414 protein-coding genes, 13 pseudogenes and 5 riboswitches (1 of these 432 running past the window's edge) are annotated in these 461,373 nt (G+C 47.9%); of the genes and pseudogenes, 264 read left to right on the top strand and 163 right to left on the bottom strand.

All coding sequences use genetic code 11. The annotated features are described in order from the left end of the window. Positions 1-48 carry the final stretch of an ABC transporter substrate-binding protein gene (locus DVH26_RS17565; RefSeq protein ID WP_239635061.1) on the top strand. It extends 1,263 nt beyond the left edge of the window, so only the last 48 of its 1,311 coding nucleotides appear in the window; the start codon falls outside the window, past its left edge; the stop codon is at positions 46-48. Positions 49-212: 164 nt separating this feature from the next. Here DVH26_RS17565 and DVH26_RS17570 read toward each other — a convergent pair whose 3' ends face one another. Genes DVH26_RS17570 through DVH26_RS17580 form a run of 3 tightly spaced genes read right to left on the bottom strand, consistent with a single transcriptional unit; the run spans position 213 to position 3,190 of the window. Beyond that, positions 213-1,598: a mandelate racemase/muconate lactonizing enzyme family protein gene (locus tag DVH26_RS17570; protein ID WP_239635062.1), complete on the bottom strand. Its 1,386-nt coding sequence runs from the start codon at positions 1,596-1,598 to the stop codon at positions 213-215. Positions 1,599-1,629: 31 nt separating this feature from the next. Then, positions 1,630-2,388 carry an SDR family NAD(P)-dependent oxidoreductase gene (locus DVH26_RS17575; protein WP_239635063.1) on the bottom strand — a complete coding sequence of 253 codons (759 nt, stop codon included), beginning with the start codon at positions 2,386-2,388 and terminating at the stop codon, positions 1,630-1,632. A gap of 16 nt (positions 2,389-2,404) precedes the next feature. Next, positions 2,405-3,190 carry an SDR family NAD(P)-dependent oxidoreductase gene (locus DVH26_RS17580; RefSeq protein ID WP_239635064.1) on the bottom strand — a complete coding sequence of 262 codons (786 nt, stop codon included), beginning with the start codon at positions 3,188-3,190 and terminating at the stop codon, positions 2,405-2,407. A 277-nt stretch (positions 3,191-3,467) separates the two neighbouring features. Here DVH26_RS17580 and DVH26_RS17585 point away from each other — a divergent pair, with 277 nt between their 5' ends. The 5 genes from DVH26_RS17585 (at position 3,468) to DVH26_RS17605 (ending at position 7,671) form a co-directional block, all read left to right on the top strand. Further along, entirely contained in the window at positions 3,468-4,649 is a 1,182-nt protein-coding gene (locus tag DVH26_RS17585; RefSeq protein ID WP_239635065.1) for an MFS transporter, read from the top strand. A 114-nt stretch (positions 4,650-4,763) separates the two neighbouring features. After that, positions 4,764-5,723 (top strand): mannonate dehydratase, encoded by a 960-nt coding sequence (locus tag DVH26_RS17590; protein ID WP_239635066.1) that lies wholly within the window; start codon positions 4,764-4,766, stop codon positions 5,721-5,723. Positions 5,724-5,920: 197 nt separating this feature from the next. Then, positions 5,921-6,364: a Dps family protein gene (locus DVH26_RS17595; protein ID WP_239635067.1), complete on the top strand. Its 444-nt coding sequence runs from the start codon at positions 5,921-5,923 to the stop codon at positions 6,362-6,364. Between the two features lie 185 nt (positions 6,365-6,549). Beyond that, the gene (locus DVH26_RS17600; protein WP_239635407.1) at positions 6,550-7,017 is read left to right on the top strand and encodes an SRPBCC family protein; all 468 of its coding nucleotides are present in this window, start codon (positions 6,550-6,552) and stop codon (positions 7,015-7,017) included. Between the two features lie 243 nt (positions 7,018-7,260). Further along, positions 7,261-7,671 carry a c-type cytochrome gene (locus tag DVH26_RS17605; RefSeq protein WP_239635068.1) on the top strand — a complete coding sequence of 137 codons (411 nt, stop codon included), beginning with the start codon at positions 7,261-7,263 and terminating at the stop codon, positions 7,669-7,671. A 142-nt stretch (positions 7,672-7,813) separates the two neighbouring features. On the opposite strand, the gene DVH26_RS17610 is transcribed toward DVH26_RS17605, so the two are convergent. After that, entirely contained in the window at positions 7,814-8,503 is a 690-nt protein-coding gene (locus tag DVH26_RS17610) for a YjgB family protein (RefSeq protein ID WP_239635069.1), read from the bottom strand. Between the two features lie 167 nt (positions 8,504-8,670). Between DVH26_RS17610 and DVH26_RS17615 the strand changes: the two genes are divergently transcribed. Both DVH26_RS17615 and DVH26_RS17620 read left to right on the top strand, forming a co-directional pair. Further along, the gene (locus DVH26_RS17615) at positions 8,671-8,925 is read left to right on the top strand and encodes a DUF7667 family protein (protein WP_239635070.1); all 255 of its coding nucleotides are present in this window, start codon (positions 8,671-8,673) and stop codon (positions 8,923-8,925) included. A 181-nt stretch (positions 8,926-9,106) separates the two neighbouring features. Continuing rightward, positions 9,107-9,379 carry a hypothetical protein gene (locus DVH26_RS17620; RefSeq protein ID WP_239635071.1) on the top strand — a complete coding sequence of 91 codons (273 nt, stop codon included), beginning with the start codon at positions 9,107-9,109 and terminating at the stop codon, positions 9,377-9,379. A 76-nt stretch (positions 9,380-9,455) separates the two neighbouring features. Here DVH26_RS17620 and DVH26_RS17625 read toward each other — a convergent pair whose 3' ends face one another. Beyond that, positions 9,456-9,770, bottom strand: coding sequence for a hypothetical protein (locus DVH26_RS17625; RefSeq protein ID WP_239635072.1), 315 nt, complete (start codon positions 9,768-9,770; stop codon positions 9,456-9,458). A gap of 64 nt (positions 9,771-9,834) precedes the next feature. Here DVH26_RS17625 and infC point away from each other — a divergent pair, with 64 nt between their 5' ends. The 5 genes from infC (at position 9,835) to DVH26_RS17650 (ending at position 14,418) form a co-directional block, all read left to right on the top strand. Further along, a complete protein-coding gene (infC, locus tag DVH26_RS17630) occupies positions 9,835-10,311 on the top strand; it encodes a translation initiation factor IF-3 (protein ID WP_239635073.1) in 477 nt (158 codons plus the stop codon). Between the two features lie 135 nt (positions 10,312-10,446). Beyond that, entirely contained in the window at positions 10,447-11,157 is a 711-nt protein-coding gene (locus DVH26_RS17635) for a FadR/GntR family transcriptional regulator (protein ID WP_239635074.1), read from the top strand. 143 nt (positions 11,158-11,300) lie between these two features. After that, positions 11,301-12,545: an MFS transporter gene (locus DVH26_RS17640; protein WP_239635075.1), complete on the top strand. Its 1,245-nt coding sequence runs from the start codon at positions 11,301-11,303 to the stop codon at positions 12,543-12,545. Positions 12,546-12,773: 228 nt separating this feature from the next. Beyond that, a complete protein-coding gene (locus DVH26_RS17645) occupies positions 12,774-12,977 on the top strand; it encodes a hypothetical protein (RefSeq protein WP_239635076.1) in 204 nt (67 codons plus the stop codon). A gap of 247 nt (positions 12,978-13,224) precedes the next feature. Then, positions 13,225-14,418 (top strand): MFS transporter, encoded by a 1,194-nt coding sequence (locus DVH26_RS17650; protein WP_239635077.1) that lies wholly within the window; start codon positions 13,225-13,227, stop codon positions 14,416-14,418. 173 nt (positions 14,419-14,591) lie between these two features. On the opposite strand, the gene DVH26_RS17655 is transcribed toward DVH26_RS17650, so the two are convergent. After that, entirely contained in the window at positions 14,592-15,683 is a 1,092-nt protein-coding gene (locus DVH26_RS17655; RefSeq protein ID WP_239635078.1) for a GerAB/ArcD/ProY family transporter, read from the bottom strand. A gap of 325 nt (positions 15,684-16,008) precedes the next feature. After that, a riboswitch (guanidine-I (ykkC/yxkD leader) is annotated at positions 16,009-16,137 on the top strand. Positions 16,138-16,240: 103 nt separating this feature from the next. Between DVH26_RS17655 and DVH26_RS17660 the strand changes: the two genes are divergently transcribed. The 37 genes from DVH26_RS17660 (at position 16,241) to DVH26_RS17840 (ending at position 58,784) form a co-directional block, all read left to right on the top strand. Next, positions 16,241-16,963, top strand: a complete 723-nt coding sequence (locus tag DVH26_RS17660; protein ID WP_239635079.1) for an urea amidolyase associated protein UAAP1 — start codon at positions 16,241-16,243, stop codon at positions 16,961-16,963. A 54-nt stretch (positions 16,964-17,017) separates the two neighbouring features. Then, entirely contained in the window at positions 17,018-17,668 is a 651-nt protein-coding gene (locus DVH26_RS17665; protein ID WP_239635080.1) for an urea amidolyase associated protein UAAP2, read from the top strand. A gap of 26 nt (positions 17,669-17,694) precedes the next feature. Continuing rightward, entirely contained in the window at positions 17,695-21,342 is a 3,648-nt protein-coding gene (gene uca, locus DVH26_RS17670) for an urea carboxylase (protein WP_239635081.1), read from the top strand. After that, positions 21,339-23,129 carry an allophanate hydrolase gene (gene atzF / locus DVH26_RS17675; RefSeq protein WP_239635082.1) on the top strand — a complete coding sequence of 597 codons (1,791 nt, stop codon included), beginning with the start codon at positions 21,339-21,341 and terminating at the stop codon, positions 23,127-23,129. Before uca ends, atzF begins: the two co-directional genes overlap by 4 nt. Positions 23,130-23,222: 93 nt before the next feature. Next, a complete protein-coding gene (locus DVH26_RS17680; protein ID WP_481857596.1) occupies positions 23,223-23,435 on the top strand; it encodes a DUF3977 family protein in 213 nt (70 codons plus the stop codon). A gap of 208 nt (positions 23,436-23,643) precedes the next feature. Continuing rightward, complete coding sequence (locus tag DVH26_RS17685; protein ID WP_239635408.1) at positions 23,644-23,973, top strand: low molecular weight protein tyrosine phosphatase family protein; 330 nt, start codon at positions 23,644-23,646, stop codon at positions 23,971-23,973. 47 nt (positions 23,974-24,020) lie between these two features. After that, positions 24,021-24,221 (top strand): hypothetical protein, encoded by a 201-nt coding sequence (locus DVH26_RS17690; RefSeq protein WP_239635083.1) that lies wholly within the window; start codon positions 24,021-24,023, stop codon positions 24,219-24,221. Beyond that, positions 24,218-24,469, top strand: a complete 252-nt coding sequence (locus tag DVH26_RS17695) for a GNAT family N-acetyltransferase (RefSeq protein ID WP_239635084.1) — start codon at positions 24,218-24,220, stop codon at positions 24,467-24,469. Before DVH26_RS17690 ends, DVH26_RS17695 begins: the two co-directional genes overlap by 4 nt. A 12-nt stretch (positions 24,470-24,481) precedes the next feature. Further along, complete coding sequence (locus DVH26_RS17700) at positions 24,482-25,183, top strand: 3'-5' exonuclease (protein ID WP_239635085.1); 702 nt, start codon at positions 24,482-24,484, stop codon at positions 25,181-25,183. A gap of 85 nt (positions 25,184-25,268) precedes the next feature. Beyond that, the gene (locus tag DVH26_RS17705) at positions 25,269-25,676 is read left to right on the top strand and encodes a GNAT family N-acetyltransferase (RefSeq protein WP_239635086.1); all 408 of its coding nucleotides are present in this window, start codon (positions 25,269-25,271) and stop codon (positions 25,674-25,676) included. A 359-nt stretch (positions 25,677-26,035) separates the two neighbouring features. Then, complete coding sequence (locus tag DVH26_RS17710; protein ID WP_239635087.1) at positions 26,036-26,320, top strand: GNAT family N-acetyltransferase; 285 nt, start codon at positions 26,036-26,038, stop codon at positions 26,318-26,320. Positions 26,321-26,331: 11 nt separating this feature from the next. Further along, positions 26,332-26,808, top strand: a complete 477-nt coding sequence (locus DVH26_RS17715) for a VanZ family protein (protein WP_239635088.1) — start codon at positions 26,332-26,334, stop codon at positions 26,806-26,808. Between the two features lie 157 nt (positions 26,809-26,965). Then, positions 26,966-28,168 carry a DUF6807 domain-containing protein gene (locus tag DVH26_RS17720; RefSeq protein WP_239635089.1) on the top strand — a complete coding sequence of 401 codons (1,203 nt, stop codon included), beginning with the start codon at positions 26,966-26,968 and terminating at the stop codon, positions 28,166-28,168. 237 nt (positions 28,169-28,405) lie between these two features. Then, a complete protein-coding gene (locus DVH26_RS17725) occupies positions 28,406-28,861 on the top strand; it encodes a GNAT family N-acetyltransferase (protein WP_239635090.1) in 456 nt (151 codons plus the stop codon). Between the two features lie 241 nt (positions 28,862-29,102). Further along, the gene (locus tag DVH26_RS17730; RefSeq protein ID WP_239635091.1) at positions 29,103-29,774 is read left to right on the top strand and encodes an SGNH/GDSL hydrolase family protein; all 672 of its coding nucleotides are present in this window, start codon (positions 29,103-29,105) and stop codon (positions 29,772-29,774) included. A 106-nt stretch (positions 29,775-29,880) separates the two neighbouring features. Beyond that, positions 29,881-30,546 (top strand): metalloregulator ArsR/SmtB family transcription factor, encoded by a 666-nt coding sequence (locus DVH26_RS17735; RefSeq protein WP_239635092.1) that lies wholly within the window; start codon positions 29,881-29,883, stop codon positions 30,544-30,546. Then, positions 30,516-31,667 carry a cysteine desulfurase family protein gene (locus DVH26_RS17740; protein WP_239635093.1) on the top strand — a complete coding sequence of 384 codons (1,152 nt, stop codon included), beginning with the start codon at positions 30,516-30,518 and terminating at the stop codon, positions 31,665-31,667. The genes DVH26_RS17735 and DVH26_RS17740 overlap by 31 nt, the downstream gene beginning before the upstream one ends. 114 nt (positions 31,668-31,781) lie before the next feature. Beyond that, positions 31,782-33,083, top strand: coding sequence for an MFS transporter (locus DVH26_RS17745; protein ID WP_239635094.1), 1,302 nt, complete (start codon positions 31,782-31,784; stop codon positions 33,081-33,083). A gap of 243 nt (positions 33,084-33,326) precedes the next feature. Further along, positions 33,327-35,663, top strand: coding sequence for a helix-turn-helix domain-containing protein (locus tag DVH26_RS17750; protein WP_239635095.1), 2,337 nt, complete (start codon positions 33,327-33,329; stop codon positions 35,661-35,663). Between the two features lie 284 nt (positions 35,664-35,947). Next, a complete protein-coding gene (locus DVH26_RS17755) occupies positions 35,948-36,949 on the top strand; it encodes an ABC transporter permease (RefSeq protein WP_345774064.1) in 1,002 nt (333 codons plus the stop codon). Between the two features lie 15 nt (positions 36,950-36,964). Next, positions 36,965-37,864, top strand: coding sequence for a carbohydrate ABC transporter permease (locus DVH26_RS17760; protein WP_239635096.1), 900 nt, complete (start codon positions 36,965-36,967; stop codon positions 37,862-37,864). A 48-nt stretch (positions 37,865-37,912) separates the two neighbouring features. Next, positions 37,913-39,421, top strand: a complete 1,509-nt coding sequence (locus tag DVH26_RS17765) for an ABC transporter substrate-binding protein (protein WP_239635097.1) — start codon at positions 37,913-37,915, stop codon at positions 39,419-39,421. Between the two features lie 69 nt (positions 39,422-39,490). Beyond that, positions 39,491-41,377 (top strand): heparinase II/III domain-containing protein, encoded by a 1,887-nt coding sequence (locus DVH26_RS17770; RefSeq protein ID WP_239635098.1) that lies wholly within the window; start codon positions 39,491-39,493, stop codon positions 41,375-41,377. Beyond that, a complete protein-coding gene (locus DVH26_RS17775; RefSeq protein WP_239635099.1) occupies positions 41,374-43,365 on the top strand; it encodes a DUF8034 domain-containing protein in 1,992 nt (663 codons plus the stop codon). Before DVH26_RS17770 ends, DVH26_RS17775 begins: the two co-directional genes overlap by 4 nt. Before the next feature lie 59 nt (positions 43,366-43,424). Continuing rightward, entirely contained in the window at positions 43,425-45,617 is a 2,193-nt protein-coding gene (locus tag DVH26_RS17780; protein ID WP_239635100.1) for a hypothetical protein, read from the top strand. A 19-nt stretch (positions 45,618-45,636) separates the two neighbouring features. Next, positions 45,637-46,539, top strand: a complete 903-nt coding sequence (locus DVH26_RS17785) for an aldo/keto reductase (protein WP_239635101.1) — start codon at positions 45,637-45,639, stop codon at positions 46,537-46,539. A gap of 17 nt (positions 46,540-46,556) precedes the next feature. Next, positions 46,557-47,300 carry an amidohydrolase family protein gene (locus DVH26_RS17790; protein WP_239635102.1) on the top strand — a complete coding sequence of 248 codons (744 nt, stop codon included), beginning with the start codon at positions 46,557-46,559 and terminating at the stop codon, positions 47,298-47,300. Between the two features lie 353 nt (positions 47,301-47,653). Next, entirely contained in the window at positions 47,654-49,384 is a 1,731-nt protein-coding gene (locus DVH26_RS17795) for a sensor histidine kinase (RefSeq protein ID WP_239635103.1), read from the top strand. Next, positions 49,381-50,979: a response regulator gene (locus tag DVH26_RS17800; RefSeq protein WP_239635104.1), complete on the top strand. Its 1,599-nt coding sequence runs from the start codon at positions 49,381-49,383 to the stop codon at positions 50,977-50,979. Before DVH26_RS17795 ends, DVH26_RS17800 begins: the two co-directional genes overlap by 4 nt. Positions 50,980-51,140: 161 nt before the next feature. Continuing rightward, positions 51,141-52,088: an ABC transporter permease gene (locus DVH26_RS17805; RefSeq protein WP_239635105.1), complete on the top strand. Its 948-nt coding sequence runs from the start codon at positions 51,141-51,143 to the stop codon at positions 52,086-52,088. 29 nt (positions 52,089-52,117) lie between these two features. Beyond that, complete coding sequence (locus tag DVH26_RS17810) at positions 52,118-52,984, top strand: carbohydrate ABC transporter permease (protein WP_239635106.1); 867 nt, start codon at positions 52,118-52,120, stop codon at positions 52,982-52,984. A gap of 81 nt (positions 52,985-53,065) precedes the next feature. Then, positions 53,066-54,556, top strand: coding sequence for an extracellular solute-binding protein (locus tag DVH26_RS17815; RefSeq protein WP_239635107.1), 1,491 nt, complete (start codon positions 53,066-53,068; stop codon positions 54,554-54,556). Between the two features lie 109 nt (positions 54,557-54,665). After that, a complete protein-coding gene (locus DVH26_RS17820) occupies positions 54,666-55,409 on the top strand; it encodes a LamG domain-containing protein (protein ID WP_239635108.1) in 744 nt (247 codons plus the stop codon). 39 nt (positions 55,410-55,448) lie between these two features. Further along, a complete protein-coding gene (locus tag DVH26_RS17825) occupies positions 55,449-55,847 on the top strand; it encodes a Rieske (2Fe-2S) protein (RefSeq protein WP_239635109.1) in 399 nt (132 codons plus the stop codon). Continuing rightward, a complete protein-coding gene (locus DVH26_RS17830; RefSeq protein WP_239635110.1) occupies positions 55,828-56,907 on the top strand; it encodes an amidohydrolase family protein in 1,080 nt (359 codons plus the stop codon). The genes DVH26_RS17825 and DVH26_RS17830 overlap by 20 nt, the downstream gene beginning before the upstream one ends. A gap of 198 nt (positions 56,908-57,105) precedes the next feature. Continuing rightward, entirely contained in the window at positions 57,106-57,852 is a 747-nt protein-coding gene (locus tag DVH26_RS17835) for a phosphotransferase enzyme family protein (RefSeq protein ID WP_239635111.1), read from the top strand. A 404-nt stretch (positions 57,853-58,256) separates the two neighbouring features. Then, on the top strand, positions 58,257-58,784 hold the full coding sequence (locus DVH26_RS17840) for an ankyrin repeat domain-containing protein (protein ID WP_239635410.1): 528 nt from the start codon (positions 58,257-58,259) through the stop codon (positions 58,782-58,784). 169 nt (positions 58,785-58,953) lie between these two features. On the opposite strand, the gene DVH26_RS17845 is transcribed toward DVH26_RS17840, so the two are convergent. After that, positions 58,954-60,036, bottom strand: coding sequence for a Gfo/Idh/MocA family protein (locus DVH26_RS17845; protein ID WP_239635112.1), 1,083 nt, complete (start codon positions 60,034-60,036; stop codon positions 58,954-58,956). 380 nt (positions 60,037-60,416) lie between these two features. Here DVH26_RS17845 and DVH26_RS17850 point away from each other — a divergent pair, with 380 nt between their 5' ends. After that, the gene (locus tag DVH26_RS17850) at positions 60,417-60,956 is read left to right on the top strand and encodes an RNA polymerase subunit sigma (protein ID WP_239635113.1); all 540 of its coding nucleotides are present in this window, start codon (positions 60,417-60,419) and stop codon (positions 60,954-60,956) included. Positions 60,957-60,975: 19 nt separating this feature from the next. After that, the gene (locus tag DVH26_RS17855; protein WP_239635114.1) at positions 60,976-61,485 is read left to right on the top strand and encodes a DUF1572 family protein; all 510 of its coding nucleotides are present in this window, start codon (positions 60,976-60,978) and stop codon (positions 61,483-61,485) included. Between the two features lie 98 nt (positions 61,486-61,583). Here DVH26_RS17855 and DVH26_RS17860 read toward each other — a convergent pair whose 3' ends face one another. The 3 genes and pseudogenes from DVH26_RS17860 to DVH26_RS37310 all read right to left on the bottom strand — a co-directional run. Further along, positions 61,584-62,345 carry an SDR family oxidoreductase gene (locus DVH26_RS17860; protein ID WP_239635115.1) on the bottom strand — a complete coding sequence of 254 codons (762 nt, stop codon included), beginning with the start codon at positions 62,343-62,345 and terminating at the stop codon, positions 61,584-61,586. Between the two features lie 26 nt (positions 62,346-62,371). Continuing rightward, complete coding sequence (locus tag DVH26_RS17865; RefSeq protein ID WP_239635625.1) at positions 62,372-62,509, bottom strand: MerR family transcriptional regulator; 138 nt, start codon at positions 62,507-62,509, stop codon at positions 62,372-62,374. 84 nt (positions 62,510-62,593) lie between these two features. Further along, positions 62,594-62,745, bottom strand: a pseudogene (locus tag DVH26_RS37310) (MerR family DNA-binding transcriptional regulator); the annotation flags it as partial. Positions 62,746-63,030: 285 nt separating this feature from the next. Here DVH26_RS37310 and DVH26_RS17875 point away from each other — a divergent pair. From DVH26_RS17875 to DVH26_RS17885, 3 genes and pseudogenes are all read left to right on the top strand, one after another. Next, positions 63,031-63,453, top strand: coding sequence for a VOC family protein (locus tag DVH26_RS17875; RefSeq protein ID WP_239635116.1), 423 nt, complete (start codon positions 63,031-63,033; stop codon positions 63,451-63,453). Between the two features lie 161 nt (positions 63,454-63,614). After that, on the top strand, positions 63,615-64,322 hold the full coding sequence (locus DVH26_RS17880; protein ID WP_239635117.1) for a DNA alkylation repair protein: 708 nt from the start codon (positions 63,615-63,617) through the stop codon (positions 64,320-64,322). 138 nt (positions 64,323-64,460) lie between these two features. Next, a pseudogene (locus tag DVH26_RS17885) lies at positions 64,461-64,706 on the top strand (class I SAM-dependent methyltransferase); the annotation flags it as partial. Here the strand turns inward: DVH26_RS17885 and DVH26_RS17890 are convergent. From DVH26_RS17890 to DVH26_RS17900, 3 genes and pseudogenes are all read right to left on the bottom strand, one after another. Next, positions 64,684-64,962 (bottom strand): annotated as a pseudogene (locus DVH26_RS17890) (transposase family protein); the annotation flags it as partial. The pseudogenes DVH26_RS17885 and DVH26_RS17890 sit on opposite strands and share 23 nt — an antisense overlap. A gap of 19 nt (positions 64,963-64,981) precedes the next feature. Continuing rightward, entirely contained in the window at positions 64,982-66,163 is a 1,182-nt protein-coding gene (locus tag DVH26_RS17895) for an MFS transporter (protein WP_239635119.1), read from the bottom strand. A 72-nt stretch (positions 66,164-66,235) separates the two neighbouring features. Continuing rightward, complete coding sequence (locus DVH26_RS17900) at positions 66,236-66,526, bottom strand: ArsR/SmtB family transcription factor (protein ID WP_039273287.1); 291 nt, start codon at positions 66,524-66,526, stop codon at positions 66,236-66,238. 233 nt (positions 66,527-66,759) lie between these two features. Here DVH26_RS17900 and DVH26_RS17905 point away from each other — a divergent pair, with 233 nt between their 5' ends. From DVH26_RS17905 to DVH26_RS17950, 10 genes and pseudogenes are all read left to right on the top strand, one after another. Further along, on the top strand, positions 66,760-67,290 hold the full coding sequence (locus tag DVH26_RS17905; RefSeq protein WP_239635120.1) for a DinB family protein: 531 nt from the start codon (positions 66,760-66,762) through the stop codon (positions 67,288-67,290). Between the two features lie 102 nt (positions 67,291-67,392). Further along, positions 67,393-68,076 (top strand): ribose-5-phosphate isomerase RpiA, encoded by a 684-nt coding sequence (gene rpiA, locus DVH26_RS17910; RefSeq protein WP_239635121.1) that lies wholly within the window; start codon positions 67,393-67,395, stop codon positions 68,074-68,076. A 224-nt stretch (positions 68,077-68,300) separates the two neighbouring features. Beyond that, the gene (locus DVH26_RS17915) at positions 68,301-68,738 is read left to right on the top strand and encodes an NUDIX domain-containing protein (protein ID WP_239635122.1); all 438 of its coding nucleotides are present in this window, start codon (positions 68,301-68,303) and stop codon (positions 68,736-68,738) included. A gap of 18 nt (positions 68,739-68,756) precedes the next feature. Continuing rightward, positions 68,757-69,506, top strand: a complete 750-nt coding sequence (locus tag DVH26_RS17920; RefSeq protein ID WP_239635123.1) for a metallophosphoesterase family protein — start codon at positions 68,757-68,759, stop codon at positions 69,504-69,506. After that, on the top strand, positions 69,496-70,035 hold the full coding sequence (locus tag DVH26_RS17925; protein ID WP_239635124.1) for a nucleoside/nucleotide kinase family protein: 540 nt from the start codon (positions 69,496-69,498) through the stop codon (positions 70,033-70,035). The genes DVH26_RS17920 and DVH26_RS17925 overlap by 11 nt, the downstream gene beginning before the upstream one ends. A 136-nt stretch (positions 70,036-70,171) precedes the next feature. After that, the gene (locus DVH26_RS17930; protein WP_239635125.1) at positions 70,172-70,597 is read left to right on the top strand and encodes an NUDIX hydrolase; all 426 of its coding nucleotides are present in this window, start codon (positions 70,172-70,174) and stop codon (positions 70,595-70,597) included. Between the two features lie 116 nt (positions 70,598-70,713). Continuing rightward, positions 70,714-71,373: a zinc dependent phospholipase C family protein gene (locus DVH26_RS17935; RefSeq protein WP_239635126.1), complete on the top strand. Its 660-nt coding sequence runs from the start codon at positions 70,714-70,716 to the stop codon at positions 71,371-71,373. Between the two features lie 173 nt (positions 71,374-71,546). Further along, positions 71,547-71,738 (top strand): annotated as a pseudogene (locus DVH26_RS17940) (P-loop nucleotide/nucleoside kinase family protein); the annotation flags it as partial. 116 nt (positions 71,739-71,854) lie between these two features. After that, complete coding sequence (locus DVH26_RS17945) at positions 71,855-72,361, top strand: hypothetical protein (RefSeq protein WP_239635127.1); 507 nt, start codon at positions 71,855-71,857, stop codon at positions 72,359-72,361. A gap of 16 nt (positions 72,362-72,377) precedes the next feature. Then, positions 72,378-73,274, top strand: coding sequence for a 2-hydroxyacid dehydrogenase (locus DVH26_RS17950; RefSeq protein WP_239635128.1), 897 nt, complete (start codon positions 72,378-72,380; stop codon positions 73,272-73,274). A gap of 167 nt (positions 73,275-73,441) precedes the next feature. On the opposite strand, the gene DVH26_RS17955 is transcribed toward DVH26_RS17950, so the two are convergent. Then, complete coding sequence (locus tag DVH26_RS17955; RefSeq protein WP_239635129.1) at positions 73,442-74,191, bottom strand: GTP pyrophosphokinase; 750 nt, start codon at positions 74,189-74,191, stop codon at positions 73,442-73,444. Positions 74,192-74,287: 96 nt separating this feature from the next. Beyond that, entirely contained in the window at positions 74,288-75,175 is an 888-nt protein-coding gene (locus tag DVH26_RS17960) for a LysR family transcriptional regulator (protein WP_239635130.1), read from the bottom strand. Positions 75,176-75,308: 133 nt separating this feature from the next. Between DVH26_RS17960 and DVH26_RS17965 the strand changes: the two genes are divergently transcribed. The 17 genes from DVH26_RS17965 (at position 75,309) to DVH26_RS18045 (ending at position 94,073) form a co-directional block, all read left to right on the top strand. Next, positions 75,309-76,541 carry an MFS transporter gene (locus tag DVH26_RS17965; RefSeq protein WP_239635131.1) on the top strand — a complete coding sequence of 411 codons (1,233 nt, stop codon included), beginning with the start codon at positions 75,309-75,311 and terminating at the stop codon, positions 76,539-76,541. Between the two features lie 264 nt (positions 76,542-76,805). Then, complete coding sequence (locus tag DVH26_RS17970; RefSeq protein ID WP_239635132.1) at positions 76,806-78,305, top strand: endonuclease/exonuclease/phosphatase family protein; 1,500 nt, start codon at positions 76,806-76,808, stop codon at positions 78,303-78,305. Between the two features lie 213 nt (positions 78,306-78,518). Further along, a complete protein-coding gene (locus tag DVH26_RS17975) occupies positions 78,519-80,813 on the top strand; it encodes a helix-turn-helix domain-containing protein (protein WP_239635133.1) in 2,295 nt (764 codons plus the stop codon). 399 nt (positions 80,814-81,212) lie between these two features. Beyond that, positions 81,213-82,106, top strand: coding sequence for an ABC transporter permease (locus DVH26_RS17980; protein WP_275590485.1), 894 nt, complete (start codon positions 81,213-81,215; stop codon positions 82,104-82,106). Positions 82,107-82,125: 19 nt separating this feature from the next. Beyond that, entirely contained in the window at positions 82,126-83,001 is an 876-nt protein-coding gene (locus DVH26_RS17985; protein ID WP_239635135.1) for a carbohydrate ABC transporter permease, read from the top strand. Between the two features lie 123 nt (positions 83,002-83,124). Then, positions 83,125-84,669 carry an extracellular solute-binding protein gene (locus DVH26_RS17990; protein ID WP_239635136.1) on the top strand — a complete coding sequence of 515 codons (1,545 nt, stop codon included), beginning with the start codon at positions 83,125-83,127 and terminating at the stop codon, positions 84,667-84,669. 117 nt (positions 84,670-84,786) lie between these two features. Further along, positions 84,787-85,038 carry a hypothetical protein gene (locus tag DVH26_RS17995; protein WP_239635137.1) on the top strand — a complete coding sequence of 84 codons (252 nt, stop codon included), beginning with the start codon at positions 84,787-84,789 and terminating at the stop codon, positions 85,036-85,038. A 378-nt stretch (positions 85,039-85,416) separates the two neighbouring features. After that, the gene (locus DVH26_RS18000; RefSeq protein WP_239635138.1) at positions 85,417-86,316 is read left to right on the top strand and encodes a polysaccharide deacetylase family protein; all 900 of its coding nucleotides are present in this window, start codon (positions 85,417-85,419) and stop codon (positions 86,314-86,316) included. Positions 86,317-86,474: 158 nt separating this feature from the next. Continuing rightward, the gene (locus tag DVH26_RS18005) at positions 86,475-87,665 is read left to right on the top strand and encodes an oligogalacturonate lyase family protein (RefSeq protein ID WP_239635139.1); all 1,191 of its coding nucleotides are present in this window, start codon (positions 86,475-86,477) and stop codon (positions 87,663-87,665) included. Positions 87,666-87,858: 193 nt separating this feature from the next. Further along, the gene (locus DVH26_RS18010; protein WP_239635140.1) at positions 87,859-88,389 is read left to right on the top strand and encodes a hypothetical protein; all 531 of its coding nucleotides are present in this window, start codon (positions 87,859-87,861) and stop codon (positions 88,387-88,389) included. Positions 88,390-88,577: 188 nt separating this feature from the next. Next, a complete protein-coding gene (gene hxlA, locus DVH26_RS18015) occupies positions 88,578-89,210 on the top strand; it encodes a 3-hexulose-6-phosphate synthase (protein WP_239635141.1) in 633 nt (210 codons plus the stop codon). A gap of 4 nt (positions 89,211-89,214) precedes the next feature. Beyond that, entirely contained in the window at positions 89,215-89,775 is a 561-nt protein-coding gene (gene hxlB / locus DVH26_RS18020; RefSeq protein ID WP_239635142.1) for a 6-phospho-3-hexuloisomerase, read from the top strand. A 162-nt stretch (positions 89,776-89,937) separates the two neighbouring features. Continuing rightward, positions 89,938-90,468, top strand: coding sequence for a DUF2179 domain-containing protein (locus DVH26_RS18025; RefSeq protein WP_239635143.1), 531 nt, complete (start codon positions 89,938-89,940; stop codon positions 90,466-90,468). A 165-nt stretch (positions 90,469-90,633) separates the two neighbouring features. Then, positions 90,634-91,845, top strand: coding sequence for an ABC transporter ATP-binding protein (locus tag DVH26_RS18030; protein WP_239635144.1), 1,212 nt, complete (start codon positions 90,634-90,636; stop codon positions 91,843-91,845). After that, the gene (locus DVH26_RS18035) at positions 91,842-92,522 is read left to right on the top strand and encodes an ABC transporter permease (RefSeq protein WP_239635145.1); all 681 of its coding nucleotides are present in this window, start codon (positions 91,842-91,844) and stop codon (positions 92,520-92,522) included. The genes DVH26_RS18030 and DVH26_RS18035 overlap by 4 nt, the downstream gene beginning before the upstream one ends. Continuing rightward, positions 92,522-93,418, top strand: a complete 897-nt coding sequence (locus tag DVH26_RS18040) for a glycine betaine ABC transporter substrate-binding protein (RefSeq protein ID WP_239635146.1) — start codon at positions 92,522-92,524, stop codon at positions 93,416-93,418. Before DVH26_RS18035 ends, DVH26_RS18040 begins: the two co-directional genes overlap by 1 nt. Before the next feature lie 22 nt (positions 93,419-93,440). Continuing rightward, entirely contained in the window at positions 93,441-94,073 is a 633-nt protein-coding gene (locus DVH26_RS18045; RefSeq protein WP_239635147.1) for an ABC transporter permease, read from the top strand. Between the two features lie 246 nt (positions 94,074-94,319). Here the strand turns inward: DVH26_RS18045 and DVH26_RS18050 are convergent, their stop codons facing one another. Next, positions 94,320-95,162, bottom strand: a complete 843-nt coding sequence (locus DVH26_RS18050; protein WP_239635148.1) for a 1,4-dihydroxy-6-naphtoate synthase — start codon at positions 95,160-95,162, stop codon at positions 94,320-94,322. After that, positions 95,159-95,836 (bottom strand): futalosine hydrolase, encoded by a 678-nt coding sequence (locus tag DVH26_RS18055; protein ID WP_239635412.1) that lies wholly within the window; start codon positions 95,834-95,836, stop codon positions 95,159-95,161. Before DVH26_RS18055 ends, DVH26_RS18050 begins: the two co-directional genes overlap by 4 nt. Before the next feature lie 252 nt (positions 95,837-96,088). Here DVH26_RS18055 and DVH26_RS18060 point away from each other — a divergent pair, with 252 nt between their 5' ends. From DVH26_RS18060 to DVH26_RS18105, 10 genes are all read left to right on the top strand, one after another. Further along, positions 96,089-96,958: a GNAT family N-acetyltransferase gene (locus DVH26_RS18060; RefSeq protein WP_239635149.1), complete on the top strand. Its 870-nt coding sequence runs from the start codon at positions 96,089-96,091 to the stop codon at positions 96,956-96,958. A 138-nt stretch (positions 96,959-97,096) separates the two neighbouring features. Continuing rightward, the gene (locus DVH26_RS18065; RefSeq protein WP_239635150.1) at positions 97,097-97,471 is read left to right on the top strand and encodes a GNAT family N-acetyltransferase; all 375 of its coding nucleotides are present in this window, start codon (positions 97,097-97,099) and stop codon (positions 97,469-97,471) included. 88 nt (positions 97,472-97,559) lie between these two features. Next, positions 97,560-98,489: an aminoglycoside phosphotransferase family protein gene (locus DVH26_RS18070; RefSeq protein WP_239635151.1), complete on the top strand. Its 930-nt coding sequence runs from the start codon at positions 97,560-97,562 to the stop codon at positions 98,487-98,489. A gap of 137 nt (positions 98,490-98,626) precedes the next feature. Next, positions 98,627-99,016 (top strand): VOC family protein, encoded by a 390-nt coding sequence (locus DVH26_RS18075; protein ID WP_239635152.1) that lies wholly within the window; start codon positions 98,627-98,629, stop codon positions 99,014-99,016. 99 nt (positions 99,017-99,115) lie between these two features. Next, positions 99,116-100,384: an amidohydrolase gene (locus tag DVH26_RS18080; protein WP_239635413.1), complete on the top strand. Its 1,269-nt coding sequence runs from the start codon at positions 99,116-99,118 to the stop codon at positions 100,382-100,384. 163 nt (positions 100,385-100,547) lie between these two features. Further along, positions 100,548-100,808: a YqkE family protein gene (locus DVH26_RS18085; protein ID WP_239635153.1), complete on the top strand. Its 261-nt coding sequence runs from the start codon at positions 100,548-100,550 to the stop codon at positions 100,806-100,808. Between the two features lie 111 nt (positions 100,809-100,919). Then, positions 100,920-102,287 carry an MATE family efflux transporter gene (locus tag DVH26_RS18090; RefSeq protein ID WP_239635154.1) on the top strand — a complete coding sequence of 456 codons (1,368 nt, stop codon included), beginning with the start codon at positions 100,920-100,922 and terminating at the stop codon, positions 102,285-102,287. Positions 102,288-102,623: 336 nt separating this feature from the next. Continuing rightward, positions 102,624-103,940: an ABC transporter substrate-binding protein gene (locus DVH26_RS18095; RefSeq protein WP_239635155.1), complete on the top strand. Its 1,317-nt coding sequence runs from the start codon at positions 102,624-102,626 to the stop codon at positions 103,938-103,940. A gap of 211 nt (positions 103,941-104,151) precedes the next feature. After that, complete coding sequence (locus tag DVH26_RS18100; RefSeq protein ID WP_239635156.1) at positions 104,152-104,472, top strand: hypothetical protein; 321 nt, start codon at positions 104,152-104,154, stop codon at positions 104,470-104,472. Positions 104,473-104,723: 251 nt separating this feature from the next. Continuing rightward, positions 104,724-104,880: riboswitch (FMN riboswitch) on the top strand. 145 nt (positions 104,881-105,025) lie between these two features. After that, positions 105,026-106,015 (top strand): DMT family transporter, encoded by a 990-nt coding sequence (locus DVH26_RS18105; RefSeq protein ID WP_239635157.1) that lies wholly within the window; start codon positions 105,026-105,028, stop codon positions 106,013-106,015. Between the two features lie 42 nt (positions 106,016-106,057). Here DVH26_RS18105 and DVH26_RS18110 read toward each other — a convergent pair whose 3' ends face one another. Next, positions 106,058-106,219: a hypothetical protein gene (locus DVH26_RS18110; protein WP_239635158.1), complete on the bottom strand. Its 162-nt coding sequence runs from the start codon at positions 106,217-106,219 to the stop codon at positions 106,058-106,060. A gap of 30 nt (positions 106,220-106,249) precedes the next feature. After that, a complete protein-coding gene (locus DVH26_RS18115) occupies positions 106,250-106,432 on the bottom strand; it encodes a hypothetical protein (protein WP_239635159.1) in 183 nt (60 codons plus the stop codon). A 220-nt stretch (positions 106,433-106,652) separates the two neighbouring features. On the opposite strand from DVH26_RS18115, the gene gudD reads away from it, so the two are divergent. After that, complete coding sequence (gene gudD, locus DVH26_RS18120; RefSeq protein ID WP_239635414.1) at positions 106,653-107,957, top strand: glucarate dehydratase; 1,305 nt, start codon at positions 106,653-106,655, stop codon at positions 107,955-107,957. Between the two features lie 50 nt (positions 107,958-108,007). Here the strand turns inward: gudD and DVH26_RS18125 are convergent, their stop codons facing one another. Then, positions 108,008-108,766: an SDR family NAD(P)-dependent oxidoreductase gene (locus tag DVH26_RS18125; protein ID WP_239635160.1), complete on the bottom strand. Its 759-nt coding sequence runs from the start codon at positions 108,764-108,766 to the stop codon at positions 108,008-108,010. Positions 108,767-108,946: 180 nt separating this feature from the next. On the opposite strand from DVH26_RS18125, the gene DVH26_RS18130 reads away from it, so the two are divergent. Continuing rightward, the gene (locus tag DVH26_RS18130; protein ID WP_239635161.1) at positions 108,947-109,597 is read left to right on the top strand and encodes a TetR/AcrR family transcriptional regulator; all 651 of its coding nucleotides are present in this window, start codon (positions 108,947-108,949) and stop codon (positions 109,595-109,597) included. A gap of 66 nt (positions 109,598-109,663) precedes the next feature. On the opposite strand, the gene DVH26_RS18135 is transcribed toward DVH26_RS18130, so the two are convergent. Then, positions 109,664-110,398 (bottom strand): AIM24 family protein, encoded by a 735-nt coding sequence (locus tag DVH26_RS18135; RefSeq protein WP_239635162.1) that lies wholly within the window; start codon positions 110,396-110,398, stop codon positions 109,664-109,666. Then, a complete protein-coding gene (locus DVH26_RS18140; protein WP_239635163.1) occupies positions 110,350-110,775 on the bottom strand; it encodes a hypothetical protein in 426 nt (141 codons plus the stop codon). Before DVH26_RS18140 ends, DVH26_RS18135 begins: the two co-directional genes overlap by 49 nt. 194 nt (positions 110,776-110,969) lie before the next feature. Between DVH26_RS18140 and DVH26_RS18145 the strand changes: the two genes are divergently transcribed. Continuing rightward, the gene (locus tag DVH26_RS18145; protein ID WP_239635164.1) at positions 110,970-112,505 is read left to right on the top strand and encodes a hypothetical protein; all 1,536 of its coding nucleotides are present in this window, start codon (positions 110,970-110,972) and stop codon (positions 112,503-112,505) included. A 171-nt stretch (positions 112,506-112,676) separates the two neighbouring features. After that, on the top strand, positions 112,677-113,003 hold the full coding sequence (locus tag DVH26_RS18150; protein ID WP_239635165.1) for a YnfA family protein: 327 nt from the start codon (positions 112,677-112,679) through the stop codon (positions 113,001-113,003). Between the two features lie 33 nt (positions 113,004-113,036). Here DVH26_RS18150 and DVH26_RS18155 read toward each other — a convergent pair whose 3' ends face one another. Then, complete coding sequence (locus DVH26_RS18155) at positions 113,037-113,927, bottom strand: LysR family transcriptional regulator (protein WP_239635166.1); 891 nt, start codon at positions 113,925-113,927, stop codon at positions 113,037-113,039. Positions 113,928-114,045: 118 nt separating this feature from the next. Between DVH26_RS18155 and DVH26_RS18160 the strand changes: the two genes are divergently transcribed. From DVH26_RS18160 to DVH26_RS18175, 4 genes are all read left to right on the top strand, one after another. Beyond that, the gene (locus tag DVH26_RS18160) at positions 114,046-115,143 is read left to right on the top strand and encodes a branched-chain amino acid aminotransferase (RefSeq protein ID WP_239635167.1); all 1,098 of its coding nucleotides are present in this window, start codon (positions 114,046-114,048) and stop codon (positions 115,141-115,143) included. Between the two features lie 20 nt (positions 115,144-115,163). After that, complete coding sequence (locus tag DVH26_RS18165) at positions 115,164-115,634, top strand: low molecular weight protein-tyrosine-phosphatase (protein WP_239635168.1); 471 nt, start codon at positions 115,164-115,166, stop codon at positions 115,632-115,634. A gap of 293 nt (positions 115,635-115,927) precedes the next feature. Beyond that, complete coding sequence (locus DVH26_RS18170) at positions 115,928-116,743, top strand: VOC family protein (protein ID WP_239635169.1); 816 nt, start codon at positions 115,928-115,930, stop codon at positions 116,741-116,743. Positions 116,744-116,881: 138 nt separating this feature from the next. After that, the gene (locus DVH26_RS18175; protein WP_239635170.1) at positions 116,882-117,976 is read left to right on the top strand and encodes a flavin-containing monooxygenase; all 1,095 of its coding nucleotides are present in this window, start codon (positions 116,882-116,884) and stop codon (positions 117,974-117,976) included. Positions 117,977-118,021: 45 nt separating this feature from the next. Here DVH26_RS18175 and DVH26_RS18180 read toward each other — a convergent pair whose 3' ends face one another. Further along, positions 118,022-119,167, bottom strand: a complete 1,146-nt coding sequence (locus DVH26_RS18180) for an AI-2E family transporter (protein ID WP_239635171.1) — start codon at positions 119,165-119,167, stop codon at positions 118,022-118,024. 289 nt (positions 119,168-119,456) lie between these two features. Here DVH26_RS18180 and DVH26_RS18185 point away from each other — a divergent pair, with 289 nt between their 5' ends. Beyond that, entirely contained in the window at positions 119,457-119,801 is a 345-nt protein-coding gene (locus tag DVH26_RS18185; protein WP_239635172.1) for a YkgJ family cysteine cluster protein, read from the top strand. 49 nt (positions 119,802-119,850) lie between these two features. Continuing rightward, the gene (locus DVH26_RS18190; protein ID WP_239635173.1) at positions 119,851-120,144 is read left to right on the top strand and encodes a Dabb family protein; all 294 of its coding nucleotides are present in this window, start codon (positions 119,851-119,853) and stop codon (positions 120,142-120,144) included. 283 nt (positions 120,145-120,427) lie between these two features. Here the strand turns inward: DVH26_RS18190 and DVH26_RS18195 are convergent, their stop codons facing one another. Then, positions 120,428-120,625 (bottom strand): sporulation protein Cse60, encoded by a 198-nt coding sequence (locus DVH26_RS18195; RefSeq protein ID WP_239635174.1) that lies wholly within the window; start codon positions 120,623-120,625, stop codon positions 120,428-120,430. A gap of 256 nt (positions 120,626-120,881) precedes the next feature. On the opposite strand from DVH26_RS18195, the gene DVH26_RS18200 reads away from it, so the two are divergent. After that, positions 120,882-121,067, top strand: a complete 186-nt coding sequence (locus tag DVH26_RS18200; RefSeq protein ID WP_239635175.1) for a hypothetical protein — start codon at positions 120,882-120,884, stop codon at positions 121,065-121,067. Between the two features lie 3 nt (positions 121,068-121,070). Here the strand turns inward: DVH26_RS18200 and DVH26_RS18205 are convergent, their stop codons facing one another. Beyond that, positions 121,071-121,946, bottom strand: coding sequence for a serine/threonine protein kinase (locus tag DVH26_RS18205; RefSeq protein WP_239635176.1), 876 nt, complete (start codon positions 121,944-121,946; stop codon positions 121,071-121,073). A gap of 150 nt (positions 121,947-122,096) precedes the next feature. Here DVH26_RS18205 and DVH26_RS18210 point away from each other — a divergent pair, with 150 nt between their 5' ends. The 4 genes from DVH26_RS18210 to DVH26_RS18225 all read left to right on the top strand — a co-directional run bounded on the left by DVH26_RS18210 (position 122,097) and on the right by DVH26_RS18225 (position 127,953). Then, entirely contained in the window at positions 122,097-123,005 is a 909-nt protein-coding gene (locus tag DVH26_RS18210) for an ATP-dependent DNA ligase (RefSeq protein WP_239635177.1), read from the top strand. A gap of 698 nt (positions 123,006-123,703) precedes the next feature. Beyond that, positions 123,704-124,234 (top strand): cyclase family protein, encoded by a 531-nt coding sequence (locus tag DVH26_RS18215; protein ID WP_239635178.1) that lies wholly within the window; start codon positions 123,704-123,706, stop codon positions 124,232-124,234. A gap of 201 nt (positions 124,235-124,435) precedes the next feature. After that, entirely contained in the window at positions 124,436-125,791 is a 1,356-nt protein-coding gene (locus tag DVH26_RS18220; RefSeq protein ID WP_239635179.1) for a DUF1254 domain-containing protein, read from the top strand. Positions 125,792-125,835: 44 nt separating this feature from the next. Continuing rightward, on the top strand, positions 125,836-127,953 hold the full coding sequence (locus DVH26_RS18225; protein WP_239635180.1) for a WG repeat-containing protein: 2,118 nt from the start codon (positions 125,836-125,838) through the stop codon (positions 127,951-127,953). 33 nt (positions 127,954-127,986) lie between these two features. Here the strand turns inward: DVH26_RS18225 and DVH26_RS18230 are convergent, their stop codons facing one another. From DVH26_RS18230 to DVH26_RS18240, 3 genes are all read right to left on the bottom strand, one after another. Continuing rightward, entirely contained in the window at positions 127,987-129,093 is a 1,107-nt protein-coding gene (locus DVH26_RS18230) for a winged helix DNA-binding domain-containing protein (RefSeq protein WP_239635181.1), read from the bottom strand. Positions 129,094-129,427: 334 nt separating this feature from the next. Further along, positions 129,428-129,652 carry a hypothetical protein gene (locus DVH26_RS18235; protein ID WP_239635182.1) on the bottom strand — a complete coding sequence of 75 codons (225 nt, stop codon included), beginning with the start codon at positions 129,650-129,652 and terminating at the stop codon, positions 129,428-129,430. 28 nt (positions 129,653-129,680) lie between these two features. After that, the gene (locus DVH26_RS18240; protein ID WP_239635183.1) at positions 129,681-130,175 is read right to left on the bottom strand and encodes a hypothetical protein; all 495 of its coding nucleotides are present in this window, start codon (positions 130,173-130,175) and stop codon (positions 129,681-129,683) included. Positions 130,176-130,774: 599 nt separating this feature from the next. Between DVH26_RS18240 and DVH26_RS18245 the strand changes: the two genes are divergently transcribed. The 3 genes from DVH26_RS18245 (at position 130,775) to DVH26_RS18255 (ending at position 138,430) form a co-directional block, all read left to right on the top strand. Next, a complete protein-coding gene (locus DVH26_RS18245; RefSeq protein ID WP_239635184.1) occupies positions 130,775-131,707 on the top strand; it encodes a macrolide 2'-phosphotransferase in 933 nt (310 codons plus the stop codon). A 338-nt stretch (positions 131,708-132,045) separates the two neighbouring features. Then, the gene (locus DVH26_RS18250) at positions 132,046-135,966 is read left to right on the top strand and encodes an Ig-like domain-containing protein (RefSeq protein ID WP_239635185.1); all 3,921 of its coding nucleotides are present in this window, start codon (positions 132,046-132,048) and stop codon (positions 135,964-135,966) included. Positions 135,967-136,516: 550 nt separating this feature from the next. Further along, a complete protein-coding gene (locus DVH26_RS18255) occupies positions 136,517-138,430 on the top strand; it encodes an endonuclease MutS2 (RefSeq protein WP_239635186.1) in 1,914 nt (637 codons plus the stop codon). Between the two features lie 31 nt (positions 138,431-138,461). On the opposite strand, the gene DVH26_RS18260 is transcribed toward DVH26_RS18255, so the two are convergent. After that, positions 138,462-139,151, bottom strand: a complete 690-nt coding sequence (locus DVH26_RS18260) for a DUF2238 domain-containing protein (protein WP_239635187.1) — start codon at positions 139,149-139,151, stop codon at positions 138,462-138,464. A gap of 156 nt (positions 139,152-139,307) precedes the next feature. On the opposite strand from DVH26_RS18260, the gene DVH26_RS18265 reads away from it, so the two are divergent. Continuing rightward, complete coding sequence (locus DVH26_RS18265; RefSeq protein WP_239635188.1) at positions 139,308-140,015, top strand: DNA alkylation repair protein; 708 nt, start codon at positions 139,308-139,310, stop codon at positions 140,013-140,015. A gap of 29 nt (positions 140,016-140,044) precedes the next feature. On the opposite strand, the gene DVH26_RS18270 is transcribed toward DVH26_RS18265, so the two are convergent. The 4 genes from DVH26_RS18270 to DVH26_RS18285 all read right to left on the bottom strand — a co-directional run bounded on the left by DVH26_RS18270 (position 140,045) and on the right by DVH26_RS18285 (position 145,194). Then, entirely contained in the window at positions 140,045-141,202 is a 1,158-nt protein-coding gene (locus DVH26_RS18270) for a Ger(x)C family spore germination protein (protein ID WP_239635189.1), read from the bottom strand. Continuing rightward, a complete protein-coding gene (locus DVH26_RS18275; protein WP_239635190.1) occupies positions 141,199-142,671 on the bottom strand; it encodes a spore germination protein in 1,473 nt (490 codons plus the stop codon). The genes DVH26_RS18270 and DVH26_RS18275 overlap by 4 nt, the downstream gene beginning before the upstream one ends. Next, positions 142,668-143,756: an endospore germination permease gene (locus DVH26_RS18280; RefSeq protein ID WP_239635191.1), complete on the bottom strand. Its 1,089-nt coding sequence runs from the start codon at positions 143,754-143,756 to the stop codon at positions 142,668-142,670. The genes DVH26_RS18275 and DVH26_RS18280 overlap by 4 nt, the downstream gene beginning before the upstream one ends. A gap of 127 nt (positions 143,757-143,883) precedes the next feature. Beyond that, positions 143,884-145,194 carry an ABC transporter substrate-binding protein gene (locus DVH26_RS18285; protein ID WP_239635192.1) on the bottom strand — a complete coding sequence of 437 codons (1,311 nt, stop codon included), beginning with the start codon at positions 145,192-145,194 and terminating at the stop codon, positions 143,884-143,886. Positions 145,195-145,445: 251 nt separating this feature from the next. Here DVH26_RS18285 and spoVB point away from each other — a divergent pair, with 251 nt between their 5' ends. From spoVB to DVH26_RS18325, 8 genes are all read left to right on the top strand, one after another. Beyond that, positions 145,446-147,005 (top strand): stage V sporulation protein B, encoded by a 1,560-nt coding sequence (gene spoVB, locus DVH26_RS18290; protein ID WP_239635193.1) that lies wholly within the window; start codon positions 145,446-145,448, stop codon positions 147,003-147,005. A gap of 174 nt (positions 147,006-147,179) precedes the next feature. Continuing rightward, entirely contained in the window at positions 147,180-148,058 is an 879-nt protein-coding gene (locus DVH26_RS18295) for an N-acetylmuramoyl-L-alanine amidase family protein (RefSeq protein WP_239635194.1), read from the top strand. A 174-nt stretch (positions 148,059-148,232) separates the two neighbouring features. Beyond that, positions 148,233-148,769 (top strand): glycerol-3-phosphate responsive antiterminator, encoded by a 537-nt coding sequence (locus tag DVH26_RS18300; protein ID WP_239635195.1) that lies wholly within the window; start codon positions 148,233-148,235, stop codon positions 148,767-148,769. Positions 148,770-148,930: 161 nt separating this feature from the next. Continuing rightward, positions 148,931-149,773 (top strand): metallophosphoesterase family protein, encoded by an 843-nt coding sequence (locus DVH26_RS18305; protein WP_239635196.1) that lies wholly within the window; start codon positions 148,931-148,933, stop codon positions 149,771-149,773. A 60-nt stretch (positions 149,774-149,833) separates the two neighbouring features. After that, positions 149,834-151,144: an ABC transporter substrate-binding protein gene (locus DVH26_RS18310; RefSeq protein ID WP_239635197.1), complete on the top strand. Its 1,311-nt coding sequence runs from the start codon at positions 149,834-149,836 to the stop codon at positions 151,142-151,144. 115 nt (positions 151,145-151,259) lie between these two features. Continuing rightward, positions 151,260-152,366: an ABC transporter ATP-binding protein gene (locus tag DVH26_RS18315; RefSeq protein WP_239635198.1), complete on the top strand. Its 1,107-nt coding sequence runs from the start codon at positions 151,260-151,262 to the stop codon at positions 152,364-152,366. A gap of 1 nt (position 152,367) precedes the next feature. Beyond that, positions 152,368-153,240, top strand: coding sequence for a carbohydrate ABC transporter permease (locus DVH26_RS18320; RefSeq protein WP_239635199.1), 873 nt, complete (start codon positions 152,368-152,370; stop codon positions 153,238-153,240). Positions 153,241-153,369: 129 nt separating this feature from the next. Next, entirely contained in the window at positions 153,370-154,152 is a 783-nt protein-coding gene (locus tag DVH26_RS18325) for a carbohydrate ABC transporter permease (protein ID WP_239635415.1), read from the top strand. A gap of 87 nt (positions 154,153-154,239) precedes the next feature. Here the strand turns inward: DVH26_RS18325 and DVH26_RS18330 are convergent, their stop codons facing one another. Next, the gene (locus tag DVH26_RS18330; protein ID WP_239635200.1) at positions 154,240-156,318 is read right to left on the bottom strand and encodes an LTA synthase family protein; all 2,079 of its coding nucleotides are present in this window, start codon (positions 156,316-156,318) and stop codon (positions 154,240-154,242) included. A gap of 210 nt (positions 156,319-156,528) precedes the next feature. Between DVH26_RS18330 and DVH26_RS18335 the strand changes: the two genes are divergently transcribed. After that, positions 156,529-157,170 carry a rhomboid family intramembrane serine protease gene (locus DVH26_RS18335; protein ID WP_239635201.1) on the top strand — a complete coding sequence of 214 codons (642 nt, stop codon included), beginning with the start codon at positions 156,529-156,531 and terminating at the stop codon, positions 157,168-157,170. Here DVH26_RS18335 and DVH26_RS18340 read toward each other — a convergent pair. Both DVH26_RS18340 and DVH26_RS18345 read right to left on the bottom strand, forming a co-directional pair. Continuing rightward, complete coding sequence (locus DVH26_RS18340) at positions 157,167-157,697, bottom strand: CBO0543 family protein (RefSeq protein ID WP_239635202.1); 531 nt, start codon at positions 157,695-157,697, stop codon at positions 157,167-157,169. The two genes, DVH26_RS18335 and DVH26_RS18340, sit on opposite strands and share 4 nt — an antisense overlap. 99 nt (positions 157,698-157,796) lie before the next feature. Then, complete coding sequence (locus tag DVH26_RS18345; RefSeq protein ID WP_239635203.1) at positions 157,797-158,570, bottom strand: DUF1836 domain-containing protein; 774 nt, start codon at positions 158,568-158,570, stop codon at positions 157,797-157,799. 255 nt (positions 158,571-158,825) lie between these two features. Between DVH26_RS18345 and DVH26_RS18350 the strand changes: the two genes are divergently transcribed. The 15 genes from DVH26_RS18350 (at position 158,826) to DVH26_RS18420 (ending at position 182,687) form a co-directional block, all read left to right on the top strand. Continuing rightward, positions 158,826-160,148, top strand: coding sequence for a hemolysin family protein (locus tag DVH26_RS18350; RefSeq protein WP_239635204.1), 1,323 nt, complete (start codon positions 158,826-158,828; stop codon positions 160,146-160,148). Positions 160,149-160,261: 113 nt separating this feature from the next. Then, a riboswitch (TPP riboswitch) is annotated at positions 160,262-160,362 on the top strand. A gap of 73 nt (positions 160,363-160,435) precedes the next feature. After that, positions 160,436-161,707, top strand: coding sequence for an acetylornithine deacetylase (locus DVH26_RS18355; RefSeq protein ID WP_239635205.1), 1,272 nt, complete (start codon positions 160,436-160,438; stop codon positions 161,705-161,707). Positions 161,708-161,727: 20 nt separating this feature from the next. Beyond that, positions 161,728-162,396, top strand: coding sequence for a thiaminase II (tenA, locus tag DVH26_RS18360; RefSeq protein WP_239635206.1), 669 nt, complete (start codon positions 161,728-161,730; stop codon positions 162,394-162,396). A 133-nt stretch (positions 162,397-162,529) separates the two neighbouring features. Next, positions 162,530-162,925: a hypothetical protein gene (locus DVH26_RS18365; RefSeq protein WP_239635207.1), complete on the top strand. Its 396-nt coding sequence runs from the start codon at positions 162,530-162,532 to the stop codon at positions 162,923-162,925. Positions 162,926-163,059: 134 nt separating this feature from the next. Then, on the top strand, positions 163,060-163,845 hold the full coding sequence (locus DVH26_RS18370; protein WP_239635208.1) for a DUF975 family protein: 786 nt from the start codon (positions 163,060-163,062) through the stop codon (positions 163,843-163,845). 126 nt (positions 163,846-163,971) lie between these two features. Further along, entirely contained in the window at positions 163,972-168,375 is a 4,404-nt protein-coding gene (locus tag DVH26_RS18375) for a DEAD/DEAH box helicase (RefSeq protein WP_239635209.1), read from the top strand. Between the two features lie 36 nt (positions 168,376-168,411). After that, on the top strand, positions 168,412-168,864 hold the full coding sequence (locus tag DVH26_RS18380; RefSeq protein WP_239635210.1) for a GNAT family N-acetyltransferase: 453 nt from the start codon (positions 168,412-168,414) through the stop codon (positions 168,862-168,864). A gap of 251 nt (positions 168,865-169,115) precedes the next feature. After that, positions 169,116-169,928, top strand: coding sequence for an adenosylmethionine decarboxylase (speD, locus tag DVH26_RS18385; RefSeq protein WP_239635211.1), 813 nt, complete (start codon positions 169,116-169,118; stop codon positions 169,926-169,928). A 269-nt stretch (positions 169,929-170,197) separates the two neighbouring features. Further along, positions 170,198-173,992, top strand: coding sequence for an Ig-like domain-containing protein (locus DVH26_RS18390; RefSeq protein ID WP_239635212.1), 3,795 nt, complete (start codon positions 170,198-170,200; stop codon positions 173,990-173,992). A 191-nt stretch (positions 173,993-174,183) separates the two neighbouring features. Continuing rightward, positions 174,184-175,140, top strand: coding sequence for a hypothetical protein (locus DVH26_RS18395; protein WP_239635213.1), 957 nt, complete (start codon positions 174,184-174,186; stop codon positions 175,138-175,140). A gap of 6 nt (positions 175,141-175,146) precedes the next feature. After that, on the top strand, positions 175,147-178,041 hold the full coding sequence (gene uvrA / locus DVH26_RS18400) for an excinuclease ABC subunit UvrA (protein WP_239635214.1): 2,895 nt from the start codon (positions 175,147-175,149) through the stop codon (positions 178,039-178,041). A gap of 259 nt (positions 178,042-178,300) precedes the next feature. After that, complete coding sequence (locus DVH26_RS18405; RefSeq protein WP_239635416.1) at positions 178,301-179,044, top strand: MerR family transcriptional regulator; 744 nt, start codon at positions 178,301-178,303, stop codon at positions 179,042-179,044. 176 nt (positions 179,045-179,220) lie between these two features. Continuing rightward, positions 179,221-179,369, top strand: a riboswitch (cyclic di-AMP (ydaO/yuaA leader). A 102-nt stretch (positions 179,370-179,471) separates the two neighbouring features. Next, positions 179,472-179,639: a hypothetical protein gene (locus tag DVH26_RS18410; protein WP_239635215.1), complete on the top strand. Its 168-nt coding sequence runs from the start codon at positions 179,472-179,474 to the stop codon at positions 179,637-179,639. Positions 179,640-179,816: 177 nt separating this feature from the next. Beyond that, positions 179,817-180,260: a DUF6376 family protein gene (locus DVH26_RS18415; RefSeq protein WP_239635216.1), complete on the top strand. Its 444-nt coding sequence runs from the start codon at positions 179,817-179,819 to the stop codon at positions 180,258-180,260. Positions 180,261-180,383: 123 nt separating this feature from the next. Continuing rightward, positions 180,384-182,687 (top strand): ATP-dependent DNA helicase, encoded by a 2,304-nt coding sequence (locus DVH26_RS18420; RefSeq protein WP_239635217.1) that lies wholly within the window; start codon positions 180,384-180,386, stop codon positions 182,685-182,687. Here DVH26_RS18420 and DVH26_RS18425 read toward each other — a convergent pair. Beyond that, entirely contained in the window at positions 182,676-184,160 is a 1,485-nt protein-coding gene (locus DVH26_RS18425) for an aminotransferase-like domain-containing protein (protein WP_239635218.1), read from the bottom strand. The genes DVH26_RS18420 and DVH26_RS18425 overlap by 12 nt on opposite strands. Before the next feature lie 153 nt (positions 184,161-184,313). Between DVH26_RS18425 and DVH26_RS18430 the strand changes: the two genes are divergently transcribed. Beyond that, positions 184,314-184,934: a LysE/ArgO family amino acid transporter gene (locus tag DVH26_RS18430; RefSeq protein ID WP_239635219.1), complete on the top strand. Its 621-nt coding sequence runs from the start codon at positions 184,314-184,316 to the stop codon at positions 184,932-184,934. Positions 184,935-185,077: 143 nt separating this feature from the next. After that, positions 185,078-185,605 carry a DUF420 domain-containing protein gene (locus DVH26_RS18435; RefSeq protein ID WP_239635220.1) on the top strand — a complete coding sequence of 176 codons (528 nt, stop codon included), beginning with the start codon at positions 185,078-185,080 and terminating at the stop codon, positions 185,603-185,605. Between the two features lie 65 nt (positions 185,606-185,670). Here the strand turns inward: DVH26_RS18435 and DVH26_RS18440 are convergent, their stop codons facing one another. Beyond that, entirely contained in the window at positions 185,671-185,862 is a 192-nt protein-coding gene (locus DVH26_RS18440) for a hypothetical protein (RefSeq protein ID WP_239635221.1), read from the bottom strand. Positions 185,863-186,108: 246 nt separating this feature from the next. Continuing rightward, entirely contained in the window at positions 186,109-186,411 is a 303-nt protein-coding gene (locus DVH26_RS18445; RefSeq protein ID WP_239635222.1) for a hypothetical protein, read from the bottom strand. 481 nt (positions 186,412-186,892) lie between these two features. On the opposite strand from DVH26_RS18445, the gene DVH26_RS18450 reads away from it, so the two are divergent. Further along, complete coding sequence (locus tag DVH26_RS18450; RefSeq protein WP_239635223.1) at positions 186,893-187,129, top strand: hypothetical protein; 237 nt, start codon at positions 186,893-186,895, stop codon at positions 187,127-187,129. 99 nt (positions 187,130-187,228) lie between these two features. Here the strand turns inward: DVH26_RS18450 and DVH26_RS18455 are convergent, their stop codons facing one another. Continuing rightward, complete coding sequence (locus tag DVH26_RS18455) at positions 187,229-188,872, bottom strand: S-layer homology domain-containing protein (protein WP_239635224.1); 1,644 nt, start codon at positions 188,870-188,872, stop codon at positions 187,229-187,231. Positions 188,873-189,067: 195 nt separating this feature from the next. Here DVH26_RS18455 and DVH26_RS18460 point away from each other — a divergent pair, with 195 nt between their 5' ends. The 19 genes from DVH26_RS18460 to DVH26_RS18550 all read left to right on the top strand — a co-directional run bounded on the left by DVH26_RS18460 (position 189,068) and on the right by DVH26_RS18550 (position 211,066). Continuing rightward, on the top strand, positions 189,068-190,438 hold the full coding sequence (locus DVH26_RS18460; RefSeq protein WP_239635225.1) for a M23 family metallopeptidase: 1,371 nt from the start codon (positions 189,068-189,070) through the stop codon (positions 190,436-190,438). An 81-nt stretch (positions 190,439-190,519) separates the two neighbouring features. Next, the gene (locus DVH26_RS18465; protein WP_239635226.1) at positions 190,520-191,101 is read left to right on the top strand and encodes a GNAT family N-acetyltransferase; all 582 of its coding nucleotides are present in this window, start codon (positions 190,520-190,522) and stop codon (positions 191,099-191,101) included. 225 nt (positions 191,102-191,326) lie between these two features. Then, positions 191,327-192,670 carry an ABC transporter substrate-binding protein gene (locus DVH26_RS18470; protein WP_239635227.1) on the top strand — a complete coding sequence of 448 codons (1,344 nt, stop codon included), beginning with the start codon at positions 191,327-191,329 and terminating at the stop codon, positions 192,668-192,670. Positions 192,671-192,961: 291 nt separating this feature from the next. Next, positions 192,962-195,277, top strand: a complete 2,316-nt coding sequence (locus tag DVH26_RS18475) for a helix-turn-helix domain-containing protein (RefSeq protein ID WP_239635228.1) — start codon at positions 192,962-192,964, stop codon at positions 195,275-195,277. Between the two features lie 142 nt (positions 195,278-195,419). Next, the gene (locus tag DVH26_RS18480) at positions 195,420-196,373 is read left to right on the top strand and encodes an ABC transporter permease (RefSeq protein WP_239635229.1); all 954 of its coding nucleotides are present in this window, start codon (positions 195,420-195,422) and stop codon (positions 196,371-196,373) included. A gap of 43 nt (positions 196,374-196,416) precedes the next feature. Next, a complete protein-coding gene (locus tag DVH26_RS18485) occupies positions 196,417-197,283 on the top strand; it encodes a carbohydrate ABC transporter permease (RefSeq protein WP_239635230.1) in 867 nt (288 codons plus the stop codon). 20 nt (positions 197,284-197,303) lie between these two features. Next, positions 197,304-198,836, top strand: a complete 1,533-nt coding sequence (locus tag DVH26_RS18490) for an extracellular solute-binding protein (protein ID WP_239635231.1) — start codon at positions 197,304-197,306, stop codon at positions 198,834-198,836. Between the two features lie 92 nt (positions 198,837-198,928). Continuing rightward, entirely contained in the window at positions 198,929-200,326 is a 1,398-nt protein-coding gene (locus DVH26_RS18495; RefSeq protein ID WP_239635232.1) for a sulfatase family protein, read from the top strand. A 349-nt stretch (positions 200,327-200,675) separates the two neighbouring features. Further along, positions 200,676-201,395, top strand: a complete 720-nt coding sequence (locus DVH26_RS18500) for a response regulator transcription factor (protein ID WP_239635233.1) — start codon at positions 200,676-200,678, stop codon at positions 201,393-201,395. Between the two features lie 2 nt (positions 201,396-201,397). After that, the gene (locus DVH26_RS18505; protein WP_239635234.1) at positions 201,398-202,435 is read left to right on the top strand and encodes a sensor histidine kinase; all 1,038 of its coding nucleotides are present in this window, start codon (positions 201,398-201,400) and stop codon (positions 202,433-202,435) included. A gap of 83 nt (positions 202,436-202,518) precedes the next feature. After that, on the top strand, positions 202,519-203,439 hold the full coding sequence (locus tag DVH26_RS18510) for an ABC transporter ATP-binding protein (protein ID WP_239635235.1): 921 nt from the start codon (positions 202,519-202,521) through the stop codon (positions 203,437-203,439). After that, on the top strand, positions 203,432-204,166 hold the full coding sequence (locus DVH26_RS18515) for an ABC transporter permease (RefSeq protein WP_275590477.1): 735 nt from the start codon (positions 203,432-203,434) through the stop codon (positions 204,164-204,166). The genes DVH26_RS18510 and DVH26_RS18515 overlap by 8 nt, the downstream gene beginning before the upstream one ends. Positions 204,167-204,184: 18 nt before the next feature. Continuing rightward, on the top strand, positions 204,185-204,997 hold the full coding sequence (locus DVH26_RS18520) for an undecaprenyl-diphosphate phosphatase (protein ID WP_275590478.1): 813 nt from the start codon (positions 204,185-204,187) through the stop codon (positions 204,995-204,997). A 119-nt stretch (positions 204,998-205,116) separates the two neighbouring features. Then, positions 205,117-205,683 (top strand): hypothetical protein, encoded by a 567-nt coding sequence (locus tag DVH26_RS18525; RefSeq protein WP_239635236.1) that lies wholly within the window; start codon positions 205,117-205,119, stop codon positions 205,681-205,683. A gap of 223 nt (positions 205,684-205,906) precedes the next feature. After that, on the top strand, positions 205,907-206,776 hold the full coding sequence (locus DVH26_RS18530; protein ID WP_239635237.1) for a class I SAM-dependent methyltransferase: 870 nt from the start codon (positions 205,907-205,909) through the stop codon (positions 206,774-206,776). Between the two features lie 130 nt (positions 206,777-206,906). Beyond that, a complete protein-coding gene (locus DVH26_RS18535; protein WP_239635238.1) occupies positions 206,907-207,092 on the top strand; it encodes a hypothetical protein in 186 nt (61 codons plus the stop codon). A 52-nt stretch (positions 207,093-207,144) separates the two neighbouring features. Continuing rightward, positions 207,145-208,695, top strand: a complete 1,551-nt coding sequence (locus DVH26_RS18540) for an ankyrin repeat domain-containing protein (RefSeq protein WP_239635239.1) — start codon at positions 207,145-207,147, stop codon at positions 208,693-208,695. 119 nt (positions 208,696-208,814) lie between these two features. After that, positions 208,815-209,225, top strand: a complete 411-nt coding sequence (locus DVH26_RS18545; protein WP_239635240.1) for a co-chaperone DjlA — start codon at positions 208,815-208,817, stop codon at positions 209,223-209,225. A 281-nt stretch (positions 209,226-209,506) separates the two neighbouring features. Next, positions 209,507-211,066, top strand: a complete 1,560-nt coding sequence (locus tag DVH26_RS18550; RefSeq protein ID WP_239635241.1) for a type 2 periplasmic-binding domain-containing protein — start codon at positions 209,507-209,509, stop codon at positions 211,064-211,066. 65 nt (positions 211,067-211,131) lie between these two features. Here the strand turns inward: DVH26_RS18550 and DVH26_RS18555 are convergent, their stop codons facing one another. Beyond that, positions 211,132-212,247, bottom strand: a complete 1,116-nt coding sequence (locus DVH26_RS18555; RefSeq protein WP_239635242.1) for a GRAS family protein — start codon at positions 212,245-212,247, stop codon at positions 211,132-211,134. A 185-nt stretch (positions 212,248-212,432) separates the two neighbouring features. Here DVH26_RS18555 and DVH26_RS18560 point away from each other — a divergent pair, with 185 nt between their 5' ends. The 19 genes from DVH26_RS18560 to DVH26_RS18650 all read left to right on the top strand — a co-directional run bounded on the left by DVH26_RS18560 (position 212,433) and on the right by DVH26_RS18650 (position 235,908). Further along, positions 212,433-212,717 carry a DUF1294 domain-containing protein gene (locus DVH26_RS18560; RefSeq protein ID WP_345774066.1) on the top strand — a complete coding sequence of 95 codons (285 nt, stop codon included), beginning with the start codon at positions 212,433-212,435 and terminating at the stop codon, positions 212,715-212,717. 176 nt (positions 212,718-212,893) lie between these two features. Further along, positions 212,894-213,331 carry a VOC family protein gene (locus DVH26_RS18565; protein ID WP_239623928.1) on the top strand — a complete coding sequence of 146 codons (438 nt, stop codon included), beginning with the start codon at positions 212,894-212,896 and terminating at the stop codon, positions 213,329-213,331. A gap of 7 nt (positions 213,332-213,338) precedes the next feature. Continuing rightward, positions 213,339-213,923 (top strand): TetR/AcrR family transcriptional regulator, encoded by a 585-nt coding sequence (locus tag DVH26_RS18570; RefSeq protein WP_239623930.1) that lies wholly within the window; start codon positions 213,339-213,341, stop codon positions 213,921-213,923. Between the two features lie 64 nt (positions 213,924-213,987). Beyond that, positions 213,988-214,347, top strand: coding sequence for a VOC family protein (locus DVH26_RS18575; protein WP_239623932.1), 360 nt, complete (start codon positions 213,988-213,990; stop codon positions 214,345-214,347). Positions 214,348-214,508: 161 nt separating this feature from the next. Further along, the gene (locus DVH26_RS18580; protein WP_239623935.1) at positions 214,509-215,273 is read left to right on the top strand and encodes a MerR family transcriptional regulator; all 765 of its coding nucleotides are present in this window, start codon (positions 214,509-214,511) and stop codon (positions 215,271-215,273) included. 362 nt (positions 215,274-215,635) lie between these two features. Continuing rightward, on the top strand, positions 215,636-215,806 hold the full coding sequence (locus DVH26_RS18585) for a hypothetical protein (protein WP_239623937.1): 171 nt from the start codon (positions 215,636-215,638) through the stop codon (positions 215,804-215,806). Positions 215,807-215,846: 40 nt separating this feature from the next. Further along, the gene (locus DVH26_RS18590; RefSeq protein WP_239635420.1) at positions 215,847-216,992 is read left to right on the top strand and encodes a serine hydrolase domain-containing protein; all 1,146 of its coding nucleotides are present in this window, start codon (positions 215,847-215,849) and stop codon (positions 216,990-216,992) included. Between the two features lie 91 nt (positions 216,993-217,083). Further along, positions 217,084-217,509 (top strand): VOC family protein, encoded by a 426-nt coding sequence (locus tag DVH26_RS18595; RefSeq protein WP_239635421.1) that lies wholly within the window; start codon positions 217,084-217,086, stop codon positions 217,507-217,509. Positions 217,510-217,808: 299 nt separating this feature from the next. Further along, complete coding sequence (locus DVH26_RS18600) at positions 217,809-219,734, top strand: glycoside hydrolase family 97 protein (RefSeq protein WP_239623940.1); 1,926 nt, start codon at positions 217,809-217,811, stop codon at positions 219,732-219,734. Between the two features lie 197 nt (positions 219,735-219,931). After that, the gene (greA, locus tag DVH26_RS18605) at positions 219,932-220,414 is read left to right on the top strand and encodes a transcription elongation factor GreA (RefSeq protein ID WP_239623943.1); all 483 of its coding nucleotides are present in this window, start codon (positions 219,932-219,934) and stop codon (positions 220,412-220,414) included. Positions 220,415-220,604: 190 nt separating this feature from the next. Beyond that, positions 220,605-222,668, top strand: a complete 2,064-nt coding sequence (locus DVH26_RS18610; protein WP_239623945.1) for a LuxR family transcriptional regulator — start codon at positions 220,605-220,607, stop codon at positions 222,666-222,668. A 222-nt stretch (positions 222,669-222,890) separates the two neighbouring features. Further along, positions 222,891-224,237: a cytochrome P450 gene (locus DVH26_RS18615; RefSeq protein WP_239623948.1), complete on the top strand. Its 1,347-nt coding sequence runs from the start codon at positions 222,891-222,893 to the stop codon at positions 224,235-224,237. Between the two features lie 195 nt (positions 224,238-224,432). Then, the gene (locus DVH26_RS18620; protein ID WP_239623951.1) at positions 224,433-225,389 is read left to right on the top strand and encodes a D-2-hydroxyacid dehydrogenase family protein; all 957 of its coding nucleotides are present in this window, start codon (positions 224,433-224,435) and stop codon (positions 225,387-225,389) included. Positions 225,390-225,714: 325 nt separating this feature from the next. Continuing rightward, positions 225,715-226,344, top strand: coding sequence for a class D sortase (locus tag DVH26_RS18625; protein ID WP_239623953.1), 630 nt, complete (start codon positions 225,715-225,717; stop codon positions 226,342-226,344). Beyond that, on the top strand, positions 226,341-231,860 hold the full coding sequence (locus tag DVH26_RS18630; protein WP_239623956.1) for an SdrD B-like domain-containing protein: 5,520 nt from the start codon (positions 226,341-226,343) through the stop codon (positions 231,858-231,860). The genes DVH26_RS18625 and DVH26_RS18630 overlap by 4 nt, the downstream gene beginning before the upstream one ends. Positions 231,861-232,180: 320 nt before the next feature. Continuing rightward, positions 232,181-232,822 carry a response regulator transcription factor gene (locus DVH26_RS18635; RefSeq protein WP_239635422.1) on the top strand — a complete coding sequence of 214 codons (642 nt, stop codon included), beginning with the start codon at positions 232,181-232,183 and terminating at the stop codon, positions 232,820-232,822. Beyond that, a complete protein-coding gene (locus DVH26_RS18640; RefSeq protein WP_239623958.1) occupies positions 232,815-234,374 on the top strand; it encodes a sensor histidine kinase in 1,560 nt (519 codons plus the stop codon). Before DVH26_RS18635 ends, DVH26_RS18640 begins: the two co-directional genes overlap by 8 nt. A gap of 36 nt (positions 234,375-234,410) precedes the next feature. Next, positions 234,411-234,794 carry a hypothetical protein gene (locus DVH26_RS18645; protein WP_239623961.1) on the top strand — a complete coding sequence of 128 codons (384 nt, stop codon included), beginning with the start codon at positions 234,411-234,413 and terminating at the stop codon, positions 234,792-234,794. A gap of 112 nt (positions 234,795-234,906) precedes the next feature. Next, positions 234,907-235,908 carry a DUF1835 domain-containing protein gene (locus DVH26_RS18650; RefSeq protein ID WP_239623964.1) on the top strand — a complete coding sequence of 334 codons (1,002 nt, stop codon included), beginning with the start codon at positions 234,907-234,909 and terminating at the stop codon, positions 235,906-235,908. A 159-nt stretch (positions 235,909-236,067) separates the two neighbouring features. On the opposite strand, the gene DVH26_RS18655 is transcribed toward DVH26_RS18650, so the two are convergent. Further along, positions 236,068-237,273 carry a cytochrome P450 gene (locus tag DVH26_RS18655; RefSeq protein WP_239623967.1) on the bottom strand — a complete coding sequence of 402 codons (1,206 nt, stop codon included), beginning with the start codon at positions 237,271-237,273 and terminating at the stop codon, positions 236,068-236,070. Between the two features lie 72 nt (positions 237,274-237,345). Continuing rightward, the gene (locus DVH26_RS18660) at positions 237,346-238,053 is read right to left on the bottom strand and encodes a MerR family transcriptional regulator (protein WP_239623970.1); all 708 of its coding nucleotides are present in this window, start codon (positions 238,051-238,053) and stop codon (positions 237,346-237,348) included. Between the two features lie 197 nt (positions 238,054-238,250). Between DVH26_RS18660 and uvrA (DVH26_RS18665) the strand changes: the two genes are divergently transcribed. From uvrA (DVH26_RS18665) to DVH26_RS18675, 3 genes are all read left to right on the top strand, one after another. Continuing rightward, entirely contained in the window at positions 238,251-240,758 is a 2,508-nt protein-coding gene (uvrA, locus tag DVH26_RS18665) for an excinuclease ABC subunit UvrA (protein WP_239623972.1), read from the top strand. Positions 240,759-240,873: 115 nt separating this feature from the next. Then, a complete protein-coding gene (locus tag DVH26_RS18670; protein ID WP_239623974.1) occupies positions 240,874-241,017 on the top strand; it encodes a hypothetical protein in 144 nt (47 codons plus the stop codon). A gap of 235 nt (positions 241,018-241,252) precedes the next feature. After that, positions 241,253-241,669: a VOC family protein gene (locus DVH26_RS18675; protein WP_239623976.1), complete on the top strand. Its 417-nt coding sequence runs from the start codon at positions 241,253-241,255 to the stop codon at positions 241,667-241,669. Between the two features lie 94 nt (positions 241,670-241,763). Here DVH26_RS18675 and DVH26_RS18680 read toward each other — a convergent pair whose 3' ends face one another. The 5 genes from DVH26_RS18680 to DVH26_RS18695 form a co-directional block, all read right to left on the bottom strand. Next, positions 241,764-242,705, bottom strand: coding sequence for a YheC/YheD family protein (locus DVH26_RS18680; RefSeq protein WP_239623978.1), 942 nt, complete (start codon positions 242,703-242,705; stop codon positions 241,764-241,766). 152 nt (positions 242,706-242,857) lie between these two features. Beyond that, on the bottom strand, positions 242,858-243,739 hold the full coding sequence (locus DVH26_RS18685; RefSeq protein ID WP_239623981.1) for a pirin family protein: 882 nt from the start codon (positions 243,737-243,739) through the stop codon (positions 242,858-242,860). Continuing rightward, on the bottom strand, positions 243,736-244,140 hold the full coding sequence (locus tag DVH26_RS18690; RefSeq protein WP_239635423.1) for a MarR family winged helix-turn-helix transcriptional regulator: 405 nt from the start codon (positions 244,138-244,140) through the stop codon (positions 243,736-243,738). The genes DVH26_RS18685 and DVH26_RS18690 overlap by 4 nt, the downstream gene beginning before the upstream one ends. A 213-nt stretch (positions 244,141-244,353) precedes the next feature. Then, positions 244,354-244,644, bottom strand: coding sequence for a spore germination protein (locus tag DVH26_RS37315; protein WP_481857609.1), 291 nt, complete (start codon positions 244,642-244,644; stop codon positions 244,354-244,356). Positions 244,645-244,849: 205 nt separating this feature from the next. Further along, positions 244,850-245,626, bottom strand: a complete 777-nt coding sequence (locus tag DVH26_RS18695; RefSeq protein WP_239623983.1) for a hypothetical protein — start codon at positions 245,624-245,626, stop codon at positions 244,850-244,852. Positions 245,627-245,771: 145 nt separating this feature from the next. Between DVH26_RS18695 and DVH26_RS18700 the strand changes: the two genes are divergently transcribed. Then, a complete protein-coding gene (locus DVH26_RS18700; RefSeq protein WP_239623985.1) occupies positions 245,772-246,869 on the top strand; it encodes a DmpA family aminopeptidase in 1,098 nt (365 codons plus the stop codon). Positions 246,870-246,947: 78 nt separating this feature from the next. Here the strand turns inward: DVH26_RS18700 and DVH26_RS18705 are convergent, their stop codons facing one another. Then, positions 246,948-247,793, bottom strand: a complete 846-nt coding sequence (locus DVH26_RS18705; RefSeq protein ID WP_239623987.1) for a helix-turn-helix transcriptional regulator — start codon at positions 247,791-247,793, stop codon at positions 246,948-246,950. Between the two features lie 298 nt (positions 247,794-248,091). On the opposite strand from DVH26_RS18705, the gene DVH26_RS18710 reads away from it, so the two are divergent. Both DVH26_RS18710 and DVH26_RS18715 read left to right on the top strand, forming a co-directional pair. Continuing rightward, complete coding sequence (locus DVH26_RS18710) at positions 248,092-249,399, top strand: ABC transporter substrate-binding protein (protein ID WP_239623989.1); 1,308 nt, start codon at positions 248,092-248,094, stop codon at positions 249,397-249,399. Between the two features lie 105 nt (positions 249,400-249,504). Then, positions 249,505-250,719 carry an MFS transporter gene (locus DVH26_RS18715; protein ID WP_239623991.1) on the top strand — a complete coding sequence of 405 codons (1,215 nt, stop codon included), beginning with the start codon at positions 249,505-249,507 and terminating at the stop codon, positions 250,717-250,719. Positions 250,720-250,747: 28 nt separating this feature from the next. On the opposite strand, the gene DVH26_RS18720 is transcribed toward DVH26_RS18715, so the two are convergent. Next, complete coding sequence (locus tag DVH26_RS18720) at positions 250,748-251,227, bottom strand: GAF domain-containing protein (RefSeq protein ID WP_239623993.1); 480 nt, start codon at positions 251,225-251,227, stop codon at positions 250,748-250,750. Positions 251,228-251,414: 187 nt separating this feature from the next. On the opposite strand from DVH26_RS18720, the gene DVH26_RS18725 reads away from it, so the two are divergent. Further along, entirely contained in the window at positions 251,415-252,314 is a 900-nt protein-coding gene (locus DVH26_RS18725; protein ID WP_239623996.1) for an S-layer homology domain-containing protein, read from the top strand. A gap of 97 nt (positions 252,315-252,411) precedes the next feature. Here DVH26_RS18725 and wecB read toward each other — a convergent pair whose 3' ends face one another. Next, positions 252,412-253,584 (bottom strand): non-hydrolyzing UDP-N-acetylglucosamine 2-epimerase, encoded by a 1,173-nt coding sequence (gene wecB / locus DVH26_RS18730; protein WP_239623997.1) that lies wholly within the window; start codon positions 253,582-253,584, stop codon positions 252,412-252,414. A 209-nt stretch (positions 253,585-253,793) separates the two neighbouring features. Here wecB and DVH26_RS18735 point away from each other — a divergent pair, with 209 nt between their 5' ends. From DVH26_RS18735 to DVH26_RS18775, 9 genes are all read left to right on the top strand, one after another. Continuing rightward, positions 253,794-254,675 carry a methyltransferase domain-containing protein gene (locus DVH26_RS18735; protein WP_239623998.1) on the top strand — a complete coding sequence of 294 codons (882 nt, stop codon included), beginning with the start codon at positions 253,794-253,796 and terminating at the stop codon, positions 254,673-254,675. A 79-nt stretch (positions 254,676-254,754) separates the two neighbouring features. Then, complete coding sequence (locus DVH26_RS18740) at positions 254,755-255,429, top strand: hypothetical protein (protein WP_239624000.1); 675 nt, start codon at positions 254,755-254,757, stop codon at positions 255,427-255,429. A gap of 717 nt (positions 255,430-256,146) precedes the next feature. Beyond that, on the top strand, positions 256,147-257,001 hold the full coding sequence (locus DVH26_RS18745) for an ankyrin repeat domain-containing protein (protein WP_239624002.1): 855 nt from the start codon (positions 256,147-256,149) through the stop codon (positions 256,999-257,001). Positions 257,002-257,156: 155 nt separating this feature from the next. Beyond that, positions 257,157-258,143 carry an aldo/keto reductase gene (locus tag DVH26_RS18750; RefSeq protein WP_239624004.1) on the top strand — a complete coding sequence of 329 codons (987 nt, stop codon included), beginning with the start codon at positions 257,157-257,159 and terminating at the stop codon, positions 258,141-258,143. A gap of 13 nt (positions 258,144-258,156) precedes the next feature. Continuing rightward, on the top strand, positions 258,157-259,530 hold the full coding sequence (locus DVH26_RS18755; RefSeq protein ID WP_239624006.1) for an LLM class flavin-dependent oxidoreductase: 1,374 nt from the start codon (positions 258,157-258,159) through the stop codon (positions 259,528-259,530). 41 nt (positions 259,531-259,571) lie between these two features. Next, positions 259,572-260,348 carry an ABC transporter permease gene (locus DVH26_RS18760; RefSeq protein WP_239624008.1) on the top strand — a complete coding sequence of 259 codons (777 nt, stop codon included), beginning with the start codon at positions 259,572-259,574 and terminating at the stop codon, positions 260,346-260,348. A gap of 58 nt (positions 260,349-260,406) precedes the next feature. Continuing rightward, on the top strand, positions 260,407-261,417 hold the full coding sequence (locus tag DVH26_RS18765; RefSeq protein WP_239624010.1) for an ABC transporter substrate-binding protein: 1,011 nt from the start codon (positions 260,407-260,409) through the stop codon (positions 261,415-261,417). Between the two features lie 14 nt (positions 261,418-261,431). Continuing rightward, a complete protein-coding gene (locus DVH26_RS18770) occupies positions 261,432-262,205 on the top strand; it encodes an ABC transporter ATP-binding protein (protein ID WP_239624012.1) in 774 nt (257 codons plus the stop codon). A gap of 27 nt (positions 262,206-262,232) precedes the next feature. Then, positions 262,233-263,099 (top strand): sulfurtransferase, encoded by an 867-nt coding sequence (locus DVH26_RS18775; protein WP_239624014.1) that lies wholly within the window; start codon positions 262,233-262,235, stop codon positions 263,097-263,099. 181 nt (positions 263,100-263,280) lie between these two features. Here DVH26_RS18775 and DVH26_RS18780 read toward each other — a convergent pair whose 3' ends face one another. Next, positions 263,281-263,697 (bottom strand): TolB-like translocation protein, encoded by a 417-nt coding sequence (locus tag DVH26_RS18780; protein ID WP_239624017.1) that lies wholly within the window; start codon positions 263,695-263,697, stop codon positions 263,281-263,283. Positions 263,698-263,718: 21 nt separating this feature from the next. On the opposite strand from DVH26_RS18780, the gene DVH26_RS18785 reads away from it, so the two are divergent. The 7 genes from DVH26_RS18785 (at position 263,719) to DVH26_RS18815 (ending at position 270,661) form a co-directional block, all read left to right on the top strand. Next, a complete protein-coding gene (locus tag DVH26_RS18785) occupies positions 263,719-264,231 on the top strand; it encodes a helix-turn-helix domain-containing protein (protein ID WP_239624019.1) in 513 nt (170 codons plus the stop codon). Positions 264,232-264,426: 195 nt separating this feature from the next. Further along, positions 264,427-265,266: a helix-turn-helix transcriptional regulator gene (locus tag DVH26_RS18790; protein ID WP_239624021.1), complete on the top strand. Its 840-nt coding sequence runs from the start codon at positions 264,427-264,429 to the stop codon at positions 265,264-265,266. A gap of 120 nt (positions 265,267-265,386) precedes the next feature. Further along, positions 265,387-266,208 carry a sugar phosphate isomerase/epimerase family protein gene (locus DVH26_RS18795; protein WP_239624023.1) on the top strand — a complete coding sequence of 274 codons (822 nt, stop codon included), beginning with the start codon at positions 265,387-265,389 and terminating at the stop codon, positions 266,206-266,208. 33 nt (positions 266,209-266,241) lie between these two features. Beyond that, positions 266,242-267,423 (top strand): Gfo/Idh/MocA family protein, encoded by a 1,182-nt coding sequence (locus DVH26_RS18800; RefSeq protein WP_239624025.1) that lies wholly within the window; start codon positions 266,242-266,244, stop codon positions 267,421-267,423. A gap of 108 nt (positions 267,424-267,531) precedes the next feature. Beyond that, complete coding sequence (locus DVH26_RS18805) at positions 267,532-268,854, top strand: ABC transporter substrate-binding protein (RefSeq protein ID WP_239624028.1); 1,323 nt, start codon at positions 267,532-267,534, stop codon at positions 268,852-268,854. A gap of 23 nt (positions 268,855-268,877) precedes the next feature. Beyond that, positions 268,878-269,831, top strand: coding sequence for a carbohydrate ABC transporter permease (locus DVH26_RS18810; protein ID WP_239624030.1), 954 nt, complete (start codon positions 268,878-268,880; stop codon positions 269,829-269,831). Continuing rightward, positions 269,828-270,661, top strand: coding sequence for a carbohydrate ABC transporter permease (locus tag DVH26_RS18815; protein ID WP_239624032.1), 834 nt, complete (start codon positions 269,828-269,830; stop codon positions 270,659-270,661). Before DVH26_RS18810 ends, DVH26_RS18815 begins: the two co-directional genes overlap by 4 nt. Before the next feature lie 78 nt (positions 270,662-270,739). Here DVH26_RS18815 and DVH26_RS18820 read toward each other — a convergent pair whose 3' ends face one another. Further along, positions 270,740-271,531, bottom strand: coding sequence for an AraC family transcriptional regulator (locus DVH26_RS18820; protein ID WP_239624034.1), 792 nt, complete (start codon positions 271,529-271,531; stop codon positions 270,740-270,742). Positions 271,532-271,711: 180 nt separating this feature from the next. Here DVH26_RS18820 and DVH26_RS18825 point away from each other — a divergent pair, with 180 nt between their 5' ends. Then, entirely contained in the window at positions 271,712-274,000 is a 2,289-nt protein-coding gene (locus tag DVH26_RS18825; protein ID WP_239624036.1) for a hypothetical protein, read from the top strand. 101 nt (positions 274,001-274,101) lie between these two features. Beyond that, a complete protein-coding gene (locus DVH26_RS18830; protein ID WP_239624039.1) occupies positions 274,102-275,418 on the top strand; it encodes an ABC transporter substrate-binding protein in 1,317 nt (438 codons plus the stop codon). A 129-nt stretch (positions 275,419-275,547) separates the two neighbouring features. Here DVH26_RS18830 and DVH26_RS18835 read toward each other — a convergent pair whose 3' ends face one another. Next, complete coding sequence (locus DVH26_RS18835) at positions 275,548-275,874, bottom strand: hypothetical protein (RefSeq protein WP_239624042.1); 327 nt, start codon at positions 275,872-275,874, stop codon at positions 275,548-275,550. Between the two features lie 288 nt (positions 275,875-276,162). Here DVH26_RS18835 and DVH26_RS18840 point away from each other — a divergent pair, with 288 nt between their 5' ends. The 3 genes from DVH26_RS18840 to DVH26_RS18850 all read left to right on the top strand — a co-directional run bounded on the left by DVH26_RS18840 (position 276,163) and on the right by DVH26_RS18850 (position 279,442). Beyond that, positions 276,163-276,612, top strand: a complete 450-nt coding sequence (locus DVH26_RS18840) for a GyrI-like domain-containing protein (RefSeq protein WP_239624045.1) — start codon at positions 276,163-276,165, stop codon at positions 276,610-276,612. 140 nt (positions 276,613-276,752) lie between these two features. After that, positions 276,753-277,295: an HD domain-containing protein gene (locus DVH26_RS18845; protein WP_239624048.1), complete on the top strand. Its 543-nt coding sequence runs from the start codon at positions 276,753-276,755 to the stop codon at positions 277,293-277,295. Positions 277,296-277,471: 176 nt separating this feature from the next. Continuing rightward, on the top strand, positions 277,472-279,442 hold the full coding sequence (locus DVH26_RS18850; protein ID WP_239624051.1) for an AraC family transcriptional regulator: 1,971 nt from the start codon (positions 277,472-277,474) through the stop codon (positions 279,440-279,442). Positions 279,443-279,532: 90 nt separating this feature from the next. Here DVH26_RS18850 and DVH26_RS18855 read toward each other — a convergent pair whose 3' ends face one another. After that, a complete protein-coding gene (locus tag DVH26_RS18855; RefSeq protein WP_239635424.1) occupies positions 279,533-280,129 on the bottom strand; it encodes a TetR/AcrR family transcriptional regulator in 597 nt (198 codons plus the stop codon). A gap of 203 nt (positions 280,130-280,332) precedes the next feature. Between DVH26_RS18855 and DVH26_RS18860 the strand changes: the two genes are divergently transcribed. From DVH26_RS18860 to DVH26_RS37105, 7 genes are all read left to right on the top strand, one after another. Next, positions 280,333-280,926: a DUF2306 domain-containing protein gene (locus tag DVH26_RS18860; protein WP_239624053.1), complete on the top strand. Its 594-nt coding sequence runs from the start codon at positions 280,333-280,335 to the stop codon at positions 280,924-280,926. Positions 280,927-280,952: 26 nt separating this feature from the next. Then, positions 280,953-281,993: a DJ-1/PfpI family protein gene (locus DVH26_RS18865; protein ID WP_239624055.1), complete on the top strand. Its 1,041-nt coding sequence runs from the start codon at positions 280,953-280,955 to the stop codon at positions 281,991-281,993. A gap of 256 nt (positions 281,994-282,249) precedes the next feature. After that, positions 282,250-282,903 (top strand): NUDIX domain-containing protein, encoded by a 654-nt coding sequence (locus tag DVH26_RS18870; protein WP_239624058.1) that lies wholly within the window; start codon positions 282,250-282,252, stop codon positions 282,901-282,903. A 76-nt stretch (positions 282,904-282,979) separates the two neighbouring features. Further along, the gene (locus tag DVH26_RS18875) at positions 282,980-283,639 is read left to right on the top strand and encodes a TetR/AcrR family transcriptional regulator (RefSeq protein WP_239624060.1); all 660 of its coding nucleotides are present in this window, start codon (positions 282,980-282,982) and stop codon (positions 283,637-283,639) included. Positions 283,640-283,694: 55 nt separating this feature from the next. Then, on the top strand, positions 283,695-284,264 hold the full coding sequence (locus tag DVH26_RS18880; protein WP_239624062.1) for an NAD(P)H-dependent oxidoreductase: 570 nt from the start codon (positions 283,695-283,697) through the stop codon (positions 284,262-284,264). Between the two features lie 263 nt (positions 284,265-284,527). Continuing rightward, positions 284,528-285,607: a cysteine peptidase family C39 domain-containing protein gene (locus DVH26_RS18885; RefSeq protein ID WP_239624065.1), complete on the top strand. Its 1,080-nt coding sequence runs from the start codon at positions 284,528-284,530 to the stop codon at positions 285,605-285,607. A 124-nt stretch (positions 285,608-285,731) separates the two neighbouring features. Beyond that, complete coding sequence (locus tag DVH26_RS37105) at positions 285,732-285,866, top strand: hypothetical protein (RefSeq protein WP_275590416.1); 135 nt, start codon at positions 285,732-285,734, stop codon at positions 285,864-285,866. Positions 285,867-285,892: 26 nt separating this feature from the next. Here the strand turns inward: DVH26_RS37105 and DVH26_RS18890 are convergent, their stop codons facing one another. Beyond that, the gene (locus tag DVH26_RS18890) at positions 285,893-287,008 is read right to left on the bottom strand and encodes an ATP-binding protein (protein ID WP_239624068.1); all 1,116 of its coding nucleotides are present in this window, start codon (positions 287,006-287,008) and stop codon (positions 285,893-285,895) included. A 260-nt stretch (positions 287,009-287,268) separates the two neighbouring features. On the opposite strand from DVH26_RS18890, the gene DVH26_RS18895 reads away from it, so the two are divergent. Both DVH26_RS18895 and DVH26_RS18900 read left to right on the top strand, forming a co-directional pair. After that, complete coding sequence (locus DVH26_RS18895) at positions 287,269-288,648, top strand: amidase (RefSeq protein WP_239624070.1); 1,380 nt, start codon at positions 287,269-287,271, stop codon at positions 288,646-288,648. A 537-nt stretch (positions 288,649-289,185) separates the two neighbouring features. Next, a complete protein-coding gene (locus DVH26_RS18900; RefSeq protein ID WP_239624073.1) occupies positions 289,186-290,673 on the top strand; it encodes a DHA2 family efflux MFS transporter permease subunit in 1,488 nt (495 codons plus the stop codon). Positions 290,674-290,827: 154 nt separating this feature from the next. Here the strand turns inward: DVH26_RS18900 and DVH26_RS18905 are convergent, their stop codons facing one another. After that, positions 290,828-291,661, bottom strand: a complete 834-nt coding sequence (locus DVH26_RS18905; protein ID WP_239624075.1) for an alpha/beta fold hydrolase — start codon at positions 291,659-291,661, stop codon at positions 290,828-290,830. Between the two features lie 313 nt (positions 291,662-291,974). Here DVH26_RS18905 and DVH26_RS18910 point away from each other — a divergent pair, with 313 nt between their 5' ends. From DVH26_RS18910 to DVH26_RS18960, 11 genes are all read left to right on the top strand, one after another. Then, on the top strand, positions 291,975-293,306 hold the full coding sequence (locus DVH26_RS18910; RefSeq protein ID WP_239624078.1) for an ABC transporter substrate-binding protein: 1,332 nt from the start codon (positions 291,975-291,977) through the stop codon (positions 293,304-293,306). A gap of 131 nt (positions 293,307-293,437) precedes the next feature. After that, the gene (locus DVH26_RS18915) at positions 293,438-294,304 is read left to right on the top strand and encodes a carbohydrate ABC transporter permease (protein WP_239624081.1); all 867 of its coding nucleotides are present in this window, start codon (positions 293,438-293,440) and stop codon (positions 294,302-294,304) included. Positions 294,305-294,450: 146 nt separating this feature from the next. Continuing rightward, the gene (locus DVH26_RS18920) at positions 294,451-295,236 is read left to right on the top strand and encodes a carbohydrate ABC transporter permease (protein ID WP_239635425.1); all 786 of its coding nucleotides are present in this window, start codon (positions 294,451-294,453) and stop codon (positions 295,234-295,236) included. A gap of 136 nt (positions 295,237-295,372) precedes the next feature. Continuing rightward, the gene (locus DVH26_RS18925) at positions 295,373-297,178 is read left to right on the top strand and encodes a sensor histidine kinase (protein ID WP_239624084.1); all 1,806 of its coding nucleotides are present in this window, start codon (positions 295,373-295,375) and stop codon (positions 297,176-297,178) included. Between the two features lie 189 nt (positions 297,179-297,367). Continuing rightward, positions 297,368-298,159 (top strand): response regulator, encoded by a 792-nt coding sequence (locus DVH26_RS18930; protein WP_239624087.1) that lies wholly within the window; start codon positions 297,368-297,370, stop codon positions 298,157-298,159. A 473-nt stretch (positions 298,160-298,632) separates the two neighbouring features. Next, the gene (locus DVH26_RS18935; protein ID WP_239624089.1) at positions 298,633-299,211 is read left to right on the top strand and encodes an AAA family ATPase; all 579 of its coding nucleotides are present in this window, start codon (positions 298,633-298,635) and stop codon (positions 299,209-299,211) included. 256 nt (positions 299,212-299,467) lie between these two features. Then, a complete protein-coding gene (locus DVH26_RS18940; RefSeq protein ID WP_345773998.1) occupies positions 299,468-300,724 on the top strand; it encodes an MFS transporter in 1,257 nt (418 codons plus the stop codon). 195 nt (positions 300,725-300,919) lie between these two features. Then, a complete protein-coding gene (locus tag DVH26_RS18945; RefSeq protein ID WP_239624091.1) occupies positions 300,920-301,843 on the top strand; it encodes a tyrosine-type recombinase/integrase in 924 nt (307 codons plus the stop codon). Between the two features lie 95 nt (positions 301,844-301,938). Beyond that, a complete protein-coding gene (lplA, locus tag DVH26_RS18950; RefSeq protein ID WP_239624094.1) occupies positions 301,939-302,955 on the top strand; it encodes a lipoate--protein ligase in 1,017 nt (338 codons plus the stop codon). 96 nt (positions 302,956-303,051) lie between these two features. Further along, positions 303,052-303,507 (top strand): VOC family protein, encoded by a 456-nt coding sequence (locus DVH26_RS18955; protein ID WP_239624097.1) that lies wholly within the window; start codon positions 303,052-303,054, stop codon positions 303,505-303,507. Positions 303,508-304,674: 1,167 nt separating this feature from the next. Beyond that, positions 304,675-305,049, top strand: a complete 375-nt coding sequence (locus DVH26_RS18960) for a winged helix-turn-helix transcriptional regulator (RefSeq protein ID WP_239624100.1) — start codon at positions 304,675-304,677, stop codon at positions 305,047-305,049. A 72-nt stretch (positions 305,050-305,121) separates the two neighbouring features. On the opposite strand, the gene DVH26_RS18965 is transcribed toward DVH26_RS18960, so the two are convergent. Then, entirely contained in the window at positions 305,122-306,192 is a 1,071-nt protein-coding gene (locus DVH26_RS18965; RefSeq protein WP_239624103.1) for an SDR family oxidoreductase, read from the bottom strand. A 262-nt stretch (positions 306,193-306,454) separates the two neighbouring features. On the opposite strand from DVH26_RS18965, the gene DVH26_RS18970 reads away from it, so the two are divergent. After that, on the top strand, positions 306,455-308,146 hold the full coding sequence (locus DVH26_RS18970; protein WP_239624104.1) for a M3 family oligoendopeptidase: 1,692 nt from the start codon (positions 306,455-306,457) through the stop codon (positions 308,144-308,146). 193 nt (positions 308,147-308,339) lie between these two features. On the opposite strand, the gene pdxR is transcribed toward DVH26_RS18970, so the two are convergent. Beyond that, positions 308,340-309,659: a MocR-like pyridoxine biosynthesis transcription factor PdxR gene (pdxR, locus tag DVH26_RS18975; protein ID WP_239624108.1), complete on the bottom strand. Its 1,320-nt coding sequence runs from the start codon at positions 309,657-309,659 to the stop codon at positions 308,340-308,342. A 206-nt stretch (positions 309,660-309,865) separates the two neighbouring features. Between pdxR and DVH26_RS18980 the strand changes: the two genes are divergently transcribed. Beyond that, a complete protein-coding gene (locus tag DVH26_RS18980) occupies positions 309,866-310,882 on the top strand; it encodes a DMT family transporter (protein WP_239624110.1) in 1,017 nt (338 codons plus the stop codon). On the opposite strand, the gene DVH26_RS18985 is transcribed toward DVH26_RS18980, so the two are convergent. Further along, positions 310,856-311,158 (bottom strand): RNA polymerase alpha subunit C-terminal domain-containing protein, encoded by a 303-nt coding sequence (locus DVH26_RS18985; protein WP_239624113.1) that lies wholly within the window; start codon positions 311,156-311,158, stop codon positions 310,856-310,858. The two genes, DVH26_RS18980 and DVH26_RS18985, sit on opposite strands and share 27 nt — an antisense overlap. A gap of 31 nt (positions 311,159-311,189) precedes the next feature. After that, positions 311,190-312,353: a GNAT family N-acetyltransferase gene (locus DVH26_RS18990; protein WP_239624115.1), complete on the bottom strand. Its 1,164-nt coding sequence runs from the start codon at positions 312,351-312,353 to the stop codon at positions 311,190-311,192. Between the two features lie 427 nt (positions 312,354-312,780). Between DVH26_RS18990 and DVH26_RS18995 the strand changes: the two genes are divergently transcribed. The 5 genes and pseudogenes from DVH26_RS18995 to DVH26_RS19015 all read left to right on the top strand — a co-directional run bounded on the left by DVH26_RS18995 (position 312,781) and on the right by DVH26_RS19015 (position 317,269). After that, the gene (locus DVH26_RS18995) at positions 312,781-313,653 is read left to right on the top strand and encodes a putative RNA methyltransferase (RefSeq protein WP_239624117.1); all 873 of its coding nucleotides are present in this window, start codon (positions 312,781-312,783) and stop codon (positions 313,651-313,653) included. 140 nt (positions 313,654-313,793) lie between these two features. Beyond that, positions 313,794-314,126: pseudogene (locus tag DVH26_RS19000) on the top strand (ATP-binding cassette domain-containing protein); the annotation flags it as partial. Positions 314,127-314,264: 138 nt separating this feature from the next. Continuing rightward, complete coding sequence (locus DVH26_RS19005; protein ID WP_239624119.1) at positions 314,265-314,714, top strand: hypothetical protein; 450 nt, start codon at positions 314,265-314,267, stop codon at positions 314,712-314,714. Positions 314,715-314,865: 151 nt separating this feature from the next. Then, positions 314,866-315,615: a cell wall hydrolase gene (locus DVH26_RS19010; RefSeq protein WP_239624120.1), complete on the top strand. Its 750-nt coding sequence runs from the start codon at positions 314,866-314,868 to the stop codon at positions 315,613-315,615. A 355-nt stretch (positions 315,616-315,970) separates the two neighbouring features. Continuing rightward, positions 315,971-317,269: an ABC transporter substrate-binding protein gene (locus DVH26_RS19015; RefSeq protein WP_239624122.1), complete on the top strand. Its 1,299-nt coding sequence runs from the start codon at positions 315,971-315,973 to the stop codon at positions 317,267-317,269. Between the two features lie 62 nt (positions 317,270-317,331). Here DVH26_RS19015 and DVH26_RS19020 read toward each other — a convergent pair whose 3' ends face one another. Beyond that, a complete protein-coding gene (locus DVH26_RS19020; RefSeq protein WP_239624124.1) occupies positions 317,332-317,760 on the bottom strand; it encodes a cupin domain-containing protein in 429 nt (142 codons plus the stop codon). A 285-nt stretch (positions 317,761-318,045) separates the two neighbouring features. Here DVH26_RS19020 and DVH26_RS19025 point away from each other — a divergent pair, with 285 nt between their 5' ends. Beyond that, on the top strand, positions 318,046-321,678 hold the full coding sequence (locus DVH26_RS19025) for a glycoside hydrolase family 44 protein (RefSeq protein ID WP_239624127.1): 3,633 nt from the start codon (positions 318,046-318,048) through the stop codon (positions 321,676-321,678). A gap of 37 nt (positions 321,679-321,715) precedes the next feature. On the opposite strand, the gene DVH26_RS19030 is transcribed toward DVH26_RS19025, so the two are convergent. Further along, a complete protein-coding gene (locus DVH26_RS19030; RefSeq protein ID WP_239624130.1) occupies positions 321,716-321,895 on the bottom strand; it encodes a hypothetical protein in 180 nt (59 codons plus the stop codon). 113 nt (positions 321,896-322,008) lie between these two features. Here DVH26_RS19030 and DVH26_RS19035 point away from each other — a divergent pair, with 113 nt between their 5' ends. The 6 genes and pseudogenes from DVH26_RS19035 to sdaAA all read left to right on the top strand — a co-directional run bounded on the left by DVH26_RS19035 (position 322,009) and on the right by sdaAA (position 327,113). Continuing rightward, complete coding sequence (locus DVH26_RS19035) at positions 322,009-322,884, top strand: LysR family transcriptional regulator (protein ID WP_239624131.1); 876 nt, start codon at positions 322,009-322,011, stop codon at positions 322,882-322,884. A 50-nt stretch (positions 322,885-322,934) separates the two neighbouring features. After that, the gene (locus DVH26_RS19040) at positions 322,935-323,507 is read left to right on the top strand and encodes a GNAT family N-acetyltransferase (protein WP_239624133.1); all 573 of its coding nucleotides are present in this window, start codon (positions 322,935-322,937) and stop codon (positions 323,505-323,507) included. A gap of 75 nt (positions 323,508-323,582) precedes the next feature. Further along, positions 323,583-323,765 (top strand): annotated as a pseudogene (locus DVH26_RS19045) (short-chain dehydrogenase); the annotation flags it as partial. 168 nt (positions 323,766-323,933) lie between these two features. Further along, on the top strand, positions 323,934-324,851 hold the full coding sequence (locus DVH26_RS19050) for an aldo/keto reductase (RefSeq protein WP_239624136.1): 918 nt from the start codon (positions 323,934-323,936) through the stop codon (positions 324,849-324,851). Between the two features lie 629 nt (positions 324,852-325,480). Further along, the gene (gene sdaAB / locus DVH26_RS19055) at positions 325,481-326,176 is read left to right on the top strand and encodes an L-serine ammonia-lyase, iron-sulfur-dependent subunit beta (protein WP_239624139.1); all 696 of its coding nucleotides are present in this window, start codon (positions 325,481-325,483) and stop codon (positions 326,174-326,176) included. A 25-nt stretch (positions 326,177-326,201) separates the two neighbouring features. After that, positions 326,202-327,113: an L-serine ammonia-lyase, iron-sulfur-dependent, subunit alpha gene (gene sdaAA, locus DVH26_RS19060; protein ID WP_239624142.1), complete on the top strand. Its 912-nt coding sequence runs from the start codon at positions 326,202-326,204 to the stop codon at positions 327,111-327,113. A 109-nt stretch (positions 327,114-327,222) separates the two neighbouring features. On the opposite strand, the gene DVH26_RS19065 is transcribed toward sdaAA, so the two are convergent. The 3 genes from DVH26_RS19065 to DVH26_RS19075 form a co-directional block, all read right to left on the bottom strand. Beyond that, complete coding sequence (locus DVH26_RS19065; protein WP_239624145.1) at positions 327,223-327,438, bottom strand: hypothetical protein; 216 nt, start codon at positions 327,436-327,438, stop codon at positions 327,223-327,225. 147 nt (positions 327,439-327,585) lie between these two features. Further along, entirely contained in the window at positions 327,586-327,825 is a 240-nt protein-coding gene (locus DVH26_RS19070) for a glycine zipper domain-containing protein (protein WP_239624148.1), read from the bottom strand. A 124-nt stretch (positions 327,826-327,949) separates the two neighbouring features. Further along, positions 327,950-328,174: a hypothetical protein gene (locus DVH26_RS19075; RefSeq protein WP_239624150.1), complete on the bottom strand. Its 225-nt coding sequence runs from the start codon at positions 328,172-328,174 to the stop codon at positions 327,950-327,952. 416 nt (positions 328,175-328,590) lie between these two features. Between DVH26_RS19075 and DVH26_RS19080 the strand changes: the two genes are divergently transcribed. Then, the gene (locus tag DVH26_RS19080; protein WP_239624153.1) at positions 328,591-328,959 is read left to right on the top strand and encodes a helix-turn-helix transcriptional regulator; all 369 of its coding nucleotides are present in this window, start codon (positions 328,591-328,593) and stop codon (positions 328,957-328,959) included. Between the two features lie 238 nt (positions 328,960-329,197). Here DVH26_RS19080 and DVH26_RS19085 read toward each other — a convergent pair whose 3' ends face one another. Continuing rightward, positions 329,198-332,515: an S-layer homology domain-containing protein gene (locus DVH26_RS19085; protein ID WP_239624156.1), complete on the bottom strand. Its 3,318-nt coding sequence runs from the start codon at positions 332,513-332,515 to the stop codon at positions 329,198-329,200. Positions 332,516-333,538: 1,023 nt separating this feature from the next. Here DVH26_RS19085 and DVH26_RS19090 point away from each other — a divergent pair. Beyond that, positions 333,539-337,417: a hypothetical protein gene (locus DVH26_RS19090; protein ID WP_239624159.1), complete on the top strand. Its 3,879-nt coding sequence runs from the start codon at positions 333,539-333,541 to the stop codon at positions 337,415-337,417. A gap of 402 nt (positions 337,418-337,819) precedes the next feature. On the opposite strand, the gene DVH26_RS19095 is transcribed toward DVH26_RS19090, so the two are convergent. From DVH26_RS19095 to DVH26_RS19105, 3 genes are all read right to left on the bottom strand, one after another. Then, on the bottom strand, positions 337,820-338,890 hold the full coding sequence (locus tag DVH26_RS19095; protein ID WP_239624161.1) for a VOC family protein: 1,071 nt from the start codon (positions 338,888-338,890) through the stop codon (positions 337,820-337,822). A gap of 162 nt (positions 338,891-339,052) precedes the next feature. Next, positions 339,053-339,565, bottom strand: coding sequence for a DUF6886 family protein (locus DVH26_RS19100; protein ID WP_239624164.1), 513 nt, complete (start codon positions 339,563-339,565; stop codon positions 339,053-339,055). Positions 339,566-339,734: 169 nt separating this feature from the next. Then, positions 339,735-340,175, bottom strand: a complete 441-nt coding sequence (locus tag DVH26_RS19105) for a hypothetical protein (protein WP_239624166.1) — start codon at positions 340,173-340,175, stop codon at positions 339,735-339,737. Positions 340,176-340,416: 241 nt separating this feature from the next. Here DVH26_RS19105 and DVH26_RS19110 point away from each other — a divergent pair, with 241 nt between their 5' ends. Next, on the top strand, positions 340,417-341,376 hold the full coding sequence (locus tag DVH26_RS19110) for a hypothetical protein (RefSeq protein WP_239624169.1): 960 nt from the start codon (positions 340,417-340,419) through the stop codon (positions 341,374-341,376). 429 nt (positions 341,377-341,805) lie between these two features. Here the strand turns inward: DVH26_RS19110 and DVH26_RS19115 are convergent, their stop codons facing one another. The 19 genes from DVH26_RS19115 to DVH26_RS37325 form a co-directional block, all read right to left on the bottom strand. Continuing rightward, positions 341,806-342,048 carry a hypothetical protein gene (locus tag DVH26_RS19115; protein WP_239624171.1) on the bottom strand — a complete coding sequence of 81 codons (243 nt, stop codon included), beginning with the start codon at positions 342,046-342,048 and terminating at the stop codon, positions 341,806-341,808. A gap of 254 nt (positions 342,049-342,302) precedes the next feature. Beyond that, a complete protein-coding gene (locus DVH26_RS19120; protein ID WP_239624174.1) occupies positions 342,303-342,611 on the bottom strand; it encodes a hypothetical protein in 309 nt (102 codons plus the stop codon). Positions 342,612-342,678: 67 nt separating this feature from the next. Then, entirely contained in the window at positions 342,679-342,906 is a 228-nt protein-coding gene (locus DVH26_RS19125; RefSeq protein ID WP_239624176.1) for a hypothetical protein, read from the bottom strand. A gap of 397 nt (positions 342,907-343,303) precedes the next feature. Continuing rightward, the gene (locus tag DVH26_RS19130) at positions 343,304-344,044 is read right to left on the bottom strand and encodes a GNAT family N-acetyltransferase (protein ID WP_239624179.1); all 741 of its coding nucleotides are present in this window, start codon (positions 344,042-344,044) and stop codon (positions 343,304-343,306) included. Positions 344,045-344,192: 148 nt separating this feature from the next. Further along, a complete protein-coding gene (locus DVH26_RS19135; RefSeq protein WP_239624182.1) occupies positions 344,193-344,663 on the bottom strand; it encodes an NUDIX domain-containing protein in 471 nt (156 codons plus the stop codon). Positions 344,664-345,491: 828 nt separating this feature from the next. Continuing rightward, a complete protein-coding gene (locus DVH26_RS19140) occupies positions 345,492-346,553 on the bottom strand; it encodes an ankyrin repeat domain-containing protein (RefSeq protein WP_239624185.1) in 1,062 nt (353 codons plus the stop codon). Between the two features lie 169 nt (positions 346,554-346,722). Continuing rightward, positions 346,723-347,430 carry an HAD family hydrolase gene (locus DVH26_RS19145; RefSeq protein ID WP_239624188.1) on the bottom strand — a complete coding sequence of 236 codons (708 nt, stop codon included), beginning with the start codon at positions 347,428-347,430 and terminating at the stop codon, positions 346,723-346,725. 39 nt (positions 347,431-347,469) lie between these two features. Beyond that, the gene (locus DVH26_RS19150; protein ID WP_239624190.1) at positions 347,470-348,072 is read right to left on the bottom strand and encodes a hypothetical protein; all 603 of its coding nucleotides are present in this window, start codon (positions 348,070-348,072) and stop codon (positions 347,470-347,472) included. 148 nt (positions 348,073-348,220) lie between these two features. Continuing rightward, on the bottom strand, positions 348,221-348,703 hold the full coding sequence (locus DVH26_RS19155; RefSeq protein ID WP_239624193.1) for an NUDIX hydrolase: 483 nt from the start codon (positions 348,701-348,703) through the stop codon (positions 348,221-348,223). Positions 348,704-348,787: 84 nt separating this feature from the next. Beyond that, a riboswitch (SAM riboswitch) is annotated at positions 348,788-348,895 on the bottom strand. Positions 348,896-349,070: 175 nt separating this feature from the next. Beyond that, positions 349,071-349,679: a chloramphenicol phosphotransferase CPT family protein gene (locus tag DVH26_RS19160; protein WP_239624196.1), complete on the bottom strand. Its 609-nt coding sequence runs from the start codon at positions 349,677-349,679 to the stop codon at positions 349,071-349,073. Between the two features lie 159 nt (positions 349,680-349,838). Then, positions 349,839-350,306, bottom strand: a complete 468-nt coding sequence (locus DVH26_RS19165) for a hypothetical protein (RefSeq protein ID WP_239624199.1) — start codon at positions 350,304-350,306, stop codon at positions 349,839-349,841. A gap of 140 nt (positions 350,307-350,446) precedes the next feature. After that, the gene (locus DVH26_RS19170) at positions 350,447-351,451 is read right to left on the bottom strand and encodes a phosphotransferase (RefSeq protein ID WP_239624201.1); all 1,005 of its coding nucleotides are present in this window, start codon (positions 351,449-351,451) and stop codon (positions 350,447-350,449) included. 569 nt (positions 351,452-352,020) lie between these two features. Next, on the bottom strand, positions 352,021-352,848 hold the full coding sequence (locus DVH26_RS19175; RefSeq protein ID WP_239624203.1) for a carbohydrate ABC transporter permease: 828 nt from the start codon (positions 352,846-352,848) through the stop codon (positions 352,021-352,023). 13 nt (positions 352,849-352,861) lie between these two features. After that, on the bottom strand, positions 352,862-353,764 hold the full coding sequence (locus tag DVH26_RS19180) for a carbohydrate ABC transporter permease (RefSeq protein ID WP_239624205.1): 903 nt from the start codon (positions 353,762-353,764) through the stop codon (positions 352,862-352,864). Between the two features lie 67 nt (positions 353,765-353,831). Beyond that, a complete protein-coding gene (locus tag DVH26_RS19185; protein WP_239624207.1) occupies positions 353,832-355,196 on the bottom strand; it encodes an ABC transporter substrate-binding protein in 1,365 nt (454 codons plus the stop codon). Between the two features lie 165 nt (positions 355,197-355,361). Then, positions 355,362-357,008 carry a response regulator gene (locus DVH26_RS19190; protein ID WP_239624209.1) on the bottom strand — a complete coding sequence of 549 codons (1,647 nt, stop codon included), beginning with the start codon at positions 357,006-357,008 and terminating at the stop codon, positions 355,362-355,364. Further along, the gene (locus DVH26_RS19195) at positions 357,001-358,782 is read right to left on the bottom strand and encodes a sensor histidine kinase (protein WP_239624212.1); all 1,782 of its coding nucleotides are present in this window, start codon (positions 358,780-358,782) and stop codon (positions 357,001-357,003) included. The genes DVH26_RS19190 and DVH26_RS19195 overlap by 8 nt, the downstream gene beginning before the upstream one ends. 752 nt (positions 358,783-359,534) lie before the next feature. Beyond that, positions 359,535-359,771: an RNA polymerase sigma factor gene (locus DVH26_RS37320; protein ID WP_481857610.1), complete on the bottom strand. Its 237-nt coding sequence runs from the start codon at positions 359,769-359,771 to the stop codon at positions 359,535-359,537. Further along, positions 359,665-359,988 (bottom strand): sigma factor, encoded by a 324-nt coding sequence (locus tag DVH26_RS37325; protein WP_481857519.1) that lies wholly within the window; start codon positions 359,986-359,988, stop codon positions 359,665-359,667. The genes DVH26_RS37320 and DVH26_RS37325 overlap by 107 nt, the downstream gene beginning before the upstream one ends. Positions 359,989-360,056: 68 nt before the next feature. On the opposite strand from DVH26_RS37325, the pseudogene DVH26_RS19200 reads away from it, so the two are divergent. Continuing rightward, positions 360,057-360,179, top strand: a pseudogene (locus DVH26_RS19200) (hypothetical protein); the annotation flags it as partial. Positions 360,180-360,344: 165 nt separating this feature from the next. Here the strand turns inward: DVH26_RS19200 and DVH26_RS19205 are convergent. The 4 genes from DVH26_RS19205 to DVH26_RS19225 form a co-directional block, all read right to left on the bottom strand. Further along, the gene (locus DVH26_RS19205) at positions 360,345-362,300 is read right to left on the bottom strand and encodes a carbohydrate-binding protein (protein WP_239624214.1); all 1,956 of its coding nucleotides are present in this window, start codon (positions 362,298-362,300) and stop codon (positions 360,345-360,347) included. A 220-nt stretch (positions 362,301-362,520) separates the two neighbouring features. Next, on the bottom strand, positions 362,521-362,844 hold the full coding sequence (locus tag DVH26_RS19210; RefSeq protein WP_481857520.1) for a hypothetical protein: 324 nt from the start codon (positions 362,842-362,844) through the stop codon (positions 362,521-362,523). A gap of 542 nt (positions 362,845-363,386) precedes the next feature. Continuing rightward, positions 363,387-363,665, bottom strand: coding sequence for a helix-turn-helix domain-containing protein (locus tag DVH26_RS19220; RefSeq protein ID WP_239624216.1), 279 nt, complete (start codon positions 363,663-363,665; stop codon positions 363,387-363,389). A 326-nt stretch (positions 363,666-363,991) separates the two neighbouring features. After that, positions 363,992-364,921, bottom strand: a complete 930-nt coding sequence (locus DVH26_RS19225; RefSeq protein ID WP_239624218.1) for a ketopantoate reductase family protein — start codon at positions 364,919-364,921, stop codon at positions 363,992-363,994. Positions 364,922-365,071: 150 nt separating this feature from the next. On the opposite strand from DVH26_RS19225, the gene DVH26_RS19230 reads away from it, so the two are divergent. Next, positions 365,072-365,638, top strand: a complete 567-nt coding sequence (locus DVH26_RS19230) for a TetR/AcrR family transcriptional regulator (RefSeq protein ID WP_239624220.1) — start codon at positions 365,072-365,074, stop codon at positions 365,636-365,638. A 152-nt stretch (positions 365,639-365,790) separates the two neighbouring features. On the opposite strand, the gene DVH26_RS19235 is transcribed toward DVH26_RS19230, so the two are convergent. Continuing rightward, positions 365,791-366,210 (bottom strand): hypothetical protein, encoded by a 420-nt coding sequence (locus DVH26_RS19235; RefSeq protein WP_239624222.1) that lies wholly within the window; start codon positions 366,208-366,210, stop codon positions 365,791-365,793. A gap of 164 nt (positions 366,211-366,374) precedes the next feature. Here DVH26_RS19235 and DVH26_RS19240 point away from each other — a divergent pair, with 164 nt between their 5' ends. Together DVH26_RS19240 and DVH26_RS37110 are read left to right on the top strand one after the other, a co-directional pair. Then, a complete protein-coding gene (locus DVH26_RS19240; RefSeq protein ID WP_239624224.1) occupies positions 366,375-366,557 on the top strand; it encodes an ankyrin repeat domain-containing protein in 183 nt (60 codons plus the stop codon). Positions 366,558-366,623: 66 nt separating this feature from the next. Beyond that, a complete protein-coding gene (locus DVH26_RS37110; RefSeq protein ID WP_275590417.1) occupies positions 366,624-366,755 on the top strand; it encodes a hypothetical protein in 132 nt (43 codons plus the stop codon). A 658-nt stretch (positions 366,756-367,413) separates the two neighbouring features. Here DVH26_RS37110 and DVH26_RS19245 read toward each other — a convergent pair. The 3 genes and pseudogenes from DVH26_RS19245 to DVH26_RS19255 all read right to left on the bottom strand — a co-directional run bounded on the left by DVH26_RS19245 (position 367,414) and on the right by DVH26_RS19255 (position 369,069). Then, entirely contained in the window at positions 367,414-367,941 is a 528-nt protein-coding gene (locus tag DVH26_RS19245; protein ID WP_239624226.1) for a histidine phosphatase family protein, read from the bottom strand. Positions 367,942-368,137: 196 nt separating this feature from the next. Then, positions 368,138-368,329 (bottom strand): annotated as a pseudogene (locus tag DVH26_RS19250) (ATP-binding cassette domain-containing protein); the annotation flags it as partial. Positions 368,330-368,349: 20 nt separating this feature from the next. Then, on the bottom strand, positions 368,350-369,069 hold the full coding sequence (locus DVH26_RS19255) for a lipoprotein BA_5634 family protein (RefSeq protein ID WP_239624228.1): 720 nt from the start codon (positions 369,067-369,069) through the stop codon (positions 368,350-368,352). A 1,040-nt stretch (positions 369,070-370,109) separates the two neighbouring features. Here DVH26_RS19255 and DVH26_RS19260 point away from each other — a divergent pair. Continuing rightward, complete coding sequence (locus tag DVH26_RS19260) at positions 370,110-370,679, top strand: hypothetical protein (RefSeq protein ID WP_239624230.1); 570 nt, start codon at positions 370,110-370,112, stop codon at positions 370,677-370,679. Between the two features lie 117 nt (positions 370,680-370,796). Here the strand turns inward: DVH26_RS19260 and DVH26_RS19265 are convergent, their stop codons facing one another. Next, positions 370,797-371,054: a hypothetical protein gene (locus DVH26_RS19265; RefSeq protein WP_239624232.1), complete on the bottom strand. Its 258-nt coding sequence runs from the start codon at positions 371,052-371,054 to the stop codon at positions 370,797-370,799. 335 nt (positions 371,055-371,389) lie between these two features. Here DVH26_RS19265 and DVH26_RS19270 point away from each other — a divergent pair, with 335 nt between their 5' ends. Beyond that, complete coding sequence (locus DVH26_RS19270; RefSeq protein ID WP_239624234.1) at positions 371,390-371,701, top strand: hypothetical protein; 312 nt, start codon at positions 371,390-371,392, stop codon at positions 371,699-371,701. A gap of 344 nt (positions 371,702-372,045) precedes the next feature. On the opposite strand, the pseudogene DVH26_RS19275 reads toward DVH26_RS19270, so the two are convergent. Then, positions 372,046-372,354: pseudogene (locus DVH26_RS19275) on the bottom strand (phage tail protein); the annotation flags it as partial. Positions 372,355-372,802: 448 nt separating this feature from the next. Continuing rightward, positions 372,803-373,387, bottom strand: a complete 585-nt coding sequence (locus DVH26_RS19280) for a TetR/AcrR family transcriptional regulator (protein WP_239624236.1) — start codon at positions 373,385-373,387, stop codon at positions 372,803-372,805. A gap of 165 nt (positions 373,388-373,552) precedes the next feature. Here DVH26_RS19280 and DVH26_RS19285 point away from each other — a divergent pair, with 165 nt between their 5' ends. Continuing rightward, the gene (locus tag DVH26_RS19285; protein WP_239624238.1) at positions 373,553-375,028 is read left to right on the top strand and encodes an MFS transporter; all 1,476 of its coding nucleotides are present in this window, start codon (positions 373,553-373,555) and stop codon (positions 375,026-375,028) included. A gap of 876 nt (positions 375,029-375,904) precedes the next feature. Here the strand turns inward: DVH26_RS19285 and DVH26_RS19290 are convergent. Beyond that, positions 375,905-376,375: an NADPH-dependent FMN reductase gene (locus DVH26_RS19290; protein ID WP_239624240.1), complete on the bottom strand. Its 471-nt coding sequence runs from the start codon at positions 376,373-376,375 to the stop codon at positions 375,905-375,907. A gap of 313 nt (positions 376,376-376,688) precedes the next feature. Beyond that, positions 376,689-377,642: an ankyrin repeat domain-containing protein gene (locus tag DVH26_RS19295; protein WP_239624242.1), complete on the bottom strand. Its 954-nt coding sequence runs from the start codon at positions 377,640-377,642 to the stop codon at positions 376,689-376,691. A gap of 480 nt (positions 377,643-378,122) precedes the next feature. Here DVH26_RS19295 and DVH26_RS19300 point away from each other — a divergent pair, with 480 nt between their 5' ends. Further along, positions 378,123-379,115, top strand: a complete 993-nt coding sequence (locus DVH26_RS19300; RefSeq protein ID WP_239624244.1) for an SH3 domain-containing protein — start codon at positions 378,123-378,125, stop codon at positions 379,113-379,115. Between the two features lie 300 nt (positions 379,116-379,415). Here DVH26_RS19300 and rarD read toward each other — a convergent pair whose 3' ends face one another. The 4 genes from rarD to DVH26_RS19320 form a co-directional block, all read right to left on the bottom strand. Beyond that, positions 379,416-380,294 carry an EamA family transporter RarD gene (gene rarD, locus DVH26_RS19305; protein WP_239635427.1) on the bottom strand — a complete coding sequence of 293 codons (879 nt, stop codon included), beginning with the start codon at positions 380,292-380,294 and terminating at the stop codon, positions 379,416-379,418. A gap of 250 nt (positions 380,295-380,544) precedes the next feature. Further along, on the bottom strand, positions 380,545-380,973 hold the full coding sequence (locus tag DVH26_RS19310; protein WP_239624247.1) for a hypothetical protein: 429 nt from the start codon (positions 380,971-380,973) through the stop codon (positions 380,545-380,547). 106 nt (positions 380,974-381,079) lie between these two features. Beyond that, positions 381,080-381,385, bottom strand: a complete 306-nt coding sequence (locus tag DVH26_RS19315; RefSeq protein WP_239624249.1) for a hypothetical protein — start codon at positions 381,383-381,385, stop codon at positions 381,080-381,082. Between the two features lie 121 nt (positions 381,386-381,506). Then, positions 381,507-382,364 (bottom strand): GNAT family N-acetyltransferase, encoded by an 858-nt coding sequence (locus DVH26_RS19320; RefSeq protein WP_239624251.1) that lies wholly within the window; start codon positions 382,362-382,364, stop codon positions 381,507-381,509. Between the two features lie 262 nt (positions 382,365-382,626). Between DVH26_RS19320 and DVH26_RS19325 the strand changes: the two are divergent. The 3 genes and pseudogenes from DVH26_RS19325 to DVH26_RS19335 all read left to right on the top strand — a co-directional run. Beyond that, positions 382,627-382,887 (top strand): annotated as a pseudogene (locus tag DVH26_RS19325) (hypothetical protein); the annotation flags it as partial. 769 nt (positions 382,888-383,656) lie between these two features. Beyond that, entirely contained in the window at positions 383,657-384,094 is a 438-nt protein-coding gene (locus tag DVH26_RS19330) for an SRPBCC family protein (protein ID WP_239635428.1), read from the top strand. Continuing rightward, on the top strand, positions 384,091-385,683 hold the full coding sequence (locus DVH26_RS19335) for an MFS transporter (protein ID WP_239624253.1): 1,593 nt from the start codon (positions 384,091-384,093) through the stop codon (positions 385,681-385,683). Before DVH26_RS19330 ends, DVH26_RS19335 begins: the two co-directional genes overlap by 4 nt. A gap of 407 nt (positions 385,684-386,090) precedes the next feature. Here DVH26_RS19335 and DVH26_RS19340 read toward each other — a convergent pair whose 3' ends face one another. From DVH26_RS19340 to DVH26_RS19350, 3 genes are all read right to left on the bottom strand, one after another. After that, positions 386,091-386,396, bottom strand: coding sequence for a hypothetical protein (locus tag DVH26_RS19340; RefSeq protein ID WP_239624255.1), 306 nt, complete (start codon positions 386,394-386,396; stop codon positions 386,091-386,093). Positions 386,397-386,486: 90 nt separating this feature from the next. Further along, positions 386,487-386,816, bottom strand: a complete 330-nt coding sequence (locus tag DVH26_RS19345) for a hypothetical protein (RefSeq protein ID WP_239624257.1) — start codon at positions 386,814-386,816, stop codon at positions 386,487-386,489. 210 nt (positions 386,817-387,026) lie between these two features. Continuing rightward, a complete protein-coding gene (locus DVH26_RS19350) occupies positions 387,027-387,569 on the bottom strand; it encodes a hypothetical protein (protein WP_239624259.1) in 543 nt (180 codons plus the stop codon). Positions 387,570-388,399: 830 nt separating this feature from the next. On the opposite strand from DVH26_RS19350, the gene DVH26_RS19355 reads away from it, so the two are divergent. Continuing rightward, positions 388,400-388,612, top strand: a complete 213-nt coding sequence (locus DVH26_RS19355; RefSeq protein ID WP_239624261.1) for a hypothetical protein — start codon at positions 388,400-388,402, stop codon at positions 388,610-388,612. A 361-nt stretch (positions 388,613-388,973) separates the two neighbouring features. Here DVH26_RS19355 and DVH26_RS19360 read toward each other — a convergent pair whose 3' ends face one another. After that, positions 388,974-389,375, bottom strand: coding sequence for a hypothetical protein (locus tag DVH26_RS19360; RefSeq protein ID WP_239624263.1), 402 nt, complete (start codon positions 389,373-389,375; stop codon positions 388,974-388,976). A gap of 1,474 nt (positions 389,376-390,849) precedes the next feature. Here DVH26_RS19360 and DVH26_RS19365 point away from each other — a divergent pair. Beyond that, complete coding sequence (locus DVH26_RS19365; RefSeq protein WP_239624265.1) at positions 390,850-392,139, top strand: ABC transporter substrate-binding protein; 1,290 nt, start codon at positions 390,850-390,852, stop codon at positions 392,137-392,139. Between the two features lie 25 nt (positions 392,140-392,164). Beyond that, positions 392,165-392,908, top strand: coding sequence for a glycerophosphodiester phosphodiesterase (locus tag DVH26_RS19370; protein WP_239624267.1), 744 nt, complete (start codon positions 392,165-392,167; stop codon positions 392,906-392,908). Positions 392,909-393,062: 154 nt separating this feature from the next. On the opposite strand, the gene DVH26_RS19375 is transcribed toward DVH26_RS19370, so the two are convergent. The 6 genes from DVH26_RS19375 to DVH26_RS19400 form a co-directional block, all read right to left on the bottom strand. Next, positions 393,063-394,304 carry an MFS transporter gene (locus DVH26_RS19375; RefSeq protein WP_239624270.1) on the bottom strand — a complete coding sequence of 414 codons (1,242 nt, stop codon included), beginning with the start codon at positions 394,302-394,304 and terminating at the stop codon, positions 393,063-393,065. Between the two features lie 574 nt (positions 394,305-394,878). Continuing rightward, positions 394,879-395,769: a hypothetical protein gene (locus DVH26_RS19380; RefSeq protein WP_239624272.1), complete on the bottom strand. Its 891-nt coding sequence runs from the start codon at positions 395,767-395,769 to the stop codon at positions 394,879-394,881. A 46-nt stretch (positions 395,770-395,815) separates the two neighbouring features. Continuing rightward, positions 395,816-396,475, bottom strand: a complete 660-nt coding sequence (gene lepB, locus DVH26_RS19385) for a signal peptidase I (protein ID WP_239624275.1) — start codon at positions 396,473-396,475, stop codon at positions 395,816-395,818. Positions 396,476-396,602: 127 nt separating this feature from the next. Then, positions 396,603-397,010, bottom strand: a complete 408-nt coding sequence (locus tag DVH26_RS19390; RefSeq protein ID WP_239624277.1) for a hypothetical protein — start codon at positions 397,008-397,010, stop codon at positions 396,603-396,605. A gap of 539 nt (positions 397,011-397,549) precedes the next feature. After that, positions 397,550-398,500: an alpha/beta hydrolase family protein gene (locus DVH26_RS19395; RefSeq protein WP_239624280.1), complete on the bottom strand. Its 951-nt coding sequence runs from the start codon at positions 398,498-398,500 to the stop codon at positions 397,550-397,552. 108 nt (positions 398,501-398,608) lie between these two features. Further along, entirely contained in the window at positions 398,609-399,529 is a 921-nt protein-coding gene (locus DVH26_RS19400; protein WP_239624283.1) for an alpha/beta hydrolase family protein, read from the bottom strand. A 108-nt stretch (positions 399,530-399,637) separates the two neighbouring features. Here DVH26_RS19400 and DVH26_RS19405 point away from each other — a divergent pair, with 108 nt between their 5' ends. Further along, on the top strand, positions 399,638-400,108 hold the full coding sequence (locus DVH26_RS19405; protein ID WP_239624285.1) for a MarR family winged helix-turn-helix transcriptional regulator: 471 nt from the start codon (positions 399,638-399,640) through the stop codon (positions 400,106-400,108). Between the two features lie 328 nt (positions 400,109-400,436). Here DVH26_RS19405 and DVH26_RS19410 read toward each other — a convergent pair whose 3' ends face one another. The 3 genes from DVH26_RS19410 to DVH26_RS19420 form a co-directional block, all read right to left on the bottom strand. After that, positions 400,437-400,877, bottom strand: coding sequence for a hypothetical protein (locus DVH26_RS19410; protein WP_239624288.1), 441 nt, complete (start codon positions 400,875-400,877; stop codon positions 400,437-400,439). 365 nt (positions 400,878-401,242) lie between these two features. Further along, on the bottom strand, positions 401,243-402,106 hold the full coding sequence (locus DVH26_RS19415) for an SDR family NAD(P)-dependent oxidoreductase (protein WP_239624290.1): 864 nt from the start codon (positions 402,104-402,106) through the stop codon (positions 401,243-401,245). Positions 402,107-402,254: 148 nt separating this feature from the next. Next, on the bottom strand, positions 402,255-403,013 hold the full coding sequence (locus DVH26_RS19420) for an SDR family oxidoreductase (RefSeq protein WP_239624293.1): 759 nt from the start codon (positions 403,011-403,013) through the stop codon (positions 402,255-402,257). 146 nt (positions 403,014-403,159) lie between these two features. Here DVH26_RS19420 and DVH26_RS19425 point away from each other — a divergent pair, with 146 nt between their 5' ends. Next, a complete protein-coding gene (locus DVH26_RS19425) occupies positions 403,160-403,834 on the top strand; it encodes a TetR/AcrR family transcriptional regulator (RefSeq protein WP_239624295.1) in 675 nt (224 codons plus the stop codon). An 820-nt stretch (positions 403,835-404,654) separates the two neighbouring features. On the opposite strand, the gene DVH26_RS19430 is transcribed toward DVH26_RS19425, so the two are convergent. The 4 genes from DVH26_RS19430 to DVH26_RS19445 form a co-directional block, all read right to left on the bottom strand. Next, a complete protein-coding gene (locus DVH26_RS19430; RefSeq protein WP_239624298.1) occupies positions 404,655-404,777 on the bottom strand; it encodes a DUF4261 domain-containing protein in 123 nt (40 codons plus the stop codon). A gap of 328 nt (positions 404,778-405,105) precedes the next feature. Then, positions 405,106-406,320 (bottom strand): MFS transporter, encoded by a 1,215-nt coding sequence (locus tag DVH26_RS19435; protein WP_239624300.1) that lies wholly within the window; start codon positions 406,318-406,320, stop codon positions 405,106-405,108. A 132-nt stretch (positions 406,321-406,452) separates the two neighbouring features. Beyond that, the gene (locus tag DVH26_RS19440; RefSeq protein WP_239624303.1) at positions 406,453-406,755 is read right to left on the bottom strand and encodes an ArsR/SmtB family transcription factor; all 303 of its coding nucleotides are present in this window, start codon (positions 406,753-406,755) and stop codon (positions 406,453-406,455) included. 154 nt (positions 406,756-406,909) lie between these two features. Beyond that, the gene (locus DVH26_RS19445) at positions 406,910-407,515 is read right to left on the bottom strand and encodes a TetR/AcrR family transcriptional regulator (RefSeq protein WP_239624306.1); all 606 of its coding nucleotides are present in this window, start codon (positions 407,513-407,515) and stop codon (positions 406,910-406,912) included. Positions 407,516-407,709: 194 nt separating this feature from the next. Here DVH26_RS19445 and DVH26_RS19450 point away from each other — a divergent pair, with 194 nt between their 5' ends. Beyond that, the gene (locus DVH26_RS19450) at positions 407,710-408,489 is read left to right on the top strand and encodes a nuclear transport factor 2 family protein (RefSeq protein ID WP_239624308.1); all 780 of its coding nucleotides are present in this window, start codon (positions 407,710-407,712) and stop codon (positions 408,487-408,489) included. Positions 408,490-408,802: 313 nt separating this feature from the next. After that, positions 408,803-409,249 (top strand): hypothetical protein, encoded by a 447-nt coding sequence (locus DVH26_RS19455; RefSeq protein WP_239624311.1) that lies wholly within the window; start codon positions 408,803-408,805, stop codon positions 409,247-409,249. A 746-nt stretch (positions 409,250-409,995) separates the two neighbouring features. On the opposite strand, the gene DVH26_RS19460 is transcribed toward DVH26_RS19455, so the two are convergent. Beyond that, positions 409,996-412,110, bottom strand: a complete 2,115-nt coding sequence (locus tag DVH26_RS19460; RefSeq protein WP_239624314.1) for an ABC transporter ATP-binding protein — start codon at positions 412,108-412,110, stop codon at positions 409,996-409,998. 50 nt (positions 412,111-412,160) lie between these two features. Next, complete coding sequence (locus tag DVH26_RS19465; protein WP_239624317.1) at positions 412,161-413,906, bottom strand: ABC transporter ATP-binding protein; 1,746 nt, start codon at positions 413,904-413,906, stop codon at positions 412,161-412,163. Positions 413,907-414,109: 203 nt separating this feature from the next. Here DVH26_RS19465 and DVH26_RS19470 point away from each other — a divergent pair. Then, positions 414,110-414,418 (top strand): annotated as a pseudogene (locus tag DVH26_RS19470) (MogA/MoaB family molybdenum cofactor biosynthesis protein); the annotation flags it as partial. 219 nt (positions 414,419-414,637) lie between these two features. Here the strand turns inward: DVH26_RS19470 and DVH26_RS19475 are convergent. From DVH26_RS19475 to DVH26_RS37330, 35 genes and pseudogenes are all read right to left on the bottom strand, one after another. Further along, positions 414,638-416,878, bottom strand: coding sequence for an AraC family transcriptional regulator (locus DVH26_RS19475; protein ID WP_239624320.1), 2,241 nt, complete (start codon positions 416,876-416,878; stop codon positions 414,638-414,640). Positions 416,879-417,075: 197 nt separating this feature from the next. After that, on the bottom strand, positions 417,076-418,239 hold the full coding sequence (locus tag DVH26_RS19480; protein ID WP_239624322.1) for a Gfo/Idh/MocA family protein: 1,164 nt from the start codon (positions 418,237-418,239) through the stop codon (positions 417,076-417,078). Between the two features lie 24 nt (positions 418,240-418,263). Then, positions 418,264-419,070: a sugar phosphate isomerase/epimerase family protein gene (locus DVH26_RS19485; protein ID WP_239624324.1), complete on the bottom strand. Its 807-nt coding sequence runs from the start codon at positions 419,068-419,070 to the stop codon at positions 418,264-418,266. A gap of 20 nt (positions 419,071-419,090) precedes the next feature. Beyond that, positions 419,091-420,605 carry an extracellular solute-binding protein gene (locus DVH26_RS19490; protein ID WP_239624327.1) on the bottom strand — a complete coding sequence of 505 codons (1,515 nt, stop codon included), beginning with the start codon at positions 420,603-420,605 and terminating at the stop codon, positions 419,091-419,093. 29 nt (positions 420,606-420,634) lie between these two features. After that, positions 420,635-421,474: a carbohydrate ABC transporter permease gene (locus tag DVH26_RS19495; protein WP_239635429.1), complete on the bottom strand. Its 840-nt coding sequence runs from the start codon at positions 421,472-421,474 to the stop codon at positions 420,635-420,637. A gap of 56 nt (positions 421,475-421,530) precedes the next feature. Further along, complete coding sequence (locus DVH26_RS19500; protein WP_379452719.1) at positions 421,531-422,499, bottom strand: ABC transporter permease; 969 nt, start codon at positions 422,497-422,499, stop codon at positions 421,531-421,533. Positions 422,500-422,987: 488 nt separating this feature from the next. Further along, positions 422,988-428,231 (bottom strand): S-layer homology domain-containing protein, encoded by a 5,244-nt coding sequence (locus tag DVH26_RS19505; protein WP_239624330.1) that lies wholly within the window; start codon positions 428,229-428,231, stop codon positions 422,988-422,990. Between the two features lie 1,129 nt (positions 428,232-429,360). Further along, positions 429,361-429,744, bottom strand: coding sequence for a PfkB family carbohydrate kinase (locus DVH26_RS19510; protein ID WP_481857521.1), 384 nt, complete (start codon positions 429,742-429,744; stop codon positions 429,361-429,363). A 14-nt stretch (positions 429,745-429,758) separates the two neighbouring features. Further along, positions 429,759-430,253: a PfkB family carbohydrate kinase gene (locus tag DVH26_RS19515; RefSeq protein ID WP_239624332.1), complete on the bottom strand. Its 495-nt coding sequence runs from the start codon at positions 430,251-430,253 to the stop codon at positions 429,759-429,761. Position 430,254: 1 nt separating this feature from the next. Continuing rightward, positions 430,255-432,351: a beta-galactosidase gene (locus tag DVH26_RS19520; RefSeq protein ID WP_239624334.1), complete on the bottom strand. Its 2,097-nt coding sequence runs from the start codon at positions 432,349-432,351 to the stop codon at positions 430,255-430,257. Between the two features lie 16 nt (positions 432,352-432,367). Further along, positions 432,368-434,176: an FAD-dependent oxidoreductase gene (locus DVH26_RS19525; protein WP_239624336.1), complete on the bottom strand. Its 1,809-nt coding sequence runs from the start codon at positions 434,174-434,176 to the stop codon at positions 432,368-432,370. A 17-nt stretch (positions 434,177-434,193) separates the two neighbouring features. Further along, complete coding sequence (locus DVH26_RS19530; RefSeq protein ID WP_239624338.1) at positions 434,194-435,054, bottom strand: carbohydrate ABC transporter permease; 861 nt, start codon at positions 435,052-435,054, stop codon at positions 434,194-434,196. Further along, complete coding sequence (locus DVH26_RS19535; RefSeq protein WP_239635432.1) at positions 435,048-435,908, bottom strand: ABC transporter permease; 861 nt, start codon at positions 435,906-435,908, stop codon at positions 435,048-435,050. The genes DVH26_RS19530 and DVH26_RS19535 overlap by 7 nt, the downstream gene beginning before the upstream one ends. Before the next feature lie 610 nt (positions 435,909-436,518). Further along, positions 436,519-438,039, bottom strand: coding sequence for an extracellular solute-binding protein (locus DVH26_RS19540; protein ID WP_239624340.1), 1,521 nt, complete (start codon positions 438,037-438,039; stop codon positions 436,519-436,521). A 215-nt stretch (positions 438,040-438,254) separates the two neighbouring features. Beyond that, a complete protein-coding gene (locus DVH26_RS19545) occupies positions 438,255-439,760 on the bottom strand; it encodes a response regulator transcription factor (RefSeq protein WP_239624342.1) in 1,506 nt (501 codons plus the stop codon). A gap of 4 nt (positions 439,761-439,764) precedes the next feature. Continuing rightward, a complete protein-coding gene (locus DVH26_RS19550; protein ID WP_239624344.1) occupies positions 439,765-441,372 on the bottom strand; it encodes a sensor histidine kinase in 1,608 nt (535 codons plus the stop codon). Positions 441,373-442,122: 750 nt separating this feature from the next. Beyond that, positions 442,123-442,764, bottom strand: a complete 642-nt coding sequence (locus DVH26_RS19555) for a peroxiredoxin-like family protein (protein ID WP_239624346.1) — start codon at positions 442,762-442,764, stop codon at positions 442,123-442,125. Between the two features lie 65 nt (positions 442,765-442,829). After that, positions 442,830-443,345, bottom strand: coding sequence for a hypothetical protein (locus DVH26_RS19560; RefSeq protein WP_239624348.1), 516 nt, complete (start codon positions 443,343-443,345; stop codon positions 442,830-442,832). A 518-nt stretch (positions 443,346-443,863) separates the two neighbouring features. Further along, positions 443,864-444,454 carry a TetR/AcrR family transcriptional regulator gene (locus tag DVH26_RS19565; protein ID WP_239624350.1) on the bottom strand — a complete coding sequence of 197 codons (591 nt, stop codon included), beginning with the start codon at positions 444,452-444,454 and terminating at the stop codon, positions 443,864-443,866. Positions 444,455-444,756: 302 nt separating this feature from the next. Beyond that, positions 444,757-445,650 (bottom strand): IS3 family transposase, encoded by an 894-nt coding sequence (locus DVH26_RS19570; protein ID WP_345774002.1) that lies wholly within the window; start codon positions 445,648-445,650, stop codon positions 444,757-444,759. Then, entirely contained in the window at positions 445,620-445,916 is a 297-nt protein-coding gene (locus tag DVH26_RS19575; RefSeq protein ID WP_239624353.1) for a helix-turn-helix domain-containing protein, read from the bottom strand. The genes DVH26_RS19570 and DVH26_RS19575 overlap by 31 nt, the downstream gene beginning before the upstream one ends. A gap of 301 nt (positions 445,917-446,217) precedes the next feature. Continuing rightward, entirely contained in the window at positions 446,218-446,739 is a 522-nt protein-coding gene (locus tag DVH26_RS19580) for a DUF3231 family protein (protein ID WP_239624355.1), read from the bottom strand. Positions 446,740-446,901: 162 nt separating this feature from the next. Then, a complete protein-coding gene (locus DVH26_RS19585) occupies positions 446,902-447,141 on the bottom strand; it encodes a WGxxGxxG family protein (protein ID WP_239624357.1) in 240 nt (79 codons plus the stop codon). A gap of 463 nt (positions 447,142-447,604) precedes the next feature. Further along, positions 447,605-447,997: a DUF302 domain-containing protein gene (locus DVH26_RS19590; RefSeq protein ID WP_239624359.1), complete on the bottom strand. Its 393-nt coding sequence runs from the start codon at positions 447,995-447,997 to the stop codon at positions 447,605-447,607. A 345-nt stretch (positions 447,998-448,342) separates the two neighbouring features. Beyond that, the gene (locus DVH26_RS19595) at positions 448,343-448,729 is read right to left on the bottom strand and encodes a rhodanese-like domain-containing protein (protein WP_239624361.1); all 387 of its coding nucleotides are present in this window, start codon (positions 448,727-448,729) and stop codon (positions 448,343-448,345) included. A gap of 20 nt (positions 448,730-448,749) precedes the next feature. Further along, a complete protein-coding gene (locus DVH26_RS19600) occupies positions 448,750-449,010 on the bottom strand; it encodes a metal-sensitive transcriptional regulator (RefSeq protein ID WP_239624363.1) in 261 nt (86 codons plus the stop codon). 91 nt (positions 449,011-449,101) lie between these two features. Continuing rightward, a complete protein-coding gene (locus tag DVH26_RS19605) occupies positions 449,102-449,581 on the bottom strand; it encodes a DsrE/DsrF/DrsH-like family protein (RefSeq protein ID WP_239624365.1) in 480 nt (159 codons plus the stop codon). A 78-nt stretch (positions 449,582-449,659) separates the two neighbouring features. Further along, a complete protein-coding gene (locus tag DVH26_RS19610) occupies positions 449,660-450,022 on the bottom strand; it encodes a rhodanese-like domain-containing protein (protein WP_239624368.1) in 363 nt (120 codons plus the stop codon). 280 nt (positions 450,023-450,302) lie between these two features. Then, positions 450,303-450,530: a sulfurtransferase TusA family protein gene (locus DVH26_RS19615; protein WP_239624371.1), complete on the bottom strand. Its 228-nt coding sequence runs from the start codon at positions 450,528-450,530 to the stop codon at positions 450,303-450,305. Between the two features lie 13 nt (positions 450,531-450,543). After that, positions 450,544-451,689 (bottom strand): MBL fold metallo-hydrolase, encoded by a 1,146-nt coding sequence (locus tag DVH26_RS19620; protein ID WP_239624373.1) that lies wholly within the window; start codon positions 451,687-451,689, stop codon positions 450,544-450,546. Between the two features lie 21 nt (positions 451,690-451,710). Further along, the gene (locus DVH26_RS19625; RefSeq protein WP_239624375.1) at positions 451,711-452,106 is read right to left on the bottom strand and encodes a DsrE/DsrF/DrsH-like family protein; all 396 of its coding nucleotides are present in this window, start codon (positions 452,104-452,106) and stop codon (positions 451,711-451,713) included. Between the two features lie 34 nt (positions 452,107-452,140). Beyond that, positions 452,141-452,713: a sulfurtransferase TusA family protein gene (locus DVH26_RS19630; protein WP_239624377.1), complete on the bottom strand. Its 573-nt coding sequence runs from the start codon at positions 452,711-452,713 to the stop codon at positions 452,141-452,143. A gap of 26 nt (positions 452,714-452,739) precedes the next feature. Then, on the bottom strand, positions 452,740-453,045 hold the full coding sequence (locus DVH26_RS19635) for a rhodanese-like domain-containing protein (protein WP_239624379.1): 306 nt from the start codon (positions 453,043-453,045) through the stop codon (positions 452,740-452,742). Positions 453,046-453,058: 13 nt separating this feature from the next. Continuing rightward, positions 453,059-453,838 carry a sulfite exporter TauE/SafE family protein gene (locus DVH26_RS19640; RefSeq protein ID WP_239624381.1) on the bottom strand — a complete coding sequence of 260 codons (780 nt, stop codon included), beginning with the start codon at positions 453,836-453,838 and terminating at the stop codon, positions 453,059-453,061. Between the two features lie 99 nt (positions 453,839-453,937). Continuing rightward, positions 453,938-454,188 (bottom strand): annotated as a pseudogene (locus DVH26_RS37330) (thioredoxin family protein). A 1,290-nt stretch (positions 454,189-455,478) separates the two neighbouring features. Here DVH26_RS37330 and DVH26_RS19645 point away from each other — a divergent pair. From DVH26_RS19645 to DVH26_RS19655, 3 genes are all read left to right on the top strand, one after another. After that, positions 455,479-456,315: an MBL fold metallo-hydrolase gene (locus DVH26_RS19645; RefSeq protein WP_239635433.1), complete on the top strand. Its 837-nt coding sequence runs from the start codon at positions 455,479-455,481 to the stop codon at positions 456,313-456,315. A 64-nt stretch (positions 456,316-456,379) separates the two neighbouring features. After that, complete coding sequence (locus tag DVH26_RS19650; RefSeq protein WP_239624383.1) at positions 456,380-457,792, top strand: MBOAT family O-acyltransferase; 1,413 nt, start codon at positions 456,380-456,382, stop codon at positions 457,790-457,792. An 18-nt stretch (positions 457,793-457,810) separates the two neighbouring features. Continuing rightward, positions 457,811-459,163, top strand: coding sequence for a DHHW family protein (locus DVH26_RS19655; protein ID WP_239624385.1), 1,353 nt, complete (start codon positions 457,811-457,813; stop codon positions 459,161-459,163). A 34-nt stretch (positions 459,164-459,197) separates the two neighbouring features. On the opposite strand, the gene DVH26_RS19660 is transcribed toward DVH26_RS19655, so the two are convergent. After that, the gene (locus tag DVH26_RS19660; protein WP_239635434.1) at positions 459,198-459,473 is read right to left on the bottom strand and encodes a DUF2935 domain-containing protein; all 276 of its coding nucleotides are present in this window, start codon (positions 459,471-459,473) and stop codon (positions 459,198-459,200) included. Between the two features lie 21 nt (positions 459,474-459,494). Then, positions 459,495-459,797: pseudogene (locus DVH26_RS19665) on the bottom strand (DUF2935 domain-containing protein); the annotation flags it as partial. A gap of 75 nt (positions 459,798-459,872) precedes the next feature. On the opposite strand from DVH26_RS19665, the gene DVH26_RS19670 reads away from it, so the two are divergent. Further along, the gene (locus tag DVH26_RS19670) at positions 459,873-461,093 is read left to right on the top strand and encodes a GNAT family N-acetyltransferase (protein WP_239624387.1); all 1,221 of its coding nucleotides are present in this window, start codon (positions 459,873-459,875) and stop codon (positions 461,091-461,093) included. The last annotated feature ends 280 nt before the right edge of the window (positions 461,094-461,373 follow it).

The following is a 461,373-nucleotide window of genomic DNA, read 5'->3' on the forward strand; positions in this document are numbered from 1 at the left end:
GATTCGATGGGAAAAGAGACGGCGGCCAAAGTGAGCGGGAAGAAGTAAAGCGTAGCGGGATAAGAAAATACATGTAAAAAGGACGCCGATTCATCGGCGTCTTTTTCATAAGTCATTAATTTTTGCTTACGGAGCAAAAAAACGCAATAAAAACAGCGGCCAAATAGCCGCTGTTTTATTTATTTCCCGGCATCCTCGGATAATCTCTTCATTTAGCTCCACAGCCTGTCGTTACCAAAATAGTGGTTCCACGATTCCGTCTCATCCCAATGTCCTGGAATATCCGGATGAAGATGCTGTGCGATAACTTCATCATTCAGCTCCTCAATGCCGAGTCCAGGCGCATCCGGAACGGCGATGAAGCCGTGTTGCAGCAGCGGCTTCGGCAGCTTGCTGATAATAATGTCGTCCCACCAATCCACATCGTTGGAGTGGAATTCCAACGCGAGGAAGTTCTCCGTAGCAGCGGCAGCATGAACCGCTGCCAGGCAGGCGATCGGGCTCTCGGCCATATGAATCGCCATGGCGACGCCGTGCTCCTGAGCGAGATCGCCGATCTTTTTCGTCTCAAGGATGCCGCCGGTGGTTAGAACATCGGGATGAATTACCGATACGCCGCCCGATTGGATCAGGGGTCTGAAGTTTTCCTTCAAATAAATGTCTTCTCCGGTACATATCGGTGTAGTGACCGAGTTGGCCAGCCGGACATATTGCTCGGTGTACTGCCATGGAATCATGTCTTCCATCCAAGCCAGGTTGTACTTATCAATTCTCCGGCCGAGCTTAATGCAATCCTCGACGCCTATGTGTCCGAAATGGTCAATCGCGATCGGCACTTCGTCTCCGACAACGGAACGCACATCGGCAACATACTGCTCAAGCACGTCAAGCCCTTTCTCCGTAATGTGGATGCCCGTAAACGGATGGGCGATATTTTGCAGGTCATACAAGCGGCTGCGCAGCTGGCGGAGCTCCAGCTCCGACAAATTGGCTTGTTTCCGGTTATGCCATTGGCGGGAAACAGCTCTCATTTCCTCCATAAATCCCAACGGGGCGCTTACCGTTCCCGGCTCATTGGCAAGGATACCGAGGCCCAGGTCCATTTTGAGGAAGGTAAAGCCTTTGTCCATCCGTTTCTTTAACGCCTGGCCCATGGCAAGGCCGGTATTTTTGCCGTCGACATCCGTGTCGCAATACATCCGAATGGTATCGCGGAATTTGCCCCCCAGCATCTGGTAGATGGGAATGTGATAAGCTTTGCCGGCAAGGTCCCACAACGCGATCTCAATCCCGCTGACCCCGCCGCCTTGCCGGGCATGGCCGCCGAACTGCTTGATGCGACGGAACAGCTTATCGATATTGCACGGATTTTCGCCGATAAGGCGGCTCTTGAGCTGCTGGGCGTACAATTTATCCGCTCCGTCCCGTACTTCGCCGAACCCGACTAAGCCTTGGTTGGTGTATACCTTGATCAGGCTGCAATGCATGGGAGCTCCGGCAATATCCGCAAAACGAATATCCGTAATGCGAAGCTCCGAAGGCTTGGAATTCGTGTTGACATGGGCTAGCGTGCTTTCGTAGGTTTCTTGATTGATCATAAGAGAACCTCCTGTATCGTAAAATTTGACATCATAGCAGCATGCTGGCTCCATCCATACGGATGGAGGCTCCGGACAAAAATTCCGCCTCGTCCGAGGCGATGTAACAAATCAAATTACCGATATCATAAGGCCTTCCTGTTCTGCCCAATGGGAACTTAAGAGCTATCCGCTTGCGTTCTTCTTCCTCCGAATGGCTGATTGGACGTACCCGAATTGCACCCGGTTCAATGGAATTGACGGTTATGCCGTATTGGGCAAGCTCGATGGCGCTTTCTCTGACGAGCATTTTGACGCCTCCCTTGGTCATCGAGTAGACGGTATCGAAGTCGGTCGGTCTTTTCCCGTGTACGGAGCAGATATTGATAATTCTCCCGAACCGCTTCGCCTTCATGTAAGGAACGACGGCTTGAATGCACTGCCAATAGCCCTTCAAATTGATATTCATCTCTTGATCATACGTATCGTCATCATGCTGAAACAGCGTATAATTAAGCTGCAGAGCTGCATTATTGACGAGAATATCGATTCCGCCGAAATGTTCTGCCGCTTCCCGGACCATACGATCGATTTCATGCTTTTGGGAAACGTCCGCTTTTACGATGATAGATTCGCCGCCGACGTCCTTGATGCGCTGCATGGTCTCCAGGCCTGCGGCATCGCCGTCTTTGGAATTGCAGTTAATCGCTACTCTGACACCGCGCTTGGCCAGCTCTACCGCTGTGCCTTGTCCGATTCCGGTTCCCGATCCTGTAACCAACGCTACTTTTCCTGCAAGACTCAGTGTCATCACCCCTTTTCCAGAGTCAGCTTGACGGCTTCTTCATTTTGTGATTCATGTAATGCAGCACGAATCCGCCGTCCAACCGAATATCCGCACCGTTGATGAAGCGGGATTCATCCGTTGCCAGGAAGAGCGCACAGTTCGCTATATCATCCGGTGTTCCTAATTCTGCGCGGGGCACTTTGTACGTATAATCTTCATACAGGGTAGACAAACCGCTCTTGAACGTTTCGTTATCTCCTGCAACCGGACCGACCTCTATCGTATTGACATTGATGTTGTAACGGCCGAGCTCGAGCGCCGCTTCCCGGGCCAGCATCTTCAGTGAGCTTCGGGAAACGCTGTACACAAAGGAGGAGCCGGTCGGTTTCTCGGCATGAATGGAGCTGATATACACGATTTTGCCGCTTTGTTTGGCGTACATTTGCTTTCCGACGGCTTGAGTGCACAGGAACGCGGATTTGGCATTATAATTCATGACATTCGTAAACGTGTCTTCGTCGCATGCTTCGACACTGGCTGGCAGGACCTTGTTATTGTTATGAATAAGAACATCTACGGTTCCGATCTTCCGCTCTGCTTCAGCTAACACGGAAGCGACTTCGGAGCCTCGCCAAAGGTCAGCCGTAACGACCATCGCTTTGGCTTGAACGGATTCACAGTAAGCCAGCTCCGATGCAATGGCACTGCCATCCGACAGGCTGTTTAAAATAAAATGAGCACCCTCATCCGCAAAACGGCGGATCATTGCCGAGCCTGTCGGGCTGTCCGCATCCGTAACAAAAACGATCTTTTGCTGCAATCTCAATGCAGTTCCTCCTTTCCTCAATAGGTAATTAACGTAAACTAAGGCACACACTCATCATACCGAGGAAGCTGGAACGGATTCGATGCCGTAAATTTATGATTTTGTTTAATTTTTTTAGCAACCGCTCTATCTCCCCAAAAAAACGAACAAAATCATAAAAATGCCGCCTATGCGCGGTATCGGGATACGGGTAGTTTGTAATCAGGAGATGGGGGATGACCCAAAATAGAGGTCTGTGCTGAAGAGGCATAGAGAAAAAGGGAGTAGGGAGACAATCATGGTTCGAATGAGCTTGTTTATGTATTTTCTGTTTTCCACTTATAGCATAATGGGATTTTTTCTGCCTCCGTATCTCCAAAGCAATGGCCTCGATTCCGGTCAAATCGGCAATCTTCTGGCCGTAGGCTCATTGGTGGCCATGATAGCCCAGCCTGCCTGGGGATTTATCAGCGATAAGCACAAAACCGTCAAGCCGATCCTGCTCGTGCTGCTTATCTGCGCTTTCTCGGTGAGCTTAGGATTTTTTTCGGCGACATCGTTTTTCGCCATCCTATTTTTTTATGCGCTGTTTTCCTGTTTTCACAGTGCAACCGGACCGCTGGCCGAAACGCTGTGTATTGCCTATGCGAGCCAACACCAAAAAAGCTTCGGGCAAATACGGCTGTGGGGAGAAGTAGGGGTGGGAATGTCCTCGCTTCTTCTGGGCATCGTTATTGACCGCATCGGGATTCACCATCTAGGCGGTATCTATGCGTTGGCCGTGTGCGTAGCGGGTGCGGCTACTCTTTTGCTGCCAAACTCGAAGTCCGCTGCGTCCGCGGTGAACTTGTCGAACCTGGGGAAATTGTTCGTTAAACCCAAGCTATTATGGTTTCTGCTTCTTGTGCTAATGGTCGGAATCCCTCACCGGATGAACGATAGTATGCTAGCTATTTATCTTCACCGTTTGGGAGCGACGGATACGCAGCTTGGGATGGCTTGGCTTGTGGCTACGTTCAGTACGGTCCCCGTGTTTATGTTTATAAGTAAAATCATGAGAAAATGGAACGAATTAGGCATTCTAGTCATTGCCGCATTCGCGTATTCGCTCCGATGGATGATATACAGCTTTGCGGAGAGCCCTGGGGTTCTGATAGCCGCCCAGCTGCTGCACAGCTTGACGTTCCCGTTATTCCTCGTATCCTCGATCCAATATTTGTCCAGTATCGTGCCTGCCGAGCTTAGAGCTTCCGGTCAAGCGGCCTTTGCCGTTACGTTCGGCGGTCTTGGGGGAATCATCGGCAGCTCAACAGGAGGATATGCCATGGCTCAGCTTGGACCTCAGCCGACTTATTTGGCCGGCAGCTTGCTCGCACTAGCTGGAGCTGCCGCCATCATAGCAACCTATAAGTTTGGTCAACGCAATAGCCGCCGGGGTCAGAGCGCAGTGATCAAGCCAGCGGATAACGAATCACTATAGGAAAGCATTGTAAAAAATCAAACGATATCCGTAAAAATGTCACATGTACAGCGGCTCATCCGTTTGTTATTTTTACCACATAAGAAAAAATAACAGAACCGGAGGAGATTCGTCATGAAGTTGGCGGAAATGCTGGGAACTCACAAGTCGCGATTGTGGACGTTATCGAAGCAAATGGGTGTTAATTACGCAGTAGCCGGTCTTCCTAAGGAAGAAAATGGATATAAGCCGTGGGATTTCATGAATCTTCTGCATATGAAGCAGCGATTTGAGAACTTCGGCATCGAGGTGGAAGTTATTGAATCGCGTCCTCCTGCCAACAAAATTAAACTGGGGTTGCCGGGCCGCGACGAAGAAATAGCGGTCATCCAGCAGCTGATCCGCAACATGGGCAAAGTCGGCATCCCCGTCTGGTGTTATGACTTTATGGCTGAATTCAACTGGTTCCGAACGTCAACGACGAAGCTGACCCGGGGCGGGGCGCTTGTATCAAGCTATAATCACTCCTTGATGAAGGATGCGCCCTTTACGGAAAATGCGCCGATCAGTGAGGAGCAGCTGTGGGAAAATTTACAATATTACCTGGAAGCCATCGTACCGGTAGCGGAGGAAGCGAAGGTGAAGCTTGCGCTTCACCCAGACGACCCCCCGATCTCTCCTATCCGCGGCGTATCCCGCATACTTACCAGTGCCGATGCGCTGCAGCGTGCCATCGATCTTGTGCCAAGCGAGTATAGCGGCATCACCTTATGCCAAGGCACGCTGGCCGCTGCGGGTGACGATATCCCAGCAACAATACGCCGGTTTGCAAAGCAGAACAAGCTGTTCTTCGTTCATTTCCGGGATGTGCGGGGCACGGCCGAATTATTCGAAGAGACGTTTCACGACGACGGCAAAACCGATATGTACGAAGCTATGGTTGCTTATGCCGAATGCGGCTTCAACGGACCCGCGCGTCCGGATCATGTGCCGACGATGGACGGGGAGAGCAATGAGAATCCTGGATACGAGACGCTGGGCCGCCTGTTTGGAGTAGGTTACATCAAAGGTTTGATGGAAGCGGCTTATCGGTAAACAATGCGAAAGAAGGGAAAGTCCACCTGGTTTGCGGTGCGTTATCACTGCGAATCGAGGCGGATTTTTTTTGATGCCCATTCATCAGATCTTAATGAAATCTTCATCGAATCTTCATGCAGCTGCCATGGGAGAATGGTATGATTTGTCTATCAAATTTAGATTTAGTTTAAATATAAAATAAGAGGTGAATGACAATGACTCAAACTCAACCATTGGTAACGGCACTGAACAAACAAATCGCGAACTGGACTGTCCTGTACATCAAATTGCACAACTATCATTGGTATGTAAAAGGAAATCAATTTTTCACGCTGCATCTGAAATTTGAAGAGCTGTACAATGAAGCCGCCCTTCATATCGACAACTTGGCTGAGCGGGTGTTGACACTAAGAGGTCTGCCAGTTGCGACGATGAAGCAAGCGCTGCAGATCGCTTCTATCGAGGAAGCGGTTGGAAACGAGGATGCGAACGCCATGGTTTCTGCGACCGTCAAAGATTTCGAGCAGGTGCTGGCTGAGCTGAAGGAAGGCATGGAGCTGGCGGAACAAGAAGGCGACCAGACAACAGGCGACATGTTCCTAGCGATATACTCGTCGTTGGAGAAGCATACGTGGATGCTGTCGGCTTTCTTGGGCTAAGCTTAAAACAAGAGCTTACGACCATCAGGAAACGCATACGAACCCTTGGCTTATGAAGCCGAGGGTTTGTTTTTGTTGTGGTATAGGGGAGAGCTGAGGAGGCAGACTTGGCCGTTTGCTCTATGCGAACGATTGTTCTATAATAGAAACGTCTAAAGCCTCATACGATGAAAGGAGTATGCATGATGTCAATCCTGAATCAAAATCCCATGGTTAAGGTAGAAATGCTGATTAGAAGACCGGTGGAAGAGGTATTTCGGGCTTTTATCGATCCCGCGATTACGACCAAGTTTTGGTTCACCAAAAGCAGCGGCAGATTGGAAGCGGGTAAACGTGTCCGGTGGGAATGGGAAATGTATGGTGCTGCTGCCGATGTGAATGTTTTGGAAGTGGAAGAGAATAAGCGAATTGTCATCGATTGGGGGACTACTGTCGAGTGGACCTTTACTCCGAGAGGGGAGAACGAAACGTTCGTTACAATCATCAACACCGGGTTTGAAGGTGACGTGGATGACGTCTTAAAGCAAGCTACAGATTCAACGGAAGGCTTCACGATTGTGTTATGCGGGCTGAAGGCTCTGTTGGAGCACAACGTCGTCTTGAATCTTGTTGCGGATAAGGCTCCTGAGGCTCACGTTGACTCACGCGGATAAAAAAGATTCGATTCATCTGGCAGGAGTACAAGGATCGATATCGAATACATCTGGATGGCTAATACTTCGAATTTGACAGATTTTTCTTGACTTCCGAAAACGCCCACACTACAATCTGTAGTGTGGGCGTTTTGCTCATTTTTGTCAATATTGCATAGTTGAGTGGAGGGGGATAATTGGCGAGCAGAATCCAAATTCGTATGATTCAAAGTACATAAACACTAACTTTAGGAGGTTACCTTGATGGTAAAAGTTCGTTCTGTTGCTGTGGCAGCGATTCTGTCTACTGCTCTAATCTTGTCGGCCTGCGGAGCCAAAACATCCAATGAAGCAAGCAAGCCTAATCCTACTCCTGCTGCAACCGCTACTCCGTCCCCATCCCCGTCTCCATCGGCTACACCAACGCCTACGCCTGCAGCTACGGCTATCAATGCCGAGGCTATCGTGAAGCAAAACTGCATCGCCTGTCATGGCGATACGCTGGATGGCAAAGGAAGCGAGAAGAAGAACCTGCAGAAGATCGGCGCAAGAATGAATAAAGATCAAATCGCCAAACAAATTGCCGATGGCGGCGGCGGTATGCCTGGAATGAAAAGCAAGCTGAAAGAAGAAGAAATCGCAGCTGTAGCTGCATGGCTTGAAGCTAAGAAATAGAAATACGAAGACGACCCCATTGCAGAAATGGAGTCGTTTTTTTTACGTATATAGAATTTATAATCGGAGCTCCTCGCAAAGTATCTGATTGACTTCGAAGCCAAAGCTCCACTTTGTGGGGTTATTTTAGCGGGGACAGGTGTTATCCTGCCATGTTATTGATGGAATCCTTCGGGCTGAAGACGGAGATATGGTCTACTTTGCCGCTGGATTCAGGGATGATAAACTTCAGTTCAAACTGCTCGCCGGCTTTGTAAACATAGATGGTTTCGGTTTTGTTAGGAATCGTATCGGAAGGGTTGCCCAGAACCGATTTGATCTCAGACAGCGATAACGAGTGAAGCTTGGCGTCGTAGGACCGCACATCGAAGATTTTGCTGCCTTTATTGAAGCCGAATGCCGCTTTATGATTATCGTAAGTTGAGTAGATTCCTTTGCCTGCGGACTCGGTGGTGTCTGCTTTTCCCCAGCTTTTCTCCACGTCGTCAATCAGGCTTGTATGCGCTGCAAAATCACTTCCCGGCACCTTGCCCTTCTTGGCTTGCTCCATGATTTGTTTCACGTAAGCGAGCGCCTCATCCTGTTGCGAGGGGCCTTTCGGCGGAGCAGTTGCACCGTTGTTCCCTGTGGAGGAAGTCGGCGGCGGTGTCGGAACCGGTGTGGGCGAAGTGCTGGGCGTAGGCGTAGGAGTCGGTGTAGGTGTCGGCGCCGGAGTAGCGTCCTGTTTAGGTGGAGCCGCACTCTCTCCTGAAGCGCTGCATGCAGTTAGAGATAAGGCAAGTATAGCTGCAAAGGCGGAAAGTACAATATGTTTCTTGGTGAAACCCATCATGATGTTCACTCCATTCCTTGATCTGTTGATCTCTGTTTAACCTTTAGACGAAGCTTTTGAAGAAAAGGTTGCCGCCAATTTGTCGAGGATCCAGTCGAGCGTGTCTAAACGGAAGGGTCGTTGCCCATAATAATACGTATTACCGGTGAAGTCAGGAGGATGTTACATTGCTATCCGTACATTGGAGAATGGCTGAGCTTTGGACGCTACAGAAAACAAGAGGGCTGACGGAAGACGAGCAATCCGAATTGTCGGCATGCCTTCATTACAATGCCATTTATGCGCGAAAATTAGCCGGACTGTATAACCTCTCGCTCGCGGCGTCCATGACGAACGATACCGATTGGCAGCACGAAATATGCGCACAAATCGAAAAGCTGGAGAATCAGGGAGGCTCGTCGCCTCAACTGAAAAATGGATAAAAAGCCGATTCGGTAAACGAATCTGGATGGAAGGGGCTGCGGAAGCAGCCTTTTTGCGCTGACAAAAACGTGATAAAAAAGGATTTTCCCAAGTAATTGGCGAATGTTACCAATGAATGGGATTTTGCTCCGTTGGGGTAGGATTCCAATGAAAGGATGCTAGTAAACGAGGTGGGTTGATGTGAAAAGAACGGTTATTCAAGCAGCGGTCTTTGGCGTCTGCGTTCTTGTGATGTATTATGCGGTTCAGATAGGGACCGGCATGTATTTGACGATGACTTATGTGCCTGATGTCATCAAGCAATATGAAACTGCTGGGCAGCTGCAAAGCCAAGTTTCGTTCGGGTATATGTCCGGATCTTTAAACGGTATGTGGGAGCTCGTGCTGCTGTTCATCGCCGGAATGGCTTTGTTCACCATGGGCAAGCTTGTGTACATGAAGCTGAGAAAATAATACAACTTTGTTAGGCCTTTGACTGAGCCGCGAACAGAAAGCTTTAAGCTGAAAGCGGGAAAAAAAGCGCAAGTCTTTACGACTTACGCTCGGTTGCCTTTCTTTTCGCAATTTCCTCGGTAACGACAAAGGCTAAATCCTCATTTCCGAATAAGGACAACACATTCAGAATCATTTCGTCCGCAATTTCGCCCGCTTCATCCTTCGGAACCGTCAATTCAATGGCTTGCTGCAATGCCGGGTTCTCAGCCTGATCCGGGTGTGCGCGCAAATATATTGCGGCAGGATCCAGATCGTTATTAATGCACCATTGGGCGAAGACAAGAATCATCATTTGCTCTTCCTGCCGGTAGTTTTGTATGATTTGCTCTTCTATCTCTTTACGGTTCATTGATAAATCTCCTTCTGGGCTGTAATATAGGTTTCATTATAACGAAAGTTCAGGTGGAATCACAATGATCATGAATGAAAAAATTAAAGCCTCCGAAGTCCAGCTTACCGGGATTCATGGAGAAAATTTGGGAGTAGTCGCTACATCGGAAGCGCTGGCTCTCGCCAAGAAGCTGAAGGTAGATTTGGTCTGCACTTCGTTAATGAGCAGTCCGCCGCCGTGTAAATTGATAGGAGCGGGAGCTGCGAAGCAGGAAGCCCAACAAGCCCGCAAGAAGGAGATCAAGGAGTCTAAGGTAAAGGAAATCAGGCTGACTCCACATATAGAGGACCACGATCTCGATACGAAAAAGCAGCAGGCCGAGCGGATTCTCAACTCGGGAGATAGCGTCTTGCTTGTGGTGAAGATTCAGGGGAAAGAAGGGACAAGGGCTAAGGAGCTTCTGGAATTACTGATCAAAGAGCTTGCTCCGGACGGCCGTCCCCTTACGAAAATCCAGCTCAGCGGGAAGCAAGCGGCTGTTCAGATCGACCCTCTATAAGCTCTTGGACATTTGCAGCGGGGAGGGCTGCTTTCTTGCAGTCTTCTTTTCTATGTCATGGACTCGTTATAGAACATACGTTCCAATTGTTCTGATTCGCAATCCGTACTAAGATAATGAACAGGAGATGATCAGATGAATAAAGGATCGCTGTCGTTTCAAACGGTGAAACGCAAGCAAATCGTCGACGATGTGGTCGAACAGCTTCAGAAGAAAATTTCGCTCGGAGAGCTTGGTCCAGGGATGCAAATTCCGACGGAGCCGGAGCTTATGAATCAATTCGGAGTAGGCCGCTCGACGATTCGAGAAGCGGTGCGCGTGCTTGTGCATGCAGGCTTGCTTGAGAAAAAGCAAGGACACGGCACCTTCGTCTGCGAGCAGAAGACGATGAAAGAGCCGCTCGACTATCGGCTGCGCCGTGCGGAAATTCTGGAAGTATACGAGGTTCGCCGCATGATGGAGCTCGAGGCGGCCCGATTGGCTGCGCTTCGCCGGGACGATGATGACTTGCGCACGATGCGGGAGCTTCTGGATCGCAGACAGCACGCGCTTGCAGACGGCAAGATGAGTGACTATCTGGACGCGGATATCGCTTATCACATTGCTGTAGTGGCTGCAACGAAAAATGCGGTTCTCATGGATTTGTATCGGACATTTACCGACGTCATACGGCAAGCGCTGGAAAACCTGATGAAAGATCCAGAGCCCAAAAATCAATATTCGCTTCAGCACGAAAAAATATATGAGGCGATACGAGACCGTGATCCCCATGCAGCGGAAATGTACAGCATTCAGCATTTGGACGGGACGAAGCTGGAGCTGCAGCAGCATATGGGAGAAAAATAATATTTTTTTAAGAATAAACGTCTGATGATAAGATGTATCATTATGATTTTGTAACAGCTAGGAATAGTATCATGTTTTTTTATAATTAAACATCAGATGATAGGATCAATATGCTGTATTTTATCGATAGGAGTGGAGAAATCATGAACCATCAAGCTGTAATGCGTCAACCTGCATCCACCATTTATTCCGTATTATTCGCTATCAGCATCGTGCATTTGTTGAATGATGCCATACAATCCGTCATTCCGGCCATGTTCCCGGTATTGCGCGATTCTCTGCACTTAACATTCGCTCAGATCGGCTGGATAGGCTTCACTCTGAACATGACCGCCTCCATCATACAGCCTGCTATTGGATGGTATACGGATTCTCGTCCTAAGCCTTATTTGCTACCTGTCGGGATGGGATTTACATTAGCCGGCATCGTCGGACTTGCTTTCGCGTCTTCGTACGGGCTGCTGCTGCTATGTGTTGTTTTGGTAGGCATCGGATCAGCCGTTCTGCATCCGGAATCGTCACGTGTAGCTCATTTGGCCGGCGGTACGCGTAAAGGTTTCGCGCAATCGTTGTTTCAGCTAGGCGGCAATACCGGTCAGGCCATTGCTCCTGTGCTGGCTGCGCTTATTTTTATACCGTTGGGGCAAAAAAGCATTCTCTGGTTTTCGGTTGCTGCTATAACGGCTATTGCCGTCCAAATGTCCATCTCCCGCTGGTATGGGAATCACCTACATACAACAAAACGGGACAAAACGGCCGGAGCTGTCCCAACCGAGAGCAGGCTGTCGCGCGGAGCGGTCGCTGTGGCGATGGGTGTACTGATTTTCATGCTGTTCTCCAAATTCGTTTATATGGCCAGCATGACCGGCTACTATGCGTTTTACTTGATGGATAAATTCCAGATGACCGTTCAAACCGCTCAATATTATTTGTTCGCTCTTCTCATAGCCGGGATGGCAGGAACCTTTATGGGAGGTCCACTCGCCGATCGTTTCGGCAGGCGCAATACGATCTGGTTTTCGATCTTGGGAACGGCGCCTTTCTCCATCGCATTGCCGTTTGCCAATCCATTCTGGTCCATGGTCTTGTGCGTTTGTATAGGCCTCATCCTGCTGTCAGGATTCTCTGTTATCGTAGTGTACGCTCAGGAGCTGCTGCCGGGAAAAGTCGGTACGATCGCAGGATTGTTCTTCGGACTTGCATTTGGTCTCGGAGGTATCGGCTCCGCATTACTCGGCTATTTGGCCGATTCGGCCGGCCTGGAGACAGTCATTCGAGTCAGCGCCTTCCTGCCGCTGCTCGGGCTGTTGGCTATCCTGCTGCCTTCCGATGAAGTGCTGACAGGGACAAAGACACCCGCTATGGACAGCTCATCTGTAAACAGCTGATCCTGTTAATCGTTCAGAGCCAGACAACAATTCGTTCGCAGGTCGCGATCCGGCAAGCGAATATTGGATCCGACAATTCACTGCTTCATCTCCAATAGATAACAAAATCGTAGAAGCTCTGTGAAGATCGCATTTTGATCGCTTCATGGCGGATAGGCGGAAGGCTGCATAAGGATCCGTTCTCCAAGGCAAAATATAGAAAATAATGCATTGAAGGAGGGGCGGACAGTGACAAAACCAGAGGACATCTATAACGAAACGACGAATACGGCGGGAGGCATAACGACTCCGGCTGATCAGGAGGATTGTGCTTCGACGGATATGATCAGCAATGCGGTCGCGGAAATGATGGATCGCATCCAGGAAGATTTTATCGGGGAGCCGGAAGACGACAAGCGGCAGCATTACAACAACGAACGCAATAGAGTATAACTCATGGAACAACGGGTAATACTAAGCTAATGTGTAGAACACCTTCTGCTTACTCCGTATAGAGCTGCGCCATTGCAGCTTTATGCGGTTTTTTTATTGTAAAATCGCAATACTGCCCGACGGCAGGGAGTCCTTTCCGACATTTGCATCATGCCAGCAAAAGGTTTTTCCCCATTTTGGGACAAGGTGGATTATAATGTAGAGAGTAATCTAAAACTTAATACATAAAGAAAGACGGGCCAAGCTTATGCAAAATAAAAATGTCATTATTTTAGCTATCTTCTATGCCTTTATTTACATGAGCACCGGATCGTTCTCTTCTTACATCGGTGTATATTTTACGGAGCAGGGGATCGGTCATACGGAAATCGGAATCCTTACGTCTATCGGTGCTGTTGTAGGATTGATCGCACAGCCTTTATGGGGACTGGCGGGGGACAGATCTAAGACGAAAAACCGTGTGCTAACGATCTGTACGCTGTTCGCCGGATTAACGGTATGGCTGGTACCGTGGGCAGGGACGCTGTTCTGGCCGCTGCTGGTTGCGATGGCCTTGTTCAGCTTGTTCCAGATCGCCATCAATCCGCTCAGCGACGCGATTACATTGGAGCTGTCCTCGAAAGGAATCGTCCGTTTCTCCACCATCCGGACATTCGGCTCGGTAGGCTACGCCATCATTTCCATTGTTGCAGGATGGTTGTTCGCAAGACATCTGGATTCGATCTTTATGGTTACATCCTTTATCATGCTCGTCTGCTTCCTTATCGCTTTGGGAATTCCGAAGGTGGCCGGGCATCAGAGCGGCAAGAACAAGGTCAAGATGACGGAAATGCTCAAAAGCAAGCCTCTGATCCTCCTATACGGCTACACGCTGATCCTTTCGACAACGATGGGATTTTTGTGGTCTTTTCAGGCGATTTACAGCAAGGAGCAGGGAATCAGCTTGGAGGTGATCGGAATCGGTCTTGCGATCGGATCGTTCACGCAGTTTCCTTTTATGATTTTCTTTCAAAAGGTGTATGACCGTTTCGGTATCCGGAACATATTGCTTTTTTCAGGATTGATTCACACTTTGCGCTGGTGCTTGTATGGCTTTGCTCTAACGCCGTTTACTTATATTTTAAGCTGGGTACTGCACGGAGGCACCTATATCATGTTCTATATGTGTCTTGCTGAATATGTGAACCGGAACGTAGTGAAAGAGCTGAAGGCTACCGGTCAAATGCTGAATTCCGTGATCCAGCTCAGTGCGGGCAAAATTATTGGAGGCATGTTCGGAGGCATTATTGCGGCTCAATTAGGTTTCCGCCATTCGTTTATTATGCTGGCAGTGTTAGCCGGCGCTTCCACTGCCGCTTTTTATTTGGCTTGCCGAGTGTTCGGAGTCTTCTCCGAGTCGAAACGAAGAGCCATCGGACAGCAGACTACGCTGGCCAAGTAAAAATGTAACCACTGATGACGTTTTCTCTCAACAGTCAAGCCCCTTGTCGCCGACGAGGGGTTTTTCAATGAAAATGTACGTTTTCAACCAGATAAAGGATCTCCTGTCCGCATGATCACAGTCAGAGAAACAGTAGGCACATAAAGCACATGTCGTCACGGCAAAGCAAAAGCTCATGCATTGCTCATTTTCCGGCGGATCATGGAAATAACCATTAATCCTACTGGATAAAGAATAAGGATGGCTAACGAATAAAAAGGAGAGTCTGTCGTGAAAAAATGAATCAGCTCGTTTAAGTTGGGAGTAACCCAAATACTGGTCACAATGATAACAAGCCCTAATGGATAGACGAGCGGACGATAGTCGTTTAGGTTCAGCCATTGAGCTATCCCGAGTGCCAGCGCATAGTACCATAAGGAGATTTGGACAAAGCCCCCGAGCACCCAAATGACCATCACTATGGCGTCCATATGTTCAATGAAATTGGCAAAGCTGATGTAGGATGCCGCTTCGAATACGGGAAAGTGAAAGGAGCCGGTTAAGTTTCCGAACAGAAACAGACTTGAGATATTGGTTATGACCATCATTACCATCATACCCAGAACCGATAGAAAGCCCCATTTCAGCGTCTTGCTCCGATCCGATACATAGGGGTAAAGAAACGAAATAAGAAAGAACTCCATAAACCAGGTATGCGGCAGTACGGAGCCTATGATCGAAGGCATGATGCCGTTCTCCATAATCGGAAACATCCGGTACGGCTTCAAATCCGGAATCAGCAAGATAGTGATGCCCAAAAAGATCAATAAAATAAAAGGCAAAAAGATTTGTGTCGCACGGGCTATGGCCTCGAGGCCGCATCGAACCGCTATGGCACAAACAATAATGAGACTTGTCATAATAATTATGCTGGGAGTTCGTAATAAGAAAGAGCTGACGATAAATTCGCCGTATTCCCGAGTTATTAACGCATTTCCGTGAATAAGGAAGTAAAGGATGAGCAAGCCTCCGAGCCTGCCGAAATAACGTCCCAATATGGATATGCTGTATTGAATGACAGTGTATTGAGGATACCACCGGTTCAATATCCACGACACAGAGATAACAACAAATCCGCTAATGGAGCCCCAAATAGGCGATATCCACATATCGCGCTCCGCCTGCTGCGCAGTAATCGCAGGGACGATAAGAGTCGACGTCGCTCCGATCATAAGGAACATCAGCATCCCCATCTGCAATGAGGAGATTTTACCTTTTTCTATCATTGCAGCCTCCAATCCCGGCGTATTCTACACGCTTCCAGTCTTTGCCTAGTGTTACCTGAATTGAGGTGCTGTAAACGCGCTGTTACCCTGTCCAAGCCTCATTTTTAACTATAACTCTCATGTCAGGTTACCTGCTTTAATCCATGATACCATATTCCATTTTGGATTCGTTATGAGAAAAGGAGCGCTTCAATAGCCCGGAACAGGGGATTCTAAGCGCATGTTAAGCCGTTTCAGGCGATAATTTATATTTTTTTGTTATAAAACATAACAAATCAGTTGCATTTCAATGAAGTAGATGTTATATTAAGTGACATAAATTGAATATTTAGTTTACTAGGGTTCCGCTGACAGTCATTCATGTCAGGTCTGGTCCGAGGGTAAACCGTTTCTTGAGAGTCTAACGTACAAGGATTCAAGGGGAGCGACACGGACGGCTAAAATCCTGGGAGATATCATTCAGACGTAATGTCTGTTGGTATCTCCTTTTTATTTTATCTTTTTTAAGCACTGTTAAGGATAACAGCCGCAAAACAACCATTGGGAGGGGTAAATCAATGAATAGCTTATGGAGTATAACCATTCGTCCAGGCGGGAAATGGTCAGCCGTTGTAGGTCGCGGCAAGCTGGTTCGTTTCACCGCTTTGGAGAAGGGAGCGAACGTCTCGCTCGCCTTGTATAACGCTGACGACACGTCGGAACGGTACAATATGCCGGATACGTTGAAGGCGCAGCATACGGCCCATTTGACGAGAGGCAATGTGCTGATGAGCGATAACGGCCGTGTCCTGGCTAGTATCGTCGAGGATTCGCTAGGCTGGCACGATACGATAAGCGGCTACACGACGAGGCAGGTTACCGATGCCAAATACGGTGAGACGACATATCAGGAGCTTCGTAATGAGTGGCTTCGCAGCGGGCAAGAAAATTTTGCCGTGGAGTTATTCAGGAATGGAATGCGTATGCGCGACATGGTGCCTGTCGTCAATCTGTTCTCGAAGGTTTACTGCGATGAGCATGGAGATATGAGATTTGTAACTGACCATGCCGTCAAGGGATCGACGGTGACATTGCGCACCGAAATGGACACATTGATCCTTTTGTCCAATACTCCAAATCCGTTGGATCCAAGAACAGCCTACCCGTCCGTGCCTGTGCAAATTGATATTCGCTCGTCGGCACCTGTGGACGAATCGGACTTTTGCTTAAACTACCGCCCGGAGAACCGGCGTTGCTTTGAGAATACGTGGGAGTATTACACGCTGTATCCGCGAAAGTAACTGACTCGGAAATCGAGACGAATCACAAACGAATATGGTTAAGGAGGAGCTGCAATGGCTGTATTTAATCGAGTTGAAAGTCCCCGCAAGGCGGAGGAGGCCATCTATGATACAACGGTGCTGGCAGGAGACGGATGGACAAGGGAGCTGCTGCCGGGCCAAGTGCTGCGGATTGTCGATCTGGAAGGGAATCAGGCGGCGGATACGCTCTTTTACGATGCGGATCATCCGGAGGATCACTATAGCGCCGTATCGACCATCGCCGGTCAAGGCAACATTTATTTGACGGCGGGGAGCGTGTTGCGCACGGAGTCGGGCAAAGAGCTTCTTACCATTGTGGCCGATACATGCGGGCGTCACGATACGCTCGGAGGCTCGTGCTCGGCTCAAAGCAATACGGTTCGCTATTCGCCCGACAAGCTGCATATGCACAATTGCCGGGATACGTTCATGCTGCAATTGTCCAAACGGGATGGAGCTTATTCGAAGCGAGACCTCGCACCGAATGTGAACTTTTTTATGAATGTACCGGTAACTCCGGAAGGCGGACTTGAATTTGCAGACGGTGTATCGTCCCCGGGTGCTTATGTCGAGCTGAAATCGCTATGCCGGACACTGGTCCTTATCAGCAATTGCCCACAGCTAAACAACCCTTGCAACGCCTACAACCCGACGCCGATTCGGCTGTTGATTTGGGATCAATAACAAGCGCCCCGAGAGGAGAGGTCATCATGTTCAACAAAGTGCTCATTGCCAATAGAGGAGCGATAGCCGTTCGGGTCGAGCGGACGTTGCGTAAGCTTGGTATTGCCTCCGTGGCGGTATATACGCAAGCCGACCAAGACAGTCTTCATGTGGAATATGCGGATGAAGTGGTGCCGATCGGAGAAGGGCCGGTCAAGGAAAGCTATTTGAATGCAGAGCTTATACTTCAAAAGGCGATTGAAACAGGTGCGGAAGCGATTCATCCCGGCTATGGCTTCCTGAGCGAAAATGCCTCCTTTGCCCGCACATGCCGTGACAGGGGCATCGTATTCATCGGTCCGACTCCGGAGCAGATGGAGATGTTCGGGCTCAAGCATTCCGCGCGAGAAATAGCGGAGAAGGCCGGCGTTCCGATGCTGCCCGGAACCGCCCTTATAACCGAGCTGGATGAAGCGGTCAATGAAGCGGCGTCGATCGGGTACCCGGTCATACTGAAAAGCACGGCCGGCGGGGGCGGCATCGGCATGCGCGTTTGCGCCGACGAACCGGCGCTGCGGGAGGCATTTGATTCGGTGCGCCGGCTGGCGGAGACCAATTTCAAAAACGGCGGCGTATTCCTGGAAAAATATATTGCAAGAGCCCGGCATGTCGAGGTGCAAATATTCGGCAACCGGTTCGGCGAGGTTGTCGCACTCGGTGAAAGGGATTGCTCGATACAGCGCCGCAATCAGAAGGTTATCGAAGAAACGCCGGCTCCGTTACTGCCTGAGCATGTTCGAGCGGAAATGCTCGATTCCGCCAAACGGTTGGCCGCCGAGGTCGGGTATCGCAGCGCCGGGACGGTAGAATATTTGTACGATCCGCAAACCTGCGAATTTTACTTCCTGGAGGTGAATACAAGACTCCAGGTAGAGCATGGCGTAACGGAAGAAGTGCTGAAGGTGGATTTGGTGGAATGGATGATCCGGGAAGCAGCTGATAATCTGCGCGATTTGGCGTCACTGGTTCGGCAGCCTCAGGGGCACAGCATTCAGGCCCGCATTTATGCGGAGGATTGCTTGCACAATTTCCGGCCGAGCGCCGGTCAGCTGGACCGCGCCGTATTTTGCGACGATGCCCGCAACGAGACGTGGGTACGCGACGGTCTAACGGTAACCTCGCTGTACGATCCTATGCTTGCCAAAATTATCGTACATGGCGCAAACCGCGCGGATGCAATCCGCAAGCTAGCTGCAGCGCTCGAGCAAACCCGTCTGTACGGCATCACGACCAACCTGCAATATTTGCAGGCGCTGCTTCAGGATAAGGATGTGCTCGATGGCAATGTGTATACGCAGCTGCTGAACGGCTTTGAACCGGCGGAGCATGCGCTGGAAGTCGTTGACGGAGGAGTTCAGTCGACGGTACAGGACTATCCCGGCAGGACGGGACACTGGGATGTCGGTGTGCCGCCGTGCGGACCGATGGACCCGCTGGCGTTCCGAATCGGCAATAAGCTGCTTGGCAATGACGACTCCGCTCCGGGGCTCGAGTTGACGCTTCGCGGAGGAGCTTACCGGTTCCGTCAGGAGACGTGGTTTTGTATTACTGGAGCAGACATGCAGGCGACGCTGGATGATGTGCCTGTATCGATGTACAAACCGGCCTTTGCCGGAAAAGGCCAGCAATTAAGCTTCGGCGAAGCCGAGGAGGGGATGCGCGCGTACTTGCTCGTTGCCGGCGGCTTTGATATGCCGCACATTCTCGGAAGCGCGTCGACGTTCACGCTCGGCGGCTTCGGCGGGCATGGCGGACGGGCGCTGCGCACCGGCGATGTTCTCGGTATTCGCAAGATGGCGGCCAAGAACCCGGTATACAGCGGGTTAACCGCAGCGGATCGGCCGGCCGTATCGAGGGAATGGACGATAGGCGTGATCCCGGGGCCGCATTGCACGGAGGAGTTTTTGCGGCCGGAATATTTGCGCCAGCTCACGGATACGAGCTGGGAAGTGCATTTTAACAGCTCCCGTACGGGAGTGCGCCTAATCGGTCCGGCGCCGCTGTGGACCAGAGAAGACGGTGGAGAAGCAGGGCTGCATCCGTCGAACATTCATGACAATGCCTACGCCATCGGTACGCTGGATTTGACGGGCGACATGCCGATCCTGTTAGGTCCGGACGGGCCGAGTCTCGGGGGCTTCGTATGCCCGGTAACTACAGCGACTGCCGAGCTGTGGAAGCTCGGTCAGCTGCATCCGGGCGACAAGGTGCGCTTTCAGCTTGTTACGCTGCAGGAAGCTGAAGCGATGCGGCATGTGCAGGAAGCATATTTAGCTGGCGTCGGGGAAGGGAAACGGACGGAGCTTCAACTATCGGCGCTGCCGAAACATGAGTTTGAATCTAACACGGAGCTAACACCGGATTATCCTTTGTTAGCTTATGAAGCGGAGCATCGCCGATTCCCGATCACCATTCGCTGCTCCGGAGACCAAAATCTGCTGGTTGAGTACGGCCGGTTGGAGCTGGATTTACTCCTGCGTTTCCAAGTACACGCCTTAATGGAAGCTATCCAAACCAAGAGCGACATACCGGTGCTTGATTTGACGCCGGGTATCCGTTCGTTGCAAATTCATATCGATCCGCTGCAAATGACGGTAACCGAAGCTTGCCGCAAAGTGCTGGAGATCGATAGGCAGCTGCCGCCGTTGGAATCGATTCGGGTCCCATCGCGAATAGTCCGACTGCCGCTATCCTGGGACGATCCCGCTACACAGCTCGCGATTCAACGCTATCAGCAGACAGTCCGGCCTGACGCGCCTTGGTGCCCGAGCAATCTCGAATTCATCCACCGGATCAACGGGCTCGACAGTATCGATGACGTGCAATCCATTGTATTCGATGCAAGCTATCTCGTCCTTGGCTTAGGCGATGTGTACTTGGGCGCGCCGGTAGCCACGCCGATTGATCCGCGTCACCGGCTCGTAACGACCAAATACAATCCGGCTCGTACATGGACGCCGGAAAATGCAGTCGGTATCGGCGGAGCCTACATGTGCGTATATGGAATGGAAGGTCCCGGCGGCTATCAATTCGTCGGACGAACGATCCAAATGTGGAATCGGCTTCGCTCCACCGAGAGCTTCCAGCCGGGCAAGCCTTGGCTGTTGAGATTTTTTGACCAGATCCAGTTTTATCCGGTAGGAGCCGATGAGCTTCTTAAGCTGCGTGAAGATTTCTTGCGCGGAAGGTACGAGGCGGACATTACGGAAACGACGTTCGATCTCGGAGAATATTTGCAATTCCTCGAATCCATCAAGGAAAGTGCGGATCGATTCCGCGAGCAGCAGCAGCGTTCGTTCCAGGCGGAGCGGGAGAGCTGGAAGGCTCTCGGCTTGGCGGAATATGTATCGGAACAGGATCATGACAAGGCTGCAGAGGAAGAGGAACTCCCGGAAGGTGCGGTAGCAGTCCGCTGCACCATGCCGGGAAGCGTATGGAAGGTTCTCGTCACACCGGGGCAGCTGGTCAAGAAGGGGGAGACGGTCATTATCGAGGAAAGCATGAAGATGGAGTTCCCGCAGTTCGCTCCGTGCGACGGATATGTTCAGTCGGTCTTCGTCCAACCTGGCGACGAGGTTCATGCAGGTCAATTACTAGCCGGAATTGCGCTGGAGAAAGAGGTGTTGAGCAAATGAAGACGAAAGATGCGCCGGGCGCCTTGTCCATAGGCCGACTTAGAGAGCAGTATTTGAATGGCGAGACGACACCCGAAGCCGTCATTTCCGACATTATTCAGCGTGCAAATGAAGATGTGGAGATGAACCTGTGGATTACGCCTCCTACTATGGAGTGGATTCGGCCCTATCTGGACCAGCTGAATGCTATGGATCGGACCAAAGCGCCATTGTGGGGAATCCCTTTTGCAATCAAGGACAACATTGATCTGGCTGGATTGCCTACAACCGCAGGATGCCCTGATTATTCCTTTATCCCGGAGGAGCATGCAGCGGTAGTCGCACGGCTGATCGAAGCCGGAGCGATCCCCGTCGGCAAAACGAATCTGGACCAGTTCGCCACGGGCCTTGTAGGCACAAGAAGCCCCTATGGGGAGACGCACAACGCGCTGCGCCCCGAGCTTATTAGCGGCGGTTCCAGCTCCGGCTCAGCTGTCGCTGTCGCTCGCGGCCATGCCGCCTTCGCGCTTGGTACCGATACTGCCGGCTCCGGCCGGGTGCCGGCGGCGCTGAACCGGCTCGTCGGATATAAGCCGAGTCTTGGAGCTTGGCCGACGAAAGGTGTCGTTCCGGCTTGCGCAAGTCTCGATTGCGTGACGGTTTTCGCCCGCAACCTTGAAGATGCACTGGTCGTAGACAGCGTTGCCAGAGGGTTGGAGGCTTCCGATCCGTGGTCGAGAATGGTTGCTGGACCTGCTGTGAAGCTTCCTGGCAAAATCATATTGCCGAAACATGCATTGACGTTCTTCGGTCCCTTTGCCGACGAGTACCGGCATGCCTGGAATGCTTCTGTTGCGCAGTGGGAATCTCTAGGTATTCCGATCGAATATGCTGAGATTGAATTGTTCTCCAAGGCGGCGGCCATCTTGTATGAAGGACCTTGGGTTGCGGAGCGTTGGGCGGCACTAGGCGGCTTCCTAGATGCTCACCCCGGCGCAGCGAACCAGGTAACGGAGCTTGTGCTGCGTTCCGCCACATCGGCGGAATATGACGCGACGGCGGTCTTTCAAGCGATGCACGACCTTCAAGTGTATAAGCTGGAAGCCCGTAAGCTGCTTCAGGATGCTGTTCTCGTCCTGCCGACCTCCGGCGGAACATGGTCCCGAGAGCAAGTAGAGCAGGATCCGGTCGCAACGAATCGGGACATGGGACGATATACGAATCATTGCAATTTGCTTGATTTGTGTGCAGCTGCCGTACCGGGTGAAGATGCAGGGGAGCAGTTGCCGTTCGGCATTACCCTTTTCGCGTTAGCGGAGAATGAAGGGCTTGTTTGCGGAGCTGCTGAGCGTTTTATGAACAGGGGGACGCCTATCGGACATGCTGAACCGAATGGACTGAACCAGGTGAGTGCGGCGCCGGACCGCGAACCGACGACTCTCGTAGCCGTATGCGGCTTGCATATGCGCGGGTTTCCGCTGGAGAAGCAGATGGTTGAATGCCGCGCGGCCTTTATTCGCGAGGAGTCGACGGCTCCACGGTATCAGTTCGTCAAGCTGCCAACGGTACCGGCCAAGCCAGGGCTAATCAAGCTGCCTGAGGGAGGCTCTTCGATCCGCTTGGAGGTATGGGAAATGCCGCTTGCTTCCTTCGGCCGTTTTGCCGCGTCTATCCCGGCCCCGCTTGGTATTGGTAAAGTCGAGCTTGCCGACGGCTCGGAGGTGCCTGGTTTTGTATGCGAGGCTTATGCAGCGGAAGGGGCGGAGGATATTACGGCTTCCGGAGGTTGGCGGCAGGCGGAAGCCTGAGAAGATCCTTTTTTCATTGATAAAGCTGGTAAAAGGGATCCAATGCCTTCATAATATTGGAACGAAGGTAGTAAAAGAGCTGCATCTCGCTGCATGGTGAAAAAATATATCGAGATCGGATTAGGAAATCGCTGGTTCGCGAGAACCGAGTATGAACGGGAAGACGGGACCGAGTTCGAGAGGCGAGGGATGGATTTTCCCAATAAGTTCGAATCCGTCTATTTAAGAATCTGGATGGGCAAACGCGTTCTTATTTGGGATAGCAAAGAAGGAATGAGACTACTCTTAAATCCAGTCGTAAACTGAAGGTGGTATTAGGTATTTCGGGTACGGAATAGGAACCTTGCGAGGACTCCAAATTCATTTTGGGGTCTCTTTTTTTGTTTCCGGAAATTGGCTCGAGTGGTATAGTGAAGGGAAGCGGGACTGTGGGGAGATACGGAGTAACGCTATTGGGTAGATGTTCATAAGAGATGGTAAGCGTAACAACAAATTATGGAACAGGTGAATACTTATTAAATTACTATTTGTTTGCAGCCGCAATAAATGGCGGAGTTTAACTGCGGAGAAGATTTTTGAAGGATATAACGGGTACGAGGTCAAGTCCGCCGGGACAGAGGATAGTGCAAGAATCAAGGTTACCGAGGGGCATATAGGCTGGGCCGATCTTATTTTTGCAATGGAGAAGAAGCACATAAGAAGACTTCAAGACAAATTCCCCTACAAATTGGCTGGTAAGAACGTGATCTGTCTCGATATCCAGGATGATTATCAGTTTATGGATGAGGATTTAATAGAAGTCTTGAAATCGAGAGTTTCCGAGCATATCGACATACCGGAGTAGATATAAGATCTCCTTGTTACATTTTTGACGGAAGAAGGGATTGGAAGTTGACGACAAAAAGCAGATTGATTCAAGAAAGCGAGCTGGAGAGCTTATTGACGCTCTATAACTATTTGCAGCCTAACGATCCGGAGCTGACAACGGATGAGGAGCTGCTGCAGCATTGGCAAGAAATCATGAATGATCCCGGCATGAACATTATTGTAGTGGAGCACGAGGGAACCTTGTCGCGACATGTGTTCTGGTGATCATCAAAAATTTAACAAGGAACGCAAGACCGTACGCTCTTATTGAAAATGTAGTGACCCACGGAGAGTATAGACGGCAAGGCTTTGGCCGAATGGTCATAGAAAAAGCGATCGAGCTTGCTTCAGAGGCAAACTGCTACAAATTAATGCTGCTTACAGGATCTCAAAAAGAGGAAATCCATCAGTTTTACGAAAATGTAGGTTTTGTCAAAGGGAAGAAAACCGGGTTTATCAAGAGTATGATGTAAAAGGATGATCGTATGAACATTTCCTTTTTATCCAAGGATGAATACCTTGTCCAGGATGTCCTAGTCCGTGATTTATTGAACAGTACCTTTGTCGTATTCGATCTGGAAGGCACCGGGATTGATTTTGCAACCGAGTCGATAACTCAAATAGGCGCAGTGAAAGTAGAAAACGGCACCATTCATGCAGCTGCACCGTTCGAAAGCTTAGTTCAATCGTCCAAGCCTATTCCAGCAGCAATTGAAGAACTGACAGGCATTTCGAATCAGGAAATGGCCGATGCACCCAAGTTCCCGGAGGTGTATAAGCGTTTTGTAGAATTTATTGGGGACGCCGTTCTCGTAACGCAAGCCGGTTATGAATATGATGTGCCCATGCTTCAGAAATATTGTGAAACGTATAATGCTCCCCCGTTGACCAATACCGTTTTGGATACGAAAGTGCTTTTTGCCAACCTGCATCGGGATGTACAGGACGTAATATCGACCGACTTTTTAATCCGGTATTACCATATACAAACCAGCGATTTGAAGAGACATGATGCTCTGGACGACTGTATACTTATTGGCAGAATTCTATTAGGTATATTGAATGAATATAAGGAAAAATCGATATCTTCGTTACATATAGACGGAGATGGATTAAGGGTTAAGCGATTTATCATACCCGCGATATACTTGAACGAAAACAACAGCCATACCGATTCTACTGTTTAAGGAGAGGATTCTTATTTACACGCATAGAGCTTTATCCGATGCAGATTTACATTCGATCTGCAGCTTTCCGCAAACGGCTGAGGAGTTGTTTTATATTGGTCCCAAGTTCGTGTTCCCCCTTACGCCCGATCAAATCACTAGTTTACTTGCCAACCGCTTTGAGCCCACAGTGGTCATCGAGGAAGGCACGGGGAACGTTGCTGCATATGCCAATCTGTATGATAGAAATGAGCAGACTTGCTGGCTTGGGAATGTCATTGTTTCACCGGAATATAGAGGCAGAGGAGCGGCGGAGTATTTACTTAACACCATGATGAGAAAAGCAAGTCAGCTCCATGGTATGCACAAGCTCACGCTATACTGTCATAATACGAATTCGCGGGGTCTAGCATTTTATCATAAGCATGGATTTAAGCCGGTTGATATAAGAATAACAGCGACGGATGCCGGAAAGTCAATTATATCGATCCAAATGGAGAAGGCTTTAGTCTGATTATGGGTGTCATAACGGGGGGAAGCATCATGAAGCGGTCCTTTTTTTTGCTCTTATTGAATCATCCGGCTTTTGGCATCTCCAAGTACTGCAGAATCTTAATACTTAAGAATTGCCTCGTCGGCAGTTCTTTTTTTTGTCTATCAAGATGCGATTCTATCATAAAAATCCATTGTACATACCTTAATGCGCCATCTCTCGCGTTATGGTATTCTTTTTTGCCGCCGCTCTATACTCTAACATGGAAAAACCACTGACCGCTATTCATAGGCAGGAGGGTGAAACACCGACAGAGGAAATAAAAGATTAATATATGGTATAATCAGGAAAAAGTAACGAAAAAAGATCAGGTCGTTGGCATGATCGGCGTTCGGCTCGTGCATTACTATGAGGCAGATGGGGTGGCAGCGCAGATTTCGGCATTAGTCGCAAGACATGATTATCAAGGAAAAGGAATTGGAAAGCAGCTTATAGCCTATGTGGAGAAATGGGCGTTGGAGCAAGGATGCAGCAGTCTATATTTGACAAGCGGACTAAAGCCCGAACGAATGCAAGCGCATGAATTTTACAAAAAGCTCGGCTTTCAAATAACCGGATATCGATTCGTGAAGCCGTTATCAGGTTCACTAAATTCAGCTAAATGAGGAAAAATGTTATGCGTCCTAATAACTTATGGAAGATGATCTTTATTGTTTATGTAGTTATGCTGCTGCTTTTTGTAGTAATAAAATTTGGCGATGCACTTGAAACGATTGCCAGAATAAAAGCAGGCAGAGAATTAGGGATATATAATTACGATTTTTCATTCAGAGCGCTAGCCTACTATCTTAAAAATATAAACGAGCCCTTTGCGTATAGGAATATTATAGGAAATACAGTGGTCTTCGTTCCGCTGGGATTTCTGATTCCGATTGTTACAAAAAATTCCAGTTCGTTCTCAAGAACGCTGTTCATTTGTATACTCAGCATAGTCGGAATCGAAACGTTTCAGTTGGTCACCTTGGTTGGATTTTTTGATATTGCCGACATTATCCTAAACACGATGGGCTGTTTCATTGGTTGGATGGGATTCCGGGTCATGTTAGGTAAAAAACATTCACACAGAGCACAAAGACGGAGTTATCAACGCTAGATGCGTTGGAGAGCAAAGCCATGGAACGATCACAATATCAGAGGATTTTTCCACAAGATCGCTAGTTGTATGAAAAAATGGTGAAGATTACAATGGGTGTGACAAGTTTTCCATCGTTTGGAAAGCCTCAATAATCAATAGAGAAAGGGATAGATTCATGAGTATTGGAATCAAAGTAAGGCTAAGCTGTGCTCCGGAAACTCCGCTTCCCACCGTATCGAGATTGGAGCTGGAAGAAGCTGTATTTCAACGGCTGGAGGATTGGACCGGCAACATGGAGCTACTACTTGTTCACGAGTCCGGTCTGGAGCTTGCCTGCCAGCTAAGCCGCACAGCCATGTCTGCCTCCCCTGACGCGATGGGGGAAGAGCGGGCGCTCTATCTATTGTTGACGGAATGGCCAGCCGGGAATGAAAATTCGGAGCTGATCTTCTCTTTTGCCAAGAAGCCCAAGCCGGAGGCGGCACTCATCGAGAGATCCAACAATCCTTGGAAGCACATGCCTGGGGTGTATCTTGATCATCAGGAGGAAAATGCGAGGGTAGTTGTGAGTGTCCAGGGCGCATTGTTCACCCGATATCTGTATTCGCTTTATGTAGGAAAGCCGTATTATTACCCCATGATCGGACCCAATGGGAAAACGCTGATTCAGGACGCTCCGGACGATCATCTGCATCATCACGGTCTATGGTGGGGACACGACGATGTGAACGGTCACAAGGTGTACCACGAATTTCGCGGGGAAGGGCGGCAGCTTCATCGCAAGTTTCTCGCTATGTTCGGCGGTCCTGTCTTCGGACAAATTACGTCGCAAGTGGAGTGGGTTGGCGAACAAAGTCAGCCTCTGCTAACCGAGACGCGCAGTGTGCGTATTTATAACATGCCCCGTGAGGCAAGGTATGTGGATCTTTGCACGGAGCTGCATGCGGTGAACGGCGATGTTCGATTCGGGGATACGAAAGAGGGCGGGTTTCCTTTCGTCCGTGTTAACGAGCAGATAAACGGCCATCATACCGGAATGTTGACCGCCGCGAACGGTAACAGGGGAGAAGCAGGCATCTTCGGGACATCAACCGAGTGGGTTGATTATAGCGGAACGGTTTATCGTGATACGGATGCCGGAATCGCGATGTTCTCCCATCCTGAGAATGAATCGTATGCATCCCAATGGTTTGTCCGTGACTACGGCCCTTTTACTCCAGCGAATTTTCATTTTTGCGGTGGTATGGATGTGCCTGGCGGCAGTACGCTGCGCATGAAGCATCGTTTGTATTTGCATCAAGGGGATGTTACTAGCGGCAAAGTGAAGGAGCGCTATGAGGAATATATCCGGCAGCTGCCGGCTGAACTGATTTTGTAGCAATAGCATCTTATTGTGGTCCGTCCGTAATATGAAATCTCTAATAGCTGCACCCCGATTGTTAATTACAACTTACAATCGGAGGTGCTTTTTTGTATGAGTATATTTCATAACAGGCGGCAAACTTCAGTGAAAATGATTATAACTGAACTTACTGTTGTCTGCAGACCCATGCAGGTATAATCTGGAACTGCCTTCTACGAGGGCATTGATAATGTTACAGATTGGGGCGACGATATGTTTGTTATTAAATCGATTACTGAGTGTCCTCAGCGCAAAAGGGAGCTTACTGAATTTGTAATTGAAAAGTGGCCGCAAGTGAAAAAGGTCGTGCTCCCAACCATTGAAGAAAGTGTAACCTCTGCAGGTGTGTTTCCATTTACATTTTTGCTATTAAAAAACGAGAAAATAATAGGATTTTATCAATTAATTGAGCAGGAATTTGTAACCCGAAAAGATATATCGCCCTGGATAGCACCCTTGTTCATCGACGAGAATGAGCGAGGGCAGGCGCTAGGCGCATTTTTGCTGGCGCATGCAAGAAAAATAGCCGGGCAATTGAACTATGACAAGGTTTATTTGGCGACAGACCATATTCGTTACTATGAGAAATACGGATTCAGGGAAATCGGATTGGACATGTTCGAGTGGGGGCGACCGACCAAACTATATGAGCATGACACTATCAAGTAATTTTTTAATCGCTGTATAAGCAGTTATGAAATAATAGCATTAGTAAAATTTTCCTAGACCATTTATTATTACCAGAGGGGGTGTTCAATGGACTGGGAAAGAGATTACGACGCAAACCTTCGTCATGTGCGGCAAGTATATTTAAAACTGTACTCTCTCGAATTTTCAACTGATAGTTTAGGATAGGGAGATAGGATTAAATTCATCGAATGAATCATTTATATATAGGGGGACGATCCGCATGAGAAGGCAAACACTCAAACGAGCGTTTATTAATACAGCTCCTGCATCCAAGTGGAGCAATAAAAACTGGGTGGTGCTTGGTGACAGCATATCGGTAGTGACCGGGCTAACCGAAAAATTTTATCATGAGTACATCCAGGATTCCATTCCGGGGTTGACAGTGTATAATCATGCGATTAGCGGAACGGGATATTATTGCAATGTACGCAGCAGAATTTATCAGGTTATTGACTCATTGGAAAACGATGCCGATTTAATCACGATATTCGCTGGAACGAATGATTGGAACGAAAATGGCGGTACACCAATGACGCTGGGGAATCTGGGGGACACCGATCCAACCGAATCGTTTTATGGTGCTGTTGATTACACCTTGCGCCAGCTGGTCACGAAGTACCCGACAAAAACTATTGCTGTGTTTACACCTCTGCCGCGAGACAATAATTGGGGCGTAAAATCGACGGGCGTTACGCTGGAACAGGTAGCGGATGCTATTAAGCGAACTTCGCATCGTTACTCGATCCCAGTACTTGATTTGTATAATGAAAGCAATTTCTATGCATGGGATAGTAATTTTAACCGTTATGCGATGCCCGATGGTCTGCATCCTAATGCGAATGGTCACAAGATTATAGCGAATAAGGTGTTAAGCTTTCTTAATTCCTTGTAAGAAATCAATTAATTAATTGAATAGTTGATAAAATAGCTTGACGATAAAATGCCTTCTTGCATATAATTCAACTATTGCATTGAATAGATTGGAAAGGAAGAGAGGCATGAACGATTCCCCAGTACGAGAATTTAAAGATGATTTGTATCGGCAATTTGCTCGAATCGGGAAATGCTTGTCCAGTGATAAACGGTTAGAGCTTATGCACCTGCTATCACAAGGGCCAAAATCGGTGGAGAAGCTGGCTCAGGCTACGGAGATGACGGTGGCTAACGTTTCCAGACATCTTCAGATCTTGCTTGATGCCAATTTGGTCAAATTTAGCAAAAAGGGCAATTTTGTTATTTACACTCTTGCTGACGCAGATATCAATGGATTTTTGACTTCCATGTGGAGACTTTGTGAATCTCAGCTTGCGGACATACCCCGCATTAAATCGAGTTTTATGAACCAGTATGAGGATTTGGAGACACTTTCTCTTCATGAAGTGTTAACCAAAATGGAGGATGGCAGCATTATTTTGCTGGATGTTCGCCCGGCTGAAGAATTTGAGGCGAAACACATTCCGGGAGCAATTTCCGTCCCATTGGAGGAGCTTCATCATTATCTCCGAGAGCTGCCCAAAAGTATTCAGATCGCAGCTTATTGCCGCGGACCTTATTGTGTGTATGCGGCACAGGCGGTGGAGGAAATGCGCCGGGAAGGTTTTACAGCATTCCACTTGGAAGAAGGGGTTAATGAATGGCAGGAATATCAAACACAGAATCATTAAAGCCGATTTATTTGGATAATAACGCCAGTACGCCGGTGGCTCCTGAAGTGTTTCAAGAAATGCTGCCGTTTCTGCAGCAGCATTACGGCAATCCATCCTCTTCGCATTGGGCTGCAGCGTCACTCCAAGAGACGATTGAAATGGCCAGAAGCCGGATCGCTTCAGCTATTGGAGCTGCCACTAGGGAGGTTATCTTTACAAGCGGAGGGACCGAAGCCAACAACCATGCTTTAAAAGGAGTTTATTTTGCGTCACGACATCGCGGGTCTCATATTATTACGACGACGATTGAGCATCCGGCGATTTTAAACCCTTGCAGCTTCCTGGAAACGCTAGGCGCTGAGGTTACCTATGTCCCGGTTGACGGATTGGGGCGGGTATCGCCTGAAGCTGTGGAGCGAGCGATCCGTAACGATACGATCCTGATTTCCGTCATGCACGCCAATAGCGAGGTAGGAACGATCCAGCCGATCGGGGAAATTGCCAGGATCGCTAAGCGATACGGTATTCTTGTACATACGGATGCAGCACAGTCCTTTGGCAAAATTCCCGTCCATGTCGATGAGCTTGGCGTAGACTTGTTGTCTATCGCTGGCCATAAGCTTTATGCACCTAAGGGTGTAGGAGCGCTATATGTTCGTAACGGCACGGAGATTTCGCCGTTTGTACATGGAGCTGGACACGAATCGGGCAGACGGGCGGGAACCGAAAATGTGCCATATCTCGTAGCGTTAGGGAAAGCGGCGGAGCTGGCAGCCGAAAAAGTCAATGATCCTGCTGTACGAGTACTTAGGGATGCATTAAAGGACGGGCTGCAAGCTGTCTTTGGCCATCGTGTTCAGTTCAATGGCGACCCCACGCTGAATTTGCCCAATACGCTAAACGTTAGTTTTTTGGGGATGAATGGTCAACAAATTTTGAATCAATTTCCGGAAATTGCTGCTTCGACCGGATCCGCTTGTCATTCGGGGAGCACATCGCTTTCCCCCGTGCTGCGTGCGATGGGGATCAGCGAATATGAAGGCTTAGGAGCCATCCGATTTAGCTTAGGCCGATACACAACGAGGGAAGAAATCGAGACGGTCGTTGCATTGTTCGCAGAGCGTCTTCCTTCAACCTAGTAATTGAGTCTTCGATACCCATCTCCATGCGGACCACGTGTCAGACGCGAGGAGAGTTTTTTTACTTCTATCAAACTATTCAATTAATTAATAGAATAAGAGGGGGTGCGATTGATGGATGAATCCATAGCAAAGAATCAAAGTTATCCTGGCGGGATTCAAGCCTATGTTGAATCATTCGAGAAACAGAGGCAGCTGTACAAAAGAACGATGGTCATCGTTATCCTATCACAAATTTTTGGCGGTGCAGGGCTGGCCGCAGGGATCACCGTTGGGGCATTACTTGCGCAAGACATGCTGGGAACGGACAGCTATGCCGGGGTTCCTGCCGCCTTATTCACGTTAGGCTCTGCTGGCGCAGCACTTCTGGTCGGCCGTCTCTCCCAGCGTTATGGACGACGGTTTGGATTGGCAACGGGGTTTTTGGCAGGCGGACTAGGGGCCATCGGTGTTGTCTTGGCTGCTGTATTGAATCATTTGCCACTGCTGTTCTTGTCCTTATTGGTTTATGGGGCAGGTACCGCGACGAATTTGCAGGCGCGTTATGCCGGCACCGATCTAGCACTGCCTACACAGCGTGCAAAAGCCATCAGTACAGCCATGGTATTCACAACTTTTGGTGCGGTTGCCGGTCCTAATCTTGTTACTGCCATGGGAAAGGTAGCGATCTCGGTGGGCGTTCCTGCTCTGGCTGGTCCGTTTATTCTAGCGGCTGTGGCGTATATTATAGCCGGGTTGGTGCTTCTGTTCATGCTTAGACCCGATCCTTTAATTGTGGCAAGGGCCGTTGCGGAATCGCAATTCGTAAACGAGAAGCGCAGCGAGGCAAAGAACGGGGAACATGCAACAAGCTATAAATCAGGCTTGATCGTAGGTGCAACGGTGATGGTACTGACCCAAATTGTCATGGTTGCCATAATGACCATGACCCCGGTTCATATGAGGCATCATGGACATGGACTGGGGGATGTCGGCATTGTCATCGGGATTCATGTTGCAGCGATGTATCTTCCTTCCCTCATCACCGGTATTCTGGCTGATAAATATGGGCGAACGGTGATGGCTTACGCTTCCGGCGTAACCTTGCTTCTGGCGGGCTTAGTGGCTGCCATTGCACCAGGGGATTCGATGGTTCTGCTAGTAGTTGCGCTTGCGCTTCTAGGACTTGGCTGGAATTTCGGCTTGATTAGCGGCACGGCTACGATAGTTGACTCAACACCGCCAAGTGTTAGGGCTAAAACACAAGGGACAGTGGATGTTTTAATAGCTTTGTCGGGAGCCTCCGGCGGTGCGTTGTCCGGTATGGTTGTTGCCAGCTCAAGTTATTCCACGCTTTCTCTGCTTGGCGGCTTCCTTTCCTTGCTTCTGATTCCGGTCATCATTTGGTCGCGCAGGAGCAAAAGAGAGAGACAGTGAGCGATAGCATCCGTTACATGTTGTAGTAAAGAAGGATCCTTTTTTCTAGTCTTGATAAAGGGATCAGCATCTCGAACAAGCTTATATTCAAGGGATCAGTCAACTGGGGCTGATCCCTTTGTACATTTTGATAGTCATTATGTGTAAGATAAAAGAGACGGATTCATAGCTGTTTACGGCAGAAGCTCACTCCTGTATACTATTTTTGAAAGCGTTTCCTGTTAAGGGGAGGAGGAAAGGCGCATGTTCCGAATGAGCGGTACGTTTCGCTCCCGCACTTATTTTATCCGTATCCTGCGAACGATTACTTTGGTATTGATCATGTTTCTGTTGATTTTGTCATCCGTACTGTATGTGTTCTCCCGAAGCATGGCGCTGGAGATGCAGCAGGATGCGAGCCGTAAGGTACTAAACCAGATCAGCTACAACATCGATAACTTAAATGAAACGGTTCGCAGTCTGATGATGACGGCTTTCAACGATCGCGATATGACGGTACTGATGAACAATCAAGATATTGAGGTGTTCGAGCTGTACAATAAGCTGAATAAGCTGGATCTCTTCGTCAGCTCCAATCCTTTTATCCAGTCGATTTGGATCTATAACGGGTTTAACGGCTGCTACTACTCGACCGCACTGAGTGCTATGGTTTCCTGTAAAGAACTTGACAGCGCAAGCAATCTGTTGAAGCCGTACATCGTCCAGCCCGCAACGCTGACCAAGCTGACGCTGCTGCCGATCGGTCCGAGCTTCTCCGAAGCGGGCAAGCAGGAGCTGTTTGCTTATTTTATGTACAAAAATTTGGATGCTTATGTTCCAGGCAGCAGCGTGCTGATGATGTCAATTAAAGCGAAGTGGCTATTCGATAATATTCGAACGCTGAACGAGCTAGGTGAAAATTCGCTTGGCGATCTGTTCATTATGGATTCAGCCGGTAAGGTGTACAGTCCTGGCGAGAACGGACAAATTTGGGATGACAGCATTTATAATGCCATCCGGTCGGCATCCTCTCCATCGGGATATTTAATGATCGGTGAAGGAAGCGAGAAGCAAATCGTCACCTATATGACTTCCAAATTCAACAACTGGAAAGTCGTAAGCGTTCAGCCGCATGACAAGGTTTTTGGCAAGGTCAACAAGCTGTTTACGATGATGGTCATTATTCTCGGAATATTTATTATACTTGCTTTCGTGGTGTCGTCTCTTGCGACAGTACGGCTGTATCGTCCGTTCGGAAGGCTGATGAGCAAAATTCAAGGATTGCATGAGGAGCAGATGGGGCTGTCGCCGAAGGATGAGCTGAGTATGATGTCGTCCGTGTATGACCGGATTGTGGAAAAGATGAATCAGCTGCAGGCTGATCATTCCGGGAATCATGAAATCTGGCAAAGCTATCGGCTGCGCCGCCTCATTACCGACAGCGCCGCCGTTTCTGAGGAGGAATTCGCAGAGTGTTTGCCAACTGCAGCTTCTGCAGCGGAGGGAAGACAATTCATTGTAGCAGTGTTAAAACTCGACGATTATGAGACCTTTAGGCGGACGCGCAGCGAACGAGAACAGAAGCTGTGCCGCTTCGCCGTCACCAATATTGCAGGGGAGCTATATGGCGGGCATTTTCCGAACGTTCCGGTAGATATGAAGAGCGACCATGCCGCTGTATTGCTCATGGTTCCTCCCGGGGATGCCGAAGCGGCTTACGCGGAGCTATCCCGGTTGACCAACTTGGTGATGAGCACAGTTGATAGCTACTACAACTTGTCGCTAACTGCGGCGTTCAGCGAGCCGTTCAACGATATCAGGAACACAGCTGAGAGCTACGAACAGGCGTTGGCTTACAGTCTTTACCGGATGGTGTTCGGCAGAATGTCCGTAATTACGCCTTCTCATATTGCCTTCCGTCAGGGCGTCGACGCCTATGAAATCCCTTATGAGATGGAAAAGAAGCTGGTTGAAGCGATCCGATCGGGAGAGTCGACAGTCGTACATACCCGTATGGATGCGATTTTCGAATATATGGCGGAGTTGAGCCCGGATAATGTTGACTATGCCATTTTGCACTTACTTATTATTTTGCAGCACACGGTGAGGGAAATTAGCTCCAACAAGCTGAAGAACGTGGCTGTAGATTTGCGTGCTTACAACCATCGCATGCTGGAGCAGGAGACGCTGGCGGACGTGCGCCGTCTTATGAACGATCTCCTGCATGAAGTTACCGAACAGATCCAGTCGGCCGCAAAGGGCAAGAACGAGTATCTGATAGAAGCTGTGAAGGAGATCGTGGAGAACAATTACGCAGATGAAAACCTGAGCTTGCAGTATATTGCATCGGCGCTGCGAATGTCTGCAGCTTACCTTGGCCGGTTTTACCGTAACAGCGAAGGGCAGTCTGTGGCAGATTACATCAACGAAGTACGGCTGACGAAGGCGCAGGATATGCTGAGTGCCGGTAATGACAGCATCGTGGCGATCATGAAGAACGTTGGTTTTACGAACGAAAGTAACTTCTTTAAGCATTTCAAGAAAAAGACGGGCGCTACGCCTGGTGAATACCGATTGAAAAAAGCAAATCCATTGCAATGATGCTGCCGGCGTCCGCAAGAGCGATACAGGCCTTTTCATGAACCCTTTTCTCTAGATGAGAAGGGTTGACGAAGAGGCTTTTTATTTTTCTGTAAGCTCTGGTTTTTGGCGTCCTGACAGGATTTCATATACGGAATCTGCGAAAATAACAGGAATGTATCATTTAAACAGTTGTAAAAAACAGGAATATTCAACAGTTACAGTACCCCATGGAGGGGAAGTTCGGGATAATACAATCAACCCGTAAACAGCCCTACTCTTATGTCAAGCGAGGTGATATCAAGATGCATCAAAATAATAGCGTCAACATCGGAACATCGGAACAGAGTCATACAAAAAAGGGCGATACAGCAACGAAAGGAATTGTCTTCAAATTACGGATGGAATGGAAGCAATTTCAGAAAAACCGCGAATTGTTCATTCTGACCGTTCCTGCGCTCCTATTTAAGTTTATTTTTTCTTACTTGCCGCTGGTAGGCCTGATCATCGCATTTAAAAAGTTCAATTATGCCAAAGGGCTGTGGGGCAGCGAGTGGGTCGGACTGAAAAATTTCTCGTTTTTTTTCGCTTCGGATAACGCCTTCCGTATTACACGCAATACGATTTTGTACAATATCAGCTTTATTGTGCTGACAACAGTCATTGCAGTAACGCTGGCCATTCTAATGAATGAATTGAGCAAAAAATGGTTGAAGCTGCATCAAACCGCGTTGTTTCTGCCTTACTTCTTATCTTGGGTTGTCGTCAGCTACGTCACACTCGGATTCCTTGATAACGGCAGCGGTTATCTCAACCAGCTGCTGCAGCAGTTCGGTGCGGCACCGGTAAAATGGTACCAAGAAGCAAAGTACTGGCCGTTTATTCTTATTCTTGTTCATTTATGGAAGTCGGTAGGCTTCTCTGCGCTCATTTATTATGCAGGTATAATCGGCATCGACTCGAGCTATTACGAGGCGGCCCGGATCGATGGCGCGACCCGACTGCAAATGATCCGCCGCATTACGATTCCGCTGCTTACTCCGCTCATCATCATTTTATTTATCGTCGCTGTCGGGCAAATGTTCCGCGCGGATTTCGGCTTGTTCTTCTTCGTGCCGAATGACACAAGCTTTCTTTACGCGACGACGGATGTCATTGACACCTACGTGTACCGCTCGCTTCGTGTCGTCGGTGACATCGGCATGTCTTCCGCTATCGGCCTGTATCAATCGGTTGTCGGACTTGTGCTCGTGCTTGCCGCGAATTATGTAGTAAAAAAAATCAACTCGGAAAACTCGCTATGGTAGGAGGTGAACCAATCTATGAGTGCTTCAGCTGCATCCAATAGCAAACCAACGCTTGCTCAGCATCTGATCAACTTGTTCTTTTGCGTATTGACGATCGGGATGGTCATTCCGATGGTGCTTGTCATATCCATTTCGCTATCGGAGGAGAAATCGCTCGTACTGAACGGGTATCGCCTGCTCCCCGAGAAGTTCAGCCTAATGGCGTACGAACTCATCTTACAAAGCCCCGGACAGCTGCTGAAGGCGTATGGTGTGACCATCTTTGTCACGGTAGTCGGGTTGATCGCCAGCCTGCTTATAACCTCCATGGTCGCTTACTCGATATCGAGAAGAGATTACCGGTATCGGCGGATCACGACGATGTACGTGCTGTTCACGATGCTGTTCAGCGGAGGTCTGGTGCCATTTTATATATTGGTCACGCAATATTTGCATCTGAAGGATACGATCTGGGCGCTGATCGTGCCGTATTTGGTCAGTCCGTTTTATGTCCTGATTATGAAGGGTTTTCTGGAAAAGCTGCCGGGGGAAATCTTTGAATCGGCCAAAGTGGACGGGGCGAGCGAATGGCGCATTTTCTTTCGCATCGTGCTTCCCTTATCTACTCCTGCATTAGCGACCGTAGGCCTGTTCATAGCATTCGCTTATTGGAATGACTGGTGGCTCGGACTGCTGTTCATCAACGATCAGGATCTGGTTCCTCTGCAGCTACTGCTGTACCGGATTATGAGCACGATCGAATTTATGACGAACAACATCAATACGGTTAATGTACAAATTGACCTGTCACAGTTTCCTAGTCTATCGGCCCGAATGGCGATGGCCGTGCTTGCTGCAGGACCGATGATGTTCGTATTCCCGTTTTTTCAGCGGTTTTTCGTGGCCGGACTGACCGTTGGCTCGGTTAAGAGCTAAGACGGTGCAGCCGCCTTAACTTAAATCCTTAAAGGGAGGGTCTTTACTATGAATCGATTTGCGTCAACCACATGGTCTCGTACGTTACTTGCCGGTCTCAGCGCATCCTTATTGTTAGCCGGGTGCAGCAGTGGCTCCGGGGGTGCAGGAACGAAAGAAGCGGGGGCGGATGGAGACGGCGGACTGAAGCCGGTCCAGTTGTCCTGGTATTACCCTGCGACCGCCGGGGTTCCGGCCGATCTGAAGACGGTGGAGGAAGCGGTTAACAAAATTACGAAAGCCCAAATTAATGCAACCGTTAAGCTGAATGCCGTGTCGTCCGGCGACTACAATCAGAAAATGAACACGAGCGTCGCGTCCGGGGAAGAGTTCGATATTTTATGGACATCCAACTGGAACTTCGATTATGTGCAAAATCAGAGTAAGGGTGCCTTCATTGCGCTTGATGAACTGATCGACAAATATGCGCCGACGGTTAAGAAGAGCATGCCTGACTTTGTATGGGAAGCGACGAAAATTGATGGCAAAATCTATGGCCTTCCCAATTATCAGACCGTGACGAACAAAGAGGGCTTCGTGCTGCAAAAACGGTATCTCGACAAATACAATATCGATCCGTCGCAGCTGAAGAAGATAGAGGATATCGAGCCGCTGCTCGCTAAACTGAAGGATAATGAGAAGGATGTTATTCCGTTTATGATGGACCGGAAAGGGAAGTTCGGCAACATGCTGCGGATGTATAATCTGGAAAGCGTGATCAATGGCATTGCCGTCATTAATTTGAACAACCCGGATAAAATTCTGAACATGTACGACATCCCAGAATACAAGAAATATCTGGATCTCGTGCGTGCCTGGAATACCAAAGGCTACATTAACCAGGATGCAGCAACGCTGAAGAATGGCAACGATTACACTAAGGTCGGTAAAACGGCGGTCAGCTATCATAACGTGCTGAAGCCGGGCGGGGAGCAGGAGTCCAAGGTATCGTCGGGAGGACTGGATCATGTATACGCTCCGATAACCGATGTCTATACGGGAACGAACACGATCATTACAACGCTGCAGGCGATTAGCCGTACTTCGAAAAATCCGGAGCGTGCGATGATGTTCCTTAATTTGGTCAATACGGATAAAGAACTGTACAACTTGTTATCGTTCGGCGTCGAAGGCAAGCATTATACGAAAAATGCCGACGGCACGATCAAAATCAATAAGGACGCGGGCTACGTAGCGGCCGATTGGGTGTTCGGCAATGTGTTTAACGGCATTCCCATCGAAGGTAAAGCGCTTGATATTTTCGATAAGACGAAGAAGGAAAACGAATCCGCCAAGCCGTCGCCTATTATGGGCTTTAAGTTTAAGGCGGATCCGGTAGCTGCCGAGGTCGCAAACATTAATGCGGTTGTAGACGAGTTCGGGCCGGGTCTTAATACCGGTATCGTTGATCCAGGGAAGCTCGGTGAATTTCAGGATAAGCTGAAAAAAGCCGGCATGGAGAAAGTGATTGCTGAGGCGCAAAGGCAATTGGACGAGTGGAAGAAAACGAAAAAATAACACGGACCGCCATAGCGGGCGGCGAAATGCCGCCCGCTGTGTGCATCCGCTTTGTTCAGGAGGAGGAACATGACAGGTATCGATCAATTGTCGTTGCGTCAGCTTAAAAATGCGCTGGAACATCCCGCTGGTCAGGAGAAACCGTTGTTCCCGGAGGCTGCAAACAAGGAATATTGCCTTCGCAGTAATCGGGACCCTCGTTGTGAGGCCGTATGGGATGATATTCGCAAGGCGGGGGAGTCGTTTACAGCCGTTCCTGTGGAGCTGCTGCCGTATTCGGAGTTTACACTATTTCATCGAACCGGCGACCGAACCCGGTATGATGATAAATATTTCGACCGTCGACGCCGGCTCTGCGTGTTAGCCATGCTGGCGCTTGCAGACGAGGATGCAGAACGCTGGATCGCTCCGCTCCAGGATATCATCTGGGCCATTTGTGACGAATATACATGGGTCATTCCGGCTCATGTCGGGCTGTATCATAATGAGTATCCGAACGGCATTTGGGATCAGCCTGCACCTCCGCGAGAGACGGTGGACTTATTCGCCGGGGAGACGGGGCTTGCGCTTGCCGAGATCGTCGGTTTATTGGAGCCGAAGCTGGAGCCATGGATTGTCCATCGGGTACGTGAGGAAGTGGAGCGGCGACTGCTGAGCGTGTATTTCGCCGATCCGGCGCCGCAAAATTGGGAGCTGAAGACGAACAATTGGCCGGCTGTCTGTGCAGCTTGCATCGGCTGTGCGGCAATGTGGCTCGTCCGCGACCCGGAGAGGCTTGCCGGAATGCTATGGCGGGCGATCCATGCTTTGCGGCAGCACTTGCAGGGCTTCGATGCACAAGGGGCAACGCCGGAAGGAGCCGCTTACTGGCAGTTTGGTTTCGGTTACTACGTTTATTTTGCGGAGATGATGGCTGAACGCACTGCCGGTCAGATCGATTTGTTGGCTGGAGAAAAGCTGCGCCGTATCGCCTGCTTCCCGCGCAGCTGCATGCTGACCGGCAGCCAGGTGATCAATTTCTCCGATGCTCCTGCGGAAATGGATTATCAGCCGGGGCTGTACCACCGGCTTCACAGACGGTTTCCGGAGGCAGCACTGCCGGATCAAGCACCCGTATACGGGAGCGCATTCCGCTCCTGGACGATGGCCAGCCGCATGCTGCTGTGGATGGAGCCGGAAGCTTCGGAAATCAACCGAGACTATGGAGTACTACCATTCGAAGACTATTATTTTCCCGGCCATGGCTGGGTTATCAGCAAGTCGGAGGATACCGGTGGCCTTGTCGCCTTTGCAGCCAAGGGCGGGAGTAACGATGAGCCGCATAATCATAACGACCTTGGACATTTTATCATCCATGTGTACGGCCAGAGCGTTCTGTGTGACCTAGGGGCAGGCGAGTATACTAGGCAATATTTTCAACCGGCCTATCGCTATGCTCAGTTAACAGCCAGCTCGCACGGTCATTCCGTACCTGTCATAGCAGGTACGGGTCAGTTGGCTGGAGAACAGTATCGCGCTTCTCCGCTCGGATACGAGCAAACGGATGGAAGAGTCGTATACAAGATCGATCTGACCAGGGCGTATCCTGCCAGTACAGTGCTTGATCGGCTGCATCGTGAATTCGTATGGGAGAGGCCGCAAGCGCCGTCCGAGACGGATTATCGGCTTACCTTGCGAGATGAATGCGTCTTTACAAGCGGAGCAGAAGCCTTTGAATCCGTCTTCATGTGCAGTATACCTCCACGGCTGATGGAGCCGGGATGGGTAGCGATCGGCCCCGTTAGGATGATATACGATGCGGAACGGTTCCGCTGCCGGTTTACAGAGGAGCACTACCGGTCCATTGCAGGTGAGGAGCGTATGGCATACCGGCTTGTATTGGCTGTAATCAAGCCGTCTGCCCGAACGGTGTGTGAGGTTCAGTTTGAAGTGAAGGGGAGAGGTGAACGGATATGATGACAGATAAGGATGGGGCGTTCTCCAAGGTGGCTGTAGACGCTGGGGATGGTGCAGGATCGGCTAGTACCAGGCTGCTGCCGAAGATTGAGGCTACTAGCGGCTGGAATCCGCCTAAATGGGCGCTGATGCAGCGACTTCTGCTGGATACGTTGAACGATGCTGCGGTCGAATTCGTTCAGCGGTATACGCATCCGGACGGGACACTGATTTGGCGGGATAACTGGCCGGGTATGGACGGTTCGGACGATCCGTATGAGGCGTTCATGAATTTGGCCCTGCTTTATGCGCTTGGCGGCAGTGAGGAAGTTCATGCTCTGGCGCTGAAAATGTGGGACGCCATCACTTGGCAGTGGACGCAGTACGGACAAATTCATAATGAATTCGACCGGTACTACGATTGGATGCATCATGGCGAGGGCTATTTATATTTATATTTCCTTGGACTGACCGATCCGCATTTGCCCAAACAGGTGCAGCGTTCCATCCGGTTTGCCGGGATGTATACCGGTGACGACCCGGAGGCGTTGAATTACGATAAAGAAAAGAAGCTGATCCGATCCCCCATCACTGGAAGTCAGGGGCCGAGATTTACGATGACGGAAGAGGACTGGTGTACGCACCGGGGGGTGCTGGACGACTATTTGGCGCCGTTCGAGGATATTCCCGGCGTTGATTTCGCCAGCGGAAAATGCAGGTGGTCCGACGATGACGTCTATCGCGAGGTCATCCGGCTGATGAATGAACGGATGGCGCGTGGCGACGTGCCGCTCAATCTTAATGCGACCTCTCTTGTTGCGCACGCCTATCTGATCTCGGGTGAGGAGCGCTTCCGCGACTGGGTGTTAACCTATTACGCTGCATGGGAAGATCGAGCGAGGCGTAATGGCGGCATTATGCCCGATAATATCGGACTATCAGGGGAAATTGGGGAATGTATGGACGGCAAATGGTGGGGCGGCTATTACGGCTGGCGTTGGCCGCACGGCTTTATGACGGTGATTGAGCCGCTGACGAATGCGGCGATGAACGCTGTGCTCCTCTCTGGAGACATGGCCCACCTCGAGGAAGCACGCCGTCAGCTCGATTTGAATTGGTCGCTCGGGAAGCAGGAAAACGGCGTATGGGTCGTTCCGCACCGTCATTTCGACGCAGGATGGACGGATTATCGGCAGCCGGATCCGAAATACGCCATCCATCTGTGGACGATGTCGATGTCGGAGGAAGACCTGCTGCGGGCGAATCGGATTGAGGCTGCCCCTCACTTCCGCGAAATCGACGTTCCTTCCGTCTCCGGACGAAATCCGGTGACACGGAAAGAGACGAAGCATTTTATCGGCAATACGTATCCATGGTTCCGCTATATGCAGGGACTGGCACCGGATTATCCCGAGCAAATTACACAAGCAGGGTACCGCCTGATCCGGCAGCAGTTGGAAAAAATGCGGTCGGAAGCCGGAAATCCGCGTAACTGGCATTATGGTGTGTACAACACGGACGACTTGTCGAGCATCCATTTCTGGCAGGAGTATTGCCCGCTTTACTTCGAGAGTCTGGTGCAGCTGACACTAGGCGCCCCGATGCACATTTCACATGGAGGTTTGCAGCATGCTCGCCTGAGGTATTTTGATGCAGACGGACGCAGGCCCGGCCTGCCTGAGCAGGTTGGTGCGCTTGTAGAAGAGCTGTCGGCGGACAGCGCTACGGTGACGCTAGTGAATGTCGGTCTCGCGGCAGAACGAAGGGTTATCGTGCAGGCCGGCTGCTTCGGGGAGCACCGCTTGGAGCATGCGGTGTGCTATGACGAGCAGGGGAAAGAAACGGGAACGGTGCCGATTGGGAGCAAATGGGTTGAAATCAAGCTTGCACCCGGCAGCGGCATCCGGTTAAAGCTGGTAATGTCGCGCTACGTTAATGCGCCAACCTATGCCACTCCATGGTCGTCGGAGTCAGATTATGCACAGGTACTTCACGGCAGAACAAGATAAATCCGGAGGCGGAACGACATGAAACAATGAATGTCAGAGGCGATAGGGAGGTAAGCGAAATGGCAGCGTGCGCATACGAGGGTCTGACCGCAGCGGAGCGGGCATACGTGGAATCGCTGGAGCATGATGGTGAGACAGTCAACTTCGTAACCGACTATTTCAAGAGGTGTGGCGATCCTGAGTCAAGCGAAGCTTTGGATGTAAAGAAGACGGCTCGGTCCGCCAAGGAGGCATATCTGGACTTTGCGGAAGCGCGGTTGCGCCAATTTGCGGACTGCATCGATGAATCTGCAGCCGTAATCGACCCGTATGACGGGAAGGAGCGGCAATTCGTCACCTCCAGCTTTGCGTTGACAGGGGCGGTGCTCCTCGCAGCCGGACGATGCGCAGAAATCGAGGACAAGGTGCTTGCGACGATGGATAGAGCTACGCTTGCTCTGCAGTGCCGCAGCGTGCCGGACAGCCACGAGGACTTCACGACGCATATGCTGATGCAGGCGCTGCGACTGCTCGGGGACCGGAATCAGGCATCCGGGCGCGTGGCCGAATGGAGAGAACGGCTTGCAGCGATCGATCCCGAGTATACCTATACGCAGGTGGAGCGCAATATGCCCCTAAGGCACGTTCGCAACTGGGCGACGTATGCGATGCTGGGCGAGCAGATGCGAATCCGTGACGGACTTGCCGAGTCAGTTGGCTTTATCGATAAATATATTTCTGCACAGCTGCCCCGGTTTACGCCAGAAGGCCTGTACCGCGATCCGAATCTCCCCGCAGCGTACGATCTGGCGGCGCGCGACAATTTGGCGGGATTGCTGGACGAAGGCTATGCAGGACCGGCGGCGCTATTACTTGAGAAGCTGCTGCGGCGCGGGGCGCTGACCATGCTGTTTACCCAGTCGGTCACAGGAGAAGTATCCTGCGGCGGCCGCAGCAATCAATTCTTATGGAATGAGTTGACGTTTGCCCATATTTGCGAACGCGAAGCCGTTCACTACAAAGCTGCGGGAGATCTGCACCTTGCGGGCGTGTTTAAACGAGCTGCACGCCGCGCCATGGACTCTCTCCGGCGTTGGGCGGACATGACGGAGGTGCGCCCGGTGAAGAACCGCTTTCCGCCGGGAAGCCGCGCAGGCTACGAGCTCTATGCGTTCGACGCCAACTATTTACTGTATGCCGGCAAAATTGCTGCTTCCTGCTACATGCATGCGGACGATGATATCCTGGAGCGGCCTGCGCCCTGCGACCTCGGCAGCTATGTGCTGAGCTTGCCATCATTTCATCGTATCTATGCTACGGCAAGCCCTGCGCAAGGGGGATACCACCTATGCATCGACACGGCGGCACAGATGGGCCAGGATGCGACTGGCCTTGTACGGCTACATCGGTCGGGCGTTCCTGGAGAGACGGCCTTGTCGGCCGGGATCCCCGGAGCCCAAGGTGAAGTGCCTCTGGCCTTTATGCGCCCTAGAACCATAACGCCGCCGCCATGGCAGGCGGTGGCAATCGGGCCCCAGTGGCGGGATGAGCATGGTACATGGCATCGTCTGGCGGACTTCGGCCGCCGTAAGCACGAGATTTTCCATGCAGTGGACAATCGGGGACAGCCGTTTGATCCAGAGCCGTTGGCTTGGGAGGCGGAGCTGCGGTTTGACGAGTGCCGGGTGTCAGGGCAGAGTAAAGCTCTGACCGAAGCTACGTTCGGTGGATTAGCTGATGATAAAGGAGAGCTTTGCTTTGAGGTCATCTATACTGCGCGCTCCGTAACGGTTGCGGACCCGTCACCGGATGGAGTACCTCCCGGAGCGGGAGCGCAGGAGGTATTGCACCGTGCACAGGCAGACATATTGCCGCGTCCAGGTTGTGGGAGTTGCGCCAAGTTGATCGAGCGTTACCGGATCAGCAAGACAGGAGTTGTTATCGACTGGGAAGTACAAAGCGCGGAAGGCGGTGAAGTAACGGCCGTCGCTGCGGTCGTACCTCTATTGACAACGAACGGCACGGATACGTCGGAAATCGCAGTCAATAGGGACGATGGCGTTACGCTTCGATATCTTGGCAGTGAGTATTCTGTAAAGCCGGTTCAGCAAGAAACCGCGGTTGAACGGGGTGATCGACCTTGGGATCTGGAGCTGTATCCCGGTCTTGCACCAAATCGCAATGGCCATTACCGTCTGGCTGAATGGACGCACCGGGGCGGCAGCAGCGTGAAGCTGCTGCTGCGGTTGGAGCCGCCTGCAGCGGGAGCTTAAACTGAGAGGAGCAATCTAGATGGAATATACGACATTGGGCCGAACCGGTATCCGCGTCTCGCGAATGGGACTAGGCGGGGCGCCGCTCGGGGGGGATTTCGGGGCGACGAGTGAGAAGGACGCGGTCGATACGGTGCACGCCGCACTGGATGCCGGCGTGACCTTTTTCGATACCGCGCCGTTATACGGACGCGGTGAAAGCGAGCGCCGGCTTGGGCTTGCTCTCAAAGGCAGACGGTCCGAGGCGGTCATTGCAACTAAAGCGGTTATGAGGGGCGACGCGTATACATATGACAACACGATCAAGTCGGTGGAGCAAAGCCTCCAGCGGTTACAAACGGACTGGATCGATCTTATTCAGCTGCATGAGACGGAAGCGACGACCTTTCAGGAAGCAAGCGAAGGAACGCTCGCTGCTTTTCAGCAGTTGAAGCAGGAAGGCAAGGTACGGGCGATCGGTGCGAATGGCCGCAATGCAGATACGCTTGCTTTGTATTTACGTACCGGTCTGTTGGATACGGCGCAGACGTACTGCCGCTATACGCTGATCGATCATACGGCGCGTGAGCTCGTATTTCCGCTTGCACGAGAATACGGTGTAGCCATAATTAATGGCAGCCCGTTGAATATGGGGGTGCTGGCGGATACGCCCGCTCCATTCTTACTAAATAATCCGGAGCTCCTTGCAGAGGCCGACCGGCGCATGGGGCTGCTGGACTTTCTACGGAAGCCGGAGCCGCACGGTCTTGTGGAAGCTGCCATGCGGTTCAGCTTGACGTGTCAGGACATCGCCGTGACATTAACCGGAGCCGCATCCCCGGACATCGTAACTCAAAATGCGGCCTATTGTGACGGCCGCGGGCTGAAGGATGAAGAGCTGCTCCGGGTGCTGGAGTTGTTTGCCGGAAAGCCGTTATATTAAAGAAAGAAGGGACGCCGGTGTATATCGACAGTCATGTTCATTTTTGGCGGCTGGCGCGCGGTGATTACGGTTGGATTAAGCCGGATAATCCCATATTGTATCAGGATTTCACCCCCGAGCACCTGCTGCCTTTTTTAAAAGAAGAATCGGTTGGCGGCTGCATTGCCGTTCAAGCTGCTCCGACTATTGCCGAGACCGAATTTCTGCTATCGTTAATTATTGATCATCCTTGGATTCTGGGAGTCGTCGGATCGCTGGACCCGTACTTAGTGGAGGCGGAATACATTCTCCACTATGAGCGTCTGCGTGTGAACCGAATGTTTAAAGGAGTCAGGCTGAATGGCGATCAGCTGGAACGAATCGCTCGTTACGGTGGAGAAGCCTTGCTGCGACTGAGACGCTGGGCCAAGGACAGAGTGACGGTTGATCTGCTTGTGCGCGAACATCAGCTGGAACATGCATTGACGCTGCTTCGGTTTGTGCCGGAGCTGCATATAGTGGTGAACCATTTGGGCAGCCCGCCGTATGGTGAAGAGCGTTTGAGCGAGCAGTGGGCACAGCATATGTCTGCGCTCGCGCGCTACCCTAATGTTATGGTGAAAATCTCCGGGATGATTACACCCGCAGGGAATAGACCGCAAGTGCTGCGCCCTTATGTTACACATCTTCTTGATGCATATGGGCCAGGTCGGCTTATGTATGGGAGCGATTGGCCTGTGGCTAAGCAAAAAGGGAGCTACGCGGACGTTGTGAGGCTATGACACAGGTGCTTCCAGAGGGACTTACGGAGCGGGAATTGCATGCGATTCGTTTCGGGAGCGCTTGTGACTTTTATGGGGTTTCTGAATGCCAGGAAAATAATAGTTAAGACTGATTCGGAGTATACGAGGATACAGGGGGGGGAGCCCTCAGATATCCATAAAACGACAAAGAGCCGCTTCTACGAGTAGGCTCCTTTTGTCCGTTACTAGCTTAGGCTCTCCATACGTCAAAAGCCAAATGAGCCTCGAGTTTCCGTTTTACCAAGAAAAACTTGTTTCCCTCGCGAGTTGGGTATTGACGTTATCAGGCAAGTTATCTAAGATAGCAGTAAATTCGCGAGGAGGCTCGGCTGATGAAGCGCGTTCCCGGCACTCACTCCATTCAAACCAAACTGACCTTGACGTTTCTGTTGATTTTGATTCCTCTTGTGGCGGTTAGTGTATTTGCCAATTATTATTCGCGAAATATCTTAAACGAGCAAATTAGCGACCGGACCGAGGGAGCCCTATTGACCACGCTGGAGTATATCGAACAGATGACCAAGAGCATGGATCAGCAAACGCTCTTGATCGCATCAAATCCTAATATCGTGGACATCTGGAGCAACGTCGACGACCCGCTTAGACCGGATCTTCTTTATGGCATCCATACGGTACAACAGCAGCTGTCGGCATTGACCAACGTGAACGGAGCGGTCAAGGAGGCGTACATTCTTCACGGGGAGAGCGGAAACGGGGTCTCGACACTGAAGGGCGGTGTCAAATGGCCCGGGGTCAAAGAGGAGTTCTGGTTTCAACAAACCATCGATGCAAGAGGGGGGCTCGTTACTTATGTCCCGACGGATACGGAAGTGTTCCGATCCAACTATTTAAACAATGATCTGATTTATTACGTGAGGCAGCTTGATTTTCTAAGTCATAATAAGGAGCCTAATGTCATGATTTTGGCTGTGGACAAGCTTGCTTTTCGATCGATCATTCAGCACCTTCAAACATCGGAGAATACTAACATCACTTTGTTTTATAACAAGGAGCGTGTGCTGGAAACGAATCCTTTAAATGAGGAAGTCCGCAGCAAGCCGATGTTCAACATTCAAGTTGAAAGCGATTACTGGTCCATTGAGCTGGAACAGCCGATGTCGGAGGTATACCATCTGTCCCGAAATCTGCAGAAGTTCACTTTTGTCATCATTGCATTTAGCATTATCTTGGCGATGTGGATCTCATGGCTTGTTTACAGCGGAATCGCGAAGCCGCTGCGCCAGCTTCTCGGCGCATTCAAGCAGTTCGGCAGCGGCAATCTGACTTTTCAGGTCGAGCATCGGAGAAAGGACGAATTCGGGCTCGTCATGAATGGATTTAACCGGATGGCGGCCACCCAGCGCAAATTGATCGAGGATGATTATGAGAAGGAGCTTCGGTTGGCCAAGGCCGAATTTTCTCTGCTGCAATCGCAAATCAATCCGCACTTTTTGTATAACACGCTGGATACGATCTACTCGGTAGCACTGAAGAAGCAGGTGCCGGAAATTAGCGAGATGGTCATAAACCTCGCCCGCTTTTTCAGAGTAAGTCTTGGAAAAGGCAGAGAGTCGTTCCCGTTGTCGGAGACCGTGCAGCATCTGATGTACTATATACGTGTGCAGCAGCTGCGAAAGGACCACTTTACGGTCCACATCCAATTGGCTGAGGAAACGAAGGGTATTCCTATGCTGAAGCTGATCTTGCAGCCGATTGTTGAAAACGCAATCATTCATGGCTTGGATAAAAGCAGGGGGGAGAGCGAGCTTACTATTCGATCGCAGATGGATAGAGAAAGACTGATCGTTGAAGTAAGCGATACGGGAGAGGGGATTCCGGAGCCAGTTTTGACAGACCTGCGACATGAGCTATCCTTGATCAACAGCCAGTCGTACCAGCATGCAGAGACGCGTCAGTTCCGGCGTTATTATGGCTTGCAGAACGTGAAGTCCCGTATCAAGCTGTATTATGGCGATGAAGCGGATCTGACTCTGGAAAGCGCCGCAGGACAAGGAACAACGGTGAAGCTGATATTACCTATTCGGAAGGAGGATCGGGAATGAAGCTGTTAATCGTGGAGGATGAGCCTCATGTAAGGGAACGAATTGCAGAAGGGATCGACTGGGCCGCTTATCAGATTGAACTGGCGGCTGCAGTCGAGAGCGCTCAAGAAGCGCTTATGATTATGCATAACGATAAGATCGATCTCGTTCTGAGCGATATTTATATGCCTGAGATGAGCGGGTTGGAGCTAGCCAAACGGATTAAGGCGGAATTTCCGCTCGTGAAAACAATTCTGTTATCCGGATACGATGAGTTCGAATATGCGAGGGAAAGCATAGCTTATGGCGTGTTCAAATATCTGCTCAAGCCGGCGGAGAATGAGGAGATTGTAAGCACGGTCCTTGAGGCAAGGAGCGTTCGAGAGAGGGAACTGCATGACAAGCATAACCTTCAAACGCTGCAGCAGCGATGGAAGGATCACTTCCCCTATTTGCGTGAGCTTTTCTATAAAAATTGGTTGAACGGGCGTTATTCCGAACGGGAGATTGAGAAAAGCAGCCAGGAGTTCGCGCTATCGCTGGAGCGGCAAATCTACCTTCCGCTTATCCTCGATATGGATCCGATAGCGAAGGACAATGAGCGGTTTCAACCACGAGACCGTTCGCTGGTCCAATTCCAGCTGTTTACCATTGCAAGAGACCTCTTGCCGGGAACGGAATGGATGGTGCTGCAAGATGATGACGGTATGACGGCGGTGGTGTGCTCCGCCCCGGCGGATGTTCAAGAAGATGCGTTCTGCAATCGAGTCAACTCGCTTGTAAGTACGGTACTTGGCACGGTGCACGATTGTTTGAAGCTCACGGCCAGCGCGGGCATAGGGACTGTCGTTAGGACTCCGCTGCTGCTCAGCCAGGCCTACAAGCAGAGCAGGCTTGCACTGCAAGAGCGGCTTATATTCGGCAACGGCATAGCCATCCCTTATCGTAATGATGGAGCAGCGCAGCGTTCATGGGTGCTTATGGAGCAGCTTGAGAAAGAGCTGGAGCTGTCCATTGAAACGGGAGACGAGTCCAAACGCAGGCAAACGATCGCAGCCATTATGGAATCGGAATTTTCGGAAGAGCATGTACTGGCCGATTCGAAGGAAGCGTTGTGGAGGTTCGTCTGCCTGTTGGCCCGAATGGTTCACAAGCACGGTTGGACTTTGCGCGATACGTTAAAGGAGGAAATCGAAGACTTCGAACAGTTCCATCAGCTGCTGTCGAAAGAACAGATCGCGGAATGGCTGGATCGAATGTCCTCCCGGATCAGCCAATCGATTGCCGAACGGCGGCAGAGCGGCACGCAAATCGCGATGAATGAAGTTGTGGGTTTTATTCATGCCCATCTCCATGAAGAGGCGCTCAGTTTATATCTCATTTCAGAGAAGACGTACATCAGTTATTCGTATTTGAGCAGAACCTTCAAGGAAGCTATCGGAGAGTCATTCACCGAGTACGTGCTGCGGCTGCGCATGGAGCGGGCGAAGGAGCTTTTGTCCAAAGGCTGTAAGGTTTACGATGTATCGGAGCAGGTCGGGTATAAGCATGTCAATTACTTTTCCAAAAACTTTCAAAGATATTGGGGAATAAAGCCAAGCGATGTGAACAAGTAGCCGGAGATGCTTCCGGCTTTTTCCCATTTTCCCGAAACAATAAGTTCAACATGACAAAATAGTTGCGAGTAAACGCAAAGAAATGGTATACGACGGAATTGGCAAAGATGCTACAGTAAATGTGAGCGGTTACACTATTGCGATTAAAGGAGGAGAACGCCATGAGAGCGGCGACTACGCCAACGTCCGCCATGTCCAAAGCCGCTGCGAAACGACGCCGTCCGCTGTTGAAGTTTTGGGATTTCTACTTAATGCTAATTCCTGCGCTGCTGTTCCTGCTTGTGTTCAAGTATGCGCCGATGTACGGTGTCGTGATCGCATTCAAGGATTTCAACATTATTCAGGGGGTGATGAAAAGTCCCTGGGTCGGCCTGCAGCATTTTCGCGAGCTGTTTGCTTTTAGCGAATTTCCCCAGGTTGTCCGAAACACGCTGATCATCAGTCTCATGAAGCTCGTCATCGGCTTTCCGGCTCCCATTATTATGGCGCTGCTGCTTAATGAGCTGAGATTTGCACTATTCAAGCGTACGGTGCAAACAATAACGTATTTGCCTCATTTTATTTCTTGGGTCGTCATTGGGGGGATTACGGTCGATCTGTTGTCTCCGAACAGTGGAATCGTCAATATGGTAATACAGTCTTTTGGGGTGAAGCCGATCTTTTTCATGACCGACGAGAAGCTGTTTCGCTGGATTCTGGTGCTAACCGACATCTGGAAGGAAGCGGGATGGGGCGCGATTATTTATCTGGCGGCCTTGCTGGGCATCAATGAAGAGCTGTTTCAGGCGGCTACGGTGGACGGGGCCGGGAGAATGCGGCAGATCTGGCATATTTCACTGCCGGGCATTCGATCGACTATTGTCGTGCTGCTGCTGCTGCGTCTCGGGAATGTGCTGGATGTCGGCTTTGAGCAAGTGCTCGCGATGTACAACCCGACAGTGTACTCCGTCGCCGATATTATTGACACTTATGTATTCCGGGTGGGCCTCGGCACGATGCAGTTCGGCCTAACTACTGCCGCCGGCCTGTTCAAGTCGGTGATCGGCTGCATCCTCCTGATTGTAGCGAACTATATCGCACGGAGATTGGGGGAAGACGGCATCTATTAGCCGGAACAAAACGAGGAGGAGGTGCCGCCATGATTCGTTCGAGAGGCGAGAATGCATTTTCGGTTGTGAACATCATTATTTTAAGCTTGATTTCTCTTTCGATGATACTGCCGTTTATTCATATCGCCGCCAAATCGTTAAGCAGCGAGGCTTATGTGTTAGCGAAGGAAATCTTACTGTGGCCAAAGGGTTTTACTTGGATGTCGTATCAGTATGTGCTTACGAACAAACAGTTTTTTGATTCCTTTACAAATTCAGTGTTCATTACGGTTGTCGGCACATTGATCAGCATGGCGTTAACGGTATTGGCCGCTTACCCGCTGTCCAAGCGCAATCTCCCTTACGGAAGGGTTCTCATGCTGCTGTTCGTCATCACGATGTTTTTTAGCGGGGGTCTAATCCCTACTTATTTGGTTGTCAAGGAAGTCGGTTTGTTGAACACCCTCTGGTCGCTAATTTTGCCTGGGGCGCTTGCTCCGTTCAATTTGATTCTGGTACGCAACTTTTTTCTCAGTCTGCCTGACACACTGGAAGAGTCGGCGCGCATGGACGGAGCTTCCAACTGGCGCATTTTATGGTCGCTCTACATTCCTTTGTCCAAGCCTGCGCTCGCGACTATATCCATGTTCTATGCCGTCGGCTACTGGAACAGCTTTTTTCAGGCGATGATGTATATTACCGAGCGACGCTGGATGCCGCTTCAGATGTTCCTGCTTCAGCTGGTTACGGATGAGAAGACGGCGGATACAGCCGTTCTCGACGTGTTTCGTGACATCACTCCGGAGACGATTCGGGCGGCAGCGATTCTATGTGTGGTCATTCCGATTCTGTGCGTGTACCCGTTTATTCAAAAATATTTCGTCAAAGGCGTTATGCTCGGTGCGGTCAAGGGCTAGCCACTACCCTGACTGGGATATGTTGACGCAGGATGCTTGGCCGAATACAAAAAGGCTATCAAAAAATGGGGGAGTGTAAGCATGTTAATGAAAAAGGCTTCTTTCATCGGTTTGTCGGCTTTACTACTGACGGGGATGACGGCGGGCTGCAGCCAGAGCCCGGACGCAGGCGGTACTTCCAGCGATGCGACAGGCAGCAAAAATAAGGATTTGAAGGTGATGATGTCTTATCACGCTTCCATGGAGCAATTCAAGGGCTCGGACAATATGAATGATAATAAGCTGACCAAAGTGATCAGAGAGAAATCCGGGTTGAATGTGAAATACGAATCGCTCCCCAAGGATAATCCGTCCCAAAAGGTATCTATCGTATTGGCTTCCGGCGACGTTCCCGACCTGATGCGGATTAACGGCAAGTCCGATTATTTCAAGCTGGCCAAGCAAGGAGCCTTCGAACCGCTGGACGAATTGATCGCCAAATATATACCGAACGTCTCGCAGATGAATTCCAAAGAAGTGTTGGATGCTACCCGCTATGAAGGTAAAATATACGGGCTTCCTCACCGGGTTGCGCAAAAGGTAGGAGCCGGAATTTTGAGCCGGTCGGACATGATGCAGGAGCTGGGTATTCAGGAACCCAAAACTATGGATGAGTTTTATGCGGCGATGAAGACGATCAAGGAAAAGAAGAACATCGCCCCTCTTACGGCCAAAGCCTCTAATCCGGGCACCTTCCTACAATCGTTCCTGCCTTTTGCCGGCGCATTCGGAGTTGGCACCACCACGGTTGTGAAGGATGGCAAGCTGGAATTTTCCTGGGTGCAGCCCGAATTCAAAGAGTTTCTAGCCACGATGAAAAAGTGGTACGACGAAGGCTTGATCGATCAGGAGTTCTCCATCAATAAAGACGAGAAGGAGAAGATGATCAACGGCACAGCTGCTTTCTCCATATCGTACTGGGCGGATGCGATGGCGATCGACCGATCGATCAAGGAGAAGAAGTCGGGAGGAACGATTCGTTTTCTTGCCCCGGTCACGGGTAAAAACGGCCAGTCCGGTGTGCCTGAGGAAGCAGTGGCTGGAGGCAGCTATTGGGTTATTCCCAAGCAAGCCAAAAACAAACAAGGCGCAGCGGAATATATCAACTATATTTACGGAACCGATGCAGATAAGCTGCTGACCTACGGGATCGAAGGACAAGATTACAAAGTAGAGAACGGTAAGGTCATACAGACCCCGGAGCAAAGCAACGAGATTCCATGGCGTACGCTGTACTTCCTGGGCGATTCGGACCCGAGCTTCTTCGCCCGGCTGGAGGCGAAAGGGTTCCTGCCTTACTATCAGCCGTTGGAGCCGTTCAAGCGTAACCGCGAGGAGACGGTATTCTCGCCGTCCGTGGAAGCGTACGATACGAAATTTTCGGAGCTGCGCAATTTTATGGAAGAAAACGCACTGAAATTTATTATGAATAAACGCAGTCTCGACGAGTTCGATAAATTCGTTCAGGAATTCAATGCCAAGGGCGGCAAAGCCGCAATTGACGCCATGAACGGCTGGTACACCAAGAAATAAGCCGGAAGTTTCCAGCGGTGAGCCGTTTTCTATGAAGCGTTACGCGAAGGAAGCGGCTCACTATTTGGTAAGGGAAGCTCATGTCCGAAAAAAGGAGAGTTGTAGAGAAATGAGTCATTGTCATCATTCCGTCATTGCCGGTCATCCGGCGCTGGTATCCTTCTGGGATTTCCAAGGCGAAGAGGCGCTGCTGGCGAAGGGACCGTATCCGTACCAGTTGGAGGAAATGGCCGGGCGCGTCGAACGGTTCACGGAAGGCGTATTTGGACCGCAGTCGCTTCGCTTCGAAAGAGGGCAGTGGCTTCGCATTCCGCGCTCCGACTGTCCTGCTCTGAATTTCCGGGGGCACGGGGCCAAATTGACGATAGCAGCTTGGATCAAGCGGGAAGCAGCCCCGGAAGGGCAGTGCCAGGCGGTTGCCGGCATGTGGAACGAGACGGAGAAGAAGCGGCAGTACTGCCTATTTCTGAACCTGCGAATTTGGGACAGCAAGGATCAGGTGTGCGGGCATGTGTCTGCAACTGGCGGGCCGACTCCAGGGTATCCCTGGTGCATGACTACGGCTATCGGCGCTTCGCCGATTCCTTTGGAGAAGTGGAGCTTTGTAGCCTTCACCTATGACGGCGCATTTGCCAAAGTCTATGTAGACGGAAAGCTGGACGCCCGGCTCGCGTTTAATCCGTTCGCTTATTTTGAGGGATTATACGATGGAGGGGAGAACGGGGCGGATTTTACCGTAGGTGGCGTGAATCGTTCCGGGGAGATGGGCAATTTTTTTGCCGGGGTTCTTGGTGGGCTTGCTGTGTTCAACGAAGCGCTTGGCGAAGACGAGTTGTCCGCAATCGCAACCTAAGCTTCATCGGCTAGATTTATGAGGAGGAGATGAACAAGCATGGCGATATATCCCGTCGCCTCGGTGGACGAAATACCGGAAGGCATGTACAAAATCGTAAGCGTAGAGGGCCGTTCGATCGGGATCTACAATGTAAAGGGCGAATATTGCGCCATTCCTAATTATTGCCCGCATCAGGGGGCGGAGCTGTGCAAAGGACCGGTGTGCGGCACGACGCTCGAATCCCAGGTGTATGAATTCATTTACGGCCGCGATCAGGAGATCGTGCGTTGTCCATGGCACGGCTGGGAGTTTGATTTGAAGACCGGCAAGTCATTGTTTAGCGAAAAAGTGCGCGTACGCCGCTACACGGTAGTCGTAGAGGACGGCCGGATAGGCATTCTCATCGGCAGCTCTTCGATGGAAAGGATGGATCCCCATGAGTCATACTCAGAGTAAAGAAATCATTCCCGTTATAGATTGCGATGTGCACAATCAGTTTCGCACGAATAAGGACCTCGTACCCTATTTGGAGGAACCATGGAAAAGTCATGTTGCTAAATTCGGTGTGAGCGGAGGTGGCCTGCCTTATGCGTCACCGATCGGCAACAAGCGCAAGGACGCCGACCCCCCAAGTGGTCTGCCTGTAGGCTCGGATCCGGAGTATATGCTTCAGCATCTGGTGGAGCCGTTTCATATGGAATACGCGCTGCTGTGCTCGGATTCGATCATTGGCGTATCCGCATTCGCCGATCCCGATTATACGGCTGCGATCTGCAGGGCGTACAATGACTACCTGATCGCGGAATGGTTGTCCGTCAGTCCGAAGTTCAAAGGCTTCCTATGTATCGGCACCCAGGATCCCGAGACAGCGGCATGGGAAATCGACCGGGTCGGCTCTCATCCCGACATTATCGGCGTGGCCGTCATTGGAGGATCCCGCTCTCCATACGGCCAACGCTTTTACCATCCGATCTATGCGGCTTGTGAACGCAACGGCTTGCCCTTAATCATTCATCCCGGCTCAGAGGGAGCGGGTATCTTCAATCCGCCAACAGCGGTCGGTTATGTCTCCAATTATTTGCAATGGCATACTTGTTTGCCGCAAACCTATATGGCGCACCTGGTTAGCTTCGTTTGTGAAGGCGTATTCGAGAAGTATCCGGGACTGAAGGTGGTGTTCGGCGAAGGCGGCGTCAGCTGGCTGCCATCGCTGCTGTGGCGGCTGGACAAAAACTACAAGGCTTTGCGCTCCTCCGTACCGTGGCTAAAGCGCATGCCGAGCGAGTATGTGCAAGATCACTGCTTTATGACTACGCAGCCGATCGAGGAACCGGACAATCCGAAGCATCTGGACGCTATGTTCGAAATGTTTGACGCCGAGCATATGCTGCTGTTCTCAAGCGACTATCCGCATTGGGATTTTGACGATCCGACGAAAATTTTGCAGCGGCTTCCGTTAGAGAAGAAGCGGAAAATTTTTAGTGAAAACGCGAAGCAGCTGTTCAAGCTGAAGTGATGCATGAACGATAATTTATAAAACAAGGGTGTTACATGGTTGTATATGATGTAACCCCTTTTTTCGTTGCTCTAGGATCTGCGGTTTAGTCGGTTGTTTTGTTATAGCACATCAATCGATTACATTACTACTTCCAAAATGTGTTAATATTAACCCGGAAAGAAATTAGTAAAGAAGGATGCTGCTAGGAGGGTGAGAATGGGACAGGATTTAATCAAGGAAATCTTGGCTATGTTGGAAGTAGATCCATCGGACTGCAAGCTTACAGGCGGATACAGCAGCAATGTATTTGAAGTTGGCCGTAGCGAAAAGTTTATAGTGAAAATTTTGGAAAAGTCAGTTGTTAATGAATCCAGCATATTAGCTGAAATGGAATGGCTTGATTTCCTTTTCTCGAGGGGGATTCATGCTGCTAGACCGATACGTAAACTGGGAAAAGATTATATTCAACAGATTAACGATGACTACTACTTCGTTAGTTATGAGAAGATAAACGGATTGCATGTCAGACCTGCCGATAAAGAGAATTGGGGAGCACGTTTGTTCGAACAATGGGGCGAAGCGATGGGACAAATTCATGCTGCTTCAAAAGCTTATAAAGCAAACAATGCGTTTCCAACCTGGAATGAAAATAAGACTTTACTTGCGTTAGAGTCATTGCAACTTCATCCTCTACTAGTCGAGAAATGGTCCAAATACATGAATGAGCAAAAGCAGCTCCCAGCTTCATCGGATCATTTTGAGCTGATTCATGGTGATCTTCATCATGGGAACTTGCTGCTCAGCGAAAATGCTCTTTGTGTTATTGATTTCGGTGACAGCGAGTATCACTGGTTTATGAAGGGATATGTTCGGTGGAACCCGGATACGAGCTTTACAAGGGACATAAATTATTTCATTCATATAGACATTTATACTCATTCACTTATCACTCTCTCTATTTAGACAAAAGTCAACTAACGGAAAAACAATTGGAGCACCTGAAAAATATGGAGTTCTCGCTGGTTAACGACGAGCCTTACTTAAATTTGAATTTAAGCTAGACGTTTATCTAACGGGGTAAAAGGCATCAGGTGAAAAGGAGATCTGGTTATGAACTATGTTTACGAAAATGATTTGCTAACAGAAAGCTTGTCAAAGCTATCCACACTGGAGATATCCTATCATTGAGAAGAATCCTTGCTGAGAATCCGGGTTTGGCTGCAGCAAGAATTGTCAAAAGAAACAGTAACAACGAGGACAGCAGCTGCAAAATATCTCGAACACTTTTGCATGTGGTCGCCGATTGGCCCGGTCACTTTCCTAATGGTGCGGCTACTGTGGGTACTTTAGTCGAATTCGGAGCAGATGTGATTGCTCGGACCATTGGCTCTCACACCGAGACTCCGTTACATTGGGCTTCTAGCTGCGATGATACTGATGTGCTTGACGCTCTTCTGGATGCCGGTGCCGACATCGAAGCGGCGGGCGCAGTGATCGCCGGTGGGACACCATTAGACGATGCAGTAGCGTTCGCACAATGGCGGGTGGCACATAGATTGGTAGAACGTGGAGCGCAGATCGCGCTATGGCATGCAGCGGCGTTAGGATTGATGGATGCTATCGAGGCCTACTTCGCCGGTGCCGCACTTTCGGATCAATACCCTTGGGGAGCAAACGGTCCTTCACCTCCGGACAAGATCACCGTAGCCTTTTGGTGTGCTTGTCATGGAGGACAGCGTCACACCGCAGAGTACCTTCTAGACCGAGGAGCTGAACTGAATTGGATATCGGTTTGGGATGGATTGACCCCGTTGGATGCAGCTCAACGCAGCTCCAGTGCTGATCTGGTTGAGTGGTTGCGATGGAAAGGCGCCAAATCTGCAAGCGAGCTGTGAACGGTAAATCATTACTACTGAGTGAACAGGAGGGTACAAGTTGAGAATTTGAAAATGCGTTAACCGCGTTTATTGTTTTATTGCGTAACTAAGCTTAAGGTGGGGAGTGAAAATTCCTGTTGTTATAGCAAAACAGGCATATGTCCCAATAGGAGACATATGCCTGTCTTTATTCAGCCCAAGGCTGCCGCTGCGATTTGACCGGTTCTCCGGTCCGAATCGCCTGCTCGATCAGAAGACCAAGATAATGATCCTGCGACGCTTCCGCCAGACTGTAAAAGCTCGGTCCGCCCGACGCATATTCGGCCATCTTCAGCAAGCAGGTCGCGATCGCAATTTCATCGTCATATAACCTTGCAGGGACGAATGGATTGCTATAAACCCAGCGTTCTCCGGCCATATAGCCTTGCAAATAATGCCCTTCTTGATTTTCTTCCTCGCCACTGTTGATCCGTTTGAACTCCAGATGAAGCGGTGTCTTGTAGTCGGCAAGAACACTCAACCGGCGATCGAATATTTCTCCTCTGTCGCCGCGAACGGAGAGATGGTTGGAGCGGATCCACGAACGATGTTGATCCTTTGCGAAATCATAGATTGCAAGCTTATTGCCGAACTCAAGCCAAGCCATATCCCGGGGCTCCGCTATGATTTTCTCCTCTTGCGGCGGTCCGCCGCGCCCGGGTCCGGCAATAACCGGCGATTCGAACCGCATCCCGCGGATATCGGCGTCTTCGAACCCGATGCCGAGCATTTTTCGCATGAGGCTTACAGCATGATACGTTTGCGATATGGACACCGTTGCCTGAGTCACCGTGCCAAGCATCCCGGCTTTGATCGCCGCCTGCCGTGCCATATGAAGCGGGTGAAATTGATACTGCTCTGCGACCTGTACTCTTGCTTCCCGCTTCGAGAGCTGATCGTACAGCTCCAGCATGGATTCCAAATCTGGAGCAGGCGGTGTTTCGACCAAAGCCGCTATCCCCCTGTCCGCCAGATCTAGCAAATAACCCGAAGCAGCACCACGGCTGACGGAGATTACTGCGAAATCCGGCTTCTCCACGGCAAGGGCATCTTCAAGCGTTCTGAAAGCGGGGATGTTCCACTGTCGCTCCATAGCTTTGGCCTGCACCTCGTCTCTTATGACCAATCCGTTGATTCGGAAGCTGTCCGGCAGTGCCTGTGCAATCCGCAAAAAATACTGTGCCCGAAAGCCTGCACCTCCGATAATGATGAATGTTGCTGTATGTGCCATTGCCGATAAGTCACACCCTTCTATTTCCATTTGACCTAAGAATAATCTATCGGCGGAAATTGTCAATACAGCTATACAATAATAACTTTGCTTGAAGTCATGGAGTTATCTCGGGCGTTTATAAAAATTACTTTTTTATCCATAATGTGGTACCATGAAGGGAGTTATCTAAAGGGGAGGAAGGTGCCGGATGGATCCGTCGTTGACTCGGGCACGAATGAATCATTGAATGGTTTTACAAGGAAAAGTATTTTAGTAGGGTTAGCTATCGGAGTACCGTCGGGTATTTTGCTTTTTTTGGCAATGATGAGGAGATAAGCCTGGAAACTCCAACTTCCTTCAGGTTGACAACAAACGGATATCAATGGCAGGTGAATACAATGCAAGTAAAAATCGGATTATTGATTGCTGCAATTCTTGTGGTACTCACAGGGTGCTTTAGCAGTGCAAAAGATCCAGTTGTCGCAACAATAAGTCCGGCGCAAGACACCGTCTCATCAAACGAGTTTAGATTATCAGCCAGAGAACAAGAGGTTTATATTAACTTTGAACAAGACTTAAAAGAACAGCATTTAAAAGAACTAGACCCAATTAGTATCGCCAAGTTGTATGTCCAAGCAAGTTTGGATGGTAAAAACGAGGTGGTTTATGCACTATACACGGATAGAAAAGGACATGTTCAATGGACAAAAGAAGAGCATGAACAATTTGCCGCTTCGGATAGAGGAACAAAGGACCAAATTCTTAAAATCTTTAAACATATTGAAACAGGGAAATTCATACAAACAAGTGATTCTGAGGGATACATTGAGTATCAGTCAAACAAAGATGCTGAGAATAAACCTGAAAACAAGTCCGGCTTTAAAATGATCAAAGATGAGGATGGGATATGGAACGTTTCATTTCAGCCCATTCAATAAAAAAAGGATGTGTGTTTAGTTGGATATCTCAATGCCTGTGATCGATAGCATCCTAAGCAAATTTAAGGCTGATAAAAAATGGCTTCTTCAAGCAATTGAACAGCTAACGGAAGAAGATATTTGTTGGTCCCCAACTAACGAAAGCAACAGTATTGCGAATCTGATCTCTCATATTAGAGGGACGGCTCACGCAAGAATTGAGATCTTACTCTACGAAATACCTGACACTAGAGACAGAGCTAAAGAGTTCGAGCCAGGACTGACCCTTTCAAAAGAGCAAGCCTTGCTAAAAGCAACTGAAGCCTTCGATATTATTATTGCATATCTGGAATACCTGAAAACCTATCCTGAAATGCTATTATCGCAGCCTTTTCTTGATAAACCGCCGCTAACCTTCAGCGCCGTGAATAATCAGACAACTGCGCTTAACTTGATGATACAGATGGTAAGGGAAATCAATTACCACGTTGGCCAAATAAACTATATAGCAAAGATGAGGAAGGGCCCATTAGTGTGGAAATACGATTGAAGAGATAGCATCCTTTAATAAAGAAAACCCGCCGACAATGCGGCGAGTTTATCTTTTGTATTTGCGTCATATTAGCGTAAGTGTATTTGTACAATCTTTTACTCAATCATATGTTTCAAGGCATTATACATAGTTTCAACATGTTCGTCGACCTCATCGCGCGACATGCGCAAGCGGTTCACAGAGGTACCATATCCAATTTCCTTCTTACCCTCTTCCAATCCCTTAAAAATGCCATCAGCAAAGGCATCTAAAGGCTCTCCATGAGTATGCAATCCGGCTCCACCCAAATCGGTATTTACTGCCGGAGGAGCAACTTCAATAACTTCAACAGATGTATTCGAAAGCTGATGTCTTAGACTTATTGTAAAGGAATGCAGCGCTGCTTTGGTTGCTGAATAGATTGGAGCAATAGCAAACGGTGTAAAAGCTAGCCCGGATGTCACATTAATGATAGCCGCTGCTTCTTTGGCTGCAAAAAATGGAGCGAACAGCATGGAAAGATGGAAGGGGGCTTCCAAATTGGTTGTTATTTCTTTATTGAAGTAGCTCCAATTGTTCTTTGCATCCGCTGTTAATACATTAAAACGTCGCTGAATCCCTGCATTATTAACCAGCACATTCACTTCCGGATAGGTAGTCGTTACCCAATCAAACAATGCTGTACGATCGGATTCATTATCTAAATTTGTCACACGAGTAATGAGACCGGGAAATGTTTCTTTCGCATTGAGAAGTACTTGTTCACGTCTTCCGCAAATGATGACTTTATTCCCAGCTTTGATAAAGCGTTCTGCAAAGGCTAACCCGATTCCAGTACTGCCGCCGGTTATAAGAATTGTATTTCCCGAAAGATTCATAATCATTCCTCTTTTCCATTATTTTATCAATCCTTTGTTTCCTGAATACGGTTTGAATACCGATCAATTTTGAAGTCAATGCCTTTTAAAGATTCTGTCATCAAGGAAATTTCAGACAGTACCGCCTGCTTGTGCTTATTCATCATCGCAAGCCGGAGCTCCATAGTGCCATCTCCTTCTACTATCCAATCCATGTATTGCTTAATATCGCTTATGGGCATGTGCGTGTTTTTCAAACAAACAACGGTCTCGAGAAGCGACATTTGGTCTTCTGAAAATAATCGCCTTCCTGCATTATCACGCTCGATTAGAGGCAGTAATCCTTTTTTTCATAATAACGTAACGTGGATTCTGGAATATTGAGTTTATCTGAAGCTTCGCTTATGGAATAATACTTCATTCTGGAGGCCTCCACATCCTATCTTTCATTGTCGACAAGAATATGATACGACTTAAACCATGGTTTAAGTCAACTATAAAAGATGTGCGTCTCTCTATTCCTATTGAAACCCTACTTCAATTTTGCTTCCGCAGAAGGATGCGATCGGGTTTAAGCAACCTTGTGAGTAAGGACTCAACAAAGCGCAATGTAAGTAAGAGATAGTTCATTGTATTAGAGTTAGCAATCTAAAAGAAATCAACTCATCATCTATTTGCTATGATTGAAAAAAAGGAGTTGATCAAAATGACAGTAAAACTAACACCGTACTTTAATATGGAAGGGAATGCAAGGGAAGCTATTCAGTTTTATGAACAAGCGATAGGTGCCGAAGTCGTCTCCATCGTAACTTACGGAGATATGCCGGAAATGCCTAATACCTTCACGGATTCGTTGAAGAATCTGGTGGCTCACGCAAAGCTGCGGGTTGGTGAAGCGGAGATCATGTTTTCGGATGCACCAACAGGATCGCAAATTCCCAAGGGCAAACAGGTAACCATTTGTATTACAACTAACGATGTGGAAACGTCAAAACGATTTTTTGAAGCCTTACGCCAAGGCGGCCAAGTGAATATGCCGTTTGAAGAAACTCCTTTTAGCCCAGCTTTCGGTGATGTCACGGACAAATTTGGAGTAACCTTTCAGATATATACTGAAATCGAGAGTTAAAAGTGTCTTCGTTAATAACCCGGCCTTAAACAAGGCTGGGTTAATTGCATTTCATTGCCAGCAAGCATAGCACCATAGGAACGATTCAAGAGGAGGCAGCGAAGTTTATAAATGGTTATAATATACTTGATGACTACTTCAGAATAAGGAAGTGTTAATTAATGAATATAAATATGGTTATGGACGAGCTCGAGGCTCTCGGCAAAGAACGAACTAAGAAAATTTACATATCCAATGGGGCGCATGAACCGCTTTTTGGTGTAGCAACAGGCGGGATGAAGCCCATCGCCAAAAAAATCAAAAAAAATCAACCGTTAGCCGAGGAGCTCTATAATACGGGGAATTACGACGCCATGTACTTTGCGGGTGTCATTGCTGATCCGAAGGCCATGACCGAGGCAGATTTTGAGCGTTGGATCGATGCGGCTTATTTTTTCATGCTATCCGATTATGTAGTTGCAGTTACCCTGGCGGAAACTGATATTGCGCAAGAAGTTGCCGATAAATGGATCGCAAGCGGAGAAGAACTGAGAATGTCTGCGGGCTGGAGCTGTTACTGCTGGCTGTTGGGGAGTCGGCCGGACAGTGAATTTTCTGAAAGTAAATTGGTCAAGATGCTTGACTTGGTTGAACAAACGATTCACGATTCCCCTGAACGAACCAAATACGCTATGAACAATTTTATTTATACGGTAGCAATATCCTATAAGCCTCTCCATGATAAAGCGGTTAGGACCGCAATGGCAGTGGGTCCAGTAGAAGTCAACCGGGATAAGGCCAAAAGCAAGTTTCTTAACGCTTCCGAAAATATACAGAAGGCAGTAGATAAAGGACAAGTTGGTTTCAAGCGAAAATATGTAAGGTGTTAAGCAATTCAGGCTTAAAGCTTAGGGGGACGCTAGCGAGTCAGCCAGCTGCTCCCTTTTTTACTGGCTGGAATGCATCTCTGTATTTGATCTTCTATTAGTAGAAGTCACTACCGTAATTTACTCAATAAGATCGAATAGTGCAAGGGAAGAGTTCTGGAGGCAATGGTGGGCTCAGGGCGTGTGCTCATTCCGCTGCTTGAATCAGGACTAACGGTGGATGGAGTAGATTACTCTCCTCAAATGCTGGCATCCTGCCGACATCGTTGTGAAGAGCGGGGATTAAGACCCGAATTGTATGAGTCGAACTTACAAGAGCTTTCTTTACCGCATAAATATGAGGCAATCATCGTTGCCGGCGGATCCTTTTTGCTGATTGAAAAGCGTCTAAGTGTTCCCAAAAGGTGCGATTGCAGTCTCTACAGCGATACCTCTGACGCTTTATAAGAAGGCCTACACGCTTGCCGTGAATAGGCAAGTCCATACAGATCTGTTCCCTGATATCGTGTTTGTAGAGGTTGGCTATACATCCACAATGAGGGCAAGCCAAAGGTGGAGAGTTCGTCACCACTTGTATTAGAAAATCAAATTCATTCTCACTAATACTTAGGATGTTGAATTTTGAAAGATTTAGAATGTCCATATGAATTTCTTCTATGCATTTATGATGCAAACTCCTTCTTTGTTTTCGCGTGACTGGTCAAAATACCGCTGAATATGAAAGATAACAACGAACCGGCAAAGCATATAGCCGCAAACATGCCTACGGCGGAAAAACCGTTAAAAGTCGCGTAAATCAGGCCTGCGACCCAAGAACCGAGCGTTGTCGCAGCGTACATGATTGAATTGGCCAAGCTGGAGATCGTGCCGCGGATGGTTGGATTTAATGAATTCAGCATTCCCAATATTAGGGGAAAAGCGATCCCCATATTAACGAATATGAAAAAGTAAACACTTTCGAAAGCCGCAACTGATGGCAAGTGAGGCAAAACAATAAAACATGCGATAGAGACAAGAAAGCCCACAACCAGCGTATTGAAACGGTTTAACGTTTTGATTACATAGACACCGCCGAAGCTCCCGACTATATTCCCGAGACCAAGAAAAAACATCACGTACCCCGCTTGATCAATTGAAAGGTAAAAGCGATCCGTCACCCATTTTCCAATGAAAGAAAAGGCAGCAAAGAATCCACATTGAAATAAGAAATGAGCGAGGAAAGCCTTTCTCACCATTCGGCTATTCAATAGTGGGATGTATCTACTGAAAATTGGAGTCTTGGTTTTTTGGCCTTGATTCGGTTTCATTTCGGGCAAAGCATAGAAGATGAATACTGCTACCAATAATGCACATGCACCGATTGTAAAAAAAGGATAATACCAATGGGTTGAGGCAAGCAGACTTCCAATAGGGATGCCGAACGCTTGGGAAGCAGCCAAGCCTGCCATGACGATCCCTGATACTTTGGCGATTTTTGACGTTGAAAACAGAGTAGGGATCGAGGCCCAGACTTGAGGCGCCGTAAATGCTGCGCTGACTCCGGCTAAAAAACGGAAGAAGAACATCGACCAAAAACCTGTGGCAAAGCCGCATAACATGGTTGAAACCGAGAAGCAGATCATGCCGGAAAGCATTACTTTTTTGCGATCCCATCCATCGGAAAGCGGTCCAGCAATCAGTGCAAAAATGGCATAACCTAAAGCATAAGACCCCACCATCCAACCAGAATATTCGGTCGGGATATGAAACAAGTCCTGAAGAGTGGGGATGAGCGGAGAAATCAAAAACGTATCCGTACCAATAACAAACATGATGAGGAAAAATAAAGCAGTTAATTTGATCATTCTATTCACCCTTTGTAGTTAGTTCTATAGTTCAAAGATTATTGAACTAATGAAAAAAAAAAGAATTTCTTTCTACAACGTATCCAGAAACCCGGGTAAGTAAGTTTGAAATGTCTCCAAATCGATGCTCATATACTTTGCTTGAGCTTCTTTTCGTACCTTGATCAATTTCGCCTCCTTTAAAGTACGCAAGTGATACGAAGTATTCGATTTCGTAGTATCGCGAATGTGTCCTACTTCTCCACAATTCATCTCCTTCTTGCTGGCGTATAGAGCTCGTATGATGTCCAATCTTGTTTCATCAGCTAACGCCTTAAATATTTTGACTCTGAGCTCATCATTTATTATTTTTTGAGTAGTCATAAAACCATTGTACTAAGATATCGCTACAAATCAAGTCTTTAGAAAAATACCACCATATTCTCCGATTTTTAAGTGAAATGTTTTGATTTTGATTTTGTCTCCACCATAAAATCCGAATACCCTTTTTATTTAGAGATGGAGCGATTATCTTTTTACTTGAAGGGTATAGGAAGGATATCGTAATGTATAAATATGTAATATAAATTATTATTATACGATAAGGAGGGCTATCATTGAAATTAAACACTGTGGTTCTTAATGAATTGAACAAACAGCTAAGTAGAATTGAAGCCTGTATAAACCTTTTGTCAGAAGCACAGATTTGGTACAAGATTAAACCAACCATGAATAGCATCGGCAATTTATGTTTGCATTTGGCAGGAAATGAATATCAGCATTTTGTTAGCGGTATAGGAAACTTGCCTTTTCAGCGAACGAGATCACGAGAATTTCTTGAAAACAATGGAATGAATGGCCGAGATTTATTGCAGCTGCTTCACGATGTAAGACGGCAATCATCCGGCATTCTTGAAGGACTGAAGGAAACGGATCTTCAAAAAAGTGTAACCATATACTATTCTATCGAAGATTGGAACAAAATGCTTGTACGTTCCACACTTGAAACGGAAGCTCATTATTCAAAGGATATTGAAACTATGCTAGTTCAAGTCTGTGAGCATTATAGTTATCATACAGGACAAATTGTATTACTAACAAAATGGATAAGTGAAAGTCAGAATAGCATTACGGGAACGTTTCATTGAAGATTTTTATCTTTGAACCAGCGACGGCCATAGGGCTGCTTTGCTTTTTTTCTCGCTAAAAATAGTGGTATAATATGGGAACCATATGGAGGAGTGATCGCGATGAATCCCAAAAAGCTAGCCGCTGATAAAGCGATAGAATATGTTACAGACGGTATGATAGTTGGACTAGGTACCGGATCTACAGCCTATTGGGCAATCGAAGCGTTGGCAAAAAGAGTTCGGGAAGGGTTGAATATTCGCGCCGTAGCCAGCTCCAACCATTCAGAGCAGCTTGCCAAGCAAGGGGGAATTCCTCTTGTGCCATTCTCGGATATTGAGCTTATTGATGTGACGATAGACGGCGCGGACGAGGTCGATAGCCAGCTTAACCTGATCAAAGGCGGAGGCGGTGCGCTGCTCAGAGAGAAAATACTCGCTGCGAACAGCAAGACATTTATCGTCATTGTGGACGAGTCCAAAAAGGTGGAGCATCTGGGCCGTTTTCCGCTGCCTGTCGAAATAGTTCCCTTTGCGGAGTCTTTAACTATCCGTCAAATACAGCAGCTTGATTGCATTACGACCATCCGAACCGTTGAGGGAAAGCCTTTCGTGACCGATAACGGCAATCTCATCGTCGATTGTGAATTTGGCAAAATTCTGGATCCCATAGAGCTCCATAAACAGTTGAATCTGTTGCCAGGTGTGGTCGAAAATGGTTTGTTTCCTAGTATGGCGAGTAAAGTCATTGTCGGGCATCTCGATGGCAGTGTGGAACTAATTGATAGTGCGGATAGCATGAATTAAGTTGCCACAGCTGACAAACATGAGGGAAACCATATAGAGGAACCGTATACAACAAGTACGAAATAATGAATGTAATAGAACAGAACGGCTGGCCGCAGGAATGGAACTAAGAATGGATCGAAAGGTCCGGAGAGATATATCGAAGTCCAGATCTGGTCGAACACTGTGATTAGCAGGTACATCAAGTAATTGATTATAAGATAACGTGAGGTGCGTCACGAACCTTGAAAATACGAAATTCAGCCAAAGCCATCATCATACATGATCAAAAGCTGCTTGTGACCAAGCTTGCGGATGAATCGGGCTTCTTCTATTTACTTCCCGGAGGGGGACAAGAGGCCGGAGAGAAGCTCCAAGACTGCCTCGTCCGAGAGTGCAGAGAAGAAACCGGTTATGAGATCGAGGTTCACGATCTGCTTTTTGTAAGGGAATGCTTTAAGGATGAAGGGATTCATAGAATCGAATTTATGTTTAAGGCTGAACTAGTGAATCTAAAGCATAAGGTACCATTCAACAGGGATGACGCTCAAGTAGGCGTAGAATGGATTAGCTTGGAAAACGTCCTGAATGAACCTTTATTTCCCGTGGAGCTCCGACAACGCATAGCGGTGGCTTACAAAGAGGGACGGCAAGAGCGCGTTTATATAGGTGAAATAGAATGACGAGGTGATCCGATCCTGATGCAAATAGCTATCATTACGGATGTGCATGGCAATTACCCGGCCTTGAAAGCGGTACTGGAGGATATCGAACGACGGAAGTCGATTTCCCATATCTACTGTCTTGGGGACATGATTGGTATTGGGCCATATACAAATGAAGTCCTTGAGATGATTTTTAGCCGGGACGATATGTCCGTCTTGTCGGGAAACCATGAAGAAGCAGTTCTTCATATCTTAGCGGGCAAAGGAATACTGTCCGGGCATGAACAAGCTGCCAAGCATCATGAATGGATTGCGAGTCGATTGAATCCGGAATGGATTCCCAAGCTGCAGGCGCTGCCTGTATCTCTGGAATGGAAAGCAGAGGGCCATCAGATCTTGATGGTCCATTACCATAGGACAAACGATAAACTCGATGCGATCGACAACGAACCCAGTGGAGACAAATTAGATACCCGTTATTTGAACTCAGGATATGATCTCGTTTGTTTCGGTCATCACCACCCGGTACATTATTTTAAGACCGACGCAAGGCTCTATTTAAACCCAGGTGCGTTAGGCTGTCATCATGAACCGATTGCGCGTTACGGCATTGTGGACCTGTCTGTGAACCGTTTGGATCCTAGCTTAATAGAAGTGCCTTATGATAACACGGATTTTATACAATCCTATGAACGGCTGCAGGTGCCGGACCGCTCGTTTATTTTGAATGTTTTTCATGGAAATCAGCATCTGGTACCGAAAGGCGGAGTGGCGCATGAGGAATGAGCAGCCAAAAGTTATTGCCCTAGCAGCGGTGTCCGGCGGCGGCAAAACAACTACCGTCAAAGAACTGCTTAACAGATTGCCCAACTCCAAGGCATTATATTTTGATGATTACGATTTCGACGGGGTACCGGATGATGTTTGCGATTGGGTTGAACAGGGAGCGGATTATAATGCGTGGAACTTGCAGCCGTTGATAGAAGATGTAGAGCGTTCCTTGGCGGAGCAAGGACTGGATTACATTATTCTCGACTATCCCTTCGCTTATATGCATCACGGGATGAGTCGATATATTCACTATACGGTTTTTATTGATACTCCGCTGGATGTAGCGATGGCAAGACGAATCATGAGAAATTTTGCGGATTCTCCTATGGATGAGCTGCAGGTGGATATGAAGGGTTATTTGTCTCGCGGGAGGTTCGCTTATTTGGAGATGCTGAACACAATAAAACCGAACAGTGATTACATTATTGACGGGTGTCTGCCTGTCGACACCATTGTTAAACAAGTGCTGGAAAAGGTTAAATAGGTTAAAGAACTGCCTGGATAAAAAGGCCGGCGAATCTGTCACGGGATCGGCACGAATACGATGGCCCAAATAATGGGAACTATGGATAACAAGGAATGATTTCATTGCCGCGGCAAAAGCCATCTAAGGAGGAGACATGGACAAGGTTGAAATTAGAGGAGCAAAAATTGTCGTCATTCATAACAATCAACTTGTCGTGGTTAAGCAATCAAGAGCCGGCAAGAAAGGGCCAACTTACGAGCTGCCAGGCGGGCGAATCGAAAAGCACGAAGACATCGCTGCTGGTGCGATCCGTGAGTTAAGAGAAGAAACAGGCCTGATTTCCAAAGAATTGATCCCCTTGGGTACGTTCAGCATTCCGACGAGCCCTATCGTCATTACTTTATTTTTTACGAATAAGATCATTGGCAAGGTTGAACAAAATTTGGATGCAGACGAAGACATCGAGGTGATTTATGTAAGTATCGATGAGGCATTCAAGAAAATAGCCAATCATACATGGACGGATTCGAGATTGGCTATTGGGTTATTTTTGGCTAGAGCAAGAGGATTGCTGAATTAATTACATAACGATATCAGCCTATTATCATTACATTATGTCTTCCTATATATGGATAAAAGTGGTAAGTTTGTAGATGAATATAATCAAAGGGGTGATTGCTTAGGATGCCGCTGCCAATGATTCATCTGCAAGTTGCTGTGAGCATGTTCGATGAGAAAGACGTTCCCGCGCCATTCCTTCTTGGAAGTATAGCGCCGGATGCGATTCACATGAGGAAGCATACAACACGAGAAGATAAGAAATTTACCCACCTGGACATTGAAGCTCAAGGAGAATCATTGGATTACTCCCGACAAGAATATCACCGTCTCCTGCATCTGTCCGATGATGAGTCGTGGCGATGGTTTGTACGCGGCTATTTTGCTCATTTGATGACCGATTATTATTGGCTGCATCAGGTTTACAGGCCTTTTAAGGAAAGGGCCATGGAAGAAGGGTTAGATCCCGATTCGATCCGTAAAGCTTATTACACGGATACGGACCAAATTGATTTTGATTATTACCGCACAAAACCTTGGAAAAATCGTGTGTGGGAGCAGTTAATACAAACACCGTCTTACAACCCGGAGCCCTATCTCTCAGCTGACGAAATACATTGCTGGCGATTAAGAATCGTGCATTGGTTCGATTTGATTGCGACAGAGCCCGGGGTTGCCCCGCGTTATATAACAGAGCCTATTGTTGATGCTTTTTGCAAAGATACGGTTCAACAAATCATCCGCGTGCTGCAAACATGGGATTCCAAGTTCCCTATCGGACAGGAAACCTTGAAATAAAACGTTGAGAAAAGGTTTGCCAATCCGGTATGGGTTTGGTAAACCTTTTTTAAGTTCCATTATTTTCATATATTGATATAATATATAAGGATTTGTATTTGTATGGAGAAGGGTTGGAAATACTGAACATCTGCAAGACTTTTGCCGATATAGTATGAAGGGTGGGGATTCGTTTGTTTTTGGTGCAAATGTCCGGATTTCCGGGCTCTGGCAAGTCGACGTTGGCCAGATCCATTGCAAAGCATACAGGAGCTGTTGTGATAGACCACGATGTGGTCAAGACCGCGCTAATGGAGGCTATGAATGAGAGCGTTAACAATAAAGATACCGGCAACGTCTCTTATTCTATTGAATGGGCTCGAATCGGTTCTTGAGTATATGAACGATTCATCCGTTGTCTAGCACTTATTTTAGGAGCCAGAATCATTATTTAATAACATGAATGTTTGTTAGAACCAGAAATATAAAAGGGGGAGGGACGATGCGGAAGATTTATTATGCTGCGGTATTCCTGCTGTTATTAGGAATCGGTATGTTTGTGTATATGAAGTACTTTCGAGTGGATTCATTTGAAGTTTTGCAATCCAGCATAAGCGACATCCTGCAAAAAAACAGCTTGAAGGAAGAGATTATTACCGCTACGGAACGCATCTTATTCGTAAAACCGGTGTCAGGTGACAAAATATACGCTGTCAGTATGGAGGGAAATGAAGTAACGATGGTAAGGCCTTTCTTTCATATAAAAGAAGGGAACCAGATTGACTGGAGAGTCAGCGAGAGGAACAACACGACACTGCTCGTGGGGCAGATCAACAACAGCAACATCACTAAAGTTACATTTAACGGAAAATCAGACGATATCGTATACTCGAATTACGACGGGGTCCGGTTTTTTTACGCAGTGAGGGATCGGTCTCAAACGCTGCTTCCTTTTGCCATTGTCGGGACGAATGTGAAGGATGAAGTGCTGTATAAAAGCGTTCCGTGAGGAAGGGAGGGCGATTATGGTAGTAAAGCCCATATGTGCGGTAGATCACAACATTCATTTATCTCCGGAAGAGCATGCCAGACTACAGGATTGTTTTGATGTAATCTACGTAGATTTCTCCCAGCCGCTTTCAGCTCATATCAAGCAGTCGGAGCTGCTGCTCATTCATACCCGATTGAATCATCAACTAATAAGAGAATTTCCTAAATGCAAGTACATAGGAATTAGAGCTCACAACACCGACTATATCGACCGAAGAGCGGCGGAAGAGCTGGGAATCACGCTTACAGGCATTCCCCAGGCAGGTGAACATTCGGTTGCTGAGCATACGTTCGCCTTAATTTTCGCTCTTTCCAAACGAATTCTCCAGTCTCACAACAATGTCATAGGCGGACGATGGCGGGACGGATTGCAACCCAACCTTGAGCTGTATGGTAAGAAGCTGGGTATTATTGGATATGGAAACATCGGACAAAGAGTAGCCGCTATCGGCAAAGCTTTAGGGATGACCATCTTACTCGCTGCAAAAGAGGGCACTGATGCGGACGGAATGATACCGCTGGAGGATGTATTGAAGGAAGCGGATATTGTTACGATCCATGCCTCGACCCGTGCTGCGAATACCCCCTTGTTGAACCGAGAACGTATTGCACTGATGAAGCATGGATCCATGCTGATCAATACGGCGAGAGGAAAGCTTGTAGACCATACCGCTTTGGAAGAAGCGCTGGAGTGCGGCAGATTGTTCGGCGCGGCGCTGGATGTGTTTGAAGTAGAGCCTGCCGTTAACGAAAGGATATGCTTGCGTTCGGATGTTATCTGCACTCCGCATCATGCGTACTATACAAGAGAGACATTATTTGTAATGAATTCGCATTTAATCGACAATGCCATCCATTATTACCTGCGATAAGCCGACTGCTGAATGCATATATCCCAACGCGTCAACAAAAATCGCTAAAAACGAACGGCTGACGGCGATTGGAATCGATTTTTGCGCTTACCCAGGAAATATTGTTGGGGAAATAAAACAAAAGCCCGGGAATGAATTTCCCGGGCTTTCGTGCATTCACGGCACGATTATTCATTTACCGGAACATCGCCGATCAATCGCAGCAGAGCTTCCGGCAGCTGGTACTGCTGGTTGCTGATGCTGATCTGCTTCAGCTCCTCACGCAGCTCTCCGGTCTGAGCTTCCTTCACTTCCGTGATTTCATTATGCAGACGCTCCATCTTCAGATCAAGCGCGGCGGCGGAATCCGATGCCTCTTTGAGTTCCTGCAGCAAACGGGTCGGTACTGTCCGGTTATATTTATAGTAGATTTTGTGCTCGAGGCTGGCCCAGAAATCCATCGCGATGGTCCGAATCTGTACCTCGACGCAAACATTTTCCTGACGGTCGGACATGAAGACAGGAATCTCCACGAGCATATGGAGGCTACGGTAGCCGTTCGGCTTCGGATATTGTATGTAGTCCTCAATCTCGATTATTTTTAAGTCGCCCTGGTTTTGCAGCATTTCGCTGATCCGGTAAATATCCGAGATGAATGAGCACGTAATACGGATCCCGGCAATATCCTGGATATGGTTCTTGATGCTGGGGAGAGATATATCATGGCCTTTTTTGTGCAGCTTCTTCAAAATGCTCTCGGGCGATTTCAGCCGGGATTTCGTATGCTCAATCGGGTTGTAGTCATGGAAAAGCTGAAACTCTTCCTTTAAAATTTCGAGCTTGGTCTCGAATGCGTCCAGAGCGAATTTATAGGCCATTAAAAATCGCGTGATTTCATTCTTAAACTTGCGGAATTGTTCCATAGGCAATGTATTCACGGTAAAGCCCCTTTCCAGCGAATCCGGAGATTCAATTTGGTATCCTAGTCAAAAGCATAATATAACCGCGGAGCAGAAAGCAAATATTGCGCTCCTCTATGGGGTATACTGTGCAAAATACTGCTGTACTTTGCCGATAAAAGCCTGAGCCGCGTGGCCGAGAAAACGGTCCTTGCGATATATAATGCCCAGGCTCCGAGTGGGGGCTTCATCCTCAATACGAATGCAGCGAAGCGTGGACTCGTTCATCGATTGAATCAGCGGCTGCGGCTGTACCGTTGCCCCTATATTAGCCCGCACTAGATGGATGACAGAAGTGATGGAGGACGTCTCCATCGTCGCGGTGACCGTAAATCCCTGCTCGCGGCAGCAATTATCGACGATCTCCCGTCCGATCATGCCCTTGGGGAACATGACCATCTCGATATGCCGCAGCTCATGGAGCGCTATGGACTCCAGATGGGCCAACGCATGATTCTCGGAGACGACGAGCACATACTCTTCCGTACATATCGGGATTCGCACCAGTCTGTCGTCGGGATAAGGCATGATCCCTATTCCAATATCCACTTCATTCTCCAGCACTTGCTCGACGATTTCCACGGATGAGCGGACGGTGAGCTGGAGCTTGGGAAACTCATGATAAAAGTCCACCAACAGTGCCGATATGCGATAATCGAGATCGGAAGGCAGCGTCCCGATCCGCAATGACCCCCGTTGATAGCTCTGAAGCTCAGATATCGCGTCTTTGACGTTCTGCAAATTACGGATGATCTGAATGCTTTGATCGTAGAGGATCTTGCCGGCTTCGGTTAAGGCGATCTTTTTCCCGACACGGTCGAAGAGCGGGATGTTCAGCTCGTCCTCCAGAGAGCGAATCTGCTGGCTCAAGGTTGGCTGGGAAATACCGATGTTCTCGGCAGCTCTAGTGAAATGCAGCTCCTCACATACGGCAATGAAATATTCCAATTGTCGAAGCTCCATTAAGTAAGCCCTCCATTATTGGTGATACCAATGATAATAATAGAAATAATTGTATTGATCAATCGTATGATTCCTCTTACACTACAATAACCGGAGTCCAATATGACACAGTGTGAAAGGTAGGGGATCAATCATGCGCTTCAAGTATGGATACTTGATATGTGCGCTTTTTCTTGCATCATTAAATTTGCGGCCGGCTATCTCATCGATTTCACCGCTTCTGGAATCGATACGAGATGATCTGGGGATGAGCGGTTCGGCCGCCAGCTTGCTGACGTCCATCCCGGTTCTATGTATGGGACTATTTTCTCCAACAGCGGTGAAACTAAGCAGACGTTGGGGAGTCGAGAGGATGCTGACTCTCGCGATACTGCTGATCGGAGTGGGGACCGTGCTTCGAGTTTTCGCGGGATCATCGCTGCTAATCCTGATTACCGCGTTTGTTGCGGGGATGGGGATTGCGATAGCAGGACCTCTGCTGTCCGGCTTTATCAAGAAATATTTTGCCGGCCGCGCTTCATCGATGGTTGGCATTTACTCTATGGCGATGGTGCTGGGGGCGGCATTGAGTGCGGGGTTGTCCGTACCGTTTCAGCATCTGCTGAACGGCTGGAGAGGCTCGTTGGCTTTGTGGGCGGTGTTTGCCTTGATCGCGCTCCCTATATGGTGGAGATTGGCGAGAGCGGGCCAACAGCATGACCAGCAACCGGCGGAAGCGAGCCGACGTGCGGCCGCGGCTCCTGCTGCTTCGAGTGCACGGATTCCATGGGGAAATAAGCGAGCATGGCTGTTGACCTTGTTTTTCGGACTCATGGCTACCATCTTTTATTCCATTACTGCGTGGCTAGCGCCTGCTGTGGAAAGTATGGGCTATGACAAGTCGGTTGCCGGAGGCGTGCTAACGTTATTTACATTCATTCAAATCCCTGTAAGCTTGGTGCTGCCGTTCCTGACGCAGCGTTTTCCCAAACGGATGTACTGGTTGATGGGCTGCGCATTGCTAGAGCTTTCAGGATTTATGGTGTTCATGATGGGCGGCAGCCCTTGGATCGTATCGATCCTGCTGGGAATCGGAGCGGGCGGCTTGTTCCCGATGGCGCTGATGCTGCCGCTTGACGAAACCGGCAACGCGGAAGCCGCAAGCGCTTGGTCGGCTATGAACCAATCAGGAGGCTATATTATCGGCGCGTTCGGCCCGATATTCGTAGGTTGGCTACACGATGTAACAGGCAGCTTTACGCAGCCGTTTGCGGGCTTGGCTGTATTAATTGTGTTCATGCTTGTATTGCATTGGAAAATTGGAAATAAAAAGCAAGCTCAGCATTCCGTCACCCCGGTTGGTAAAGTGAAGGTGGAAGCAAGCTAAACGAAATAATAACAGTGATGGCCGAGGACTTTCTGCACCTCTATCGATGGATTTCGATAGGGGTGTTTTTCATTTAACGGCATTAACCAAAAGAAAACGAGCGTGTACAGCCATTCGCATCTTTTACATTCAACATTTTATAATAAAGGGACAATGATCTAAAAAATGGTTAATACCGGAAACGCATGATTTAAGGTAAGATCGGATATGGGAAACGTTGGGAAACCAATCAAGCTCGAACTTATGACGAGGAGGCAAGAAAGAATGAGAAAGTATCGTATGAGAGCCGCTGTTATTATTTTGCTGCTCGCTGCATTCGGACAAGTACTGGGTCAAGCAGCGGCAAGCGCTGAGTCGGAGGGTACGTCGGATTCGGGGCCTCTGCGGCTGATGACGTTCAATCTGCGGACCGCCAACGCGGCAGACGATCAGCCTTGGGAGAAGCGGCGTCCGGCTATGAAGCAGCTGATTGAACAGGAGCAGCCCGATCTTATAGGGACACAGGAGGGCATTCAGAGGCAGATCAAGGATCTGGAGAGCGATTTGCCAGCATATGACTGGATCGGCGTTGGCAGAGAAGGCGGCAGCTTGGGCGAGTATATGGCAATCTTTTATAACAAAACACGCCTAAAGCCTTTGGAACAGGATCATTTCTGGTTATCCGACACACCGAATCTTATTAGCTCCACCGGCTGGGGCAACCGGATTCCAAGAATGGTCAGCTGGGTGCGATTCCAGGATTTGCACAACCGCAAGACGTTTTATATGGTCAATACGCATTTGGATCATGAATCGGAACCTGCGCGGCAGCGAAGCGCTCAATTAATCATCGACAGGTTGAAGGAGTTCGATCCCAACGTTCCGGTTCTTTTGACGGGCGATTTCAATACGTATCCCGGAGGAGCTACCTATTCGGCATTCATAGACGGAGGACTGCACGATGCCTTCCTTGATGCGCACCAGCGGGTTAACGATACCCTGGGGACTTTTCATAATTATAAAGATCCAATCGGAGGCGGAAGCTCCAAGCGGATCGACTGGATCCTGTACCGCGGTAAAGTAAACGTCATTCGGGGGGAGATCGTAACCTCCACTCTGGACGGTCAATACCCGAGCGATCATTATCCTGTAACGGTCGATTTCGTCCTGCAAAAAGCTAGCAAAGAGACCGGGGAAACCGTCGTGAAGCGGCCAATTTCAACAGCGCTGCAAATTACGGAGGTGGTTCCTAATTCGAACGGCAAGGGCAATTTCAATTATGTCGAGATCTACAATAACAGTGATCACGAGATCGATCTGGAAGGCTACAAGCTGTACTATTATTACGATCCCGCGCTTCCGTTTGATAAAGGCAAATCGAACAAATGGGTCATAACGAAGGACAAGTATAGTACGGACAGCATCATCAGGCCTAAGGAGACGAAAGTAATCTGGATCAAAAAGCAGCCCTGCTGTTATGCATTGGATATCAGTGACTTCAGGCAAAACTATCAGTTAACCGAGCAGGATTTGACCGCGGATAAGCTGTTGGCGGTATTCACGCCGGGAGAGAACCAAGGACTGAACGGAGTCGCTACGACGGGACGGGCACTTGGTATTGTATCACCTGACGGAGCACATCTGGTCGGAATCCAGTATAATAACGGAGTCCTGGATGTAAATGCGAATGAGTCCGTAATTTATTCGGAGCCGGATGCGCTGGATAGCATCATGCGTAAGAAGGCGGCCCATCAGACACCTACACCGGGCCAAGCCCAGCCTTAAGAGTATTTACCTCTTCCCGCCTAAGCAACCTTAAATAATCGAACGACCGGCTCCCTTTGTTGTCATGTGAGATGACGATGGAAGCCGGTTTTTTTTAATGTAAACCGCCATGAGGATAGAGGGCTTTAGACGTCCGGGGTAGAACTATATCTAGATACAGGTGCAGCAGCAGTACTAGAGCACAGTAGGATCGTTCCGTAAAGGGAGGCAGCTATGCTAAGAGGGAAATATTTTCGCAACAGCCTTGCTTTGATTCTGGTTATTTCAAGCATTCCCGGTCTGATCGTCGGAGGAGTCATCTACGGGATCGCCGGCGGATGGCTGGAACAAGCGCTGCTCCAGCTGCACAAGAGCCAGATCGTGCAGAGAGCGTCCAACGTCGACGATCAATTCGCTTATATGGAGACGTCATTGGCCCATTGGGCGTTTGATCCGAAGTTCAACAGCAACCTGTACGAAACGTTGTTTTACCGGGACTTTGAAATTGCCCGCGATATTACGAAGACGCTGAATGTCATGCAGGGCTCTACGCCGTTAGCCAAAAATGTCGAGCTGTATTTAAGCGGTCCACAGTCAACGCGCTTCCATCCCGAGTATGATGCGGTAACCGATAAAGCGGTGGAGGCGATGTATCAGGACATCTTCACACATGACAATATGGCGTTCTGGATGCAGCTGGCCGCGGATCCTACGGATCTACAAAAGCAAAGCCTTGCGCTGGTCCACAAAATTCCCGGAGTCGACACCCACCCGTTCGGTGCTGTCATTGTCCGAATCAACGAAGACAAGGCGGCGAATCTGTTAACAACGTTAACGCCGTATAATGTTGGGGAAACGTTCGTTATGCAAAGTGACGGGAACATGCTGCTGACCAGCTCCAAAAACTCGGATTCGGCATCCTTCAACGAAGTCCTGAAGCAGGAAGTCGTAAGTAGAGGCGGAAGGGAAGGCTCCTTCCTGTTCGATTACAACAAGAATATGTATACGGTTTCATACGGGACGCTTCAGCGCATAGGGACGGAGTGGATGTACGTTTCGGCATCACCGATCAGCGCGATAACGGAGCCGGTCGATTTTGTGTCCAAGCTGATCTTGTCGGCCAGCGCGGCAGCGCTGCTGTTAGCTCTGATCTTATCCTGGTATGCTTCCCGGAAAATTTATTCGCCGGTACGCCGGCTTGTCGCACTGTTGAACGGACATCAAACAATTACGAATTCAGCGGCCGAGCATCACGATGAATTTACGTTAATCGAGAAGCAATGGGTGCATCTATCACGGGAAAGCAACCTGCTGCAGTCGAAGCTTGAAGAGCAGCTAGAGCATGTCAGAGAAGGATTTTTGCTGCAGTTGATTCAGGGCTTCCTGTATTCTTACTCCGAGGAGGATTTGCGCGAACGAATGCGCGGCTACGGCTGGGAAGTGGACGGGAAGCAGTTTATCGTCATGCACGTTCAACTAACGGGATTAGCGAACCTGGAGGGGCGTTTTACTCAGGGGGACGAGGGCTTGATCACCTTTGCCGCCGCGAATATGGTGGAAGAGCTGTCAAGCAGCCGCTTGTCCCAAGCAGATGTCATCAATTTTCACGATTTATCCTTAGGATTGCTGATCATGCTGCCGTCTGAGGAGGAGTATAAAGAGGCACTTTATGAGCTTAGCAGCGATATTGTTAATGGCATTAATAAAATATTAAAGCTTCAAGTGTCGATTATTATTAGCAAGCCCGCCACCGCGATCGATCAAATCCCTTCCTTCTATGAGGAAGCGAAGCAAGCCTCGGGCTACCGTAATTTCGTGAGCGAAAATCAAATTATGGATCTCGAATCGATCGATACGGCAAAGGAAACAAACGAGCAGCGGTACCCGTTTGCGCTGGAGAGGGAGATTGTCCAAGCGATTCGTACCGGTCAGCAGCCTGAAGCTGAAGCGCTCATCACCTCATTTCTTGATGCACTTCTGGAGCGGGGAGCCAAGGAGATGGAGGTTCAGCAGTCGATGCTGCAGCTGCTGTTCAGTATTTTCCACGCTATAAGACAGCTCGGAATGGATCCGAATCAGTTGTTCGGGACCGCCAATATGTACGAGCAGTTCACGAGCTTACGGGAGCCCGACAAGATGCTTGGCTGGTTCAGCCACAAGATCATCCGCCCCTTTGTTCGCGAATTGGAGGCAAGATCGGACGTTCAATTGAAAAAGGTCGTGGAAACCGCCAAAATCTATTTGCAGCAGCGCTACATGCAGGAAATTTCTTTGGATACATGCGCGGATTATACCGGAATGAATGCCGTCGCATTAAGCAAGGCGTTTAAGCAGGTGACCGGTATTAATTTTATCGACTATTTGACGGAGCTGCGCATGGATAAAGCGAAGGAGCTGCTTCGCGACACCGAGCATAAAATCAACGATATCGCGGTACAGGTTGGTTATCAGCACAGTTACTTCAATCGCATATTCAAAAAGCATACGGGATTTACCCCGAGTCAATATCGGGATATGCACCGCATTTAACATGCATCATCTGCATGCGGGAAATAACGTTTCAAGTCGATGTCTTATTACAGGCATCGGCTTTTTTTGCGTTATTTCGGGGAGAGGAAAGGCTTGAGTTGTCGATAGTCGGGAAGGTCCGCCAGTGAGGCGAAAACGCTTCTAAACCCAGACGGGACAACGGTTTCAAAAAAGTATTAAGCCTATTAAAAAAGTACTAGAGCCCAAAAAATCGCTTCCAAAAAAGTGTGGTTGCCGGAAAATAAGGCGGCGTATATGTTGGATTTAGTAAGCGGTTACAATGCTGCGACAAGAGACATAGATCGAGAAAAAGGAGTGAGAGGAATGGACAAAGTATCGCGTGCAGAACAGCTCCCTACGGACGTTTCCGCAAGCGCAGCTCGCAAAAAGAACACGTTAATGAAACGAATTCTGCAGGATAAATATTTGCTGATGCTTCTGCTGCCCGGCTTGGCCTACTTCATTATTTTCAAGTATGTCCCTATGTGGGGAGTGCTGCTGGCGTTCAAAAATTATCAGCCGTTTCTCGGATTTTTCCAGAGCGAGTGGGTCGGCTTCGATAATTTCCGGCAATTTTTCGGGGACCCGATTTTTTTCCGGTTAATGAAAAACACGCTGCTCCTCGGTTTGTATGACATGGTATTTTTCTTCCCTGCTCCAATCATTCTGGCTTTGCTGCTCAACGAAGTCCGCATTTCGATCTACAAACGATTCATTCAAACAATGATTTACATCCCGCATTTTATCTCCATGGTTATCGTCGCAAGTATTACGTATTTGATGCTGACTACCGAAGGGGGCATCATTAACGAGCTGCTCGGCCAGGCTATCGGCCGCAAAATCGAATTCCTAACCAGTGAGGACTGGTTCAGGCCGCTAATCATTACCCAGAGCCTGTGGAAGGAAATGGGCTGGGGAACGATTATATTCCTCGCCGCGCTGGCCGGTGTAGATCAGGAGCAGTATGAAGCAGCCATCGTGGACGGTGCGAGCCGGTTTCGCCAGCTGTGGCACATTACGCTTCCGGCCATCCGAGGAACGATTATTGTCCTGCTTATCTTGCGCATGGGCAACTTCCTGGACCGCGGGTTCGAGCAAGTATTGCTGATGAGCAATGCTCTTAACCGCAATGTTGCCGAGGTGTTCGATACGTACGTGTATACGATAGGGATTACGCAAGGCGCATTCAGCTACAGCACGGCGGTCGGTTTATTCAAAGCAGTGATCGGGATCATCCTCGTGCTGTCATCCAACTATTTGGCCAAGAGAGCCGGACATTCCGGCATATTTTAGACCGAAGGAGGCTTGAGCCGTGAGACATAACACGTTAGGCGGTAAAATTTTCGACGTTGCCAACTACACGTTCCTTGGCCTGGTGGCCCTTAGTATGATTCTGCCGATCATGTATATCGTGGCCGGCTCGTTCGCTACCGAGATTGAGCTGAGCAACCGCGCGTTCTTCCTCATTCCGAAGACGGTCACGTTGAACGCTTATGAGTACGTGTTTAAAGACAACGCGCTGCCGCGCAGCTTGCTTGTATCGGTGTTCGTCACCATAGCCGGTACGCTGGTCAATCTGTTCTTCACGTTCACGATGGCCTATGCATTATCCCGGCGCAATATGGTCGGACGCAATATTGTCATGAACATGGTCGTCTTCTCCATGCTGTTCAGCGGCGGCATCATTCCGACGTTTCTCGTTGTGAAGAGCATGGGACTGCTCAACTCCTACTTGTCTGTCATGATACCGACGGCGATCAGCGCATTCAATTTGATTGTCATCAAATCGTTCTTTCAAGACATCCCGAACGAGCTGATCGAATCGTCGAGAATCGACGGCTGCACCGACCTCGGTGTTCTGTGGCGTATCGTGCTGCCGCTTTCCAAGCCGGTCATCGCAACGTTTGCGTTGTTTTACGCAGTCGGTCACTGGAACGATTTCTTTAACGCGCTCCTCTACATTAGCGATGCCAAAAAATGGCCCATGCAGGTGCTGCTGCGCCAGCTGATCCTGCTCGCCTCCGGGTCGCTCGATATGTCGACGATGGACCCCGAATACGTCAAGCCGCCGGACCAGTCCATCAAAATGGCCGTCATCGTCGTAGGGACGCTGCCTATACTGCTCGTCTACCCGTTCCTGCAAAAGCATTTTGCCAAAGGGGTACTGCTCGGCGCAGTAAAGGGCTGAGGACGCTGCTACTCTATTGATTCAGGTTGATAATAGCCGGTGCTTATCCCCTTCAGAAGCGGTAAGCCGCCTGCGTATCATACAAGTTGTTCATTTCTGTGACAAGAAAAGGGAGGAACAAACATGAGATGGAATGTCAAAATGTCTAAAAGAACGGCGGCAGCAGCTGTTAGCATCGCCCTGCTAGCGAGTATATTTGCAGGCTGCAGCTCGGAAACGAAGCCGGCAGCACCGGCGGAAGGCGGCACTCCGGCCAAAGAAGCTCCTTACAAAATTTCGATCATGATGAAAAGCTTCCAGAATGACGCGATTACGGCGGAAAGTAAAATTTGGAAAAAAGTAGAAGAGTACACGAATACGAAGATGGAAGTGCTGTTTACGCCGGACGCGGCTTATAACGACAAGCTGAATATTACGCTTGCTTCCGGTTCCATGCCTTCCGTTATTTTCACTGCCAACGCCAAGCTGCCTTCGATCGTTAATGCCATTAAAGGCGGGGCGTTCTGGGAGATCGGACCTTACTTGAAGGACTATCCGAACTTGCGCCAAATGAATACGACGATATTGAACAACACCTCGGTGAACGGAAAAACGTACGGCTTGTACACGGCAAGACCGTTAGGACGATTCGCGATTTCGTACCGCAAGGATTGGCTGCAAAGTGTCGGGCTGGCTGAGCCGAAAACACCGGAAGATTTTTATAACATGCTCAAAGCATTCAAGGAGAAGGACCCGGACAAAAACGGCAAAGACGATACGTACGGCATGGTAGTAACCAAATATTCCGGCCCTTGGGATATTATGCAAACGTGGTTCGGTGCTCCGAACAAATGGGGCGTCGACAAGGACGGCAAGCTCATTCCCGCTCATTTGACCACGGAGTATATGGATGCGCTGAAATATTTCAAAAAGCTGTATGACGAAAAGCTGGTCAACCAGGACTTCGCCGTATACGATTCGGCCAAATGGAACGATCCGATCATTAACAATCAAGCGGGGGTAGCCGTCGACGTCGTGGACCGTTCTTATCAAATCGATGAGAAAATGAAGTCGGGCAATGTGAAGGGCGAGATGGACATCATCGGCGCAATCAATGGACCTAAGGGACCCGTTACCCCTGCGACGACAGGCTACGGCGGTATCTTCCTCATTTCCAAGACCGCGGTGAAGTCGGAAGCCGAGCTGCGCAAAGTGCTTAACTTCTTCGATAAAATCGACGATAAAGAATACCAGATCTTAATCTCATACGGCCTCGAAGGCACGCATTATAAGGTGGAGGACGGCAAGCTCGTTACGATCTTGTCCTCCGACATGCCGCAAGCGCCGGATATTAACATCAAGAGCCTCAACCAGCTGCTGGTCGGCGTGCCTAACGTGCTGGATACTGCCTTCAAAGCTGGTACTCCTCTGAGGGAGAAAGCGAACGTGGTGAAGGCAGCCAACGAAAAGATTGCGCTGGCAAATCCGGGTGAGCCGCTAATCTCTGCAACTTATACGCAAAAAGGAGCTCAGCTCGATCAGCAGGTCGAGGACGCGAGAATCAAGTTTATCGTCGGCAAAATCGACGAGGCCGGCTTCAAGGCGGAGATGGAGCTGTGGAAGAAAAACGGCGGTACGGAATATATTAAGGAAATGAATGACGCCTATGCCGAAAGCAAGAAGAAATAAGCGGTAAAAGCATGAAAAAACCAGTCTGCTCCGATGCCGGTGCAGACTGGTTTTTTTGCCGTTCCGATACTATATCATATAATCGTCGTAATCTTTATCGCTTCTCGGCTTCCGTCTATGCAGGTACAAAGAGATCAGCAGGATGAGCACGAACAGAAGGTAATAAATGGCGCACTCGACCCCATCGCGGGAATTCATATAAAAGATGATGGCAAAAGGGAGTGGGAACAACAGGGAAATCCAGATGATGTTCTTCAAGGCTGCACCTGCCTGCAAACGAAATTTGGTTCTAATGATATCACGAATCCTGCAGGAAATGAAGAACCGGCGGCGCTTCAAATCATGAAAAATGCTGTTGTCCTTGCCTAGGCAAGGTATCCTCTATGGCCGGTTACGTCCATATACCAGATCGAGCATACCGTCCTTCGGCGCAGATCAGGCTCCAGCGCAAACCGGATCCGGGAGTTCCTTGCGGAAGGGCTGTAACAGATGTTCATTTGGCTAAATGGCGAAACCAGAAGCAATGGCGCATCGTAAGTAGTTAGATGATCCCGGCCAGTTTACCTGGTTGTGACAAATGATTGAATGTCTGACATCACTTGCACAGGGAAAGGGCGTCCGTAGCTGGGGCGGAAGTTTCCTAACGCATGCAAATCTGGTATGATTCCACATAGGAATGCGAGGCACTGCAGCCTCTATCGCTGAATCGAGTTCGCTCGAGAACAGATACATATTAAAGGAGCTATTATGCGTAAACGAATCATCCTAATCAGTCTTGCAGTCATTATTTGTATCGGGGTATGGTTGGCGGTGGACAGCAGGTCAACCGGTTTCCGCAATCAGGTTGCCGTATTGACCTATCATCATGTCGATACGGTGGAATCAGAGTACACAATCTCTCCGGAGAGGTTAAGGGACCATCTCGAGGCTTTGAAGGCGAATCAGTTCAACGTTATCACCACAGAGCAATTCGTTGCCTTCCTGAAGGACGGCAAGCCGGTTCCGCCGAACGCCGTAGTCATTACGTTCGACGACGGTTACGAATCGTATTACCGTTATGCTTATCCTGAGCTTAAGAAGCAGGGGATGCCCGCCACCAACTTTCTCATTGTAAAATCCGTAGGAGACCGGTCGGCGGAAACGCCGTTCATGACCTGGGATGAAGTCAAGCAGATGGCGAAGGACGGCTTTGATTTTTATTCTCATACGTACGATGCTCATGGATTCGGCGTGGATGCTAAGGGCAAACAGCTGTCTCCGTTAACTCACCCTAACTGGTCGGATGCGTTAGGCCGCATGGAGACCGAAGAGGAATACAGCAGCAGAGTGCTGAACGATTTGACGCAAGCGGAAACGATTCTCCGACAGCAGCTGGGCAATAAGCTATCCATCCTGTGCCTGCCGCACGGCCGGTATACCCAGTCGCTAATCGATATCGGGAATAAAGCGGGAATCCATTATTATTATACCGGTGATTATGGACTGAACAATCCAGGCGATGTTCTTGTCAAGCGAGTTACGGCCGGAGTGCCCACTTTAACCGGACAAGGGCTCGTCGATAAAATCAACAAGCAAACGACAATGCTTGGCAAAGCCGAAAATGTAGTTAAAAACATCGTTTTACAGATCAGGTACCGTTATTTCTAACGGATATCCGCCATGTGACAAGCCTTTTCAAAAAAGTGCAAGACGGGAAATAAAGTGCTAGCCGCAATCAGGCCGTTTTCAAAAAAGTGAGATTGTCCGCAATCCCTTTATCCGGTACGCTTATCGAGGAATCTAGACGGATTGAAGGGGTGGCTAAGATGAGTTCTTCTGGTAAAGGAAAGGTTTGGCCTGCAGAATGGAAAACGACGAAAGACCTGATTACAGGAATTCCGATGCGTCAACTGACCAATTATTTGGCGCATAGCTTTCACCTTTATTTCACTAACAACGGCTGGTATGCTAATGGCAGCAAGCTGCTGTTCGGCTCGGACCGCAACAACAGCACGAATTTATTCAGCCTGGATTTGAATTCAGGGGAAATTACTCAATTAACGGATTACGCGCAGGATGCAGGTGTTGGAATCCAGCAAGCGTTTATTAACGCCAATGGATTGGAAGCTTATTTCTCCAAAGGCAAACAAATCATAGCGATTCATCTGCAAACGCTGGAGGAAAAGGTGCTGTATCAAGCGCCGGAAGGGTTTCTCTTAGGCAATCTGAGCAGCACGTCGGATGGAGTCTGGCTGTGCACTTGTGTGAAGGAAGACTTGTCTGACCGGATCCCTACTTCTCTTGGTGCGGGATATATCGGGTTCGAGGAGACGGCGAGAGCGAAGCCTCATTGCAAGATCGTGAAGATACCTACCGCAGGAGGAGAGTCCCAAGTCATCCATGAGGATAAGGTATGGATCGGCCATGTCAATACTTCGCCGACGCAGCCGCATCTGCTGAGCTTCTGTCATGAAGGTCCGTGGGATCTGGTGGACCATCGGATTTGGTGTCTCAATATGGAGACCGGAGAGCATTGGAAAATTCGTCCTTCCGAAGATAATGTGTTCGTAGGACATGAGTACTGGCATGAAGACGGCGTGACCATCGGCTACCATGGCTATACGGAGTCGCTTCACAATAAAGACGGCAAGTTCATCGGCTCGATTAAGTATGACAATACGGACAAAGCCGAGAGCGCGTTTCCTTTTCAAAATATGCACGTCCATTCCAATGATGCCAGCCTGATTGTGGGCGATGGACAGCAAACAAGCGCTTATCACGGCGCACAGTATCAGGACACCGTCTGTCTGTGGAAACGCAGAGAAGACGGCACGATGGAAGGTCCTCGTATTTTGTGCAGACACCGCGGAAGCTTTCAGGCGCAGAAGCTGCACGTTCATCCGAGATTTAGCCCTGACGGCAGCAAGGTGTTGTTTACCAGCGACATGACCGGCTATGGCAACTTGTATTTGGTGGATGTCCCCGACTTTGAATCTTTGCCTATACAGCCGGAGTAACGATCTGGCGGTAAGAGGGCAGGCTGCGTATTGCAGCCTGCTTTTTGCTGTCCGATGGACCGTGTAGCCCGCTGAACGGGGTTTACCGGCATGAACCCGGATTATCCTCGTAGGTCCTGCGGAACTGGACAAGCGGGATAGTTATCCAGTAGAGTTAAAATGACAGTTTACGAGAGTAGAGGAGACCGGATTTATGACTATCTCATGGAAGACCGCGATGTTACCAGCCGCTGTGGCGCTCAGCTTTGTACTAATCATCCCCGCCATTGCTAACGAGCCGGCACCTGCCGAACGGCCGCAGCTGGCGCTGCCAAGCGAGATGGCGTTTCAGCTGCCAATGAACAATTACTGCAGCCAGGAAGACGACTTGGACGTTTCGTTTCAATTGTCCAACGCATCGGATGAAGCCGCGAATGTAACTCTGTTCTTTTACAAGCAGGACGGAACCTCGTTCACAGAAGAAGGGACGTCTTATCGGGATATCGGATCGACGATCGTTCCCGGGAAGCCCACGACTATCGCGGCGAACGGAACACAGCTGTACCATATTAATTTCGGCAATCATAAAACATGCGGCGAGCGGATCTATTTGGGCAAGATCAAAGTCAATTCAGGCCAAGTATCTTTATTGGCACGAGGATGGGTTAATTCGACTGATGGAGTCGAGCCGATTACAGTCAATGATAATAAACGGTTTGAGCTGATCGCTCCTACCAAGCCATAATAGCATGGAACAAACGGCGTTGAATCTGAAGCTTTTCTTCAGACGACGTCGTTTTTTTGTACCCCGAGATCGGCTCGATTGGTTTCGTGGAAGTGCCTACCCCACTTGAAAGTGCCTTCTTCCTAAATTTTTTCAGCCGGGCTACAATGTGCTTGTGATCGAAATCAAATCTTGGGAGTGAGCAAATAATGGAATTACAGCTGGCATTAGATCTTGTGGATATTCCTCAGGCGAAGGAATTGGTCAAGGAAGTAGCGGAATATATCGATATAGTTGAAATCGGCACACCGGTTGTCATTAACGAAGGATTGCGTGCGGTCAAAGAATTGAAGGAAGCCTTTCCTTCCTTGAAAGTACTGGCCGATCTGAAAATTATGGATGCGGGTGGCTATGAAATTATGAAAGCTTCCGAAGCCGGAGCGGATATTATCACCGTGCTCGGCGCAACCGACGATATGACGATTAAAGGTGCCGTTGAAGAAGCGCGCAAACAAAATAAGAAAATTATGGTCGACATGATCAATGTAAAAAATATCGAGCAGCGCGCACAAGAGATCGATGCGTTGGGAGTAGATTATATATGCGTGCATACCGGATACGACCTTCAAGCCGTTGGCAAAAATTCCTTCGATGAGCTGCTAACGATCAAGCAGGTGGTCAAAAATGCTAAAACCGCGATTGCCGGAGGCATCAAGCTAGGCACATTGCCGGAGGTTATCAAGGCACAGCCGGATCTGGTTATTGTGGGCGGTGGAATTACCGGGCAGCAGGACAAACGAGCGGTAGCAGCAGAAATGCAAAAAATGATCAAGGCAGGCTAACCCCATGCCGACGAATCATTATGCAGAGGCTATTGCTCGCGAGCTGCAGCAATCGGTACAGTATATAGCCCATGCGCAGACCGACAAGCTGGAGAATGCTATTGCAGAAGCCTCCAACGTCTATGTGGCCGGAGCAGGACGATCCGGGCTGATGGGGCGTGCTTTCGCCATGCGGTTAATGCACTTGGGGATTACATGCTATGTGGTAGGGGAGACGGTAACACCGGGAATGCGAGAAGGCGACCTGCTGATCATCGGTTCCGGTTCAGGGGAGACGAAGAGTCTGGTATCGATGGCGGATAAAGCCAAGAGCTTGAATGCTCAAGTGGCGCTGGTCACCATAAACGCTGAATCAACCCTAGGTCGAAAATCGGATGTTGTAGTTACTCTGCCAGGGGTAACTAAAGACCAATCGGCCGGAAGCGGCGTGGAGACCATACAGCCGATGGGCTCGCTGTATGAACAGACATTGTTATTGTTCTACGATGCGGTTATTCTAGGGCTAATGGCCAAGCGCGGGCTAAGCTCATCTGCGATGTACGGCAGACATGCCAATCTAGAGTAGGGAGTCGATATGGCTGTACGGCTCGAAACTTGAACCATTCGGAACCGATTCCGGATGGTTTTTTGTCGTGTGCAGAATCCTGAATTTGGAAAGAAGAAGCGAATGAGTTAGAATAAAGCCAAGCCATGGCATACAAACTACAGCTAGAAAGAGGCGATAAGCATGAAAGTTGCGGAAACCATAATTACGATCATCGTCATGAACATTGTGTACGTCTCGCTGTTTACGATACGGATTATTCTTGTTATGAAAGCAAGGCGGATTTTGGCATCCTTCATCAGCATGTTCGAAGTGTTTGTGTATTTAATGGCGTTAAATATCGTGTTGAGCAACATCGATGATCCATTGAATTTGGCCGCTTACTGCGTCGGGTGGGGCGCGGGCGTCTGGCTTGGCATCATGATTGAAGAATGGATCGCGCTCGGCTACTCCATATTGCAGATTGTAGTCGATTATGAATCGACGAAAATTCCAATGACCTTACGAGAAAAAGGCTATGGCGTCACGAGCTGGACGGCGGAAGGAAGAGATGGTCCGCGGCTGGTCATGCAGGTGCTGACCCGGAGAAATCAGGAGAAGCGGCTGATGCAGCAAATCACGGAGCTTGCTCCTAAAGCGTTCGTTATCTCCTATGAGCCGCGCACCTTCCGCGGTGGCTTCTGGACCAAACGATTGAAAGACCTCAGACCATGAGGTCTTTTTTGTATTCCGTGGAGGGGGAAGCAAGATCCAGTGATCGATCGGACACAGCTTCAGCTATTGTGCATATTTTCTCAAGTAATAAAGGAACGTTGCAAATAAATGATTCAATTAATGGAAATTGGGGTAAACCATAAAAATATAAAGGAGTTGGGACGATTGATACGATTCGAAAATGTCAAAAAGACGTATGAAGATGGCTATGTAGCACTCAAGAACATCGATCTTGAATTCAAGGAAGGGGAGCTCACCGTCCTGATCGGACCGAGCGGCTGCGGGAAAACGACCTTAATGAAGCTGATCAACCGGCTGAACAATCCGAGCTCGGGCAAGGTATCCATCCGCGGCAAGGATTTATCCCAGATAGACCCGGTCGAGCTAAGGCGCAGCATCGGTTATGTCATTCAGAACATCGGCTTGTTCCCGCACATGACGATTGCAGCCAATGTGGCCGTAGTGCCTCGGCTGCTTCATTGGGATAAGGCTCGCATCGATAGCAGAATAGATGAGCTGCTGAGGCTGGTTAACCTGGAACCGGACACGTACCGTAACCGCTATCCTGCAGAGCTGAGCGGAGGGCAGCAGCAGCGGATCGGCATCATTCGCGCGCTGGCGGCAAATCCGGAAATTATTTTGCTCGATGAGCCCTTCAGCGCATTGGACCCGATCAGCCGTGAGCAGCTGCAGGAAGAGCTAGTTAGGCTGCAGCAGGAATTGAAGCAGACGATAGTGTTCGTCACGCACGATATGGATGAAGCGTTGAAAATAGCGGACACCATCGTATTGATGAAAGATGGCGAAGTCGTACAAATGGGGCGGCCGGAGCAAATATTGCGCCACCCTGCCAACGATTTCGTGAAGAGCTTCATTGGCGAGAAACGACTGCAAACAGAGTCGCCGGGAGAACTGTTAACCGTGGACGATGTCATGAACGAGAACGCGGTAACGGCATTCCCTACCCGAGGGATGGCGGAAGCCATTAAGCTGATGGAGAAGCGCAAGGTCGATTCGTTGATCGTCGTGGACCGTCAATCGAAGCTGCTAGGCTTTGCAACGATATTCCGGGTGCTGGACCGTTACAGGGAAGAAAACACGACGCTTGCGGATGTAATGAAGCCTTTCGAGCATGTGGTTGAATCGGGAACACCGCTGGCAACAGCGATAGCGCTGATGAATGATTATTCACTTCCTTATGTCCCGGTTATTCGCGGGGGACGTTTTGCCGGTCTGATAACCAAAGGAAGCATCGTAAGACATTTGGCGGAAGTATATACTCCTGTGGAAGCAGAGCCGCATAACACGGAAGAACGGACGGTCGAAGCTCTTAATGATGCCGTTCCTGAGGCAGTGAAAGGCGGGGGAGCGGTATGATCGGAGAATACTTCGAATTTGTAGCCGGCCGGCAGGCCGATATCCTGCGTGCTCTTCAAGAGCATCTGATTATTTCTTTCGTTTCGGTACTGATCGGAGCCATCATTGCCATCCCTGTCGGTATATGGTTGGCGGGAAATCGCATACGCGTGGTGAACAGCCTGGTATTTGTTATCGCCAATATTTTGCAAACGATCCCGAGCCTCGCTCTTCTCGCGATTCTGATCCCTTTACTGGGCGTTGGCAGAGTTCCCGCCATCTTCGCTTTGTTCCTGTATTCGTTGATGCCGATTCTGCGCAACACGTATTCCGGGTTCCAGTCGGTCGACCCGAATTTGATCGAAGCAGCCAAAGGAATGGGGTACAGCAAGCAGCAGACGCTGCTGCAAATTCAACTGCCGCAGGCTTTGCCTTACATTATGTCGGGCATTCGTGTCACCACCGTGTACATTATCAGCTGGGCGACTTTGGCTACGCTGATCGGTGCCGGCGGCTTGGGCCAGCTTATTTTTGCCGGGATGGGTACGAATAAGAAGGAGCTCATATTCACAGGAGCCATTTTGGCCGTATTGCTGGCATTAATTACGGATTTTCTACTGAACCTTGCCGAGAAAAAGGTGACCGCACGCGCAAACCCAGCGGCTATGGCGTCAACCGGAAACCGGGGTGGTCATTGATGAAGCGCACACGGCGAATGGGCTTGCTGCTGGCAGCTGCAATCGGTTGGACGGCCGTGTTAAGCGGCTGCGGTACCGGTGATAAGATCATTATCGGCACGCAAACGTATTCCGAGCCCAAAATCCTCGCGCAAATGCATAAGCTGCTCATTGAGGACCGGACGGATTTGAAGGTCGACGTACTTCCGGATTTGGCCTCCAGTACCGTAGTTCTGCAAGCGATGAAAAGCAACGACGTGCAGATGGCGATTTTGTACACGGGCATGATATTCGATAACTATTTCCCGATTGAGCCGACAAAAGATCGCGCCAGCGTCCTGAAGCAGGCCAAGGAAGGGTTTGACAAGCATTTCGGCATGCAATGGCTCGATCCGTACGGCTTTGAGAATACGTATGCTTTTACCGTGAGGGACGATGTGGCGAAGCAAAACAATTTGAATGCGATATCCGATGTCGCACCTACGGCTGGTAATATGACGCTTGGCGTCGATACGACCTGGCTTGAGAGGCAAAACGACGGTTATCCGGCGTTTCAGAAGCACTACGGCATCACATTCGGCAAGACGCTTCCGATGGAGGTCGCGCTCGTATACAAGGCGGTTGCGAGTAAAAACGTCGATATAGTGCTCGCTTATTCCACCGATCCGCGCATCAAGGAATACAGCCTGAAGTCGTTGAAGGACGACAAGCAGTTCTTCCCTCCGTACGATGCTTCGCCGGTTATCCGCAAAGATATTCTCGCCAAGCATCCGGAGCTGAATGAAATCATGAACCTGCTGACAGGCAAAATCGACGTGAACACGATGATCGAGCTGAATTACGAAGTGGACGTCAATAAGCGGAATGAGAGAAAGGTCGCGGAGGAGTATTTGAAAAAGGTCGGTCTTCTCAAATAATTGGATTCCGGAGGTGATACTATTGGCGTTATTTTTCCGATATGTAGGAGAAAACTGGACGTATTTACTGGAGCTTGCTTACCAGCATATCCTGATGGTGATTCTTGGCTTACTGCTGGCTTTGGTGGTTGGGGTGCCGTTGGGACTTGTAGCGGCGCGGGTTCCCAAGCTCACTAACCTCATTTTGATGCTCGCCAACATCATACAAGTATTTCCGAGCATGGCTTTGCTCGTATTGTTAATGATTGCGTTCGGACTCGGCTTTACAACCGTTGTCGTAGGGCTGTTCCTGTATTCACTGCTCCCTGTTATCCGCAACACCTATGTCGGACTTACCCAGGTGAATCCGGCGATTACGGAAGCGGGGAGAGGGGTCGGAATGAGCACGTCGCAGCTCTTGTTCAAGGTACAGCTGCCTCTTGCGCTGCCGTTCATTTTCACGGGAATCCGGGTCGCTGCCGTCATTGCTATCGGGGTGGCTACCATTGCTCCGCTGGTGGGAGGCGAAGGACTTGGCCGCGAAATTTATGCAGGCATTAACATGGATAATCCGGCAAGGCTTTATGCCGGCGCAATCCCGGCGGCTCTGCTTGCCCTGCTGGCGGATATGCTGCTCGGCGTGCTGCAAGGGAAAGTAAGCAGAGGAAGGGCATAAGCGACATGTTCTTGAGGACCTGAGTTACGACGGTGTAACGTAACCAGGTTGCTGCTGGATGAACCGTTATCCGGAATCGATCCTCTCTCGAGAAACAGATTGCGCAAGCGCGGGACTTACAAGCAAGTTCCATGGTCGATATGGAATGGATCGTTCTGCATTGTCGATCTCCATTGCAAAAAAACCGACATCCCATGCCGATTGACTGGCAATGGAATGTCGGCTTTTTGCCGTTAAGCAGCGGTATTACGACCGCAGCAGCGAGAGATCAAACTCGGGAACAAGGCCTTCCTGAGAAGCGCGATGAAGCAGTGCGGTTACAGCGGCATAGCCGTCCTCACCCAAATTCCCCGTGAATTTGTTCACGTACAGATCAATGTGCGCCTGCGCCACCTCGGGAGACAGCTCTTGAGCATGGCTCATCACATAGGGTCTCGATAGCTCCGGATGTGCCCATGCATACTCAACGGATGCGCGAGTCCATTCAGCCAGAGAGGCCAAATCCATGGAACGGCGGGCGATAATGGCGCCGAGCGGGATCGGCAGTCCGGTGTCGCTCTCCCACCAGCTTCCCATATCGGCCAACAGCGTCAGCCCGTAGGAAGGATAAGTGAAGCGGGCTTCATGGATAACAAGCCCTGCATCGATGATACCGTCGCGAACGGCGGGCATAATTTCGTGAAAAGGCATCACGACAATTTCGCCGACTCCGCCCGGAACGTTCTGAGCAGCCCAAAGGCGGAACAACAGGTAAGCGGTGGACCGTTCGCTCGGCACCGCAACGCGGCGGCCGCTGAGCACGGAAGGGTCGCTCGTTGCCGTCAAACGGCCCGACGTAAGGACGAGCGGGCCGCAGCCGCGACCCAGCGCACCGCCGCAAGGCAGCAGCGCATAGTCTTGTAATACCCATGGCAATGCGGCATAAGAGATTTTGAGCACTTCCGGTCCGGTGCCGGATGCTGCCCAGTTGTTCGTGATGTCGATATCGGCATACGTAACCTCAAGCTCAGGTGCGCCGGGAATCAGCCCGTGAACCCAAGCGTGAAAGACGAACGTGTCATTAGGACAAGGTGAAAAGGCAATCTTCATTTCAATACCTCCTGTAGTACGGTACCGGCCGCTTCCAATGCGGCCAAAGCATCCCCGATACGCCATGCCGACCGATCTCTCGGTCCAACGGCGTTCGAGATAGCGCGCAGCTCCAATACGGGCAAGCCGTATTCCTGGGCTGCGCTCGCTGCGCCGAAGCCTTCCATCGCTTCGGCAGCGGCTCCGGGCACGCGCTCGGCTAGCGCGGCCGCCGTAGCAGCGGACCCTGTCACCGTGGACAGGGTGAGCACCGGCCCCAGCTGCGCGGGGATCCCCGCAGCAGCGAGCGCATCCGCCAGCCGCTTCGCCCGGCTGGCGTCAACGGGCACCCTGGACGAGCCGAAGCCGAGCTCGTCCAGGGTGGAGAAGCCCTCAGGCGTCTCGGCGCCGAGGTCGGCGGCGATGATATCGCTCGCTACGACGAGCGAGCCGACTTCCGCCCTACCGCTGAAGCCGCCTGCGATGCCGGCGACGACGACAAGATCGTAGCGCGCGGCAGCCAGCGCTTTCGTCGTGCGGATGGCCGACGTCACCGGCCCCACGCCTGCGGCGATAACCTCAAACCGGGGGTTATCGGCAAGCCCGCGCTGCACGGCGTCTCTTTCGGCGGAGACCGCGGTTACTACGAGGACTTTCAGCTCCTGCGGTTCTTTCATTAGAATGATCTCCTTCATTGAATCAATATAGGCAACCTTCATGACCAGGTAATAGAAATAATAAGCATAAAGAAAATTATAGTACACTTTGCGGAAATTGCAAAGAAACACGCGAGTGATGAGCTGCTGTTCATAAGGAATGCAGTTCACAATTTGAAGCTTGTCGCGGCTAGGAGGCTGTGGTAATATGGATAAAATTTACTTTTCGAACCTTGTCCTTATGAATTCTGCCAGGGATACGGATCTGGATGGTAGAGGGGGAGTTTTGCTATGAAGTCGACTGTATACACCCGCGCGGCCGATTTTCTTGCTGCTGCCGGAGCATTCCTGGAACAAAACGAAGCAGCGAACAATTTATTGCTTGGGTTATCGAATATTTTGGTGCAAAAGGAGCAAAGAGGCGAATCGACAGCCGGAAACCTTTTGTATACCGTGGAAAGCGGCAGCGGAACCCCGATTATGGCCATTCTTTTAAACAGCAAAAATTTAATATTGTACTGTTACGGAGACGATGCGGATACCGAAGCAGCCGTCAAAATGGCAATAGCCGACATCCGGCAGCGTGGATTGGAGGTTCCGGGCGTTGTCGGGCCGGTTGACGCCGCACGCTCATTGGCGCTGGAGTGGGCAGCACAGATGCAGCTGGAGCCGTATGTCCGGATGAATCAGAGAATATACCTGTTGGATCGAGTGAATGAGATTCCCTATGCCCCTGGGAGGTTAAGACAGGCCGGCATGCAAGACCATGAGACGGCGGCAAGCTGGATGTACGACTTTGCGGAATCGGTTAACGAGAACATGTCACGTCAGGAAGCGGCTAACAAAGCTCTCGAGTGCTTGAGGGACGGTTCGTTATATATGTGGCAGGACGACAACGGGATTCCGGTGAGCATGACAAGAAAAACAAGACCGACCCGTAACGGAATCGTCCTTAGCTTTGTTTACACTCCGCCGGAGTGGAGAGGGAAAGGCTATGCATCTTCGTGCGTGGCTTCATTAAGTCATCTTCTGCTGGATGAAGGCTACCGGTATTGCAGCCTGTATACCGATTTGGCGAATCCGACCTCCAATCATATTTATTCCGTGATCGGATATCGTCCCGTCCTGGATTCCGTTTTGTATCGATTCAACAGATTGTAAGGGATCGGTAATCGTTTTTTTTTTGGGGGAAAGGAGCGATGGGGTATCGAAATTCGACGTGCGGATCCTGCAGAAGCCGGGCTCTTAAGCGATATAGCTTTCAAGTCCAAATCGTATTGGCATTATGATGCCATCTATATGCTAGCTGCTAAGGAGCATCTGGTTGTGACGGAGCAGCAGGTCAAAGAGGACGCAGTATATGTTATTGAGGACCGCGGCGTAATTCGCGGTTTCTATTATTTTCGATCGATCGGGTGCGAGGCGGAATTAAAATGGCTGTTCGTTAGTCCCGAATGGATCGGACTTGGACTAGGTAAGCTTCTATGGGAGCACCTGCTGGAAACGGTTAAGAAGGCTGGAATATCGCGATTTCGAATCGTAAGTGATCCGAATGCGGAAGCTTTTTACAGGAAACTAGGCGCTAAGCGAATAGGGTGGGAACCGTCCAGCGCCGATTCTAATTTGCGGCTTCCTTTGCTTGAATTCACATTGGATAATTCCGATGCAAGCTGAAGCGTTGGTGGGCGCAACCCACTCGATTGATTGGCGAATCCGTAAGCAACAGTTTTTTTCTTGAAAAACTATCTTTAGGAGGCCGGACATGCTGCCAATGGAAATCGAAGGTGAACGGTTGAAAGAACAAATTCACTTGCTCCAAGGGAAGAATTGTCAATTAACATTAATAGACAAGGGATACTCCAGCGATCGCAAGTATAGAGTGAGTCTTAGTGAACAGCATTTTCTGCTGCGGGTTTTTGCTGCCAAGAGCTCCGAAAGCAAGCGGCGAGAATACGACGTATTGGCCATGATGGAGGAATATGGAGTAAGGTGCTCCAAGCCTTTGGAATTCGGACAGCTGCCGGAAGCTGAGATCGGTTACATGCTGCTCTCATATGTAGAAGGTGTTGATGCATCGGAGGAGCTGCCCCGTTATTCGGATAGCGTGCAATATCAAATCGGGCTCGAGGCGGGCAAGGAGCTGTGGAAGATGCATCAGCTGCAGGCTCCTCGGCACGCACCGGATTGGTATGAAAGCAAAGTTTCCAAATACCGGCGCTATAGCGAACAATATAAAGCGTGCGGCGTAAGGATCAGAGATGATCATAAAATGATTACTTTTATTGACGAGCATCTGGAGATTATGAAAAACCGGCCTAATTCGTTTCAGCACGATGATTTTCACCTTAGCAATATTATTGTGAAAGAGGGCCGGCTTGCAGGCGTTATTGACTTCAATCGTTACGACTGGGGAGATCCGGTGCACGAATTTTTGAAAATCGGGATGTTCAGCAAGGAAGTCAGCGTACCTTTTTCTATTGGACAAATTCATGGATACTTTGAGGGAAAACAACCTGATGATATGTTCTGGAAGCTGTATTCCTTGTATACCGCTATGACGGTGATTTCGTCCGTTGTCTGGATTTTGAAGGTGAAGCCGGACGAGACCAAGCAAATGCTCAATCGCTTGTATGGCGTACTGGATGACCATGACTACTTTGAGATGGTGAAGCCGCGGTGGTATCGCGATTGATATATGCGCTTTGTTGTCGCTTGGGAGAAACGGGGGTGCTGAATGAGATTATCGGCGATGGCTGCGGCGGCTCCCACCCTCTACCACACGATATGATATGATATGGTGACACGACTAGATACATAGGAGGGATAGAGTTGAAACTGGAGCGCATTGACCATATTGTGTTGACAGTCCGGGACATAGGGGCGGCGATCCGCTTCTATACCGAGGTGTTGGGTATGGAGCCGGTGGAGTTCGGCGGCAGCCGCAAGGCGCTGGTATTCGGGCAGCAAAAGATCAATCTGCATGAAGCAGGCAAAGAATTCGAGCCAAAAGCCAAGCTTCCTACGCCGGGATCCGCCGATGTTTGTTTTATTACTCAGACCCCGCTTGAAGAAGTGTTGATGCAGCTGGAAGCGATGAGCGTCCCTATAGAAGAAGGACCGGTAAAACGAACCGGAGCTATAGGAGATATCGTGTCTGTGTACATCAGAGACCCCGACGATAATCTTATAGAAATATCGAACTACCGGATCTTTTGGTAGAAATTGAAGTTGAAGCCATAGTAAGATCGGGTTCGTAAGCGAATGATGCCTGCTGCAGCAAGTATGGCGGGTAAGGAAAAGGATGATGACATGTCTAAGATGAAAACCACACAGTACTCTTCATACCTGTTGACCAACGTACTCCTGGAAACCGGATATGTATATGAAGACGATCAGGTGACAGGAACGAAAACGGCCATCTTCAATCTGCGCATCGATGATGGAATGATATCGGAAGTGTTGAGCAAGGGAGCCGTTCTGCCTCCCGAGCTGCCGCGCTACGATGCCAGAGGGCTGCTGCTGCTTCCATCGTTCAGAGAAATGCATATTCACCTTGATAAAACATTCTACGGCGGTCCGTGGAGAGCTGTTCGGCCTGCGCCTAACGGAAAATGGGACCGAATCCGCGAGGAGCAGGAGCTGCTGCCGCTGCTCCTGCCAACGGCGCAGGAGAGAGCGGAGAAGCTTATCGAGATGATTTTAGGCTACGGCTCTACCTACGTTAGAAGCCATTGCAATATCGATCCGGTCATTGGCGTGAACAATTTGGAGAGTCTGCTTCGCGCCCTGGATCATTATAAGGATAAAATTTCGCATGAAATCGTCGCATTCCCGCAGCATGGGCTCGTGCGTCCCGAAGTGGCCTCTTCCGTCATTGCTTCTATGAAAGAGGCTATGAGGATGGGAGTGACCCATGTCGGAGGGATCGACCCTGCTACAGTGGACGGGGATATGGAAAAATCGCTGCAGACGATCATCGAGCTTGCCGTAGAATACGAAGCCGGTATTGATATTCATCTCCACGACGGAGGCGAAACCGGATTAAATACGATTCGTCGCCTAGCCGATCTGACGGAGGAAGCCGGACTTCAAGGACGCGTCACCGTCAGCCATGCATTCTCTCTAGCATCCGCCGCTCCGGGAGAAGACAAGGAGCTTGCAGGAAGACTTGCGTCATTGGGCATATCCATAGCCTCATCCGTTCCCGCAGGCAAAGGAATGATGCCAATCCCGCTGCTTATGGCTAACAAGGTCGAGGTCATGCTCGGCAATGACAGCATAATAGACCATTGGTCTCCGTTCGGCACCGGCGATATTTTGCAAAAATCCAATCTGGCTGCACAGCTTTACGGCTGGTCCAGCGAGTATAGTTTGTCCCGTGCTTTGGCACTGGCCACCGGCGGTGTAATACCATTGGACGAGAAGGGCGTACAGGTGTGGCCGGCACCCGGTGTTGAAGCGAGCGGCGTGCTGGTAGACGCCAGCTGCTCGGCGGAAGCCGTGGCAAGACTGCCGAGAAGAGTTGCGGTGTTCCATAGAGGCAATCTGGCCTCGGGCAGCTTGGACGCCGCCCAAACCTTTGCATAGGGAGTACTATGAATAAACCGGAGGTAAGGAAGCATCCTTGATGCGTCTCGCCACCGGTTTTTTTGCATGCCCGTTAACCAAAACAATTTGACAGAAGCGGAATAGGAGAGTACCATACGTGTAAGGTATGGAATAGAGGAATTCGTGTTACGGGGTGATTACATTGGTCAAAAAGAGAAAACAGGCTGCGGTCCCGAGCTCCGCTGCTTCAGATAAACCGGCTACGTTAAAAGATCTGTTGAACCCGTCCATCGTGGAGCAATTGAAGTCTCAGGCGGACCAGATGAAAGCGGAGGAAGCCGAGAAGCGGGAGAATGCCCGCAAAGAAGCGGAAGCAGCCCGCAAGGCTGAACAAAAACGTCTGGAAGGCGATTTCGGTTATTTGCTTGAACAAAGCGGCATGGATTGGCGTAAATACAAGTAAGCGGTCGAATTCGAAGTTCCATTGATTGTCAATTTCAAAATGGAAATCTGAAGAGGGGCGATACCGGTTGCCCTTCTTTTTGTTTGTTTAAAAGCAGTGGAGGAATGATTTATGTATCATGCACAATCGTTAAAACAGAAAGCAGCACTATTTTTTGCCATACTAGGTCCAATCATGATCACGCAAATCAGTTACAATTTGTTGACCGTCATTGACACGATGATGTCAGGGAGAGCAGGGACCAACGATTTGGCTGGCGTTGCGATAGGCGCGAGCCTGTGGATGCCCATTGCCGTCGGCATTAACGGTATTTTGCTTGCCGTCACTCCGATGGTCGCCCAGCTGAATGGCCGGGGAGAAAGCCAACAAATCGGCAGAACCATAAAACAAGCACTATACTTGGCGGTTTTGCTGGCCATGATCGTGCTGGCGGCAGGCAGTATAGGTTTAAATCCCGTTTTATCGGCTATGAAGCTGGATGCTGAAGTACAGCATATTGCCAAACATTTTTTGATCGGACTGGGATTCGGCATCGTCCCGCTGTTTGCAGGGAGCGTTCTTCGTTATAGCTTTGATGCTCACGGCAATACCAAAATAACGATGATGATCATGATCATCGCGGTCCCGTTCAATATGCTGCTCAATTATTTGCTCGTGTTCGGTCATCTCGGCTTTCCGAAGCTGGGAGGTATCGGGGCGGGTTATGCTACGGCGCTCACCTACTGGCTAATATTCCTTATTGGCATCGTGATGACATTCCGAGTTCATCCCATAAGCGCTTACCGATTGTTCAGCAGTTGGACCGCACCATCTTGGAAGGCATGGAAGGAGCAGCTGAAAATTGGGGTTCCTATGGGACTTTCCGTCTTTTTTGAATCCAGCATTTTTTCTATTGTAACATTGCTGATGGGGATGATGTTCGATACCGTCACGATTGCTGCGCATCAATCCGCGATCAATTTTACTTCCCTTTTGTTTATGATGCCGCTTAGCATATCGATGACGCTCACCATTCTTGTTGCCTATGAGATCGGAGCGGGACGTCTTGCGGACGCAAGACAGTACAGCAGCTTCGGCGTTTCGTGCGCAGTCGGCATTTTGGGCGTCAGCTCCGTGTTCTTGTACTTGTTCCGGGAACAGATCGCCTATTTCTATTCGGACAACCCGGAAGTCGTCGGGCTTACGATGCATTTTTTCATCTTCGCCATCTTCTACCAGCTATCCGATGCGGCCCAAGCTGCCTTACAGGGGGTGCTGCGCGGCTATAAAGACGTAACCGTCCCTTTTATAACCGCTCTGGTATCCTATTGGGTCGTCGGTATCCCTTCTGGCTATTTGCTGGCGGTATATACAGATCTGGGTCCGTTCGGGTATTGGGTCGGAATTACAATCGGTTTGACATTGGCGGCCGTAGGCTTCTTCATGCGGCTGCTGCTCATCCAGAGGAAGGAAGTTAAAGCGTTCATAAAAGCTGCATAAAGATGATGGATCAAGAGCCCTCGAGGCTCTTTTTTTTCGTTAATCAGGCTGACTTAGAAATGTAAGAGGGGGGAGATTAGTTTTAAACTACTGCCGATAAAAATAGATTTTGTAAAAAAGATTGGAGAAAATGATTAATAGCATTAAATATTAGGTTCATTAATCAAGTGAATAAGATGTTAATATTGTGCAAATGTAAGTGAATAAATTGCATCCTAAACAGTGAACAGGATATAGTATGATAGGAAATGTAAGCGCTTTTTTACCCATTCAAAGTATGTAATGCCAGTCCGATTTACCATGTAAAAGGCGGTTAACTTAAGAGGGGGAACAAGCATGAAGAAAAACGTAGCAAAGATGGTCTCACTATCTCTAGGTTTGGTCATGTTAGTAAGCGGTTGCAGCGGAAGCGGCCAAGCACCATCATCCGCCCCGGCAGACACAAGTACGCCCAAAGCCAGCAATGAACCGGTGACGCTCATTTTTTTCACGGCGCAAAACTCTGTTTATGCAGATGAAAGCGGGTTCGAGAATGAGATCGGGCAATACATCAAGAAGAAATTCCCCAATGTAACGATTCAGCATATTCATAAAGGAAAAGGCCAAGATTACGCCGATCTGGTCGCGGCAGGAACAATTCCGGACATCGTGCTGGAGTCCAAGAGCAATATTTTATCCCGTATCAAAGAATTTGACTTGGCTCTCGATTTGTCTGAGCTGATCAAGAAGCATAATTTCGATCTGAACCGAATCGATGATGCGGCGCTTGCACAGGTGCGTAACGCCAACCCGGAGGGGCAGCTGTGGGGATTGCCGTTTACTCTCAGTAATATCGTCATGTTCTACAACAAAGATTTGTTCGATAAATTCGGCGTTCCGTATCCGAAAGACGGTATGACATGGGATGAAGTGTACGATATTGCGAAGAAAATGTCGCGAACGGTGGACGGAGTGGATTATAAAGGTCTGTCTGCGCATCCGGGTGTGATGATGGGTTATAATCAGCTGTCGCTCAATCCTTTGGATTTGAAGGAGAACAAAGCGGCTATCAATACCGAGAAGTGGAAGCAGCTAATCGAAAATTTCAAACGGTTCTATGATATTCCAAGCAACGCATATACGAATATCGATGACTTCCCTAAAGGTCAGACGGCTATCGGTGTCCATGTTGCAGAGAAGGTAACAAGCTGGTACAACGCCAACAAAGATTTGAACTTCGATCTCGCGTCTCCGCCTTCCTTCAAAGAGCTGCCCAATACCGGCATGCAGCCTAATACATATTCGCTTTTCGTAACGAAGAACTCGAAATATAAAGATCAAGCCTTCCAGATTGTCCAGCACTTATTGTCGGAAGAAGTCCAGTCCGAGCTGTCCAAGCAGGGGATCGTGACTCCGCTCAAGAGCAAGCCGGTCCGCGATTTGTACGGTCAAAGCTTGCCGCAGCTCAAAGGCAAAAACACCGGTGCCGTGTATTACAGCAAAAATGCTCAACCGCCGGCTGCCCGTGCTAACGGACTCGTAGATTACAACGTGAATACGGCCAAAATTTTCGACAACATCTATAAAAGCAGCATGGATGTCAATTCGGCTATCCGCGCTGTCGAGGAAGAATCCAACATTGCCATTCAGCAGCTGGTGAATCAGAAGAAGTAACGGAAAAAAGCAGCCTTCGGGCTGCTTTTTTGTGGTAATCACACATAGGGCAATTGGATTCATTCGTTTTAATGCTAATGATATAATAATGTAGGAAATGGCATTGTAATATGGAAAATTAACCATATAGTGTATATAGAGTCATTCGGATGGGATTTGAATAACTGAGTTTAATAATCCAGAAAACATTGATTGGTGGTTAGTGACAAGTATGTTTGAAATTATTGACTTTAAAAGTGGGAAAGTTGTTTTAAATGATCTGGATTTTGATCCGAACCTATCTTACGAAGAGCAAATTTGGTCATTTAAGGAAGATATTCTTCAAGTTCGATACCATAATGGATTTATATTGGATGTCGGATGGTACCCGGAATTCAATCTCGAGATTGGCAGTTTTAATATAGTTGTAGTACAGATGGATGACTGGTTAAATCCTATTTTCGAAAGGCGAACGCAAGATCTCCATAAATTATATAGCTGCATAATTGAAGCTATTGATGTAGCCAAAGCAGCACATTTTAATTCTTGTTAAGCTTCTTTCTAATTCTTTTTTTCATTTGTTCACCCATCGTTAGAATCAACTGAAAGTACACGGTTTTTAATTATACCATCTTTGGACTGTAGAATTCTTTTTTAAAATTTCAATTTAATATTACGGTAATAATGGCCTTCGGGCTGCTTTTTTTGTGTATAAATTATTTTATGCAGTTAAACAAGCAACTAATTTTTAGTTAGCATCTTGTTAAAATACAAAGCATATGGTAAAATCCAAACTAATTGAAAAAGGATCTTCGGGGCAGGGTGCAATTCCCGACCGGCGGTAAAGGGTCGTACGTCATGACCCGCAGCCCGCGACTCGTTCATCGTGTTAGCCGCGATGCACGACTGATTTGGTGAAACTCCAAAGCCGACGGTATAGTCCGGATGGGAGAAGGTCAAAACAAGTTTGTAGTTTGGTGCGTTCACTTTGATGTGAAAAAACGTTCCAGATCCAAGCCTGTTTCAGTATGCCCCGTTGTCATTATGATAACGGGGCTGACTTCTTTCGAAGCTTCCTTTTCAAAAATAAGGAGGTTGGATTGGATATGGAAAATGTATCATCGATTAACCCGTCCGTACGGCAAGAGCCGTCCCGCACGGGAATCCGCAACGGAGTATGGCTGGTTGCACTGGGAGCTGCACTGTGGGGCGTAGACCCGCTATTCCGCATTTTGCTGCTTAAGTATTTTACATCGACTCAGATCGTACTTATCGAACACGTGCTTTTGCTATTTTACTCCGTACCGATATTGTGGCTGTACCGTAAATCGCTCCGCGGCTTGAACCTGCGCCATATTGGTGCATTGCTGTTTATATCCTGGGGCGGCTCTGCTATCGCGACGATCATGTTCACTTCAGCTTTTGCGCATGGTGATTTGAACGGCGTACTATTGCTGCAAAAGCTCCAGCCATTGTTCGCCATCCTGATGGCAAGATGGATTTTGAAGGAAATGCTTCCGGCACGGTTTTTCATTCTGGTTATTGTGGCTCTGGCGGGCACGTACTTGCTGACGTTCGGCATAACGTTTCCTTTTGACGGACTTTCCCGTTTTGGGGTGATCGGGGGTCTGTTATCGATAGGTGCTGCAGCTTTGTGGGGCGGATCTACGGTTATGGGGCGTTTGCTGCTTGATAAAATGCCGTTTGAAGCCGTTACGGCGCTGCGCTTTACGCTAGCCTTGCCGCTGCTGTTCGCAACTGCCTGGGTTGGAGGAGAGAGCTGGAACTGGCCGGCTCAACCGACCGAATGGTTCGCCGTTTCGGTAAATATGCTGCTGCAAGCCTTTTTGCCCGGATTATTGAGCTTGCTCCTGTACTACAAAGGACTCTCAGGGACCAAAGCATCGTATGCCACACTAGCGGAGCTGTTCTTTCCGGCCATCGGTGTGCTGGTGAATTGGCTTGTATTCCAACAGCAAATTACAGTGGCGCAAGTCGCCGGCTTCCTGTTGATCTGGTTCATGCTGTTCCAGCTGTCCAGGCAGCAGGACGGGAAGCAAGAGAGCACCGTAGCGATGCAGCAAGCAGCAAGTTAAGTAAGGAAAACCGTCCTGGATCAGGACGGTTATTTTTTTCCTCTATTCTATAGGCACTCCGTCTTCCATCTCACCGGGTTCGCCATAATTGCGCAGAGGAGTCTCATCGTCTACCCGAAATCCTGGGCGCTCATGCGCTGTCGTATCTTCATACAGCGTTTGCGGATTACCGTCGGTTTCTCTGTCCACTTGTTCGTTGGGCACGGGATTAATACCTCCTTATAGACTGGGAAGTCATCCTTTTTGTCGGAATTGCAGTCCGATAGGGATGGTGTCCAGTAGATCCATATCGTCGTTCTCGTAATAATTCTCATCGTCCGAATGCAGCACAGGGGTGTTCATGATCTCGGCAGCTTCCCCGTCCGTTAAATCTCTGTCGAATTTCTCTTCAAGCCGTTTCTTGTCATCTGCTTCCATCGATACTCATCCTTTCGCTTCGGGAAAACATTCATCTCTCTTAGGGTAAACGGAACGGTTGATTTTATTCCTTTTCTTTCAGGAAACCGCCAATTTCGTATTGCATAATGTTGACAAATACGATGTAATGAAAAGTGTAGTTCAATCCCGATCATACGAGGGGGCATACATTGTGAATGCAGATGGTTCCAAAGGACATGCAACTCCAAGCATTAAAGAAATGCTCGTAATTCCTGTAGCCGGACATGACAGTATGCTGCTTAATCTCAGTGGAGCCCATAGTCCGTTCTTTACCCGTAATGTCGTCATATTGAAGGACGATGCAGGCCGTGTAGGAGTGGGTGAGGTACCTGGCGGAGAAAAAATTCGCGTAACGTTAGAGGAGGCCAAGCCTCTTGTGCTGGGTCAAAGGATTGGCGCGTACAACCAGGTTCTTGGCAATGTTCGCCGAACGTTCGCCGATAGGGATGCCGAGGGGCGAGGGAAGCAGACGTTTGACCTGCGTACGACGATTCACGCCGTTACAGCATTGGAAGCGGCCATGCTAGACTTGTTGGGGCAATTTCTAGAAGTGCCGGCGGCAGCTTTGCTCGGTGAAGGTCAGCAGCGGGATGACGTCGAGATGCTCGGATACTTGTTCTACATCGGAGATCGGATGAAGACGGATCTTTCTTATCGCAGCGAGCTGGACTCCCAAGATGAGTGGTTTCGATTACGCAATGAGGAAGCGCTTACAGCAACATCTATATTACGTCTTGCCGAAGCTGCTCACGAGAAGTACGGCTTTCACGACTTTAAGCTAAAAGGCGGCGTGCTTCGTGGTGAAGAAGAGATCGAAGCGGTTACGCTGCTTGCTGAGCACTTCCCGCAGGCACGGATCACGCTGGATCCTAACGGCGCATGGTCTCTGGACGAAGCCATACGGCTATGCCGCAACAAGCATTCGGTTCTTGCCTATGCCGAGGATCCGTGCGGAGCGGAAAAGGGCTACTCCGGACGTGAAGTGCTGGCAGAGTTTCGACGAGCAACCGGACTTAAGACGGCGACGAATATGATTGCGTGCGATTGGCGCGAGCTGGGACACGCCGTACAGCTTCAATCAGTGGACATTCCTTTGGCGGACCCGCATTTCTGGACCATGCAGGGCTCGGTGCGGGTTTCCCAGCTGTGCGCCGAATGGGGGATGACATGGGGTTCTCATTCTAATAATCATTTTGATATATCTCTTGCCATGTTCACACATGTCGCTGCCGCCGCTCCGGGTAAGATTACTGCAATCGATACCCACTGGATATGGCAGGACGGCCAGCGGTTAACCAAGGAGCCTCTCAAGATTGTTGGCGGGAAGGTGAAGGTGCCCGACAAGCCGGGACTCGGCATCGAGGTGGATATGGAACGGATCGAGGAGGCACATCAGCTGTATAAAAGTATGGGACTTGGCGCGAGAGATGATGCCAAAGCGATGCAATATTTAATCCCCGGATGGACCTTCGATCCCAAACGGCCTTGTCTTGTAAGATCATAACAAAAAAAGATTGGGTTTGGCGTGAAGCCAAGCCCAATCTTTTTGATTTATTACAAAGTCAATCCGCCGTCAACGGCTATAACGGAACCGGTCATATAGCTGGATGCAGGAGAAGCGAGGAAAGCGACCATCTCGGCCAGCTCGGCAGGTTCTGCATAGCGGCCCATCCGCATGTTCGGAAGCTCTTCCGGCACATAGCCGGTTTGCGCGAACATATCGGCGACGGCAGCGGTCAATGCTGTTGCGACGCCGCCAGGGCAAATGGCATTGACGCGAATGCCTTTCTTCACATACTCCAGCGCGGCGGATTTGGTTAGGCCGATCACGGCGTGCTTGCTTGCCGAGTAAGCCGCGAGGCTGTGCTCGCTGCGGAGTCCGGCCGTCGATGCCGTATTGATGATCGAGCCGCCGCCTTGCTGCTCCATGACGGGAATGATATATTTCAGACCGAAGAAAATACCTTTGACGTTGACCGACATGATCCGGTCGAATTCCGCTTCTTCAATTTGGGTAAGCGGCGCGAAAGTTTGCAGTACGCCGGCGTTATTAAAAAATACGTCGATACGCCCGTAAGCTTCCAACGATTTGGCAACATAATTCTGCACATCTGCAGCAACAGCTACATTAGCTTGTACGAATATGCTCTCGCCTCCGGCTTGCCGGATCAGCTGAACGGTTTCTTCTCCGGTTTCCACATTATAATCTACCACTACAACCTTAAATCCGTTAGCAGCCAGCTTCAAGCTGGACGCACGTCCAATTCCGCTTCCTGCTCCGGTAACAACGGCAACCTGGTTCCTATTCGTCATGATCATCGTCTCCTTAGGTATGATTTATATAATATCAATGCGATAGTACGACTATCATTACGATATCAATCATATCATTGCTTAGTCCACAATGCAACACCTCCCATCATGTTGACACTGGAACCAAGTTTTGATAGCATGGCTATCAAATCAACGATCGAAGGGACGTGAAAGGATCGTATGGGTCCCAAAAACAGATGGGAGCAGGAGCGGCTGGAAGGGAAGAATCAGCGGCTTACGGATATATTAGAGGCGGCCAAACGGGTATTCGTCCGCAAAGGGCTCGATAAGAGCACGATGCAGGATGTAGCGAAGGAAGCCAATATCGGAGTGGCGACCGTCTTTCGCTATTTTCCTAAGAAGGAGAAGCTGATCGTAGCCGTAGCAACGCAAATTCTTGAATCTCAAATGTCTGCTTTCGAAGTAATTGCGCAAATGCCGGTACCTTGTCTCGTCAAGGTCGAGAAGCTGTTGGATTTGTTCATTTCGTTCGTGACAGAAGAGCATAGCGACAATACGAAGCTGATTGAAGCATTCGAGAGCTACACTTCATTGCTGCATGAGCCCATGGAGGATATAGCCGCGTATGAGGAGGTTTCGAGAAGGCTGAACGGCATTTATTCCGACATTTTCGCCCAGGGTCAGACCGACGGGTCGATCCGTTCGGACATTTCAGTCGATGCCTATTTGCGGTCCATAGCCAATACGTTCGGCACGGTATCGAAGAAGCTGTCGGCACAAAGGTACCACATCCTGCCGCACCTTAAGATGGAGCCCGAGGAGCAGCTTCATATATTAAAACGAATCTTTCTTGATTTCTTAAGAGCCTGACCCTGATACGCCGTAAAACGCAATAAAACGTGCCTGCCATTGCAACGATGCAATAGCGGCACGTTTTCATTTAATAATGACATTGCCGAAGGGCAGCAGCTCTCTCAGTATCCTTTTGAACAGACTGTCGTCCTGCAGATGAGCCATCAGCTCGTGATCGCGGCTGCCGGTCTGAATCAGGATCGGCCCCGTTCCGGTAATTTCCCACTGTACATTCATATGCTGGCTTGCCAGCTGATTTCCATAGACGGATAGCCGGATCTTGGCATTCTGCGGATAAGCGACCAAGGCGCTTTTGTCGACGAAAATCGGTTTGACCGGATCGAGGTGCAGCGTGGCCAGATCACCGGCAGTCAGCAGTCCGACAACTCCAAGACCCGTGAACCGTACACGGACCAAATCGCGTGTAATCCAGGCTGTTTTCATTTTTTGGATGACACTTTTCATGGATAATGATTCCGAGAACATCATCACATGCCGCAGATCGAACAGAAGCTCCTCCTGTTCACCGAGGTCGACGGTATTCAGAGAGCAGCCGGCCGGAATACCGAGAATCATTTGGCAGGGACCTCGAAGCAGGGAGCGGATCCACTTCTTTTTGCCGTATACTCCTGTCAAATTCATCAGCTGATCCTGACGGTTCTGAGGCATGCCTTGGTACGCGATAATCGACTTGGGATGCAGGATGTACAGAGATTCCGCTTCCTCCATCGATACGCGGACATGCTCTAATGGCGGGGGTGCACTTATGTTCATGAGCCGAGGGTCGAGCCGCTGCCTTGGCTTCTTTGCCTGCGCCATACGGTAAACCGCCAAATGCGGACGGATAAAATATAAAGCGCAATCAGCAGTACCGCAGCGGCACCAATGCTGATCCAGGTACGGCGGTTTGATTCTCGCTCCTGCTTCATTTGTTCCAGCTGCTTGAGCAGTTCGGAGTTTTGGCTGGCAAGCATTTCAGAGTATTGCTGAGCTTCCTTGAGCTTTTGCTCCTGTTCGGATAGCTGCTGCATCGTCGAATCGTATTTTTCCTGAAGCTCATTTACTTTATCGGGCATGTTGTATACGTCTTTGACTTTGTCCCAGAAGCCGGCTTCGACGGGAGCGGCCGCTTGAAAGCCAATCATAATAAAAAGAGCGATAACCCAGCATAAGACCGGAAAAAGCCTGCCTCTCATTTCTCCTACGCTCCTTGTCCAGATGATAGATTACCTTCATTTTACTTCATTTTTCGACAATGCGCCATGCCGTGAGTCACCATCCTATTCCAATACGATTCATACAAATTTAATGGGAAAATGCTGCGCCGAAGCGTAACTTGTGGAGCCTTCTCTCGTCTAATGTGTTATGGAATGAGGAAAGGTGTGGGACGATGCTGAAGAAAACTATGCTGGCCAGTCTGATCAGCCTAATGGCAGCCTCCGTACTGCCACTGCAGGCAGGAGCGGCTGGAAATACGGTCCAGGTACGGATAACGGAATTTCCAGTAAAAGTAAATGGTCAGATCATTAATAACACGCAGATGGAATATCCGTTTCTCATTTATAAAGATATTACCTATCTTCCACTGAATTGGGATTTGCTGAGGGAACTGGAGTTGTCCAGCGAATGGAGCGATACAGAGGGCTTGAAAATATACCGGACCTGCTGCGCTAACGATTACGGGGATATCCCGGCACTGGAGAAGCCTCCTCTCACGCAAGCCGGGACGGCGAACAATGCGATCAAACGTTCATACAATGCCGTACCAAGCTCCTATCCCATTGAAATCAGAGGGATGCCTGTCGATAATACGGCTCAAACGTATCCATTTCTGCAATTCCGGGACGTGACCTATATGCCTCTGACGTGGGACTTGGCTCATCTCAAGCTCATGATGGATTTACAGTGGAGTCCGGAGGAGGGCTTAAGCATGTGGGGCGGAGAGGATCGCGTTATGCAGCAGATCGTTTATGACGATGAAGAATCGCTATATATCAGCACTACGGGCACTAATAAGGAGAAAACGATGCTCAAGGTGAGCAAATCGCTGTCTGCTGCGCCGGAATGGCTGGAGACAGGAGAGGAGCAGGCGATACGTGAGAAAGCCGAGCAATCCGGGGACACGAACCGGGTGGAGGGAAAGGAAGCGGTTATAGAGAGGGATGGCAATACGCTTCGTTATAATAACATGACCTTGTCCGAGCTGCGGGACGAGGAAAAGAACGAATTGGGAGGCACCACGCTGCGAATAGAAGGAACGCTGTACGACATTGACGATAGACGTAAGCTGCTTGCCGTATATACGTATTACCCCATTGCCGTAATCGGACCGCCTCCTCATAGCAGGTATCAATTGTTCTCTATAGTTGACGGGAAACTGAAGGCAGTGACTGAATATCCCTATTTACCCGAGCTTGTGCTGAAAAATGCCGATGGAACCGTCTGGATCGCCCGCGACAGGCAGCCGTTCCGGAATTTATACTATCTCAACTCAGGACTTCTGGCATTGATGGATACCGATGGTTCGATTCGACTTGCCAACGAGCTGTGGGACGAACAGGATGTCTCTCCCGTCGGGATTCGGAAGTTAACCGGGAATCCTGTGGATTCGAAAGGAAGTCTAATAGTCCGCTTGTACGGAAAATCGAGGAAAGTTGCAGAGGGGGGCGCAGTCGATCCTTCCTCCGGCCGATTTCCACTGACGGTGGAGTACGGAGATCCTGAAAAAGACGGATTGTATGAGGTGGATACAAGCCTTCAATTGAAAAAACTGTCAGGAGCACCCGATCCGATGGACGATATCGCCTTCTATAGAGACCGTAGTGGTAATGTTTTTTCTATCAATCGCTACAGTAATACATTGACCAACTGGACGAAGCACGAATCGCGTACGTGGACCGATAAGGAGCTGCTGAAGCAACGTTAGCCGTACTCAAAGGTTTCGATCTTCTCATCCGCCGGATAGCGATAGCTGGACCGGCGGATTTTTTGTTGCGGATTTCCCATATTCGCCGCTTGCTATACCGGGTTCCTTGCGCTAAGATGAAGAAAATAACCGTTTTCAAACGGTTGGTGTCGAAAAAGGAGTTTTACCGGTATGGTCTCAGCCGTCTTATTATTCCTGATAGCCGGGCTGGCTGAAATCGGCGGAGGATATCTGGTATGGCTTTGGTTAAGGGAATCCAAATCGATTTGGTATGGAATTGCGGGAAGTCTGATCTTGATCGCATACGGTATTGTACCGACACTTCAGAGCTTTCCGAGCTTCGGACGCGTCTATGCCGCATACGGCGGTGTATTTGTCGTTTTAGCTGTCCTGTGGGGATGGCTGGTCGACCGGAAAACGCCTGATCTGTACGATTGGATCGGAGCCGCGGTATGCATCGTTGGCGTATCCATTATGCTGTGGGCGCCTCGCAGCTAGCGCCTGCACTAGCTCTGCTCACAGACAGAAGCTTTATTTTGCGAACATATCGATAAAATGCCGTGCGCTTTTGGACAAGTACCGGTCCTTCAGCCAGACCAGTCCGACGTCGGATTGAAATTCCGCATCGATAATATTCAGGACCCTGATGTTAGGCAGGGGGAAGGAAGTCATGACCGATTTCGGGAATACGGTGACGCCGATGCCTGCTTCCACCAAAGCCATAATAATGGCAACACTGGAGCATTCGCATATGATATTAGGCTCGAAGCCGTGGCGGCGGCACTCGTTCATGACCTTCTCATGCAGCCCGGTGGTTCTGTCCGTCTTCAGAGTGAGCAGCGGATAGCTCGCCAGCTCGCTCATTTTCATCGTGGTCTTATCCGGATCGTCGCTCCATTTCCTAGGTACTACTGCGACGAAAGGATCCGAGGGCAGCGGCAGCACCGAATAATGGTCGCTTCCTTCGTCCGATTCGAACGGCAGACGGGCGACAACGAGCTCGATCTGTCTTTTTTCCAAATGATAGCCGAGCAAAAAATGATCTCCCTCCAAAATTTTAAAGGTAACCTGAGGATAGGTTTTCCTGAACATTTCAATTTTGGGCGGAACCAGCGAGATACAGGAAACGACGGAGCCGATGGACAGGATCCCCTGAACGCCGTCGTCCAGCTCTTTGACTTCCTGAAGCGTCTCATTGAATTGCAGCAGCAGATTCTCCGCCTTTCGCTGCAGCAGCTCACCGGCAGGAGTAAGCATCAGCTTGTTGCCGTTACGGTCAAACAGCGTCACGTTAAGCTCTTGTTCCATCAGCTTCAGCTGGCGGCTCAGCGGCGGCTGTTCCATATTGAGCGCTTTGGCGGCGCGGGTAATTTGGCCTTCTCTGGCGATAGCGAGAAAGTATCGTAATTGACGGATATCCATACTTGCCCTCCTTCTCAATACCTTTTAGGTATGGGAACCCCATAAAACAGATATTTTTAATATACTCAAACGAGTGGTACGATTCAACTATTAGTATCCAAATAAGGAGATGTATCGAATGACGGCCCATTCCATCCACATTGAAAAAACAACGAATCCAAAGCAAAAACCGGCATCGAATCAGCTGGTATTCGGCAAGTATTTTACCGATCATATGTTTATTCTCGATTATGAGGAAGGAAAAGGCTGGCACAGCGCGCGCATCGTACCTTATCAGCCGATTACGCTGGATCCTGCTGCACGTGTGTTCCATTATGGACAAACGGTATTCGAAGGCTTGAAAGCCTATTTGACAGCAGATGAAAAAGTTCTGTTGTTCCGTCCCGAACAAAACTTCAAGCGCTTGAACCGTTCCAACGAACGGATCAGCATTCCGGCATTGGATGAAGAGCTTGCGTTAGAAGCGCTTCGCCAACTGATCGTGACAGACCGCGACTGGATCCCGAATGAAGAGGGAACGTCGCTCTACATCCGACCGTTCATTATTGCTACACAAGCGTCCCTGGGCGTATCACCATCGCTGCAATACCAATTTATGATCATCATGTCGCCGGTCGGCGCATACTATGCGGAAGGCATTCATCCGGTAAAAATCTACGTCGAGTCCGATTATGTTCGTGCCGTTAAAGGCGGAACTGGCGTGGCCAAGACGGCGGGCAACTATGCCGCGGGCTTGAAAGCGCAGGAGGAAGCGACAAGCAAAGGATATTCCCAAGTATTGTGGCTCGACGGCATTCACCGTAAATATATTGAAGAAGTAGGAAGCATGAACGTGTTCTTCAAAATTAGCGGAACCGTCGTCACTCCTGCTTTGAACGGCAGTATTTTGGACGGGATTACCCGCAATTCAATCCTTCAGCTGCTTCGTCACTGGAACATTCCTGTGGAAGAGCGCCAGCTGTCTATCGACGAAATTTACGAAGCGTACAGCAACAATACATTGGAAGAAGCATTCGGAACGGGTACCGCAGCCGTAATCTCTCCGGTAGGCCAGTTGTTGTGGAACGATCATCAAATGATTATTAACGAAGGCAAGACCGGCGAGCTGTCCAAGAAGCTATACGATACGTTGACCGGCATCCAAAAAGGCGAAGTGGAAGATCCGTTCGGCTGGATGGTTGAAGTAACCGACCAATTGGTCAGAGCCAACGGATAAGATCGGAAGGAGATTTCACTTTGATTCACGTGCTGTTTGTATGCCTCGGCAACATTTGCCGTTCTCCGATGGCGGAAGCGGTATTCAGAAGCAAAGTACGGAGCGCGGGTCTGGAAGACAAGATATCCGTCGATTCGGCCGGAACGGGAGATTGGCACTTGGGCGAGCCGCCTCATGAGGGCACTCGCAGTATTTTGAAGCAAAATGCCATAGATTACACCGGCATCCGGGCGCGGCAGACCAAAGCGGACGATGTTACCCGATTTCAGTATATTATTGCGATGGATGATTCCAACGTCCGGAATTTGAAGAGCTTGTCCGAGGATTTCCAAAAGGCGAATGTAAGCAAGCTGCTGGATTTCATTCCTGAGCGCAAAGGCGGCGATGTGCCGGACCCGTACTATACCGGAAACTTCGAGGAAGTGTTCGATATGGTGAACGAGGGTTGCGATCGATTACTTGCCTATATTCGGGAAAAGGAACGGATTTGAGCCTTAGTGGTTTGTAATGCGAACACCTTATTTCTGGTTATTTGCCAGAGATAGGGTGTTTTAGTTTTATCTCTATTAACACTACAAACGATCACGGTCAACGCGACCGGTTCGATGATTTTCGCAACCAAGCGAACTTGTGAGCTCATCCCCTTTGGGGGGATGGGCTTTTTTTAACCACAATGCATATCCAGTAAATGGAACGAATCCCAAATCATCGTTTACATTTTATCGAAGAATCATTTAATATGGAAATGTTGGATAAATAAGTTAATTGAGAGGAAGAGAATCAAATGTCAGCGGAAAGGACGACGGTGCCTAAACTGACTTACGACGGATGGCACATCGAAATATTATGGGATAATCACGATGAAGCCGTGCAATGGTTCGAGCAATATATGGGCTGGAAAGCGCGTGATCAATTCAAGAGCGGGGAGAACGACTGGTTCATCATGCGCAGGCAAACTCATTTGGGCTTCGGGACATGGATTAAGTCCTATATTCCCAAAATCAGACCGCATGTCTTAGCCGATCGGACTGCGATTGAGGGACATGTGCGCTGGTGCTGGAGAACGCGTGATCTGGAGGCGGTACACAGTGATTTTCAGAATAAGGGAATTCGGGTGACCGATCTGTATGCTGGCCCGGGCGGGCATTATTACTTCGATTTCTGGGCAACGGCTGAAGGAGTACGGCTAACGGCGGAGGGAGATGACACCATCGCGGAGGATGCCCCGCTTTTTGTACCGTCATGGACCCGTATCGGAGTGAGTGATCTGCAGGCAAGCATTGATTGGTATAGCCAATATTTGGGAATGCAAGTCGCCGCAACGCATATGAAGGAAGGCTATGCTGTAATGCATTTGGCCCTTGAACATCATCCCGACGATGTTTCGACTTGGGTGTTGGAGCGTCTGCCGGAAGGGGCGCACAAGGAGTGCGTGAATAGTCCGGTTCGGCCATACGTTGTTATGCACGATACACAGGAATTTCAGACGTATCACAATATTTTGCTGCAAAGCGGGGTTAAGGTTTCCGACATGGAAGGAAATGTATCGTTATTTCATCTGTACGACCCCGACGGGAATCGGTTTACTATTTCGAGGTAGGATAAGAGTGAAGTGAGGAGCTTGCTTTGGCATAGCTTCTTTTTTTCGGTTGAACAAAATCCGAATATTGACAATAAAATGGTTCTGGATATAATATGAATACATGATCATATATACATTAAAACTGGGGGAATACATATGAGGCAGAATACGGAGGTTCTGATCATAGGAGCCGGTCAAGCGGGGCTGGCGGCAGGTTATTATTTGAAGGAACGTCATATCGACTTTCTGATCATAGATAAAGGCGAAAAGCTTGGTCACGTATGGAGCAGCCGATACGATTCTTTGGTTCTGTTCACGCCCAGGTGGTACAGCTCGCTGCCAGGCATGAAATTGGACGGAGAGCCGGACGGGTATGCAGGGAAGGATGAGGTCGCTCAATACTTGCAGCGGTATGCAGGCCGGTATGCTTTGCCAGTCCAGCTTAGTACGGAGCTTTTAGCTCTTGTCCGAACCGATACCGGCTTCTCAGCGCGAACCACTAAGGGAACCATTACTGCACAACAGGTAATTGTGGCTACGGGACCGTTCCAAAGCCCGCGCATACCGGATTTTGCAGATCGTTTCTCGCCGAGAGTTAAGCAAATCCATACATCTGCTTATGCGAATATGTCGAGTTTAAACGAAGGCTCTGTTCTGGTAGTTGGCGGAGGTAATTCAGGAGCTCAGATTGCGGTTGAGCTGGCATCGGAGCGGGAAGTATATTTATCCGTCAGCCATCCAATGAAGTTTCTTCCCATGGAGATATTGGGCAAAAGTATATTTTGGTGGTTTAAGAAGCTGGGCATTCTGGGATTCCACCGGAATTCCTGGGCAGGACGCCGGCTGCGGGCACAAAAGGATCCGATCTTCGGCAAGGAGCTGATAAGTCTGATCGAACAGGGCAAAGTCAGGGTTAAGCCCAAAACGGTGAAAATTCACTCCGACCGGATTACGTTCGCCGACAACACCCAATTGCAAGTGGACAATGTCCTATGGGCGACAGGCTTTGTGTCCGAGTACAAGTGGATGGAGATCGAGGGGGCTAAGGATCGTTCCGGCCAGCCGCTGCATGATGGGGGGCTAAGCCCGATTCCGGGTCTCTACTATATCGGCCAGGCTTGGCAGAATACAAGAGGGTCTGCATTGCTTGGAGGGGTAGGTACCGATGCGAAGCATATTGTAGAAACGCTGCTGAACGCCAGGGACAGCACAAGAGTCATTTTGCATGATCGAACCTATGGCTATGGCTAAACGCAGCTAGAGCTTGCCGCAGGCTGATGCCTTAGAGCAAGCTTTTTATTGGTTGTCCTTTGGCTCGTATAGCCCGGATCGTGACTTAAACCATAGGAACAGATGCGTGATGATCACCTTCAGTACGGCATAACCGGGGACCGCCAATATAATACCTGGCACACCGAACAAATTTCCCGCCGTCAAAATAACGAAGATGATGGTTACGGGATGGATGTGCAGTGTTTTTCCCATAATTTGCGGCGAAATAAATTTGCCTTCGACCAATTGGACGATGGTCCATATCGCGATCATCTTGAGCAGCATGACCGGTGAGGTTACGCTGGCGACGATCAAAGCGGGAGTAATGGCGATGGCCGGTCCCAAATAAGGCACGATGCTGGTACAGGCTGCGATCACCGCAAGAACGAGAGAATAATCCAGACCAATGACCTGATACCCGATAAATAGCAAAAAGCCGATACAGAAGCTCACAATAATTTGTCCGCGGATGTACGAGCTGATCTGGTGACTCATTTCCTGCATAACCCGATACGACTGGTCGCGAATCGCAACCGGTACGAATGACAAGAGGTAGGGAGGCAGCCTATCGCCGTCAATCAGCAAATAAAACAGGATAAACGGCACTGTCACCAAGGCAAGCAGCGTTTCCGTCAGCACCCCGAGAAATCCGCTTAAGCTTGACCATGTGCGATTCAGCACGGCAGTAATCCGCTCCGTGATGGTGTTCATCAGTTCGTCGGAGTTGAAATGAATCGTTTGCGTGAGCTGATTGAACAAATCGCTGCCGATGACCCGTTCGAACTGGCTTCTGATAGTTTGGCTGTAAAATGGAATATTACGAACTAGACTTAACACTTGCTCACGAATGATCGGAATGCCGGTTCCGACGATTAACGAAATGATGCCAATGATGACTAAATAAAGGAGGATTATGGAGTACACTCTCCGTATCTTCCGTTTTTCGAAGTAATCCACGATCGGATTCAGCAAGTAGTACAATACGCCTGTCAAAATAAATGGAAGCAGCACCGTCTTTAGAATAACGGCCAACGGATGGAAGACAAAATGGATCCGGGTAAAAACCAATATATTAAGTCCGATAAGCAGCAGTACGGTTAAGAAGAAAATGAAGGGGTGTCGGTACACAAACACTTTGAATCGATCTGACCAAATTCCTGGATTTCGCATCGGCTGCCATCCTCTCCCGAACTACTAACTACGATTATCCAGTATGGACAGAATAAGGGGGATTTTAACCGTTTTGCAGCAAAAAAAGTCAGTCAGATCAACAAAGGCAACTAAAAAAACGACCGCGTAGGGCAGGTTACACCGCTTCGCGCTCGTCCTTATGTTAAGATATGGTTGAAATGTGCTATAAACTATGATAGAATCATAAGACAATAAATCTAATATATTATATCATATTACTATATAAATGTCAATTTTAATTTTCTGTAAACAAGTAAGGAGGTTTTTTATGGAATATCTTCCATGTAACGGCTGTAGAGGCTTGTGCTGTGGTCCGGTTCCGGTTACCGCACAAGAGCTCAAGATCATTCGAAAGGCTCTCGATGCAATGCCGGAGGAACAGCGCAGTAAGCTGCAGCACCAGTTAAGATTCCCGGGCACGTGCATCTTTTACGATGACGATAACGACAAATGCGGGATCCATTCGTTTCGGCCCGGCGTGTGCCAAGCGTTTGGCCATTACAGCAATTTGATCTGTTTTCGCAATCCGGCTGCCGCTGCTGAGGAAGGCTGGGATACTTCGGAAGAACCTGCAGGGATCTTATCGGTCGATTTTACGTGGAAAGATTTCTAGTATCGTGATATATTGGATGAGATTGAATTTTTAGAAAAGAGGACTTGACATGATCGATCATACCGTACTAGTAAAATTCGCAGATACAACTACGCAAGAGCAATTGCAAGAAGTGGTTGACCGGTTCAAGGCGCTTAGAAGCCATCTGACGGGGGTTATTGACCTTCAAGCAGGAATTAATTTTTCGGAGAAAAATCAAGGCTACCAGGTCGTATTGTACGTCCGGTTCGAAGATCGGGCAGCTCTAGAAGCATACGGTCCTAACCCGCACCATCAAGCTGTAGCCGCATTCATCCGCGAGTCGGGACGTGTGGACAGCATCGTGAACGACATCGAGATTTAAGAGTCGTCAGCAACTTTAATAAGCTTAGTCTTGCGGCCTGTGGCGCGGACTAAGCTTTTTTTGATCCTATTGGGAAAGCTAATTTCTGTGATAAGAAACAGGCGATGAAGACCTCGGACGATCGATAACGATGGCGGTGCGATGGCGTTATATCAAAGAGAGGATGATCAAGATCAGTAATGCAACGGATGATACCAAAGATAGTAAGAAAATAAATAATCTAAAGGCTCGATCCGGATCTCGCGGTTTATTCTGATTGTGTGTCTGGCGAACCATTAGAAGACTAATCTCCCGTGTTGCTAGTTCTGTAAACGACCAGAATGGTGCTGCGTTGATACTCGCTTTTATCCGGCTTGCTCTTGATCAATGTGCCGTAGCTGATGCTGACGAACTGGTCCTCTCTTAACGTAGCCAAAAACTCATTCGCCTTTCTTTCTGCGTAGCTGCTGTCGGAGTCAATAAATTCTTTTACTTGAATCATTGGATTCACCCTTTTCGATTAGTAGTTGCGTTACCGCAGAGAATACATTTAATGTAAAAAAAGCCTGGAAGCAGGAAGGCATTCCGCTCTCATCTTAAGAGGGAATGCCTTGTCAGTTGAAGATAACATATAAGTTCAAACGAGTCAATTACCGTTAGGTAAATATTGTTATTCTATAAGGCCTGATATTCATTTTGCTGAAACCGGGGTAAACAATGTACGTATTAACAATCAACACGGAAAAGGAGGAATAGCCATGCTGCGTAAACTATTAGGCAAGCTTCTCGGTACAAACCACAAATCCGGTGGATCCTATTATCGACCGCGTCATAGCAGTGATGATTACAAGCAAATAGGCAGAGGCAATAAATATCAACAGCACAATCAATATGGGCACAACCACTATAAGAAAAAGCGTTCTTCCAGTTCATACAGCAGCTAGGATTTACGTCAACGAGCGTAAAATAAGAGCAACCTCCTGGCGAATCTGCTGAACGGATTCGAATGGCTGGTCCGTCATGAGCAATCGGCGGAGCAGCTTTATTGTTTTGGGATCAATCGATAATTCCTGCTCCCAGCCGGGCTCCTCTTCCGAACGGGGCGATTTCTTCTCGGAGTAGCTGCTGTATAATAGAAACAGCAGGAAATGGCCTACCGCATAAAAGTCGCTCGTAACGTGAACGGCTCTTCGAAGTTTTTTCTCTGTCGGATCTTCGTCTTCAAGGTCTTCTTGTTCACCTTCTACGACTTCTCCGTCCTTCCATTCCCTGGAAAGCCCCAGATCAATAAGCTTTATATCATCTTCGTCCACAAGGACATTGGCAATGCTAATATCGCGATGAATGATGCCCATCGAATGCATATACTCTACAATTTCCAATAGCCGCCCGACGATAAGCAGCGACTGCCTTTCGGTATACTGCCGGTTTTGTTGAAAGAGAAGCCGGTCGAAGCTGCTGCCCTCCATAAACTCCATGGTGAAGCAATGATGTCTCCGGAACCCGAACATCTCGTAAAGCTCCGGAATCGCTTGATGATGCAAACGGCTCATCATGCCGGTTTCCCGTACATAAATTTGCTCTGCTCTTGCCGCTCCTCCTCGCAGGGGAGAGATTCGTTTCATAACGCATCGGCGGCCCTTTTGCATATCGAAACACAAGTAAGCGACGCCATAGCTACCGCTTCCCAGCTTTTCAAGCATTCGGTATCGTCCGGCGATGACGTTCCCAGGGCGAAACGATACATCCGCTAGCAGACGGAGGCCTTGATTAAGTTTTTTGGTCAAGCTTTGTAGAAGCAGCTTTCGTACGTGCCTTATCAATCGGCCGGCCTCCGTTTCCCTATGAGCGGACTGCAGTCTTTCTTATATTATACATGGAACCTGGGTTCTGCTCTAATGCAGAAATAACCTGATTTCACCCGGGTTACGAACAACGAAACGATGGCACAATGGTAAGGAGGTGATAGCAGCATGCACTTGTTTACCCCCTTGAAGCCGATGATTGTGAGCATCGGTAAAGAACCATTTGATAGTGAGGATTATATCTTTGAACCTAAGTGGGACGGCTGGCGTCTGCTGCTGCACAAGCAGAACGACCGCGTGGAAGTGTATACGAGGAACGGATTACAGGTGACCGGCAAGTTTCCGGAGTGGAGGGAGGCTGCGAGAGCCATCCAAGCCGATACGGCCATTCTGGACGGGGAAGGCATCGTTCTGAGGGGAGGCAGACCGGTATTCGATGATTTCGCTTATCGGGGAAGGCTTGGCACTTCTATAAAAATTCGCAGTGCGATGCAGACGCACCCGGTTACTTTCGTTGCTTTCGACGTTCTCATGACGAGCAGGGAGCATATTCATGAACCGTTAATGGAGCGGAAGGAACGTCTGATGGATATGATCGATCCGCATCCTTCCCTCATGCCCACGATGTACGTATCGGGACAAGGAAAGGCATTGTTCGAGCTGACAAAACAGCGAAATATGGAAGGGATCGTAGCCAAACGAAAGCAGTCGCTATATGCTCTCGATACGAAAAGTCCCGATTGGTTGAAAATGAAGCATTTTAGATCCATCGATGTCGTCATTTTGGGCTATCGGATTCGGCCGTTCGCTCTGGTTATCGGCTTGCATTTCAGGACGATGGCTAACAAGCCGGTAGGCTTGGTGGAGTTCGGCTTTCAAGCCGAGGACAAGCGGCTTTTTCTGGAGCTGGCTCAGCACCTGGAAACGACCAAGGACGAACAAACACAGTGGCTCAAGCCAAGGCTCTGCTGCCGAATCGACTACCAGGAGAGGACCGATACTCATCAGCTGAGGACAACGATTTTTAGAGGATTTTTGCCGGATAAGGATCCGAAGGATTGTGTATGGCAGTCGTAAATGGTAGGATATGGTTATTGTGACATCCTAGTCATATGATTCTAGTAAAATCCAGGCATTGATGCTAATGGAGGGACCGGAGTGCAAACATGCGTCAAACTGGACTCCGCTCCGTTGTCCACTTCGGTTAAGAAAATCCAGCTGAGGATGCGGATGTCAATTCAATATTGGTCGACGACATTAACGTAAGTAGGTAATTGCCGAGTTCTGTCACCTTGTTGCAGGAGCCGTAGGGATATTAGTCGTTATGTTTAACTCAGTAAAGTAACCGCTTTCATTCCATAGCCGGATTGTCATTCTGGATCAGGGGGTCGCTACCGAATTAGGGACTTGTGGTGAGTTGATGGCTGTGGCATTATATCATGCTGCAGTGGATCCATGTGGCACTCGGTACGCTGCTCCTGGTATGGAACGATGCTCTTCGCTGGCAGGCGAACTTATACAAAAATATCTGGTCGATGACGTAATGATAGGCGGAAATTTCGGTTCATTCCCGAATGTTGTAGTAGACAGGTGGAGAAAGCAACCCGTGAAGTGAGGACACGAAGGCGGAGCTTGCCGTACAATTGGAGAAGGAGTTTGTCCGTGAAGTCGTTGCTTTTCATCGTGAAGCCTCGATCAAAGGAAAGTCCCGGGAAGATTTCGACCGTTACTTCGTAAAAATTCGTGCAAACCTTCACAAGGAGGCAGATCATCCGATGAAAATTATAGACTTATCCGTTTCGATTCATACGGGAATGGATGTATACCCGGGAGATCCCACGGTATCCGTTGAAATCGTGCATACCCACGAGCAGAACCAGTGGGAGCTGCGCCAAATTACTATGGGCTCTCACACGGGGACGCATGTGGATGCTTTTTCTCATATGAACTCAAAGGGCAAATCATTGACGGACATGCCTTTGACGCATTTCTTCGGTAAAAGCTACGTGGCTCGGCCTGATCAGGACTTCCCTATCCGAGCAGGACTGTTTTTCCGGGAGGCTGCGGGTATCGAGCTGTTCGATAAAATCAAATCGGCCCAAGCGCCATTCGTCGGGGGCTTGATCAGCGAAGAGCTGCAAAGAGCGCTATTGTCGGAGCAAATCGTCACTTATACGGATCTAGCTAATCTGGAGTTACTTCCGGAGCAGACGCCGTTCATGTTTTACGGCTTTCCGCTGAAAATTAAGGACGGGGACGGCTCTCCGGTCCGGGCGGTAGCGATGCTGGATTTTTTTCAATCGTAACAAGAGACTCAACCGAGACCGAGCTATAAGTAAACGGCCGTTTTCACTCCTCAGGCTGCTGAGGGGCTGAGATCGGCTTTTTTCGTATGGTCTGTAAAAAGCTTTCAGGCTGTTATACGTCAGGTTTTACCAGCATAAGATGGTTGCAATGGGTTCGATCCAGATAGGCGGTTTGCAGAGCTTCTTGAGGAGGGAGATGAGATGAACGACCCACAATTCAGTGAGATGAGGAATTTCTCCAGGTCTTCGGGTGATACGAGCCTGTATAACCGCGACAAGCTCAGCCTTGATGCATTAGATGTTTATGTTTATGGATTCCCTCTGGTTTTGATGGACATTACCCGACGAACGGGTGCGGTAAGCATCCCCCAGCGAAACCGATTTTATAATCAGAAGGTATTGGCGACTCCGAAATTTTCACATGTCGTCCGGCCCAATGTAGATACACTATACTCCTCGGCATGGCTGGATCTGAGCAGAGGTCCTCTCCAATTGCATGTTCCGGATACGCTCGGAAGGTATTATTTGCTCCCTATGCTGGATGCGTGGTCTAATGTTTTTGCTTCGGTTGGCTCGAGAACTACGGGGAACAGCGAACGATCATTTCTTATCGTCGGCCCGGGCTGGCAAGGCAGTCCGTCTGGTGCCGATATCATTCATGCACCTACCGACACGGTTTGGATTATCGGCAGAATACAAACGAACGGTCCTGAGGATTATCCGGCAGTCCATGCCATTCAACGAGGCTTCCAATTAACGAGACAGCAGCCCGTAGCTTTGAATACGCCTATCAGCGACCATATTCTCATCAGTGACAAATCGCCGAGCGAGATTGTGAAGTCGATGGACGCGGACGTTTTTTTCAATCTGATGATGGAATTGATGTATAGAAATCCGCCATACCCTCACATTCAATCGCCCGAGATAACACACAAGCTCCATTCTCTCGGTCTTATTCCCGGACCGGGCTTCAACTTCAGTAAACTAGAACCGCAGGTTCAAAAAGCACTGGCTCAAGCGGTACGGAGTGGACCGGAAATTATTAACAGAGCAGGGGAGCAGCTGTTAGCGGATACCGGGTGGAGTATGCCAATGAATAATATCGGATACTACGGAACCCATTACTGGGATAGGGCTATCATAGCCAATACATTATTCGGAGCGAATATTCCCGAGGATGCCGTCTACGCGTATGCATTCTCAGATACCAACGGCAACGCATTGGACGGAAGCAATCAGTACGTTATTCACTTCGCACCGGGCCGTCTTCCGCCGGTTCATGCCTTTTGGTCCATAACGTTATATAACAAGGACGGGTATTTGGTGAAAAATCCGCTGAACCGGTATTCTATTAGCTCTCATCACAGACAGCTTCATTATGAGGAGAACGGCTCGCTTACCGTATATATTCAACACCATTCCCCAGGGGCAGAGATTGAGTCCAATTGGCTGCCCGCTCCGCAAGGACCGTTTAATCTCATGCTCCGAATGTATTGGCCCGAACCAAGCGTGCTGGCAGGGCAATGGCGTCCTCCTGCCGTTTCAAGAAGCTTTTAATATCCTATGACCTTTCGTATGAAACAAGAAGTGAGGTGTGTACTTTGAGAGCATACAACCCGTTGGAGCAGCTTGTCAGAGCGTATTTGCCGGCAGGAGCTCAGCTGGCGACCATAGATCGCTCGGCTGCTCCGGCTATTTATGCGGCGGACTTGGATGGCGACCGGTTAGAGGAAATAGCAGCGGTCTACCGCTTTTATGACGGCGTATACTTGCTGGTGCTGAAGCATAACGGCACAAGCTGGGAAATCGCCAGCGTCTCCAAAGAACCTGGTGATCATGTGGGCCTGTTGGGCGCAACCCCGGTGCTGCAGCAGGATAGAAGCAATCTTATCGTTGGATGGCAGCGTAACGGAATGACTTCGCATTTCTCTGTTTATGAATGGACTGCAGGCGGTATGCGGGAATATGAAGACCGGAGTGTGGGTGAATCCTTCGGTTTGCCAAGAAGCGGATTCCAGCGGATCGTGAGCTTGTTCCCGGCAACCGTCAATACCGTTTCCGGAACGGTATGGGGATATATCGATAACAAAGGACAGCTGCGCATCCAGCCTCAGTATGAATATGCTTCCGACTTTCAGGACAACGGTCTTGCCCGGGTACAGTCTCATGGCAAGAACGGGGTCATTAACACATCCGGACATTATGTTGTTAGACCCATGTACGACTTTATAGGGGAGTTTTCGGAAGGAAGAGCGGCAGTTATCGACAAGCAGGGCTTCAAGCTAATGGATGAAACGGGACGTATCGTTACCCCAAAAGCGTATTCCTTCATTTCATCCATGAAGGAAGGCAGAGCGATGTTTTCCGACCACCAATCAAGCAAATATGGATACTTGGATGCGAACGGTAACGAAGTCATCCCGGCTCAGTATGATGAAGCCAGTGATTTCAGGAACGGTAAAGCACTCGTAAAAGTAAAAGACGGGGAATATGCACTGATCGGATTGGACGGGAGAAAACTCACAACCTATTCCTACCCATTCGTCGGGCAGCCGGGAGACGGACTGCTGCCTTTTCAGAAAGAGCAGAACGGCCGTTACGGCTATATCAGCGAAAAAGGGGATATAGTGATCCAGCCGGCATTTACCGGGGCGTTTCCTTTCCAGGAAGGCCGTGCCGTAGTTAATACCGCGGAGGATTACAAGAACAAATACGGACTAATCAATACCAAGGGGCAGTATGTCATCCAGCCCGGCTATAACGATATTCGTCAAATCGGTGAGAAGAGGGTGGCTCTGGGCAAAGCAATTCGTGCCGATCAGCCTTACATCGGTTCCGTATATGCGATTGCCGATACGGACGGGAAGCAGCTGACCGATTTCGTATACTATGATGTCGGAGATTTCCATAAAGGGCTGGCATCGGTTAATGATCGTAAGCAGACGTTTTTTATTGATCCGAGCGGCAAGCCGGCACCCGGCTACCCGAAAATTAACGGTACGGGCACGGTAGCTCTGCAGGACTCCATTATTCAAGCTAACGTGGATCAGCGTTTATCGTATTGGAATCGCGAGGGACAGCCGATTTGGCAGCAAAATACGGTTATCCCATTAAGACCGCCGTACCGGGTAAAGGAAGAAAAGTATAAGCCGAATAAAGATTATTTGGTCTATTATCCGCAAGTAGAAGGGATGAGCAATGCCACTGCACAGCAAAGAGTGAACACGAAGCTTAAGGAGATGTCGCAAGTGAAGCCGATCCCGTCCGATACTCAGCTGGATTATGCATACACAGGGGATTTTGCCGTTACCTTCTTCAAAAAAACGCTGCTCGTACTCGAGCTATCCGGCTACAATTTCCCGTTCGGCGCGGCACATGGCATGCCTTCGAGAAAATACCCCCATATTAATTTACAAGACGGCACGATGTATGCGTTGAAAGATTTGTTCAAGCCAGGCAGCAATTATGTCGCCGTACTAAGCGAGATTGTTGGAAAACAAATCAAAGAAGACCCTCAATATTCCTATGTGTTTCCTGATTCATACAAGGGAATCCGCCCGGATCAGCCGTTTTATGTAACCGAGCATGCGCTGCATCTGTATTTCGAGCCGTATGAAATCGCTCCCTATGCAGCCGGATTTCCGACATTTACGATTCCGTTCGCACAAATCATGAATATGATTGCGGTGGACGGGAGCTTCTGGAAATCGTTCCACTAAGGGGGGAAAAAGCTTGAGCAATCAAGCTTTTTTTCATTTGTTAACGAATCGGATTTCCCGGGTCTTGTCATTCGATGCGGCGAAGTCTAAAAGGCGGAGGCCTTCTTCCTCCAATGCATTTCGGTCGTGGTTCATCAAGGGCCCGAAGGGCTCCAGAATCAGTACAGCGCCACCGCGCTTGCGCTCCAGCCTCCATAGACCGCGGACAAATCCGTCGATCAGGAATGTAGACCGGATAATTCCGTTTACCGTAAATACCCGCGGCCGGTATTCGTCGGAGATGATACGTGTCCGATCGGCATAGGACAGCAGCATATTATCGAACTCGCCCAAAAATATCGGCGGAGCCGGCGTGCTTCCATCCGGGAGCGGTGCGTCTGGCAGATCGAACAGCTCGTTGCCGTGGACATCGCAAAAGGTTCGGAGCTCCGGACGAAGCCGATCAACGATCTCACGAAGCCGGGTCAGACCGCACCAAATCTGCATATCGTTGACGGAAGCGGGACCAAACGCAGCCAAGTAGCGTTTGATCAGCTTCTCAACGTCAAGGGCGGGCGAGAGCGGGGTTCCGAGCCAAGCCTCCGCAGTAGTATGGGCTGCTTGCCCGCTCGAGCCCCACAAGCCTCTGGGAGGAATCTGGACAAGCGGTACCAGATTCCTCACGGCTGCGGCCAGGACCGCCGGGTCGCGGTCCGGCCAGCGTTCCAGCAGCTGAGCTCCGAGCTCGCTGAAGGTTAACGGCCGTTCTTCGACCAGCGAACGGCCTACTGCGGCAAGCGCCGAGGTATCGATCCCCTCGAGGCGCTTGCCGTGAGAGCCCATCAGCCCGCGCGTCAGGACGGGCTGCAGCAGAGGGCGCAGCTCCAGGCAATCGCGAGCTGTGACCAAGTGAATCGTCGAGCGCATGAGTGCTATGCGCACGATTTCACGGCTTTGGATGGCTTCTGCCAAAGCCTCTTGGCGGAAGCCATTGATGCGCGCCCATAGCCCGAAATAGGGCGGATTCGGCGCTTGGGCCTGTAACCCGATCAAATGCTCGACAACCTCTGAGACAGGCAGGTCGACCCGTTGTAACAAATATTGTCTGGCGAGCAGCGCCCGGTTTAATTCACGCTGTCCCAGGACATTTCCTCGCTCCAACTCCTTACCAGCGGAATGTTTTGTTAATGACTCCCGTGTGCTCATTCGCCAACCCCATTTCTTATGAATAAATAGCCTCGATCTGTTCTTGCCATCATTTTATCCCTATAATGATCATGTTACACAACGAACACTGACAGCAGTATGTCAGTGTTTTGCTGCAAATAGCGACACCTTTGGACTTTTGCTGCGTATAACCTTATACAGATTTATCCAGTCTTTCGACAGCTAGAACCAATACCTTCAAGGAGGCGAGTGGAAATGATAGATAAAGAGGGCAGCAAAGCTCTTTCCGCTTCCGCTTTAGTCGTATCGTTATTTATGGCAACGGTTGTTACCGGATGTTCTCCGGCGAAACCAGCAGGCCCGGCGGGGGTACAGTACTTGCCAGCTTCATCGTCGATGCCGACGCAAGTACAGTCGGGAATCGCATCTCAAGGGAGCGGTAATGGCAGCACGGCTCCTGCGTTCCCGTACGGCGGATCGGCTCAAGATTATTGTGAAGACGATAATCGGGATAACCGCTGCGATGATAATGGAGATTCCTATGATTCGTCATTCTTCTATGCCCATGGCGGGACCGCTTATTACGGCAGATCCAGCGCGACGCAATCCGGAAGGCTTACGAAGGGTATTGCACCCGCACCGCCTGTGGCAAGCGGTTCCGGAACTTCCTCAGCCGGCTCCAATCCATCCGGTGGCTCGGTGAAGAGCGGGGGAGATTCGACAGGCAGCAGCGCGACAACCGCGAATCCAAGCGGGACTACAAATCCGAGCACTTCTTCCCGTACAGGCTCGTTCACGAGTAACGGCTCAAGCTCGGGCAGCGGCACAAGCTCGACCGCTGCGGGTGGAAGCGGATCGACCTCTTCCAGTTCCGCAGGAACCGGCGCTTCCAGCTCGCCAAGCAGCAGCGGCGCTAATGGTACCTCTTCCAGCTCAAACAACAGCAGTGGAACTACAGGTACCACTCCCAGCTCGAAAGGCAGCAGCGGCGCTTCTGGCTCCTCGTCGAGTTCGATCCGTAGTAGCACTTCCGGTTCCTCTTCTAGCACGATATCCGGCAGCTCCTCCGGCAGCATCTCTAGCGGCTCCAAGGGGGGCATCGGCAGCTCGGGAAGCAGCAGCGGAGGATAAATCCTTTCCTGTGCCAGACCTATTCGAAGGCTGCCTTGATAGGAGGAAATAGAGAGCGGGAAGCTCGCTCCGAGTATTGCAGCATTTGATAAAAATGGAAAAAAGCTTGAAAATATACCACAGTCATGATAGTATGAGGATACTTTAAAACGAACGGAGGGTTACGTATGTTTGATTATATCCGGTTTAGATCTTTGTCTCACTACAATTAAATAGTGATCAAAGGCTCTGCTTGCGTTAGCGGAGTAACCGGATTGATGAACCTTTACTGTAACCGTAATAGTTGTAACCAAAGAGGGGGTAGGTCCATTCTGCCCTCTCTTTTTTGTACCCAAAAACAGCATTCCATAGAATGAGTTGGTTCTGGCTTACCCTTCAGTTATCCTGATCTAAGGGTGGCTGTCTTCAGGTGTCTTTACACTCTTTTGCGACTCATTCTAACCTATTGCTTTAGGGTACAGCTTCCGGTTATTTCGAGCACAGGCGGCCATAGTCTGTGTTTTTTGCCGTTTACTACTTAACTATAAGGAGCGTGGCTTTTATTATGACGAAACATCTTTTGCAGGATCAAATTCAAATACAACAACTCTTGGCATTGGCTGAGAAAAACGGGCTTCGATTGAGCCCGAATGGATTGGAAGTAGACGAATCGGGAATGGATTTCCAAGTTGTTTTTGCCCAAGATGAAACAGGAAGATCGTGGGTGCTGCGCAAGCCGAGAAGGGCGGATGTGCTGGAACGGGCGGATAACGAACGTAATGTACTGGAGCTGCTGAAGCAGCGGCTGCCTGTTGCCGTACCGGAATGGCGTATTTATACCCCGGAGCTGATCGCTTATCCGAAGCTGGATGGGGTGCCTGCAGGCTCTGTCGATATGGAACAGCATGGATACGTGTTTCGAATCGACCGGCAGCCCTTAGCCGATACGTTCGTAGACTCATTGGCTCGAGCCTTGGCGGCTCTGCATGGTGTTGACCATGAGGCGGCGGCAGCAGCGGGAATTAGAGTATTGGGGCCGCAAGAAGCAAGAGAACGCTTTGCTGGTCGGATGGATGAAGTCAAGCGCTCAATCGGCGTTGCCGAAGAGCTCTGGCAGCGTTGGCAAGCGTGGATTTCGGACGATTCCTGCTGGCCGCAGCATTCTGCGCTTGTTCACGGGGATTTGCATCCTCCGCATATTTTGGTCGATAAGTCTCAGTCGGTCACAGGCCTGCTGGATTGGACGGAAGCGGAGGTCGCCATCCCTTCCACCGATTTCACGCTCTACAGCGCCATCTTCGGCGAGGATGAACTGGATCGGCTGCTGGTCAAATATGAGCAGTTCGGCGGGCGCACTTGGCCTCGAATGCGAGAGCATATCGCGGAGCAGCTGGCGGCTTATCCCGTATTGATAGGGTTGTTCGCATTGAAGTCGGGCAATGAGTCGACCATGCAGATGGCTCGTACCGCTTTGGGTCTTGAAGGTTCAGCAGAATAAAATAGGGTAGCACCAAGTCGCAGCTTGTTGGCTGCGGCTTTTTTTACATTTCGAGAGTGCTAAAAATTTACATGAGGAGGCGAAGTCGTTACCTGAAGATAAGCCGTTTAGATGTATTCGCCCTATGGAATGGAAAAGAAGCCCTATAAGAACGATTCCATCCACCCTGTATAATTTGTAAATGCAGCAAACGATTTCATCTTTCCCATTGTCAACAGTGTGATTCTTGAAACCCAAGGATCCCTATGTAAATGGGTGGTGCAGATCATTTGTTGTAAGCGGTAACAAATTGTTCGCGCGACAGTTGACTGAACCATTATTGTTGGGAGGGATTAGTAATGAGAGTAAGTAAGCTAGCCTGCGCGTCGCTGCTCTCGATCAGTGTCCTGGCAAGCTCCGTGCCGGTGATGGCAGCAGACTTGCCTGCGGTAGCGGCCGCTATTCCGGCATTTCCGGGAGCGGAAGGAGGAGGGATGTATACGACGGGGGGACGCGGAGGCTCGGTATACGAGGTTACGAATCTGAACGATTCGGGTCCCGGGTCCCTCAGAGATGCGGTAAGCCAAGGAAATCGCACGGTCGTATTCCGGGTATCGGGCAATATCGAGCTGGAGTCTCCGCTTAACATTACCGGCTCCAATATTACGATTGCCGGCCAAACAGCGCCAGGAGACGGGATCAGCGTCAATAACCATTCAACCTACGTCAAGGCGGATAACGTCATTATCCGGTACATGAGATTCCGTATGGGCGACGAGACCCCTTCTGCCGGCGATGCCATGACCATCGACAAAAGGAAAAATCTGATCATCGACCACTGTTCGGTTACTTGGGCGATTGACGAGGTGCTGTCACCGCAGGATACGGATAATTTGACGGTTCAATGGTCGATCGTTGGGGAAGCTTTGCATATGTCGAAGCATGAAAAAGGACGCCACGGCTTCGGCGGCTTATGGGGAGCAGGCAATAACACGTATCATCACAATATTTTGGTTCATAACAGCAGCCGAAATCCCCGGTTCAAAGGGAGGACGGAAGAGGATAAACGAAATTTGGATTACCGCAATAACGTCGTCTACAACTGGAATTATAAGACGGCTTACGGCGGAGGCAGCGCCAATGTGAACATGATCAACAATTACAACAAGTACGGTCCGGATACGGTGTTGGATAAAAGGGATCTGGTGCTCGATGAATTAGGCGTCAACGGCCAGTGGTACATTGATGGAAACTACATTGACGGGTCCCCTACGGTAACAGCGGATAACTGGGCCGGCGTGTTCGAGTTTACCCCTACGAATACGAGGCTAGGTTCTCCTGTGCCGTTCGCACCTGTGACAACGCATACCCCCGAGCAAGCTTATGAGCTTGTATTGGCTCAAGCCGGCGCTATTTTGCCAAAGCGGGATTCGGTTGATGCGAGAATTATTCAAGATATTCGCAACCGGACCGGCAGACAGATTAACTCGCCAACCGAGGTCGGTGGGTGGCCTGATCTGAAGAGCGCACCGGCACCGGCTGATACGGATCACGACGGTATGCCGGATGAGTGGGAGCTCGCTCGCGGGCTTGATCCGGCCAATCCGGATGACCGTAACGGCGATATGGATTCCGACGGCTATACGAATCTGGAGCACTATTTGAACGGTATCGTAGGCAGCGGATCCCAAAATCCGGTTGTACGGATCGCCAGCCCGGCAACCAACACTATAACCGGAAGCGGCAGCACCATGGTCATTGATGCGGATGCTTCGGACCCCGACGGATCGATCCAAAAGGTGGAGTTTTACCAGAACGGAGTCAAGCTTGGCGAAGATACGACCGCCCCGTATCAGTACACATGGGCGAATGTTCCTGAAGGCACTTTCTTCCTGACGGCGAAAGCTATAGACAATACGGGTACATCTACGGATTCCTATGCCGTCCCTGTACATAGCAATGCGACTGGCGGTATTTCGCCTTGGAGTGAAGCAACCATCGGAACACCTGGTTTACCAGGCCATTCCAATATGAACGACGGCGTGCTTACGTTGAAAAGCGCGGGCAACATAGCAGGCCCAGGCAACGACGAATCGTTTCATTACGTCTACCAAAAGCTTCAGGGCGACGGACAGCTCATTGCGCGAATCGATAAAATTACGCATACCGCACCATTGGCCAAGGCGGGAGTGATGATTAGGGAAAAGCTGACCCCTGGAGCGCGGATGGGGATGACTGCGTTAGCTGTAAGGGGGGACGGCCATGTTGCTGAATTTTACAGCAGGGAAACCGAAGGCGGGGCATTGGCCGAAACGCCGCCGCTGCCGTCCATCAATCCGCCGTATTATGTGCGTATCGTTAAGTTCGGAAAGACCGTAACCGGTTATATCTCCTTGTTAGGCAATGACTGGAGTTCGATCGGATCCATGCAGCTGGACTCGGATGAAGTGTATATCGGCCTGATGGCGGATGCCGGCAAGGAAAACAATCTGATTGAGAACTACAACAAATCGATGTTCTCGCAAATTCAATTCGAGAAATTCCCGGAGCTTCCTTATAAAGCGACGAATGTGAGCGTATCCCGCGGAGAATCCGATTTGCTTCTTTCCTGGTCGCCGGCCGAGAGAGCAACGGCTTATCAAGTTCGCCGGAGCTTGACCCCGGGAGGTCCTTATACTACGATTGCCACTGTAGCGGATACGAAATATTTGGATACGACAGCGGAAGCAGGAGTGAATTACTTCTATGTCGTACGAGCGACCAACTCGAATGGTGAAAGTCTTGAAAATTCCGAGGAACGCAATGGCGCGCTGCTCGGGACACCGGCAGCCGTCTATTTGATCAACGAGGATTTCGAGAATATGACCGTCGGCAGCCATCCGGAGGGCTTCGACAGCAGACCGACGCCGAATACCGATGCCAATCGCGTCATTGTCGATAATGTGCCTGCAATACCGGCGGGCAATGCATCGAGCAAGCTGATGAACCTGGCGGATAACAGCACAAGCCAAACAAGAGCATCAAAAACTTTTCCGGCGCAAAAAGGAGTCGTCATCGCCGAAGCCAGCGTCATGCAGACAGAAGGGGCGGACTATCCTCGTGTACTGCGGTTAAACGACGTTCCGTTCGGCAAAAGCTACATCGAGCTGTTCTCCGGCTATGGCGCCGGATGCCCGACCGCCTACTGCTTCTACTACCGGAAATCGGACGATAGCAACGGCAAGGCCGCACCGCTGCCGGCTAACAATGAATTTGTGCCGAACAAGTGGTACAAATTGAAGGTGATAGCGGATGTGAAAACCCAGTTGGCCGAGGTATTCATTAACGGAACCTCTGCAGGCGTCATTCCTTTCCATAAAAGCAAAGGCTGGCCGGATGCGCCTAGCTTAAGCGCCGTCGATTTCTTATCGTCGGCCACCCACAAGGTCAACGAGTATCTGGATGATATCCGAGTCGGCATACCTGCCATTCAAGCTCCTGCCGGAGTAACGGCGGCTGTGTACGGGACTTCGGCGTCTGTCAATTGGGATGCGGTGCCGGATGCAACCTCTTACCGGGTTTATCGCAGTGAAGGCAGCGGAAGATATACGCTAGTCGCTTCCGACTTAAAGGAGTTGAGCTATAAGGATCAGGGCTTGGCTTATGACCAGACCTACACGTACAGCATAGCCGCTGTAAATAATACAGTGGAAGGTGCCTACTCCGCACCGGCAACGGTCCGAACCTTAAGTCCGTTAATTATTCACTTGGATCAACAGAGTGGATCGGTGAGTACGGTTGTGTACACAATTACCGGTTCCTTGAACAGACCGGGTCAAGTGTTCGTAAACGGGAAGGAAGCCGCGGTCCAGCCTGATTTGAAGTTCTCTTATCCGGTTCGGCTGATAAAAGGAGTAAACGACATTACGGTGGAAGCTGTCGATGCGGCAGGTGACAAAGCAGTTCCTGTGAAGCTGCAAATCGTGTACGATACGACTACTCCGGTTGTAACGGTAACCAATCAAAGAGGCCATGACAATGGCAAAGATGACAAGGCGGAGATTGGTGATTATCTCATTACCGGGAAAATTAGCGAGCCCGGAACGGTGACAGCGGACGGCCGTCCTGCAACCGTGAAGCCGGATCTGACTTATTCCGTCGTCGTGACTCTGAAGCAAGGCCGCAATAGAATAACGATTCAAGGTGTTGACTTGGCAGGCAATCATTCTGTACCGGTTGTTTGGGAAGTCGTAGCGACCAAAAAAGGAAACGACAAGGATGTTGATCCCGACAAAGATTGAACCGGACAACGATGAATAAGCTTCAGTGCCGCCTATTAGGCGGCTTTCTTTTTGCCACAACAAAATAGGCAAGCAGACAACTTGACTTTGTGCGATTTGTTTCATATAGTAAGACTATCCTACTCTAAGGAGAGATTTTGATGTCGGTGGTCGTTCTTAACTAATAAATTCCATAATTGAGGGAAATCACAACCTGGAAAAATTGACATCCATGCGATGTTTATTTCTTATGGGCTTGTTAAGACCTCGGAATTAGTTAAGAACAACGGATATCATACAATGCCTTAGGTGTATTCCTATCATTGAGCTCCCATCCGTGCTGTGTTCAGCACGGATTTTTTTGTAGATGCGAAGCGGAAGTCACGCTTTGCTCCTCAAGCATCCTTGGATGAACTCGCACATGCCGCTTACATTCTAATGCGGCATAGGCTATCTTCATCCATGAAAGGAAGGGACTCTTGAACAGGAATGTGCCTATAAGGGGCGGAGAATGAACATACGTTCATTCTCCGCCCTTTTTTTATTTTACATCCCAAAGGAGAGTATCGAAATGAACGAAACCGCATTGCAACGACTGGAATTTAACCGCATAAGAGATTCCATCATGGATTATGCCGTATCCTATGCCGGGAAGCGGCATGTAGAGTGCATGGCACCTATGACCAATGCCAAATTAATCCGTACGAAGCTGGAGGAAGCAGCCGAAGCCAAGGCTATGCTGCAGCTGGGAGCGAGCGTACCTATTCCGTCACTGGAAGGAATTGAACATGTTATTTTGCTGCTGGGCAAAGGATATGTGTTCACAGAAGCCGATTTCTCGCATATTCATCAATTTCTGGTCAGCTGCGGCCAGCTGATGAAGTATATGGCATCCAAGAGCTCGGTGGCTCCTAATGTCAGCTCATACGCAGCATCCATGTATGGGCTCGACAAGCTAAAATCGGAGATCGATCAGTGCATCCGTCACGGCCGCGTGCTGGATTCGGCAAGCAAGGAGCTGGCCAAGATCCGCAAAAAAATGAATATCTTCGAGGAGCGGATCAAGGGCAAGCTGGATTCCCTGATGAGCAGACACCGTTCCATATTGCAGGAAAATCTATTCAGCACTCGCAACGGCCGATTCGTGCTTCCGATCAAGAAAGAACACCGCAGGCTGGTTAAAGGTGCAGTGCTGGATGAATCGGCCAGCGGCCAAACTGTCTATATCGAGCCGGCGGAGTTATCGAGCCTGCAGTTCGAGCTATCCGCGCTGAAATCAGAGGAAGCACGAGAAGAACTCAAAATTTTGAGCGAGTTAACCGCTTTGACGGAAGGCTACACGGCGGAATTGGAGACGAATGTGGACACCGTCGGTGTGTACGATTTTCTGTTTGCCAAAGCGAAATACGCACAAGCCATAGGCGGAGTCCCCGTACAAATCAATGAGGATGGAATCATTCATTTTCAGAACGGAATCCATCCATTGCTGGGCCGACAGATGATTCCGCTGCATTTTTCGATCGGAGAGGGCTACAGCTCGCTTATTATTACGGGTCCTAACACTGGGGGCAAAACATTAGCGCTCAAGACTGTCGGCCTGCTAACCGCGATGGTACAATCGGGCTTGCTCGTACCTGTCCGGGAAGAAAGCATGTTTTCTGTATTCACCAACCTTGCGGTCGATATCGGCGACGGACAAAGCTTGGAACACGCGCTTAGCACATTCTCCGCACATATTCGGAATGTCAACCAAATATTGCAGATCGCAGACCGTTCGACGCTCGTATTGATTGATGAAATGGCATCGGGAACCGATCCGGGCGAAGGTGTCGGGTTGTCCATCGCGATTTTGGAAGAGCTGCATCGGAGAGGGACGACCGTCATAGCGACAACCCATTTTACCGAAATCAAAAATTTCGCAGAAGCGGCTCCCGGATTTGAGAATGCGCGAATGGAGTTTGATGCGGACACTTTGCAGCCGTTATACAGATTAACGATAGGGCAGGCAGGGCAGAGCTATGCGTTCCACATTGCCTTAAAGCTCGGGATTCCATCCGGCATCATTCACCGTTCCCGAGAAATATCCCAGAATGGATTTAAGGCAGCTGCCGCCGAGATGGCGGTACAGGAAACAGCACAAGATCGTCCGTTCAGGAAGAATGAGACACCTGAGTCAACAAAAGCCGCTGACCAATCTGCCGCAGCCAAGTTTGTGCTCGGAGACAGTGTCTATATCTCTTATCTGGGACGTACAGGCATCGTGTGTGAGGTTGAAGACGCGATGGGCATAGTCGGGGTGATGATTCAACGGGAGAAGCATCGGATTAACAAGAAGCGATTGTCTCTTCATATTCCCGCCAAGGAGCTGTATCCGGAGCAATATGATCTGGACATCGTATTCGAGACCAAGGAACACCGCAAAATGAAAAAACTGATGAGCCGAAAGCACGTGGAAGGGCTTATGATCGTGAAGAAAGAAGAATAGCCGCAATAAGAAGACAGCCTGAGCCGAATGCTCAGGCTGTTGCTTTATTCCTCTGCTTATCCCCCAAATGCCGATTGCGGTATCGGACCCAAGCAACGATCCCCATGGAGACGATCGCGCCGGCCAACCCTAGCGCCATGTCTTTATGCGTATCGAATGGGTCCCCTTGCATGCCCATATAATCTTGTCCGGCTTGAGCTCCGACCAGGGCTACAATCATCTCAAGGATTTCGAATAAGGCGCTGCATGCAAAAATAACTGCCGCTGAGACCGCTAACGACCAGAATCCGCGCAGGCCGGCTTTTCTCATCAGCATCTCTCGCATGGGATAGGTAAGGAGTAGGCCGAAAGCAAAGTGTACGACCCGGTCAAAGTAGCTCCTTTGGGTATGAAAGGATGCTTTCAGCCACATATCCATTGGGGTGTTCTGATATGTATGGTGAGCGGCGTAAGTATGCAGGCACAGAAATACGAAAATACAAAGATAAGAGAGATTCGAAAATCGGTACTTAGGATAAGTTAGGATAAGGAGCAGTCCCGAAACGACCACAAGCACATTTTCCAGCAGCCATTGCAATCGGTCGGTTGGACGGATGGCCATAACAGCCCAGAAGACAAGGAAGCTGACAAAAAGCACCTGCAGCAAATGATTTCGGCTAAACGGGATATACGGATTCATCAGGCTGCTGGTGGGACTAACAGTTGCTGAACGTCGATTCATGCCGGACTCTACTCCTTCAGTTAATGGATTTGGCTGCAGTGTGAATTATTGGTAGTATAGGCGAAAATCCAATTATCATACATCGCCATGGTATAATGATGCTATTCTAGTACATCTATGTGTGATTAAGGTTAATGGAATAGGCGGGATATGAACATGACATTGGATGAGGTAATGGAAAAGCTGCAATCCATGGGAACGGAGCAAACAAAGCGTACTTTCATTCGCCACGGGGCCAAGGAGCCGTTATTCGGCGTCAAAGTCGGAGATATGAAGAAGCTTGTAAAAGATATCAAACAAGATCTGGAATTGGCCATGGCACTATACGAAACGGGCAACAGCGATGCCATGTATTTGGCGGGCTTGACAGTGAATCCGAAGCAAATGTCCAAGGAGCTGCTCCAGCATTGGGCACACCAGGCATCTTGGTATATGCTTGCTGAATATACGGTTGCCAGTGTAGCGGCGGAGAGTCCTTATGCCATGGAGCTGGCAGCCGAATGGATGGAGGCGGAGGAGGAGATGATAGCCGTCTGCGGATGGAGCGCTTATGCGAACTATTTATCCATTACGCCCGATGACAAACTCGATAGGGAGCAGATCCGATCGCTGCTGAACCGGGTGGCCGAAACAATTCACCGGGAACGCAACCGTGTACGCTACGTGATGAACGGTTTTGTCATTTCTGTAGGCAGTTATGTTCCTGCATTGTTCCAAGAAGCCGTGCTCACTGCCGAGCGTATCGGGAAGGTTCACGTTGATGTCGGACGAACCGCGTGCAAGGTGCCGACGGCGATGGAATATATACAGAAAGTAGAGGCCATGGGCCGAGTCGGGAAGAAACGCAAGACGTGCATATGTTAAGCAGGCATGCGAAAAAGGCAGAGGAGTCGTCAGTCTCCTCTACCTTTATATTTGCCCGTGTGCAGCAGCTTTACTTTTACATCGATTTGCTTCAGTGAGTCCTCGTTGATTAGCAATTCATCATCCTGCTTCAGTTCGTGAAATCGTTTCGGGTAATTACGATATAAGGCTTCCTCCAGCTTCAATACATCGGAGCGGATTTGGAGCCCTTTTTTAAACGTGAACCGGACTTCTTCTTTAATTTGGTTGGCGGCTTTTTCCTCTAATTCGATCTCGGTCAGGTCATCCGTAAATTCATCCAAGTAACCCTGCGCCCTAATCGAGATATTGAAATACACTTTGCCATCTTTGAAGTAAGGTTTAATCTTGCTTTTGGGGTGAATGATCACGATCGCGGCTACAGGATGGTGATTGTCACTGTCGAAAATGTTGATGGGTGACCGCTCAAGCCTCGGCTGCATCCAACGGTAGCCTCTCAGATCGCTCTCACTTAACCATCCCCGCAAATTTTGATTGTAAAAAAAGTAACCTCCGTCGATTCGCAGCATCCCTTTTAATTTCTTATCTTCGGACCAGCTTTTCCTATCGATAGCTATCGAGGGCATCATCGCTCCATCACCGGGCTCATTGAATTGGGCGATCACTTTGTATCCATATACTGGAACGACATAGGAACGCTGTGAGAACACTTGCGACGGGCTGAACATCACGGTATCGAGCGGTGAAAGGTTTAATATCGACTTTTGGACAAAAATGTTCTTCAGCGGTTCTTTCGTTCCATACAATAGCACATTATAACGGATCTCCCTGTACCGGTTTACCATATCGTAGGCTTCCTTGATCCTTTGGGGATTGCTCAACAAGCTTTCGGAGCACACAATGGTTCGGACATGACCCCAAAATACGCGGATTTGCGATGTGGAGTAAATCGCGTTAAACGATTCCGTAACCGTTTTGCCCTCTCCTTTGCCGATCCAGACAGGGATGGTTTTCCCAAGCTGAGAAGTATCGCTTCTGGCGACATTGGCAAAATTCAATACTTGAACGTAGCTAATATACTTTCCGTCTTGATAATCGAGTCCAAGTGCGGTTACGTAAGCCATGTTCTGGATATCCTTGGCGTTCCAGCATGCCGGAAGCAGAAGCGTCAACCCCAGCGTTATCAGAAGCAATAATACCTTCTTCACGTCGTGCTATCTCCTTGATGGTCCGAATCCAATGTACTCAAGTTCGAAGGCCTCTTCTTCATCTTGTTATAAGGAATTTTCAAGAATGAAATGGCCAAATCCTTGAAGCTCACAGGCGAAAGGGGAGCCAAATACGGAACTCCGAACGATTGCAGCTTGGACATGTAGAACAAGAGCAGAATGAGACTCAGAATCATGCCGTACATTCCGAGAAACGCCGATAACAGGAAGATCACTAGTCGGACGATGCTGATCACCGTACTTAGGGACTGGTTCACCAATGTCGCGCCGGATACCGCCGTAATGGCGCCAACTACGACAACGGAAGGGGACACCAGACCGGATCGAATCGCAGCGTCACCGATAACAAGCCCTCCGACTACCGTAAGTATTTGTCCAATGGAGCTCGGCAGACGAACGCCGGCTTCACGGAATATTTCCAGCAGCAGCAGCAGAATCAGCATTTCCATTTGAGAGGAAAACGGAAGTCCCATTCGGGCGACGGAAATGGTAGCCATGAGGCGAAATGGAATTTGGTCCTGGTGAAAGGCTACGATGGCAACCCAAAATCCAGGCAGCAATATGGATAGCCATAAGCTGAACAGACGGATGAGCCGTGCGAACGAAACATACTGGAAGCCAAAATGTATATCTTCCGGCGACTTCAATATTAACGATAAGGTTGCAGGTCCGATCAGGACGAACGGATTTCCGTCGACGATAAGGACAAAACGGCCGGCAAGCAATGCGCTGACGGCATAATCGGGACGTCCCGTGAAATCGATTAGGGGAAAAAGGGAATATTTCACATCCGACAAGTTTTCTTCCAATTGCGCGATACTGTAGATGCCGTCGATATCAATCTTTTTAATCCGCTTGCGCACTTCCTGCAAAATTTGCGGCGATAAGATATCTTCGATATACATCAAGCCTACTTTGGTTCGCGTTCTTGTTCCCAAAATGTACATCTCATAACTTAAACTGTTGCTTCGTATTCGTTTACGTACTAAAGCAACATTGGTCGCAATATCTTCGACAAACCCGTCCTTTGGCCCTTTGATCGAAATCTCCGTAGTCGATTCTTCAGGCGTTCTGCCCGGCGGGTTACATGCATTCATTTTGAAGACATTACGACTATTGGGGAAAAAGAGTATCAAATCGCCTTGAAATACGAATTCAACCAGATGTCCTGGTGAAATGTTCGAATGCAGCGGGATTAAAGGCAGCGTCCCGTAATAGCCCTCCCGAAAGCGCCGCTGCCCTTGGGCCAAATCATGAAGCTCCGGAAGCACGACTTTACTTATTTGCGAAGAGTCGCACAATCCTTCCGCGTAGATGAACAAGATTTGGGTATCGTCTGCGTCTCCGAGATGGAAAAGCTGTATTTGAACATCAGCCGAATGTTCGAATAATTCGCGGATGGAAGACTCCGTCCAGACCGGTTGCGAGTTAGCATGTTGTAGGCTCATGAGACTTTCTCCTTGGGTGGTTTAGTCATTAGCGCGACGGCCATCCAAATTCCAGTAACAATCAGGATCGTGTATAGACACGGCGGAAAATAGTCCTGGAACATCCATAAGTAAAAAGCGTCTTGATTGATCGGCAGCATCGCTAATATGATATAGCTTAATGAAACCAATAAAATCAGCCAATTGCGAGACTTGGTACTGCGCAAAGGCAGAATATCGGCAAGCAGAAACAAGGAAAGGCTGATTCTGATGCTGGCGCCTGACAGCCACTGAAACACCGACAGAAAATCGACGTGCTCTACATAATCGCCCAGCTTCACAAGCCGCCACTGCTCGTAAGGGGAGATCATCTGCTTGGCCGCTTCGTGCGGGCCGAACTCGGTAATGGCTCCGATCAGTGGACCTACCGTAATATAGACAAGCATGGAAGCCAGCAGCAGCAGCTTCCACCAGCTTGCTTTCGTTTTCAGATGATGCTGCATCAGCACGACTACGAACAACTCTGTCAATCCGCCTGCCGCGTACATAATACCATTGATAGCAGGCTGCCAGCCATTTTCGAGAAACGGCTTCAGCATGGCATAATTCTTTTGGGTTGAATTGGCGACAGACACAAATATTCCCAGAGTCACTACGGTAGGGAGAAGAATCCCCGAAGCAATGGCAATGGCGCGAATACTGACTCTGGCCGGATATTGGCAAACCAGCACCAAAGCCGTAATCAGAATGAACTTGGGACTGGCAGGTAAATAGTTTGTGATCGTCCATACCGTCGTATGAACGATAGTCATACCGCCGATTAGGTACAGGATAACGAGCACGGGAGCCAGGATCACCCAGGACAGGAAAGGAGTCGTTTGCTGTGCCAACCAAGGTTGAAGCTTTTGCTGCCGGGATTTTTTCATAATTAACAAAAGTATGAGGCACCAAGGAAGGAATAGGATGGAGGTGAGCAGCACCGAAATCCATGCATCCCTTCCGGCGACATCCAGCATCATCGGATTGACTATGACGTGAGAGGCCAGGCCGCACATTAGCATCAAGATCATGGATGCTTGCAAGAAGCTGATCGTTCCGTTCGGCATGTTCTAATCTGTCCATTCTGCAGCGTTAGATCGCATTTGCATGTAGTATGTTTGTTAGAGTTGCCAATTTTGGAAAATGGTATTCAAAATAGAAAAAGACAGCCTGCATCAGGCTGTCTTGGTATAGTTATTTTTGCGCGGCGGCTTCAATTTCTTTGACAGCCGCCTCATACGCTTTGCGAAATGCGGTGTTCGAGTCGCTTACGCCCTGCGCGACTTCCCGGAAAGCATTCCCCGCATGTTTGGAGCCGATATCGTCGAATAGCGTTTTTGCCGATATCGGGGCTGGCTTCGTAGGGTAGAACGCTTTAATGTTCTTGCCTTTCAATACAGGAATGTCGGAGCCGAACGTATCGATAATCTTAGAGTTGTTGATGATCGGCATTCCAAGTCCTTCCTTCGCATACTTCGTTTGCATTTCTTCCGAGGTCAAGAATGCCAGTACTTCAAATGCCGCTTCTTTATACTTGCTCGTGCTTGTAACGCTTCCAAACGTCGGATACATTTGCGAGCCTACGCCCGGTGCTTCCTTGAACGATGGGAGCGGAACCGCATCCAGGTTTTGATCCGGCTGAGCGCCAACCATTACGCTGTTAAAGTGGGCGTACATCGCGAGAGTCCGGTCTTTGTTGAACAGGTCAGCTTCTTTGCCGTATTTTTCCTTAGGCAGCACAGCTCCAGGGATGTTGTAAAATCTCGTGAAGTTTTCCGTCATTTTAATAAACTGCTCATTATTAAAGGCCGGCTGGTTCGTTTTCCCATCAACGAAAGGCAGCGAAAGCTGGTTGACGTTAAGCATATGGCTAATGGAGGTCAAGAAGCCGTAATATTGCACTCCGCCTTCATTACGGGACATTTTCTTGGCCAAGTCATACAGTTCATCCCAAGTCATGCCTTCCTTCGGATAAGGCACACCGAATTTATCGAACAGATCCTTGTTGTACATCAACGTTTCCGCCGTAGTGAACAAAGGAAGGGAGTAAATTTTGCCGTTGCCGTTTTGCTTGATGAAATCGTAATTGGTTTTCTCCAGCTTGTTCAAATCGTAGTTCTGTTTCTTAATATACTCATCCAGCTCGGCATACAAATTCAATTTATGATACTGCTGAATGAAGCCGATGGAATAGATAATGATATCCAACGGTTGACCGGAAGCCATGACCTCGTTTACGCTGGTACCGGTTCCGTACGTAATGAATTTCGGAGTAATGTGTGGAAATTTTTCTTTAATTTTATTGCCGAACAGCTGCATAAACTGTTCTTCTGTCGTTCCGGTATTCGGACGGTAAAACGTCAGCTCGATAGGTTCCTTCTTAGCGGCCGGCTCGCTTCCTTTGCCTGGTGCCGCCTCATTGGTCGTTCCGCCGCCGCCGCATGCGTTCGAGAAGAGCAGAGAGGTTAATACAGCGGAAGCTAGTAAGCGGTTTCTTTTTTTCATAACTTTCATTCGCCCCTTTTTTCATATGAGAGTTACTTGTTAAGCGCTTTCATCTTATTATAGATGATTGTTTCTCATTCGAAGATAGACAAAATTCATTTTTATATGTAGAAAATTCACTTTTTGACAAGGTAAAAAACAATTAAAGGAATTGTATACCATAAAATGGATTGGAATGGGCTTGTTCGCATACAACTCGGCCAAGCTGAATATACATAGACGTAAGCTAAAAGATATGGAGCGTACGTCAAATGGACAAACAACAATCTACCTTTGTACGAGGCACTTTCATTTTAACTACGGCCGCTTTTATTACCCGTATTCTTGGCTTCGTCAACAGTATCATTATGGCCCGGTTTTTGGGCCCGGAAGGGATCGGCCTGCTCATGATGGCACACCCTCTGGTCCCAATGATGATCACATTGACAAGTCTTGGGCTGCCCGTAGCCATCTCCAAGCTGGTAGCCGAAGCCGAGGCGCGCGGCGATTCCGCTAAGGTGAAGCGGATTCTCCAGGTGTCCTTGAGCATCACGGTGTCGATGAGCATCGTGCTCACTCTGGGCACGTTCCTGGGAGCCAAGCCGATTGCAGGCATGATCCTGGCGGATCAGCGGGCGTATTACGCCATGCTGGCTATTATACCGATAGCCCCTCTGGTGGCCATCTCCTCCGTGCTCAAAGGCTATTTCCGCGGGAAGCAAAATATGAAGCCGATCGCGGTCTCCGACGTGGTCGAGAATATCGTTCAAATTGCCTTGATCGCTGCGCTTGTACAAATGCTGGTGCCTTACGGACTTGAGTATGCGGCGGCAGGGGCGATGATCTGTACCGTCTTGGGCGAAGGCAGCGGACTGCTGTACTTATTGATCATGTACACGATCCATCGAAGAAAGAACAGCGCGCAGGTGCAAGCTGATCAGCCGCTTCCCGGGAAGAAGCAAACGTTGTCCGAGCTGTTGAGCATCGGGCTGCCCTCCACCGGGCAAGGGTTTATCCATTCTATTTACCGGGCTATCAAACCCGCACTGGTGATCAAAAGCTTAGCTATAGCAGGCATCGGAACCGCCGTTGCGACCAAGCAATACGGGCTGCTCGTAGGATATGCTTTTCCGCTGCTGGTGTTTCCTACATTCATCATGCATTCCTTATCTACTGCGCTTATTCCTTCCATCAGCGAAGCGAATGCGGCCAACAACCGGCGTTTGATCCACGAACGAATCGATCAGGCGATCGGTCTTGCATTTATGATTGGCGCGCCTTGTACGATCATTTTGTATATGTGGGCGGTTCCGTTGACCACCGTCCTGTACCATTCGCCTGAAGCCGGGAAGCTGTTGATGCTGCTGGCGCCGTTTTTCCTGCTCCATTACTTCGAGGATCCGCTGCATGCCGTCCTGCTGGGAATCGGCAAGGTGAAGACGGTGATGTGGAATTTTATTATGAGTACGCTGCTGCAAGCCGTGGCGATGTTCATCTTCGGATCGGAATGGGGGATATACGGGGTTGCAACGGGAATTAACTTCGGTATATGCATCATTACGATGTTGAACTTTTTGGCCATATCCACTTACATCGGGTTCTCCGTGGACGTGCGCAGGTATTTGAAAATCATCCTGTGCTTGTTGGCGATGGCCGTATGCGGTCAAGCCGCTTATACGTATATGAGTCAGGCCGGTTTCGGTCAGTCTTGGGTCGTGGCGGTCTCCATAGCGGTCTCGCTCTGCGTCTACTCCTTTTCCTTGATGGCAACGCAATCGGTGAAGCCGGTTTTCCGGGGCGGAAGCACCAAAGGCTTTTTTACAAAGCTGTGAAAAAAGTTTCAATTTATTAAAGCAGCCGCAAGGCTGTTTTTTTGTATTAGGCACAGGTTGTATGCAAGGTACCACAGCCCTAAAGCATAACGCGAATATGGACCCTACAAGTGTCAACATTTTCCTGCTATAATAGTGTATAAACCGACATAGAAAGATGAATGAGGTAACCCTATGAAGCAGAAATTGTTCAAGGCACTCATCCTTCCCATTATGATGCTGGTTCTGATTTGGCCGCAAGCAATGAGTGCACAAGCAGCAGGATCCCAGAACGCCAAAGTGTTAGCCTCATCGCTCAGTGTCCGCAGCAAGCCCGATGCAAAGTCTCCCGTGGTCGGCTCGTTATCGAGGAATACGATGGTAACCGTGTCACAGGAGTCATACGGATGGATGAAGGTTCAATCCGGAAAGACGACGGGCTGGGTGGCCGGATACTATTTGCAATTGCTCAAAGGCGCTCCAGCGTCTCAGGGCACTGCGAAGTCCCAGGTCACGATTGCAAGCAGCAAAGGTTTGAAAGGCAAGCTGATCGTCATCGATCCGGGGCATGGAGGCGGCGATCACGGTACAACGGGCACCAAGTACCGCTCAAGCGAGAAAACGTTGAATTTGTCGACCGCCAACTATTTGGCGGACAAGCTGAAGCAGGCCGGGGCTCAGACGATTATGACCCGCACCCGGGACGGGGACAATCCCGAGCTCTCCGAAAGAGCAGGCTTAAGTCAATCGAAGCGGGCGGATGCGTTTATCAGCATTCATTACAATTCTTCACCGAAGCCGACTTCCGGTACGCTGACATTTTTTTATTCGCAATCTAAGGATATGCCGCTCGCCCGTAAGATCGAAGAGCAGCTTAACAAGCAGCTGAATTTGAAAAGCAACGGAATTTCTTTCGGCAATTATCACGTGCTGAGAAACAATTCCCGTCCGTCTGCCTTGGTGGAGCTCGGATTTTTATCCAACGCCAAGGACGAGGCTGTGGTAAGAACGGCCGATTATCAGCGCAAAGCGGCGGATGCGATCGTCGACGGGCTGCGCGAATACTTTGATTAGGGTTGTTCTAGGGAAAACCGCCGAAAGGCGGTTTTTTGCTTTTTTCCGCAGCTTTTGTAAAACAATGACAGAGAAAATTAATAAATCCATAACACTGCATTGATAATACGATAATAATTGTAGCCTACTCTATTACTAGAACAACTAATATAAACCGGAAAAGAGGACGTACTCTTGAGCTCATATCCTATTATTGCGTCCATTACCGATGCGGAACAAATTAAACACGTACTCAACAGTCAAGTAAAACGAGTGAACCTGATGACCGGAACCGTCAACAACTTGAAGCAAATTATCGGTCAGCTGCATGACTCCGGCAAGCAGGTGTTCGTTCACATCGAGATGGTTGGCGGAATCGGAAGGGATGCCGCATCCATTCAATACCTGGCCGAGGAGTTCAAAGCGGACGGCATTGTGACAACCAAGAGCAACGCGGTGGCCGCAGCCAGACAGGCCGGAATTCTAAGCATTCAGCGGTTTTTCGCCATCGATACTTCTGCAGTGGAGACAGCGGTACGCATGATCAAAACGAGCAATCCCGACGAAGTGGAATTGATGCCCGGACTGATGCCACGGATCATAAGTGAGGTCAAGCAGAAGATTAAGCAGCCTCTGATTGTAGGCGGGTTAATCCGGCATGAGGATGAAATCAAGCTCGCTCTGGATAGCGGCGCAGATTTCGTATCTATCGGAAGCAGCACTTTTTGGTGACAGTCAATGGACAATAACATAATGTACCTCGGGTGGAGACGATGAGAAAACCCAGTGGTCAGTAAATCAACTTACCTTACAGGCAAGGGGGGATTTTCTGCTACTGGTTTTTTGTGCTCAAAAAAAGATTTTGATTCATCAAATCATAGGAGGGGTATCCAATGCGTTTGGTATTAATGGGAGATTTGCATTATCACGAAATTGATGAAACGATTCCAGGATGGCTGGAAGCGCGCGATGATTTCTATCGAATATTTCTAGATCGGTTTTTGGAATTGGAAGGCGATGCTCATATTTCGTTAGGAGATTTAACTAATTACGGAGCTTCCTCTGAGCTGCAAGAAGTGTATGAGATGATACGACAACATGATAGAACGTTCTATCACGCGTTGGGGAACCATGATCTTTACGCTCAAACTAGAATGGAAGTTCTCCAAATAACCGGTCAAGCGCGCTATCACGCGGTAGTAACCGATCGTGCCGTACTTGCTTTTCTTGACACCGCGAAAGAGATGGATTTTGAAGATTGGGGAGGCTGGATTGACGCAGAACAATTGCAGTGGTTTGAAGAGGTTGTAAAGGCATCTGGGACAAAGCCTCTTTTAGTATTCGCTCACCATCCGGTTTATAATACGACAACCAATTCGGAGAAGGAGAAAGGATCTATTCATCCGAGCATTGATATGTGGAACATTTTAAACCAGAAAGAAGGGGTGGGGATATATTTTAACGGTCATACTCATGTCGACTCAATAGTGAAGCAGAATAATTGGACTTTTGTTCAGCTGTCTGCCTGCCTTGATCAGCATGGTTTGAGAATCGTCGATATCGAACAAGAGGAGATTCGTATTTCCGCTATGGATATTACGGATGTGGCGCTTGCGGAAAATGTAGGAACTTTATATAACCATATGAAGCACTTTAGACATAATCCTAATGCACGCGGTATAGAGTCGGATCGGGAATGTAATGTCCCTTTTCAATTAGCAGCGAAACAAAAATAAGATTTGGTAATTCCACATTGAATTGAAGACTCAGATTAAAAAACTAGGAGGATTTGTCTTATGTTAAGCAAAAAAAGCTTATCCATTCTTGCACTTAGTACGGTATTTATGACCTCTGCATGCGGGTCCAGCGGTACAGGCGGCCAAGCAGGCACGGCTGCCGGCAATTCCTCTTCGTCAAACGGAAAGATCGTTATTAAGTACTGGACAGCTAACGGCGGGAAAATAGAAGAAGCCAAACAAAACCTTGTGAAAAAATTTAATGAATCTCAGAACCGTATTGAGGTGCAGCAGGCGAACCAAGGAAATTATGACGATCTTCATGCAAAAACGCAAGCTGCATTTGCTGCCGGCAACGCGCCTGCGGTATTTGATCTCGAAATAGCATCGACCGGTATTTTTGCCCGCTCCGGCATGCTGGTAGATCTGACGCCTCTTGCCAAAAGAGACGATGCAGAGCTTGATCTGAAGGATTTTAATCCGGGTCTCATGGGGAACGCTTATATTGACGATAAACTGTACGGCATTCCGTTTATGCGCAGCACCCCGATCTTCTATAAAAATGTCACCATGTTAAAAGATGCCGGTCTCGATCCGGCCGGTCCTAAAAATTGGACTGAATTGGAGCAGTATGCCCGAGTGTTGAAATCGAAGGGGAAAACACCGCTCACGATGCCGGTCGGCGTATGGGAGTATGAGGCGTTAGTTGCTCAAAGCGGCGGCAAGGTGCTGAGCGATGACGGCAAAAAAGCTACATTTAACTCTCCTGAAGGGGTTGCGCCTGTAGAGTTTTGGAAGAAAATGTCCGATGAAGGTCTGATCAAGTTTGTAGTAGGGAAAACAGCGGGCGCCGACGCAGACAAGGATTGGAGCAACCAAATTTCCGCCTTTAAAATCGGTTCTACCGCCGGCGTTTCTCAAAGTATAGAGGTTGCAAAAGGGAACAACTTCGAAATGGCAACCGACTTTATGCCTGCCAATAAAAATTACGGCGTTCCAACCGGCGGATGCCACCTGGCTATGACCTCCAAGCTCAGCGAGCAAGAAAAAGAGGCGACTTGGGAATTTATTAAATTTATGACATCCAAGGAAAATACGATCTATCAGCATAAGTATGTCGGGTACTTGCCAAACCGTCTCTCTGCGTTGAACAGTGAAGAATTGCAAAGCTACTATAAAGAGTTTCCGCAATACAAGGTGGCTTCTGATCAATTAAAGTATGCGGTAATGCGTCCGAACGCAAACGCGTACGCCGAGGTTTCGAAAATCATGATCGATGCTATGACAAAAGCAATTCTGGAGAAAAATGTGAAACCGCAAGATGCAATGAACGAGGCTGCGGAAAAAGCAAACAAGCTGTTGAGCAAGTAATAGCTGCGAATAGGTCTCCAAGCATAAGAGAAGAGCCGGCTCCCATTCAGGAAGCGGAGGCTGGCCTTCTTTCTTTTGTTCGAGAAAAAAAGCTGCAAGACAAGGAGATGATCGTATGGCGAAGATCGTATTGAGAAATATTTCCAAAATGTATAAAGACGAAACGATAATCAGTAATTTGAATCTCACCATTAAAGACGGATCGTTTACTGTTCTTGTAGGCCCGTCCGGCTGCGGCAAATCGACGACGCTTCGTATGATTGCCGGTCTTGAAAAGGAAAGCGGCGGAGAAATATGGATCGGCGACAAATGCGTTAACAATACCCAGCCCGGATATCGGGATGTGGCGATGGTTTTCCAGAACTATGCTTTATACCCAACCATGTCCGTTCGCGAAAATATCGAATTCGGACTGAAAAACAGAAAGGTTCCCAAACCGGAACGCGAGACCTTGATCCGTGATATTTGTGAGATCGTCGGTTTGACGCCCCATCTGGATAAGAAGCCGCAAAACCTATCCGGAGGACAACGGCAAAGGGTTGCTCTTGCCCGGGCGATGGTAAAAAAACCAAAGGTATTTATCCTGGATGAACCGCTCTCCAATCTGGACGCGAAGCTGCGTAATCAGATGAGAACGGAATTGATTCAGCTTCACCGCAGGCTCGGTTCTACCTTTGTTTATGTAACCCATGATCAAGTGGAAGCCATGTCTATGGGCGATGAAATTGTTGTTATGAACAAAGGCGTGATTCAGCAGGCGGACTCGCCAATGAAGCTCTATAACGATCCGGATAATGTGTTTACCGCCCAGTTTATCGGCACCCCGGCCATGAACATCTTCAACTACAGCGCAGTACCAGGTCTAAAGATGGAGTCGGAAGCTAACCTCGGTTTCGTCGGATTCCGGGCGGAGCATGTGTTGATGAACCCGAAAGATCATTCGGAAGGACTTTCGGTTGAAGGGGAAATTATCACACGGGAAAGCTTGGGTGCGGAAAATATTTATCAGATCCATTCGGCTGCGGGGGTATTTTTCGTCAAGACCTTCCTGGCACCTTTAGTAAACGAAGATCATGTTAAAGTCGTCATTCCGGATAACTGTCTCTATTATTTCGACTTGGACGGCAAAAGAATACGCGGTACCGAAGTGCCGTATCACGCAGCAGCGAAAGCGCAGAATGCAGCACCCAATAAGACTCTAGTCAGTGTCGGCGGTGTGTAATATGACAATGTGGGAAAAGCTTCGTCCTTACGCGATGGTTGCTCCGGCGATCACGGTATTTTCATTGTTTTTTATTTATCCGATCCTGTATATGATCTACTTAAGTATGTATGATTGGAATTTTATTAGCCCGACGAAAAATTTTGTCGGTTTGCAAAACTTTTCCGACCTGCTGCAGGAAAAAGAATTTATCCAAGTCATCACGAACTCTACGGTATATACCATTTTAACCGTTATATTCATTATTGGACTTTCTTTGCTGCTGGCTCTCTGGCTGAATAAGGCCGGCGTGTTCCACAGCTTTGTCCAAGGTGCGATCTTCAGCCCGCATATCGTTTCCTGGGTATCCATATCCATGATATGGGCTTGGGTAATGGATCCCCAGTACGGCTTATTAAACTGGTTTATCGGATTATTCGGATTTGAAAAACTGCAATGGCTTTCCTCACCGAGCACTTCTCTGATCTCGTTGGTCATCGTTGCCGTGTGGAAAGGACTGGGCTATAATACCTTGGTTTTTATCGCGGGCTTACAGAGCATTCCCAAGGACATTTATGAGGCGGCAGCCTTGGACCAATCGAAGCCTTGGACTACCTTTTACAAGCTGATTCTTCCTATGCTGTCGCCAACCATCTTTTTTCTGGTTATCATCAACATGATCGGTTCGTTTCAAGTGTTTGAGACAATAGCGATCATGACTCAGGGTGGACCGGTCAATTCGACCAATACGCTCGTTTATTATATTTATGAGTACGGGTTCCGGTTCTTTAAAATCGGCTACGCCTCTGCAGCAGGTGTTATCTTGCTGTTCATTGTTGGAGTATTGACGATAATCTACTTCAAAATGATGTCAAAACGCGTTCATTACCAATAAGATGAGGTGAATCCATTGAAAGCAGAGCAGACGCTTGATGCTGAGCGTACATTGATTCATGTCAAAAGCAAAGAAGAAATCGCAACAAAGCTGTTACATTATGTTCTTAAGGCAATAAGTATAGCCGGTATGATTGCTTTGGTCCTTGTTTTTGCAATGCCGTTCGTATGGATGCTTTCAACTTCCTTGAAAACATTGCCCGAAACGATGATTTTCCCGCCGAATTGGATACCCAAAAATTTCGTCTGGAGCAATTATGCCCAGGCTTGGGCTTCGGGTCCGTTTCTGCACTATATTACGAACAGCATCATCATTTCGATTGGTATTCTCATTATGCAGATGCTTACGATTATTCCTGCAGCCTATGCATTTGCACGCTATCATTTTAAAGGGTCGGGATTTTTATTCGGCATGGTTATGATTACCTTAATGATTCCGTCTCAATTAATTTTCCTGCCCGTTTACTTGCAGTTAAGCGCCTGGAAGCTGCTTAATACGCATCTTGCCCTCATTCTCCCGTTTGCATCCAGCGCGTTCGGTATCTTCCTCTTGAGGCAGTCGTTCAAGCAGGTACAGGAGGAATTGCTCGAAGCGGCGAGGCTGGACAGCGCCAAAGAGTGGCAGATCATCTTGAAATTAATGGTACCTATGGCTAAGCCTGTATTGGCGACTTTTGCCTTATTCAGCTTTATTGCCCATTGGAATGATTACTTCTGGCCGCTGGTCATGACAACGGATGAAACCGCGAGAACATTACCTTTAGGTATTGCGAAGATACGCGAAGAAGAAGGAGTAGCTAACTGGAACGTGCTGATGGCCGGAAATATGATTCTGGTAACGCCTATTCTGATCGCATTCTTTTTTGCTCAACGTCATATCATACGTGCTTTTGTTTATACCGGCGTAAAATAATGGAAGGTATGGCTGTTAGGTAAATAAGGAATGGAATGCAAAAAGCCGCAGGCTGGGACTTTTTCCCGTTCTGCGGCTTTTCTCGTATTACATATCGCCTGCCATGGCGCCCGAATATTTGTATTCGTTCGATCTGGCGATAATTTTATCCTTCGAATCCTTAACAATCACTTCGATCTTCATAGGCTGCTTCTTGCTGGACTCCGGCTTGATATGCGCCGTCATCTCCCGGGGGCTGTTCCAATCCACCTCCACCGGCTGTCCGTTCACTTGAACAATACAATTGACCGGCAGATCCGCTCCGGTAATGAGCAGTTCCTCAGCGCCTTTCAGCTTCACGTCCTGAATTTCCATGCGCCCGAGTCCAAGCACATAGTTCTTGTCTTTGATGCTGTCCTTCATGTCGCCGTAGCCGAACTGCGATCCGAACATGATATCATATTGCAGCTGTTCGTATGTCTTGAGCGCTTGCTTGTCGATCTTCATTTCCTCGTAATAATTTTCGGGAGGTAGGATCGGCATTTGCTGAGAGAGCTGATACAAATAATCGGTATAATAGCTTCCGGGTCTTTGAGCGAGCTTCAACAGATAAGGCCCGATAAAGGAAGGACTCATATTAATCTCGTCTTTATGCTCCGGCAAATAGTTGTTCCAGACGAGAGTAGGGACGCGATACATTTTATTCAGGAAATCCGGATCATTTTCCTTCAAATAGCCGATATCCTTGTATGCTTGGTAGTTATCTCCGAGACTCGGCAGATGGTCGCCGAAGAATAAGATGATCGTCGGCTCCTTGGTCGTTTCATAATGAGTGACCAGCCTTTTGAGCATATCGTCTACGCCGAGCAGCCCTTGGGCATACGTTTCCAGCAAGCCTTTGGCTTCGCCTTCCACGCCTGTAACCTCGATCGTATTCTCTTTAAATTTGCCGGGATAGTAGTGATAGTGATTCTCCATCGTATTGGCAAAAACAAAGTCGGGACCGTCAGTCAAGCCAGTCGTGTTAATAATTTGATTGGCCACTTCCCGGTCGGCGATATAGGGACCTTCGTAGTCAGGCTTCATGAATTCTTGCGAAATATATTTCGAGAATCCAAAATTCTCGTAAACCTTCTTGCTGTTATAGAACCAGCTGTGGAACGGGTTGATGGACGTCGACGTATAGCCTTGCCGTTCCATAATACTTGCGAGAGAGTCGACGCCTTTGTTGATATATTGATTGTACGGTACGGAGCCTTGCGGCAAAAACCGCATCGAGTTTCCCGTCAGCACTTCGAACTCTACATTCGCCGTGCCGCCGCCGTATTGAGGAGACAGCATCGTGCCGCTCGTATATTTCTTAATCATCTCGTGATAAAAAAGCAGCGGGTCTTTGCTGAAAGTAATGTTCTTCACCTGCGTCGCATCCCAGAACGACTCGCTCAACACGACAATGATGTTAGGCTTGACGTCGCCTTCAGCCGGCACAGCAGGAGGGGTGGAGGAGATCGCAGCGCGCACATTGTCTTCGTTGTAGCCTTCAGGCTGGTTCAGGAACAGAAATTTCAAGTTCATGATCGTCGACAAAAGAAATCCGTTCGTCTGTACATTCAGCGTCTGATCCCAGCCAATATTCTGCACATGCGCAAGCCGTTTCAACGACATGGAGCCGTCCGTATAGATCATAGTCAGCATAAGAAGCGATGCAATCCCCATGGCGACGCGATGCTTCCAGCGGAAGCTGAACAAAATTCTCGGAAGCTTGTATAGCAGCAAAATACTAATAACGATAAAGGTTATAATGCCTGAAACCACCGTAAAATTGAGAAGACCACTTAAATATTGCGCCATATCCTTGGTTTCGCTCGTCAGCAGCAAATCCCATGGAAGGAACGGTACGCCTAAAATATCGAGCTTGATGCCGCTTATTAGCCCGAAGGCTAAACAAAATGTCGCTACAAGCCAGAACGACAAATGAACTCTGCCCGTAATGGCCGTTAATAGAAACAGGAAGCCGAGGACGACCAGCGCGTTAAGGGCTACTTCCGGCAGCGCCTCGAAGGTCCATTTTAAGGTACCCCACCATTGACCTCTGCTTAACAACTCTACAAGAAACACAATCCACAGCGACCACAGCAAAAGCGGGATCCGTTTGGCCGCTCTGGCGCCATGATTTTGAAGCGCCAACCCCAACTCCCTCAAATGTATCACCACATTCTATTTATAAAAATTTTGTAAACACTTAACCAGTATAGCATACCTTATCGTTATTGTAATAAGTCTTTATTTTGGTTTGTAAAGCAATTAAAAGGAGAGGGTTCAAGGGTTCCGTGAAACGGGGCGGGAGTTGCGATATAATAATGAAATCAAGGTCCAAAGTCGAAGGGGAGAACGCTATTGTTCATACGCAGAGAAAGCTTGAAGCAGTACATCCGGCTGTATCCGGTTACGTCACTCATCATTGTAATTCATTTGGCAGCTATGGCGGCGATGACCTGGTATGGCTCGTCCAAAGATACGGAGACGCTGCTGCGTTTCGGAGCCATGTTCGGTGTACCGGGAGTGCAGCCGGAGCTGTGGCGCTACGTTACGTCTATTTTTTTGCATATCGGGTTCGAGCACTTGTTGTTTAACAGCTTTGCCTTATATGTATTTGCCGCGCCGCTTGAACGAATGTTAGGCAGCTTGAAATACGCCCTGTTTTACGTTGCCTGCGGCATCGTCGGCAATATTGCCGGCGCCTGGTTTCATACGGACCCTTATGTTGGGGCGGGGGCATCCGGTGCGATTTACGGGGTGTATGCAGCCTACTTGTATTTATCCGTATTTCGCAAGGACCTGATCGACTTTCAGACGAAACAGACGGTCAGAACGATTGTCATCATCGGTTTCGTCTACTCGATTTTGATTCCCAATGTGGACCTTTACGCCCATGCCGGCGGATTTGTCGGAGGCTTGCTTCTCACCGGCTTGTTCACCCTATTTGTTAAGCGCAGAAACGGAGGCCGTGCAGTCCCGAACGGGGAAGGGGAGAATTAGGATGCATCCTGTGCCGATAGGGAAATAGTATCTTCAGTACTTGTCTTACGGGATAAAAATCCGTACTTGAGCAGCCTTGTGTAATAGAAATAGACAAGCAAATAGGCAAGCAAGTAGGATCCGCTGGTGAATAAGATATTCCATCCGTTGCCGTAAGTGACTTTCCCAATGACCACTCCGAAATATTCCAGACAGGTGGTAAATGCCATTGTGATCAAGCTAATGAGCAACCAGTGAAGGGAACTATTCCGAATCCAATAAATCATGTAGCTGCCTAATATGGGATATAGCCCCAAGTCCAGCGGCAGAGCGGATATAGTCTCATCATCGGGAATATGCGGCGTGAAATCCCAAAATTTTAAATGGAAGCCGACATCATTAATGAACATCGAGATAACAACGCTGATGGGATAGATCAGAAGTAGGATTTTGCGATCCTTCTTATACAAATAGATACCGAACAGCCATGGAATAATGAAGCCCAATGTAATATTAAACAGCATGCTGCCGACCCGCCCTGTTCCCAATGTATTTCCCCTGTCCAATAGGCTGTCTGTGTTGAGCTGACATTATGCAAAAAAGCCGAGGTCCTTTTGGACTTCGGCTGTTTACATTTGTGGTAAAAACTAGTTAAGACTATGGAGGAACAGCGTGGCGTTCAAGTATCTTCTTGCTATGGAGTGAAAGTAAGCCGTTTGGACGGAAACCATGGAAATAAACAGCATGTTCCGAACCGACTCTTTTTGCTGCGGATTCAGATGGTCCATGCCGCTCACGAATTGCTCCGCCTTTTGCCGGATGGTCAGCTCCGTCAGAGAGTCATGATTTCGTTTGCCTGCGCTATGTCCCTGCACGTCCAGAAGCTGGTCGTTGTTGACGTCAAGCTCTTCAAACTGCCGCGAATAAGCTGCGTACAAATCTACGGGATTCATCAAATCGTCCCGGTCGTCATCAGGCTGCCGGAAGATGATTTCGAACAATCTTCGGATCGATTCGAAATCGAGGCAGTTTTTTAAGTCGTCAATGATGAACAGCATCGCGACCTGATCGATGGAATACTTTTTGCCGCATTTGGGCGAGCCCAAAAAATCCTTCAAATCCCGTTTTACCCAATTTTGCATAGAGGTAAGGGACATATTGGTATATTCGATTTGATTCCCCAAGGAGACAATATCTTGAAGAGAGAAGCCTTCGACGCGGTCGTTCTTGATCATCTTCTCCAATACAGGGGTAAGCTGCGTGGAGAGAAATGCGGTGAACGACGTTCCGTGCATCATATCGGCGAGATGGTTCTTTTTCCAAGCTTCCTGCAGTACATGGAGCGGCGTTACACTGCCGGTTCCATTTAACGAGAGGAGAATAATTGCCATTTCTTTACGAGTTAGGGTAAAAGTCTCCATACAAGCTCCTCTTTTCTACAATCAATATTTCAAGTTCATTTGAACTCATAATAAAAGGTTAGCAATCGTTTGTCAAAGGAAGAAAATGAACGATTGAACGATTGTTTAAATCCCAATTTGAGCGAAAATGAACCGGGATGGTCTAATATGAGCCAGAATGGACGTTTGTTAATTCCGAATAATGAAATATAATAAGTTCATATGAACTCGTAAATTGGAGTTTATAAAACTAATCATTATTAAAGGAAGGTTGATATGGGTTTAAATCTGTTTCTTGTAGCCGTACTTATCTTACTGACCGCATTTTTCGTAGCAACGGAATTCGCCATCATCAGACTGCGCAGCAGCCGGGTAGACCAGCTTGTATTGGAAGGCAGAAAAAATGCGTTGGCTGTGCGAAGGGTTCAGAGCAATCTCGACGGATATTTGTCCGCTTGTCAGCTGGGGATCACCATTACGGCCCTCGGACTCGGTTGGTTAGGTGAGCCTACTATTGAAGCGATGCTGCATCCGGTATTCCATGCATTGGCTCTGAGCGATGAAGCAAGCACACTGATTTCGTTTATTCTGGCTTTTGTCGTCATGACTTACCTGCACGTCGTTCTGGGTGAATTGGCACCTAAGACGCTGGCGATTCAAAAAGCGGAACAGATCAGCTTACTTACGGCAAAACCCATCATGTTCTTTTACAAAATCATGTATCCTTTCATTTGGCTGTTAAACGGTTCGGCGAATGTGCTTATCCGTATGTTCGGATTGAAGCCGGCGAAGGAGCATGAAGAAGCGCACTCGGAGGAAGAAATCCAGATTATCGTCGAGGAGAGCTACCAGAGCGGTAAAATCAATCAAACCGAGTTCGGCTATGTGAACCGGATCTTCGCTTTCGACGATATGCTGGCGAAGGAAATCATGGTTCCGCGGACCGACATGGTATGTTTATATACGGACAATACGCTCGAAGAGAACTTGAGCATCATCCGCCGCGAGCAGTATACCCGATTCCCGATTGCAAAAGGAAGCAAGGATAACATCGTTGGCGTTATCAACACCAAACAGTTTTTCCTGAATTACGAGCCGGGCTGCGAATCGTTTGATTTCCGCACATTGGTTCAACCGGTACTGACGATTCCGGAATACATGCCTGTCAATACATTGTTGACTCGAATGCAAAAAGAGCGTGTCCATATCGCGCTGCTTGTAGACGAATATGGCGGAACTTCCGGCTTGATCACTATGGAGGATATTTTGGAGGAAATCGTCGGTGAAATCCGTGACGAGTTCGATGCGGACGAAGCCAAGGAAATCGAGAAAATCGATGACGAGCAATATATCCTGGACGGGAAAGTACTGTTAACCGAAGTGAATGACCTGCTTGGAGTTCAATTGGATAATGACGATGTGGATACGATTGGCGGATGGCTGTACTTAGCTAATCCTGAGCTGGAAGTAGGTACCAAGTGGTTCTATGAGGAATTGGAATTCACCGTTCTGAAAAAGGATAGTCATCGGGTTCGCCGAATCCAGGTTAAAAAGCTAGCAACGGTAGCCGATGCCGATGCGGTGGTTGCCATTGAATAAGAGAAGCCTTCCCTGCAGTTGACGGGGGAGGCTTTTTCAGAAGCCAGTGCTTATACATAAGTTGTAGCCATGCTTCCATCTGTGGTACTATTTATGGGAATTGAATAGCAATGAATCGACACTAGGGGTGCTGATGAAGCTGAGAGAGGCGAGTGCCTTAACCCTTATACCTGATCTAGGTAATGCTAGCGAAGGGAAGTGGATTGTGCCGTATGATGATGGTAAACCGCTTCTTTTATGGAGGCGGTTTTTTTGCGTGTAATGAATGGTGAGGAGGATGAAAAGCTGTGACAACTATTGAATCGCTGCTGGAACAGGTGGAACGGCGTCAAGAGGAGCTGGTGGGCCTCGCAGAGCGATTAATCCGTTATCCGACCCCGGCGCCCCCGGCAAGAAATACCGCTGAGGCTCAACAATATATTGCCGGTTTTCTGGAGAACCTGGGCTTTGCGATAGATCAATGGGATGTGTATCCGGGCGATCCCAACGTGGTTGGTGTAAAAAAGGGAACTAGCTCAGGCGATTATAAGAGCCTGATTATTAACGGTCACATCGATGTGGCCGAGGTGAATGCGGACGAAGCGTGGGAGAAGGATCCGTTCGAGCCTATCGTAAAAGACGGAAGGCTGATAGGCCGCGGCGCATCCGATATGAAGGGCGGACTGGCGGGCGCGTTATTCGCCGTTCAACTGCTTGCTGAAGCCGGGATTCAGCTTCCTGGCGATCTCCTATTCCAATCGGTCATTGGAGAGGAAGTCGGCGAAGCGGGGACGCTCCAGTGCTGCAAAAGAGGCTTTACCGCCGATTTTGCTGTTGTGGTAGATACGAGCGATTTACATATTCAGGGCCAAGGCGGGGTTATTACAGGCTGGGTTACGGTAAAAAGCCGGCAGACTCATCACGACGCCACCCGACGAAGCATGATTCATGCTGGCGGTGGATTGTACGGAGCCAGTGCGATTGAGAAGATGGTCAAGCTGATTCAAGGGCTGCAGGATTTGGAGCGGCATTGGGCGGTCACCAAGAGCTATCCAGGGTACTTGCCGGGAACGAATACCATCAATCCGGCCGTTATCGAAGGCGGGCGCCATGCCGCTTTCATTGCGGATGAGTGCCGTTTATGGATCACGGTGCATTTTTATCCGGATGAAACCTATGAAGGGGTGGCCCAGGAAATCGAAGAGCATCTCTTAAGAGTCGCTCAGGCCGATCCATGGCTAAGGGAGAATCCTCCGCAATTCCGCTGGGGAGGAACCTCGATGATCGAAGACCGCGGCGAGGTGTTTCCGTCGCTTCAAGTGGATCCGGGCCATCCGGCTGTACAATTGTTAAGTCAAGCCCACGAGAGGGTGCATTCTCAGCCTGCCGTAATCGATGTATCTCCTACTGTCACGGACGGCGGATGGTTCGGTGATGCCGGAATACCGGCAGCCATTTACGGTCCGGGAAATTTGCACAATGCCCATTCAGTTAATGAGTCGGTTCCCATTCGGCAGCTGGTTCACTTTACGAAGGTGCTGCTTCGTTTTATTTATGAATGGGGTCATACGCCTAAATAATGAGTAGAGGAGATGCAGTAATGAAATTTTCCGAGCAGCTGATTCAAAAGCTTGAACCGATCTGGAGAAAGAACCATTCACATCCGTTTGTAAGAGGAATGGGTGACGGGACCTTGGAGCTGGACAAGTTCCGCTTTTATATGATTCAGGATTACTTGTATTTGATCGAGTATGCGAAGCTGTTTGCCATCGGCGCCGTAAAAGCCACCGATCTTGAAACGATGGGCAAGTTCGCTGCGCTGCTGAATTCGACAATGAATGAGGAGATGTCTTTACACAGGTCCTATGCCGCCAGATTCGGTATTTCGGAGAAGGAGCTCGAGGAGGCGGAGCCATCTCCGGTTACTCTAGCGTATACACACTATATGCTGCATGCGGGACAGAACGGATCGATAGCTGAGCTCGTCGCCGCACTGCTGCCATGCATGTGGAGCTACTGGGAAATCGGCAAAGAGCTGTCGGACGTCCCGGGAGCGCTCGATCATCCGTACTACGGCGAATGGATTCGGATGTACAGCTCGGACGATTTTGGCTCGCTCGCGATTTGGTGCATCGGTTTGCTGGACGACTTGACCGCAGGGAAGCCGGATAACGAGCTTGCGAAGCTTGAGGAAATATTCGTCCATACGACCCGGTTCGAATATTTATTCTGGGATATGGCGTACCGTAAAGAAACGTGGCCGTCTTGATTTAGCTTGAGCGAGCGAGTTTATGGTCGGATGGATGATTATTGTTAAATACTTGTGCGTTATCGTGATGTATTCGGGGTAATGGAAATTAGAACGAAGCAGTCCATTCCATTGCATAAGGAGCGTGACGCATATGACTAGAAGCATCCAGGCTTATTTTCATACGGAGAACGAAACGGAGGACGTGAGAATCAAGCTGCAAAAGTACAATATTGACCAGCTCGAAATCGGTGCCTTGCCGGAGCCACTCCATAAGAAGGTTCCATTGCTAATTCCTCTCGCTTCGGCTTCCGGAGAAGAAACCGGTACCGCTGGAGGAAGCTATGCGGGAGGGAGCTTGCCTTCCAGTGGCTCGGCGGCAGGAGCATTTGTCGGATTCCGGTCCATTGACCAACTGGAACATGACAGCAATCACGATGGAGTCGATGACAGGGAGCTGCTATACTCACTTAGCTTGAAGGTAAGCGAGCTTGATTATAACGAAGCTGTAAAAGTAATCCGTTCGAACGGCGGTCATGTCGCCATCTAGACGATGTATCATTCAAGACCCGTTACAGGGTCTTTTTTTTTGTTTTACGAATCCTAATTTCCATTAACTGTAAAAAATTCAGTGATGTTATACGATTATTTTTATATACTGGATTAGGGAAGGGGGGGAAAACAATGTGGACTCGCAAAGAACTAAAGGATCGAGCTAAACAGGTACTCAGAACTTCGTATTGGAAGGCGTTTCTTGTTGGATTGCTGTTAACCTTCGTTAGCGGAGGGCTGCCCAATTGTTCGTATCAAGGAGGGGGATCCTCGTCGGGATCTCACAACGAAACCGGCGGAATCTCCGGGTCTTTCGGCGGATTGGGAGAATTGTTCAACGGAGAAATGAACGTCATCATTTGGTCTGTCCTGATCGTATTCTTCATTATTATGGGACTGGTAATCGTTGCCACTATTGCTTTTGGAATCTTTTTAGGCTTTCCGTTACTGGTTGGTGCGCGGCAATATTACAAGCAAGCGGCACAAGATGACGTCAATATGAATTATCTCGGCTACGCCTTTGTCAGAGGCCGTTATATGGCTATCGTCAAAGGGATGCTCTGGATGACATTGCTCAATTTTTTATGGTTTTTGCTGCTCATCATTCCCGGATTCGTTAAGAGGTATGCTTACAGCATGGTTCCGTACATTCTGGCGGATCATCCGGGCATCGGAACGAAGAGGGCGGTCGAATTGAGCAACCAAATGACTCGAGGTCACAAGTGGAACATGTTCGTGCTCGATTTATCGTTTATCGGCTGGTATTTGCTCGGGATTCTCGCTTTGATTGTCGGCGTATTGTTCGTCATGCCGTATGTGTATTCGACTCATGCCGAGCTGTATTTGGCGATTCGCAGGCAAGCTCTGGAGGAAGGCATCAGCAGCAGAGCGGAGCTCAATTTACCTGATCCAGTGTAAGAAACCGGCCGTTCAGCGGCCGGTTTTTGCTTGCTCAATGAGGGAGGTTCGGGACGGCTTAGCTTCCGATTGACTATATTTGGTATAATACGTTAAAGGAAGCGGCGGAAAAGGAGTTTTGTTACGATGGGCGAATCAAGTGCAAGCCTTTTTCACCCGTTGATTGCCGAATGGTTCGAGCAGCGATTCGGCAGTCCGACGGATGTACAAATACGCGCGTGGCAAGCGATACAATCAGAAGAGCACACCTTAATAGCAGCTCCTACGGGCTCGGGAAAAACGTTGGCGGCTATGCTGCCCTGTCTGAGCCGGATTTTGGAGGATAAGGATACGCCCACACCGACAAATGGAGTCAAGCTGCTGTACATTACGCCTCTCAAGGCGCTCAACAATGACATTCACCATCACGTGATCGGGTATATAGATGAACTGAAGCAAACCGCCGAGAAGCGTGGAACCGTTTGGAACGGGCTGACTGCAGCTGTCCGTACGGGCGATACGACGCAAAGCGCTCGTGCCGCGATGCTTCGCAATCCGCCGGATGTGCTGGTCACGACGCCGGAATCGCTCTATCTGCTTCTGACCTCTCCCAAAGGCAGAATGATGCTGCGGTCGGTTCGGTATTGTATTGTGGACGAAATTCACGATTTGGCCGCAGACAGCAGAGGGCTGCACCTTTCGGTCACGCTCGAGCGGTTAAGCGAATGGATAGGGGAAACGCCTCAGCGAATCGGTGTCTCCGCGACACAGAAGCCTATCGAGCGTATCGCGAGATTTCTTGGAGGCTGGGATAGCAACGACTCTGGCTATTCGCCGCGCGAAGTGGAGATCATCGAAAGCCGAATGGACAAGCGGTTTCGCGTAGTTGTCACGCATCCTGAGAAGTCGCTGATAACAAAAGACAAGCAGGAGGCCGTGTGGGGGCCGTTGACGGAGCATTTGTGCAAATGGATCGGGGAGAGCCAGTCCGCGCTTATTTTCGTAAACAATCGCAGGCTGTGCGAGCGATTGACGCTTTGGCTGAACGATCACGTAGGGTATGAGATGGCCCGCTCACATCATGGCAGCATTTCACGTGAGCAACGGCTTGAGGTTGAGGCTTCTTTAAAAAGAGGCGAGCTTCGCTGTCTAGTAGCGACTTCTTCCTTGGAGCTTGGCATCGATGTAGGGCATATCGATCTGGTGCTGCAGATCGACTCGCCGAAAAGCGCCGCTGCCGGCATACAGCGAATCGGCCGTGCCGGCCATTCCGTAGGAGACGAGAGCAGGGGCGTCATCGTCGCCAGATCCCGCGGACAGCTCCCGGAATGTGCGGTGCTGGCACGTCAAATCGTGGAGCGGAATATCGAAGAGATTCGCGTTCCCCGGTTTGCTCTCGATGTGCTATGCCAGCAAATCGTCGCGATGGTGGCGGCGGACGACAGGCCAGTTGAACCGTTGTACCGCCTGTTAAACCGAAGCTACGGCTATCATGGATTTGCGCTGGAACGGCTGGAAGCCGTACTTCAGGTGCTGTCGGGCTATTATCCCTTCGTCCGGCCTCTGCTCGATTGGGACCGGGAGACAGGGATGCTGACGAAGCGGAGCTCGACCGCGATGTCCGCGATTATGGGCGCAGGCACGATCCCGCAGGGGAGCGCTTATCCTGTTCATCATGCCGACAGCCGCATCCACCTAGGCGAGCTGGATGAGGAGTATATCCACGAGAGCCGCGTCGGGGACGTGTTCCAGCTTGGGACGAGCTCATGGAGAATTCAGTCCATCCGCAACGACAGAGTTTATGTTGTGGAAGAGGCGGGCAATACGTTCAGCGAGATCCCTTTTTGGCGGGGAGAAGGACAAGGGAGATCGTACGAATTCTCGTCGGACATCGGCCGTTTTCTAGCCTATATCGAGGAACGGCTGGATCAGGAGAAGAAAGCTTCCACGATCGAATGGCTGACCTGCGAGCATTTCATGGATGCGTCTGCGGCAGATGATTTGGTCAATCTGGTACACTCCCAGAAGGCGGTTTCCGAGCTGCCCACCCACCGCCGGATTGTCATTGAGCAGTTTCAGGATGACTTCAAGCAGCATCATTTGATAATTCACAGCTGGTTCGGACGGGCGTTTAACCGCACCTGGCAGATGGCGATTCAGCTTCATGCCGAGCGCAGCATGCCTTATCGCATCTATGCCAATGCCAAGGACAACGGCATTGAATTTATTGTGGCGGACGGCGGCAGCGGAGAAGCGCTGCGCTTGCTGCCGCTCATTCGCGAGGTGACGGCGGATCGGCTGGAGCCTCTGCTCCGTCAGGCCGTCCCGTCATCGCCGCAATTCGGCATCGCCTTCCGGAGGCTCGCGGAAACCTCGCTGCTGCTGTCCCGCAGCTTCGGCCGAATGCCGGCATGGCAGAAGCGTTTGCGCAGCGAAGAGCTGCTGCGCGAATCGCTGCCCTACGCCGAGCAGTTTCCATTCATTGGGGAAGCGATACGCCAATGTCTGTATGAGGAACTGGATGTGCAAGGCGTACGTGAAATGCTGCACAACATAGAGAACGGCGAAATGGAAGTGGTGACCCGTCAGGGTGCTTATCCGTCACCGTTCGCGGCGTTGTTTCTCGCCGACTTTATCAATGCGCAAATGTACGAATCGGATACAGTGGAGAAAGATCTCCAGGCGAGGCTGCAAGGACTCGACCGTGCCATGGCCGGGAGCTGGTTCGCTCCCGAGTCCGCTAATGAAGGTGCTCCAGTTACGGAGAGGGAGCAGGAGAAACGGCTTGAAACAGCGGAGGAAGCACCATCATCGCTGCCGGAGCATAGGATCGAAGAGCCTGATCAGCTGCTAAGGCTGCTGAAAAGACTTGGGGAGCATAGCGACGAAGAGCTTGCCGGCGTAGTACCCGATTCCGAAAGGAGCGAGCTTATATCCATACTACAGCAGCGCAAACAAATCGCACGAATCCCGTTGGGCAGCCCTCAGCTTCATTACTGGATATGTGCGGACGAAACGTCTACCTATTCCCGGCTTGGATCAGAGCTGTTGGCGGATCGTTTCGTGCTTACCCGTTTCGTTGAACGTCAAACGAGCTTCACCGTAGAACAGCTGCTACAACGATACGGCGATCAGGTCAACCGGCATGTGGAAGAGCTCGTGCCAGCCTGGGAAGCGGAAGGACGAATAGAACGATTGGCGGACGCTGCAGCCGGTGATCGTGTCGTATGGATGAACTTGCGCAAAGCCGTCCGGAGGACGCGGCAAGAAGCTGAAACGCTCAGGCAGGCCAATCAGGCTGTGGACGGCGTTCGTTATTGCTCCCGGACGATGGATTTGCAATATACATCGCCTCAGGAGAGACGCAGCGGGGAAGAAGGGCTTCGACAGGTCATCGAAAAGCTGCAAGGGTTGTTCTTTCCATTGTCACAATGGGAGGGTTCCCTCTTTCCGCTGCGGATGCACGACTATAAAAAAGATTTGCTGGACCGGCTGTGCGCTGCCGGAGAGGTCATCTGGATTGGCCGCAAGCTGCCGGGGGAGAAGGAAGGCAGCGTTGCCTTTTTTCTGGCGGAAAGCAAGGAGCTTTACGGACCTATACTCGAACAAGCGGAAGCCGATGTGATGCAAGAGGTACCACTGCTGGAGCTGCTTCAACGGAAGGGGGCAAGCTTCCTGTCCGCGCTCAGCCGGGAAACGGGCGAAGTACCTTCCGAGCTGACAGCCCGTTTGCTGGAGCTATCCTGGCGAGGGCTCGTGTCGAATGACCAATTTGCGCCGCTGCGTCTGAATGGCGGAGCGAAGACAGCCAAAACCGCCGTCAGTGGCAAAGGCTTTCAGTCGGGTCTTGGGCGCTGGTATGCTCTGCGATCCCTTGGTGAAGATTACGACCGGCAGGCGTCTTTGGCTGCATGGATCAAGCATTTGGTCGGAGTATACGGGCTCCTGACCAAAGAGATTGTCGCGCAGCACCTGCCATGGTCATGGGACGACGTATACGCGTCATTGAAGCAGCTGGAAATGTGGGGCTTACTGACTCGAGGCTTGTGGGTCGAAGGAATCAAGACGCTGCAATTTTCAACAAAGGATCAGGTGGAGCAGCTTCGCATGCCGGAATGGAATGGTGATCTGCACACGGTGGTGCTTCCTTCTACGGACCCTTCCAATCCGTTCGGACTAACCGTCGGCTGGCCGGATGCGGATGGAATTTCATTCTCGCGCAAGAAAGGAAACGATCTCGTCCTGCGAGGTGGGCGCTGGGTGTTGTGGGTGGAGAACAACGGCAAAAGAATGTACACGATGGATCTAGGGGTCTCCGTTGCTGGAAGGGCGAATGAGGACAAGGCGCTCCCATTAAGCCCCGATGAAATGGAGCAGCTTCTCAGAGCCGTAGCCATCGAGTACTTGCGTATTCCCGGCATACGTAAAATCGTCATCGACAAATGGAGTGGACAGCCTGTGCTTAAGACAGAGGCGGCCAATCTATTGTTGAAGCTGGGGGCCGAAACCGACCGTGATTCTCTGGTCATTTGGCCAAGCGCGTTAAGATAAACCGTAAGGCAAGTTTGTGAGAGAAGGGGTAGCCGTATGATTATTAGAAAGCTGGGAGAACATGAGCAGCCCCCTATGGACCTGCTGCTGCTTGCCGATCCCAACCGGTCGCTGGTGGAGCAATATGTGCAAAGAGGGTCGTGTTTTATTGCTGACAAGGATGGTTCGGCCATTGGCGTCTATGTTCTGATACCTACAAGACCGGCAACCGTTGAGCTTGTGAACGTTGCCGTACTGGAGGCATTGCACGGACAGGGGATCGGGAAGCTGCTTGTGCTGCATGCCGTTCAATCAGCCAGAGAAATGGGCTTTCAGACCATTGAAGTAGGTACGGGGAGCACCGGAGTGGCTCAGCTCGCTCTGTATCAGAAATGCGGCTTTCGTATGACGGGGATCGACCGGGATTTCTTCATCCGGCATTACGATGAACCGATCTATGAGAACGGAATGCAGCTGAAGGATATGGTTCGGCTCTCCCAAGATTTATAAAATAAACTAAGCACTGTTGGAGACAGGTGACTTCGCAAGCGATGCGAGAGCTGCCTGTCTTTTTGCGTTGCATATCTTGCTGCTGAATCATTATCTGAATGGAAGCTCGTTACCCTCCCTCCTAGTTGGCTTAAACTACTAGCAAAACGGGTAATTCCATAGAAGCGGCAATAAAAATGAAGGCAAAAAGGAATCAGTTTTACAGGATAAGGAAACATTAGTAACTGGACTAAAAGGAGGTTGGATCCAGGATGCCATTGACGCCTGAACAGCGTATAACCCTTCACGGCTTTAACAACCTGACCAAATCGTTAAGCTTCAATATGTATGATATTTGCTATACGAAGACGAGAGAGGAACGGAAAGCCTACATAGCTTATATCGATGAACAGTATAACGCGGCGAGATTGACCCATATTTTGAAAAACGTGGCGGACATTATCGGAGCACACGTCCTAAATATAGCGAAGCAGGATTACGAGCCCCAAGGGGCGAGCGTGACGATGCTCGTTTCGGAGGGACCCATTGAGGAGCCGACCAAGGAGGATTTTGATGAATCGCCCGGACCGCTGCCGGACACCGTAGTGATGCATTTGGACAAAAGCCATATTACCGTCCATACGTATCCCGAATACCATCCGGACGAAGGCATCAGCACCTTCCGCGCCGATATCGATGTTTCTACTTGCGGCGAGATTTCGCCGCTGAAGGCTTTGAACTACTTGATCCGCTCCTTCGATACGGACATTATGACCATGGATTACCGCGTTCGCGGCTTCACCCGGGACACAACCGGGCATAAGCTGTTTATCGACCATGAGATCAACTCGATTCAAAACTACATTCCAACCGAAATAAAAGCTTTGTACGACATGATCGATGTCAATGTGTATCAGGAAAATATTTTCCATACCAAATGCAAGCTCAGAGAATTTGACCTGAACAATTACTTGTTCGGCTATACGAAGGACAAGCTGAGCATTGAGGAACAAAAGGATATTACCGAGAGCTTGAAGTGGGAAATGGACGAAATCTTTTACGGAAAAAACATCTCTTACGCTTGAAGATAGGGGATGCCGCAAATATTAGCGCGAGGAGCCTGCTTATTCGGGCTTCTTTTTTATTTCCAAATGACAGAAGGGTAACTAGTTAGTTTCGGACAAAAAGAAATTAGTTTTGCGTATTCCAACATAATTGAAAGCGCTTTATAATGTTGTACGAGTCCGGCCGTTTTCCGGAAAATACACAATTATGGAGGTGAATACCAACGCAATCCATTAGACGCTTGCTGCGTTAACCAATCCAAGCAGCATAGAAGAAAGGTGATAAAAAAATGCAACTAATGAAACAAAAAAGCAGCGCACTACTGGCACTACTTCTCGTCTTTTCTCTTCTGTTTCAGGGTCAATGGTTCATGCCTGCTTCCTTGGCCGCAGGTACAGGGGAAGTCAACTATGCTTTGGACAAGCCGGTTAAGGGCAAGAGCTCGGATACATCCGCAGGTAGGGCAACCACCGCTTTGGATGGAAATCCGGCTACCTATTGGCAGCCTCTTCAAGCAGACCGCAAGGACGATTTGAATGTATGGATGACCGTTGATTTGACGACGGTGCAAGCTTTTCATAAGACGATCCTTGATTTCAATGGGACGCAAGGGCTTGTAAGCGGCTACAGCATCTTGTATTCGAACGACAACTCCAATTGGAGCGTAGCATATGAAAAGTCCAGTGCAACAGAAGCTGTTGCCGCTGTGGATTCGGTATCTTTTCCAGAAGTGTCCGCAAGATATGTGAAGGTTTCCGTCAATTTGACCAGAGACTCGCTGTTTAAATTGGCTGAGTTCGAAGTCATTAGCGGCGGAGATCCGAACGCAGTCGACTTGAAATCGGTGTATTTTGCCGATCCTGCGGGAACGGCTTATACGGAAGACACAACCATAAAAACTCAGGTGAACGGCAGCGTTCCGTTGAAGCTGCATGCCAAGCTGAGCAATGGCGAGGAAATCGACCCGGCGGATCCGAGACTGAGTGTTGCCATTACCAGCGCGAAGCCGGCAGTGGCCGCGGTTGATGCGACCGGGAACGTGAGCGCATTGGCTTCCGGGGTAACGCAAATTACAGGCACGATTATTTCCGGCAGCAAGACAGTTACTACGAGCTTGTGGATCGACGTAGCCAACCCAGAGCTGCTTATTGCAGATCTGCAATTGACGCATCCGACGATGACCATCCAGAACGGACAGCCGGCCTTCGTTAAGCCTGGCGATGTGTATCCGACCGTTCAGGTCAACGCTTTTGTCGATGCCGAGATTAGCGGCGAAGTGGTAGACGGCTCGCAAAATGTAGTGTATCGTTTCCCTGCAGCTTCCTTGACCGCAGGAACGGTTCAACAGCTGACGGTACCAGGTACGGTGTCTTTCATCGGCGAGCACCAAATCCGGCTTACTATTACACCTGCCGGTAAAGCGCCGATGTACGATACGTACTATTTCTTCTCGGCAAACGAGAATACGATTCCAGCCGGCCAAAGCAAATTGGCCTTCACGGGAACTGACGGCAAGATGGTCTATGTGCCGGATTTCAAGGGCAACAAAATTATTGATTACTCCAATGCGGGATATATGGGCGGAGGCGTGAAGCTTCCTGACGTTCCTGTCAAAATGACGCTCTATCCTAACCCGGAAGGCGATGATACGGCAAGAATCCAGGCCGCTATCGACGAGCTTTCCGCTATGCCCTTGTCTCAGGATGGCTTCAGAGGTGCACTGCTGCTTTCCAAAGGAACATATCGTTTGGGCGGCAAGCTGGCCATTCGGGCATCCGGTATCGTGCTGCGTGGCGAGGGGCAAGGAGCTGACGGCACGATTCTGTACGGTACGGGTACCGACCAAAGAGATTTGCTGGAAATTGGTGGCGCGCGGGGACCTGTAGTCAATACCGCGGTATCCACAACAATCGCCGACATGTTTGTGCCTACAGGTGCGCGCAGCTTCCGGGTTTCGGATGCAAGCCAGTTCCAAGTTGGCGATACCGTTATGGTCCGCAGAAAAGGAAATGACCGTTGGATTCATGAGCTCAAGATGGATCAAATCACGGACAGACCGGGAACTACGGACAGCACGCAGCAGTGGACGCCGTTCGATCTGAACTTTGACCGCGTCATTACGAATATTCAAGGCAACGTCATTACTATCGATGCGCCGATTGCAAACTCCGTCGAATTGCGTTGGGGTGGAGGCGAGGTTCTTGCTTATGACGATTCCGACCGGATTCAACAAGTAGGTGTTGAAAACCTACGCGTTGATGTTAATTTCGATCCGTCGATTGTCAAGCAGGACGGCGGAGTTAATTATTATGCAGATGACAGCCATCCCCAAACATTCGTTGTTCTGAGAAGCGTTAAAAACGCATGGGTACGCGATATTACGGCGCTTCACTTGGGTTACTCGATGGTCTATACGGCAAGAGACGCCAAGTGGACGACGACACAAGACAGCACCGTCCTGGAAATGGCGAGCACGCTGGACGGCGGCAGAAGATATCCGCTGCTGTACGAAGGACAGCTTGGTTTAACGCAAAGAGTCAATGTTGACACGGCAAGACATTCCTATATCGTAGGCAGCCGGGTCCCAGGACCAAACGTCTTCCTGGACGGAGTAGCAGGTACGGAATTCGCAACCTCCGAACCGCATCACCGCTGGTCTGTCGGCGGATTGTTCGATAATATCGATGCCGATATTGCGATTCAAGACCGCGGCTGGCTCGGAAGCGGCCATGGATGGGCGGGCGCGAACTGGGTTGCTTGGAACACGAAGGGCACCCTGGCTCTGCAAGGACCTCCAACAGCACAAAACTATGCGATCGGATTTACAGGGAAAGTGAGCAAGCCTTACCTTCCTAACAAAGACGATCTTAGACCAAGAGGCGAAGGCTATTGGGAAAGCACAGGTGCAGCGGTTGGACCGCGCAGCTTGTATTTGCAGCAATTGCAGGATCGTCTCGGCACCGGTGCGGTGGGCAACATTGCAGCGTATCCTTATGGACAGCCGGGACTGAGCAGCCTGACCGTTAGCACAGGTCAGCTTACTCCATCGTTTGCCAAGGATCAAACAGAGTATTCCGTCAGTGTGCCGAGTAAAGTGGAGAAGCTGACAGTGACTCCAAGCGCTGTCGACACCGGTTCCTCCATTTTTGTTAACGGTTCCTCGGTTGCGAGCGGCCAAGCAAGCCAGGAAATCAGCTTGAACGAAGGAAATAATACGGTACAAATCGCCGTATATTCCCCAAGCGGCAATGCTTCCAAATCCTATACGGTTTCCATCGACCGCGCGGTGCTTCCAGTATCGTCGATCGTTCTGGATTCGAAGCTGTATTTACTGAAGGCGGACGATACGCAACAGGTTGCCGTCACAGCAGTTTTTGAAGATAACAGCCGCAAAACGGTAACATCCGGCGTCACCTACCGTTCCTCCAACCCTTCCGTAGCCCAGATCGATGAGAACGGCGTCATTAAAGGAATGGGGCCGGGAACCGCTGAAATTACAGTGGAGTATCGTGGTAAACGGGCGGAGGCAAGAGCCGTAGTTTACGGCATTCCTTATCAATTAGTGGGCATCCAGCTCGACTCCGTAGCGTATACGCTGAAGGCGGGGGAGACCCATTCCACCGTCGTTCAAGCTGTATATTCGGATTTTAGTAAGAAGCCCGTTACTGATGGAGTCTCCTTCCAATCGTCCAATACGTCGGTTGCTCAAATTGACAGTAATGGCGTGGTTACGGCAGTAGGCAGCGGAGTGGCCGACATTATTGTGGAATATGCCGGCAAACGGGCTGTAGCCAAAGTCATCGTTATTGGAGCGCCACCTGTATTTCTTAAATCTATAGATCTTGACGACCGGGAGTACTCCTTGCGTGTCGGCCAAACACACTCAACAGTCGTGTACGCAGAGTATACCGATCGGACGAAACAACAAGTTTCATCCGGCGCTACGTTCCGTTCGTTGAATCCGTTCGTCGCCAAAGTTGATGCGAATGGTGTCGTGACGGCATTGAAATCCGGCAAAGCCGATATTTTAGTCCAATATCAAGGCAGATTGACAACGGCTAAAGTAACGGTATCCGCGCCTTGATGGAACAACGGAGCCGGCTAGTACACATGAAATAGTTACTGCAAGCCATCGGACCTCATTCCGGTGGCTTGCTTCATGTTCGACAGCTGTAAATGGATAAAACCGTTTACAATAGAACAAATGTTTGGTATGATAATAGTGGTTAATTTTACCATAAAGGTCTGGATTTACTACCCATGGGAGGGTGTTGGATGGAACAGACGCATCAGGCCAATCGGCTGACCGCAATATTCAGAGAAGCGCTTCAGACGTTCATCGACAAGGTAAAGCAGGATGATCAAGTGATTGCCGCTGTCCTGCTAGGAAGTTTATCGTACGATCAAGTCTGGGAGAAATCGGACATTGATCTCAAGCTCATCGTTCATGATCAGAAGCTGTCCAAGGGGTACAATTGCTTTGTAGAGAACGATGTTCCTATCAACACCTCCATTCAGACACGAAACGATTTCAAGCGGTGGATGGAGAGATCCATTCAGACTTCTATAGATCATTCCATGCTGTTACGCAGCACTTTATTGTTTACCAAGGATCCTTCGATTGAATCATACTTTGAACAAATACGGTACGTGGGAGAACGCGACAGGCAGCTGCAGCTGCTTCGTCTCGGATGCTATACACTAAGTATTCTCGCTAAGGCGGAGAAGTGGCTGTATGTGAAGAATGACCCTGCCTATAGCGGATTATGGATTATGAAGATGGTGGATGTCCTGTCACAAATGGAAGTAGTCTTGAACGGAGAAGTTCCGATGCGTGAATCGGTTCAACAGGCGCTTCAACTTAACCCGGCATTCTTTCAAAGTATCTATACGGAAATGATAACTAACGGGGCGAACGAGCATAAGGTGAAGTCCGTTCTGGAGGAGATCAATGGTTATTTGAATGTACGGGCCGAGAGACTGTTTCAGCCGGTACTTGATTACTTGAAGGAGGAAGCGGATGTCCGCACCGCCACGGATATAGTGGAAAAGCTGGGTGTTGTCGTCCAATTGAATACCAGCTCTATCACCACGGCATGCGATTGGCTGACGGAACGTGAGCTTCTGTCCAAAATGGAAGCAGAGACGAAAGCGACACCCAAAAGCCGGGTAGAGCTTAAGGAACCGGCGTATTTGTATGAAGTTACCGATGACGATGATTGGGGGATGTAGCCGAAGATGAGACAATTCATTGAGGTCCGGGGAGCGCGCCAGAACAATTTGCAGAACGTGGATGTGAACATTCCGCGGGACAAATTAACCGTAATAACCGGAGTCAGCGGCTCCGGGAAATCTTCGCTTGCCTTTGAGGTCATATATGGCGAAGGCCAGCGGCGGTTTCTCGAATCGTTATCTACCTTCGCCAAAAGCCGCATGAGTCAGATCAAGAAGCCTGACGTGGACTTCGTGTTCGGTTTGTCTCCCGTTATTGCCATCGAGCAGAAGAAGGGGATTGTCAATCCTAGATCCACCGTCGGTACGATGACGGATATTTATGACTTTTTGCGGCTGCTGTTCGCGTCTACAGGAGACGCAAGCTGTCCGTTCTGCGATCATCCGGTTCCTGTACGGACTGCCGACCAGATGATAGAGCGCATCCAGTCGCTTCCCGAAGGAACCGAAATTGAAGTATTAGCTCCCATTTACAAGATCTATGGGGAGGACTTTGAAACCTTATTTGACGAGATCCGGACGAAAGGATTTCGAACCCTTTTGATCGATGGCGTCCCTCATAGTCTCGGGGATCCGCTGGAGCTCGACGAAGAGATGGAATACCGGATGGAAGTGGTCGTCGATAAAGTCGTTGTGAAACGCGACATTTTCAAGGTGCTCACCAAAACGATCGAGAACAGCTTGAAGCTGGTAGGAGAAGGCTTCATCCGCTTTGAAATCGTCGGGAGTCCGGAAGGCAAACAAGTTGATGCGAACGCTTTTTATTCCGGGTTTGCCTGCCCTGAGCACCACCTTACATTAGGTGAACTGCAGCCTTATTACTTTTCCTTTAACGACCCGGAAAGCGCCTGTCGAACATGCGGCGGGATCGGAACTTTTATGAGGACCGAATCGCGGTTTCTGGTAAAGAGCTGGGAGAAGAGCATTTTGAAAGGCGCATTGGATACGAAGCTTCTTGGCACCAGCATGAACACATGGCGATGGAGCATTCTGCACAGCTTGAGTAAGCATTACGGCTTTGATTTGGAGACTCCGCTAAATGAATTGCCGGAGGAGATTCTGAGTATATTGTTTCACGGAACGAAGGGACAAAAGTTCCCGTTCGTCGTTCCCGCCGACGCCTCCAAAACTCAAGCGAGACATGCCGGGAAAATGATGGGTTACGGCGGTTTGGTCAATATGGTGAATCGCTGGTACAAATTGTATGTCAAGCGCAAAGCTCAAAATAACACGGAAGACGAATTTTACAAACGGGTAATGGTTGAACACACATGTCCTGACTGCGAGGGGAAGAAACTGAAGCCGCAGCGGTTCTGTGTCAAAGTAGGCGGCGCAGACATACACGAGCTGTGCAGCATACCAATGATGGACCTTCAGCGGTTTATGAGCGAGCTGACATTTCGGGAGGAAAAGGCTCAGGTAGGACGGCAAATCGTCAAGGAGATCCAATCCCGGCTGACGCTGCTGTTGGATATCGGACTTGATTACTTAAGCCTCGGACGCCGCTCTGATACAATTTCCGGCGGGGAAGCGCAGCGGATTCGGCTGTCAACTCAGATCAGCTCGGGCTTGATGGGCATGCTGTACGTACTGGATGAGCCGAGTATCGGACTTCACGCGAGAGATAGCATCCGCATAGTGGATACGCTCAGGAAGCTGCGCGATATCGGCAATACCATTATCGTGGTGGAGCACGATATGGATACGATCTGCAGCGCCGATCACATCATAGAGGTCGGCCCTGGCCCGGGCTTGCGCGGCGGACGCATTATTGCCCAAGGAACGGCAGGGGATTTGAGAGCCCATCCGGAGTCATTGACAGGATCGTTTCTAGCCGGCACCCGCAAGATCGAAGTGCCGTCGAAGCGCCGCCAAGCGTCGGGCCTAATGCTTTCTATCCGGGGAGCGAGAGCGAACAATCTGCGTTCTGTGGATGTCGATATTCCTTTGGGCGTCATGGTCTGTATTACCGGTGTATCGGGCTCAGGCAAAAGCACCCTGATTAACGAGGTCATGTATAAGCAGTTATACTCGTTGTTCCATGATGCGAGAATTGTTCCAGGAGAGCATGACTCGTTAGAAGGGAAAGAGCATTTAACAGGAATCATCAATATCGACCAATCTCCGATAGGACGAAGCTCCAGATCGAATGCGGCGACTTATGTCGGATTTTTTGACCGCATTCGTGAGCTCTATGCCGAAGCTGCCGCTGCCGCGGGTAAGGCGCTGGGCAAGAACGACTTTAGCTTTAACCAGAAGAACGGCGGGCGTTGTGAGCACTGCCAGGGTGAAGGCGTAGTCACCACCCAGCTGCAGTTCATGCCTGACGTGGAATCCGTGTGCCCTGTGTGTAAGGGAGCCCGGTTCAATGAAGAAGTACTAGATGTACGTATCAAGGATAAGAATATAGCCCAGGTACTGGAGATGAGCATCGAGGAGGCTGTAGATTATTTCTCGGACCAGTCCTATATCCTGCACAAGTTGAATGTGTTGAACCAGCTGGGTCTCGGGTATTTACGCGTAGGTCAATCGTCCACGACCTTATCGGGCGGGGAAGCACAGCGTATCAAGCTTGCCACTGAATTGAGCAAGATCAAGCGCGGCGCGCACAACCTGTACATACTCGACGAACCGACCACCGGTCTGCATTTGCAGGATATACAAAAGCTCATCGACTGTATCCATCAACTCGTCGATGCCGGGCATACCGTCGTTGTCATAGAGCATCACCTGGATATGATTAAAGTAGCCGACCACATTATAGACATGGGACCTGAAGGCGGCAAAAATGGCGGTACTGTCGTTGCCTGCGGCACACCGGAGGAAGTAGCCAAGACTGAAGGCTCGTTGACCGGCAAGTTTTTGCAGGAAGTGCTGGTTGCGGAAAACTGTTATTGGTAAAGTAAAATAGAACTTTTTAAGCTGAATGCCATTGTTAGTCCATGAGTCCATCGGACCATGGGCTTTTTGCTATAGATCTAGAGAGAAATTTTGATTAGCTTGGGTATCGGTAAAAGCATGGCTTCTGGAGCAGACTTTGTCATCTAGGTATTGATACTTGTAGGATTGCCAACCCGGGCAGCAGCATAAAGTTCATTTTTCAAGTTGACTCTAACGTTACGTTATACTCTATAGTAAGTCGTGAAGGGAGGTCATCCTTATTGCAATGAAAGTAAAAGAGGTGGCGGATTTAGTCGGTATTAGTGTGCGCACACTACATCATTACGATGAGATCGGGCTGCTGAGTCCAAAGGAGATTACCGAGTCCGGCTATCGTCTGTATTCCGATGACAATCTCGAAGTGCTGCAGCAAATATTATTTTTCAGAGAGCTTGGATTTCCACTCAAACAAATCAAAGAAATTATTCACAGTCCTTCGTTCGACCGACAAGAGGCATTGGAGCTGCATAGAACAATGCTGCTTGATAAGCGCAGGCAGCTCGATCAGATGATTAACACGATTGAAAAGACAATTCAACATTCGAAGGGAGAAATTCAAATGTCACAAAAGGAAAAATTCGCAGGATTTGACTTCAGTCATAATCCATATGAGCAAGAAGCTAGAGAACGTTGGGGAGATAAAGCGGTCGATGATGCTAATGCCAAATTAGGGAAGCTTTCCAAATCGGAGCAAGCAGCAATGGGGGAAAGAATGAATCAGATCTATTTCAAGCTGGCCGCGCTGCGTCATAGCTCTCCACAGTCCGTCGAAGCTCAGGCGGCGATCAAAGAATGGTTCGATTTCTTGAATGAAATGGGCAGCTATTCGCTGGATGGCTTCAAAGGTCTTGGTCAAATGTATATTGATGATGTGCGTTTTACGAAGAACATTGATAATTTCGGTGAAGGTCTGGCTCTCTTCATGCGCGATGCAATGGCGTACTATGCCGATACTCATAAGTAAGACTCTATACTAACCAGGCTGCTATAAGCAGCTCTGGTTTTTTTCTGCTTCCATCGTTACAGGGAGCGAGTCTTGTTTAAGCTAATCTTGAGTTACTCTTTGAGGCAAGAAGGGTAATAACGATTAGGCTTTACAAATGAGCATTGTAGGGATATAATAGTATTAATTAAATATTAAACTATTTAACGCTGAGTTTTCTTTGAGAAAAACGGGGGAACCAAGTTTCATGGGGTGAATCGAGGTATGATTTCGATCGTACAGCGTAGGGCAAATTCTCACAGCCCGAATCCGACAGCTAACCTCGTAAGCGTCGTGGGAAGGATAGATTGCTTATAGCACAAGTCTAGCCTTGTGTTTTTTGTGTTTTTCCTAGAGCAAACAATCTTCCCGTCTCTGTAGTCCCGTTCATTCGAGAGGAGGATTTATAATGGAAAGCAAGGAAAAATTGTTCAGATTGTTCGATGCATTGAATGAGCATGATCAAAGAGCCGCATTCGAGTTTATTCAAGATTTAGCTAAGCGAAATGGCAAGAAGATGGATCACGAGGATGTTATTCAAGTGTATGGAAAGAATTATTATGTCGTCCCGGATTGATTCTTATTTAATCTTATAGTTGTGGAGCTGCGCAGAATACTGTGCAGCTTTTTTTTCGTTGTCGCCCGATCGGGAGCGTTTCGCCGTGCACTTCGCCGTGCACTTCGCCCCTTTTTTGAAACCAAGACAAACAAGGCGGAGTATTACATAGAAAATGACAAAAGGAGGGGAACCTTAATGAGAGTAAAGCTGCTGCTATTACTATTCGCGGTTTCATTATTATCCGGCTGCTCTTTATTGGATAAGGTGGATCAATCATTGAATTATGTGAACGAGGCGACCCAATTCATCAACAGCGGAACAAGACTGGCTGAGCAACTGCCGAATTTGGCAACGCAGGCTATTACCGATCCGGAAGCGAGAACAGCCATTAAGAACGAATTCATGGAAATGAAAGCGAGAATCGAAGCCTTCAATAAGCTGGAGCCGCCTGCTTTTGCAAAGAGCATTCACGAGCAGCTGCTGGCTTATAATGAAACGTTAACCAAGCAAATCAATACGTACCTCGAGCAAATGAACGTTGGCCAAATAGACTGGAAATCATTGACCGATTCATCATTAATTCAGACATTGGATCAAATTACGCAAATTTTGGATAAATTACAAAACTTGACGCAATAATGACGACGACGACTCTGAATTCCACGTATAAATTTAAGAAACCTCCTGAAGTCCTCACCTTATGGTATAATAATCTATAAGAACAAATGTTCCAAGAAACCTAATGGACTTGGTAGGTGGACTATGCCATATGCTGTGATACTTTCCGTAAGAGCTCTTGTTGAGTATGTGTACCGGGGCGGGAGCATCGATTCCGGTTTCCGAACGACCACTTCCTTGCAGGAAGGGACGAAGGCACATCAAGCTATACAAAACAACTATGGCGAGCATGATCGCAAAGAGGTCCATTTGTCCGGAGATTGGGAGCATGACGATCTTCTGATTCAACTGGAAGGCCGGTGTGACGGGATTATCCGGGAATCCGAGGGGGAGCTGATCGAGGAAATTAAGTCAACCGCCGGTCGGCTAGAGCTTATCCTTGAGGATTCTCATCCTGTCCATTGGGCCCAAGCGAAATGCTACGCCTATTTATATTGTGTGCAAGAGGAGCTTGAATCTATCCGGATTCGCTTGACTTACGTTCAAGTAGATACGGAGCAGACAAAGCAGTTCATTCAGTCGCTGACCCGCACAGAGCTGCAGCAGTTTATGGGTGAGGTCATCCTTCTGTATTTGCCGTATGCCAAGTTTCAGGCCCGGCATGCTGAGGCAAGGGACCGCAGTGTAAAAGAGCTGCCTTTTCCCTATGCCGCGTATCGACAAGGACAACGCAAGCTGGCGGGTGCCGTCTACAAATCGATTATGGAGCGGCAAACCTTATTTGCCAAAGCGCCGACAGGAACGGGAAAAACCATCTCCACTTTATTTCCTTCGATTAAAGCAATCGGCGAAGGTCATCTGCAAAAATTGTACTATTTGACAGCCAAGACGATTACACGAACAGCGGCCGAGGAAGCTTTCCGGCTAATGCGTTCCAACGGTCTACAGCTTCGGTCCGTCACATTAACCGCAAAGGATAAAATCTGCTTTAAGGAAGAAACCCGCTGTCAGAAGGAATATTGCGAGTTTGCAGACGGATATTACGACCGTATCAATGCCGCCGTGCTCGATCTGCTGTCAAATGAGCAGGAGATTTCGCGCGAAGTAATAGAAGCTTATGCAATGCGGCATAAGGTGTGCCCGTTCGAGTTTTCGCTCGATGTTTCTTATGCTGCGGATGCCGTAATATGTGATTACAACTATGTATTCGATCCCAAAGTATCGTTAAAACGAATGATGGAGGAGCAAAAGAAACAGACGGCCATTCTAATCGATGAAGCGCATAATCTGGTTGACCGCGGAAGGGACATGTTCTCGGCCACTCTTACGAAGTATCCGTTTTTGCAGCTTAAGCGTGAATTTAAAGAGAGCAACGCGCTGCTGGCTAAGGCTGCGAACGCGGTCAACGATTTCTTCATACGTTTTCGGAAAGCCCACTTGGAAAGCGGAAGCGTGGTGATGCCCAGTTGCCCTGAGGAGCTGGCCGAGCTACTTGAGCCGTTTATAGCTGCTGCGGAAGCCGAACTATCCGCTGGAAACGAGATGACAGCCGAAGCTGCGACAATCCTTCTCGAAACATACTTTACTGCACAAACCTTTATCCGTACGCTTGGCTACTATAATGAGGCTTATGTAACCCTAGCGGAGCTCGATCGAAACGATATCCGCTTGAAGCTGTTTTGTCTCGATCCGTCCGGTATGCTGCGCCAGATGGCGAAAGGCTTCCGGTCGCGGATCTTTTTCTCTGCGACTTTATCGCCGCTGCATTATTACCGGGAGATGCTCGGAGGGAGTCCGGACGACTATGTACTCACGATACCGTCGCCTTTCCGCAAAGAACAGCTGGACGTGCTGCTGCTTCCGCTCTCCACAAGGTTCCGGGATCGGGAGAGAACGAAGCGGGGCATTGCTGTTAGCCTGCACCAAATCCTGCAGGAGCGCAGCGGGAATTACTTGATCTTTTTCCCTTCATACGATTACTTGAACGAGGTTCTCGAGCTGTTCATCCAATATCCCTTAGATGTACAGCTGTTGGTACAGCGTATAGGAATGTCGGAGGAAGAGAAGGAAGCATTCCTCGATGCATTCCAGACTAATCCGGCTAAGCCTTGCATCGGATTTGCCGTAATGGGAGGGATGTTCTCCGAAGGGATCGATCTGACAGGGGATCGGCTGACCGGGACTGTTGTCGTTGGTGTCGGCCTTCCCCAGATCAACATCGAGCGTAATCTGATCAAACAATATTTTGATCGCAATGGAAGAAACGGCTTCGATTATGCTTACGTCTATCCGGGGATCAACAAAGTGCTTCAAGCTGGAGGCCGGCTCATCCGTACGGAAACCGATCACGGGACGCTGCTGCTTGTGGATGACCGGTTCGAGCAGCGCCAGTATGAGCAGCTGCTGCCTGAAGAATGGAAGCCTCTTACAAGGTATTCACACTTCTGATGCCAACTTGCAGCCTCCATCTCCATTCAAGTTCATTAGATCCCGGACAATACGGGAGAGTCGTTCGAGCCCTTTTTCCATATCTGTCAATGATGCGTAAGCGTAAGAAATACGCAGATGCCTGCTATTGTCCTTATCGTACAAATATCCCGGATTTAGCAGGATTCCATCCTTTAAGGCCAGCTCGAACAGCTTTCCCATATGCAGCGGCCGCGGCAGACACAGCCAAATATAGAATCCCCCGGAAGGCATATTCCAGGTTCCCAACGACCCGAAATGCTTCTCCAGTGCAGTAAGGCAAGCATCGCGCCGCACGGCGAGCTGCCGTCTAACAGTTTGCAGATGCTCCTCATATAGACCGGTGGACAGCCATTCGGCGGCAGCCCATTGAGAGATCGAGCTGGATCCGTAATCGGTCTGCATCTTGATATCGGCCAAACGTTGGATTACCGGCTCGGGTCCAATGACCCAGCCGATACGCAGCCCGGGGCTTACGGTCTTAGAAAAGCTGCCTAAGTAAAGGACGATCCCGTTGGCGTCCATTGCTTTTAACGGAGCGGGCGGCGGGTTGTCCAGCCATAAATCCCGGTATACGTCATCTTCAATAACAGGAAGGCCTTCCTTATTGCATACATCCATTAGCTGCTCGCGACGCTGCTGCGTCATCATAACGCCAGTCGGATTGTGATAGCAGGGAATCGTGTACAACAGCGCTCCGTTATGGCGTTTCTTGCAGCTAGGGAGAAGGGAGACATCAATGCCCTCGTTATCGAGCGGTATGCCCTCCATATTCATAGCGGCGGAAGGGAATACCGGCACGGAATACAGGTAAGACGGCTTTTCCAATAATACGGTCGATCCTCTGTGCAGTAATCCGAGAGAAATAAGCTGCAATGCTTGCAACGCTCCGGAAACGATCAAGATAGACGAAGGGGACGCCGTTATCCCCAGCGATTTTACATGCCGAGAGATATGCTGCCGCAAAGCATAATTCCCTTTCGGCTCCTCATAACCGAGCGGTACGGCCTGTAATGAGATGGATTGCAGTACCTCTTGCATTCGGTGGGAAGGGAGGAGCTCCTTCGCCAGCTCGCCGGTTCCAAGGCGGATGATTCCTGGTCGAAACTCCGCCTCATTAATTTGCTGGATTGTCGGCAGGTTCGCACTATGAGCACCTGACTTCACATAGGAAGTCCAGTCGGGAGGCGGAGTCGAGGCCATCACACTCCAAGTATGGTTAACGACAATGGTGCCCGCACCGCTGCTTCCTTCGATGAAGCCGTCTGCAGTCAATTCATCCATAGCCGCTACAATTGTGCTGCGGTTTACGCCAAAGGCTTCCGCCAGCTTTCGCTGAGGCGGGATCTTCGTTCCTACGGGCCATTCTCCGTTGGCGATTTTATTGATGATGTACGCTTTGATTTGCAAATGAAGCGGGATATGAGAGGCGCGGTCAGGCTGCCAGTTCTCCATGTCTAAAGTGTATCCTCCTGCAGGTGTTCGTTGTCATCCATTATATTATACCACTTGGTTGGTTTAGCAGCCATCCAAATGGTTGGAGCCAAGGCATCCGAAATGCATTATAATGGGCAAAACAAAACGACACCAAGATAAGAGAGGGTACAGATGACTGAAGCAATGATCCATGGTTTTTTACTTGCGCTAGGGCTTATTTTGCCGTTAGGCGTACAAAATGTGTTCATTATGAATCAGGGCATGAATCATTCGGCACTTAAGAAGGCTATGCCCGCTGTAATTACAGCATCATTATGCGATACGGTGATGATTGTAGCAGCCGTGTCCGGAATATCGGTCGTGGTTTTGAAGTGGGAATGGCTAAACGGCATCCTGCTTGGATTGGGCAGCTTGTTTCTGATCTATATGGGGTGGACTTTATGGACAAGCGAAGCGGTAATGCAGAATCCTGCATCGGAACAGAAATTCGACTGGCGGCGGCAAGTCGTCTTTGCAGCTTCCGTATCGTTATTGAATCCTCATGCTATTTTGGACACCATAGGGGTTATTGGGACGACTTCGATCGGCTATATAGGCGTGGAGAAGACAGCATTTACATCAGCGGTTATCGTTGTGTCCTGGATATGGTTCACAGGCTTGGCCATTGCCGGTCATCGAATGGGGAATGTAAATTGGGCTAAAGGATTTAGGATGGGATTGTCTAAATGCTCGGCTCTTCTAATTTGGTCAACCGCGGTTTACATGGTATGGAAGCTTATCGGTTCAGCCTGAATATTCATAATTCGGTCAAGAAGCCTTGTCTAATGTTGCACAATGTGCCGGTTCATATTGACCTTGTACCAAGTTTTGCGTAAGATCAGGTTGCAGCAGACCGACAGTCCATGCAAATTAAGATAAAAGGAGCACCGCTTCCGATGAAAACATCTACCTTCAACTATGTTCCATGGGTCGTAGGACTTTCCATTGCAATTAATGTCCTTGTGTTACTGCTTTTATTTTTGCCGAATATTGATCCGGTTGCGGGCTTTGATCTGAAAGTATTGCCTCTATTTAACGCCATCATGAATTCATTTACCTTTGTGTTTTTGCTGGGGGCGCTATTTCTCATTTTGAAGAAATATGTATTGTGGCATCGAAGATTTATTTATGCAGCATTTACAACCACGGCGTTGTTCCTGGTCTCTTACCTTGCTTACCATGCCATGGCACCTTCGACATCTTATGGGGGAGATGGGCCTCTAAGATATGTATATTATTTTGTGCTGCTAACCCATATCGTACTGGCCGCTGTCATTGTACCGCTATCTTTGCTAACGTTCGCACGGGGGATTACGAATAAACTGGACAAGCATCGCCGAATTGCCCGTTGGACTATGCCGCTGTGGCTTTATGTCAGCTTCACAGGAGTACTCGTTTATTTAATGATTAAACCTTATTATTGATATAGGGGAAGTTAGAGGGGTCACAACATTACGCCGCCGACATTGGGTCGAGCGGTGTTTTTGTATCATCTTGTAATACCGTGAGGATTGGCAGGCACCTTGCCGTTCAAAAATTCGAATTCATACTCGTACGAATCCGTCGGAATAGGATTGACCAAAACAAACCTCGAACGAAGTTCATTGATCCCGACAAGAAATAAAGAGACCAAGCAAACGATAGCGATGATTCTTTGGATAGGCTTTGGGTGGATTCTCATGGCAATTCCTCCTGTAACCTTAGATGACTTTATTGTAAATGTAAAGTGTAATAGGAGTATTAGGCGTACATTTAATTAATGTTAACGTCGCAGGTAAGAGAGATTCAGTTAACGAAATAAGTTCCCCCCTAAAAACATTAGGAGAAGAACTTATTCCGATCTTGATAAATAATTATTAGAACATGCTGCCTATGAAATGTGGTAACAGTAATTAGTATGTAAGTGAATGAGGCAAACTATACCCTGTTATTTGGTCACATAATAAGCTCCGGGAGGCAATGCCGTTCCTTTATTCACAACGACCAGACCGACTCCGCCTGGAATGTAAGCTACTCTTGAGTCGGGATTCGTCACATAGTAGCCCGGTACGACGACTCCGTTTACATTCGTTTGACCGACGCTGCCGGAGATTACGGCAGGTGTAGTTTTTGACGGTTCCGACGTTGCCTTAGCCCCGGAGTCGGTCGCAGCGGCTGCACCGGCAGCGGCAGGCAGCATGAAGACAGCGCACATTGCCATGATCCCTAATTGCATGTTCAACTTGTTCATCAATCATCTCTCCTTATACCTGGTCTTATCATGACTGCTCTTGTTGTTATGGGAATTATTACCCAAATCATTCTATTTGAAGCACATGTTGATAGAGAAGTTGTGAAAACTATATTCTCCAATGTAAGCGTATTCTGGATTGTAAAGTTTTATACAAAATGTTTGCCGAATACATAAAAAAGCCCAACATGTTCAGGCCGGACTTTCTTGCATAATAGTTATATAGAAAATATGCAGTCTTGCTTTCTTTAAGCTTAAGCTCCAGTCGAACCATTAAATCGTTCTCGGTAGATGAACAGCAGGTTCATATTGAATTCGTCACACCGGCTTCAAGAAAGGCCGGATGGCTAAACATCATCTGAGCGGAATGATTTTTTATAACATTAATAATTAATAACATTAATATAAGTTGCTGGGTAATTGATCAAGATGACGGGTAAAGTAATTGGAGAATCTTGTGCACACTTGGAGGGATGAGGGAATGGACGCCAAAAAAGTGGAAGAGCAGCTCGCCCAAACGCTGACGGAAGGCGAAATGGAACAGCAGGACACGACGGAAGCGGCACGAAAACGACTGCCTATAAAAACGGAAATCCGCATACAAGCGCAAGTCGAGCCTGTGGTCGAAGAGACGAAGCTGTACCGGCAAATGGCGGAAGAGATCGATAACCGCTATGACCGGATACTCGGTAGAAATTCCGACGACAATAAAAAGTAACGCTGCTGCCTGGACGCCGACGTGATCGGTGAAGAGCAGTAAAAAAAGCCCTGGCATAGGTGACTATACCAGGGCTCTTTATGCTGAATTTCCGGAAAACTATTCCTGCGTTACTTGAACACCCGCAGCAACACGGGTACCGTTCGTAGTTACAACCGTCAAAGTGAACTGGGTTACGTTACCTTTAATAAATACGTAGCCTGCATTGTCAATCATTACCGAACCGGTATCCCCCTTGGAAGGATCGCCTACGACATCCTCAGCCATGAACTGGATTCCCAATGCAAAGTTGTAATCCTGAATTTCTTCACGCTCATATTCATTGCCGTAATTATCGGTAACCAGCATATCCATTTCTTCATAGGCGTTGAATACTCCGCCATATACACCGCTTGTTACTGTGGATACCGTTGCTTTAATAGTGGTATCTCTTGCCTCGACTTTCTGAGTAGAGATCGTTTCGTCCTTAACGGTTACCGGAACGGAAAGCTGCTTCTTCTCGCCGGAAATCGTCTTATAAAGAATGTTGATTGTTGCTGTACCCGCTTTGTTGCCTAGAATATACCCTTTATGGTCAGCAGATACGGCAGCTTTGACAATCGTTGGATTCGAAGAGGTAACGGACTCGATAAGACCGGGAGCCGCCACTTCATCACCGGATGTCGTTGTAACGGTGATTTCGATTTCTTTGGCAAACATGCTCTGAGTAGGGTCCTCGGCTTCGGCTCTCGTAGCGTAGCCGGATTCTCCGGTTGCGGATTCCGTCAAACCGCTATCGATAACGTTACTGAGCGTGTAGGATTCAGGAACCCAGTATTTGTAATCTCCTGTGGAGCTAGAAACGCTGCCGACGGTTAATGTTGCGGATGCAGTGCCGATCGTCGAGCTGTCAATACCGCCTAAAGTAACGACATAGCTTCCTGATGTCAGCTTGTTGTCTGTTGACAGAGTCAAAGTAGCTGTTTTCTTATCCACTTCCCAATTTGTCGTAACAGGGAGCAGAGTACCGTCTTTACTTACCGTAAACGAAGCTTTGGCTGTATCTACTGTCTTGTCGAGTGCTACGACGATAGTCACATCACCTTGAGCTCGTACCGAGGCTACCGACACTTTATTTTCATTTGCCGGCTGCTCCGTTGTTGGCGGCGCCGGCAAAGAGCCGTATGCACCTACAACTAGATCCGCGCGGGTAGCTGCGGCATCGCCATTTTTATTGGAAGGATGAATGCCAAGCTCGGTCGCTTGCTTCACCGCATTCGCATACCAAGGAGTTGCGGATGTATCTACCTTTTTACCGAGGCCTTTCAGCAGCACCGTATCCAATTGACCGACTGTAACATTATCGCCAGGAGCGAAAGTGGTTTCCGTCATGCCGTCGATCAGACCGGCTTTTTTGGCTGCCTCGATATAAGGAATCGCCCAGCCGTTGGCAGGATCGTTCGCTTGAACGTCTGTGAAGCTGGAGGTTTGAAGCGATGTGTCCACTTTCAGGCCGAACACAAGAGAAGCTACTTTGGCGAATTGTGCGCGGGTCATATTTTGCGAAATGCCGAATGTATCGCTGGATACGCCTTCAAAAATACCTTTCGACAGAAGCGTGTCAATTTTGGTTTTTAAACCGGATTCGATTCCGGCGAGATCTGTATAATCTGCTGACGTTTTGGCTGTGTCCGCCATTGCAACCGATGCGAACATAGAAAATGCCATTGCTGTAGTTGCAACCAGCGTAATGCTTTTTTTCATCGTAATGGTTCTCCTCTTCTATATAATCTACTAAAGTCAATCATACTACGAGTTTAACCGAAATGCCAACATACGAATAGTGGCAGGTTTAGTTATAACAAAGAAATCATTGTAATCCTCTTAAAAAGATGTGAGAATGGGAGGGAACCCTAATATTTACAGTAAGATCGGGATTATCCGGAGGATGAAATAAAGATGACGCGAGTAAAACAACGTAAATCCAAGAAAACCGCACTGCTGCTATTCGGACTCGTTGCAGGGATGGCCGCAGGCGGCGCACTGTATGCGATGCCCGGTTTTCAGCATATGATTCCCGAAGGCTGGAAGCAGGAGGCCAAGACGGCAGAGCCGCCGGCTCCGAAGTATAGAGAAGCTGTTGAATTTCGCATGACGGACTTCGATCATGGCTGGATCCGGTATGCGGACGGCATCATGGCGACATCGGACGGAGGCTCTTCATGGGTGAAGGCGGATAATGTCCCGGTTGAAGCCACAACGGGATCTCAGCCGGAAGATCAATGGATGATTTTACAAGAGTCCAAGCCCGTCACAACGATCAAGTATCTTGAGAAAGAATATTCGCTTAAGCAAATGCAAATGATGACGGACCGAGTAGGCTGGGCGCTCGTTCAGGATCAAGGCGCTATAGGAGAGAAGCTGTTCGTCACAACCGATGGGGGCGCTAGCTGGCAGTCCGAGGTTACAAGCGGTGTAAAGGATGCGATCCAAGAGGAAAAGCGGCTGCTGCAAAGGATGCAGAACGAATCGCAGTGGTACGCTTCCAAAGAACAGGCGGAACAGGCATTCCGCTCCGAATGGCTGCTGATCCCTGGAACGGTTAGTCAGGGGGATGTCGCGCTGATTCGCCATAATAAGCCGGGAACGATGGATTGGCAGGGGAAAACCTATACGTTACAGCCGTTCGGCGCAGGTTACTTTACCTATTTGCCAATCAGTACCGAAGTGAAGCCGGGCGATTATCCGATCGGCGATCAAATCTTGAAGGTGACGGCTCAAAACTTCCCTAAGCAGTATCTTCAAGTGACGGAAGAGATGAACAGCATGCGCCAGGACACGAAGCGAATCCAAGCGGACCAGGTAAAAATAGATGCAGCACGAAGCATTTCCGCTCCTGAGTTTCTGTTCACATCGGAATTCATCAAACCGATTGAAGGTATTTTGACGACGCCTTACGGGCATATGCGCTATGTCAACGGCAAGCTGAGCGGATCCCATCTGGCACTAGACCTCGCGGCCAAGCAAGGTACGCCAATCAAAGCGACGAACGATGGAGTGGTCGCCCTGGCGGACAGCTTGTACTTAACCGGCAATTCGATCTACATCGATCACGGAATCGGGCTGTTCTCTCAATATGCCCACCTGTCGGAGCTGAAGGTTAAGACCGGAGATAAAGTTAAGAAAGGCGACATCATCGGCTTGGTAGGCTCCACGGGCTTCTCTACCGGCCCGCATTTGCACTTTACCTTCTGGGCGAACAATGTGCCGGTGAATCCGAATTTGTATTTTAATACGACACCGTTTCATTGGCTAGGCAAGCCGCAATAAGCTGCTGTAACAAGGTATTGCGAATTCGCCCATATTATGGTAGCTTAATTGGAAATATCTTCAACTGGGGTGGTGGAAACCGTGAAGAATCCGATTTTATTGTCGTTTCCCGAAAGCTTCGAAACCGACCGATTGTTAATTCGCGCTCCGCTGTGGGGAGACGGGGAAGCAGTGAACGAAGCGGTAAAGGAAAGCATCGAGGAGCTGCGTCATTGGATGCCGTGGGCGCAGCAGATTCCGAGCCTCGAAGAGTCAGAGCTTAACATTCGCCAGGCGCGGCTGAAATTTTTGGACCGAACCGACTTGCGCCTCATGTTAATGAATAAGGTTACAGGGGAGCTTGTCGGGTGCAGCGGTCTGCACCGGATCGATTGGGAAGCCGGGCGCTTCGAGATCGTTTACTGGGTGCGCACATCCTGTGCAGGACAAGGCTACATTACCGAGGCGGTCAATGGAATTACGGAATTCGCCATTTGGCACTTGAATGCCAACCGGATCGAAATCCGCTGCGATTCCCTGAATTCCCGAAGCAGTAAGGTGGCTGAGAGAGCCGGCTTCACGCTCGAAGCGGTATTGCGGAGTGAGGCCCGCGATGTTAAGGGGGCTTTACGAGATACGATGATTTATGCCAAGGTACGTGGAGAAGAATTCCCAAACAGCTAGCTCCGAACAGGAGCCAGCTGTTTTTTTGTTGATATGATTGATAGCGGTTTCATTTTTGTAATAATTTGTTGACAAACGTATGATTCCTGATATATTGATCTTAATAAGGAATGTTTCTGGAAAGATTAAATATAATGCATTTGCAAGCGATTGGACGAGTGGCTTTCGCAACATCTTGAATGCGCTTCCAGTTTGGATTCATTTACTACTTAAGGGGGTCATTTCTTGAACAAAGTCATTTCCACAGCCATTTCATGCACGCTGCTTATTCCGCTGCTTGCAGCCTGCAGCTCTTCGTCAACAACTTCGACTGACAAGGCTCCTGCAGAAACTGCCGCCGATTTGAACAAGGTCGATAACGAGCCGGTAACGCTCACCTTCAAGTCGGATTTTCCTGACGATATGGATGTATTCAACCAATATTACGGCGATCGCATCAAGCAGAAATTTCCGAACGTGACCATCAATTTCATTCCGCGTACGACGGGCCAGACTTTACAGGACCTGCTTAATGCCGGTACTTATCCTGACATCATGTACGGCAAGACCAACGGGGTAGACGGGTTTATCATCGAAACGGGCCTCGCCTACGATATGTCCGAGCTTGTGAAGAAATATAATTATGATTTGTCCCGCTTCAAACCGCAGCTTATCGACGCTATCCGCAACACGAATCCGGACGGACAATTGTTCGGTCTTCCAATGCCGGACTTCGACCCGCAGGTGCTTTATTATAACAAATCGATTTTCGACCGGTTCGGTGTCCCTTATCCGAAGGATGGAATGACATGGGACGAAGTGTACGACCTGGCTCAGAAGCTGACGAGAGTGGATGGCGGCAAAGTATATCGCGGCTTCAGCATGCAGCAAGGGGTCATCATGAGAGATAATCAGCTTGGCATTCCGTATTTGGATCCGAAGGCTGACAAAATGTACAATGACGAAGCTTGGAAGAAGCAGTTTGAGAACCTTGCGCGCTTTTATCAAATTACGAACAATAACCGGGATACGAAGAACAGATCGGCCGGCGTCGAATCGGATGCTTTTATCAAAGGCGATGTAGCGATGCAGGTTAACCAGCTTACCAAGTTCCGTACGTTCCCGGAAGGCTTGGAGTGGGATATGGTCACCATCCCGACGTTCAAAGAAAAGCCTAACACCATGAATCAGTCGTCCTCCGCATACTGGTTCATCACGAATACGAATAAGAATAAAGACATTTCCTTTAAAATTATTGCTTATCTGCTTTCGGATGAAGTACAAACGGATTATGCCACGAATTTGGCAGGCCTGCCATCGATCAAAGCGATGGACAAAGCGGTCAAAACGTTCGGCCAGAACGTTCCGGCTCTAAAAGGAAAGCATGTCGAAGCAGCCTATAAATATGATTTGGCACCGGCCTCTCCTCAAAGGGACAAAGGGCTTGTCAAGGCGGATCCGAACAAAGTCGCCTCCGCTATTAATAATGCTTTCCTCAAAGTCGTTATCGATGGAGTGGACATTAATACCGCATTGAGGCAAGCCGGCGAGGATATAACCAAAGCGATTGACGAGAAACGGACCAAATAGGGTTCAAGCAACAGCTTCTTATGCCAGTTCAACATGATTATAAAAACACGAGAATGAAGAGTCCCGGATGATTCCGGGGCTTTTTTGGTGTTTCTGGAATGTTTAACCGCAGCGCGCATGCGCGATGACCATTTCTTTTTGATATTGTTAAAACGAAAGCCTTCCACAAGTTCGACCGGATTTCCTCCTTACATCTTGCGTAAAATCGTAATACACTTGGATCATAGATAAGAAAATCATGGGATCTTATAAAGCGGTTGCAATCAACGTTTGTTTAGGGGGTATCTGAATATGAAGCGATCCGTGTTTATCCGGCTGCTGTTTCACTTGACCGTCGCGATGATGGTCATTACATTGCTGGTCGGCACACTTGTATATCGCTATACGAACTCCATGCTCAAGGAGGAAGTGCTCGGAAGCAATACGGAGCTGCTGGACCAATCGAGAAAAATTGTCGAACAGGCATTCGGCGAAGTACAGCAGATGGCCAGCTCACTGGCATTGAATACCGATGTCCAAAAATCCGTATGGCTGCCGTGGAATCTGGAGGAGGAATACCGTTTCTTGAAAAATACGGGAGACTTGTTTTCTACGCGAATCAACTCTTCCAATTACATCGACTCCATTTATTTGTATAGTGCGGTTAATAAAAAGCTCATATCCAGCTCGGGGATCACCGATATCGCCGATTTCCTTTATGCCGATCATCTGAGCAAATTTCTGGAGGGGCGTACGACTTCCGCTTGGGAGGCTGCCAATGCCGCTTCGGCGGTGCGCTCCGATACCGTCATCTCGTTTTATTTCAGCGTGCCGATTCAAAGTGTGAAGAAGCAAGGCGCACTTCAGATCAATTTGAAGGAGGACGTACTGTATAACGCTGTGGTGAACACGAATAAGCGTAAGCTAGGCAATGTGGCGATTTTGAACCCGGAGGGGCAGGTGCTGTCTTACAAAGACAAATCGATGCTTCTGACCCGCTTCAACCAGACCGACATGGAGCGGATTCAGCGTGAAAAGGTAGGGTACTTCGTGGAGGAAATCCATGGCGAACCTACCCTAGTTTCCTTTATGACCTCATCGTTTAACGGGTGGATCTACCTGACCCTCAATCCTTACGACGAAGTATTCAAGCGATCCAAGGACGTCATTCATCTTACGATATTTATTTCGCTGTTCGTACTGGTGCTGGGCGTACTGATGATGGTAGTAGTATCGCGCAATTACTATAAGCCGGTTAAAAAAATGGTGATGGCTCTTGCTTCGAACAGGGAGAATCCTCTGCAGGACATGCAAGGGAAAGATGAATTCGGTTTTATTGGCGAATCGATCAACCGGCTGTTCCATGAGAACGAAGAGTTCAAAGCTAAATTCCGCAGTCAGGAATTGATATTGCAGGACCACGTGCTGGTCAATCTGTTGTCCGGCAAAACCACCGATGAGAAGGACATGCTGCGGCAGCTGGAATATTACGGTTTGGATTTGAATCCGGAGCATTTCATGGTGCTGGTGCTGCGAGTCCATATGGAGGCTGCTTCGATAACGGAGAGCGGGGAGCAGGAGCGCAACCTGATCTATTTTCAAATTAGGTCGATCTGCGAGCAAGCTATGGCCGGCTTTGGAAAAGGCGTCTATGTCAGCCAATTCCACAGGCACGATGTCATCATCATGAACACCGGAAACGAGCCGGATCATTCGCACGCATTCGAGAAAGCAAAGGAGCTAGCCCTCCGCATGATTTCTGTCGTGAGTGAACAAATGGATGATGTCGTAATGACCGTGGGCATAGGCGGCAAGTATAAAAAGCTTACCGAAATCGCTTTGTCCTATAACGAAGCAGCGGAAGCATTGTTGTATGAGCAAGTAGCAGGGCAAGGAAGCATTCTGTCGCTTCATGATTTGGAATTGAACCGTTCGAACAGGAACCGGTTTATCGCATACCGCCAACAGGTGGAGAAGCTGATAGCGGAGCTCAAGACAGGCAATCTGGACAAGGCGCTTGCTCAGAAGGACGAAATGATCACGCAATTGAACAACGATTCGCAGTTCGGCTTCTCCTACAAGCATATGATTTTGACGCATTTATTGAACGGATTGGTTGCCGTCCGGGTGGAGCTTGTACAAAGAGGCGGGGGACCGGATGAGGAAGAACGGCATTGGTACGCCGATTTTGCCAAATTGCAAAGTCCTGAGGACGTGCAGCATTGGTTTGGAGAGCTGATCAGGAATACCGCGTCGGAGCTTCAGGATAAGAGGGAGAACAAAAATGCCGAAGTCATTGAAAAGCTCACAGCGTACATCCGCGCCCATTTCCGGGAGCCTCTTAGCCTGCAGATGCTCGCTGATCTCGTTTTTATGAACAGCAATTATTTGTCCAAAGTGTTTAAGGAGGTAACCGGCAAAACCTTCATCGATTATTTGACGGAGATCCGGTTCGAGGAAGCATGCCGACTGCTGGACAATACGGATAAAAATATTAATGAAATCGCCGAGCTCACCGGCTTCGGTCAAAAGCAAAACGTTATTCGAACCTTCAAGAAGATGACCGGTTTGACGCCTACGGAATATCGAAACCGCAGCTCTCTGGATCGTTTGAGAATCGAAAACTGAGAAATTGAACCCTTTCCGATGAATTGATACCTGTGAATCTTATCAAAAGAAACCGTTTACAAAAAATCAATCTTGAGCCGGATTGCCTGAGCCCCTATGCTGAAGATGTTTTCAAAAACAAACTATAAAGACAGGGGGAATCATGATGGCAATTCCGGCGACTACAGTCCAGTCGAAGGCGTTGGTCAGAAAACAGACATTATGGAAGCGCATTCTTTTATTCCGCTATTTGTATTTGATGCTTTTGCCTGCGATCGTTTATTACGGGATCTTCCATTATTATCCGATGTACGGAGCATTGATTGCGTTCAAACAATTCAGCATTACGAAGGGGATTGTTGGCAGTCCATGGGTCGGATTTCAACATTTCGAGTATTTGTTCAAGCTCGATAAATTTTGGCAGGTGTTTTGGAACACGATTGTGATCAGCTTGTACCGGTTGCTGTTCGGGTTTCCGCTGCCGCTGATTATGGCTGTACTGCTGAACGAGGTCAGGAAGCTGCTGTTCAAGCAAGTCGTCCAAACGATCGTTTATTTGCCTCACTTTATATCGTGGGTTATTATGGGAGGCTTGCTGATCAACCTGTTATCTACGGATAACGGCGTCGTCAATAACATCCTCCGTTCATTGGGGGGAGATCCGGTCGGATTTTTAACGGATGAATCCCATTTCCGCAGCACGCTCGTATGGTCGATGATCTGGAAGGAGTTCGGCTGGAACACGATCATTTATATGGCGGCGCTGGCAGGAGTGAATCCGCAGCTGTATGAGGCTGCCTTGATGGACGGAGCGAACCGTTGGCGCCGAATATGGCACATTACTCTGCCATCCATCCGCGGCACGATAGTCATCCTGCTTATTCTTCGCATCGGCAGCCTGATGGAAGCGGGGTTCGAGCAAATCTTCGTGCTGTATCACCCCGGCGTTTATAATGTAGCGGATATCATCGACACGTACGTCTACCGGATCGGGTTGACGGAAGGACGTTTCAGCCTCGCGGCTGCAGTCGGATTGTTCAAGTCGGCCATTAATTTCGTCCTGCTTGTTATTGCGAATCGACTGTCAAGAATGATGGGCGAGCAGGGAATTTATTAGAACGATAAGGAACTACAGACGAGTAGCCGTCAGGAGGATTCATATGACACATACCGGTTTTGCGAGCAAGCTGTTTGACGGGTTCAATCTTGTGCTATTGACGCTGATTGCGTTATTGACGCTATACCCGTTCTGGGATTCACTGATCATCTCGATCACGCCGTTGAACGAAAGCTTGGCCCAAAGTGTTCACTTATTCCCTCGAACTCTAACATTAGAGTCCTATGAGTACTTATTGAAGCTGGATCAGCTTTGGACATCTTACAAGGTCAGTTTCCTGGTTACGGTTCTCGGTACGGTAATCAGCATGATCGCCACGACGCTCGCCGCCTACGCTTTATCCAAGAAAGAACTGCCCGGGGGAAGAGTCCTTATGTTCGCCATCGTCTTCACGATGATGTTCAGCGGAGGGATTATCCCGAACTATCTTGTCGTGAAGCAGCTGGGGATGATGAACTCGGTCTGGGCGATGATGATTCCCGCTATGATTCAAACGTACAATCTCATCATCATGCGCAGTTTTTTCACATCCATTCCGGAGAGTCTGGAGGAGTCGGCTAAAATAGACGGCAGCAACGATTTTGGCATATTGCTGCGCATTGTCATCCCTTTGTCGATGCCCGCGATTGCCACCATCTCGTTATTTTACGCGGTATCCAAATGGAACGAGTTTTTTACGGCCGTCATGTACATTACCGACAAGGATATTTGGCCGCTACAGCTGTTCCTCCGGTCGATGCTGATCGATAATGAGGCGGCTTTTCAGTCAGGGGGGGACAGTCCGTTTCTACTGGGACAATCCATCAAAATGGCGACAATTATGATATCAACGATTCCGGTGATGATCATTTATCCATTTTTTCAACGGTATTTCGTACAAGGCGTTACTTTGGGCGCTGTGAAGGAATAAGCTTAGAGGGGGACATGTAAATGAGACGATCGAAACAAGGCGCGTTGGCTGCTCTAGCTGTTGTGTTGACCCTATCTTCAACTGCTTGCAGCAGTGGAGCGGATAATGCGAGCAAGAAGGAAGGGGGGAGTGACGGCGATAAACCAACCAAGATTGTGTTCCTGACGCCAGGGGATAACGCGGCCATGGGAATCAAACCGGGAGATCGTATCGTCGCGGAAATCAACAAAAGATTGAACATTGATCTCGAAGTCAAATTCGTTCCTGAAAACGGTTACGAGAAAATCAACGTAGCCATGGCTACCGGCGACCTGCCGGATATCGTTACCATCAACTACCCGTCGCCATCACTGAATCAATGGATTGACGAAGGTCTGCTGCTTCCAATCAACGACTATTTGCCTCTGATGCCGACGGTGAAAGAGAAAATCGAGAAAAATCTCCAATGGACCGCGGTGAACGGGAAATATTACGGCTATCCGTTCATTGAGGAGCGGGCGAATACGACGATTGCCTTTCGCGCGGACTGGTTGGATGCTCTCGGCTTAAAGCCGCCGCAAACCTTGGATGAGTTTCACCAAGCGCTAAAAGATGTGACGACCAAAGACCCGGATAAAAACGGGAAAAACGACACATACGGTTTAACCGCGCAAAAGAGCACAGGCTTTAACGGATCGTTTAATTTTGTGTTCTATGCGTACGGGATGCCGCACGGGGATTGGGTTCTGGATAGCGCAGGCAAGGTAGTGCCGATCTTCGAGCATCCTGCGTTCAAGCAGGGCGTGCAGTATTTGCGCAAGCTGTGGGATGAGAAGCTGATCGATCCGGAGTTTTTATTGAACGATACGCAGCAGCGCGAGCAAAAGTTTTACCAAGGCAAGGTTGGTTTCATGTCTGCGCCGTTATTCCGTCATGTGAATCGTCTCGAAACGAGCTTGCAAAAAATTAACCCTAACGGAAAACTCGGCTATTCTGCGCCGCCCGCGGGTCCCGACGGCAAAAGAGGCATGAACAGTAATCCGAAAAACGGCTTATTCACCGGAATTACAAAGCAAGCAAAGAATCCGGAAAAGGCGGCGAAGCTCATTGAGTTTATGCTGTCCAAGGAAGGTCGCAGCTTGTTGGAGCTAGGTATGGAGGGCGTTCATTATACCAAGCAGGGCGACAAAATCGTCTACAACGAAGAAGAGCGGGCAAAAGACGGCTTTGCCGCCAATGGTTGGGCTCATCCGCTGGCATGGGGCAGCCTTGTCTGGCCGTTGACGGAAAATTACTTGCCTCAGACGGAGCCGCAAGCCGACCGGGCGAAGGAATCCGTAGACATTGCGACCAAAAACATGGTGCCTAATCTGATCCATTCAACGACGGTTGAGGAGATTGAGATGGGCGGCGTGCTGGGAGAGCTGATGAATCAATATTATATTGAAATGATTACGGGGAAAAGAGATATCGACACCGGGTTAACCGAGCTTTCCAAAAAATGGCGCGATCAAGGCGGGAACAAGGTGCTTGATGCCGTTAATAAAGCGTATCAGGCGCAAGGTAAGAAGTAGACGTCCGTAGACAAAGCTCGAGAGCATAGGTCGCGAGATCGTTGAGTCGAATCTATATTGAAGGAGAGCTTAAGAAGGGAGCGGTTCACCTTATGGAACAACGGATTACCGAAAAACCGAACATCGTGTTTATTTTAACCGACGATCAAGGGCCGTGGGCGCTGGGGTGCACAGGAAATACCGAGATTCACACTCCGCATTTGGATCGGCTTGCTTCAGAGGGAGTACAGTTCACGAATTTCTTCTGCACCTCGCCGGTCTGCTCGCCTGCACGAGCTTCTCTATTAACCGGACGTATCCCATCGCAGCATGGCATCCACGACTGGATACGCCAAGGAAATGTTGGTGAGCGGCCGATCCAATATTTGCAAGGGCAGACAGCTTACACGGAACTACTGGCTGACAACGGCTATCAATGCGGCTTGAGCGGCAAATGGCATCTCGGTGACAGCTTGCAGCCGCAGAAGGGCTTTACGCATTGGTACGTCCATCAGACCGGAGGAAGCGCTTATTATGACGCACCTATGATTCGGGACGGCGTACTGATTCAAGAGCCGGGCTACTTGACCGATGTCATTACAGAGGATGCGCTGCAGTTTCTGGATCGGCACGACGGGCAGGAGCCGTTTTACTTAAGCGTTCATTACACGGCGCCTCACAGCCCGTGGATCGATAATCATCCGCAGGAATTTGTGGATCTGTACCGAGACTGCGCATTCGAGTCGTGCCCGCAGGAAGAGAAGCATCCGTGGTCGATCCGTACGGCACCCTGGTCGGATGACCAAAGGGCAAATTTAATGGGATACTTCGCTGCGGTTACGGCGATGGATCGGAACGTTGGACGCATCATCGATAAGCTGGAGCAGATTGGGATTCGGGAGCAGACGCTCGTCTGTTTCCTGAGCGATAACGGATTTAACTGCGGGCATCATGGGATCTGGGGCAAAGGCAACGGAACGTTCCCGCAAAATATGTTTGATACGTCGGTCAAGGTACCCGCTATCTTTAGTCAGCCGGGACGCCTTCCGCAAGGGCGTGTATGCGAGGGGCTGGTCAGCGGTTACGACTTCATGCCGACGCTGCTGGAGTATGTTGATATTGATCATCCTGACCCTGACTCGCTGCCGGGACGCAGCTTCATGCCGCTCCTGCTTGGGGAAGAGGATATGGGTCGCGACGATGTCGTCATCTACGACGAATACGGGCCGGTGCGCATGATTCGAACCCGGGAATGGAAGTATATACACCGGTATCCGTATGGACCGCATGAGATGTATGATCTGGTCCATGATCCGGAGGAGCGTAATAACGTCGTCGATCAACCGGATCTCCAGGAGCATCGCGCCGCTATGAAGTCGAAGCTGGATCATTGGTTCGTTCAGTATGTGAACCCGTCATACGACGGGATTCGGGAAGCGGTTACCGGCTTCGGGCAGTTAGAGCTGGCCGGGCCGGCAGGTCAAGGGAGAAAGACGTACGAGGACGGTTGAGTCGTTTTATGGTTATGAATACCGATTAACCGACAAGTTTTAAAGAAGCAGCACGAAGCACAGAGTAGAACATGAGAGGGAATGGGTGAGGGTGGAGGAGCGGGAGCGTCCGCCTTTGAAGCTCGTGTTCCTACCGCGGTAAGCCTACCATTCAAAGGAACACGACTTCAACAGCGGCCGGAATCCCACACCCAATACCATCCCCATGTACAAACGTATATTGCACACCAAAGACGCCGCAAGGCGTTTTTCTCATTTGACAACAGAGCAGCGCACCATTTTGCATTTAGTACGGAATGCGTTACACTAGAATCTATTGATTGGAAGTAGCTAGAAATAGGAGAGAACTATGGATTCGATTCGTGTATTGATAGCCGATGATGATAAGGAAATACGACAGCTGTTGAAAGCGTATCTGGAAAAGGAGTGCTACAAGGTCGATACAGCCTCTGACGGCGAGGAAGCGCTTCGAATGTTTGCCGGCAGGTCTTATAACCTGGTCATATTGGATCTGATGATGCCTAAAGTGGACGGGATGGAAGTATGCCGGAGTCTTCGCACCCGGACGAACATTCCCATTGTCATGCTGACCGCCAAAGATCAGGAGATCGACAAAATTGTAGGTCTTAGCATCGGTGCGGACGATTATATTACGAAGCCGTTCAGCATTCATGAGGTCATTGCGAGAATCAAGGCGCATTTGCGGCGGTTTCTCGTACTAGGCAGCGGTACTAATAGTAATGGGAATCAGCAGACCCAGGGGGAGCAGCGGATCCAATTTAACACCCTGACGATAGACTTGAAGAAATATGTTGTAACCAAAGGCGGGGAAGAGCTGGCGTTAACAGCCAAGGAATTTGAGCTGCTGAAATTTATGGCGTCGCATCCGGAGCAAGTATTTACGAAGACGCAGCTGTTTCGCAACGTGTGGGATAGCGATTACCTGGAAGACGATAATACCGTGATGGTTCATATACGTAAATTAAGATTGAAAATCGAAGACGACCCGTCCGATCCCAAATATATCCAAACCGTATGGGGAATCGGATATAAATTTGTAGGTGACTAATGATGATGCGCGACAAATGGTTATCGGTTCTAGTTGTTCAACTGCTCGCGTTAGGCGTGCTGTTCTTCCTGGTATGGCCTTCCAGCCCCTTCGATATGATTCGTGGGGGTCTGTTTGCCGTGCTTTTTATAACAACGATCACTTTCATTATGCTCAGGATCAGAACGTTAAGGAAAACGCAGCAGCGTGTATACGAATTGAAGCGGGCTATTGAAGGGAATTTGAACACCCGGCTGCTGGCGAACGATGACCCTGAGCTGGATGCGTTCATATTCGCGATCAATGAGCTGATCGAGCAGCTGGATAGGCTGCAGGTAAGGACATTGCAATCCGAGGCCGCCAGAAAGCAGCTGTTATCCAACATTTCCCACGACATCCGCACGCCTCTGACCTCCATTATTGGATATATCGATGCATTGCGGGACGAGATCGGGGTAACCGAAGAAGAGAAGCAGCAGTATTTGGATATTTTAGGTATAAAAGCAAGCGCCTTGAAGCATTTGATCGACGACCTGTTTCATTTGGCTAAGCTGGACGCCGACGAGATCGTGATGAAGCCGGAGACGCTGGATTTGGCTGAAATGACACGGGAGACCGTAATCGAATTTTTGCCTGAGCTGAAGCTGCATTCCATGGAGTTGAAAGCAGCGATCCCGGAAGCCGTGTGCCGGATACAGGGAGATCGGATCAGCCTGCAGCGAATCATGCGCAATGTTATCAAGAATGCGATTCAGTACGGGAAGGAAGGGAAGGTGCTCGGCATCGAGCTGACCGAAACCGATACGTCGTATGAGTGGATCGTTTGGGATAAAGGACCGGGGATTGCGGCGGGTGATCTTTCGAAAATTTTCGAAAGAATGTACCGTGCAGACCGTTCAAGAAGCCCGCGGTATGGCGGAAGCGGTTTAGGTCTTGCCATTGCAAAGGCGCTGGTAGAGAAGCACGGCGGAACACTATGGGCGGAAAGTATCCCTGGCGAACGGACAACATTCGCTTGTACGATTCCCAAACGCTACACCTACGGATTAAGAAATAATTAAGAACTCGTTAAGAGCCATTTAAAATCGCCTGTTTATGATGAGCCTATGAACGAAAATCACACATTATAAGCAGGGAGGTTCCAATGAGCACGATCATCAAGACGATGCAATTGACCAAGCAATACGGAACGCAAAAAGCGGTCGATCGATTGGATATGAATGTGCAGCAAGGGCAAATTTACGGCTTTCTTGGCCAAAACGGTGCTGGGAAAACGACGACGATCCGTATGCTGCTAGGCCTTATTAAACCGACTGAAGGGCGCATCGAGATATTCGGCGAGTCGCTGTTCGAGAGGCAGAAGGAAATTTTAAGAAGAGTCGGCGCGATAGTAGAATTTTCCGGGTTCTATGAGAATTTGACGGCGCGGGAAAATTTACTGATTAACGCAAAGCTCATGGGCGTCCATAAAAAGAGCGCTATTCAGGACGCGCTGGAAATCGTAGCACTGCACCGGGAAGAGACGAAGCGGGTAGGCAACTTTTCTCTGGGTATGAAGCAGCGCTTGGGTATTGCTCGTGCGATTCTTCATCATCCGGAGCTGCTCATACTGGACGAGCCGACGAATGGACTTGATCCTATGGGCATCAAGGAAATCCGCAAGCTGATCAAATCTTTGGCTGTAGAACGAAGCATGACCATCTTGATTTCCAGCCATATTTTGTACGAGGTGGAGCAGCTGGCGGATCAAATCGGAATCATTCACGAGGGCAGGCTGCTTGAGGAAATATCGTTCGAGGAGCTCCGAGCGAGAAACCGCATTTACCTCGAGTTTCAGGTTTCGAACGAGAATAAAGCCGTCGTGCTGCTGGAACGGCATTTCAGCATAACCGATTATGAGGTGCTGGACGAAGGCAGCATACGCGTGTACTCGCATATCGGTGAACAGGCGAAGCTGAACCGGCTGTTCGTTGAACATGACATCGAAGTGTATAAAATCAAAACGAGCGAGGACCGGCTGGAGGATTATTTTATCAAAATCATAGGGGGTGGGCCAATTGGTTAATTTGCTCTATACGGAGCTGCTGAAGCTAAAACGGGCCCATATGCTCTGGGTGAGCATCATCGGCGCGGCAGCGGCCCCCGTCATGATATTCATTGGCTTCATGAATTCACGAAGCGCTCATCCCGACGAGCCGGTCACGTTCGAGGTTTCCTTTTACAACACGAATTTATACGTGCTTCTGCTTATCGGAACGTTGTTATACGGAGTCATCACCTCGTATTTATTCCATCGCGAATATGCGGAGGATACGTTAAAAAATTTGCTGATCATTCCGGTATCCAAGCTCAGTCTGATTGTAAGCAAATGCTTGATGCTGTTTCTCTGGATCATGCTGTTAACGGCGGTTGCTTGGGGACTGACCTTCGTACTTGGGCTAATCGGCCGGTTTGACGGATTGACCGCCGCGGTCATCCTCGTATCGTTGAAGCAATTTTTCCTCGGAGGATGTCTGTTGTTTCTCTTATCCACTCCGACGATATTCGTAACCCTATTATTTAAAAACTACGTGCCTACGATCATTTTCACCGCGGTCATAACGATGGCGAATGTGGCTCTGGCGTCACACGAATACCGTGTTTTGTTCCCTTGGTCGGCGGTTCACGCGATTGCGGTGCAAGGATTTATCCCCGAGTACCCAGCTCTCTACTCCTATATAGCCGTATCGGTAGCTTCATTGGCAGGGTTTGCGGCAACGGTTATTTATTTCGAGAAATCGGATATTCATTGAGAGCGGGGGAATATACAATTGAATATTTGGGATTGGTTGGCTGCACTCGTATTAGGGTTTGTTGAAGGGATGACCGAGTTTGCTCCGGTGTCTTCCACCGGCCATATGATCATTGTGGATGATGTTCTGTTCAAAACGAAAGAACGATTTTCCCAGGAAGCGGCAAATACGTTTAAAGTCGTCATTCAATTAGGCTCTATCATGGCCGTTGTTGTTCTAATGAGGGAGCGGTTTGTCCAGCTGCTTCGGATGTCGCGATCCGATGGTTCGCGCCTGCATCTCTTGAAGCTTGCCGTGGGGTTAATTCCATTTGGCGTTCTGGGGTTATTATTTCATGACGATATAGACGAGTATTTGTTCTCAACGACAACGGTCATCATTGGATTGGTTGCCGGTGCCTTACTGATGATCGTGGCGGATCGAGTATCGAGAAGACGTACGAGCACCGAGTCGGTTGACCGGATTACGTATAAGCAGGCGCTTGTAATGGGATTGTTTCAATGCTTGGCACTGTGGCCGGGGTTTTCCCGTTCCGGTTCCACCATATCCGGAGGGGTCATGTTGGGGATGAGCCATCGCGCGGCTGCCGATTTCACGTTCATTATGGCGGTTCCGATCATGGCCGGAGCCAGCTTCATATCGCTATGGAAGCATTGGGACTCGATAACGGCTGACGTCGTTCCTTTTTTTGCTAGTGGCTTTATCAGCGCTTTTGCGTTCGCTTTGCTGTCGATCCGTTTCTTTCTTAAGCTGATTAACCGCATTAAGCTGGTACCCTTTGCTATTTATCGACTACTGCTGGCGGCGGTGATATATGTTGTCTTCCTCTAGACGTCCAGTAGCCGGCCCGTCTTAAGTCGGGTTTGCAAACCCGTCGCGGGTGCGTTTCTGTCAAGTGGCCATTTCTTTATTCTAAATGTAACAAAACGTTTGGGATGGGGAAGGGAACCATGAAAGAAACACACAGCATTTATGTGCTGCTTACCGATACAGGAACGCTATTTACGAGATTCATCCGATGCTTTACCGGAGTGGAGATGAATCACGCGTCTATCGCCATGGATCGGGAGCTGAAGGAAGTGTACAGCTTCGGCCGCAAGCAGCAAAATAACCCGTGGATCGGAGGTTTCGTAAGGGAAGATATGACTAGCCGCATGTTTGGCCAAGCTACCTGTGCCGTGTACCGTTGTACGGTGAGCAAAGCAGCCTATGAACGAATTCGAAGCCGGATACGTGAAATTGAGCGGAACGAGCATCGGTACAAATATAATTTCCTCGGGTTGTTCGGGGTGCTGCTCAATATGCGGATTCATCGCGAAAATGCGTATTTTTGCTCCCAGTTCGTCGCGTCGGTACTGGATGAGAGCGGCGTAGACATCAGCACCAAGCCCGCTTGTCTGGTAACGCCGGCCGACATTGAACGGGCGCAGCCCCTTCGGGAGGTGTACCGCGGCTGCTTGCAGAAATATTTGCATAAAAGCTCGAAGCACCTGTCTGAACAAACATTGCCGGCTTAACAAATGGAGGTGGGAGGTATCCGTCGCGCCTGCAAAAAAGACACAAAAAAACAGCACATCCGCTGTGCCGTACCTGTAAAAGACATATTTAAAGCAGGGGGCTGTATCTCAAGCCCTTATAATAGTAGTATAAATGAAAGAAAAGGATAAGTCTATATCTTTCTGGAAAAATAGGATAATGTTGTTGTACCCGGCCGGTTATTATTCAAAGGAGCGTGCAGCAATGGAAGCAAGTTCATGGGATGACAAGATCGACTACCTGCGAAACACAAGATGGACGTTGTATAACGACGACTATATTGAATTTCTAGTGAAAAATGTTTGGAAAATTACCGAGCCGATCCGCCTCATCGACTTCGGATGCGGATACGGTTTCATGGGGTTGAAGCTTTTGCCGATGCTGCCCCTTGGGTCTACCTATACCGGAGTTGATGCGGGGGGAGCGCTGCTTGCCCATGCCAAAGAGCTTTTTGCCCAACTGCCTTATGAGAGCGAATTTATCCGTGCGGATATTCAAACGGTTTCTCTGGAGCGCAAGTATGATATGGCTATCAGCCATGCATTTCTGATGCATATGCCCAATCCGAAGGAGATTTTGCACAAGATGATCGATTGTGTCGAGGATCAGGGGAGAATCGCCTGCTTCGAGGCGCACTGGATCGCGAATATGGCCAGCTATTATTTCGAAGGGGTGGACCAGTCCGATCTCGTCCAGCTAGGGCCTACTCAGCGGTTATATGAATCGGACACCAAGCGGGAAGGCAAAGACGGGAATATCGGCATTAAGCTGCCCGTCTACATGAGCGAGCTGGGAGTGAAGCAGGTTCAGTGCAGAGTGAGCGATCGGGTGAACTTTCTCGATTTGAATACAGGTCTAGAGAACAGGAACAAGCTTGCGAATTCCATGAGGCCATCACCCTGCGGTGAGAAGGAAGAGTTTGTCCACAATCTGATGATGCGCGGGATGACCGCTCAGGAAGCATCACAGCAATACGAGTGTGAGAGACGATTTGAGGCGGCGCTCCACCCGGATGCTTATTTTGCGGAAGCCTCCAGTATGAAGATTTCTTTTGGCCTTATCGACAGGACGTAATTATCCTTCCTTACAAGTACGAAGTAAAATCCGGATAATCGGTGGATACTTCATCCGGTTTCTTGGTATAATGGCTGCAATCCAATAGCCGTTATATGGGCTTGGTTCCGGACCGGAAGGGAAGTCATCTATGAAAATGATCCTCTTTTTTATTCTCCTGCTGCTGTATCCGTTGTTCTTGCATTGGGTCAACATCCATGATTACCGGGTCGTGCCTTTGATCGTTCCCTATGCGCTCGGCGTGCTGTCTATCACGGTCATGTTGACGGGCATCGCCGAGTTTGTCATGAAGAAAATGAAGGGGAAGCAGGAATAGCCAAATTCATAGGAGAGGATGATCTCTTATCAACCAGGATCGCATCAAAGCTATGATGAGCTGTACTATCGAAGGCAATTTGCCGGCCTTGCGAACAATGCTGGAGGAGGATCCTTCGTTAGTAAATCGAAGTGTCGGGTACTTCACTCCGCTTCATTTTGCCGTACGATCCGGGAACATCGACAGCGTACGCTTATTGCTCGAATACGGAGCCGATCCGACGGAGAGAACATTAGGCTGGCAGGATGACTCATGGACCAAAGCGAAGGATCGCGGATATGAAGATATTGCGAACCTGCTGGAAACGCATATGGGTCATCGCTACAAAAGCTCACCGGCAGGAAGCGGCATCGTGGAAAGTATTAAGAACCGGGATCGAGATGAGATCCTAAGACAGCTTAATGCGGACCCGGAATCGATCCACACCGGCGACGAACGTGGCAACCGTCCGCTTCATTGGGCTGTGCTCACCCGGCAAATGTGGCTCATTGATGAATTGCTAAGCCGCGGGGCTGATTTGCAAGCAGCCAGAGTGGATGGAGCTACACCGATTCAGCTTGCTATTGACGGGGATTACTGGTATCGGGCCAACCGGGATTTAAGCCAGGAAGCTATTCGCGATCAATGGATTCTTGTAGGCTATTTGCTGGCTTGCGGCGCCGAGTATGACTTATGCACGGCTGCCTCCGTAGGCGACACGATTCATGCACGCAGCCTATTGGAAGCGAAGCCGGGGCTAATACACGAGAAAAATGCCATTGGCAAGAGACCGTTAAGCTATGCGGCCAGAAGCGGTTACCTGACCATGCTGAAGCTTCTTTTGGAATACGGTGCAGATCCGAATGGTGATGAAGAGTCCGGAAAGAATGGAAGCGCTCTCTGGCAGGCAGCCAAGGGAAATTATCTGGATTGTGCGCAATTACTTCTGGACCATGGCGCGAATCCGAACAGCGATGTGTATGCCAGCGGCAACCCATTATATATTGCTATGAGCAATGGGCACGATAAGATGGTCCATTTATTATATTCGTACGGTGCCTCGGTAAACCTGGATTGTGCCTGCTGTTTGGGCAGAATCGATTTGGCGGGAGAAATCATAAGAGCCAATCCTTCGTTAATCGAATCCGGTGATTACGGTCCTTTATGTATGGCGGCAGGATATGGCCACACGGACATCGTCAGGCTTCTCATTCGCAGCGGCGCGGATTTGAACGCAGTGTGGTATGCGAACAATTACATGGGATACGCTTTGGATACCGGACTTGAAATGGTCCGACTACTTCTTGACGCCGGTGCCGATCCCAACAATGCAAATTGGCAAGGGATAACCTATCTGCATATAGCTGCATGGCTCGGTAATGTTGAATATGCGAAGCTGCTGTTAGACTGCGGCGCCGAGCTTGAGCCTATCGATCAAGAGTATGGTACTACGCCGCTCGGCTGGGCGGCCAAGTACGGACGAACCGAGATGGTCCGCTTTTTGCTTAGCAGAGGGGCGAATCCGTTACTCCCGAAAATAGAGCCGTGGACGCAACCGTTGGCATGGGCGATCCGTAAAGGATATAAGGAGATTGCCGTACTTCTTTCGAACGAGAACATTTAACGATGTTAATTGATACTTGGAACGGCGTAAGGGCTGTTTAGCAGGGAAATCTTAAATGATGTCGAAAGAATTACTGGTTCACCAAAGACAAGAACTTTATAGCGAGGAGCGAATTTATTTTGTTTTTGCATTTTTTACAGTCCCGAGAGCATAAGAAAGCATTCCTGGAGCTGGCTCAAGTCGTGGCTCAAGCCGACGGGTTTGTTAGCGGCAAGGAGCGAGGATATCTGCACACCTTCATGGATGAAATGAACATGAGTCAGGATCTGCAAGTCATTTCTGAAGCGAGAAAGCTCCCCGATATTGTCGAAGATTTAAAGGAAGACCATGTCAAGGACATTGTATTCATGGAAATATTGCTGTTGATGTATGTAGACGGCGATTATAACGATGAGGAAAAGCAAATCGTGAAGGATTTGAAGGAGCTGTTCGGCTTCTCCGATGAGAAATACGAAGCGTTCCGCAGCTGGGTCATTCGTATGGACCAACTGAAAATTGAAGGCATGAAGCTCATTTTGAATACCAAATAATCCGCTATAATCCAGGAAAGCAGGGTATGAAGTACCTAGTTCCTGGATTTTTTTGCATTTAAGTAAGCTTTAAGGAGCTTTTATCCTTTTGGAAATCGGTTCATTTGTAAGGATGGACTGGGAAAATACAATGAAAACCAAAAGAATAACATAAAAAAACACAACGTAACGTAAATTAACGATATTAATTATTTTTCGAGATAAGGTATGATAGATCTTGTACTTTTTTTGGATGTTATCATCCTGAATCGCAACTAAATAGGAGAGAAGAGAGAGAAGCCATGAAAAAAGCATTAAGTTTAGTCATGGTCACCGCCGTTGCTGCAGGTTCCCTGGCAGGCTGTGCACCAAAAAACGATGGTTCTGCTAACAGCTCCAACGGAGCAGGCGCAACAGGACCGACCAAGTTTTCCATTGCCCTTCCTATCACTACAGGGGACGGCTATGGACAGCGTTCACCGGACTTGAACAAGGACAAGTGGGTACAAAGATTGAACAAGCTCGCCAACGTAGAATTGGACGTTCGTCTTATTCAACGGGAGAAAATGAGCGTGCTGTTCGCAGGAAATGATATCCCGGACGTGCTTGGAACGCTGGATATGCCGACAGGCAAAGATATGGCCGGATCCGTGGAAGCCGGCGTCTTCATGCCGCTCGACGATTTGCTGAAGGAATATGCACCTACCGTGTATAAGAACGTTCCTAAAGCAGCGTGGGACTCCGTTACCTACAAGGGCCAAATTTACGGGATTCCAAGCTATTTGACGAATCCTTCGCGCCGCGGCACGTACATCCGTACGGATTTGCTTGAGAAAACAGGGCTTGCTGCGCCGAAGACCGTCGATGAGTTCTTGAACGTAATGCGTGCCTTCAAGAAGCTCGGCGTAGAAAATCCTTATCAAATGCGGGAAAACTTCAAGTATGCCGACATTCTGCTCGGCGCGTTTGACGTACTGCCGTACAAAGACCAGTTCGAGAAGCAGGGCGACCAAATCGTACCGAAGTTCTTTGACGTGGAAAATACGCAAAAAGCATTGCAAGCCTACAAAACGATGTATGATGAAGGCTTGATGCCGAAGGATTTCGCAACAATCAGCTCCACCGACTACAGCAAGAACATCAACGCCGGTAAAGCAGGCATGTGGTCCGCTAACGTAGGAACCGGGCTGAGAGACTTCAGAACCAATATTAAAGCTATCGATCCGGCTGCCAAAGTGGATGTTATTCCTTCTCCGAAAGGACCTGAAGGAAAAGGCGGATACTTCCTGTATTCTCCGATGGTTACAGCATACTACATCAACAAAAACGTAGATAAGCAAAAAGCTATCGGCATCATGAAGTACATTGAATGGATGCAAACCGAGGAAGCGGCCAAGTTTTTCAGCTTCGGCGTTGAAGGAGAAAACTACACGGTCGAGAACGGTAAAATCAATTACAAATTCCCGACGAACAAAGAAGAGTCGCAAGAGGAATCGTTCCGTACTTCTTTGAGAATGGCGTCCGACGCTACGTATAACAAGCTTCAATTGGAGCTGAGCGCCGACGGTAAAGAAATTTTGAGCGCATTTGACAACGTGTTGTCCAAAGAGGGCTTGCCTGGTATCGGGTTCTACCCGGATTTGAAAGCTTTCTCCAAATATCCGGACTTGACTCCGCTCGGAGATACCGGTCCAAAATTGATTATCGACCATATGATCAAAATGATTTACGGCAAGGAGCCGATTTCCGATTGGCCTAAAGTTATCGAGGAATACAAGGCTAAAGGCGGCAACGAGATCATCAAAGAAGCGACCGAGCGTTATAACAACAAAGACGGCGTTTCTATCTTTAACAATCAATAAGATATAGCAATAATTAAAAGCATCTGTCTTGAGCAATCAAGGCGGATGCTTTTTCTCATGAAAGGTTATCCCGGCTGATTATCGGGTACGGCTGCAATGACGGATACCAGATTGGTGCTGCCCATGCCTAACCCTATATGCCAAGGACTCGAAGTGGCATTCATTTTCTCAAAGGTCCTTGAAGCGTAAAGCCTCATATAAGGACAGGAGGTGAAACCGGCATGCTGCAGACGTCCGATCCAGCGGTTCGTTGTTTCATGTCTTTCAAAGCGGGCTTGCTCAGGGCTTGCAATAATATCTTCGATCTCCCGACCGAAAAAAATTTTGAGAATCCGGTTTTCTTCATCCGATAAATCCAAGCTGTCGATCAATCGAAACAGGGTGGAGAAGTGCTCCCAGCAATTGGTAAACCGTTGAAGGGTATCCGGCGTTTGGTGGTCAGAATCCGGCTCGCATAGGACAATGCAGGAGGGCTGGAGCTCTCGAATGCTTTGCAGCACGGCGGTTTTTACGGAATGGATGCCCGAGGTGCCGAAGTCGCCTATATGATGCATGGCGAAGGTTGCGTTGACCAATAGCCGCCCGTCATGCGCCGAGAATTGCTTCCAATCGGAAGGAGTCAATCGTTCAATTTCAACAGGGACAGGTTTGAAGAGCAGCGGTATCCCTGCTTGGTAAGCCGTTTCCTCGACGTTTTTGCGAGCATCCTCCAAGCAGGAGACATTGGGTTCTATGGCATACAGGGTGATGGATGCGGGGCGCTTGCCTTGTCTTGCGAGCAGCTTTATCAGGCTGACCAATTGGCGGCCGGTACCGATGCCCACTTCAAGCAGAGTAACAGCTTCACCGTGTTGGATGTAGCCGGATAACAAGGAGTTCGACAGCTCCGATGCATGGAAAATTAATGGAAAGCGGGCTGCCAGAAGGTTAAACAGCTTGATTTGCGGTACGCCGTAATCGCGCAAATATAGATTCATTGGCTTGATCTCGCTCGGCTCGACTCTTTTCATCAAAGCGGTTGCGAACAAGTAATACAGCAGATCTCCCGGCTTTTCCTTCATCTCCAGTCTTCTAATAAACAAGTCGAGCTTAGCCTTCGTATCGGCACTATGTGAAGCAGCGGTTTCCGTCATTAGCGATTGGAGTATGGCGTCATAGGACATAGTTACATCGTTCATCATCTTCATCCCTTTCTTCTGGTGCTTGCGGCACGTGGACTACAAAACAATTATAGAAGCACATTTTCCCGGGGGTAAGGGATAGAAGCGGGAATTGTTACGGGAACTATTCGGGAACATTTTCACACAGCTTCCGCCTGTCGTATAATAGAAACCGAGAGTGGCGAAAGAGCCGGTCGTTACGAAAGGTGGTCTTCATACTGTTTCTATTGACTTATTTGGCGGTGCTGAACATTGCCGGCTTTATGATGATGGGCTATGACAAATCCCAAGCGGTACATCATGGACGAAGAGTGCCTGAGAAGCGTTTGTTTGCGGTAGCGGCGGTTGGGGGAGCATTGGGAGCGTGGCTGGGAATGAAAATATACCGGCACAAAACGAAGCACCTGTCCTTTGTCATCGGACTGCCCGTCTTGTTCGTGCTGAATATGGTTTGTATTTATTACTTTACAGACTTCTATTATTCCGATTAATATCAAAGATTTCAGCTAACCCCAGGGCCAAGCAGGCAAAAAGAAGAAACGGTATCCGGAATGCGTATTTTGCGTATCCGATACCGTTTTTTTTGTAAAAGGAGAAAGACACTCACTTTACATACATACTGTATGTATGTTAATATGGGCTTACACCAAATTTTGGAGGCGATTTTATGAAATGGAACAGCTTTTATACCGTTATTTTGACGGACAACGTTGCGGCAAGCGCAGCTTTTTACACAGAGTACTTCGGGTTTGAGATTGTATTTGAATCGGATTGGTATGTTAGTTTAAAATGCTCACAAGGGGACATTCCTTACGAGCTGGCAATCCTGGATTCCCAGCATAGCACCATACCAGCACCTTTTCGCAATAGAACGCAAGGACTTATTCTTAATTTCGAAGTGGACGATGTCGATGCGGAGTATGCGAGGCTTATTACACAGGCAAAGCTGCCGCTGCATCTTGAGCTTCGCGATGAAGAATTCGGTCAACGGCATTTCATCACGTCGGACCCGAATGGTGTGCTGATCGATATGATCACGATCATTCCGCCGTCCGAAGCCTTCTTGAAGCAATACCAAGAGAATGTATGGGAGGAAGGGAAGTAAGCGATACGTGAAACGTAACAAGGAAGACACGAACGCAACGATTCGAGCATTGCTTGACGTTGCCAGAGAGCACTTTACCGTCAAAGGGTTTGCGGCAGCTTCGCTGGAAGAGCTCGCGAATGAAGCGCAATTGACGCGCGGTGCGCTGTATCATCATTTTGGCAGCAAGAAGCAGCTGTTTATCGCGGTGTTGGAATCCGTTCAGCATGAGGTGGCACAGCGTGTCGAACAGGATGCGGCTCAAAGCGACGATGTCTGGGAGCAGCTGCTCCGGGGCTGCCGGGCTTTTGTCAGTGCGGCCGTAGAACCGCGAAACAAGCGGATTATGCTCATTGACGGACCGGCGGTGCTGGGGTGGGAGCAGTGGAGGAGCATGGATGAGCGGAATTCGATGAGGCTTCTGTATGGACAGCTTGAGATGATGCAAAACGAAGGCTACATTGGAAACGTGTCTATCGATGCTCTCACGCACACTCTTTCGGGTGCTTTGAATGAATCGGCGCTTTGGATAGCTCAGACGGAGGATAGCGAACGGGCGCTGGAGGAAACGATGCACGTCATTTCCCTTTTGCTGAGCGGTTTTAAAAGGTGACAAGAGTAAGACCGGCGATTAAAATAAAATTCTGCCCAAGCTAATGAAGGAGGATTGCAGCCAATTGAATACGCTGAAGCTTCGTCCGTTTATTCCGTCCGGTGAAGATTATCCGTTGGCACAACGTTTTTTCGAGGATTTGGGTTTTATCGTTGTGTATTCCGACAGCAGTTTGACGATTTACCGAACAGGGGAGCAAGAGTTCTTCTTGCAAAACTATTCCAATCGCGGATTCCAGGAAAATTTCATGGTAGAGCTGATTGTATCGGATTTAGATGACGTATGGGAGCATCTGCAGACGTTAACGGATAAATATCCGATCCGAATCAAGGAGCCGACATGGTACCCATGGGGCAAACGCGAGGTTCATTTGATCGATCCTGCGGGCGTGTGCTGGCATATCTCGCAGGTGAACCTAACATAGAGTACAGAATGAGAACGGGCTGCGGAGCCCGTTTTTTTCATATTACATTCAGCAGTAGTAAGTCCGAGATCATCAGATTTTGTAGAGCGGCATAGATCATGGAACCCAAAATCCATAATAAAAAATAAGGGGTTGCACCTCACGCGGCGTGAGGTTGTATAGTGAGCTTACCGGTAAAATCAAGCGCGCGAAATGAGGGGATGGTTATTAAGCGAACCTTTTGGAAAGTAGGAGATTTGGCCGGCCAAACCGGGCTTACCGTCCGGACGCTTCATCATTACGATGAAATCGGGCTGTTCTCCCCATCGATGCATTCCGAATCGGGCCACAGGCTGTACAGCCAAGAAGATATTGCGAAGCTGCAACAAATTCTTTCACTGAAACAGCTTGGGTTCACGTTGGAGGAAATAAAAGAGATTTTGTCCAACCCGTACTACAACAAGCTCGAAGTAATCAAATTTCATTTGGACGGCATTAAGGAGCAAATCCGGATCAAGGAACAGATGCATGAGCAGCTGGAGAGAATATACCAACAGCTCCTGACTCATCAGGAAGTTACGGCTGAGCAATTTATCCAATTAATAGGAGTGACTCAAATGAACGCTGACAACTATTTTACGAAAGAACAAATGGAAAAGATGACGGAGCATTTCGGCAGTCTGGAGCAAAGAGCCTTGTATGTAAAAGAATGGGCTGCTATTCTGGCGAATCTTCGAATAGAGATGGCGAAGGGAACTCCGGCGGAAAGCCTGGACGTTACGAGGCTGGCTGAGCTGCAAAGCTTATTGACCGGAGGCGGCGATCTTTCGCTTATCAATGCGATGAAAAAGTACTACATGGATTTCCCGGAAACCGGCGAGAAATTCGGATTGGATGCCGAGCTTTCCGAATATATGAAGAAGGCTTTGGCCAGTGCAGGCAAATAACCGATAGCATAAGGTCATGGCATACCTTTTAACGAATTGCTTCCAAGGCCGCTGATCAAGCGGTCTTTTCTCTCTGAACAGTCTTGACTCCGCTTCAATGGCTCAAGCTGCTGAAAGCTAATGCATCATTAATTAATTAATTAATTAATTAATTCCTGTTTACTAGCGCCGATCGTCAATATAGCAATCGAGAAGAAACGAACGCACGTTTCGTATGGTATGGTAACGGTACGCAAGATAACGCGCTTATAGACACATCAAACTGCTTCATTTAGGACACTTTAAAATCTTCAGTCTTGATGGGCAGCCTCATACCGTTACATGAATTCCAGCCCGCCAAGAACGTGAAAGGAGCAGTCTCTATGCTACAAGTCATGATGCGTTTCCCGCTGCTGATGTTTAGTTACCTATCATCACCGCCTATGCATGGCGACGAAGGAACGGAAGCAAAGGACGATGGAAACATGACGGACGACTGCAAAGAAAATCTGGATTGTATCCCCTTTGAAGGAGGAGACAAAATTGAGAAATAACCGCAAATTCCAAGAGCGGCTCGGAACATTACGGACTGTAATGGACGGTTACGTAGAAAGCGGGAAAATACCCGGCATCGTGACTTTAGTCAGCCGAAGAGGCGAAGTGGTTGTCGATGCCTTCGGCAAGCAATCGCTAGGAGGTGGATCGATGCGCCGCGACTCGATTTTCCGGATTTCCTCCATGACCAAACCAATCGTGGCGGCTGCCGCTATGATTCTGGTGGAGGAATGCAAGCTCCGCCTCAATGACCGGATAGACGACCTGCTGCCGGAGCTTGCAGACCGTAAGGTGCTGAGACGAATCGATAGCCCGCTAGACGACACGGTGCCTGCAAACAGACCCATAACCTTAAGGGACCTGCTGACCTTTAAGCTCGGCATCGGAATCGTAATGGCTCCGCCAGGACTGTATCCGATTCAGATAGCTTTGGATGAGGCGGGACTTACCCCGGGACCAAATCCGCTCAAAGTCGCTCCGGATGAATATATGAGCCGGCTCGGACGCTTGCCGCTTATTCATCAACCGGGAGAGAAATGGATGTATCACCTCGGTTCCGACATTCTCGGCATACTGGTCGCCCGGGCTAGCGGGCAATCGCTTGAGCAGTTTTTGCACACGCGATTGTTCGCACCGCTAGGCATGAAGGATACCGGGTTTCACGTTCCGGCGGAGAAGCTGAACCGGTTCACATCCAGCTACATGGCCGGTAAAGAAACCGGGGAATTGGCAGTTCACGATGAAGCTTCCGCTAGCCGCTGGGCAGAGCCTCCCTTGTTTCCTTCCGGCGGAGGCGGACTGGTTTCGACCGTCGATGACTATTTGGCTTTCTGTCAGATGATGCTCGACAAAGGGGTGCATAATGGCGAGCGCATTTTGTCAAGACCCTCCATTGAGCTGATGATTACCGATCATCTGACGCCGGAGCAGAAGGCGGACGCCCGCATCTTTTTCGGGGAGCATAGCGGCTGGGGCTTCGGACTTGCGGTCAATACTCGTCGTGTCGATCTGGCTACGGTTCCGGGGCGTTTCGGATGGGACGGAGGCATTGGTACAACTGCATATACCGATCCCGTAGAAGGGGTTATCGGCATACTGATGACTCAGCGTCTGATGGAATCTCCTGAGCCTCCCGGTGTGTTTCTCGATTTCTGGACATCGGCGTACCAATCTATAGATGATTAGGACTATTACTTAAGGGTTGAACGGACAAAGATTCGAATTTTGAAGCATACTAAAAGATGCGATTTACATTAAGCCCAAGGAGATGGTAATGATGACAACACGGTTAATTGCCTATTTGGTTATGGATGGTAATGCAAGAGAAGCGATTCAATTTTATGTACAAGCACTCGATGCGAAATTAATGTTTCAGCAAACGTTCGGGGAGATGCCGGAAAACCCGGATTTCCCGTTGCCTGCTGAAAGCAAAGAACGGATTGCTCACGCCATGCTGAAAGTCGGAGAAAGCGATTTGATGCTTTCCGATACATTCCCGGGTCACCCGCATCAATCGGGCAATCAAGTAACGATCTGTATTTCGACGAAAGACAAAGAGAGTGCCGCGAAAATGTTCGATGCCTTATCGCAGGGCGGTAATGTCGGCATGCCCCTGCAGGAAACTCACTTTAGCCCGGCGTATGGTTCGGTAACGGACAAGTTCGGCGTAGGCTTCCAGGTGTTCACAGAAGGGATGATGTAAGATCAATTCCTGGATCTGAGGAACCTCATACATCCAGGTGGTCATATACGACGGAGCGCAAGAGCCAATGCTTGCTCTCCGTTTTTTTGCATTGATTATAATGCAGCTTGGGAGCCTTATCCAATTTTTATATTTACTCTCTTGAGGTACTGGATTATAATAGCTAAGGGAGATATGTAGCTTGCCTAAATGTTTTTGAATTCAGGATTGATGGAAGTTGAAGCCGTCCTGCAACCTTATCACGCAGAAATGATAACGGTTACAAAGGCGGACTATCTTAATGTCTGGAGGTTCACTCTATGCAGAAGGAAACGAATCAATCAGTGGAAGGAAAAGCAGCTGTACAAGAGGCAACTAGAAGAACTCAACGGGTAGTCCGATTACAGGAAGTGGAAGTAAAGAGTCCTGACGGTACCGTCGCATTCATTTTGGGCTCCAACCCAGAGCGCTTGACCTACACGGTGAGTCTGGATAACAAGCCGGTAATTGAACGGTCGCAGTTGGACATGAGGCTCGACGGGTACCATCTTTCATCAGGAGTCGTCATGAACCAGGTGGAGTCCTATTCGATCAATGAGACATTTACTTACCACGGAGTCCACAGCCTGGCAAAAAATGAGTGCAACGGCGTTCGGATTTCGCTGACACACGATCTGAGCATGACAACGTATACGCTGGAGGTTCGCGTATTTAACGACGGAGTGGCCTTCCGGCATATCATTCAAGACGATAGTAACCGTACGCACGTACCGGACGAGCATACCGAGCTGTTGATTCCTGCCGGATCCACAGCGTGGTTTCACGGCTTGGACGGTCATTATGAAGCGGAATATGATCAAGTCGAGATTTCCGATGTGGAAGCAGGGACATGGGCGGGACCGCCTCTAACGTTCCAGCTGCCCGAGAACGGTGGTTACGGGGCGATTACTGAGGCTAATCTGGTTAACTACAGCGGCATGGCATTGGAGAGCGACGGGCGAAGAGGCTGGAGAATCGCATTGGCACATCGTCATCCGATTAACTATCCTTACGAGCTGCGTTATGGACGAGAGGAGGCGAAGCGTCTCGCAGCACCGGCATCGGTCGAAGGCACCGTTACTACGCCATGGCGGGTTGTAATTGTTGCCCGTGACCTGAATGCTCTGGTGAACAGCGATATGCTGCCAAGCTTGTGTCCTCCTGCCGATGAGAAGCTGTTCCCGCAAGGCATCCAAACATCTTGGGTGGAACCGGGACTTGCCGTGTGGGATTACGTCGATCGCAATTACGAGCCACGGCCTGAGGACGTGGACCGCTTCGAGCTGATGAAGCGTTTCTCCGACATGGGAGGTCGGATCGGGGCGAAATACCATATCATTGAAGGATTTGCTTACCGTTGGACCGATGAGCAAATACGCGAGATTGTCGAGTATTCTAATGAACGAGGCGTAAGGTTGATGTTCTGGAGACACAGCAATCAGCTTCGTACGGAGGAGAGCCGGGAAGAATTCTTCTCGCGACTGCACCGTCTTGGCGTATCCGGAGCGAAGATCGATTTCTTCGACCATGAAGCCAAGGAAAATATTGACTTGTATGAGGCACTGCTGCTTAAAGCGGCCGAGTACCAGCTCGTAATAAATTTCCATGGGTCGAACAAGCCGACAGGACGGTTGAGAACTTGGCCGAATGCAATGATCTATGAAGGGATTCGGGGCATGGAATCGAGCGCGCTGCAGCAGCGGGCCCGCCATCAAACCACATTGCCATTCACCCGTTATCTTGCAGGACCGGCCGATTATACGACAATGATTTTCACCGAACGGAGAAGGGACTCCTCGGTGGCGCATCAGATTGCATCGCTCGCCACGTTCCAAAGCCCGATGCTGACCCTTGCGGCCCATCCGCAGAGCATCTTGGACAGCCCGGCCAGAGACGTGATCCAAAGCATCCAAGCGGTGTGGGATGAGACGATCGTATTGCCGGAATCAAAGATTGGCGAGTTGACCGTGTTTGCAAGAAGGAGCGGCTCGATGTGGATGCTGGCCGTCATGAGCGCCGGACCGGAGAGAACCGTCAGCATACCGTTATCGTTCCTCGAGGATCAGGAATACCGTGCAACCCTGGTAAAGGATCAGACGGATGATTCGAGCTCGGTCGTCGTTGAGGAAAGCATGGTCCATTCAGACGACACTTTGACTATTGAACTGAACAGCGGCGGCGGCTTCGTCGCGCGCTTTGTGAAATAACGATTGCAATCGCTGCATAAGCAGCGGAGCAACATGGGACTCCTTCCGACGACGGGAGGAGTCTTTTGTGCTGCCTCCATACCGGACTAGAAAATACACACAATTGTAAACACTATGCAAAATTTTTGCGGGATGGATTACATTTAGCTTGTTTATACGATAATATAAAGAGATGAAAGATGATTAGGAGTGGAACAATGAGCACAGAAGAGATAGTACTGACAAAAGAAGGCTTGGCCAAATTGGAGGAGGAGCTCCGGGACCTGAAGACGGTCAAGCGCAAGGAACTGGCCGAACGCCTTAAAGTAGCGATCAGCTACGGAGATCTTAGAGAGAACAGCGAATATCATTCCGCCAAGGAAGATCAGGCGTTTATGGAAACAAGAATTTTGACTTTGGAGCGGATGCTGAAAAACGCGAGAGTCGTTGACAGTGAGGCGATTAGTTCAAACGAAGTCGGAGTGGGCTCGGTTGTTATTTTAAATGACCTGGAATTCTCGGAAAAGATTGAATACCGGATCGTAGGCCCGGCGGAAGCGAACGTGGCAGAGGATAAAATATCTTATGAAAGTCCGCTCGGTAAAGAGCTGATCGGCAAAAAAGTAGGAGACATTATTAACGTGAACGCTCCTATGGGAATTATCAAGTATGAGCTGCTGGAGATTAAATCCGGCGTATAGCTAGGCTTAGACAGCTTAAAGCAGACGGAGATTTCCGTCTGCTTTTTTGCTTGTTCGGCTCTGCAGCTTGGCAATCCATGTCTAGAAAGCAGGACTTATTCCTGAATCTGCCGAAATGGATAAACAAACCTGGTTTACATCATGGCCGATTCATATAGATAAAGATAGTCAAGTTTAGGGAGAGTTCGATATGGACCTTGAGTATAACAGTCTTGCTCAACGAGAAAACCAATATATTGTCGGCCGTGAGGCGGAATTAGAGCGGTTTAGTAGCATGCTTGCTGCTGAGCATGGAGGAAGCCGGGCGTCGGTCCTTCATATTTATGGTACAGGAGGATTGGGGAAAAGCACTTATCTACGGCTATGCCGAGAGTTATCCGTAGATAGAGGCTGCTGGTTTGTTCTGATGGACAGCAGGGATTTCGTTCATACGGAAGACGAGTTTTGCTCTGCATTACTAAATCAGTTAACGAGACAAAACAGTAACGGGAAGGCCCGGGTCACGGGTGGGGAAAGTGCAAGAGAGCGAGCTCTGGATTGGATAGAACAAGCATCAACCGAACGCAGAGTAATCATCGCGTTGGATACGTTCGAAGAAATGATCGATATGGAAGCTTGGATGCGAGACCGTTTTATTCCGTGGCTCCCTAAGGGAACCGTTGTCCTCTCGGCGGGACGGCATCCTCTGAAAGGCGGTTGGATTACATCTCCTGTATGGCGGGAGCTGATAAGCCAGCTGCGGCTGCCTCCGCTGGATAAAGAAGAGTGCTTGAAGTATACGAAATTATGCGGAATTCAAGATGCAGAACAAATGGAGTCCATATGGATTCGGTCCAAGGGACACCCCTTAACGTTGTCTCTGGCTGTGGCTTCTTACGCATATGAAGGTGAACTCAGCAAACATTCGGAAGTGGACTGGTTCGGAGAGCTTGCTTCCTTATGGCTGAAGGAATATCCGGACCGCGAGCTGAGAAGCGTAGTTGAGGCCGCCTCGGTATTGCGACGGTTCGATCAGGAGCTATTGTCCTTCGTTATGGAAAAAGAGATCGACGCGCAGGTTGTGGATAAGCTGAAAAGCTTGTCGTTTGTGCATAAATCGGTGAACGGCTGGCAGCTGCATGATTTGATGAGCGAAATAACAAGTTGTCAATTGAAAGACAGGGCACCGAAGCTATACAAGCGATATATTGAAAGAAGCGCGATCTATTATGCAGAGGCTATTCTGACTGCGGCTGGGAACAAGGGGATGGCTTGGGAAATAGGGGAATTGTTTCGTTATGCAGGCATTAAGGTGCTCAAAGCGATGGCGAGAGACAACACGACGAGTTATTCGTACTATTGGGAGACGGTCACGGAATCTTCTTTGCAGGATGTTTTTCGTTACATCGAATGGCGTGAGCAGTGCACCGAGGGCATTTTCGGAATGGAGACCGATCCGGATACCGGCGAGCAGTTTGTACTCGAATACTCGGTAGAAGCGCTGCGGTATAATTTTTCCGGTGTAGACGTTCGGGCTTTGTTCCAAAAAGCCCCTGAATCTCTCAAGCTGCTGCGTGATAGGGAAGGGAGGGTTCATGCCCTGGCCGTTATCATTCCGATTCATTCAGAGACTCTGCCATTGCTTGAGGAGGATCCTTTATGCCGGCCTTATCTAAATGCTTTGTCCGCCGAAGAGAGAAGCAAATTGGAGGCTCCGCGCGATCGTCCATCGGGCTGGTTTATGCGTTCCATGGACTTTATCGATCTTATGAACTCCAGTGCGCGTTCGCAGGGGGTCTATCTGATTTATGCACATATGTGTTCCGGAGGACTATTCGTATGTTCACCTTACCCGAGCGAAATTTCCAGCAGAATCTATCCCGAGCTCGGCTTCTGTATCGTGGACAATGCATGGCATGATTATTATGCCGGCTTCGATCAAACTCCGACCTATGCTATCGATACGAGGGGCAGTAAGCTGCGTTTATTCCTGGAAGGCTTGCTTAAGCAAGCGGGTATCCGATGGCAGCAAGCACCGCCGATTCCGCTCCCGGAAACGAGAGGAACTCGTATGGCGGATTTAATGAAACAGTTCACGAACCGGGAGCAGGAGGTTATCGAGCTCGTTCTCTCGGGCTGCTCGAATGCGGAAGTTGCCAACAAGCTGTATATTAGCGAAGTGACGGTAAAAAAACATTTGAAGTCCATTTATGCCAAGCTTGGAATTAATACAAGAACCCAGCTTGCCAGCAAAATGATGGCTGAATCAGGATAAAACAAAAGCGCCGACCCCGCACAAGATGCCGCAGGAACGATGAAGCAGCCTTCAAATAGCTGTCGCCGGAGACGACGGGCTTTATCTTAATTTGCACTGACCTTCTCCTATCCTATAGAAGCCTAAAAAGTATCCTTACGGATAATATCGTTTCCTCCTGCAAGCTGTCATAATGGCTTTGCACATAACTTAGTTTCATATTGCACTTGTACTGGAGGAACGATGATGAAGGCTTCAACAGATCCAACCGAATGGAGAACGACGATGATTGGCGGTTCACTACAGGCGTTCAGAGAGGATCCGCTATTATTTATGTGCCGGCTCCATCAAAGTCATGGGGATTACGCCCGTTTCCGGCTTGGACCGCAAAGCTTTTACGCCATATTTCAGCCGGATATGTTAAAAGAGGCTATGGTTACGAAAGCCGATGCTTTCAGCAAAGCAGGAGCATTCGACGAAATCAAGAGGTTGACGGGCGAAGGTCTTGTTATGAGCAACGGTGAGCTTCATGACAGACAGAGGCGCATCGTTCAGCCGAAGTTCACCCGCAGCCACATTCAGGCGTATGCAGCTCAGATGGCACTAAGCACACACCGTATCATTGCGAATTGGGCGCATGTACAGGAACGTGAGCTAACCCGCGATTTATTCAAGATAACCTTCGATATCATGGCGCGCACCTTGTTCAGTTATAATTCCCAATCGACGCTGGAACAAATCGAGAAGGCCTTCGACAGCATCAACCGCATCGCTTCAGAAAAAATCCGATCGCTGATCCGGCTGCCGTTACTCATCCCTACGAGACAAAACCGTGAATATGCCGCAGCACTCCGACTGCTTGACGAAATCGTGTTCGGCATTATAGCCGAGCGCAGACAAAACCAGGAGCGGGAGCCGCAAGATTTGTTATCCGTCTTAATGGGTTCAGTAGACGAAACCGATCAAACCGGGATGTCCGATCGCCAGCTTAGGGACGAGTTGATGACGATGTTCCTTGCCGGACATGAAACGACGGCGCATACATTGGCTTGGGCATTCGATTATGTGATGAAGAGGCCGGACATAGAGGAAAAGCTGCTGCAGGAATGGGAGCGGGTACTTGACGGGGCATTGCCCGGTGCAGAGCATTATAATGAGCTTGAATACACGCAAAATGTATTATGGGAGACACTGCGGCTCCGGCCGGCAGGTTATTTAACCGGACGTACGGCTATGGTGGATACGAAGCTCGGAGACTTGGCGCTTCGCCGTGGCGATGCCATCATGATAAGTCCATATCCGCTTCATATGAGCCCGGCGTATTTCGAAGATCCGGAGAGCTTTCGGCCGGAACGCTTTGATAATGACTTGATGAAGAAGCTGCCGCTTATGGCATACTTTCCGTTTGGGGCCGGCCCTCGATCCTGCATAGGCAATCATTTTGCCATGCTGGAAATGGTTATTATACTGGCTGGAATTGGGCAATCGTTCCGACTGCGTCATATAAAGGGGCATCCTCCGGTTGTTCCCGAAGCGCTGCTTACGTTATCTCCCAAAGGGGGAATTAAGGTTGTCGCTGAACGAAGATAGCAGCCTCTAGTGCTCGTCCATTTGGAAATCCCCGTTCAAAGAGTCGCTGAGCAAGCGGCTTTTTCTGCTTTGAAATCATGTACCTTCACTGATCGATAACATGCTATACTAGGCTCAGCTGTACCGGAAGCTTTAAGGCTCCCGGAAACGATGATTCCCTTTGTTGCCGGTAAAATTGGAGGAGGTACATACAGGATGAAGCTTCAATGCGCAATTTTGGACGATTATCAGCAGGTTGCACTGGATATGGCAGATTGGAGTGCGATCTCCGATCGGGTAGATGTAAAAGTATTTTCTCAGCATATAGCGTCTGAGGATGAGCTTGCACAAACGCTCGAAAGCTTCGATATTATCGTTATCATGCGTGAGCGGACCCCGTTTCGCGCTTCACTGCTCGCTCGTCTGCCGAAGCTGAAGCTCTTGGTGACAACAGGGATGCGCAATGCGTCGATCGACCTTGCGGCAGCAGCCGCCAATGGCGTTGTGGTTAGCGGTACTAACGGAGTTCCCGCTCATACCGCTGAATTGACCTGGGCATTGATGCTGGGCTTGGCACGCAACATTGTCCAAGAGCATCAGGCGGTTCGCGGAGGCGGATGGCAGAGCACATTAGGAACTGATTTGTATGGTAAAACGCTCGGAGTACTCGGTCTCGGCAAGCTCGGCGGTCGGGTAGCCCAGATCGGACAAGCGTTCGGGATGAAGGTTCAAGCATGGAGCCAGAATTTAACGCAGGAGCGAGCGGACGAATTAGGCGTTCGTCGCGCTTCTTCGAAGCAGGAGCTGCTGGCAAACAGCGATTTCGTTTCGATCCATCTGGTGCTGAGCGACCGGACAAGAGGGCTGATCGGAGCGGAGGAGCTGAAGCTGATGCGTCCGACTGCTTATTTGATCAACACGTCGCGGGCAGCGATTGTCGATCGGGACGCCCTTGCCGAGGCACTGCAAAACGGCTGGATCGCAGGAGCCGGGCTGGATGTCTATCCGCTAGAGCCGCTGCCTGAGGACGATCTGTTCCGATCGCTTCCGAATGTACTGACAACCCCTCATCTGGGTTATGTAACCAAAGATAATTATGCGGTATTTTACCGTGATGCCGTGGAAGACATTCAGGCATTTCTGGCGGGGGCACCCGTCCGGACTCTGGGCTGAACTTAATCGGGATGCCAGGTTAAACCACGTACGTGAAGAGGCTGATCTTCAACCATCGAAATGATGGAAGAAGGTCAGCTTTTTTATTAAAAATATTGGATAAGCTCAATGACATGCTGGAATATTCTCGCAAAACGTGCCGTATTCTGAAAGGAAAGCCTGCATTGATAGCTCAACTAGACGGGTTACGATGTCTTGTAGAGAAAGGAGCGGTGGCTACTGCAACAACTACTAGTACGAAAGTAGGAGGTGCTGCACCATTCGTCCGAATCTGCTGCGAATCGCATTCGTTGTCGTTCTGTCCATTACAGGAATTGTTTTGATTTTGCAGCCGCTGTGGGATCGGCATGTGCAGGAGCAGCGCCGAATATCCATGCTTGACCAATGGAATACGTGGAAACAGCTTGAGACGGTTTCCTTGGGCTCTTCCGAAGGCGGAGTGATACACTCCGTAACCATCACCGAGCCGAAGGTGCAAGAATCCGGTCGCTCCATCGTTCCGGAGCCGGTTAAGCTAGACGGTTACCCTGTGCTCGGCGTTCTGTCCATCGAAGCCTTGAATATGGAAGAGCCGATTGTTGAAGGTGCGGATCCTGAATCGTTAAAAACCGGTGTCGGCACCGTCGTACCGGGCCGAAGTCCAGGCTCTACCGGCAATTATGTAATAGCCGGGCATCGCAGCTGGACGTACGGCAAGCAATTCAGCCGGCTGGATGAGCTGGCGGCAGGGGACAGCATCAAGCTCGATACCCGGGACGATACGTACGTGTATTCCGTCACATCCAAGTTTCTGGTCAAGCCGGACGATCTGTCCGTTCTGGAGCAAAGCAAGGACAAGGCTGAGCTGACACTAATCACGTGCGAGCCGAAATACAATCCCACTCACAGGCTCATAGTAAAGGCCGTTCTGATGGAAAAGCCATGCAATGAAGCTAGAGGAGAAATGAAACAATGAGAACGATGATAAAGAGGCAGGCTGTTGTCTGGGTGCTGCTGCTTCTTTTCCACGTATTCATGGTGCCGATAACCGCATGGACGGCAGCCGCCGCCTCGGACGGCATTCAAATCGAGATGAGAAGCTCGGTTGCCGTTGTACCTTCAGGGAGAGCGTTCTCGTACGAGATCGACTACAGCGTCTCCAGTACAACGCAGCAGTATACGAATGCGCAAATTGTCCTGCCCTTACCTGAATCTTTAATCTTTGACTCGGCATTCGATGCGGGAGATACGTCGCATTCGTATCAAGCGGCAAGCCGCACGGTAGTTTTTCGATTCAACGGTGTCGTAAAAGCCGGAACGACCGGCACGCTTCAGGTGAACGCCCATTTTCCCAATTACTTGACACCCAACAATACGCAAGCTCGCGCACAGAGTAAGTTCGAGAGCGATCAAGGCGGCAAAGAATCCAATATCGTGACAGTAACCGCTCAGGCTGCTGCTGATTGGAAGCTGACGAAGGAACGTTCAAGACCGATTAATGAGCTCTTGCCTAAGCCCGGCAGCGAGGTCGAATACAAGGTGACCTTATTTGATAATACCCCTAACACTGCCGGCAAGCTCGAGCTGCAAAACGTTGTCGTACGCGATATTCTTCCCGCCCAAGCCCAGTTTGTATCGGCGCGGCCCGCACCGGATGCGGTCGCAGGCAATCAGATTACCTGGAGGCTCGGCACTCTCGGAGAGGGAGTCAGCTTCAAGGAGCTGTGGGTGAAGGTGAAATACCCGGACAGCATTACCGGAGAGGTAGTGAACGAAGCGGAAGCGTCATTCACCCCGCTGCAATCGGCGGCAGTGACATTGAAGGCGAATGCAGCTCACTCCTTTACCTCCGAGTCCGGGAACGATGGGAGCGGATTTTCCAAGTGGGTGCATAACCGGCAGCAAGAGATTTCTCCGGGACAAGAGGCTAACTTCTATATTGGAAATTTGTCCAGCCGCTCCAACATCCCTTTGCAAAACTACACAATGACCGATATGGTACCCGCTCCATTGGAGCTGCTGCAAATATTCACGCCTACGTTTACAGGCATCTCATCCTACCGGGTTCAATATACGGTAGCCGATAATGTATACGGGGAATGGAAGGACTGGGGAACGGTACGTGCGGATCAGCGGGTAACGTTGATGGCCGCTAATGCGGTCGGCCCGGGAACGGTTATTAAAGGCTTTCGTATCCTCTTCGGTGAGGTTCCGGTAGACTTCAGTCAAATCGGCAATTTTGAAATTAGGTATAAGCTGGATGAGGGCTACAACGCGCCGGTTCGTCCGGATGAGAGCCACAAAGTAACGAATACGGCCGTGCTGCAGTATCTTTTTGCAGGGAAAGCAGTGGAGCACCAAAGCAGCGCATCGCTGTATATGGTGCAGGACCGGCCGCTGATTGAGGTGATCAAGCAGACGGAGGGAGCGACATTCTACTCCCCGGGAGACAAGGTCAAATACCGCATCTCCGTAAGAAATACCGAATTCAGCAGCTCTCTGTTCCGGAACCCGGTTATCGAGGATTTGCTGCCTTCCGAGATACAATACGTATCGGGCAGCGCGAGGCTGGCGAGTGACGACGGACTGAACCTTCCGGCTCCACGGATCGAGCAGCAGCCGGATGCGGCGACGGGCCGAACTCTGCTCCGATGGTTGTGGGATGATACGAATCCTGCCGTAATAGGAACCAACAAGAAGATCGAGCTGGAATTCGAGGCGAAGATCAAGGCGGGCACCCCGAGCGGCTATATTACGAACCAGGTGGACGTGACTTCCGACAAGCATGATTATTTGAACAGCTATGATTTTGCTAAAAAAGTGTTCAAGAACGGCAAATGGTATGTGTACAACAGCAACTTCATTTACGTCAATACGGCAGCCAAGCTCGAATCGGTCAAGTGGGTGCAGGGGGATCTGGACGGGACCAACTGGACTCGATACCCCGACAAAGGCACAACAACCCCCGGAGGAAAAGTGGAATATAAGCTCCAAGTGACCAACGTAGGCAACATTCCGGTGCAAGGCTTGACGATTGTCGATGCTTTCCCGCGAGTCGGGGACCTGGGCGTTATCGATAAATCGCCCCGGGACAGTAAATGGAGTCCGGTATTGACTGACAAGATTACCGTATCTGGCGGCATTAAAGTGTATTATACGGCGGATTCGGACATATCGATGGCCGGAGGCCATTGGTCGACAGTACCGCCTGCCGACTTGACGACCGTCACCGGAGTCAAATTCGAATTCCCGAGCGGGCATATTATCGCGCCGGGAGCTCAAGAAGAACTGACATGGGTTATGAGAGCGCCGGTTAATGCGCCTACGAACGACCAGGCTGCCTGGAGCTCCTTCGGCTTTACCGCAAAACGTACGGATAATAACAAACCGCTGCTGGCAACGGAGCCGCTTAAGGTCGGTATGGTTGTTCAAGAAGACGCCAAAGGAGAAATCGGCAACTATGTTTGGCGCGATCTGAACGAGGACGGGATTCAGAATGAGGCGGCGGATCAAGGTGTCAACGGGGTGCGGGTCGAGCTGTACAACAATGATGACAACCTAGTGCAATCCACGATAACCGGCAATGACTTTGCCGGGAACCCGGGCTATTATTTGTTTACGAATCTGACCTCGGGTACCTACAGAGTCAAATTCGTACTACCGCAAGGCTACAGCGGGTGGACCGTCGCGAATCAAGGAGCCGATACGACGGATTCCGATGCCGAAGCGGACGGATGGACGGCGCCGGTCCGGCTGAGCTCGGGCGAGAAGATTGTTACGGTGGACGCAGGCCTGAACCCGCCGAAGAGCAGTCTCGGCGATAAGGTATGGCTCGACCTGAACGGAAACGGGCTTCAAGACAACGGGGAACAGGGTCTTGACGGCGTTACTGTAACTTTGCAGGACACCAATGGTTTTCAGCTTGGAACAACGACGACAGCCCAAGGCGGATTGTACGGGTTTCAGCGGTTAACGGCCGGCGAATATGTCGTACGATTCGAGCTTCCTGCCGGGTATATCTTTACGCGACAAGGAGACGGAACCAGACCTGAGCTGGATTCGGATGCAAAAGAGGACGGTACAACGGCTGTGATCCGGTTGGCCCCTAACGAGAGCAACACTTCCATCGATGCTGGACTTATGGGTCCAAACGCCAGCATCGGAAACCGCGTGTGGGTGGATAGCAATCGTAACGGCGTTCAGGATGCCGGGGAAGCCGGGTTGAACGGAGTCGAAGTGCAGCTGCACGATTCAAGAGGCGCGACGCTCGCCACCACTTCGACGGTCAACCACGCGGTATACGGCGACGGGTATTACACCTTCGACAAGCTGTGGGCAGGTGGCTACGAGGTCCAGTTCACGCTTCCGGGCTCGTATGTCTTTACTACTCAAGGAACGGATGCCTCATCCGACACGGACTCCAACGCCAATCCGGCGGACGGAAAGACCGGCATCATTTCGCTCGGAGCCGGTGAAGCGAATCGGACGATCGATGCCGGAGTGTACAAGGAAGAGAAGCCGCCGGCCAGAGGTGTCCTGGGAGATTATGTATGGGTTGACCATAATGGAGACGGTATCCAAAACGACGGCATTAGCGGTTTGAACGGCGTCGTCGTGAAATTGTTCAGCGATCGGGGAGCGATGCTCGACTCGACCGTGACGTCTTCGGTTTACCGCTCTGTGTACGGCACGGTGCGTCAATCGGTGTATGGTTCCGTGTACGAGTATCCCGGCTATTACCAGTTTGGCGATCTGCTGCCCGGGAGCTACGCTTTGAAATTCGAGCTGCCTGCAGGTTATACGTTCTCGCCGAAAGAAGCGGGAACCGACAGGGCCGCCGATTCGAACGTCAAACCGGACGGGACGACGGATTTCGTCACGCTGTCTGCCGGCCAAACTAATTTGACGATCGACGCGGGGGTTACGAAGAATCCGGAACCACCTTTGACAGGGTCGCTCGGCGATTACGTGTGGATTGATTCGAACCGCGATGGAATCCAAAACGATGGTGAAACCGGTCAGAACGGGATCAAGGTGGAGCTATACAACGATTCCGGTCAACACCTTGACACGACGGTAACCGGCAATGTATACGGCAAGGCGGGCTTCTATCGTTTCGATAAGCTGCAGGCTGGCCGTTATCAATTGAAGTTCGAGCTTCCTTCCGGTTATGAGTTTACATCCAAAGAAGCGGGAGACAATCGCGCTGCCGATTCGAACGTGAATGCCGATGGCATGACGGATGTGGTTACACTTAGCGCCGGTCAGGCAAATCTCACTATAGATGCCGGCTTATCCGTAAAACGGGAACAGCCATCATTCTCCGGCTCGATAGGGGATTATGTCTGGAATGATACAAATCGTGACGGTCTGCAAAACGAGGGAGAAACCGGCGTGAACGGGGTCTTCGTATCGTTGTACAGCGGTGCCGGTCAGCAGCTGTCCACTACAGTCACTGAGACGGTATACGGCAGATCGGGGCATTATTCGTTCGATAAGCTGCCATCCGGAAGCTATGTCGTGAAGGTCGAGCTTCCTTCAGGGTATGAGTTCACGAGCAAAGGTATCGGATCGGATAAAGCCGCCGATTCCGATGTTAAAGCGGACGGATCGACCGACGTTATTGTTCTCGGTTCCGGAGAAACGAACCTTACGGTTGATGCAGGCATGATTCGAGACGATGACGGCGGTCCAGGTCCGGGCGATCCGGCAGCTGCACTTGGTGACCGGGTATGGCTGGACACGAACAGCGACGGCCTGCAAAACGATGGTGAGCCGGGAATCAATGGAGTTGTAGTGAGACTGTATTCGGAAAGCGGAACACTGCTCTCCACTACGGTAACCGGCGCTGTATACGAGCAAGCGGGGCTGTATCAATTCGAACAGCTCCAGGCCGGCAAATACAGTGTAAGATTCGAGCTTCCTCCGGGCTATCAATTCAGCTCGAAAGGCAATGGTACGGATCGTGCGATCGACTCCGATGCAAGAAGCGACGGGTCGACTGACTGGTTTACGTTGGCGGCAGGGGAACGCAACATGACGATCGACGCCGGATTCCTCCGCAAAAGATCCGATCCTTCCGGGCCAGATGGACCTGGTGGCGGTGGCGGCAGTGGAGGTGGAGGCGGATCGCCTGGGAATCCGCAGCCTGGTGGCGGAACTCCCGGATCGGTTCCGGGAAGCAATCCTGGAGGCAACAATCCTGGCACCACGCCGCCGGCCGGGGAGAACGGGCCTAATACTAACCATCCGGAACCAACCGATCCGGCTGTGAATCAGCCCCCAGGAGAACAGCCTGCTGAACCTTCTCCTGACCAGGATCAGAACCGTCCGGATAATGTTCCTTCCGATGACAAGAAACCGGATAGCCCTAATGCAGGCCTGCTGCCTTTAACCGGGGAATCGATGCCTTTGACACCTTGGTTAGGCATGATACTGATCGTTATTGCTGTTACTATCGCCGTTAGAGGAAGAAGAAGCGAAAATCAATAATTTAGAGCTTCATGAAGCATGGAGTACGCAGACCGAGCGAAAGCGAGGATGCGTACTCTTTCTTTTTTGCTTAAACTTATTAAGAAACTTTTAAGAAACCGAGTACCAATCTGTTAAGATTCAGACGCTATACTAAATATTGCAAGGGGATGTAGTAGCCATAAGAAAGGAATGCGGAAGGTTTCCTCCACGTACATAGAGATTCCAGTAAGACCGGATTTACGAAAAGGACAAAAGTGCGTTAAAGTAAAGCAAAAAGGGGGACGATCGTATTGCAATCAACGATACTGCTGGTAGATGACGAGAAAGACATCATAGATATGCTGGAAATTTACTTAAAAAACGAAGGCTTCAGACTGCTGCGCGCGTCGGACGGAATGGAGGCGCTCCAGGTTCTGCAAAAGGAAGAGGTGGATCTCATCGTCCTTGATATTATGATGCCTAGAATGGACGGGATCGAGGCATGCCTCAAAATCCGCGAGCAGCGGAACATGCCGATCATCATGCTGTCGGCAAAAAGCCAGGATATGGATAAAATATGGGGATTAAGCTCGGGTGCGGACGACTACATGAGCAAGCCCTTCAATCCGCTGGAGCTGATCGCGAGAATCAAGTCCCAGCTGCGGAGATATACCCGGCTTAATGTTCCGCAGGCTAACAAGGATCATGAAATAGAAGTGGATGAATTGACCATCAACACATTGACGCGGGAAGTCAAGCTTCAATGCAGGGACATCAAACTGACGCCGAGAGAATTCGCCATCCTGGAGCTGCTCGCACGCAACCGCGGCATCGTCTGGAACATCGAGAAAATTTACGAGACGGTATGGAAGGAAGCCTACTTCGATTCGGATAATACGGTTATGGTGCACATTCGTAAAATTCGCGAGAAGATCGAGGAGAATCCGCGCAAGCCTAAATATATCAAAACCGTATGGGGGGTTGGCTACAAAGTTGAATAGCCGTTATGAATTGCATCCATCCTCCAGGCTGAACCGATTTCCGTTCACCTGGTTTCCGTTCAATATTGTCCGCAAGCTGATTATCCTGCTGCGCAGACTGTACTTCATCGGATCGGGCAGAATAGGCCGGAGCATTCGACTTCAGCTGATTTTAACGACCTGCGTCTGCTTACTGGCTTCTACGCTCACTTATGCTATAGGCGACGAAATATTCGGGGAATATCAAAGGGAGGCCGTCATCGACTATCAAGTAGGTCTCTCCCGGATTGACAATGAGGCGCGAGGCTTGATGATGGATTTAAAAAACCGTACCTTGGATGAAAAAAACACGAATATCCAACACGATGAGAAAATGTCTGACGATTTCGAACAGCGGGTCGAGCGGATCGTCCAAAATGATCAATACAAAGTTCTGATAACCGATCTGGAGGGCAGGGTAATTTTCCGGAGCAGCAATGCCCCTGAGACCAATGTAGAAATTCACAGCATCATCGATAATGCCATGAATACGAGATATGAAGGCAACGAGAACCGCAAGGTGCATTCCAGCTTTTATCCCGTTAACTACAACGGACAAAAATCGTATTTGATCGTTTCGGGTATTCCTGAGCCCCACATCACGTATCAAAAAAACGAAGGCCCGCTGCCTTTTATGGGTGCCGCGGCAGTGTTCATCTTTCTGTTTTACTATTTGACGCAAAGAAAAATGCGCTATGTGGAGGAGCTGGCAGGCGGATTAAGAATTATCGCTACCGGCAATCTGAGCTATCGCGTCATTGAACGGAGTGAAGACGAGCTGGGCTCTTTGGCCCGGGATATGAATCTGATGGTCGAGCAGCTGCAGCAAAAAATCGAAGAGGAGCGGCGTAACGAACGCCTGAAGAGCGAGCTGATTACGAATGTGTCCCACGACCTGCGCACCCCGTTAACCTTGATCATGGGATACCTGCGCCTGCTGCACGACAAAGGCTACGAAACGCAAGAGCAGGCGGACTCCTACGTTGGCATTGCTTACCACAAATCGGAGAAGCTTCAATCGCTTATCGACGATCTGTTCGAGTATACGAAGCTGTCCAATCACGATGTGCCGATGATGAAGGAAGGCGTAGCGATCAACGAGCTTCTGGATCAGCTGCTAGAAGAGTTCGTGACGCCTGCAGAGGAGCAGCAGCTGACGATCCAGCGTCATATCCCAAAGGAAAAGATTCTGGTCAAAATCGATGTAGACAAGATGATCCGCGTGTTCGAAAATTTGTTGACGAATGCCATCAAATACAGTGTCAAGCCGGGGAAGATCACGGTTATGGTCAAGCAGGATTTGCGTTATGTGACCATTAGGTTCAGCAACCGTTCGGAGATGCTCGAAGAGAGCGAAATCAAGCAGCTGTTCGACCGATTTTACCGGGTGGACGTATCACGTTCCTCAAATACAGGCGGATCGGGTCTTGGCCTTGCCATTGCCAAAAGCATTGTGGAATCGCACGACGGAGCGATATGGGCGGAGCAGAGCGATGAACAAATCCATTTTTATGTGAAAATAAAGCTGATTTAGTTGATCCGGAAATAGGGGATAGAGGGGGTGGTTGTCATGTCCAAAAGATTCATGTGGATCGGCGCTGTCATTCTTGTTGTTCTGGCATCATTGATCGGTTGCTCAAGACCGAATCTGTACAGCGGTAAGAGCTCGTATTGGAATATAGAATGCTCCGTTAATGAGCCTGCTAATGTGAAGAAGTACTCAATAACTTACATCGGCGAAGACAGATTACCTGTGTCCGATGTTCAATATACGTTTAAGAACAGCTCCAATTTTCAAGAAAGCGGCCAGCACAAGGGGCCGACCGAGAAGCTGAAGATCAGCGGGAAAGCGACACTAAGCGCGCCATATGTGAATGAAGGCAGCATGGCGGTTCAAATTCGCTGGAACGATAAAGAAGAAACGGTGACACTGACCAAGCAACCCAAAGAATAAATTTGGAAATCACTGTTGAAACATCACGCCTCCTGCTTTACCATCAATGAAGGACAGTATCTCACAAGACATCATCTGGAGCTATAATCATTGCAAAGGAGGCTTGATGGTAATGCTGCATATCGTGAATGGCGATACCGTAGGGGATAAGCTGAAGCAAGGCGGGATTCAAGGAGAGGTTCTCGTATGGCTGGAAATATGGTCCGAAGGTCCAGTGTTCGTCGACGCGTCATCCGAATCGAACAGAGTCTATCGAGCGAATTACTTGGAACAAACGATGGGCATCCCGTCGTCAAAGTTTATCGCCTTAAGCAAAGAGCAGGAGCGTATACTGGAGCAATTTCGCGAGCATGAAGAGATTGTTCTATGGTTTGAATATGACCTTTTCGATCAAGCGATGCTATGTTGCTTGCTGCATTGGTTCGCAGGACAGCCGATGGAGGGAACAAAATTAAGCCTGTTGTCGTTGAATTCTTTCCCTGGCATTGATGATTTCCGAGGCTTGGGCCAATTGTCTGTAGAACAGCTGCTGTCGCTTGTCGGTACATGGCAGCCTGTCGGACAGAAGACGCTCGAATTGGGCAAACAGCTATGGGAAGCGTATGCCTCTCCGGATCCGCTTGTTCTGAACAAGCTGCTTCAGGAAGGTGATTTGGCTGCTCTGCCTTATGCAGGCGATAGCTTCCGGCTTCATCTGGCCCGGTTCCCATCCATACTCAATGGACTAGGGATAGTCGAGCAAACTACGCTGGAGCTGGTGGAAAGCGGTATCCATTCGCCGCTGGCGTTATTCAAGCACACAGGAGATAAGCTGCACGGACTTGGAATGGGGGATTTGCAATATTGGTACCGCCTGGAGCGAATGACGCAAGGCTCTAAGCCGCTGCTGGCATTTCGCAATTTCGACCGGTTTCCTGACTACATGAACCCATCGATTTCATCGTTCCGTGAGGGCAAGCTGGAGCTGACGCCATTTGGCAAAGCGGTGCTGGCAGGGAAGGAAGATGGGGTGGAGGCGAACGGAATCGAGTGCTGGTACGGCGGAGTTCACCTGTCCGGTCACCGGATCCATTGGAGATGGGATAGCTCCAAGCAATCGATAGTTCGTACTTAGTTTATTTCACTGAAAATACTAGAGGATGTTCGTGGGAATAAACAATAGATTTTGCGATAAATAACAGCGGCTGGGGAGGTACGCCACGGAGGTACCTCCCCAGCCTTTTTTGATCTAAATCGTTCACGTTAGCTATCCTCTACTGCGGAGGGTAGCTTTTTATTTTACGGAACGAAACCGTACAGGGTACTGCTTCACTCCAAAGACGAACGGGCTTTGTATGTATTGCAGCTCGGATCCGCTGACGAATTCAATATCGTGAAACCGCTGGAGCAGATGCGAAAGTACAACCTGTCCTTCCAATCGGGCTAATGGAGCTCCAAGGCAAAAATGGGTGCCAAATCCAAAGGAGAGATGCGCATTCGGCTTCCGGTCCACAATAAAGCGGTCAGGATCGGGAAATTTGTTGTCATCCCGATTGGCCGCTGCGACCCAAGAGACAACTTGCTGTCCTGCTTTAATCGGTATGCCTTGAATTTCGACATCCTGCATCACGACCCGGCCAATGGCCTGGATCGGAGGATAATAACGAAGCACCTCCTCTACGAAGCTCGGAATAAGCTCGGGCTGCTCCTGAAGCTGCTTTTGCAGCTCCTGATCCTCCGTCAGCCAGCGCACGGCATTCGTGATCAGATTGGTTGTCGTCTCATTACCGGCGGCGAGCAGCAGGATACAGAAGCCTAGCAATTCCTCATCCGTGAGCTTCTGCCCTTCCACCTCGGCTTCCAGCAGCAGCGAAATCAAATCCTCCTGCGGCTTTTGACGTCGTTCCTCAAGGATGACGGCAAAATAGGCATTCAGCTCCTTCATCGCCTGCGCTTTTTCCATCATGACTTGCCGGAAAGCTTCATCCGTATTTACATCCGGACCTTTGACGAGAATATCCGACCATTCTTTAAACAGATGTCTGTCTTTGGGCGGCACCCCGAGCAGCTCAGCTATGACTATTACGGGAAGCGGGACGGCGAGATCGTGAACGGTATCCATTTGGCCTTTGGATGCAACGGCATCCAGAAGCTCTTGGGTAATGGAGGCGATGTGAGGAGCGAGATCGTTAACTACTTTGGGAGTAAATGCTTTATTGACAAGGGCTCTCATCTGAGTGTGCCGCGGCGGGTCCATCGTCAGGATGGTATCTCTCTCAGCGAGCTTGCGTACGGAAGAGAAAGTAGCGGGATCCTTCAAAATCCGGTGGACGTCCTCATATCGAAACACATCCCAGCAGCCGCGGCTTTCATCATACCGGACAGGAGTGGTTGTCCGAAGGTTATTGTAAATAGTGAAGGGCAGCAGTCTTTTTTCCGGCGTGTTTAATTCCTCCATAGGGAGAATATTCGCATAGCGTTCAGCTTTTACGGCATCCATTCATTAATGACTCCTCTCGGATTGGTTATACTTACCCTTCTAATTTACCCCGTATTGCGGCAGGAAAAACCTTCATGCAGGGGAGGAAGAGAGCAGGTCCATCAAACGATGGAAATAAGAAGCGCCGCGAAGCTGATTCCGGTTCATATGATTGAGATAAAGCAGCGCTTCCCTGGCGGTCTTGATAGCCGTTGCCACTTGATTATCGTCGAGCTCCGAAATAATTTGCTTAATGATATCGAGAGACCAAAACGCCGTTTTCAGAGTACGGATAATTAATATTTGCCGCAAATTGGCGGGGGTGAAAACCCGGTACCCGTTCTCCCGATCCCGGGATATGGTAAGCAGTCCCGCTTTTTCCCAATGGCGGATAGCGGTAGTCGGAATCATGGTTTGTACGGATATTTCGCCGATGGTCAATCCTTTTTTTCCTTTTTTGGCGGGGAGCAAATTCGTATCCTCAGTTTCTAGAGCTTGCACGGCTTTTTCTGCGATGAGCTTATCCTGATATAGCTCGGCTTGACATTGGTTCAATATCCATAATGCTTCATCCGTCCTGCCCTGAAGTGTCAGCTTCATCATCTGCGCCGTCTTCTGCATGCCAATTCCATCATTTAGGACACGTATACACTCGAAATAAGCGACATGCAGCTCCGTATATATCCGATAGCCGTTAGGACCGCGTTCTACGGGAGGAACGATCCCCCATTCCTCATAATGCCTTAAGGTGTTGGTGCTGATATGCAATTTTCTTGCAATATCGATAGGTCTTATTGTCATTGAAAACCTCCGGACCACAGATAAAAACATTAAACAGCTGTGTCAAGGTTTTGTCAAGAAAATGCCTGTTACAGGCCAAACATGATTCTAAACCTTCCCACTTGCATCAATGTAGTATTCTATTATTGAATCGAGCGGATCATTTGATGGCCATCATTCCGTTCCAATCATGACCCCGAATTAAAAGGAGGAATTGTATGAAGGATGCAATCGTCATTAAAGGTGCGCACGAGAATAATTTAAAACATGTTTCACTATCTATCCCGAAGTTCAAGCTTGTTGTTGTTACCGGCCCGTCCGGGTCAGGCAAATCGACATTGGCCATGGATACGCTGCAGCGGGAATGCCAAAGGCAGTATATGGAGTCCATGGGGATGGTACCCGATTCCGTAAGCAAGCCGAAGGTGGAGTCGATAGAAGGACTTTCGCCATCCATCAGCATCGGTCAGCATGTTACCAACCGGAATCCACGTTCTACAGTCGGAACGGTTACGGATATTTACACTTACCTGCGCTTCGTATACTCCAGACTAGGGCAGAGAATATGCCCAGGCTGCAAAGGAATGATCCCTCCAAGCTTTCAGGAGCCGGGAACCGTTATGATGGAGGAAGAAGAGTCAAGAGCCGGATCCATCACGTGCCCGCACTGCCTTATGGAGCTTGAGAAATTCGGTATGGCCCATTTCTCTTTTAATAAACCCGAAGGCGCATGCGAGGTATGCAGCGGTCTCGGGAACGTCGCCACCTTGATTATGGAGGCTGTATTCAATCCGGAGTTAAGCTTGCGGAGCGGAGGAGTCACATTCCTGTATGATGTGCTGAACGAATATTATTCTAGTATTTTGCTGGCGGCAGCGAAGTATTACGGCTTCAGCTTTGATCCAGATATGCCACTGAAAGATTACAACGACATTCAGCGAGATGTGTTATATTACGGCGTGGAAAGCCCGGAATTCTTGCGCCACTACCCGGACAAGAAGCCTCCGAAAACGGTCAATGGCGGCAAGTTTGAAGGAATCATTACCGGAATATGGCGCAGATATAAAGAGAAGGACGGCGATCAGGGGCCGATGGAGAGGGAAGCGGAGCTCTTTCGTGTCAAGCTATGCACCGGATGCCAGGGCGGACGATTGAAAAAGGAAGTACGCCAGGTTACGGTTGCCGGAGCGTCCTTATCCGAAGTGGCCGAATGGCCGCTGGAAGAGGTGCTGCGCTGGACGCGGCAATTGAGAGACCATCTGCCCGTCGAAGGCTTCCATCTGCTTGAGCCTGTTCTGCATGATGTACCCGTCCGGCTCGAGCGGATTATGGATGTTGGGCTTGGTTACTTATCGCTGCATCGGCAGACGGTGACGTTATCGGGCGGCGAAGCGCAGCGGCTGCGGCTTGCATCGCTATTGGGCTCCGGATTGACGGGGGTACTATATATTTTGGATGAGCCGACGACGGGACTCCATCCCCGCGATACGGCGGGTCTCATCCGTGTGCTGAAGCAGCTCCGAGATTTAGGTAACACAGTTCTCGTTATCGAGCACGACGTGGATGTAATGCGGGCGGCAGACCATATTATCGATGTGGGTCCGGGCGCAGGCCGCAACGGGGGCACGATCGTAGGTCAAGGAAGCCTGGAGGAGCTTATGGATAGCGAGCATTCGGTTACTGGAGCCTATTTGAGGAATGAAGCTCGAGCCGTGCCTGACCGGAGACGGAGGCAAGGGAATGGGCGTTTCCTTACGATTCGCAATGCTCATGCCCGCAATTTGAAGCATATCGACGTATCCTTTCCCTTGGGCAGTTTCATATCCGTGACCGGTGTCTCCGGTTCGGGGAAATCGACGCTGCTGTTCGATTTGCTGGCGCAAGGCGGGGAGGAGGCTGTCGAAGGATGTGACGGAATTACCGGCTTCGAGCATATCGGTAATAAAATCATCGTCGATCAGTCGCCGATAGGCAGAATGCAGCGCTCCAACGTCGCTACGTATACCGACGTGTATACTCAGCTGCGGAATCTGTATGCCGGATTGCCGGAAGCCAAGAGGAATAAGCTGACGTCGAAGCATTTCTCCTTCAATACGCCGGGAGGAAGATGCGAAGCATGCCAAGGGCTTGGCGTTTTGCCGGTGGAGATGAATTTTCTTCCTAGTACGGAGATTACTTGCCCCGCCTGCAAAGGCAGAAGATTCAATGAAGACGTGTTGAAGGTCAAATTCGAAGGGTACTCCATATCGGATTTATTGAATTTAACGGTGCAGGAGACGCTGCCGATCTTCCAATCGAAAGCGAAAATATACAGCATGATCGAGCTGCTGTGCGAAGTAGGGCTAGGGTACTTGCAATGGGGGCAATCCGTCAAAACCTTGTCAGGCGGAGAAGGGCAGCGGATCAAGCTGGCCAAGGAGCTGAGCAAAAAGACAAGAACGCACACGCTTTACTTGCTCGACGAGCCAACGACAGGGCTTCACCCTACTGATGTCAAGCGGCTTCACCTGCTGCTAGACAAGCTGGTCGATGCCGGCAACACAGTCATTGTAGTCGAGCACAGCCTTGAGCTCATCCGTGAGGCGGATTGGGTTATCGATATCGGCCCGGACGGCGGAACCGCAGGCGGTGAGCTGGTCGCAGAGGGAACACCCGAGCAGGTCGCGAATAACCGCGCTTCGGCAACCGGCAATTTTTTAAGCTTGGCGCTTGCAGGTCAATGCTAGCCCATCAGCCCGAGCGAGGCTCGTTAGCTTGTGATTTATATCACTTACTTTTGACGTATAGACTCCTATAATGATGTCTAAGAGGTACAATCGACATGATATGGGGGACGATACTATGGAATTGGCAAAAGCAAACGAACAGAACCGCTTCAGCGGATTAGGTCTTATCATCACTTTGTTTACTTTGATTATTCTTAGCCCGATAGCCTATTTTATTATTAATTATTTGCTTGGCAATGAGCATCCCGTATATATCTAAATCAAGACATAGATGATTTAATTTAAGGCGGCATCCGGCGGCATTCCTAATAGGGTGTCCCGGCAGCTGCTTTTTTTTGTGAGACGGCAATATCTTAAGATATTCCTCCGATAACGGACGTTACAACACTTATTCCTTCAAAGTAACATAGCAATCTATAAGAAACGATAGCCGAAACCCTATGCTACTATTAAGGTACAGGTACTAATTAATCCTACGCATGAGGTGATAGAGAGTGGCAGTGACATCCGACAAAATTTTTGTTAATTTACCGGTTAAGGACTTGCAGCAATCGATGGACTTTTTCAAAAAAGCAGGGTTTGAATTCAACCCTCATTTCACCGACGAGAACGCAGCTTGCCTAGTGATAAGCGACAGCATCTTCGCTATGCTGCTAGTGGAACCATTTTTCAGCTCATTTACTAAGAAGGAAATTACGGACACGACCAAGAGTGCCGAAGTCATCGTAGGCTTGTCGGCCAGCAGCAGAGCGCAAGTCGACGAGATCGTAAATAAGGCAGTGGCTGCAGGCGGATCGTCTAACAGCGAACCGATGGATCAAGGATTTATGTACAGCCGAAGCTTCCAGGATGTAGACGGCCATATTTGGGAAGTCATCTACATGGACATGAGTGCTGTGGATCCGCAATAAAAAGTATGCGTTGAGATAGACAAAAACCTCCCCAGGCTTAGATAAAAGCTTAGGGAGGTTTTCTATTATTGAAAGGATAAGCGGCGCTAATCCATTAGTAATTTGCAAATCGAAGCACTCTTCTGTACATAGTCTTATCGTTCAGCGTATTGAATATTTGTTTATCCGGCTTGGTATTGACCTCCAGAATCCACAGCTTCTTCGCCGGATCAATAGCTATATCGACTCCGAATGCTTTAAGGTCACGGAACCTTTTGCTCATGGCGATGCTGGCTCGTTTTCCTACCAACGCAATTTTTTTAACGTAACGTCCTCTTCTTTTGATGCCGATATGGTTACGCAGCAGAACGTCGACAGGCAGCGGGGTGCCGCCGCTATGATAATTGGTGACAATCTTGCCTTCTTTGGCCAAACGACCGATGATGCCGGTTACGACGAATTTTCTGTTTCTGTTCTTTTGCACCATTACCCGGATATCGAAGGGACGTTGCTTGATTCTCAGCAATCGAATCCCTTTTTGCAGAACATATCTTCTTTTTAGCAGAAGCGGACGAATCATGGTATAAAGTGAACGGAATGAAGTATAATGCTTCGTTTCCGTGCCGTATTTTACCGTGTACGAGGAGGGAGTCTTCATAATTTTAAGTATTCCGTGGCCGCCGGATCCCAAATCCGGTTTCAGAAATAGGGAAGGGTAGGCCCTTAGCATGGCTCTCAAGTTATCTCTTGTAGCCTTTCTCGTATCCGGCAGATGCCTGCGGACGACTTTGAACCTAGTCATATAGAAATGTTTGCGAAGCTTGCCGTACTTCAACCGGCGCCTCCGTGCTCTAATCTTGGCTTGACCCGGATTCAGGACCGCTTCGTTCCCAATCGCATAGGGCTGGATGTCATCCAGGTTCGATAGGCTAAGTTGATGAGCCTGACGGCGGGTCTTATAGGGCTTGGTATTTTGAGCGGCTCTTGGTCTGACTCTCGGATTCTTTTTCTTCATCCTTTCGATGTTTTGATTCCCTTGCCTTGCATTCTGCTTCACTTTATCTACCTCCCATATGGTCGCATAGTAATATATGCACCCTGTCCTGCGAGTGGAACAGGCTTTTGATTGATTTAGAGATTCCGGCATAGGGAGGTGACGAGAAAGACGGAAGAGCGCCAGCCCCTCCGTCAATGTTATATGCTATAAGGTTAAAAATCCGGATTACCCATTTTGCCGAGCTGAAAATCCTGGAAGGCTTCCATAATTTCTGCATGACTGTTCATAACGAACGGACCGCGCTGGACCATCGGCTCGTCGATGGGTTCGCCGCTTAATACGATAACCAGAGCATCATCCGTCAGTGCTTCAAGAACAATGTCACCCGGTACGTTATCGAACAAGATGAAGTCTCCCGCAGCCGCGATCTGGATATCGTTGATTTGCAAACTGCCCTTAAGCACCAGCAAACCGGTGTTATACGATTCCGGCAGGGTGAATTCCGCTTTACCGTTCAGATTAAATTGGATGTCAAACAAATGGATGGGAGTAAAAGTCTGTGCCGGACCACGCACTTCCTTATATTCGCCGGCAATGACCCGGACGGCGCCGCCGTCATCTGGCAGCTCGACTTTTCCCATCTGAGCTTTCAGCAGCTCTTGGTATTGGGGCGGATGCATCTTTTGACTCCGCGGCAGGTTGACCCACAGCTGAATCATGTGAAACAGGCCGCCTCGTTTGGAGAACTCCCGTTCATGGTATTCCTTGTGCAGCAATCCCGAACCGGCTGTCATCCATTGCACGTCGCCGGGACCGATAATACCATGATTGCCTGAATTATCGTTGTGCTCGATATACCCGTCATAAGCGATAGTCACGGTTTCAAATCCGCGGTGAGGATGAGCGCCTACACCTTTGACGTTGTCGCTTGGAGGAAACACGAACGGAGCGTTATAGTCCATCAAAATAAAGGGGCTGAACCGTTGTTGAAAATTCGTTCCCGACGGGAAGTAGTTGGATACCCTGAATCCGTCTCCCACCATGTGAAAGGGAGCCCCCTTGTAGGTGCCTTGTATGGTTCTTAATGCAGTCATGCTTCATCTACTCCTTTGCCAAGTAATTTTAGAAGCGCGATGGCTTCATTCTTTTGATGGTCTGACAAGCTCTGCATCATGCTGTGAATATGGGCGGCATGGCGGGGCATGATATGCTGAATGAATTCCTTGCCTTTGTCAGTCAGCTCCGCATACACCATTCGGCGATCCTCCTGTCCGTGAATCCGCCGTAATAGCTGTTTCTTTTCCAGCTTATCGATATTGTAGGTCATGGTCCCGCTTGTAATCAGAATTTTGTCGCCAATTTGCTGCAGCGGGATGCTTCCCTTCGTATACAGCACTTCCAATATCCCAAATTCGGAAGGGGAGAGGTCGTATTGTTTAATGTCCTTGACCGCTTTATCCATCACGCTTTTATAAGCCTTGGACAGAACGACCATCAGCTTAAGGGAGGTTTGTATAGACTCCTCGTCCGGTTCCGTAATCAAGTTTGAATCCCTCCTGTCAGCTTGAGATGTGCAGGGACGGATAATTTAATCTTGATGGCTCGATGAGAAGAAATTATCTTGAGTTAAATTATCTTGAATTAAAGATAAATCAATTCCGTCACTTTGTCAAGATTTTTATAGTTACTGACGAAAAAGAAGTATGGCCTATGAATTATGCGCAAAATTCGGAAGAACGACCCTATGTGCCAAGGCAAGTGATAATCCTAGTAAGCGATCAAAAATTGGCCAATCGTTGCGGGGCCGGATAATGCCTGTGCAGAGCCGTCGACAAGCACGCCGATGCCGCCGAAAATACAGCAGATAGACGAGCCGGTCGGGACGTTCGGTTTCTATAAATTGGGGAAAGAGCGAATATTTATTGTCGACTATCATTTGAATCACGGAAGTAGTGTCGGTAATGACGCTGGTCTGAATGGCGTTCAAGCGCTGAATCATTCTTTCGGAGATTGATAGGATTGGTAATCGTTTCAATGTACACTAGGCATTCACGAATACGGCTCCTTTCCCAAGTTCTGCCTTAGTATGTCCTTGCCAATATAGGGCCATGCATGACGGACTGAACTGGGAAAGCTATGTTTGCGCACATAAAAAAGAACCCGGCAAACCAAGATGTTCACCGGGTATTTCTTCGTAAGCTTCGTTAACCTCTGATCCGCCGGAATTCGTTCATGAATGCGATCTGCAGCCCGGCTCCGATCGTATCGTACAGCACCAGCAATACGATAAAGAAGAGAGGCAGCCACAGCGCGTTAATGATGAGGCCGGCAGCGACATTGATCAGAAGCGCGGCGATAACGAGCGGTATCGTAAGGGGGGTTCTTTGCTGAAAATGCTCGTAGGAGCGGGCAATCGCATCCAGGATGGAGCAGTCGTCGGCTACGATGGTATATTCCAGGAACAGGAACAAGACTCTGAGCCATAGGAAGAGGATCATGAACAGAATGATCCCCGGCGTTCTCAGCAGGAAAGCGGCTATTCCGCCTATAACTAGCAGGATTAATAGAACAGATACATTCAGGAGCAAAAATCGCAAGAAGAAACGCCCTCCGTACTGAATGAACCGTCTCGAATCGAGTCTGCGGCCATCCGTCGAGTCATAGAGCAAGCCGACATACCCGCCTTGAAGAAATGATTGAACGGCGATGAATATGCCAAGATACATCAGGATGCCAAGAATGCTCGGCAGGTTCACGCTTCCTGCACCGACAACCTGTACGGAGCCTGGCATGAAGGTTTGCTCCGTCACCGCGGCAACCGAAGGCAATCCCATCTGCAGTACCAGCTTGAATGTAAAGTGGGGATTTCCATGAAACCCGTTCATCGCTGTACCCATTATCACAGATAAGGCATCAATAGCTATTGGAATAATGGCTAGCAGGGGATAGCGCGCGAGTTTTCCAAGCGAATCGTTTAACAAGTGCCTCCCTCCTTATATGAAGTTATACGTGGAAGAAGCTGGAATTGTTGCGGTGGCAGGAGACACGGCCTTGTGCCGAGTTGCCACGACAGTGCGGATTGGATACAATAATTCCGTTCATATAATGGAGGTTGGAGGAAGAACAATGAGCAGGAAACGTTTCCGGGATTACGGCTTCGCAGTGGGGAAGCTGCCGACCGGCAAGCATAACAGCATAACCGATGTCCCGGGTGTAACCGTAGGTCATGTAACGCTGCATACGGACACTCAAGATAGCTCGGTGCGCACAGGAGTAACAGCTATACTGCCGCACGGTGGGAACGTGTTTCGTGAGAAGGTGGCTGCAGCGTCCTATGTCATTAACGGCTTCGGCAAAACGACCGGTCTCGTTCAAGTGAACGAGCTTGGAACTGTAGAGTCGCCGATCATGCTGACGAATACATTCAGCGTCCCTGCGGTAACCGAAGGCGCGCTGCAATATATGATGGATGTGGATGCGGGAATCGGGGAGCAGGCGGGTTCAATCAATATCGTAACAGGGGAATGCAATGACAGGCTGCTGAACGATATGAGAGGACTTCATGTCCGGCCGAAGCATGCGGTAGAAGCTATCCGGCAAGCAGCAGGGGATCGGCCTGTAGCGGAAGGAGCTGTCGGTGCAGGAACCGGCATGGTCTGTTTCGGCTGCAAAGGGGGGATCGGTTCATCTTCCCGGCGAATCACAATAAGCGGCAAGGACTGTCACATCGGGGTGCTGGTACTGACGAATTTCGGTCGCGCCGAGGACCTGACGATACTCGGCCAACCTGTCGGAGCTCATCTTCGCGATAAGGCAATGGAGCGGGGGCGGGGGAACAATGACGGTTCGATCATTATCGTGCTGGGTACGGATGTGCCCATGGACGCCCGCCAGCTCCGAAGAGTAGCCAAAAGAGCGGGCATCGGACTGGCCCGGACCGGCTCGATCGCCCACCATGGCAGCGGAGATATTGTGATTGCATTCAGCAATGGAAACCGGTTCCAGCATGAGCCGGAAGTCGATCTCGTATCGTCAACCATACTGCGAGAGGACGGGCCGTTAATGTCCGAATGCTTCCGTGCCGCCGCCGATGCAACCGAAGAAGCGATCTATAACTCTTTATTTATGGCGGAATCGACTCGCGGTCATAACGGAAGTGAAGTACAAGCTCTGTCTGTGGAGATTGTCCTTCCCTTTCTTAACAATATGCAAGGGAAACAATAGCAGTTGAAAGAAAGCGGCCATCCAGGATCGGTGGTCGCTTTTTCCATGTGTTGGATTTGATGAGCGGCGGCTCGGCACTCATTTCTGATCGATATAGCGCATGACGTATTGCTTGGGAGCGGTGCCGTAAATTTTTTTGAACATTTTGATGAAATAACTGGTCTCCATCCCGACTTGTCCGGCGGCCTCTTCAATGGTAATCCCAGGGTAAAGCTGAAAAAGCTGCAGAGCGCGCCGCAACCGGATCATTTGCAAGTAACGGTTCGGCGTCACCCCATACGCACTGGAGAACAGCCTATGCAGATGCTGAACGGAATAACCGACGGCATACGCCACATTGGCTAAATGCAAGTCTTCGTTGTAATGCTCCTCCAGGAAGCGGGTAGCGTGCTGCAATGCTTGGTTAGGCTGGTTCCGAACATGGCTGGCGCTAGTGGCATCTACACGAATCTGCACTTCCTGCAACGTCAGCAGAGTGGAGTAAAGCCGCCGCGAAGCGTCCCAGACGCTGTACGATTCGTGATCGTTGACGCTGTGCCACAACTCGATGAGCTCCGTCCATAACAGCTGAAATCGTTCTTCCGAAACCGTCATTGGCTTGCCGGTGCCTATTAGGGTTGCCATGACGCCGGAAGCATCCCCTTGAAATCCGATAAATCCGAGCTCCCAGCCTTCCTCTTTGTTTGAAGGGAAGTACTCATGGGGCACCCCTTTGCCTAGAAGCAGCAGCGACCCCTCTGATAAAATCAGCTCCTCTTTTCCGAAAATACGAAACATCCCAGACCCTTTGCGAGTCAAAAAAAATTGATACACCGGAAACCCTGTCGGCCGGTAAATATGCTTCTGCTCATGATAGCCGATGCAGTAGATATAAAGCGGAGGGAGCTGCTCGGGATTCGAGTTGGCAAGAATAAATGGTAGCAATAAAATCACCCTTTATGTTAATAATGAACGATTTCTTGCATGGATAAGAGGCAGAGCTTTACATAATAGCCGCAAGATTAGTATACGAAATATTCAAAGCAGATGGTAGATAAAGCATGGTTCCATCTAATTTTTACTGATATCTCTAGCAATTGAGATCTCCTAGTATCTGGAATCATGTTCTTTTTCAACGATTTTATCCGATTATTGTACTACTGGGGCAATGTTCCAATTTCTTATAATGTAAGCGTTATCTATTTGTTGGAACGAACTTTTAAGTTTGGGAGGAATATGCAGGATGAGAAAAAGGAACAAAGCAGGTTTAATTGTCCCGGCCGTACTACTGGCTGTCATCACCGCATGTAACGGAGGGGAGAAGACGACCGGCGATTTGCCGGCCGCGCAAGCAGAGGCATTCAAAATGGGAAGCGAACCCATAGAGCTGTTCATCGTTTCCGCTAGCGGGGATTCCGTGGAAAGCTTTAACGACCGGTTTCTCGATCTGGTGAAGGAGAAATACCCGAACGTGAATTTCACTTATCTTCCCTGGAAGAAGGAAGGTCCGTCCATTCAGGAAATGATTACTGCCGGTCAGCAAATCGATATTTATTATGATTCGATAGGGATATTCAGCACCGTCCAAAATTATCAGCTGCAGATGGACATGACCGAATTGATCAAGAAGCATAACGTCAATCTGGGAAGCTTGGAGCCGGCAACGGTGGATGCAGCGAAAATCGTCTCCGGCGGCAAAGAGATGTGGGGCGTACCCGTATTTAATAATAATTTGGTGATGTACTACAACAAAGATTTATTCGATAAATTCGGTGTCGCTTATCCTAAGGATCAGATGACATGGGATGAATTGAACGAGCTGTCCAAAAAGCTGGGGAGAAGTGATGAAAGCAATGTCTACGTAGGCTACACGACCTCTGCCAACCATGCGCTGCGTATGAACCAGATGTCGCTGCCGTATTTGAAGCAAGACACTCTGAAATCCGCCATTTCCAGCGATCCGTGGAAGAAATATTACGAAACGGCTTTCCTCGTTCCGTATAAAGCCTCTGGTCTTGATGCCTTTACCGCCAAAAACAACCGATTACCTAATTTCTTGACACAGGAAGCGGCTATGTTCATGTATTTATCGTCGGCGATGTTTATTAATAAGGAGTATGAAACCCTCAACTGGGACATGGTGCCCATCCCGACACTGAAGGAAGCGCCTGGTGTAGGCTCTCAGCCTTATCCGACCTTCTTCGGGGTTACTTCGACGAGCAAGCATAAGGATGAAGCGATGGAAATTATCAAGTATTTGATCTCTGAAGAAGTGCAAATGAAGTTATCCAAAAAAGGCATCATGCCTGTACTGAACAATGAAGCTGTGAAAAAGGCGTTCGGCCAGGATAGTAAATTCAAGAACAAAAACTTGAAAGCGGTATTCACGAATCAATTCGCACCGGTGCCCTACAAATCGAAGCTCGACTCCCTGGTGGAGAAAACATACAATGAGGCGGTAGGGACGGCGCTGAATCAAGATATCAACACCGCATTGCGAACGGCCGAGGAAAAGGCTAACCAGCTTCTGAGCTCGGAAGCGAATAAATAGCCATTTGCGACCCAAGAGGCAGAATCATTTCTGCTTCTTTCTTTTTGCTGCAGAACACGATACAATCCAAGAAGCGAATGTTTATTAGGTAAAAGGAGAGCTTTCATGTGGAGTAACCGTAACGTATGGATCGTGTTGGCCGGTGAATTCATAGCAGGGCTGGGTCTATGGACTTCGATCATTGCCAATCTGGAATTTATGCAGAGGCATGTCCCGTCTGATTTTATGAAATCGTTAATCTTGTTTGTCGGTCTCCTCGCGGGGGTGCTAATTTCGCCTTATGCAGGACGCGTTATCGACCGCTCGTCCAAAAAGCATGTGCTTCTGCTATCAGGGGTTGGCCGAATAATTAGCGTAGGATTTATGTTTCTGGCACTTCATTTCGAATCGGTATGGTATATGGTTCTTTTTGCCGTTCTGCTTCAGATTTCCGCAGCCTTTTACTTCCCCACGCTGCAGGCTGTCATCCCGTTAATTGTCAATGAGAAAGACCTGTTGTCCATGAATGCCGTACATATGAACGCGGGAACGGTAGCACGAATTCTCGGAACGACGCTGGCCGGGCTGATGTTAACGGTAATGAGCCTCAGTACATTGTATACCGTTTCGTTAGGTGCATATATCGTGCTGCTTGGATCGACATGGTTATTGCAGCTGCAAAAGCCGGGTGAACTTGGAGCCGGTAAGCCGTCACAACGGTCGAGCGGCGGATTCAAGGAAATGCTTGTTCTGCTGCGATCCATGCCCAATGTAAAAAGAGTGCTGTGGATGACCATCATTCCGACGTTGTTCATCGGAGGGTTTAACTTGATGGTTATTAACGTGAGTGAGCTCCAGAATGATCCGGAGATCAAAGGATGGCTGTATGCGGCGGAAGGCATAGCATTTATCGTGAGCGGCTTTATCGTCAGAAGACTCTCGGAAAACGGAAGCTTGATGAGCCGTCTGTTCATTTGCTCGACGGTGATCGCCGCATCCCAAATGCTGCTGTTCTTCGGGGATTCCAAGCTCGGGGCGATAGGATCGTTCGGCTTGTTCGGGCTGGCGGCAGGCTGCTTTATCCCTATGGCGGGCACTTTTTTTCAAAAGCAGGTACCGAAGGAATATCACGGTCGCTTCTTCTCGTTCCGAAGTATGCTGGACAGGGTCATGTTTCAGGTCGTATTGCTCGGAACCGGCTTGCTGCTCGATTTGATCGGGCTGCAGTTCACCGCGCTTCTATTCGGTGCCGTGTCCCTTACTCTGGTCGTTTATTTCTTTGCAAAAGAAGCCGCATCGGCGGAAATGAACAAGAAAAAGCAGGCTCCGGATATCGGATAGCCTGCTGTTTTTTTGCATTGGGAAGGAGTTATATAAAGCGAACCAGCACTTGGACGAATCGCTCCAAATAGTGCTGATCCAGCTCGCTGAACCGGTTAAGGGATGGGCTGTCAATATCCAGCACTCCGACAAGCTCGTTATTTTTGATCATCGGCACTACGATCTCGGATTGGGAAGCGGCATCGCAAGCGATATGACCTGGGAATTCGTGCACATTGTCAACGCGCACCGTTTGTTTGTTTTGTGCCGCCGTCCCGCACACTCCTTTTCCGATAGGGATGCGCACGCATGAAGGCAAGCCTTGGAACGGGCCCAATACCAGCTCGCCGGATTTATATAAATAGAAGCCTACCCAGTTAATATCGTTCAGAAATTGATTCAATAAGGCGGACGCATTGGCCAAATTGGCCGTTTGATCTTGTTCGCCCTCCAATAACGCCGTAAGCTGCTGGATGACTAGTTCATAGTTTTGCTCTATCGTACCGGAATAGTGAGACGCATGAAACAAAATTATTCCCTCCCAGTAAGTTGTCATGAATAGGAACATCTTATACGGCGTAGGAGGCTGTGTCAATAGAGCTGAAACTGCTGTCTGCAAAAGATAAGATTCGTTTGCAACTTTTGAAGCGTAAGTAACGTTAAAAAAATAATTCCGCTTCAGTCGGAGTAAACCAAACCGGGGAGAGAACACCAGCATGAAAAAAGTATCGGTAGCAGCCACAGCTGCATTATTGATCAGCAGTTTGTCCTTCAGCTCTGCATTTGCCTTCACGGATGTGTCGGGAACCCAGTTAACCGCCGTATCAGATCTTCAGCAGCGCGGCATTGTTAGTGGAATCGACAAGGACCATTTTGCGCCGATGGGTACGATCACATATGCGCAAAGCGTGCAAATGATCGTAAAAGCGTTTAATTACAACCTGGATCTAAATCGGTTGGCCAAGCCGCCCGTCGCATCGGAGCTGTACACTAATGTCCAGAATGATTCGTGGTATGCGGATGCTTTTATCGCCGCTCACTTCAATGGGATAGATATTCCGAAGGATGTGAATCCGAATGCTGCGGTAACGCGCGAGCAGTTTGCCGCATTATTAATGCCGATTGTGGAGAAAAAAGCGAATCTGCCTATGATCAACCTGGTTGTCGAACTCAAAGACTCGGATCAAATCCAGCCGGAGCTGCAAGGCAAAGTTTTAAGGCTGCTGCACTACAAGATTGCGGAGCTGGACAAGGACAGCACGTTCAAACCTAAAGCGGCTTTGACGCGTGGAGAAGCGGCGACATGGATGTATAACTCCCTTCAATTTGTATCGTCTCATTCTCAGCATCCTGTTGCCGTTGACGAAGTTACAGTTGGAGTAGAGAAGATAAACGAGAATGTGAACAAAGTTACGTTGTTCCGTGGTCAAAAGCCGAACGCAGGATACGGCATAAAAATCAACAGTATCCGATTTGAACAAGACGGTCGTGCGGTCATCAGTTATACTCAAATCGATCCGCAGCCAGATCAAATGTATCCTGAAGTAGTTACCGACGTTAAAGCCGAAACCTATCTTCCTTCCAGCTATACTCCGGAGATTGAGCTCGTCCGGTAATCGGAGAGAGGGAAAGGGAATTTATACTTAGAAAGAGGAAAGAAGCTAAGCCCGCAATAGTTCGAGGAGGGGCTTAGCTTCTTTTGCATTCTTGGAATTATCCTTCGTATTCCTCCGGCAGCTCGGATACAAAGCCGTAATAATGAGCAAGAATCGATACGATCCGTTGGGAGGCGCTGCCGTCACCGAACGGGTTGTGGGCACTAGTCATTGCCTTGTATTGTGCGTCATTGCTTAACAGATTCGCAGTGATCTCATAGATGGCGCTCTCGTCGGTTCCTGCAAGGCGAACGGCTCCGGCATAGAGCGCTTCCGGCCGCTCTGTCGTATCGCGCATCAGAACGAGAGGTTTATGGAACACCGTCGTTTCCTCCTGCAGACCGCCTGAATCGCTAAGGATAAGATAGGAGCGGGACAGGAGGTTAATCATATCGGGATAATCCAATGGCTCCAGCAGGTAAATTCTATCATGGGAGGAAAGGATGGAAGAAGCCGTTTCTTGAACGACAGGGCTTAAATGAACCGGATAAATAACGATGACATCCGGATGCTCGTCCGCTATACGGCGAATCGCCCTAAACATTTGCTTCATCGGTTCTCCGTAATTTTCTCTGCGGTGTGCCGTTACTGTAATGATTTTGCCTTGATGGCGGATCAGATGATTCAACCGCTCATCATGGAAGGTGTAAGCTGAATCATGAGTCTGTACAGCTGCATCGACTGCCGTCTGGCCTGTTACGAATAGCTGTTCCCGGGCGTATCCCTCGCGCAGCAAATGGTCTCTCCCTACGGATGTCGGTACAAAAAGCAGGTCTGCTGCAATATCGACCAACCGCCTGTTGATTTCCTCGGGCCAAGGAGAATACTTGTTATGGGAGCGAAGCCCGGCTTCTACATGGCCGACAGGCACTTGGTGGAAGAACGCCGTTAAGCCTCCGCATAGAGCCGTTTGTGTATCCCCGTGTACAAGGATGAAATCTGGCTTAGTCTCAGCTAAAACCTTGTCAAGGCCGGAGATGGCGGAGGATGTGAATTTCGCCAAAGTCTGATTGGGCTGCATCAGGTTCAAATCGATATCCGGCTTGATCGCAAAGTGTGTTAAAACCTGATCCAACTGCTCTCTATGCTGTCCTGTTACGACCACTATCGTTTCGAACCAATCCGGAACCTTCTGAAGCTCCTGAACAACCGGCGCCATTTTGGTAGCTTCCGGACGCGTACCGAAGATTGTCATGATCTTTTTCTTTTTCTTGTTCATGTTAATGTTCATGTGTAGCCCCCCGTTTATATATGAAATCAGCTAACATAACGATCATCGCTCAAATTACCATATATTACAATTATTGCTCGCTGATAGAATGCTGATGATTCATTGATTCGAAACAGGGCTGAATGATAGGTGTAACACAAAATATGTGTTGATATAACACAAATTATATGTTAACCTCTTAAAGGAATCATATGGAGGTGGGATGGGTTATGGAAGATAAGAGCAAACGACTTTCCGTCTATTTACCGGAAAAGGCAAAGACGGAGCTGGAGCAGATGGCCGCCGATACCGGTCTCTCTATGACCCAACTGGTAGTGATGGCTACTCACGGGTTATTGGCAAACTACAAAACGGCCGGAAACGCGATATTCTCAGAACTGGTATCTCCCCGACAACAAGCTTATCCTCTTGCTGACAATGCGAAGGCAGTGCGAGCAACAGCCTCCACGCTCGAAAATTATTATGGAGCACGCGCCCATGAATATGAACGAATTTACTACCGTGATGATCCGAACTACCAGCAAGAGCTCACTATACTGGCAGCTTCCTTAAAGGAGCAGTCCAGAGATAGAAATGTACTGGAAATTGCTTGCGGGACGGGATATTGGACTGCAATCATTTCGGAAACGGCGGATCACATTGTTGGCGTCGACATTCGACCGGAGGTCATCGAGATCGCCAGGGAGAAGGGAATGCCGAAGGATAAGGTCCGGTTTATCGTATGGGATGCTTACCAAATAGAGGAGATAGAGGGGAGCTTCGACCTTGGGATTGCCAACTTCTGGTTCTCGCATATCCCTAAGAACAAGATCGAGGATTTCTTGACAGGCTTACATAACAAGCTTACCGCAGGCTCGCGAGTATTCATGGCAGACAACGTCTATGTAGAGGGAAGGGGCGGGCAGCTGATACGCCGGGATCATAGTGAAGACACGTATAAGTTAAGAGAACTGTCCGACGGCTCGCAGCACGAGGTGTTAAAAAACTATTACAGCTATGAGGAGCTGCGCGACATTTTCGAGCCGGTCTCTGAGGATCTGAACATTTTTATGGGGCAGAGCTTCTGGTATGTGAGCTATACAGTGAAATAACTGCTTGTCAGTACCGATGAACATGACTTACAATTGCCCTTCGAGCTGATCACAGGAAAACCTGTTTGGGGTGAATTTCGTGGATTTTTTCGATCTAGTTTTGAAAAAAAAATATGAAGACGCTTATAAAATAGCGAATGCTGAATACACAAATGACCCAAATGAGACTAATTTACGAAATCGTGGAGATGCATCACTATGCCTAAAACACTATGGGAATGCTTTAGAAGATTATCTAAAGGTTATTCAAGTGACTGAGGGTCGTGCAGATGCTGATTTTATTAGAGCCGGGGTTAGTTATTGGTTGATAGGAAATCACACAGAAGCCATCGATATATGGAAGAAAGGATTGACTACGAAGTATACTGACGCTGCTGGGGGAGTTGAAATCCCTGCAACATTATATTTCGCAGCAATCTCCCAAAAGAATGAGTCTTTAGAAAAAGAAGCAATCAAGTTATTAAAAAAGCGTTGGAAGTCCAAGGCTGTAGTAAATTGGCCAGGGGCAATTGCGGGTTACCTGCTCGATGAAGTATCAGCAGATGAATGTATAAAAGCTATTGGATCCGACTCCTTATTGAGCGTTCGTTACCTATGTCAGTTGTATTTTTACATAGCAGTAAAATGTCTAAAAGCTGGCGATCGGGTTGAATACTTGAATTACTTATCCCGGTGCGCATTTTCCGAAATGGGTTATTTGGAACAGGAGTATTACCTTGCAATTGGAGAATTAGATACAATTAATGGAAAGTGATTTTTTATCACCACAACGTACAAGACTGTTGCGTTGTGGTTTTTTTGCATAGCGGTAGTGTAAACCAATGCGTATATGTAAATCTACTACTTAGGAGCGAATTATGACTGGAGTAATGATGGGGATGTTTCTTCTAGCTTTCGGATATATTTTTTTTCCTAAATACATGCGTCATTATAAAACATATGAACTGTTTGAAAAAGTTCCAGATAATACTAGATTCGTGAAGGTTGTCAAAATGCTTTTCGGAGTTTTCCTGTTACTAATAGCTTTTTTGATCCTATTGAATCAGATTGGATTCGGTCGGAGCGGAGGATAACAGATGGCACGTCTCAACTTCAAAATCGTCAATATTGGATTGATATGGAAAGGAGCAGAACACTCACTGTGAGCTTTTTATCAGTTATGTGGGAATTATAGGAATGATTGTTGGGTTACTCCAAATAATAACTCCAGTTTTTTTTCTGAAGATTAGATTACAGGGGATTAATACTAAAGAGCAAGTAAAATATGGTGGAGTGGGTACTGTTATTGTAGGGATGATATTCATTATTTTTGATTTAATTACGTAAGAATGCCTAGCATAAATTACTGGATATCAAAGAATCATCTAGCAATCTATTAAATCCGAGTAAAATCATAAGAAAAGTAGTAGTATTTTTTCGGAGAGTGTGGTATTGTATTTTTGTAATTCAAATTACAAGCTGGGAGCTATACATGCCAAAGAAAAAAAATAGCGTTGTGATTTCCACCCGGTTAGACGACCAATCGCTCAAGGCGGTGGACCTGCTAGTAGAATCCGGACTGGAAACCAATCGTTCCAGAGCTGTGTCGCATCTGGTCGCCAAAGGGATACAAGCCTCGGAGGACCTGCTGAGAAAAGCTCAAGCTCTTGCGGATCATGTTCAGCAGCTTAGAAATGAGATGTTCGAAGCCATTTCGCACAATAATGTTGAGAAGGTGACCGAGCTGCTGCGGCAGGATTCCTCGCTCGTGAACGTCAGCAACAGCAAAGGGGAAACGGCTGTTCTTATCGCGACATACTTGCGAGCCAATGAGATTAAGGAGCTGCTCATCGAGCAAGGAGCTGAGTTGAATATCTTCGAGGCGTCCGCCGTCGGCAATACCGCAAGAGTGAAGGAGCTGCTCGAACAAACGCCGCATTGGATTTCAGCCTATGGACCGGACGGCTTTCCGCCGCTTTCCATGGCAGCTCATTTCGACAACGAAGAGACGGTGAAGCTGCTGCTGGAGCTTGGGGCCGATGTGAATGCGAGGAGCCAAGACGGCAATTTGAACAATATGGCCGTTCATGCTGCAATTATGGGGAATTACGAACATATCATTCAGCTGCTGATCCGCTATGGCGCCGATGTCAATGCCAGATGCGAAGGCAAGCTGCGTGCAGGGTATACCGCGCTTCATGTAGCCTCATATTTCGGCAGGGAATCGCTAATCGAGCTTTTCTTGAAGCATGGTGCCGATAAGTCCGTTTGGAATGCAGACGGAGAGACGCCGTATGAATTGGCGCTAAACAAAGGCCATCTGCTTTCTGCAGAGCTATTAAAGTAACACGGACAAGCCGGAAGCTTTTTCAACCATAAAACCTACTTATTCCATGCGAATAATATAATATACTGCATCTACCGGACAGCCGGAGATACACAATGGTTTAGTGTGTATTTCCGGCTGTTTTTATTTTTGACTAAAAAAAGGGGAGTGCAAAAATGAAGTACAGGAAATTAGGCAGAACCGGACTGAAAGTATCGGAAATCAGTTTGGGAACGATGGCGTTCGGCCGTTGGATCGACGAGAAGACTTCGGATGCCGTTCTCGGACAAGCGCTGGATGCGGGCATCAATGTCGTAGACACCGCTGATGTATACGGTAGAGGCATGGACGTAGGCGATCCGAGCTTATTGGGCGAGTCGGAAACGATCTTGGGCAACATTCTGAAAGGCCGGCGCCACGAAATTATTTTGGCTACGAAAGGAAAGGCGCGTGTCGGCAATGGGGTGAACGATGCCGGGCTTAGCCGGTATCACCTGCATCGTGCAGTGGAGAACAGCTTACGAAGATTGAAGACAGATCATATCGATCTGTATCAAGTGCATGGGTTCGATCCAGAAACACCGTTCGAGGAAACGCTCGGGACGCTGGACGATTTGGTGAAGCAGGGGAAAATCCGCTATATCGGCTGCTCCAACTTTGCCGCATGGCAGCTGGCGAAGGCGAACGGCATCAGCGCGCTGCACCGGCTGAACCGGTTCCAGAGCGTCCAGCCCGAGTACAGCCTGATTTCCCGTGATATCGAAAAGGAGCTGATCCCGTACGTCGAGTCCGATCAGGTTGGTGTACTTGTCTACAGCCCGTTAGGCAGGGGAATTCTGACCGGCAAATACCGTGAAGGGGAGAAGCCGGAAGCCGGCACAAGGCTCGCTGCAGGCGAGAAGCGGTTAGAGCTTCTGCTGCGAGACAATCCTGCATACGAGCTGGTCGAGAGGATTCGGCCGTATGCCGAGGCGAGAGGATGGACTCTGGCGCAATTCTCGCTTGCTTGGGTGCTTAGTCACTCTTATGTTTCCTCGGCTATACTTGGCGCTTCCAAACCGGAGCACATCCAGGATGCGTTGCGGTATGCGGATCAAAGGCTTACGACGGAGGAATTGGCGGCGATTGATGAAATTTCGCACACATTAACCATAATTCGATAAGGGGATGTCACATATGAGCTACAATCATACGAACAACGATCGCCAGCTGCATCTAGGACTGTTTTTATTCTCAACGGGCTACCATCCGACCGGCTGGCGGCTGCCTGAATCGGTAACGGACGGCGCGTTCGATCCGAAATTTTTGCAGAGCGTAGCTCAGAAGCTGGAGAAGGCCAAATTCGACTTCTTCTTTCTGGGGGATGCTCTTGCTTCCAGCGCCGATATGCAGTACCAGTTCCCATCCCAGATGGTTCGGCTGGAGCCGTTCACGATGATCGCGCACCTGACCGCCGTTACCGAGAAAATCGGACTGATCGTGACAGCCAACACGACCTATGCCGAACCATACCATATTGCAAGGCAAACCGCGTCGTTGGATTACCTAAGCGGCGGCCGAGTAGCCTGGAATGTGGTAACCGGTGCGGATCCTAGAGCAGCGCTGAATTTCAGCAGGGAGAAGCATTGGGACAATACGAAGCGGTACGATTATGCCGATGAATTCGTCCAAGTCGTGAAGGATCTGTGGGATACATGGGAGGACGATGCGTTTGTCCGGAATAAGGAAACCGGTGTGTATGTGGACGGCACCAGAGTACATGCCTTGAATCATAAAGGCGAGCATTTCTCTGTAGCCGGGCCGCTGAATGTGGCGAGGCCGCCTCAAGGGCAAATCCCGCTCCTGTCGGCCGGTACTTCGGAGCGAAGCCAGGAGCTCGGAGCACGATTTTCCAATGTCATCTTCACCGGACAAATCCTATTCGACGAAGCACGCAAATTTTACGCTAGCGTCAAAGGCAAGCTGGCCAAGTATGGGCGCTCCAAAAAGGAGCTGTTCATTATGCCGGGCCTCGTTCCGCTAGTAGGCAGAACGGAGGAAGAAGCTCGGGCCAAGTACCGCGAGCTCAGCAATCTGATCGTAACGGACTTCGATCTTAGGCCGCTTTCTCAACGGATCGGCATCGATTTGACGGGTTATCCGCTGGATGGGCCGTTGCCGGATCTGGCACTATCTTCACTGACTGACGATGGAGCCAAGCAGCTCGTCCGATTGGCGCAAAACGCTTCAGGCCACGAAGACATTACGGTGCGCGAGCTGTTCCATTACTTTGCCGCCGTCGTCAGAGGGCATCTGCTCATCGTCGGCAGCCCCGAGCAAATAGCCGATGAGATTGAGCGCTGGTTCGTCAATGAAGCGGCGGACGGCTTCAATCTCTGCTCGCCCTATATGCCGGGAGGGCTGGATTTGTTCCTTGAGTTCGTCGTTCCCGAGCTGCAGAGAAGAGGGCTGTTCCGTACCGAATACGAAGGAAGCACGTTCCGGGATCATTTCGGCCTGAAGCGTCCCGAGAATCGTTTCGCGAAGAAGGATGCTGTACTTGGCGGCTGAGCCTGCGATTGGGCTTAACGCGGGGAAAAGAGGGAAACCGTATGGAGAGCAAATCCATTCTAAATAATTGGAGAATTGTAGCTGGACAAATCGTATTTTTGCTGCTGGGGCTCGGTCTCATCGAATACGTTGTCCGTGCGGAGCTCGTAGGCTCATTGTACTTGTCCAAGCCGACCCAGGTGGTCGAAGAAATCATCCATTTGTTTACGCAAGGCGTAGTCTACCATCATTTACTAGTAACGCTCGGGGAATTCGGGGCAGGGTACGTATTGTCCGCTGCAGCAGGCATCGGAACCGGCTTGTTTCTGGTTCTGGTGCCGCGGGCGGAAGCCTTCTTCCGGCCGTTTCTCTCCGCACTGTTGGCGGTGCCGAAGGTGACGATCATTCCGCTTCTTATGCTGTGGCTTGGCATCGGATTATCGCATAAAGTTGCCATTGTCTTCTTGTTCTGCTTTTTTACTATCGCCTTCAACACGATAACCGGGATTAAACAGACAGCGGAACAGCATTTGAAGGTCGCTCACGTATTCGAGGCTACGAAGTTCCAAACGATCACGAAGGTTATATTGCCGTCGGCAGCGCCTACGATCTTTGTATCCTTGAGAGTATCGGCAGCTACCGGATTGGTGGGTGCATTGTTCGGGGAAATGGTAGCCTCCAAGGACGGGCTCGGCAACATGCTTGTCCAGGCTACATCCACCTATGATACGGCCAAAGCTTTTGCGATCATTACGGTCGTTACGGTCGTTTCCGTGCTTATTATTGCTCTGATCGACCTGCTTGAGAAACGAGTCGTTATGAAATGGAAATCGTACTAATCGATTCATCGATTCAATCTTTTTACTTTTACGAGATCATCTTGGGGGAGAGAACACAATGAAAAGAACATTAGGACATAGCCTCGGCATTGCCGGCATTGCACTCATGATGGTGCTGACGGCTTGCTCGAACGGCACCCAAAGCGGCTCGGCGCAAACAACAGGAGCATTGGCCGCCACCAATTCGGGAGATCAAAAGCTGCAAAAGGTCCGTTACGCAGCCTTCAATGGTGTCAGCGGATTAGCCGTCAATTTCGGTGCCGAAAAAGGATTTTTCAAAGAGGAGGGGCTGGACGTCGAGTTCGTCACTACTCAGAATCCGGTAGAAAGTCTGACGAGCAAGGACGTCGATATCGCCGATATTGCTACGACAACCGCCATTATTGCGGCCGGTAAAGGGGCGCCGATCAAAATCGTCTCCTCGATGTTCCGTACGAAGGGGCCATTTTACCTGGTTGCGGCTCCGGGGATTAAAAGCGTCGAAGAGCTGAAAGGTAAGAAGGTGGGTGCTGCTGCATTCGGCAGCGGGCTGGACGTCTATACCCAGGTCATTCTCAAAAAGCACGGCTTAAGCAAGACGGATGTAACTTATCTGGCTAACGGGGCGAATGAAGTAGCCTATGCAAGCCTTACCTCCGGTCAGGTTGACGCGACGATCATTCATGAGCCGTTTGCTTCTCTTGCCGAAGTGAACGGTAAGGGAACGATATTGGCCAAGGGCTGGGATTATTTGCCGACGTTCCATACCGGGGTTCTGGTGTCGAGCAACGATGTCATAGCCAAGAAGCCGGAGCTGATCGAGAAGCTGCTGCGCGCTTACTTCAAGTCCCAGGATTATGCAAAAAGCCATCCGGACGAATACAAAGCTTACTTCCTGTCGAAAATCAAAGTCGATGCCGCTGCCGTGGATAAGGCGTTCGAACGAGAGAAAGTGCTGTGGGAGAACAATCCGGACGTAGATAAAAAAGCGCTGCAGGATACGCAGCAAACCCAGCTGGAGTTGGGCATGCAGGATAAGATCTACGATGCGGAAAAAATGCTCGATCTGAGGTTCATTCCGAAAAAGTAAAGGCGGGTGCTACTATGGCCGGATTTGTGCTTCACGGTGTTTCAAAACGATATGGCGGCTCCAATCCAACTGAAACCTTGTCCGATATTAACTTGACAATTCGAGACGGAGAGTTTCTAAGTATTCTAGGCCCGAGCGGCTGCGGGAAAAGTACGCTGCTGGAGATTTTGGCTGGACTGCAATTGCCCTCATCGGGAGAAGTCGTTTTCAATGGAAACAAGCTTGAGGGACCCGGGATCGAGCGGGGCGTCGTTTTTCAGGACCCTTCGTTGTACCCGTGGCGCACCATTGTTCAGAATGTCGAGCTTGGACTGGAGCTGCGCAAGATATACAAAGCAGAGAGGAGAAGCGTCGTTCAAAAATATTTGACGATGGTCGGATTGCATGGATTCGAGAACAAGTACCCCCATCAACTGTCGGGGGGCATGAAGCAGCGGGCGGGACTTGCCCGTGCACTCGCGAATAATCCTGAGGTATTGCTCATGGATGAGCCGTTCGGAGCCGTAGATCATCTGACCCGGCTTCAGCTTCAGGACGATCTGCTGCGGATATGGGACACGGAGAAAAAGACGGTATGCTTCATTACACACGATGTGTCCGAGGCGGTGTTCCTGGGGGATCGGGTCGTTCTTCTGTCGCCAAGACCCGGCAGAATTCAGCATATATTCGAAGTTCCTTGCCCAAGACCGCGCAAGCGGGAAGATGTCCAGCTGCTAAAAATTCAGAACGATATTTATGCCGCCATTCACCAGGTGAAGACCGAGGAAGATCTGGAATTTGTCTTATGATGATTCAAAATGAAGGGAGCACTTACTATGTCCATCTTATCAAACGCTAACTCAAGCTCTACTATCGTAGGAGTACAATGGCTGCAGAATCGATTGAAGGAGGGAGCGGTTGTCGTTGCGGATGTGCGCTTCTCTCCCAAGGATCCGCTCTATGGAAGATCGGCATATGAAGCGGGACATTTGCCTGGAGCGGTTTTCGTCGACTTCAAAGCGGATTTGACGGATCCGCCTCAAGAGCATGGAGGAAGAAGTCCGCTTCCTTCGGCGGAACGTGTTGCGAAGCGATTCGGGGAGCTAGGAATCGATCGTACGAGCACGGTAGTCGTATATGAAGATACGAACGGGCCTGCGGCTTCGCGCCTTTGGTGGGTGCTTAAGTATATCGGCGTAGAAGATGTAAAAGTGTTGGACGGCGGCTATGAAGCTTGGGTTCAAGCAGACTTGTCAGTGACGGACGTGAAGCCCGAGCCAACGGTTCACGAGTGGAAGCCGGATGTTCACGAGGATTGGGTTGTTGATGTTCATACCGTGCGAGATGTTGTTAACGGAACGAGGAAGGCGAAGCTGGTCGATTCCCGTGACGCCAGTCAATATTTGGGCTTGGAGTCGCCATTTGATCCTGTGGCGGGACATATCCCCGGCGCGGTGCATTTGTTCTGGAAAGACGGCTTGGACGTAGACGGGACTTGGAAATCGTCTGCGGCGTTAGCCGAACGGTTCGGTGAGCTGTCGAAGGAGGAAGAGCTTATCGTTTATTGCGGATCCGGCATATCGGCCACGCCGAATATTCTTGCGTTGAAAGAGGCAGGGTATTCCAACGTCAAATTGTACGCCGGAAGCTGGTCGGACTGGATCAGTTATCGCGACAATCCGGTAGCTACCGGTGAGGAATAACCTTCGTTATCATTACTGAATGGGATTTATGGACTGCGGCTGACTGCTTGAGGCAGGAGGCTGCTGTTTTTCTTTAGGGGGTATTTTTATCAAAAATAAAGGAGAAGTTGAAGGGTTCTCCATTCCATTGGATGAAATGGAGAACGTAGAAGCAGAAGAACCAATTCATAGCTTGTAAAAATTAGAATATTCCCTCCACATTCACCGTATAAATTCGCCTGTGACCTTCGTGAGTGGAATCGAAGGATATCGCGGTACCTGCCCGATTCCAACGAGGATGCAGATCGCAGCGTATGTCCCCGTTGATATGTGGCTGCGAATAGAATGATCCAAGGGTGACGCCACGCTTGTGCGCCAAATGGTACAGATACAAATGCCTGTAGCTATCGGTATCCGGATAGCTGTCATACAGCAGGATGCTTCGGTCCGGCGAATAGCTGCAATGTCCGTCCTTAAGGAAGTACTCTCGGTCGATCGGCTGGACCTCATTACTGCGATCCTTCAGCACGTAAAGCTGGTTGCCCATGTCCGAATCCTTCGCTCCGCTAGACCAGATGACGATATTCTCCGTGTCCTTCCAATGATAATGCGACGCCATCGCCATGAGGATCCGCGCGGGATGATCGGATTATTGCGTGACTATGTCCGAAGCTTCATCGTGTTGGACATGCCGAAATTTCTTGATTTGTTACCGATTCTGGAGAAGAACTGCTTTGAGCTGACAAAGCTGTCGAAAATGAAAATCGCCGGTACTCTGGATCATATCTTGACGGAGTGCATCGAAGCGACGCTGGCAGGAACCGAGATGGACTTCCGCAATCAGCTGATAACGCTATTGAACAGTCATTTGAATCGAAAGCTCACGCTTTCCGAAATAGCAAGGCGGATGTCGCTCAGTGAATCCCATCTTGAAAGAATTGTGAATCAGAAGTTCGGCTGCGGCGTTATCGACCTGTTTAATCAGCTCCGGATTAATAAGGCATGCTCGCTGCTGACCAATTCCAGCCTGCGTATTGAAAGCATCTCCGAGCAGCTCGGCTTCTACGATACAGCCCACTTTTCTAATTTTTTCAAGAAAAAAACATCCATGAGCCCCAAGCAATACCGGGAATATAAACGTTTGCTATTATGAAACGGATGTTCATAACATTTGAGCCGCGTAGCTGTTGTTCAATAGTTTGAAACTAGAAGACGAATAGGCTGAAAATCAGGCTTTCTCGTCTTCTTTGGGTTCGCTTCCTACATCGTTAACGCTTTGATGTATAATTGTGAGAGTTAGGCATTTTGGATAGGGGACCATTATTTGTTGAACCCGGAGGGGGTAAGTATGGAACGAATGTATTTACTGCAATACGAGTATTTAAAAGACGTTCCGGTTCCAGAAGGTCATTTTCAGTCTCATGATAACTATGAAATTTTTTATTTTCATGAGGGAAAAGGAAACTATTTAATTGGTGATAAAATTCACGTGCTGATGCCGGGAACGCTTATCGTCATGCATGGTTTGACGCTGCATATGCCTAAGAGCTTCGACGGGCATCCTTATGTCCGAACACTGCTTAATTTTGATCCGGGTTATTTTCGCGCAGCCTCCGAGCATGTGTTCTCCATCAATCCATTGGAGCCGTTCGAGAGACTCGGTAACTATAAAGTACAGCTCAATGACGCAGACCGGGCTGAATTTGAAGACCTTCTGCACAAAATGAACCGTCTATACCGGGCAACGGATGCCGTCTCTCATGAGCGGTTCCGCGTGGTCTGTCTGGAGATGTTATTTTTCATCTGCCAAGTGCTGATGAAGTCGGGGGATGAGGAAGTTAAATTCCCGTCAGAGAAGGAGCAGCACGTACAGAATGCATTGACCTATATTGAAAAGAACTATATGACGGATATTTGTCTCGATCAATTGGAAGAGTTTTTGCACATCAATAAGTATTATTTAGTGCGTATTTTTCGCGAGACTACGGGGATGACGATGTTTCACTATATTTATAAGAGAAGAATTAATCAGGCTAAAATCTTATTCTTGCTGGAGCCGGAAAAATCCGTGACCGATGTTTGCTACAGCATTGGGTTTAAAAATCATTCCCATTTCAGCAAAGTATTCAAGCAATGGGAAGGTAAGACACCAGATCAATACCGTCGCTTATTAAAAAGTCAATTATAGAACAGTTTCATATCTTACTTGGTCAATGGGAAAGTAACTTAAGGGCTTCATCTCCTGTTAAACTATGTAATATCAACGCTGGTTGAAAACGCTTACGAAAAAATGGAGAGGTGAAGCTATTTGCTAGTATTAACAGGGTTTGCAGATGAAATCTCTGGACAATTGGAAGAACAGCTGGACGTTCTAGCAGCCGAAGGAATTTCACATTTAGAGCTGCGGGGCGTCTATGGTAAGAACGTAATGGATTTAACGGTAGAAGAATTAGCCCAATTGAAAGCTACGCTCGAGGAGAAAGGGATTGGCGTATCGTCCATTGGTTCCCCGATTGGAAAATACCCGATACAAGAGCCGTTTGATAAGGAGCTCGAGAAAATACAGCATGCTTTAGCTATCGCTAAGAAGCTGGGCACGCGTTATATCCGGGTGTTCTCTTATTTTATTCCAGCCAATGAGTCGCATGAGAACTACCGGGATGAAGTACTCTCCCGCATGAAGCAGCTTGCTGAACGGGCAGAGCAGGAAGGAGTTACTCTGCTTTTGGAAAACGAAAGCGGGGTTTATGGCAATACGGATGAACGTTGTTTGGACATATTGCAGCATTGCGGTTCTTCCAACCTGCGATTGGCCTTCGATCCGGGGAACTTCGTAATGAACGAGATCATGCCGATGTGTGAGGCTTACCCGCTGCTGTCTCCTTACCTTGAGTATGTGCATATTAAAGATGCCGACAGGCAAGCACGGATGTTTGTCCCGGCAGGAGAGGGGGACGGAGAGTTCCCCTCGTTCGTGAAGGCACTGAAGGAACGGGAGTTTTCGGGATTTCTGTCCATCGAACCGCATTTACACAAAGCGTTCCCGGATCATAGCGGGCCGGAGCGTTTTAAAATTGCTGCCCAAGCTTTGAAAAAGCTGCTGCAAAGGGAAGGCTTGGCTTGGTCCTAATGATATTGTCTCATAAATAAGGAGGGACGGCAGATGAATACTCCAAAGTTAAAATTAGGCTTGGTTGGTCTGGGGAATATCGGGAAAACCCATATCCGAAATATCCAAGCGATAGAACAGATTGAATTGGTGGGCGTGTGTGACCTCATAGGTGAGAAAGCAGACCGGGTGGCAGCAGAGTGCGGGACCACAGCCTATTACAATCATTCGGAATTATTTGAGCGTTCGGGCTTGGAAGCGGTAATTATTGCGGTACCGCATTATAGCCATCCAACCATCGCTATCGATGCTTTCGAATGCGGCATCCATGTGCTTTGCGAGAAGCCGTTGGCGGTTCACGTGAATGATGCGAAGAGAACCATTGAGGCGTATGCCAAAGCGAAGCAGCAGTACCCGGAGCTGGTATTCGGTATGATGTTCCAGGAACGAACGCTACCTTTTTACAAGAAAATCAAAGAAGTAGTGGATAGCGGTAAGCTGGGACAGCTGACTAGAGCAACGTGGATAAATACAGCCTGGTTCCGTTCACAGGCTTATTACGATAGCGGTGACTGGCGTGCAACCTGGGCTGGAGAAGGCGGCGGCATTTTGACGAACCAATGTCCTCACAACCTTGATTTCTACCAATGGGTGTTTGGAGTACCGGCTAAGATCAGCGGACATGCTCATATCGGTAAATATCACAATATCGAAGTAGAGGATGAGGTAACCGCCTACTTCGAGCACGAGAGTGGCATGATCGGTCATTTTATAGTGACCACGGCTGAGTCCCCGGGAGTCAATCGTCTGGAAATCGTGGGAGAGAACGGCCGGCTCGTGTTCGAAAAGGATAAGCTGCAGCTGTTCCTCAATCAAACTTCCATGCTCCAGCATTTGAAAGAAACTGCGCAAGGCTTCAAGAATGTAGAGTGTGAGGAGACCGAGATCGTAGTGGATACGGATGTTCCGTCGGGACATAAGGTTGTGACAGAGAAGTTCGTCAATAAGATTCTCACAGGAAATGGGGAATTGATTGCTGAGGGGACAGAGGGAATTCATTCGGTTACTATCGCCAATGGCATTATGCTTTCTTCCTTCACAAAGCAAATGGTGGAGGTACCGTTTGACTCGGATCAATATGAAGAGCTTCTGGAGCAATTAATATCGACCTCGAAGTTCCGCAAAGCGGCGTCTATAGCGATAGAAGAAGATATGAAACAATCGTTCTCTAAATAACCGAGTGCCTGATAGTAAGCCGGCTGCTGTGTATCTGATTCTATATCAACGCAGCAGCTGAATGACTACTTGGTTTGTAAGCGTTTTAGAATAAGGGAGGTAATGCCAATGCACAACGTGTTAAACAAAACATCCGTAGTCATTGCATCATTGCTGCTAGCTATTTCCACTGCAGGCTGCAGTTCCCTCGGGGTGAAGGAAGAAGCTCAACCCTCTGCCAATTCGGCCGGAACAGGAGCGGGAGCAGCTGTCGGAGGCAAGCCTGTAAAGCTGCGTATCATGTGGTGGGGATCACAGGCAAGACATGATGCTACGCTGAAAATATTGGATCTTTATACCAAAAAGAATCCCAATGTCACATTTGAAACGCAGTACCAAGGCTTTGACGGTTATCTGGATAAGCTGACGACACAGGCTGCCGCCAAAAACGCTCCGGATATCATTCAAATGGATGCCGCTTGGCTCGCCGACTGGAACGGAAGAGGTCAGCTGGCGGACTTGTCCTCCGGTATCAACATCAAGGACATTGATCCTACCTTAGTGGATACTGGCAAGTATCAAGGCAAATTGACTGCTGTACCTCTAGGCAACAACGCATGGGGCATGATCTATGATAAAGCCGCGCTGGAGAAGCTGGGAGTTGCTGCACCGAAGGACGGCTATACGTGGGATGATTTCTTCAAGCTTGTAGAAGAGATCAAGCCGAAGCTCGGTAAGGGACAGTACGTAATTAAGGACGGCACAACCGATACAACTCAATATGCAGCGTTCCAGCTGAGCAAAGGGAAAGGCTGGCCCGTTACCGTTGACGGTAAGTTTAATTATGACAAAGAAACCTGGCTCGAATGGACGAAAAAATTTGCTCAATTAAGAAAAGCCGGCGTCGTGCCGCCACCGGATGTGCAGCTAGCCGATAAGGACCTGGATCCGACCGCGGATATGCTTATTAACGGCAATTTATTGTTTAAAGGTCTGCATGCTGCACAGGTATCCGCGTACGACGCATTGAAGCCAGGTGCGATTGGCGTGGCGGCGATGCCTAAAGCAGCACAAGGAGGCGGATGGCTGAAAGCCACTTTTTACTTCAGTATCAGTCAGGACTCTGCGTATAAAGAGGAATCGAAGAAATTTATAGATTGGTTCATTAACGATGCTGAAGCAGGAGAAATCGGGGGCACAACACGTGGCGTTCCGATTACGAACAAAATTGTTTCTCTTCTGCAGCCGAAATTTAACCTTGGAGACAAGCTGACGGTAGAGATGATTAATAAAACGGCGGTGAACTCGCAAGTATTCAATCCGGGTGCACCAGGCTGGACGGATTTCGCTAAAGATGAGAAGGATATAAGGGAACGGTTAATGTTTGAGAAGATTACGCCGGAGCAAGCTTATGACGAGCTGGTGAAGGCCGGCAAGAAATACGAGAAATAACCTCAGCAGAACGGGGTGATAGCATGAAACAAGAATCTGTGATGGCCGTTAGCAAGCCTACTGATAATGTCAAGAAAGTCAAATTACATAATCATACGTATTCGCCTTTGGCAGGTTACTTGTTCATATCTCCATGGCTGATTGGTTTTGCTATATTAACCGTTTGGCCAATGATTCAGTCATTCTACTACACGTTTACGGATTTTTCACTTCTCAGTCCGCCGAGGTGGATTGGGATGCAAAACTTCAAGGAGATATATGAGGATCGCTTCTTCTACAATTCGTTGAAGGTTACATTTACTTTCGTAGTAACCTCCGTTCCCGCCAGGCTCATCTTTGCACTACTCGTTGCTATGCTGCTCAATAAGAAAATGAGGGGCATCGGCTTCTACCGAACCATCATTTACTTGCCTTCTCTAATCGGGGGCAGTGTTGCAGTAGCCGTGTTATGGAAAAATATATTCGGCATTAACGGCTTCATCAATCACATTGTTCCGCTGTTCGGTATCGACGCCAAAAACTGGATCGGAACACCGGGAACCGCATTAGGAACACTAGTCGCTTTAAGCGTCTGGCAGTTCGGATCTGCGATGATCATTTTTTTGGCGGGGCTGAAGCAAATTCCAAGTGAACTCTATGAAGCATCATCCGTGGATGGAGCGTCCAAGCTCCGGCAGTTCTTTACCGTGACGCTTCCTCTATTGTCACCCGTCATCTTCTTCAATCTGATTATGGGCGTCATTAATTCGTTCCAGTCCTTTACTGCAGCATTTATTGTGACGAACGGCGGGCCTCTTAATTCTACGGAAATGTACGCTTTGTACTTGTACCAGAAGGCTTTCGCTACGCTTCATATGGGCTATGCGTCCGCGTTAGCATGGATACTGCTGGTCATTGTTGCCGTAGCCACCGCAATCAATTTCCTTGCCTCCAAGTACTGGGTGTTCTACGAGAATGAGCCGGGAGGGAATCGATGAGGACGTTAATCTCGAGCAAGCTGCTCACCCACATCCTGCTGCTGCTATTTAGCGCGATCATGTTTTATCCGGTGCTCTGGTGGATCGGTGCATCGTTCAAATCCAACACAGAGCTTAGTTCGCCTGCGATATTTCCCAGCATCTTGCAATGGAATAACTTCTCAGACGGCTGGGTAGCGCTGCCCAAGTATACCTTTACTTACTTTTACATCAACAGCTTGGAATTGACTCTTTCGACGACCATTTTAACGGTTATTTCCAGCAGCTTGGTTGCATTTGGCTTCGGAAGACTGAATTTTCCGCTCAAAAAGCTGTGGTTTTCACTTCTTCTTCTGACGATCATGCTGCCCAGTCAGGTAACCTTAATTCCGCAATACGCTATGTTTCATAAATTCAATTGGATTAACACCTATCTGCCATTTATCGTACCCAGCGCGATGGGGGGAGCCTTCTTCATCTTCCTGCTGATTCAATTCATAAGGGGTATCCCAGGTGAGTTGGATGAATCGGCCAAAATAGACGGCTGTACCTGGTTTGGAATTTATTGGCGCATAATTATGCCTTTGATGAAGCCTGCTTTAATTACCGTCATGATCTTTTCGTTTCTTTGGCATTGGGAGGATTATTTCGGACCGCTCATTTATTTGAATTCGGTCGATAAATTCACGGTTCCTCTTGCTTTACGGATGTTCATAGACACTCAATCCGCGGTTTCCTGGGGACAGGTATTGGCCATGTCGCTTTTATCGATTATCCCTCAAGTGCTATTATTTTTTGCAGCCCAGCGCTATTTCGTAGAGGGGATAGCCACCTCGGGGCTTAAGGGGTAGGAAACCGGAAATCCATGATTGCAGCTTCTGACAACCCCGAAAAACCTGATTCCTTCAAGATGAGGAATCAGGTTTTTCTCATTTCAGCGGGACGCTGGTATTTTGCTTGCGGTACATGGCAGGGGAGACGCCGGTCAGCTTTTTAAACATTCGATTGAAGTAAGGAGCATCGCAGTAGCCCAATTCGACGGCTATGGTCTCCATACCGAAGTCGGTCTCCAGAAGCAGCTCCTGCGCTTTCTGTATCCGAATCCGATGCATATATTCCATAGGAGCCAGTCCGTAATGCTTCTTGAAGCTGGTAATTAAATGGGAGGCGCTGCGTTTGGTCAAGTGGGCTAATTCCTCAATGGACAACGGCTCTTGATAATATTGGAGTATATAATCTCTCACTTGGCGGACAACACGAAGCTGTTTGCCGGAGTAGTGATCCGCTACCTGCTCCTGATGGACTCTCGCCATAACCTCAAGCAGCATGCCTTCGCACTGAGGAGCGTAATAGGGGTCTTTTTTGAGCCAAAGCTGGTGCATCTGGGTAAATGCCCGTTGTAAATAGGAATATAACGAAGAGGCCTGGAACTTGGAAGCGGATTGCTCGAATTGCGGAAAATGGCGAAGTAGTCCGTCGCCGATCCAATGAGCGGAATATTTGGAATGCGCATGCTCCGTGACGGCTTCTCCGACGCGTTCCATCCCCTCCGGGATGAACAGGATATCTCCCTTCTCCAGCACATAACGTTCACCGGCGATACGGTAGGCGCAAGAGCCTTTATCGACAAACATGAACAGATGGTAGGGCTTGGTTAGAGGGCCGTGACCTACCCATTGCTTATCCGCATATTGGAAATAGACGGTATTGATCATTTGCATAATAAAGCACTCCTTCTGATCCGGATGCTTTCTTACCCTGTTTCATACCAAGAGTATAAACCCAAATATCGTACAAGAAAAGGAAAATATCATGCATGGTGCCTGGGAGCCAACGTTGGTAGGATGAGGGTAAGAAGCGAGAGCAAGTTTCTAATTCGAAAGGATGGGGGAGCAGGGACAATGGTTGCAGCCGATACGAAGATGTATATGAATTTACTTCAGAGATGGATTCACGGGGCTAGTCCTTATATAAAAGAATGTCATGACCGCTCCGAGCTGCTGTATTACGGGACTGGAGACAATGGATGGGGGGTGCAAACGAATCAGAAGGCCTTTGCCGCCTGGTCGACCGCTGCCATGGATCCCAGGTTTGATGAGGGAACCGCAGGGATAACGAGGGAGACAGCCCAGAGCATGGCGCTGAAGCTGCTGCGTTTTTCCTTAGAAACTCATTGGGAAGGATCTTACCGCTGCACGGACAATACTCGATGGGGACATACCTGGATCAGCGTACTCGGACTGGAGAGAATGATGCATGGAGTGGAAGCATTGGAAGGGCTGCTGACCGAGCATGATCGACAGCTGCTGCGCCGAGTGCTGATCTCCGAGTGCGACTGGTTATTGGACCACTATGAGATCGTCGGGGGGCTGTACAATAAAGACGGGAATAACAAGCCGGAGAGCAATCTATGGAACGGCGCCTTGCTATTACGAACAACGGAGATGTTCCCTGACTGCAGCAGAGCTGAACGATACCGGGAGAAGGGCTTGCAGTTTTTGATGAATTCCATTTCCGTCCCGGCTGATGCGACGGATTCTACGATACTTCATGGCAAGCCTGCCTCCGATTGGTTTATCGGCGCCAATTTCTTCGATTCCTTGGCACTCAATCATCACGGCTATCTCAATGTCGGTTACATGGTCATTTGCTTATCCAATATGGCGATGCTTCACTTCATGTACCGACGTCAGGGGACCCGCGCGCCCGAGGCGCTCTACAGACATATGGAAGAGCTGTGGAAGGTCGTCAAGCTGTGTACGTTCTCCGATGGCAGGCTGCTTCGGATCGGCGGCGATACTCGTGTCCGCTATACGTATTGCCAGGACTATGTTATCCCGGCTTGGCTGATGATTGCTGATGTGCTGGGCGATCAGGATTGCGAACGCTTCGAGCGAGGCTGGCTGGAGCAGGTTCAGCTGGAAATGGATGCAAGCGGTGACGGCACGTTTCTCTCTGCGCGATGCCGAGGATTAAGCCAGAGCTCTCCGCTGTACTACACCCGGCTCGAGTCGGACCGGGCGGCTGCGCTGTCGATGGGGCTGGCTTGGAAACCAATTGCTGCTTCGGCGAAGCCCGGCAAAGCTTGGGGATTGGAGAGTGCCGACCTCTCAGCAGGTAGCACGAAGACGGATTCGGGAGCCATCGTAATCCGTAATGCCTACGGCGAATCATGGCACGACGGCTATCACGGCGCTTATGTTCATAGGGGGCAGCGAAGAACGGCTTCCTGGGTCTGGGAAGCAGCCGAGAAGCCTCAGGGGCTTTGTCTGCCGAACGATGCAAGCGATATGGCAGAGTGGAAAGAGAATTTGGCTGTGCAGCTGAAAGGACTGGGCAAGCTGACGGAGCAGAGACTGGAATCGCATGACGGCGCGGTTTTTCAAGGCGGTTTTCTAACTTGGGGCAGCACGCTTATTCATACGTCGGGCTTGCTCGCCGAAGGTCAAAAAGACCACGATTTGGCAAGAAGCCGAATCGTCTGTGCAGCGCTACCTGACGATCAGCATGTGATCGTATTGCAATATACCTCCGCTCTTGAACGAAGCGTGCACTTGCATGAAGTGAAGGGACTGCATCTTGTTGTTCCGAACGATTTGTTCAACGGGGACCAGCGAACCTATTTCTACGAAAAGGGGGAACGAACCCTGCGAAGAGATTCGGCTGCTGAGGCGGTACGAACGGATTCGCTCTGGATCAATGCGGATAACCGCCTTGGAGCCGCGGCGATATACGGCGCCAAGGAGCTGACGATCTATCATCCCGGGAGAAGGCAGATCGGGTTAAAAGAAAAATGGAATACGGTAGGCGTCGAAGGAATGCTTCATGCCGATGAGCTTTGTGGACCGTTCGAGCAAGGCCTTCTCTCTGTGATACCCGGTGAAATCATTGTTGACGCAGGCTTCGTAATCCATGTTGACGACAGCTCCGAAACCCGTCGGTTGGCCTTAGAGCGCAGTGAGTGGTTACACGGGCCGACAGGGAATCTGCGCACGGTAAGCGTGACGGGAGCAGACGGGTACACTTACATTCTTGTGGCTAATATAGGGTCGGTAACCGAATGTGCTGCAATTCAAGGGCCAGCCCTTGTGAATGTTGTAACTGGCGAGGTTTATCCAAGCGAGGGAAAGGGGAGCGTCGAGCTCATGATTACGCCGGGAACGGCTCAGCTCTTAAGGGTCCAATCTTAGCTTAATTCCAGCTGTAAAAGAAATCAGTGCCGGAAACGGTGCTGATTCTTTTGGAAGAATTGTGGATGCGTTTACATTGAGATTAATAAGGAGGATGCACGATGGTAAAGATGAAACACCCCCATGCAGCGTTTATTGTGGCACTGCTGGCCGGAGCGATGACAGCATGCACCGGGCAGCCTAACGCCGACCAACAAGCTGGCGAACCGGCGGCAGCAAGTCAGCTGCAGCAGATGGAACCGGCGGAGCTTGTGATCTATTCGAGCAGCGGGTGGACCCCGGAGGCTTTTAACGAGAAATTCGGGGATGCCCTGCGGGCCAAATTCCCTCAGCACCAGATCAAGTACATTCAGAGCACCAATGGAGCTGGCTATCAAGACCTCATTACGGCCGGTCAGCCTATCGACATGATATGGGAATCCGTTGCGAAGTTCCCAAGCATCCTTCAATACAATATTCAGTATGATATGACCGAGCTTATCAAGAAGCACAATGTAGATACGAGCCGGATGGAACCGACGATGCTCGATGCGATGAGAACCATCTCGGGAGGCAAATTGTATGCGCTGCCCGTCGTTAACAATACCCTCTCCCTTTACTATAACAAAGACTTATTCGACAAATTCGGGTTGGCCTATCCTACCGACGGTATGACATGGGATCAAGTGCTGGACTTGAATAAGCAGCTGACCCGAGTGGACGGAGGAATACAATATGTCGGGCTTGGAATATCTCAGAGCCATTTCTTTGACATTAATCCGCTTTCCTTATCCAAAATGGATCCTAATACATTGATGCCGACCATCTATAACGATAAGTGGAAGACGCTTTTCGAGATCTATTCGAAGATGGCCGAAGCTTCCGGCTACAAAGAGAAAATTCAAGAGCTTCAAGGTATTCCCGGTGTGACGAATTTTGTTAAAAAGAAAGATACCGCCATGGTAGCAGCGCTGGCTAACATGCATATGACCCAGGACATGTCAGAGGTGAATTGGGATGTCGTACGTTACCCGGTGTTTAAAGATGCACCCAATGCGAATCCGCAGTCCTACCCTACGTATTTCGGGGTTAGCAGCATTAGCAAGCATCAGGATCAGGCGATGGATATGATTAAATATCTCGTGTCCGACGAGTTCCAGCTGGCTGTTGCCCGAAGCGGAACGCTGCCTGTGATCCAAAGCAGTTCCGTGATCGGCGCTTTTGCGCAAGATGCCAAATTCAAGGATAAGAACGTGAAATCCGCGTTGTATTCTTCCTTTGCTCCTATCGCTGTCCAAACGATATACGACAGTGCCGTATCCTCTGCTTACGGGAAGAAGCTTGTTCCATTTTCCTTAGGACAGATGGATGTAAACACGCTTCTAAGAACCTCGGAAGAAGAGGCCGCCAAAACGATCGAGTCTCTGAAGGTAAAGTAAATGCAGGTTATGATTGCAGCTGACTGCTTGAGGGCAGGAGGCTGCTGTTTTTCCTTAAAAGGTCTTTTTACGTTACCCAGTAACATAAAAAAAGGGTCGATGTGATCGACCCTTTGATTCAACGTTTCTTTACGCAGGAGCTAATTTCGTTATTAAATAAGGTGTTACTGTTCTCTGATTATTTGTTGGATTGCGGAGAATCAGCCGCCATACCGTAGTACTTAACGGGAAGCTGTTGGTAGCGTATGCAGGGTTATTACCACCGGTGATCGACCAACCGGCGTTGACCACAACTCTGCCTTCTGCGGCAGTCAAATCAATAGTAAGGAATTCATTCGGATCAATGGTTTGAGTTGCAAATACCGTACGGAGAAATCCGTCTCCGAGATTTTGTTTAATGCGTACTTTGGACAACCGAACTAATTTTCCTTTGCTTGCGATTTTTACTTTTTTCATAACCTCACCTCCTCCTACATTACTATTAGATTCAAATCCTCCATATCATGCTTGTATATTTGCACTCTAGTAAGTAACCATTTTTTTCAAAGATTAGTATATTTGGTAAGGGTAAAAATAACTCGTTACCGTTACCGAAGGCGAGAATAAGGACAGCATCTAACTCTCTAATACGGGAAAACGTATACAAAATAGGCATAATCTATTATGATGGTGAAGTATCTGGATAAAAATACCATATGTTGAGGTCGCATACATTAACTAAGGGATATGGAGGTTACACTGCCTATGAGCAGCTTGGAGACTTTTTCACAAGTAAGAACGGATAGCAATCGCGCTGTTACTCTCGTTGGATATCAAGGTGAGCGGCTGGAGGATCAGCATGAGCTTTTTGAGAGGTTGGAAGATACATTAACTCGTATTGAGCTGAGAAATCAAGGTAAACCTTACTTGGTTATTATGCCGGGGCTTAAGCCTTTTGTCGGCATTGAAGCAACCACGATGAACGATGTACCGGCGGATATGTTGATTGTCACGATTCCAGAGGACCATTATGCGGTCTTCCGATTTGAGAAAGCATGGATTGGCGCGTTTTGGGAGACGGTTTGTACCAAAGAGAATCAATTAAAATATCGAATTGATTTGGATAAGCCGAGATTTGAGATGATTACCCCCGAGCTTCAAGCAGCTGGAGCTATAGAATGGTATATTCCAACCAAAACAGAAGGGAGCGCCTGAATTCTTAATAGTGCAGCTGGTGCAAAGGAAAGGGGGACTGTCGAGAGGCGGTCCTTCTTTTGTAAATCAGTTCAATATTCGGGTTGTAATAATATGGAAATCCGGGTATGATGTCAAGAAAGCCAAGAGGAGTGGTCTTGATGATACATATGCCGAGTCTTATTGAATTTGTTACTCCCTACTACATCAACAAAGACATCATGCACAATGTAAGCCATATTGAGAGAATGCTTCAGTCCGCGAAGAAACTGTTAATCTATTATCCCGAAATTACGGATATGGACTTGATTACATACGGCTGCTATTTTCATGGTTTTATTTATTTGAGAGAAGACGCTATTAGGGAGTACTTGGCCAATCAAGGGCTGCCCTCAGATTATATCGATACCGTCGTCCGGGTTTCGTGGGAATCCCAGAAGGATGAGGTTCCAGAGTCGTTGGAGGGCAAGCTGCTTCATGATGCGCATCGAATCGAAGGAGGCAAGACCTATCTCATCGTCAAATCCCTCTGTACGGGAACGGCCAGAGGACAGACGCTGGAAGAAACGCTGGACTACTTTGAAACCTATGTACTGGGACAAGGACAATGCTATCTACCTGAAGCGCAGCCAATTTATATAGAAATGCAGCAGTTTGCAAAATCGTTCCTAAAAGACTTGAGAGAGGGGCTCAAGCCTGCATAATTGAAACCTGGGAATGCGGCTAACTTGTCGCCGGTAATTGGCGAGAGTTAGTCTTTTTTGTAGTTGATATTGATAATTATTATCAATTATAATAGCGATAAAAGCATCGGTTCTTTGGAACTATGGATAACAAATAGAATGATTTTGCGTCAGTAAAGAAAGGATAGGAGCAAGTCATGAAGCTGATTGACCAAATCATGGTCTGGAACCATGCGGCCATAAGAGTGATGGATATTCGCCACTCCATTATGGAGGAGGGGGATGAACTGCGTTCCTATCGGATGCCGACCAGTGCCTTCTTGTTTGTGGTGAGAGGGCGCGCACAGCTTGGCTTGGATGGCTGCGAGAGTACAGCGGACCGATTTCATGTTCTGCATATGGGCAAAGGGCTGTGTCTGGATATACGGGCAGAACAATTACTTGAATATTTCATCATTATGTATAAGGCGATGCTATCGCTGCCTAGCCGACAAGAATGGGTACAGCTTATGGAGAAGCATAATCCGTTTCAAATGCATTTCGGATTCGCGCCGTACTACCCGGTAGTCTTATATGATAAGGCAGCCAGGATGAGCCGGCTGTGGCAGCAATCCGATCCTTTGAACAAGCTGGAGGTCAAAGCTTTATTTTATCAGTTCGTTCATGAGGTGCTGCGGCAGCTGGATCAACAAGATGTGCCGCTGGTTAAGGCGGACCCGGTCCTTCAGGCGATCCGGTATTTGCACGATCATTATCAAGAGTCCATTACCCTCGAATCGTTGGCAGAGAAGCTCCATTGCAATTCCAGGCAGCTGCTCCGTATGTTCAAAAGTCGCATGAATACAAGCCCTATCGACTATTTGATACAAATCCGAATCGGTAAGGCGAAGGAGCGGCTGCTGAATACGGATCTTACGATGAGGGAAATTGCCGAGAGCGTCGGTTACTCCGACAGCTATTATTTCAGTCGTATGTTTAAGAAGGTGGAGGGTGTTTCTCCTACGGTTTTCAAGGAAAGCCCGCATCCCACGGAAGGCAGTCGATATAATCCATCGCCGATGTCGAGATATTCTATTGTTACAGCCAAGCCCCAACGTTATATTGATGAGGGAAGTGAGAACCATTATCAGTATAAAAGAGAGGGAGACTTGTCAATGTACAGAAAGTCCACGACATCCATGCTTGCCATGCTATTTGTCTGCTTCACCCTGCTATTAAGCGCGTGTGTGAATGGAGCGGCCACATCGAGCAGCGCCAATTCCAACAGCAGCACTAATATAGCAACTGCCACTCCGGCACCAACAAAGGCTCCGGAAGCGGAAACGCAAAGAGTAGTCAAACATGCCATGGGCGAAACTAAGCTGCAAGGAACACCGAAGCGTGTTGTAATTTTGACGAATGAAGGAACCGAGGCCTTGCTGGCGTTGGGAATCAAGCCCATTGGAGCCGTGAAATCCTGGTCCGGAGATCCATGGTATAACCATATCAAAGGGGAGATGCAGGATGTCACGGTGGTTGGTGACGAATTGCAGCCGAATATGGAGGTTATCGCCAGTCTGAAGCCGGATTTGATTATTGGCAATAAAGTGAGACAGGAAAAAGTATACGAGCAATTGAATAAAATCGCACCGACCGTGTTCTCGGCGGATTTAGGGGCAGATTGGCAAGAAAATTTCAAGCTCTATATGGAAGCCGTCAATAAGAAGGAAGAAGGCTTGAAGGCACTGGCCGCTTTTGACAAACGGGTCAGCGAAGTGAAAGCCAAGCTAGGAAGCAAGGCAGCTACTCAAGTTTCTGTAGTCCGCTTCTCGGCGACTCAAGTGCGTATTTACCAGAAGCAGACGTTCTCTGGTGTACTGTTGAACCAATTGGGAGTTGCCCGTCCCGCTGCTCAGAACAAGGACGGCAACATTGAGGTCATGTCCAAGGAAAAAATCCCTGAGATGGACGGTGATTTCTTGTTCTACTTCGTAACGGAGACGCCGGGCAAAACCGATGCAGACAAAGTAGTGAAAGAATGGATGAACGATCCGTTGTTTCAAAACCTGAAAGCGTCCAAGAACGGCAAATTGATCCAGGTCGATGAAGCCATCTGGAACTCGGCGGGAGGCATTGAAGCGGCTAATTTGCTGCTGGATGAACTGGTTGCCTTTTTTCAACTGAAATGATGAGGTTCTTGATATTTTGCACTACTGCTAGGGCGTAAGGACAAAAAGAATGCAGGATCTGCTAGAAAGCAGCCTGCTTTTTGTCGTTGTTTAAGGTGTTGGGCGGTACATATTCAACATCTGCTCGATATGACCTCGCGCATAGCCTACATGCTTGTTATCCCGGGTCAGCCTGCTCGCCATAATCGCTCCTTCGATGGAAGAGAAGATGAAGGAGGCTACCGATTCCGTATTCATCTCCGGACGATATTCCCCGGCATCAATGCCTTCCTTCAGAATGCTCTGGATAAATGACATCATGGATTCATATGCTTCCAACGCGCGGTCTCTTAGTACGGGAAAGGAATGATCGCTTTCCACTGCCGTATTAAGAAAAGGGCACCCGCCTTGAATAGGGGGATTATGGACGGTATCGCTGTACACGTCGCACATCGCAAGTAACTTCCCCGTTGCCGTGGACGCCTGCTGAACGGCCGCCGCAAAGTGTTCCCACAATACTTTTCCGGCATAGGCGAATGCTTCCAGAGCGATTTCGTCCTTATTTGCAAAGTTCCTGTAAATTCCGCCCTTGGTCAATCCGGTTGCTTCCATAATGTCTTGTATGGTGGAACCCGTGTAGCCTTTTTCGTTAAAAAGCTCTGCGGATTTCATAATAATATGCAGCTTTGTCTTCTCGCCTTTGCGCATAGAGGATTTCCTTTCTTCCATTTCTTGTTGCCACTCATAATATTGTAACATTTCATAGGTGAATCATAACATACTTTATTATATAATAAAAAAAGACCGAACGGTCCGGTCTCAAAAATGAGATTTTATTTTGAAAGGATGGGCTGTATCTGCGCAAGAATCATCGGTACTCTTTCTATTCCCTCTTGTTGGCGGCTTCTTTATTGTACATAGCGTATATTTTGTTTGTGAATTTGTACTATGATCCTGAAGCTTCTGATTTTCTAAGCCGCAAAAGCAACCTGAAACGACCGCTGCTTGTTTCGACATGGCTGAACGTCATGTATATACATGTCATTGCCGCCAGTTTGGCGATGATTACCGGAGCACTTAATTTCTCTTCGTATCTGCTCCGTAACTATCGGAAATTCCACCGAATCAACGGCTATTTGTACGTGGTGTTCGTCTTTATCGTATGTCTGACTTCCGGCTATATGGCGCCATTCTCTACAGGCGGGAAAATCAACAGCATCGCGTTCAATATGTTGAATATCGTTTGGCCCGCATTTACTCTGATCGCAATTATTCATATCAGACGCAAAAGGCAAATCAAGCATCGGCAATGGATGATTCGCAGCTTTGTCTTTTGTTTCACCAACTTGTTCATCCATCTCTTCACTACATTAACTCAAGCAGGATTGGGGTTGACGTATGAAAAGAGTTACACCGTCGGTGTGTATGGTGCGATTGTTTTCCTGCTTCTATTGGCGGAAATAGTAATTAGGTTTACAGCACGTAAGGCGGCAGCCTTATCGTAGCAAGTTGAGAGAAGGAGAGATGCTGTATGCATATTCAAATCGTGTTGTTCGACGGATTTGACTTGCTGGATGCCCTTGCGCCCTATGAAGTGTTCCGTGCCGCTGAAATGTTCTCGGACGGAGCATGGAGCGTTGAGCTTGTAACGGCCGAGGGGGCAAGATTCGTTGCCAGCGGGATGAATGGACCCCAAGTGGAGGCAAACGGCAAGCTTACCCCCGATCGACCGGGAATCATCCTTGTTCCGGGTGCTTCCGGTCCTATGACGGGAGAAGGTCACGATTCCGTACCGGTATTGCTGCGAAAAGCAATGGAGACAGAGTTGACCGGGATAATCGGGAAGGCGATGCAGAAGCCGGATATGAGCGTAGCTACTGTGTGCGGAGGCTCTCTCATTCTGGCCATGGGTGGTTTGCTGGAGGGGCGCCGTGCCGTGACGAACCATCTTGGAATGGATGTATTGGAGGCAACCGGTGCCATCCCAATACGTGCAAGAGTTGTTGTGGATGGGAACCTGGTAACAGGAGGCGGTGTTACTTCAGGGCTTGATGTCGCATTGTACTTGGTTGAGCGAGAGCTAGGTCCCCAAATAGCCCATGAGGTCGAGCAGCTGTTTGAATACGAGCGCCGTGGAACCGTCTGGCAATCGCGGGGGTTAACCCCAATGGGAAGCCTTAGCAGCGATAGGGAACAGCAATCGAAAACAAATTCACACAATCTGAAGGAAGCTCCACCCGGATCGGATCACCGGAAGAGCACATCATGCTTTGAAGGTATTTGGAAGGCTTCGATTGCTACACCGGTAGGTAAGATGGAAGTGACCTTTCATATTAGCTCCGAAAGTGGGCAGCTGTGTGGAGCAGCCATACAGGGCGATGAAACCGCAGTATTCATGAATCCAGTCATCGAAGGCAACCGGTTGACATGGAGCCAGCAGGTGACGAAACCAATGCGTCTGAATTTAAAATTCGATGTGACGGTTAACGGCGACACAATGACGGGAATGGCTAAGGCTGGCGTACTGCCATCCTCCAAAGTAACGGCTGAACGTATATCGGATAGCGTGTAGTTATCCTATGAAACTAGTTAATGTGATTTATTATCTAATTTAATTAACCATATTAAATATTAACAATATTTATATTCTCTTCGTATGGAAATCATATGATGGATGGAAAGGATATTTATAATAATTTTCTCACTTTCCAAACCTCTACCCACTCGTTACTATATTACTACTGTGTCAAAATGGAACTGAATCTACCGCATCGAGGCTGCCGAATAGTAAGAATTGGCGGCTTTTTTTACTTTAGGGAGGGCTCTATATGGGAAAACAACCTGCAGTTTTAGACAAGGTCACCTGTTTCATTACCAGGGAAGCCAACAATCGGACCGAGCTGCTGCTCATCCAACACCCTAATGCAGGTATTCAATTACCGGCGGGGACGGTCGAGCACAATGAAGACATTACGGCCGCAGCCTTAAGGGAAGCAAGGGAAGAAACGGGGCTATCCGAGTTCACGGCCTGCACGTATATCGGTAAGCAAGAGCTTACTCTGCCAGAACATAACCGTATCCTGTTGCATAGCGCAAAGGTTTACTCCAGACCGGATCTGCAAAGCTCCAGCTGGGCGGAAATCCGAAGAGGAATCACCGTTCAGCATGTGCGTTCGTCCGGAGATTTTGTCCAAGTATCTTACATAGAAGGTGACCGCTATCCGGATCCTCAGTATGTTACTTATCAGATAACAGGCTGGGTAGAGCCGTCCGTGCTTGCTTCCATCGTGTCCAGACATTTTTATCACATGCATTCCCATTGCAGCCTGTCGGTTTGGGAGCAGGACGCGGATGATCACCGGTTCAAGTTGTTTTGGGCGCCCCTTGAAGACTTGCCTGAGATTGTGAGCCCTCAAAACAAGTGGCTGCATTTTGTAACGAATAACTTGAATTATTCATTGACCGAAAAATATCGTGCATGAAATTATTGACAGTTCGATCATGACACGATATATTTTTGATTGACACTTATGTCAATTTAAAAAAGAGGGAACTTCCATGTCACCACGCACAAAAGAACAAAACGATGAGATTCGCAAGCAGAGGACTCAAGAGATTATGAAGGCGGCCATTCTCGTCTACGCAGAGAAAGGGTATGCGGCGTCCGAAATCGGAGAAGTGGCGGAACGGGCGGGGTTAGCCCGAGGTCTGGTGTACCATTATTTCAAAAACAAGCAGACGCTGTTCCGCGAGCTGTACGAATACATGATGAATAGCGCTCAATCCAATACAGTAGCCCATTTTGCAAGAGAAGGCGCTGTTCTGGAATTGTTCAACACGTATGCCTGGAGCGTCTGCAATCAAGTATTGGAAGCTCCTGCAATTTTCCGTTTTTACACAAGGATTAGCCTTGACGTGCACTATTTGTATACTGACGGCACTTATTCACCTCTTGAATGGGTAAAGTCCTTTATGAAGCCGATGGTGCAAGCATTGGAGAAGGGGATTGAGCAAACAACGATCCGTTCAGGGGATGCCAATCTGATGGCAATGCAGTTTTGGGGTGCTATTTCCCAAGGCATGGCTTATATAGACCACCAGCAAGTACAGAATGCCGCCGCGCAAGCAGTAAAGACGCAACAGACAAGGGATAAAGAGCTGAAAGCGATTCTCGAACAAGTGGTTGAATCGGCGTTGGCGGTGATTAGACCGGAGTAAATTTTTTTGCTTTTGATATTGACATTCATGATAGTCAAAAAAAGGAGGACGTTTGATGAAAATTTTAGTTGTAGCAGCACATCCGCATCTTCAGCAATCTAAGGTCAATAAGGCATGGATAGAACGGTTAAGGCAAGAAAGCAGTATCACTCTGAACGATTTGCATAAGGAGTATCCTGACAAGCGGATCGACGTTCAAAAGGAACAGCAGCTGCTATTGCAGCACGACCGAATCGTGTTTCAATATCCATTTTACTGGTACAGTGCTCCTGCCTTTTTGAAGCAGTGGATGGAAGAGGTGCTGGAATCGCAATGGATGATGGGAGAAGGGGGAAGAGGGCTTGCCGGCAAGGAGCTGGTTCTTGCTATTTCGGCCGGCTCTCACGAGCAAGCTTACCAAGCAGGAGGATTTCAAGGCTTCAGTATGAGTGAGTTTACGAAGCCTATGCAGGCTTTGGCAGGGTTGATCGGGATGAAATTCCTGCCTAGCTTCGTCTTTTATGGTGCTGCGGCGGCATCGGATGATGCGGTTCTGCATAGTGCAGAACAGTACGTGAAGCATATTCTGGACCCTAAGCTGGATCCGAGGATTCGGCTGATGGAGGCGATAAATCGAGAGGCTTAGTCACTTCTCAGAAAAGAAACTCTTACGATCATTAGTCCGGCCTGCCGGCGGCTCGATTATGGAAACTGTCCGATGCGGATCTTAATATCGAGTTAAAAGATTACATAATATATATTATGTAATCTTTTTTTGCCAAACCGGAAGACAATATAACGAAAAAACGCTTACAGGATAGGGGTAGTTGTGTTATATTACTTTGTATGGATATATGTTCCATTTATGTTACTATCATTAATTCGAGTTCCCTTTAAGGAGGAGTGGAAGTGAGCGGCTTGCGGTATGGAATTGTGGATAGCTTTCCAACGAGCATGGTATTGGAACGGCAGCGCTTCAACTGGAACGATTGCTATAATTCATTTGCACTTGCACTCTATGGCGCCATGAAATACTCGAACAAATCATTGAATCTGACTCAGGCTTTGCTGTATACAGGACAGGCATTCGCGATCAATACGGATACGTTCGTAGGTCCGATGGATGTGTTTGGAGACGGTGGCTTGATAAGAGAGGCACTGGACCATCTTGGCTTCGAAATGGAAGTGCTTAACGCCAACCTCTACGGCGGGGCTTGGAACGAAGACATGGCCGAAGAGGCTTTGGATATGATCCGCGAGAGCATACAGAATGGGATCGCGGTGGTCAGCTGGAATCTGGATAATTACGAGCATGGACTCATCTACGGCTATGATGACGAACGCCGTATTCTTAATATTCACGATATCAACAAGCGAAATGGCGGCGAGCTCAGCTACGAGGAATTCGGGCGTCGCCCGCGTAACGGCATTCCAATAGAGCCTGAATTGTTCGTGTTAGTAATCCGAAAACGAAATGAGCCGCCTCATCTCAACGTAACGCGATATACGGAGATAGAGGATGCGAGCTACCGTTCGGCCTTACGGACGGCGCTTTCCATCGCCATTCGACATATTGCCGACGAGGGTTCGGAAGGCAGCCGGCGCAAAAACGGCATTGCCGCCATCGATGCATGGATGACAGCCTTCGAGGATGGAACCGCTCACTCCTTCTTTACCAGCTACAATTTACTTTGGATCACGTCGTCAAGGCAGTATGTGGTGCCTTTTTTCTCTCAATCGGCCATTACGCATTGTATGAGCATCCAGGATAACACCCTTCAGCAGCTGATGCTGCAAGCATCGGAGCATTACATGGCCAGCTATCGTGCCTGGATCGGGCTGCGTGAGATGTTTCCGTTTCCGAAGAGCGCGGATCCGACCGATCCTGAGCTTAAAGCGGCAGCACTAATAAGGCTCCGTGAAGCAAGGGATGCGGAAGTAGCCGGATTGGGGACACTACGCGATATCGTAGAACATTTGGCGAAGTAGATCATGATGTGCAGTCAGGAAGCCATCCCGAAGGGGGTGGTTTTTTTATCGTTACCCTGGTTTTCACAACCTTTGAACCGAACAAGAAGAACTCGCGACTATTAAATAGGAAGGGGGGAGAGCGATGGATTTCGACCGGATCTATGATGAGCACGCGGGGGCAGTGTATTCGTATCTCAAATTCAAACTGAAGGACGGCTTGTTGAAGATCAGTCCGTTAATACGTACGAAGCTCAAACCGAAAGAGCCATCCCGGTAGGATGGCGTCTTTGCAATGTTTGTTTATTATTGAATATGAATTCGCAATCCGGGGCAAGCTTCACTCAATTGCTGTACCTGTGCTTCAATCTTGCCCTTGTCGAAGCTGCCTGCAAACAGCTCAGGCTCCGGCTTGAAAGTAATGCTGGTACCGGTCTCGTTCGACATGCCTACCGTCATAAGTCCGGTTTGTGGGATGCCGAAACGATAATCTTGCCGGTAAATGCCGCCGTCTCTCCTGATTTCCACGCTTAGCGAGCGTGATAACGCATTGACTACCGCGATACTCATTCCTTTGTCCGCACCGGGAGCAAAGAACGATTTCATCGGATCGTTGAACAGATCGAGCTTGGTCATCACGGACTGCACCGAAGGCTGGCCAGTTTGCGGCAGCAAGCGTATCGGGATGCCTCGGCCGTTGTCCGCTACCGTCGCTCCTCCGTCATCATGCAAGTAAATGCCCAATTCCGTGCAGTAGCCCGCACGATGCTCCTGAACCGTATTGCTGACGACCGCCCATAAGAGTTGATGAGGGTCATAGCCTTCCTTCGTGCCTTCGCCCAAGTAGTTTCCCGCCTCATTACGCGCTTCCGTCATGTCGATGTAATCGCTGGTATCGATTAGATCCGATACGGCCGACATGAGCTGCAAAACCGGAAACCGGCGGTGAGCCGGAATCGTATAGCGGCCGCCTCGTTCTTCCTGCTTCAGCAAATCCGCACCCGTTAACGCCTTCAAGTGGTGGTACAGCTGGCCTGTCGTCCCCATATTCAAACGTTCCACCAGCTCAGTACCCGTAAACGGCTCGTTCCATACCTCAAGAAGTAAATCCAGACGCTGCTTGTGCCCAAGCGCAGACAGAACCTTCGCCGCCTTCGCTCTGTTAAGGTCCAGCAGCTCTGCGGATCCTTTCTCCTGCGGCTCGAGCCGTACCGTATGATTACCGGTACGGTAATACCCGGAGACATATATAGCGCATGAATCCGTGCCGCCCCCTTGAACAACCAATTCATTATCCGAACGATCTGCTCCCGGTACCACAGCGGGAATCTCGTCCTTACCCGCCAATGCTCGAACCATGCTCTCGATCGCTGCCATCTGTGTTCTCAATGCATCCAACTCAGCACCATAGTCACGCGTCATTTAAACCACACTCCTTAATAGAATGATTGAAACACGCCGGAGCTATTATTAAATTACGTAATTACGTGTTTACATATATTATATCGCAGATCCAATTGGTTGTAAATGGAACATGTGATTCGTCCAATTTAGTTTTCAAATCGGTTATAAGCTTATACGAATCTACCATTTATGCATAATATAGTAATACATGGAATTATAGCAAATAGGTTTCATAGGAACATCGCCATCCATGTATGCAAACGAAAGGAGAGAGAACAATGGCACGGAAATCGATTCGAGAGCTTCAGAACGGTTACTCGGATAACCGATTTACCCCTTTGGAAATAACGAAAGCCTACCTGCATCGAATCAAAAAGAAGAAGCCGGATCTGAATTCGTTCATCACCGTTACGAAAGAGAGGGCTGTTCGTGAGGCCAAAATCGTTCAAACGAAAAAAGAGGCAGGGGAACAGACGGGTCTCTTGTTCGGCATTCCTTTGTCCCTCAAAGACAACATTGCAACCAAGGGCATTCGCACTACGAACGGTTCCTCAATTGATTACAATAACATTCCGGATACCCATGCGGACGTGGCTCAAAGCCTGTTAAGTCAAGACTCTATCCTATTAGGCAAAAATAATATGCACGAATATGCGATCGGCATCACATCCAACAACCCGCATTACGGTCCTGTTCATAACCCTTGGAACCCGGAGTATTCACCTGGGGGGTCCAGCGGTGGGTCGGCCGCAGCGGTAGCCGCCGACTTAAGTGCTGCCTCTATAGGAACCGATACGGGAGGCTCGGTTCGGATTCCAGCAGCGTCCTGCGGAGTGATCGGATTGAAGCCGACCTACGGCAAAGTGTCCACCGCCGGAGTAACCTATATTTCGTGGACGCTCGATCATGTAGGACCATTAACCGCGACTATGTCGGATATGGCGATTATGATGGAAGCCATGACGAGCACACCGTACAAGCCTTTCTTGAAAGAAGATATCCGCGGATTGCGGATCGGCGTTCCGACGACTTATTTTAACGAGCACATTGAGACGGAAACATATAATCTCTACCTGCATGCATTGTATGCATTGGAAAATCTGGGAGCTGTTTTGATCGATACAGGTGTATCCTTCATCGATGGCAATCAAGATGTTACCTTTACGATCGCAGGCGCAGAAGCCGTGTATGAGCATAGAGCTCGAATGGAATGCTGTCTGGATCAGTATGGAGCGGACGTAAGAGCTTTCCTGGAAATGTCCCAACATATTTCGGCTCTCCAGTACATCGAAGCTCTGAAGAAGAAAGAGCAATATGTGCAAAACTTCGCCCGCCTCTTCCGTGAAAGAATCGATGTGCTGGCTACTCCGACGATTCCAATAGCGGCGAGGAAGATCGGAGTGGAGGAGGTACAGTTCGGATCGTACACCGAATCGATCTTTAACGCCATGACCCGCTATACCGGCATTTTCAATCTGGCAGGAGTTCCGGCCTTATCCATTCCGTGCGGGATTACAAGCGAGGGCTTGCCTGTAGGCCTGCAGCTGGCAGCAGGTCACGGAAGAGAGGATTTGCTCATCCGTACAGGCTACGCTTATGAACAGAGCCATCTGAGTGATTTTTACAAGAAAAGGGATGAAATCTGCGCCGGTTATTAACCGGCGTTTCTTTTATAGACGGAACATATCACATACAGGTATCAAAGGGCGGGAGGTGATCAAGTTTCAGCTCCAAGATCATTGGACAATCATGTTTGTATGCGTTTACCCGAGGAGTATTTGGAGCATCTGTACTTTCAAAAATCGCTTGATATGGTTGATGACAAACACAAGCAAGCCGGCTCTGCTCCCAACATTTCACCGAATCATGGCAAAGCGAAGCCCTTATTGTATAAAAGCTTTGACGGGTATTTGGCCGGCAATAAAGACGTCAATACAGCTCTCAGGGAGGGGAAAAAAATAGTAATAAAGCGCTGCTCCAACCGTAAGGCGCATCTAGGCAATCTCCGCAGCTTGCGGAGATTTTTTTATTGCCGGATACGTGAATCAGATTAGGATTAGGGAGACCAGCAGCAACAATAGCAATCGATAAGAAACCGCGGTATGAGGGGCATGCTAGAATAGGAACAGATCTGAAGGGGGAAGAAGAAATAAAGAGTCTTATGTACAGATAGGAGAAATCGAGAGGAGAGAACCATGGACAATCCAATCCGTTCCAACGAAAATGGAGGGACCTTCGGGAGCAGGAGCAACTTTCTGGTCGTGATGATCATGATACTCGGCGTATTCGTAGCCATTCTGAATGAAACGCTTCTGAACGTAGCTCTATCCAAAATTATGGCGGACATCGGGATCGCCCCAAGCACCGCGCAATGGCTGACAACCGGCTATTTGCTTGTTATCGGTGTATTGATTCCCGTCACTGCCTTTTTAATTCAACGTTTCACAACACGAGCTTTGTTTCTATCCGCGATGGGATTATTTACGGTCGGCACATTTATTGCCGCTATTGCGCCGGGATTCGCCGCTTTGCTGTTAGGCAGAGTGCTTCAGGCTGCAGGAACCGGAATTCTGTTTCCTTTGCTGACTAACGTCGTGTTTGCGATAGTAGCCATTGAAAAGAGAGGCTCGGCCATGGGGACGATCGGTATCGTCATTACCTTCGCTCCCGCCATAGGACCTACCTTGTCCGGAATTATCGTCGAGCATTTCAGCTGGCGTGTCCTGTTCTACAGCGTTCTTCCGATCACGCTTCTTGTCGTCGTCATTGCTTTCATGAAGCTGAAAAATGTGACGGAGACGACAAAACCGAAAGTGGATGTGCTGTCTCTGGCGCTCTCAACTCTTGGATTCGGGGGTATTGTGTACGGCTTCAGCAGTGCAGGCGAAGGCCATGGAGGATGGACGAGCGGCAAAGTGCTGATCCCTATCGTTATCGGTGTCATAGCTCTAGCCTTGTTCACATGGAGACAGCTGACGATTTCACAGCCGCTCCTCGATTTGAGGACATTTAAGTACAACATATTCAGAATGTCGACCATGATTATGATGATTGTCATGATGGCGATGTTCTCGGCCATGATGCTGCTGCCTATATTCCTGCAAAATGCATTGGGCTACACACCTCTTCAAGCAGGCTTGCTTATGCTGCCGGGAGGCGTTGTGATGGGTATCATGTCGCCGATTACAGGTCGGCTCTTCGATAAATTCGGCGCCAAATGGCTGGCGATTGTCGGCTTGACACTGATTGGCAACACGCTCTGGCAATTTGCCTTTTTTACGGCTTCCACCTCGTACAGCACGATTGTTGTTTTGAACACGTTATTGATGCTGGGCATATCGATGCTCATGATGCCGGTCATGACCAACGCGCTGAACGAGCTGCCGCCGCCGTTATATCCGCACGGAACAGCTGTAATCAGCACGCTTCAGCAGGTAGCCGGAGCCGTAGGAACTGCCTTGCTGGTGACGATTATGACGAACAGCTCCGAGCAATATGCGGCACAAGCCTCGAGCACAATGGATCCGTCACAGCTGAAGATTCTTGCTTTGATCGCCGGGATGAAGAGCGCCTTCCTGCTGGCGTTCGGACTCGTTGCTCTAGCGTGGATCACTTCATTCTTCCTGAAGCGCTCGGTACCGCAGGAAGGGGACATGGAAGGGCAGCGGGCTTCGGTGCATTAATTCGACATAGAGAAGCATGCGATCGTGGGTGGAGAGACGCTAAGTCCTACGTAATCCATAAGCCCGTTCGTGCCGTAGTATAGTTGAATAGAACTACAATGAAACAAGCGAAGTCGGACCGGCCAGGTCCAGCTTCGCTTCTTGATGTTATGTGTCAATCTCTGCCGGCTTCGTACAGCTTTTGTGCGATCTGCTTCGGATCGGTTTGCGATGTGGAGAAGTGATCTCCCCGCCCTTTGATAAGGCGGAATATTCCGAGCCGACTGGACATATGGGGATGCCAGCCATAGCCTTCAGCTTGAGGGACAGCAGTGTCCTCCGTTAAATACACATAACTTCTCGGTACCGTAAGACTGTAGAACTTTTTTAAATCCAGCTTTTCAAAGAGCGGCTTGGCCGGCTCCGGTGTGATTTTATTATACATCTGCTGGACGAAGCTGAGCGGCGCCAAATTGGCAAATGTTTCACGAAAGAGCGGAAAGGGCAGCATAATGGTATCGTCACTCGACATTTTTCTTAGCTGTTCGAAGCCTTGAAGCGCCGATGGCGGGAATTGATCGGACACCGATGCTCCGTCCTGAAGCACAAAGGCGTTCCAAAATACGAGCCGCTTGATGCGATCCGGGATTTGCTCCGCGACTTTCTGAACCAGGCTCCCGCCGAAGCTGTGGCCTACCAGTACGATATTACGTAAATTTCTCGATGTAATATAGTCTACGATAGCCTTCGTCATCATGGCATGCGTGACCGATTTATTGGTGTCCGCACCGTGTCCCGGATATTCGGGAGCATAGACCGTATGTCCTTTTTTCTTGAGTTCGGCGGCAATGGGGTTCCAAAAGCTCGAGTCGGCCCACGACCCGTGTATCAGGACAAACGTTAACGGCTGCTGCTGCTCTCTTGACGCCGCCTCATCACGCTGCTCCTCTTGAGGTGATGTCCAATAGGGGAAAGAAGAGGGGTATCCTTGCAGCCAACGTGTATCCACGGGATAAGATCGAACTGGATAATAAAACCTATAAGGGGTTTGATTATGCATATTTTCGTTCCTTTCGATGCTGAATTCTGATAATGTACTGTATGCCCAAGGATTGCTATAGGTTCTAGCCTAGAGTGTACAATGGAGGAAATCACATCTCCGGATATCGTGCCGGCTGCAACGCGAAATCGTTCTATTGCCTCCTATAAATCTCACGACTTTGTTCCATGCATCTCTAGAAAACGTTCATTACCGGCTGGGAGCCCGGATGTTATATTGATGAAGCGAGAAACAATCGACACAATCATTGGAGGGGTTATCCATGATAAAGAAACAGACGATGGCGTTATTGACGGTCATTGCAGTATGTACGGCGGCATCGGGGTGCTCAACGGGCACAGCGCCGGCGGAAGGAACGACAAGCCCGGCAGGCAGTACCGGGGCGAATTCGAACAAGACTGGGGAAAAAATCGTACTTACGATGTGGGGCGGCGTACCTGCAGAATCCGGTCCTCAAGCGGTCGTTGACGCGTGGAATGCCAAGAACCCGGATATTCAGGTTAAATACGAGCGATTCGTCAACGACGACGCGGGCAATATGAAGCTCGACACGGCATTGGCTACGGACCAGGGCGTTGACTTGTTCGTCAATTATTCCCAGACGCAGCTTCAACGGCGTATCGACGCCGGCTTTACATTAGATCTCGGAACCTTCACGGATTATAACATCGACGAGAAGATCAATGGAGCAGGAGAGTGGAAAATCAATTCCAAGTATTACGCAATGCCTACAAGTAAAAGCCAGTTTTTCGTCTGGTTCAACAAAGAAATGCTCGATCAGGCGGGGCTAAAAATACCGGAGTCTTGGACATGGCAAGAGATGAAGACCTATGCGGAGAAGCTGAAAAGCGATAAACGGTATGGATTGGTCCAGCATTTGGAGCCTTTCCCCGATCCGTTGGACTCGGTCTCGGTCAAGTACGGTTATACGAAGCCGGACGGCAGCTCCAACATGGATCACGCCCTGTACGGCCAGTGGCTCGAAACGTTGAAATCGATGATGCAGGATGGCAGGACGACCGTTCCTTATGCCGAGCAAGTAACTTCGAAAATGCCTGTCGATACGGTATTTCTGAAGGGAGAAGCGGCGATGCTGAACGCCGGTACGTGGATATTCCGCAGCTCGAACAATATGAAGGATAATCCGAGATCGTTCAAAATCGCCTTTGCTCCCGTACCCCGGTTAGCCGAGAAGGCGGAGGATTTCGTTACGCGGGGCGGTACCGGCGACGCCATATCTATTAATGCCAAGTCCAAGAATAGGGAGGCGGCCTGGAAATTCCTGAAATGGTATGCGGACGGAGGCATGCTCCCGATGGTACCGGGCGGAAGGTTCCCTGCTTCCAAAGCGGTGAATGCAGATGAAACGATAAAATTGCTGCTGGGCGACAATGCCGCGACATACGACCAGGAATCTCTCAAAAAAGTCCTGTTCCAGAATATACCGACTTATACGCGTTCGCTGCCGAAGCAGGTGCTCGATCTGCGCCAGGAAGAATATGAGAGCTTCTTCACCGGCAAGAAGGATCTGAAAGCGACTCTCGACGCGATAGCCAAACGTCATAATGATTACTTGAAGCAGAACAAAAAATAATTCCGGCCGCAGGGGAGTACGGAAGCTAATGCTTGGCGGAAGGACGGGAAGCTGGCTTCAGTTCCAGTTGTCTTTGATGGCCGGTGCGGCTCCCGCTTCCCCTGCGAACCGAATGATGGGAGCGATACGTTATGCGCAGAAGGCAGCAGTGGATCGGCTATGCTTTCATCATGCCGAATTTGATCGGCGTGCTCCTGTTCTTCATCATCCCTGCCTTGTTTTCAGCGGTGCTGATGTTCACGGATTGGAAGTTCACGAGTCCAACGTTTCATTTCGTAGGATGGGATAACATCCTGCGGTTGTTCCATGACGAGCTGTTTTATATTTCGTTGAAAAATACGGCGTTGTTTCTTGCCAGCGTCCCTGTATCGGTAGCATTGGCATTCGTCGTAGCGGTCATTTTGAACCGGTCGGTATATTTGAAGACGCTGCTGCGTGCCCTGTACTTCATGCCCTATATTACGAGCGGCGTTGCTGTCGCCTTCGTATGGATGCTGCTGTTTCAGCCCAAGCAGGGCCCGATTAACGGCATGCTGGCCAGTCTGGGCATAGCTCAGCCAGGCTGGCTGACTTCACCCGATTCAGTAATGGCCGCGATCGATATCATATGGATCTGGTTCATGCTGGGCTATAATATGATCATTTATTTGGCCGCGCTGCAAGAAATTTCCCCGGAGCTGCTCGAGGCCGCCAAGATGGACGGCGCTTCCGTCAGACAGACTGTGTTCCGCATTATGCTGCCGCTAGTGAGCCCCACTACGTTCATGCTGATCGTAACCGGACTCATTATGACGATCAAGACGTTCGGAATCATCGAGGCATTGACGCAGGGAGGGCCCGGCAACAGCTCGCTCATCATGTCCTTATATGTGTACAAGACCGCATTCCGGTATTACGAGATGGGCTATGCTTCTACGGTGTCCTGGGCGTTATTCGCAGTCATTCTGGTCATTACGGCCATTCAATGGATCGGACAAAAGAAATGGGTACATTACTAATTGCACATTATGGAAGTGGAAAAACAGGGAGGTGATGCATCATGTTGAGCAAAACCGGTTATGCCGCCCCGGAACGACAGCCTACAGCCGCAGCCTTGAAGAAGGAGACGATATCACGGCTGCAAAAAGGCGCGGTCACGTTAATCATGCTCTTCTTCGCGGTAGCTATGGTGCTGCCGTTCGTATGGATGATCTCCACCTCGTTCAAAACGCCGGGTGAAGTATTCGAATATCCAATTCAATGGATTCCTGCGCATCCCGTATGGGAGCATCATGTGAAAATATGGACCGGAGCGAGCAGCTTCGTGCCGTATTATCTTAATTCTCTCAAAGTCTCACTGCTAAGCATGGCGGGCGCAACGTTCTTGTCCGCTCTGGCGGCCTACGGCTTTACGAAAGTCGATTTCAAGGGAAGAGATACGCTATTCCTAATCTACATCGCTATGATGATGGTCCCGCCGCAAGTCTTGTTCGTTCCCAAGTTCATTATATTCAAATGGATGGGCATCTTTAACACGCATTGGGCACTTATTCTTCCAGGTATGATTACGATCTTCGGCGTATTTATGATGAGACAATTTTTCATCACCATTCCGAAGGAGATTTCCGAATCCGCTTTTATCGATGGAGCCGGTCATCTGCGCATTTTCACACAAATTATGCTGCCGCTTGCGAAGCCGGCATTGGCTACGCTTGCCATCATTGATTTCTCGTGGCATTGGAATGACTTTGAGAATGCGCTTGTTTTTCTAATCAACCGGGAGTTGTATACCGTTCCTCTCGGGTTGCAAAATTTCATTCTGGAATTCAACGTCGATTACAACGGAATGATGGCTGCGGCATCCGCCGGAATTTTGCCGATGCTGATCGTTTTCTTGATCGGCCAACGCTTTATCATTCAAGGATTATCCAGTACCGCAGTCAAAGGATAAATACGAACTCATGAGCACAGCCTTCGGTAATGAAGGCTTTTTTTTTTTACGTGGACGTCCGACCTGGTTGTGTATTAAGCTGAAAGAGTAAGCGAAGTCGGATCCATGCACAGTGGAGAGGGGAAGATCGTACGCAATGCGGAAATCCGCTATCATCCTGAAGCTAAAGCCGTCCCATTGGCTGCCCAAAACACTGAAAAACCGATTGTTTATGGCGTTTGTTCTGCTCATTTTGCTTCCTCATGCTTGCTTGAATTTGTACAATTTCAACCGGGTAGAAGGAGTGCTGCGCAAGCAGACGGCCGACCAGAATCTCGATCAAATGCTCACGATGAACAAGTCGTTGGAGGATTTTCTGAATGTCGTATACAAAACGGTCATCTTGATGGAGCAGGATACCTCGACAGCGGCCGTGCTGCAAAATCCCGACGCATTCGATAGCCTGCAGCGGGTGCGTCTCATTGACACGAAGTTCAAGTCGATTATGAACAGCCTGTTCATCAGCCTGTCGCCGGTCTATTACACGATTGCCGACTTCTCAGGAAATGTATACGCTTCCTACCAGCCTCTCGAGAGCTTGTCCTATTCACGAATGACTCAGGAAGACTGGTATGCCAAAGCTCTTGAGCGGCCTAACGTATTCTCTTGGAGCTGGGAGACGAACTACACGAGCCGCGATGTCTCGCGCAGCCCACAGCTATTGACCTACGCAACGGCGCTCAAAAACCAGAACAATACCACCTACGCCGCTATCCGGGTCAGTGTCGATGTGAACGAATGGTTTCGTCTCGCCACCCAATTTTCCGAGGAAACCTACTTGCTGCTGGATCAGCAGGGGATCATTCTCGCCGATAACAAAACAGGCCGAACCGAGGGGACGGAGAAGCTTGCCGATTTGCCGGTGCTTGGGGATAAAGGCTACTATGTGTCGGGGAATTACTTGAATATTTATTCCAAGCTGCCGCGGTTGGATAAACATCTCGTCAAGCAAGTCCCGCTAGACATTATTTATGCGGAAATCGATCGATTGAAGAGATCGTTTTTCATCGTGTCGGTATCCTTGACGTTAGCTTTTATTACTATCACGCTGCTTATTTCTTCGACGATAACGAAACCGCTGCACCATTTGCAGCGGAGGATGGCCGATGCCGTCAACAAACGGTTTCGCGTTCAGCTGCCCGAGGGCAACCGGCAGGGAGAGGTGCTTCAGCTGACCCGTGCTTTTAATCAAATGATGGCGGATATGGAAGAGCTGGTACAGCGTCTTAAGGAGGAGGAGCGGAAGAAGGAAGCGGTCCGGTTTCAAGTGCTCCTCTCGCAAACGAATCCGCATTTTCTTCTAAATACGCTTAACACGATCAAATGGCTGGCTCTTGTCGAGAAGCAGCCGGATATCGCGGAAATTTGCGTAAGTTTGGGCAAGCTGCTCGAGGCGGGTCTGAATTCCGAGCTGGAGTTGATCCACGTACGCGATGAGCTGCACCTTGTGGAGTCTTATGTGCAGATCCAGAGCTTCCGGTATAAGCAATTGTTCGCGGTTCGTTATGAAGCGGAGCCAGGGCTGGAATATGCGTTGATTCCCAAGCTGAGCTTGCAGCCTTTGGTCGAAAACAGCATCCAGCACGGTTTGATGGAGCTTGCAGGTAACGGTCTTATCACTGTTAGGGCCTATGTGCGGAACGGCAAGCTGAACCTGGAGGTGGAGGATAATGGAGCGGGAATGAAGGACATAAGTCAACCGGGACGGACAAGACCGGGAATTGGGATCAGCAACTTGAGAGAACGTCTCGAGCTGTTGTTCAAGGGCCGCTCCGGGATGGAGATCGTGTCTCTGGAGCAAGGGACGCTCGTACGGTTCGAGCTGCCTCTGCTGCTGTCGAAGCCTTACCATGAACAGTCGGGCTTGAATGCAGAGCTGCACCTTCTTGGAGATTCACCGTGAGCCTGCGAGAAAATGTTCTATTCTTCCGGCACCGACTGCGGAGATTCTGTATTTTGTTCTATTGTTAGCAGGAAAATGGATATGTTCGAGCTGTATATCTTCATGATACGATGTAAGAAATCGGGGGGAATGCCTGAAATCAGTGTGCGGGAATCGTGGTATCAAGTCGTTGTTTAGGAGGCGGGAAATGTGTGGACCGTGTTGCTGGTGGAGGATGAGGTGTTCGTTCGTGAATCGGTCCGGCGGATCGTCGATTGGCACAGTCTTGGGTTCGATGTAATTGGGGAAGCGGGGAACGGCGAGGAGGCGCTGAGTTGGATTGAACAGCATCGTCCAGATCTCGTGATATGCGATATCCTGATGCCCAAGATGAACGGCGTAGAAGTATTGAAGCGTGTCAGGGAGGCGGAGATAGGGAGCCGTTTTATTATGCTGTCCTGCCTTAGCGATTTTGAATATGTACGGCAAGCCATGGAGTATGGCGCCTCCAATTATATCCTCAAGCTGTCGATGAATGTGCAATCTCTTGTAGAAGCTTTGATAAAAGTAGACGCCGACTTGCGGAAACGTCACAAGCCTGGAGATGAGGCGGTGGCCCGGCAGCCTGCAGGTACACTGGAGAAGATGGAAGCGTCGGCGCTGCTGCCGGAAGAAACCGGGCATAAGGAAGTCGACAAGCTGATCCGATATATGAAAGATCATTATCATCAAATGATTTCCCTGAAGATGCTAGCCGAACAAGTATCGATGGATTCGAAATACATCAGCACTTTGTTCAAGAAAAAGACGGGAACGAACATCATTCAGTATTTGCATCAGCTTCGAATTGAGGAAGCCAGGCAGCGTCTGGAGCAAACGAACCTTTCCGTCTCGGAGATCGGGATGAAGGTCGGATACGAGAACGATAACTATTTTATAAAAATATTCAAACGGTTTACCGGTTTGACTCCTAACACTTATCGGGGTCAGTATCAAAAGTGAGAGGGTTAGCTGCATAGTATGAGGGCTAAGCGTGGAAATCAAAGAAAATCGAAATTTGCTTGAATACTCCGGTGGGGTATGCCTCTCCAGCCGCTGTTGAAACCTGTGAATCTGATTAGAATTAGCGGTATTTTCACAGATTTCAAAGGCGGACGTAAACTCCTCCAAGGTATACCCCACCTACCTATTACAAAAATTTCGAAAAAATAGGTTCCTCAACAGCTTGAGAGTGCTGCATACTATGCGGCTATTGGGGGGGGGAGGTAATAGGGGAGAGGCATTATAATTAACTATATTAATTATTAGTTATATTAAATTGATTGGCGACCTAGTTAGGGTCGTTTTTTTGTGATGAATTTGCGAAATATTGTATATTTTTGGATAGGAGGAATTATTTGGTGATTGTCGAACATAACTAGAATCATTTCAGTGTATGGACATCCGGTTAAGATTAGAAAGGGAGGGGTATGTTTATGAAGCTGATCATCATCTTCGGCCCGCAAGCCGTCGGAAAAATGACCGTTGGACAAGAGCTTGAGAAAATAACGGATTTGAAGCTGTTTCATAATCATATGACGATCGAATTGGTTTCTCCTTTTTTCAGCTATGGCTCTGCAGAAGGCAAGCGGTTGGTCCGAATGTTCCGGCAGGAAATATTCGAAGCGGTAGCCAAGAGTGATCTGGCCGGTCTGATTTTTACTTACGTGTGGGCATTGAATTCGCCACATGACTGGGCGTATATCGAGGAGATCAGCCAACTATTCGAATCCAGAGGAGGAGAGGTTTGTTTCGTAGAGCTGGAAGCGGATGTAGCAGAACGAATCGAGCGGAATAAAAGCCCGCACCGTCTGCTGCATAAGCCTACAAAAAGAGATACCAATTGGTCCGAGCAGGAGCTCATAGCCTCGATGAACAAGCATCGCTTAAATTCTAATGCAGGAGAAATCACCAAGGAACATTATATAAGGATTAATAATTCGAAGCTTAGTCCTGAAGAAGTCGCACAAAGGATAAAGGATCGATTTCAACTGGCTGACAGAATAGAAGGATGAAACAGGATAGGTTGAGTAAAATTAAGCTTTACCTGTTAATGCTGCTTGTCGGTAAGGTATAATACTTTCAACTATACCCGGAGGTGTTCGAATATGAGACGATTCAGTGCTGCTGCATTACAAACAACGACTAGGAATAAGAAGGAACGAACTGACCGGTAGAGGACAAACGAGCTTAGGAATGATGATTCATATTATCGGACTGTCGTGACGTGTCCTTATCTGCCGTATAAGAGTGAGAGAGGCGGACACGACATTGAAGGATTTTCACGCATCACAGGTTTATATGCTGATGAGCTTTATGACGTCGTTAGCAAATGCTACGATGTTTACGACTTACGCCATTTATCAAGTAATAGAGCTAGGACTAAATCCGCTCCAGCTGCTGCTGGTAGGGATGGTATTGGAAGTAACGGTACTGCTGTTTGAAGGAATTACCGGAGTGGTCGCCGACACGTACGGCCGCAAGCGGTCTGTCATCACAGGGATGTTTGTGCTCGGCTTCGGTTTTGTATTGGAAGGAAGCGCCTTATGGCTAGGTCAGGCCAGTCCCATGATCTCGGCATTTATGTGGCTTCTGCTGTCTCAAGTATTCTTTGGCGTAGGCGCTACGTTCATAAGCGGAGCGGATTCCGCTTGGATGGTAGACGAAGTCGGAGAGGACAGTGCGGGTCGCATCTTCATGAGGGCCAGACGTGCCGGTCTGTTCGGCAGTCTAATCGGTATTGTGCTGAGTGTGGGTATTTCGGCATTTTGGGGTGCTAACTTGCCTTATATAATCGGAGGCATACTGTATTTGGCCCTAGGCCTGTTCTTGCTCGTCTATATGAAGGAGACAGCCTTCGTAAAGCCTGATCGTAAAGAGGGAGGCGGACTTTCGTCCCATTGGAAGGAAATGAAGGCTACCTGGTTGTCCGGAGCACAAGTGATCCGCAGCTATCCTGCGCTGATTATGTTTCTTATCGTTACACTATTCAGTGGAGCCGCATCCGAAGGGTATGACCGGTTATGGCAAGCGCATCTCATTCATGAAATTGGTTTTCCCGCCAGCTACTCATTCCCAACCGCTGTATGGTTAGGTATAATTGCGGTTCTATCAACTCTGCTCAGTTTGTTGGTCATGTGGATTGTGGAACGGCGAATCGATATGAGCAACCAGAAGGTTGTTTTTCGTACGATGTTCCTGTTGACGGCTGCTCGGATCGTAGCTATTGTAGCTTTGGCATTTTCGCCCGGCTTTGAGTGGGCGCTGATGTCTGTTTTATTCTTCGAGCTCATTCGCACGATGATGGGCCCGATGTACGAAACATGGCTCAATCTGAATATTGAGAGCAAGTCCCGGGCGACAGTGCTGTCGATGATGAGCCAAACGGATGCGCTTGGGCAAACGGGGGGAGGCCCGTTCATCGGGTGGATTGGAACCCGGTTTACCGTACGAGCGTCGCTAGTTGCTTCAGCGCTGCTTTTTGCTCCCATCTTGTTAGTGTACCGCCGCATGAAGGACGGTCGATAAAAATTACTGCCGCTGGTCCCGTAAGGGCCGGCGGTTTTTTCGTTGCTGCCGCCACAAACAGCGGCTTCAATAATGGTCATTTCCATGGTAAAATAAGTACGCCAAATCCATATTTTGCGCACTTTCTTTTTAAAACGATTGTTTTGCATAGCAATTACCCACCATCAGAGATGATTTACGAGAAAGAGGTACCTCATGCCGCGTAATTTTGACCTGGAACAAGTGTATGCCGAACCCATCCAAGCCTTTGTCGTGTGGATGAAGCAAGCCGGCTATACGGATGCAACCAAAAAGGAATATTTAAGAGAAGTGATGGCTTACCTGGAATCTTTGAATGAAATGCCCGTCCAAGAGGCCGGCAAAATGAATGTCGTTGCCTTTCTCATATCGAAGCAGGAGGGAGCAGGAGATAAAACCCGGAACCGGACTTTGTCCGCGATCCGTTCTTTTTATACCGCACTTATCGACTTTGAGCTGGCCGTGCGGAATCCCGCCAAAGAAATTAAGAAATCCAAGACCGAAAAAAATAAACAACCGGTCTATTTGGAAGAGGATGATTTGAAAAAGACGGTCGATTATATCGACGGGCGTTACCGCGAACGGAATATAGCGATTTTTCTATTAATGTCTTACTGCGGATTACGGGTCGGAGAAATTTATCGCATGAATGTGTCCCATTTTAACAAAATGAAGGGAACGATAGAGGTTTTCGGCAAAGGCCGCAAATGGAATGAAATCCCGCTTCCTCCGACATTGATTCAATATTTGACGGCTGTCGAAAAAGATAGAATGACTCCGAGTCGGCCCAAGGAGGAGGCTTTCTTCGTATCCCAAAAGGGGAGAAGGCTGTCCATCCGCCAAATTCAAAAAATAGCGTCGCAAACGTTCGCGCGGCTGAAGGCGGATAACCCTCATCTGAACGATTTGAAGCTGACGTGCCATAAGCTGAGACACTCGTTCGCAACGATGCTGCTTAACAATCAGGTGGATATTCGGGTTGTAAAAGAGCTGCTCGGCCACGCATCCATTGAAACGACGATGATCTACACCCACGTTAATAATGAGCAGAAAAAGAATGCGATGACAACGATCCAGCTTCCGGATCTTGTATCTTCATAGAGTCCTTGTGATCTGGTTATGGTTCTCGTCACCGATAAGTTATAATAATATACATATCTATATAGAGAGATGATCTGATAGGAGGAAGAGGAACAATGCTGTTTATCGATAATAAGGGGATCACGGATCCGGCTGTCAATCTTGCGCTGGAGGAGTATGTGCTACGCAACGTGCTGCTGGATGAGAGCTGCTTGCTGTTTTATATTAATAAGCCATCCATTATCATTGGCAAAAATCAGAATACAATAGAAGAGATTAATGTCGATTACGTGAAGGAGCACGATATTCAAATCGTACGCCGTTTGTCGGGCGGAGGTGCCGTTTATCATGATTTTGGCAATTTGAATTACAGCATTCTGACCAAGGACGACGGACAATCGTTCCATAACTTCGGGAAGTTTACGAAGCCGGTCATTGATGCCCTTCGCAAAATCGGGGTAGAGGCTGAGCTTACAGGACGCAATGATATTCAAGTCGGCGAACGCAAAATATCGGGCAACGCCCAGTTTTTCTCCAAAGGGCGCATGTACACGCACGGTACGCTGCTGTTCCATTCCGAGCTTGGACAAGTCGCATCGGCGCTGAATGTAAGACCAATGAAGATCCAATCGAAATCAACGAAGTCGGTACGTTCGCGTGTCGCTAACATTTCAGAGTTTTTGGCCGAGCCTATGACGATTGAACAGTTCCGCAACGTCATTCTTGCCGAGGTGTTCCAATGCGATCCCGAGGAGGTTCCCGTCTACCCGATGACGGAGGAAGAGTGGGCTCATGTCCATCGTCTGGCCGATGAGCGCTATCGCAGCTGGGAATGGAACTACGGGCAGTCCCCCAAAAGCAATATCGAAAATGCATTCAAGTTCCCATCGGGCATCATCGACGTTCGTTTGCAGGTTGAAGAGGGAGCTATTCGTCAAATTCGTTTGTTCGGCGACTATTTCGGCGCTTATGACGTTTCCGAGCTCGAAGAGAGGCTCCTTGGAGTGCGTTATGAGGAGGAAGCTTTGCGGTATGCGCTCTCCCAGGTGGACTTGAGCCGATATTTCGGTGCGATTACCGCGGAAGAGCTGCTGGCGTTGTTATTGCTTCGTGAAATTCCGGCAAGGGACTAATGCAGCAATCTATAAGAAACCATGATGTTTGCTATATGCTAAAGTTGTTGTAGCGGGTAACTGCTTGCTGCAATTTATTAAAAAAGGAGCATAACGATGCAAAAAATCACTCCGTTTTTATGGTTCGACGGCAATGCTGAAGAAGCGATGAACTTCTATACGTCCATTTTCAAAAACTCCTCAATCGTAAGTATCCATCGGGCGGGAGGTGACGGCGCAGTAATTACCGGAACGTTTCAACTGAACGGCCAGCAATTTATGGCGCTGAACGGAGGACCTCATTTCACGTTCTCACCGGCTATTTCCTTCTTCGTAGACTGTGAGACGCAGGAAGAAGTGGACGAGCTATGGGAAAAGCTATCCGCCGGCGGAGAACAGGAGAGGTGCGGCTGGGTCAAGGACAAATTCGGAGTTTCCTGGCAGGTTATCCCTTCCATCTTGGGTGAGCTGCTGTATGGACCGGATCCTGTCAAATCGGGGAGAGCAATGCAGGCGATGCTCCAGATGGGTAAGCTCGATATTGAGAAGCTAAAGCAAGCTTATCATGGTTAATGGCATTGATGATTAACGTCATTAAATAGGTGTAGAAGCCTGAGAAATCAGGCTTTTTTTGATTTTTGATGCAAAGGGATGCTATGGGTTCGTGAGTAAACAAACTGCAGGAGTAAGTTGGATTGATTAGGTGTTAGAGGGGAGCGACCGACCGCTTTGCGGTGTCGAAACGTGCGATTGTGAATCGTAAGAGTTGGAAATGTTATAGTAGAGAAATTAAGTTTACATAATATATGTTATGTATATTTGTAATTTGATAATAAATACTTACCGGATTGTAGTAAGTGATAGGAATGGGTTATAAAGTTGGAGATTGGTTGTACTAACTCTATTAATCGTAAAACAGAACTGGGAGATATAAATAGTAATTTGTTTCCAATATTCAGGGAATTATGAAGATTCTGCTGGGAGTTTGTGCCGGATGGCGACCTAAGTATTAACATGATTTTGAAAGTGGGAACAAATTTGTTTACATAATAAATAATATGTCTACTTGTGACTTTTCGACTAATGTGGCCCAAGTGTTAGGTGGGGAAACCATTATTTTGAATCTAGCGGGCAAGTACGATCTTTCCCTGACTCATTCGGACAGGAGATCCGTTATTCGTTCATTTTGGGTTTCTCTTGCGTCTTATCGGACACACGATCCGTTATTGGGCATTTTTACCATTAAAATGCCTGCAATTCAGTTAAATAACGGAACTACGGTCCGATCATGACCCCACTATGCGCATTTTTTCGGAAATAGCGGAACCATAGTCCGATCCGATCATCCTGAAGACCTCAGCTGACATGTAAGTAACTGCGGTAGGATATTGGCGCATTGCTTTACAGTAAGCTGGTGATGTTACTCGAACTGCTTAATATTTCTCATACTTGAGCAATTGTAATCGAAAAAGTCAATCAATTACTTTAGATGGACAGTTTAGTTTACATAACAAATAATATGTTAACTAATTTGCGCGGAATCATAATGATATCATAACAGGTCCTACAGGACTCTCATTTTCGAGGGGTTTCTCCATCATCTTCCCGCAGGCTAAAAAATGTAAGACAAGCTTAGAAATGTGAGGTTGGGTTCGCCTCCATCTAATAACCTACACTAAGCTTGCGCTCGCGGGCACCAGGCTGGTATCGTAATAGGCAAGGAAGGCGGTGCTAACGGGAATGTCCGAACCATTGAAAACCTACAACACAGCGGTCGAAGTGACCCTCGAGGTCATCGGAGGCAAGTGGAAGCCGGTGATATTGTTCCATCTGACTTTCGGCAAAAAGCGGAACGGCGAGCTCATGCAGCTGATGCCTGATGTGACGCAGAAAGTGCTGACACAGCAGCTTCGAGAGCTGGAAGAGGATGGAATTGTCAATCGAATTTCGTACAATCAGGTTCCTCCTAAAGTAGAATATGAGCTAACGGAATACGGAGAGAGCCTGAGGGCGCTCCTTCATCTGATGTGCCGATGGGGAGATACGCATGCCGAACGCGTATTCGGTGACAGTGCCAAAATACTCTCTGGGTCAACCGTTGCGGAACAGGGCTAACATAGGAGGACAAACACCGGTCTCGACCTCACGAAGACCGGTGTTTACGTTGTCACCGACTCATCCTGCGACTCACGGAATGACCTTACGTTGGCGCAAATCCTCGAAGATGTCCAGGAACATCTGCTCTGTGTCCATAAATTCGTGAAAACCGAAGCGGCGAGCTTTGGTGCCGTCGGCAAAGAAATCGTAATCCCAGGAGAATACAAAGTCCCCGAATTTCCAAGAGGATACGTCCTTGTAGCTGTTGTTCTCCAAGCCGTATTTCTCTACCATCAGATTCCATAGCTCTTCTTTATCGGCCATGACTACATCCAATGACATTTGCAGCGGGGGAGCGGTCTCCAATCCGAAATAAGCGGCAATTTTGGGCCACATCTCGTTCCAGCGGAATAGATCGCCATTGGTAATATTGAATGCCTGATTCGCGCACCGCTCATCCGTCGCAGCCCATACTGTAGCTTTGGCCAGCAAGCCGGCATCGGTCATCTCCAGCAGGCTGTTATACGCGCCAGGCTTCCCGGGATAACGGAGCGGCAACCCGAGCTCCTTGGAGATGGAAGCATACATGGCAATAACCATTGCCAAATTCATCGGATTGCCCAGCGCGAATCCGCATACAACCGAAGGACGGATCGCCGACCATGTCCAGCGGCTGCCGATTTGCCTGCGTTCGAGAAACTGCTGCTGATCGACGTTGAACTCCGGCGGCATATGGTATGCGTCGGTTTCCTTTGCCGGCGTTTTGAAAGGGCCAAGATGTGCGCCATATACTTTATAGCCTTGCATCAGGCTGATATGCTGCAGTCCGGGAGCCGAAGGCTCGATCGCATTAACTACATTGACGAGCATGGCCAGATTCGGTGCAACCAGCTCCGCCCAGGTCGGACGATCCTGATAGGCTGCATAGAAAATATGGGTGACTTCCGTTAAGCTGCTCAGCTTCTCCTGTGAATCCTGTTCATCCAACAAGTCTACTGCTACATACCGAACTCGTGCGGTGGACTTTCCACCCCGGCGGGAAACTCCGATAATATTCCAATCGGGAAGCTGCTCCAAATACTCAATCAAATTCCTTCCAATGACTCCATTAGCGCCAACTACCAGTGCGGTTTTATTCAATGCATTATCTCTTGTTTCCATCCGAATCCTCTCCATTTCCTGTGTGATTTCTACTTCATTGTGCAGCATGAAGCTAGGGTTGAACAGTACGCACTTTGAAGTCATATAGGAACCTGGAGGTAATGAAAGAATGCGAAAAGAAAAATAATAGGGAATATTTATTCAGTTTAACCCATCTACGCAGAGATATATGGACTTCTTATCCTTACTTCCTGATATACTAAGAAAAGGACCATGGCTTTACCTGAAGTTGTAAAATAACCTAATAGAGAGAAGGTCGCTGATGAAGTTTCAAGATTATGTCTACGAACGCCCGAATATGGAGCAATTCCGCAGCGAATTTACGTCATTGCTTGAGCGATTCAACGCCGCCTCCACATTGGAGGAGCAGGACACTGCGATGGAAGCGATTAACGCCGCACGTACGAGAGTATCGTCCATGTTTGCCATCGCAAGAATTCGTTATTCCATCAATACCGCAGACGCCGGGTATAAAGCGGAGCAAGACTACATAGACGAGCAGTCGCCGGTGTATCAGGGGCTGATTACAGACTACTATAAGGCGCTGGCCGGCTCTCCGTTCCGTGCGGAGCTGGAAGCGAAGTGGGGGCGGCAATTGTTCGAGACGGCCGAGCTTTCCGTCAAAACCTTTTCACCAGACATTGTCGAAGACCTCAAAGAGGAGAACAAAAAAACCAGCGAATACATAAAGCTCGTAGCTTCGGCCAAAATCGAGTTCGACGGTCAAGAGCGAACGTTATCCCAGCTCGCTCCTTACATGCAATCGACAGATAGAGAGATCCGCAAAAAAGCGACCGATGCGCGATATTCGTTCTACGAAGCGAATGAACAGGCGATCGATGAGATTTACGACCATCTCGTGCATTTGAGGACGCGCATCGCCCGCAAGCTGGGCTACCGCAGCTTCACGCAGCTCGCGTACGACCGGATGGATCGGACGGATTACGGTCCTGAACAGGTCGCCGAATTCCGGAAGCAGGTGATCGAGCACATCGTTCCGGTAGCCTCCGAGCTTAGCGAACGGCGTCGCGTCCGTCTTGGACTCGACTCGCTGCGGTACTATGACGGTCTTTCTTACTTAACCGGCAATCCGACGCCCAAAGGGGACCCTCATTGGATCGTGGAGAAGGCGAGAGCGATGTACGCGGACATGTCGCCGGAGACGGATGAATTTTTCCGGTTCATGCTGGATAACGGCCTGATGGATTTGGAGAGCAAGCCGGGCAAGCGGGTCGGCGGATACTGCTCCTATATTTCAGCGTACAAGGCTCCCTTCATCTTCTCCAACTTCAACGGTACGTCGCACGATGTCGATGTTCTCACGCATGAAGCGGGGCACGCATTCCAGGCGTATATGAGCCGCGGCTTTGCCGTACCGGAATATATTCATCCTACGCTTGACGCTTGTGAGATTCACTCGATGAGCATGGAATTTTTTGCTTGGCCGTGGATTGACTCCTTCTTCGAGCAGGATACGGATAAATATAAGTTCTCTCATCTTAGCGGAGCGATTACCTTCATTCCATATGGTGTCGCGGTTGACGAGTTCCAGCACCGGGTTTATGAGGAGCCGGATATGACGCCTGCACAACGGAAGCAGGTTTGGCGCGAGATCGAGCGCAAATATATCCCGTCTCGCAACTATGACGATATGCCGTTTCTCGACAGAGGGGGCTTCTGGCATCAGCAGCAGCATATATTTAAGAGTCCGTTCTATTATATCGATTACACGCTGGCTCAAATCTGCGCCCTGCAATATTGGAAGTTTGCGAACGACGATCGAACCTCTGCATGGTCGAGCTACTTGAAGCTGTGCCGGGCGGGCGGAAGTCAATCCTTCACTGAGCTTGTAGGGCTCGCCGGCTTGCGCTCTCCCTTTGAGGAAGGGTGCGTTTCTTCCATCATTGGGGATATTCGAGGCTGGTTGAACCAGATCGACGATAAAAATTTGTAATCAGAATAAAGAGGACTTCATTCGAGCGAATAGCCGATGAAGTCCTTTTTTTGATGTTGTACGGATCCTTTGACTTGATATCAGCATAATAGTAAGTTTCCATTGACCCAAAATGACTCCCCAAAGTAATAAATTATGTTAATAATTAATAACATTAAATAACTTCATGGGAAGAAGTAATCTTATATTAAGACTAACTGCTTGAGAGGACATGGTTCAAAACTCCGCGCAGCAAAACGATGCCTGCACGGATTTCATCCGGCTCCATATGCCCGTACCCAAATAGCAGCTTGTTGACATGCGCGCCTTTTCGGATACTGTGATGCTCTACTGGAGTGACACGGATTCCATTATGCAGGAGGTGAGCGGAGATCGCTTCGTCAAAACAGATGCCCGGGAACTCTACCGCCAGATGCAGACCGGCTGCATCTCCCCAGGAAAGCCATGAATCCCCGAAGCATTCCGTCAAGGTAGATAGCAGCGTTTGCCGGCGCTCGCCGTACAGCTTTCTCATTTTTCCGATGTGCCTGTCAAACTTCCTTGTATGCAGCAATTCCGCCAATGCCATTTGCTCGAATGGAGGATTCTGAACATCCGTGTGGGTCCGAAGATATCGCCATCTTGGGTGCAGTGTGGGTGGAAGGATCACATAGCCGATCCGAAGCGCCGGAAACAGCACTTTGCTGAAGGTACCGACATAGATGACTCTGTCGGGATCCATCGCATAGAGCGGGGCAACGGGATCGCCATAATACCGAAACTCACTGTCATAATCATCCTCCACAATGTAACAGCCGGTTTCACGTGCAAACCGAATTAAGGCAGCACGACGGCTTGCCGGCAATATCCCTCCGAGAGGAAATTGATGAGACGGTGTGACATAGACCGCACAGGGATTGGTTCCGGATAAATCATCTGTTTTGAGGCCGTAAGCATCCACGGGAATAGGGGAAAGGGGGTAACCTTTGTTCACAAACGTTTGCAGCATGCCGATGTTGCAAGGATCTTCAATCAGAATGTCCCGCCCTTCCCGGTACAGCAAATCGGCGATCAAATGAAGGGCATGAGTGGCACCGGCGGTTATGAAGATACTCTGCGGATCTACGGCAAGCCCCTTGGAGCGAAACAGCCATGCGGCGATCTCTTCACGCAGCCTTGCCAGTCCTTGAGGTCCGGTATAGCCTAGCAAAGCAGGCTCCATGTCTTGGCATGTCTTTTGCATGATTTGCTGCCAAAGATATCGGGGAAATTGCCGCAGGTCGGGTTGTCCCGTCCTGAAGTCCGCTGCGTAAGAGCGTATTGGCTTTTCCCGCTCCGAGGATGGGTCATCTTGCTTTGATTCCAGGCATAAGCCTTCCGCAACCCGCGTCGGCGCTCCTTGACGGCTTAACACGAAGCCCTCGACAATCAGCATCTCGTAGGCTTCATTCACGGTATTGCGCGACACGTTCAGCTCACCCGCCAGCTCCCTTGTGGAAGGTAAAGCTTCTCCCGCTTCTAATCTCCCGTTCAAGATTTGATCTCTTAACGCTTGATAGATTTGACGCTTTAAGGACATTTCACTTTCTCGATGTAATTGAATTCCCCTCATAAGACCTCCAACTGGATTGCATGAATCCGTGTCGAACTGGTTCTTTTCCCATACCAGTTATTTCCCTATGATTGTAACATAAATTTCTGATTGCGCTTCGATAGGGGAGAAATAAACGGAGGAGTGGTATGGATTTGGAACGCTTGAAAGGGATATTTTATCTGATTTGCGCTTTTTCGTTCGCAGGAACCTCCGTCATTGCTGGAAGGCTTTTGAACGGGCAGATGGGGCCATTCACAATTACTGGGGTCAGTTTGCTCCTAGGCATCCTTTGCTTGCTGCCGGTGGCATGGAGGGGGATCCTATCGGCCATACGTCTTATGACTTTACGAGACTGGACTCTTTTAGGTCTTCAAGCATTATTCGGTGTCTTTTTGTTTCGCATGTTTTTGCTTTTCGGTCTGCAGCATACAAGTGCCGGAGAAGCGGGAATCATTACCGGAGCAACCCCTGCCGTAACCGTTATGTTGGCAAGGGTCGTTTTGAAGGAATCGATCCACCGGACCAAGCTGGCTGGGATCCTTAGTACTGTCGGAGGGATATTGCTGATCCAAGAGCTGCTGTCGCCAGGTGCGAAGCTGTCCATAATGCATTTGGCGGGCAATGTCCTTGTGCTGTGCGCAGCGATAAGCGAATCCATCTTCAATATTTTGTCTCGTGCCGCTGCAGTTACAACGGAGAGAACACAAAGGGAGCATCTTCATCCGATGGCGCAAACCGCGATTGTGTCGGTTATTGCGTTGTTGCTCTGTCTAGTTCCTGCGATTCTAGAGGATCCGATTTCATCGCTTTCCACGATTGGAGTGGAGGCGTGGCTGACACTGGTCTGGTATGGACCGGTTGTGACGTCCTTGGCATTCATTTGCTGGTATGCAGGCATCAAACGATGCCTCGCCTCGACCGCCGCTGCGTTATCGGGCATGATGCCGTTTACTTCCATGCTGCTGTCTGTTCTCGTATTGGGCGAGCATGCCGGATGGCCGCAGTGGGCGGGCGGTATGATGGTTATTATCGGAATGATTCTGATTGGGGGAAGCGACAACCAGGAGCACAAGCCTTCTGAACAAAACGGCGCTAGTTCAAAGCGATCAAATAGATTGACTGCGCATGCTTCCGATTCAAATGGAAAGGTTTTTGAAGAATAAGCCCTTTTCTTGCAAAGCATTTCTTAGGATGGGCATTGATTTCGGTCCCATGCCGTGAAATGCCAAGATCTCCTTCTCGGTATATTGAGAAAGCTCCTGCAAGGAAGTTATTCCATGATGCTGCAACGCGCGGCTTGCCGGTGCGCTAAGCAAGGACATAAACCCGTCGTCCGGCTTACGTTCGTTCTCACAGATCGGGCAGGTAGGGCAATCGCTGCTTTTGTAGTACTGGTGGCCGTTGCTGCAAGTTCTTAACGTTTTGCTCGAAGATGCCATATTCATACTCCTTTGTAAAAGAATAAGTGGATCACAGCTTCCATTTTCTCATCAGCGGAACGCCGATCCGGTTGAGCAGCCGGTCGAGCACATACCAGCCAAGCCTGCGAGTCCATGGCAAGTGTGCGTCCAGAACGGCACTGTACTCGATATCCGGCACAGCGCCGCGGTTTCGCTTAAATTCGGGAGCGCCCGAGCTCTCGTGCAGCCTCCAGCCGTTCTGCTCGGACAGACCGATGAGCACAGCGGACAGCATCCGGTACAATCCAAGCTCGCGCGGCAGGGAGGTATCATAGCCGAAGACCGGCGTTGTCATGACACCTTCTTTCACGTAAAATCCGAGAACCGCATCGAGTCTTCCGGTTGCCGTATGCCGCAGCGCGTAAATCGATAGTGTCCCGGATAGAAGTGCCTGCGAGAAAAACGCTTCCGTAAACCAAGGATTACACCGGGAATGCTTCTCGAGATAAAGCAGGTCGTATAAAGCCTTAAGCCGGGGAATATCGGCTACATCTAATTTATCACCCGCTATCACATCGTATCCGTTCTTGCTCAACAATTGACGGTCGCGTTTGATTAGCCACCTTGCTTTTGCATTGGGAGCTGCATACAGGTACACTTGCCGGCTCGGGACGAAGCGGGAGCCTTCCAGACGGAGAGCGTCGACCCAATCTGCATTCAAGCTGGGGACCAGCGAACGGAAAAGGATCGTATGTCCGGGAAAAGCAGCTCGTAACATCCGCAAGCCTTCCGATAGCTGAGCAGGGACCTGCTTCGGATACAAATTCGTAGAGAGCAGCCCGTTATTCACTTGTACGGTTTGGTTCATTCGTCCTGCCTTCAACAGGCAGCCGATGCCGTCCAGCAGCCGTCCCAATAAGGATTCAAGAAGCGGGTGATTTAGCTTATACAGCTCTTCCATAGCGTAAGTAATGTAGTGAGTGAAGGGGGAGCATACATAGCTGTTCTCGTATTCATTGACGTTGACGGTCACTGGAAAGAGCATATCGCCAAGGCGAAGCACATATAGACTCGTTGTTACATTCGCCACATAACGGGTCGCTGAATGCTCAAGCCACGGAAGAAGCAGCTCCGCCGCTCGACGTCCTTCAGCCGTGTCGGGAAAAGGGATACGATGGGATGTTTCACAATCATAAAGCTCGGCCATGGGAGCCTGCGAACATTCTAAACGCAAGTGGTGTGCTTCTCCTTCCAATAATGAGTTTTTGACTATAGTTACAAAGAGTACTATAATAAACGTAAATCTGTAACTGTAAGGAGGATTATGAGTGATCTATTATGTCAGACTTCGTATTCCAACTTTGAACCGTTAATTTCATACGTTCAAAGGCTCTGTTGCTGTAAACAGAGTAAACGGGATCAGTCTGCCCATTTCTCATAATCTTCATTTTAATACATTTTTGTATTGTGAAGAAAGGCGGATATTCTGCCTTTCTTTTTTTATGTAGATTATTGCTTCCCTTTTACGTGAAAGGGAGGTTTATTGGGTGACGGCTATAACGACATCATCCTCATCTAATAAAAGATGGGTCTTCTTCCCTTTACTCTGAATCACAGGCAAATAGCCTGTGATTTTTTTTGTTGCGAAAGGAAGGGATAACATGACCAAACAGCTAAAAAAAGCGGGACAAATGAGCGAGCTATTGTCTTCATTCCGATGCCCGATCTGCCACAGTGAATTGAGAGTTGTCGATATAAAAAGTCTGGTGTGCGGCAAAAAACACACCTTTGACTTCGCAAAGCAAGGGTATCTGAACTTCATGACGAGGCCTGTAAGCAGCCCGTACACGAAATCATTATTTGAAGCAAGACACCGCATCATTACGGAAACCGGCTTATTCACTGCCTTGCATGAGACGGTTGCTGAAGTAGTGATGGAGCACTCAGATGCTTCGACACACCGGTTCACTATGGCGGATTTAGGCTGTGGAGAAGGCTCTCATTTGCAAATGATTATAGACGGCTGTCAGGACCGAACCATTACGGGAATTGGTCTTGATCTATCCAAGGAAGCGGTGCTGATGGCATCGAAACGGCATGAAAGCCCGATTTGGCTAGTAGGCGACTTGGCGAAAACACCGTTCAATGACCAGTCGATGGATGCGCTGCTCACCATTTTATCTCCGTCGAACTACAGCGAGTGCAAGAGAATATTGGCTCGCGGCGGACTTGTCATGAAAGTCGTTCCTCGGGCTCATTATTTGAGAGAACTGCGCGAGGCGCTATTCCCGAACAGCAATAAACCGGTTTATAGAAATACAGAAACCGTGACTTTGTTTAAGCAGCATTTTCAGCTGTTGGATGTCGTTCCGGTAAAGTATACACGAAAGCTGAGCAGGGGGACGCTCGACTCGTTGGTTCATATGACGCCGCTCTCCTGGTCTGCTGACAGCAACAGGGTCACTGCGTTTATCAATCAAGAAGAAGCCGAGATCACGGTCGACTTGGAGGTTTTGGTCGGCTGCAATCAATAGATGGCAATACAAGATTCAAACTGCACACGAATTGGAGGTAGTGGACTATGGAAAAAGTATGTATAGAACTAGTAAATATAGAGCTATCGTTCTCAGAACGTACCGTATTGGATATAGAACGGCCGGTCCTTGACTATATAAATGAACGAAGCGATCACGAGGAAAGCAAAATCCGCTCCGCGCTGCATGCGATGGGCTTTGCCGGAAACGATTTGAAAAAGAACGTCCGGCAGATCAGCGGCGGGGAAGCGATTCGACTGGTTTTGTGTAGGCTGTTTCTGGGCAGGTACAATGTGCTGGTATTGGATGAGCCGACCAATTTCCTGGACATTTACTGCAGGGAAGCACTGGAACGCTTCTTGAAGGCTTATGAAGGGACTGTGCTTCTCGTATCGCATGACCGGACGTTTGTTGACTTGGTTGCGGATCATGTCTACGCCATCGAGCAGCAGCAGGTGAAGCTGCTAAGATAGTCGTTTTTGTAAGGAAAAATGGGAACGGAATATGCCGTTTCCTTTTTTTTGCCTCGATGCAATTTTGATTCCGACGGACCCTTATATTCATTTGATCTCGAATATAGAAAGTAACTCTTCTTTGTAAGGAGGACTTAGATGGTGTCTAACGTATCGCACGCAAATCACCCCCAGCCCTTTACAATCTCAGAAATTTTCAAAGTACCGGAATTAAATGTGTACGAGCAAATGGTGTGCATTGTCCTGAGCAGTATGCTCCAGAGCGGAGCCTCTCATCCAACGGTAGCGGATATCGCCGGCATAGGCCGAATGAGCTCCAAGCAAACGTCGGAGGCACTTCAAAGCTTAGTTGAAAAAAGAGTGATACCGCTCAGAGTGTTCCGCGATATACTGGGCGATTATGGCGACAGCCGCCTGTCCTGGGCTGCCAAGGGGATGTTGGTTTATTTGAAACAGCACGAAGGGAATACGTTAAGCGATCTGTACGAGGTGTCAAATGATGATGCAGACCATATCATGATGGAGCTTAAGGAGCTGCAGCGTTTCGGTTATTTGGACGAGCATCCCATTATGCAAGAATTGGATTAGCGGGAAATACAGGGTCCGAATCCATAGAATGGATCGAAATAAGTGCCGAATTGCAAAAATACTACCAATAGAACCAGCAATACACTAGAGACAAATCGTTAATTATTACTTTAAATAGATAAAGTGTGGTTCAACGAAACGGAGTGATAGAATGAGAAAGCCAGCAGCAGCGGCAAGTGCTACCCTGCTGACCGGAATCATTTCCGTCTTCCTTATCGTTCCTGCAAATGCAACGCATGCAGATAAAAGAATGATGGTTGTGAATAAGCAAGCAATTTCCGAAGTGTCATTGCCTAGCAGTACGTTTATTCAGAAGGAAAGCGGAAATAAGGTTGACAACTCGTTGAGCGATGAGATGAGGCTTACGCTGGAAAAGGAAAAAAAGGTTATGGTCCTAAGCGCAGCGCCTGCCGCCGCACCGGTAGCAGAAGCGCCTAAACCGCCTGAACAGCCTGAGCCGGCAAAGCCTGAGCCTACTCCTCCTCCGAAGTTGGAAACTCCTAAACCAAGCCCAACGACTGAAAAGAAGAGTATTTCAGACAGTGATAAGGAGTTACTTGCAAGGCTTGTTACAGCTGAAGCGAGAAATCAGCCCTATTTAGGTCAAGTGGCGGTAGCTGCCGTAGTTTTAAACAGGACGGAATCAGGTAAATTTCCGAAAACGGTGAAAGAAGTGATTAACGCCAATAACGGAAAGGTATACCAATTTTCCCCTGTCAAGAACGGTTCCATCAAAAAGCCTGCTACTCAATCGGCCATACGAGCGGTTGAGGAGGCATTGAATGGCAGCGATCCAACGAACGGATCCTTATATTTTGCCGAGTTAAAGAGCGCGGCACATGTACCTAACAAGAAAGCTAAAGTAACAGTTAAAATAGGTGACCACACGTTTTATAAATAAGAGGGGGATTGCCCCCTTACTCCTTCGTCTTATTGGTTAGTCTTTACATCCTCTCCACGAATCATGCTAATAGTTTATATACCTCTGAATCATCCCCCTAAGCCGGTATCTCGAATTCAAACAAAGGATACCGGATTTTCATTCCTTATCTCATTCGATCCAAAGCAAGCCGCAAACATAGCAATATATTGATAATTGAACGCAATCTGAATAAAGAATCCGTAAGTCCGCTTTGCTATAATCAAAACACCAACATAAAGCGCTTGCAGTTGATAAGCGTTGCTATGAAGCGGTTGTGTTTACACATGGAATGGATAAACCGCGCTTTATACGAACGATAAGGGGGATGTTTGGTTTGAAAAAGAGACTATCGGTTGTTCTGACTTCATTAACGGCATTAAGTATGCTTGCTGCCTGTTCGGGCGGGAAGCAGGTGCAGGAAAGCGCGAATCCAGGCGGGACGCAAGCCGAGGCGAAGCCTGTAACCATTAAAATTTATCAATGGGTAGCCGTGTCCGATGACCAATGGCAGCAGTTATTCGTCGAGCCTGTGAAGAAGAAGTATCCTCATATTACTTTGGAGCAAGTGGTCAGAGGCAAAGGCAGCAATCCGGAAGAGCTGGTAGCCTCCGGAGAATTCCCGGACGTATTCACCATTTCCAACGATGTCCGGTCATATTCTACGCTTGGATTGACACAGGATATGGGCCCGCTGATTAAGAAAGAGAATATCGATATCAGCAAGTTCGATCCCGCTTTTCTGGAAAGAAACAAAGTGGATGGCAAGACCGTTGCCTTCCCTTTATACAGCAGTCCAACCGCTTTGTATTACAATAAAGATATTTTCGATAAATTTGCTGTTTCTTATCCGAAGGACGGCATGCTGTGGGAGGATATCGTCAGCCTGGCCAAGCAGGTGACCAAATCCGATGCAGGCTTCCAGTATAAAGGGCTGCATCCTCAGAGTATTTTCGCTATGAAAGGCGGAGTGCCGATTGATCTGTTGGATGCCAATACCGATGCGCCTACTATTAATAATGACCAATGGAAGCAGCTGCTGACCCTATATGCCAGTCTGATGTCGATACCGGGGAATGAGCCGAAGGGCACGGCTTTTGCCGATGTGGTCAACGCATTCGTGAAGGACAAAAATACCGCGATGGTCATTTCCAACGTAATGCCTTCGCTGCAGGAAGCAACCAAGAACGGCTTGAACTGGGATATGGTGCAGCTGCCGAGCTATAAAGGCTACGAAGGGCTTAAAGGCTTGGGCGATACGATGTACATAGGCGTGAACAAAGTCAGCAAAAATCAGGACGATGCCATGAAAGTCGTCTCCGTGCTGACCTCGGATGAAGTTCAGACGGTGATGGCCAAGAAATACGGATATTATCCTGTATTGGCAAGCAAAGCCGTTAAAGATTCCTTCGGCGCCGAGATGGAGTTCCTGAAGGGCAAAAACGTGCAGGCGATCTACAAAGGCCAAATCGCGCCTTACAAACCAAGCTCCATGTACTCCGCCCACGCGGATGTTCGCAAAATCTTCAATGCCAAAGTGGCGGACACCGTAGCAGGCAAAAAAGACGTGAACACTGCGCTTCGGGAAGCGGAAGAGGAAATCGTCAAGATCATGCCGCAAATCAAGCAAAAATAACGTTTAGCCATGAAGAAAGATTCAGCCCTTAGCGGACTGAATCTTTTTTGATGTTCATGCAATTATTCCTCCGATAGTCTTTGCTGCCGCCACAAGGCATCAAGCTCGGGGAGCAGAAGGACGCTCTCCTGCTCATTCGGGTCCGTACGGGCGATAAGAGCGGTACAAGTTTCGGATTCGCTTGGATTGTAAGGGAGATGAGGCATTCCAGCGGGAATATACAGAAAATCCCCTTCCTCGAGCTCCATATGCAGCTCCAGCTTATCGCCATACCACATGGCGGACGTTCCCCGCAGCATGTAAATGGCCGTTTCATGGTTTTCATGGAGATGGGCTTGCGCTCTTTGCCCCGGCGGTATTGTCACCAGAAGCATGCATATGGCTTGAGAGCCGACGCTTTCCTTCGATATCGCTTCCCCGTAATCCAAGCCTTGCTTTCCATGATAAGTTCGATTGGCTCGAACAAGCCTGCACGTACGTTCTGAATCCATTTTCTCTGCACCTCCCTATGAACAAAATATTAGCGAATCGGCTTCCGCATGCTTAAATAATGCCGACCGGTATCCTTTTGGACCGTGAAAGTATACTTTGGGACACTATAGATTTTTGGCAGAAGCTGTCATACTGGTTGGTGCGCTGACTGGAGAGGGGGAAACGACAAGACGATCCTGGTATTTGAAACGGAAGGGAGGGATGACCGCCCATCAGCTGCAATGATCGAAAGAAAACTTACTAAACTTGCAATTTGGCGAATGCACGAAAAAGGAGAACGCAATATGAATGCATCGATAGTTACCTGCAGAAAGGTTAGATTAGCTTTAGGCATGGCTTTCCTGCTGCTGTTTCACACGTTTACCTTCTTTATCCCGGTACCGTCCGCCCAGGCGGCAATCGATTTCTCTGTATCTGCAAAAGCGGCTCCAGCCTCTGTTGAAGCCGGCTCCAAGGCCGATGTGTTTGTGAGCGTCAAGACTTCGGAAAGTGCAGACGTATTAATGGATGTTGAATTTTTCAATTCCTCCCTACAGAATGTCGGTCAGCTGTTCCAAGACAACATCAAGCTCACAGCGGGAGTGGAGAAAACCGTTCCATTCCAATGGCGTGTTCCAGAGCAATTGCCGGAAGGAGAATATATCGTAAGCTTCGGTATTTTCGGAGCGGGCTGGGGAGGCCATATCAACAAGTGGTACCCCGGAGTTACTAAGATTACCGTGAAGAAAGGTACTCCATCGGTTAGCTTCACGACCGGCGCAGCGGTTGCGCCCGACAGTGTGCGTTCAGGCGGAGAGGTGAGCATCGACACTTCCGTCACGGCGAACGTGTATGCTGAAGCGCTGGTGGAAGTAAGCGTCATTCAGCCTGACGGCACTAAGGTTCTGACATGGCCGTTCGTCGATTCGTTTACAGCCAATCAGGCGAAGCATTTCCCTGTGAAGTGGACAGCCCCTGCGAATGCGCCTGCAGGTCAATATAAAGTGGGAATTGGCGTATACAGCCCCGATCGTACAAAGACCTATACGGTGAACGATTCTGCTGCACTGTTTACCGTCCACTCCGATACGCAGCCGGTGCCAACCGTACCGACGAACGTGAAAGCGATAGCTGCCGCTGATTCCATTACAGTGACTTGGGACTCGGCAGGACAAGCGACGGGCTATGATGTGGAGGTTGATGGAACAACGACGGTTAGTCATTTGGCGGGCACCTCGTATGTCCATAGCGGGCTTGCGCCCGATACGGAACACAAGTACAGAGTGCGGGCGAAGAATGGCACCGTGACTGGGGCCTGGAGTTCGGAAGTGGCGGCTAAAGTGCCTCCGGCTGCAAGCCAAGGATCAATCAAGGTGATCACAACGACCGGGCAAAACCAGAGTTCGCCTTCGATCACACCCGAGTTTAAAGTGACGAATACGGGAACAACAGCCATCGACCTGAAGAATTTGAAAATCAGATATTATTTCACCGCAGACTTTATTAATGAAGAAGAAAAATCGTTTGCCATCGGATTTTACAGTATGGTGAAGTGGAGCTCCTTCCCTACGGCGAACGTTATTACCGATTTCGTGAAGATGCCGGTACCCGCTTCAAACGCGACGCATTACTTGGAAATCGGCTTTAAGGATAATGCGGGCGTCATTCAGCCGGGAGACGATCTCTTGTTCAGCGGCTGGATGAATAAAAGCGATTGGTCGTCCTTCGACCAGACGAACGATTACTCGTTCTTGAACTCGTCCACTGCCGCCGAGTCTACAAGAACGACCCTTTACAAGGATGGAGTGTTGGTATGGGGAACGGAACCCGCTCCCCTCGATATCCCGCCATTTCCAGCCCAAGTGAATTCCTCTTCGACAGATACATCCATTACGTTAAAGTGGGATGATGTACCGGGGGCGACAGGCTACGAGGTCTATGCTGATGGGGTTACGACCACCGTCACCGCTAATACGTTTGTATATGACTACTTGAAGCCAGGGACATTGCATACGTTCAAGCTTCGAACGATCAAAGGAAATGCAACTAGCCTCTGGAGCTCGCTATTTGCAGCCAAGACGACAGGCGAGCAGCAGCTGCCTGCACCTCTCGGCATTCGTGCGGAAAAGTCGGAAAGCTCGATCAAGGTCACTTGGAAAGCGCTGCAGGAGCTGGTGACCGGATATGAAATAGAGGTTGACGGCGCCGTAGTCCCCACAGGGACGACCTTGTCGTATACCCAAAGCGGGCTTACACCGGCATCGCTGCATACGTTCCGGATCAGAGCGGTAGACGGCTCAACATTAGGCCCATGGAGCGATACGATCAAAATCAATACGCTCCGGACTGTTGCAGGCACGTTCGATGTCGATTTTCGAATCGACCCGACTGAGGAAAGAGCGCCGATCAGCCCATACATTTACGGGTCCAACGAAGATTTGACGGGCACGGAGAATATTACGGCCCGGCGAGCGGGCGGCAACCGTTTCTCCGCCTACAATTGGGAAAATAATGCGTCGAACTCCGGCGATGACGATGGATTTGTCAACGACTCGTTCGTCCCATGGTATTACGGAGGCATTCCGGTATCGGAAAGCGCCAAGTGGGACATTCCGGGGATCGCGGCTATAGGCTTCCATCAGAAATCGCTGGCCAAGGGCGCCTACACCCTGTGGACGCTGCCAACCGCCGGCTATGCGGCCAAAGATAAATCTTCCACGCCGGTTACGCCGGCGGAAACGGCGCCTTCCAGCCGATGGGTGGATGTGAAGGCAGCCAAAGGCGCACCGTTCAGCTTGACGCCGGATTTGACCGACAATGTGGCGTATAACGACGAGTTTGTCAACCTGCTGGTTAACAAGTTCGGACCGGCCTCTTCGGCTACAGGAATTAAAGGCTATGAGATCGATAACGAGCCGGGATTATGGAAAAAAACGCATGCTTATATGCATCCGGACATACCTAAAGGTGTCGAAGTACTCAACAAATCGATCGAGCTGGCGAGAGGAGTCAAGCATGTCGATCCGACAGCCGAAATGTTCGGTCCGGTTTCCTATAACTTCAGCGATGCCTATATGGTCGACAATAAGCCGGAGTGGGAACAAATCAAAGGAAACTATCGATGGTATTTGGACTACTACTTGGACAACTTGGCCAGAGAATCGAGGAAAGAAGGTGTCCGGCTGCTGGATGTGCTGGATATTCACTGGTACTCCGAAGAAGTAGGCGACGATATTCGAATTAACAGCACGTCGCTCGAAAGCCATACTGAGGAGACACACAAGGTGCGCGTGCAAGCTCCGAGATCGATGTGGGATCCGAGCTATCGCGAAAACACGTGGATCGGCGAATGGTACAGCGAGTTTCTCCCTCTGATCCCGGCTATGAAACAATCGGTGAACAAGTACAACCCGGGAACGAAGATCGCGTTCACCGAATACGATTTTGGCGGCAATCACCACGTTTCCGGCGGCATTGCACAGGCCGATACCCTTGGAATATTCGGCAAGCAAGGCCTATATATGGCGAGCTACTGGAACATGATGGGGACAGCTAGACTGTCCCAAATTCCGTATGTTTCCTCCGGCTTCAAGATCTTTAACAATTATGACGGAAATAATTCGAAGTACGGCGACACCAAGGTCAAAGCGGATACCAATGATATTGAGAACAGCTCTATCTACAGCTCCGTTTTCCATGACAGCGACAATAATCTGCACATCATCGCGATCAACAAAAACTTCGAACATGCAATGAACGCTTCATTTTCCATCGGCGGGACGACGCAGTACCAATCGGCTAAAGTGTGGGCGTTTGATGAGAACAGTCCGCAAATTACCGAAAGAGAAGGCGCAGCCAATATTCAGAACAATAAGTTTATGTTATCAATTCCGAAATTGACTGTAGCGCACATTGTACTTTCTGCTGATACCAAGTAATAAGCAGCTCAAGCAAGGAACGGAAGAGGACTTCATCTTAGCGATGTATCGCGGAGGAGTCTTCTTTTGTTTTGGAAGCAAACAGCGATTTCAACCACCGTAATATAAAATGTCTTGGCCTGCTTGGTTTCTCCACTAAATAAGCGGTTCTCATGATGTGCTCCAATTCTTTCGTATGCTGCTCATACTGCTTTTCCAATTCATACGGGTTGATCATCCGGCGGTCCCTCCCAAATCTTTAGCCGTATCGTAACATGGTAATTTACTTCGGTGTTATCTATAATTATTGATAGTTACTATCGGTTTTTTTGATGTTGGGAGGAAGACGTAATGGATATCGCATTTTATAAAACGCTGCTCGAGGTCGCCAAGTGGCAAAATTATACGAAAGCCGCCGACATGCTGGGGTATGCGCAATCCAGCGTAACCTCACAAATCCAAAAGCTTGAACAGGAGTACAGCATTACGATTTTCGAACGAATGAACAAAAAAATGCAGCCTACGTCCGATGGCCTGGAGCTGCTCCGTTACGCTTCGCAGATCGTCAGCCTGTTCGAAGAATCGAAGATTACTATATCCGGAGCGACTAACGGCAGCTTCACCATTGGGATCAAATCCACATTAGCGTCGTATTTGCTTCCCAACTATTTAGGCGCCTATAAGCAAAAGAACCCGGCCGTCCAAATTCAAATCAAGGAAGTGGCCGGAATGGGGTTGCTGCAGGCGCTGAAAGCTGGCGAATGCGACTTGGGATTTATGATCACCGATCAAACCGACCTGCCGGATTATGTATGCCGGACGATCCGAGAGGAAGATTATGTGTGGATTGCGAAGCCGGACCATCCGCTGCTCGCCAAAGCTGCCGTGTATCCGGAAGATCTGAATGGGGAAGAAATGATTATGACCTCCGACAATTGCACTAGCCGGTCATACTTTGAAACGATGCTGCGAGTGAACCATGTTCAGTACAGCAAAACGTACGATAATATGAATTTCGAAACGATCAAACGATATGTGATGCATGGATTAGGGATATCCCTTGTCCCCAAAACGATTATCGCTCCCGAGTTCGAAAATGGACAGCTGGCGATACTGCCGCTTCATTATCCATCGCTCGTGCTCAAGGTTCAGTTGGTGTATCATGAAAAGAAATATATTTCAAAAGCAATGAGAGCTTTTATTCAATCCGTTTGTCCGGAACGATGAGGGCAGGATGACGATTTCTGACAACCATGGTGTGGAGGAGTAGGTGACAGTTGAGCAGCATTACCATTGAAATGGTGAACGATGGCAATATCGAGCAGTGCAGAGAGCTGTGCAACGAGCTGATGGCTTTTCAACAATCTGCAGCTACCATAGCTCCTGAAACGTTTGATATCATGAATTTCGATACGAGAATGAAACGAAGCTATGAAAGCTCTCTAGACAGCCAGGTTATTGTCGTAAAAGACGCAGGGATTCCGGTCGGCTATGCATTTTCCACCATTGATTATGTGGATGCAAGTAAAAATTCCATACCGGAATGGGCGCCGGTACAAGATCCTGAGCGTGATAAAGGCTTTTATCCCGAGTGGGTTCGTCTGCCGCAAAAGATCGGCTGCTTAAGCAACCTGTACTTGCGAGACGGCTACCGCGATAAAGGACTCGGCTCCAAATTGTTCGAGATGTCGGTCGAATGGCTGGAAAGCTTTAACGACGTTCATTTGATCTTTATTTATGTGTCCAATGGAAACGATACCGCTTTCGATTTTTACCTGAGCCGCGGATTCACCTACAGTCACGACGTTTTTGGCGGCTTTATCAAGGCGGTTTATAAAAAGGCTGATTAACCTGCGCTTCGTGGTTACATTAAGTATGGGAGTTGATCCGAATGGAAATGCAGGGGAGCAGGATCCGGACTTCTCCAGTCGGAGACGCCGTTCTTCGTCGGACAGGCGGTAGCTTCATTAGCGGCGGACCCGAATGTCATGGATAAAACCGGCCAGCTGTTAAGCTCTTGGGACTTGTCCGACGAATACGGATTCAGCGACGCTGACGGACGCCGGCCGCACTGGGGACGCCACGCAAAGGAAAAAGGATACATTTAGGATGAAGGATCGACCGGATTCCAGGAGTCCGGTTGATTATTTTATTTCCTGCCGCATACGAATCTATTTGAAAACGGTTGTAAAGATATGAGAGAATGATAAATGATAGCATATTTTGCTAGCTTACATATGGGCGCAAAGTAATCAATCGAGAGGATGGATGATGCAATGAGAACGATTAAGCTGGGAACCAGTTCCTTAGAAGTTCCGGTTATTGCGGTAGGCTGCATGAGAATCAAATCGCTGAGCGGAAGTGAAGCCGAGCGTTTTGTCCAGACTGCGTTGGAGCAAGGGGCGAATTTCTTCGATCATGCGGACATTTACGGCGGCGGCACTTGTGAAGAAATATTTGCCGATGCGATCCATATGAATGACGATATCCGCGAGAACATCATCTTGCAATCCAAGTGCGGTATTCGGAAGGGCATGTTCGACTTCTCCAAGGAGCATATTCTGGAATCGGTGGACGGCATTCTGAAGCGTTTGAAAACCGATTATTTGGATATTTTGCTCCTGCACCGTCCGGATGCGCTGGTCGAGCCGGAAGAGGTTGCTGAAGCTTTCGACCTGCTGGAAAGCTCGGGGAAAGTACGCCACTTCGGCGTTTCCAATCAGAATCCGATGCAGATTCAACTGCTGAAGAAGTTTGTGAAGCAGCCGATTGTAGCCAACCAGCTGCAATTAAGCATCACCAACGCTACCATGATTACGAACGGTGTCAATGTGAACATGGAGAACGATTCCGCTGTGAGCCGTGACGGCAGCGTGCTTGATTATTGCCGACTAAACGATATCACCATTCAACCGTGGTCGCCGTTCCAATACGGATTCTTCAAAGGCGTGTTCCTCGGAAGCGACGAGTTCCCTGAACTGAACAAGAAGATCGACGAGATCGCGGCCAAATATGAAGTGAGCAATACGACTATTGCGATGGCGTGGCTGCTGCGCCATCCAGCACGCATGCAACCGGTGACTGGGACTATGAGCCTCGAGCGGTTGATCGATTGCTGTAAAGCAAGCGATGTCCATTTAACACGTCAGGAATGGTATGAAATTTACCGGGCGGCAGGCAACATCCTCCCTTAAGTTGGGTTGTGCTAATAGTTTCTTATGAATTCAAGCAGCCTCTGGTCTTTATGGATCAGAGACTGCTTTTTTCATTTTTGAAATACTAATTAATTTCCATAATCTCCGCAGCTGATTCAGCTATATTTACACGAGTATACAGCAGCAGCTGGGATCACTGTACGGGAGGTTCCGTTTTTTGAGGAGCTGCATATCCTCTATAATATAAGAAGAATGACTTCATTGAAGCTATACTTGAATTGGAGTTTATCGGGGAAAAATGGGCTGAACCTGTCTCCGGAAGAGGGGAAGGTCTACCATCAAAGACTGCTGTTAAAAGGCTTGTCATTCTTTATATAGTTGATATATAGAAACGATATGTATCTTACAAGGCGTCCGCGTTTTATCGCAGATGCTTTTTTTGTAGCTCGGTCTACTGTACGTTCTGATCCTGCAAGAAGGTCGTAGAGCCTGTTGAATTAAAGACAAATTAAAGATTTGTCCTTAATTGTCCGATGGCGATATGATAGTAATGAGAGCATGATCAATATGTGGAAGGGGCTGTCCACAATCGACTATCCTATTGGCGGAACAATTGGAAAAGATACATGCCTTGCTGCCCATAAGATTGTACAAAGGAGGCGCTGGCGATGCGCTTCAAGGACCTATTCTCTATTATCGGACCGGATATGATCGGTCCCTCCAGCTCGCATACAGCCGGTGCTCTGCGCATAGGCTTGATTGCGAGACATCTTTTCGGGGAGCAGCCGGAACAAGCCGATGTAGCGCTATATCAATCGTTTGCAGATACGGGACGCGGGCACGGTACGGACGCAGCCATCGCTGCAGGACTGCTCGGATGGGCAACGGACGATTCACGCATCCCGCAGTCGCTTTCCTTGGCAGAGCAGCATGGACTGCATATAGAATTCCGCAAGGGAAGAGGCATGGCTCCTCATCCGAATACAGCGGAAATTCGCATGTCGGCCAAAGACCGTGTCATGCAAATCACCGGCACGTCCATCGGAGGGGGTAACGTTGAGATAGTGAACGTCGAAGGGTTCGACGTTCGGTTTAGCGCCGCGTATCCGACCATGGTAATCTGGCATTCCGATAAGGTCGGCTTGCTAGCTGCCTTGACCCGGTGGTTCAGCCGATATGGAATCAACATCGGGTTCATGGATGTGGATCGAAACCGGCGAAGCGGGGATGCTCTAACAGTGATCGAAGCGGACGCCATTTTCCCGATCGAGCTGGTGGAAGCGGTACGCCGGGTGAAAGGCGTTACCCGCGCGGTTACGTTCGATTTATCGGACCGCACCGATTCCGGGAATTCCGATAATTAAACTATTTTATCGTCTGGGGTGGCTTATGAGATTCGATACGCTTCAGAAGCTTACGCAGTTATGTCGTGAGGAAGGCAAGCCGATACACCGTCTGATGATCGAGGAGCAATCTCAGGAATCGGGACGATCGGCTGAGAGCGAGTTGAAGAAGATGCTCGCCTATTATCGGATTATGAAAGAGGCGGTGTCCCGCGGGTTAACGCAGGATACACTTTCGCACAGCGGCTTGACGGGGAACGACGCTAAGCGGGTACGGAACTTACACGATACAGGACTCGGTCTGCTTGGACCGGTTGCCGGCCGGGCGCTGGCGAGCGCGCTCGCGGTTTCGGAAGTGAATGCGAGTATGGGGCGCATCGTCGCGACGCCGACGGCAGGCTCATGCGGGGTCATCCCCGGCGTCTTCGTCAGCGCTCAGGAGCATTTTGGCTGGACGGACGAATGGATGACGCACGGGCTGTTTACCGCTGCGGGACTTGGGTATATTATCGCCAACCGGTCGTTCGTCTCCGGCGCCGAAGGGGGCTGCCAAGCGGAGATCGGCTCCGCGGTCGCTATGGCTGCGGGCGCATTAACCGAGCTTCGCGGAGGTACGCCGGAGCAGTCGGTTCACGCAGTCGGACTGGCGCTCAAAAATTCGCTCGGCCTTGTCTGCGATCCCGTCGGCGGCTTGGTTGAGGTTCCCTGCATTGTGCGTAATGGCTTCGGGGCCGTGTCGGCGATTACGGCGTCGGATATGGCGCTGGCCGGAGTTCGCAGCGTCATTCCGTCCGATGAGGTGATCGACGCTATGCTGGAGGTAGGAAGCGACATGTCGGAGAAATACAGGGAAACGGCGCGGGGAGGACTCGCAGCTACGCCAACAGGCAAACGGATAATGAAGGAGCTGTTTCCAGACAGTGACGACCCGTCAGATCCCGAACCCGATTCCGAATAGACTTAGTAAGACGTTAACAAGGCTGCATGTATAGGGAAGGGAAAAGGTCATCTCGTGGCAGAAATCAATCTGCTGGCGGGATGACCTTTTTGCTAGTTGAAGACATGAGCTAAGATAGAGTACCTTGATCTTGGCTATCCGAATGGTTCGCCTGCATATGCTCGAGACGAGCTTTATAAAGCTGTTCTTTCGCTGCTTGAACTTCTCTGTCTTGATTCACGTTGCTATGTCTTGCTTCGTTAAGGGCATGAAGTGCATGGTTCATAGCATTTTGGGCTTTAGTCCGTGCGCTCTGTTCTTGTCCGTTGGATGGTTGATCAGCCATTTCATAAACCTCCTTCGAGTATACAACATCGTTAATATGATCATAATGTGTATGTATTATGATTCATTTTTTTGGAATGAACGCTATGTAAGAAAAAAGAGCAGGGCACCATAATTCAACGATACCCTGCATTTTTCCACTGCTCTGTTACTCGTTCCGATCCGAGGCATCCGCGTTATTGTCAACACTGTCGCCCGCTTTATTGCCAAGCGCTGCACCGGCGATTCCGCCAATAACAGTGCCGACAGGTCCAAATGCGGAACCTACAATAGCGCCCACGGCTCCACCGCCTACAGTACCTACTGCTTCACCTGCATCGACATCAGCCATATTCGCTGAATCGAGATCCTCTGCTTCGTGTTGATTGCGATCATTGTGTTTAGCCATCGAAATCACTCCTTCTCTTAGTTATAGACCATGATCACTCAGTCTCAATGCTTATTTTGTCCTAATGAAACAGAACCATTCTTTATAAAAATTATGAAGTCAGCGTAAAATAAATAGGCAGTCCTTATCCTTTGGACGATGTGGCTTGTGCTGCCTGGAAAGATGATTGTACCTGACTGATTAACGTTTGGGCTTGGGCAATTTCATTGGACGCCTGCTTTAATGCTTCTTCACATAGGATTTGGTTAGCGGACGATTGCTCAATGGCTTGTGTAATACAATCCTTAGCCAGAGAAGCGATTGCTTCGGCTTTCTTTAATGAATTTACGTCGACTTGTTGCTGAGTCATAGTTGTTCCTCCTCGAAATGAATGTTGTCTGAAGACCTGTTTATCATTTTCAGCAGGTTTGTCTTTTATTCTAGAGAACAAATGTTCTTATAGAGTCGATTTTGCCTGCTAACAGGGTAGAGCGTTCAGAATGTTTTCAGTTTCATTATGAAATTGATTAAGAGGATAGCGTAATCATTAATTACTTTGTTTTCTAAACAATACACAAAACAGATTTTTTACTTCAAAATTAAATGTTATACTTGTAAAAAAAATGTGAATTTTCGTAATATAACAACATTTTTAGGGACTCAAACTAAACTTTTTTTACGAATAATCTGGTATACTATCCTTAAAGAGCAAAAATTTAACATTGAATGATAGCGCTTACTTTTTATAAGTAATAAAGCAAATAAAAAGAAGGGGGTATCTATTTATTGGAATCCATTCTAATGGATATACCTAAAACGTTGCCATGGATTGATGATGCTAAAAAGTACATTGATGATCACCTGACGGATCCTAATTTATCTTTGAAGCAAATCAGCCATCACTTTTCCATGAACCCGGTACAATTCAGCCGAATGTTCAAGGAGGGAGCAGGAGAGAAGTTCATTGACTACGTTACACGATTACGGATCGAGTTATCGATGAAGAAATTGGCTATGTCCTCCGACTCCATTCAGGAAATTGCCTGGCAAGTAGGGTATACCCATGTAGTGTCATTCATCCGAGCCTTCAAAAAAAGCACGGAATTAACTCCCGGCCATTTCCGTAAGGATTCAAGGGAAGCGGGGAGCATATAAACCCCATACATACTGTCTTTCTCAAAACCATAATGCACCTTTTTGAATGGACATTGGAAACCTCCAGGTGACCTGATGGATATTCTCAAGGTGTATTTTATTTTTATTATGCTTCGACACGGATCCGGAATAGGTGTAAAAAAACTGACGCCGATAAGTATCGACGTCAGCTCAGCTCTCTGTTCTGTTATGTCACATCTCTACAGTCTGTGGTCGATGAATCATGCTGCTGCTTCTGTTATTTCGTACGATCCGTGAATACGTCGACCGTTTGCGTGATACTTCCGCTTGTAGCCATAACGGTAAAGGAAACGATCTGGCTGCCGCCTGCTCCCGGTACGTATTTGTATACGGCGGTTCCGGCTTTTTTGTCGACAACGATCTCAATGGTTCCTGGATTTGCTGGATCCGACCATTTGGCATTATTAATGCTGAAGCGGGTACCGAACAAATCAGCTGCACGGTATACGGAATAGTTTTTGAATTCAAACGCTCCATACTGGTCTTTAAGCTTTATGTCGCCAAGCGTCTTCTTCAATTGAGTTACGCCGTTAGCAACGGAATCTCCGGAATGGATCGACAAGTTGTTGAGCAGGGATAACCAGACCGTTTTTGATTTTCCGTTCTCCGCTAATGTGAAGGAAGCCACGTTCAGTGCATCCTTCTTCACTTGAACATTCGACAGATTGTATGGCTTATGTCCATTGCGGAAGGTAACGGCAACATTAGTCGTTCCTTCTTCCACACCGCGAAGGGCAATGGTATCGAAGGCAAGGGAATCCGATTTAGGTCGAGCTACCGGTACAGCGAATTTGTTTGTAGTGGATACACCTTGAATCAGGTTGTTAGGCAAACCGACATTTTCGCCTTTACTGTTTTTAGCGGAAACTTCAATTTTGCCGGCAAACCAGTTGGCCATCGCATCGGCCTCGGAAGTCGGTGCGACCAATCCAGGCAAAGCTAATTTAGATAAGTCAGACGCGACAGAGCCGGCTTCGAACGCACCCAAATACAAGTCATTCGTTGCGAACAATCCGTTGGCAAATGCTTTGACCTCATACGTCACTTTCTCTGCATCCTTGGAGTTCAACAGCTCGACTTCACGGGATACAGAGGACATTTGGTTTCTGCTCTTGCCGTCCATCTTGAACAGCGTAGCCGTCATTTTATACTCGCCTACGTTATCGTCGCCTGTAATCGGTGTGAAGGTTAAGTCGGCATCACGGATCGATTTAACGGACGTTTTGGATGCGGAGTACCCGTCTGCGCGAGTATCGTCACCAACGAAAGTAATCTTATGATTCGGTGAAGCCTTATCCGTATCCCACTGCCATGTAGGTGCGGTTGTGCTTGTTAGAGAGCCTTTGGTAAAGTACACGGCGTTCGTTACGGTTCCGGAAATTTGTTCGTAGCTGATATCGACCTCGTAGCCTGTGTAGTCCTTATCGAAATCATCGCCGTATTGGTCTTTAAATTTCAGCTTCATTTTGTTTTCAGTAATCATATTGTCAGTACTGACGTACAACGGAGTAAGGGACGGAACCATGAGCGGTTTCGGCTCGGAAGAGACGTACACTTGGTTCGGATAGCGTTTTTCCCCAATCCAAGTACTGTAAGTAGCCGACTTGTTGTTCTTCTCAATCGTCGCCGTAATAGTCAGCGTTCCTGCTTTTTCATCGTTTTCCCTGGTGCCTTCAAGCCCACCAATTTTAATTTTGCCTCTGCCTACGCCTTCGGTTTCAATAGATCTGCTTATTTTCACTCGGGCAGAACCGGAATCATCAATACGAATTTCGTTTGCAAATCTGACAATATCGTCAACGGATAATTCCTTGCCGTTTTTATCTTTTACAATGACAGGGAGGTAGACGTCCTCGTCACCCCAAGCTATCGAGGCGGCGCTTGGCTTGCCAAAGCTGATATCGAATGGCACATCGCTTGATACGATTTGCACTTTTTTCGTAGCGGTTTGTCCGCTGGAAGGCATTACAGAAAAGGTAACTTCATGCTCGCCAGGCAGCATGTCCGGATTGGCGGAAGCGGTTCTAATAATAAGATCAGGTCGGTTATCGCTATCCTCGTCTTCAAAGAAGCCGAAGCCTTTGTCGATCTTGATGCCGTTTTCCGTAATCGTGCCATCGAGTATTGCGTCCGCATCAGACACCAACAAGTTGGTTTGATCACGCAATAAATCCAGCTCAGTTACCAGCATTCCATATTGGTCATACGCTTTGTAGTCCAGATAGGCTTTGTCTCCGGCTTCGAGCTTCTTCTTGCCACTGATCAGCTTCAATTCACCCAGCTCAACCTTCGATACCAGCTGCTTGTCTCCAATCTTGAACGTTTTGTTGGCCTGTACGGTTTTCTCAGGAGTTAAGACCGTAACGGAAATGACATCATTGCGTTCCAAATCCGACGTGTTTATGGTGAATGATTGCTCCACGTTAGAAGCCTTTACCGTAAGATCTGAATTCACGCGAATGTCGAATCGCGCTGCCGGCAAATCGGTTTGCTCATTGTATTGGTTCAAAGCACGGAACGCGATAACGACCTCTTTGCCCAATGCTATCGTGTCAGAAGCCGTTGTAAATTCCAGCTTCGTTAATTTCTCGGTTTGTGCGGTTACGTCTGCAGAGCCTTTATCAACGGTTAAGCCTCCGTCCTTAACGGCTTCGAGCTTCACGTTGTAGACGCCTTCCGTCATTTTGGCATCGAGCGTCAATTCAACCTCGTTTTTATTGTCGTTCCATTTTGGCTTGGCCTCGATCTTGGTAGATCCACGGGTAACGCCGACCGTCAGCTTGGATGTATCTGCAATCGCTCCGTTCAGAGTGACCTTGATCGTTTTGGCTCCAGTCACTTCGGCTTTGTTGATCGATACTTTGGTGACTACCTCCGGTTTGGCAGCAGAAGCAAGCTGCTTCTTGGCTTCATAAGCGGAGAGCACAAGCAAATCGCGAGTGGCAGGGGTGGTTCCGTCAAATTTCCCGTTCGCTCCGTTAACCATCAGCTTCAGGTCAATGGCAACAGCTACATAGCCTTTAGCCCAATCGGATACGGTATCGTCCTTAACGCCTGCAGATGCTTTGACTTTCTCGTCCAGCTTCAGCCCTTTAACGAGGAAAGCAGCAAGCTGCTCCTTCGTCACTTCACCGCTTGGATTGAACAAGCCCTCTGCATAGCCATCCGTAATGCCGGCCTTGTAAATTGCCTCGATGAAGGGTAGAGCATACCCGTTAGACGGATCGTCTGAAGTAACGTCTTGAAACGTCGACTTTTTGAGCGATGCATCGGTTTTGAGCTGGAACACGAGGGCAGCTACCTTGGCGAATTGCGCACGGTTCATTTTCTCCTTCAGACCGAACTTGCCTTCCTCGATCCCGTTAAAAATGCCTGCTTTCAGCATGTCATCATACTTTGCTTTTGTAGCTGCATCCAAGTCTTTTAGATCGCTGAACGCTGTAGAATCCTTCGGTGCGTCCGCAGCCAAAGCTGCGACAGGTAACATCGAGAATGCCATGCTTAACGACAAAACTGCAGAAAAGAAATTCTTCATTGAAATGACCCCTCCATTAAAAATGATGTCAATGTATACTACCGCTCCATCCAGTATGTACTTGCTTTTTATTTATTTTTGAATAATCCATTCACTGCTTATGTAGAAAAATGCTATGCCTGCGTGTCCTCCTTTGCGTCTGTTGTATCTATGAATAAAGTGCAGGCATCGTCGGGTAGAAGAGGTAAATGCATGCAGCTTGTTTTCATAATTCTTTTGCTTGTAATAATAAATTACAAATGATAGCGTTTACAATATACAATTTTTAATTTTTAAAACAAGTTAATTTAAAACAAATCGATATTAACTTTGTACAAATAAGTTGACTAACGTACAAGGTAATGAAGACTTTTTACATTTAGTTCCAGTAGGGGTCTTTCAAGCGGATTCGTAATAACTGTTAAAGCTGAAAACCAATTGCACAAAGAAAGCTAAAGCAGCCATTGTATGAAAGAGGGAAGAGGCAAGTTATCCTATTCGTGTCAGTGGACCGGACTATCGGCTATCTGGTGAGGATCCGCCAATTAAACGCAGGTTTATTCGTGATGGGGTAGATATGAGGTTAATTGAACATTGTTCATTAATAGTCCAATCCGGAATTAACAAACGGATTCATCTCCCTTAAAAGGATCTTTACAGCGTAAGTGCAGGTGACAAGCAGTCTTTAGTTAATATAAGGCTGATAGAAGAATGAAAATTGATTAGGAAATTGACTCCACCTATTTCGATTAATACCAATTTTTGGTGTTACAAAAGGATGTCCGTTATCTCAAGCCGATCCGTTGTTACACATGGAAAAAACAGGATTTACATATTGATGTATACAACATATAATGTTTAATATACTTTGTACGCGTTATCGCAGCAAGAGGCTTGCACAAAATTAGGATAATAGTTGGATATTCATTTCGTCTCCAGCTGGATAGTTAGGATGATAGTGATAATTATCGTGATGGACAGGTCATTTCTGTGGCTAATGATCGTTTTGTAATAGCGTTAGAGATCGAGGGAGGAGATATTGTCATGACAGCGATTAAGGAGCTGCAGACACGGTTTGCTATTCCGGATCCGCATTTCGGTCCAGTGCCATTCTGGTGGTGGAGCGGTGAGGAAGTCACAGAGGAAAGGATCCGATGGCAGCTTCAAAAGTTTCGCGAAGGCGGGCTGCGCAACATTGGCATCATTCATCTGGCGCCAACTGGTCCGCAGTACGGATCTTGTGGAGACAGTCCGGTTTTTATGAGCGACGACTGGTGGGTTCTCTTCGAGGTGGCTTTGCGCGAAGCGGAACGGCTCGGCATGCGACTTTGGTTTTACGATCAGATCGGATTTTCAGGAGCCAACGAGCTGGCGCGTTTAGTTGCCTCTAATCCCGAGTTTTCCGGGTATCATTTGCGCCGTTATTTGCCTGAGGAAGAGCTTCCGGAAGGCGCGCAGCTGTTGCTTGAAACGCAAGCCTACCGCTATGCAGCCGTTCGACAGGGCTTTAACTGGCTGGATCCTCATGCCTCTGCGGCAATGCTGGACCGGGTACATGGCGAAATGGAGCGGCGATTTCCCAATGATCTAGGAAAGACGATTGCCGGCAGCTTTCAGGATGAACTGCCGCCATTACCCTTATGGTCGCCGGATGTACCTATACGGTATGCCGAGCTATTCGGGGAGGATGTCATCCCGCTCCTTCCGGCTTTATTCGATGATGAACCAGGCGCTGATGAAGTTCGCCGCCGGGTTTATCGCATTGCAGCGGAGCTGGCCGAGCAAGCGCTGTTTATTCCACTTGGAAATTGGCACCGCAAATACGGCATGCTCATAGGATGCGATCAGGCCGGCCCTGCACGCCGAGTTGATCTTCATGCCGCTCAACGGCTCTACCTGGACTATTTCCGCACCCATCGCTGGTACAACGCTCCAGGAGCAGATATGGAAGGGGAAATCAAACCTCATTCGTCCATGGTCCATTTGAATGGAGGCACCAGAGTCTGGCTGGAAGCATTTCATTCCAGCGGCTGGGGCGGAACTATCGAAGAGACGATGCATTGGCTCATTCCGTTCCTTCAAGCAGGGGTTACACTATTCAGCCCGCACGCAGTGTACTACTCGACTCGAGGAGGATGGTGGGAGTGGGCTCCGCCGGATACCGGGTGGAGACAGCCTTACTTTGAGCATTACGGCATTTTTGCAGATACGGTGAGTCGGGTGTGCAATCTGCTAAGCGTTGGCTCGCATGTATGCGATATTGCCGTTCATTATCCTTCCTATGCTGTTGTAGGGTATTTGTCTTTGGATGATATCAAGCCCCGTGAGCATCCCATGGCTGCTTCGAACCGAGACCCGAATAAGAAAGTGGCGCACCTCCGTGAGGTATATTTGGAAGTTACAGGGACTGTAAATCGACGTGATACAGCCATGCATCCTGGCGTTCTGCGGAGCAAGCATCTGGATTTTGACGTAGTCGACGACTCGATTTTGCAGCAAGCCGATGTTCAAAACGGACGGCTCGCTATTTCGAATGAGGCATTCTCCGTTCTGGTATTGTGCGGTACGACTATCATGGATGCAGAAGCATCCCGGCAAGTGAACCGTATGTTGGAGCAAGGCGGCTTAGTTATAGGAGTAAAGGTGCCTGAGGCGGAAAAATCCGCGCTGCCGGGAGCCATTTTTGTTCAAACAGCGGAAGAGATGGCGGCAATTATTGAGGAACGCTTACCCAAGCGAGTGGAGGGTCCGGGTATGTCTCTACAGCGCAGCACGGATGAGGCCGACGTCTTCCTGCTGCTGCCTGAGGACGGCAAGCTGCTTCGAATGCACCAGCCCGCGGATGAGTCAACGATGCTGCTGGACCGTGCGGAGTACCGGCTTTTGACGTCCGGCGTGCCTGAGCTCTGGGATCCTGTCAGCGGACGCATGGAGCCGATTCCTTACATCCGTGAAGGCGAGTGGATTCGGGTGGAAGCTGGATTTAGCGATTGGCCTGCTGCGTTAATCGTTTGTCCTTTTAGAACTGCCGCCGATGTAACCAGAATACCGGAAGGATTAAAAGAGGCTGTTTCACAGCCATTGGCTATGCGTTTCCCAGCGCAACCTGGAGAGTGGCCGGTTAATGCCGGACGAACGATCCTATTGGAGGAGAACTGGCGAGTTCGGGTAGAATCTACTCTGGATAACCGGTATGGAGATTTCGATCTGCATGGCACCCAACGTGGTATCATGCCGCCGGAAAGACGCGTTATGCAGGTACGCACGGAGCGTGATGGAGATTCAGGAATCGGGAACGGCTGGCATTTACCTGCTTATGATGATTCGGACTGGGATGAACGGTTATGGAGCGAGTCTGTCTATTGGCATGTATACAAGGGAGATTCGTTCCAGCCATCGGAAGCAAAGCCGCTTGTCTACAGCAATATTTTCGGGGATTTGGCGTTTCGATCGTGGGCAGGTCGGATGGGGCGCGTTCCGAGACGTTACCTTCATTTGGGTGACGCTGTAAAAGGAGAGACGGTTTGGGCACATACTCACGCAGTAGCCCCTAAGGCTGGACGCTATGGAGTGCGTGTGGAGAGCAACGCCGAAATCATAGGCTGGGTAAACGACTGTCTGATTGCATGGAGCGGCGGACCTGAAGAGAAAACAGCGTGGATCGATCTGAAGGAAGGGCCAAATACGATCTTGATCAAAGCCGAAGCGCTTTCAAACGGTTTGATTCGTGCGGGGATTGAGATCAATGAGACTTTAAGTGAATCGCTGCCGAAATGGCTGTACGTAAGCAATCCGAATCCAAACTCCAGTTTGCAAAAAGCATTGACAATCCCTGCCGGCAGCAAGGTCCGGAAGGTCCAGCTTGTATTCGCGGCAAGAGGCCGAGTTGTCCTCGAGGTGAATGGCGTACATGTTTCGGAGCACGGAGACTTTAATCCATACATACGGCAAGGTCAAGAGGAGGTAGACGTTACCGAATTTTGTCGCAAAGGTGAAAATGTCGTTAGGTTCCTGATGCCGGAAGGTGAGGGCGTAGTGCTCGCCGATGGGCGAATCGAGCTGCTGGATGGAAGTTCCTTGTCCTTCTGCACCGGACTTGATTGGAAAGATGAACGTGGGGAAGCTCCTGGTATTTTACATAAAAATGTGCTGCATTTTGCAGAAACGGAATCGCTATGGATCAATCCTCGTCCGCATCCATTGCCTGGCGTAGGTTGGCTTATGCCGGAGTCTGTACCCGTTTCACCGCCTGTGTCTTTTGCAGCGGACTTAGCTTCCATAGGTCAACCTGTATGGCTGCGCTTTCCACTTCCAGTCGGTGCATGCGGTATGCGTCTGGAGACGACAGGGCAGGGGCGAGTGAGCGTTTGGATTGACGGCCAAGAAGTGCCTTTTGCCGGAGGAAGGGCTTCATTTCCGCCACAAGCAGCAGGGGCAATCGCAGCCGTAAGGATCGAACCAGAGGGAACACAGACGGAAGCGGCTGTTCTAAGTGGTCCTGTGCGTTTTGATGTCGTTCCTTATGAGGGGAAGCTTGGCGACTGGCGTACGGCACTGCAGCTTCCGCATCATAGCGGAGCTGTAGAGTATGAAACGACGCTTCATTTATCTGAAGCCGGTGAAGCAACGCTTGAGCTTGGTCATGTCAGAGGTACAGCTGAGGTATGGTTTGATGGCAAGCCGATCGGTATCCGTGTGTGGAGACCGTATCGATTCATGCTAGGATCAATATCGGCCGGGACGCATCGGCTTCGAATTCGTGTGACTAACACACTGGGTACTCATTATGAGAAAGGCCGCCCAACCAGCTTGGTCGGAGCCAACCCGGCGGTGACATATTGGGATCGCGAGCATCGGCCCGAATGGCAAGCTGCATTTCCGACCGGCGGTTTGTATGGGCCAGTGCGAGTTGTTTTAAAGTAATTTAATGAAAAAAAATAATTAAAATTAATGGAAAACATTATTAACGGAAATTAAACTCAAACAAAACACAAACAAAACATTGAAAAAACATAATTTATTAAAATTAACTCAAACAAAACAATTAAAAATCCAAACCCCCAAAAATATAATATTTTGGGGTAACGGAAATTAAACTCAAACAAAACACAAACAAAACATTGAAAAAACATAATTTATTAAAATTAACTCAAACAAAACAATTAAAAATCCAAACCCCAAAAATATAATATTTTGGGGTTTGGAATGATTTAGCATTTATCCCCATATTACATTTGCACAAAACCCGTATTTTGTACATATGTCTGAAAGTCGGCTAAGCGTTTGCATATAGTTGAAACACACTACTACTCGCGAATTGGAACTTTATATCATAAATGATACATCCGCATGATGTTTGAATACTGTTTTTGGCAAACTTCTTTCTATCATTATTTTAATTACAAGCCATTGGTAGAAAAAATTTAAACACATCTCAGTTGTTATTCGATTTATAATCCAGTGAAACATTTTTCGATTATCGACATCATAGAGATTTGTATGGTTAAACAACTTATTAATATAGTCTATTAAATATCTTTCAAAAAGTTGAGTCGCAAATTCTGTGCCTAGGTATTTTCTGGGGTTTGCTTCATCCCCTCTTCTTACATCGTAAAAATGATCAGTCCGTAGCAGTGTATGTTTCCAAAATACATAAGCATATGCATATGGACAAATGGGCGGATATCCCCCACCATTCTCCTTCATCCATAACTCTTGAAGTGTAAGTATACAGACGTGATGGTTTTTTAGGAATTTTTTCTTAATGTACCGGTCTATTGTTTTATAGCATTGTTTATTTTCGTTATATATTTCGTCTTTAAAGTTCTGACTAGAGTAATACTCTCTTTTAGTTTCTTGTTGTTTAGCTCCATCAAATCTGGAAGTTATTGTTGGTGCAAGACTAATCATTTCAATAGACGTAGATTGAGGAAAGAATAAGATTCGATTAGGCTTTCTCATTCTCACTCCGTCAAACCATTTATTGACTGAGTCATCTCTAGTATTCACTGGATAATTCCATTCTGACCAGTGTATCAAAGTAAAATCTGCTAGCTTGTAACCACATATGCAAGTGAATGCATCACTCAAACCTTTATCACTTAACATAAAAGGTATTTTTTTAAAACATCTGGGACAAGAATCTGCCAAATCAATTTGATGGATTGGGCATCGCTTTACCAATGAAAATTGATGTAGCCAACTATGATAATGCGCATTCGTCAAATCGTCGTTAGTTTGCCATAGCATAAGGAGTGGGCCTTCCGGTAAGGTAAGGAATGCAATACGGTCTCCATCGCGGCTACTTAATCGAAACCCCAACTGTTCGGTATACCATGAGATTGCCCGATCCATTTGCTGCACAGGAATTTGAACATGTTCAAGTGATGTGAGCATAAATTTTCACCTCGAGATAATTTATTTACATAAATTCGATAGAATCGACCCAACTCCTCCCAGTTCATTCCACAATACTGCCCGTTAACGTGCGGCTGCCGATCTATGCCGGCAACCACGTCTTAGTTGATTATTAAACTATCGTACCCGTTAGCTTAGCGGTTACAGTCTTTTTGCATTATTAAATCTATGTATGCCAAATCCTTTGAAGTCAGAAGCTAATATTGCTTCTCTAAGAGGATATAGATTCGTTGTGAATCTTAATTCGACTCCTTTTTGGATTAATCTCTCCAACAAGTTCCCATACGTATCAACTGACTTAGGCTTCACTACTTGACGAGAAATATAATAACCAGCAGTCTTGTCAAAAAGCTCAAAGCCCTCATCATCAAAGCAGTATCTAAAAATGGTCTGCTTTGAAATTCTTGTATACCAATCACTTTCTACAGTAACTATGGTCTCAGCAAATGTATTGTTAAAGAAAAGTTGCAAATGTTGGTCCGCCGTCGCCGCGTCTCTCCTACACACAATTCGAGGACAATCCCTCGGGAAATAGTATGTAAACTCATGCTCTTCATCAATTGCCCAAACAACCGCAGGAAAATCCGGTCGATTTTGTTTCTCTTTAGGTACAAATATTTTGATTCTATCGTCCTCGCTAAAATGAAAAAGCACGTAAACCCTCCTCATTAGATTTACCTATAAATTCCATGTAGCATTGAATTATCCTGCCCGTTAGCGTAACGCGGCTGCCGATCTATGCCGGCAGCCGCATCTTGGTTGATTATTAAATTATCGTACCCGTTAGTTCAACAAGAAACTGTCTTTGAAATAGATACACTGGTTATTCTAACTGATTTACAAAATGAGTCCCGTAAGCGCTAGAATGCTCCCATCCATATTCGAGTTTCGTATCCGTTTCTAATAAGAAGCGAACCCACGTTAGACCAGTAAATGATGGATTACTGTGAAAGCCTTCAAAAGAAAGCAGAACCTCTGAAGGATATTCTGGATCCTTTGTTATTAGAGGATTATTGACTGTCCAGGCAGAACCCAGTAAATTAATTAGCTGAAGTGTTTGAAAAACAGCTGCCTCCATAGTCATTTCATCTTTTAATTTACTTACAAACGTTACTCCTAAAAGTGAAGGCTCCTTTTTCGATCTTTCAAACTGTTTTGACACAATTGGGTGACCTGTTCTTACTTCAATTTGATTAATAAGTCGATTTGCCTTTTCATCATTTTTTACTTTAAAAAATGCATTCCAGATTATCTGAAATTTCATGATTACTCCTATACCTTTCGTATATTTTCAACCAACTGTATTTACATAATAATACGCCAATGAACTTATGGGATAATGTTTTGTGTCATCAGATGAATGACGAATGTTATTATTTGGATTATAGTATATATAGAGTGTGCTAACTCGGCTGAAGAGCGTGCAAGAGCCGGACGGAAAAACGACGAGTTATACGTTCAACAAGGCGGCAACCGGGAAAGAGGTTTCGATGATGAGGTTCGTTGTGACAATAAATTATCATTCTGCTTGGCGTTTTAAAAGTAGGTTGTACGGCACGTTACTTACTTTAACCATCGTGCTCATGGCAATTACGGCTTGCTCAGCTGATACAAGCGTACCGCCAATTAGTACGGAAAACACGCCGGCAATTCAACCAACGGAATCCGTGGGGACAGATCATGTGGTTTCGGTCAGTCATGAGCCGGAAGGTAAACCAATATCAGCCGATGTCAGGGTACATGCCTTTGATACATCATACTTCGACCAAGTTACTGCTGCTTACAAAAATGCACCGGCGTTAGTCGATACACAGCCTTATTTTGTGGAGATTGAAGACAGCTATCAAAAACTGACATTCGTATATAAACTTACAAGTCCACTCTTAGATGTTCCACAATTGCTATCAGACGCGGGCTATGGGCCGATTACCGATAGCGCTTTAATCAATAGGATTTTTGGCAAAACGGAAAATGACGTTTATGGCCGCGCAAGCGATAACACTCTTATGACATGGTCGGTTGAACATGGCATAGACGACAATCTGACAGTGGTCTACGCGAATTCATCAGATGGAAATTTACCCAATATAATGGCGGAGCCTAAAGTAAAATATGTGTTTGACCCATCCCTCATCAACAAGGTTATAAATGTATATAAGGATACAACGCCGGATTTCAGCGTACCGATTGGTACTCCGCCGAAAAAGATGGATATTGCCGCTTTGGATGATATGCTGACGTTGAGCTTCTTCGTTAATACTGATAGCAGAGACGCTCATATAAAATCGATGCAAACCACATTGGAAACGGCAGGATTTACACAGAGAGGCGAATTTTTTCACGGCTACGTATACAAGAAGGGAAAGATTATCGCAAGATATGACTATGGCGATCCAGTAGATGGTGTTTCGGGAGTTAGTGTGACTTTGTTTTATGATGCCTCTTGGTTAACGAATGAAGGGTAACTAAAACATTTATGGTCTTTTAACCGCAACCCCGAAATGAAAAGTATCTCATGTTACTTTTCCATACTGGCAAGGAACGCAATTGGAATAAACACGCCGTTTTTTATGGTGGCTCGACCCTGGAAATAAAACAGCGAGGATTCGAATCGTATCGTCAGTTATCAATATCTTTTTCATCAAACATCCTGCTTTCTGAATATTTACTCTCACCATTATACTACCAAATACGCGATTTTTACCTCTACCTTACAGACGATGCTCATTCGACGAGACCATTTTATAGCTTAGAGGAAAAACGCTGATCCCGTCCTCTACTCAATAAAAATAGGGAGTAGCTGCCACACGGCACATTCCTCCCTTTTCATTTAACTATCGTACCCGTTAGTTCAACGAACCCATTTAACTACATTATAAAATAAAAGATACATGTTATTCTTTTCGATAGTCCTTTTCAATTCGATATTGCATGATTAACCCCTTATTACTAAAGACATACACTCTGGAACATTGCCATACATCATATTTAGGCTGCACATCGAAAATATCCCCACCATCTTGAATATTTTCTTGTATGAGTTCCCATTCGAGATCGGTAAATATAACTAACTGTATTTCGTTTGGAACAATGGAATTAGATAAAGCCTTGCCACAATCGCATTTGAACATAGCCATTTCATTCCTCTTCTTTGATATTAAATTATTGAAAACATGGGTTTCTCCCGTACCCGCTAGTTCAACGCATTACGAATCAGATAAAAAATTTCTTCAATTTTCTGGATTCTCCCCACTCCACATCAAGTTCAAGCTTCCCATCTAACCCCACGAATGTAGGCAGTAACTGGAGGTAAGAGTGGAAGTATTTCGGGATCATAGTTACATATCGTACTTACCTGATAAACAGTGTGATCCTTCTATCAATAAACTCTTTAGGGATACATCACATTTCTGAACTTATCAAGCAATCTATCAGCAATATCGATTATTTCATTTTCAACAATAGAATCATACAATCCGGTCGATGAAAGCATGGCTGGGTATACATCAATAAATAGTTCAGCCAGACTCTTAGGTATACTATCTTGATCTAAATATTTCAATGAAATCCTATCTAATAAAGTAAATATTTGTGTAACCAAATCATTCTTAATACCGTCACCCATTCTAAGTGGTACTAAGAAACCCTCGACTAAAAGTTCTACCAATAAATCAATATCAGGATTTGTTGCTTGCTCCATCCCATTACCTCCAATATGACAAATCAAATTCTAACTTTTGTTCACCTATCGTACCTGTTAGCTTAATTCATTTTTTAGATTTTGAGTCCTCGGTATCGATTGCTTTCTTAGCATCTGATTCTCCATACTTATAAGCAATGTAGATCAATGTCCAGAAGCAAATTAGTCCCATCGAATCAACCATAACCGCAGCAGGAAGATTGTGATTCATTACTTCCTTCAAGCCTAACTTCATACAAATCATGATAAGAATATAAAGAACAAAATACTTTCCGTTAAACATGAACTTCATCAATATACTTCCACCTGTCTTTCATAACTGCTCCTCACAATTGAACCCGTTTGTTTAAAAAACATCTTAAGAATGCTGCTAATCTTTTTGTTTCAGCTCAATAGTCATAATTGCCTTAATAAGGTGAATTGAATATAGTTATAAATTAAAGCAGTTAAACTTATTAACCCCGCACTGAAACTTATTATGGAGAATACTTTACTACGCGCATTAAGTACCGGAAAAATAACAATGAGAAGAACAGAAAAAAGGAAACACAATATGAAAATAAGTCTTATTAATATTAGCTCTATTGCATTCAATTAAAATTGCCTCCTCTATCACAACTGACAATCACAAATTCCGTCAGCCAGCGTCTTGCATAACATTCCCAGTTAGTTGAAGTTCTTGGATACAATTACTATTCAAGTCCTTCAAAATTGCATCGCCAATCAGACACCCATGCGGGAAAATACCCTAATCGATGAGCTACTCTCTGTGAAGCAATGTTACTGGCGATTACATCATAACTCGGTATTTCTCCACGTTCCAATATTTCAAAAGTTAATCTGTTTACAAGATAACTAGCCAATCCCAAATTACGATATTTGGGTAATACCTCTATGCCAATTTGCCAAAGTTTTTCACAGGTTTTGCTTGCTCCTGCCACACCAACAATTTCCCTATCTTGCTTTGCAAGCACAGCCAGATCCGTCTGCCAGGGAAGATTCGTATCATATATAATAGCTTCATTGAATCTTGTAGCATCAAATAAACTGACCACTTCTTCTCGCTTAATCAGCTCAAATGAAAAAAAATTCGGCGGTGACGTTGGCTTTATTCTTTTTATATCAGGCAGAAAATGCAAGTAAAGGCCTCTGATAAATGGTAGGGAGAATACGGTATCACTGTTTTTGCCCTGCATCTGTGTTTTGGCAATTAACAACCGTTCGGGTGTAGCCGATACTACAATTGATTTTCCCATAGACAGGATTTCGAAATAACGTGCCTTCCTAGGAATTGGTCTGCATCCAGGATTTTTTCTAGCTTCAACAAAAATAATACTGTCCTTTTCACCGTTTAGGTCATCGATTGAGCAATTCAGGTCAATAGCAAGTTGTGATTGCACAATGAATAGCATTTCTTTTTGCGTCATTATCATCGTTATCCTTCCTTTCTCTTCATAACTCCATAATACCATGATATGGATGGACCCCGTTGTCCTGCCCTAGAAAGAAAGAGCAGCTGCCGCGGCGGCAAACTGCTCCTGAATGGCATTGAAATAACGTACCCGATAGTTTAATCATCTATCACACGAATTCAATTAATTTCCTATCTATTTCGGCGATATCACCAATCTGTGATGTACCATCCCAAAGAATGATTGAAGAAGCCTCATCGTTTTCAACAAAATCATCAAGTTGGTACAGTTCACCCATAAACAGAGCCCCATACTCTGTCCGTTCAGGTCCATGAAAACTTGGCTGAAGTCTAAACTTCATTAAACCTTTGAACTCAACCGTGTCAATATTTTGATTGGTTTCTTCAAATAATTCTCTAATTACACATTGTTGAGCATTCTCTCCCGGTTCAATAATACCTCCTGGTAGTTCCCAGTTCTTTCTCCACTTATTATGCAAGAAAAGGTACTTTCCTTGGCACTTCACCACTATTAGAGCATGTGTTAGTGGAGCATCCAGTTCAATTGTAATGAGCTTATCATACTCGATGTTAATAAACTCCAAAAAAATATTACCTCTTGAGTCTGTCATGATTGCCATTTTTAATCCTCCGTTTCTTTTGTAACAAAAATAAAAAACGCGCTAGACCCTAAAGTCCTGCGCGTTGCATATCGCAGGATGGGAAGCGCGAATTGCGTCCATCCCTAATTTTTTGAGGAATGGATTAACGCTTTTCATGATGGTGAGATTGTTTTAATGTCAAAATTAACATCGTATATTCTCCTTAATCATCTATTTATGGTAATAATACCCGCCACATTGCTTTAAAGTCAAGAATAAAATTCTCCCCATTCGCATTAACGTAATCTGCCCGTTACTTTAACGAAACAGGAAGCAGCACCGTCTGCTCCCTGCTCAGATTGAACTATCGTACCCGTTTAGCGCAATAGAGCAACACTTCCCTTCTCTGTTTCAAGCTCACCAATATTACTTCTGAACATTTTTATCTTTAGCCAAACTTTATTTCTGCTTTTCAAATATTAATTCAATATAAGGAACTAGCGGACCAGGTCTAAAAATTTGTAGAAGCCTTCCAATATTGCCGTAATATATTCTTACAAAATCATACTCAAACATCATTCCCTCTCACCTTTCATAAAAAAACGAGTCTAATATAACATTAGGCTCGTTTAGAAAAAAATAAAGACCATCCCTGAAGTCGTTATCCGTTAAATACTCTTCAGTCGCTGTTCTGGCCAAAGTTTTTAAATGACTCAAATTCAACGAAAAGGAAGCCGCTGCTGTGACGGTCTACTTCATGTTCATTGCAGTATCATACCTATCGTACCCTTTAGCTTAAGACTGATAGATCTCAAAAAAAAATTTCTTAACTTGTTTGTCATTGAGAATATAGTGATTTAACAGGTCTTAGTCTTCTTCAAAGTATTCCCAGTCAAGTATACGATCAATATACTGTCCGGGATTTTCAATTAAAGAACTCCAAGTCATATCATGTAAAATTGCAAATTTACGATGCTCTACATCGAAAGTAGCAAAGTAGAGTTCCTCTGGAAGCCAAACTAAAAACCCTGTATTATCGTAATTCTCTACTTCTGATACGAGATCGACTACTAATTTATTTTCCCAAGTGAAAATACGTACTTCCTCAAGCGATGAAAATCTTATAAATTCTGTATTGGCATCCTCTAATTCAATCTTTTTTCCTTCTTGCAAAAAATTAATTACTTCTTCGGGTACTTGGTATTTTAATAAGCGTTGGATAATTTTCTCCGGATTATGCCACTCCACTGGCTCTCTTTCTTTTATTAGAGACAGCAGCTCGGTGCAGTTATTGATCCTAGCATGATGATATGGGCGATAGCCCCAGCAGTCGGTAATTGTCACTTCCGCGTGTTTTTCTAACAACAATTTGGCGACATCAACCTTATTAAATTGCACAGCAACTTCCAAAGGTGTTGAGCCGCTAGTATGTACTTGATCGATCTGATTGTAATTTATATCAGCACCATGGTTTATCAACAATTCAACAATATTTTTATCACCTGACATCGCGGAGCTGCGAAGGGCTTTTCCTCCGAATTCATCCACACGTATTCCAAGTTTTATGAGATGTTCCAGGACATCATATTTATTTTTAGGGCTTGTTGCAGCTTCAATCGTAGTGTATCCCCTGTTACTAACTATGTTAACGTCTGCCCCTCTATTTACTAGCAAACTGATTAAATCAACATTCCCATCCCGCGCTGCCATATGAATAGGCGGATTCTCGGGTTCATTTAGATCTGCCCCATGCTCAATAAGGAATTTGGCCACTTGATATTTCCTGTTTGAGATAGATGTGTACAAAGGAAATTCTATACCATACTTTGTTTTTATATGCTTATTAATATTCCATCCAGTAGTGATTAACTTCTGCAATTCTTCTATATTCTCTTCTTGAATTAATAAATAAATGAGGGTATCTTCCAATTAATCCAACTCCTTCATCTTAGAGAACTGATTAACCCTCCAAGAATATTACATTATTCCAAAAAATACAATATAAATTCTACTCAACTAATCTGTCCGCCACTCTAATGAATAGCAGCCAAGCGAGTTGGTTGGCTTCGTCGAATTAGAATAATGGGGCTGCTGATATTTACAACAGATCATTTAACTCATTGATATTGCTTATGATTCCATATGGCTTTATGTCCTTATTAGGTATGGGAAGACCTTTTTTATTTATCCATACAGACCTAATACCTAATTTCGATGGACCTTCAACATCGTTCTTCCACGAATCCCCAACAAAAAGAGTTTGATCCGGTGAAACTTGGAAATGTTCAATCGCACAGTAATAAATCTCTGGGGCGGGTTTTTCAAACCCGACCTTTTCAGAAATAAATACTGATTCGGCAGGAATTATAGACTTTATTCCAAGCGCATCAATCTTATCATATTGCCAACTTGTTGTTCCATTGGTCACAATTCCAAGAAAGTGCTGTTGTCTCAACTTAAATAAGAGGTCCATTAATTGAGAACTAGTATTCATATGTGTCCGACTAATACCTCTATATAAATTCTCAAAATCTACTGCAGTATCTTCATCTACAAATTTCCCAAAGTGAGCTAATGTATGGATAAAACGATTTATCCGGTACTGATCGATCGTAATCTCTTGCTTATGATACAAATCTTCAAAAAATTTGTCTTGTTCACGATAGACATCAAACATTTTGTTGCAGTCAAATTCTTTTGTAGTAGCATGCTTACAGAACGTCTCTTTAGCACTGGTTTCCCAGTAATCATCAAAATGAATTAAAGTATCATCTAAATCAAACAAAATCAACTTAAAAAAAGACATCCTTATCACCCCATGTAACCCTTTCGACTTCCGTGATATTCAATATAAATCCCAGGCAGCAAAATCTTCAGAGAAACCAATAATGACTTCAAGTTCTGGAGGTATATACTCCTTATCGATAAAGTATGCAGTTAACCTTGCATGCCCCTCCAATGCAACAATCCTTGAGTTTTCATTACAGGAAACAAAAATCATTTTCGGAAAGGTCTTGCCCTGCTTTATTACAGAATTTATTGCTCTGAAGCCGTCATTTTTCACTCCATATATCTCAACATTATTTAATACATTTTTAGCAGCATCCATGGGAAGTCTGGTATTATTTGAGAGTCCATTCCAATAGCTATAATCAATATACATAACAGATTGGAGATCTTCTTGGCTAAATACCGCTATTCTCCAATTCACCTCAGAAGGGAAGTTCTCAAATAACGCCTTATTTTTTCCATATCCTCTGACCTCACCTAACAACCACTTTCTGTATTTATTTTCATCCTCAGCATTCAAGTTTGGATTAGTAATAATACTAACTTCAACATCACCCAGTGCTTTTTTAATTGTAGAGCCGTATCTTTGTGAATCGATTTCAGCTTTCAAAAACTCAGCTATCATCACATCTTCAGTAATTTGGTGTTTTAGCTTCATAATCGCAATCACACCTTTCATGGACTATATCGCAATCACACCTTTCATGGACTATACTATTACGATGGTTCTAACCTTACTTTAACAGTTTAACTATTACTTTAACTACTATAACTAATCTTTCCATTAAGGATAAGTACCCGTTAGTTCAAACTATACTCCAAATAAAGTTCTTATCAGAGTCTTTCTTATTCCATTCTAAACGTGCATTGAGCAGCACGACACTATTTTCATTTAACATGATTTTTAAAAATTCTTTATAGTAACAAGGAACCAACTTATTATCTGTTAATGTTTCAATTTCAACCCACCTTGGAACATGCTTCTCGGGCTCTTTAGTTATAAGTTCGCCCTGAACTTCATCGGTAACAAAGAAAAATGTTACAGCATGATCGTTGTTACCGTGGTTGATATACGAAACGACTCCTTTAAGAACAGGGCAATTTATTTTTAATCCCGTCTCCTCATCCATTTCACGAATGCACGCTTCCTCCAGTGTTTCATGTAGCTCCGGCCCACCTCCCGGTGGGGCTAACTGTTTATAGTTGAAGTAGCTAGGGATCAGCTTTTCCATGAGAACTATATGCCCATCTCTTACTGCAACACATGCAACTCTGGTTCTTATCGACATTGAAATCCCCCCAGTCAAGAATATAAAAATACCCCCCTATTGAAAGGGGGGGTATCAGTTCATGCATAAATAAACTAATGTTCCCTCTCATCTCTCAAGGAAATCACCTTGCAGGAATTTGCACCGTGCTTGATCAAGTCGGTTGCCGCGGTTTCATAGGGCACAGTCCCTCCACCGAACTCTGGATAAGAGTGTGAATATTTATCTTGTTTTCCAATTTATTCATACTAATCTAACATAGACAAGAAAATGCTGTCAACCGCATCTTCGTTGATAATTAAACTAACGTACCCGTTAGCGGAGCAGATAACCGACTTAATCACTGACTGTCTGCTGGATGTTGTGAATAAAGTCAAAGGAACTGATTTTAAGCAATCCCACCGAAATTACCATCAGCTTGCAGATATATTTCTTTAAATGCTTTAGGCTCCAGTTTGTTGATATAGATCGCTTCATAAATTTGATTAGCGCATTCTGAAGATGTATTTATGTATGTATCAACCTCTATATCATATTTATCATGTTGATGAATCGTCTCAAGTTGACGACTTGCTTTCCCTATTGTTCGATTTCCCCTGTGCGTCTCCCTTCGTTCTAACTCCTCTAATGGACAAAAAACTTTAACAAAAAATAATGGATGATCTTGTAATAGGACACAACATTTTTCCAACCAAAACTTGTTATTAAGCACATCATCGACAATAACATTCATTCCCAATTCAGAAACAACTTTAATCGTATTATACATCAGTTCAAGTATTGGTTTATGAAGCAGCTTTTTTCCCTGTGCTAAGTCATTTTTCATAACTTCAGGATCCAACGCTAATAAACTAACAAACATTTTTCCAACTTCATGGTTGTAATTATCAAGAGATAGGTACAGATATTTCTCCGGTAGAACAGTTATTAACTCACTTGCAAGAGTTGTCTTTCCAGCACTAGAAGTACCGTTAAGGTAGATGATTTTCCCTTTCATATTACAGATCACCATCCTCATTAAGATTTACATAATTATACATGTATTTACATTATTGAGCATAACTGCCCTGTAGCGTCAAGCGGCTGCCAATCCATGCCTGAAGCCGTGTTTTAATTGTTTATTGAGCTATCGTGCCCGTTAGCTCAATGCATGAATCTAAATTATTATCGGTTTATTATTATGATCAACATAAGTAATCCCCCCTGTACCTGTAGGAAAAACAAAGCATTTTTGATTTGGCTCTTTTTTAAAGGTTCCTTCTTTAGTTTTATAAGTATGGATTTGGTTTAGAATATCTTCATCAATTATATATTCCACTAAGTACTTGTCATTAAATCCTCCAATAAAACGTTTTGGTGAAACATTACCCTCGATGTTCTCCCAATGTTTCGAGAATCTCCCGTTGCCCGATTGATCCAAATAGAGTCCAACTTCTCTATCGTTCCTAAAAGCAATAGCTGTGTATTGTTTGTACTTTACTATTTCTGCAACGTTAATGTTATTCTCACTGATAAAGCTCTTAATGAATTCATCGTTAGGTCTTACCGATACTGTATCTGGCTGGCATCCAATAAGAATATAAGCTACAGCAAAAATTGCTAGATACATTTTTAAAGGATACACTATTACACCCCTGACTTTCATATATATTACCCCATACTCTTTAGACGATAATTATTGTATAGTTGTTACCGTCACTTCACCATTAAAAAAAAGCTACCCTGGTGGTAGCTCTAAGCTATCGTACCCGTTAGCGTGAATCGTTAATATGAGATATTGTCTGGATATTTTATTATCTCCTTGAAGACTTCTTCTAAACAATCCCAATTTTCTCCGATCCAGATCAACTCTTCTATAAAACGACTCATAGGTCGATTCTTACTATACTTTGCATGTACCCACTTACATTCTTTGTACCACGTTAACTTGAGAGATCGCGCGATACGATCTGCCGTTAAAATGGTGCTCTCCGAATATCCATCGACGTAAGCTCTAACATTTTCCAATGGAAAACCATTCGATGTTAGTGCACAAGACAGTAATGATCTCGATATATCAAAATCAGTGTAAACGTAGCTAATCCGATCAAAATCAATAATATCAGCTATCTGGTCATCTCGAAACATTAAATTATCTATATGCATATCCCAATGCGCCCAGCCACGACTGCACGTCCTTAGTTCACCAAGATCTATATGCTGTAAAATATCCATCTGACGTATAATAGCGTCAACATACCTGTCATGCTCAGCAAACATCGTTTCCTGCAGGTTTTTTTCGAGTCTAGTATTCATAATTTCTTTTGATTTTAATTCCCAGTTGGGCAGCTCATTGTGCGGCAAGTTTTTTTTCAACCAATTATGCATTCGTCCCGTTGCTTTCCCGAGAGAGAATAACTGTGAAGGATTTGCTTGTCCAGCATCGATATGTTTTCCCTCGCTTGCACCCGTGATGGTGTATTCCTCACCTGTTAATGTCACGTAAGTATACTCTCCTTTGTAGGACAGTACTGGTTGGCATGGAATATCCGCGAAATGCATCTGATCTTGGTATTTTAATGCTTGGCGTGTCCCTTCCATTGTTCGTGTATTACGTATTTTATCGTGTACTTTTACAAAGAGACCCCCTCTGTCGGAATTCATTATCCAACAAACATTCCCATAATTCCAATCTAATGGCGATACTGAATTTACTTTTATATCGAATTTTATTTTCATGTCTTGGATTATCTCGTCTTGTAGTAAATCCCGATAAACTTCTTTTTCCATTTTGTCTTTCTTCCCACCCTTTCTTCCATACAGTAGTGGAGTTCAGCATAATAAAAAGAACGCTTGTTTGCTTCATTGTAACTTTAATCTCCATAAAATGGAATCGTTTTTGCGCAAACTGCCCGTTAGCATAACGACGGCAGCCGAACATTCCAGCCGGCTGACGAAGCTAACGTACCCGTTAGTTTAATGAATTGAAGGGCGAGATGACGATTAGATATTTGCCTAACCGGCAATAGGAACAAGTTCTTGTCCAATACGGTAATCGGTACAAGTTCTTGTCCTTGTATATTGTTACACATTATATGATGTGTTTTTTCGATCACCAAAATAATAAGTTCAGCAGCAATGATCGTCCTTGGCGTTGCTGCTGTTTTTACTCAATTACAATTATCCTTATCCGTTAGTGTTAATTGCGCCAAATCCCCAAAGGAATGACAGTGCTGCCTTTTGAACCCAGTTGTTTTTTACAAATTCCAGCATATCTGCTTCTGGAGCGTTAGGTCCAGCATATGCGCCGTGCATTTCCTCACAAATCAACCCATGTTCTTCCATAGTATACTGGCAGGCTAGCCTTTTAACGAACCTGCTGTCATCTGCATAAATGATTTGTTGGCGAACAAGTAGACGATCAGGATCGGTAGGATGGACAAGCAGGCCCCCGCCATCATCAAATGCGTTTGCGAAGCGGCAGCTAACCCATATTTCAAATTGGCGAGACCGACGGTCAGCGTCTGCAATTTGGGCTTACTCATAGTAAACACAAACGGCAGCAGGTATTCGTTCCATGCTCCGCGAAACGTGAACAGCGCGCTGACACCCAGTCCCGGCGTCAGCAGCGGAACAACAATCTTCCAGAATGTTCCTCCCCTCGAACAACCATCGATGCGCGCCGCTTCGTCCAATTCTTTGGGAATGCCGTTCATAAAGCTAAGAAGAATGAAAAAGGTTGATGCATGTGCACTGATCAGAATAAGGATGACACCCCACAGCGTATTATGCAGTTGCAGTTTGATCATTAATTCGAACTGGGGTCTTAAGACGACAGCGCCGATTGCGACGAACATCGTAAAGGCTTGAATTCCGAAATACAGCTTCTTCCCCCGAAACTCCATCCGGTGTACAACATATGCGGCCATCGAAGATACTAACAACGTACCGATCGTAACGGTAATCGCAACAAATAAACTGTTTTTGGTGTAGGTCGAAAAATTAGCTTGCTTCCAGGCTTCCACGTAATTGCCGAATTGCCAGCTGGAGGGCAGTAAAGTCGCGCCCGTGGTTAGTTCGATGTTCGTCTTGAAAGAGCCGAAGATTGTGATGACAACCGGAAACAACGTGACTAACGTAACCAGAAGCAGAAAAACCCATAAGACGATGTTCCATACGATTCTCATGATGCTATCCTCCTCAATCGTTGCGGTTCAGCCGTTTTGAACCAAAGAAATATAGTAACGTGATCAGCCCCACAATAATCGCGGTGACGAAGGCAACGGCGCTGCCATACCCGATTTCCTGTACCTGCGAAGCCGCTCCGGTGCCTGCAGTAGGAAAAAAAAGCTTGTATACATAGAGAAACATAACCGTTGTCTTACCGATCGGGCCTCCATCGGTCATAACCATAATGCTTTCATACCCTTTGAGTGCGTTGATAATTGCAAGCATGATAATCATTTGCAGCACCGGACCCAGCATCGGTATCGTAATATACCAGAACTGTTGCAGCTTATTCGCTCCGTCGAGAGAGGAACTCTCATAGACGTCCTCCGGGATGTTCTGAAGACCCGCAAGAAAAAGCAGCATGTAGTTGCCGACAGCCCCCCAGACAGCTACAATGATCACGGTCAGCATGGAATGATCCACGCCGAGCCAATCGATAGCTTGATGAATAACCTTGTATTTCATCAGAAATTGATTCAGAATGCCGTTATACGAATTGAATATTGTAAAAAAGACAACGGCCATGACGGCCGTGCTTATGATCGTCGGCATAAAAAATATCGCCCGCATCAGGTTCCTGCCCCGAATCCCCCGGTTAAGTATTACGGCTAAAAGTAGTGCCAGCGGAATCGAAATGGCCAGCTTCCCACCGGCATAAACAAATGTATTTACGACGGAATCCCAGAAATCATGGTCCTTCATTACCCGGACAAAATTATCCAATCCAATAAACCGTTCCTGACCGTACCCTTTATAATCGTAAAACATATACCTCATGGCCCATAAGATCGGGTAGATCCCTAGAACAGCGGTTAGAATAAAGCTGGGAAGCAAGTAACTGTAGGCAAAAGCGGCATGTTTGGCTTTATTCAATCCATCTCAACTCCTTATTTGTATACATAAGGATGGGGCGTCGGTCATCCCCATCCTCATATAAATGTTATTTGACAAATTTCCCAGCTAAGTCTGAAGGTTTGAAATCCGGCATAGGCTGCACCTTGACGTCGCCTTTGGCGATAGCCGTATCCAGCGCAGCATTATAGCGCGTATTCAAATCAGTTATGATGGAGTCCAAGTCGCCTCCGCTTAGAATGTACTTGAAGAAGGCATCATCGGATTTTGTTCCTTGTACTGGCACGACAGGATAGACTGGCCAGACACCATCATATTTGTTAGGCAGGAACCCTTCGATGCCCTTCACTTGAGGCTTGGCCGCTATCGCGCTTATCGATGGCACCATCGCAATGCCGAATCCTTTTTCCTGGTACTGTTGCAGCAAAGAATCGTTGTACATGTACTTCATAAATTTCCAGGCTGCTTCTTTATTAGCCGTTTTTGAGCTGAGTGCAAGCCATTGGCCGCCCAGGAAACCCGAGGCTCCGTTGAAGCTTCCATTGATTGATGGAACCGGTGCCGCCGCCCAATCGATTTTGGCCGGGAACTGCGATTGATATACACCCGCTTCGGCTGAGAATGAGAGATACATCCCGATTTTACCTTGGGCGAACTGCGCACGCAGCGGATCGATATCAAGTGATTCCACACCGGGCAGCATGCTGCCATCGTCTTTAATTTGTTTGAACGCCTGGATGATCGGCTTCATGCCGCTAAAGTCGTAGCGGGCAGTCTTGAAGTCATATCCGAACCCTCCGTAGCCGCTGACCTCAGCTATGACACGGGAGGAACGGCCGAGCGCGCTGCCTGGATTCTTGAAATTTTGTGCGAATCCGTAAGCTCCAATGGCTTTGCCAGCTTCGGTAAGTTTCTTTGCATCCTCGACCAGCTCCGCCAATGTTGTCGGGGGGGTTGTAATACCCGCTTTAGCGAAAAGCTCCTTGTTGTAGATGAGGCGCATCGTCGTGCCGTAATTCGGAAGGCTGTATCTTTTTCCGTCAAAGCTGTTCAGATCTTTCATCTCCGGGAATTTGGCTTTCAAGTCGTCGGTCATGAATTCGTCGATTGGTGCTAGGAAGCCTTTTTTATAAAACGTTTGAATCGTATTTTCTTTGACCCGTATAATATCAGGCGGTTCCGCGGTTTGGAACGATAGATCGAGCGCCTGGTCGAAATCGTCGCCCTTGACCACCAGCTCGACTTCAATGTTGTCCTGATTTGTCGTATTAAACTTATCAACCATTTCTTTAATAAAATCAGAGTCGTGACGGTCACCCGTCCAGTAAGTAATCTTCGTTTTCGCTATGGGTTTATTCCCTTGTCCTTCTCTTGGCCCGTTATCGCTGCTGCAGGCCACCAAGCTGCCCGCCATAGCCAATCCAAGCAACGCCGGAACTATACGTGTTTTCATATCTCATTGCCTCCCCTTTTCAATTCGTGATCTCTATGTCCTTATTTTAAACCTGAAAGCATTATTACATAATGCGGTAATCCCCACATTAAGGGCAGGTTTTTTTAGCAGCTATATAAAAACACCCCCGGTTCCTAGGAAACGAGGGCGTAAAGATGTGACGGGTTAGGACTTGTTATCCTGTGAAGAAGCGCTCTTCCCCATGCTATAGGCCTTGAACTCGGAAGGCGTCATGCCGGTATATTTCTTGAAGATTTCGCTGAAATACCTTCTATGCTCATAGCCCAGTGTCAGTGCGATTTCTTGTACCTGGTAACCGTCAATGAGCATGGACTTGGCTTTCTCCATTTTTTGTTGGGTAACGAACTGTTGATAGGAGATGCCGAGCACTTTTTTGAACAGGTTGGAAAAATAGCCTGGGCTTAGATTTACCTGCTTGGCACAATGCTCTAAAGACAAATTCAATTGCAAATTCGCACAAATGTAGTCTTTTGCCTGATAAATCAACTTGACGGATTCATCCGAACGTTCCTCTTCCATCCAGCCGCAGGCTTCCGTGCAGTGATTCCTTATGCGCTCCCGCATTTCCTGAAAGGTGCTGTACCCCCGGAGGTTCACCGAACCGTATTGGCGCTCCAGTGTGAAAACCCTCTCTGGCGGAAAATATTCGAGCATCAACCGATTTATTTTATTCGAAAGCTCCATGCATAGATTCTCGACATATTGCGGTTTGGGTAGAGGATCAATGCTTATCCATTTGTTAAAAATCCGCTCCAGAATAAGCAGGCATTTGTCCTTATTTCCAGAACGCAAAGCGAACAAAAATTCCTGCTCTGTTGAATTCGAATACGTTGGCATGCTGTTACTCCGTCCTGCCGAAGGAGAATAGCTGTTGACGCCGTCACCTTCCGTGTAGAAGTGGTACGATAGCGCGCTTAACGCCTGGGCATAGGAATGAGGTAGTTCCGAAATGGTATCGACGCACAGACCTACGCCGACAGAGACGGTAGATTTCGCAAACTGGGAAATATTCGCACGGCACGCTTCCGAAATTTGCTGTGCTGTGATATTGTCTATGCAGTTAACGATGCATATGAACCGGCTCACACCTTCACGAAACACCATTCCACGTGTCCAAGCAGCTATCGTCTCCTCTAGTATATTCCGCACAGCAAATTGAATTAATTCAATTTGCTGTGCAGGTTGGCTGCCATACTTGTCCGGGAAATGGTCGAGCTCAACGATGAAAATGTTGAAGTGACGAGGCTCCAACTCGATCTTGAGCTGCTCCCATTCCTTCAATGCCCGCTCTTCACTTGCCGGATGATGTACGAGAAGCGATACATATTCCCGCTGTAGCATAGGCATACTCGTACGCGCACTCTTCTCGAGTTCTAGCCTCTCAGACTGTTCCCTCATCTCCTCCTCATAGGCTTTCTTCGCTTTGAGAACAACCTTCACAATCTCATCGATCGAGAACGGCTTTTTGATAAAGTCAAATGCCCCCAGTCGAATCGCCTGCTGCGTATAGGAGAAGTCAGTATATGCGCTTAAAATCACGATTTTGATATGCGGCGACACTTCAAGAATCGCCTCCGTCATAGCAAGTCCATCCATTCTTGGCATTCGAATATCAGTTAGGACAATATCGGGCTTCAACTCTCTAACGAGTCTGAGTCCCTCTTCGCCATCTAAAGCAGTGCCGACAACCTCGACACGATGCTCATGCCACGATGGCTTGCAGGCAATCATGTCAACGACGCTGCGGATGTCATCGATGACACATAATTTTACGACCGGACTCTCATTCATAATACTCTCCCTCTCTTTTCCTAATGGGAATCCAGAGATCGGTTCTGGCTCCACTTCCCGAGTTGCTGAACAGCTCCATGCTTGCTTTCTCGCCATAATAGAGCTGGAGCCGGTTTAATATATTATAAATTGCATATCCTTTCTTCGAGCTAACTTGATGAATCATCGCCTGCATGACCTTGTCCATTTCCATGCCGGTGCCGTTATCTTCGATCACCAGATGCAGCATATTATGTTCTCTACTTACCGATACGCGAATGATTCCCCCGGACCGGCGGTTGCTGAAGCCATGCTGAATGCTGTTCTCGATGATCGGCTGGAGCAATATCTTCGGTACATAGCAGGTTAACAGCTGCTCATCACTTATGTTGATAACGTATTCGAATAAACCCTCGTAGCATTTTTGCTGAATAGCACAGTACTGCTGTGCATGGGACAGCTCATCCTCTAGCGTATTCCAATCACGGCCTCCGCTGAGCCCTAATTGGAACATCTGGCTCAATGCAAGAATCATCTCATTGACATCGTTATTCTCGCCCATAACCGATTTGCAATATATCGTGTTCAAGGTGTTGTACAAAAAATGAGGCTCCATTTGCGCTGTTAGCGAGCGTAGCTCCGCTTTTCGCTTGCCAGCTTCACTCGACTTAACATCATCTATCAGACGATTGATCTCATCCAGCATCCGGTTGAACTGAAAGCCGACCTGGGCCACCTCGTCGCGGAAGCGGCTCTCGAAACGGACGGAAAGCCGGGTATCCTCCACTTCCCGCATCAGTCGTTGCAGCTTGAACAGGGGGTTGAGCAACAGTGCCGTCAATTTGTTCGAGAACAACCACGCCACCAATAAAAAGACGATCATGATGAAAATCGTTGTACGCTGCACAAGATTCATCTGCTCCAGCAGCTTGTCTTTGGGCTGCATACCGAATAAAAGCCAATCTTTCACAACGCCAGAGCGTGTATAATTTACCAAGTAATCCGTTTTATCAAAGCTATGAAAAAAGGACCCGCGGGTATTCGAAGACACGTTACGCAGAAAAAGCTCATCCTTCATCAGATTATGTTGTGTAGACCAGGCAGTGCGGATGACATCCTCGCCTTTAGAATCGACCATAAAGTAGTTACTGTCATTTTGGGATGAATGCTTATTGATAACCCCGATCAAACTGTTTTCATTTATATTGACGACGATAAATACATTAGTGCTCGTCACATTTTCCTGTGTTCCTTTGGTGACGAAGGACAATACACGCTTTTCTCCAGTAAAAAATATATCCGTATGTCCCTTGACCCACAAACCATCCGGTTTGTCTTTAATCTCATAATACAAATTCGACTCGTAGAATGATAGGGACTGTGACCTTCGCTGCGCCGTCGGGTAAAAATCACCGATTGGGGTAGCTATAAGAATGCTCTCGATCAGAGGATCATTATAGCTCAATTGGGAGAAAACATACTGGAATCCGGACAAATGAACATAATAATTCGATATATTGTTGCTCTGAACGTCGAGCATCATTTGCCGGAATGCGTCGCTTAACATCAACGAACGGAGAGAAATTGAGATGCTATTCAGCTTATCATCCAAAATTTGCGTTGTCTTGTCCACTGCCTCCTGGCTCGAGGTGAAAGCGTTCTTTTGCAGCTCCTTGGATGCAATCCAATAAGAGCTGGTTCCTACAACGCTAATGGCCAATATGATTAACAGAATGAATGAGGAGCGAATTCTCTGTTTGAAGGATAACCCGTAAAACAGATCGTATAACTTCATTCGGATGACGTTTCCACTCCGCGCACTCATGGTTCTCCTCAGTCCCTTCTTCATGGGTCCAAAGTTTTCCTGGCAATCGGTCAAATCGCTCGATATGACCACGCTCTCTTGGCTCCTGTACTTGTCCCAGACTCGGATTAAGGATACCATGTTATTTAAACATTAAGCCAGCTTAAACTTAAAATTCGGATGGGTAATTGAGTGCCTTCATCCTGATTATGCATTGGGTTCACAAAACGAATATACGCATAGGTTTGTATCGCAGCTCCACGACACAAACCTATGCGTTATTTAATTATATTGAATGCCCATGCAAGATTGTTTTCTGACGATGTCTCTCCTTAATACTGGCAACGGTTATGGTTATGCCCTTTTCATAAGATGTATATGGACCGCTTCGAACGTACTCAAGCCCGCCTTCCTGACCATCGGTACCGTCCCCATCATACCGATCTAGGATTTATCGTTTTATCCGGTTCCTCTAGCAAGCCATACTTTTCAATCATCGTTACCCCTCCTCTGTACTGGTTAGAATTCTTCCTCGCGTCAGACTCCAACTCTTCTTGCTCCAGCAAAGTCATCACTTTGGTGGTAACGAATCAGGTAAGGCATTCGCAAACAGTTCTTGAGACCAATGTGATTGCTCTTCGAGATGCTCCTGATAAAGAGAGAGGCACCGAGGGCAGGTTACAATATGCTCGGCCGTTTGCTGTTTATGGCACGAAGGATCGTCCAAAACGTATTGTTCCATTTCAACGGGTCTTAAGCATTGCATCGCTCCTCACCTCCTGGACGGTTATCATTTGTTTTAATCTCTTTTTGGCCCGGTAAAGATCATTTTGAACTTTGATCAATGGAACCCCCAGTATCTCGCTTATTTCTTCATAGCTCAAATCGTTTGTAAAGCGGAGCAGAAGCACTATGCGATAATTGGGAGGAAGTTGCCTGATTAGGAGCTGAAGCTCCGTTCGATGCTCCGTTTGTAGCAGGGTCTCTTCTGGATTGTCGCCGGTCGAAATCAGGAAGTGGATGCATTATCCAGTCCGTGTGACGTGTACTTCTTCGCAGGTCCTTCAGTAGGTTGGATGCAATTGTATATAACCATGCAGCAAAGCTTTTAGTTGGGTCATGCGAAGCTAGCTTGTGATAAGCCTTAATAAAGGTCTCCTGAGTCAGATCTTGGGCGTCCTGATGATCAGCTCCCATTCCGCGCAAAACTCCGTATATTTTTCAGCGGGGTACCCTTACACTAGAGAAGCTGGAAGCTATGACCTTTGGTCGAATTTGGCGGCCTGCTCGGATATGCACCAGTTATAGCAGTAAACGGCTTCAACTGCGCGAACTTCGTTAATCGTGGCGGACGAATCCCAGCTCCAATTCATAGCTTTAAGAATTAATTGAAACCTCAAACAGCAAGTCCCTATTTCACTTCACTTAGGAGACTTGCTGTTTTTTTGTGTTAGTTGGTCAGTCGTAGAAAAAACTTTAGTAGAATGAAGAGGCATATCATTTGATACCCCCCTTTATCCATCTTATTGCAATTACATCAAACAGTTTCCATTCTATTTGAACTGGAACCAAGTTAAATTTGCAACTGTGGTTGAATCTGACTTAACAAAAGTAACATATACAGTATGGGTTCCTACAGCTGTCCCGGTATTAAGCGGGATATTCTTGACTGACCATGTCTGCCATCCGCCTGTGCTTTCTGCCGTCCAATAACCCAGCATAGTGCCTGTAGGACTGTCCAAGTGGAATTCTATCCTTCCGCCGGAATTAGCGGATGCAACCTTCAAATCAATATTTGTTTTAGCTGTACTACCAAAGTCTACATTTTTAAATGCTATATAGTCGCCATTACTCCCTCCACCAACATCCAGCCCACCATCAGTGCTTGCCTCATAGGATATAACACCTGAACTAAGGTTATAGCCTTCCGCTTCAAATTTCAATGTGTTGAATTTTGGAGCTGCAGCATAGCTGTTAGTATCTGTTATTTTCAATTCTGCCAATGTAGTTGCCGCAACTCCACCGACGCGAACATTGTTTAATGTAACTCCGGAGACAGTAGATGTGTCACTCCAACCCTTCATTATTGAAACTTCACCTAAAGCGCGTAAATTGATATTATTATAGACTACATTTTTTATCGGACCGGTTTTTGCAGAAAGATCAAACCATCTGGAGTGAACACCGGATCTTGGCCAGAAGCCTTCAACATCTATATTGTCAAATATGATGTTTTGTGCCGCTGGAGTTCCATAAAGATGACCTACCGCTAAAGCGCGCCAGCACCGGTATACATAAGAGTTTTTAACAACGATGCCATCCTGAAGCTGTTTTACTCCATCTCCAACCTTGAATGCTCCACATCTGCTCCAAGCCAAAGCATCATCCACAACTACATTTGACTGGTTTTCAGGACTTCCCGGCCAGTTTGCAGCTATATCCGTAGTTGCTACATCCCAGGTCTTAAATGAGTAGGTGTCATCCTCTGATACTGCTACAGTGTGCTTTATGAGTACATTCTGGCTCTCTTGAATGTCTATTGCATCATTTTCATAATCAAGTTCATTGTTGTTGAAGTGCTTTGTATTCTGGAATGTTACGTTATTAGATCTTGTAACGATTGTAGCCCAGCCACCGCTGTCTCTTATGGTTATGCCGTCAACCGTGAAGTTGCTGCACTGCAAGGGTACAAGAATATTGTTCAAATAATTGTTTGTATTTCTCATATAATGGCCATTGCCGTCAATAGTCCCCCTGCCGTATATCTTAATATTGTTTGCATTTGTTTCGGTATAGATAAACCATGTTCCATCCTTATTCAGAGAATTCTTATGAAAATGGGTAGTGTAATCGCTTGGATTTCCTGAACCTCTTATAACAGAACCACCCTCCAGATAAACCGAAACATTGCTTTTTAAAACAAGGTTTCCGCACTTATAAACTCCGGCTGGAACGTATACTATACCGCCACCTGCTGCGTTAGCCGCATTGATGGCGTTCTGTATTGCAGTTGTAGCCATAGCGGACCCGGTACTGTCGGCACCGTATTGAGTTTTAACATTGTATATACCTGTACCGGATGAAGCCGGAACATTGGTTTCAAGAGCATCTGCCGCAATAACCAGATCTTTCAGGTTATTGATTTTAACTATAAGATATCTTGGTGATGAAAGTGTAAATGTAAGTGTATTTCCGCTCTTTGTTGCAGTGATTCCCAAAGCTTTGGGAGAAATATTATATGTATTGATTGGCTCGCTTGCTGTAATTGTGATTGTAGTAGTACCTGAAAAAGAGAAATTACAATAATTATAGTTTACAAATACCTCCGAAGTGTCAATTACCGGTATATTCGTAGAGTCTGCTGTTACCGTGTATTGACTGGTCGTGGTATAGCTCGAGGGTAATGGATAGCTTACAACTGTAGCCGCGCTTGCTGTCAAAGGAACGACAGTTACAAGACTGGCCACCATACAAATAATTAAGCTTAAAAACTTTAACCGCTTTAACATAAATAAACACCTCTTTCATATTTTTTTAGAAAACACTCTATCATCAATGAATGATGATTTCACCAGCGATGCTCTTTACTCTTTTCATAAAGTAAATATATTCCTGCTCAGCTTCGGAAGTGGCAGAGTAATACTAACCTTTTCTGCATCAGCAAAGTTTCCTTTTAAAATACGGCCCGGTCGCTGCTATTGATTTAGCATTGTTGCACTTCATGCACAATCACCGGAGGTGCTCCAGGCCAATCTTGTCATTGGCAAACGGCACCTGCTCGACGGCGAGCAGTAGGCTGGAGTTGCCCCAATGCTTCAGGTCCGGCGACTCGGGGATCCAAGCATCGAAGCGGTTCCGGCCGCCGCGGCTGTATAGCGTGAAGGGACGCTCCAGCCGGACATACTTGCCGCCGATCAACTCGGGAAACAGTACCATATTGCGCAGGTCCGGTGTAGACAGGCTGAGCACCTCGAAGTGTTCCAGATCATCGGTAACCTCAGAGATGTTAACCTCAGAGATGTTATTAGCATACGCTTCATCATTGGTAGTCACCCTTATATATCCCTTCTGTATTCGCTTACAACCTGATTATAGACGGATTGGCGCATCCGGATAAGGCGGGTAAGCCCACATTAAGGGCAGATTTCTGCAGCAGCTTTATACAGAGAAGGGAGGCCACCTCCGCCCTGCGGACATGTCCCCTGCGCATTCTTATTCTTTTCCAAGATAATGCATTGACTTTGAAAACTTGAGCATAGATTCTACATCGGTCAAAGCCCATCAACATAGTGCTGGTGCTAAAAAAACGCCCCAGGACACGAAGTGAATCAGCACATCGGCGTCAGTCGTGGCGGAAAGACAACCAAACTTCACGCCGTCGTCGATGGATTAGGACCCCCCCTTGCTTTTCTTCTGACGGGTGGTCAAGTCTACGATTCCGTTCCAGCGATCGATTTACTTCAGAAGCTTGATATGAATTTATCGATGAACTGAACACACTTGAATGGCCACAAGATGGGGGACATGGACCGGCAACGAGGAACGGCGGGCTAACCGCCGTTTTTCGCCCCCAAATTTGATTGGCGTTAGACTTCTCAAGCTGCTGGCGTGCCTGACGCACAAGCGCTCACGTCAATGACGGTGATTACGACACCGACAAAGTACGTGAGCGCTGACACCAGACCGCCTTCGCGATAGTGGTGAATGTAGGCGCTGGTCGTTTTCTCTGTCCTTTTAATCATTCTGGCGATCTCGCGGGTGGTTTGGCCCTCCAGATGATGTAGGACGGCTAGATACCGTTCGTACATTCTTTTATCGGAAGCCTGGCGCATGGCCGACTTCAACAAATCTATTTCTTGCGTTTGAGTTTGCATCACCATCACGTCCTTTTGGGTTTTATTTCATCTTTTACCCGTTTTCGGCGTGGTTGGTAAAATGCTAAGAAGTACTTTAGTTCAGTCTATATAGACTTACATTTTTTATTTGTGATAATGAGCGGTAATCCGGATCGAACTGAATACTGGGAGTTCATCCATTAGGGCAACGGGACGGCGTCCAGCCTCATACGTTTTCAATTGAAGCAACGGCATACAGACAATTTTTTTTGAAATAGCGTTACCCCTCGTTTCCCGTCCTCACTGCCAGCCTGAATGAAAAAGCCGCCCGTCGCATCGACAGAATGCAACCATCGAAGGCTTCTTTATATTTCTTTTGCATATTCAGTATTTTCAAATGCCATCGAAAGACGCGGCAAAGGGATGCCTGCCTTTTTTGCTTCTCTCACAACTTCAAGTACCGCAAAACCTGCTTTACTATTGTTGTATTCCACAAAAAGCCGCGGTAAGCTGCCTTTTGCAAAAATAACCTTGTTAAAAAGTGTGCCGAGTAGTCCCGGTGGAATTTTAGTCAACAGGAGAGAAATGGTATCAAGCTTTGCACCTCTTGCTTTAAGTACAGGAATCATTTCCCTCATATTCAACCCAACATTAGAAAATGAGTCACTATAGTTCATGAGCGCTGGAAAACTTCCCCGTTTTAACACCTCGGCTTCCATAGCTGCATTCATGGCAAAATGATTCCATAGCCAGTTTTGCATATCCTTTACCCAGCTAATTTTAAAATGGGCACTTTCAAAACATTCCTTGACCAATTGGTTATTATGCTCAGTGCCGGCCCGTGGTTTTTCAAGAAATATCATTTTCAAAAAGCCGCCTCTCAGCCTATTGTCCGCGATGCCGCCCCCTGCTCCAGGGAAGCCAAAGACAACATTGTTCATTGACAATGGCGCGATAGACGACTTCAGATCTTGCCAAATGTTATTGAATAGGAGGACAGGGATATTTCCTGCAGCTGTTGATAGGAATTGTGCTACTTCTGGAAGTTGTTCCGTGTTGACGCTCACAATAATGAGATCATAATTTGGAAGGATCTCCTCATGCAGTTTGACGTTCCAGCTTTCTTTTATTAGCTTTTTCCCTTTTCGTGCGTCCCACATTTCAAGCTCTATACTGCTTCCGAAGGTTTCTTTCCTCCCCTTTCTAACGTAAAACTCAACTGTATGACCTGCCTGTTCGAAAGCCCACGCATATTGGGTCGATATTACACCTCTACCGAAGAATAAAATTTTCATGTTAGACTCCCCCAAAGAGTTGATAATCCGTTATTGATGATCAAACAACGTGTTGTATAATAATATTGTATGGATTCACCATACAGTCATCAACCATCAAATTTTCAATATCTGTCGGATCATCTATTGAACCGGAAATGGAGGCAAATCATGAACAAGCAACCTGAAATTACAGACAAAACCAGGCAGACCTTTATAAATGTGTTCTGTGATTTATATAGCCAAAAGCCAATTGAAAAAATATCTATTCAAGAGATTGCCAACAAGTCAGGATATAACCGCAGTACATTTTATCAATACTTTACAGATATTTATGAGTTGCTGAACTACGTTGAAGAGAAGGTTTTGAAATCCATTAACGAGGAAATGGCAAGCAGGGAGCTTTCTACGCATACTTTCCAAGATGCGCTTCAATGCTTGGAAAGTACAGATGATATTTCTGTCCTAAAAGCCCTCCTGGGCGACTATGGTTCTGTTCATTTTGTTGAACGCCTGAAAAGAGAAATTCCCTTTGAGAGATTGATTGTGAATCTTCCAACAAATGATATCTTTGCGCCATACCTAATCGAGTTTTACATATCAACATTACTATCTTTGTTTCGCCTTTGGATACGCAACGGCAAAGATTTATCGTCCGAAGAATTGGTCAAACTGATCGATAGCCTATTTGCAAATGGGATAAAACCGTATCATATCTTAATCAAAGGTGAGGGTTAAACGTAAGTCAGACCGCAATTTTTGTGGCTATCAAAAGGATAATGTTTATGTCGTGCTGATGTTTACGGTTTGTCAAAGCTAAGTAAGTTTCAAAGTGTTACTTAGCAAAAAAAAAAACACAACGCGAGGTTAATCGCATTGTGGTAGTCTAATTATAATGGAGTAAAGTCCATCTTGAAGATTTGAAATCCCGAAATATTAGCTACATTCTCATTTCTTGAATCAGTATAGATAAGAATGTCCGGATAATCTCCTAAACTATAATAAGAGTCCATTTCATCATATTCTAAGGTGCTGCTAAAGTCTTTCTCTAAATGTTGAAATGGGGTATTAATTTCATATTTATCAAGAAATCTACCAATAAAATTGTTATACACATAAATCGAATGCAATGTCATGTCGCATTTGGCCACAAAAAATCTAATATTTGGTTTGTCATATATTAAACAATCGAGTGCATCCGTTAACGTGTAATCTTGATCTAAAACAGTGAGTAGTTTATCTTTGTGCCAACCAAGTTCATAGCTATCAACACCTTGCCCGGCTCGTATTGTTGGAATTTCTTTGTCCATTCTTCACTCCTTATTTTATACCGTGGTTACTTTTAGTGATCGACCATAAAACCATTGTGTAAAAATGAGGGCTATTATTTGCATTGGAATGAGATGCTACCCAATCATTCGTATCTCCGAAACCCGCAGCAACAGCTGCCGACCATACCGGGGTCGTCCGGTATATGCTCGACCGGCACGTCGATCCCGGCCTGCGGGTGCGCGGCATGACCGGCCTCCACTGGGCCGCCGTCGGCGGGCAGCTGGGGCCAATCCGGCTGCTCGTGGAGCGTGGCACGCCGCTCGAGGCGAAGAACGGCTACGGCTACGGTGCTCGGCCAGGCGGTTTGGGCCGCTGTGAACAGTGACAAGAACTTGATCTCATTAAGAGCCGCGTAGGTCGCGGCTTTTTCGTTTTATGATATAAGGTTCTTGTGCAGGCCCGGATAAGCATCCGGCCGGGCGCCGGCATCCAGCAGCGTCCGGACCATCGCACCCAATCCGGCTTCGTATCCGGCCAGCGGCAGACCGGATGGCTGCCCGACTTATGGCTTGTATTTGATTAACTATCATGCCCGTTAATTCCCTTCATTCTAAATCATAAAAATGGACGGCCCAGCCTGGGGATGCATTGGCATTGGATAGCTATCCGTTGGCTTAAGACCTCCTAAGCTGAACCGTCGAACCGTTTAACAGTTTAAATATACGTTTTGACAACTATTACGCCCTTCGTAACAAAGCTGTCCGCCGCTCCTGCGGCAGCCCTGTTGGAGAGTTCGTTATGGATTTCGCCAGCTCTACCATCATTTCCTTAACTGAAGGTTGTGCCGGCAGCTTCGTTCTGTTTTGCTATTCAACTAACGTCTCAGATCTCAACATTATTCGAGAATTGTGAGACGGGAAGATTTGCATGTGCATAGGTTATTTTAGGGCTTTATAATTGCTTCCAGAGCTCCTGCGGCTATTGTCTTGGCTACCTCATTACCATGTTCAGTACTCTCCACAATGGTCTGCAGCGCTTTCTTCGCGATCTCCAGTTGTTCGGTTAAACGGTCAGCAATTTGTGCGGTTTCGATGGTAAAATCGTCTGTTAACTCGCATTTCCTATTAAAACAACCGCAGTAAATTCGAATCTATTCTTAATTTTCTACATCTCCTTCAGGTTGGGTGAACTAACGTACCCGTTAGCTCAATGATTTTGCAGAACCTCGTAGGAGAAATTAATTACTTGTGTGAATATACTTTATATTCGCCATTATCTGATGAGAACCTTAGTATGTTACCATCGTTAGGAATGCCTTCAAAATAAGCACCGATACAACCTGTCGTACATCTGTGTCCGGATATGAATAAATTTACCTTACTATCTGTATGCATGGCTTTTAATTCATTCATAAAAGAGAAGATCCTATTAATAAAGCTAGGCACTTCTTCAACACCTTTATAAAACTTGGAATCAGGCACTACTCCACTCATTTTGACTTCGCCTTTTTTTAATAGGTCAGCCTCACCAAGATCAAATACATCCAGCCTTTCATCGATTATAGGTTTTATTCCCGTTACGATTACTGCTGTTTGAATGGCTCGTTCTTGTGGTGAGGTATAAACATAGTCAAACACTACATTTTCGAGTTTATCTCTAAGTAGTTTTGCCTGCCTAACCCCGTTATCATTTAGGGGTAGACCCATTCTCCCCTGCAACCTTCCTTCTCTGTTTAAATCCGTTTGACCGTGTCGTACTACATAAATCAAGCAGTCGCCCTCCTTGATATATCAAATCACCCAATCAAATATACCCTATATTGGAACCCCTTTCACCCGTTAACCTAACGAAAAATGGAGTGTCATTGGGGAACGAACTGCTCCAATGAGGTTTACTATCGTACCCGTTAGCTTAATCCGCTGACAGTCAATCGGGAATGATATAAGGTTCTTGTCAAAATCGGCATACTTCTCCTGAGCTTGGCCGATCCAGCCCTCCTAAAATATGCAGCAGCGTACTTTTTCCAGAGCCGGAAACACCTACGATGGAGACAAACTCTCCTTGACGAATAGAAAGGTTAATCCCTTTTAGCGCATCTACTCTGTTATTTCCTTCACCATAACTTTTAACTACGTTTTCCATGCGCACAACTTCCATAGAAGTTCACCCTCTCAAGCTCAATCTTGTACATCCACAAAATTTACTTTGTCCTCGCTATCTGCATAGACGCTCCCGATTTCGGTTAAAACCTGGTTTACTTTTACTTTATTCTTGTAATCGAAGCCGCCTTTTTGAAAATGAATTAATGAAATCGCGGACTCTGCTTCAGCTAACTTGTTGTAAGTTTGGTCGTCGACAATAACAAGGTCCATCGTTGGTCTATACCCGATCCATGCCTGGTGTTGAACAAACTGTACGGGTACCAGCTGACCGTTCAAATCGATTTGATGATTTTTCATCTCTGCGTCGTTTAAAGAGAAGTATAGATTGTTACCACTGGATAATTCTTTTATGGTGGCTACAGGCTCCGAAATAATCGACGAGCTGTTAGGATCTTTTCTGGCTCTGATAATCCCCTTCTGGACGAACTGTTCCGCTGTGGAGCGCCTAACAACCGAATAGTTGATATATCGGGTATCAAATTGTTGACCCGTTTCTTTCTGGCCTTGCTCTGACAATTTATACGTTATTGTGGTTGTAACCAATTTCAGCTTGTAGTCGAACGTTTGTTTGGTGTTATCTTTATACCGTTGCTTGGCTTTATTCACATCGTTTTCGGTGCCGATTACTACAATTCCATTTACTGGCTGCGATGGACCTTCTACAAACCGTTTTACTCCAAATCCTATACCTGCAAAAACAACGATCACTAACACGAAAACTATAATTTTATTCATCTGCTTGCTCCTTAAATAATTATTATGTCTGGATTATAGACGAAACTTTCATGCAAGTGAATGACTCTTGTCTAACCGTTTTCGCTCCTTCGCTTACATTTCCGTAAGAATGCAACACCATTATGGAATTATCATTATTGTGATAGTATCATTCATCTCTTCTTTCGAATATCAATATACCGTTTCCATTTGCTCCGATTGTTTTTCCGTTTTAACTAATAAGAGAACATTCGTCGGGAATGAGTCAAGTTCTTGTCAATTTCGGGAATGAGATAAAGTTCTTATCAATTAGAATTGACAAGAACTTGACTCATAAAATAAAAAAAGCCGCGATTTACGCGGCTATTAATGAGACTATGATCTTGTCACCCGACAGCGCCTCATTCCCGGTATTTTATTAACAAAATAAACAAAACCGATCAATATTAGCCCAACTATCGTACGTTAGTTCTATGCACATATTAACACTTATCGGCATAAAAACTTTGACATTCTCAAGGATAAGCTCTAACAGTCAATGACTTTGTAACAATAGACGACGTGCATTTATAAAAATCAAAGTCTTAAAATGTGCATATTCATACGAGGCTCAAGATATTTTAATACTCTTAACTATCACCCGCTCCCCCTATCTAACCTGAGAAAATTCTTCATTAATTTGTAGGTCCTGCACGCATCGGATGAATAGAATGACTTTTCATCGGAATGCAAAGGAGGAATAGAAGGCCAATGGAATCTACCGGGTCTTGGGCGTTTGCGCCCTAGAGCCGGTGATTCGCTTGGCCTTCCCGACTGAACGAGCTGGGGGATCCAAATATTCTTTCAATACAGTTTAACTTGGTTAAGACCGAAATCATTGGAAAAGTGAAATCAGAACTGCTGAGGGTTTCAAACAATGGGCTTGTAGCAAGACTAGTACCGTGACAATTAGAATACTTGTACATAACCTGAATTAGTTCATAAAAGGGGTGATGACTTTGGTTGATATGATAGGATCTCCTGGACCTCTAGGGCCGCCCGGACCGACTGGATTGACTGGATTGACTGGAGCTACGGGGCTTACTGGAGCTACGGGGCTTACTGGAGCTACGGGGCTTACTGGAGCTACGGGACCGACTGGACCGACTGGACCGACTGGAGCTACGGGACCTACCGGACCGACTGGACCACCAGCATTTACACCTGCATTTGGGTCAATGTATGGATTTGAAACCGTACGACCAGTTATTGTTGGATCTCCTGTGTTGTATGATAGTTCTGATGGATCTGCTGTAAATACTTCGGTTAATATCTCAACTGGGGAAATAACGATTAATCTCAATGGTACGTATCAAATTAGTGCTAGTTTAGACGTGATAATTAGTGGAGGTCCTCTTGGTGGTGGGGAGAGTGTTGCATTTCAAGTTTTTAGAAACGCTGCTCCTCCTACTCTTGGACCCACATTTACTGTAGAAGCAATTAATGTTGACATCGACTCTGGAATATTCCGTACCGGTGTTGTTATTCAAGCCAATTTAATTTCAGGAAACGTGCTCACTGTTGTACCTGTAAGTACTGTAGATTTCCCTGAATACCGCTCTGCTGCTTTTTCTGTTCTAAGGATTTTCTAAATTTAATTACCCGATTTACGAAGCTATAACAACTAACGTATATATCGTCAATAATAGAAAGCCAAGGATCATTATGATCTCTTGGCTTTTAGTTTAAATGGTCATTCTATTGCTACCCTATTTTATCCGATACAATTGAGGCTCACCATACGGACCGAGACGAATATCTTTTATCGCTGTTTCATCAAGATAAAATAACCTTTCATGATTCTCTCCCACGTTTTCGATGAGTACGATTTGAGAAGCGCTGTTCTTCTTTTGCCATCGCTGATAAAAGACGCCCTTGTGAAAAGTACCATCAGTAAGCTCTACTTCCATCGGTTCCCCTGGTTTTATCTTACATTGATTTCTAACAATAATGTGATCGATTTGCAAAAGAGACACCTCATTCATCATTCAATAGCACCGTCACCACCGGTTTCTTGTGGTGGGTTGTCTTCCTCGAATAATCCTTCTTCGAGAAAGGCCGAGCGTTTCCGAACCGCTTAAAAAGAATTTGATCTTTCGAGCGTGAATCTCATCCGCGGCGAAACGGTGGTTTTCCGTTTCGCAACCATCCGGTTTTCTCGGAGATCGCTCTCATTATTGGACGCAACGAAGCCGCAGCGAGACAGCTTGGGAGCCGCGCTCGTCGCCGAGTCCAAGGTGCCGAATCGTCTTCAGAAACTGCGGGGCATCAGCCTTCCTCGCCGCGTCACGTAACGGAGGCTTTGAGAAACTGCTCTCGGTATTGGACCCGAATCTGGTACTTCGAAACGACCCCGCATTCGCGCCAGTTGCAAATGCTCCGGTTGTTCGCAATTCAGATGGCCGTAGCCAAGCAGGCCAAGCATTTCACCGATCGTGCCCAGAGCATGATGTCGGTGCTCGTGAACGGATCGGTAGGTGTCATTACAGGCTACTTGGACCAACCGATTTTCATTCTCGAATTTACGGTTGGGGATGGCAAGATCACCGAGATTGGCATGATTGCCAACCAGGCACGCCTTCGCGAGTTCGACATCGCCGCTTTGAACGATTGATTGGCTGAAGAGATAAGGAACTGTAAAAACACTAAAATAAAACGTAAAAGCATAAAAAACGCACTGTCGCAATCATAGACAATGCGTTTTTTTCTTGATTTATCAGCAAATGCTGTTGAAACAATAGCTTTAGAAGATCCTCAACACAATATTGTCACTACGTTATCCTTCTCGTTCAGGTGAGCGAAGGCTGCCGGTTCGTCGGCAGCCTTTCGTATTGATGCTATCGTACCCGTTAGTGTAATGATCTTGCTTCACATTTCAACTTGTGATACGATTCCCGCGTTGTCTGTAACGGCAATTTTTAAGGCCGTCCTTTTACTGGACGGCCCTTAAGCTTACACTTAATATACTCCTTTGATTACGAAAAACGAACCCCAAATCGTTCCGGCCAGTTTAGACTTTTGCCTAGCAAACTTAAACTTCTCTTCTAACTCCGCGGGTACCTCCATCCCCTCGGAAAGCTTAAAACCAACGGCCCGCTTCTTAGGGTCATCTACCGTATACATGACATTGAGCCCAAGACCATCCTCATAAAAGACGTAGGTAAATTGGATATTTTCCACTTGAAAACGTGACGTCTCTAAAGGTTTGGCCGCAAACTCAACGCCTCGTTCCTCTTTCAAAATCCGGTTCACATAGTCAAGGTTCTCCTAGCAGGGGGTACGGGCGCTGGAGTCGAGGTCTGAAAGAGGCGTGTCGCAGCGCCGACCTAATTATCGTGGATTTGATTTGGACGCTTGGGGATGAAGCACACATCTTGGAACCCGTGGAGGCCGTGGACTACATTTTGCGAAAAACTGAAGCCCTGAGACGCCGGTATCGCTAACGCTACACAAGCCGCATGTTTCATCACTAGCCTGCCCGACGGCCGGGCTCATGCGGTACTCTAACCTTCTTCCGAACGGGTTTAACGGTGAAATCATTTTATTTTAAAGAAACCGGAGGCGTTGCCTCCGGTCCTCTTTAGGTTGTAAGTGTATCCGAAATTTTAGCCGGAATTTCTACCGAATTGCGTGGACGGCTCGGATACATCGACGTCAATATGCGGTAACTCGATTTCCACAAGGGAATGCTCTACCGCGAAATGAATATCGTCCCTTACCCGCGATGGTTGTCCGGAGTGATCTGCTTCTCCAAGAGCAACTCCGCAGCCTTCCGGAAATACTCCGAATCAAGATCGGACTTATCCAAGTATCTCTTCATGACGAATCCTTCATACAACATCCTCAGCTGAGCAGTCAGCTCTTCGGGTTGTCGTGCCCCGCCCTCCCTTGCAAGCTCTTGAACCCGAGACCAGAAGCTCCTCTGAATGTCCAGCAATTTGACGTGAGCGGGGTGATCCCGATCCGGGAATTCAACCGCCGCGTTTAAGAACGGGCATCCCCGGTAATCCGGCATCCCCATCTGTTCGGTCACATCGCGAATGAGGGCGCCGAGCTGTTCCTTAGGGGAGCTCGGATACAGTTGCCTCAGTCTTTCCAGTTTTTCTACTTTTAGTTCATCCCTGGCTTCGAGATAGGCAACCGTCAGATCATCTTTCGTAGCGAAACTTCGATAGAAGCTTGCCTTGGCAACGTCGGATTCCTTGATAATCCGATCAATGCCGACCGCCCGTATTCCCTCCTTGTAAAACAATTCGGATGCGACCCTCAGTATACGATCTCTAGCCGTTTCTTTATTCATCCGCAGCCCCCATCTCTATATGAATTTGGAAAAAGGTGTATTGACATGAGACAGATCTGTCTGTATCATGTCATTGTGACGAGACAGACAGATCTGTCTCGTGTATTATATCAAATCCTCTCGCCTCCAGTCAATTAAGCGAGTAGTGAGAAAGGGGAACTTTCTATGCCAAATACTACACTTTCGGACGCTTCCGCCCAGTTGGAGCGGACTCGCGCCCCCGTCTCCAAAGGAGACGGTCGCAGATCGCGTCTAATGCTGCCGGCTCTGCTTTTACCTGTATTTATGGCAGTGTCGAACACGTTCATCGTGAACGTGGCCACGCCTTCAATCCAGCAAGGGCTCGGGGCCAGCTTCGCCGATGTACAATTCATACTTACCGGGTATACGCTTACGTTCGCCGTTCTGCTGATTATAGGCGCCCGGCTAGGCGATCGATTTGGACGCCGGAGAATGCTGTTCATCGGAGTGGCCTTTTTCACAATCGCTTCTCTGTTCTGCGGCTTGTCTGCCCACGTCACGATGCTCATTGCGTCGCGCGTTTTGCAAGGTGTCGGTGCCGCTCTGTTTATGCCGCAGGTTTTATCCCTTATTCAAGCCAATTATACTCCGGAACGTCGAGGTGCGATCTTCGGCATGTATGGAGCGACCCAGGGAATCGCGGCGACGGCCGGTCAGATCATCGGCGGGCTGCTTCTCCGCATAAATTTGTGGGATCTGGATTGGAGAACGGTGTTCCTGATCAGCGTTCTGCTCGGAGCTCTGATATTGGCCCTGATTCCGTTTATTCCGGAATCCGGCTCGCCTGATCGCGCAGGACTGGATTGGATCGGAGCCGCTCTCGCCGCGGCCGGCTTGCTGATGCTCGTCTATCCGCTCGTGCAGGGACAGCGTGAAGGATGGCCCGCCGGCCTTGTCGTCAGTTTGCTCTTGTCGGCCCCTGTGTTGGTTTTGTTCGCCTGGTATGAACAGCGACTGTTGCGCAGCGGTCGTCTCCCATTTATGAATGTCGACCTCTTTAGGCATAAGGTGTTCACGTTCGGCATTCTCGTCGTGCTGCTGTTGATGTCAACGCAGGGTGCCTTCTTCCTTGTTGCCGCCTACATGCTTCAGCTTGGACTTCATTTCTCAGCTCTGCAAGCAGGCCTTGTAATCGGGTCGATGGGAATGGGCTATTTCCTCGCATCGCTGTTCTCTTCCCGAGTCGCCGCGAAGCTTGGAGCCCATGTACTGACTGTCGGTTCCATCTTGACGACAGCAGGTTACCTGCTGCTTAGTTGGGCGGTCCAAACGACCGGGATTTCATCCGATATTGGCGTATGGATTCCCGCTTTAGCTGTGCTCGGCATCGGTCAAGGCTTCGTCGCCGCGCCACTGACTAATATCGTTTTGGCGAAAATCCGCACAACGGACATCGGCTCCGCATCCGGTGTCATGACAACCAGCATACAGATCGCCTCTACGATCGGAATCGCCCTGATCGGCATCGTTTGGCTTAACGCTCTTGGAGCCCATACCGGCTCGGTCTCCGCCTATCCCGACGCGTTTAACATTTGCCTATATGTGCTGGCCGCCGCCACTGCGCTCATCCTGCCGCTGGCATTGATGCTGGCGAGGCGAAGCGGAGCCCGTCTATCGTAAAAGAAAAGAAGCCCACCGCGCAACGAGGCCACTGAAGAACTTGCTTTATCTTTCCATCAGTCGCTAATGTAGGTCACAAAAAGGACATCCGTTTTGAGTTTCAGAGCGAATGTCCTTCTTAAATGTCCATGTACCCAGTCAGTTCCTATATTTCTAGCATAAATTGTGGCATCACGAATGAGGAGTTGATAGAATGGTACGTATCCTTGATAAAGCGGCCGTCTAGTCGCTTAGTCATTTCAACCCGGCTAAATCGTTTACTATTCGACGTACCTCGCAAAAATCCGGTATAGCATCGACCCCAATACGGATTCCAGTGAATTCCCAACCGAACCGGGTAGATCTGGTGGCAACCGTTGGTGTCCCCTGATCTCGCCCACACGCATGTCGGTCCCTTGAATCAAAGCCATTAGGATGGTTTGCCGGGTTTCATCTTCGATCGCATTCAGCACCTTCTGATTGTTCTTAAATTCGATGGCGATAGCAGCCGCAAGTTCCTGACCTACGGAAATGCCCCCTTATCGTTTAATCGTTAAATTCTTTTTACGGATATAAGATACAACAATCTCGAACACTTCGCATATTGTGACGATTTGTTTGCAGTATTCTGAGTAACACTTCCCATCTTAGCGGAGAAGCTCGGCTGCGAAATGGTAACTTTTCCGGGCCATCACCTTTCCTTTTTCGATATGCCGCGAGAATGGACGGCCGCTCTGCGGGATGTATTTCCTCGGATTGCCGCATAAAAAGTTTCGCCGTCACTTAAGGTACGGTTCCCCGTAATTAATCTTCAACTAAACATGCCCGTTAGCGTAACGAGGCCGCCGATTCATGCCGGCGGCCTTGTCATAGTTGTTTATTAATCTATCGTACCCATTAGTTCAAAGGCTGCAACAGTGCTCGAACGAGATTGCGTAGCGAAGATAAGGTATCCACGTCTATAACCCTTCCATCTGGTCCTAGCTTTTTACTGACAAACGGAACGGCGAGCGTTGCTTGCTCGGGAATCGCTGCACTCATTATCTTCAGAGTCAGTATCAATGATGCTAGCGCTGACGCGCCACCCTCAGCATGCGGGGATGCACTGATAACTGCTGTTAGCTTATTCATGAACTCGCCTGAGGAAACGACCCAATCGAGCGCGTTCTTGAGCGAGCCTGGTACTCCACGAGCATACTCCGGCGTACAGATTACGATCGCATTCGCTGACCGCAAATTTTCCCGCCATTCAACTACCGCCTTATGCGGTTCGGATTTGTCAGCATCTAAGTCAGGACTGAAATGTGGCAAGCTTTCCAGCTTATTGTATTGACGAAAATCCACACCTGTAGGCATCATTTCCTCCATAGATAAGAGCAGCCTCGAATTGGTAGATTCCTTGCGAAGACTTCCGGATATGCTTAGCACTACAAGACGTCGTTCTTCCATTCAGTTCCACGTCCTTTCAACTGATATCGCAAGTATAAACCATAACTCTAATGTCATAGTCAATAGGTTTATGATTCCACCATCTCCTGCTGATCTATGGCAGCAGCCGAGTCTAAATTGTGATTATACTTACCCTCGAGCATGTCAAAAGGAACTGCCAATAAAGCTGCTTGACGTTTAGATTGATCTATTCGTTCAACTATCGTACCAGTTAGTTGAACGACATAACTAACTATTCTATTCCATCTGCTTCATCAATCTCATATTCTCCATCGAGAATACGGTCTATAAATACACTTGGGGACTTATTGAATTTTTTCCAATCTGCATCATGAAGTATATTTAAATTCTGGTGTTCAACGTCATAACTTCCAAGAGCTTTTTTTGATGGAATCCATACTAAAAAACCTAATGAATCGTAAGCATCAACGTCAAACAACAGATTTATCAAACGAATGCCTTCAAACTCCATTTCTGTAACATCCATAATTGAACAAAATTCGATAAAGTCCATATACTTCGAGCCAGGAAGTTCAACACGCTTTCTTTCCTCACCTAATGCTTTTATTATTGCACTTGGCAATCCAGAGCGTTTCAATTCCGTGATCTTATTATCCAAATCATGCAGTTCTTTCGGCTCATAAGAAGCAATTAAATCCATTATTTCTTTATTTTTTTGGCTTTTAGCAATTGAAAACGCGCGGTATCCATAATGGTTTTTTAATGTAGGATCGGCTCCTTTCTCTAGCAAGAAACAAGTAATCTGTAAATGACCATATAAAGCAGCATTATGAAGCGGAGTATTGGTTTTGTCAGGGTGTTTATCAAAGACTTGATAATTAATGTCGGCCCCTTCCTCCGCCAAAAGTCGGACGATCTCTATTTTCCCTCTGCTGGCTGCAATTTGAAGAGCATGTCCCCCGTGCTTGTCTATATCTAGACCTGAACGGAGTAAGAATTTTATTTCATCAATAAGTCCATCATAAGCGGCTTTCCATAATGCGGATGTTCCGACATGAGATATTGCATTGATATCTGCCCCACGGTCAAGCACATATTGAATTTCTTCGATTCTTCCTCTCCCAGAAGCGCAGATAATTGATGGAAATGAAGGATGATTTATTTCCGCGCCATACTCAATCAACAATTTAACAATAGTAAAGTCATATTCTCTATAATAGCCCATGCATATTCTAGATATGTAGCCGTTCCTGAGGCTCGATAATTCAAGTCGATGCCTGAAGCAAGTAATGATTTTACAGTCTCTACATCTTTATTTTTGAACGCATTTATCAATTCTTGATTCATCATGGAGTCTTCACCTTCCTAACATTATATTTATATTCATAACCAATTCGGTTCTCTCATTGAGTTATCCTGCCCGTTACTTCAATGACAATCAGGGAGCAGTCAGGCAAACTACTCCCTGAATATTATTCTGATACATGGACCATTTCCTTCGATCTAGGGGAGCAACATCTGAAGAGGCAGGTAAGTCGGTTGGGGATAGCAACCGTAACTAAACCACAACAACCAGTTTCACAATAAAGGCCATCGTAGGATGTAGGCAAGGTGATATACAATAATTTCCGTCCAAAGAAACTCCGATCTCTTTTGAAGCGTCTAATGAGATAAAATCCTCTCATGCAAAGGAGAACTTGTTATCGTGAGAACTGTGGTTTGGAGACGCTGTGTCCGAGTCGTACTGATGTCTGTCTGGTTGGCTGTTTTTTTCACGAGCCTTGTTTATCAGGTGAATTCCTCCCATGCCTTTGCTCAAAGTAAGTTTGAGCCGCCGAGTATCCCACCCGTTATTTCGCTTCTGGAGGATACGCCGCTTTATCCCGAGCAGGATGAATCCGAGGAGCCCTGGGCATTACTCAGTCCCCAGGATGTGGAGACCGTCGAAGCGGAGAACGAGTGGTATACCAAAGAGTCTGGTGAGAAAGTTTGGATTCGAGTCAAGACGACGTGGCTTGGGGAGCTGTGGATACACTTGGAGAAGGAGAAGATAGGTGTCATCAAGCCTATCGATTCCTATATTCTTCTATTGGGGCCGGCACAGTTGTACAGCCAACCGGCTCAGTCTTCCAAAACAGACGTCGTGCTTACCCCTCAAGTGGTTCATGCGAATGCGATTTTTGATTCTTCCTACTCCTATTTGACCAACAGTTACCGGATTGAAACCTCCTGGGTCGGCGATCAATGGCTTGTCTCCAATCCTTATATGCTGGTCAATGTAGAGGTTCTAAATCAAGAGATGGTACTGCCGACGGAAACTCTCTTTATGGAGGAATACGATACAGCTTATCGGCTCCAGCGGCCATCGGATGCGCGATTCATTCCCCCGCAGAAAGTGTTCGCATTAGAAAGGACGGAGAATGGTGAATACCACGTACGTGGTGAGAATGGAGATACGTTCTGGATCCATCCGGCCTATGCCGAGCCTCAGGGTTCGAAGAAGATTAACGAGACCATCGAACTCACGAAACTGACCGAGCTGCATTTGTTCCCCCAGACATCGCACCCAATTTTCGGTCTGCTCAGCCCGCAGAAGGTGGAGGCTTTTGAGCAGTGGGATGATTCTGAGGGACACCGTTGGTATCGTATTCACAGCTGGAACGGGGATCTATGGATTCAGCCGGATAGCAGCTTATAAGCGGCCTGGGGTTTATGATAGACAGCCTTATAGCTAACCACAATGGAGCGGTTAAGCAAGGGCTCTACGCCTATCGTTATATCCCCCAGCACTGCTACCACTAATTATTTATGAGTAACCATGTAAGTATCTTGTCCGTTACTTTAACGATTCAGGAGCAGGTCGCCAGGCGCCTGCTCCTGTTTTTATGATTATACTATCGTACCCGTTAGCTTAACCCCATACAGAAAACAGCCATCTCCTCCCCAGCGGACGGAAATGGCTGTTATGACGGTACCGGGTGGCTGGACGTGTTTGCCGTCAGCGCGCCTTCGCGAGCTTCGTGCCGCGAACTGATGCCGCAGCGTATACGACAAGCGCTGTCCAGATGAGCGCGAAGCCGATGAGAAGAACCGGCGAGACCGATTCCTTGAACACGAATACGCTCAGTAACAGCATGATCGTCGGCCCGATGTATTGTACGAAGCCGAGCGTGGACAGCGTCATCCGGGCGGCCGCTCGCGCAAAGAAAAGCAGCGGTAGCGCTGTTACCACGCCGGAAAGAAGCAGTTCGACAAACGTGGATACAGGTAGCGTCCATGCCGTCGTCTTTCCCACGGTGGCCAAATAGATCCAGTAGCCGAGCGAAACAGGCAGGACTACAGCCGTCTCCGACAGCAAGCCTACAGAAGCGTCTTGTCCGATCTTCTTCTTCGCGAGGCCGTACAAGCCAAACGTCGCGGCCAGTGAGATTGAGATCCATGGGAACCGTCCGTAGTCGATGGCGATGATGAGCACCGCGGCGCCAGCGATGGCAATCGCGAGCCATTGGCCACGGTTTGGCTTCTCACGAAGGAAGATAACCGCAAGCAGCACGTTCAGCAACGGGTTCAAATAATAACCGAGACTTGTCTCGACGACATGGTCGTTGTTGACAGCCCAGATAAAGATGAGCCAATTAGCAGCGATCAGCAGTCCGCTAGCGGTGAGCGACAGCAGGAGCGAGCGGCTAGCCGCAATCCGCTTCAGGTCACCCCAGCGACGCTGGACGGTGACGAGAATACCCATGAAGACGAACGACCAGACAACCCGATGTGACAGAATCTCGCCTGCCGGCACATCGTTAAACAACTTCCAATAAAGCGGGAGAACCCCCCACATGATATACGCGATAATAGCATTGACCAACCCGTTGTTCATAATCAATTTCCCTCTTCTCACTCCGATGTCTTAACGGATTATACGCTCGATCATCATTTAAGTAAAGGGATTAATATTTTGGCCCAAATAATATGTTACGGTATTGTATCAATTATTATAGGAAGGATGGCATCCCGTGAATTTTGCTTCTGTACGCATCATTATCGTCTCGTCGAGTTCTATGAGATAATCTTAGGTATTTCGGCGGAACGTCCAAAAGGCGGTTTGTTGAGTTATCGTATCCGTTAGCTTAATCATTATGGGTATTTAAATTTAATAATCTCTCACCTAAGTCCACGAGCATCCGGTGATAAGCCTCATCATCTTCTAAAACTCTAAAATATAAGGGTTCGTTAAATGTTACATTAGAAAAAACAATTTCCTCGGACCCTAAAGATCCCTTCCATATAACCCCAATCATCGGGTCTTTCCATTTAGGATTTAGCGATTTTGCTTCCCCTGTGAAAGTCAATATTATCTCTCTATCTTTTATGAAACCATTAAACGGATGACTTGTACAATGTATTGTTGGTACTTCATCAATAAAAGGACGTTTTTCGAATATCAATTCGTTTATTTGCAATTCGCCATTTATATCTCTTTCGCTTTCAAGGGGATAAATCATTAGAAATTTTAAACAATTTTTTGATGATGAATAAAATGCTCGGTAATCTCTCATCTTATTTAGCTCCTTAAATAATGGGTAGAGTCTTTCAACTAATCTCCCGTTAGCGTAACACTGCTGCCGATTTATGCCGGCAGCCGCGTCTTGTTTGATTATTATATTATCGGTTATTTTTGGTATTCTCAAATCTGACCAATGTATTCCCTCTTATAACTGCAATTCCAATATCACCAATATTGAGTGACTCGAAGAGATCTGGATTATAAGTGGCTAATGTAATTATCTCTGTATCATCATTGATTACTGTAATCTCATATGATGTCACTTTATTTGCAGCGCCCATAACAGTAAATGTTTCTTTCTCTTTAAGAACTACTCTTGAGCGGAAACTTCTTTTAGGCTTTAAAAAGTAGATGAATAAGGGGATAGAAATTAACACGATAAACCCCAATATTCCAATAAGCATTTTTATCCTGACCACCTCGATTTACATCATCTTCCCCTATACTACATACAAGATATTAGCGTCGTGTTGAGCTATTGTACCCGTTAGCGGAATCACACATTCAATAATTCCTTGATCTTTTCTATTGAATATCGAGTGCTAGAAGTTCCAGTTTCACAGGAAAACTGTAACCCAATGATTCCAACAAAAGTAACTTATCCTTTTCTTGTTCATTTACCAACGTCTCAACATTAATTCGCCCGTGTTTTAGATGATATTCAAATGCCTTAGTTATTAGAAACTCACTAAGTCCCTTGTTTCCCCATCGTGGGATTACAAACAACCTTTCAACCGCACCAGTTTGCCAACACATAACGCTTCCAACAAGTTCCTCGCCTTCATACGCCCCAATGGTGTGTAATTCTGGTCCCCCCATCATCCATTCCAGCATATTGATGCTTCTATATACAACACCTTGATAAAACTGATTTTCAAGTTCAGTGTATTTTACTCGTTCCTCTTTTGTTTTCATGGGATGATGACGTATAGTAACACCACTTGGCATTTTGAATTTAGGAATGCATTCACTCAACGATTGCTTTGCAAAGTAATACTTTTGATAGGAAGAAAAACCTTGTTCTATGAAAAATTCTCTATCACCATCAAAATCATCCCACGCAACCAACTTTGTTTTCTTTCCAGGATTACGAATCGCTAAACAGATATCAACTAATGAAGGGTATATTATTTTCCTCACTTCATCAATTCGCTCAGAACCCTCTTCGTTAACATGAATCACAATTTCCATTACGTTGTGGTCATCAGCTATTCCTTGACGCACATATCCTACAGTGATGAGTTTACTATCTTCGTTGAATACACAGCTCATCTTTTGGTGCTCAAAATCTTTGTTGTGTTTAAAAAGTGCCCATGCTTTATGGCTTAGTTTCATTACACTATCCTCTAAATCCGAACTATAAGGTCGAACTATCATAGACATCCATACTCTCTCCCTTGCGAGTTTCATTCTCTACATAATACAAAATAAGTAAATATTTACAAGGTAATCTTTAATTAAAAGCAGTTTCATCCACACTGAGGAAAACTGCGCGTTAGTATAACGCGGCTGCTGATCCATACCGGCAGGCACGTCTTGGTTATTCATCGAACTAACGTTCTCCCGTTTGTTGAACGATTACTCGGAATAATGAAAATTTCTACAATCTCATTTAAACTCACTTGTTGATCATCTTCTAAGCTCAGAAGGAAAAATTAGTCCAACGGAATTAAAGCAAGAATTAGCAAAAGGTAAATCGGTTGTGGAAATTGCTGCATCTAAAAATGTATCTAGACAACAAGTGGTTGATGTCATTGCAAAAACACAGGTTGATTTATAAATTCAAGGCGAAAATAGTGGCGATGTTCCAAAAAGCAATCTTTCCAATGAACAATTGTTAAAAGCTGTTGAACCAAAAGTATTGCAAATTATTGAACATAAAACGGAAACTTCGTCGAAGAAATAACAAGTCAAGGGTCTAGATCACAAACATCGTAGGTAGTCGGGGACTAGGTGTATTATAACCCCGAATCTAAACGGTGACCCGCAAGAAGGCATTTTTAATGAAAAGTGTACTTCCTCCGGGTTTTTTAAGTTTCAAGACTACAGATTCAGAGCTTTTATTTATGATTGTGATTCGACAACCACCTTGGGGTTTTAGGCACTCCCCGTTTCACGGCTTACCAAGAGCAAGCTTAGAGGTCGGGCGGCTTCGTTTGCGAATGATAATTACCACGCTGCTGATCGCCTTCAGTCCATGCACTAATTAAAAGACCTGCAGTAAACAAGAATGCACAGCCTATAATCCACAGGGCGCGGATTTAGACAATTACGTTATTTTCAGCCTTATTTCCTCCAGTAGCACCTGCAATTTAACTAAGCAGCCCATTACAAATATTTCAAAAACTTTATACTAACTCTTGAAGTTTACGTAGCGTAATGTCTTATAATCAAACACACCGGTAAATACCTCGCGCGAAAAAGGGGATGATCACGAAACTAGAGTGGAAATTTCGGAAACATGCGAAATTGACGGGATTAACGTTTCGAACATAGTAATACCACATCCAGATCTCGTTGACCGTTCAAGACTTCGCCAAATTATTGAGCGCCATGAGGATGAGTCATTAGAAATATTTTGCCGAGCGGCGAGCGAGCTGGAATCCTCACCTCGACCGGCTTGATGATTATCTCGGCGATATCCGGATGAGCCGCCCCAAGGAGGAGAAAATATTATAAACGAACGATCCATAAAGTACACTACATTTGTTATAGAGCGTAATTATAGCGCTTCACCCGAGCGGGTATGCACCTCTTGGTCGGACCTGTCGGCTAAAGCCCGGTGGTACCCGAAGGCCGACGAGTTCGACTTCCGGGTCGGCGGACGAGAGATCAACCGCGGTAACCCGTCAGGCGGTCCGATCTTTACTTTCGACGCCTGCTATCAAAAGATCGTTCAGAACAGTCGCATCGTTTATACCTATACCCTGGACCAGGGGGAGACAAGGATTTCGGTCTCCTTGACGACGGCGGAAATTAAGCCAGTGAGTAACGGCACACAGCTCATCTATGAGCAAGGCGCCTTCCTCGATGGCCATAATACGCCAGAACAGCGCGAGTACGGAACAAAATTTATGCTGGACAAGCTGAGCGAGCAGCTGGAGAACGAATGATGAACGCTGTGAAAGGGAATGAGATACAAGCCGGCATTCGGGAATGGACAGGGCTCGCCGTACTAGCCCTGCCCGCTCTTCTTGTCTCGATCGACCTCTCCGTTATGATTCTCGCACTACCGCATATTGGTGCCGACCTCGGCGCCGACAGCGCCCAGCAGTTGTGGATCATTGACATCTACGGCTTCATGCTCGCAGGATTTTTAATCACTATGGGCACACTGGGAGACCGAATCGGCCGCCGCAAGCTGCTGTTGTTGGGCGGGTCAGCCTTTGTAATAGCCTCGATATTGGCAGCATTCTCCCGAAGCGCTGAGATGCTTATTTTGGCCCGCGCATTGCTTGGTATCGCCGGGGCGACCGTATCACCCTCGACACTAGCCTTGATAAGTAACATGTTTCGCGACCAAAAGCAGCGCTCCCTAGCCGTCGGCATATGGTTAATGTGCTCCATGGGCGGCATGGCACTTGGACCGGTAATTGGTGGTATCATGTTAGATCACTTCTGGTGGGGGGCGGTATTCCTGTTGGGCGTCCCGGTTATGTTGCTTCTGGTAATAACCGGGCCGCTGCTACTGCCCGAGTACCGTCACCCTGAATCCGGGCGGATAGATTTGACGAGTGTCTTATTATCACTGGGCACCATTCTACCGGTCATATACGGCCTCAAGGAAATCGCCAAGCATGGTCTGCAAATAGTGCCTTTGCTGTTAATTTTGGCAGGTGCCGTCCTCGGCGCGGTGTTCATATCACGGCAGCGCAGTCTGACGTCCCCTTTGCTGGACCTTCGCTTGTTTACGAGCCCCGGGTTCAGCGCCGCATTGGGGGGCATGTTCGGTATTACGCTGACAGGTGCAACCATGCTCTTCGTCGCACAGCACCTCCAGTTCGTACAAGGGTTGTCGCCCCTTGAGGCAGGATTGTACATGCTCCCCGGAGTAATTGCGTCGATGGCCGGGATGTTCCTCTCGCCGCTCATCGCGCGCCGAATCCGCCCAGCCCGCCTTATCGGGACGGGTCTCTTTATCTCGGCAATTGGCTGTCTGCTGCTGACCCAAGTGGGGGTTGAGTCCGATCACACGATTCTGGTGATCGGATATATCTTCTTTAACATAGGCTCTGCCCCGCTTCCGAGCCTATCAAGCGACTTAGTCATCGGCTCAGCCCCTCCCGAGAAGGCGGGATCGGCGGCCTCCATGTTGCAGACCAGTGGCGAATTCGCTTTCGCGCTGGGCATCGCGGTCCTAGGCAGCATCGGCACGATCATTTACCGCGATCAAGTCGCTGGCTCCATTCCTACCGACTTGCCGGCATCCTCGGTACAAGCTTCCCGCGACAGCTTGGCCGGAGCTGTAACCGTAGCGGAAGGCCTCCCCGAGCAGATCGGGACGGCACTTCTCACCGGTGCCCGTGAAGCTTTTACAGGCGGGATGCACGCCGTTGCGGCAGCCAGCGGAGCAATTATGCTAAGTATCATCATCCTTGTCATGACGCAGCTCCGATATGTACAACCAATCGGAGAGACTCAGTCTAACCAAGCCGATAGTATTCCCGAAGCAGTACCAGGCGCTGCCGAAGAAACAAGTTAGTTGCACTGCATAGTTATACGATAAGTAAGATACCGTTGGGTAGTATGATTACATCTCTCTGGTTGAGAGAGTGATTCGAACCGTCGAATGGGGTAAAACCCGGTCACGTTTGCAGTGTGACCTGGCTTTACCCCTGCTTCAACTTCATCCAATTTGATGGGATATGTCTCTTTCCGCTTTAGTGGTTTTTCAATATGCATTGTCACTTAGTTTTTCATCTTTGCTTGTTTCACATCGTTCGTTATAAATGTTTGACTAAAAATAGCTATTAAATGTTGCATTCCAATTTATAAATAAATGCTGCCCGTCACTAGTAATAAAGCTGCCGTTCAACACAGCAGCTCTGTCATGATGATAATTATTGAGTTATCGTATCCGTTAGCTTAATCCGAAAGTCGGATTAAATCCTATCTTAATGCTTTTTCATCACTTGGAAATGCAATCTGTTCTAATACCCAAGGTTTTTCCCCTTTTTTACTATATGATGAAAAATACTCCCTGCCCTTTTCAATTAAATTCCAAACCATCGGTTCTTCAACAACAATCTTTATCACATTTTTCTTTTCCGAGTCGTATGGATTATATGCCATAATCCAAGCTTCCTTATAATCATCAGAATATTTTTTATCTGTAACCTTCAAATACGAAGTTGTAGATGTGTATGACCCGTCAGTACAACCTCCAAGTACAACAACCGTGATAATCAGAAGCAAACCGATATTCCTTATTCTTAACCACCACCTTTATTACGTACTTTACCATTATTGTATGAAAAAAATTGCGTTAAACTGCCCGTTAACGTCTTAGTTATTTCTTTTCACGAGTTGTTTCCCGTCAAATTTAAATACTATGGGTGCACCTTTTTCTTTAGGATTCCATCCTTCTTCAAACGCTTGTCTGATAAAATACTCTACAACATTAGGTCTAATGACTTTTATGTTCAGATGTTCTGTGTTAGGGAAGTTCACCCAAAGGCTATCTATATCTGAAGCGATGTACACTTCAAGCCGTCTTCCTTTATAGGATTCAAGCTCCGCTATCATGATGATATATCCACTTCCAGGGGAAACAGTCCAAACGAAATGTTCTTCATTCACTACAATTTTTCTGGAGGTCTTTTTGTTTATCGTCATTCCTATCTCCCTAAATCCGTATGCTTATACTTCAAGTATCCTCCCGAGAGCACAGGGAGCCGCCCAAATTTTACTGCGGCAGCCCTATGAGAATGGTCTTTTATTGTTCTGATGTTCATATCAAAATCAACCGATTCATTAATAGTTACAAGATTAGGAACAAGTGAATTCAATACTTTGAAATAATGTTTTTGAGGGGGTAGCAACTCTTCAATTTCGCTTAACAATTTTTATTGATTGTTTTTCTTTAGTTCTGTTTATTATCCCGTTATATTTTTCAATATCAAAACTAAAATCTAAGTCATTAATTTTCATTATACTTTTGAGATTCTCAAAATTTTGTATTAACTCTTCAGAGAAACTAATAATTTGATCCCATGAAAAGACAAACTTATTCGAACTTTTGAAACTACGATCCTTAAAAGGGGATTGCTCTGTTACCCAAATCATACTATTGTCCTCGTGGATTACTTGAACATAATAACCTCCACAACCAAATATTCCACAGGTACATGTGAACAAAGGGTATTTCCCTGGATTAAGTAAAGACTTAAAAAACTCTTCTTCAACAAACACATCGTCTTCATTCAACTTATTACTGTTGATATATAGGGAGATTCTCCAATCAACAACAGGAACCATTTTCCCTTTTACTCTTGTTATATTTTTGTATTCTCTTCTAGTCTCTATTTCCATATCAAAAGATAATATATCTTGATTAATTTCATTATCTTTATTTGAAAAAATCTTCATATTTCACCCTAACTTCTTACGATTTTATAGATTAATGCGATATTTCGCCTTTATTTTGAATTTCCTAATTTATTTCTTATAAAAGTATTCGAGAAATTATTAAAACTACCCTGCTAATAACTTAATAAGGCTGCCCGTTTCGTCCGCTGCGGCCGCCCGATGGATTTTGTTGACTATTGTACCCGTTAGTTTACAAACCTCTACTTCCAACTTAACAGATATTTTCAAAACGAGCTATTCCCGCATGCCAGTGAGTTCCATGCCGCAATTTGCGAAATGGAACCGCCTTGCATCCCCGAGGGTGTTATTGCGCATATTGGTTTCGGCCTTGCACCTACTCCATACGTAATCACAGCTCTAACCTGCATCGGGCTTTCGTTCACCTCGAACACAAGATCCGCATGGCCCTTGCAATAGCAACCATCATCATATTCGGCACGAACGTTACTGAAGGATAGTAGTCGAACCCCTTCTTCTTCAGCCAACTGCTTCCAAGCGCTCTCCTTGCTGGACTCCTTCCATTCATGAGCTAATTCTAATCCGGCATCTCAATTCATCAATCCGTAGAAACGTTTGCCCATCAAAAGAAGAAATTCTATCCAGCTGTTCAATTATCCTGCCCGTTACTTCAACGATCAGAAGCAGATCGCCGTGGCGTCAGCTCCTGAGTCTAATCATTTCACCTATCGTACCCGTTAGCGCAATGGTTCTTTGAACTATTAATATTCGCCATGAGCCAAGTTGTCAGAAACATAAATAAATGAGTAGCTACTTGTTAATATTAATGGTGTGCTGATTAAGCACAAAAAAATTTTACAAAGGAGTCAAAAATGACTACCCAACAATCAAATCAAGCAAACAATCAAGCTAGTAATGCAGTATCACAGTCTCAACCAGCTAGTAATGCAGTATCACAGTCTCAACCAGCTAGTAATGCAGTATCACAGTCTCAACCAGCTAGTAATCAAGCAGCAACTTCAGCTAAAAATGAAGCGACACAAGCTCAGACTGCTGGTTCTACAAATCGTTCTGAGCAGAATTAGGTGGGATGCATGAAATGTGCTTATTGTGATAATTTCAGGCAGTTAAAAGGGAAAGAACATCGATGCTATGTATGCACTATAATTAAACCTTTGTCTCGTATGGGTCATAAGTAAAAAGTCCCCTCTAATGAGAGGACTTTCTGGGCTGTGGAGTTCCGATCCTCTCCCATTAAACTTAATAACGCACCTTTCTCACTAGGTTTCCAACCTTGTATGATTGCCTCCGAAATAATTAAAGCTATTTCAGCAGGCATCACGATTTTATTATTGAGTAATTCAACATTCGGAAACTCCACCCAAAATTCGCATCATGCTTATGCCGTTAGAAAATTAGATCAGGAGTTCAGTGGAGTTAGTTACATTATTCTTCCACAAAACGTCTGTAACGCAATAAGAGAATCTCATCGTTCTTTTCTTCAGTTGTTAGATATTGAACCCAATAACGCTCATATTCTGTCAGAATTTCTAAACGAGTGTTATTAAATTCTTGAATGTCCTCATTTAATTGGCCTGTGGGTAAACTATAGCTTCTAAGCACTCCTGCAAGTGCCTCTGTAACAAACTTAATATAAGGTTTATACACATCAATACTAAATAAGTAAAAATCGCTAATTATTGTTGCAGCGAAACCGCATTCAAGCTCCTCAGAGAAAAGTTCAAAACCTGTATGTGGATTTAATTCTTCATTTATTTTTAAATCATATCTATTAGCAATTTTTCTAAGTTCCTCTAATGACGGTACTGTTTCTTCTGCTGGCGCCATATTATTACTCCTTAAGTTTGATCGTCTTCCGCCGTTCCCAATTGATCTATAGTTCGCCGTTAGCGCAACGAAATTCCTCTTTTTTACAGATAATATCGGTGATCTTATAATTTGAGAAGCCTAAATATGAACCAACATCGAAAAGAAAATATTTTATTTTATCGTACCTTTTACTTTTTCAAACGGACAATAGGCTGAGCTAGCACATAGCCTGATGAAGGCATCCCTCAACGGTAAAGTATTTTTTAGCTTTGTATATCGGGTCTATCACGGCAGCCTTCCCACCCGTGTCAACCCATTTTTTCTTAAAGATATATCCCGTTCAGCAAAAATGAGTCATCTGCAGTACTTCCGATAAACACCCAATCCATTCTTGCCCTCCTCACTCTGAGCCAAATTCTAAAAATTAAATCCCCCTTTAGCCGGATGGTGCATTTTTAGAATTGAGATTAAGCTATCGTACCCGTTAGCTTAGTTTCCATATTTGTCAGTTCTTACAGGAATGCCATTTTCTTTGTGATTATTGAAATAATCTTCATAAGTAAACGAGCTGACTACTTCAATTTTTTAGTATCTGGATTATTTTCAAAAATGACAAGTTGTTCCCAACCACTCCCCTATGAATAACATTCTATTAGGTTTAATTTGTATTACTTTTCCACCTTGGTTATTAACATCTACGTTTGGTGCTGGTGATTGAATATATTCCTTATTACTCAATTTAAACGCTATTACAATCAAACAAGCTAAAATTCCTAATAAATAGCTTTTGTGAAATTATCATTTGTCATTATCTACTCCACCCTTCTTCCATCAACCCGCCCATATAGTACCATATATTGGAATCCCTATCTATATCTTTATAGGTTCAGATTTTGCTCATATTTTGTACAGTGAACAGTATCGCAAATAAAAACGCTATTGCGCTAAACTCCCGAAATTATAAGGTCAGACGCGATGCAGTGACTGGGTTGTATATTCCGATCACTGAGCAATGGAAAAGGCTGGAGCATTATCGGCCGCAGCGAATGAAATCCATTCCACAGGCGCCATTCCAAAGCCATCTGATCTGCCTTGACATGTATGTCAGCATGCTGCTGCATTACCGAGAGTATCTTAACGCTGCAAAAAAGTAGAGGCATCGAGAACATGGTATTAGTGCCGTTTTTTTGGCAAAATCCAGGAGAAACGTATGCCTATCTGGCTGGTATGGAGCAGCTCGGTAAATATTAGGAAGTTCCCCCTCCATTTAACAAAATTTAATGTGAAATCTATTGTAAAAACCATTTTTTTGAAGTACAATACCAAGGAGAATGATTGAAAAAATCATATGTTTGATTTCTTCGATCATAAATTGCATATTTTTCGGATGGAGACGATGAGAAAATCCGGATGTGATACTTTCGCTTAGGCGGTGTATTCCTATCCGTTTTCTCATCGTTTTATTTATATAACAGAGGAGGAGCAGGGCGCAATGATAAGAAAGAGCTATGCTTGGATGATGGCAGCGGCAGTCGGATCCTTACTAACTGGGTGTGAAGGGGGATCAGGCAAAGAACCGTCCGCGGGCGTCGAGAACCGCCAGCTGGAACCGGTCACTTTGAAGCTGTATCAGAGCGGAAATTATTTGTCAGCGCAAGATTTTAACGATCTGATCCAAGAGCCGCTGAAAAAGAAGTACCCGCACATAACGATCGAGAACGTCGTCACCAAAAACGATTTGCCTGCACTGATCGCCGCCGGAGAACCAGCTGACTTTTTCGTTACATGGAACGGTAATATGGCAAGTTATAAAGACTTGGGCGTATATGAAGATATGACCGCTCCGGCCAAAAAACAACAATTGGATTTGGCGCGATTCGATCCCCAGGCGTTAGATGCGATCCGGTCAGTATCGGATCAAGGCGAGCTGTACGCTTTCCCGTACTCGGCCAATTTGAATGCGCTTTACTATAACAAGGACATATTCGACAAATTCGGTGTACCTTATCCGAAGGACGGCATGACATGGGAGGACACCATTGCCATAGCGGCCAAATTGACCCGCGCGGATAACGGCGTTCAGTATAAAGGCCTGGATGTCGACGGCGTGGCCCGCTTGACCTTTCCGCTTTCACTAACCAACGTCGACGTGAAAACGAATAAGGCTGCTGTCAACAGCGAGTCTTTCAAAAAAGCGTTCGATATCGGCAAGCAAATATACTCGATACCAGGCAATACCTTGGATAAAGGCGGGGCTGCATCCTGGAACCGGTTCATCAAAGATAAGACGACGGCGATGATCGCGACCGTGAACTTGTTTTTGCGATTCAAGGAAAATCCAGAGCTGAATTGGGACGTCGCTCAATTCCCCAGCTACAAGGACAAGCCGAACGTCTACGGTATGTATGACCTGCACGTCGTAATCCCTCTCAAAACAAGCAAGCATCGAGACGACCAGCTTCGTGTCATGGAAGTGCTGTTCTCCGAAGAAGTGCAGACGACCATGGTCAAAAAGACGGCGAAAGTGTCCGTATTGAAAGATCCGAAATATGCCCAATTGTTCGGACAAGATATCCCTGAGCTCAAGGGTAAAAATATAGCCGGAATATTCAAAAGCAAACCGGCGCCGTCTCCCGCCTTCTCGATACACGAATCCAAAGCTAGCGGCCTGTTGAATACGGAGTATGAACATGTAATGAACAACACGAAGGACGTCAATACCGCGCTACGGGATGCGGAACAAAGCATCAACCAATACATTTTGACGCAAGCTGGCAAGTAGTCTATTTACAAAAGGTGGGAACCCAATGAAGGCACCGAAATATATCGCGCATCGGGGACTGAGCATGCACGCTCCGGAAAACACGGTCCCATCGTTCGAACTGGCCGGCCGTTCCGGTTTCTGGGGGATCGAATGCGATACGTACTGCACGACCGACGGTCGTTGGATCGTTCATCACGATCGGACGGTCGACCGGATGACTGATGGGAGCGGGATGGTAAAAGATTTTACATTCAAGGAAATCCGCAAGCTAAACATCGTGGGGGGGCATTGCATCGAAGCGTATCCCGGTCTGCAAATCCCTACATTGGAGGAAGTGCTGGCCGTAAGCGAATCATACGGTATGCATGTGTTTATAGAAATCGAACAATTTCATCGCGATACGGATCTGGAGCGGCTCGTGCAGCTTGTCGGCCAATGTGGTATGCTCGCACAGTGCAGTTTCATCTGCTTTAATGCCGACGATCTGAATAAAGTACGAATGATTGACGGCGATGTGCAGCTCGGTTACTTATCCGCTAAAGCGCCCGCCGCCGCAGACATGGAGCTCGTCCGACGATTGAAGCTGTCGTTTCTGAATTACTCCTACAAAACTGCTACGCCTGAGGAAGTAAGAAAGCTTTCAGAGACGGGGATCGATATATCCCTATGGACGATTAACGATAGGCAAGAAGCATTGCCATACATAGAGGCAGGGGCCACCTATGTTACGACGGATACGATTTTAACGGATAATGGATTTCAGCCGGATAAACAGTACTTCCCCTAGTAGAGTGCTTTCCTTAGTAAAAGCTGATTTGAATATTGCATTAAGATACTCCAGCTATGCAGGATTAGCTATTTTGTTATTGGCTTGCCCCCGACTCTATTCGCGTGGATATTACCAAAGAAGGAAGTGAGTCTTTAACAGAACCCGGTAAAGCTCATCTCTTGTGTGAATGGATATGTTTTTCCCGCCTCAGATGCAGCAGCATCAGGATCGCTGATCCCGCAAAGGCACCAGATACGAGCCATACGGGAATTCGCGGATCGAGATTGTACGCCCACCCGCCGATAATACCAGCCGGAGACGTCAGGAGCAGGATAAGCACGGACAACATGGAGAACATCTTCGCCCGCTTCTCGTCGTCGATCGCGTTCTGCACGGCGGCTTCCAGATAAGGCGAGCTGATCATCAGCCCCACCGCCGCCAAAATCGTGCTCAACCCGATCCAGACTAAATTGGATGTTGGCCACAGTACAAGCATCACATTGGAGATTACCGACAGGATGAACCCCGCCATCATGGAGCGGTTCGCCATATGCTCGGGAATCTTAGGCATCAGTAGCCACAGGGTTAGCAACATGATGACCGAGGACAACGCCGGGAAAAGCGATATCAACCCACTCCTCACATGAAGATAATCAGCCATGTAGAGCGATAGATACGTCGTTTTCATTGTGGCCTGGAAATTGAACAGGATATATACGCTGAAGATAAGCACGAGCGATTTTCTCAATAAAATGTCGCGGATCGCCCCTCCATAATCGATCAGGCTTTCCTTCAGGCCGAGCTCGCGGGTCTCCCGCATTTTTCTCAGTCCGATTTCAGTCTCGCGCGTCGTCAGATGCCGTCCCACGAACTGGAAGGTCATCATCAGAAACGCCAGCACATACATGATGCGGACGCCCGGCACCAAGCCGTAATAGTCCACCAGCAGCCCGCCGAGGGGGGCGAACAAGCCGCCGATTACGCTAATAATCTGCAGTAGCGTGAATACATAGGTCCGATCGGCAGGCTTCGTGTCCTCGACGATCAGGCAGTAAAACGCCGTATGAGGCACCCGCTGAAATCCGTTGATGAGCGCGGCGGTTAGGAAGAACCTCACGTTTTGCGAAACTGCCCACAGGATCGTCGCCAGACTCCAGCTGAGCAGGTCAAAATATAAAATGGCCGATTTGCGTCCCATCCGATCGGTCAAATAACCGCTGATAAACGAAGAAAACACCTGGACGACCAATCCGATGGTGGTGATCCACCCGATGCTAGTCTCGGTGATGCCGAGCTCGAACATATACAATGAGGCATATGTACTCACCATACTGTACGGAATGAGAAAACATGGTTCAAAAGCCAAGCAGCCTCTGCTGTTTCCCTTTAAACGCTGGAATAATAGACGCGACATACATTTCCTCCGGATTGATGAATGAAATAAAGCAAAGTGGGGCCGTTGAAAAACTATGGTGAGAGCGGTCACCAACACCTACAATAGCTGGATATGGTAGAGATCGTTTGTCGATACGTACCACTGGGGGTAGATAAAACTCTGTCAGAGGAATGAATGCCTCTTTCGAATCCTCAAATACATTGAGGCTGAATTTACTGTTCACTCCTTCCGGATAGTATACAAAACGAAGCCATTTCTTTCCCTCCTCCCCATCTTCATCTTCGTAAAAAGTGGACATTTCCGTTTTCTAAAACGTTGCTCTCTCTAACTCGGAAACCTCTTAACCGTCCTAATGTCCCATAAATTCCTTAGAAGCACAGTATTAAAAAAACATAAAAGCTGGGCATAGTTACGTGCTGCCATTTTCGGGTCTGTGCTAAGAGTATTTTTTGGGGTAGCTCAACGCGGCTGCCGATCCATGCCGGCAGCCGCCTCTCTGTTTTTATGGAGCTATCGTACCCGTTAACGTAAAAATACTTCTGATCATTCCTAGGAACTAGGTTACAGCAATTGACCCGCCATAGAAACGCGATTACTTAAACTGCAAATATGGAGGCTCCGCACCATTTCCTCCTTTGGCTCCCATGCTTCCGCGGTTGACCTCATAGATCATCTGATATTGACCGTTTTCTTCACCTTTATGCCAACGTTCCGTGAACACCACATTATAAGTCTCCTTCCGGGCCGTTTCCTCTACTTTCGTTTCCCGCTCAACGTCATAGCCGCCAATTTTCAACTTAACTTGGCCCTCTTCTTTGGGAAACCGGTCAATAGTAGTGCCGTTACCGGAAGTGGCAAATTGTACAGCATCTTTTGCCGTAAATGGCGGCTTTGGCGGTGATGTCGCATAGATCGCACCAGCGATGAGAACAAACAGGAGAACAGGGACAGTGAAGGAGATCAATCGGGCTTTTATCTTAAGGCTCGGGATGGCACGAACGATGATTCGATCGCAACAGAAGAAAAGGATAGCTGCGACTCCCCCCATGATGCTGAAAAGTGAAGATTGAAGTACGAAGCCACAGCAAAACCCAAATGCGACATGAAGCAAACCGGATACTAACACCTCACCTGGGCCTTTCACTTTTAACCTCGCCGCAGCTGCTTCGAGGAGAGAAGAAACTAGACTTCCGTAGAGAAAGATGGTGGGAACTGCGTATAACGCAATCATGAAAACCCAAGACATATAATTTCCAGCCGCGTTCCAGTTGGCTCCTCCTAACACTATGTTAGGAAAGGACACCCAAAGAACAATTGCCCAGGAAGTAAAATAAGCGACTACCAGCTTGCGAACAAGCATCTGCCGTAAGTCCGACTGCGTCAAAAGATCACCCCATGAAAAGCTGCTAAAATAATAGTCTTTCAAAATAAATATATAATTGTTTTTTGAAGGAAACTGCCCGTTACCTCCACAAACGAACAAAGGACGCCTCGTAGGAGCTCCTCCACTATCGTACCCATTAGTTCAATCAGTTACCAGCATACCCCAATACCTTTCCTTTGATAGTGGCAACAGGCAAAGGACCAAAGATTTGACTGTCAATACTTCTCCACCACGTATCACCCATAACAAAGAGATGCCCTTCAGGAACTTTAACCTTATCCATTCCCATGTTAAAGTATTCTTTCATGGTCTTCAGGCATGAATCACCGCATTGAGCTGAACCTGGCTTATTGACTGTCTTAAAATACTCTTCTTCTTCGAGTCCCCAACTGAGAGCCTTACCATAGTAGGTATCTAACCTTTTATCATTAACATAAACTTTGCCTTTTTTTATTTCAATTTCTTCCCCTGGAAGAGCTATAACCCTTGCAATATTATACTCGGGCGGATTTAGTTGTGGATATTTGTTATTATCAATTTTAGGTGTTTTATAGTAAATCACATCGCCTCGATTAATATCGTTTTGATTGAAATAGTTCGGGTCGACAGCTATTTTTCCTTTGTCTTTGGAGTTATATTCTAAGTTCCTACGTACCATTCCATCGTTATGATTTTCAATAGCGATAAGGTCCTGTGTCATTACAACTGTCTTTGGCGACTCTTGAGTGATTAAATCAGTAATGCTGTACTCTTCGCAACCTATAACGAATAGAGAAAGGAATACAATCGCAATTGATTTCTTCATTGAGAGTCCCCCTTACTTTCATAATTCTCATTAATACGGAGTGTTCCTCAGTAAACCCCAATAATTTCCTGAACATCTGTTATTATCAGAAATGTTCAATCCTTAAAGAAAATGAAAACGAATGGCGTTAATCTGCCCGAATGTTAAAATAATATTTCCTCAAAATCTCGTCCACTGCCCAAAAAATGAATGAAATAATTGTGGAGGCAACTAAGAAATATAGGTCGAACATATTGAATTCAGTTAGATAAAATCTTGAATCAAGAACCATAATTAAACAAATTCCAAAAAATAAATGAACAATTAATGAAAAGAATTCTCTTCTTTTGCCCCTAACCTGATTGTTTAATATATCGGAAAGCATTGATATAGGAATCCCGTATATAAGTGTAACTGGGATTGCAATTATATAAGTAAAGATTAACCCAGGTATTTCCTTTATTGTACTTTCTTCTATGAGCATAAAACAAATTCCCACAATCGGAGCAGATATTATAATGGTACAAATAAAAGCCAATAATTTTCTTTTAAACACATAATTCCCACCTTACACATTCATCTTTTAAGCAATGTTATTCAGCTAACCTGAAAAATACCGATTCAGAATGTAGTTCATCAAAGACAAGGCAGTACTTTCCATATTTAACGGCTGTAATCAAGGTTTTGTTGCTGTAAACTGCCATAGATCAATGAAAAAAAATGCCCCATAGCAACGGGCTACAGGGCTAAGGTTTTTATTTAAAACAGTCTTGGACAAGATCTTGCATCATTAAAATAAAAAAGCCGCGATATTGGGGCTGTTGACAAATGGTACAACACATTTGAAAGATACAACATATAGAAATTAAAACCCAGATGATCCACTATATTTTGAGGTGGATCATCTGCGCTTTATCTAGAAGAAGACTTTGTCAACAGCCCCCTATTCACGGCTTCTAATGGATGAATGTCCTTGTCCCCCGACAATATCACGACGCAACCAAGCGTGAGGCGGTGGGGGTAAGACCAGTCCGCCCAATGAGCAGTCGTGTTTTTTGCTCTTTGTATAATAGTTTCGTGCGGCGTCTTAGAGCTTCATTTACATTCGATGATACCCAGCGGATTAGGTGTTTCCGTCAACGCGGCACACGCTGCGAGCCAGGCGGGGTCTTCAGGGTAGAGCGCTGTACGGAGATAGGACCAGACGAGCGCTCGCAGCGCAGCCACGCGCTCGGGGTTTTCGTCGGTCGTTTCCTTCGCGTCGTACGCGGCTACCCCGCCTAGCCCATGCTCCGCTCCGAACAGCGTCAGCAGGCATTTGGGGCCGGGGCTCAGGAAGTACGCATCAGAGCGCCAATCCTTGCGATCGGAAAACGCGGGGCTCCAGTCGTTATCACCCACGACGACGAGGGCTGGCGTTGTCATTGTGGCGAAGCTAGTTGTCTTCAAGACTGGGTAGTGCTCGGTTGCGAACGCACCGAGGTCCTCACCTTTGCCTGGCGCAGCCAACAGTACACCCACCTTGATCCGAGGGTCGGCCAGATTCACTTCCGTCCCGTCGACCGGATCAGTAACCCCCTGACCACACATCATGCCTACCGTATGCCCGCCCATTGAATGCCCGACTGCGGCGATCCGGCTTCGGTCTATGCGCCCACCGAGCCCCGGAACAGCAGCCTCGATCTGGTCAAGGTGATCGAGAATGTAGCGCATGTCCTCGGCTCGGGACCGCCAAAACAACGGTGCCTCTGGGTTATACGATTCACGCAGGCCCAGCGCCTTCGAGTCCAAGTGAGTGGGCTGGATAACGACGAAGCCGTGAGCTGCCCAGAAGTTTGCGAGGGGCCCGTAGCCGTGTAGGGATGACACGAAGTTCGAAGGCCCATGGCCGTGCGATAGAAGAATCACGGGCAGGTCGCTCCCCGTCGAGGGCGCGGAGACCTTGATCTGCAAATCCACAATCCGACCCGGGACCGAAAGCACAACAATAACAGGAGTGGAATCGTTGACAGGAATACCGGCAGCTTCAGTGAACGGCTTGCTCATGGAACGCTCTCCCTTTGGATTAGCCTGCATTAGTAACACTCTCCTTTTTTTAGGACCATCCTATTTTTAGGATGGTCCCTTCTTTGAGATCGCTGTGAACAATTATTCTTACTTGGATTCAATTCGGCCTAACGGATTGGTACTCTCTTCCAGAGTTTTGCGGGCTTCTATCCAGCTGGAATTGTCGAGGCCGAGCGCATCGCGAAGGTACGACCACGTAAGCTGCCGGAGCAAAGCAACTCGTTCGGGGTTCTCGTCCGTCGTCTCCGCGACGTTGTACCCGGAGATTCCGCCAAGTATATGTTCTGCCCCAAAGAGGGTGAGCAGGCTCTTGCTGCCCGGGCTCAGGAAGTAGGGGTCCGTGAACCAGTCAGGTCCCCGAGTGGACAGGTGGGATTGGTCATGATCCCCCGCGACCACAAGAGTCGGCGTCCTCATCTCAGAGAAGCTCGGGTGCATGAATGGGAAGTGCTCTGCCGCGAACGGAGTCAAGTCAGCTCCACCAAGGCCAGTCGTGGAAAGCAATACGCCCGCCTTGATCCGCGAGTCGGACATGTCCTCTCCCGGTTCGCCATTGGCATCGAGGACTCGCGCGCCGAGCAGCATGCTCACCGTTTGGCCTCCCCAGGAGTGTCCGGCTGCGGCAATACGGCTTCGGTCGAGACGTCCGCTGAGGCCTGGAACGGAAGCTTCAATAAGATCAAGTTGGTCAAGGATGAGCTTCAGGTCTTCGACGCGGAAACGCCAAATCAGTGGTGTACGGGGATCGTCAGGGGGAAGATTCAGCGTCCTCGAGTCGAGATGGGTGGGTTGAATGACCACGAAGCCGTGAGCAGCCCAGTAGTCGACTAACGGACCGTAGCTGTCCATCGACCAACCAAAGCCTTGCGAGAAAATAATAATAGGCAATTGGCTACCCGTCGCTGGCGCTGATACCCGCACTTGCAAATCCTCACCACGACCCGGGGCCGATAGTACTACCGGCTTAAACGAGATAACTGGAGTAGACGTACTTACGTTCATTTGCATAATAGATGTTCCTTTCTTGGTCTTCTCAGCATTAGTCTAGTTGACGTATCAACCTCAAACAACAGTATCATATTGTAGTTGACGCGTCAACCATGCTATAATGATTCCATGAATAAGAGCGAACTGAACGAAGAAGAAATTCAATTATGGTATAAGTGGAAAGGCACCTTTCACAGCATCTTCGGTCGCGTAATCAAAGAGATGTCCGATCAAACCGGACTATCAGAGGGCGATTATGGAGTACTGGATCGGTTAGACCTTCTGGGGGACGGCAGCCTTCGCCAACAGGAGCTGGCCGAATCCATGGACTGGGATAAGAGCCGATTGTCGCATCATCTGACGCGGATGGAGAAACGCAGGCTGGTGATGAGGAAGCCATTAGACAACGATCGCGGTGTTCAGGTCATCATTACTCCCATTGGCAAATCAGCCTTAAATGATGCCCGTCCCATCGTCTCCATGGCCATACGCAAACATTTTCTGGATCAATTAACCGATCAAGACGTGGAGTCGATTACGAGGCTGGCGGAAAGAACAAAAAAAGGATCTGCCGCATCTTATAATGCCCCAACGCCATGACCGCGTATTTTTAAGCCCCTTCCACCAAAACGATGGAGGGGGCTTTTGCTTTCCAAAAGCAAAATTCCCCCTCAAGGTACCGCAACATTCTCTGGCTTTAAAAGCAAGCAGTTTCTATTAGAAATCTTATAATATACGCTTCAAGTTCCGTGAGGTGGCGAGAAATGGAACGAAAATAACGCCCAGTATAGGCGGTTCAGATGCAGACAAATTCCTTTGATCCTATGTGGTTATTGAAGATAACTGCCTTTTAGCTTAATGACAGAAAGAGCAGCTGCCGCGGCGGCAAACTGCTCCTGAATGGAATTGATCTAAAGTACCCGTCAGTTCAATCATTATGGTTATTTAAACTTAATAATCTCTCACCTAAGTCCACGAGCATCCGGTGATAAGCCTCATCATCTTCTAAAACTCTAAAATATACGGGTTCGTTAAATGTTTCATTAGAAAAAACAATTTCCTCGGACCCTAAAGCTCCCTTCCATATAACCCCACTCATCGGGTCTTTCCAATTAGGATTTAGCGATTTTGCTTCCTTTGCTTCCCCTGTGAAAGTCAATATTATCTCTCTATCTTTTATGAAACCATTAAACGGATGACTTGTACAATGTATTGTTGGTATTTCATCAATAAAAGGACGTTTTTCGAATATCAATTCGTTTATTTGCAATTCGCCATTTATATCTCTTTCGCTTTCAAGGGGGTAAATCATTAGAAATTTTAAACAATGTTCAGATGATGAATAAAATGCTCGGTAATCTCTCATCATATTTAGCTCCTTAAATAATGGGTAGGGTCTTTCAACTAATCTCCCGTTAGCGTAACACGGCTGCCGATCTATGCCGGCAGCCGCGTTTGTTGTTTTATACTATCGTATCCGTTAGGCGTAGACGTGCTTGGCGCGCTACATCAATGGGTTCTACCCCTATCCCCCTCAGGCTAGTCCAGAAACCTGACGTGATCTTGATGCGGTCTGCGGAAGGATCGTTCATGGCTGTCGACCTTCAAGGACAAAGTCAAATTGCAATAATCCACGATGCCCGCAGACCATTGATTCTTCTGATTATAGCCTAACCGGCGGAGTGAGGCCACCCGGTTAATTAATTGCGGTGGCCTCATGATATGTTTTCTGCGCTATCGTTGAACACTCCCGCCAAGAAATTCATGGCTATAGATATCGGATATTTTTTCCTGCACACGCTGCGCATGCTCTGTAAATTTCAAGTCTGCAATCCGATCTTTAAACAGAAACACGCCGGTCTCATTGTTATGTCTGCCGAGGGCTCCCTCAAATAATAGATTAGCGCCATGAGTAGGCGGAGAGGAAAAAAACTTCATAAACAGTTCAAACCATGCGGTCAGTCCGGAATCTTTTCCTTTTCTTAGAGTGTTGTTAATTCCCGGGTCAACGCTGCGGATCTTGATGCCTTCTTTGGCAAGCTGCGGTGCCACGGCTTGAGTCCACAACGAAAGCGCCAGCTTTGAAGTTGCATAAGGGCCAAACATTTTGCGGAAGGTTTTGGGATGCTCTAAGTTTTCGATCGTAAACTCCTTCGTAAATCTAAACACCTGTGATGAAGTGTTAATCACCGTTTTTAAGCGGCCGTTTTTCAACAGCTCCTTCAATTCCATCAGAATAATATAAGGAACGACCGTCAACAATTCATAATGCATTTCGCGACCTTGTTTCGAATAGCGCAGCTCACTTAAGCCTCCTCCGGCGTTGTTGAACAAAATATCGATCCATTGCTCCTTGCTTTTGATTTCTTCCAAAGTGTATCTTAAGCTGCCATAATCGGTAAGATCCTTCACTTTATAGGCTCGGAGCCATCTTTCTTTGAGATGATTTTGAATAAATCTATCGTCTGCTGGAAAATCCGACCGGTTCAAAGCAATCACGTGCCAGTTCTCCGACAGCAATTTTCGGGTCAATGCCAGCCCGATCCCACTACTTGCGCCTGTAATCAGTGCGATATGTTCTCGCTGGTTCGTATTCAATGAATGCCCTCCTCATATTCCAGAATATTCACCGGTTATTTGCGCACATCAGTCGGAGGCAGGGTATTTAATTCTCCGTAGCTGGCGCGAACGCCAAATTCAGCGGCTCATGAGCGGAAGCCCCGAGCCAGTTGCGAACGGAGAGTGCTCAGATCTGGGAGCCGCCTCCGTCGACAGGGAACTCAGCCCCGGTGGTATAGGTGGCCTCAAATGCCAGGAATGCAACGACCTTGGCGACCTCGACTGGATCGCCGAAACGCAGCATTGGGATCTGCTGTCTCATCTGTGCTTTTGTCTGCTCAGCAGTTTCTTTCGGCATAGACTTTTCCATGATACCTGTGTCAATGATGCCGGGACTGACTGCGTTGACGCGAATCTTTCGAGGTAATAACTCACGTGCCAGACCTCGGGTCATGGAGCGCAGCGCCGCCTTACTAGCTGAGTAAGCACTGAGCATCGGGATCCCTACTACGTTCACGATTGAGGTGGTAAGGACTACCCCACTACCTGTACCTAGCAACGGGGCGAGTTTCTGCACGGTGAAGTACGGTCCTTTGGCGTTGATTGTAAGTATCTCGTCGTACTTTTCTTCGGTCATTATCTCGAAAGGGACAAACCCTGTGACACCAGCGTTAACGAACAGGGCATCTATTGTTCCAAATTCAGCCTTCACTCGATCGGCTAACGCGGCGATATCCTTTAATGAGGCGGCATCGCTTAAGAACGCGATTGCGTTGTTGCCGAGTTGTTCACGAGCCGCATCCAGCGTCGCCTGAGTACGTCCAGTAATCAGAACGTGTGCGCCTTCATCCACTAACAACTTCGCCGTCGCAAGGCCGATTCCGCTACTACCTCCCGTGATCACGACCTTTTTGTCAGAGAATTTGCCCTTACTGAATTGTTCCATTTGAATCGTCCTCCCTTTGTATAATCCGTAATCGGATGATTAGGTACAGGAGCGATTATACAACAATAAATTTAATAAGTAAACGAAATTAATTAAATTAGTTCATTTAATAATTTTCATACATAAAAGACAGCAAATTTGTTATAATGAATTTCATAGGCATCAAAGGGAGGCACTTATCCGTGAGAAAAGCAGTGAGTGTAGATACATATGTGGAGAAAATAAAACCCATTATAAGAAAAACAAAATTCAGCCAACTGAAAGTCGATGATCTCGCAAAATATATGGATATCAGCAAAGTGACACTCTATAAGCATTTTTCCTCCAAAGACGACATCATTGAACAAGTCGTGGATTATTATATTGATTATTCAAAGAAGGCTGACACCGTTGTCAAAGACGATTCCGTCTCTTTTTTGGATCGTTTTCAACTAACATTCTTACAATCTTTGATGTGTGCCACGTATATCTCTGATTTGTTTTTGCAAGACCTGAAGGAATTTTATCCACACCATTTTGAGAATCTGTCCGTTGCCCTACAAAATCGGAATAAAAGCTTACAAACTTTTTTTGAATCCGGTATGGAGCAACAGATTTTCAACAGATTGAATGCCGTTTTGTTTATGGTTCAAGATGACGCTGTGCTGCGGCGCTTTATTGAGCCGTCATTTTCGATTCAGTACGATATCACTTTGAAACAAGCGATTATGGATTTCTACTACATGAAGCAGTATCAATTGCTAAAACCTGAATATCTGAAGATCATAGACAATTCCAATATTGAAAGGAGGATCGTTAATATTTTGCAAGCCATTTCATAAGTGAAGAGTCCATATCCGATTCCGTTGTGGTTACATTGCTAGACGTCTTCCCATAAGAGTTGAGTGTTACGCTGAACATGAAAGGACGAAGCATGAGCACCTTGATGAATGTAACCTCCCATGATAAATGTAGGGCGGACGCTAAAACTAAGAACAACGAATAAAAGTTTCAATTCATAATCAGTAATTGCCTACAGACAATCACGCCGCTCCGCGGCACCATCAGAAGGATGAAAATGAGTATACGTCGAAGGGCGTCAAGAAAAAAGGAATTCCCCTTTAGGAATCCCTTCGCTATAAAAATTATAGTGTTCGACTTACATCCTCTTGTCTCTCCTAGTGCAGTATTGGCGTAATTCAACGGCAAAGTTATCTCAGGCTTTGCCGTTGAATATTACACCACTAATTTTTTTGACTTACAGCACGGCCGGATGGACATATTGCCCGGGCGATTTCTCTATCCGAACCGAATCCAATGCAAACAATAAATGAAGGAATCACTCGCTGGCGCGGAGACAATTACGGATTAGTAATTCGTTTGAGGGGTGTAACCGCCTCCCTCTTACCCAGCTAAGGCAAGGTCTGTAGATGATTGAACAAGCACTGTCCTTTACGTCAATGGAATCAAGTTCTTGTCCTCAGAATGGATAAACTTTGATTCCTTAAATCCCTTTACGTTATCGCTATCTTAGTTTTGAAGACACGCTCTAGTGGAAACGTACCGCCAGCTCATTTTCGTGCCGTATCCTATTGCAGGAATGTTAGTATAAAGATGACGGTTCAGTCGGCTGGATCGGGCCACCAGCGCCATTTCGAACCATCAAGGCCAATGCACGTCCGGCGTCATCTCCCCGTCCAGCAAGCCGGTGATCGTCTCGCCGTCGCTCACCGGAACATCCGCTTCAAACAAGTAGGCTGTGGCATTGAATGCATGCCGTGACACGTCGTTCAGATCCAATGTATGAAAGTGGTACTAACCATCCGAAAGTCCGGGTGCAAAGAGGCCGAGCGAATCGATCAAGCTGTCTTCGGTCCCATGAACCGTTGTTCGCCGGCATTGGGTGCCCAGTCATTATTATGACGGCAGCATTCGATGAATTACTGCGAATTCATGAGTCTGAGTGAGGAAACTGAATCATATCGAGGGAGCTTAACAACCTGACCTTTGTTTATGATTCGGGTCTCCTCTTGTCATTTAGTTGCAATGCATCATCTTCCGAAAACCTGAAGATGATGCATTTTAGTCGTTTGCAATCAGGTTCAACTCCAATTCATTTAATGGATGCCTTTTCAGACCTCATCCCAGGATACTCTCCGGCACCTTGACTGCTGGCATTCATTCGCATCTTCAATAGCGACACCACCACGATCGCAATAGCGACTCCAACCATCCCGACCCATGTGATCGATGACAAGGACACCCGGTCGACCAGGATGCCTCCGAGTCCAGCACCCGCAGCCATGGACAATTGCATCATGGATTGGTTCAGGCTCAGCATGATTCCAGAATAATTCGGTTCAATCCGAACCAGATTGAATTGTTGCGTTGGACCGGAGGACCAAGCCGCAAATGACCACAAGATCAGGAGGATGACAATCGGCAGCCACGAGTGCGTATAGGTAACGGTTAGAGAGAGGAGAAGCAGCGCTATGACGTGCAAGAGCATTCCCCCTGACAGTGTCGGGAATACCCCCCATTTATCCGTGCTGAAACCGCCGAATTTGGATCCGACCAGGCTAGCGATGCCGAACGCCAACAGCACTCCGCTCAGGATTCCTTCTTTCAATCCGGCAACATCAAGTAGATACGGTGAAATGTAGGTGTAGGCGATCGAGTATCCGCCGAGCCAGAAAAAGGTAATCGCTAGCCCTAACGCTACGTTTCCGTTTTTCAAGAAGGCAAGTTGCTCGGACAACGGAATCGGTTTATCCCCTTGAACTCGAGGGATGATGGCGTACAGAACGAACATAGCCACCAGACCGGCCAGTGCCAATATGCCAAAAACGGATTTCCATCCGAATAGTGCTGCAACGATACGTCCAAGAGGCACGCCGATAATCAAGGAAGCCGTAAAGCCCATCACCACGGTAGCAATCGCGCTGGCTTGTTTGCTAGGGGCGGCGGTTTTCGCGGCAACGTCCAAGGCGGTTACCACGACCATTCCCGCGCCTAGAGCCATGATGACCCGAGCTGCGAGAAACGATGAATAGCCAGGCAAAACGAAAGACAGAATATTCCCAATTACGAAGATACCCAGCCCCCAAACCAGCAGTTTTTGTCTTTCCACCTTAGCAGTCAACGCCATGAGGATCGGGGTGCTAATGGCGTACACAAAGGAAAAAATCGTGACCAACTGCCCCGCAGAAGTAACGGAAATACCCATTGTATCCGAGATCTTATCCAAGATGCCGGAAATAACATACTCGGATGTACCCACCAAAAAAGTAACTAAAGCCAATAAATAGATTCTCCACGTGTTAGACAATACATTCACTTCTCCTTTATTTGTTGTTTTAATCGTTAACGATATGAGGATTATTTTATATAATTACATATCGTAATATGTCGATTTATCGGGGTAAAAAAAACTGAATACGTTTGAGGTATTCAGTTCAGATTAGAGTTTCTGATTTAAGAAAGCAGCTATGTCGCTTATTTTCTCTTCGTTTCGTTTGTAGTACGTATATTTGCCGATCCGTTCGGTTCGAATCAGTCCGGCCCGTTGTAGAATAGACAAATACTGCGAAGCCGTTGACTGTGTCATGTTCAACTTATCCGTCACTTGACTGACACATACCCCGATTTCCCTCATATCCACTCCTTCATGGGGCACAAAATGTTTTTCGGGCTCCTTAAGCCACTGTAAAATCTGTAACCTCGACTCGTTAGACAACGCCTTGAACACTTCAATTGGATCCATGTCATTTATTATATCTACATTTTCCGATATGTCAATAACATGTTATTCTTGAAGCGTTTACGAGGAGTTATAAACTTAATCCAATATTTTTTGTTCCGATACTCACCGTTTTCGGTTGTTTTTATGATCCCTGCTCCTTCTACCCTCGCTAAATTTATTTTTCGACGGCGATGCCGGCAGCTCTTAAATGCCCGTAGGCAACGATTTTACTAAATTGAGATGAAACTTCATCTGCAGGAAGGGGTTTACCGTTTTTGATCCACCAAATTACAATCCCCATGAAAGACGATCCGAGGTATTCGATCAGCAATTCCTTGGATATCGCTAATGAAGAGTTTCCCTGAGCAGGTATCCACCCCTCAATTAATTTATCTTTAATGATATTCTCCATTTTCGCTTGAAACTGATAGATTCTATTCTCTTCAATTAACATGGAATGGTAAAAGGTCATATTTAGAGAAATATGTTCCAAAACAGTTTGCATGACTGTCTCGAGTACAGAAATACTGAAAGGATTCATGCTGATGGGACAAAGAACGACTGCATCCTTTAATTCGCTCAACAGTTCATTCATACATGTATCTAATAAATCAGGTTTGTTTTGGTAGTGAAGATAAAAAGTGTTTCGATTGATCATAGACCGATCGGCAATATCCTGGATCGTTATCGCTTCATATCCCTTTTCCTGAATAAGCTCATAAAACGCCTTTCGAATCGATTGTTTCGTGCGCAGTATTCTAAGGTCGGTTTTCTTGTTCATTGTTTTCGTTCACCCCTAAATTTATTTAGAGTCGATAAGCGACAAAGTTTGTTGAGTTGTCTGTTATACTTCAAAACTAAAAATATTGAATATTGAGCGTTATATTAACCTCCATTATAATGAGCAACAGATAAATAAACAACTAATTGTTCATTATTTATCAAATGACTAAGAACTCTAAGGAGGATTATCCAATGACATTCAACCATCAAAATGAGCTTGTTCGTAAGGCAGTCGCCGTGCTGGAAAGTTTTGAGAACGGCAACCTCGAAGCGATTACGGCTTACGTTCATCCAGATCAATATATTCAGCACAACCAGGCCTTACCCGATGGTCGTGAAGCCATGCTTGGTGCACTTGATCATTTAAAGGAAATTGGTATAAAGGTAAGCATTAAGCGTACTTTAGTCGACGGAGATTATGTGGCTCTTCATTCTGTATATGATTTTCACGGCCCTAAAATTGCCTTTGATATCTTCCGTTTTGAGAATGGACTAATCGTCGAGCATTGGGACAATTTGCAAGAGATGGAGCAAAAGACACCAAGCAATCATACGATGATTGACGGACCGGTTACGATTAAGGATATCGACAAGACGGATGCCAACAAAGCATTTGTCAAAAGCTATGTTGAAAACATCTTGCTTGGGAAGAACCCCGACCTGCTTGCCTCTTACTTTGATGGAGATAACTACATTCAGCATAGCCCGCATATTACGGACGGTCTTTCCGGCCTTTACGCTGCTTTGCAGGCTCTGAAGGAGAAAAATATTGAGTTTCAATATACTCATGTCCATCAAGTAATCGGGCAAGGCGATTTTGTTCTTACAGTGAGTGAAGGTCTATTTGATGGTCAGCATACCGCTTTCTACGATTTGTTCCGCGTAGAGGATGGAAAGATCGTTGAGCATTGGGACGTAATCGAGGCCATCTTGCCGGCAGAAAAACGAAAAAATTCGAACAGTAGATTTTGAAGTTTGTGTAGCTGAATCGCAAGAAAGACATCGCCGAATTTAATTACGGTGATGTCTTTTGCTTCACGAATGTACTTGAATGGTAAATTTTATAGTCCAATGGATACAGAAGCGTTGCTTCAGCAACGCTATTTTCGTTCATTGCAATGAAGTTACCGTATGACGAGGGGGGGAGAGGATCATTAAAATACTGACACAAAAATGATGTGGCTTGGATTAGTGCTCGTCCTGATCGTGTTGACCGTATTCGGGGTAGTGATGATGGGATCGGTGCTTGGATCGAAGCCAAAGGAGCTCCCGGTGGCCGGAACTGTTGCAGCTGCTGCTTGGGCAGATCGGACAGCAAACAGAGCAAATTCAAATTCCAGTTGAATCGGCTAGAGCTTTAATGACACCGGTGAACGTTCAGGAGGAAGTCGTGCATCCACCGGGGTTGAATAATGCGTCGGGGAATGCGCCGGGTTTGTTGATCCAGATCTTGTGGATCGGCAGCCTGGTGACCGGAGTAGTCTTGTTCCTGGCTAACCAGAAGGCGGTCGCCGCGGGTTCAAGAAAATGGACAGTTAGCGCGCTGCAAGCTATTGGAGGAATGACGATCGCCGGCATAGCGTCGGGCTTCACCATATGGATGGCTTCGTCGTGGTTCGGCATGGAACTGGCGAACGCGGGCCGCTGCATGAGCTCAAGATATTGCTCGCATGCTCTGGAAGCATCATTTGCGATGATTCCCTTCCCCCTCTTTTCATCCTATTTTACGTAAGAAGTGATGCGCCTATGGGTGCCCATCTCATTTTATATTCGCTCAAGCATAACTTAGTATGTGGGAAGGAGATGATCTCTTTTGAAAGAGAAACGAATCCTTTTCTTTTAAGTATTGATTGCAATTGCTTCAGAGTTAAATCACACCTATTTCCATCCAGATAAAATTGCAATCGGGAATGATATAAGGTTCTTGTCCCCCGACAACAACTCGTTTTGAGAAGTGTAGAATCTACTGAGAAATACCACATTCTGTCCCAGTTAATTGAATAATGCTGCTTTAAATATTAGAAGTCGCTCAGTTAAAATGAACGACTTCTATTATTTATTATTTTGTTTCGAATTGCTCAAATGTTTTTGTCCGTTGCCGCTCCACAGATAATCGTCAACCACAACATGTATCGACGTATCGTCTAATAAAGCTTTGATGATGATTAGGAAAACCGATTTCGCTAGACTCTGAGATTTTTATCAATCAGTTTTAGGGTTTGAGCGGAACTCTTCATCCCACCTGAACATCATTATTGGTGTATTTCAATTCGTCGTTTTTTACATTCTACTTCCCTCTCCTTTAACACCTGCTCGATCCCCCACAACATTTCTGTGAATGAATGTAGTTTTAACACGATATCATATGAATTTTTGCTTTCGATTGAAACAATGTCTTCATCCCTCTTTCAGTTCGGGGTTGCACCCGCAATCTGGAGGTCCCCCTCACCTGTTGCCTGCTTTCTCATCGCCCTAGGTCTATATCGCCCGATTTGCAGTGCTCTTCTCCCCACCCTTTTGCAGCTGATACATCCGGTAGTATCGGCCCTGCAGCTGCATGAGCTGCTCATGATTGCCGCGCTCAACGATTTCCCCGCGATGCAGGACGAGAATCAGATCCGCCTCCCGTATGGTCGATAGACGGTGGGCGATAACGAAGGTCGTACGCCCTTCGCTGACTACTTTCAGCGCTTGTTGAATCAGGCCCTCCGTCTCGCTATCTATGCTGGCCGTCGCCTCGTCCAGAATCAGAATCGCGGGATCGAAGGCCAGCGCGCGGGCGAATGAAATCAGCTGCCGCTGGCCTGCCGACAACGTGCTTCCGCGCTCCACAACTGGCTCGTCGTATCCGCCGGGCAGCTTCTCGATGAAGCCAGCTGCTCCGACATCCACCAATGCCTGCTTGACCTTGCTCTCATCAATGTCCTTGTTGTGCAGACTTACGTTAAACTTGATGTCCCCTGCAAACAAGAACGGATCCTGGAGTACGATGCCCATGTGCTTACGGAGCTGCTGCTTGGACATTCCGGCAATGCTTTTGCCGTCGATACGAATCTCACCTTCCGTCGGCTCGTAAAAGCCCAACAGCAAGTTCATGATAGAGCTTTTGCCAGAGCCTGTATGTCCTACAAGAGCCACCGTCTCGCCTTTGTTGGCTTCGAATGTGATGTTACGAAGCACCGGCTCCCCCTCCTTGTAGGCAAAGCTAATGTTATCAAACGCAACATGCCCTTCCGGTCTCGCCACTCCGACAGCATCCTCCAGCTCCCTGCCTTCCAGATCGAGCAGATGAAACACTTTTTCGGCGGATACAATAGCCCTTTGGGCATTCATCAGCTGATCGAAGATGCCGATGATCGGTTGAAAAAAGCGGCCCAAATAATCGATAAACGCATAAAAAACACCGAACGAAATGGCCGTATGCAATGATTGGCCGCCGAAATACCAGATCGTCCCTGCCGTAAACAAGGCTCCGATCAAGCCGGTGAAGTTGCGTGAGGAAAGGGAGAATACCCGGAACTGCTTGACGTTGTTGCGGTACCGGTCCTCGTTCAGCTCCTCGAATTCGTCCAAACGGGCTTTCTCCTGGCGAAACGCCTGCAGGATCGGCATCACTGCGATAGACTCGCTGATCATCGCATTCATATCGCTTAAGCGTGCCCGCATGACAGTCACATACTTTTTGGAAAACTTCAAATGCACCACCATGACGACTGCAAACAGCGGGATGAACACCAGCGTGACGAGCGCGAGACGGACGTCAAGCAAGAACAGCGCTATATAAATGCCGACAATATTGATGGTACTGACTACGAAAGTAGCCATAAAGCTCATGAACAGGTCCCGTATCGCCTCCGTATCGTTCGCGATTCGAGATACAACCTGTCCAATAGGCGTACTGTCAAAATACCGGATGGGGATACGCTGAATATGCCGCATCAGATCCATACGCATCCGTTGGATAATCCGGAGGGCGGTCGACTGCAGGGTGAATGCCTGTACGTAATGAAGGAGACTGGCCGTAACGAGCAAACCGACGAACAGAGATAGCCATCGGATCACCGCGCCTACGTCATACCGGTAGAGCGATGCCACCTCGGCTCCGCTTAGCCTGCGTGCAGGAATTATCTCTGGAGCGGCCCCTTCGCGAACGACTTGCACCAGCACCTGCTGCGATCCCTCCAGCCCGCTGGAATCGGGTGCAAGAGACCAGCTGCCGTCAAATCGGGACATTGTATTAATTAAATACATCCCTCTCTCCAGCTGCATGAACCTCACTTCTTTCCACTGCGCCGAGCTCGTAATAGAGGAGCCTGCCGAAGAATCGGCAGCCAGCCAGTCGGCTCTGCTGTATCGTTTCCCGTTCAGCTCGACTGTGCGTAGACCCTCCGGGACTTGCTGCCCGACATCCCCCTCATACCATGGCAGCTGAACGCTGTTAATATGCTTATCGATAATGGTCTTGGCAATATAAGGCCCCGCCAGCTCGGCTCCAACCGCACAGCAGAGCACCAGCAGCGCAGCTGCTATCCGCATCTTGTACAGCATGGCGTAGGACATTAACCGCCTTACAACCGTTGGTTTCGGTGTCATGATTCACTTCCTTCTCTTTTCTTTTCCAAACAAATAACGGTTCAGCCCGTTCAAGCCTCCGCCAGATTCGCTTCTAATTGCTGATGGTCGAACTGCTCCTTGTACCAGCCTCCGAGCAGCATTAACTGTTCGTGTGTGCCTTCCTCTACTATCCGCCCTTCATCCAACACGATAATCCAGTCCGCATGCATAACCGCAGATAACCGGTGCGTTGCAATGAATGTCGTTTTGCCCGTCCTTTCTATTCGCAGGTTGGCCAAAATCGCACTTTCCGTACGCGCATCAACAGCCGAGAGCGAATCGTCCAGAATCAAAATTTCCGGATCGATTAGCAAGGCGCGCGCAATGCTTACCCGCTGCTTTTGCCCACCGGACAGCATAACCCCGTTCTCGCCGACGATCGTATCCAAGCCATCGGGAAGGTGCCCAATGTCCTGTTGGAACGAAGCCATCTCGATCGCTTTCCATATGTCTCTCTCCTCCGCCCCCGGCCTGCCGAGAGCGATATTGTCCCAGATCGGCTTCGACAGCAGCAAGTGCTCCTGAGGTACGTACCCAATCCACTCCCGGAGCTGGGACAGCGCAATTTGTTCTATAGGTGTTTGTGAAAGGAACAAGCGGCCCGGTTCTATAGGGTACTGCCGTAGCAGCTGCTTCAGCAGCGTACTTTTACCGCTACCGGTTCGGCCAACAATACCAAGCGTCTGTCCTCGCTCAAGCCGGAGCGATATTTCATTCAGGCTGTCCGTACCGGATCCGGGATAACGGAAGGATAGCCGCTCGAGAACGATGGACCCCGGAAACGGCAAGGAAACCGTTGGCGACGCATCCTGGACGTCGGGCTGCTGCTCAAAGCTCTTCGACAAACGGTCAACCGAAGCGGTCCCCCGCTGCAAAATATTAATAAACTCGCCGAAAGCGATCATAGGCCAAATCAGCATGCCCAAATAAATGTTGAACGAAATGAGCTGACCGAGCGATATTTGGTTATGAAATACGAGATAGGCTCCATACCCGATACCGATAGCGTAGCTTAACCCCACAATTAGAGAAATTGATGGGTGGAACAAGGCATTGACCGCCGCCACACGGATATTTTTCTCCATGACGTCCCTGGTCACTCTATCAAAGGTGTCTATGTCGTGCTCTTCCTGTACATAGGAACGGATGACCCTCATACCGGAGATCGATTCCAGTGCCTGATCGTTCATCCTGCCGAACGAGGTTTGAGCGGCGACGAAACGTTTACGCATCTGTTTGCCCAGCATGCTTATAACCAACGCAAGGAAAGGCATCGGAATTAACGCCGCCAACATCAGTTTGTAGCTAATCAGGGAAATCATCGTCACCAGGACCACAGCCGTTCCGACCAGCGTATTGACCAGCGTCATAACGCCATAACCCGCCGTTTGGCTTATAGCCAATACGTCGTTCGTAGCCAGCGCCATCAATTCCCCCGTACTATTGCGTTGAAAAAAAGAGGGCGACATCTTCGTCAGATGCTTCAGAAGTCGGCCCCTCAGCAGCTTTTCCAGCAAAATCGAGTTGCCGAACAGCGTCGTCACCCAAATATAAACCATCACATACAAGAGCAGCGCCAAACCGATCAGCAGCAGGACGCTTTGACGGAGCTCTTCTCCGGTCAACGTTCCGGTACGGATTTGGTCGATGACGTTGCCAATCATTTTGGGCGGAATGATATTCAATATGTTGACTAAAGCCATCAGAGCAATGGCCATTGCATATTTCCCCCACTGCTGCTTAAAAAACCACGACAATCTCGTAATAAAGGACATGTTTCCCCTCCTAAGAGTTAAGGCCAAATATATTCCAAAAAAAGCAATTCTCTTCTTACCATACCATAATTTATTGAGAGAGCGCATTGGATTTTATCGTTATGAGAAAAAACTCCTATCGACGTCCTTGCACAGAGGTCCGCAATGAATTATCCGCTTCATCTTACTTTTGTCGAAGTCACTGTTTTTAGGACAATCCGCTTGTGGAAGCCGTGTTGCTAAACGGCGGAACCGGTATCACCAGACAGGACACGACTTATGAGGCGGTTCGCGATCTTCTTGACAAAGAGCTGCAGGGCATCGGCGAAATCTTCCGCTTTCTAAGCTATACCGAGGACATTGGCGCTGCTGCCATGCTGAGCCGCGCAGTCGCCGGAGTACATAATGATAAGGCTATTTTTTCTATTCCTGGATCGTCCGGGGCTGTTAAGCTCGCTCTCATGAAAAACATCATTCCCGAACTTAGGCATGACATGCATCAAATTTATAAGGATTTAATAGGAAAGCAGTAGAGATACTGCTTTTTTGTTTACTTGCTTATCTTTTTCATCGATATGCTGTTCGGATTTTAATCTTCTTTTCAGTTTATTTGTTAACATAATAAAAATCCTTCCTTTTCACTTTTTATCGCGAAAAAGAAGGAAGCCATCGTCTACATTCGCCAGTACGGGCGTTATGCCCAAGTATTTCGAATCATCAGCTTATTGCCGTGTACGTATGCACCGCATTACTTACTTTATTTTTTGCTGCTGTCTAAATTGGATAGGCGTTGTTCCAAATACCTTCTTGAACGTTGTGAAGAAGTGGCTTTTCGTTTGGAAACCAGCCTGTTCTGCAACTTCCGCTACAGTTAAATCAGTGCTTAAAAGAAGCTCCTTTACCCGGTCCAAACGCTGATTTGAAATAAAGTCCGATATCGGGCAATCCATCCATTCCTTAAACACGGCCCGAAGATAGCTGACTGAGACCGATGTATGATCCGCAATGGAATCCACACTCAGCATGGGGTTATGTAGATTATTCCGAATATATTGAACGGCTTCTGTAACAATTTCTTCTTTTCGATTATTAGTTGACCGCTGTTTTAAATCGTCAACAATTTGATGCAGGAACGTTTCAATCCAATGGAATGCTTCATTTAAATGATGGAATTGATTTAGTGTATGCTCAATTCCTTCCATTCCTTTTACAGTGTTTAGCTTTTTAAAACTTTTCATCAACTCATATATTAAATGTACAAGCTGCATTTTGCATTCCGAATAAGTCATTCCCTTCATATCCCCAGCCAGCTGCTCCAAATATCCTTTAACAGCTAGCAAGTTACCGATACGCACAGAAGCAACGAGCTCTCGTATCACATCTTCATCAAGATAATTTGGCCTATCCTCAAACTGCTTTAGATCACTCTCCGAATATACACGGTCTTTGCCATCAATAAAATTAAGCATGGATGCCTCCATAACCAATTCGTAGCTCTGGAGCAGTGCTTCATCCGAAGCCTTAGGATCGCTGACCGCTGCAACAACTCCGATATGCAGCCATTGGTCAATATTTGATTTGATTTCTTGAAGCATAGCATCGATTTTTTCTTTCTTCTTTGTGTCAGGGAATATTAGAACGGTGTGATCGATTCCAATATCGACTGCCTCTCCGGCTAAGCCATATTGTCTCATGACCTCATTAGCTATATTGCCGATGGCGTACTTCATTAGCTTTCTTGAAGGAAAATCATATTTATCACAGAATGCAGCATAATACCGGATCCTTAAAACCGCTAATCGGATCGAACCCGCGGCAAGCACCGGTATCTCTTGAAACCACTCTTTTTTATAACGTTCCGAAAGCGAGCCGTTAAGTATCCATTGGCGCAACCGCTCCTCCTTGATTAATGATTTACTATCTTTGATAGAACGATCCATTTGCTCCACTTTGTTAATAAGCGATTCGATACCGGAAGTGATGCTTACTGTGGTTTCCACGGTGTTGGAAGGGACATAGGGCTGACCGATACGCACTTGAATAGCTTGCAGCATAGTACCTATGGGGCGTATATTGGTTCTGGAATACCAATAAAGTATCATCCAGATAATCAGAACAAGCAGACTGAAGCAAAGTAAAATCGTCCATCTGGTGACGGAAATACTTTGATTTAACGTTTCAAGCGAGGTTAGATGAAAGATCTTCCAACCCGAAATACTTAGCGTCTGATAACGTAATGACCACTCCTCGCCATCAACCGAAAAATGAGATTTCCCTAAGTTACCGTTTAAACTTAACGTTCTTACCTTCTTGAGCATTTCATCCGAAACATTCCCCAGCATCAATTCCCCTTCCCCGTTCAGTATGAACACATCATTCGCGATTTGCTTATTCATCTGCAGGATGTACTGCTGCAGCTTTTCCTTATCCAGCAGCACCGCCAATTTACTGTTGTTCTCCCCTCTATCAATTACATCTCGCACGACCAATAACAAATAACTTTTGCCTTGAATCTCGTAATTTCGCAGGTTTAGGTTTTGACTCTTTTCCGATCGAACTTGTTCAAGAAATTCTATGTTCTCCTCGTCAGTTAACTTAGTCAGACCTTTATCCGAAGCGTACATACGGTTAATGGAGGGATTAATCACATTTACGGACTGAATAAATGGCTCAATACCCAAGTAATCCGTCAAGCTCAATTCCATTTGTTTAAAAACCCAATAGTCAACCTCCGAAGCGGTCATCCAACCGTTTACATTCTGATCCCGAAAAATACGGACGGAATATAATTTAAGTTTTCGCAGCGTGAAGTCGGTGTTGTCCTTAACTTGCGCAATACGCTGCAGAGTCAGGCGGTCAATTTCAGTTATTGCATTATTAGTCAATTGCCTAGTTAAAATATAAGAAAATATATAAATGGTCACAGTGAACGCTAAGGCCATATATATAAACATTCGTAAATGCAATTGCTGCGGCAGCAGACCACGAAGCATTGTCATCCCTCCTTGTCGCCGATGTATCTTATCTAAAGGTATTCCTCCATTAGCTTATCGTCAAGTTTGTATTGGACAGGGATTAACAAAAACCCTGCGGATCTTTAGGACTTGTAATCCGCAGGGTTTTAAGCGCTATAAATTGTCAGTCCTCAATCCTATTTAACTCTTTGAAAACGAATATATCATAACTTCCTCTACAGCCGCGTGATTGGCGGTATAACATACTTTGAGGTTTGTATCAATTCCTTCAGCTTATTTTCATAAGCATCGGCGTCCAGGGGCAATACAATCTTGCTTTCAGTGAATGAAGATTGCATAATGGCGTTGGCTAAAGTCAACCCATTGATTCCTTCTGTACCGTGAGCTACTAACTCGCCGCCTCCATTTTGAATAGCGTTAATAAACTTTTCGATAACAACGAGATGCCCTTTAGGCTGAGTTATTTCTACAGGAATTTCTGTATACCAGCTTTCAACATTGCCGAATTTGCTTTTCGATTGCAGAATGAAATCAAATACGGACATCTGATTTTGATACATGACAAGCTTTTCATTCTCATAAACCAGCTTGCCGTGTTCTCCTACAATTTCAAAACGGTTTGTTCCGGGCGTCTCGGCCGTGGTTGCAATAAAATGTCCGATCATTCCATTCTCATGTTCAAAGTAGGCCGTCACTTCGTCTTCAACTTCAATATTGTGATATTTCCCAATGTTAACAAAACCGCTGATCTTCGCAGGCATTCCGAATAACCATTGATAAAGATCCATATTATGCGGACATTGGTTGGTCAGAATTCCCCCGCCTTCTCCGGCCCAAGTCGCCCGCCAGTCGCCGCTATCGTAATAAAACTGCGGGCGAAACCACTGTGTATTGATCCAAGTAACACGAATCAGCTTGCCGAGCTTCCCACTTTGGACAATTTCCTTTAACTTCTTATGAAACGGATACGTTCTTTCCTGAAACATTATGGCGAAGACAAGCTCAGGGTATGTCTCTTTAGCTCTTTCATAAGCAGATATCATTTTCTTCGCATCGTTTAAGTGGACAGCGATAGGCTTCTCGCAAAGCACGTGAATACCTCTGTTAAATGCATCGATAGCAACTGAAGGATGATCATAATGGGGTGTCGCCACCGTAATAGCTTCAAGACCCGGTTTGTCGAGAAGTTCTGTGTGGCTATAATAAGCCGGTATTTGCAGCTCCTCGGCAAATTTATCAGCTCTGTCCTTAATTACATCACAAACACCGACAATTTCGACCTTTCCGGCAGTCTGGAGCTGCCGTAGATATTTGATATGACCCGATCCCATTGCCCCTACTCCAACGATGGCTATTTTTACACTTGTATTCATAGTCATTTCTAACTCCTCCTCCTCCTCGTTTTAAACGAACTCTCGGATGTATTGTATAAATGCTGGCAGTACAACTTCCGGTTCTTCAAGCTCAGGATGCCACTTCTTTTCCCACTCCAACGATAAGTATCCTGTGTAACCATATTTCTTTAACAATTCAATATTATTCTTAATGGGAACTTCCCCATCGCCAATGAAACATAGCTGGAATTGGCCGTTGACCTTTTTGGTATCTTTAACATGGACATGCTCGATATAGGGAGAGATCTTCTCGATAAACGGTTCAATGGTATTGCCGTATCTTTTGTACGTATGCTCCATATCCCACAGCACGCCCAAGTAGGCACTGTTCACCTTCTCCAGTACAGGCAGCATATTATCCAGATCGGAGAAGTCCCCATGGGTTTCCAAAAGGATGCGGACATTTCTTTCCGAGCCATAGTCACAAAGCTCTTGTAAGCCTCTTGAAATCCTCTCAATAATTTGCTCCTTTTGGGAAGATTCCGGCACCTTATTCCCAAAAACTCTTATATAGGGTACGTCTAGCTTTTGTGCTAGATCTATATGTGCTGTCCCTTCTGCAATAAAATCATCGAATTTATCAAGGTCATGGAATTGGCAGGATGTATTCAAACCGATTATTTTTATCTGCATTGAATGAAGTTGCTCCAAAGTTTTTTCCAGATTCTCAGGGAGAAAGGGCCTTGCCTTGGGCAGGAACATTTCCCCTTCCATGCCTCTGATCTCAATCCCGTCGTATTTTAAACGTGTGGTTTCGTTCAAAATTTGTTCCCAGGTCCAATTCGGGCAAGACAATGTGGTATAAGCTATTTTCATTCCAATACCGCCTCTCAGCATTATTTTTTGGTTGAATTTCTCTTTACGTATGACTCTGACATCTCCTGAACAATTTTAGTAAAATTCGGTTCCGTTTTTAACTGGTTGACGAACGCATCCCATTTTTCTATCGGTTCCTTGCCCATAATCACGTGCAGCTTCATATCGGTAATTTTTTTGTTGTATTCCGGCCAGAACTTAATCCAGGCCTCGGAATCCACACCGACCGACGGATCATTAACCGCATTTTTTGCCCGCTCATCCATTATTTTTACATGACGGTCATAGTACTCCTTCGGAATTCCCGGAACATACGCTTTTAGATATTTGTTGTAGCTAAGAAAAATTTGACCAAACGCTTGTTGGGATACATTGTCCTTTACAGCCTGTTCCGTAGGGATTTTAAAGCCGTCTTTTTCAACGAAATGAACGTCTTTAAAGCCGAAATTCGCAAGATCCGATCCTTCAGCGGAAGCCCCGTAATCCATGAATTCCATAATTTTCTTCAACTTCGCTTCAGGAACGGTCTTGGGAATCAGAAACATTCCAAAAGAGCCGATTTCTGTCTCGCTCACTCCGTTTAATGAAACAATCGGCTCCATATAAGCGTCAGGCTTCTGCTTTCTAAGCTCGGCTGTTATATTCCAAACCTGATCTATGGCTTGTGTGGCGACACCAGCCTTCCCTGCCTTTAACATATCCAGGATTTGACTCGGTTTAAGCATCAGGAAATCTTCGGGAATCAGCTTTTCTTTATACAATTTATTGGCGTACATAAGCGCGTCTTTTTCTGTTGATAAGTAAACAGTAGGAACCAGCTTTCCATCCTGCACTTTCCAGTCGCCTATAGTTTTATTAAAAACGTTCTCGAAAGCTCTTATATTTAAAATGACTCCATACGTATCATTTTTCCCGTTTCCGTCGGGGTCGTTATTGGTAAATGCCTTCATCGCTTCGTAGAGTTCATCCATGTTGGTCGGCATTTTTAAGCCCAGTTTATCAAGCCAATCTCTGCGGATGCTTAACCCGTTCTGGCCATAGACCGGTCTTACCCGGGGTATACCATAGTTATGTCCATCCGCGTAGGCCAAATTTTTCCAGGTTTCTTCAGGAAACTTTGCTAAATTCGGATAATTTTTATACAAATTGGTCAAGTCCCAAAAGGCTCCTTGAGCAGCCATACCCTTAATAACCGATGAATTGAGAGGGTCGGTTGTCAAGATTAAATCCGGCAGCTCACCGGAGGCCAACGTCACATTTAATTTATCCGTATAGTTGTTGGATGATGTCCAGGCAATGTTCAGCTTGGTATTCGTCCGTTTTTCGATTTCTTTTATTATTGGGTTGTCTTCTGAGGGTGGTTCTTGCGAATAAAAGGACGACAATATGCTGATTTGAGTTGGTTTTCCCTGTTTTCCCCCCTCTTGTTCCACTGAATTTGCTTGTTCTCCCCCGCCTCCTCCGCATGCAGCTAACAATAAAGCTAATGAGACTTGCAGGGAACACAGTTTAATAACTGCATTTTTCTTGCTCATACTATTACCTCCATTTGTAAATTTTATATTCATTCCTTCACAGAACCTACCATGACGCCTTTGGCGAAATGCTTCTGCAGGAAAGGATACACCATAATAATAGGTACTGTTGCCACAATAACTGCGGCCATTTTAAGAGTTTCCTGAGGCAAGGTTTGCTCGGAGGAAATTTGTTGTGCTAATTCCCCACCTACGCTGGTTGATGAATCGATAAGCATATGCTGCAGCAATACTTGTAAAGGCCACTTTTTGAAATCGTTCAAATAAAGAATCGCGGAAAAAAATACGTTCCAATAAGCAACCGCATAAAATAGACCGAAGGCCGCCAGAGAGGGCAAAGAGATCGGCAGGATCACTCTCATCCAAATTCCTAAATCGTTGCATCCATCGATATTGGCCGCTTCTTCCAAGCCGGGTGGAATGCTATCGTAGAAGCTTTTCATAAGAAATGTATAATAAGCTGTTGTCAGTACAGGCATGATTAGTGCCCACATGCTGTTGATCAGCCCTAAGTTCTTCACAAGCAGATATGGTGGGATGATACCGGGGTTAAAAAGCATTGCAATCACAATAAGCATCAACATGACTTTTCTTCCCATCAATCTTTTCCTCGATAAGGCATAAGCAAAGCTTGAGGTTACAGCAAGACTCAATACAGTGCCGATTGTAGCCAAGAAGGCACTATTTCCCATCGCTCTTAGAAACGTATTGGTTGACAACAGGTATTGATAATTAATTAGCGACCATTTCTCCGGGATCAGGATGAGACCGGCAGTCCGGATGTATTCAGAGGGGTCGGTAAAGGATATAACCAGAATGTAAAGGAATGGCAGGATCGTGACTACTCCAGCTATAATCAGCATGGACATAACGGCTGCATCTGCTAATCTACTGCTCCATTTATTGTTCAATGTCTCCACCCCCCTCAATATAGGCCTTCCTTGCCATATGTCTTAGCCAATTTGTTAGCTGCAATTACCAATATAAGTCCTACAACAGACTTAAACAGTCCAACCGCCGTAGTGAAGCTAAACTGTCCATTTTGTATGCCCATCCTGTACACGTAGGTTTCGAATACATCGGCAACATCAGTCACTGCACTGTTCATCATGAGATAAACTTGCTCAAAGCCTACATCCAGAACATGGCCCATTCTTAGAATTAATAATGTAATAACTACATTTTGTATGGCAGGCATCGTGATATGCTTCACCTGCTGGAGTCGGTTAGCCCCATCCATCTTAGCCGCTTCATAAAGCGCAGGATCGACCCCGGCTATGGCTGCCAAAAAAATGACGGTGCCCCAGCCTGCTTCCTTCCATATGGACTGCAGGGTCAGCATCACCCAAAAGTAATTTTCGTTCGTTAAGAAGTCTATCTTAGAGTAACCCATCATGTGAATGACGCCATTTACAATGCCTCCGGATTGGGAAAACAACAGGAACGTGATCCCCGCAACGATCACCCAGGAAAAGAAATGTGGCAAATATACGATGCTTTGGATAGTTCTTTTGAACTTGCTGTTTCTTGCTTCATTGAGAAGCAAAGAAAGAATGATGGGCGCAGGGAAGAAAAAAACTAGGTTTAAAACACTAATGACCATTGTATTTCTTAATAATTTCAAGAATTCGCTGCTACTGAAAAACCTTTCGAAGTTTTCGAAGCCCACCCACTTACTATGCAGGATTCCTTTAAACGGCGAGTACTCCTGAAAAGCAATGACTACTCCGCCAATGGGAATATACTTAAAAATCAAAAAATACAATATTCCAGGTGCGGCGAGAAGATATAAATATTTGTCTCGGCTAAGACGGGTCAGGACAGTATTTATCTTCCCTTTTTTAACAGAATGGATTTGTGTTAATTGCTTATCTCCTAAAGTAGTTTGTTGCAAATCTCTTCACCTCTCTTTAATAGATAGAACCAAAAGCATTTGCTGCAGCGCCACTATGAAGAACTACGCACATCGTACGTTAACTTCCATATGTTGTATAGTTCTTATTCTCATCCAGGAGTTCTATTTATGGTTCTCCACTTAATTATCAAGTCCTTAAATTAACTTTCGGCACATTCGTTTACTAGTTTGTTTCGGGAGCTAGCCGCTTTCCCAGCAAGCAATACCTGTACATTCACTATTTTTTTGGAAGGATAGCGGTGTAATGGCAAGTAGTGTTATTACACAACAAACAGCCCCAATTTAGATCAAGTTGGGGCTGTTCAGAAGTCTCGAGTTTTCGCCTTCCTTCAAATAAAATCACCATAAACTTTTTGTAACCGTTTTACAAAATGGTTGCTCTACACAAAATGATTGTTCTGATAGGAACACAAAATCCGCCGCAAGCCTATGGGCCTGCGGCGCCGAAGAAGGCATTCACACTTCTCTTATCTGTTACGCAGCATGTTCAGCAATACTCTAATCGCCTCTGCTCGTGTTGCTTGATCGCCGGGGGCGAATTGGTTCCCTCCTTTACCTTCAATAATGCCCCGCTTGCACAAGGTCGCCACGGCACCCCTCGCCCAGTCAGGAATAGCCGTGTCATCCGCAAACCCTGTGGTGTCAGCCTTTTCGCCTGACTGGCCCATGGCGTTGGCGATCATCTTGACCATCTCACTACGGGTAATCTCGGCATCAGGTCGGAACGAACCATCTTCGTAACCGGAAATGATCCCTACTTGCACCGCTTGCGCCACGGAATTCAGCGCCCATGCACCGATCTTCTCCTTATCGGTGAACGTTAGTGGCGTGCTGTAGAGGCGGTTCTCTTGCGGCTTTAGCGCATTGATAAGCATGGTGGCAAACTCGGCGCGTGTTACGGTTCGATCCGGCTTGAACGTACCGTCCGGATAACCGCTGACGATTCCCAGGTCAATCGCTTGTTTGACATCGGACTCCGCCCAGTGTTCCGCCAGGTCACTCAAGTTGACCGTCGGTTTCGGAGCGGGCAGGCTTACCGCCTGATCGACGCCGAATACTGCAAACTTGGCAACGTTGTTCACCTTCACCGTAATAGAAGTGGCCCCATTGACTTGTCCGCCTAATTCCCTCCAGATTTTTCGCTCTTCGTCATAGGTGAATACAGTCGGCTTTTGACCCTTCTTTATTTTGGTTGGATCGAAACTAATGGTCAGAGTAATCTCCTTGTCGAAAATCCCTAGGAAATCCTTCCGAATCTCGAACACCGGACTGACCAGCGCATCTTTGCCTGCAAGCAGCTTTTGTGTGTCTGTTATCTTGCTGATGATAAGCTGAAATTCCTTTCTGGAAGCGCCGGCAGGGATCTCGATCTTAATCTCATCACCTATGCCAAATTCGCCCTTCTTATCTGCTGGAACTGCAAATTGGCTGCTATTCGCCGGAATAACTCCTTCGCTCGTTGGTATTGATGGTGAACTGCCATCGGAAGAATCCCCGTCAAACGAACCTCCTCCAGAAGAACCGCCCGAATTTTTAACCGTCCATTGCGCATATAGAGTCAGATTCGCCCCGCCCATTATGAATACCTGGCCTTCAGTGTAACTGGCTCCGCTACCATCCGCCCGTACATTCCAGCCGGCAAAGAGATAGCCCGGCTTCTTCAGATTGCCGGTATTGCCATAGACAGATACCGTGACGCCCTGATCATAGTCGCTGTCATCTACCGGCACGTGACCGCTTGACGCGCCGTTGCCGTTATAGGTCACACTGTAGGACGGCGTTCCGAATATCGCCGTGATCACTACCGCCTCGTCTGGCATGATGAAGGTATTGCCAGTCACATTCAGCCTACTGGGACTATTCACCTTCCAGCCCTTGAAGAGCTGGCCCGGACCTGGCGTGGCGGTTAAGGTAATCGCCATATCCTTGACCGCCGACGATACATTAGCGCTGGCAGTGCCGTGTCCCTCGGTTGCCACTGTAATACTATGGCTGGTCAAAGCAAAGCTATCCACCACATTGACACTGAACACAGCCGGATTCCCCTGATTAAACAGAATAGAGAAGTCCGCCTTATCACCGCGCTTCAACCCCAGTGCGGCCATAGTCTCGCGTTTGATGGTCAACATATCCCCGCCGATCGTATAATCATCCGTTCCCAATGTGCCATTGTGTACGGCACCTGCTACAGTTGCTGCGTATACCACCCCGGTCACAGACTGGGCTTCGTTCCATATGATGCTGGTGCTTACATCCCCGGGAACATAGAGATCATAGGTGGCCTGTTCAGGACTAACATCCGCGTCTTTCTTGGAGACGGTAATGGTGAAGTCCTTGGAGTAGTTCACGCCGATCTCGCTTCCTTCTTCAATCGTAGCGGTGACAATGACTGTTCCTGCTCTTGTGGCGGACAGCACATTCCCATCTAGGGTGGCTCTTGTTTGCCCGGCATCCTTGATGCTCCAGGTGATACTTTTCCGCGTTGCCCAATCCGGTGAGACTGTTCCGAAGAGAGTCAGCTCCTGTCCTGCCTGCACTGCTGCAGGGACATCAGAAATGTCCGACACCGAGTGGAATGTAGTGTCATAAAGGTTGCGCAACTCAATCTTAAACCGCTGGTTGTCTTTCCCCTCGTCATCGGCCAACCGTATAACTGCGTTGTTTCCTTTGGACGCTTCATTGACCGTAATCACCTTTCCATTGCTTTTGTTGATCACTTTGTAATAATCGCCCTCCTTTTCCAGACGCCACTGTTCAGTATCGGAGGGAGTGGGGGCAGCTTCAATAGTCTGATTTAGAATAAGTTCTTGGATATCCGAATCAGGCTTGATATCGAGGAAGCGTGCTCCACGCATAACTAGGATCCGGTAATATCCTGTTCCCAGATCCAGGAATCGCATCAATTGACTATTGGTATCGCCATTGGAATATTGGATAACGGCTGCTCCCTGATTATACTTCTCACCTGCCACACTCAGCGCTTTGCCGCTATGCTTCGGCTGGATCTTCACCATTTTCTCGGGGGTAAGTTCCCTGGCCGTCGTGCTCATGAATCCACCGCTGAATTTATCCAGGATCAGGCTGTCTATATTGAGCTGTCCGGTATCCCCTTCCTCACGGCGGAATTCAATGCTATTCTTCCCGGCCTCCAGATTGACCGTCTCTGTCGCGTCCATCCAGGTATCCCAATTCGCTGTCGGCGGTAAGGAAACTTGCTTGACCCGTTTGCCGTTCACATACATGCTCATGGTTCGATTCGACGACTGTACACCTGAATACCGCAAGGTTGACGTATAGGCCGCTGTATAAGGGACATTCACTTCAAACCCTATAGAATCCCCTTTTTTCTGGAATAAGCCGACATAACCGTTGCCTTCAAACCATAGACGGTCTCTTCCGATACCCACCGTGCCTGAGAGGGCAGCTGCTTCCGCCTGATATTTCCATGGAGTGCGTTTATTCAAATGAATATGATCGATATGGATGACACCTGAATCTCCCGCTGCACTCTTATAGGTGATGCTGTTTTTCCCTTTGTTCAGGCGAACGGTTACAATCTGTTCCTTCCACACCTTGGCTCCTCCGGAGTAGGGAAGGACCATGTCCTGCACAGGCGTGCCATTCACCTCCAGCGACAATGTTTTGCCGCCCTGCTCCGTGGCGTACCGCAGCTTGAGATCATAGGAGGCCGCATACTCGGTATCCACAGAGAATTCCACGGACGAGTTCACATGGGACAGACCGCTCACATAACCGATTCCCGTATTCCCATCCTGAGCCTGAACGATCCTGGCATGCGCCCCGCCTGTCGTTTTGGCGGATTCCGCCTCATACGTCCAGGTCGCCGCTTCGGTAACAGTGATATAATCCAGATTGACATTCGCCGTATCACCGCTGTCATACTTATAGGTGATAACATTGCTTCCCTCTTTCAGGAATACATTGTCATATCTGTCGGCCCACTTGTCCCATTCCTTTAGACCGAAGAAATTCGCTTGTTTGATCTTGGTGCCATTCACATACATGGTCAAGGTTCGATCGTTCTCCGTTCCAGCGCCATATGCCAGCTTGACCGAATAGCTGCCCGCGTGAGGAGCGTTTACTGTAAAGCTGATCGCCGCGTTTGGCTTCGTGAACCCTCTGACAAAGCCTGAACCGCTATATCCCGTATGATCTTGAGCAATTCCCGTGCCGCCGGACAACTCTGCGCCCTCCGCTTCATACAAGACACTTTTCTTGGCAATGATTGCGTCCAGCCCCAAAGCGCTTTTGCCGGAAAGACGTAAGATGTTGCTACCGGCATTCAGCCGGATGTTGTGAACCGTTTTTAAGTCGAAGTTCAGCTTGTTCTCCGGCCCGGCATTAGACGGGAATACAAGCGCGGTAGGAGCCTCCTGGTTCACGCCAAGTGTCATGGTGACCGGTTCTGTCGTATTGTTGTTGTATCGGAAATCTAGCGAGTAAATCCCCCCAGTATTCGTGTTGACTGTAAACTCTACATAGTCGCTGTCATTGCCATTGCTGTACCGGGCATATCGGCCGGACGAGGCATAAATGCTGTTCATGGTTGCTCTTGCAGCCCCTGATAATTGCGCGTCTTCCGCTTCATAGATTTCGCTCTTCTCCTCCCCGGAGGGGCGGCTAAGCACGGTGCCGGGGTTGGACGGGATGCCCAGATTGATGAAGTCATTGTCGTCCCAATTGATCCGCTGGGCGCGAACCTCTCTGTTCTTACCCCCTTGACTATGGGTCGGTATGCCATGGTATGTAATCCAGTCCTCTGTGCCATCTTCGGATTTCAGGAATAACGGCGAGCCTGTTGAGTAAGAACCGTTTTCATCCGAACGTTTCATGATCGGCTCGGGATGTTTATTCCATGCTGCTTCATTCTCCACACTTTGGGCCAGATCGGCCCAGGATAGGCCGACAGCATAGTTATCATGCGTATAGCTGCTGGCGGAATAGGCAAAATAAACTTTACCGTTTCGCTCCACCACAGCTGCGCCTTCATTAACATTATCAACATACTTCTCCCAGTCGTAGGTCGGCCTGGCTAACGTAATCTCTTCGCCTTCCAATGTCCAAGGGTTTTTCATTTTGACAATCGTGGGACATTCATCAAATCTCTCTTTTCCCGTTTTTGGATCTATAAAATAGAAATATTTGGTGTAAGTAAGGTATCTCTGCCCATTGATGGTGACAAAGCCAGTAGGCAGTCCATAGCTTTGCGTATTCAGTAATCCCTGTTGGGGTGTAAGTCCGTCTCCATTATCATAGGTTCCCTTCAGTTCCCAGGTCCCTTCAAATGGATCGGGCGAGCTGTTCTCCAGAACATAGGAGCTGGGATGGCCGTAAGCAAAGCGCCCCGCTTTATCACTAATTTTTGGACCGGAAGCGAAATAGATGTACCATTTGCCATCGATCCTGTGCGCATCGGGACCCCATATAAATTCCAGGTTTTCAGGTAACTTCCATACCTCTTTACTCTTCGCGGTGGAAACGCCAAGAATGGTTTCATGCCGTTTCAATACAACATTGCCATCGCCTGCCGCCGAATAATAGTATCCATCGTCTTGCCGTTCAATGGTAGGGTCGGCTCCTTTCATCAGCGGGTTAAGATAATGGGATGATACATCCGCATAGGCGATATTGGTCAGCATCATTACGAGCAGTACCGCTAGGGACACAGCAAACAAACCAATTCTCCTCATTGCAACAATTTCCTCCTTAGGGATTTTTATTTGGAGCTTTTTGACAGACAGGAAATGATCGCTCAACAATAAAGCGCTTTCATTCTCGCTAGCCTCGCTCCATGGATGCTTACACTGTACTGTGATCCCTCCATTCCAGGCCTTAAGAATCTTTAGGTCTTTCTGTACGATTTTTGTTTTTTACCTGAATCCTCTCTCAAACGGACTGTCCGACTGCGGGGTGATCGAGTAGAAGACTTCATGTCCGTACCGGAGCTTCTTTGGCATTAGTATCTTGTTTACGCTTATACGCAAAAGGAAGATAAGCACATTTGGAAGAAGTTGATGTCCAGCATTGTATTTGATAATCTTGCAGTTCTTTGCCGTGGCTCGTATAAAACTCAATACGATTAAATTTCACACTGTTTTGTAAATCAACAGTAACCACCATCTGTTAGATAAGAGGTACTAAACGAACTGTCTAATGTATTTGAAGCGGTTACTCCCTTATTTGCTGCAAGATTGACGCTTGAGTCCCAAGATAAGGAGGTAACGGTGTCGCGCGATCTGTATTTACCAAACTGAATCGTCAACGTAAATATCCTGATAGACAATCTTTCCCCCCTGTCCCGGTTTGTACATACATCTGTGCAGAACTCAATAATCCAACCCAAGAGAGATTCAGGCTCCCCTCCAATTTAGTATAATTCTGGTCGTTAATAACAATCCGATTCATACTCATACTTATAACATAAATAAAATAAGCCGCGTTTTAAGCGGCTTGTAATGTAATCAGGTTCTTGTCATCCGACATCGGCATAAATGTATGTCGGACGACACAAACATTATCCCATAATTGTTTAGTAGTGTTTAATTTTCCTCCAAAGTTTTTCGAAACTGTCAGATTTAATTGATTTAGTTTCATCATCCTCACAGCAACTCTTTTTGTTACTCTATCTTCTTTCATGTGCTGTGACATCTGTTGCGTCATTCAAATCATGTATAAATTCGATCGGCTTAGCAAGTCATAACTTGACGAAGGTAACCATTCAGCATAAATTCGCTCCAATGTTTTCAATAGGGATTCGGGCTGTGGACCTGAAGTTTTGAAAACAACCCAGTCGCTGCCGGAATGATATGCATTGTAAACTCATGTGGAGCATCTTTCCAAGAAGTTAGCGATTTCCTTAACATTAGGTATTGATTCTTGAGCACCGGCACGTGACACAGCAATAGCTGAAGCGGCGCTAGCTCGCTGCAGAGCATCCTTAACCGTCATACCTTGTTGCCTCGCTACGATAAAGGATCCGATGAACGTATCGCCTGCACCCGTTGTATCCACGACTTGTACAGGATAAGCTGACGTAAAGACAGCTTCTTCCTGATGGTTCATATAGAGAGACCCTTTCTCGCCCAATGTAATGATAACTTCTTTGACTCCCAAGGCAATAATCTGGCTTGCGGCTTGTCTGACGTTCGATAAATCATCCTCTAATCGTATAGAAGTAATGAATTCGGCCTCGGATTCGTTCAAGATCATTACATCTATTAATGGAAATACAACCTCTTCGATCTTTGATGCCGGTGCAGGATTGAAATAGGTTTGTACTCCCCCTGTTTTGCCGCCTCAAGAGCGTATCGCGTACAGGCCCACGGTATTTCGTTCTGTACAAGTAATACCGATGAGGAGTCGAACAATTCCGGCAGCCCTTGCAAGTCTTCAACCGTCAAGCACCCATTCTCGCCCTCACTTAGAAAAACATTGTTTTGGCCTGACTCGTCTACAACAACAAAGGCTGTACCAATGTCGCTATCCTTCCATAAGACCCGATCTGTATTTACTTGGTACTTCTTAATGCCAAACAAGATATCTCTGCTGTAAAAATCATTGCCAACCGCCCCGATTAAAGTGACATTCCCTCCAGAAAGAGCTGCCGCAACCGCCTGGTTGGCTCCCTTACCGCCGGATTTCGTCTCCGTTTTATAGCTTTGAACCGTTTCTCCCGGCTGTGGAAGCTTTCGAATATAACATACAAAATCCATGTTAATACTTCCAACGACCACTATGTTTAGCACTGTCCGTTCCATTTCCTTCTCTAATGAACACACGGTAACCGTAAGCGGATAGGCGCAGATGTTGTTCGACGGGAGCCCCGTCCAGATCGGTGAGACACTCTTTGAATAGGATGCTCTGCTCTTGATCGGTGAAATTATGAAGGAAGATGTAATCCCGGACACCGTCCGTACGCACCTGCGCATTGACGCCTTCCGCCCAGTCCGCCTGGAGTGCTCGACTCAACCTGCAACGGGCTGCCATCGCACGATAAAAGCCGTCCAGAAACGGAGCTTCGGTCCGCGCCGCTATATAATAGACCTCTCCGTCTCCAAATCGATTTACGGTCAGCGCGGGATACCCTTGATAGAAATCCTCCTCGTACTCCGCAAGAACTTCCGCCGTCTCGACATGAATCAGATCGCACAACAGCGATACCGAATACGATCCCATAAAGCCGTCCAATCCATCCTCCTTCATAACAAGTGAATTGCAATCTTCAGGATACAGCGCATCAAGCTCTTCCGACCATACCCCGGCCAGCTTGCGGAGCGGTCCTGGGAATCCGTTCAGGAAGCAGAGATCGTTCTCGTCGACAATTCCGCTCCAATACGTCAGGACAAGCGTGCCTCCTGAACGGACGAAGGCCTCGAGCCGCTCAGCTGTCCCCTGCTTCAACATATAAAGCATCGGAGCAATCACGAGCTTATAGCGATCCAACGGACGATCCATGGATATAATGTCCACCGGAATTCCTTGCTTCCAGAATGCCTCGTAATGGCGCAGTACCTCCTGATCGTAGCTAAGATTCGGCTTTCGCGGCCCTGCGGCTCCTTCCACCGCCCATTTATTTTCGGTGTCGTAAATGAGAGCGACTTCCGCCGGCACATTAGTACCTGTAACTGGCTCCAGCCCTTCCAGGCAAGCGCCTAATTCCGCCACATCGCGAAACACTCTCGTATGCTCATGCCCGCTATGGTCGACAACGGCACCGTGAAACTTTTCCGAACTACCTCTACTCTTGCGCCATTGAAAATATAGCACCGAGTCGGAACCGTGGGCGACCGCTTGAATAGAGGACAACGCGTGCATGCCGGGCCGCTTCAACTTGGCAACCTCCTGCCAGTTCGCCATGCTGGGGGTGCTTTCCATCAGCAGAAAAGGTTTCCCGGGCTTGAACGAACGGTACCGGTCGTGGGTGAACGCCGTACGGCAGGCTGTCTGCCAGTCGGGACTCTTGCCATGCCAATACGGATAGCTGTCCCACGAGACAATATCAACATGCTCCGCCATTCGTTCATAATTGATGACGCACCCGCCAAGGAAATTCGTAGTGATGGGAATGTCGGGGGTAAGGCGCTTCAATGGCTCGATCTCCTGAAGCATAAAATCAATACTCTGATCGGTGACAAACCGTTTCCAGTCCAGTTGCAACCCGTGCAGCATATATTCCCCGATAGGGGAGGGCGACTCTATTTCCTCCCAGTCGGTATAGTTATGGCTCCAAAAGGTCGTATACCACGCCTGGTTCAAACGGTCCAAATCGTCCCCGTATTTCTTCCGCAGCCATTCACGAAATGCCGCTTGGCATAAATCGCAATGGCACTCCCCATTGTATTCGTTGGAGATATGCCACAGCAGCAAGCCGGGATGATTGCGGTAACGTTCCGCCAAAAGCGTATTGATGGTGCTGACCTTCTCCCGATATACAGGCGACGTATAGCAATGGTTATGCCGGGTTCCGTACAAATTTCGCACCCGTTCCGGTCTGACCCGCAGCACCTCCGGGTATTTCCGGGCCAGCCATGCCGGCCGCGCACCGCTGGGCGTGCCCAGGATGAAAGAGATGCCGTTGCGGTTCAGCTTATCGATGATTATATCGAGCCAACCGAACTCGAATTGCCCTTCTTTCGGCTCCAGGCTGGACCAAGAGAACATGCCCATGGTCATGACATTGCACTTGGCAAGATGCATGAGGCGCATATCCTCATCCCAGACATCAGGCATATGAATCCACTGCTCGGGATTGTAATCCGCCCCGTGCAGCATCCGGTTCAGTTGCGGAAAAAGTGGTTTACGTTGACTCATTTTTATATCCCTACCTTCAATGACATCGAATTTCAAAGATCCGGGCATGATCCAAGCCGTTGGTTTCCAGAACTTCAAGACGGAGCTTAAACACCTGATTTAACTGGACCTGACAAGTAACTTGCCGCTGATAATTATCCTGAATATGCATCACTTGACAGCCATCTTCAGGGGAATCCGCTAAATATGCCAACACCCGAAACTCCTTCAAGGTTTCCGGCTGCGGCCCCCATACATTCTGCTGATGCAGATAGTCTTCGTGTGTCAGCGTTAGCCTCCGGTGCATGCCCGTATCAAGCACGACGGTGATTTCACGGATCGATACCGGTGCGTTCCACTCCATCTCGATCCAAGGCTCCCGGTCTTCCGGCAGTGCCATCCAGCGATGGGTGCCGGGAACGGTCAGATTAGGCCTAACCCCTCTCTCTCCGTGTATGGAACGGGTATGTCCATCGATGACATTCGATGCCAGCCCCTCCGGCTGCTCGGATGACGCCCGGACCATAGCCCGACTCGCCAGATTGGCATCCGCCTGAATACCAGGCAAGTAAGCATCCTGCCGAATCAATTGCTGCTGCGTGTTCCAGATCAACTCCCGGTCTTGCCATGCTTGATCCAGCGTAATCCCATTGCGAATCGCCATCGCGGCGAACGTACCTGCACCCTGTCCCATCACGCCGCAGGTCGCCATAACTCGGGTGCTTGAAAAAGCGATATGCGTAGCTGATATGTTCCGTCCAACAAACATCAGATTGTCCACATTGGCGCTGATCAAGGCCCTGAGCGGAATGCCGTACACATAGTTGGTCACAGGCTGGCTGCTTGGCTCCCGGTCTTTTGCTTCGATCCCCTGTGGAGGATGCGTATCCATCGGCCACCCGCCATACGCTATCACATCTTCAAAGTGGACGGCTTCTTCCAAATCCGATTGCGTTAGGAGATGCTTGCCGATAAACCGGCGGGACTCCCGCTTGCCAGGGACGAAGCCGAACCAGTCCAAAGCCCAGTTCTCCGACTCCGGATGGTTGCCACTGTTCTTGATATGATCCCAGACACCCATCATGATGGCAAGCAATTCATCGCGGATCGCTTCGTTATCGGCAATCGTATCCAGCAAACCCCCGAACTCAACCCACCAGTATCCGTATTCCCATGAAGAGTGGCTACGGAACTTCAAATCCTCTTCCGTAAACTTTTTCGCCCATACGGGCGGGATAAACCTCATCGGTTTGCCTATATCCCGGGTCGTAAACAACAACGAGGAACCAAGACGGTACGGATCGGCTTCTTCTCCTGCATGGGACTCCCCGAATTGCCTGGAGGATTCCCGACCTGTCGTGAACAACGCTCCCGCTTCTTTGCCGAGACGGCCGTCTCCTGTACAGTCCATGAAGATGCCGGCAAAGATTTCAAAGTGATGCTCTGTGCTTTCCCTAGCAGCCAGTACGGACAGAATCCGACTGCCCTCCATCTGTACGCCGGTCACCACCGTATTGAGCATCAACGTCAGGTTCGGCTCCGCTCTGCACTTTTCATATAAGATGAGATCGAACATCGATGAGCTTCGCTGTGGATTGCGGACAGCACATTCAAGTAGAATTTCTTCCAGTATGCCGCCTTCCCTCGCTTCCGTCTCCAGAGCCTGTCTCCGCTTGGAATTCGCCGCTCCGACGATATGCATGCGAATCTCCGACGATGCATTACCGCCTAAAACGGGCCGATCCTGACATATCACAACCTTAGCACCGTTGCGGGCAGCCGCCAGTGCAGCCACCACGCCAGAAATCCCGCCGCCTGCAACCAGTACATCTGTATGCATTTGCATGTGAACCCCTCCATTTTTCAACCTTTGATCGCTCCTAACAGCATGCCCTTGGTAAAATGTTTCTGCAAGAATGGGTACAGGACAATGATCGGCAAGGATGCTGCGATTACAGCTGCCATTTGCACCGTTTCGGTGGGCATCAAATTTTCGGCATTCTCCAATGGTTTCTGTGTCTGCACCAGGATATCCCTTACAATCACTTGCAATGGGAACCAATTTCTATCTGTCATATACATAATGGCTTGAAAAAACTCATTCCAATGACCGACGGTATAAAACAATCCGATGGTCATTAAGGATGGAACCGACAACGGTACAACAATCTTCAGCAAAATGCTCAGTTCCTTGGCTCCATCCATCCGTGCGGATTCGAATAATTCCTCCGGCAGGTTTTCAAAAAAACTTTTCATGATGAGAATGTTAAACGTCCAAATTGCATTGGGCAATATCATGGACCACATGGAGTTTAGTAATCCTAAATTCTTCACGACAATATAAGTAGGAATCAATCCTCCGTTGAACAGCATCGTAAAGACAACCATGAGAAGAAAGAAACTTCGGCCAGGCATCTTCTTCCGGCTCAGCGGATATGCCATGAGAAGCGTCAAGACCAAATTGACGGCCGTTCCTATAACCGTCAATAAAACCGTAACCCATAACGAGCGTGGGATTCCTGTTGTCGTAAACAGCTCTCTGTACGCAGTTAGATCAATTTTTCTTGGAATGAAAACGAATCCTCCGTTTTTCAGCACCTCGGAGAAGGGTGTGATCGATACGGAAACCACGTACATGATCGGAATGACGGCAAGCAAGCCTGCCAAAGCCAATATGACCATCACTGCTCCGTCAAATAGCTTTTCATCCCAGCGTTTTACCATATATTTTCCCCCCATTGCTTCGCAAGTCGGTTAGAAAGCAAGATCAGTATCATACCTACGAAAGATTTTAACAATCCGACAGCCGCCGCCAGACTGAAATTCAGTTGCTGCAATCCCGTCCGGAATACCCATGTGTCCAATATATCCGCAACCGGATATACCTGAACATTGTATAAAATGTAAATTTGATCGAATCCCGCATCCAGAATGTGCCCAAGCTTCAGAATCAGAAGCATGACCATGACCGAGCGGATCCCGGGCAACGTAATATGCCATATCATTCGAAACCTTCCTGCCCCGTCCACCTTGGCGGCTTCGTACAGCGTCGGATCAATGCCGGTCATAGCTGCCAAATAAATGATGGCGCCCCACCCCAAGTCTTTCCAAATCTCCGAACCAACAAGTACGCCCCGAAACAACTCAGTTGAGGTAAGGAAATTGATCGGGCTGCCACCCGAATCCTTAATCCACTGGTTTACCAGGCCCGAATTTTCGGACAGAAGTGCAAGGAGAATCCCGTATATAATCACCCAGGAAAAAAAGTGAGGCATATAGGTTAACGTTTGTATAAACGAATTGAACCATCGAACGCGGCATTCATTAAGCAGGACCGCAAAAATGATCGGAGGCACGATTCCGAAAATCAGCTTATAGAAACTGATAATAAACGTGTTGGACATGACCTGTGTGAAGTAAGGCGATTCATAGAACATCTTGAAATATTTGTACCAAGGATCTGCCCACCCACTAAATAAAATACCGTCAGAGAAATTAAAATCTTTGAATGCAATTATAATTCCATACATTGGAATATACTTAAAAATAATGTAATAAATGAGTCCCGGCAGCAGCATGAAGTAAAGGGCCCGATTGTTCCATACCACGTTCCCTAGCCGTTTCGTCTGAAGCCCTTTTACTACTGCCTCTTTATTTACCGGCAAACTTCCTTGATCCATCGTTGGTTCCCTCCTTATACCTTCTACAGCGTTACGGCACTTCATACGTAACGAACGGAGCCATTACTCCTTGCTCATCCACGTATCAATTCTTTCGTTTCCACATGGAACTCCAAACGCCCCTTTATAAGTTTCACTCGAATCTTTATCGCGACGTAATATTAGTGGATACCCGGTATATAAGTCCAATTCCCACAGGTGAAATAAACCATCTGTTCGCAAGCGGTATCGAATCATCTACTGGTTATCTATCAGCTATCCCAATGGGGGACTTCACCTAGACCGCTGCAAGCCTTCAGGATGCCTCGGTTATGGCGCCGTCAACCGCTTATCCGGAATGTACGGGTTTAGGAATGAGCTTACCCGTATCCGTTACCTGAATGATGCATAGCCTCGATTCCATTGCAAACTTATTTATCTTATTGAAAGTACCAAAAAGCGAAGAACCGAGAAGAATCGGCTCTTCGCCTCAAAGATTCATTGCATATTGCCACAAAGACTAATTGCTCTATTTACCGTAACCCAACTCATTTAATTGCTTGGTCGCCGAGTTCAGAAAAGTCTTATAGTTCATCGTCGTTTCAAGGCTTTTCAGGAAGTCATCGTATTGACTCATCGGCCGCTTTCCATAAGCGAACTTCGTGATTTCTTCCGAAATGTACCGGCTGGCATCGGCATCATTGTAACCATCCGGATAGCTCAGGAAGCCGTTAAGCGACTGAATACGGGGTTGTTTGTTCGCGAAATCGATAAATGGAAATTGAGAAGCAAACTTGATCGACAAATAATCAAGGTCCGGCCGACCGGTGAATTGGTACATGTAGGTAAACCCAGCTTCAGAGGCCATAAGCGGAGTCGGGACAACCTTGCCGTTTTCCATATTATAGTGTTTGCCCTCCACGCCAAACTGGACAAGCTTCGAGCCTTCTCCGCCGGAGATATAGTTCAAAAGGTCGAACACTCTCTGCAGTTTCGCTTTGTCCTTCTCCAGCGCCTTCGGAATCGCCATCAATCCGGCTGCTTTACCGATATCCAATGACCCAGAGAACTGTCCTGCGGGACCCTTCGGTGCTTGCAACTGCACCCATTCGGCATTCGGATTTACTTTCTTGATTTGCTCGACGTACTGTTCATTGGTCAAATTTGTCCATTCCGTCCAGATGATTCCCACTTGCCCCTTGATGGCCTTGTCCCTGGGCTGCGTCCCCGTGTTCAATACATAATCCGGATCAACCGAACCGCTGGCAGTGAACTTCGCAATAAAGGCCAATGCATCCTTCATACCCGGGTCATATAACGATTGGACTACCTTTCCGTCTTTGATGAAAAATTCACCCGGATTAGGGACACCATATCCTCCAAATACAGGGGAGAAAGCGGACAACAAGTTGACGCCTGTGAGTCCCATCAGGCCTGTGATACCATAAGTATCATTCTTTCCGTTGCCGTCCGGGTCCTTCTCCGTGAACGCTTTGGACACGGCCAGCAGTTCATCGAGAGTTTCAGGCGGCTTCAATTGCAACTTGTTCAGCCAATCTTTGCGGATCCAGTAAGATGCTTTCGGGGCTTGCGGTGCTTGGGCAACTGCATACACTTTGCCGTTAACCATACCTTTCTTCAGGCTGGAATCTCCGATGAAGGTTTGGACCGGCTTAAGTTCTTTCTCGAAATAGGGAGTCAGATCGAGCAGAAGCCCTTGTTCCGACAACTGCTTCAACGAAACCTTGTCAACGGCAAACAAATCCGGGTAATTGCCTGACGCCATCCGGACATTCAGCTGATTGCCATAATCAGTGGCATAAGCCGTCAAGTTGATATCAGCATTCAGCGCCTTGTTCAGATTCTCCCGAACGAAGTCTTTCTCTGGAGCGGGCAGGCCGGCCCCGCTTGTTATAATATCCAGTTTGACCTTCTTCGATGATTCTTGAGCCGCACCGTTTTCCTTGGTTTCGTCTCCACAGGCTGCAAGCAAGCTGCTAAAAAGTGCAATGGAGGTCGCGGATAACACGATCTTTTTATATTTATACATCGATATCCCCCTTCTTTCCTTAATCGGATTATAGATTGGAATCGCAGAAGGGAGATGAATCCCTGCAGTAGACGCTGCTCCCTTTCTGTAACACATCTTTATCATACCACCGTACCTGAAGGCGGATAAGAAACAGATTTAGTGACCTCTTATACAAAATTAAGCCGGTAAAAACAAATCGGCCCCTCTCCGCAAGCAGAAAGGGGCGCGAAAATCTATCCATTGGACATGTTATTCTTTCTGAACTCACTGGGGGTCTGTTCTGTCCAGCGCTTAAAAATTTTCACAAAATACGCGGCATTCGCAAATCCGACCCTTTCTGCAATTTCCCCGACGGTTAATGTAGATTGGAGCAAATAAAACCGGGCTTGATCAATCCTCACTTTATGCAAGTATTGGATTAATGTGCAGCCCATTTTTTTACTGAATAAGCCGCTTAAATAGTGCTCATCCAAGGTGACGTGCTCTGCCATCGATTTCAACGTGATTTCCTTATCGTAATGGCTTTGGATATAATCCACAATCCTGTTAATCTCGGGATGGGCCGATGGCAATGTTGTCGACTTTATCCATTTTGTTATCCAGTCATCGATTCTGTCTTCTAGCACATGACGAAGTTCTTCATGGTTTGCTGCGGACAACCAATCATCGGTTTGAGCTTTCCCATGACCCGATATAGCAGCAAACCTATCGTCCAATCGTTCCGCCGTCTCCACAACAATGGTCATGCTTACATGGTTCTTTTTCATTTCGTCGAACATGACATTCAACTGGCGGATGCAGATATTCTTATCCCTGCGCTCAAACGCATGTAATATTTCGCGTTCCATGTTCCATAGCGCTTGTGAGGATATACCTGGCTGTTGGATGATGGAATCCGTTTCTGAATAGGCTGTCACACTTTTGCTGCTTTCATACCAGGATCTCTCGATGAGCCTGATCATACCTCCCCAAGTAGTCTCCAATTCGGAAATAGGTACGGAAGAGGCCCACACGACTGAATATGCCATTGCCCCGTTCTCTGCCGGAGCACGCACAACAGGAAGCTCGGAACGTGGAACCCAGGAAAAAAACGTGGTGCAGCCATGGATTCTGAATTTGTGAATGACCGATGTTTCGATGGAATGAATCAACCCGTTACGAGTCAGATCCTCCTCACCGATCCCGCCGGTCCCATGCAATACTAAACAAAGATCTGCATGTGTAAAGCCGCTTGCGGAGATGCGCTGCAGCAAGACACTCCTTTCCGGGTCCGCTTCATCCATACCGTGGATCTGCCTCCACGTATAGCGGTACAGTAATTCGAAATCACGATACGATATTTGCCGAGCAGGTATGGCGGCTTTGCTTAATTCCCGGCTGACCTTCTCCAACATCTGGCGCATCGTATCGACATTCAGCGAGAGCTTCAAAATATAGTTAGTCGCACCATACTCAAGCGCTTGTCTGGCCAATTCGAATTCATTCACGGCGGTCAGCATGACGAATGGACCCTCAAAGCCTTGCAGACGTGCCTTCTGGAGGAGTTCGATCCCATCCATCAGCGGCATCATAATATCGCAAAGAATGAAATGAGGAGACTCTTCGCGAATCACCTCAAGCGCTTCAATCCCGTTGTTGGCCTCACCTGTAATAACGAACCCCATTTCCTCCCAATCAATAATTTCTTTAATTAATCGCCTGACACGTGTCTCATCTTCAACCAATAGCACTTTCCACATGAAATCATTCTCCCTTCCCATACGGTTCCGAAAGAAGCAGCGGGAATTTCAAACGAACTAGAGTTCCTTGGCCGCTTGAACTTGCCTCGAGCTGGCCGTCAGATTTAAAAAGCAGCTGCAACCGTTCCCGCAGATTGTTGATTCCGATCCCTTTGCTCTTACGTAACGGTTGATGATTGGCGGATGCCTTCATCCCTATCCCGTTGTCCTCCACTTCCATGATCAGCGATTGATGTTCTTTCACTACCCGGATGGTTATGGAGCCTTCTTGCTGCATCTGAGCAAAGCCGTGATAGAACGAATTCTCGACCAGTGGCTGCAAACTCAGCTTGGGAACAAGCGCGTAACGAAGCGATTCGTCATATTCGTAACGGACATTGACATAACTGTCGAATCTGAAGTTCTGAATGCGCACATACGCCTTCACTAGTGTTAATTCCTCGTCCAGATGGATCAAATCGGTTTGAACGTTTAAGCTGGATTCCAACAGTTCGCCCAGGCAAACACAAATCTCCGCAATCTCGGTATCCTTGCGTCCTAGGGCGGTCCATTTGATCGCATTCAACGTATTTAAGAGAAAATGCGGATTCATTTGAGCGAGCAGCATCTGGAACCTGGATGCTTCCTTTTCCCTTTCCTCCACTTTTAATTTTTGTATCAAGTGACGGATATCGCTACTCATTCGATTGAAGGTTGTTCCTAATTCACGTACCTCACCGGTGCCCAGCTTTTCGGGCAAAGACGACCTAAACTCATTTCTCACAATGACGGACATATGATGCTGAAGAAGCTGCAACGGACGTGTAATTCGATGGGAGATGATAAAGGTGATCACGATGAATAATAAGACAAAGGAGGCGAGAATGACGACCAACCTGTGCTTCACTTGATCGATGTCCCCGAAAAATGTATGTAGCGGAAAACTGTTAATCACATACCATTGATAGGAAGGCAAGTAGACCGCATGCATCAACTCTTGGCCATTCGTCCAAAAACCTCCCGTTGCCGCTTGCCTCCGAACAACCTCTGCAGCCGGATCGGAAATAAATGCTGCCGGACTTGTCTTGGCAACAATACCCCCCGATTGATTCATTATGAAATATTCTTGTCTGATCGTAAAAAAACGGTGCATGGCGTTCAGCCATTCCACATAATCGAAGCTGAGCAATATACGACCATCCAAGTTTCCGTCTGGGCCAACCATATCAACCGTAAATGTATACATATCCCGGAGGCTTTTTCCGATCATTTGGTTGTTCTGCTTTTCGAAGCCTTCTGAATTTTTCCACCAATCTTCACTGGCAAGATCTGTATAATTGATTTTACTTCCAAAAGTAGTAATGACCTCCTGATGGCGGTGGTCGATCAGCGAATAATATACATGGGTGGGTAGCGGAGTAAATCCGTCCTGCAACCGCTTTTCCTGCAATCGCTCCGTCACATATAACTGTCGTGTTTCAGTGTTTATTGAATCATCACGGAGTGCCGCTTGAAGTTCTTTATCATTACTTAGTACCAAAGACTCTCTAAAAAGCGCGACCCTGATATTTTCCATGCTTTCTTTCACATAGCCCAACTGCGCATAACTTTGGGAGCTTATCTTTTCTTTCAACGTGCTTTCAAGCTCCCTGAAGTAATACATGACAAAGGACGCGGCAGGCAATAAAATAAAGAATAGAAACGAAACGAAGAACCGGTATTTGATTTTCTGCGGAAACCAAAACAATAACCATCGCTTCATCGCTACGGCCCCCTCGCTCAACTCATTGATTAAATTATATAATATAGTCACATAGTAACATCAAAACATACGAATAGGTAAGGAACATTTTTCATTACAAATTCTACATATTTAACTATGTCAGTTGATTAACCAGGTACCCCAATAATAATCTCTTTCATTCCTTTTATGATTTTACTATCAAGATCTATTGCATTTTTCATTCTTCATGGATAAGATAACTCTTTTCCGATATAGGCAGTATGATGAGCTTTTTGCATTCTGAGAAAAAGATAAATTTCATTAAATCCTTCAATTGGGCATTAATCTGAATATGAAATCGAAATATATAGTTTTTTCGTAGCATCCTTGACTAAACTAACGGGAAACAATAATTGAACAACAACAGCGGCAGTCTAAGACTTTATTTATCAAGTCTTGTTCTGTCGCTGCTTATTTATTGGACCCAGTCTTTTAAAACGTTGTTAACTCAACGACTCTAATCTAAGACTTTATTTTTACAGTACAGTTATGTTCAATAGAATGTTTATGGTAAAAAGCAGGAACCTTAACGCGCTGTCTGCGATCTCAGCGGATTAACCAACTGTCTGATCGCTTGCTCGTTTTCCTTTATGTAAATAATTAAAGCTTTCTCAATTCACGCAGAATATTTTCGGGATCCAACCGCTGCATAAAGTCTGGATTCACGTAGGCGGAACGGATAATGCCGGATTCATCGATCATAAAGGTGGAAGGAATCGGCAGGATCCAGCGGTTCGTCGCGTTGTATTCCGCCAAGTCCATGCCAATTTGTTTCATAATGTCCTTAATGTAATCTGGAACGTCGTAAAGAATGTTATAGAATGCGGCCACGAGACCGTGTGTATCGCTTAGCACTTGGAAAGTCAGCTCTTCTTTCTCCTGCTGGGAAAGCGTGTTGTCCGGGCTTTGCGGGCTGACCGCGATCAGCTGGCCCCCAAGGGCTTCGATGTCAGGCAGTAGCTTCTGATAGGCCTTAAGCTGACTGTTGCAGAACGGACACCATCCGCCCCTGTAGAATGTCAGAACAACAGGTCCTTTGGACAGTTCTTCATAAAGACTAATCGTTTCTTCCAAAGCATTCTTGAGTGTAAAATCCTTCGCCTTCTGCCCCTCCTGCCGGCCGTAAGCAATACCAGATTCCTGCTGCTCTCGGATCTGACGAAACATCTCCGTTTGAATCTGCAAAGGGGTATGCGCGATAAATTCCTGTTTAGCTCCCTCTAAAGCTCGAGTTAATGACATGTTTTATAGCTCCTTATTAAAATATTACTGGTTAATCGCCAGATTATAACTTAGTTAGTGATGCTTCATTTGGCAGACATCTTGGCTGGCGAGGTGAATGCCGCGATCCTGTCTTGCCTTCGTAAATGGATGATTTGAGCTGTTAGGCCAACGACGAGAATGACGAAGAGACTGGCTTGAGCGCCGAGGAGAATTGGCGAATTCAGATCGGCGACTATGGGGTGGCCGTCTGGAACACGGGTCAGGGTTTCGGTAACGGTCGGCAGCATCAGCAGAAACGCTGTCAGGCTGAGGAAAATTGTTTCAAGGTACTTGGCCGCACGCTTAAAGCTCGAAACACGCCTGATGCCGTATCCGGCGAGCAGCAGCAGGATCGTTGCCGTGCCAATGACATAGCTGACCGACTGATGTGCGATGGGAAATACCGTGATAGCGCCAATCAGCATCGAAAAGAAGTAGATGACACCAGACCTTGACCGAGGAACAATCCGTCCATAGCGAGCAAACATATATATAGCCAGCGGAATGGCGGGCAAGCTGCTGAGCGTATGCACCCAGCCAAGTGATGAAATTCCAAACATAATTGTCTCCTTCCAGTCCTTAAGGACAAGGGTGATTTGTTCTGTCTTGTCGCGAGCCGATACTAGCGGTTGACAGCATCTCTCATATCGTGTCGGTGGGGCTTAAGATGGATCGGCCATGCAGCCTTCCGCGTAATTGGCTCAAGGTCATCCACGGGGCTGAAACAAGGAAATTGAACGCACCTAATCCGGCATATTGATCAGAGCATACCTACTAGTAGGTAGGTTAAAAAGAAATGATGTGTGCCTGAACCATCGACGGGAAGCAGTGTTCGTTTCGCAATCATCCATTGCCATGACGTTCGTTCAAGTTTCCAGAAGTTCACTATGATGCCATGCTCCGGTATCCCATTGACACGCCATGATTTTGCGACTCATGCGGCTGGCCGTCATGATCCAAATGGAACTTGGCGGATGAGATACGATTAGTTCGTAAATAGCGATCTTATCCTCAAAATGGTTATGTTCACCTCCTTTCATCTCGATCATGACTTCAACCATCGCCATCGCGGCTTTCATCACAAAGGGAAGCGCGAAGCGAGTCGTTCCAAGAGCGTGTCTGTCACGACGCCGAATATCTTCGGATCGCCATAAGCCCGCGCCGAAAGCATCGCGCCGTGAACCGCAGCCATGAACATTTCGGCCTCGTCACGAGGGGTATTCATCAGTTGAAATTGCCCGTGCAGCGCACCGCGCTCCAGCACGGATGTCAACCACGTCGACAGGTAGCAGAAATGCGCCCGGACCTCTAGCGCAACTTCCTCGGGTAGGACCGGGAGCTGGCTTGCCAACAACGCGCAGACACAAAACGGAGCGCTGGCGTCCGTGATACAGGCTTCCCAATAACCAGTGTAGTTCCGAAGCTGTTCGAGCGGATCGGATACTTGAAGTTCGAGATTCGCCATCCCTGCTTCAGCTTCTTCCCGATACCTCGCAACTAGCGTTCGGACCAGATCGACCTTGCTAGGAAAGTGGTGATGGATGCTCGCCTTTCGAATCCCAACCACATCAGCGATGTCGGCATAACTAAAACCGTTGTAGCCGCCAGTGACGATCAGAGAACGCGCACAAGCCAGAATGTTGTCAAAAGTGGTAGATAAATTGTCCATAACCACAGTCTACCTTCTAGTAGGTACTTTGTCAAATAGCATAGTCGTTACGCTAATGGATAACTTTAGCTTAATAATAACAGCGGCAGTCTAAGACTTTTGGCCGAAAATTGTAATCGGAAAGGACCAAAGCGGGGCTGCTGCAGTTGACGGTATGGTTTAATTTCTTTAACTGATCCATGTAACAGCCATTTTATGCAGCGGAGTCACCCCGAGTTCAATGATCTCTAGCGGTCGATGGAAAATAAAAACCCTCATGTCCCGATGGTCAAGACCCCAAATAGCGGACATTGAAAAAAGCCCTAGGCTGCATGCTGACGTCGGTACTCTATCGGCGTCAGCTTGTTTAGCTTTCTTTGCGCTCTTTCTTCGTTATAAAAATGAATGAATTCTTCTATTCGCCTTTGTGCTTCCTCGATGTTTCGGATATCATAAGGATAGAGGGCTTCCACTTTCAAATGTGAAAAGAAGCTCTCCATTGAGGCATTATCATAACAATTGCCTCGCCTGGACATGCTGATTTGGGCGCCAACCTTTGGCAGCATGTCGTGGTATGCATGAGACGTGTACTGGCTTCCCTGATCGCTGTGAACGATCAGTCCAGTCACGTCTTTATGCGTTTCAAATGCCTTCGTAAACGTCTCTAATACAAGAGGATTGTCATTACGGTTGCTCATATGGTAGGCTACAATTTCCCCATTCCAAAGGTCCTTGATTGCGGATAAGTAAATGCGATCATCAAATACTCGATATTGCGTCACATCCGTTACCCATTTTTGATTCGGTTCTGTCGCATTAAAATCTCTCTGCAGTAGATTCTCCGCGATCCTTCCATCAGATTTAGCTGCTTCACGCGTCGAACGATGAACATATTTGCGACGAATGATTGCCTGAATCTCTAAATCTCGCATAAGCCGTAGTACCTTCTTATGGTTCACACACAGGCTGTACTGTCGGTACAATTCGTCCTGTATCCGCCGATATCCAACCGTCTTCTTACGTTGATCATAAATAGCAAGAATCTTCTCCTTTAAATCAGCGTCAGGAGCTGCGTATTTGCGTTTCAAGTAGGCGTAGTAGCTGCTCCTAGCGACATTAAGCATGCTGCACAGCTCCACGACTGGATAATGCCCAGCGGTAGCTTCAATGATTCTATACTTTCCGTTCACACCCCCTGTTTCCAAATTTGCAAACACTTTTTTAGAACGTCATTCTCCCGTTTGAGCTTCGCTACATACCGATCTTGATCTAAGTACTCCTCACGACGTCCTCGTTGATCCAGGAGTCCAAACTCACCTAATTGCTTATACCTCCGCATCCACTTCTTGACCCGATCTTTGTCATGAATCTCTAAATGCTCCGTAATCTGCCGATACGACCACTTCTCCTCCATATGAAGGCGAATAGCTTCTTTCTTCAATTCCTCTGAATACGTTTTAAACTTCTGACCTCTTACTGCCATAAAAAATACACCCCCTAGAATTCATCGGATTAACCTAGGGGTTTTTCCAATGTCTATTCTAAGGGGTGCACTTTACGATGGACAGAGGGTTTTGTACTACAGGATATCGTTAAGGTGGAGTCGACAATAATATCCTAATCATAATATAACCTTACGTATTTAACCTGATACAGCTTATTTTTGAACAATATTGTTTCAGTCCATCCCAATGCCCCCAGATACACCCGATGCATCTTTTCGGTTGTTTGGGTTTTATACTAATGGTCAAAATCTCATCATCCCTTAATCTAGAAATCAAAAACTAGGCTTCTACTAGCTCAGGTCTCTTTAATTGAAGTGGAGGCGGTATCAACCAACCTTTTTCCTTTGTTACTCGTAAAATCCTTAAGCCGAGGGCAGCTTTAGTTGTATGATATTTAGCAAATAAGGTTCCAATATCTTCTCTTGTGGATTTACCCATAACCATACTGCAAGCAACTAGGCCCATGGAAGTATCTGCTCCAATCATAGCAGCAATTTCTTGGTCGGAAAACCGAGCACCAACAGGAATTTCTTCAAGCTTTGCTTCTGGTCTATTAGGTAAAGGAGGAGAAGAAGCAATTCCATTATGGTTAAGTATCGTGTCGCATTCGCTTACTTCTAACTCAGCTTGATCGATCAAATCACCCAATAGTTTTTTCAGGTCTTTGTCGCCTGCATGATACTGATAAGCACGATATGCAGAAATACAACCTTTTGCCTTCATTGAAAATTGCCAAAGATCATGGATTTCGCCATAGTGTAAAGGCTCATCTTTTTGGTTGATACCGCTTAAAATACCCACTGTAACAGCTCCTCTTTGTTTAATTGAATCGAAAGTTATTTTCTCTAAGGGATGCTCTTTTTATTCCTACAGAGTTTCAGTTTCCTATTCAGATAAAACAAAAAACCCCATCCGATGAGAGAGGGTCTTTGTTCCATTCATAAAGGTCAATAATACACGACCTTATTTCTCGGGATTTCTCGATCGGTTTCTTAACCCAGCCAATCCTAAAAGGCCCGCTAACCCTAGCCATCCCCAATTCCTATTATTATCGTTGTTTGTTGTTGCGTAAGCTTGCGTTGTATTGTTATTTCCGTTGCCATTGTTATAGCTATTGTTATTATTGTTTCCTTCTGCTAATACGGGGATTGACAAAAACAGACTAAACGTAAGAATCATTGTTGCAATAATCAATTTTCTCATTTTTTTGACTCCTCCTTTTTATTTGTATTTCATTAGTAAGTTTGTCACCGTGAAGTAATTTTATAAATGTATTTAATTACTATTTTATGGAATAATCTTTAACTATGCAGAAATCTGTACAGCTTTAAATATTTTTAGGGTTCATATGGATATACTTAGAGTGGATATTGGTCCCCCATTTCTAATATCTAAAAAGGCCCTCTTTTCCGAAGGAAAGAGGGTTTAACTTTTTTCGATATCTGGTGCAGAATCTGGACAATACTACTTACTAAAATAATGCGGCTTTTGCCATATTTTATATCCAAGCTGAGTTCCCCATATCCTTGTGTTTGGTTTGTGTCACAATCCAAAAGAAACTTGATATATCAAGTGTCCTCATAGTTTTTTTGTAAATGCAAATTACAAAGTGTTTTATACCCCTCCTGTCGAATGAGAAGAACAGTTTGCCGCTGTTCCGCATCAGCTATACACTATTATCGATACATGAAACCAACCGTTTTTCTACATCCGCTGCAATACTCCTCAAAGCCTCAAAGGATTCGTTTTCAACCATACCGATAAGAGATGACGGTTTAGGCATGCCGATTTTCGTTTGTCCTTCATGCTCATAAACCGCTAGTTTACATGGTAAAAAATAACCGGCCAAATGATTTTCACTCAAAACTCGTTTGGCCTCAACAGGGTTACATACCTCCAGGATCTCATATTTTTGATGAAACTCAAGCCCCTTTTCATTTAACTTATCCTGTATACTGAATCTCCACAGAACACCGAATTGCTCACTCTTTAAGTTCTCTTCTAGTGCATGGATCGCTTCTTCGACAGTTTTATTTGAAGCAACGGTATAGTGGAACATGATAGCCCTCCTAAAATTTATATTTAAAAATTAAAATTCTGTTTTAGAATCCTCAGTATACAACTCGGTATTGTGGAGGTTAGGCCCATAAACATTCTACGTCATTTATTTACGGAAAAATGTCCTACTTGCAGCGCTAAGCTAACAACCGACCAATCCAATACTCTTTTCGCTCATGCGATCAAGTCTTGCCCTTCAGGCCACTATGTGAACGAGTTTCATCCGGTATTAGAAACCTATGTTGAGTACCATCAAAAGAAATATTCCTAATTTATTATTCCAATCTTATGAAAAACTATGTTACAAAATTAGAGAACCATCAGTCTCATCAACTGATGGTTCTCATTATTTCTTTATTTTTCCCTGCCACGCCATAATCCCGCCTTGGAGTTGAGCCATCTGCGTATAGCCTTGTTTGCTCAATATACCGGCTGCTTGCTTACTCCTCATACCACTCCGACAGTACAAGTAGACGTTTTTATCCTTAGGGATTTCAAATACTTTATTTTTCAGTTGTGACATAGGAATATTAATTGCGCCAGGAATATGACCCGTATAGAACTCACCGGCCTCGCGAACATCAATGAGAATCGGATTCTTGTGACTCTGAAGCTCTTGTCCGAAGTCTTTGTAGCTTAATGTCCGCAATCCCTTTGTCGGAGCTAACCTTGAGTATAGAAACCATACTGCGACAATGATCAATGCAACATTAATAATAGCTGATGTATCCACTTGTCACTCTCCCCATGCCGTTATCTGCTTTTCACTAAGAGCTCCATGGCTTCTTTGACTACCTGTCTGGTATCTTTTCCTGCATCTTTTTGCTCCAGAATACATTGCTCCAAGTTGACAGCTACAATATACGCAATGGCTTTATCTGACGCGCTGCGAATGGCTGAAAGCTGACTTACAACATCCTTGCAGTTCTTCCCCTCTTCCATCATATTAAGAACACCCCGTACCTGGCCTTCCATCCGTTTCAATCTTCTTTTTACATCATCATCATAGATCATTTCATTCACCCTTTCCTTATACATGTATGGGTATATTATAGCCTTGATTATCGCAGCTAAAAATAAGAAAGGAGTGAATTATTGTTTGGCCTTAAATAAACAAGTTTACTTTCCCTTCAGAAGCATCTCCAAGATAAGCAGCAACGCCGGCATATTCGATTCCATCGAGCAGCTCTTCTTTTTGCAAACCCAGAAGGTCCATGGTCATAGTACAAGCCACAAGCTTAACTCCTTGCTCTTGTGCAAGCACAATCAATTGAGGCAAGCTCAGCGCGTTATGCTTCTTTATTACGTGCTTAATCATCTGTGGGCCCATTCCAGCAAAGTTCATCTTCGACAGACCAAGCTTGTTGGCACCACGCGGCATCATTTTGCCGAACATTCTTTCCAGGAAGCCCTTCTTTACAGCAACCGGTTCGTCTTTTCTAAGGGCATTCAAGCCCCAGAAGGTAAAGAAGATCGTTACCTCATGATCATAAGCAGCAGCCCCGTTCGCAATAATAAAGGCGGCGATGGCTTTATCCAATTCTCCGCTAAAAAGTACGATCGTAGATTTTTCTTTCTGTGTCATGTAACATTTCTCCATTTCATTTTCGTTCTATATACATATACTTGTATGGGTATAATTCGTTTGAAAATAAAAGGACCGTTAACGTCCTGTATTGTCAATCCATACAAAGCTAGATAAATTAGTAAAACCGGATTTTTGAAGGTTCCTTGCCGCTTTTTTTATTTTGTAATCTGACGAAGAGACGATCACAATTTCGTCTGTTTGGCTCAGCTCTTTCTTCCTTACGTGAGGCAGTCTGCCTATATAAATGTTAATGGCACCGGGGAGATGCTGCTTATAATAATCCATAGGGTGCCTAACATCCAGAACTTTGACTTTTGGGTCCTTTATTTTCTCATACAAAAGTGCTTCATCGATAGGTTTAAGGCCCTTCACAGGCATGATTCTCTTGTAAAAGAGAACCACGAGTGCTAACACGAGTGAATACACAATCCAATTCAATGAACACGCCCTCCTTCGTTCAAAGGGTATCGGATGATATAGGTAATTAATCTTGCACGCTAATAGTTGACGAGCGGCCGGAATTCATCAAGGTAGCCCACGCGCCACTATAACTGTGGCACCTGTTATCGCTGTCTCAACCGCTAAATTCAGTGGTAGATAAGCGAATCCTATAGCTTCGTTTGAGGAAAAGATGATTACTTTTGATGCAATGCAGGAGAATGAAAATATGGGAATTCCTAAAAAGGAATGACACATTGATGTCATTCCTTTTTCCTTATTAGGCCTTTTTAATCCAGAACTTAAATACACCATCTTCTTCTGTATCTTGTACTAGTTCATGTCCCGTACTTTTAGCCCACGAGGCCAAATCATTTTTTGCCCCTTTATCTGTGGCATGTACTTCCAAAACCTGCCCCGATTCCAATTCATCAATAGTCTTTTTGGTCCTTACAATAGGCATAGGACAAGCCAACCCTTTAGCATCCAATACTTTATGACTGTTCATTTCGATTTCCTCCTTATTTATCGTGAACGGCACAGCGGTTCGGGCCAATTTCCATCTCGCGCTGTTCCTCTTCGTTCGGGCTGATTTTCCCCATATTCGTTTGACGTATTTCTTGATACGCATTAGGCTGTGGAGGCAGGTTTTCCGTAACTGTCTTACGGAACTCTCCCTCATCTTGAATGTTTAAGCCTGGATTATTGCTGTAAAGTTCACTTAGACGACCGGATACAAGTCCGTTTGATCCAAGCTCTGTTACTTTACCGAAGTGAGCAGGGAGCACGACTAGATCATCAGACAGATTCTTATAACGGCTGTAGAGAGTCTCACGAAGATCACTTACCCAGTCTTCAGCAAGACCCGCCAAGTCAGGGCGTCCAATTGATTCCACAAATAAAATGTCTCCGGAAAGCAAGTACTTGTTATCCACGATGAAAGACGTAGAACCAATCGTATGACCTGGGGAATAAATAGGCTGTACTGCAATCGCTTCATTGCCTACGTAAATATTGTTTCCTTCTTCCAACGGTGTATAGCTAAACGTAACTTCAGTCGCATCCTTAGGCGGCAAATGATAGGTTGCTCCATATTTCACTGCCAAAGCATGTCCTCCGGAGATATGGTCCGCATGAAGATGCGTATCGATGGTATGAATAAGCTTTGCATTCTTTTCTTTCAAAAATCTTTCATATTGGTCTATCATCCGGTTGGTGTCGATAATCGCTGCTTCTCCGTTCGATAGTACCATATAGGACAGGCAGCCTTTGCCGATGCGAACAAATTGATAAAGCTCTCCCCCGCTCGATAGGTCGGCTACTTTCACCGGTTCAAGGTACTCGCTCCATGATTTCATGCCGCCCTCAAGATAAGAAACATTGCTTCTCCCTGCCTGCGCAATTTGCTTGGCAACAAATATGGAAGAGCCTTCTTTGGCGCATACTACCAATACTTCCTTGCCATCCGGAATTTTCTCAAGCGCCGGATCGACTCCATCGATCAGATCGAAGTAAGGTATGTTGATGATCTCGATGCTTTTTCCTTCGATCTTCCAATCCATAAAATCCGTTTCATTGCGAACATCCAGGATAAACAACTCTTCATTGTTAAGAATCTTTCTGGTCACTTCTTTGGAAGTCATTTTGCGAATCGTGCTGGTTGTCATCTTTACCCCTCCCAATCTTAATTAGAATGTAAGTGTTACTTTGGCATCTTGAGCAAAATCAAGGAAGGTAACGGCCCCGCCGACATCAATACCTTCAATAAAGTCCTCTTTCTGCAAATTCATGACATCCATGGTCATTTGGCATGCGATGATTTTCACGCCCATTTCCTGAGCCAGTTCGACCAACTGAGGAATGGAGGGAACATTAGCCCTCTTAAAGCCCTGCTCAAAATGCTCTTTGCCTGCTGGCATTGGAAGCTGCTGGTATGCTTGCTTGTGGATCAAATTCAGGCCTTCAAATGTGAAAAAGATGGCTACCTCCGTATCTGTCGCGGCTGCTGCTGTTGCGATGTTGAACACCTTGTATGCGTCAAATAATCCCCCATTGCTTGCAATGATTGCGAGTTTGTTCGCCATGTTTTTATTCCTCCGTTTTTTGAATGATCTAGAATTAATCCTTGTCTACTTCACCAGTCCACTCTGCCATCCCAGGCAGCACATTCTTGACATCCGTAAAGCCTTTTTCAGCTAAGGCTTGACAAGCCATATCACTGCGGCTACCGGTTCGGCAAACAACGTAATACTCTTCATCGGGATTCAACTCTTTCATTCTTTGCTCGAGCTCTCCTGCCGGTATGGATTTCGCCCCAGGCATGCGACCGAATGCATACTCTGCCGGCTCCCGAACGTCCAGAATGTTTATCTTCTCACCACCCGCCAATTTCGACTTGATCACATCAAGTGAAGCTGTATGGGGATACTTGGCTTCCGCCTTTACTTCAGACGGATCCCCCTTACGGATGAAGTGACGATACACTTCGCCTTCTTCCTTTAAACCAATATACTGATGTCCTGTGCGCTTGGCCCAGCTTTGAAGATCGGCAACCGAGCCTTTATCTGTTGCTCTAACCTCCAGAACCTCACCTGTTTTTAACTCTTCCATGGCTTTTTTGGTATGAACCACAGGCATGGGACATGCCAAGCCTACACATTCCAATGTTCGATCTGCTTGTAGAGTACTCATGTTTAGCCTTCCTTTCCAAGGTATAATTATTTGCCAGATTTCACTTGTCCGGGCCACATGGACATCCCCCCCGGCATATTGACCACTTTATAACCCAATGTCGAGAGAAGATCACAGGCCACCCCGCTGCGCTTCCCGCTGCGGCAAACCACAACCGTTTCTCGATCTTTGCTTAGCTCGTTGTGTCTTCCTTGCAACTCACCCAGAGGAATGTGTCTTGCTTCAGGAATATGCCCGGACTCCCATTCATCCTGCTCCCGAACATCAAGAATTTCGAACTTTTCTCCTTTTTGGATTCGTTCAGCTACTTCATGAGGCAATTGTTCACGCATGGTATCTCCTCCATTAGGTTAAAATATCAATCCATATTTTTATGACAGTAGCCACAATAAGTGCGGCCAATATCCATTGAAGAACTTTCGTATTTAACTTACTACTAATTTTCGCTCCGATCGGCGAAGCAATCGTACTGGCAATGACCATAACGATGGACGGGATCAGGAGCATATGGCCACCCATAAATTTCCCTACCGTAGAGCCGATAGAAGAAATGAAGGTAATTGCGAGTGATGAGGCAATGGCCACGCGAGTCGGTATTTTTAAAATGACTAACATGACCGGAACGGTAATGAACGCTCCTGCCGCTCCGACGATTCCAGAAAGAATCCCGATAACGGCGGCCAATATGGCAGCGAGAGGCTTATTAAACTGCAGCTTTGTATAGTCAGCATCTTCATTAGCTTTTTTGGGCAGGAACATCATGATACCTGCAACGAGCGCAAGGATAGCATAAACAAGATTGATTACATCATCCGGCAGGAATCTAGATCCGTATCCCCCAGCGAAGCTTCCAACCACAATCGCGATACCCATGGATAAAACTAAGGATTTATTGATGTAGCCCCCTTTGCGGAAAGCGAACATCCCAGCTAAGGTTGCGAAAAATACTTGAACCGCGCTGATAGCTGAGACTTCTTGAGCGGTAAAAGCTAGAAATCCTAAGGCCGGCGGGATATACAGCAGCATTGGATATTTGATTATGGACCCGCCGATACCGACCATCCCTGAAATTAAGGAACCGACAAAACCGATGACGAATAGCGTGATAATCCAACCGATATCCATGGCGACTCCTTTCTTGGGTTAATTTGTTCTTTATCGGCATTCAATATACCCCATGGGGTATAATTTTAAGTAAAAAAAATGGTTATGATACCCACCTCATTACCATGCTTTAAAAAACTTGAGAGTTGGAATATCCATAACCTGATGACTTTTGGCTGTCTTCTGATTTGAATCGACGTTTACCTTCGCTATCGTGATTTCATCGCCAAATTCGTCATCAATTTCGTTTAAAACGGAGACAGCATTCGGTAAGATCCGCACCAGTCGGCATAAAAATCAACAATTACCAGCTTGTTGGGATCCAGGACAACTTGGTTGAAGTTTTGATCACTTACATTCAAGATGGCCATATTAACAGCATTCCTTTCATTTTTTCGTTTTATACGTATACCCGTATGGGTATGTGATTACTATAACTCATTTGAGTTTTTCCGTCAACACCACTTGTATTAAGGAGGGAAATCTACTTTTTATCCATTTCACTCAAGGATTCTCCTTGAGTGTCGTTTGAAATTTACGGCATTCGTGAGGGAAGAGTTCATTCTTACATATTAGGACGCGAAGCGAAAAGGCAACGTTAGAGTTATTTGTTCGATCCGGCTTCTCACCTATCACACAGAAAAGACGGTGGGCTTATGGCCCGAAAATAGCCCTGAAAATCTTTCATCAAAGCAAAGAATCGATCGTCCTGATGACAAATATAAGGGAGAAATGGAGCGGTTCACATCCTCTTTTGCGCAGTCGTGTATAAACAACAGAACCACTATTTTAAGGAGTGGTAGCTTGGGATACGATTTCTCCAAGCCTCTTCATGGAAGAGCGGCGTTTTCCTGCATTGATTTACCAGGGACCGTAAAACCCGACCCGATGCGTGTATGATCGTAGTAGTGCATGTGGTCGCATCTATACTGGCCACACTAGTAACGGTGCCGTTGCCAAGGGCAATGCAACTCTCATTCAAGCTGGTTACAGCTTCGTTATTGTAATAGGAAATGTAGCGCTTACGTGTCGAACTGACGGTTAGCGCAGCGGTTAATGGGACATCGGACACCGATGGAGCGATATACGAATACGTATACGACGTAACCGTCGGTAAAAGGGCGTGTTGAACGGTCCCTCCTGTAAAACCAGAACGCTCAGCGTATGATCGCACCGTCATGCTCAATATTTCCTCAAACCGAATACGGCTCCTTCCGATTTCAATGCCAGTGAATGATGAGTGCCAGCCGAAATCATGACGACGCCATTCATGCCCGCTGGAACACTAGCTTGCCTACATTACTTAACCGGTGTTGACGGCAGTAAGTCGACGGTCACACTAGATGCATACGGCATTCAACAGGGAACAACCATTCCGCAGTTTACTATATCCCCTGGTTCTCACACACGCCCAAGCAGCCCTGAAAACTAGATACGAAACGATGCGTGTAATGAGCAAGTAATTCTATGACATTTAATTTCATAAAAATGAGATTGTTTTCATTCCCATGGCAATTTGAATAAGTTTCATATGGTGGATGCATCTTAATATAGGTACAAAATATGACCAAGTTTAAAAGTTGGTGGAGGCGATTACGATGGTAGTCTCCTCTTCCCCGTCGTTCAAACTGTTAGCGGGAGGTTAGCACTTGGAGCATCCAATGGAAGATACCATGGCGGATAACTACATGCCCATTACGTCCATACGAAGCGGCGTTGCAGACGAGGTCAGCTCCGATCTTTGCTGCTGCACCATTCAGATCGTCAACATCGTTTTAGCTGGTACAAGCGAAGAATGGGTATTGATCGATACCGGAATGCCGCACGCGGCCGAACGGATTGTCGATATAGCCGAACAACGATTTGGAGCTGGAGCAAGGCCCAAAGCAATCATTTTAACTCATGGTCATTTCGATCATGTCGGTAGTGTTGTTAGGCTCGTGGAAACATGGAACGTGCCCGTTTACGCACACGAACTGGAACTGCCCTATTTGACCGGCAAATCAAGTTATCCGGAGCCCGACGGCTCGGTGGAAGGCGGACTTATTGCGAAGCTGTCGCCATTATTCCCGAATGAGCCGATAAATTTATCGAGTCATGTTCATGCTTTGCCATCCGACGGGACGATTCCGGGAATGCACGGTTGGCGATGGATACATACGCCTGGTCATACTCCGGGTCATATATCCCTCTTCCGTGATTCGGACAGGTCACTTCTTGCGGGAGACTCGTTCGTTACGGTAGAGCAGGATTCGCTATACAAGGTCATGACCCAAAAGAAGCAGTTGACTGGCCCGCCCGTATATTTTACGACCGACTGGCAAGCAGCTTGGCAATCCGTCAAAAAGCTTGAACAGTTAAAGCCTGCTTTAGCGATAACCGGGCATGGCGTACCGATGCTTGGTGATGAATTGACTGAGGGGCTCACTGCTTTAGCTCACGATTTCGAGCGGATAGCAATTCCGGATTATGGACGCTATGTTCACGGTGCACATTAGTGCCACTTTGCACACATCGGTTCCAACGCCGTTGATTAAACAATGAATAGGCAGGTAGATCGGCATGGTTTTTTCCAGCTTCGTGTTTCTTTATGGTTTTCTACCGTTAGTACTGCTGCTTTATTTCATCGTAGGAAAGGAATGGAAAAATACGGTGCTGCTGCTGTTCTCTCTTCTGTTTTATGCTTGGGGAGAACCGGCAGGCGTTTTCATTTTGCTGGTGAATGTTGCTGCGGGCTGGATCGGCGGACGATGGATCGAACGGGCAGGACGAACATCGATCGGCAAGCTGCTTCTGCTTGGTTCGGTCGCTTTTCAGGTTCTATTTCTTGTTTACTACAAATATCTCGGGTTTGCTATCGAAACAATTCAATCGGTTACATCCCTATCTTTATCGTATTCGCCGCCATCGCTTCCAATAGGGATTTCTTTCTTTACATTTCATGTCATATCTTACCTGGTGGACGTGTATCGCCGGGAAGCTCCGGCCTTATCGTCTTATTCCACTCTATTGCTGTATATAGCGTTATTCCCCCAACTGGTGGCTGGTCCGATCATTCGTTATGCCGATATTCAGTCTCAGCTTAAAGAACGGAATATTACAGCAGATGGATTTAGTCAAGGCATCGTCCGATTCGTTACAGGACTCGGAAAAAAGGTCATTGTTGCCAACTCCTTGGCTGAAATTGCTCCTCTGCTGCTCGACAGTCCGATTGAACAATTGACCGTGGCGGGAGCATGGCTCGGCATATTCGCATTCGCTCTGCAAATTTATTTCGATTTCTCCGGCTATTCGGATATGGCGATCGGTCTTGGAAAAATGTTCGGTTTTACATTCAAGGAAAATTTCGACTATCCTTACGTTTCGACCGGTGTAGCAGAATTTTGGCGGCGGTGGAACATGTCAGTCGGCCGGTTTTTCAGGGATTATGTGTACATTCCGATGGGAGGAAACCGGAAGCGCGCAATGTTCAATATGTTTATTGTCTGGTTTTTGACAGGGCTATGGCACGGGGCGAGCTGGAATTTCGTCGTTTGGGGATTGTACTTCGGTCTGATGATCACTCTGGAAAAAAGCTTCCTGCAGAAGTTGCTTTCCATCCTGCCTACGTTCGTATCACGAATGTATTTCGCGGTTGCTGTGCTTATCGGATGGGTGTTTTTCTATTTCGAATCGCTCGGTCACGGAACCAAGTATTTGCGGGCAATGTTCGGCCTTGCTCCTATACCGGCAGCAGATGCGGCCTTTTTCATCCTTTTGCAAAACCATATCGTCCTTCTCACACTGGCCGCTATCGCCGCGACACCCATTCCAATCCGCTTGCATCGTCTGTTGGAAGAACGTCTGCAGCCACGTTTGGCCCGTTCCTTCTACAATGAAATTGCATTACCGGTTGGATCGTTGGCCATGCTGGTCGTATCGGCCCTACTGCTAGTAGGTAAAACGTATTCGCCTTTTTTCTATTTCCGATTTTGATAAAACGGAGGGAATGTCATGCGACTAGGACATTATTTGCAAATAGGCTTCTTCCTCCTGTTTGTATATGCAGGGACCGGATTCATGTGGACGCCGGAGGGAAGCAAGTCTGTATCCGAAAAGGAAAATCGCGGTCTGTCGCAATTGCCACAATGGTCAGGCAGCTCCATATGGTCAGGGCAATATTGGCGAGGGATCGAAAATTATGTCGCTGACCACGTGCCGTACCGCGATGCGCTCGTTGGCATCAGCAAGAAGATTGCTTCATGGCAAGGCATGTCCGGTACCGAAAACACGGTCATACTTGCCTCCAAAGCCGATAACATGGCTCAAGTAATGAAGTCAGCTTCCTCCGAAGAAGTTGCGTCTTCGCAAGCAACGACTTCCCTGAATGAAGCAAGCGCGAGTATTCCAAGCGCAGGTAACATTTCGCCGGTTGAAAGTCATCCGGAGCCCAGTGCGCGAAAATCGGAGCAAACGAGCCATCTTGCGGGTAAAGTACTGATCATCGATGATCGTGCCGTGAACTTGTTCAGTTATGTTTCTACAGCGGGAAAGCTGTACGCGGATACGATCAATCGGCTTCGTGACCATGTCGCCGATCAGCTTGGTTCGGACGTTTCCGTTTCGGTGCTCATCGCTCCGACCGGGGCGGAATTTTTGCAAAGCGAGACATTGAAGAAACTGTCCTCTTCCCAGCAGGAAGCGATAGTCGATGTATACCGGAAATTGAAGCCGGGAATAAAGACCGTGGACGCGCTTGCCTTGATGCAAAATCATATAGACGAAGATCTATATTTCCGAACCGACCATCACTGGACGGCGACAGGTGCTTATTACGGCTATGCAGCCTACATGAAAGCGACAGGACTATCTCCCGTAGCATTGAAGACCTATGCCAAAGAGGAAGTTCCCGGCTTCTTGGGCTCGCTTTATTCAGCAACATTGCACAAAAAACTGGAGAAACGGCCCGATACGATCGTCGTTTATAAACCGTTTGTAAAACACGATTATACCGTTCATTATGCCGGACCGCTCAAAATGGATCTGCTCGATATGAATCATGCGCATAGGATGAACAAATACCGGATTTTTTTGAGCGGTGATCGCCCTTGGGGGCAGATTACAACGGAAGTCAATAACGGAAAGCGGCTCGCTGTGATCAAGGATTCATATGGCAATGCCTTGATTCCATTCCTTCTCCCTCATTTCAGTGAAATTTACGTTATCGATCCGCGGCAGTTCAACAAGCCGCTAATCCCGTTTTTGCAGCAGCATAACATTCTGGAGCTGCTGTTCGTTAACAATTCTGAGGTGTTGACCGATACGCATTTTATGCAGTTGGTCGGGGCTATGGGAGATGCCGGCTGAATCAGATCACGTCTCAATCCTCGGCTTAGCCGGGTCACAGTCCGGATTCGGAACCAAGCCGCTGTGTTCGCATATAGCCTGCCATTTCGATGCTTTTCAAATAAAACTGCTGAAAATGAACCTCGAACATGCGGCTTTTATCGATCAGCCGTTTCTCGACCATATCCAGATCGCTGGCGATGGCAGCAGCGTGACCGATTGCATCGGATAGCCATAGTAAATCATGGTGCACTGCGTCGAATTGCGGAACCTGATTACCGGCAGCCAACGAGTTCAATATGTGCAAATATTCCTCAAGCTCATTCACCATATGGTTGATAAACGTCGGTGTCAATCCGATCGTTACTTTGCCGGTCAGCAGCCGTTTCAATAAGTCCAGCTTGAACATACGAAACTGATTCGTCAAATCAAGCGCTTACTGATTAAGGGTCGCAAGCTCCCCACCGGATAATTGACGCCGGGAAAACTCCAGCAACCGGTCGAATGAATGGATAAATTGTTGAGCCGATTGGATCGACGGGGTTTCTTTTGGAGAAAGCGTGTTCAAAATAAATCTGGCGTGGTCCCCCAATATTTGCAGCCAGAACCTGTGCTCGAACAGCGCAGCTTGATGACGTTTCCTCTTCCCGACCATATTGACGATTCTCTTACATGTAATTATTCACCATGGAGCACATAACGTAAAATAGCAGATGCGAAGGAGAAAGTAATGAGCAGGCAGAAACTTCAAGACCGACTGAGAATGAAGAAGGTTGAGCCAAGTCATGGAGAGCAATTCAATGACTTGCTGCGTTACGTTTTCCAAGTAACGAATCATGATCTGCTTACATTCGGCTGGGGGAATCGGGAGATTGCACAGGCGAAACTTCCTGTACTCAAACAGGCAGATGTACTTGGCTGGTTCGATGGTGATAAACTGATTTCCCAGCTGGCGGTATATCCGTTCCAGGTTAATATTTTTGGGAAGATCTATGATATGGGCGGCTTAACGGGTGTCGGTACCTACCCCGAATATGCCAATCTAGGATTGATGAGCCAATTAATGCGCACATCACTCGCGAATATGCGCGAACGGCAGCAGTCAATATCTTATTTGTATCCCTATTCCATCCCATATTATCGCCGCAAAGGTTGGGAGATCATTTCTGACAAGATCTCGTTTGAGGTAAAGGATACCCAATTGCCGAAGCTGAAGATAGTACATGGCAATGTGGAACGGCTGTCGATCGATCACCCTGATATTCGTAATGTTTACCGTCGTTTCGCCCTGAACCATCACGGCGCGATGCTTCGGAGCGAATTGGCATGGGAAGAATACTTGCGTTGGGACCTGGATGATTTGACTGTTGCCGTTTATTATGATGAAGATCAGCAGCCTCAGGGTTATCTGCTCTATTGGATCGCCGAGGAGGTCTTTCATATGAAAGAAATGGTATACATGGACGGTGAGGCGCGAGCAGGTCTATGGAATTTTATCAGCGCCCATTTCTCAATGATAACGCGTGTCAAAGGTCATATTTTCACAACAGAGCCTCTTGCCTTCCTACTGGAAGACAGTGACATCAAGGAGACCATCTCTCCCTACTATATGGCACGAATTGTCGATATTCACCACTTCGTAAAACATTATCCGTTCCTCCCCCAGGTCGTGGATTGCCAGTTGACTTTTACGCTGCATGACCCGATGTTGGAGTGGAATCAAGGGAAATTCACACTAAATGTGGATGAGCAAGGTCGCGGGAAATTGGTGGAAGGCCGCGGAAACCCGGAGGTGGCCTTTGATATACAGACATTGACTACGATGCTGATGGGATATAAACGTCCGGCATATTTGGCACGGGTAGGCCGCTTCCAGGCGCAATGGAAAACAATCGAGCTGTTGGAGAAGCTGATAGAGCGCCAGATCCCGTATTTCTCTGATTACTTTTGATGGTTAAATCGACGACAGACGGATGCAAATAAAGTAACAGAACCAGCTCTTAAATTAGTTGCTCCTATGTCCATATTTGCTCTCCAAAACAGAATCGGATATCGTTCCGATTTGTTATTTTAGTAATTCTAAGCCCTCAAAAAAGCAAAAAAGCCCTCTATCCTGATGGATAAAAGGCTTAACGGATACTATACACAAGCGGTGGGACTATAATATCCTTTATTGATTATACCCACAGTCCACAAGTTCATACACGAACAGCCTCATCATCTAATTTAGC

Source organism: Paenibacillus sp. H1-7 (assembly GCF_022354825.1).
Classification (GTDB): domain Bacteria; phylum Bacillota; class Bacilli; order Paenibacillales; family NBRC-103111; genus Paenibacillus_S.

Coding starts and splice junctions, on each gene's coding strand:
- DVH26_RS17570 (WP_239635062.1), bottom strand. CDS start 1,598: ATGATCAATCAAGAAACCTACGAAAGCACGCTAGCCCATGTCAACACG.
- DVH26_RS17575 (WP_239635063.1), bottom strand. CDS start 2,388: ATGACACTGAGTCTTGCAGGAAAAGTAGCGTTGGTTACAGGATCGGGA.
- DVH26_RS17585 (WP_239635065.1), top strand. CDS start 3,468: ATGGTTCGAATGAGCTTGTTTATGTATTTTCTGTTTTCCACTTATAGC.
- DVH26_RS17590 (WP_239635066.1), top strand. CDS start 4,764: ATGAAGTTGGCGGAAATGCTGGGAACTCACAAGTCGCGATTGTGGACG.
- DVH26_RS17595 (WP_239635067.1), top strand. CDS start 5,921: ATGACTCAAACTCAACCATTGGTAACGGCACTGAACAAACAAATCGCG.
- DVH26_RS17600 (WP_239635407.1), top strand. CDS start 6,550: ATGTCAATCCTGAATCAAAATCCCATGGTTAAGGTAGAAATGCTGATT.
- DVH26_RS17605 (WP_239635068.1), top strand. CDS start 7,261: ATGGTAAAAGTTCGTTCTGTTGCTGTGGCAGCGATTCTGTCTACTGCT.
- DVH26_RS17610 (WP_239635069.1), bottom strand. CDS start 8,503: ATGATGGGTTTCACCAAGAAACATATTGTACTTTCCGCCTTTGCAGCT.
- DVH26_RS17625 (WP_239635072.1), bottom strand. CDS start 9,770: ATGAACCGTAAAGAGATAGAAGAGCAAATCATACAAAACTACCGGCAG.
- infC (WP_239635073.1), top strand. CDS start 9,835: ATGATCATGAATGAAAAAATTAAAGCCTCCGAAGTCCAGCTTACCGGG.
- DVH26_RS17635 (WP_239635074.1), top strand. CDS start 10,447: ATGAATAAAGGATCGCTGTCGTTTCAAACGGTGAAACGCAAGCAAATC.
- DVH26_RS17640 (WP_239635075.1), top strand. CDS start 11,301: ATGAACCATCAAGCTGTAATGCGTCAACCTGCATCCACCATTTATTCC.
- DVH26_RS17650 (WP_239635077.1), top strand. CDS start 13,225: ATGCAAAATAAAAATGTCATTATTTTAGCTATCTTCTATGCCTTTATT.
- DVH26_RS17655 (WP_239635078.1), bottom strand. CDS start 15,683: ATGATAGAAAAAGGTAAAATCTCCTCATTGCAGATGGGGATGCTGATG.
- DVH26_RS17660 (WP_239635079.1), top strand. CDS start 16,241: ATGAATAGCTTATGGAGTATAACCATTCGTCCAGGCGGGAAATGGTCA.
- DVH26_RS17665 (WP_239635080.1), top strand. CDS start 17,018: ATGGCTGTATTTAATCGAGTTGAAAGTCCCCGCAAGGCGGAGGAGGCC.
- uca (WP_239635081.1), top strand. CDS start 17,695: ATGTTCAACAAAGTGCTCATTGCCAATAGAGGAGCGATAGCCGTTCGG.
- atzF (WP_239635082.1), top strand. CDS start 21,339: ATGAAGACGAAAGATGCGCCGGGCGCCTTGTCCATAGGCCGACTTAGA.
- DVH26_RS17680 (WP_481857596.1), top strand. CDS start 23,223: ATGGTGAAAAAATATATCGAGATCGGATTAGGAAATCGCTGGTTCGCG.
- DVH26_RS17700 (WP_239635085.1), top strand. CDS start 24,482: ATGAACATTTCCTTTTTATCCAAGGATGAATACCTTGTCCAGGATGTC.
- DVH26_RS17710 (WP_239635087.1), top strand. CDS start 26,036: ATGATCGGCGTTCGGCTCGTGCATTACTATGAGGCAGATGGGGTGGCA.
- DVH26_RS17715 (WP_239635088.1), top strand. CDS start 26,332: ATGCGTCCTAATAACTTATGGAAGATGATCTTTATTGTTTATGTAGTT.
- DVH26_RS17720 (WP_239635089.1), top strand. CDS start 26,966: ATGAGTATTGGAATCAAAGTAAGGCTAAGCTGTGCTCCGGAAACTCCG.
- DVH26_RS17725 (WP_239635090.1), top strand. CDS start 28,406: ATGTTTGTTATTAAATCGATTACTGAGTGTCCTCAGCGCAAAAGGGAG.
- DVH26_RS17730 (WP_239635091.1), top strand. CDS start 29,103: ATGAGAAGGCAAACACTCAAACGAGCGTTTATTAATACAGCTCCTGCA.
- DVH26_RS17735 (WP_239635092.1), top strand. CDS start 29,881: ATGAACGATTCCCCAGTACGAGAATTTAAAGATGATTTGTATCGGCAA.
- DVH26_RS17740 (WP_239635093.1), top strand. CDS start 30,516: ATGGCAGGAATATCAAACACAGAATCATTAAAGCCGATTTATTTGGAT.
- DVH26_RS17745 (WP_239635094.1), top strand. CDS start 31,782: ATGGATGAATCCATAGCAAAGAATCAAAGTTATCCTGGCGGGATTCAA.
- DVH26_RS17750 (WP_239635095.1), top strand. CDS start 33,327: ATGTTCCGAATGAGCGGTACGTTTCGCTCCCGCACTTATTTTATCCGT.
- DVH26_RS17755 (WP_345774064.1), top strand. CDS start 35,948: ATGCATCAAAATAATAGCGTCAACATCGGAACATCGGAACAGAGTCAT.
- DVH26_RS17760 (WP_239635096.1), top strand. CDS start 36,965: ATGAGTGCTTCAGCTGCATCCAATAGCAAACCAACGCTTGCTCAGCAT.
- DVH26_RS17765 (WP_239635097.1), top strand. CDS start 37,913: ATGAATCGATTTGCGTCAACCACATGGTCTCGTACGTTACTTGCCGGT.
- DVH26_RS17770 (WP_239635098.1), top strand. CDS start 39,491: ATGACAGGTATCGATCAATTGTCGTTGCGTCAGCTTAAAAATGCGCTG.
- DVH26_RS17775 (WP_239635099.1), top strand. CDS start 41,374: ATGATGACAGATAAGGATGGGGCGTTCTCCAAGGTGGCTGTAGACGCT.
- DVH26_RS17780 (WP_239635100.1), top strand. CDS start 43,425: ATGGCAGCGTGCGCATACGAGGGTCTGACCGCAGCGGAGCGGGCATAC.
- DVH26_RS17785 (WP_239635101.1), top strand. CDS start 45,637: ATGGAATATACGACATTGGGCCGAACCGGTATCCGCGTCTCGCGAATG.
- DVH26_RS17795 (WP_239635103.1), top strand. CDS start 47,654: ATGAAGCGCGTTCCCGGCACTCACTCCATTCAAACCAAACTGACCTTG.
- DVH26_RS17800 (WP_239635104.1), top strand. CDS start 49,381: ATGAAGCTGTTAATCGTGGAGGATGAGCCTCATGTAAGGGAACGAATT.
- DVH26_RS17805 (WP_239635105.1), top strand. CDS start 51,141: ATGAGAGCGGCGACTACGCCAACGTCCGCCATGTCCAAAGCCGCTGCG.
- DVH26_RS17810 (WP_239635106.1), top strand. CDS start 52,118: ATGATTCGTTCGAGAGGCGAGAATGCATTTTCGGTTGTGAACATCATT.
- DVH26_RS17815 (WP_239635107.1), top strand. CDS start 53,066: ATGTTAATGAAAAAGGCTTCTTTCATCGGTTTGTCGGCTTTACTACTG.
- DVH26_RS17820 (WP_239635108.1), top strand. CDS start 54,666: ATGAGTCATTGTCATCATTCCGTCATTGCCGGTCATCCGGCGCTGGTA.
- DVH26_RS17825 (WP_239635109.1), top strand. CDS start 55,449: ATGGCGATATATCCCGTCGCCTCGGTGGACGAAATACCGGAAGGCATG.
- DVH26_RS17830 (WP_239635110.1), top strand. CDS start 55,828: ATGAGTCATACTCAGAGTAAAGAAATCATTCCCGTTATAGATTGCGAT.
- DVH26_RS17835 (WP_239635111.1), top strand. CDS start 57,106: ATGGGACAGGATTTAATCAAGGAAATCTTGGCTATGTTGGAAGTAGAT.
- DVH26_RS17845 (WP_239635112.1), bottom strand. CDS start 60,036: ATGGCACATACAGCAACATTCATCATTATCGGAGGTGCAGGCTTTCGG.
- DVH26_RS17850 (WP_239635113.1), top strand. CDS start 60,417: ATGCAAGTAAAAATCGGATTATTGATTGCTGCAATTCTTGTGGTACTC.
- DVH26_RS17860 (WP_239635115.1), bottom strand. CDS start 62,345: ATGAATCTTTCGGGAAATACAATTCTTATAACCGGCGGCAGTACTGGA.
- DVH26_RS17865 (WP_239635625.1), bottom strand. CDS start 62,509: ATGGAGCTCCGGCTTGCGATGATGAATAAGCACAAGCAGGCGGTACTG.
- DVH26_RS17875 (WP_239635116.1), top strand. CDS start 63,031: ATGACAGTAAAACTAACACCGTACTTTAATATGGAAGGGAATGCAAGG.
- DVH26_RS17880 (WP_239635117.1), top strand. CDS start 63,615: ATGAATATAAATATGGTTATGGACGAGCTCGAGGCTCTCGGCAAAGAA.
- DVH26_RS17895 (WP_239635119.1), bottom strand. CDS start 66,163: ATGATCAAATTAACTGCTTTATTTTTCCTCATCATGTTTGTTATTGGT.
- DVH26_RS17900 (WP_039273287.1), bottom strand. CDS start 66,526: ATGACTACTCAAAAAATAATAAATGATGAGCTCAGAGTCAAAATATTT.
- rpiA (WP_239635121.1), top strand. CDS start 67,393: ATGAATCCCAAAAAGCTAGCCGCTGATAAAGCGATAGAATATGTTACA.
- DVH26_RS17920 (WP_239635123.1), top strand. CDS start 68,757: ATGCAAATAGCTATCATTACGGATGTGCATGGCAATTACCCGGCCTTG.
- DVH26_RS17925 (WP_239635124.1), top strand. CDS start 69,496: ATGAGGAATGAGCAGCCAAAAGTTATTGCCCTAGCAGCGGTGTCCGGC.
- DVH26_RS17930 (WP_239635125.1), top strand. CDS start 70,172: ATGGACAAGGTTGAAATTAGAGGAGCAAAAATTGTCGTCATTCATAAC.
- DVH26_RS17935 (WP_239635126.1), top strand. CDS start 70,714: ATGATTCATCTGCAAGTTGCTGTGAGCATGTTCGATGAGAAAGACGTT.
- DVH26_RS17945 (WP_239635127.1), top strand. CDS start 71,855: ATGCGGAAGATTTATTATGCTGCGGTATTCCTGCTGTTATTAGGAATC.
- DVH26_RS17950 (WP_239635128.1), top strand. CDS start 72,378: ATGGTAGTAAAGCCCATATGTGCGGTAGATCACAACATTCATTTATCT.
- DVH26_RS17960 (WP_239635130.1), bottom strand. CDS start 75,175: ATGGAGCTTCGACAATTGGAATATTTCATTGCCGTATGTGAGGAGCTG.
- DVH26_RS17965 (WP_239635131.1), top strand. CDS start 75,309: ATGCGCTTCAAGTATGGATACTTGATATGTGCGCTTTTTCTTGCATCA.
- DVH26_RS17970 (WP_239635132.1), top strand. CDS start 76,806: ATGAGAAAGTATCGTATGAGAGCCGCTGTTATTATTTTGCTGCTCGCT.
- DVH26_RS17975 (WP_239635133.1), top strand. CDS start 78,519: ATGCTAAGAGGGAAATATTTTCGCAACAGCCTTGCTTTGATTCTGGTT.
- DVH26_RS17980 (WP_275590485.1), top strand. CDS start 81,213: ATGAAACGAATTCTGCAGGATAAATATTTGCTGATGCTTCTGCTGCCC.
- DVH26_RS17990 (WP_239635136.1), top strand. CDS start 83,125: ATGAGATGGAATGTCAAAATGTCTAAAAGAACGGCGGCAGCAGCTGTT.
- DVH26_RS17995 (WP_239635137.1), top strand. CDS start 84,787: ATGCAGGTACAAAGAGATCAGCAGGATGAGCACGAACAGAAGGTAATA.
- DVH26_RS18000 (WP_239635138.1), top strand. CDS start 85,417: ATGCGTAAACGAATCATCCTAATCAGTCTTGCAGTCATTATTTGTATC.
- DVH26_RS18005 (WP_239635139.1), top strand. CDS start 86,475: ATGAGTTCTTCTGGTAAAGGAAAGGTTTGGCCTGCAGAATGGAAAACG.
- DVH26_RS18010 (WP_239635140.1), top strand. CDS start 87,859: ATGACTATCTCATGGAAGACCGCGATGTTACCAGCCGCTGTGGCGCTC.
- hxlA (WP_239635141.1), top strand. CDS start 88,578: ATGGAATTACAGCTGGCATTAGATCTTGTGGATATTCCTCAGGCGAAG.
- hxlB (WP_239635142.1), top strand. CDS start 89,215: ATGCCGACGAATCATTATGCAGAGGCTATTGCTCGCGAGCTGCAGCAA.
- DVH26_RS18025 (WP_239635143.1), top strand. CDS start 89,938: ATGAAAGTTGCGGAAACCATAATTACGATCATCGTCATGAACATTGTG.
- DVH26_RS18035 (WP_239635145.1), top strand. CDS start 91,842: ATGATCGGAGAATACTTCGAATTTGTAGCCGGCCGGCAGGCCGATATC.
- DVH26_RS18040 (WP_239635146.1), top strand. CDS start 92,522: ATGAAGCGCACACGGCGAATGGGCTTGCTGCTGGCAGCTGCAATCGGT.
- DVH26_RS18050 (WP_239635148.1), bottom strand. CDS start 95,162: ATGAAGATTGCCTTTTCACCTTGTCCTAATGACACGTTCGTCTTTCAC.
- DVH26_RS18055 (WP_239635412.1), bottom strand. CDS start 95,836: ATGAAGGAGATCATTCTAATGAAAGAACCGCAGGAGCTGAAAGTCCTC.
- DVH26_RS18060 (WP_239635149.1), top strand. CDS start 96,089: ATGAAGTCGACTGTATACACCCGCGCGGCCGATTTTCTTGCTGCTGCC.
- DVH26_RS18065 (WP_239635150.1), top strand. CDS start 97,097: ATGCTAGCTGCTAAGGAGCATCTGGTTGTGACGGAGCAGCAGGTCAAA.
- DVH26_RS18070 (WP_239635151.1), top strand. CDS start 97,560: ATGCTGCCAATGGAAATCGAAGGTGAACGGTTGAAAGAACAAATTCAC.
- DVH26_RS18080 (WP_239635413.1), top strand. CDS start 99,116: ATGAAAACCACACAGTACTCTTCATACCTGTTGACCAACGTACTCCTG.
- DVH26_RS18090 (WP_239635154.1), top strand. CDS start 100,920: ATGTATCATGCACAATCGTTAAAACAGAAAGCAGCACTATTTTTTGCC.
- DVH26_RS18095 (WP_239635155.1), top strand. CDS start 102,624: ATGAAGAAAAACGTAGCAAAGATGGTCTCACTATCTCTAGGTTTGGTC.
- DVH26_RS18100 (WP_239635156.1), top strand. CDS start 104,152: ATGTTTGAAATTATTGACTTTAAAAGTGGGAAAGTTGTTTTAAATGAT.
- DVH26_RS18105 (WP_239635157.1), top strand. CDS start 105,026: ATGGAAAATGTATCATCGATTAACCCGTCCGTACGGCAAGAGCCGTCC.
- DVH26_RS18115 (WP_239635159.1), bottom strand. CDS start 106,432: ATGGAAGCAGATGACAAGAAACGGCTTGAAGAGAAATTCGACAGAGAT.
- gudD (WP_239635414.1), top strand. CDS start 106,653: ATGCTCGTAATTCCTGTAGCCGGACATGACAGTATGCTGCTTAATCTC.
- DVH26_RS18125 (WP_239635160.1), bottom strand. CDS start 108,766: ATGACGAATAGGAACCAGGTTGCCGTTGTTACCGGAGCAGGAAGCGGA.
- DVH26_RS18130 (WP_239635161.1), top strand. CDS start 108,947: ATGGGTCCCAAAAACAGATGGGAGCAGGAGCGGCTGGAAGGGAAGAAT.
- DVH26_RS18135 (WP_239635162.1), bottom strand. CDS start 110,398: ATGGCGCAGGCAAAGAAGCCAAGGCAGCGGCTCGACCCTCGGCTCATG.
- DVH26_RS18140 (WP_239635163.1), bottom strand. CDS start 110,775: ATGAGAGGCAGGCTTTTTCCGGTCTTATGCTGGGTTATCGCTCTTTTT.
- DVH26_RS18145 (WP_239635164.1), top strand. CDS start 110,970: ATGCTGAAGAAAACTATGCTGGCCAGTCTGATCAGCCTAATGGCAGCC.
- DVH26_RS18150 (WP_239635165.1), top strand. CDS start 112,677: ATGGTCTCAGCCGTCTTATTATTCCTGATAGCCGGGCTGGCTGAAATC.
- DVH26_RS18155 (WP_239635166.1), bottom strand. CDS start 113,927: ATGGATATCCGTCAATTACGATACTTTCTCGCTATCGCCAGAGAAGGC.
- DVH26_RS18160 (WP_239635167.1), top strand. CDS start 114,046: ATGACGGCCCATTCCATCCACATTGAAAAAACAACGAATCCAAAGCAA.
- DVH26_RS18170 (WP_239635169.1), top strand. CDS start 115,928: ATGTCAGCGGAAAGGACGACGGTGCCTAAACTGACTTACGACGGATGG.
- DVH26_RS18175 (WP_239635170.1), top strand. CDS start 116,882: ATGAGGCAGAATACGGAGGTTCTGATCATAGGAGCCGGTCAAGCGGGG.
- DVH26_RS18180 (WP_239635171.1), bottom strand. CDS start 119,167: ATGCGAAATCCAGGAATTTGGTCAGATCGATTCAAAGTGTTTGTGTAC.
- DVH26_RS18185 (WP_239635172.1), top strand. CDS start 119,457: ATGGAATATCTTCCATGTAACGGCTGTAGAGGCTTGTGCTGTGGTCCG.
- DVH26_RS18190 (WP_239635173.1), top strand. CDS start 119,851: ATGATCGATCATACCGTACTAGTAAAATTCGCAGATACAACTACGCAA.
- DVH26_RS18195 (WP_239635174.1), bottom strand. CDS start 120,625: ATGATTCAAGTAAAAGAATTTATTGACTCCGACAGCAGCTACGCAGAA.
- DVH26_RS18200 (WP_239635175.1), top strand. CDS start 120,882: ATGCTGCGTAAACTATTAGGCAAGCTTCTCGGTACAAACCACAAATCC.
- DVH26_RS18210 (WP_239635177.1), top strand. CDS start 122,097: ATGCACTTGTTTACCCCCTTGAAGCCGATGATTGTGAGCATCGGTAAA.
- DVH26_RS18215 (WP_239635178.1), top strand. CDS start 123,704: ATGAAAATTATAGACTTATCCGTTTCGATTCATACGGGAATGGATGTA.
- DVH26_RS18220 (WP_239635179.1), top strand. CDS start 124,436: ATGAACGACCCACAATTCAGTGAGATGAGGAATTTCTCCAGGTCTTCG.
- DVH26_RS18235 (WP_239635182.1), bottom strand. CDS start 129,652: ATGACGAATCATAGGAATCTCCATTATCATCGCAGCGGTTATCCCGAT.
- DVH26_RS18240 (WP_239635183.1), bottom strand. CDS start 130,175: ATGCTGCCGGAGGAGCTGCCGGATATCGTGCTAGAAGAGGAACCGGAA.
- DVH26_RS18245 (WP_239635184.1), top strand. CDS start 130,775: ATGACGAAACATCTTTTGCAGGATCAAATTCAAATACAACAACTCTTG.
- DVH26_RS18250 (WP_239635185.1), top strand. CDS start 132,046: ATGAGAGTAAGTAAGCTAGCCTGCGCGTCGCTGCTCTCGATCAGTGTC.
- DVH26_RS18255 (WP_239635186.1), top strand. CDS start 136,517: ATGAACGAAACCGCATTGCAACGACTGGAATTTAACCGCATAAGAGAT.
- DVH26_RS18260 (WP_239635187.1), bottom strand. CDS start 139,151: ATGAATCGACGTTCAGCAACTGTTAGTCCCACCAGCAGCCTGATGAAT.
- DVH26_RS18265 (WP_239635188.1), top strand. CDS start 139,308: ATGACATTGGATGAGGTAATGGAAAAGCTGCAATCCATGGGAACGGAG.
- DVH26_RS18275 (WP_239635190.1), bottom strand. CDS start 142,671: ATGAGCCTACAACATGCTAACTCGCAACCGGTCTGGACGGAGTCTTCC.
- DVH26_RS18280 (WP_239635191.1), bottom strand. CDS start 143,756: ATGCCGAACGGAACGATCAGCTTCTTGCAAGCATCCATGATCTTGATG.
- DVH26_RS18285 (WP_239635192.1), bottom strand. CDS start 145,194: ATGAAAAAAAGAAACCGCTTACTAGCTTCCGCTGTATTAACCTCTCTG.
- spoVB (WP_239635193.1), top strand. CDS start 145,446: ATGGACAAACAACAATCTACCTTTGTACGAGGCACTTTCATTTTAACT.
- DVH26_RS18295 (WP_239635194.1), top strand. CDS start 147,180: ATGAAGCAGAAATTGTTCAAGGCACTCATCCTTCCCATTATGATGCTG.
- DVH26_RS18305 (WP_239635196.1), top strand. CDS start 148,931: ATGCGTTTGGTATTAATGGGAGATTTGCATTATCACGAAATTGATGAA.
- DVH26_RS18310 (WP_239635197.1), top strand. CDS start 149,834: ATGTTAAGCAAAAAAAGCTTATCCATTCTTGCACTTAGTACGGTATTT.
- DVH26_RS18315 (WP_239635198.1), top strand. CDS start 151,260: ATGGCGAAGATCGTATTGAGAAATATTTCCAAAATGTATAAAGACGAA.
- DVH26_RS18320 (WP_239635199.1), top strand. CDS start 152,368: ATGACAATGTGGGAAAAGCTTCGTCCTTACGCGATGGTTGCTCCGGCG.
- DVH26_RS18325 (WP_239635415.1), top strand. CDS start 153,370: ATGATTGCTTTGGTCCTTGTTTTTGCAATGCCGTTCGTATGGATGCTT.
- DVH26_RS18345 (WP_239635203.1), bottom strand. CDS start 158,570: ATGGAGACTTTTACCCTAACTCGTAAAGAAATGGCAATTATTCTCCTC.
- DVH26_RS18350 (WP_239635204.1), top strand. CDS start 158,826: ATGGGTTTAAATCTGTTTCTTGTAGCCGTACTTATCTTACTGACCGCA.
- tenA (WP_239635206.1), top strand. CDS start 161,728: ATGAAATTTTCCGAGCAGCTGATTCAAAAGCTTGAACCGATCTGGAGA.
- DVH26_RS18365 (WP_239635207.1), top strand. CDS start 162,530: ATGACTAGAAGCATCCAGGCTTATTTTCATACGGAGAACGAAACGGAG.
- DVH26_RS18370 (WP_239635208.1), top strand. CDS start 163,060: ATGTGGACTCGCAAAGAACTAAAGGATCGAGCTAAACAGGTACTCAGA.
- DVH26_RS18375 (WP_239635209.1), top strand. CDS start 163,972: ATGGGCGAATCAAGTGCAAGCCTTTTTCACCCGTTGATTGCCGAATGG.
- DVH26_RS18380 (WP_239635210.1), top strand. CDS start 168,412: ATGATTATTAGAAAGCTGGGAGAACATGAGCAGCCCCCTATGGACCTG.
- speD (WP_239635211.1), top strand. CDS start 169,116: ATGCCATTGACGCCTGAACAGCGTATAACCCTTCACGGCTTTAACAAC.
- DVH26_RS18390 (WP_239635212.1), top strand. CDS start 170,198: ATGCAACTAATGAAACAAAAAAGCAGCGCACTACTGGCACTACTTCTC.
- DVH26_RS18395 (WP_239635213.1), top strand. CDS start 174,184: ATGGAACAGACGCATCAGGCCAATCGGCTGACCGCAATATTCAGAGAA.
- uvrA (WP_239635214.1), top strand. CDS start 175,147: ATGAGACAATTCATTGAGGTCCGGGGAGCGCGCCAGAACAATTTGCAG.
- DVH26_RS18410 (WP_239635215.1), top strand. CDS start 179,472: ATGGAAAGCAAGGAAAAATTGTTCAGATTGTTCGATGCATTGAATGAG.
- DVH26_RS18415 (WP_239635216.1), top strand. CDS start 179,817: ATGAGAGTAAAGCTGCTGCTATTACTATTCGCGGTTTCATTATTATCC.
- DVH26_RS18420 (WP_239635217.1), top strand. CDS start 180,384: ATGCCATATGCTGTGATACTTTCCGTAAGAGCTCTTGTTGAGTATGTG.
- DVH26_RS18425 (WP_239635218.1), bottom strand. CDS start 184,160: ATGGAGAACTGGCAGCCTGACCGCGCCTCTCATATCCCGCTTCATTTG.
- DVH26_RS18430 (WP_239635219.1), top strand. CDS start 184,314: ATGACTGAAGCAATGATCCATGGTTTTTTACTTGCGCTAGGGCTTATT.
- DVH26_RS18435 (WP_239635220.1), top strand. CDS start 185,078: ATGAAAACATCTACCTTCAACTATGTTCCATGGGTCGTAGGACTTTCC.
- DVH26_RS18440 (WP_239635221.1), bottom strand. CDS start 185,862: ATGAGAATCCACCCAAAGCCTATCCAAAGAATCATCGCTATCGTTTGC.
- DVH26_RS18445 (WP_239635222.1), bottom strand. CDS start 186,411: ATGAACAAGTTGAACATGCAATTAGGGATCATGGCAATGTGCGCTGTC.
- DVH26_RS18450 (WP_239635223.1), top strand. CDS start 186,893: ATGGACGCCAAAAAAGTGGAAGAGCAGCTCGCCCAAACGCTGACGGAA.
- DVH26_RS18455 (WP_239635224.1), bottom strand. CDS start 188,872: ATGAAAAAAAGCATTACGCTGGTTGCAACTACAGCAATGGCATTTTCT.
- DVH26_RS18460 (WP_239635225.1), top strand. CDS start 189,068: ATGACGCGAGTAAAACAACGTAAATCCAAGAAAACCGCACTGCTGCTA.
- DVH26_RS18475 (WP_239635228.1), top strand. CDS start 192,962: ATGAAGCGATCCGTGTTTATCCGGCTGCTGTTTCACTTGACCGTCGCG.
- DVH26_RS18480 (WP_239635229.1), top strand. CDS start 195,420: ATGATGGCAATTCCGGCGACTACAGTCCAGTCGAAGGCGTTGGTCAGA.
- DVH26_RS18485 (WP_239635230.1), top strand. CDS start 196,417: ATGACACATACCGGTTTTGCGAGCAAGCTGTTTGACGGGTTCAATCTT.
- DVH26_RS18490 (WP_239635231.1), top strand. CDS start 197,304: ATGAGACGATCGAAACAAGGCGCGTTGGCTGCTCTAGCTGTTGTGTTG.
- DVH26_RS18495 (WP_239635232.1), top strand. CDS start 198,929: ATGGAACAACGGATTACCGAAAAACCGAACATCGTGTTTATTTTAACC.
- DVH26_RS18500 (WP_239635233.1), top strand. CDS start 200,676: ATGGATTCGATTCGTGTATTGATAGCCGATGATGATAAGGAAATACGA.
- DVH26_RS18505 (WP_239635234.1), top strand. CDS start 201,398: ATGATGCGCGACAAATGGTTATCGGTTCTAGTTGTTCAACTGCTCGCG.
- DVH26_RS18510 (WP_239635235.1), top strand. CDS start 202,519: ATGAGCACGATCATCAAGACGATGCAATTGACCAAGCAATACGGAACG.
- DVH26_RS18525 (WP_239635236.1), top strand. CDS start 205,117: ATGAAAGAAACACACAGCATTTATGTGCTGCTTACCGATACAGGAACG.
- DVH26_RS18530 (WP_239635237.1), top strand. CDS start 205,907: ATGGAAGCAAGTTCATGGGATGACAAGATCGACTACCTGCGAAACACA.
- DVH26_RS18535 (WP_239635238.1), top strand. CDS start 206,907: ATGAAAATGATCCTCTTTTTTATTCTCCTGCTGCTGTATCCGTTGTTC.
- DVH26_RS18540 (WP_239635239.1), top strand. CDS start 207,145: ATGATGAGCTGTACTATCGAAGGCAATTTGCCGGCCTTGCGAACAATG.
- DVH26_RS18550 (WP_239635241.1), top strand. CDS start 209,507: ATGAAAAAAGCATTAAGTTTAGTCATGGTCACCGCCGTTGCTGCAGGT.
- DVH26_RS18555 (WP_239635242.1), bottom strand. CDS start 212,247: ATGATGAACGATGTAACTATGTCCTATGACGCCATACTCCAATCGCTA.
- DVH26_RS18565 (WP_239623928.1), top strand. CDS start 212,894: ATGAAATGGAACAGCTTTTATACCGTTATTTTGACGGACAACGTTGCG.
- DVH26_RS18585 (WP_239623937.1), top strand. CDS start 215,636: ATGCTACAAGTCATGATGCGTTTCCCGCTGCTGATGTTTAGTTACCTA.
- DVH26_RS18590 (WP_239635420.1), top strand. CDS start 215,847: ATGGACGGTTACGTAGAAAGCGGGAAAATACCCGGCATCGTGACTTTA.
- DVH26_RS18595 (WP_239635421.1), top strand. CDS start 217,084: ATGACAACACGGTTAATTGCCTATTTGGTTATGGATGGTAATGCAAGA.
- DVH26_RS18600 (WP_239623940.1), top strand. CDS start 217,809: ATGCAGAAGGAAACGAATCAATCAGTGGAAGGAAAAGCAGCTGTACAA.
- greA (WP_239623943.1), top strand. CDS start 219,932: ATGAGCACAGAAGAGATAGTACTGACAAAAGAAGGCTTGGCCAAATTG.
- DVH26_RS18610 (WP_239623945.1), top strand. CDS start 220,605: ATGGACCTTGAGTATAACAGTCTTGCTCAACGAGAAAACCAATATATT.
- DVH26_RS18615 (WP_239623948.1), top strand. CDS start 222,891: ATGATGAAGGCTTCAACAGATCCAACCGAATGGAGAACGACGATGATT.
- DVH26_RS18620 (WP_239623951.1), top strand. CDS start 224,433: ATGAAGCTTCAATGCGCAATTTTGGACGATTATCAGCAGGTTGCACTG.
- DVH26_RS18630 (WP_239623956.1), top strand. CDS start 226,341: ATGAGAACGATGATAAAGAGGCAGGCTGTTGTCTGGGTGCTGCTGCTT.
- DVH26_RS18635 (WP_239635422.1), top strand. CDS start 232,181: ATGCTGGAAATTTACTTAAAAAACGAAGGCTTCAGACTGCTGCGCGCG.
- DVH26_RS18645 (WP_239623961.1), top strand. CDS start 234,411: ATGTCCAAAAGATTCATGTGGATCGGCGCTGTCATTCTTGTTGTTCTG.
- DVH26_RS18650 (WP_239623964.1), top strand. CDS start 234,907: ATGCTGCATATCGTGAATGGCGATACCGTAGGGGATAAGCTGAAGCAA.
- DVH26_RS18655 (WP_239623967.1), bottom strand. CDS start 237,273: ATGGATGCCGTAAAAGCTGAACGCTATGCGAATATTCTCCCTATGGAG.
- DVH26_RS18660 (WP_239623970.1), bottom strand. CDS start 238,053: ATGACAATAAGACCTATCGATATTGCAAGAAAATTGCATATCAGCACC.
- uvrA (WP_239623972.1), top strand. CDS start 238,251: ATGAAGGATGCAATCGTCATTAAAGGTGCGCACGAGAATAATTTAAAA.
- DVH26_RS18670 (WP_239623974.1), top strand. CDS start 240,874: ATGGAATTGGCAAAAGCAAACGAACAGAACCGCTTCAGCGGATTAGGT.
- DVH26_RS18685 (WP_239623981.1), bottom strand. CDS start 243,739: ATGACTGCATTAAGAACCATACAAGGCACCTACAAGGGGGCTCCCTTT.
- DVH26_RS18690 (WP_239635423.1), bottom strand. CDS start 244,140: ATGGTCGTTCTGTCCAAGGCTTATAAAAGCGTGATGGATAAAGCGGTC.
- DVH26_RS37315 (WP_481857609.1), bottom strand. CDS start 244,644: ATGATTCAGCGCTTGAACGCCATTCAGACCAGCGTCATTACCGACACT.
- DVH26_RS18700 (WP_239623985.1), top strand. CDS start 245,772: ATGAGCAGGAAACGTTTCCGGGATTACGGCTTCGCAGTGGGGAAGCTG.
- DVH26_RS18710 (WP_239623989.1), top strand. CDS start 248,092: ATGAGAAAAAGGAACAAAGCAGGTTTAATTGTCCCGGCCGTACTACTG.
- DVH26_RS18715 (WP_239623991.1), top strand. CDS start 249,505: ATGTGGAGTAACCGTAACGTATGGATCGTGTTGGCCGGTGAATTCATA.
- DVH26_RS18725 (WP_239623996.1), top strand. CDS start 251,415: ATGAAAAAAGTATCGGTAGCAGCCACAGCTGCATTATTGATCAGCAGT.
- wecB (WP_239623997.1), bottom strand. CDS start 253,584: ATGAACATTAACATGAACAAGAAAAAGAAAAAGATCATGACAATCTTC.
- DVH26_RS18735 (WP_239623998.1), top strand. CDS start 253,794: ATGGAAGATAAGAGCAAACGACTTTCCGTCTATTTACCGGAAAAGGCA.
- DVH26_RS18745 (WP_239624002.1), top strand. CDS start 256,147: ATGCCAAAGAAAAAAAATAGCGTTGTGATTTCCACCCGGTTAGACGAC.
- DVH26_RS18750 (WP_239624004.1), top strand. CDS start 257,157: ATGAAGTACAGGAAATTAGGCAGAACCGGACTGAAAGTATCGGAAATC.
- DVH26_RS18755 (WP_239624006.1), top strand. CDS start 258,157: ATGAGCTACAATCATACGAACAACGATCGCCAGCTGCATCTAGGACTG.
- DVH26_RS18760 (WP_239624008.1), top strand. CDS start 259,572: ATGGAGAGCAAATCCATTCTAAATAATTGGAGAATTGTAGCTGGACAA.
- DVH26_RS18765 (WP_239624010.1), top strand. CDS start 260,407: ATGAAAAGAACATTAGGACATAGCCTCGGCATTGCCGGCATTGCACTC.
- DVH26_RS18770 (WP_239624012.1), top strand. CDS start 261,432: ATGGCCGGATTTGTGCTTCACGGTGTTTCAAAACGATATGGCGGCTCC.
- DVH26_RS18775 (WP_239624014.1), top strand. CDS start 262,233: ATGTCCATCTTATCAAACGCTAACTCAAGCTCTACTATCGTAGGAGTA.
- DVH26_RS18780 (WP_239624017.1), bottom strand. CDS start 263,697: ATGGCGTCGCATTATCATTGGAAGGACACGGAGAATATCGTCATCTGG.
- DVH26_RS18785 (WP_239624019.1), top strand. CDS start 263,719: ATGATCGGATTATTGCGTGACTATGTCCGAAGCTTCATCGTGTTGGAC.
- DVH26_RS18790 (WP_239624021.1), top strand. CDS start 264,427: ATGGAACGAATGTATTTACTGCAATACGAGTATTTAAAAGACGTTCCG.
- DVH26_RS18800 (WP_239624025.1), top strand. CDS start 266,242: ATGAATACTCCAAAGTTAAAATTAGGCTTGGTTGGTCTGGGGAATATC.
- DVH26_RS18805 (WP_239624028.1), top strand. CDS start 267,532: ATGCACAACGTGTTAAACAAAACATCCGTAGTCATTGCATCATTGCTG.
- DVH26_RS18810 (WP_239624030.1), top strand. CDS start 268,878: ATGAAACAAGAATCTGTGATGGCCGTTAGCAAGCCTACTGATAATGTC.
- DVH26_RS18815 (WP_239624032.1), top strand. CDS start 269,828: ATGAGGACGTTAATCTCGAGCAAGCTGCTCACCCACATCCTGCTGCTG.
- DVH26_RS18820 (WP_239624034.1), bottom strand. CDS start 271,531: ATGCAAATGATCAATACCGTCTATTTCCAATATGCGGATAAGCAATGG.
- DVH26_RS18825 (WP_239624036.1), top strand. CDS start 271,712: ATGGTTGCAGCCGATACGAAGATGTATATGAATTTACTTCAGAGATGG.
- DVH26_RS18830 (WP_239624039.1), top strand. CDS start 274,102: ATGGTAAAGATGAAACACCCCCATGCAGCGTTTATTGTGGCACTGCTG.
- DVH26_RS18835 (WP_239624042.1), bottom strand. CDS start 275,874: ATGAAAAAAGTAAAAATCGCAAGCAAAGGAAAATTAGTTCGGTTGTCC.
- DVH26_RS18840 (WP_239624045.1), top strand. CDS start 276,163: ATGAGCAGCTTGGAGACTTTTTCACAAGTAAGAACGGATAGCAATCGC.
- DVH26_RS18845 (WP_239624048.1), top strand. CDS start 276,753: ATGATACATATGCCGAGTCTTATTGAATTTGTTACTCCCTACTACATC.
- DVH26_RS18850 (WP_239624051.1), top strand. CDS start 277,472: ATGAAGCTGATTGACCAAATCATGGTCTGGAACCATGCGGCCATAAGA.
- DVH26_RS18855 (WP_239635424.1), bottom strand. CDS start 280,129: ATGCGCAAAGGCGAGAAGACAAAGCTGCATATTATTATGAAATCCGCA.
- DVH26_RS18865 (WP_239624055.1), top strand. CDS start 280,953: ATGCATATTCAAATCGTGTTGTTCGACGGATTTGACTTGCTGGATGCC.
- DVH26_RS18870 (WP_239624058.1), top strand. CDS start 282,250: ATGGGAAAACAACCTGCAGTTTTAGACAAGGTCACCTGTTTCATTACC.
- DVH26_RS18875 (WP_239624060.1), top strand. CDS start 282,980: ATGTCACCACGCACAAAAGAACAAAACGATGAGATTCGCAAGCAGAGG.
- DVH26_RS18880 (WP_239624062.1), top strand. CDS start 283,695: ATGAAAATTTTAGTTGTAGCAGCACATCCGCATCTTCAGCAATCTAAG.
- DVH26_RS37105 (WP_275590416.1), top strand. CDS start 285,732: ATGGATTTCGACCGGATCTATGATGAGCACGCGGGGGCAGTGTATTCG.
- DVH26_RS18890 (WP_239624068.1), bottom strand. CDS start 287,008: ATGACGCGTGACTATGGTGCTGAGTTGGATGCATTGAGAACACAGATG.
- DVH26_RS18895 (WP_239624070.1), top strand. CDS start 287,269: ATGGCACGGAAATCGATTCGAGAGCTTCAGAACGGTTACTCGGATAAC.
- DVH26_RS18900 (WP_239624073.1), top strand. CDS start 289,186: ATGGACAATCCAATCCGTTCCAACGAAAATGGAGGGACCTTCGGGAGC.
- DVH26_RS18910 (WP_239624078.1), top strand. CDS start 291,975: ATGATAAAGAAACAGACGATGGCGTTATTGACGGTCATTGCAGTATGT.
- DVH26_RS18915 (WP_239624081.1), top strand. CDS start 293,438: ATGCGCAGAAGGCAGCAGTGGATCGGCTATGCTTTCATCATGCCGAAT.
- DVH26_RS18920 (WP_239635425.1), top strand. CDS start 294,451: ATGCTCTTCTTCGCGGTAGCTATGGTGCTGCCGTTCGTATGGATGATC.
- DVH26_RS18925 (WP_239624084.1), top strand. CDS start 295,373: ATGCGGAAATCCGCTATCATCCTGAAGCTAAAGCCGTCCCATTGGCTG.
- DVH26_RS18935 (WP_239624089.1), top strand. CDS start 298,633: ATGAAGCTGATCATCATCTTCGGCCCGCAAGCCGTCGGAAAAATGACC.
- DVH26_RS18945 (WP_239624091.1), top strand. CDS start 300,920: ATGCCGCGTAATTTTGACCTGGAACAAGTGTATGCCGAACCCATCCAA.
- lplA (WP_239624094.1), top strand. CDS start 301,939: ATGCTGTTTATCGATAATAAGGGGATCACGGATCCGGCTGTCAATCTT.
- DVH26_RS18955 (WP_239624097.1), top strand. CDS start 303,052: ATGCAAAAAATCACTCCGTTTTTATGGTTCGACGGCAATGCTGAAGAA.
- DVH26_RS18960 (WP_239624100.1), top strand. CDS start 304,675: ATGTCCGAACCATTGAAAACCTACAACACAGCGGTCGAAGTGACCCTC.
- DVH26_RS18965 (WP_239624103.1), bottom strand. CDS start 306,192: ATGGAAACAAGAGATAATGCATTGAATAAAACCGCACTGGTAGTTGGC.
- DVH26_RS18970 (WP_239624104.1), top strand. CDS start 306,455: ATGAAGTTTCAAGATTATGTCTACGAACGCCCGAATATGGAGCAATTC.
- DVH26_RS18980 (WP_239624110.1), top strand. CDS start 309,866: ATGGATTTGGAACGCTTGAAAGGGATATTTTATCTGATTTGCGCTTTT.
- DVH26_RS18985 (WP_239624113.1), bottom strand. CDS start 311,158: ATGGCATCTTCGAGCAAAACGTTAAGAACTTGCAGCAACGGCCACCAG.
- DVH26_RS18995 (WP_239624117.1), top strand. CDS start 312,781: ATGACCAAACAGCTAAAAAAAGCGGGACAAATGAGCGAGCTATTGTCT.
- DVH26_RS19005 (WP_239624119.1), top strand. CDS start 314,265: ATGGTGTCTAACGTATCGCACGCAAATCACCCCCAGCCCTTTACAATC.
- DVH26_RS19010 (WP_239624120.1), top strand. CDS start 314,866: ATGAGAAAGCCAGCAGCAGCGGCAAGTGCTACCCTGCTGACCGGAATC.
- DVH26_RS19020 (WP_239624124.1), bottom strand. CDS start 317,760: ATGGATTCAGAACGTACGTGCAGGCTTGTTCGAGCCAATCGAACTTAT.
- DVH26_RS19025 (WP_239624127.1), top strand. CDS start 318,046: ATGAATGCATCGATAGTTACCTGCAGAAAGGTTAGATTAGCTTTAGGC.
- DVH26_RS19030 (WP_239624130.1), bottom strand. CDS start 321,895: ATGATCAACCCGTATGAATTGGAAAAGCAGTATGAGCAGCATACGAAA.
- DVH26_RS19035 (WP_239624131.1), top strand. CDS start 322,009: ATGGATATCGCATTTTATAAAACGCTGCTCGAGGTCGCCAAGTGGCAA.
- DVH26_RS19050 (WP_239624136.1), top strand. CDS start 323,934: ATGAGAACGATTAAGCTGGGAACCAGTTCCTTAGAAGTTCCGGTTATT.
- sdaAB (WP_239624139.1), top strand. CDS start 325,481: ATGCGCTTCAAGGACCTATTCTCTATTATCGGACCGGATATGATCGGT.
- sdaAA (WP_239624142.1), top strand. CDS start 326,202: ATGAGATTCGATACGCTTCAGAAGCTTACGCAGTTATGTCGTGAGGAA.
- DVH26_RS19065 (WP_239624145.1), bottom strand. CDS start 327,438: ATGGCTGATCAACCATCCAACGGACAAGAACAGAGCGCACGGACTAAA.
- DVH26_RS19070 (WP_239624148.1), bottom strand. CDS start 327,825: ATGGCTAAACACAATGATCGCAATCAACACGAAGCAGAGGATCTCGAT.
- DVH26_RS19075 (WP_239624150.1), bottom strand. CDS start 328,174: ATGACTCAGCAACAAGTCGACGTAAATTCATTAAAGAAAGCCGAAGCA.
- DVH26_RS19085 (WP_239624156.1), bottom strand. CDS start 332,515: ATGAAGAATTTCTTTTCTGCAGTTTTGTCGTTAAGCATGGCATTCTCG.
- DVH26_RS19090 (WP_239624159.1), top strand. CDS start 333,539: ATGACAGCGATTAAGGAGCTGCAGACACGGTTTGCTATTCCGGATCCG.
- DVH26_RS19095 (WP_239624161.1), bottom strand. CDS start 338,890: ATGCTCACATCACTTGAACATGTTCAAATTCCTGTGCAGCAAATGGAT.
- DVH26_RS19105 (WP_239624166.1), bottom strand. CDS start 340,175: ATGAAATTTCAGATAATCTGGAATGCATTTTTTAAAGTAAAAAATGAT.
- DVH26_RS19115 (WP_239624171.1), bottom strand. CDS start 342,048: ATGGCTATGTTCAAATGCGATTGTGGCAAGGCTTTATCTAATTCCATT.
- DVH26_RS19120 (WP_239624174.1), bottom strand. CDS start 342,611: ATGGAGCAAGCAACAAATCCTGATATTGATTTATTGGTAGAACTTTTA.
- DVH26_RS19130 (WP_239624179.1), bottom strand. CDS start 344,044: ATGATAATGACGCAAAAAGAAATGCTATTCATTGTGCAATCACAACTT.
- DVH26_RS19135 (WP_239624182.1), bottom strand. CDS start 344,663: ATGGCAATCATGACAGACTCAAGAGGTAATATTTTTTTGGAGTTTATT.
- DVH26_RS19145 (WP_239624188.1), bottom strand. CDS start 347,430: ATGTCTTTTTTTAAGTTGATTTTGTTTGATTTAGATGATACTTTAATT.
- DVH26_RS19150 (WP_239624190.1), bottom strand. CDS start 348,072: ATGAAGCTAAAACACCAAATTACTGAAGATGTGATGATAGCTGAGTTT.
- DVH26_RS19155 (WP_239624193.1), bottom strand. CDS start 348,703: ATGTCGATAAGAACCAGAGTTGCATGTGTTGCAGTAAGAGATGGGCAT.
- DVH26_RS19160 (WP_239624196.1), bottom strand. CDS start 349,679: ATGAAAGGGAAAATCATCTACCTTAACGGTACTTCTAGTGCTGGAAAG.
- DVH26_RS19170 (WP_239624201.1), bottom strand. CDS start 351,451: ATGGAAAAAGAAGTTTATCGGGATTTACTACAAGACGAGATAATCCAA.
- DVH26_RS19175 (WP_239624203.1), bottom strand. CDS start 352,848: ATGAGAATCGTATGGAACATCGTCTTATGGGTTTTTCTGCTTCTGGTT.
- DVH26_RS19185 (WP_239624207.1), bottom strand. CDS start 355,196: ATGAAAACACGTATAGTTCCGGCGTTGCTTGGATTGGCTATGGCGGGC.
- DVH26_RS19190 (WP_239624209.1), bottom strand. CDS start 357,008: ATGAATGAGAGTCCGGTCGTAAAATTATGTGTCATCGATGACATCCGC.
- DVH26_RS19195 (WP_239624212.1), bottom strand. CDS start 358,782: ATGAAGTTATACGATCTGTTTTACGGGTTATCCTTCAAACAGAGAATT.
- DVH26_RS37325 (WP_481857519.1), bottom strand. CDS start 359,988: ATGGGAGCTGATCATCAGGACGCCCAAGATCTGACTCAGGAGACCTTT.
- DVH26_RS19205 (WP_239624214.1), bottom strand. CDS start 362,300: ATGTTAAAGCGGTTAAAGTTTTTAAGCTTAATTATTTGTATGGTGGCC.
- DVH26_RS19220 (WP_239624216.1), bottom strand. CDS start 363,665: ATGCAAACTCAAACGCAAGAAATAGATTTGTTGAAGTCGGCCATGCGC.
- DVH26_RS19225 (WP_239624218.1), bottom strand. CDS start 364,921: ATGAAAATTTTATTCTTCGGTAGAGGTGTAATATCGACCCAATATGCG.
- DVH26_RS19230 (WP_239624220.1), top strand. CDS start 365,072: ATGAACAAGCAACCTGAAATTACAGACAAAACCAGGCAGACCTTTATA.
- DVH26_RS19235 (WP_239624222.1), bottom strand. CDS start 366,210: ATGGACAAAGAAATTCCAACAATACGAGCCGGGCAAGGTGTTGATAGC.
- DVH26_RS19240 (WP_239624224.1), top strand. CDS start 366,375: ATGCTCGACCGGCACGTCGATCCCGGCCTGCGGGTGCGCGGCATGACC.
- DVH26_RS19255 (WP_239624228.1), bottom strand. CDS start 369,069: ATGAATAAAATTATAGTTTTCGTGTTAGTGATCGTTGTTTTTGCAGGT.
- DVH26_RS19280 (WP_239624236.1), bottom strand. CDS start 373,387: ATGAATAAAGAAACGGCTAGAGATCGTATACTGAGGGTCGCATCCGAA.
- DVH26_RS19285 (WP_239624238.1), top strand. CDS start 373,553: ATGCCAAATACTACACTTTCGGACGCTTCCGCCCAGTTGGAGCGGACT.
- DVH26_RS19290 (WP_239624240.1), bottom strand. CDS start 376,375: ATGGAGGAAATGATGCCTACAGGTGTGGATTTTCGTCAATACAATAAG.
- DVH26_RS19295 (WP_239624242.1), bottom strand. CDS start 377,642: ATGGGCTATTATAGAGAATATGACTTTACTATTGTTAAATTGTTGATT.
- rarD (WP_239635427.1), bottom strand. CDS start 380,294: ATGAACAACGGGTTGGTCAATGCTATTATCGCGTATATCATGTGGGGG.
- DVH26_RS19310 (WP_239624247.1), bottom strand. CDS start 380,973: ATGAGAGATTACCGAGCATTTTATTCATCATCAAAAAATTGTTTAAAA.
- DVH26_RS19315 (WP_239624249.1), bottom strand. CDS start 381,385: ATGCTTATTGGAATATTGGGGTTTATCGTGTTAATTTCTATCCCCTTA.
- DVH26_RS19320 (WP_239624251.1), bottom strand. CDS start 382,364: ATGTCTATGATAGTTCGACCTTATAGTTCGGATTTAGAGGATAGTGTA.
- DVH26_RS19335 (WP_239624253.1), top strand. CDS start 384,091: ATGATGAACGCTGTGAAAGGGAATGAGATACAAGCCGGCATTCGGGAA.
- DVH26_RS19345 (WP_239624257.1), bottom strand. CDS start 386,816: ATGACGATAAACAAAAAGACCTCCAGAAAAATTGTAGTGAATGAAGAA.
- DVH26_RS19350 (WP_239624259.1), bottom strand. CDS start 387,569: ATGAAGATTTTTTCAAATAAAGATAATGAAATTAATCAAGATATATTA.
- DVH26_RS19355 (WP_239624261.1), top strand. CDS start 388,400: ATGACTACCCAACAATCAAATCAAGCAAACAATCAAGCTAGTAATGCA.
- DVH26_RS19360 (WP_239624263.1), bottom strand. CDS start 389,375: ATGGCGCCAGCAGAAGAAACAGTACCGTCATTAGAGGAACTTAGAAAA.
- DVH26_RS19365 (WP_239624265.1), top strand. CDS start 390,850: ATGATAAGAAAGAGCTATGCTTGGATGATGGCAGCGGCAGTCGGATCC.
- DVH26_RS19370 (WP_239624267.1), top strand. CDS start 392,165: ATGAAGGCACCGAAATATATCGCGCATCGGGGACTGAGCATGCACGCT.
- DVH26_RS19375 (WP_239624270.1), bottom strand. CDS start 394,304: ATGTCGCGTCTATTATTCCAGCGTTTAAAGGGAAACAGCAGAGGCTGC.
- lepB (WP_239624275.1), bottom strand. CDS start 396,475: ATGAAGAAATCAATTGCGATTGTATTCCTTTCTCTATTCGTTATAGGT.
- DVH26_RS19395 (WP_239624280.1), bottom strand. CDS start 398,500: ATGAGCAAGCCGTTCACTGAAGCTGCCGGTATTCCTGTCAACGATTCC.
- DVH26_RS19400 (WP_239624283.1), bottom strand. CDS start 399,529: ATGCAAATGAACGTAAGTACGTCTACTCCAGTTATCTCGTTTAAGCCG.
- DVH26_RS19405 (WP_239624285.1), top strand. CDS start 399,638: ATGAATAAGAGCGAACTGAACGAAGAAGAAATTCAATTATGGTATAAG.
- DVH26_RS19410 (WP_239624288.1), bottom strand. CDS start 400,877: ATGATGAGAGATTACCGAGCATTTTATTCATCATCTGAACATTGTTTA.
- DVH26_RS19420 (WP_239624293.1), bottom strand. CDS start 403,013: ATGGAACAATTCAGTAAGGGCAAATTCTCTGACAAAAAGGTCGTGATC.
- DVH26_RS19425 (WP_239624295.1), top strand. CDS start 403,160: ATGAATTTCATAGGCATCAAAGGGAGGCACTTATCCGTGAGAAAAGCA.
- DVH26_RS19440 (WP_239624303.1), bottom strand. CDS start 406,755: ATGGATCCAATTGAAGTGTTCAAGGCGTTGTCTAACGAGTCGAGGTTA.
- DVH26_RS19445 (WP_239624306.1), bottom strand. CDS start 407,515: ATGAACAAGAAAACCGACCTTAGAATACTGCGCACGAAACAATCGATT.
- DVH26_RS19450 (WP_239624308.1), top strand. CDS start 407,710: ATGACATTCAACCATCAAAATGAGCTTGTTCGTAAGGCAGTCGCCGTG.
- DVH26_RS19460 (WP_239624314.1), bottom strand. CDS start 412,110: ATGACACCGAAACCAACGGTTGTAAGGCGGTTAATGTCCTACGCCATG.
- DVH26_RS19465 (WP_239624317.1), bottom strand. CDS start 413,906: ATGTCCTTTATTACGAGATTGTCGTGGTTTTTTAAGCAGCAGTGGGGG.
- DVH26_RS19475 (WP_239624320.1), bottom strand. CDS start 416,878: ATGCTTCGTGGTCTGCTGCCGCAGCAATTGCATTTACGAATGTTTATA.
- DVH26_RS19480 (WP_239624322.1), bottom strand. CDS start 418,239: ATGACTATGAATACAAGTGTAAAAATAGCCATCGTTGGAGTAGGGGCA.
- DVH26_RS19485 (WP_239624324.1), bottom strand. CDS start 419,070: ATGAAAATAGCTTATACCACATTGTCTTGCCCGAATTGGACCTGGGAA.
- DVH26_RS19490 (WP_239624327.1), bottom strand. CDS start 420,605: ATGAGCAAGAAAAATGCAGTTATTAAACTGTGTTCCCTGCAAGTCTCA.
- DVH26_RS19495 (WP_239635429.1), bottom strand. CDS start 421,474: ATGTCCATGCTGATTATAGCTGGAGTAGTCACGATCCTGCCATTCCTT.
- DVH26_RS19505 (WP_239624330.1), bottom strand. CDS start 428,231: ATGAGGAGAATTGGTTTGTTTGCTGTGTCCCTAGCGGTACTGCTCGTA.
- DVH26_RS19515 (WP_239624332.1), bottom strand. CDS start 430,253: ATGGATTTTGTATGTTATATTCGAAAGCTTCCACAGCCGGGAGAAACG.
- DVH26_RS19520 (WP_239624334.1), bottom strand. CDS start 432,351: ATGAGTCAACGTAAACCACTTTTTCCGCAACTGAACCGGATGCTGCAC.
- DVH26_RS19525 (WP_239624336.1), bottom strand. CDS start 434,176: ATGCAAATGCATACAGATGTACTGGTTGCAGGCGGCGGGATTTCTGGC.
- DVH26_RS19530 (WP_239624338.1), bottom strand. CDS start 435,054: ATGGTAAAACGCTGGGATGAAAAGCTATTTGACGGAGCAGTGATGGTC.
- DVH26_RS19535 (WP_239635432.1), bottom strand. CDS start 435,908: ATGCTGCTGCCGGGACTCATTTATTACATTATTTTTAAGTATATTCCA.
- DVH26_RS19540 (WP_239624340.1), bottom strand. CDS start 438,039: ATGTATAAATATAAAAAGATCGTGTTATCCGCGACCTCCATTGCACTT.
- DVH26_RS19545 (WP_239624342.1), bottom strand. CDS start 439,760: ATGTGGAAAGTGCTATTGGTTGAAGATGAGACACGTGTCAGGCGATTA.
- DVH26_RS19555 (WP_239624346.1), bottom strand. CDS start 442,764: ATGTCATTAACTCGAGCTTTAGAGGGAGCTAAACAGGAATTTATCGCG.
- DVH26_RS19560 (WP_239624348.1), bottom strand. CDS start 443,345: ATGTTTGGAATTTCATCACTTGGCTGGGTGCATACGCTCAGCAGCTTG.
- DVH26_RS19565 (WP_239624350.1), bottom strand. CDS start 444,454: ATGGACAATTTATCTACCACTTTTGACAACATTCTGGCTTGTGCGCGT.
- DVH26_RS19575 (WP_239624353.1), bottom strand. CDS start 445,916: ATGGCAGTAAGAGGTCAGAAGTTTAAAACGTATTCAGAGGAATTGAAG.
- DVH26_RS19585 (WP_239624357.1), bottom strand. CDS start 447,141: ATGAGAAAATTGATTATTGCAACAATGATTCTTACGTTTAGTCTGTTT.
- DVH26_RS19590 (WP_239624359.1), bottom strand. CDS start 447,997: ATGTTCCACTATACCGTTGCTTCAAATAAAACTGTCGAAGAAGCGATC.
- DVH26_RS19600 (WP_239624363.1), bottom strand. CDS start 449,010: ATGATCTATGATGATGATGTAAAAAGAAGATTGAAACGGATGGAAGGC.
- DVH26_RS19605 (WP_239624365.1), bottom strand. CDS start 449,581: ATGACACAGAAAGAAAAATCTACGATCGTACTTTTTAGCGGAGAATTG.
- DVH26_RS19615 (WP_239624371.1), bottom strand. CDS start 450,530: ATGAACAGTCATAAAGTATTGGATGCTAAAGGGTTGGCTTGTCCTATG.
- DVH26_RS19620 (WP_239624373.1), bottom strand. CDS start 451,689: ATGACAACCAGCACGATTCGCAAAATGACTTCCAAAGAAGTGACCAGA.
- DVH26_RS19625 (WP_239624375.1), bottom strand. CDS start 452,106: ATGGCGAACAAACTCGCAATCATTGCAAGCAATGGGGGATTATTTGAC.
- DVH26_RS19630 (WP_239624377.1), bottom strand. CDS start 452,713: ATGAGTACTCTACAAGCAGATCGAACATTGGAATGTGTAGGCTTGGCA.
- DVH26_RS19635 (WP_239624379.1), bottom strand. CDS start 453,045: ATGCGTGAACAATTGCCTCATGAAGTAGCTGAACGAATCCAAAAAGGA.
- DVH26_RS19640 (WP_239624381.1), bottom strand. CDS start 453,838: ATGGATATCGGTTGGATTATCACGCTATTCGTCATCGGTTTTGTCGGT.
- DVH26_RS19645 (WP_239635433.1), top strand. CDS start 455,479: ATGGAAGATACCATGGCGGATAACTACATGCCCATTACGTCCATACGA.
- DVH26_RS19650 (WP_239624383.1), top strand. CDS start 456,380: ATGGTTTTTTCCAGCTTCGTGTTTCTTTATGGTTTTCTACCGTTAGTA.
- DVH26_RS19655 (WP_239624385.1), top strand. CDS start 457,811: ATGCGACTAGGACATTATTTGCAAATAGGCTTCTTCCTCCTGTTTGTA.
- DVH26_RS19660 (WP_239635434.1), bottom strand. CDS start 459,473: ATGGTGAATGAGCTTGAGGAATATTTGCACATATTGAACTCGTTGGCT.
- DVH26_RS19670 (WP_239624387.1), top strand. CDS start 459,873: ATGAGCAGGCAGAAACTTCAAGACCGACTGAGAATGAAGAAGGTTGAG.